The 393,437-nt window shown below is 49.8% G+C and carries 341 protein-coding genes, 3 tRNA genes and 2 pseudogenes (1 of these 346 running past the window's edge); 178 read left to right on the forward strand and 168 right to left on the reverse strand.

Features of this window, described 5'->3' with window-relative positions; translation table 11 throughout:
* Positions 1-171, forward strand: partial view of an RHS repeat domain-containing protein gene (locus tag I0P70_RS00740; RefSeq protein ID WP_196114305.1) — the 3' portion only. It extends 3,465 nt beyond the left edge of the window; the window shows 171 of its 3,636 coding nt (coding positions 3,466-3,636); the start codon falls outside the window, past its left edge; its stop codon occupies positions 169-171.
* Positions 172-337: 166 nt separating this feature from the next.
* On the opposite strand, the gene I0P70_RS00745 is transcribed toward I0P70_RS00740, so the two are convergent.
* Entirely contained in the window at positions 338-532 is a 195-nt protein-coding gene (locus tag I0P70_RS00745) for a hypothetical protein (protein WP_196114306.1), read from the reverse strand.
* Between the two features lie 218 nt (positions 533-750).
* Between I0P70_RS00745 and I0P70_RS00750 the strand changes: the two genes are divergently transcribed.
* Complete coding sequence (locus I0P70_RS00750) at positions 751-6,882, forward strand: DUF6443 domain-containing protein (protein WP_196114307.1); 6,132 nt, start codon at positions 751-753, stop codon at positions 6,880-6,882.
* A 28-nt stretch (positions 6,883-6,910) separates the two neighbouring features.
* On the forward strand, positions 6,911-7,351 hold the full coding sequence (locus I0P70_RS00755; RefSeq protein WP_196114308.1) for a hypothetical protein: 441 nt from the start codon (positions 6,911-6,913) through the stop codon (positions 7,349-7,351).
* A 684-nt stretch (positions 7,352-8,035) separates the two neighbouring features.
* On the opposite strand, the gene I0P70_RS00760 is transcribed toward I0P70_RS00755, so the two are convergent.
* Positions 8,036-8,446 (reverse strand): helix-turn-helix domain-containing protein, encoded by a 411-nt coding sequence (locus I0P70_RS00760; protein WP_196114309.1) that lies wholly within the window; start codon positions 8,444-8,446, stop codon positions 8,036-8,038.
* A gap of 555 nt (positions 8,447-9,001) precedes the next feature.
* Between I0P70_RS00760 and I0P70_RS00765 the strand changes: the two are divergent.
* Positions 9,002-9,823: pseudogene (locus I0P70_RS00765) on the forward strand (RHS repeat-associated core domain-containing protein); the annotation flags it as partial.
* Positions 9,824-10,335: 512 nt separating this feature from the next.
* Here the strand turns inward: I0P70_RS00765 and I0P70_RS00770 are convergent.
* Positions 10,336-10,476 (reverse strand): hypothetical protein, encoded by a 141-nt coding sequence (locus I0P70_RS00770; protein WP_196114310.1) that lies wholly within the window; start codon positions 10,474-10,476, stop codon positions 10,336-10,338.
* A gap of 76 nt (positions 10,477-10,552) precedes the next feature.
* The gene (locus I0P70_RS00775) at positions 10,553-10,765 is read right to left on the reverse strand and encodes a hypothetical protein (protein ID WP_196114311.1); all 213 of its coding nucleotides are present in this window, start codon (positions 10,763-10,765) and stop codon (positions 10,553-10,555) included.
* Between the two features lie 227 nt (positions 10,766-10,992).
* Here I0P70_RS00775 and I0P70_RS00780 point away from each other — a divergent pair, with 227 nt between their 5' ends.
* Positions 10,993-12,162, forward strand: coding sequence for a hypothetical protein (locus I0P70_RS00780; RefSeq protein WP_196114312.1), 1,170 nt, complete (start codon positions 10,993-10,995; stop codon positions 12,160-12,162).
* 259 nt (positions 12,163-12,421) lie between these two features.
* Here I0P70_RS00780 and I0P70_RS00785 read toward each other — a convergent pair.
* Both I0P70_RS00785 and I0P70_RS00790 read right to left on the reverse strand, forming a co-directional pair.
* Positions 12,422-12,495: transfer RNA gene (locus I0P70_RS00785), tRNA-Arg, on the reverse strand.
* Between the two features lie 67 nt (positions 12,496-12,562).
* Positions 12,563-13,282, reverse strand: coding sequence for a TVP38/TMEM64 family protein (locus tag I0P70_RS00790; protein ID WP_196114313.1), 720 nt, complete (start codon positions 13,280-13,282; stop codon positions 12,563-12,565).
* A 165-nt stretch (positions 13,283-13,447) separates the two neighbouring features.
* Between I0P70_RS00790 and I0P70_RS00795 the strand changes: the two genes are divergently transcribed.
* On the forward strand, positions 13,448-14,608 hold the full coding sequence (locus I0P70_RS00795) for a cystathionine gamma-synthase (RefSeq protein WP_299985453.1): 1,161 nt from the start codon (positions 13,448-13,450) through the stop codon (positions 14,606-14,608).
* 70 nt (positions 14,609-14,678) lie between these two features.
* Complete coding sequence (locus I0P70_RS00800; protein ID WP_196114315.1) at positions 14,679-15,203, forward strand: DUF6141 family protein; 525 nt, start codon at positions 14,679-14,681, stop codon at positions 15,201-15,203.
* A gap of 71 nt (positions 15,204-15,274) precedes the next feature.
* On the opposite strand, the gene I0P70_RS00805 is transcribed toward I0P70_RS00800, so the two are convergent.
* The 3 genes from I0P70_RS00805 to I0P70_RS00815 all read right to left on the reverse strand — a co-directional run bounded on the left by I0P70_RS00805 (position 15,275) and on the right by I0P70_RS00815 (position 17,196).
* Positions 15,275-15,991: an OmpA family protein gene (locus I0P70_RS00805; protein ID WP_196114316.1), complete on the reverse strand. Its 717-nt coding sequence runs from the start codon at positions 15,989-15,991 to the stop codon at positions 15,275-15,277.
* Between the two features lie 334 nt (positions 15,992-16,325).
* Positions 16,326-16,691: an STAS/SEC14 domain-containing protein gene (locus I0P70_RS00810; RefSeq protein ID WP_196114317.1), complete on the reverse strand. Its 366-nt coding sequence runs from the start codon at positions 16,689-16,691 to the stop codon at positions 16,326-16,328.
* Between the two features lie 103 nt (positions 16,692-16,794).
* On the reverse strand, positions 16,795-17,196 hold the full coding sequence (locus tag I0P70_RS00815; protein WP_230391915.1) for a DUF5329 family protein: 402 nt from the start codon (positions 17,194-17,196) through the stop codon (positions 16,795-16,797).
* A gap of 145 nt (positions 17,197-17,341) precedes the next feature.
* On the opposite strand from I0P70_RS00815, the gene I0P70_RS00820 reads away from it, so the two are divergent.
* Together I0P70_RS00820 and I0P70_RS00825 are read left to right on the forward strand one after the other, a co-directional pair.
* A complete protein-coding gene (locus tag I0P70_RS00820; protein WP_196114318.1) occupies positions 17,342-19,270 on the forward strand; it encodes a hypothetical protein in 1,929 nt (642 codons plus the stop codon).
* A gap of 41 nt (positions 19,271-19,311) precedes the next feature.
* Positions 19,312-19,809 (forward strand): DUF421 domain-containing protein, encoded by a 498-nt coding sequence (locus I0P70_RS00825; RefSeq protein WP_230391916.1) that lies wholly within the window; start codon positions 19,312-19,314, stop codon positions 19,807-19,809.
* Positions 19,810-19,891: 82 nt separating this feature from the next.
* Here I0P70_RS00825 and trxA read toward each other — a convergent pair whose 3' ends face one another.
* Positions 19,892-20,218 carry a thioredoxin gene (trxA, locus tag I0P70_RS00830; RefSeq protein ID WP_007656205.1) on the reverse strand — a complete coding sequence of 109 codons (327 nt, stop codon included), beginning with the start codon at positions 20,216-20,218 and terminating at the stop codon, positions 19,892-19,894.
* Positions 20,219-20,588: 370 nt separating this feature from the next.
* Between trxA and I0P70_RS00835 the strand changes: the two genes are divergently transcribed.
* The gene (locus tag I0P70_RS00835; protein WP_196114319.1) at positions 20,589-21,179 is read left to right on the forward strand and encodes a DUF3575 domain-containing protein; all 591 of its coding nucleotides are present in this window, start codon (positions 20,589-20,591) and stop codon (positions 21,177-21,179) included.
* Between the two features lie 100 nt (positions 21,180-21,279).
* On the opposite strand, the gene dnaE is transcribed toward I0P70_RS00835, so the two are convergent.
* Entirely contained in the window at positions 21,280-24,903 is a 3,624-nt protein-coding gene (dnaE, locus tag I0P70_RS00840) for a DNA polymerase III subunit alpha (protein ID WP_196114320.1), read from the reverse strand.
* A gap of 487 nt (positions 24,904-25,390) precedes the next feature.
* The gene (locus I0P70_RS00845; protein WP_196114321.1) at positions 25,391-26,476 is read right to left on the reverse strand and encodes a mechanosensitive ion channel family protein; all 1,086 of its coding nucleotides are present in this window, start codon (positions 26,474-26,476) and stop codon (positions 25,391-25,393) included.
* Between the two features lie 226 nt (positions 26,477-26,702).
* Between I0P70_RS00845 and I0P70_RS00850 the strand changes: the two genes are divergently transcribed.
* Entirely contained in the window at positions 26,703-28,031 is a 1,329-nt protein-coding gene (locus I0P70_RS00850) for an MFS transporter (protein ID WP_196114322.1), read from the forward strand.
* 71 nt (positions 28,032-28,102) lie between these two features.
* On the opposite strand, the gene I0P70_RS00855 is transcribed toward I0P70_RS00850, so the two are convergent.
* The 4 genes from I0P70_RS00855 to I0P70_RS00870 form a co-directional block, all read right to left on the reverse strand.
* Positions 28,103-30,688 carry a LysM peptidoglycan-binding domain-containing protein gene (locus I0P70_RS00855; protein WP_196114323.1) on the reverse strand — a complete coding sequence of 862 codons (2,586 nt, stop codon included), beginning with the start codon at positions 30,686-30,688 and terminating at the stop codon, positions 28,103-28,105.
* A 342-nt stretch (positions 30,689-31,030) separates the two neighbouring features.
* Positions 31,031-31,675 (reverse strand): O-methyltransferase, encoded by a 645-nt coding sequence (locus I0P70_RS00860; protein ID WP_196114324.1) that lies wholly within the window; start codon positions 31,673-31,675, stop codon positions 31,031-31,033.
* Positions 31,676-31,826: 151 nt separating this feature from the next.
* Positions 31,827-33,065, reverse strand: coding sequence for a pitrilysin family protein (locus I0P70_RS00865; RefSeq protein ID WP_196114325.1), 1,239 nt, complete (start codon positions 33,063-33,065; stop codon positions 31,827-31,829).
* Positions 33,066-33,130: 65 nt separating this feature from the next.
* A complete protein-coding gene (locus I0P70_RS00870) occupies positions 33,131-33,883 on the reverse strand; it encodes a hypothetical protein (protein WP_196114326.1) in 753 nt (250 codons plus the stop codon).
* Between the two features lie 162 nt (positions 33,884-34,045).
* Here I0P70_RS00870 and I0P70_RS00875 point away from each other — a divergent pair, with 162 nt between their 5' ends.
* The 3 genes from I0P70_RS00875 to I0P70_RS00885 all read left to right on the forward strand — a co-directional run bounded on the left by I0P70_RS00875 (position 34,046) and on the right by I0P70_RS00885 (position 38,367).
* A complete protein-coding gene (locus I0P70_RS00875) occupies positions 34,046-35,044 on the forward strand; it encodes a glycosyltransferase family 9 protein (protein ID WP_196114327.1) in 999 nt (332 codons plus the stop codon).
* Positions 35,045-35,232: 188 nt separating this feature from the next.
* Positions 35,233-36,525: an aminopeptidase P N-terminal domain-containing protein gene (locus I0P70_RS00880; protein WP_196114328.1), complete on the forward strand. Its 1,293-nt coding sequence runs from the start codon at positions 35,233-35,235 to the stop codon at positions 36,523-36,525.
* A 387-nt stretch (positions 36,526-36,912) separates the two neighbouring features.
* Positions 36,913-38,367 (forward strand): OmpA family protein, encoded by a 1,455-nt coding sequence (locus I0P70_RS00885; RefSeq protein WP_196114329.1) that lies wholly within the window; start codon positions 36,913-36,915, stop codon positions 38,365-38,367.
* Positions 38,368-38,966: 599 nt separating this feature from the next.
* On the opposite strand, the gene I0P70_RS00890 is transcribed toward I0P70_RS00885, so the two are convergent.
* The 7 genes from I0P70_RS00890 to I0P70_RS00920 form a co-directional block, all read right to left on the reverse strand.
* The gene (locus tag I0P70_RS00890; RefSeq protein WP_196114330.1) at positions 38,967-39,890 is read right to left on the reverse strand and encodes an aspartate carbamoyltransferase catalytic subunit; all 924 of its coding nucleotides are present in this window, start codon (positions 39,888-39,890) and stop codon (positions 38,967-38,969) included.
* A gap of 7 nt (positions 39,891-39,897) precedes the next feature.
* Entirely contained in the window at positions 39,898-40,446 is a 549-nt protein-coding gene (pyrR, locus tag I0P70_RS00895) for a bifunctional pyr operon transcriptional regulator/uracil phosphoribosyltransferase PyrR (protein ID WP_196114331.1), read from the reverse strand.
* 245 nt (positions 40,447-40,691) lie between these two features.
* Positions 40,692-42,170 carry a hypothetical protein gene (locus I0P70_RS00900; RefSeq protein ID WP_196114332.1) on the reverse strand — a complete coding sequence of 493 codons (1,479 nt, stop codon included), beginning with the start codon at positions 42,168-42,170 and terminating at the stop codon, positions 40,692-40,694.
* Positions 42,171-42,276: 106 nt separating this feature from the next.
* Positions 42,277-42,681 (reverse strand): EVE domain-containing protein, encoded by a 405-nt coding sequence (locus I0P70_RS00905; protein ID WP_196114333.1) that lies wholly within the window; start codon positions 42,679-42,681, stop codon positions 42,277-42,279.
* A 35-nt stretch (positions 42,682-42,716) separates the two neighbouring features.
* On the reverse strand, positions 42,717-42,923 hold the full coding sequence (locus I0P70_RS00910) for a hypothetical protein (protein ID WP_196114334.1): 207 nt from the start codon (positions 42,921-42,923) through the stop codon (positions 42,717-42,719).
* A 9-nt stretch (positions 42,924-42,932) separates the two neighbouring features.
* Positions 42,933-43,157 (reverse strand): hypothetical protein, encoded by a 225-nt coding sequence (locus I0P70_RS00915; protein ID WP_196114335.1) that lies wholly within the window; start codon positions 43,155-43,157, stop codon positions 42,933-42,935.
* 20 nt (positions 43,158-43,177) lie between these two features.
* Positions 43,178-43,576, reverse strand: a complete 399-nt coding sequence (locus tag I0P70_RS00920; protein WP_196114336.1) for a hypothetical protein — start codon at positions 43,574-43,576, stop codon at positions 43,178-43,180.
* Positions 43,577-43,693: 117 nt separating this feature from the next.
* Here I0P70_RS00920 and polX point away from each other — a divergent pair, with 117 nt between their 5' ends.
* Positions 43,694-45,439: a DNA polymerase/3'-5' exonuclease PolX gene (polX, locus tag I0P70_RS00925; protein WP_196114337.1), complete on the forward strand. Its 1,746-nt coding sequence runs from the start codon at positions 43,694-43,696 to the stop codon at positions 45,437-45,439.
* A 3-nt stretch (positions 45,440-45,442) separates the two neighbouring features.
* On the forward strand, positions 45,443-46,435 hold the full coding sequence (locus tag I0P70_RS00930; protein WP_196114338.1) for a glycosyltransferase family 9 protein: 993 nt from the start codon (positions 45,443-45,445) through the stop codon (positions 46,433-46,435).
* Between the two features lie 105 nt (positions 46,436-46,540).
* Here the strand turns inward: I0P70_RS00930 and I0P70_RS00935 are convergent, their stop codons facing one another.
* Genes I0P70_RS00935 through I0P70_RS00945 form a run of 3 tightly spaced genes read right to left on the reverse strand, consistent with a single transcriptional unit; the run spans position 46,541 to position 50,359 of the window.
* Positions 46,541-47,491 (reverse strand): TraB/GumN family protein, encoded by a 951-nt coding sequence (locus tag I0P70_RS00935; protein ID WP_196114339.1) that lies wholly within the window; start codon positions 47,489-47,491, stop codon positions 46,541-46,543.
* Between the two features lie 46 nt (positions 47,492-47,537).
* Positions 47,538-49,250: an IPT/TIG domain-containing protein gene (locus I0P70_RS00940; RefSeq protein WP_196114340.1), complete on the reverse strand. Its 1,713-nt coding sequence runs from the start codon at positions 49,248-49,250 to the stop codon at positions 47,538-47,540.
* A complete protein-coding gene (locus I0P70_RS00945) occupies positions 49,247-50,359 on the reverse strand; it encodes an outer membrane beta-barrel protein (protein WP_196114341.1) in 1,113 nt (370 codons plus the stop codon). The genes I0P70_RS00940 and I0P70_RS00945 overlap by 4 nt, the downstream gene beginning before the upstream one ends.
* A gap of 108 nt (positions 50,360-50,467) precedes the next feature.
* Between I0P70_RS00945 and I0P70_RS00950 the strand changes: the two genes are divergently transcribed.
* On the forward strand, positions 50,468-50,884 hold the full coding sequence (locus I0P70_RS00950) for a hypothetical protein (RefSeq protein ID WP_196114342.1): 417 nt from the start codon (positions 50,468-50,470) through the stop codon (positions 50,882-50,884).
* A gap of 152 nt (positions 50,885-51,036) precedes the next feature.
* On the opposite strand, the gene serS is transcribed toward I0P70_RS00950, so the two are convergent.
* On the reverse strand, positions 51,037-52,311 hold the full coding sequence (gene serS, locus I0P70_RS00955) for a serine--tRNA ligase (protein ID WP_196114343.1): 1,275 nt from the start codon (positions 52,309-52,311) through the stop codon (positions 51,037-51,039).
* Between the two features lie 281 nt (positions 52,312-52,592).
* Between serS and rho the strand changes: the two genes are divergently transcribed.
* Complete coding sequence (rho, locus tag I0P70_RS00960; protein WP_196114344.1) at positions 52,593-54,389, forward strand: transcription termination factor Rho; 1,797 nt, start codon at positions 52,593-52,595, stop codon at positions 54,387-54,389.
* A gap of 138 nt (positions 54,390-54,527) precedes the next feature.
* On the opposite strand, the gene I0P70_RS00965 is transcribed toward rho, so the two are convergent.
* The 5 genes from I0P70_RS00965 to I0P70_RS00985 form a co-directional block, all read right to left on the reverse strand.
* Entirely contained in the window at positions 54,528-55,001 is a 474-nt protein-coding gene (locus I0P70_RS00965; RefSeq protein WP_196114345.1) for a hypothetical protein, read from the reverse strand.
* A 68-nt stretch (positions 55,002-55,069) separates the two neighbouring features.
* On the reverse strand, positions 55,070-55,975 hold the full coding sequence (locus I0P70_RS00970) for a UbiA family prenyltransferase (protein ID WP_196114346.1): 906 nt from the start codon (positions 55,973-55,975) through the stop codon (positions 55,070-55,072).
* Positions 55,976-55,978: 3 nt separating this feature from the next.
* Positions 55,979-56,797 (reverse strand): class I SAM-dependent methyltransferase, encoded by an 819-nt coding sequence (locus tag I0P70_RS00975; protein ID WP_196114347.1) that lies wholly within the window; start codon positions 56,795-56,797, stop codon positions 55,979-55,981.
* A 24-nt stretch (positions 56,798-56,821) separates the two neighbouring features.
* The gene (locus I0P70_RS00980) at positions 56,822-57,283 is read right to left on the reverse strand and encodes a YciI family protein (RefSeq protein WP_196114348.1); all 462 of its coding nucleotides are present in this window, start codon (positions 57,281-57,283) and stop codon (positions 56,822-56,824) included.
* Positions 57,284-57,303: 20 nt separating this feature from the next.
* The gene (locus I0P70_RS00985; RefSeq protein ID WP_196114349.1) at positions 57,304-57,816 is read right to left on the reverse strand and encodes a hypothetical protein; all 513 of its coding nucleotides are present in this window, start codon (positions 57,814-57,816) and stop codon (positions 57,304-57,306) included.
* A 184-nt stretch (positions 57,817-58,000) separates the two neighbouring features.
* On the opposite strand from I0P70_RS00985, the gene I0P70_RS00990 reads away from it, so the two are divergent.
* Positions 58,001-60,337: a penicillin-binding protein 1A gene (locus I0P70_RS00990; protein ID WP_196114350.1), complete on the forward strand. Its 2,337-nt coding sequence runs from the start codon at positions 58,001-58,003 to the stop codon at positions 60,335-60,337.
* A gap of 70 nt (positions 60,338-60,407) precedes the next feature.
* Here I0P70_RS00990 and I0P70_RS00995 read toward each other — a convergent pair whose 3' ends face one another.
* The 3 genes from I0P70_RS00995 to I0P70_RS01005 all read right to left on the reverse strand — a co-directional run bounded on the left by I0P70_RS00995 (position 60,408) and on the right by I0P70_RS01005 (position 62,510).
* Complete coding sequence (locus I0P70_RS00995) at positions 60,408-61,325, reverse strand: TIGR01777 family oxidoreductase (RefSeq protein WP_196114351.1); 918 nt, start codon at positions 61,323-61,325, stop codon at positions 60,408-60,410.
* A 119-nt stretch (positions 61,326-61,444) separates the two neighbouring features.
* The gene (gene folE / locus I0P70_RS01000; RefSeq protein WP_370583167.1) at positions 61,445-62,140 is read right to left on the reverse strand and encodes a GTP cyclohydrolase I FolE; all 696 of its coding nucleotides are present in this window, start codon (positions 62,138-62,140) and stop codon (positions 61,445-61,447) included.
* Positions 62,103-62,510 carry a 6-carboxytetrahydropterin synthase gene (locus tag I0P70_RS01005; protein WP_196114352.1) on the reverse strand — a complete coding sequence of 136 codons (408 nt, stop codon included), beginning with the start codon at positions 62,508-62,510 and terminating at the stop codon, positions 62,103-62,105. Before I0P70_RS01005 ends, folE begins: the two co-directional genes overlap by 38 nt.
* Before the next feature lie 222 nt (positions 62,511-62,732).
* Between I0P70_RS01005 and I0P70_RS01010 the strand changes: the two genes are divergently transcribed.
* Positions 62,733-63,437 carry a DNA repair ATPase gene (locus I0P70_RS01010; protein WP_230391917.1) on the forward strand — a complete coding sequence of 235 codons (705 nt, stop codon included), beginning with the start codon at positions 62,733-62,735 and terminating at the stop codon, positions 63,435-63,437.
* A gap of 111 nt (positions 63,438-63,548) precedes the next feature.
* Here I0P70_RS01010 and I0P70_RS01015 read toward each other — a convergent pair whose 3' ends face one another.
* From I0P70_RS01015 to I0P70_RS01055, 9 genes are all read right to left on the reverse strand, one after another.
* Positions 63,549-64,136 (reverse strand): inorganic diphosphatase, encoded by a 588-nt coding sequence (locus I0P70_RS01015; protein WP_196114353.1) that lies wholly within the window; start codon positions 64,134-64,136, stop codon positions 63,549-63,551.
* Positions 64,137-64,393: 257 nt separating this feature from the next.
* A complete protein-coding gene (gene rplS / locus I0P70_RS01020; RefSeq protein WP_196114354.1) occupies positions 64,394-64,747 on the reverse strand; it encodes a 50S ribosomal protein L19 in 354 nt (117 codons plus the stop codon).
* Between the two features lie 164 nt (positions 64,748-64,911).
* Entirely contained in the window at positions 64,912-65,589 is a 678-nt protein-coding gene (trmD, locus tag I0P70_RS01025) for a tRNA (guanosine(37)-N1)-methyltransferase TrmD (RefSeq protein WP_196114355.1), read from the reverse strand.
* A gap of 11 nt (positions 65,590-65,600) precedes the next feature.
* Entirely contained in the window at positions 65,601-66,164 is a 564-nt protein-coding gene (rimM, locus tag I0P70_RS01030; protein WP_196114356.1) for a ribosome maturation factor RimM, read from the reverse strand.
* Positions 66,165-66,176: 12 nt separating this feature from the next.
* Positions 66,177-66,725, reverse strand: a complete 549-nt coding sequence (locus I0P70_RS01035; RefSeq protein ID WP_196114357.1) for a 30S ribosomal protein S16 — start codon at positions 66,723-66,725, stop codon at positions 66,177-66,179.
* A gap of 291 nt (positions 66,726-67,016) precedes the next feature.
* Complete coding sequence (locus I0P70_RS01040; RefSeq protein ID WP_196114358.1) at positions 67,017-67,787, reverse strand: acyl-CoA desaturase; 771 nt, start codon at positions 67,785-67,787, stop codon at positions 67,017-67,019.
* 329 nt (positions 67,788-68,116) lie between these two features.
* Positions 68,117-68,791: an RluA family pseudouridine synthase gene (locus I0P70_RS01045; protein ID WP_196114359.1), complete on the reverse strand. Its 675-nt coding sequence runs from the start codon at positions 68,789-68,791 to the stop codon at positions 68,117-68,119.
* A gap of 123 nt (positions 68,792-68,914) precedes the next feature.
* Positions 68,915-69,733 carry a 3-methyl-2-oxobutanoate hydroxymethyltransferase gene (gene panB, locus I0P70_RS01050; protein WP_196114360.1) on the reverse strand — a complete coding sequence of 273 codons (819 nt, stop codon included), beginning with the start codon at positions 69,731-69,733 and terminating at the stop codon, positions 68,915-68,917.
* 84 nt (positions 69,734-69,817) lie between these two features.
* Complete coding sequence (locus I0P70_RS01055) at positions 69,818-72,523, reverse strand: putative LPS assembly protein LptD (RefSeq protein ID WP_196114361.1); 2,706 nt, start codon at positions 72,521-72,523, stop codon at positions 69,818-69,820.
* A 74-nt stretch (positions 72,524-72,597) separates the two neighbouring features.
* On the opposite strand from I0P70_RS01055, the gene I0P70_RS01060 reads away from it, so the two are divergent.
* The 5 genes from I0P70_RS01060 (at position 72,598) to I0P70_RS01080 (ending at position 77,699) form a co-directional block, all read left to right on the forward strand.
* The gene (locus tag I0P70_RS01060) at positions 72,598-73,380 is read left to right on the forward strand and encodes an N-acetylmuramoyl-L-alanine amidase (RefSeq protein ID WP_076420581.1); all 783 of its coding nucleotides are present in this window, start codon (positions 72,598-72,600) and stop codon (positions 73,378-73,380) included.
* 22 nt (positions 73,381-73,402) lie between these two features.
* Positions 73,403-74,458 carry an MlaD family protein gene (locus I0P70_RS01065; RefSeq protein WP_196114362.1) on the forward strand — a complete coding sequence of 352 codons (1,056 nt, stop codon included), beginning with the start codon at positions 73,403-73,405 and terminating at the stop codon, positions 74,456-74,458.
* Positions 74,459-74,548: 90 nt separating this feature from the next.
* Positions 74,549-76,177, forward strand: coding sequence for an acyl-CoA carboxylase subunit beta (locus tag I0P70_RS01070; RefSeq protein ID WP_007657462.1), 1,629 nt, complete (start codon positions 74,549-74,551; stop codon positions 76,175-76,177).
* A 225-nt stretch (positions 76,178-76,402) separates the two neighbouring features.
* Positions 76,403-76,762 carry a four helix bundle protein gene (locus tag I0P70_RS01075; protein ID WP_196114363.1) on the forward strand — a complete coding sequence of 120 codons (360 nt, stop codon included), beginning with the start codon at positions 76,403-76,405 and terminating at the stop codon, positions 76,760-76,762.
* 88 nt (positions 76,763-76,850) lie between these two features.
* Entirely contained in the window at positions 76,851-77,699 is an 849-nt protein-coding gene (locus I0P70_RS01080; protein ID WP_196114364.1) for a transglutaminase-like domain-containing protein, read from the forward strand.
* A gap of 180 nt (positions 77,700-77,879) precedes the next feature.
* Here I0P70_RS01080 and I0P70_RS01085 read toward each other — a convergent pair whose 3' ends face one another.
* A complete protein-coding gene (locus I0P70_RS01085; protein ID WP_196114365.1) occupies positions 77,880-78,467 on the reverse strand; it encodes a thioredoxin family protein in 588 nt (195 codons plus the stop codon).
* A gap of 30 nt (positions 78,468-78,497) precedes the next feature.
* Entirely contained in the window at positions 78,498-79,136 is a 639-nt protein-coding gene (locus I0P70_RS01090) for a 4'-phosphopantetheinyl transferase superfamily protein (protein ID WP_196114366.1), read from the reverse strand.
* Positions 79,137-79,219: 83 nt separating this feature from the next.
* On the opposite strand from I0P70_RS01090, the gene I0P70_RS01095 reads away from it, so the two are divergent.
* From I0P70_RS01095 to folB, 3 genes are read left to right on the forward strand one after another with little or no spacing between them, the layout of a single operon-like run.
* Positions 79,220-80,188, forward strand: coding sequence for a WD40 repeat domain-containing protein (locus I0P70_RS01095; RefSeq protein ID WP_196114367.1), 969 nt, complete (start codon positions 79,220-79,222; stop codon positions 80,186-80,188).
* The gene (locus tag I0P70_RS01100) at positions 80,148-81,131 is read left to right on the forward strand and encodes a DivIVA domain-containing protein (protein WP_196114368.1); all 984 of its coding nucleotides are present in this window, start codon (positions 80,148-80,150) and stop codon (positions 81,129-81,131) included. Before I0P70_RS01095 ends, I0P70_RS01100 begins: the two co-directional genes overlap by 41 nt.
* Before the next feature lie 10 nt (positions 81,132-81,141).
* Entirely contained in the window at positions 81,142-81,498 is a 357-nt protein-coding gene (gene folB, locus I0P70_RS01105) for a dihydroneopterin aldolase (RefSeq protein ID WP_196114369.1), read from the forward strand.
* Positions 81,499-81,558: 60 nt separating this feature from the next.
* Here folB and meaB read toward each other — a convergent pair whose 3' ends face one another.
* The 9 genes from meaB to I0P70_RS01150 all read right to left on the reverse strand — a co-directional run bounded on the left by meaB (position 81,559) and on the right by I0P70_RS01150 (position 92,221).
* On the reverse strand, positions 81,559-82,539 hold the full coding sequence (meaB, locus tag I0P70_RS01110) for a methylmalonyl Co-A mutase-associated GTPase MeaB (protein WP_196114370.1): 981 nt from the start codon (positions 82,537-82,539) through the stop codon (positions 81,559-81,561).
* 130 nt (positions 82,540-82,669) lie between these two features.
* Complete coding sequence (locus I0P70_RS01115) at positions 82,670-83,821, reverse strand: PD40 domain-containing protein (protein ID WP_196114371.1); 1,152 nt, start codon at positions 83,819-83,821, stop codon at positions 82,670-82,672.
* 147 nt (positions 83,822-83,968) lie between these two features.
* Positions 83,969-85,549 (reverse strand): alpha,alpha-trehalase TreF, encoded by a 1,581-nt coding sequence (gene treF / locus I0P70_RS01120; protein ID WP_230391918.1) that lies wholly within the window; start codon positions 85,547-85,549, stop codon positions 83,969-83,971.
* Between the two features lie 311 nt (positions 85,550-85,860).
* Positions 85,861-86,112: a hypothetical protein gene (locus I0P70_RS01125; protein WP_196114373.1), complete on the reverse strand. Its 252-nt coding sequence runs from the start codon at positions 86,110-86,112 to the stop codon at positions 85,861-85,863.
* An 85-nt stretch (positions 86,113-86,197) separates the two neighbouring features.
* Complete coding sequence (locus I0P70_RS01130) at positions 86,198-86,713, reverse strand: hypothetical protein (RefSeq protein ID WP_230391919.1); 516 nt, start codon at positions 86,711-86,713, stop codon at positions 86,198-86,200.
* Between the two features lie 250 nt (positions 86,714-86,963).
* A complete protein-coding gene (locus I0P70_RS01135) occupies positions 86,964-87,371 on the reverse strand; it encodes a hypothetical protein (protein ID WP_196114375.1) in 408 nt (135 codons plus the stop codon).
* A gap of 173 nt (positions 87,372-87,544) precedes the next feature.
* Complete coding sequence (gene scpA, locus I0P70_RS01140) at positions 87,545-89,689, reverse strand: methylmalonyl-CoA mutase (protein WP_196114376.1); 2,145 nt, start codon at positions 89,687-89,689, stop codon at positions 87,545-87,547.
* A gap of 233 nt (positions 89,690-89,922) precedes the next feature.
* Positions 89,923-90,294, reverse strand: a complete 372-nt coding sequence (locus tag I0P70_RS01145) for a DUF4440 domain-containing protein (RefSeq protein ID WP_230391920.1) — start codon at positions 90,292-90,294, stop codon at positions 89,923-89,925.
* 91 nt (positions 90,295-90,385) lie between these two features.
* Entirely contained in the window at positions 90,386-92,221 is a 1,836-nt protein-coding gene (locus I0P70_RS01150) for a methylmalonyl-CoA mutase subunit beta (protein WP_196114378.1), read from the reverse strand.
* 241 nt (positions 92,222-92,462) lie between these two features.
* On the opposite strand from I0P70_RS01150, the gene I0P70_RS01155 reads away from it, so the two are divergent.
* On the forward strand, positions 92,463-93,794 hold the full coding sequence (locus tag I0P70_RS01155; protein ID WP_196114379.1) for an amidohydrolase: 1,332 nt from the start codon (positions 92,463-92,465) through the stop codon (positions 93,792-93,794).
* 62 nt (positions 93,795-93,856) lie between these two features.
* Here I0P70_RS01155 and I0P70_RS01160 read toward each other — a convergent pair whose 3' ends face one another.
* Entirely contained in the window at positions 93,857-95,263 is a 1,407-nt protein-coding gene (locus I0P70_RS01160) for a T9SS type A sorting domain-containing protein (RefSeq protein ID WP_196114380.1), read from the reverse strand.
* 312 nt (positions 95,264-95,575) lie between these two features.
* On the opposite strand from I0P70_RS01160, the gene I0P70_RS01165 reads away from it, so the two are divergent.
* The 3 genes from I0P70_RS01165 (at position 95,576) to dnaA (ending at position 98,809) form a co-directional block, all read left to right on the forward strand.
* Complete coding sequence (locus I0P70_RS01165) at positions 95,576-96,331, forward strand: 5'-nucleotidase C-terminal domain-containing protein (RefSeq protein WP_196114381.1); 756 nt, start codon at positions 95,576-95,578, stop codon at positions 96,329-96,331.
* Positions 96,332-96,344: 13 nt separating this feature from the next.
* On the forward strand, positions 96,345-97,280 hold the full coding sequence (locus I0P70_RS01170; protein WP_196114382.1) for a bifunctional UDP-sugar hydrolase/5'-nucleotidase: 936 nt from the start codon (positions 96,345-96,347) through the stop codon (positions 97,278-97,280).
* Positions 97,281-97,384: 104 nt separating this feature from the next.
* Positions 97,385-98,809 carry a chromosomal replication initiator protein DnaA gene (gene dnaA / locus I0P70_RS01175; RefSeq protein WP_007654476.1) on the forward strand — a complete coding sequence of 475 codons (1,425 nt, stop codon included), beginning with the start codon at positions 97,385-97,387 and terminating at the stop codon, positions 98,807-98,809.
* Between the two features lie 155 nt (positions 98,810-98,964).
* On the opposite strand, the gene I0P70_RS01180 is transcribed toward dnaA, so the two are convergent.
* The 3 genes from I0P70_RS01180 to I0P70_RS01190 all read right to left on the reverse strand — a co-directional run bounded on the left by I0P70_RS01180 (position 98,965) and on the right by I0P70_RS01190 (position 100,161).
* A complete protein-coding gene (locus tag I0P70_RS01180) occupies positions 98,965-99,141 on the reverse strand; it encodes a hypothetical protein (protein ID WP_196114383.1) in 177 nt (58 codons plus the stop codon).
* Positions 99,142-99,152: 11 nt separating this feature from the next.
* Positions 99,153-99,653: a hypothetical protein gene (locus tag I0P70_RS01185; RefSeq protein ID WP_230391921.1), complete on the reverse strand. Its 501-nt coding sequence runs from the start codon at positions 99,651-99,653 to the stop codon at positions 99,153-99,155.
* Positions 99,654-99,714: 61 nt separating this feature from the next.
* Positions 99,715-100,161, reverse strand: coding sequence for an OsmC family peroxiredoxin (locus tag I0P70_RS01190; RefSeq protein ID WP_230391922.1), 447 nt, complete (start codon positions 100,159-100,161; stop codon positions 99,715-99,717).
* A 154-nt stretch (positions 100,162-100,315) separates the two neighbouring features.
* On the opposite strand from I0P70_RS01190, the gene I0P70_RS01195 reads away from it, so the two are divergent.
* The 5 genes from I0P70_RS01195 to I0P70_RS01215 all read left to right on the forward strand — a co-directional run bounded on the left by I0P70_RS01195 (position 100,316) and on the right by I0P70_RS01215 (position 106,142).
* On the forward strand, positions 100,316-101,836 hold the full coding sequence (locus tag I0P70_RS01195) for a GH3 auxin-responsive promoter family protein (protein WP_196114385.1): 1,521 nt from the start codon (positions 100,316-100,318) through the stop codon (positions 101,834-101,836).
* Positions 101,833-102,993: a 1-deoxy-D-xylulose-5-phosphate reductoisomerase gene (locus I0P70_RS01200; protein WP_196114386.1), complete on the forward strand. Its 1,161-nt coding sequence runs from the start codon at positions 101,833-101,835 to the stop codon at positions 102,991-102,993. The genes I0P70_RS01195 and I0P70_RS01200 overlap by 4 nt, the downstream gene beginning before the upstream one ends.
* 61 nt (positions 102,994-103,054) lie before the next feature.
* Positions 103,055-104,368 (forward strand): RIP metalloprotease RseP, encoded by a 1,314-nt coding sequence (rseP, locus tag I0P70_RS01205; protein WP_196114387.1) that lies wholly within the window; start codon positions 103,055-103,057, stop codon positions 104,366-104,368.
* 14 nt (positions 104,369-104,382) lie between these two features.
* Complete coding sequence (locus I0P70_RS01210; protein ID WP_196114388.1) at positions 104,383-105,645, forward strand: LysM peptidoglycan-binding domain-containing protein; 1,263 nt, start codon at positions 104,383-104,385, stop codon at positions 105,643-105,645.
* A 2-nt stretch (positions 105,646-105,647) separates the two neighbouring features.
* The gene (locus I0P70_RS01215; RefSeq protein WP_196114389.1) at positions 105,648-106,142 is read left to right on the forward strand and encodes a DUF6702 family protein; all 495 of its coding nucleotides are present in this window, start codon (positions 105,648-105,650) and stop codon (positions 106,140-106,142) included.
* Here I0P70_RS01215 and I0P70_RS01220 read toward each other — a convergent pair.
* Together I0P70_RS01220 and I0P70_RS01225 are read right to left on the reverse strand one after the other, a co-directional pair.
* Positions 106,139-106,885 carry a DUF4184 family protein gene (locus I0P70_RS01220; protein WP_196114390.1) on the reverse strand — a complete coding sequence of 249 codons (747 nt, stop codon included), beginning with the start codon at positions 106,883-106,885 and terminating at the stop codon, positions 106,139-106,141. The two genes, I0P70_RS01215 and I0P70_RS01220, sit on opposite strands and share 4 nt — an antisense overlap.
* Positions 106,886-106,907: 22 nt before the next feature.
* A complete protein-coding gene (locus tag I0P70_RS01225; RefSeq protein ID WP_196114391.1) occupies positions 106,908-108,893 on the reverse strand; it encodes an OmpA family protein in 1,986 nt (661 codons plus the stop codon).
* A gap of 274 nt (positions 108,894-109,167) precedes the next feature.
* Between I0P70_RS01225 and lon the strand changes: the two genes are divergently transcribed.
* From lon to prfB, 25 genes and pseudogenes are all read left to right on the forward strand, one after another.
* Complete coding sequence (lon, locus tag I0P70_RS01230; RefSeq protein WP_370583168.1) at positions 109,168-111,606, forward strand: endopeptidase La; 2,439 nt, start codon at positions 109,168-109,170, stop codon at positions 111,604-111,606.
* A 3-nt stretch (positions 111,607-111,609) separates the two neighbouring features.
* Positions 111,610-112,659: a type IX secretion system protein PorQ gene (gene porQ, locus I0P70_RS01235; protein WP_196114393.1), complete on the forward strand. Its 1,050-nt coding sequence runs from the start codon at positions 111,610-111,612 to the stop codon at positions 112,657-112,659.
* 54 nt (positions 112,660-112,713) lie between these two features.
* The gene (gene hslU, locus I0P70_RS01240) at positions 112,714-114,108 is read left to right on the forward strand and encodes an ATP-dependent protease ATPase subunit HslU (RefSeq protein WP_196114394.1); all 1,395 of its coding nucleotides are present in this window, start codon (positions 112,714-112,716) and stop codon (positions 114,106-114,108) included.
* A 269-nt stretch (positions 114,109-114,377) separates the two neighbouring features.
* Positions 114,378-115,106 carry an SDR family NAD(P)-dependent oxidoreductase gene (locus I0P70_RS01245; protein ID WP_196114395.1) on the forward strand — a complete coding sequence of 243 codons (729 nt, stop codon included), beginning with the start codon at positions 114,378-114,380 and terminating at the stop codon, positions 115,104-115,106.
* Positions 115,107-115,316: 210 nt separating this feature from the next.
* Entirely contained in the window at positions 115,317-115,736 is a 420-nt protein-coding gene (locus I0P70_RS01250) for a helix-turn-helix domain-containing protein (RefSeq protein WP_196114396.1), read from the forward strand.
* A gap of 120 nt (positions 115,737-115,856) precedes the next feature.
* The gene (locus I0P70_RS01255) at positions 115,857-117,197 is read left to right on the forward strand and encodes a hypothetical protein (RefSeq protein WP_196114397.1); all 1,341 of its coding nucleotides are present in this window, start codon (positions 115,857-115,859) and stop codon (positions 117,195-117,197) included.
* A 28-nt stretch (positions 117,198-117,225) separates the two neighbouring features.
* Positions 117,226-117,489, forward strand: a complete 264-nt coding sequence (locus I0P70_RS01260) for a DUF4212 domain-containing protein (protein ID WP_007655160.1) — start codon at positions 117,226-117,228, stop codon at positions 117,487-117,489.
* A 26-nt stretch (positions 117,490-117,515) separates the two neighbouring features.
* Positions 117,516-119,207, forward strand: a complete 1,692-nt coding sequence (locus I0P70_RS01265) for a sodium:solute symporter family protein (protein ID WP_007655158.1) — start codon at positions 117,516-117,518, stop codon at positions 119,205-119,207.
* 359 nt (positions 119,208-119,566) lie between these two features.
* Positions 119,567-119,779 carry a hypothetical protein gene (locus I0P70_RS01270; protein ID WP_196114398.1) on the forward strand — a complete coding sequence of 71 codons (213 nt, stop codon included), beginning with the start codon at positions 119,567-119,569 and terminating at the stop codon, positions 119,777-119,779.
* Positions 119,780-119,781: 2 nt separating this feature from the next.
* A complete protein-coding gene (locus I0P70_RS01275) occupies positions 119,782-122,508 on the forward strand; it encodes a sensor histidine kinase (RefSeq protein WP_196114399.1) in 2,727 nt (908 codons plus the stop codon).
* A gap of 4 nt (positions 122,509-122,512) precedes the next feature.
* The gene (locus I0P70_RS01280) at positions 122,513-122,893 is read left to right on the forward strand and encodes a response regulator transcription factor (protein ID WP_196114400.1); all 381 of its coding nucleotides are present in this window, start codon (positions 122,513-122,515) and stop codon (positions 122,891-122,893) included.
* A 22-nt stretch (positions 122,894-122,915) separates the two neighbouring features.
* Positions 122,916-124,841, forward strand: coding sequence for a propionyl-CoA synthetase (locus I0P70_RS01285; protein ID WP_196114401.1), 1,926 nt, complete (start codon positions 122,916-122,918; stop codon positions 124,839-124,841).
* Positions 124,842-125,175: 334 nt separating this feature from the next.
* Positions 125,176-127,080: pseudogene (acs, locus tag I0P70_RS01290) on the forward strand (acetate--CoA ligase); the annotation flags it as partial.
* Between the two features lie 296 nt (positions 127,081-127,376).
* Positions 127,377-129,314, forward strand: coding sequence for a DUF294 nucleotidyltransferase-like domain-containing protein (locus I0P70_RS01295; protein WP_196114403.1), 1,938 nt, complete (start codon positions 127,377-127,379; stop codon positions 129,312-129,314).
* Positions 129,314-130,012, forward strand: coding sequence for a PolC-type DNA polymerase III (locus I0P70_RS01300; RefSeq protein WP_196114404.1), 699 nt, complete (start codon positions 129,314-129,316; stop codon positions 130,010-130,012). The genes I0P70_RS01295 and I0P70_RS01300 overlap by 1 nt, the downstream gene beginning before the upstream one ends.
* Before the next feature lie 64 nt (positions 130,013-130,076).
* Positions 130,077-130,898 (forward strand): retropepsin-like aspartic protease, encoded by an 822-nt coding sequence (locus I0P70_RS01305; RefSeq protein WP_196114405.1) that lies wholly within the window; start codon positions 130,077-130,079, stop codon positions 130,896-130,898.
* A gap of 98 nt (positions 130,899-130,996) precedes the next feature.
* Entirely contained in the window at positions 130,997-131,176 is a 180-nt protein-coding gene (locus I0P70_RS01310) for a hypothetical protein (RefSeq protein WP_196114406.1), read from the forward strand.
* 181 nt (positions 131,177-131,357) lie between these two features.
* Positions 131,358-131,918: an NUDIX hydrolase gene (locus I0P70_RS01315; protein WP_196114407.1), complete on the forward strand. Its 561-nt coding sequence runs from the start codon at positions 131,358-131,360 to the stop codon at positions 131,916-131,918.
* 68 nt (positions 131,919-131,986) lie between these two features.
* The gene (locus I0P70_RS01320) at positions 131,987-132,760 is read left to right on the forward strand and encodes a 1-acyl-sn-glycerol-3-phosphate acyltransferase (RefSeq protein WP_230391923.1); all 774 of its coding nucleotides are present in this window, start codon (positions 131,987-131,989) and stop codon (positions 132,758-132,760) included.
* Positions 132,735-133,022: an Asp-tRNA(Asn)/Glu-tRNA(Gln) amidotransferase subunit GatC gene (gene gatC, locus I0P70_RS01325; protein WP_007653720.1), complete on the forward strand. Its 288-nt coding sequence runs from the start codon at positions 132,735-132,737 to the stop codon at positions 133,020-133,022. Before I0P70_RS01320 ends, gatC begins: the two co-directional genes overlap by 26 nt.
* 15 nt (positions 133,023-133,037) lie before the next feature.
* On the forward strand, positions 133,038-136,082 hold the full coding sequence (locus tag I0P70_RS01330) for a hypothetical protein (protein WP_196114408.1): 3,045 nt from the start codon (positions 133,038-133,040) through the stop codon (positions 136,080-136,082).
* Positions 136,083-136,092: 10 nt separating this feature from the next.
* The gene (locus I0P70_RS01335; protein ID WP_196114409.1) at positions 136,093-136,815 is read left to right on the forward strand and encodes an ABC transporter ATP-binding protein; all 723 of its coding nucleotides are present in this window, start codon (positions 136,093-136,095) and stop codon (positions 136,813-136,815) included.
* Positions 136,816-136,818: 3 nt separating this feature from the next.
* Complete coding sequence (locus tag I0P70_RS01340; RefSeq protein ID WP_196114410.1) at positions 136,819-137,370, forward strand: cob(I)yrinic acid a,c-diamide adenosyltransferase; 552 nt, start codon at positions 136,819-136,821, stop codon at positions 137,368-137,370.
* 32 nt (positions 137,371-137,402) lie between these two features.
* A complete protein-coding gene (locus I0P70_RS01345; RefSeq protein WP_196114411.1) occupies positions 137,403-138,476 on the forward strand; it encodes a branched-chain amino acid aminotransferase in 1,074 nt (357 codons plus the stop codon).
* Between the two features lie 83 nt (positions 138,477-138,559).
* Positions 138,560-139,637, forward strand: a protein-coding gene (gene prfB, locus I0P70_RS01350) for a peptide chain release factor 2 (protein ID WP_196114412.1) whose coding sequence is annotated in 2 segments (ribosomal slippage) — positions 138,560-138,619 and positions 138,621-139,637 — 1,077 coding nt in all. Because the reading frame shifts where the segments join, the coding sequence is not laid out codon by codon here.
* An 80-nt stretch (positions 139,638-139,717) separates the two neighbouring features.
* Here the strand turns inward: prfB and I0P70_RS01355 are convergent.
* A complete protein-coding gene (locus I0P70_RS01355) occupies positions 139,718-141,181 on the reverse strand; it encodes a SusD/RagB family nutrient-binding outer membrane lipoprotein (protein ID WP_230391924.1) in 1,464 nt (487 codons plus the stop codon).
* Positions 141,181-144,372, reverse strand: coding sequence for a SusC/RagA family TonB-linked outer membrane protein (locus I0P70_RS01360; RefSeq protein ID WP_196114414.1), 3,192 nt, complete (start codon positions 144,370-144,372; stop codon positions 141,181-141,183). Before I0P70_RS01360 ends, I0P70_RS01355 begins: the two co-directional genes overlap by 1 nt.
* Positions 144,373-145,432: 1,060 nt before the next feature.
* Between I0P70_RS01360 and I0P70_RS01365 the strand changes: the two genes are divergently transcribed.
* From I0P70_RS01365 to I0P70_RS01375, 3 genes are all read left to right on the forward strand, one after another.
* A complete protein-coding gene (locus I0P70_RS01365; protein WP_230391925.1) occupies positions 145,433-148,561 on the forward strand; it encodes a TonB-dependent receptor in 3,129 nt (1,042 codons plus the stop codon).
* An 18-nt stretch (positions 148,562-148,579) separates the two neighbouring features.
* Positions 148,580-150,166 carry a RagB/SusD family nutrient uptake outer membrane protein gene (locus tag I0P70_RS01370; protein WP_230391926.1) on the forward strand — a complete coding sequence of 529 codons (1,587 nt, stop codon included), beginning with the start codon at positions 148,580-148,582 and terminating at the stop codon, positions 150,164-150,166.
* 93 nt (positions 150,167-150,259) lie between these two features.
* The gene (locus tag I0P70_RS01375) at positions 150,260-150,874 is read left to right on the forward strand and encodes a ribonuclease HII (RefSeq protein WP_196114415.1); all 615 of its coding nucleotides are present in this window, start codon (positions 150,260-150,262) and stop codon (positions 150,872-150,874) included.
* Between the two features lie 8 nt (positions 150,875-150,882).
* On the opposite strand, the gene I0P70_RS01380 is transcribed toward I0P70_RS01375, so the two are convergent.
* Genes I0P70_RS01380 through I0P70_RS01390 form a run of 3 tightly spaced genes read right to left on the reverse strand, consistent with a single transcriptional unit; the run spans position 150,883 to position 153,019 of the window.
* Positions 150,883-151,317 carry a response regulator gene (locus I0P70_RS01380; RefSeq protein ID WP_196114416.1) on the reverse strand — a complete coding sequence of 145 codons (435 nt, stop codon included), beginning with the start codon at positions 151,315-151,317 and terminating at the stop codon, positions 150,883-150,885.
* A gap of 46 nt (positions 151,318-151,363) precedes the next feature.
* Positions 151,364-152,833 carry an ATP-binding protein gene (locus tag I0P70_RS01385; protein WP_196114417.1) on the reverse strand — a complete coding sequence of 490 codons (1,470 nt, stop codon included), beginning with the start codon at positions 152,831-152,833 and terminating at the stop codon, positions 151,364-151,366.
* A 6-nt stretch (positions 152,834-152,839) separates the two neighbouring features.
* Positions 152,840-153,019, reverse strand: a complete 180-nt coding sequence (locus I0P70_RS01390; protein WP_196114418.1) for a hypothetical protein — start codon at positions 153,017-153,019, stop codon at positions 152,840-152,842.
* Between the two features lie 220 nt (positions 153,020-153,239).
* Between I0P70_RS01390 and gcvT the strand changes: the two genes are divergently transcribed.
* Both gcvT and I0P70_RS01400 read left to right on the forward strand, forming a co-directional pair.
* Positions 153,240-154,328, forward strand: coding sequence for a glycine cleavage system aminomethyltransferase GcvT (gene gcvT / locus I0P70_RS01395; protein WP_196114419.1), 1,089 nt, complete (start codon positions 153,240-153,242; stop codon positions 154,326-154,328).
* A gap of 93 nt (positions 154,329-154,421) precedes the next feature.
* On the forward strand, positions 154,422-155,150 hold the full coding sequence (locus I0P70_RS01400) for a 2-phosphosulfolactate phosphatase (protein WP_196114420.1): 729 nt from the start codon (positions 154,422-154,424) through the stop codon (positions 155,148-155,150).
* Positions 155,151-155,298: 148 nt separating this feature from the next.
* Here the strand turns inward: I0P70_RS01400 and I0P70_RS01405 are convergent, their stop codons facing one another.
* The 3 genes from I0P70_RS01405 to I0P70_RS01415 all read right to left on the reverse strand — a co-directional run bounded on the left by I0P70_RS01405 (position 155,299) and on the right by I0P70_RS01415 (position 156,819).
* The gene (locus I0P70_RS01405) at positions 155,299-155,625 is read right to left on the reverse strand and encodes a nucleotide pyrophosphohydrolase (protein WP_007657023.1); all 327 of its coding nucleotides are present in this window, start codon (positions 155,623-155,625) and stop codon (positions 155,299-155,301) included.
* Between the two features lie 23 nt (positions 155,626-155,648).
* A complete protein-coding gene (dtd, locus tag I0P70_RS01410; protein WP_196114421.1) occupies positions 155,649-156,101 on the reverse strand; it encodes a D-aminoacyl-tRNA deacylase in 453 nt (150 codons plus the stop codon).
* A 67-nt stretch (positions 156,102-156,168) separates the two neighbouring features.
* Positions 156,169-156,819, reverse strand: coding sequence for a hypothetical protein (locus I0P70_RS01415; RefSeq protein WP_196114422.1), 651 nt, complete (start codon positions 156,817-156,819; stop codon positions 156,169-156,171).
* 137 nt (positions 156,820-156,956) lie between these two features.
* On the opposite strand from I0P70_RS01415, the gene I0P70_RS01420 reads away from it, so the two are divergent.
* Positions 156,957-157,859, forward strand: coding sequence for a RimK family alpha-L-glutamate ligase (locus tag I0P70_RS01420; protein WP_230391927.1), 903 nt, complete (start codon positions 156,957-156,959; stop codon positions 157,857-157,859).
* Here I0P70_RS01420 and I0P70_RS01425 read toward each other — a convergent pair.
* A complete protein-coding gene (locus I0P70_RS01425) occupies positions 157,856-158,728 on the reverse strand; it encodes a universal stress protein (protein WP_196114423.1) in 873 nt (290 codons plus the stop codon). The genes I0P70_RS01420 and I0P70_RS01425 overlap by 4 nt on opposite strands.
* Positions 158,729-158,901: 173 nt before the next feature.
* Here I0P70_RS01425 and I0P70_RS01430 point away from each other — a divergent pair, with 173 nt between their 5' ends.
* Positions 158,902-161,616, forward strand: coding sequence for a PQQ-like beta-propeller repeat protein (locus tag I0P70_RS01430; RefSeq protein WP_196114424.1), 2,715 nt, complete (start codon positions 158,902-158,904; stop codon positions 161,614-161,616).
* A gap of 140 nt (positions 161,617-161,756) precedes the next feature.
* On the opposite strand, the gene corA is transcribed toward I0P70_RS01430, so the two are convergent.
* The 3 genes from corA to I0P70_RS01445 all read right to left on the reverse strand — a co-directional run bounded on the left by corA (position 161,757) and on the right by I0P70_RS01445 (position 164,580).
* On the reverse strand, positions 161,757-162,884 hold the full coding sequence (corA, locus tag I0P70_RS01435) for a magnesium/cobalt transporter CorA (RefSeq protein WP_196114425.1): 1,128 nt from the start codon (positions 162,882-162,884) through the stop codon (positions 161,757-161,759).
* 119 nt (positions 162,885-163,003) lie between these two features.
* Positions 163,004-163,600 (reverse strand): YigZ family protein, encoded by a 597-nt coding sequence (locus tag I0P70_RS01440; protein WP_196114426.1) that lies wholly within the window; start codon positions 163,598-163,600, stop codon positions 163,004-163,006.
* Positions 163,601-163,602: 2 nt separating this feature from the next.
* Positions 163,603-164,580: a hypothetical protein gene (locus I0P70_RS01445; protein WP_196114427.1), complete on the reverse strand. Its 978-nt coding sequence runs from the start codon at positions 164,578-164,580 to the stop codon at positions 163,603-163,605.
* Between the two features lie 68 nt (positions 164,581-164,648).
* On the opposite strand from I0P70_RS01445, the gene I0P70_RS01450 reads away from it, so the two are divergent.
* The 4 genes from I0P70_RS01450 (at position 164,649) to I0P70_RS01465 (ending at position 168,386) form a co-directional block, all read left to right on the forward strand.
* Positions 164,649-165,062 carry an FdtA/QdtA family cupin domain-containing protein gene (locus I0P70_RS01450; RefSeq protein WP_196114428.1) on the forward strand — a complete coding sequence of 138 codons (414 nt, stop codon included), beginning with the start codon at positions 164,649-164,651 and terminating at the stop codon, positions 165,060-165,062.
* Positions 165,063-165,074: 12 nt separating this feature from the next.
* Positions 165,075-166,196: a DegT/DnrJ/EryC1/StrS aminotransferase family protein gene (locus I0P70_RS01455; protein ID WP_196114429.1), complete on the forward strand. Its 1,122-nt coding sequence runs from the start codon at positions 165,075-165,077 to the stop codon at positions 166,194-166,196.
* Positions 166,189-167,157, forward strand: coding sequence for a glycosyltransferase (locus I0P70_RS01460; protein WP_196114430.1), 969 nt, complete (start codon positions 166,189-166,191; stop codon positions 167,155-167,157). The genes I0P70_RS01455 and I0P70_RS01460 overlap by 8 nt, the downstream gene beginning before the upstream one ends.
* A gap of 251 nt (positions 167,158-167,408) precedes the next feature.
* Complete coding sequence (locus I0P70_RS01465) at positions 167,409-168,386, forward strand: acyl-ACP desaturase (protein ID WP_196114431.1); 978 nt, start codon at positions 167,409-167,411, stop codon at positions 168,384-168,386.
* Between the two features lie 75 nt (positions 168,387-168,461).
* Here the strand turns inward: I0P70_RS01465 and I0P70_RS01470 are convergent, their stop codons facing one another.
* Positions 168,462-168,743 (reverse strand): DUF427 domain-containing protein, encoded by a 282-nt coding sequence (locus I0P70_RS01470; protein WP_196114432.1) that lies wholly within the window; start codon positions 168,741-168,743, stop codon positions 168,462-168,464.
* Between the two features lie 156 nt (positions 168,744-168,899).
* Between I0P70_RS01470 and I0P70_RS01475 the strand changes: the two genes are divergently transcribed.
* Together I0P70_RS01475 and I0P70_RS01480 are read left to right on the forward strand one after the other, a co-directional pair.
* Positions 168,900-170,000 carry a VWA domain-containing protein gene (locus I0P70_RS01475; RefSeq protein ID WP_196114433.1) on the forward strand — a complete coding sequence of 367 codons (1,101 nt, stop codon included), beginning with the start codon at positions 168,900-168,902 and terminating at the stop codon, positions 169,998-170,000.
* A 144-nt stretch (positions 170,001-170,144) separates the two neighbouring features.
* Positions 170,145-171,665 (forward strand): sigma 54-interacting transcriptional regulator, encoded by a 1,521-nt coding sequence (locus I0P70_RS01480; RefSeq protein WP_196114434.1) that lies wholly within the window; start codon positions 170,145-170,147, stop codon positions 171,663-171,665.
* Between the two features lie 104 nt (positions 171,666-171,769).
* On the opposite strand, the gene I0P70_RS01485 is transcribed toward I0P70_RS01480, so the two are convergent.
* The 8 genes from I0P70_RS01485 to I0P70_RS01520 form a co-directional block, all read right to left on the reverse strand.
* Positions 171,770-172,060, reverse strand: coding sequence for a hypothetical protein (locus tag I0P70_RS01485; RefSeq protein WP_196114435.1), 291 nt, complete (start codon positions 172,058-172,060; stop codon positions 171,770-171,772).
* Positions 172,061-172,064: 4 nt separating this feature from the next.
* Positions 172,065-172,895, reverse strand: coding sequence for a type II CAAX endopeptidase family protein (locus I0P70_RS01490; protein WP_196114436.1), 831 nt, complete (start codon positions 172,893-172,895; stop codon positions 172,065-172,067).
* An 82-nt stretch (positions 172,896-172,977) separates the two neighbouring features.
* Positions 172,978-174,168 (reverse strand): NRAMP family divalent metal transporter, encoded by a 1,191-nt coding sequence (locus I0P70_RS01495; protein ID WP_196114437.1) that lies wholly within the window; start codon positions 174,166-174,168, stop codon positions 172,978-172,980.
* Positions 174,165-174,944, reverse strand: coding sequence for a 5-oxoprolinase subunit PxpA (pxpA, locus tag I0P70_RS01500; protein WP_196114438.1), 780 nt, complete (start codon positions 174,942-174,944; stop codon positions 174,165-174,167). The genes I0P70_RS01495 and pxpA overlap by 4 nt, the downstream gene beginning before the upstream one ends.
* Positions 174,941-175,948, reverse strand: coding sequence for a biotin-dependent carboxyltransferase family protein (locus I0P70_RS01505; RefSeq protein ID WP_196114439.1), 1,008 nt, complete (start codon positions 175,946-175,948; stop codon positions 174,941-174,943). Before I0P70_RS01505 ends, pxpA begins: the two co-directional genes overlap by 4 nt.
* A complete protein-coding gene (gene pxpB, locus I0P70_RS01510) occupies positions 175,938-176,672 on the reverse strand; it encodes a 5-oxoprolinase subunit PxpB (RefSeq protein WP_230391928.1) in 735 nt (244 codons plus the stop codon). The genes I0P70_RS01505 and pxpB overlap by 11 nt, the downstream gene beginning before the upstream one ends.
* Before the next feature lie 123 nt (positions 176,673-176,795).
* Complete coding sequence (locus I0P70_RS01515) at positions 176,796-178,109, reverse strand: dicarboxylate/amino acid:cation symporter (protein ID WP_196114440.1); 1,314 nt, start codon at positions 178,107-178,109, stop codon at positions 176,796-176,798.
* Between the two features lie 272 nt (positions 178,110-178,381).
* Positions 178,382-178,843 (reverse strand): peptidylprolyl isomerase, encoded by a 462-nt coding sequence (locus tag I0P70_RS01520; RefSeq protein WP_196114441.1) that lies wholly within the window; start codon positions 178,841-178,843, stop codon positions 178,382-178,384.
* Positions 178,844-179,037: 194 nt separating this feature from the next.
* On the opposite strand from I0P70_RS01520, the gene I0P70_RS01525 reads away from it, so the two are divergent.
* Positions 179,038-179,667 carry a fasciclin domain-containing protein gene (locus I0P70_RS01525; protein ID WP_196114442.1) on the forward strand — a complete coding sequence of 210 codons (630 nt, stop codon included), beginning with the start codon at positions 179,038-179,040 and terminating at the stop codon, positions 179,665-179,667.
* A 2-nt stretch (positions 179,668-179,669) separates the two neighbouring features.
* Here I0P70_RS01525 and I0P70_RS01530 read toward each other — a convergent pair whose 3' ends face one another.
* From I0P70_RS01530 to I0P70_RS01540, 3 genes are all read right to left on the reverse strand, one after another.
* Positions 179,670-180,371 carry an SDR family oxidoreductase gene (locus I0P70_RS01530; RefSeq protein ID WP_196114443.1) on the reverse strand — a complete coding sequence of 234 codons (702 nt, stop codon included), beginning with the start codon at positions 180,369-180,371 and terminating at the stop codon, positions 179,670-179,672.
* 657 nt (positions 180,372-181,028) lie between these two features.
* Positions 181,029-181,952: a ribosome small subunit-dependent GTPase A gene (rsgA, locus tag I0P70_RS01535; RefSeq protein WP_196114444.1), complete on the reverse strand. Its 924-nt coding sequence runs from the start codon at positions 181,950-181,952 to the stop codon at positions 181,029-181,031.
* Between the two features lie 5 nt (positions 181,953-181,957).
* Entirely contained in the window at positions 181,958-183,199 is a 1,242-nt protein-coding gene (locus tag I0P70_RS01540) for a 3-deoxy-D-manno-octulosonic acid transferase (protein ID WP_196114445.1), read from the reverse strand.
* A 260-nt stretch (positions 183,200-183,459) separates the two neighbouring features.
* Here I0P70_RS01540 and I0P70_RS01545 point away from each other — a divergent pair, with 260 nt between their 5' ends.
* From I0P70_RS01545 to I0P70_RS01575, 7 genes are all read left to right on the forward strand, one after another.
* Entirely contained in the window at positions 183,460-184,095 is a 636-nt protein-coding gene (locus I0P70_RS01545) for a hypothetical protein (protein WP_196114446.1), read from the forward strand.
* The gene (locus I0P70_RS01550; RefSeq protein ID WP_196114447.1) at positions 184,079-185,137 is read left to right on the forward strand and encodes a phosphoadenosine phosphosulfate reductase family protein; all 1,059 of its coding nucleotides are present in this window, start codon (positions 184,079-184,081) and stop codon (positions 185,135-185,137) included. Before I0P70_RS01545 ends, I0P70_RS01550 begins: the two co-directional genes overlap by 17 nt.
* A 42-nt stretch (positions 185,138-185,179) precedes the next feature.
* Positions 185,180-185,818, forward strand: a complete 639-nt coding sequence (locus I0P70_RS01555; RefSeq protein WP_196114448.1) for a trimeric intracellular cation channel family protein — start codon at positions 185,180-185,182, stop codon at positions 185,816-185,818.
* An 8-nt stretch (positions 185,819-185,826) separates the two neighbouring features.
* Positions 185,827-186,309 carry a GNAT family N-acetyltransferase gene (locus tag I0P70_RS01560; protein ID WP_196114449.1) on the forward strand — a complete coding sequence of 161 codons (483 nt, stop codon included), beginning with the start codon at positions 185,827-185,829 and terminating at the stop codon, positions 186,307-186,309.
* Positions 186,306-186,932 carry a class I SAM-dependent methyltransferase gene (locus I0P70_RS01565; protein ID WP_196114450.1) on the forward strand — a complete coding sequence of 209 codons (627 nt, stop codon included), beginning with the start codon at positions 186,306-186,308 and terminating at the stop codon, positions 186,930-186,932. Before I0P70_RS01560 ends, I0P70_RS01565 begins: the two co-directional genes overlap by 4 nt.
* A 40-nt stretch (positions 186,933-186,972) precedes the next feature.
* Complete coding sequence (gene crcB, locus I0P70_RS01570; protein ID WP_196114451.1) at positions 186,973-187,344, forward strand: fluoride efflux transporter CrcB; 372 nt, start codon at positions 186,973-186,975, stop codon at positions 187,342-187,344.
* Between the two features lie 85 nt (positions 187,345-187,429).
* Positions 187,430-188,050 carry an HAD family hydrolase gene (locus I0P70_RS01575; RefSeq protein WP_196114452.1) on the forward strand — a complete coding sequence of 207 codons (621 nt, stop codon included), beginning with the start codon at positions 187,430-187,432 and terminating at the stop codon, positions 188,048-188,050.
* 65 nt (positions 188,051-188,115) lie between these two features.
* Here I0P70_RS01575 and I0P70_RS01580 read toward each other — a convergent pair whose 3' ends face one another.
* The 4 genes from I0P70_RS01580 to I0P70_RS01595 all read right to left on the reverse strand — a co-directional run bounded on the left by I0P70_RS01580 (position 188,116) and on the right by I0P70_RS01595 (position 192,258).
* Positions 188,116-188,745, reverse strand: coding sequence for a peroxiredoxin (locus I0P70_RS01580; protein ID WP_196114453.1), 630 nt, complete (start codon positions 188,743-188,745; stop codon positions 188,116-188,118).
* A gap of 32 nt (positions 188,746-188,777) precedes the next feature.
* The gene (locus I0P70_RS01585; protein WP_196114454.1) at positions 188,778-189,242 is read right to left on the reverse strand and encodes a Fur family transcriptional regulator; all 465 of its coding nucleotides are present in this window, start codon (positions 189,240-189,242) and stop codon (positions 188,778-188,780) included.
* A 515-nt stretch (positions 189,243-189,757) separates the two neighbouring features.
* Positions 189,758-190,531 carry an enoyl-CoA hydratase-related protein gene (locus I0P70_RS01590; RefSeq protein WP_196114455.1) on the reverse strand — a complete coding sequence of 258 codons (774 nt, stop codon included), beginning with the start codon at positions 190,529-190,531 and terminating at the stop codon, positions 189,758-189,760.
* Positions 190,532-190,992: 461 nt separating this feature from the next.
* On the reverse strand, positions 190,993-192,258 hold the full coding sequence (locus tag I0P70_RS01595) for an aspartate kinase (protein WP_196114456.1): 1,266 nt from the start codon (positions 192,256-192,258) through the stop codon (positions 190,993-190,995).
* Between the two features lie 92 nt (positions 192,259-192,350).
* On the opposite strand from I0P70_RS01595, the gene fbp reads away from it, so the two are divergent.
* A complete protein-coding gene (gene fbp, locus I0P70_RS01600; RefSeq protein ID WP_196114457.1) occupies positions 192,351-193,376 on the forward strand; it encodes a class 1 fructose-bisphosphatase in 1,026 nt (341 codons plus the stop codon).
* On the opposite strand, the gene I0P70_RS01605 is transcribed toward fbp, so the two are convergent.
* The 4 genes from I0P70_RS01605 to yihA form a co-directional block, all read right to left on the reverse strand.
* Entirely contained in the window at positions 193,373-193,681 is a 309-nt protein-coding gene (locus I0P70_RS01605) for a hypothetical protein (RefSeq protein ID WP_196114458.1), read from the reverse strand. The two genes, fbp and I0P70_RS01605, sit on opposite strands and share 4 nt — an antisense overlap.
* Before the next feature lie 70 nt (positions 193,682-193,751).
* The gene (locus tag I0P70_RS01610) at positions 193,752-194,234 is read right to left on the reverse strand and encodes a DUF5606 domain-containing protein (protein ID WP_196114459.1); all 483 of its coding nucleotides are present in this window, start codon (positions 194,232-194,234) and stop codon (positions 193,752-193,754) included.
* A gap of 21 nt (positions 194,235-194,255) precedes the next feature.
* The gene (locus tag I0P70_RS01615) at positions 194,256-194,654 is read right to left on the reverse strand and encodes an energy transducer TonB (RefSeq protein ID WP_196114460.1); all 399 of its coding nucleotides are present in this window, start codon (positions 194,652-194,654) and stop codon (positions 194,256-194,258) included.
* A gap of 73 nt (positions 194,655-194,727) precedes the next feature.
* Positions 194,728-195,330: a ribosome biogenesis GTP-binding protein YihA/YsxC gene (gene yihA, locus I0P70_RS01620; RefSeq protein WP_007658261.1), complete on the reverse strand. Its 603-nt coding sequence runs from the start codon at positions 195,328-195,330 to the stop codon at positions 194,728-194,730.
* Between the two features lie 509 nt (positions 195,331-195,839).
* Here yihA and I0P70_RS01625 point away from each other — a divergent pair.
* The 5 genes from I0P70_RS01625 to I0P70_RS01645 all read left to right on the forward strand — a co-directional run bounded on the left by I0P70_RS01625 (position 195,840) and on the right by I0P70_RS01645 (position 200,526).
* The gene (locus I0P70_RS01625; RefSeq protein WP_196114461.1) at positions 195,840-197,849 is read left to right on the forward strand and encodes an OmpA family protein; all 2,010 of its coding nucleotides are present in this window, start codon (positions 195,840-195,842) and stop codon (positions 197,847-197,849) included.
* A 138-nt stretch (positions 197,850-197,987) separates the two neighbouring features.
* Positions 197,988-198,710, forward strand: a complete 723-nt coding sequence (ubiE, locus tag I0P70_RS01630) for a bifunctional demethylmenaquinone methyltransferase/2-methoxy-6-polyprenyl-1,4-benzoquinol methylase UbiE (protein ID WP_007658259.1) — start codon at positions 197,988-197,990, stop codon at positions 198,708-198,710.
* Positions 198,659-199,414 (forward strand): porin family protein, encoded by a 756-nt coding sequence (locus I0P70_RS01635; protein ID WP_230391929.1) that lies wholly within the window; start codon positions 198,659-198,661, stop codon positions 199,412-199,414. The genes ubiE and I0P70_RS01635 overlap by 52 nt, the downstream gene beginning before the upstream one ends.
* A 1-nt stretch (position 199,415) precedes the next feature.
* On the forward strand, positions 199,416-200,168 hold the full coding sequence (locus I0P70_RS01640; RefSeq protein WP_196114462.1) for an SDR family NAD(P)-dependent oxidoreductase: 753 nt from the start codon (positions 199,416-199,418) through the stop codon (positions 200,166-200,168).
* 97 nt (positions 200,169-200,265) lie between these two features.
* Positions 200,266-200,526 carry a hypothetical protein gene (locus tag I0P70_RS01645; protein ID WP_196114463.1) on the forward strand — a complete coding sequence of 87 codons (261 nt, stop codon included), beginning with the start codon at positions 200,266-200,268 and terminating at the stop codon, positions 200,524-200,526.
* A gap of 65 nt (positions 200,527-200,591) precedes the next feature.
* Here the strand turns inward: I0P70_RS01645 and I0P70_RS01650 are convergent, their stop codons facing one another.
* From I0P70_RS01650 to typA, 4 genes are all read right to left on the reverse strand, one after another.
* A complete protein-coding gene (locus tag I0P70_RS01650; RefSeq protein WP_196114464.1) occupies positions 200,592-201,320 on the reverse strand; it encodes a hypothetical protein in 729 nt (242 codons plus the stop codon).
* On the reverse strand, positions 201,272-202,219 hold the full coding sequence (locus I0P70_RS01655) for a hypothetical protein (RefSeq protein ID WP_196114465.1): 948 nt from the start codon (positions 202,217-202,219) through the stop codon (positions 201,272-201,274). The genes I0P70_RS01650 and I0P70_RS01655 overlap by 49 nt, the downstream gene beginning before the upstream one ends.
* Before the next feature lie 39 nt (positions 202,220-202,258).
* Positions 202,259-203,860: a hypothetical protein gene (locus tag I0P70_RS01660; protein WP_196114466.1), complete on the reverse strand. Its 1,602-nt coding sequence runs from the start codon at positions 203,858-203,860 to the stop codon at positions 202,259-202,261.
* A 645-nt stretch (positions 203,861-204,505) separates the two neighbouring features.
* A complete protein-coding gene (gene typA, locus I0P70_RS01665) occupies positions 204,506-206,317 on the reverse strand; it encodes a translational GTPase TypA (RefSeq protein WP_196114467.1) in 1,812 nt (603 codons plus the stop codon).
* Between the two features lie 213 nt (positions 206,318-206,530).
* Between typA and msrB the strand changes: the two genes are divergently transcribed.
* The 3 genes from msrB (at position 206,531) to I0P70_RS01680 (ending at position 208,020) form a co-directional block, all read left to right on the forward strand.
* A complete protein-coding gene (gene msrB, locus I0P70_RS01670; RefSeq protein WP_196114468.1) occupies positions 206,531-207,079 on the forward strand; it encodes a peptide-methionine (R)-S-oxide reductase MsrB in 549 nt (182 codons plus the stop codon).
* A 251-nt stretch (positions 207,080-207,330) separates the two neighbouring features.
* Entirely contained in the window at positions 207,331-207,594 is a 264-nt protein-coding gene (locus I0P70_RS01675) for a hypothetical protein (RefSeq protein WP_230391930.1), read from the forward strand.
* Between the two features lie 90 nt (positions 207,595-207,684).
* A complete protein-coding gene (locus I0P70_RS01680; RefSeq protein ID WP_196114469.1) occupies positions 207,685-208,020 on the forward strand; it encodes a hypothetical protein in 336 nt (111 codons plus the stop codon).
* Positions 208,021-208,063: 43 nt separating this feature from the next.
* Here I0P70_RS01680 and I0P70_RS01685 read toward each other — a convergent pair whose 3' ends face one another.
* The gene (locus tag I0P70_RS01685) at positions 208,064-208,318 is read right to left on the reverse strand and encodes a hypothetical protein (protein ID WP_196114470.1); all 255 of its coding nucleotides are present in this window, start codon (positions 208,316-208,318) and stop codon (positions 208,064-208,066) included.
* A gap of 162 nt (positions 208,319-208,480) precedes the next feature.
* Between I0P70_RS01685 and metG the strand changes: the two genes are divergently transcribed.
* Positions 208,481-210,520 carry a methionine--tRNA ligase gene (metG, locus tag I0P70_RS01690; protein WP_196114471.1) on the forward strand — a complete coding sequence of 680 codons (2,040 nt, stop codon included), beginning with the start codon at positions 208,481-208,483 and terminating at the stop codon, positions 210,518-210,520.
* 79 nt (positions 210,521-210,599) lie between these two features.
* Here the strand turns inward: metG and I0P70_RS01695 are convergent, their stop codons facing one another.
* The 6 genes from I0P70_RS01695 to I0P70_RS01720 form a co-directional block, all read right to left on the reverse strand.
* Positions 210,600-211,871 carry an MFS transporter gene (locus I0P70_RS01695; RefSeq protein ID WP_196114472.1) on the reverse strand — a complete coding sequence of 424 codons (1,272 nt, stop codon included), beginning with the start codon at positions 211,869-211,871 and terminating at the stop codon, positions 210,600-210,602.
* A gap of 35 nt (positions 211,872-211,906) precedes the next feature.
* Positions 211,907-212,212 (reverse strand): hypothetical protein, encoded by a 306-nt coding sequence (locus tag I0P70_RS01700; RefSeq protein ID WP_196114473.1) that lies wholly within the window; start codon positions 212,210-212,212, stop codon positions 211,907-211,909.
* A 9-nt stretch (positions 212,213-212,221) separates the two neighbouring features.
* On the reverse strand, positions 212,222-212,785 hold the full coding sequence (gene pth, locus I0P70_RS01705; RefSeq protein WP_196114474.1) for an aminoacyl-tRNA hydrolase: 564 nt from the start codon (positions 212,783-212,785) through the stop codon (positions 212,222-212,224).
* A gap of 283 nt (positions 212,786-213,068) precedes the next feature.
* Positions 213,069-213,656, reverse strand: a complete 588-nt coding sequence (locus tag I0P70_RS01710; protein ID WP_196114475.1) for a 50S ribosomal protein L25/general stress protein Ctc — start codon at positions 213,654-213,656, stop codon at positions 213,069-213,071.
* A gap of 207 nt (positions 213,657-213,863) precedes the next feature.
* A complete protein-coding gene (locus I0P70_RS01715; RefSeq protein ID WP_007657501.1) occupies positions 213,864-214,793 on the reverse strand; it encodes a ribose-phosphate pyrophosphokinase in 930 nt (309 codons plus the stop codon).
* Positions 214,794-214,954: 161 nt separating this feature from the next.
* Positions 214,955-215,027: transfer RNA gene (locus tag I0P70_RS01720), tRNA-Gln, on the reverse strand.
* A 577-nt stretch (positions 215,028-215,604) separates the two neighbouring features.
* On the opposite strand from I0P70_RS01720, the gene I0P70_RS01725 reads away from it, so the two are divergent.
* Positions 215,605-215,841: a hypothetical protein gene (locus I0P70_RS01725; RefSeq protein WP_196114476.1), complete on the forward strand. Its 237-nt coding sequence runs from the start codon at positions 215,605-215,607 to the stop codon at positions 215,839-215,841.
* A 320-nt stretch (positions 215,842-216,161) separates the two neighbouring features.
* Complete coding sequence (locus tag I0P70_RS01730) at positions 216,162-216,701, forward strand: hypothetical protein (RefSeq protein WP_196114477.1); 540 nt, start codon at positions 216,162-216,164, stop codon at positions 216,699-216,701.
* Positions 216,702-216,802: 101 nt separating this feature from the next.
* On the opposite strand, the gene I0P70_RS01735 is transcribed toward I0P70_RS01730, so the two are convergent.
* A complete protein-coding gene (locus I0P70_RS01735) occupies positions 216,803-219,313 on the reverse strand; it encodes a DPP IV N-terminal domain-containing protein (protein ID WP_196114478.1) in 2,511 nt (836 codons plus the stop codon).
* A 233-nt stretch (positions 219,314-219,546) separates the two neighbouring features.
* On the opposite strand from I0P70_RS01735, the gene I0P70_RS01740 reads away from it, so the two are divergent.
* The 3 genes from I0P70_RS01740 (at position 219,547) to atpC (ending at position 222,112) form a co-directional block, all read left to right on the forward strand.
* Positions 219,547-219,999, forward strand: a complete 453-nt coding sequence (locus I0P70_RS01740) for a hypothetical protein (protein WP_196114479.1) — start codon at positions 219,547-219,549, stop codon at positions 219,997-219,999.
* A gap of 267 nt (positions 220,000-220,266) precedes the next feature.
* Positions 220,267-221,772: a F0F1 ATP synthase subunit beta gene (gene atpD, locus I0P70_RS01745; RefSeq protein WP_076420409.1), complete on the forward strand. Its 1,506-nt coding sequence runs from the start codon at positions 220,267-220,269 to the stop codon at positions 221,770-221,772.
* A 94-nt stretch (positions 221,773-221,866) separates the two neighbouring features.
* Entirely contained in the window at positions 221,867-222,112 is a 246-nt protein-coding gene (atpC, locus tag I0P70_RS01750; RefSeq protein WP_007657491.1) for an ATP synthase F1 subunit epsilon, read from the forward strand.
* Positions 222,113-222,208: 96 nt separating this feature from the next.
* Here atpC and I0P70_RS01755 read toward each other — a convergent pair whose 3' ends face one another.
* The 4 genes from I0P70_RS01755 to I0P70_RS01770 form a co-directional block, all read right to left on the reverse strand.
* Positions 222,209-222,751 carry a hypothetical protein gene (locus I0P70_RS01755; protein ID WP_196114480.1) on the reverse strand — a complete coding sequence of 181 codons (543 nt, stop codon included), beginning with the start codon at positions 222,749-222,751 and terminating at the stop codon, positions 222,209-222,211.
* Between the two features lie 23 nt (positions 222,752-222,774).
* On the reverse strand, positions 222,775-224,382 hold the full coding sequence (locus I0P70_RS01760) for a serine hydrolase (protein WP_370583169.1): 1,608 nt from the start codon (positions 224,380-224,382) through the stop codon (positions 222,775-222,777).
* Between the two features lie 24 nt (positions 224,383-224,406).
* Complete coding sequence (locus I0P70_RS01765; protein WP_196114482.1) at positions 224,407-224,754, reverse strand: hypothetical protein; 348 nt, start codon at positions 224,752-224,754, stop codon at positions 224,407-224,409.
* A gap of 208 nt (positions 224,755-224,962) precedes the next feature.
* On the reverse strand, positions 224,963-226,030 hold the full coding sequence (locus I0P70_RS01770) for a ferredoxin--NADP reductase (protein ID WP_196114483.1): 1,068 nt from the start codon (positions 226,028-226,030) through the stop codon (positions 224,963-224,965).
* 146 nt (positions 226,031-226,176) lie between these two features.
* Between I0P70_RS01770 and I0P70_RS01775 the strand changes: the two genes are divergently transcribed.
* Both I0P70_RS01775 and ispE read left to right on the forward strand, forming a co-directional pair.
* On the forward strand, positions 226,177-227,310 hold the full coding sequence (locus I0P70_RS01775; protein ID WP_196114484.1) for a PLP-dependent aspartate aminotransferase family protein: 1,134 nt from the start codon (positions 226,177-226,179) through the stop codon (positions 227,308-227,310).
* A gap of 119 nt (positions 227,311-227,429) precedes the next feature.
* Complete coding sequence (gene ispE / locus I0P70_RS01780) at positions 227,430-228,236, forward strand: 4-(cytidine 5'-diphospho)-2-C-methyl-D-erythritol kinase (protein WP_196114620.1); 807 nt, start codon at positions 227,430-227,432, stop codon at positions 228,234-228,236.
* On the opposite strand, the gene I0P70_RS01785 is transcribed toward ispE, so the two are convergent.
* The 3 genes from I0P70_RS01785 to tgt are packed head-to-tail and all read right to left on the reverse strand — an operon-like array spanning position 228,192 to position 231,354.
* Positions 228,192-229,133: a DMT family transporter gene (locus tag I0P70_RS01785; protein ID WP_196114485.1), complete on the reverse strand. Its 942-nt coding sequence runs from the start codon at positions 229,131-229,133 to the stop codon at positions 228,192-228,194. The genes ispE and I0P70_RS01785 overlap by 45 nt on opposite strands.
* Entirely contained in the window at positions 229,133-230,209 is a 1,077-nt protein-coding gene (locus tag I0P70_RS01790; RefSeq protein ID WP_196114486.1) for an LptF/LptG family permease, read from the reverse strand. Before I0P70_RS01790 ends, I0P70_RS01785 begins: the two co-directional genes overlap by 1 nt.
* A gap of 14 nt (positions 230,210-230,223) precedes the next feature.
* Positions 230,224-231,354 (reverse strand): tRNA guanosine(34) transglycosylase Tgt, encoded by a 1,131-nt coding sequence (gene tgt, locus I0P70_RS01795; RefSeq protein ID WP_196114487.1) that lies wholly within the window; start codon positions 231,352-231,354, stop codon positions 230,224-230,226.
* 273 nt (positions 231,355-231,627) lie between these two features.
* Here tgt and I0P70_RS01800 point away from each other — a divergent pair, with 273 nt between their 5' ends.
* From I0P70_RS01800 to I0P70_RS01820, 5 genes are all read left to right on the forward strand, one after another.
* On the forward strand, positions 231,628-232,731 hold the full coding sequence (locus tag I0P70_RS01800; protein WP_196114488.1) for a glycosyltransferase: 1,104 nt from the start codon (positions 231,628-231,630) through the stop codon (positions 232,729-232,731).
* Entirely contained in the window at positions 232,722-233,330 is a 609-nt protein-coding gene (locus I0P70_RS01805; RefSeq protein ID WP_007659731.1) for an RNA polymerase sigma factor, read from the forward strand. The genes I0P70_RS01800 and I0P70_RS01805 overlap by 10 nt, the downstream gene beginning before the upstream one ends.
* Positions 233,331-233,572: 242 nt before the next feature.
* Positions 233,573-233,791 carry a hypothetical protein gene (locus I0P70_RS01810; protein WP_196114489.1) on the forward strand — a complete coding sequence of 73 codons (219 nt, stop codon included), beginning with the start codon at positions 233,573-233,575 and terminating at the stop codon, positions 233,789-233,791.
* A gap of 78 nt (positions 233,792-233,869) precedes the next feature.
* Complete coding sequence (gene rsmG, locus I0P70_RS01815; RefSeq protein WP_196114490.1) at positions 233,870-234,502, forward strand: 16S rRNA (guanine(527)-N(7))-methyltransferase RsmG; 633 nt, start codon at positions 233,870-233,872, stop codon at positions 234,500-234,502.
* A gap of 8 nt (positions 234,503-234,510) precedes the next feature.
* Complete coding sequence (locus I0P70_RS01820; RefSeq protein ID WP_255530870.1) at positions 234,511-235,059, forward strand: DUF4269 domain-containing protein; 549 nt, start codon at positions 234,511-234,513, stop codon at positions 235,057-235,059.
* A gap of 12 nt (positions 235,060-235,071) precedes the next feature.
* On the opposite strand, the gene I0P70_RS01825 is transcribed toward I0P70_RS01820, so the two are convergent.
* Positions 235,072-236,025 (reverse strand): YheT family hydrolase, encoded by a 954-nt coding sequence (locus I0P70_RS01825; RefSeq protein ID WP_196114492.1) that lies wholly within the window; start codon positions 236,023-236,025, stop codon positions 235,072-235,074.
* 124 nt (positions 236,026-236,149) lie between these two features.
* On the opposite strand from I0P70_RS01825, the gene I0P70_RS01830 reads away from it, so the two are divergent.
* Together I0P70_RS01830 and I0P70_RS01835 are read left to right on the forward strand one after the other, a co-directional pair.
* On the forward strand, positions 236,150-236,518 hold the full coding sequence (locus I0P70_RS01830) for a hypothetical protein (RefSeq protein ID WP_196114493.1): 369 nt from the start codon (positions 236,150-236,152) through the stop codon (positions 236,516-236,518).
* Positions 236,519-236,658: 140 nt separating this feature from the next.
* On the forward strand, positions 236,659-237,036 hold the full coding sequence (locus I0P70_RS01835; RefSeq protein ID WP_230391931.1) for a hypothetical protein: 378 nt from the start codon (positions 236,659-236,661) through the stop codon (positions 237,034-237,036).
* Positions 237,037-237,260: 224 nt separating this feature from the next.
* Here I0P70_RS01835 and I0P70_RS01840 read toward each other — a convergent pair whose 3' ends face one another.
* Entirely contained in the window at positions 237,261-237,512 is a 252-nt protein-coding gene (locus I0P70_RS01840) for a hypothetical protein (protein ID WP_196114495.1), read from the reverse strand.
* A 195-nt stretch (positions 237,513-237,707) separates the two neighbouring features.
* Between I0P70_RS01840 and rpsT the strand changes: the two genes are divergently transcribed.
* A complete protein-coding gene (rpsT, locus tag I0P70_RS01845; protein WP_196114496.1) occupies positions 237,708-237,968 on the forward strand; it encodes a 30S ribosomal protein S20 in 261 nt (86 codons plus the stop codon).
* Positions 237,969-238,992: 1,024 nt separating this feature from the next.
* Here the strand turns inward: rpsT and pyk are convergent.
* Positions 238,993-240,420: a pyruvate kinase gene (gene pyk, locus I0P70_RS01850; RefSeq protein ID WP_196114497.1), complete on the reverse strand. Its 1,428-nt coding sequence runs from the start codon at positions 240,418-240,420 to the stop codon at positions 238,993-238,995.
* Between the two features lie 3 nt (positions 240,421-240,423).
* A complete protein-coding gene (locus I0P70_RS01855) occupies positions 240,424-240,855 on the reverse strand; it encodes an IPExxxVDY family protein (protein ID WP_196114498.1) in 432 nt (143 codons plus the stop codon).
* A gap of 159 nt (positions 240,856-241,014) precedes the next feature.
* Here I0P70_RS01855 and I0P70_RS01860 point away from each other — a divergent pair, with 159 nt between their 5' ends.
* The 5 genes from I0P70_RS01860 to lgt all read left to right on the forward strand — a co-directional run bounded on the left by I0P70_RS01860 (position 241,015) and on the right by lgt (position 246,488).
* Complete coding sequence (locus tag I0P70_RS01860; protein WP_007659745.1) at positions 241,015-241,251, forward strand: acyl carrier protein; 237 nt, start codon at positions 241,015-241,017, stop codon at positions 241,249-241,251.
* 62 nt (positions 241,252-241,313) lie between these two features.
* Positions 241,314-242,567 carry a beta-ketoacyl-ACP synthase II gene (gene fabF, locus I0P70_RS01865; protein ID WP_196114499.1) on the forward strand — a complete coding sequence of 418 codons (1,254 nt, stop codon included), beginning with the start codon at positions 241,314-241,316 and terminating at the stop codon, positions 242,565-242,567.
* A 66-nt stretch (positions 242,568-242,633) separates the two neighbouring features.
* Entirely contained in the window at positions 242,634-243,311 is a 678-nt protein-coding gene (gene rnc, locus I0P70_RS01870) for a ribonuclease III (protein WP_370583170.1), read from the forward strand.
* 281 nt (positions 243,312-243,592) lie between these two features.
* Positions 243,593-245,473 (forward strand): NAD(+) synthase, encoded by a 1,881-nt coding sequence (gene nadE / locus I0P70_RS01875; RefSeq protein ID WP_196114501.1) that lies wholly within the window; start codon positions 243,593-243,595, stop codon positions 245,471-245,473.
* 172 nt (positions 245,474-245,645) lie between these two features.
* Complete coding sequence (lgt, locus tag I0P70_RS01880; RefSeq protein WP_196114502.1) at positions 245,646-246,488, forward strand: prolipoprotein diacylglyceryl transferase; 843 nt, start codon at positions 245,646-245,648, stop codon at positions 246,486-246,488.
* A gap of 61 nt (positions 246,489-246,549) precedes the next feature.
* Here lgt and I0P70_RS01885 read toward each other — a convergent pair whose 3' ends face one another.
* A complete protein-coding gene (locus tag I0P70_RS01885) occupies positions 246,550-247,395 on the reverse strand; it encodes a hypothetical protein (protein WP_230391932.1) in 846 nt (281 codons plus the stop codon).
* A 125-nt stretch (positions 247,396-247,520) separates the two neighbouring features.
* Between I0P70_RS01885 and I0P70_RS01890 the strand changes: the two genes are divergently transcribed.
* The gene (locus I0P70_RS01890; protein ID WP_196114504.1) at positions 247,521-247,916 is read left to right on the forward strand and encodes a VOC family protein; all 396 of its coding nucleotides are present in this window, start codon (positions 247,521-247,523) and stop codon (positions 247,914-247,916) included.
* Between the two features lie 31 nt (positions 247,917-247,947).
* Here the strand turns inward: I0P70_RS01890 and I0P70_RS01895 are convergent, their stop codons facing one another.
* The 5 genes from I0P70_RS01895 to cdd all read right to left on the reverse strand — a co-directional run bounded on the left by I0P70_RS01895 (position 247,948) and on the right by cdd (position 253,256).
* Positions 247,948-249,132 (reverse strand): acyltransferase, encoded by a 1,185-nt coding sequence (locus I0P70_RS01895; protein WP_196114505.1) that lies wholly within the window; start codon positions 249,130-249,132, stop codon positions 247,948-247,950.
* 90 nt (positions 249,133-249,222) lie between these two features.
* Positions 249,223-250,371, reverse strand: coding sequence for a helix-turn-helix transcriptional regulator (locus I0P70_RS01900; RefSeq protein ID WP_230391933.1), 1,149 nt, complete (start codon positions 250,369-250,371; stop codon positions 249,223-249,225).
* 169 nt (positions 250,372-250,540) lie between these two features.
* Positions 250,541-251,881, reverse strand: coding sequence for a hypothetical protein (locus tag I0P70_RS01905; RefSeq protein ID WP_196114507.1), 1,341 nt, complete (start codon positions 251,879-251,881; stop codon positions 250,541-250,543).
* A gap of 244 nt (positions 251,882-252,125) precedes the next feature.
* On the reverse strand, positions 252,126-252,767 hold the full coding sequence (locus I0P70_RS01910; RefSeq protein WP_196114508.1) for an alpha/beta hydrolase: 642 nt from the start codon (positions 252,765-252,767) through the stop codon (positions 252,126-252,128).
* A gap of 3 nt (positions 252,768-252,770) precedes the next feature.
* The gene (gene cdd / locus I0P70_RS01915; RefSeq protein ID WP_196114509.1) at positions 252,771-253,256 is read right to left on the reverse strand and encodes a cytidine deaminase; all 486 of its coding nucleotides are present in this window, start codon (positions 253,254-253,256) and stop codon (positions 252,771-252,773) included.
* Between the two features lie 127 nt (positions 253,257-253,383).
* Between cdd and I0P70_RS01920 the strand changes: the two genes are divergently transcribed.
* Positions 253,384-254,733 carry a saccharopine dehydrogenase family protein gene (locus tag I0P70_RS01920; RefSeq protein ID WP_196114510.1) on the forward strand — a complete coding sequence of 450 codons (1,350 nt, stop codon included), beginning with the start codon at positions 253,384-253,386 and terminating at the stop codon, positions 254,731-254,733.
* A gap of 23 nt (positions 254,734-254,756) precedes the next feature.
* Here I0P70_RS01920 and I0P70_RS01925 read toward each other — a convergent pair whose 3' ends face one another.
* From I0P70_RS01925 to aroQ, 5 genes are all read right to left on the reverse strand, one after another.
* Positions 254,757-255,473 (reverse strand): methyltransferase, encoded by a 717-nt coding sequence (locus I0P70_RS01925; RefSeq protein WP_196114511.1) that lies wholly within the window; start codon positions 255,471-255,473, stop codon positions 254,757-254,759.
* Between the two features lie 364 nt (positions 255,474-255,837).
* Positions 255,838-256,302 (reverse strand): ribonuclease HI, encoded by a 465-nt coding sequence (gene rnhA / locus I0P70_RS01930; RefSeq protein ID WP_007658099.1) that lies wholly within the window; start codon positions 256,300-256,302, stop codon positions 255,838-255,840.
* Between the two features lie 112 nt (positions 256,303-256,414).
* On the reverse strand, positions 256,415-256,981 hold the full coding sequence (locus tag I0P70_RS01935; RefSeq protein WP_040574344.1) for a MarC family protein: 567 nt from the start codon (positions 256,979-256,981) through the stop codon (positions 256,415-256,417).
* A 110-nt stretch (positions 256,982-257,091) separates the two neighbouring features.
* A complete protein-coding gene (locus tag I0P70_RS01940) occupies positions 257,092-258,153 on the reverse strand; it encodes an aminotransferase class V-fold PLP-dependent enzyme (RefSeq protein ID WP_196114512.1) in 1,062 nt (353 codons plus the stop codon).
* Positions 258,154-258,234: 81 nt separating this feature from the next.
* Positions 258,235-258,687, reverse strand: coding sequence for a type II 3-dehydroquinate dehydratase (gene aroQ / locus I0P70_RS01945; protein WP_007658113.1), 453 nt, complete (start codon positions 258,685-258,687; stop codon positions 258,235-258,237).
* Positions 258,688-258,813: 126 nt separating this feature from the next.
* Here aroQ and xerD point away from each other — a divergent pair, with 126 nt between their 5' ends.
* The 6 genes from xerD to I0P70_RS01975 all read left to right on the forward strand — a co-directional run bounded on the left by xerD (position 258,814) and on the right by I0P70_RS01975 (position 267,966).
* Complete coding sequence (gene xerD / locus I0P70_RS01950; protein WP_196114513.1) at positions 258,814-259,713, forward strand: site-specific tyrosine recombinase XerD; 900 nt, start codon at positions 258,814-258,816, stop codon at positions 259,711-259,713.
* A gap of 322 nt (positions 259,714-260,035) precedes the next feature.
* A complete protein-coding gene (locus I0P70_RS01955; protein WP_196114514.1) occupies positions 260,036-261,685 on the forward strand; it encodes a beta-N-acetylhexosaminidase in 1,650 nt (549 codons plus the stop codon).
* Positions 261,686-261,810: 125 nt separating this feature from the next.
* Entirely contained in the window at positions 261,811-262,626 is an 816-nt protein-coding gene (locus I0P70_RS01960) for a hypothetical protein (protein WP_196114515.1), read from the forward strand.
* Positions 262,627-262,717: 91 nt separating this feature from the next.
* The gene (locus tag I0P70_RS01965) at positions 262,718-263,749 is read left to right on the forward strand and encodes a quinone-dependent dihydroorotate dehydrogenase (protein ID WP_196114516.1); all 1,032 of its coding nucleotides are present in this window, start codon (positions 262,718-262,720) and stop codon (positions 263,747-263,749) included.
* Positions 263,750-264,667: 918 nt separating this feature from the next.
* Positions 264,668-267,289: a DNA translocase FtsK gene (locus tag I0P70_RS01970; protein ID WP_196114517.1), complete on the forward strand. Its 2,622-nt coding sequence runs from the start codon at positions 264,668-264,670 to the stop codon at positions 267,287-267,289.
* A 32-nt stretch (positions 267,290-267,321) separates the two neighbouring features.
* On the forward strand, positions 267,322-267,966 hold the full coding sequence (locus tag I0P70_RS01975; RefSeq protein ID WP_196114518.1) for an outer membrane lipoprotein carrier protein LolA: 645 nt from the start codon (positions 267,322-267,324) through the stop codon (positions 267,964-267,966).
* A gap of 229 nt (positions 267,967-268,195) precedes the next feature.
* On the opposite strand, the gene I0P70_RS21555 is transcribed toward I0P70_RS01975, so the two are convergent.
* A complete protein-coding gene (locus tag I0P70_RS21555) occupies positions 268,196-268,276 on the reverse strand; it encodes a PGF-CTERM sorting domain-containing protein (protein WP_196114621.1) in 81 nt (26 codons plus the stop codon).
* 333 nt (positions 268,277-268,609) lie between these two features.
* Between I0P70_RS21555 and pyrF the strand changes: the two genes are divergently transcribed.
* Both pyrF and I0P70_RS01990 read left to right on the forward strand, forming a co-directional pair.
* Positions 268,610-269,440: an orotidine-5'-phosphate decarboxylase gene (gene pyrF / locus I0P70_RS01985; protein WP_196114519.1), complete on the forward strand. Its 831-nt coding sequence runs from the start codon at positions 268,610-268,612 to the stop codon at positions 269,438-269,440.
* Positions 269,441-269,552: 112 nt separating this feature from the next.
* A complete protein-coding gene (locus I0P70_RS01990) occupies positions 269,553-270,185 on the forward strand; it encodes a pyridoxamine 5'-phosphate oxidase family protein (RefSeq protein WP_196114520.1) in 633 nt (210 codons plus the stop codon).
* A 141-nt stretch (positions 270,186-270,326) separates the two neighbouring features.
* Here the strand turns inward: I0P70_RS01990 and I0P70_RS01995 are convergent, their stop codons facing one another.
* Positions 270,327-270,881 (reverse strand): hypothetical protein, encoded by a 555-nt coding sequence (locus I0P70_RS01995; protein ID WP_196114521.1) that lies wholly within the window; start codon positions 270,879-270,881, stop codon positions 270,327-270,329.
* A gap of 306 nt (positions 270,882-271,187) precedes the next feature.
* Positions 271,188-272,828: an ABC-F family ATP-binding cassette domain-containing protein gene (locus I0P70_RS02000; protein WP_196114522.1), complete on the reverse strand. Its 1,641-nt coding sequence runs from the start codon at positions 272,826-272,828 to the stop codon at positions 271,188-271,190.
* Between the two features lie 96 nt (positions 272,829-272,924).
* Here I0P70_RS02000 and I0P70_RS02005 point away from each other — a divergent pair, with 96 nt between their 5' ends.
* The 5 genes from I0P70_RS02005 (at position 272,925) to I0P70_RS02025 (ending at position 278,525) form a co-directional block, all read left to right on the forward strand.
* Positions 272,925-274,214 carry a DUF2851 family protein gene (locus tag I0P70_RS02005; RefSeq protein WP_196114523.1) on the forward strand — a complete coding sequence of 430 codons (1,290 nt, stop codon included), beginning with the start codon at positions 272,925-272,927 and terminating at the stop codon, positions 274,212-274,214.
* Complete coding sequence (locus I0P70_RS02010; RefSeq protein ID WP_196114524.1) at positions 274,211-275,554, forward strand: hypothetical protein; 1,344 nt, start codon at positions 274,211-274,213, stop codon at positions 275,552-275,554. The genes I0P70_RS02005 and I0P70_RS02010 overlap by 4 nt, the downstream gene beginning before the upstream one ends.
* Positions 275,555-275,594: 40 nt before the next feature.
* Positions 275,595-276,230, forward strand: coding sequence for a NeuD/PglB/VioB family sugar acetyltransferase (locus I0P70_RS02015; RefSeq protein WP_196114525.1), 636 nt, complete (start codon positions 275,595-275,597; stop codon positions 276,228-276,230).
* Between the two features lie 262 nt (positions 276,231-276,492).
* A complete protein-coding gene (locus tag I0P70_RS02020; RefSeq protein ID WP_196114526.1) occupies positions 276,493-277,461 on the forward strand; it encodes a rhodanese-related sulfurtransferase in 969 nt (322 codons plus the stop codon).
* A 209-nt stretch (positions 277,462-277,670) separates the two neighbouring features.
* Positions 277,671-278,525: a nucleoside phosphorylase gene (locus I0P70_RS02025; RefSeq protein ID WP_196114527.1), complete on the forward strand. Its 855-nt coding sequence runs from the start codon at positions 277,671-277,673 to the stop codon at positions 278,523-278,525.
* Between the two features lie 131 nt (positions 278,526-278,656).
* On the opposite strand, the gene I0P70_RS02030 is transcribed toward I0P70_RS02025, so the two are convergent.
* Positions 278,657-278,956 carry a hypothetical protein gene (locus I0P70_RS02030; RefSeq protein ID WP_196114528.1) on the reverse strand — a complete coding sequence of 100 codons (300 nt, stop codon included), beginning with the start codon at positions 278,954-278,956 and terminating at the stop codon, positions 278,657-278,659.
* A 101-nt stretch (positions 278,957-279,057) separates the two neighbouring features.
* Entirely contained in the window at positions 279,058-280,068 is a 1,011-nt protein-coding gene (locus I0P70_RS02035) for an acyl-CoA reductase (protein ID WP_196114529.1), read from the reverse strand.
* Positions 280,069-280,176: 108 nt separating this feature from the next.
* Between I0P70_RS02035 and I0P70_RS02040 the strand changes: the two genes are divergently transcribed.
* Positions 280,177-280,527: a 4Fe-4S dicluster domain-containing protein gene (locus I0P70_RS02040; RefSeq protein WP_007652581.1), complete on the forward strand. Its 351-nt coding sequence runs from the start codon at positions 280,177-280,179 to the stop codon at positions 280,525-280,527.
* A gap of 77 nt (positions 280,528-280,604) precedes the next feature.
* A complete protein-coding gene (locus tag I0P70_RS02045; RefSeq protein ID WP_196114530.1) occupies positions 280,605-281,177 on the forward strand; it encodes a pentapeptide repeat-containing protein in 573 nt (190 codons plus the stop codon).
* A gap of 6 nt (positions 281,178-281,183) precedes the next feature.
* Here the strand turns inward: I0P70_RS02045 and I0P70_RS02050 are convergent, their stop codons facing one another.
* Positions 281,184-281,792 (reverse strand): hypothetical protein, encoded by a 609-nt coding sequence (locus I0P70_RS02050; RefSeq protein ID WP_196114531.1) that lies wholly within the window; start codon positions 281,790-281,792, stop codon positions 281,184-281,186.
* Positions 281,793-282,083: 291 nt separating this feature from the next.
* Between I0P70_RS02050 and I0P70_RS02055 the strand changes: the two genes are divergently transcribed.
* Positions 282,084-284,711 (forward strand): valine--tRNA ligase, encoded by a 2,628-nt coding sequence (locus I0P70_RS02055; protein WP_196114532.1) that lies wholly within the window; start codon positions 282,084-282,086, stop codon positions 284,709-284,711.
* 58 nt (positions 284,712-284,769) lie between these two features.
* On the opposite strand, the gene I0P70_RS02060 is transcribed toward I0P70_RS02055, so the two are convergent.
* The 4 genes from I0P70_RS02060 to I0P70_RS02075 form a co-directional block, all read right to left on the reverse strand.
* Positions 284,770-285,366, reverse strand: a complete 597-nt coding sequence (locus I0P70_RS02060) for a hypothetical protein (protein ID WP_196114533.1) — start codon at positions 285,364-285,366, stop codon at positions 284,770-284,772.
* A gap of 51 nt (positions 285,367-285,417) precedes the next feature.
* Positions 285,418-285,933, reverse strand: a complete 516-nt coding sequence (locus tag I0P70_RS02065) for a hypothetical protein (RefSeq protein ID WP_196114534.1) — start codon at positions 285,931-285,933, stop codon at positions 285,418-285,420.
* A 176-nt stretch (positions 285,934-286,109) separates the two neighbouring features.
* Positions 286,110-287,480 (reverse strand): dihydrolipoamide acetyltransferase family protein, encoded by a 1,371-nt coding sequence (locus I0P70_RS02070; RefSeq protein WP_196114535.1) that lies wholly within the window; start codon positions 287,478-287,480, stop codon positions 286,110-286,112.
* 116 nt (positions 287,481-287,596) lie between these two features.
* The gene (locus I0P70_RS02075; protein ID WP_196114536.1) at positions 287,597-288,856 is read right to left on the reverse strand and encodes a competence/damage-inducible protein A; all 1,260 of its coding nucleotides are present in this window, start codon (positions 288,854-288,856) and stop codon (positions 287,597-287,599) included.
* A 146-nt stretch (positions 288,857-289,002) separates the two neighbouring features.
* Between I0P70_RS02075 and I0P70_RS02080 the strand changes: the two genes are divergently transcribed.
* Complete coding sequence (locus tag I0P70_RS02080; protein ID WP_196114537.1) at positions 289,003-289,734, forward strand: DUF4197 domain-containing protein; 732 nt, start codon at positions 289,003-289,005, stop codon at positions 289,732-289,734.
* 148 nt (positions 289,735-289,882) lie between these two features.
* Positions 289,883-291,163, forward strand: a complete 1,281-nt coding sequence (locus I0P70_RS02085) for an erythromycin esterase family protein (RefSeq protein ID WP_196114538.1) — start codon at positions 289,883-289,885, stop codon at positions 291,161-291,163.
* A gap of 202 nt (positions 291,164-291,365) precedes the next feature.
* Here the strand turns inward: I0P70_RS02085 and I0P70_RS02090 are convergent, their stop codons facing one another.
* From I0P70_RS02090 to I0P70_RS02120, 7 genes are all read right to left on the reverse strand, one after another.
* Positions 291,366-292,328: a calcium/sodium antiporter gene (locus tag I0P70_RS02090; RefSeq protein ID WP_040574074.1), complete on the reverse strand. Its 963-nt coding sequence runs from the start codon at positions 292,326-292,328 to the stop codon at positions 291,366-291,368.
* 84 nt (positions 292,329-292,412) lie between these two features.
* Positions 292,413-293,120, reverse strand: a complete 708-nt coding sequence (locus I0P70_RS02095; protein ID WP_007655898.1) for a YebC/PmpR family DNA-binding transcriptional regulator — start codon at positions 293,118-293,120, stop codon at positions 292,413-292,415.
* Positions 293,121-293,238: 118 nt separating this feature from the next.
* The gene (locus I0P70_RS02100) at positions 293,239-293,889 is read right to left on the reverse strand and encodes an ATP-binding cassette domain-containing protein (protein WP_007655897.1); all 651 of its coding nucleotides are present in this window, start codon (positions 293,887-293,889) and stop codon (positions 293,239-293,241) included.
* A complete protein-coding gene (lpxA, locus tag I0P70_RS02105) occupies positions 293,879-294,670 on the reverse strand; it encodes an acyl-ACP--UDP-N-acetylglucosamine O-acyltransferase (protein ID WP_076420337.1) in 792 nt (263 codons plus the stop codon). The genes I0P70_RS02100 and lpxA overlap by 11 nt, the downstream gene beginning before the upstream one ends.
* Positions 294,667-296,061: a bifunctional UDP-3-O-[3-hydroxymyristoyl] N-acetylglucosamine deacetylase/3-hydroxyacyl-ACP dehydratase gene (locus tag I0P70_RS02110; RefSeq protein ID WP_196114539.1), complete on the reverse strand. Its 1,395-nt coding sequence runs from the start codon at positions 296,059-296,061 to the stop codon at positions 294,667-294,669. Before I0P70_RS02110 ends, lpxA begins: the two co-directional genes overlap by 4 nt.
* Before the next feature lie 160 nt (positions 296,062-296,221).
* On the reverse strand, positions 296,222-297,244 hold the full coding sequence (gene lpxD / locus I0P70_RS02115) for a UDP-3-O-(3-hydroxymyristoyl)glucosamine N-acyltransferase (RefSeq protein WP_196114540.1): 1,023 nt from the start codon (positions 297,242-297,244) through the stop codon (positions 296,222-296,224).
* Positions 297,245-297,382: 138 nt separating this feature from the next.
* Complete coding sequence (locus I0P70_RS02120; RefSeq protein ID WP_196114541.1) at positions 297,383-298,615, reverse strand: HD domain-containing protein; 1,233 nt, start codon at positions 298,613-298,615, stop codon at positions 297,383-297,385.
* Between the two features lie 168 nt (positions 298,616-298,783).
* On the opposite strand from I0P70_RS02120, the gene I0P70_RS02125 reads away from it, so the two are divergent.
* The 3 genes from I0P70_RS02125 to I0P70_RS02135 are packed head-to-tail and all read left to right on the forward strand — an operon-like array spanning position 298,784 to position 302,014.
* The gene (locus tag I0P70_RS02125) at positions 298,784-300,346 is read left to right on the forward strand and encodes a PglZ domain-containing protein (protein ID WP_196114542.1); all 1,563 of its coding nucleotides are present in this window, start codon (positions 298,784-298,786) and stop codon (positions 300,344-300,346) included.
* Positions 300,339-300,785 carry a tRNA (adenosine(37)-N6)-threonylcarbamoyltransferase complex ATPase subunit type 1 TsaE gene (tsaE, locus tag I0P70_RS02130; RefSeq protein ID WP_230391935.1) on the forward strand — a complete coding sequence of 149 codons (447 nt, stop codon included), beginning with the start codon at positions 300,339-300,341 and terminating at the stop codon, positions 300,783-300,785. The genes I0P70_RS02125 and tsaE overlap by 8 nt, the downstream gene beginning before the upstream one ends.
* A gap of 2 nt (positions 300,786-300,787) precedes the next feature.
* Positions 300,788-302,014, forward strand: a complete 1,227-nt coding sequence (locus I0P70_RS02135) for an alanine dehydrogenase (protein ID WP_196114543.1) — start codon at positions 300,788-300,790, stop codon at positions 302,012-302,014.
* 228 nt (positions 302,015-302,242) lie between these two features.
* Here the strand turns inward: I0P70_RS02135 and I0P70_RS02140 are convergent, their stop codons facing one another.
* Entirely contained in the window at positions 302,243-303,559 is a 1,317-nt protein-coding gene (locus I0P70_RS02140; protein ID WP_196114544.1) for a M20/M25/M40 family metallo-hydrolase, read from the reverse strand.
* 111 nt (positions 303,560-303,670) lie between these two features.
* Here I0P70_RS02140 and I0P70_RS02145 point away from each other — a divergent pair, with 111 nt between their 5' ends.
* Positions 303,671-304,774, forward strand: a complete 1,104-nt coding sequence (locus I0P70_RS02145; RefSeq protein ID WP_196114545.1) for an AI-2E family transporter — start codon at positions 303,671-303,673, stop codon at positions 304,772-304,774.
* Here the strand turns inward: I0P70_RS02145 and I0P70_RS02150 are convergent.
* Positions 304,740-305,336 carry a GNAT family N-acetyltransferase gene (locus I0P70_RS02150; RefSeq protein WP_196114546.1) on the reverse strand — a complete coding sequence of 199 codons (597 nt, stop codon included), beginning with the start codon at positions 305,334-305,336 and terminating at the stop codon, positions 304,740-304,742. The two genes, I0P70_RS02145 and I0P70_RS02150, sit on opposite strands and share 35 nt — an antisense overlap.
* 134 nt (positions 305,337-305,470) lie before the next feature.
* Between I0P70_RS02150 and I0P70_RS02155 the strand changes: the two genes are divergently transcribed.
* Complete coding sequence (locus tag I0P70_RS02155) at positions 305,471-306,070, forward strand: porin family protein (protein ID WP_196114547.1); 600 nt, start codon at positions 305,471-305,473, stop codon at positions 306,068-306,070.
* An 81-nt stretch (positions 306,071-306,151) separates the two neighbouring features.
* Here the strand turns inward: I0P70_RS02155 and I0P70_RS02160 are convergent, their stop codons facing one another.
* Positions 306,152-306,982: an NYN domain-containing protein gene (locus tag I0P70_RS02160; RefSeq protein ID WP_196114548.1), complete on the reverse strand. Its 831-nt coding sequence runs from the start codon at positions 306,980-306,982 to the stop codon at positions 306,152-306,154.
* Between the two features lie 323 nt (positions 306,983-307,305).
* On the opposite strand from I0P70_RS02160, the gene I0P70_RS02165 reads away from it, so the two are divergent.
* The 3 genes from I0P70_RS02165 (at position 307,306) to I0P70_RS02175 (ending at position 311,484) form a co-directional block, all read left to right on the forward strand.
* Positions 307,306-308,892, forward strand: a complete 1,587-nt coding sequence (locus I0P70_RS02165; RefSeq protein WP_230391936.1) for a DNA mismatch repair protein MutS — start codon at positions 307,306-307,308, stop codon at positions 308,890-308,892.
* 64 nt (positions 308,893-308,956) lie between these two features.
* On the forward strand, positions 308,957-309,952 hold the full coding sequence (locus I0P70_RS02170; RefSeq protein WP_196114550.1) for a DUF1028 domain-containing protein: 996 nt from the start codon (positions 308,957-308,959) through the stop codon (positions 309,950-309,952).
* Between the two features lie 104 nt (positions 309,953-310,056).
* Entirely contained in the window at positions 310,057-311,484 is a 1,428-nt protein-coding gene (locus tag I0P70_RS02175; protein ID WP_196114551.1) for a M20/M25/M40 family metallo-hydrolase, read from the forward strand.
* A gap of 131 nt (positions 311,485-311,615) precedes the next feature.
* On the opposite strand, the gene I0P70_RS02180 is transcribed toward I0P70_RS02175, so the two are convergent.
* The 3 genes from I0P70_RS02180 to I0P70_RS02190 all read right to left on the reverse strand — a co-directional run bounded on the left by I0P70_RS02180 (position 311,616) and on the right by I0P70_RS02190 (position 314,009).
* Positions 311,616-312,830: an S-adenosylmethionine:tRNA ribosyltransferase-isomerase gene (locus I0P70_RS02180; protein WP_196114552.1), complete on the reverse strand. Its 1,215-nt coding sequence runs from the start codon at positions 312,828-312,830 to the stop codon at positions 311,616-311,618.
* A gap of 216 nt (positions 312,831-313,046) precedes the next feature.
* The gene (locus I0P70_RS02185; protein ID WP_196114553.1) at positions 313,047-313,448 is read right to left on the reverse strand and encodes a DUF2721 domain-containing protein; all 402 of its coding nucleotides are present in this window, start codon (positions 313,446-313,448) and stop codon (positions 313,047-313,049) included.
* 21 nt (positions 313,449-313,469) lie between these two features.
* Positions 313,470-314,009, reverse strand: a complete 540-nt coding sequence (locus tag I0P70_RS02190) for a hypothetical protein (protein ID WP_196114554.1) — start codon at positions 314,007-314,009, stop codon at positions 313,470-313,472.
* A gap of 575 nt (positions 314,010-314,584) precedes the next feature.
* Here I0P70_RS02190 and I0P70_RS02195 point away from each other — a divergent pair.
* Together I0P70_RS02195 and I0P70_RS02200 are read left to right on the forward strand one after the other, a co-directional pair.
* Positions 314,585-328,096 carry a gliding motility-associated C-terminal domain-containing protein gene (locus I0P70_RS02195; RefSeq protein WP_196114555.1) on the forward strand — a complete coding sequence of 4,504 codons (13,512 nt, stop codon included), beginning with the start codon at positions 314,585-314,587 and terminating at the stop codon, positions 328,094-328,096.
* Between the two features lie 27 nt (positions 328,097-328,123).
* A complete protein-coding gene (locus I0P70_RS02200) occupies positions 328,124-329,077 on the forward strand; it encodes a type IX secretion system membrane protein PorP/SprF (RefSeq protein ID WP_196114556.1) in 954 nt (317 codons plus the stop codon).
* Between the two features lie 351 nt (positions 329,078-329,428).
* On the opposite strand, the gene I0P70_RS02205 is transcribed toward I0P70_RS02200, so the two are convergent.
* Together I0P70_RS02205 and I0P70_RS02210 are read right to left on the reverse strand one after the other, a co-directional pair.
* Entirely contained in the window at positions 329,429-332,011 is a 2,583-nt protein-coding gene (locus I0P70_RS02205; protein ID WP_196114557.1) for a M14 family metallopeptidase, read from the reverse strand.
* 137 nt (positions 332,012-332,148) lie between these two features.
* Positions 332,149-332,949 carry a PepSY domain-containing protein gene (locus tag I0P70_RS02210; RefSeq protein ID WP_196114558.1) on the reverse strand — a complete coding sequence of 267 codons (801 nt, stop codon included), beginning with the start codon at positions 332,947-332,949 and terminating at the stop codon, positions 332,149-332,151.
* A 619-nt stretch (positions 332,950-333,568) separates the two neighbouring features.
* Here I0P70_RS02210 and I0P70_RS02215 point away from each other — a divergent pair.
* On the forward strand, positions 333,569-335,206 hold the full coding sequence (locus I0P70_RS02215) for a T9SS type A sorting domain-containing protein (protein ID WP_196114559.1): 1,638 nt from the start codon (positions 333,569-333,571) through the stop codon (positions 335,204-335,206).
* 99 nt (positions 335,207-335,305) lie between these two features.
* On the opposite strand, the gene I0P70_RS02220 is transcribed toward I0P70_RS02215, so the two are convergent.
* A complete protein-coding gene (locus I0P70_RS02220; protein ID WP_196114560.1) occupies positions 335,306-337,195 on the reverse strand; it encodes a CocE/NonD family hydrolase in 1,890 nt (629 codons plus the stop codon).
* 155 nt (positions 337,196-337,350) lie between these two features.
* Between I0P70_RS02220 and I0P70_RS02225 the strand changes: the two genes are divergently transcribed.
* Together I0P70_RS02225 and I0P70_RS02230 are read left to right on the forward strand one after the other, a co-directional pair.
* Positions 337,351-337,968, forward strand: a complete 618-nt coding sequence (locus I0P70_RS02225; RefSeq protein WP_196114561.1) for a hypothetical protein — start codon at positions 337,351-337,353, stop codon at positions 337,966-337,968.
* A gap of 52 nt (positions 337,969-338,020) precedes the next feature.
* Positions 338,021-338,233 carry a hypothetical protein gene (locus I0P70_RS02230; protein WP_196114562.1) on the forward strand — a complete coding sequence of 71 codons (213 nt, stop codon included), beginning with the start codon at positions 338,021-338,023 and terminating at the stop codon, positions 338,231-338,233.
* 3 nt (positions 338,234-338,236) lie between these two features.
* Here I0P70_RS02230 and I0P70_RS02235 read toward each other — a convergent pair whose 3' ends face one another.
* Positions 338,237-338,929, reverse strand: coding sequence for a TIGR02117 family protein (locus tag I0P70_RS02235; RefSeq protein ID WP_196114563.1), 693 nt, complete (start codon positions 338,927-338,929; stop codon positions 338,237-338,239).
* A gap of 211 nt (positions 338,930-339,140) precedes the next feature.
* Between I0P70_RS02235 and I0P70_RS02240 the strand changes: the two genes are divergently transcribed.
* The 4 genes from I0P70_RS02240 (at position 339,141) to I0P70_RS02255 (ending at position 344,151) form a co-directional block, all read left to right on the forward strand.
* A complete protein-coding gene (locus I0P70_RS02240; RefSeq protein ID WP_230391937.1) occupies positions 339,141-341,699 on the forward strand; it encodes a M14 family metallopeptidase in 2,559 nt (852 codons plus the stop codon).
* A gap of 169 nt (positions 341,700-341,868) precedes the next feature.
* Positions 341,869-342,393, forward strand: a complete 525-nt coding sequence (locus I0P70_RS02245) for a DinB family protein (protein ID WP_196114564.1) — start codon at positions 341,869-341,871, stop codon at positions 342,391-342,393.
* A gap of 101 nt (positions 342,394-342,494) precedes the next feature.
* The gene (locus I0P70_RS02250) at positions 342,495-343,934 is read left to right on the forward strand and encodes a DASS family sodium-coupled anion symporter (RefSeq protein WP_196114565.1); all 1,440 of its coding nucleotides are present in this window, start codon (positions 342,495-342,497) and stop codon (positions 343,932-343,934) included.
* 34 nt (positions 343,935-343,968) lie between these two features.
* Positions 343,969-344,151: a hypothetical protein gene (locus I0P70_RS02255; RefSeq protein ID WP_196114566.1), complete on the forward strand. Its 183-nt coding sequence runs from the start codon at positions 343,969-343,971 to the stop codon at positions 344,149-344,151.
* A gap of 292 nt (positions 344,152-344,443) precedes the next feature.
* Here I0P70_RS02255 and priA read toward each other — a convergent pair whose 3' ends face one another.
* The 3 genes from priA to I0P70_RS02270 all read right to left on the reverse strand — a co-directional run bounded on the left by priA (position 344,444) and on the right by I0P70_RS02270 (position 350,228).
* Positions 344,444-346,975 (reverse strand): primosomal protein N', encoded by a 2,532-nt coding sequence (gene priA / locus I0P70_RS02260; RefSeq protein WP_196114567.1) that lies wholly within the window; start codon positions 346,973-346,975, stop codon positions 344,444-344,446.
* Positions 346,976-347,123: 148 nt separating this feature from the next.
* Positions 347,124-349,187, reverse strand: coding sequence for a thioredoxin domain-containing protein (locus I0P70_RS02265; protein ID WP_196114568.1), 2,064 nt, complete (start codon positions 349,185-349,187; stop codon positions 347,124-347,126).
* Positions 349,188-349,313: 126 nt separating this feature from the next.
* Positions 349,314-350,228 (reverse strand): GSCFA domain-containing protein, encoded by a 915-nt coding sequence (locus I0P70_RS02270; RefSeq protein ID WP_196114569.1) that lies wholly within the window; start codon positions 350,226-350,228, stop codon positions 349,314-349,316.
* Here I0P70_RS02270 and I0P70_RS02275 point away from each other — a divergent pair.
* Positions 350,227-350,406: a hypothetical protein gene (locus tag I0P70_RS02275; RefSeq protein WP_196114570.1), complete on the forward strand. Its 180-nt coding sequence runs from the start codon at positions 350,227-350,229 to the stop codon at positions 350,404-350,406. The two genes, I0P70_RS02270 and I0P70_RS02275, sit on opposite strands and share 2 nt — an antisense overlap.
* A 32-nt stretch (positions 350,407-350,438) precedes the next feature.
* Here the strand turns inward: I0P70_RS02275 and rplI are convergent, their stop codons facing one another.
* The 3 genes from rplI to rpsF are packed head-to-tail and all read right to left on the reverse strand — an operon-like array spanning position 350,439 to position 351,514.
* Entirely contained in the window at positions 350,439-350,882 is a 444-nt protein-coding gene (gene rplI / locus I0P70_RS02280) for a 50S ribosomal protein L9 (protein WP_196114571.1), read from the reverse strand.
* Positions 350,883-350,894: 12 nt separating this feature from the next.
* Positions 350,895-351,146, reverse strand: a complete 252-nt coding sequence (gene rpsR / locus I0P70_RS02285; RefSeq protein WP_007652662.1) for a 30S ribosomal protein S18 — start codon at positions 351,144-351,146, stop codon at positions 350,895-350,897.
* Complete coding sequence (gene rpsF, locus I0P70_RS02290) at positions 351,146-351,514, reverse strand: 30S ribosomal protein S6 (protein ID WP_007652664.1); 369 nt, start codon at positions 351,512-351,514, stop codon at positions 351,146-351,148. The genes rpsR and rpsF overlap by 1 nt, the downstream gene beginning before the upstream one ends.
* Before the next feature lie 610 nt (positions 351,515-352,124).
* Between rpsF and I0P70_RS02295 the strand changes: the two genes are divergently transcribed.
* The 18 genes from I0P70_RS02295 to I0P70_RS02380 all read left to right on the forward strand — a co-directional run bounded on the left by I0P70_RS02295 (position 352,125) and on the right by I0P70_RS02380 (position 375,966).
* A complete protein-coding gene (locus tag I0P70_RS02295) occupies positions 352,125-353,357 on the forward strand; it encodes a c-type cytochrome (RefSeq protein ID WP_196114572.1) in 1,233 nt (410 codons plus the stop codon).
* Between the two features lie 38 nt (positions 353,358-353,395).
* Positions 353,396-356,398 carry a TAT-variant-translocated molybdopterin oxidoreductase gene (locus I0P70_RS02300; protein ID WP_196114573.1) on the forward strand — a complete coding sequence of 1,001 codons (3,003 nt, stop codon included), beginning with the start codon at positions 353,396-353,398 and terminating at the stop codon, positions 356,396-356,398.
* Between the two features lie 20 nt (positions 356,399-356,418).
* Entirely contained in the window at positions 356,419-357,837 is a 1,419-nt protein-coding gene (nrfD, locus tag I0P70_RS02305) for an NrfD/PsrC family molybdoenzyme membrane anchor subunit (RefSeq protein WP_196114574.1), read from the forward strand.
* 2 nt (positions 357,838-357,839) lie between these two features.
* Positions 357,840-358,364 (forward strand): DUF3341 domain-containing protein, encoded by a 525-nt coding sequence (locus tag I0P70_RS02310; RefSeq protein WP_076420272.1) that lies wholly within the window; start codon positions 357,840-357,842, stop codon positions 358,362-358,364.
* The gene (locus tag I0P70_RS02315) at positions 358,364-358,996 is read left to right on the forward strand and encodes a cytochrome c (protein WP_196114575.1); all 633 of its coding nucleotides are present in this window, start codon (positions 358,364-358,366) and stop codon (positions 358,994-358,996) included. The genes I0P70_RS02310 and I0P70_RS02315 overlap by 1 nt, the downstream gene beginning before the upstream one ends.
* 26 nt (positions 358,997-359,022) lie before the next feature.
* Complete coding sequence (locus tag I0P70_RS02320; protein ID WP_007652676.1) at positions 359,023-360,294, forward strand: hypothetical protein; 1,272 nt, start codon at positions 359,023-359,025, stop codon at positions 360,292-360,294.
* 24 nt (positions 360,295-360,318) lie between these two features.
* On the forward strand, positions 360,319-361,377 hold the full coding sequence (locus tag I0P70_RS02325) for a cytochrome c oxidase subunit II (protein WP_196114576.1): 1,059 nt from the start codon (positions 360,319-360,321) through the stop codon (positions 361,375-361,377).
* Between the two features lie 18 nt (positions 361,378-361,395).
* On the forward strand, positions 361,396-363,222 hold the full coding sequence (locus I0P70_RS02330) for a cbb3-type cytochrome c oxidase subunit I (RefSeq protein WP_196114577.1): 1,827 nt from the start codon (positions 361,396-361,398) through the stop codon (positions 363,220-363,222).
* A 5-nt stretch (positions 363,223-363,227) separates the two neighbouring features.
* Complete coding sequence (locus I0P70_RS02335; RefSeq protein ID WP_196114578.1) at positions 363,228-364,304, forward strand: heme A synthase; 1,077 nt, start codon at positions 363,228-363,230, stop codon at positions 364,302-364,304.
* A complete protein-coding gene (gene cyoE, locus I0P70_RS02340; protein ID WP_196114579.1) occupies positions 364,304-365,200 on the forward strand; it encodes a heme o synthase in 897 nt (298 codons plus the stop codon). The genes I0P70_RS02335 and cyoE overlap by 1 nt, the downstream gene beginning before the upstream one ends.
* 3 nt (positions 365,201-365,203) lie before the next feature.
* Positions 365,204-365,794 carry a cytochrome c oxidase subunit 3 gene (locus tag I0P70_RS02345; protein WP_196114580.1) on the forward strand — a complete coding sequence of 197 codons (591 nt, stop codon included), beginning with the start codon at positions 365,204-365,206 and terminating at the stop codon, positions 365,792-365,794.
* A 24-nt stretch (positions 365,795-365,818) separates the two neighbouring features.
* Entirely contained in the window at positions 365,819-366,565 is a 747-nt protein-coding gene (locus tag I0P70_RS02350; protein WP_196114581.1) for a cytochrome c oxidase subunit 3, read from the forward strand.
* 74 nt (positions 366,566-366,639) lie between these two features.
* Positions 366,640-366,987 carry a cytochrome C oxidase subunit IV family protein gene (locus I0P70_RS02355; protein WP_007659388.1) on the forward strand — a complete coding sequence of 116 codons (348 nt, stop codon included), beginning with the start codon at positions 366,640-366,642 and terminating at the stop codon, positions 366,985-366,987.
* Between the two features lie 11 nt (positions 366,988-366,998).
* Positions 366,999-367,667 (forward strand): SCO family protein, encoded by a 669-nt coding sequence (locus I0P70_RS02360; protein ID WP_196114582.1) that lies wholly within the window; start codon positions 366,999-367,001, stop codon positions 367,665-367,667.
* Complete coding sequence (locus I0P70_RS02365; protein ID WP_196114583.1) at positions 367,645-368,199, forward strand: DUF420 domain-containing protein; 555 nt, start codon at positions 367,645-367,647, stop codon at positions 368,197-368,199. Before I0P70_RS02360 ends, I0P70_RS02365 begins: the two co-directional genes overlap by 23 nt.
* A gap of 32 nt (positions 368,200-368,231) precedes the next feature.
* Entirely contained in the window at positions 368,232-368,504 is a 273-nt protein-coding gene (locus I0P70_RS02370) for a hypothetical protein (protein ID WP_370583171.1), read from the forward strand.
* A 329-nt stretch (positions 368,505-368,833) separates the two neighbouring features.
* Entirely contained in the window at positions 368,834-372,487 is a 3,654-nt protein-coding gene (locus I0P70_RS02375) for an ATP-binding protein (RefSeq protein ID WP_230391938.1), read from the forward strand.
* Positions 372,484-375,966 carry a hypothetical protein gene (locus I0P70_RS02380; RefSeq protein WP_196114585.1) on the forward strand — a complete coding sequence of 1,161 codons (3,483 nt, stop codon included), beginning with the start codon at positions 372,484-372,486 and terminating at the stop codon, positions 375,964-375,966. The genes I0P70_RS02375 and I0P70_RS02380 overlap by 4 nt, the downstream gene beginning before the upstream one ends.
* Here the strand turns inward: I0P70_RS02380 and I0P70_RS02385 are convergent.
* Together I0P70_RS02385 and I0P70_RS02390 are read right to left on the reverse strand one after the other, a co-directional pair.
* Positions 375,963-376,700 carry a LytTR family DNA-binding domain-containing protein gene (locus tag I0P70_RS02385; RefSeq protein WP_196114586.1) on the reverse strand — a complete coding sequence of 246 codons (738 nt, stop codon included), beginning with the start codon at positions 376,698-376,700 and terminating at the stop codon, positions 375,963-375,965. The genes I0P70_RS02380 and I0P70_RS02385 overlap by 4 nt on opposite strands.
* Complete coding sequence (locus I0P70_RS02390) at positions 376,697-377,500, reverse strand: sensor histidine kinase (protein WP_196114587.1); 804 nt, start codon at positions 377,498-377,500, stop codon at positions 376,697-376,699. Before I0P70_RS02390 ends, I0P70_RS02385 begins: the two co-directional genes overlap by 4 nt.
* Positions 377,501-377,974: 474 nt before the next feature.
* Here I0P70_RS02390 and I0P70_RS02395 point away from each other — a divergent pair, with 474 nt between their 5' ends.
* Positions 377,975-379,096: a hypothetical protein gene (locus I0P70_RS02395; protein ID WP_196114588.1), complete on the forward strand. Its 1,122-nt coding sequence runs from the start codon at positions 377,975-377,977 to the stop codon at positions 379,094-379,096.
* A gap of 95 nt (positions 379,097-379,191) precedes the next feature.
* Here the strand turns inward: I0P70_RS02395 and rfaD are convergent, their stop codons facing one another.
* Positions 379,192-380,157: an ADP-glyceromanno-heptose 6-epimerase gene (rfaD, locus tag I0P70_RS02400; RefSeq protein WP_196114589.1), complete on the reverse strand. Its 966-nt coding sequence runs from the start codon at positions 380,155-380,157 to the stop codon at positions 379,192-379,194.
* A 108-nt stretch (positions 380,158-380,265) separates the two neighbouring features.
* On the opposite strand from rfaD, the gene I0P70_RS02405 reads away from it, so the two are divergent.
* The 4 genes from I0P70_RS02405 to lpxB all read left to right on the forward strand — a co-directional run bounded on the left by I0P70_RS02405 (position 380,266) and on the right by lpxB (position 383,786).
* Positions 380,266-381,162 (forward strand): ABC transporter substrate-binding protein, encoded by an 897-nt coding sequence (locus tag I0P70_RS02405; RefSeq protein ID WP_196114590.1) that lies wholly within the window; start codon positions 380,266-380,268, stop codon positions 381,160-381,162.
* Positions 381,159-382,166 carry an iron ABC transporter permease gene (locus I0P70_RS02410; RefSeq protein WP_196114591.1) on the forward strand — a complete coding sequence of 336 codons (1,008 nt, stop codon included), beginning with the start codon at positions 381,159-381,161 and terminating at the stop codon, positions 382,164-382,166. The genes I0P70_RS02405 and I0P70_RS02410 overlap by 4 nt, the downstream gene beginning before the upstream one ends.
* Positions 382,167-382,583: a 6-carboxytetrahydropterin synthase gene (locus I0P70_RS02415; RefSeq protein WP_196114592.1), complete on the forward strand. Its 417-nt coding sequence runs from the start codon at positions 382,167-382,169 to the stop codon at positions 382,581-382,583. It abuts the gene before it with no gap.
* Positions 382,584-382,667: 84 nt separating this feature from the next.
* Positions 382,668-383,786: a lipid-A-disaccharide synthase gene (gene lpxB / locus I0P70_RS02420; RefSeq protein WP_196114593.1), complete on the forward strand. Its 1,119-nt coding sequence runs from the start codon at positions 382,668-382,670 to the stop codon at positions 383,784-383,786.
* Positions 383,787-383,876: 90 nt separating this feature from the next.
* Here the strand turns inward: lpxB and clpX are convergent, their stop codons facing one another.
* From clpX to I0P70_RS02440, 4 genes are all read right to left on the reverse strand, one after another.
* A complete protein-coding gene (clpX, locus tag I0P70_RS02425; RefSeq protein ID WP_007659408.1) occupies positions 383,877-385,100 on the reverse strand; it encodes an ATP-dependent Clp protease ATP-binding subunit ClpX in 1,224 nt (407 codons plus the stop codon).
* 351 nt (positions 385,101-385,451) lie between these two features.
* The gene (locus I0P70_RS02430; protein ID WP_299991818.1) at positions 385,452-386,150 is read right to left on the reverse strand and encodes a ClpP family protease; all 699 of its coding nucleotides are present in this window, start codon (positions 386,148-386,150) and stop codon (positions 385,452-385,454) included.
* Between the two features lie 91 nt (positions 386,151-386,241).
* Positions 386,242-387,561, reverse strand: a complete 1,320-nt coding sequence (gene tig, locus I0P70_RS02435; RefSeq protein ID WP_196114594.1) for a trigger factor — start codon at positions 387,559-387,561, stop codon at positions 386,242-386,244.
* Between the two features lie 76 nt (positions 387,562-387,637).
* A tRNA-Leu gene (locus I0P70_RS02440) sits at positions 387,638-387,719 on the reverse strand.
* 297 nt (positions 387,720-388,016) lie between these two features.
* Between I0P70_RS02440 and I0P70_RS02445 the strand changes: the two genes are divergently transcribed.
* From I0P70_RS02445 to I0P70_RS02460, 4 genes are read left to right on the forward strand one after another with little or no spacing between them, the layout of a single operon-like run.
* Complete coding sequence (locus tag I0P70_RS02445; protein WP_196114595.1) at positions 388,017-390,212, forward strand: bifunctional (p)ppGpp synthetase/guanosine-3',5'-bis(diphosphate) 3'-pyrophosphohydrolase; 2,196 nt, start codon at positions 388,017-388,019, stop codon at positions 390,210-390,212.
* A 34-nt stretch (positions 390,213-390,246) separates the two neighbouring features.
* On the forward strand, positions 390,247-390,747 hold the full coding sequence (locus I0P70_RS02450; RefSeq protein ID WP_007659421.1) for a Fur family transcriptional regulator: 501 nt from the start codon (positions 390,247-390,249) through the stop codon (positions 390,745-390,747).
* On the forward strand, positions 390,719-391,069 hold the full coding sequence (locus I0P70_RS02455; RefSeq protein WP_007659423.1) for an STAS domain-containing protein: 351 nt from the start codon (positions 390,719-390,721) through the stop codon (positions 391,067-391,069). Before I0P70_RS02450 ends, I0P70_RS02455 begins: the two co-directional genes overlap by 29 nt.
* Positions 391,070-391,076: 7 nt before the next feature.
* Positions 391,077-392,360 carry an adenylosuccinate synthase gene (locus tag I0P70_RS02460; RefSeq protein WP_196114596.1) on the forward strand — a complete coding sequence of 428 codons (1,284 nt, stop codon included), beginning with the start codon at positions 391,077-391,079 and terminating at the stop codon, positions 392,358-392,360.
* An 886-nt stretch (positions 392,361-393,246) separates the two neighbouring features.
* Here the strand turns inward: I0P70_RS02460 and I0P70_RS21285 are convergent.
* A partial coding sequence (locus I0P70_RS21285) for a hypothetical protein (protein ID WP_230391939.1) occupies positions 393,247-393,437 on the reverse strand: 191 nt, incomplete at its 5' end.

A 393,437-nucleotide genomic window follows, 5' to 3' on the forward strand; every position in this document is an offset into this window, starting at 1 on the left:
TCGCAGATGATTTCCTACACTTATGACCTATTATTTGGCATATCCAGTATGACAGATCCCAATGGGCGAACAACCTTCTACGAGTACGACGGGATGGGCCGGCTCCGGGCGGTGAAAGACCATGAAGGGAACGTACTCAGAAGCCACGAGTACCACTATGTTGGACAGTAGGCCCATTCTGCCTTTGGTGAGGAGTTAGAAGACATCCTTTTCAATAAGGAAGATCTGACGATACGCTTTGAAGACAGCCTGGCGCCACCGTGTGTGGTCCGCGGCCGCCATTCCAACACAAAAAGTAGTTCAATCATTTTATTAAATAAAGGCAGCTCTTCAATCCCTACAGTATGGCGACTAGAGTCCAGGCCACACTTCTTAAATGACCAGATGAAAACATCTCTACAGAAAATATTTCATACTGCATCTTCATTTCAGTTTCAGCTGACAACCCCTCTGAGCCAGCACCTGTCAGCTGAGGGCAAACGACCACAATTGCCCGGGCGGCTGATAATTGCCATGCTGATACTTCTGCCATTTTTCAAATTTACAGGGGAGGCCTTGGCCCAGAACGGAGAGAGTCCCGGGACAAGACTGCAGTCGGAGCTAAAACAGCTGCGGAAGCGACACCTGGTGCCGGTAGAATCACGGAATTTCGGTGCGTATGCGCAGACGACCACCCTTGCCTGGGAGCAGGCGCTTAGGGCCTACGGGCAGGGGCGGGACTCGCTCCATCACCAGGCTGTTAACCGGCATGTGGCACGCCTGACGGCCGAGCGCCAGGACCTGGCCCAGCAGGCCGAACCCCTGGCGCTGCAGACGATGAACGTTGCCTCAACGGGCGAGGGGGCGGTGCCGGACGCGGTGGAGCGTCAGGCGCTGGAGGACCTTTTCAATAGCACCAACGGAGCGAACTGGAACGCCAACGCCAACTGGCTGGCTGGCGCGACGAGCGCCGACATGGCCACCTGGCACGGGGTGATGGTGCAGGGCGGGGACGTGGTGGGCCTGATGCTCAACGGCAACGGGCTGAGCGGTGCGCTGCCCGTCTCGCTGGGCAACCTGGCGGGGCTGCAGTACGTGTACCTGCACGACAATTCCCTGTCCGGAACGATTCCGGCGTCTGTTGGCAACCTGGCTACGCTCTACCACCTCTACCTGAGCAACAACAGCCTGACGGGCCCTATACCGTCCGAGCTGGGGGGGCTTCCCAACCTGACGGACCTGGGGCTCAACGGCAACTTGCTGGGCGGGAACATTCCTGCCTCGCTGAGCGGTCTTGCAAACCTGCAGTTCCTCTTCCTTAACAGCAATGCCCTGAGCGGGAGCATTCCCGCATCGCTGGGAGGGCTTTCCTCCCTGCGGCAGCTCTTCATGGGCGGCAATCCCCTGACAGGCGTTATCCCGGCCGAGCTGGGGAACCTAGGCCTGCTCCAGCAGCTGGGGCTTGAAGGCTGTGCCCTGAGTGGGGGCATTCCCGCCTCTCTGGGGGACCTGACCTCTCTGCAATACCTTTACCTAAATGACAACAGCCTTTCCGGGGCTATCCCTTCTGCACTGGGTAACCTCTCCGCACTTCGCCAACTCTACCTGCACAACAATGCTTTGAGCGGTGCTGTACCCCAGGAATTGGGGAACCTGGGATCTCTCTGGGAGCTGGGGCTGGACAACAACCAACTGGCCGGGGAGCTGCCGGCCTCGCTGGCATCGATGCCGAACCTTTATTTCCTGAGCCTGACGGGCAACGCGCTGACCGGGGTCCCCAATTTCAGTAACGGCCCGAACGCCCCCTCGCTCTATGTGGATGCCTACGGCAACCGGCTGGACTTCGGCTCGGTTGAGCCCAACCTGTCGGGGGTGAACACGAGCCCGCTGGCTTTCTTCGGATACAGTGCGCAGGCGCCGCTGGGGCAGCATGAGACCCGCGAACTGACAGCGGGGCAGCCCCTGGAGCTATTGGTGGAAACCGGCGGCACGCGCAACTTCTACCAGTGGCAGCGATTGGAGGGGGAGGCCTGGCAGGATATTGCCGGTGCGACGGCAAGCACCTACTCGGTTCCGGCATCCTCTGCTTCGGACGGCGGCGTGTACCGCTGCCGCGTCACCAATGCCTGGGCCACGGCCCTCACCCTCCACACCGCCGATATGACGGTGACGGTGGCTGCCGCCGGGGAGCCGCTTGCCTCCGCCCCAAGCGAGAACATGAACTACGTGCTCACCAACTCGGCCCAGGTCGGGGGGATGCTGACGCCGGAGGCGCTGGCGCAGGGCACCGTGCGCGAGGTGAGCCAGCAGATCGTCTACTTCGACGGGTTGGGGCGGGAGCTGCAGACAGTGCTCACCAGGGCCAGCCCGACCGGGCAGGACATCATCACACCGGTCCGCTATGACGCGCTGGGGAGGGTGGAGAAGACGTTCCTGCCCTACGCGACGGGCGGTGCGGCGGGCTCCTACCGCCCTGCGGCGGCCGATGAGCAGGCGGCCTTCTACGACCCCTCCAACTCCATGTACCCGGACGTGGCCAAAGACGCTGCGCCATTTGCCGTGCCCGTGTACGAGGCCTCGCCCCTGAACCGGGTGACCGAGCAGGGGGCGCCGGGGGCGGCCTGGCAGCCGGGCACGGGCCATACCATGAAACAGGCGCAGCGCGCCAACCTGGCGGGGGAGGTGCGCCGCTGGGACTACATCCCGGCGACGGGCAGTTTCGCAAGCCCGGGATTCTATCATGCCGGTACTCTCTACGTGACCGAGACCCGGGACGAGGAGGACGCCCTGGCGGTGGAGTACAGGGACCTGCAGGGGCGCGTGGTGCTCAAGCGCATGGAGACGGAGGTGGCGGCTGCCGGTGCGGACCTGGACTCGGTGGTCTGCGGGGAGGGCCCGGGGCGCCACTGGTCCTTTGACCAGGGCTCGCTGGCGGAGACGCAGACGGGACATTTGGCCACGGGCTCCGGCAGCGCGGCGGTGCCGGGCAGGCTGGCCGGGGGGCTGGGCTTTGACGGCACGGGCGGCCTGTCGGCTGACGGCTTTGCCTACGACTGGGCAGCCGACGCGAGCTTTACGGTTGAGCTGTGGGTGCGCCGGCAGGGGGCGCCCACAGACAACGAGGTGGTGCTGGGGCGCGACGATATGGAGTCGGGCGGCACGCTGCACTGGTGGATCGGGCTGGACCCGGCAGGCCGGGCGCGGCTGCAGCTGCGCGACAACCTCGGGGCGGGCGCCTTCCTAGGGGAGGCGGCCCAGAACCCGGTCATCACTGACGGGGCCTGGCACCACGTGGTGGCCGTGCGCGACGCCCTCTGGCTCAGGACAAAGCTCTATGTGGACGGGGTGCTGGTAGAGGAGGAAACCGTCTCCTCGCCCGAGGGCTTCGCCAGCCAGGCGGCGCTTAACATCGGCTGGCTCAATAGAAGCCACGGGTACCGCTTCCAGGGCGGGCTGGACGAGCTCTCCTTCTACGGCCGCGCCCTCAGCGCCCGGGAGGTGGCCGCCCGCCACGCCTCGGGCAGCTCGGAGCCCGCCTGCCTTTCGGTCGAGCCGGAACCGGGGCTGGCCGACACGCACTACGTCTATGACGCGCTGGGCAACCTGCGGCTGGTGATCCAGCCCGAGGGGATGCGCAGCCACCTGCCCCAGCCGGAAGGCGATGGTACCATTGCCCTTAATGAAAACTTTATAAAAGACTGGTGCTTCCGCTACGCCTATGACGGGCGCAGGAGAATGATCGAAAAGCAGGTGCCGGGTGCCGGGCCGGTGGAGCTGGTCTACAACAAGCGCGACGAGGCGGTCTTCTCCCGGGACTCCGTGCAGGCGGCGGCCGGAAAGTGGTCTTTCACCAAGTACGACGCGCTGGGTCGCCCGGTCTTGACGGGCGTGCTGGAAAAGCAGATCAACCGGCAGGCGCTGCAGGATGCGGTAGACAACGTAGGGCAGCAGTTTGAGACGCGGGGCAGCTCTATCGAGGGATACTCGCTCAACGAATCCTCCCCGTCTGGTGTGCTTGTCACGGCAGACGACCTGCTGACGGTCACCTATTACGACGACTATGCCCATGCGGCCTTTACCCAGGACTATTCATTCGATGATGCCGCCCTGTCTGACGTGACGGCGCATAACAAGCGGGTACTGGGGCAGGTGACGGGCACCCGCACCCGCGTGCTGGGCACGCCGCTCTGGCTCACGAGCGTGAACTACTATGATGACAAGTACCGGCTGGTGCAGGCGGTCTCGGACGGCTTTCTGGGCGGGACGAGGCAGCAGGCCTCCGAGCGCGTGACCACCCGCTACGACTTCGCGGGCAGGCCCCTGGTGACGCTGGCCTCCCACCAGTCGGGTACCCACATGGTGCGGGACACCATGGCCTACGACCACGCGGGGCGCCTGGCAGGCCAGTGGCAGTCGATCGACGGCCGGGACCCGGTGCTGCTGGCCGAGCGGGCCTACAACGAGCTGGGCCAGGAGACGGCGAAAAGGCTGCACCAAAACGCCGACGCTTCCTTTTTGCAGGAGGTGGACACGCGCTACAGCATCCGCGGCTGGCTTACTTCTATCAATGACCCGGGGCAGGTGAGCCAGCAGGGGGACCTGTTCGGCTTTGCGCTCAGCTACAACACGGGCATGGAGCTGGGGGCGCAGGGGCAGCACAACGGCAACATCGCCGAGATGCGCTGGGCCACGGCATCGGACGGGAAGCTGCGGGGATACGCCTACGCCTACGACCGCGCCGGGCGGTTAACAGCCGGGGCCTTCCGTGCCCGGGGGACGACAGGCTGGGATGAAGAGCAGGATCACTACTCGGTCGACGAGCTTTCCTATGACGCCAACGGCAACATCCAGCGCTTGGTGCGCCGCGGACTGACGGCGGGGAACCCTTACGAGCGGGAGGACCCTGCAAGGGCCTGGGGGGAGGTGGACCGGCTGCGCTACCACTACGCGGGCAACCGCTTGGTGGGTGTGGACGATGAGGCCACGGCCACGGGCCCTGCCGGGGACTTCCGCGACAACGGCAGCCTCTACGCTACCGCGGCCCCTGAGTACGTCTACGACGTTAATGGCAATATGACGCGCGACGGGAACAAGGGCATCACGGCCGTACGCTACAATCACCTCAACCTGCCCGACAGCGTGGCGCTCGGCACGAAGGGCTACATCCGCTACATCTATTCTGCCGCGGGGCAGAAGCTGCGCAAGGAGGTGCACGCGGCGGGCAAGGCCGTGGTGGCGACCGACTACTCAGGATTGTTCGTCCACCAGGGCGACACGCTCTTCGCCCACACTTCGGAGGGGCGGGCGCTGTACGAGCCGGCCACCGACCAGGTGTGGCGCTACGAGTACCATTTGAAGGACCATCTGGGCAACCTGCGCGTGAGCTTCGCCGAGGAGACCACGACCACCTCGCAGGCCACCATGGAGATGATGGCCGCCCCGCAGGAGGAGGAGCAGTTCGGGCACATCGCCGAGACGCGGCACCTGGACCGGGGCCGCTCGCGCTCGGGCTCGCACGCGGCGCTCCTGGGTGCTGGGCGCAACAGGCCGCTGGGCCCGAGCAGGCGCCTGAGCGTTAGGGCGGGCGACAAGGTGAAGGCCGAGGCCTTCGGTATGTACGAGGAGGAGGTAAAGGGCAACAAGGGCCTGAGCCTGGCCTCCTGGCTGCTGGGGGCGGCCACGGCCGGCGTGGGTACGGTGAGCGAGCTGGGCACAGGCCCAGGCAAGGCGCTGCCCTACATCGGGGCAGGCATCGCGTTGGCACCCCTTGTGCTACAGAAGGAGAAGGGAGCGCCAGTGGCCTATCTTCGCTATATTGCTTATGCCAAAGACTCTTCTTACGTAGACTCGGGCTACCAGCTGCTCACGCGGCAGGCCAACGGGGGCTGGGAGAGGCTGGAGCTGGAATACACAGCCCAGCAGGACGGCTTCGTGGAGGTGTTCCTGGCCAACGAGAGCTACGAGGCCACTTGGTTCGACGATATGTCCGTGAGCCAGACGAGTCCGATGCTCGTGCAGGAGAACCACTACGACCCCTGGGGACTCAACTTGGTGGGGATAGAGAAGCAGGGAAGTCCTGACCATCTCTTCCAGTACAACGGCAAGGAGAGGCAAACGGAGCTGGGGCTGAACTGGATGGACTACGGGGCCCGGATGTATGACGCCCAGATCGGCAGGTGGCATGTGGTAGATCCGCTGGCAGACCAGATGCGCAGGCACTCGCCTTATAACTTCGCTTTCAACAACCCAATTCGCTTTATCGACCCAGATGGGATGGCGCCAATATCAACTATTGTAAAGAAAAATGAAGATGGTAAATATACTGTGGTTGGTGGAGACGCAAATGATAATGATAGAGGAATTTATCTAGATGACGGTAATGGAGGTAAGGGCGAAAGAATAGGACAATCGAAAACTACACATTCTTTCTTCGATGAAAAAGATAGGCCCGTGGTTGGTGCTGTCCTTGATCCTAACTCTACAGCTGGTCAAGAATTCTTGAATAAACTTGAAGAAGATGATCCTTCATTGTTGAGTTATATGTTCAATGCTACTAATGGAGAAAAATATGATTTCAAAGATGAAGGTATAAAAGACAAAGGAGAGCAGACTGATTTACAATATAGATATCGAGGTAGTGTTGATAGTAATGGCGATTTTGGATCGGCTAGGGACTTTGGTAATATGGGAGCAGGACTAGTTGCAGCAAGAAGCGGTCTTTCTTGGAGGAATGCTAGAGGAGGCTTTGATTTATATCAAGGTTATAAATCTAATGGTATCTCAGTTATGAAGTTAAACTTTGGTGTACCAATTATTTATATCAAACCAGAGAGAGAAGCGACAACAACAATCAAGGCAGAACTGCTTGGATACCTATATGGTTGGCAAAAATACAGAAGATAGTTTACTTGTTTAAAAAATGATGATTAATATGATTCTTAGATTATCAATCTTATTCCTATCCCTTATGGTTGTGAGTTGTAAGAGTAAAACTTATAATGTTTACTCGCCAGATAAAGCTCAGTGTATTACTATAATAACTGAAAAACACGTGAGGTATATCATCAATGGATGTCATACAGCAGTACCTGATCAAAATTATGTTAAAATTGACCTTAAGGGCATTGATATGGAGGTTGGAGATGAAATCGTTGGGCGATGGAAAGAAGAAGGCTTTGATTGGTATGTAATGAACGATAATGCAGTTTTAATAGAAAATACGTTAGATACAACTAAATACAAGTTCCGGACCAAGTTTCCAGTAACTAGTGATGGTATTCCAACCCTGAAAGGATATACAGATAACAACAGTTTTGACCTTGGATTTAGAAGTGGTAAAATCGTTCATAGTAGGGGAGCTATAGTAGAATAACTATTTTGTATGTTTTTTTACTTTCCCATTATTCATCAAAAGGGTGAATTAATCTGCCACTTGACAGGCCTATGCTTGGAGAAGCGGGGTTCGTCCGTGTCCTCACTCGCGCTCCCTTCGGCACGCCATGGTCTACTCGCTGCGCTGCGTTCCACCATGGCTTTGCCTCTCGGTCGGCTCGCTGCGGTACTCCTCACGGCTGTTCCCTTTTTGTTGTTAGAGTTGTTTAGATCCCTGCGGGGCTAAGGCCAAAAACAAAACCCACAGCCCACGTTTTGCTCGCCTGCGGGTCAGCCGCCGCACAGCCAGCCGCCCTCGTTCCTCGGGCTCTTACTGGCTGGCTGAGGCTTCCGCTCGCAGCGGCTTCGCGCCTGGAATCTTACCCCCAACCCCCGGCATCAACCGGGGGCTTTTTGCTTATAGCCGATGCTATACCTTATGGGTAAAGTTATACCTATACCTTATAGTTGGTGCTATACCTGAGGGTGACCGACTGACCAGCCGCACAAAGGCCAAGGGGCTTTTCCGGCCCCTTCGACCCTAGGAGCCTTGCCACGTCCAGCCGTGCCGCTGGCCCGACTGAACGCGGCAAGGTTATACCTATACCTTCCCGTTCAGCTAAGGTATAAACACAAAGAAGCCCGACCTTTTGGGCCGGGCTCTATACCTTATACTTTGGTGCTATTACTCTTTGATCATCTTTTTCAGAAGCTCCACTTTTTCACGCTCGCTTTCCAACAGGCGCTCATACAGCTTTTTGTTTTCATCCATCACCTCCATAAATTTCTCTATGGGATTAAATGTGAATACAGGGTTGTAATTCACTAGACCGCTTGTGTTATGCAGCGTGCTTGAGATAATGTTGATAACAGCTTCATCGCTGAAGTTTTTGATAGCTTCAGCAGGAACGCCCAGTATCTTCGCCACTTTCTGAAGTATATCCTCCTCTACAGATTCGCTAGATTCTATTCTAGACACGGTTTGCTGGCTTACGCCCAATTCATGGGCTAAAGCTTCCTGTTTAATGCCGCGCAGTTCGCGAATGCGGCTGATCTTGCGGCCGATGTGATTGCTGGGTCTGGTAGTTGCTTCCATAGTACCAAATATAGCGTTTTCAGCGGAGTAAGAAAAACAGCGGGCAAGTAAAATACCACTACTTTGGGTACGGTACGCGCGGGTAAAACACCATCTTAGGACAAAGCAGCCAAGTATACCTGTAGCAGGCAGGTATAATTAGGTATAGCATTGTGAAAAATCACCTGTATACCTGAGCAAAAACCAGAAACGGCAGGTATAGCTACGACCCGAAAAGGAAAGTACGGAACGCCAGGGAACACCAGTTGGAACGCCAGAACGGGGGTGAAAGTGCGAATGAAGCCAGTTAGGCAGGTTTTTGCCGCTGGTGTTCCGTGTTCCCAATAATCATGATACCCCCCTTCTATACCTTGTCATAGAGCTAAATGTAAACTGGTGTTCGGAATACCAGTCAAGGTATAGGGCATAGGTATACCTTGTTCAGTAGGTATAGGAATGGATACAGAATTCACTATATTTATAGTATGGCTATAAGGGCCTGATGTTCTTTTACAAAAGTGTGCCATAAGGGAAATTGCACCATAGGGAAAAACTGGCGCAGGTGCACAGTTCTTCCAGTACAACGGAAAGGAGCGTCAGACCGAGCTGGGGCTCAACTGGATGGACTACGGGGCCAGGATGTACGATGCCCAGATCGGCAGGTGGCACGTGGTGGACCCGCTGGCGGAGCAGGGAAGAAGGTGGAGCCCATATAACTATACCTTCAATAACCCAATACGCTTTATCGACCCGGATGGAATGTGGCCAGGTCCAGGGGGCGAACTATTAGGGAGGCTTGTAAGCGCAACCAAAAGCTATGTATATAATAAGGCGACAGAAGTTGCGACTTCAATAGCCACAGCAACGGTTGAAAATACGAGAGAGTTCATCAGTGGCTTGGAAGTTTCTCCATATGTAGAAGCAGAAGGAAAGGTTACTTACGGTGCTAGAGTAGCAGGAGAAGTAAAGGGTTACGGAGCTGATATAAATGTAAAAAGTAGAGATCACTCGTCATTGACTCTCGAATTCGATAAAAATGGTGCAAGTGTAGAAAGCTTTCATAAAGAGGAAACCCCTACTTCAAGAACTACCTCTGGTGGCAAATTGGGTGTCCCGATTTCTGGCTTAGGAGTTGAGGGATCATACAAAAACGAACAAATTACAGATAATAAATCTGGACAAGTGAAAAGTAACGCCAACGAGTTTGGAGCTGCAGTAGCTCCAATACCAGGGGTTGCTGTTGAAGCAAAGATTTCAAGAGAGACTACTTCTTCAACACAAAAAAATACTCTAAAGGTAGGTGTTGGTCATGGTGCAACTGCTGCGTTTGGAGCAGGGTTAGAATATAATATAGGGTTTGGTGTAAAAATTACAAGAACAAAAAATATCGATGATTAGAATGTACATCCTAAGTAAAAATAATAGAGGTAAACAAATGTTTTTTTTAGCAATATCTATCCTCTTCATAGTAGTGCTTTTACTCTTATATATTTTAACAATGAATGTATATTACTTATACATGTGTCTTATATCTGGTTTGATTGCTATTGTAATCAATTGGATACTGTCAAGAGTGAATGATGTTCATGTCAGAAATAATAGATTATATATTGGTAACTTATATCATAGTACGAAAATAGTTGAGGCTTCCGATTTTGAGGCAGTAATAAATATAAAGCTTTTTATACCAGTAATCTACCCATTCTTTTCACCACCATACTATCAGATTAGGCTTAAAAATGGAGAAACATATATATTTTATGACTTGTCATACAAAGCTTTATCTTCTGTTTTTGCTAAAAACAATAAGCACAGCGAATTTTTGACAAGCTCAATACTTAAGCATTTAACAGCGTATGAGTGACTAGCAGAGACTTATAAAATTAAATTACGAGTTATTTACATTGATTTTAGATCACAAAGACATTTGCAGGGGAGCGGTGTTCGTCCGTGTCCTCTCTCACGCTTCCTTCGGCACGCCATGGTCTACTCGCTACGCTGCGTTCCACCATGGCTTTGCCTTTCGGTTGGCTCGTTGCGGTACTCCTCACGGCTGTTCCTTTTTTGTTGTTAGAGTTGATTAGATCCCTGCGGGGCTAAGGCCAAAAACAAAACCCACAGCCCACGTTATGCTCGCCTGCGGGTCAGCCGCCGCGCAGCCAGCCGCCCACCCTCACGGGTGTTCTCCTCCTGGATGGCTTTGGCTTCCGCTCGCAGCGGCTTCGCGCTTAGAATCTTACCCCCAACCCCCGGCATCAGCCGGGGGCTTTTTGCTTTATGGCTATACCTATACCTATACCTTATAGCTTGTGCTATACCTGAGGGCCAGCAGATAGCCATCCGCACAAAAGGCCCAGGAGCTTTTCCCGTCCCTTCGACTCTAGAAGCCTTGCCGTGTGAAAGACAACAGCATCTGCAGCCCTCTCTCGCTGTTGCAACTTGTAGTGTAGCATGATTTATTGATAAAATTAGACGTAATATCCTATCTTGTGGGTGCTTTATCTTTACAGTCTTAAGAGATCAGCACTTACTTACAGGCATTTTATTAAAGAAAACAAAGCCATTCTATGCACAACCTCCTTTCGCCCTTTTCCAGAGCCTGTCTTTTCTTACTGCCCTTCCTGTTGCTCACTTTCGCTTCGTTTGCCCAGCAAACCAAGCAGAGCCTACCGACTGGTGTGCCGGATGCTGGGGAGCTGCTGCGCGAGATGATTGCCTGGCAGGACAGCCTGCAGGCAATCGACTACGCACTGCAGGACTCCTCTCGCCTGCATGCTTCGCTTGACAGCCTGCGGCAGCTGGGTGAGGAGGGGGAGGCGCTGGCACGAAGAGTTGACAGCCTTTCGCAGGCCGTGACAGGGCAACCGGTACTGCCTGAAGAGCTGAAGGAGGTGCGTGCGAGACTGGAGCGCCAGCTGCAGGAGGGAAAAGAGGCACTGGCCGCCCAGCTTATGCCGGAGGAGCTCAAACAGGCCCTGCGCCAGCTTGAAGAGGCCGGGCAGAAGAGCGCCGCCGCCCGGTTGCCACAGCTTACCGCAATGGGGCAACTGCCCACCTCAGCAGACGAGCTGAAAGCAAAAGCCAGTCAGGCGGCGCTGAAGGCGGCGGGGGAGCCCTTTACCGAGTCCTTCGATAAGCTGGGGCAGGCTAAAGCAGACTTTGATAGGTACAAGGGACGGGTAAGCAAGGTGGAGAGCATGAAGGACATGCCAAAAGGAGTTCTAGGAACCAACCCGCTTAAAGGAAAGCCTTGGACGGAGCGGCTGGTGCTGGGCAGCCTCTGGCAGGCGGGCAAGCAGGAGCGCTTCTTCCTAGACCTGGGACCGACGGTGGCCTGGCGCTTCTCGGAGAGGCTCTCGGCGGGTGCGGGCGGACAGTACCGCCTGCACCTGAGCGTGCAGGAGAAGCCCTATGTGGGCGGCGCGGATCGGGTGGGGGGCTACAGCCTCTTTTCGGACTTCCAGATCAAAGGCGGCTTTTTTGCCCGGCTGCAGTACGAAAGCTTAAATGCGCCGGTGACGCACACGGATCCCTTCACGCAGGAGGAGACGCTTGGCAGGGAATGGGTGCCTGGGCTGTCGGCGGGGCTGGGCAAGGACTACACACTCTACAGAAAGCTCAGGGGCTACGCCCTCCTGCAGTACAACCTTCTGCACGAGCAGGGCCGCACGCCTTATCTGCACCCGCTGCAGGCACGGGTCGGCTTTTTCCTTTATGGTAGTGATATCTTCAGGTGATGTCACCCAATAGCAAGCACTTATAACTACATGGGCATTTTATCATGTGTAAGGCAACATGCTTGCTTAGTGTTGGTAAATCAAATCACATTTTATGTTAATGAAGTTTGTGAGGAATAATTTCTAATTTTTTTAAGCTAAATAGGAAGAGATATAAAGGGTGGAATAATTAGCTCTCAAACAGGAGATTTGTGTGCAAATTGTGTGCAAATAAAAAAAGCCACTTAACGATTTTATTCGTAAGTGGCTGATTTTCAAGTGGTCGCGAAGGGAGTCGAACCCCTAACCTTCTGATTCGTAGTCAGATGCTCTATCCAGTTGAGCTACGTGACCATTCCGTTATTGTGATGCAAAGTAAAGGCCTTTTTTCTTGCAATGCAAGCCCTAAAGCGAATTTTTCTCAATTTTTTGCCGTCGCTTTGCGCAGCGCCCGCTTCAGGGCGTGGTCGAAAATGAAGTAGAGCCCACCTATCGAAATGATAATCAGGGATATCATGAGCAGCTGGCTGCCTTTGTTGCTGCCGGGGTCCTGCAATAATTTTATGACGTCGCTGGCCTGAGTACCTACCCAAAAGAAAAAAAGTGTGCGCGGCAGCATGCCGATCATACTAGCCAGGAAGAATTTTAGCTTGTCCACCTGCAGCAGCGAGAGCACAAAGTTCATTAGCGCGAAGGGTAATACAGGAGATATACGGGTCAGGAAGATCAGGCTCCAGCTCTGGTCGCGCAATTCCTGCATCAGGTACATTGTCTTCTCAAACCGATTCAGGAAAGACATCATTTTGCCATGGTCGATGAGTCGGGCCAGGGTATAGCCAATGAGTGAAGCAATGCCATACGAAACCACCACACCCGCAAAGCCAGGCCAACCGAGGTAGAAGCCACTCACGAGTGCTACAAAAGTAGTCGGGGTAAGGGCCAGCGACATGGTAATGGAGATCACGACAAAGTAAAGCAGCATCTGAGGCCAGCTCAGATCTTGTAACAGGGCTTCGTTCTGGTACAGGTATACGGCAGCCGACGAACTCACCACGAGCGGAACTACGACCAGCAACAGCATGGAAATAAACGAAGGTGCGTTTTCCCGTATAAAAGTCCGCAGCATGGACAGTTTGAGCATAGCAGGTGTTTTGGTCAAAGATAAAACCTTTCAGGCAAGGATTTGCTGAAGGTATACGTAGATAGCGGTACGGCCAACAAAATTTAAAGATATGTGCTGAGTAGCGTGAAGCTTCCCGATGACATCCAACTCCCGAGAGGTAAAATTACTAACTTGCAACAAGCCATTCATCAAAGAAATAAGCCTATGAAATTCGGAACAAAAGCTATACATGCCGGTGTGGAGCCGGACCCAAGCACGGGTGCTATCATGACACCCATCTACCAGACCTCTACCTACGTGCAGAAGTCGCCGGGTGAAAATAAAGGTTACGAGTACTCCCGCACGCACAACCCGACACGCACGGCTCTGCAAAATGCCCTGGCTGAGCTCGAGAACGGTAAGTATGGCCTTTGCTTCGCTTCAGGTATGGCGGCCATCGATGCCATCATCAAAATGCTGAAGCCAGGCGACGAGGTTATCTCCACCAACGACCTGTATGGCGGTAGCTACCGCATCTTCACGAAGATTTTCCAGAACTACGGCATCAAATTCCACTTCACTGATATGAGCGACCTGAGCAAGGTAGAGGCGTTGGTGAACGGGAATACCCGCATGATCTGGGTAGAGACGCCCACCAACCCGCTGCTCAACATCATCGATATCAAAGGCTGCGCCGCCATCTCCAAAAAGCACAACCTGCTGCTGGTAGCCGACAACACCTTTGCAACCCCATACCTGCAGAATCCACTCGACCTGGGGGCGGATATTGTGATGCACTCGCTTACCAAGTACATGGCGGGCCACTCTGACGTCGTGATGGGTGCCGTGATCGTGAAAGACGACGAACTGCACGAGAAGCTGGCCTTCATCCAGAATGCCTGCGGCGGCACACCCGGCCCTCAGGACTGCTTCCTGGTTTTGCGTGGTATCAAGACGCTGCACATCCGCATGGAGCGCCACTGCGAAAACGGCCGTGCTGTAGCGCAGTATCTCAAAAATCACCCGAAGGTAGAGAAAGTATTATGGCCTGGCTTGCCGGATCATCCGGGGCATCCTATAGCCAAAGAGCAGATGCGCTCCTATGGCGGTATGGTTTCGTTTGCGCTGAAGGGAGACAGGATGGAAGATGCGATCGCTACACTGGAGCGCTTCAGGTACTTCTCGCTAGCGGAGTCACTGGGCGGCGTGGAGTCGCTGTGCGGGCACCCGACCTCTATGACACACGCCAGTATTCCTGCCGCCGAACGTTTGAAAGCTGGCCTGAGCGACTCGCTGATTCGCCTGAGCGTAGGTATAGAAGACATTGAAGATTTGCTGGCGGATCTGGAGCAGGCCATTGGTTAATCAATATTCAGAAACAGACAGGTATAGCCGTTCCGCTCACCCGTGGGGCGGCTATTTGCATCAGGTATAGATGGAAGAGCAACGCATCTTGTTCCGGGAAAAACAGCGATTTAAGCAGTTCTGGCTATGGGCACTCATACTAGGTATAGCAGCTGTCTTTTGGGCGGGTTTTTTTTACCAGGTAGTGCTGGGTGGTGCCTTCGGCAACAGACCCGTCACGGATATACAGCTGAGTTTGATGCTGGCCCTGATCGGCTTTGGGCTGCCTTTCTTTTTCTATTACATGACCCTGACGACAGAAGTGTTGCCAGGTACGCTACAGGTGCGCTTCCGTCCTTTTCATCTGAAGCCAGTCCGTATACCTTTGCACACGGTGCGCGACTTTGAAAGAGTAACCTACAATCCGATTCGGGAATACGGCGGCTGGGGAATACGATGGGGAGCAAAGGGCAAGGCCTACAGCACGTCGGGCAGGGAAGGGGTGCTGCTGCGCTTTTACAATACACAGCCGCTCCTGATCGGCTCTCAGCGAGCCAGGGAGCTATTCCAGGCCATAGAGCAGGGCAAGGCCTCAGGCAAAGGTATAGTCGGGTAGACAGGGAAAGGTATAAAAAAGGCCGCTATTCGAACTGAATAGCGGCCTTTTCTGATTATAAGGTATAGTGATTACTTCATCGACTGGATGCCCAGTATCTTATAGATCTCAGTGAAGTCTGGCGTCAGGATGATTTCTGTACGGCGGTTTTTGGCTTTTGCAGTAGCTGAACGGCCTGTGTCAACCGGCTGGAAGTAGGCACGACCGGCTGGCGTGATGCGGTCAGGTGACAGACCTCGCTGCGCCATCAGGCGGGTGATTTCTGTAGCACGCAGTACGCTCAGGTCCCAGTTGTCGGCGATGTCTTTCGTGCCTGGTCTTACCTCTACGTCATCGGTGTGGCCTTCTACCATAACGCCTACGCTCTGGTTTTTCTTCAGCACGTCTACTAGCTGATCCAGGGCCTGTTTGCCGGTATTGTTCACTTTGGTGCTGCCAGTAGCGAACAGAAGCTTGTCAGACATCGACACGTATACCTTGCCATCTTTGATGTTCACGCTCAGGTCACCCTGGTTGAAACCAGAAAGTGCACCGTTCACTTCGTTGCGCAGGTTATCCAGCACTTTCTTCTGGTCATTCATGGCACGCTCTAATTCGGCCAGTTTCTGCTCACGCTCTCGCAGCGTGTTGCTCATTTCTTTTTCCTTGTCACGGCTGGCTGCCTGCTCGCGCTCCAAAGCCTCTTTGCTGGCCTTCAGCTCGTCGTACTTTTTGGAGGAAACGCAGGAAGACATCAGGGCGCCGCATAGTAGCAGTGATAAAGATGCTTTTGTGAAATTAGATTTCATGTGTGTTTGATTGTTGTTTGTGTTGTTTGTAATTGATTTTTACTGGCAACTATGGGACAAAACGAAAAATGCCGCTTCTTAAGTATAGCTGATCTTAAATTTCCCCCTTCGACAGCTTCAATCTCAAAGCAAATATTATGCTAAATCTATATATTTTGAGCAGCTTGGATATAATTATTTTTACGGAGAGATTTTGGTATGCAGGAGGGAGGGCGATAAAGGGATTTGAATACAAAAAAGAACAAGATACGAGCCTGAGAACGAGACAGGAGCAGGTATAAAAAGAGAGGCAGCCAGAACGCTGGCTGCCTCTCTTTTTATTTGATTTTGCTTATTATGCTTCATCACTCCTCACCCATTCCAATGCTTTGTCGCGGTCGGGTACTTCAAAATGCTTTACCTTTGCCGTCGTAAAGGGGCTTGCCATGACAGTGAGCCAGTCCAGCCACTTGCGGTTGCCTACCAGTGCGACTTTCTTAAAATCAGCAGCGTGACGGAAATCAAACTTCAGGTCCTCCCAAAGTGCCTGCAGCGAAATTTCCTCGGCATCCTGCAATTCAGCATATACCCTTATCTTGCCATACTGCTTGATTTTCTCCTCCAGTATTGGGAGCATCACATCATAGTCATGGCGGTCTATACTTCCTGCCAGGCGAAAAGCAACCAACTCGTCTCGCGACTCTTCAAGTAACTGTAGCATTGGGATCAGGTTTGTCGTCATAAATACGTAACGACGATGACTGCGTTCCAGTATAGCATTATGCTTTTACTATACTTATACCTGTTTTTGTACAGTTCTGGTCTTACTCAACACGCAGGTCGCGCAGCTGGCGAAGCAGTACGTCGCGGGTTGTACTGGTGCTGCCGTCAGCGAACCGTATGCTGTAAGGCGTCCCTGAAGAGGACTGTGAGGCCAGTTCCGTGACAAATCCCTCAGCAGTTTTTACTCTTGAAGCATGCTTCTTCCATTTCGAAGATAAATGCCCGGCAGCCTTATCAGGTGAAAATTCACTGTTGTCGCGTATGAAAGTGGCACCTTCGAGGCTGCGGATGTATGCAAGCAGCTTCTGTACTTTCTGGTCTTCAGTCATAGTCTCGGGGGCCACGCCGCGTTCGTAAACATCCTGCGCAGCTTGCCCGGCGGCGGGCTGAAGTGCACTTTGGGATAATGTGATGGCAACTGCCATAAATAGTATTCTGAGCATGGTTTTTGTACTCCTTTATTTTAAAAAAATCTTACCGGATATGTATTTTTGCAATCCGATAAGGCACTTAATCTCAAGTCTTAACGTTAGGTTCAGAAGCAAAAGCTATACCTGAATTCGCCCCTGTAACGGCTTTACGTATTTTATGAAGAAAATTTTCTCACTCTTTGTGATGGCGCTGGTACTTAGCCACCAGGCCTTCGCCCAGCAGAATATCGAAACCCGACTGGGCTATAGTTACAACGATAAATTTGAATTTTCGGACGAGTGGCAATACCTCTCTACTGACATTTACCTCTATAATGGCGGGCAATTCAACCGTGTACTCAATGAGTTAGAGTCGGGCGTGAAGAAAAAGAGCAAGAAAAACTATGCCTACGAACTGGAGTACCTCTTCATTACGGCACAGCTCAAGAACCTGAAGCTCTTCGGTAACGACCAGATCGTGTATCCGCTCTTCAACTTTCATATCAATACAGACAAAAACGACTACCATACGCAAGTGAGCGATCACTTGGAAGTGGTGCGCATCATCGACAAGATGCCGCTCACCTCTGCCCAGAACAGTATCGACGCAGCCATTAATGCCAAAGCGGTTACTAATCAGGATGGAGACCAGGTATTTAATCTGGTGGCCAGTCAGCTGGTGAGCTTGTCTAACCTGACCAACCCGTCAGTAGCGGTCATGTCGCTGGTAGGGGAGTTTGGTAACCTGCTGGGCTCACGTGCTAAAAAGAAGGAGTATAAGTTTAGTTCTACAATCCGTCTTTATGAAGGGCAGGATTTTGACACGCGTCTGCACTCCGTGAAGGTATACGTACTGGTGCCGGGCAGTGTGAAGACCGTCACGCTGAAGCCTGCCAAGCTTGCCGATTACCTGAGCAAAAACTCTAACAAGCTGGATCGAAAGCAGTTGGAAGATGCCATTGGCTATAAGGAGTATCCGTATATCGTAGTGGCCAATTACAAGTCGCTCTACAAAGTAGATGTGCTGACAGGCGATGAAGTGACCATGGACCTGATCGAGAAGCGTAAGCAGAAGATACAGACAGCATACGACACCAAGCTGATGAACGACGAGACGTACCGTCAGGAGAAGCTGTATGTAGAGTACCTGCGCATTTTTGCCGAGATGAAGCAAAACCTGAATGCCTACCGCCTCAACTACCGAAACAACTCTCCGGAAATCAACGCCAAGAACCTGTTTGGCATCATGCAGGAGTACAAGCGCATGAAGACTGCATTTGAGGCGCGTGAAAAGGAGTTTGATAAGAACAGTACTTATAAGAACATCTTCAGATCGGAGTACGAGTCCATCATGGCCAATGCGGACCTATACCTGGATGCTGATCACAACTTAAAGAACGCGAAGCTGCTGGTGAATACACTTCAGGAGCTGGAAAACAACCCGAAAGCCTGGGATACACCGGCTAAACGGGAAGCTGCGCTGGCGAGGCTGTCTTCAGTAGAGTTGCCGCGTGCCGACTATCTATCAGCTTCGGTAGAGGGAGAGGCCATCGTACGCCTGACCAAAAGGCTGGAGGACATGCAGTACCGTGAAGTGTTTGAGAAAGAGGTGAAGAAGCTGACCGATGCCCAAGCCTCTGACGAAACGCTATCGATGCGCAATGCCCTGCAGGACAAGGCCAATACGAGTAACTGCCTTAGCTGCCGCGATAAGGTGCGTGATGCGGTGAGCGACTACAACAAGCGCTATGAAAGCTTCAGGCTAAAAGAGGAAACCAAAGAAATGGGCAAGCTACAGAGTGCGGCCGAACAGCAGGTACTACGACACCTGCGCTGGCAGCTATGCTTCGACAATAACCTGCAGGCTGTAGCGGTGGCCAGTTCCGACAATGGCATGGACCAATACTATACCAAGCTGGGGGAAAAGAGCAGTGCTTTTGCAGCTACTATCAAAGAACTGGACACCCTTGCCAAGAACGAACCTGAGAACCCACGTCTACAGCAGGTGCAAGCCTACAACAAGCAATTGAATAACCTGATGAAGGAGGTGGAGCAGCATTATGCCATGCTCTGCCAGCTCGACAAAAAGCTCTGTGAATGCCAATAGGTGACTCATAACAATCCCGCTGCTTCTGCCGTTGGGAGAATATGGAGAATTTTTTCGAAATTATTCTCGGAACAGGCGAAGACAGAGTAACCTGGTGGCAAATGTCCATACGGGCGGTGGTCGTTTTCATTGCCGCTCTGGTCATCATGCGTATTGGCAGCAAGCGTATCTTTGGTAAGCATACAGCCTTTGATATCGTGTTGGGCATCATCTATGGCTCTATCCTGAGCCGTGCCATCACGGGAAATTCGCCTTTCTTTCCCACACTTTGTGCGGCGCTGGTGTTAGTGCTGCTACACCGGTTTTTGGCTTTTCTAGCCTTTAGTACTTCCGGGCCTTTAGGTAACTTCATTAAAGGCCGGCCTGTAATGCTCGTTAAGCATGGGGAGGTGCTGGAAGATAAACTGAAGGAAAATAACCTGACGGAAAATGATCTGGAGGAGGCTATGCGACAGGGGGGAGTGACAAGCAGAGACGAAATTGAATACGCCTGCCTGGAACGCAGTGGTGACATTACAATTATCAAGAAAGATTCCTGAAGCTTATACATGTTGCATAAAAAAGGCAGAAGCCTCTCCTGGATGGGAGAGGCTTCTGCCTTTTTTATAATTAGATGGATACTTAGGCCATCTGAGCGTCTAGCTTTTGAGCCAGAACGTTCTTTGGCACAGCGCCCACCTGCTTGTCCACCACTTGTCCGTTTTTGAAAACGAGCAATGTCGGGATGCTGCGGATACCAAACTTAGCAGATGTCTGTGGGTTGGCGTCTACGTCAACTTTACCGATCACGGCTTTGCCTTCGTACTCGCCAGCCAGCTCTTCTACGATTGGGCCTACCATGCGGCACGGACCGCACCACTCTGCCCAAAAGTCTACCAATACTGGTTTATCTGAATTGATGATCTCATCAAAATTAGCGTCAGTGATTTCTAATGCTTTGTTAGCCATAACTTTAACGTTTTGTTGGTTAAATTCTGTGTTTTAAATATAGTAACATTTACTAGCTTCTCAAATTTGAGCCCAAACTGGGTTTGTCTGACAAGCTGTCCTGTTTTCGGGTTGTTCCCGCTGCAAATTTAGAATTTATACATACGGATTTGCAAGCCGAGGGTATATTTATTTGTATAAACAAATGTTGCAGCTAAAAGTTGCAAAAGTACGTCAGCGCTAAAAATGAAGCATGCAAAGGACTTTTCAGCAACTCAACATAGTATCTTTAGTTAAAAGAGGATACACTGGTAATGGCTATTTTTTAGTGATCCTGGTTTTATAAAGCTTTTAACCCGACGATTCGATGATGATTAGGTGCATTTTAGCTTTGTTTCTGTCTTTGTTTATAAGCCGGGGAGTCTGCGCGCAAGATACCGAGGAGGAAGATGGTAGATTTCAAAGAGCCAATGCGTTTAAGCTTAATATGATACCTCTGTTTATTGGGTCTTTTAATGTGTCTTATGAGCGGCATATCACCCCACATTTTGCAGGGGCATTAACAGCTACCGCTTATCCGAGGCGACTCACTTTGATGAAAGACGATTTTTCTTCTACGTATGCGCTCACATCCGATTTTAAATTCTATACGAAGGGAAAATCTCTCAACGAATTTTATGCAGGGCCATACCTGAAGTACCGCTTGCGCATAAATAATGAAAGAGAAGGAGGAAATGGCTTTTGGCTTTTCAGCGAACCCGACCGGGAATACGAGCAATGGGCAGGGTATGGCGCTGGAGCAATAATAGGATACCAGCAAGTGAAGCCTAAAGGTTTTACTATTGATCTGTTCTGGGGAATAGGTTATCATTTTCACCAAAAGCTGATCAGTAAATCAAATTATACGAAGGAAGAGATAGAGTATCACAAACCCTCACCCTATGACCTTCGGCTAGGTATGTCACTCGGCTACGCCTTTTAAAGCAGAAAGGTATGCCACTTCCGCAGCATACCTTTCCTATACCTAAAGAGGCAGGAGAGATTCGCCTCTGAATCTCCCCATCCCTAAATTTTCAAATCAATTACAACAGCTTACACTCACCCAGTCCCAAGTCCTTCACCTGACCCAAGAATACCTTCGGGTCAATGCGATACTTACGGGAGTAAGTCGGCAGCACCAGCTTTTCGTCTGGTACGTGCAGGGTAATCTCGAGTCGCTTCTGGCCCGGGCTGGTCGCGATGGCTTCTTCCAAAGCCTCAGCTACATTCGGGGTAAGCAACTGCAAGTTTACATTCAACTGCACGCCCTGCGCCATCTTGTCCATCACGTCGCCCAGGAGCTGGATGTTGGTTGGCTTGAGCTCCCACTGATCTTCGGTTTTATAGCGGAGCTGCACCTTACCCCTGATGAACAGGTATAGCCCCTGTCGCAAGTATGGTTGGAACTTCATATAATCTTCCCCAAACAGCGCCATTTGCAGTGTAGTGTCGTAGTCTTCGATGGAGAACAGCGCAAAAGGATTACCATTCTTGGCTGTCCTGATTACCACTTCAGACACCATGCCGGCTACGTTGATGTCCTTATTTTTGTGGTTGGCGATGTCAGCCAAAGCGGAAGTGCAATAGGAGTCGATTTCCATTTTGAACTGGTCGAGCGGATGGCCCGAAATGTAGAAACCCACCACTTCCTTCTCGCGACGCAGCATTTCGGCCTGCGTCCATACCTGTACCTCCGGGATCTTCGGTAGCGGAGAAGCCACGGCGGCACTTCCCCCGAACAGCGACTGTTGCGCCGCCTGTTGCTCTGCCTGATAGTTGTTGCCGTAGCGAACCGCCTTCTCCAGCAAGCTGATGTTTTCGCCTTCCGGCACTTCCATCAGCTGGGCGCGGTGGTAGAGTCCCCACGAGTCGAAGGCCCCGGCCAAGGCCATACTTTCAAAGGTCTTTTTGTTCACGGCACGCAGGTTAATGCGCTTCGAGAAGTCGAAGAGATCCTGATACGGGCCGTTCTTTTCTCTTTCTGAAATGATGGCGTCTACGGCCGCTTCGCCAGTGCCTTTGATGGCGGCAAGACCGAAACGGATCTGCCCCTGTTCGTTCACGTTGAACTTGAGCAGGGACTCGTTCACGTCCGGACCCAACACCGCCACCCCTTGCTTGCGGGCTTCCTCAATAAAGAACGTCACCTTCTTGATGTCGTTCATGTTGTTGGTCAGCACCGCCGCCATGTACTCGGCAGGGTAGTGGGCCTTGAGGTAACCGGTCTGGTAAGCCACCACCGAGTAAGCGGCGGAGTGCGAACGGTTGAAGCCGTACTGGGCGAACTTCTCCATCACGTCGAACACCTCCGAAGCCTTCTTAGCCGGGATTTTATGCATTTCTGCCGCTCCCTTAATAAACTTCTCACGCTCCTCGGCCATCTTCTTCATGTCCTTCTTACCCATGGCACGGCGCAGCAAGTCGGCACCACCCAGTGAGTAACCGGCCAGAATCTGGGCCGTCTGCATGATCTGCTCTTGGTATACCATGATCCCGTACGAGTAATTCAGGATCGGCTCAAGCAGCTCGTGCGGGTATTCCACTTCCTCTTTGCCGTGCTTGCGGTTAATGAAGTTCGGGATGAACTGCATCGGGCCCGGACGGTAAAGGGCGTTCATGGCAATCAAATCTTCAATGTTGGTCGGCTGCAGGTCCTTAAGGTACATGCGCATACCTTCCGACTCGAACTGGAACGTACCGATCGTGTCGCCGCGCTGGTACAGCTCGTAGGTCTTTTCGTCGTCTATCGGAATGTTGTCGATGTCGATCTCTACGCCGTGGTTCTTCTTGATCAGCTCCATGGCGTCTTTAATGATGGTCAGGGTTTTCAGACCCAGGAAGTCCATCTTCAGCATGCCTGCGCTCTCGATCACCTTGCCATCGAACTGCGTCACGAGCAGGTCGGAGTCTTTGGAGGTCGAAACAGGAATGTAATTGGTGATGTCGTCAGGGGCGATGATGACGCCCGCTGCGTGTATACCTGTGTTGCGCACCGAGCCTTCCAGCTTTTCAGCCAGCCTCAGTACGGCAGCGCGTGCGTCGTCACCTTCGCGGATGGCAGCCAGCTCCAGGTTCTCCATAAAGGCCTTGGCCAGCGTGGTGCCCGGCGTCTCAGGTACCATTTTGGCCAGTTCGTTAGCCTCGGCCAGTGGCAGAGAGGTCGAACGGGCCACGTCTTTGATCGACGATTTGGCAGCCATCGTACCGAAAGTGATGATTTGAGCTACCTGCGTTTTGCCGTACTTGTCCACCACATAGTCGATCACGCGCTGGCGGTTCACGTCGTCAAAGTCAATATCAATATCAGGCATGGACACACGCTCCGGATTCAGGAATCGCTCGAAGAGGAGGTTATACCTGATCGGGTCGATGTTGGTGATACCGATGCAGTAGGCGACTGCCGAACCAGCGGCAGAACCACGACCCGGCCCCACAAACACGCCCATGTCACGGCCACGGTTGATGAAGTCCTGCACGATAAGGAAGTAACCGGCAAATCCCATCGTCTTGATCACGTGCAGCTCAAAGTCGAGTCGCTCGGTCACCTCAGCGGTAACTTCAGAATAGCGCTTGGCAGCTCCTTCGTAGGTCAGGTGACGCAGGAAATCGTCAGCGTCGGCGTGCTGCGGCGGAATCGGGAAGTTCGGCAACAGGATATCGCGCTTCAGAACGGGCGGCGTAATCTTGTCAACGATCTCGTTAGTATTGTCCACCGCTTCGGGCACGTCCTTGAACAGCTGGTTCATTTCGGCCTGCGTCTTGAAGTAGAACTGGTCGTTGGGAAAACCGAAACGGGTCTTCGGACCAGCTTCGTCGATGCGCTGCAACATCTGGCGCACACTCATTTGGTTGCTATACTTGCTGCGCACATTCTCCACGGTGTCGTAAATCACCTTCTGGTCGTCGCTCAGGAAGCGGTAATATTTCGTGGCAAAGTCACCCACCGGCGTGCTCTGGTCTTCGCCTGTGTTCACGCAAAGCAGGATGTCGTGTGCGTTCCAGTCCTCCTGGTCCACGTAGTGGGTGTCGTTGGTACAGATTACCTTGCAGTTATACTTCTTTGCCCACTTCAGTAGTACTTGGTTGATGTCCTCCTGACTTTTGCCCGTACCATCGATGTTCATCAGGCCATGGCGCTGTATCTCGATGTAGTAATCCTCACCGAACACGTCCAGCCACCACTTGAATATCTCCTCAGCCTCTTCCTCGCTTTTCCACAGAATCGCCTGTGGCACCTCGGCGCCAATGCAGCAGCTGGTCGCAATCAAGCCTTTGCTGTACTTGAGCAGCAGTTCCTTATCGATACGCGGCCACTTGCTGTATACCCCTTCGATGTAAGAAAGAGAGCAGAGCTTCGCCAGATTCTGGTAGCCCTCCTGATCCTTGGCGAGTAGCAACTGGTGGTGACGCACGTCCTTCTGTTCCTTGGTAAAGGTTTTCAGGTGACGGTCTTTCACCAGATAAAACTCACAGCCCACGATCGGCTTCACGTTATACTTGTTGGCTTCGTTAACGAAGTTGAAGGCGGCAAACATGTTGCCGTGGTCGGTCATGGCGACGGCGGGCATGCCATCAGCCTGCGCCTTTTTCATGAGTGCGCTGATGCTGGCCTGACCGTCGAGCAGGGAATACTGGGTATGGGTGTGTAAGTGCGAAAAAACAGGCAAGACTATAGAGAATTAGTAATGACGAATGATGAATTTAGAATGACACGCATGAATAGTTCTTTTTAAACTATCGGTCATTTTCGGGATGTTAAAATTACGGAAAATTGATCGGCTGCCCAAACCAAAAACAGCCCTGCTGCAAAACAAAAACGCGACGGAAATAGTCCCGCCGCACTCTATTATATTACCATTGTCTGGACTTCAAAATGTTAGGTTAGTGCTTCTCCAATTTAGGCCTTAAAGTAAACTCACTGCTTGAGAGCAAGACTGTTTCATTCTCTCTTTTTGTCATCCTGTAAGGATCTTGGTCATAGAGGGCCCCTACCCCGCAAGTAGCATAGGCTTAACCTCCAGGGGGTGGGGGCCCTCTATTTTAAACAAGTTTCTTTGCAGAATGACATTAGTTTTAGAACTTATTCCCTTAGGATAAAAGGACCCTGACTTCAAGGATACGGTTTCGCATTTCCAAATTCAAATTGGTCAAGTACTAAAACATCCGCTCCGCTTCATTCCCAACCATTTGCTTCTCATTCACCACATAAAGTTTCTGGGTAGGGTAGGCGAATTCAATACCGCGCTTCTCAAATTCCCGGAACAGCTGCATGTTGATGGCCTGCTGCGTGTCCATGTACTTATTGAAATCGGAAGACAGCACATGGTATACAATCACAAAATCGAGGGAGGAGTCGCCGTAGGAGGAAAAGTGCGCCCGGTCAAACTCGGCCAGTTCCTGTGACGTGATGATCTCTTTGATGATCTCAGGTATAGCCTCCACCTTATCGGCAGGCGTTTCGTAGGTTACGCCGATACCGAACTGGATACGGCGACGTTCCATGCGCTTGTAGTTGTGAATGCGGGAACTGGTCAAGTCGGAGTTGGCAATGATCAGCTGCTCTCCTGTCAGGCTTTTGATGCGCGTAGTTTTCACACCGATATGCTCAATGGTGCCGCTCTTATCGCCGAGCGCAACAAAATCACCCACTTCAAAGGGCCGGTCCAGAAAGATGACGAAGTAGTTGAAAAGGTCACCTAAGATGTTCTGTGCGGCCAACGCCACGGCGATACCGCCTATACCTAGGCCGGCAATAATGGCCGTAAGGTCATAGCCCATGTTATCGAACAGGAAGCCAATGCCGATAAACCAGATCACCATGTTGATGATCAGGCTGATGGCCCCAATCTCGTTGGCATTGCTGCGGTCATGGTGCTTTCTCTTGAAGTAGGATCGGACCAACATCACCAGCGTGGTCGTGATAAACCGGATGACCATGAACGTAACGGCCACAGTAATGGCAATCTGGAAGATACCGGCAATCCTCGGGGTAAGGTTCAGGGAGGTGATGCCAAGGTATATGACAATAAAGTGCACGATCGGCACGCCAAAGCGGGCAAAACTCTGCACTGCATAGTCGTCGAAGTGATTATTGGTGTTCTCGGTCCACTTTCGGATGCGGATCAGAACGGAGCGCCTGAAAATGGTGATGAGCAGCGAGCCCAGCAGGATGATGGCAAAGGCAATCAGGTAATCTTGGACAGTATTGTGGAAATAGACTCTATCTAAAAGGTCATTCATGTACTCGGGTGATTTGATGAAGCTTAAAGTTACAAAATATAAATAAATCCTAAAGACTGTGCCAAGTATACGGCGGTTCAAACAAGCAATTGCACAAAAGCAGATAAGAGGCTTTTCACATTTTGGTGGTGATTTAGCCGGGGATTAAAAGATTTGTTTAAACTTTGGGCATGGGGCAGCCCGTAAGCATGTTTAATGCACGAACAGGTATAAGCGTAAAACAGGTATGGCAGAAGCAGAAGATTCAGGGAAGCTGGGGGGGATGTTCCGGGCGCTGCGCTCGCGCAACTACCGGCTGTTCTTTACAGGTCAGGGAATTTCTCTGATCGGTACCTGGATGCAGCAAATCGCCATTAGCTGGCTGGTCTACCGCCTCACCGACTCGGTATTCCTGCTGGGTGCTGTCACTTTTGCCAACCAGATCCCTTCTTTTTTGCTGGGGCCTTTCGCTGGTGTGCTGGCCGATAAGTTCAACCGCCACCACGTGCTACTGGTCACGCAGTTTTTATCAATGCTACAGGCGGGTACCTTGGCCACACTGGTACTCACCGACACCGTACAGGTATGGCACGTGCTGGTATTGATGGCGCTGCTCGGCACGATCAATGCCTTTGATATCGCCACCCGGCAGGCTTTTGTGGTGCAGTTGGTTGAAAAGCGCGAAGACATCAGCAATGCCATCGCCCTCAATTCCTCTATGTTCAACATGGCCCGCCTGGTTGGACCGTCGATCGCCGGGTTGCTGATTGCCTGGGTAGGAGAGGGGGTTTGTATCCTGATCAATGCGGTGAGTTATATTGCCGTATTGGCCTCTTTGCTGATGCTGCGATTGGAGCCTTTTGTAAAAGAAGTGCGTCAGGGCAACGTGTGGGAGTCGCTTCGGCATGGCTTTTCCTATGCTTTCGGCTTTCCACCCATCCGGGCGCTTATACTGATCGTGGGCCTGATCAGCCTCTTCGGCATGCCTTTCAGTGTAATGCTGCCGGTGTTTGCCCGGGATATATTGCAGGGTGGTGCCAACACGCTGGGATACCTGATGGGCGCATCCGGTTTAGGAGCTTTGTCAGGTGCGCTGTTCCTGGCGCAACGCAAGTCTGTAATCGGGCTTGGCAAGGTGATCGTGTTCACCATGACCTTGTTCGGTACGGCGCTGATGGCTTTTTCTTTCTCTACAATACTCTGGCTATCGCTGGTGCTGATGCTGTTTACCGGTTTTGGTATGATCGTGACGATGGCCTCCTGCAACACCCTGTTGCAAACACTGGTGGATGATGACAAACGGGGGCGTGTGATGAGCCTTTACGCCACTGCCTTTATGGGAATGGCGCCGCTTGGCAGCATGCTGGCCGGCTCCGTGGCAGAGCAGATCGGAGTGGCCTATACCTTGCTGGGCTGCGGCCTGCTTTGTGCTGTGAGTGTCATCCCCTTCGCCTGGAACCTGAAGCGCCTGCGCTTGATGGTGCAGCCTATCTACGAGCGTCTTGGCATCGTGCCGGAAATTGCCTCAGGACTACGTACAGCTTCCAAACTGACGGCCCCTCCGGGAAAGCGCTAGGTGTAGCTATACCTTATAACCAAAAGAGCCAGCTGCAACAGCTGGCTCTTTTGGTTTGATAATTTAGAATTCTACTTCTTTTTGATGGTCAGCTTGTCGCCGGGCTTCACGTTGAAGTCTGATTTGCCGTTCCACTCCATGATGTCCTTAATGGTGACGCCATACTTGCGGGAAATCTGGTAAAGGCTCTCGCCGGATACCACCGTGTGTTGGGTGCTGGCACCTGAAAAAGTTTCTGCTGGAGACTCTTCCAGGTCTTCATTCGACCCTGCTGCGTCGGCTGGAGCTGTCACGCGCAATTGCTGCCCAATAGAGAGCGCTGAGCTGGAAAGGTTATTCCACGCCTTCAGCTCGTTCACCGTCACATTATACTTGCGCGAAAGCACATAAAGCGACTCACCGGATGCTACCGTATGGATCTCTGTTTTTTCTTCAGCAGTTGGCGCTTCTGACTTCGCCGCAGCATTAGGAGCAGATTCCTCAGGTACTGTGAGGGGCTCTGCGATGATGAGTTCCTGACCGATCTTGATTGGAGCATCACCCAGATTGTTCCAGGTCGTGATATCAGTTACAGTCACAGCGTATAGTCTTGATATGGCCCACAAGGACTCGCCTTGCTTCACTATGTGGCGGGTTGGCTTGTTTGCTGGAGCAGCCTTTTCTTTAGCTGGTGTGCTGGCCTGTGTATTTTTAACTGGCTCAGGCTTGGCAGCTGCTGTTTTAACTGGCTCAGCTTTCGCAGGAGTAGTTTTTTGAGTTTCACGTGCCGTGCTGGCAGCTTCAACCGTTTTTACTACTTCCTCTTCTGTTTCTATCTCCTCGTTTCCAGAGAAGCCAACAAATACATCTTCGCTCAGACCCGCTGCCCATTCCGCATTTTCCTCTTCCGTCTCTTCGGTCTGCGCTTCCTTAATCACTGCTTTCTGCTCTTCGGTTTCCTGGGCTTTCTTGCCAGGGTATAGTGCCGCAGTTTTTGGTTTTTCAGTAGCTGCTGGTGTTGCCGCCTTCTGCTCTGGTTTAGGTTCTGCAGCTTTTACCCCTTGCTCAGGTGCCTTCATGGCAGGTGCAGGCACCGAATCATTCTTCGTGGTAGTCGCTACCTCAGCTGTTGTTTCCTCCTTGGCTGTGGCTGGTGCTGTTTCCTTTACAGGTGTTGGAGGAGTAGCAATTTCTTCTGCCTGCTCTGTTGTGGCAGCCGTTTGTGTTTCCTGTTGCTCAGGCTCCGTTGCCTGGCCTTTCAGTTTGTTCCAGTTTCTTTTGAAGCGGGTCAGGAAATCATCTTTCTGCGCCGCAGGCTCTTTCGATGCAGGTTCTGCTTTCGTTTGTCTGGCAGAAGCAGTGGCAGTTTGAGGCGTATTTTCAGCTGCAGCCATCACTGGCTTGCTGCTGGCAGGCACAGACTTCAACTCACGCACTTCAATGGCTACCTTGGCCGGACGACGTTTCTGTAGCCAGAGCACACGGCCCGGTACCGGCACCTCAGCACGCTTCATGCGGTTTTTGAATTGTAGGTAATCCATGCGGATGCCGTAGAGTTGGGCAATTTCCTGCATGGTCTCCCCGTGCTGCACGACGTGGTACTCTTTGTCAGCATTCAATCGTTTGGCCTCAATGTAATAAGCTTCGCCTTCCTCAAACTTGTCGAAGTCGCGCATGTCGTTGAAGCGAAGAAGCTTGCGGGTTGTAATACCAGCTTTTAGTGCCAGTTTGTCTTTGGTGTCGCCTTTGCCGGCTACGATTGCTTTCAGGTTGTTGCGCTTGATGATGCTGCCTGCTGCCGGTGCGGCAGCCGTCTGGCGGGCAGGTGCTGTACGAACCGGCTCAGTTGACGCCACTATACCTGGCTCAGTTGTATGGCGTATGGGTAGCATTACATAATAGTCTTTATCGGCAGGTATGGTGCCCCCCAAAAGCCACTTGTTATACTTCTCCAGCTCAGAGGGGTCAGTCTGATAGGCCAGTGCGATATCAGCCAGACTCTGTCCGGGAGTGGCGCGCAGTTCACGCAGTGAAACCACTGGTGGAGCGCTCTTTCCGATAAAGCTGTCATAAGCTACCTTATGCGCCAGGAAAGTCAGCAGGTATGGGTCAGATTTTTCGGTTATGTCCATTTTCTTGCTCCCTTTGTCCGACTCCTTGGTATAGGCCTTGGCGCCAGAGTAACCATGGTAGTAGGAGAGTAGCGTGTTGAACCAGTTGTTGTAGAAGTTGTTGCTGCGCTTAAAGTAACGGGCAGCACCACGGCTGGCCTCTACAATATGCCGACGCTCATCCACGATGTGGTCCATGCGCAGGTTAAAGTCCAGGGCAGCTTCTTTCTTGAACTGCCAGTAACCAACCGCATTAGATGTGGACACGGCATCGCCGCGCAAGCCGCTTTCCTGCAGGGCCAGGTACTTGAAATCATCCGGAACGCCTTCTTCCTGGAAAGTGCGCTCGATCAATGGAAAATAGGCATCCGCCAGCTCCACCTTCATCTGGAAGTACTTTGGGCTGCGGTGCAGGGCGTCTACTTTTTTCTGGATCTCCTCCTGTGCTTTGGGTGAAATGCGCAGGTGAATGTCACCGAAATACAGGTTGTGAGGCACGGTGACAGTTTGTGCCATAGCAAGCAGTGGCAGAAGCAGGAGCAGTAATAATGGTAATGGTCTCTTCATAAAGGTAAAGGAGTAAAATAAGCGAAGCTATCCACAAAAAGGCTACAGTATATGTTGAAACAGATGTTGATAACTCATTAAGGTATAGTATGTTCTCTATATAGAGATACGCTTGCAAAATTAACGCAATTTGTCGCTCATTCTAAAGCTTAGAACGAAGTAATTTAGGAGAAATTTTTCGCTGTGGATAAGTCGGTAGCCTGTGCAGCCGGGAGCTGACAGATGAATACCGCATAGGAGCAGGCGGAGGAAGATTATACCTACTATGCTATGCCTAAAGGGGGTGAGCTATACTTGATCTAAATAAAAAAGGTGGCATTGCTGCCACCTTCTCTGTTGCTTTTACTTCTTTCGGGCAACCATCAACCCGTCCCGCACGGGCAGCAGAATGTTCTCTACCCGAGGGTCATCCTGCACTTTTTTATTGAAATCCAGGAGGGCCGCCGTGTCTTCGTCTAGCTTTTTGCGATGCTTGGCCAGCACTTTGCCGCTCCAGAGCACATTGTCGGCTATGATGTAACCACCCGATCGTACCCGGTCAATCACCAGGTCATAGTAAGTGGCATAATTATACTTGTCGGCGTCGATAAATACCAGGTCAAAAGTGGCGTCTATGGTTGGGATGATCTCAAGCGCATTGCCAATGTAGTATTTCACGCTCTCGCTCAAACCTGCCTCTTTGATGTAGCCGCGTACCATGTCTTCGAGTTCTTCATTGATATCGATGGTGTGCAGCGTGCCGTCTTCCTGAAGTCCTTCGGCCAGACACATGGCAGAGTAGCCTGTGTAGGTGCCCACTTCCAGAATCTGTTTCGGGCGGATCATGTGGGAGAACATGGAGAGCAGGCGCCCTTGCAGATGACCAGACAGCATGCGCGGCTTCATCACGCTCAGGTGCGTCTGGCGGTTTATCTTGTGCAGCAGCTCCGACTCCGGTGAGGTGTGCTCCTCTGCATACTGCTGTAGTTCTTCGTCTAGGAATTCCATCTATTAAATTGTTAAATGGTTGATGGTTGAATGGCTAATTGTTTAAAACAGGTGTATCTCCAGACTATAAATCATCCAGATGTGAAATCCTAATTAATGGCTCCACTTATATGTGCATACACAGGGTATAACAATTTAACCATGTAGCAATTTAGCCCTTAACAGGTACGTAATTCAGAAAACTCAGCTTCTCTTCTTGCAGCACGTCGTTGGCAATGTCGATCAGGTCTTTGGCGGTGGTATTTTTGATCTGGTCGAAGATCTCGTTCAGGGTGTCGATGTGGCCCTGATCCAGGATGCTCTTGCCCATCATCATCATTAGCCCCATGTTGCTCTCTTCGGCCATGGCCAACTGACCCATGAGTTGCTCTTTAGCAGTGTGCAGTTGCAGCGAGCCCAGCTGTTTTTCGCGCAGTTTCTTCAGTTCTTTCAGAACCAGTGAAGTGGTGCGCTTCAGCTGCTTCTTCTCCGTTCCGAAGTAGATAGACAGCAGACCTGTGTCGATATAGGTGGCGTAGTTGGCATCGATGGTATACACCAAACCGTGCTTTTCGCGGACGGCCAAGTTCAGGCGCGAGTTCATGCCCGGGCCACCCAGCAGGTTTACCAGCATAAAGAAAGGTATACGACGTTCATCGTTGAGTGCGTAAGCCGGAGATCCAATCACACAGTGTGCCTGAGAGATCGGTTTCTCGAATGTCACCGTCTTAGGTTTATACTGTTCGAAGACAATGCGCTGACGTGGCCTGCTGATGTGCGGAATGTCAGCCAGGTACTTTTCGGCCAGTTTTACCACTTTCTCAAACGGCAGGTTGCTCACCGAACAAAACACTAGCGCCTCAGTGCTCAGGTTGTCTTTGATAAAACGCTGGAAGTCGTCTTTCTTAAAGCCCGATACGCTCTCTTTTGTACCCAGTATGTTGTTGCCAAGCGGATGACCGTCGAACACCACATTGTCAAACTCGTCGACGATGGCCTCTTCCGGTGTGTCCAGGTACATGGCCATCTCCTCGAGTATCACGCCGCGTTCTTTCTCAATTTCCTTCTCAGGGAAAACAGAGTGGAACGTGATATCAGTAAGTAGTTCGAAAGACTTCTCGAAGTGCTTATCGAGGACGGAGCTGTAAAAGCAGAGCTTTTCTTTGGTGGTATAGGCGTTCAGTTCGCCGCCTACCGACTCCAGTCTGTTCAGGATGTGGAATGACTTGCGCTTGGCAGTACCTTTGAAGGCCATGTGCTCCCAGAAGTGGGCCAGACCTAGCTGTTCAGGTTGCTCGTCGCGGCTGCCTATGTCCAGGATAAAGCCGCTGTGCGCAATTTTGGTGTGTAGTACTTGTTTGTGAACGATTCGAATACCGTTCGGCAATGTATGAATATGATAATCAAGCATTCAGTTCGCAATTAGCCTGCAAAGATACGCAAAATTACCAAAATAGGCCGCCTGCTCTCCGAATGTTAGCGGTCGAGGTTGCGCCCGCCGACGTTGATCACAAAGCCCAGCGAAAACACGGAATAGCCTGCCGTAAGCGCCTTGCGGTTGCGCAATCCGAAGTTGCTGCCGCTTGTATACTGTAATTGTACTGAAGGACTGAGCACCATGCGGGTATAGAAGATCGGTTCCAGGAAAATATTGTCTTCGTTTGGCTGTACCACTCCGTTAAGCAGGTGTTTGTTCATATTGACATAACTCACGCGCAGGGCAGTGCCGTAGTTGAGCGGGTATTCATTGCCCAGAATTCGCAGGGATTTTTTCTTTTTGGAGGTAAAGTTAACCTGTGTGAAATATTTACTGAAACCGGCTTCGCGACGGGTATAGGTCATCACGCCTTCTTTTTCTTCCTTTTCGGTGCGGTCGCTGCTGCCACCGCCAAAGCCGCCGTATACCTCCAGTACCCGGTTCTGATTCGGCCCGAAGGTTGTAAAGTAGCCCGCTCCTGCCTCGACCAGATTGTGGCGGAAATCCCGTTTCTTGCGTTCTTGGTTCAGCATAGAGCCGTTCAGCATCACCCCGATGTTGTCGGTAACAGCATAAGCCGTGTTAAAGGTGATATTTCCTTTTGGCGTAATGTGGCCAGCAGCACTCAGTTCACCCTTCTCCGTGAACATGGGTACATTGGGCACATTGGGCATGTAAGTTGACACACAGCCTGTGGTTAGGAAGAGGAGGGTGAATGCGAGAAGTTTAGCAGAATGTAATAGTGCTTTCATACGGGTAAGCGTGGCTAAAAGAACTGCTAAACTAACGCTCCTGCGGCTAAGAAGAAAAATATTTTTGTTCTTTTCCGTGAAAAGAAGTGCCCGTCTATACCTGCAGCATTCTGACTTTCAAGTCTAGCCGCATTGCCGTAGCTTTGCAGCAGCTTATACCTAATGAAAAAAATCCTGATCATACAGACTGCCTTTCTGGGCGATGTGGTGCTGGCAACCGGCCTGGTAGAAAAACTGCATGCCCACTATCCGGATGCGCAGCTTGATTTTTTGCTCCGTAAAGGCAACGAGTCGCTGCTGAAAGGGCACCCGCTGCTGCGGCAGGTACTGGTCTGGAATAAACAGGAAGGTAAGTATAAGAGTCTACTGCAATTGCTCAAGCAGATCCGGCAGGAACGCTACGACCTGGTCGTGAACCTGCAGCGCTTTGGTGCCACAGGTATACTCACCGCGCTCTCTGGTGCTGGCGAGACAGTCGGCTTCGACAAGAATCCTTTCTCACGATTTTTCACGCGTCGCTATACCCACGACGTGAATTCAGGGACGCACGAAGTAGAACGTAACCATTTGCTCATAGCCAGTCTCACCGACGGGCAGCCAGCCAAACCCAGGCTATACCCTTCTCCTGGAGATTTTGCCAAGGTGCAGCCGCTAAAGCAGGAGTCATTTATCTGCATGGCACCTACCTCGGTGTGGTTTACGAAGCAGTACCCGCCGGAGCAGTGGGTAGAACTGCTCGATCAATTAGGTGACAGGTATAAGGTATACCTGCTCGGAGCGCCGGCTGACAAAATGCATTGTGAAGAGATCATCAGCAAGACGAAAAACCAACGGGTAGAAAACCTGTGCGGGCAGCTCAACCTGTTGCAATCGGCAGCACTCATGCGCGATGCCGTGCTTAATTATGTAAATGACTCTGGTCCTATGCACCTGGCCTCAGCGTTAGATGCGCCTACCTGTGCCATCTTCTGCTCCACGGTGCCAAGCTTTGGCTTCGGGCCACTGGCAAGCTTCTCAGCTGTGGTAGAGAGGGAGGAGCCACTTTACTGTCGCCCCTGTGGTTTGCATGGGTATAAATCCTGCCCGGAAGGACATTTTAAATGTGCAAAAGATATCCGCACCGGGCAGCTGCTGGAAGTGCTCGCATCATGCACGGCTTAAGGTTGTTGGAACAGCGATTGCACTGCGATTAGCGAAGCATTGGGCCTGAACCTACAGCACCTGTTATATTAGGTTTTTTCTATAAAGGTGTTTGGACTTGCGATAAAAGTGCTACATTTGCAGTGCAAGTTCAGTCAGACCTATAACCCTGACGAACCACAGTGCCAAGCTACTATACCTACAAAACTATGAAATACCAGCCCATCGACAAGGAGCTGTTCTGCCATAACAGACGCAATTTTGTGCGGCAGCTCAAGCCTTCTTCTCTTGCTGTTTTTCATGCTAATGATGTGATGCCGACCAATGCGGATGGCACCATGGCGTTCCGCCAGAACAGTGACCTCTTCTATCTTTCAGGAGTAGACCAGGAGGAAAGCATTCTTTTGCTTTTTCCGGACGCACGCGATGAGCGCATGAAAGAAGTGCTGTTTGTGCGCGAGTCTAATGAGCACATCATGGTTTGGGAAGGGTATAAGCTTACAAAAGGGCAGGCCCGCGAAACGTCAGGTATAGCCACTGTGCTGTGGCTGAAGGATTTTAAACAGGTGTTTAACAGCCTGATGGCTGAAGCTGAGCACGTATACCTGAACACCAACGAGCACCTGCGTGCCGTGGTAGAGGTGGAGACGCGTGACGCCCGCTTTATTAAGTGGTGCCAGCAGGTATACCCGCTGCATCGCTACGAACGCAGCGCTCCTATCATGCACCAGCTGCGTGCGATCAAATCTGAAACAGAAGTAGACCTTCTCCGCAAAGCATGCGATATCACAGAATTAGGCTTCCGTAGACTGCTGCAGTTTATCAAGCCTGGCGTGATGGAGTATGAAGTGGAGGCAGAGATTTACCACGAGTTACTGCGCAACCGTTCACGCGGTCCGGCTTACAGCCCGATCATCGCATCAGGCGAGAATGCCTGCATCCTGCATTACACCGACAACAGCCGGGAATGCAAAGACGGCGACCTGCTGCTGATGGACTTTGGGGCCGAGTATGCCAACTACGCTGCTGATATGACGCGCACAGTACCGGTTAACGGGAAGTTTACCAAGCGTCAGCGTGAGGTATACGAGGCGGTGTTGCGTGTGATGAAAGCCGCTACACAGATGCTGGTGCCCGGCAACTCGCTTGATCAGTACCATGCCTTTGTGGGTACCGTCATGGAAAATGAACTGATCGGACTTGGTTTGCTCAACGAGAGCGATGTGCGTAACCAGGATCCGTCTAATCCGCTATACAAGAAATATTTCATGCACGGCACTTCCCATTATTTAGGGCTTGACGTGCATGATGTGGGCAGCAAATACCGTCCTTTTGAAGAAGGAATGGTGTTTACCTGCGAACCAGGTATCTACATAAGAGAAGAAGGAATAGGCGTAAGGTTGGAGAATGATATCCTGATCACCCGTAGCGGGCCAGTGGACCTTATGAAAAACATTCCGCTAGAGGCTGATGACATTGAAAGGCTGATGCAAAAACGCTAATAGCGTGCGTAGTAAGGGTTTACATATAACTACTCGCAGCCTTTTTTATTGTATTTACGTTAAAAAACAGATGCTTTGCATTAATTAATGTTGAGCATACAACCTACAGCTCGTAAAGAGGGTTGAAAATATAGAGATGCGCAGTTGTAACTGACAGAAAAAGCAGTGCAAACAGTGCACCAGAGTAGATTTAGAATTTAAGCTGCTAAGGCCATTTTTTTATACTTTAACAAAATGCTTTTGCTTATGGATATAAACTACATCAATGCAACGACTACCCGCCTGACGTATCATAATATACGTTCCGTCTGTTTTTTTATAGAAATATAAAAAAACTTACCTGAAAATATGTACGTATTGTCATATCAAAATATACTTTTTAAAATTATGCGAAAAACTCTAACGAAACTATTCACAACTGCTTTTGCACTTGTATTCCTGCTGTCTGCCAATACAGAGGTACTTGCGCAAAATGCTGACCAACGGACAAACCTCCAGATTTATGGAAGTGCGCTCCAATATAAAGGTGATTTAGGAAACAACTGGTGGAAAGACAAAATGGGCTGGGGAGGCGGCGTATCGCTGAACCAATACCTGAGCCCTTCTTTTGATGCCGGTTTGCACCTAAGCTACGGTAACACTGAATTCAGCAGATTCGGATCCACCATGGATACCAAAATTGGTATGGCTATGCTTGGTCTGAGACTGAAAATGTATGGCAACATCCTGAAAGAGGATGCCTTCATCGGTCCATACCTGTCAGTAGGTGGTGGTGCTCACTTTGTAAGACCAGAAGGTACTTCGCCAACTGGTGCCTATGAAGACAACTTCATTGCAGGTGCTGCTTTTGGTGGTGCCGGTCTTCGTTTCAGATTCTCTGAAAACATCAGCCTGTTCCTGGAGACAAGAGCTCACTTCACTAGCAACGACCGTTACGACAATATCGAGTCGAACATCAACGACCGCTTCCTACAGCACAACATCGGCCTTGGCATCAACCTGGGCAAAGCTAAAGATACTGACGGCGACGGTGTGCCTGATAGAAGAGACAAGTGCCCGGATACCCCAACTGGCGTACAAGTTGACAAAGACGGTTGCCCTATCGATACTGATGGCGACGGTGTTCCGGATTATCAGGATGAGTGCCCTACTGAAGCCGGTGTAGCTAACCTTGGTGGTTGCCCTGACCGTGATGGTGATGGTGTAGCTGACAAAGATGATCGTTGCCCAGATGAGCCAGGTACTGCTGCAACACAAGGTTGCCCAGACAGCGATGGTGACGGCGTTCCGGATATCGATGACAAGTGCCCAGATACACCACGTGGTGTACAGGTAGGTGCCGATGGTTGCCCAGTTGACTCTGACGGTGACGGTGTTCCGGATAACGAAGACCTTTGCCCTAACTCTCCAGGTACTGCCGAAACGAAAGGTTGCCCTGAGCTTGACGAGCGTACTAAGAAACTGATCGAAGAGAAAGTTCGCTTCGAGTTTGACCAGGCGCGCGTACAGGACGGTTACCGTCAGCTGCTTGACAGCATCGTAGTAGCGCTTGAGAAATACCCTGACCACGTACTGTTGATCAAAGGTCACGCTGACCACATTGGTTCAGAAGAGTACAACCAGGCACTGTCTGAGCAAAGAGCACAAGCTGTGAAGGACTACCTGATCCAGCGCGGTGTGCAGAACCCAGACCGTTTGGTAACAAGAGGTTATGGTGAGACTCAGCCAATCGTGAAAGTAAATACCAGACTTTCTAAAGCCAGAACTGCAGCAGCCCGTGCTCAGAACCGACGTGTCGGTTTCGAGATGAACACGCCGGATATGCAACTGAATCTGGAGTAACATAACTAGCCGTTAAGGTTAAACGCTAAAAGGCCCCGCAGAGCAATCTGCGGGGCCTTTTTCGTTTGTCTGGATCAGGATTTTCAGGATTAAAAGATTGACAGGATTGATGCTGCTGCGGTGTACGATTAACACACTCATGCCCCTCTTTTTGCAGAGGGCCCGTGCCCCTAGAGGTTAATAAGCTGCTGCCAATTCACAAGTATAGACTCAGTAGCCCAAACCACATGAGCCACTGGCAGGTATAGCAAGAGTAACTCGCACGCTGGCAATGAAACAAGCCTCAGTGCCAAGTGCGCCCAAATGACTACCCACTGTTTGAGCGTTCAGCGAGTTTGGAGCGTCTTGATTTTTTTGCTTACTTTTTTCATCAAGGAAAAAAGTAAGGCCCGCCCGGCCAGGGCATACGGTGCCCGCCGCACAGGCGAAGCTATGAAACAACTAAGGTTGCTATACCTATAAAAGTACAATTATACCTAGGCCAGAGGCCCCACCATAGTAGACACGAGCGAGGACGCTCGCGCCATGACGAGAAAGTTATAGAATAGCCGAGCACCCCTACACCTGTAGAACCCCTGCTAAAACCACAATGAAAAATTTTACTTCTTAGATGCCAATAAGTATAGCACCGCCATACGGATGGCGACACCATTCTCTACCTGGTTCAGAATGATAGAATGGTGCGAGTCAGCTGCATCGGAACTCAGTTCTACACCGCGGTTGATAGGGCCGGGGTGCATGAGCACGATCTCCTTGTCGAGGCTCTCGAGCATTTTCTTGTCGATGCCATAATAGAGCGTATACTCACGGAGGGATGGGAAATATTTCATCTGCTGGCGTTCCAGCTGAATGCGCAGCACATTGGCTACATCGCACCAGGCGAGGGCTTTGCGCACATCAAATTCGACCTTTACGCCTAACTCTCTGATGTACTTAGGAAGCAGCGTTACGGGGCCGCAGACCATTACTTCGGCACCAAGTTTTTGCAGGGCAAATATGTTGGAGAGGGCCACACGCGAATGAAGGATATCTCCGATGATCACCACTTTTTTTCCTGCTACATCACCGAGCTTTTCGCGGATGGAGAAAGAATCGAGCAGGGCCTGGGTAGGGTGTTCGTGGGTGCCATCGCCGGCATTCACGATGTTAGCATCTATGTGGCGGCTCAGGAAATGCGGTGCTCCCGGGCTGGAGTGGCGCATGACGATCATATCCACCTTCATGGCCAGGATGTTGTTCACCGTATCGAGCAGGGTTTCACCTTTCTTAACGGAGCTACTGCTGGATGAGAAGTTGATCACATCAGCAGAGAGCCTCTTCTCGGCCAGCTCAAACGAAAGACGGGTGCGGGTGGAATTCTCGAAAAAGACGTTGGCAATGGTAATGTCACGCAGCGAGGGCACTTTCTTGATAGGCCGGTTCAAAACATCTTTAAAATTGTCAGCAGTCTCGAAAATGAGTTGAATGTCTTCTGCTGTGATGTCTTTGATGCCGAGTAGATGCCGGACGCTGAGCTCTTGCATGGGTGCTTTATTCTTCGTTTTTGGTCACTAACCAGATATTGTCTTCTTGCGTGTCGGACCCTTGCCACTCCACCAGCACCCGCTGCGATTGCAGGGAGTTGACGCGCCGGCCCACATAAGTTGGCTCAATGGGCAGGTGGCGGCTGTAAAGGCGATCAATGAGCACCAGCAGCTCCACATTAGCAGGGCGCCCGAATGAGATCATGGCATCCATTGCAGCTCTCACGGAGCGACCGGTATAGAGTACATCGTCTACCAGGATTACCTTTTTACCTTCGATCAAAAAGTCGATGTGCGTGGCGTTGGCGGCCAGGGGCGTTTCTCTTCTTCTAAAATCGTCGCGGTGGAAAGTGGTGTCGAGGTAGCCGGTAGGAACCGTAGTGCCCAGGATGGTTTTCAGCGTACTCTGAATACGTTGCGCCACCTGGCGTCCGCGGGGTTGTAATCCGATGATAACGGAATCAGAAAAGTCGCCATGGTTCTCGATGAGCTGGTGGCAAAGGCGCATCACCATGATCTCGAGCAACTGGTGGTTTACGATGAGTCTTTTCTGCATGGCCTGGGGGTCTTGGTTGCAAATATAGGATGTTCGGCTGAATTGTTAAATTGTTAGATAGCTAAATGGCTAAATTGTTGAATTGTTAAATTATTGAAATACCTTTTCTGAAGCAGGTAAGAAGAAACTCCTAAACGAAAGGTATGTGAAGCCCGCACAGAACTTAAGAGCAGGTATAGCCGCAATTCACTAAGTGAGCCCTGTAACGCTCAACAATTTAACAATCCAACGATTTAACTCTTCAATCAAAATGAAATCTTGTTGATGTAGAACACATTGCGGTTGGGACCATTGGGGTTGCGTATGCGCTGGAAACCGAAGGCGGCAAAATGGGAACCATACCAGCGGATCAATCCTGGCATATCTGTGGTGAGGATTTTCTCTTCTTTTTCGTAGGGCAGGAGCTCCACAGAGGTTTCTTTATCTGTAAACTTGTTCTGCTCCATTTGGCGGTACACGACCTTGCCGCGATCAGGGTAGGCCATCACGACGCGTCCATCCGGTAGTCCGGCGACCTCCACGGCATGTGTGAGATCAGGCGTTAGCACATCACGAAGCGGGAAGGTGTTGTCCCACAGCAGGATGCCATCCCGGTCAAAACCCAAAGCAATGGCGTGCGTGCGCTTGTAAGCCTGTGCAACCCGTTCCAGCCCTCTGACCCGACTGTCAAAGTAGCCACTGCTGTTACGATACTGAGGGAAGTAAACCTCCGCAGCCAGTACATATCCGTTGGGTGTCGGTATCAAATCGTGCAGGAGCATGCGGTAGCGCTGCAGCGGTTCCTTGCCGGCGGCAATACGGGCAAACTCACGTTTGCGGGTGCGCTCTTCACGACGGGGCTTCATGTACTTAAAGAAATTCTGAAGATCCAGCAGCGAGTAAAACTCACCTTCCACGATTTTGGAGATGACAGGCGCCGTGAAAAAGCCCTGAACAAATCGAAGATCCCGTACGCCATACGTGCCGATGAGCATACGGGAGAGCGTGTCGCCGGGGGTGATCTCAGCGTTGAGCAAACTTTTGTCCTGAGGCTGAAGGATAAAGTAGTTCTGCTGCAGCTTGCCTTCGGAGTCAAAGCTTTTCACCTGCAGGCGCGATATCCGGCGGTTGGTTTCGGCCAGCACCACATCTACACGGCCGTGCACATGGTCGGTATGCAGGTCTGAGAAAGAAGACTCGTCGCCGTAGAGTGCGGGCAGCATCACGGGCTGTGGTTTCTCAGGGTCCAGGTATAGCAGGCTTGGCTTTGTGTCGTAGCTGTTGCCGGTGATCAGGAAATGATTGCCGCGCAGTACATTGAGTTCATAGATATACTCTGCCTTTTCGAGCACGACCTCGCTCTTGGTCAGAGCGCCACTGCCCAGGTGTAGCCGCACAAAGGTATAGAGTGTCGGTTTGGCCGCCTGAAAGATAAGGTAGGTATAAGGAGCCTCGGTATAGTGGCGTATGAATTCAAACTCAGACTTCAGGTCGATCTTGCTGGTCCATACCCGTTCCAGCTGCGTGTCGTATTTCTCCAGCGTAAAGTCAGGCTCCTTTGCCCAGCTGTCGGATTTGCGGCTGTAGACAAGCAGGCTGCTGTCTGGCAGGGCCATCACCTCTACACGGCTGTTTTCGAGCTCGTAGGGTAGCTCCAGGCGCACAGGCTGGCTAGGCTCCTGAGCCCATAGCAGGGCAGGTGCCAGCACAGCAAAGCAGAACAGCAAAGGGCGCAGGTATAGCATGTTACAATCTCGGGCTGCCGGCTGGCAGAAGGTATAAGGCAGTTAAATGCTTTGTACTCTTTTTTGTAAAGTAACGTTGTGCCTGCGTGCGGCAAGCCACCCCGGATTAGTTACCCAGGGCAAGTAGCACGTCAAACTCCTCCGCTTTGAGCGGCATCACCGACAGGCGTGACTGGCGCAGCAGAGCAATATTCTCGAGGCGCGGATCTTTCTTGATCTGGTCCAAAGTAACGGGGTCCCTGAAGTCACGCTCGGGCACTAGGTCTACCGCCATCCACTTCGGGTCGTCGGCGGATGGGTCAGGGTAAGCGGCTTTGTCCACTTTGGCCATGCCCACGATCGCTTTTTCAGATACACTGTGGTAAAACAGCACCAGGTCGCCGGGCTGCATTTGCTGCAGGTTGTTGCGAGCCTGGTAATTACGAACGCCGTCCCAGCAGGCACGACCTTCTTTTACAAATCTGGCCCAGGAATAGGCCTCAGGTTCTGATTTTACTAACCAGTATTGCATGTGTAAGGTATAGGTAAAAGAAAGTGATATTCAGTTTAAGCGGCATGTTTTTCCGGCTGACCGGTTCGCCTCAGGTAAATAGCCACTTCGCCAATAAGCAGCCCGATCAGGAATCCCCCTGTGAAGCTGGCAAAGATGCTCGGCACATAATCAGTGTAGACAATGACAGCCGTAGCGATCAGCATCAGCAGCATGATCATCAGTCTTGTTTTGCGGGGTAAGCTGGCGAAGGTATATTTCATGTTTTAAAACTAAGCTTCGTTTTTACGATGGCTGCGTCTTCGCAGGTAGAGCGCGACTTCGCCTATTACGATGGCAAGCAGGAGCCCTCCTGCAAAACCTCTGGAGAAATCTGCCAGACCTTTTGAGTACCCTGCAAAATTATCCGAGTAAGTCATTGCAGCCGCTACGAGTAGCAGCACCGCATAGGTGATCAGGCGTGCTTTAAGGGAGAATTTCTCTAAGGGCTTTTCCATGATGCTCTGTCTTCAAAATGCTAGTCCTGCACATCAGGTGTTACTCTTACCTTGAGCACACTGTCCTTCAGCGACACCACTTCCATGGTATAGCGCTGCTCTGGGTGTCCATTGCCCTGAATGTGTACCAGGATGGTATTCTTGTCTTTGTATTCCCAGATGCCGAGATGTTCTTCCAGTCCATCAGCAGGGGCAATTACATACTGTTTGGCCACGCCTTCGGGCTCCAGCGCAAAGCCGGTACGACCTCTTGAGGGTGGAAAGTCATAGGTGTTGGGGCGGTACACAAGCACCTCATCCTCATCCTCTTCATAAGAATGTAGCCAGGTTTGACCCAGGAGTTCGGCCTCTGCCTTTTTACGGCAGGTGTTAGCCAGCAGCATGAGGCACAAAACGCATAACAGCGAAGCGTATTTCATATTTCTTGTTTGTATGCTTCTTTCAGAAAAAGCTAAATATATAGCTAAGATAGGGATTTCCTGCTTTATATAGAAGCCCCATTATATAAAAGGCCGCCGGGCAGTGGTGGCAAAGGTATGGCGGCTTTTTCTATCTTTGTACTTATACACAACACTGCCTTGGAAAATAAGAAAATCATAAAGCTGTTTAAGCTGGCCGCCGAGCTCATGGAGCTGCACGATGAGAATCCGTTTAAGGTACGCTCGTACGTGAACGGTGCCGCTGCGCTGGAACTGGTAGAAGAGCCGCTTGAAACTAAAAGTCAGGCCGAACTGGAAGGTATAACAGGGGTGGGCAAGAGCATTGCCGCCCGCGTAATCGAGATAAAAGAAACCGGCTCTTTCACCGAACTGGACCAGCTGCTGTCTGTAACACCACCGGGTGTGGTAGAGATGCTGCGTATCAAGGGCATCGGTCCAAAAAAGGTGCGTAACCTTTGGAAAGAGCTGGGAGCGGAAACGGTAGAGGAATTACTGGACGCCTGTGAGCAGGATAAAGTGAGCAAGCTGAAAGGCTTCGGTGCCAAGACACAGGAAAATATCAAACAGGCGCTGCTCTTTACACAGCAGAACCGTGGCAAACTGCTGTTTGCAGAAGCTGAGCCAGCTGCCCAGGCTTTGCTGGAGCAGGTACAGCAGGCATTGCCTCGTGCTGAAGTAGCCCTGGCTGGCGATGTGCGCCGCTACATGGAGATCGTGGAGAAACTGGAGCTGGTTATCGGAACAGAAGACCCAGCGGAAGCAGAAGCAACTCTGAACCAACTGGACGAGCTGCAGCAGGACGAGCTGATCTCCGGCCCCATGGTATGGCGCGGCAAGCACAGCCTGAGTGGTTTGAACACAGAGATTCGCTTTGCCAATCCGGCTAACTTTCAGAACGAGCTGTTCATCCGCTCTGCCTCGCAGGAACACTTGACCCAGGTATTTGCCGCCAATAAGAACATGCTTACTGTGGCCCGTGAAGGCAGCCACAGTTCCGAAGAGGATATTTATGCCTCGGCAGGTATGGCCTACATTGTGCCGGAACTACGGGAGGGCACCAACGAGCTGCAGCTGGCCATGGAAAACAAGCTTCCGAAGCTACTGGAGGTTTCCGACCTGAAAGGCATTCTGCACAACCACAGCACCTACTCCGACGGCGCCCACACCCTGGAGCAAATGGCTACCTACTGCCACGACATGGGCTACCAGTATTTAGGTATATCTGACCATAGCAAGACGGCCGCTTATGCCGGTGGTTTGCGCGAAGGCGATGTGCTGCGCCAACAGAAGGAGATTGATGAACTGAACCAGAAACTGGCTCCTTTTAAGATATTCAAAGGTATAGAGTCGGATATTCTGGGTGATGGCTCCCTGGACTATGAAGAGGACATTCTGAAATCGTTCGACTTCATTGTAGCCAGTATCCACAGCAACCTCAACATGGACGAGCAGAAGGCCACTTCACGCCTGATCACAGCCATCGAGAATCCTTACACGACCATGCTCGGTCACCCGACCGGCCGCCTGTTGCTGCGCCGCGAAGGCTACCCGATCAATCACAAAATGGTGATCGACGCCTGCGCTGCCAACAACGTCATCATCGAAATCAACTCAAACCCCTGGCGCCTCGACATTGACTGGCGTTGGGTGGCTTATGCGCTGGAGAAGGGTGTGATGCTGAGCATCAACCCGGATGCCCACCACACCAGCGGCTACGACGACATGCGCTACGGCGTGCTGGTCGGTCGCAAAGGCGGACTAACAAAGGAGATGACCTTCAATGCGAAGTCGGCGGAGGAAGTGGAAGCTTATTTCAAAGCCCGGAAGGAGAAGATAAAGTAACGAATGCCGAAAATACTCATTCTCCGTTTTTCCTCTATCGGCGATATTGTGCTGACAACCCCGGTGGTGCGCTGCATTAAGCAGCAGGTGCCGGGAGCAGAGGTGCATTATTGCACCAAGCAGGGTTTTAGAGGTATACTGGAGCCTAATCCCTACATCGATAAGGTACACACGCTGAGCGGCAGCCTGAATGAACTGGTGCAGCTGCTCAAGGCCGAAAACTTCGACTTTGTAGTGGACCTGCACAACAACCTGCGCACGCGCATTATCAAAACAAGACTGGGTAAGCCCTCCAAGAGCTTCGATAAGCTCAACTACGAGAAGTGGCTGATGGTGAACCTGAAGGTGAATCGTCTGCCTGACGTGCATATTGTAAACCGCTACCTGGCTGCTGCGGCGCCGCTCGGTATACAGGACGACGGCAAGGGGCTGGACTACTTTATACCTGCCGATGCCGAAGTAGATATCAACACCCTTCCGGAGCCTTTCCGGCAGGGGTATGCAGCCTTTGCCATCGGGGCGCAGCACTATACCAAACGACTCCCCACGGAGCGCATCATCGAACTGTGTGCGGATCTCAAACAGCCCATCATCCTGCTAGGTGGCAAAGAAGACGCTGCTACAGGTGATGAAATAGCCGCCTACATACAGGCTGCGGACGATTCGCAGGGAACAGTCATTTTCAACGCCTGCGGCAGGTATAGCCTGGCTGGTTCGGCCTCACTGGTGCGGCAGGCAAAGCAGGTAGTGAGTCACGACACGGGGCTGATGCACATTGCGGCGGCTTTTCAAAAAGACATCATCAGCGTATGGGGCAACACCATACCTGAGTTTGGCATGTACCCTTTCCGGACCAGGTATAAGGTGCTGGAGGTAAACGGGCTGCCCTGCCGGCCCTGCTCCAAAATAGGGTATAGCAAGTGCCCCAAAGGTCATTTCAGGTGTATGCACGATATTGATTTCAGCGCCATCGACCGGCAACCTTTTAAGGTATAGCACAGACTGACTGGAGATCAGGAAGGTATAAAACAGTATCGCCCGCGCAGGTATAAACTTGCGCGGGCGATGTATTTCAGGTATAGCTATACCTGAGGAGTTAATTTACTGGAGGGGTTTTACGGTATAGCCGGCTCTCTGTAGCAGCTGCAGCAGGCCGTTTTCGCCAGGCAGGTGCAGAGCGCCTACTGCGATAAAAGTAGACTGCTCTTTCATGATGGCTGGCAGTTTCGTCATCCAGTCTTTGTTGCGGTCGTCTGTCATGTAGGCCATGTCGCCACCACCCGTTAGTTCGTTGTAATCATTGGAGAGTTTCCACATACCTGCCAGGTCTTTGTCGAAGTACAGCTGCACGAGTTTGTCCGACATCTTCATGGCGGCTTCTTTGTTTTTCACATATGCCACAAGCTGCTCTGCCTGCTTGTCCAGTGGGTGGTGATTGTAAAGCAGGTCAAACTGCTGCTCCATGGTCTCGAGCGTGCTCACCTTCTTTTTGCTTTTCTTGTTGTAGCTGGCAAAGTACATATCGAGCGGCTGGCCTGTGTATTCTTTTAGCACTTCCATACGCTGGTAGTCTTTCAGAGAAAGCATTAGCAGCAGTGTCATCGGCTTCATCTGGTCGGCCATGCTCAGCTCAAACCCAAATTGGGTCTTTATTTCCTCGTTTACCAATGCGTAGTCCTCTTTGCTCAGCAGGTTCGATAGTTTGTTGTCCGGCATGACCATTTTGGCTCCTAACTGCATCATTTTAGCCGAATCGATCTCTGTTTCCACCACTACGCCGCGGCTTTCCATAAAGCGCTCCATCACCTCCGGCACCGTATTCAGGAAGCTGGCGTTGAGCAGGTGGTACGTGCCGTATAGGTATGAGGGCTGCTTTAAGCCATTACCGCTGATCTCCCAAAGCAGTGACTTGGCAGCGGTAACAGGCTGTGCCTGGGTAGTAGTGGCTTTGGCAGGTTTTGATTTTACTTTCTGGGCCTGGCTAAGGGTAGGAGATAGCAGCAGCGCAACTAACAGGATGCAAAGGCTGGTAATTTTGTTTTTGTAATTCATGCTTAATGGTTTAAAATAGAAGTAATGTCAATCACAGAGGTATGATCTACCTATTCTGGTAGTAATATAAAGTGGAGGAGCAGCTGCCAAATGACCCTACATATAACTTGTCGCCATAGGAAAAGCCGGAGTACTGCTCGCTACTCACGCAACCAGGGTAAACGGCTACTCTTTCCCATTTTTTCTGTTCCTCACTGAAACGCAACAAGGCTTTGTCGCCCTTCGCGCTGATTGCATAGCCGGTTCCCTGGTGGGTGAAAACTCTGAAAGGACCGTTTAAGGTACTTTCCTCAGGCATAACCGCTACCTGCGACCAACTGTCTTGCTGTGCATTGTATAGCCAGGTGGCGTTACCCACTACTGTGTATGCTTTCCCGTTGATCACAAAGCCGGAGCCGTTGTAGTTGTTCCGGAAAGGGTTGAGCGCCTTTACCTCTTCTGTTGCCGGATCATAGCGCCAGAGCGTTGTGTTACTGTTGGTGTTACGGCCTCCGAAGAAGTAGATATAGCCATCATGTGTAAAGCTGCTGGCGTCGGAAACGCCGAAGGTCAGGCCTTTCTTCTGCAACCAGCTTTTGCTGCTGATGTCGTACTCCCATACTGACATAAAAATGGTATAATACTGATAGTTTCCCCCGATAAGGTATACCTTGTCACCAACCTTATGCAGCGCAGAGCCATTGCGAGCCTGTCCAGGGAAAGCGCCTTCATTGCGCCAGACAGCAGTTTCCACTTCGTAACTTATCATGCGATCATAGGCAAAAAAATACGCTTTTCCTCCCGAAATGAAGGAAGGTATGTGCGCTGTGGTGGCTGGAACAGAAGTGGGTTTGACTGAAGCAGCCATGAAACCTGACTCCATGGTATAAGAATAAGCTAAAACTGCCGTCTTGTTTCCCCGGTTGACAGATACAGTCAGTGCTTTGTCATACAGATCCGGTGTGATTACCGGTACCTTCACCTTGATCTCTGTGTCTGTTACTGAGACTATGGTTGCTGATTTTCCTCCAATATTCACATAAGGTCCCCAACCGGAGTAGCTTAAGTTTTTGCCATAAATACTCAACTCGCCACCGGGCATTCCCTTGTCAGGCGAGATATGGGTAATCTGTGGGCCAATAATCTCAAACTCCTCTTTAGCTGTCGTTTGCTCACCATGTGCAGTTACGGTTATTGGGAAAGTCCCCGAATACGTCACCCTAGGTGTTATTATCGTAATGCTGTCGGGGTGCGCGGAGACGACATATGCCTGTGTCTCTCCGATGCTCACTTTTACTAAGCTTCTATCGTTGCTAAAGTTTTGACCATAGATAGTGACAGTACTATTGTCCTCCGCTGCTTTTGGGCTGAAGCTATGGATAACCGGTGCAGCTGTATTCAGACTTTTGAATGCTAAGGCCGTTCCATACGTGGTGTTCTGGCCATGTTTGGCATAGGCCTGTATCCTGTAGTTATATCCCTTCACGAGCCCATGCGTCAACCTGGTCTCAAACTCGCCGGTGACAGCAGAAGTACCTACCACCTTCTTTATAATACTCTTGTCATTGTTTATAGCAGTGTACTCAAACCCATACTCGGTCACTGGCTCATTGCCGAGGCTGACGATCTCGCCTTTCACGAATGCCCCGGTACTATCAGGTGTAACCTTCAGTGTTCTCAGGATAGGATAACGCTGTGCCTCCGGAAAGTCCTTTTCTTTGGCGCAGCCATGCAGCAGCGTCAGCAGGAGAATAAAAGACAATAATTTCAGCTGCCTCATAGGTTGAATCGGATTGTAGTAGAAAGGTTGTTAATGGAATAGTCTTCGGCGAATACATGGCCGGTACTGAGCCCAAGACTGACATAGTTTTTGGGTAGATAGAAGTACTGTAATCCCGCGCCGGCCATTACGCCAAAGTTTGCTTTTTGCAACCGGAATATATCCTCATATTCATGCAGACTGGTCGTATTGCTTTTGTGCTTTGCCTCCAGGACTTTGTTAGACTGCTCTACCGCATACAATAATTCAGCTCCACCCTCAGCATAGAAAGAGACTTTGTTGCCGTTGAAGTAATAGCGGGGTATAACAGATAGCCTTAGGAAGTCAAGGGTCAGTTTCATGTGCTGGTCCAGAGAAGTGCTGGTCAGTGCTGCCGCAAAGTCCATTTTGCCATAGCTCAGTTGACTGATAATGCTCAGATTGTTAAAATCCCAAACGGGGGCCTCAACAAATGCTCCTACCTCTACATTTTCTGATGTTATGCTATAATCACCAAACCCATTTTCAGGAAAGGCATCTGTTTTGATCTGTATGGAAGAGCGGTTGAAACTGGCCGTACCACCGAAGCTGAACATGGACATTCTCGCATTTCGACCTTTGTTGATGTTGCGGGTATAGTAACGAAGGGACTGTTCAGACAGCCTGACACGTGGTAGCTGCCGCTGCCAGAAAGTTGAGTTGGCGGCATGCTGCCTCAGGTTAGACTGCAGGTTCTCCTTTGTAAGCTGGGTGAAATCGTTCTTCTCAAAGTAATACTGTTTCCCATTCTCCCCACGTATCGCGTATAAATTAAGCTCACCTCCTGTAATGGTTTTTAGGAATACATGGCGCATCTCTCCAAAGTAGGTCACCTTCCGGGCGACAAACTTCGTGCTGTCACTATACCCAAATTCTGTTAAATCCCCGGCAGTGTATGTCTCGAGTGGGTTTTTTTTCGATTTTTGATACTCAACCTGGAAGGGCTTTCTCGGATCAAACTGTATATACCCATCTGTATAAACAGTGTCACCCTGCACGATGTAGCCTCGTGACTGAGCCCTGGAAGAAGACCAGCCCAGAAGAAGCACAAAAAGCAGGGAGAGGGTAAAGCAACTAATTTTGCTGTTCATTGAATAGGAAGTAGGAAATCGGAGTGATTTTGAGATAAATTTGCGAGACTAAAAATAGGTATAATATTATATAGTTTTTTAGCCGAACAGATTAATTAATTTAAGGAGATGGCGAAATACAATTTGACATGGCAGGCATCTGACGCGCAATTACTGGAGGCTTTGTTGCTGGCAACAGGAGGCGAGGGAGGTGCTACGCTGCAGGATGTTTTGCTGATGGGTGACGCTGTCGATGGCACCGTTTATTCTCTGGAAGAAGTAACAGAGGGATTGGAGAAACTCACTGCTGTTGGTTGTGTCACGGTACAGAAAAATAAGCTATCCTTGTCGCCTGAATTTCTGGAAGAGTATGAACAGGTTACATTGGACGAAGGGCTAGGGGAGGAGTCTGCCCGGCCTTTGGAAAAGCTACTCCATCAGAAGGCGATTTCAACGGAGGCGATAGAGCAGGTACGGGCTAATGTTCTGAAGAAGTACAAGATAAAAAACTACTATCAGCAGTACCTGGAGCAGTATGGAGGCTAGTGTACTAAGCTGAAAAAAATGTCGCTTTACAGATGTGCCAACTTAATTAAATCCTAAGTAGTGTAAAGGCATGTATTGACCTGAAAATAAACAGAAAAGCCGCTGGGAATCCAGCGGCTTTTCTGTTTATATGCTATTCAATAAGTAGCGTATTAGCTAATTTTCTCAAAGCCCAGGTATGGGTGCAGCACCTTCGGCATGTTGATACCATCCGGCGTCTGGTTATTTTCCAAAATAGCAGCTACGATACGCGGCAAGGCCAGGGCACTACCATTGAGCGTGTGCAGCAACTGTGTTTTGCCTGACTCGGTTTTGTAACGCAGTTTCAAGCGGTTAGACTGGTAGGTCTCAAAGTTAGAGGCAGAGCTTACTTCCAGCCAGCGGTTCTGAGCAGTAGAGTATACCTCCATGTCATAAGTCAAGGCAGAGGTGAAGCCCATGTCGCCGCCGCACAGGCGCAGCACACGGTATGGCAGCTCCAGCTTTTGCAGCAAACCCTGGATGTAACTGCTCATATCCTCCAGCGCTTCATAAGATTTCTCTGGAAGCGTAATCTGTACAATCTCTACCTTGTCAAACTGGTGCAGGCGGTTCAGTCCGCGCACGTCGGCACCCCACGATCCTGCCTCTCTTCTGAAGCAGGGCGTATGGCCTGTATTTTTGATCGGCAGCTGCTCCACCGGCACAATCACATCACGGTAAAGGTTCGTGATCGGCACCTCGGCAGTCGGGATCAGGTATAGGTTGTCTTCTGTGGCATGGTACATCTGGCCGTCTTTGTCAGGCAACTGACCGGTGCCGTAACCAGAGGCTTCGTTCACCAAAATAGGTGGCTGCACTTCCATATAACCAGCTTTCATGGCCTCGTCCAGGAAGAAGTTGATGAGCGCGCGCTGCAGGCGGGCTCCTTGCTTCTTATACACCGGAAAACCAGCGCCTGATATTTTGTTGCCTAGCTCGAAATCGATGATGTCGTATTGCTGGATCAGCTCCCAATGTGGCAGGGCGCCTTCATGCAATTGCGGAATTTCACCGTGTTGGAGAACTACTTCATTGTCTTCCGCTGTTCTACCTTCAGGAACACTTGCATGCGGAAGGTTCGGCAACTTGTATAGTGCTTGCTGTATTTGCTCTTCGATGGCAGATAGCTGCTCAGCCAGCGATTTAGTCTGCTGCTTTAACTCGGATGTTTCTGCTTTATAGGCCTCGGCTTTTTCGCGGTCGCCGTTTTTCATCAGTATACCGATCTCTTTAGAGATTGCATTGGCACGGGCCTGCAGGTCATCGTGCTGGCTCTGCACCTGTCGGCGCTGCTGGTCAAGAGCTACAATGGCTTCCACTTCCTGAGCGGCATTTTTGTAGTTTTTCTTGGTAAGTCCAGCTACCACCAGCTCTGTCTGCTCTCTTAAAACGTTTAGCTGTAGCATAATTTGGGTCTTTGTATAGCTGCAAAAATATACTTTTTTAGGTTGTAAGCGGCATTTACAAAATCTTTTAAGGAAAAACTGAAACATTTTCAACAAAAACTCCGCTAATATTTGTTAATTAATAAGCATTGCAATAACATTGCAGTGCAATTTATGGCAGGCCCTTTCCTGAGCCGCACAAAACTCTGTCGCATTCATTCATTTTCCGAATTATAAGTAAAGCTCTCGCTGCGTTCGCCCAAGCGTGCCAAGCAGGTTAATTTAACTACCATACCACATTTATGTACAAAATTGAAGAATTGAAAGATAGGCTTCTTTCAGAACTCAAGGAAATTGCAGAAGACCTGGGTGTCAAGAATTTCAAGAAACTCAGCAAACAGGATCTGGTTTACAAAATCCTTGATCAGCAAGCCATAACCCCTCCCGAACAATTGCCGAAAAAAGTAAAGTCCTCCCCTAGCACAGCCGCCGTAAGCGAAACAGAAGCTACTGAAAACACAATTACTACCAGCGAAGAGCAACCGGCACCTGCCCCCGCAGCGCCAACCGAACGAAGACCTGCCCGCGAAGCAGCCCGCCGCGAACAAACCAGCCCGACTTTAGTACAACAGCCGGCACCAACCAAGGACCATGGTCCGCAGCGTGAGCGCACAACAGCCCGTCGCGACAACCGCAACGAAGGCGGCAATCCGCGTGAGCAGCGTCAGGAGCCGCGTGCCGAGCGCACAGAAGCACGTCCTGAGCGTACTGAGAGACCTGAACGTACAGAGAGAGCAGAACGTGTTGAGAGAACGGAGCAGCGTCCTGAGCGCACCGAGAGAAGCGATAATCGCGCAGAACAGCGTGAGCAGCGCCCTGAGGTAGGTAACCGCAGCGATAGCCGCAACGAACAGAACCGTGGTGGTGACAATTTCCCGCGCCGCCAGCAACATGCGGCCGCAAACAGCAATAACTTCCGTGAGTTTGACGGAATAATCCTAAATGAAGGTGTATTGGAGCTGATGCAGGATGGCTACGGCTTCCTTCGCTCTACGCATTACAATTATTTAGCATCTCCGGATGATATCTATGTGTCTCCATCGCAGATCAAATTGTTTGGTCTAAAGACTGGTGATACTGTGAAAGGGCAGATCCGTCCACCGAAAGAAGGGGAGAAGTACTTTGCCCTGCTTAAAGTGGATTCTGTGAATGGACGTACCACGGAGGAAATCCGCGATCGTATTCCTTTCCAGCACCTGACGCCGCTTTTCCCGGAAGAGCGTCTAAAACTTACCACCAGACCTAGCCAGCTTTCAACTCGAATTCTGGACCTGTTTGCCCCAATCGGTAAAGGCCAGCGTGGTATGATCGTGGCACAGCCAAAAACAGGTAAAACGGTGTTGCTGAAAGAGATCGCCAATGCGATATCTGAAAATCACCCGGAAGTGTACCTGATGATCCTGCTCATAGACGAGCGCCCTGAAGAGGTAACCGACATGGCCCGCAGCGTAAGAGCGGAGGTAATTGCCTCTACTTTCGACGAAACTGCTGAGCGCCACGTGAAGGTGTCGAGCATTGTTCTGGACAAGGCCAAGCGTATGGTAGAGTGCGGCCACGACGTAGTGATCCTGCTCGACTCTATTACACGTCTGGCACGTGCCTACAACACGGTAGTCCCTTCGTCAGGTAAGATCCTGTCAGGTGGTGTGGATGCCAACGCACTGCACAAGCCGAAGCGCTTTTTCGGTGCTGCCCGTAATGTAGAAAACGGCGGCTCCCTGACTATCATCGCCACCGCCCTGATTGACACAGGTTCTAAGATGGACGAGGTAATCTTCGAAGAATTTAAAGGTACCGGTAACATGGAACTGCAGTTGGACCGCAAACTGGCCAATCGCAGAATCTATCCAGCTATCGACGTGCCTGCATCCGGCACACGCCGCGAAGACCTACTCATGGATCGCGACGAACTCAACCGCATCTGGATCCTGCGCAAGTTTATGTCCGATATGAACTCCGTGGAAGCCATGGAATTCCTGAAAGACAGAATGCAGGGTACCAAGAGCAACGAAGAGTTCCTGATTTCGATGAACGGATAGGAAGCTCTGCATAAAATCAAAAAGCCCCTGTTGCCATCAAGCAACAGGGGCTTTTTGATTTTATGTGAAATCGAAATGGAACAGTTATAGTTCAATAATAAATCACTCATTCACTCAATCAGAAATCACTCAATTCCCTTAACTCCAAAAAGGATAATCAGGGGTAGCCAGCAGGTAGACGGTATAGGTGAGCACCACACCATACACGATGTGCGCAAAGATGAGCGTGATCAGGTAAGTGCGGAGAGAAATGAGAGGTGGCCTGGGGTGTACCAGGAAAAACAGATACCAGATAAACATCGCCATCAGGCCATGCGCCAGGCCAAAGAGAAAGCCCCATGAAGCGTTAATGAGGCCTACCTCTGAGTGCCATAGCGCAATGTAGAACAGCGCAAAAATGATCCCGACCAGGTAATGCGCGACTGTGCCATATACCTTGGTGCTGGTTGCCATGGAGAGGGAGCCGTCGGGTTGGGTGCGGTTGGTGAGCATGGTGCCTAGGATCCGGATCACCTTCATAACACGATGCGTCACAAACGAGAGCAGGTATAGAAAGGCAGTCATGGCGGCGGTAGCGGCAACGCCACCTATTACAGCGTAGAGTAGTTTCATAGTGCGACGGTTTTTGCTGTTATACGAAATCAGGCTGTGTAGTTACTGAGGAACAGCCGATATGAGCTTTAGCCACTATACATGGAGCGCAGCAGCAGTATCAGAAAAAAAGCCAGGCTGATGCAGAGCGATGAAATCTTGTTCATGCGCATCGTATTCTCGAAGTTCACTTCTTTTGAGTTCTGCCACGACTTCCGTACCCAATTCAGGAAAAAGTAGGAGATAGGAGCCGTGCAAAGCAGAAAAACCAAAATGCTGAGCAGTTGTCCCAGCGCCAGGTATAGCCCGATCAGTAAGGCCGCTCCCAGGCCCAGCGCTATACCTGCAAATACGAAGGTGCCCCGTATACCTAGCAGCAAACTCAGTGTTTTGTCACCACGCTCACTGTCTTCCTGATGCTGATAAATTTGAGTAAGCGGATAAGAGCCACAGAGAAAGAGCGTACTGACCAGGGCAAATAGAATATTCAGCGATTGCCAGATGAGTTCAAGGTCAAGATCGGCCCCGACCTGTACCATCAGAAAAGTAAAGGCGCCCTGAAATACCGTGACAACCAGCGTGCTGATAACCGGGTATTTCTTGAGCCGGATGTCCCGATCGCTGTAGGCCTTAGAAACCAGCAAGTATAGCGCGACCATCAAGGCAAACAGCGGCGATAGCAAAAAGCTGAGCAGCAAGGCCAGCACGTCAAATAACAGCACCAGGTGAAAAAGCTCCTGCGTGACTTTGGGTGGTCTCCGGAGTCCGCCAATACTGCCTTCGTCGCGGTCGTGGTATGAGTTGTAACCGTTGCTGGCAGGGTATACCAATATGTGTAAAATGAAGAAGACAGCGGCGGCCCGCCACAAGGTATAGCCATCCGTTACACTCATCGCAAACCAGTAGACCGGCATCAGGTATACCGAAAATGGAATTCGCATCAGGGTCAGGGCACTGCTGTATTTTCCGATAACAGGTATAGCCAGTGGTTTCATCTTTTACTTGTTTACAGGGTAGCCTAGCAGGTAAATGACTTGTTTGCCCGGTCCGCTTCCCACTATGCCGCTGCGCCAGGTATAGCCGGGCGGAGTATCGACGCGGGCCAGCAGCTCGTCCAGCATCTGGGGGTTGTACAGTCTGAAAAGCGACACCAGTCCATCCCAAAGTATACCTAACGGGATGATTGGTATTAGGTACGTGAACAGTAGCCGACTAAGTTTAAAAGGGCGGATAAAAGGTGTTACTAGCAGGATAATGATCGGGAAGGTAAGCAGAAAGATGATCAGTTCGGCCCAGGTCTTGCCACCTCCTTCAAAGATGCCAATAGGCGCCCTTTGATCGGCTGCATTCTGCAAAATGGCCACGGCCTGCTGTGGTCTGAAATGGTGAAAAGAGGAAAAGATAGTGCGTACTCCTTTTATTTGAGGAGGTACATTCGTCGCATCAACAGGAGAGGCAATGAAATCGATCATCCCGCCGGACTCGGCTTGCAGAAACTCATAAGCCCCTATGTTGGGGTACCTGTCAGATAAGGTGACACGCACAGGCTCACCCATGCGCTGGCTCAGTGCTTCGCGTATACCTGCTATGCCACCACCGGCACCAGAGCAAAGGTCAGTGAAGTGTGTCTGGTCGCTGCGACGGAGCAGATCTTCCAGCAGAGGTATAGCCGGGCCGTAAGCGCCAAGCTTTGAGATCATGAAGCGCAGGAAGTCGAGCATGCCCTGGCGGAAAATGTGCGGAAACCAGGGCTGGTCTTCTAGCTCAAATAGGTGCAGGCGAAAGTTCAAGGGCAGCAGCGATTGTTTTGTTCGCATACTGCCCGATGCCTATAAAAGTTGCTACGGAAGCGTCGTGCCACGCTGGCTCATCCAGGGGTGCAGTTCCATGATCAGCTTGCCGGCCTTTACAGCGGGATCTGCTTCGGTCAATGCCTTTGCCTCTTCCAGCGTAGCCACATCAAAGATGAAAATGCCGCGAAGCTCGCCATTGTCCAAAAACGGACCAGCCATCACCAGTTTTCCTTCAGCGGCCATCTTGCGGATGTGTGCCATGTGCCCGCGCTGGATGGTATTCACCTCAGCCGTGTCGGTTGGTTGGTAAGGACCTTTCTTGAGCAGTGCCATGTAATAGGTCTTCATCTGGCTCATGTCGGTCAACTCTTGCTGTTTAGGAGCTTCCTGTGCTTTGGCAGAAGGAGCCTTTTTTGTGGCAGGCTTTGTTTTGGATTGAGCCTGAGTAGCCAGCGTGCACCCGAGGCAAAGTGCCAGGGTTATACCTGTGGTTTGTAGCAGTTTTTTCATAAGGTTAAAGGTATAGAAACTCATTTACTTTCTACAACTCCTGCTGCCCCAGCCCCAATGCTGAAATTATCACCAGCATTGCTGAACAGCTGCCAGTATTCTTCCTGTGGCTTACCCAGGTCAGGCGTTAACACAAGTCGGTCACCATTCACAAAAGTCAGGGCTATACCGTAGGCGTCCCTTATTTCCGTGCTTTCCACAGCCAGAGCCTGGCTACTGATTACCAGCCCCTGCAGGCGCTGGTCGCGGAGGTTAGCGCCAGGTACTTTCCAGTCAAACTTGGGCGAGGGCAGGCCGGGCTCACGCTTGCGCATGAATACTTCATTGTGCTTAATGGTGTCGCCGTTGGCCAGCTCGAAAGTCCAGGGGCAGTTTACGGCGAGGGTGTAGAGGCCCACGTCCAAAATCAATCCTTGCGGGGTAGTGTAGCTGGTTTTGCCGAAGTGGAAGTACTGCACCAGTTCGTTGCGGGTAGTCTTGGTCAGCGGCAAACCCTTGATCTTGTCGAAAGCTGCCTGTTGTTGCTCTTGCATGGAGGTATAGGTAATACTATGCGCAAAGATAGGCAGGGCCCGTCAAAGTTATAACAGCTTCTGTATATCACTGACTAAGTTTTATGCGTTTCTGGGAAAGTATTTGTACACAAAAGGTATATTTGCAGTAGATTAGAAAGAAGCGTTCCGTAAAAATACGGGCAATCTGCCCTGATGAAATAACATGCTGCAAGAGCAAGAAAAAGAAAAGCCACCGGTTAAGAAGAAGAGGTCTGTGTACGGCAGTGTGATCGGCTATACCTGGAAGCTGTTCCTGCTGGGGCTGATGGTGGTGATAGGCTATCTGGTGAGTGTAGAGTACAACTTCTTTTACCTCTTCGGCTCTTCCCCGAGTCTGGACAGGCTGGAAAACCCTCGCAGCGACCAGGCTTCGGAGCTTTATACCGCCGACGGGAACCTGATCGGGAAGTACTTCCGCGAAAACCGCAGCCCGGTGAGCTACAAGCAAATGTCGCCTACGCTCATCAATGCCCTGATTGCCACAGAGGATATCCGTTTCTACGAGCATGCAGGTATAGACCCGACGGCCATTTTCGGGGCCGTGTATGACAACCTGCGTGGCGAAAGCCGTGGGGGCAGCACCATTACGCAACAGCTGGCTAAAAACCTGTACAAGACCCGTACCGACGACGCCAAAGGGGTGCTGGGGCATATTCCTGGTCTTAACATTGTCATTTCTAAAACCAAGGAATGGCTGACGGCGATCAAACTCGAGCAGCGCTATACCAAAGAAGAAATCCTGGCCATGTACCTCAACACCGTGGACTTCGGCAGTAACTCCTTTGGTATACAGGTCGCCTCCAAGACCTTTTTCAATACCTCACCTGACAGCCTGAAAACAGAACAGGCAGCCGTGCTAGTGGGTTTGCTGAAAGCGCCAACCTACTACAGTCCCCGCTTCAACCCCGAAAACGCAACACGCCGCCGTAACACGGTGCTGGGGCAAATGGCCAAGTATAATTACCTGACAGCTGCTGAAGCCGATTCGCTGAGCCAGCTGCCGCTGGAACTGGAGTACAAGGTCGAGAACCATTATGACGGACCTGCTACCTACTTCCGTGGCGCTGTGGCCGACTTCATGAAAGAGTGGTGCAAGCAGAACGGTTATGACCTATACCGCGATGGCCTGAAGGTATACACCACCATTGACTCTCGGATACAGGCGCACGCCGAGGCTGCCATGGAAGAGCAGATGCGCACGCTGCAGCGCCGCTTCGACAACCACTGGAAAGGTCAGAATCCGTGGGTGGACGAGAAGAATCGTGAGATTCCGGGGTTCATTGAAGAGACGATCAAGCGCACCGATTATTACCGTCGCCTTAAAAAGAAGCATGGAGATGACGTGGCTGCCATCAACAAAGAGCTCAATACCCCACGTGAGATGATGGTGTTTACCTGGGAAAATCCAGAGCGTGAGAAGAAAATGACCCTATCGCCGCTCGACTCGCTGCGCTACTACAAGCGTTTCCTGCACGGCGGTATGATGACCATGGATCCGTTCTCCGGTGAGATCAAAGCCTGGGTGGGCGGCATCAACTACAAGTACTTTAAGTACGATCACGTGAAGCAGGCGCGACGCCAGCCGGGATCTACCTTTAAGCCTTTCGTATATGTGGCTGCTATCGACAATGGTTACTCGCCCTGCGACAAGATCGTGGACACGCGTATCACCATCAACTATGTGGAGAAAGGGGAGAAGAAGAGTTGGTCGCCTACCAATGCGGACTGGGTTTATACCGGGGCGCCGATGACTTTGCGCCGTGCCATGGGTAAATCAGTGAACTCTGTAACAGCGCAGCTCACCGAGCTGGTTGGCTGGGAGACAGTGGTCGACTATGCGCACAAGCTAGGTATAAGCAGCCCGCTGGATAAAGTGCCGTCTATTGGCTTAGGCCCGAGCGACGTGTCGATTTACGACATGGTGGGTGCTTACAGCACTTTCCCGAATCATGGCTTCCATACTGCACCCCGCTTCATCACCCGCATCGAAGACCGCGAAGGCAACCTGATTGAGCAGTTTGTGCCGGAGCAAAAGAAGGTGTTGAGCGAAGAAACTGCTTTCCTGATGATGCACATGCTCAAGGGAGGTATAGAAGAGCCGGGCGGCACTTCACAGGCGCTTTGGGAATACGACCTCTGGAAAGGCAATGAAATAGGTGGCAAAACTGGTACGACTTCCAACCACTCCGATGGCTGGTTTATGGGTGTGACCAAGGACCTGGTGACCGGTGTGTGGGTAGGCGGGGAGGACCGCAGCATTCACTTCCGTACCTCTAACCTGGGCGAAGGCTCCAAAACGGCCCTGCCGGTATACGGTCTCTTCATGGAGCGCATTTATAAAGACAAAGACCTCGGCTATACTATGGGCCGTTTCCCGGGCCCAACCGTCAAGATCAGCAAGAAATACAACTGTACCACCGTACTGCCAAAAGCTGAGCCAGACTCCACGCAGCTGGACCTTGATCTGGATATACTGGATCTGTCAGAATTCCTGCAATAGCATGTCCTTAAAAAGCAGAAGCGCCCACTTAGATTATAAGTGGGCGCTTCTGCTTATAATATATCCAGCATCAGGACTGGTGCTTTTTGTAAAATGATTCCAGTGCTTCGTCCAGGTAGTTATACTCAAAGGTAAAGCCGGTCTGTAGCACTTTGTTGGCGCTTACACGTTGGCCGCTCAGCACTACATCGCTCATTTCACCAAGCATTAAGTTAAGCGCAAAAGAAGGCACTTTGGGCAATACCAATGGTTTGTGCATGGCCTCGGCCAGCGCTTCGGTAAATTCCTGATTGGTGACCGGGTGAGGGGCCACGGCATTGTATACACCAGTAAACTGCGTGTCTTCAATTGCCCGGATGTATAAGCGGCACAGGTCATCGATATGGATCCAGGACATGTACTGCTTGCCGCTTCCGAGCGGAGCACCTGCCATTAACTTGACAGGACGGGCCATTTGCGGGAGGGCACCTCCTTTATCGCTGAGGGCTATACCTGTGCGCAGGATGACGGTGCGTATACCCAGGTCTTTGATTTGCCACACAGCTGCTTCCCAGGCCTTGCATACCTCCGCCATGAAGTCATCGCCGTAGCTGCTCTCCTCCGACATCAGTTGGTCACCTGAGTTGCCGTAAATGCCGATGGCTGAAGACGAGATAAAGCCTTTGACGTGGTGTTCGTTTTGGCGGAGGCTGTCGAGGAGTAGTTGGGTGCTGTCTACCCGGCTGCGCAGAATCTCGCGCTTGCGCTCTTTTGTCCATTTCTCCTCAGCCAGACCAGCACCCGCCAGGTGGATGATGTAATCGGCATAGGTGATGGCATTCTCATCAATTGAGGATTTCTCTATGTCCCAGCGGAAAGTCTTGTAGTGAGAGAATTTGTCGGGATCTCGGGACAGGTGCGCCACTTCATAGCCCTGATCGATCAACATCTCCGAAAGACGTGAGCCGATCAGTCCTGAACCACCTGTAATGAGTATTTTCCCAGCCATAGGTATAGATCGTTTTATAAATTATATAGAAATATATCTATACGTGTAAGGACTAACTGAAAGTTACTTTCACCGATCAAAACCAGCTGGCAGGGCCATGGTTTGCCCAGGCAGAAGTTTTATTTTTTGCGAATATGGCTCAGGAACTCGTTGCGGTACTGGTCCTGCTCAAACAGGCCGGAGTACTCTGCTGTGATCGTGCTGCTGCTTACGTCATTTACGCCACGGCTCATCACACAAAGGTGGTCCGCCTCAATCAGCACGGCCACATTCTCCGTTTGCAGCGCCTGCTTCAGTTCGTCGGCTATCTGCATGGTCATGCGCTCCTGCACCTGCGGACGGCGGGCATAGTACTGCACAATGCGGTTCAGCTTGGAAAGACCGATCACGTGCTCGTTAGGCATGTATGCCACATGGGCCTTGCCGATGATCGGCACAAAATGGTGTTCGCAGGAAGAGTACACGGTAATATCGCGCTCCACCAGCATCTGGTTGTACTTGTACTTGTTCTCAAATCGGCGGATAACCGGCTTGTTCTCCGGGTGCAGGCCACTGAAGATTTCCTGCACATACATTTTTGCCACACGCAGCGGTGTACCTTTCAGGCTATCGTCTGTGAGGTCGAGTCCCATGGTGTGCATGATCTCGCGGAAGTGCCTTTCGATGATCACGATTTTCTCAGCGTCAGAAAGGTCAAATGCGTCAGGGCGCAGCGGCGTTTCCAGGGAGCTCATCATGTGATCATCCATCTCTTCCGCTTCTTGGCCCAGGTCCTGGTTATCCATTATATTCAACAAAGTTTCGTTCAGTTTCATAAAGCGTTATCCCCAGTTCATATTCCTGGCTTATTTTTTCCCGCAATCGCTCCCAGATTACGATGGCAATATTCTCGGCAGTGGGGTTCAACTGTCTGAACTCCTCTGTGTCGAGGTTGAGGTTTTTGTGATCAAATTTATCGATCACCTCTTCTTTTACCAGCGTACTCAGCTTCTTCATGTCATACACATACCCGGTATCATTATTCACGGAGCCTGTCAGCTTGACGATGAGCTCGTAATTGTGTCCGTGGAAGTTGGGGTTGTTGCACAGCCCGAAAACTTCCGCGTTCTGCTCGTCGCTCCAGGCAGGATTGTGCAGGCGGTGTGCGGCGTTAAAGTGCTCTTTTCTGCAGATCGTTATTTTCATTGCGGTTCCAACAGGTGGGCCTATGTTATTGTTTGCGTACGTGCAAATTTACATTTTGGGCTACCCGGGTTGTAAACTTACAAAGGTAAGCTTCGCAGTCCCCAAACCCAAACAGAACAGTGGCTAAATTAATCCTGCTCCTTATATCTGATATATGCTATAGATTAGCTATTTTCGTAGGTATACGATTGTTCCTGTCTAATCATTATTTCTAAGTATAGTATGCGAGTAAAAGGATTGTTGGTAGCGGCCATGCTGCTGGTATCAGGTATGGCGAGTGCGCAGGTCATGCGTGTAGAGGAAAACGAACAGGTAGTAAGCGGTATAAAGCGCAGCGGTCAGCAGCTAAGCGTGCAGCTGGACCCTAAGTTTGTAGAGAAGATCTGGAAAGATCACCTGTCGCAGGAGGCGGGCAAGGTGAAACATTCCAAAGGTGTTTATACGGTAGAGGAGGCCAAGCTCATCAGCATCAGTAAGCAACCTGTGCGTGTCATTTCCACTGTCGGCACGCATGCAACGGGTAGCTATGTCTGGTGGTCACTCGATATGGGCACGACCCATCTTGACAAAGGGGCCACCCCTGAGGTATACACCGCGGCGGAGCAGTTCATGGAGAATTTTGGCAGAAAGCTATATCAGGAAGATGTGCTGTTGCAGATCAACGAAGCCGAAAATGTACTCCGCAGCACCAAAAAGGAGCAGGACCGTGTCGTGAAGCAGGCCAACGACTTACAGCTGAGTATCGAAAAGAACAAGAAGCGCAAACAAGAGCTGGAGGCTGAGTTGGTACGCAATGCTGATGAACTGCGTCAGCTGGAGCAGAATGTAGAGCTGAACGTGAAGCAGCAGGAAGCCAGCCGGCAGCAGGTGCAGGCCATGGAGCGTGCTGTGGAAGAAGTAAGAGCCAAACTGCGTGATATCAAGTAAGGTATAGCTTCTATACCTGTCCTAAAACAGAAAAGCCTCCCGAGCGGAGGCTTTTCTGTTTTATAAGTTGTCCTTTATTAGATCAAGTATTACGCAGGAGACAACACAAGCTTAGAGTTTCATCCAGCGCTGTATCTCCTGTTCTGCAAACTGTTCGTTGCGCCAGCCCACGAACTTACTCTTGGCTGTGGGGTTGTGGTGTACAAACCATTGCTGCAGGATGGCTTTAGCAGCAGGGTAGTCCGCCGTAAAGCTGTTGTAGTCAGAGGCGTTGATCGTTCGCTCACTTGGCCTTGCAGGTACAGCTACGATCTTGTGATCCAGTTCACCGGCTGTCTCCAGTTGCAGTACTCCCACCGGAATCACCTCCAATACGGTGCCTGTAGCCACGCTTCCTGTCAGCACAATTACTTCCAGCGGCTTCTTCTGTGCATTGGTTTCTGTAGAAGGTATAAAGCCGAAATTGGCAGGATAAGGCAGAAAGGGGATAACACGATCCTGACCGGCCTGCTGCTCTGCTTCAAAGGCTTTTGTTTGTCGATTGTAGTGCAGCTTGGTGGAGTTTCCGGCTGGCACCTCAATCACGGCCTGCAACTGTTTTTTGCCATTGTATGTGGGCAGAGCGGCGTAGTCAGTTTGGCAGGAGGCTAGCAGGGCCAGTGATAGCAACAGGAAGGTATAGCGCTGTATAGTATTCATGGATATAGGAATGCAATAGGTATAGCACGAGATATAGCTGCAAATATAGTAAGCCGGACCGGAAGAGAATCAATAATGCGGTGCGGGTAAGTATGCGTTATTTCCCTGAGGGGGTTACATTGCTATCCCGAAAGCCCGGGACAGCGGATGGCCCCGGGTAAGGCTCATAGAGCAGGTATAAAAAAAGGAGCCGTTCGATTAGAAACGGCTCCCTTCTTACTAAAACTATGGAAAACTTATGAAAACAGGTTCTTCAATTATCTTCTTTCCTTGATACGTGCAGCTTTACCCTGCAGGCCTCTCAGGTAGTATAGTCTAGCTCTTCTAACACGGCCTTTTCTTATAAGCTCGATTTTCTCGATAGATGGAGAAAGCAGTGGGAAAATACGCTCCAGACCAATCTGGTTAGACACTTTTCTTACAGTGAAAGTCTCACCGTTTGTGTTAACGTTCTTGCGCTGAATAACAACGCCCTGGAACTGCTGGATACGCTCCTTGTTACCCTCACGGATTTTCACGTGGATGTTGATGGTATCGCCAGACTGGAAAGTCGGGAAAGAGGCGCGCTTGTCTGTAGATTCCTGCTCGATAAATTTAAGTAATTCGCTCATGGCTATGTTGTTAAAGCTAAATATCTTCTTCAAAATTCGGACTGCAAAGATATGCAATTATTTATTACATAAGAATATTTGCAGAAAAAAAATGTAAGTTTTTGAAACTTGTCCTCTAAATCAGCCCTAAAGGCTTCTTTGGAGGTAATTCTGTATCAGGTAAGCTACTCGTTCAGCAGATCCGGTCTGCGCTGTCTCGTGCGCTCCACTGCCTGCTCAAAGCGCCACTGCTCTATCTTAGGCCCGTCTCCGGAAAGCAGTATATCCGGCACTGTCATGCCTTTGTAGTCTGCCGGTCGGGTATAGACTGGCGGTGCCAGCAGCCCATCCTGAAACGAATCAGTCAGGGCGGAGGACTCGTCGTTGAGCACACCCGGTATAATGCGGATAATGGCATCAGCCAGTACAGCCGCTCCCAGTTCGCCACCTGACAATACATAGTCACCAATACTGATCTCGTGGGTCACGTAATGCTGTCGCACACGTTCGTCCACGCCTTTGTAGTGCCCGCATAGGATAATTACGTTGCGCATCAGCGAAAACTGGTTCACCACCTGCTGGTTCAGCGTCTGCCCATCAGGCGTCATGTAAATCACAGCGTCGTATTCCCGCTCCGCCTTCAGCTCCGTTAGGATCTTATCAATCGGTTCGATCATCATCACCATACCTGCTCCGCCGCCAAAGGCATAGTCATCTATCTGACCATGTTTGTTGATGGCGTATTTGCGAAGATCGTGGATGTGGATGTCGACCAAACCTTTTTGCTGTGCTCTTTTAACAATGGAATGGCTAAAAGGACTGTCCAACAGGTCGGGCTGGCAACTGATGATGTCAAATCGCATGATAATAGGGGCTACTCGTCGCGGTCGTCGGCGTCGTCAGGGGTGCCGGGCTGGGTGTATACCTCTAGCAGGCCTTCCGGCAGGTTGACATGCAGTACCTTAGTTTCATGGTCAGCACGCACAAACACCTCGTCCAGTACAGGTACAAGCATCTCCTGCCCGTTGTACTCCATGGCCATCAGCTGCTGCTGTGGCATGTCATAAAAGTCTTTCACGGTGCCCAGTGGGCCGTGGTTCTGGTCTATCACCTGGTAGCCGATTACCTCGTGGAAGTAAAACTGTCCTTCTTCGAGTTCAGGGAGCTCGTCGAGCGGCAGGTATAGACTGACATTGCGGAGTTTCTCGGCTTGCTCGATCGTTTTGATATCCTCAAAGGTGATAATAAAACGGCCTTTCTGCACGGGCTCCATTTTGTCAATAAAAAAAGGAATCAGCCTTCCTTGTTGTTCAAGAAAGACTGATTCCAATTCATCATAATCTTCGGGGTAGTCCACGTCAAAAAACGCGACAACCTGCCCCTTGATGCCATGGGTCTTGACGATGTGTCCTAACAGAAAGCAGTCATCAATATGCATGGCAACCGTAATTTATGCTTGCTCTTCAGTAGACTCGCCTTCAGCAGCTGGTGCCTCAGGAGCTTCTTCAGATTCAGCAGCAGGAGCATCAGCAGCAAGCTTGGCAGCCTCACGCTGACGGATAGCCTCTGCACGAGCTTCTTTCACTTTCGTTTCAGCGTCAAATGCAGCCTTACGCTTCGCCTCTTTCTCAGAGCCAAGTGTAGTACGCTTGCTTTCGATCTTCGCTTCTTTCTCTTTCTTCCACTCTTCGAAACGAGCATCAGCTGTTTCTTGCGTGATAGCGCCTTTTACAACACCAATCTGCAGGTGCTTCTTGTACAGAATACCTCTGTAAGAAAGCATCGCCTTTACAGTGTCAGTTGGCTGAGCACCGTTCATCAACCACTGGAATGCCTTCTCTTCGCTGAAATCGATAGAAGCAGGGTTTGTGTTCGGGTTGTAAGTACCCAGTTTCTCGATAAATTTACCATCACGTGGTGAACGAGCGTCAGCTACTACGATATCGTAGATAGCAGCTTTTTTGCGGCCTCTGCGGGCCAGTCTGATTTTAACAGCCATTTTTTATATAAATAGTTAAGTCGGCGGAACCCGTCCGCCAGTTTTTAGAACCGCAAAGGTAGTGATTTTGTGCCAATTAATGCAAGGTTTTTGAAAATTGATTTGGGAAAGCCACGCACAGGTACAAAGCTGAAACAGAACCTCCTCCAATAGGTATAAGCTGCACAGGCGCTATACCTGTCTAAGTGCCAGGGTATACAGTTAGTGGTATATAGCAGTTGACGGTTGTGTGCCGGCTATACCTACCTGAAACAAAAAAGCCCTCCGTTTCCGAAGGGCTTTTCTATATGATTAAGCGTTGGCTTTTGCTCTTGGTGCTTTGGCAGCCTTAACCTTCACTGGTTTCAGCTTAATGATGCTAAGCTTGTCCAGTGTCCAGATTACTGGCCAGGTTGGGTCTACTTCCCACCACTTCACGCCGAAGTTCACACGGTTAGGCAGTTTGTGGTGGTTGTTCTGGAACAACTCACCGCCTGTCAGGAAGTCGAAGAAAAGCGAGTTGCGCGACTTGTCATTGTTGTCGAAATTCTGGTAGCCATACTTATGACCGCTCCAGTTTACGATAGCACCGTGTACCGGGCCCATCAGGAAGTGAAGCGGCAACAGCAGGAACATCCACCACTGCGTAGCAAAGGCGATGTAGAACAGCACATAAGCCACGCCCCAGCCGATACGAGAAATTTTCGAATCCCCGATCTTCTCCAGTGCTGGCCACATCGGGTAATCGCCATCAAAACGGCGTTCCGGCTCCACGCGGTGGTTGAGCACATCGTTGTAAATGTTTTTGGTTTTCCACATCATCGCAAATGCGTTGTTGGAATAATGCGGCGAATGCGGATCACGCTCTGTGTCAGAGAAGGCGTGGTGCATGCGGTGCAGAATAGCATAAGCACGTGGCGACAGGAAAGAAGAGCCCTGTGCGATGTACGTCAGCAGGTAAAAAGCCTTTTCCCAGAACGGGTTCATGGTGAACATCTTGTGCGCTGCGTAACGGTGCAGGAAGAAAGTCTGCACAAACAGAGAAAGGTACCAGTGCAGTACAAAGAAAATAAGTATAGCCATTAAGCGGTTATTATGTTAAAGTGATCAATAACTGATTCAGGTATAGCAGAGACAAAAGCAGTCACCAAGCCTCCGCAAAATTACGATGTGATTCTATAGAAATAATAAAATCCGGTATAAAAGTTCAGAAAGATGATAAATATCAGTTTTATAGAATGATTAATGAGTAATGAATAATTAATGCGGAGTGAGGAATGTAGAGTTTTAATAGAGAGGTGAGTAAGGTTTACAAAGGCTTATGGGATGTCGGGGCAAGGTATAACCAAGGTTCCCATTGCTTACTCATTATCATTTGTTGCTATGATTCATTAGTCATTAATCACTACTCATTATAAAAACGGTTTCCAGATAGGAGCCGCCGGCAGTGGGGCAGTAACTTTAACCATGGTTTTGAGGGTAGGGTGCTCAAATTGGAGGCTGCGGGCATGCAGGGCGATACTCTTGTCGGGTAGTGGTTTGCTGGCGCCATACCTCAGGTCACCGACAATGGGGCAGTTCATAGAGGCCAGTTGCACTCGGATCTGGTGCGGGCGACCGGTAACAGGATTTACCTCCAGCAGGTAATTGTTATCATGCTGCCCCACCAGGCGATAACTTAGTTCAGAGCGTAGGCCGCTTTTATTCTCACGCGCATAAGCCTTGGTCACATTGCGACTGCTGTCCTTGATGAGCCAGTGCACGAGCGTCTGCTCAGGTATAGCTGGCCTGTTGAGCACGATGGCCCAATAGGTCTTGATAGTCTTTTTGCTTCGGAAGAGCTCGTTGAGACGGGTGAGAGCTTTGGAAGTTTTTGCAAGCAGCACGACACCGCTCACAGGTCTGTCAAGGCGGTGCACCACACCAATGTACACGTTACCCGGCTTGTTATACTTCTCTTTGATATAGGCCTTGGCCAGGTCGGCGAGGCATTCGTCGCCTGTTTCATCTCCATGCACCAGTAAGCCAGCCGGCTTATTTACTACCAGCACATGGTTATCCTCAAAAAGAACATCGAGCAAAGCCATAGGCTTTTAATAATGAATAATGATGAATGAATAATTAAGGAGATGGTCAGAAAGGTCAATGAACAACTCTTAATGAAGTAATTATTCATCATTAGTCATTACTCATTAACCATTATTCATTCATTAATACGCTTCTTTGTCGTTCGGGAAGTCTTTGCTTTTTACGTCTTTCACGTAGTTCTGCACCGCGTCAGTCATGATAGTGTGCAGGTCGGCGTAGCGACGCAGGAAACGGGGTTTGAACTCCTTGTTGATTCCCAGCATGTCGTGCACTACCAGCACCTGTCCATCCACGTGCGGACCGGCGCCTATACCTATGATTGGAATCTGCAGCTTTTCGGCTACACGTTTTGCCAGCTCCGAAGGGATCTTCTCCAGAACAATTGAGAAACAGCCTAATTCCTGTAGCAGGAGCGCATCGTCGATCAGCTTTTGAGCCTCTGCTTCTTCTTTCGCCCGCACGGTGTAGGTGCCGAACTTGTAGATGGACTGTGGGGTCAGGCCCAGGTGGCCCATCACCGGCACACCAGCGCTCAGAATACGGATGATCGATTCTTTGATCTCAGCACCGCCTTCCAGCTTGATGCCGTGTGCACCCGACTCCTTCATAATGCGGATAGTAGAGCGCAGCGCTTCTGAAGAGTTGCCCTGGTAAGAGCCGAACGGTAGGTCCACCACCACAAAAGCACGGTTCACACCGCGGATTACTGAAGAGGCATGGTAGATCATTTGGTCCAGCGTAATAGGGAGCGTTGTCTCATGCCCGGCCATTACATTGGAGGCAGAGTCGCCAACGAGTAGCACGTCAACGCCGGCAGCGTCCAGAATGGTGGCCATGGAATAGTCGTAAGCCGTGAGCATGGAGATTTTCTCACCGCGCTCTTTCATATTCTGCAGCTGGTGCGTGGTTACTTTTTTTACGTCGCTTTTATGAACAGACATAGGATGCTGGTTTGAGTTTGATTCAAAATTATAAAAATCAAAACAAAAACAGCCACCCAATTTTCTGGAGTGGCTGTTCGGAGTTTATCTGAAGTTCATGCCTGATCTGTTTCTGGTCAGGCGCAGGTCGCGCAGCAGGGCAGATCGTGCGTTGATGGTCACGTTGTAGCCGCGCATCAGACCAAATGGTCGCCAGCCGATGCTCATCTCCCAGCAGTGCAGGTCGCGGTAGATATCGATGCTGGCGTTGGAAATGTTCTGGTTCGTGAAGTCATACCCGGCCATGTAGCCAAACTTCCACTTGTCGGTCAGGTTCAGGGTGCCTTGCATACCGATGTTCTGTGTCAGGCTTGGCTGTGTCTGTGTACCGGTGGCCGGAGCATAGAAAATGGTATAGTCCAGGTTCAGCGTCCATGGAATGTTGAAGTCCACGTAATCCGGCAAAAACTGGTCGTTCGGGTTCAGCATGCCGGGCAGGTTAGTGGGAGGGGGCACGTTGGTAGACCGCGCCGCCGGGTTAAAATTGGCCCGTACACTCAGGTTAGCATTGGTTAGCCTGGCCAGTTTAAAACCAGGCCCTTCCAGCATGTAGCGATCAATAGCACGGTCACCTGCTGGGTTGAGTTGGTAAGGACTGAAGGTAGATGTAAAGTTTACATCAAACACCTGGAACAGGCGCGTGTTCATGCTAACGTTTATATTGGAGAGCCTCATAGAGTCAGCTGCCAGGTTATAGGAACCTCCTATATTCAGGTTGTCGATCAGGCTCACCTTCTCAGACTTAGCCTCTGTGGAGTCACTGCGCGAGCGCACTTTCATCTCCACACGGTTGTTGATCTGCATACTCAGGCTGCTTTGCAAGCCCCCTGAAGGCACGTTTCCATTGAAGCGTGGCAGGGTCTGGAAAATGGGCTGGTTCGTCAGCGAGTCTATACCTACCTGGGTTGTTTGCGTGAAACCGAAGCGGTTCTCGTCGCCGAAGTTAGGGCGGTAGCCATAGCTGATGCTTGGGATCATGGTATGGCGGATGGCCTCTACCCGCTTGCTCTTAGGAAACTGCACGGTACCGTACACGGTCGTGTTGAGTGAGGCACCGGCACCGTACTCGTATACCCTGCCAAAGCTTGCCGTGTCGATGCGCACTGCCTGCTGCTCGTCGTCATAGGTATAGGTCAGTTTGTTGTCGAACCATGACTCACGGTAATTCACGTTCGGCGTCAGGTTGAAAAAGCGGAATATTTTATAGTTACCCAAACCGATCGTGAAGTTATGATCAGCGCTTTTACGGCCGTTCTTCCAGAGGCGATCGAGGTTGTCGAAGTTGAGCGCAAAAGAAGTATCCCTGGCGGTGCCATCAATAACAGGCAAATTGTTTAGCCTACGGGCTACTACCTGGTTCGATACCTCGTTGCGGGCCCGCACATTGTAGCCGAAGGTAAAGTTTTCATACCACTTGCCAGTAGGCACATTGTCCGAGAAGAGCTCATACAAGCTCATCTGTGTCATGGCAAAGTTAAGGTCAGGCAGCGTGAAGCGCATGATGGTAGGAGCCGGCCTGCCGTCTGCCGTAAAGCCACCATTGTTCTGCCCCTGGCTCAGCGTAGCGGTGTAGCTGAAAGGCGTGTTCTGAATGTTCTTCTGGTAAGTGATTGTCGAGTTGAAAGTCGGTGTCAGGTAGTTGTTCGGGTTATTGAAGTTCACCCGGTTGTGCTGACTGCTACCTGCCCGCACATTGGCTGTAAAGCGACCGCGGCCAGGCTTCTGCACCGGGCTGTGTGACCAGGTTACGAAAGCTGTTTTCTGCGTAGGCGGGAGGCCACTCAGACTATTCGTAGAGCGGTTCGGATCCGCAACATCAGCTTCGTCATTTTTAAAGTAGTCGTAGCTGATGTTGAAGTTGCCACGGTAGGAGTAGCGTTTGATGTAAGTGTTGTCAACCGTTACCTTGTATCCGCCCAGTGAGTAGATATCGCCGGTGATGCGGGTGCCGATGTAGTCGTTCAGGGCGAGGTAATAACCGCCATTGCTCAGGTAAAAGCCACGGGCACGTGATTCGCCGAAGGTCGGCATGATCACGCCGGACGAGCGTTTGTTCTTCGGCGTCGGGAAGAGGCCGAACAAAAAGCCGAGCGGCGTCGGTATGTCGGCGATCACAAGGTTAAAAGGACCCGACATGATCTTATCGTTTGGTATAGCCTTGATCTTGCCGGCGCTGATGTAGAAGTGCGGGTGCTCCAGGTTACAGGTAGTATACTTGTTGTGCAGACCGAAAATCTCGTTTGCCTCATTTTTTTTCACCACCTCGGAATGTATATACCCTTCGCCTTGTTGCGTTACTACTTCAGAGATCCGGCCTCGTCTGGTTTTGTAGTTATAGGCGATACGCTTGGCTGCATAACTCTCTGCCCCGTCTCTAAATACCGGAGTACCAGTCTCCTGGCCTGTGGAGTCCACCAGAGTGGTAGCGGTTAGGGTGTTGAGGTCGTAATCGATCTGGATGTAGGCAGCCGCCAGTTCCATGGTGCCATAGTCAATTTTGGCATCGCCGTACAGGTGCACTACCTTACGGTCTACCTCAAAGAGGATGGAATCTCTGGCAGAATAATTGATTGTCGTCTCGATGTCGCCCTGTGGTGCGGGAACCACAAGCGAATCCTGAGGCGGCGAGATGTTGACAGTGTCTTTTGGCGTAGCTGTCGTGGTGGGGCGGCGCACCCGCTGACCCAGTACAGGCTGGGCAGAAAGTACGGCGAGCTGCACCAGCAGCAAAAAAATCAAAATGTAGCGCAACTTCTTCAGACTTCCCTAAAGTTTTATTTATTTTGTACAAAGTTATTGTTTTTAACTTTTAACTAACGAGCGTTGTGAGAAATATTGTTACTATTTCAGTTCTGGCCCTAAGTTTACTTCTACTCTCTTCCAGCAAGCTCGAATACCGTAAGGCATACAAGCTGCGCACGGTAGTAATCGATGCGGGTCATGGCGGCAAAGACATAGGCTGTAACGGCAAAGTTTCACATGAGGCTGATGTAGCCTTGAAGTTAGCGCTGCAGGTTGGAGCGTTAATTGAGAAGAACGTGCCTGACGTGAAAGTTGTTTACACCCGCAAGGATGATACCTTCGTGGAGTTGATCGACCGTGCCGGAATTGCCAACAAGAACAACGCGGACCTGTTCATCTCTATCCACCTCAACGCTGGACCGCCTTCCGCTTTCGGTACCGAGACCTATACCATGGGACTCCACACCACCAGTGGCAACCTGGCGGTAGCCAAGCGGGAGAACGCTGTAATTCTGCAGGAGGATGACTACAAGGAGAAATACGGCGGATTTGACCCGAACTCCCCACAGAGCCACATCATGTTTGCCCTGCACCAGAGTGCCTACATCGACAACAGCCTGCGATTCGCTCAAAAGATCGAAAACGAATTTAAAAATCGGGTTGGTCGCACAAGCCGTGGCGTGAAGCAGGCGGGATTCCTGGTGCTCTGGAAATCCTACATGCCGAGTGTGCTTATTGAGGCAGGTTTCCTCACAAACCCCGCCGAAGAAAAATTCCTTAACGATAAAACAGGTCAGACGTATATGGCATCAGGCATATACCGAGCCTTCAAAGAATACAAGCAAGAGCTGGAGGCCATGAACTAATGCAAAAAGCAAACTCACCTACGTGAAACTATCGAAAGAAATTAAAGTTGCCCTGCTAGGTATAGTGGCAATTCTGATACTGTATTTCGGGTATGACTTCCTGAAAGGATCCTCGATTTTCTCTAAATCTAACACCTACCATGTAGTGTATGACAATGTAGATGGCCTGACACCCTCTAATCCTGTTATTCTGAATGGCATACAAGTAGGGCAGGTTAAGGATATGACGCTGCTCACTGATCGTGGTAACATGGTACGCGTAGATATTGAGGTGCGGAAAGATCTCCAGATCGGAGACTCCACCATCGCCAGCCTCGGCAACTCTGACCTTTTGGGTAGCAAAGCCATCACATTGCACCTGCGCAACAGCACCCAGATGTTTGATGGCGGTGAAGAACTGATCGCTTTTAAAGAAACCAGCATCGCCGACATGATCTCTTCTAAGTCGGTGCCGGTGATCGACAAGGTAGATACCACCCTGGCCCGCGTTAACCGACTGCTTGACAGCGAAGCGAAGGGCAATATTCAACAGATCCTGGCCAACTCCAACAAGACCACGGAGATGATCAACGACATTCTACGCGAGAACCAGCGCAATATCAATCAGATCACTGGCAACCTGAGTCAACTTACCTCAGCTCTGAAGCAGACACAAAAGAACATCGATCGGCTTGCTTTAAACATGACTGAGATCACAGATACGCTCAAGCAGGTGGAAATTAAGAAACTGGTGCGCGATGCCAACTCAGCTGTGAACGAGCTGGAAACAACTATCGCCAAACTCAATTCAAACCAAGGCTCTTTGGGCCGCCTGATGAACGACGAGGAGCTGTATCAGAACATGAACCGCTCCACAGAAGCGCTCAACCTGTTGCTGCGTGATATACAGGCATACCCGAAACGCTATGTGCAGTTCTCGCTCATTGGCCGCAAAGACAGGTATAAGGTGGATGCCACGGGCCGTGTAATCACACTGGAGGAGGTAAAGGAGATGCAGGACGCCAACCCGGATGAGTTTCGTCGCCCTGCTCCAGACTCTGTAGAGGTAGTACCTGCTGACACCACAAAAAGGCAATAGTGCATCTTATAAAAATTGTATATTTGTGAAATCCGCCCCTAAAGCGGATTTTTCATTGTAAGTAGTCCCCTTATTTATAATAACCCCTTCATGGATATCGAATTCAATAAGAACGAAGACTCTCTCAAACAGCTGAGTTTCCAGCTGAAAAGCAAACTGAAGAAAGTACACCTGGGCGGCGGCGAGAAGCGCATCGCAAAAGAGCATGCCAAAGGTAAAATGACAGCCCGCGAACGCATCGACTACCTGCTCGACGAAGGAACGGAGTTCCTGGAAGTAGGAGCTTTTGCAGGCGAAGGTATGTACCAGGAAGTAGGCGGCTGCCCAAGCGGCGGCGTGGTGACAGGTATAGGTTACATCAAAGGCCGCCAGTGCGTGGTAGTAGCCAACGATGCGACCGTGAAAGCCGGTGCCTGGTTCCCGATCACAGCCAAGAAAAACCTGCGAGCACAGGAAATCTCTATTGAGAACAAACTGCCTATCGTATACCTGGTAGATAGCGCCGGTGTGTTCCTGCCGATGCAGGATGAAATCTTCCCGGACAAAGAGCACTTTGGACGCATGTTCCGAAACAATGCTGTGATGAGCTCGATGGGTATCGTGCAGATTGCTGCTATCATGGGAAGCTGCGTGGCCGGCGGTGCGTACCTGCCGATCATGAGCGACGAGGCCCTGATTGTAGAAGGAACTGGTTCCGTGTTCCTGGGCGGTTCTTACCTGGTAAAGTCAGCCATCGGCGAGACCATTGACAACGAAACACTGGGTGGGGCATCTACCCACTGCGAGATATCGGGCGTAACCGATTACAAGTGCAAAGACGATAAAGAGGCGCTGGATCATATCCGCACCATTTTCGACAAAATGGGCGACAACCCAAAAGCTGGTTTCAGCCGTGTAGAACCTGCTGCTCCGAAACTCGACGAGAAAGAGATTTACGGTATGCTGCCAGCCGACCGCACCAAGCCATACGACATGATGGACATCATCAACCGTTTGGTCGACAACTCTGAATTTGAGCCTTACAAAGAGCTGTATGGTCAGTCACTGATTTGCGGACTGGGCCGTATCGATGGTTGGGCAGTAGGCATTGTGGCTAACCAGCGCAAGATCGTGAAGAGCAAGAAAGGCGAAATGCAAATGGGGGGCGTGATTTACTCTGACTCGGCTGACAAGGCTGCCCGGTTTATCATGAACTGCAACCAAAAGAAAATTCCGCTGGTGTTCCTGCATGACGTGTCAGGCTTTATGGTAGGCAGCAAGGCTGAGCACGGTGGCATCATTAAAGACGGGGCCAAAATGGTGAATGCCATGGCTAACTCGGTTGTGCCGAAGTTCACGATCATCTTGGGCAACAGTTACGGTGCTGGCAACTACGCCATGTGCGGCAAAGCCTACGACCCACGCCTGATCTACGCCTGGCCATCGGCGCAGCTGGCGGTGATGAGTGGTGCTGCAGCGGCCAACACCCTGTTGCAGATTCAGGTTTCTGCCCTGAAAGCAAAAGGAGAGGAGATTACGCCGGAGGCCGAGAAAGAGTTACTGGAGCGCATCACGGCCAAGTATAACGAGGAGTTGTCGCCATACTACGCCGCAGCCCGCCTGTGGATAGACGGCATCATCGACCCGCTGGAGACGCGCAAAGTTATCTCCATGGGTATAGAAGCCGCCAACCATGCGCCAATCGAGAAGCCTTATAACGTAGGTGTCATTCAAACGTGATTTTGGTTAGTAATGAGTAATGACGAGTGAATAATGATTAATTAGAAATTAGTAATTGAACGTGGCGAATGGTTAATAAAGGATGAAGAATTCTTAATTATTAGGACATTACATTCATCACCTCCTATTCACTCATCACTATTCATTACTCATTAATCATTATTTCCGCATAGTTTGAACTTCTTTTAGGAATGCTGAATTTAAAGTGAAGTTTAAAACAGCAGAATGGAAAAGAAAACAAACATCATTCAAAACAAAACATTCGATTTTGCAGTGCAGATCGTACTGCTGTGTAAGAAATTAAGTCGAGAAAATAAGGAGTACGTACTTACGAAACAGCTTTTGCGAAGTGGAACTTCTATTGGGGCAAATGTCGAAGAAGCAATAGGAGGTATCTCCACTGCCGACTTCTCAGCCAAGATGAGCATAGCTTACAAAGAAGCACAGGAAACGAGTTATTGGTTACGCTTACTATATGCTACGGAGTATTTGGATAAAGAAAGTTTCGACTCGGTGCATCAGGCTTACGTAGAAATAAGTAAGATTCTATTTTCTATTCTAAGGTCTTCTGGAAGAATCAGATGATTCCCTAAACAAAAAATTCATTACTAATTACTCACTATTCATTATTCATTCATCATTAATAATTACTCATTAATCATTACGCATTATTTTGACAAAGAAGGAGATAAAGGCGCTGATCTCGCTGTTGGATGATATAGATTATGAGGTCGCGTCGCATGTAGAGCAGAAGATTGTGTCGCTGGGCGAAAGCATTATTCCCTTTCTGGAAGAGGAATGGGAGGAAACCCTGAACTCGGACCTGCAGAAAAGGATTGAAGATCTGATCCATAATTTGCAATTTGATGGCCTTTTGCAGCGCATCAAGGACTGGAAAGAGCATGGAGGACTGGATTTGGTTGAAGGCATGTGGTTGGTGAATACCTACCTTTATCCGGATGTGGAACTGGCAACGCTGTCAAAAGCGCTGGACCAGCTGTACTTCGACGCCTGGACGAGTATGAAGGAGAATATGCACCCTTATGACCAGGTGAAGTCGCTGAACAACTCACTGTTCCGTGACAAAAAGTTCTCGGCCAATACTAAGAATTTCCATTCACCGTCGAACTCCATGATGCACCTGGCGCTGGAGACAAGGCGCGGAAACCCGCTCACGCTGTGTGTCATCTACATGACCATTGCGCAGCGCCTCGGGATGCCAGTATACGGTGTCAATCTGCCGAACCTCTTCATTCTGACCTATAAACTGGGCGATGTGCAATTCTACATCAACGTGTATAACAAGGGCCTCATGCTGTCGAAAGCAGATATCGATAACTACATCGTGCAACTTAATCTGAACCCGGTAGACATTTTTTACGAGCCCTGCTCCAACATTGAGATTGTAAAGCGGGCGTTGCGCAACCTGGCGTTCTCGTTTGAGAAGACCAACGATTTGGAAAAGGCAACTGAAGTAACCAAACTCTTGACGGCTATCACAGACGACGATCCAACGATATAACCCTTAGCCGCTGCCTGGTTTCGCTAACTTTGCCAGACAAGTACATGATAAAAACAAAGAAGGCCGATTCCTTATGGAATTGGCCTTTTCGTTTTGTGCTCTCAAGTATAGCGGATCAGATTTTAGCTATACCTGGGAATGTCTTTAGCAATGAGTAAATAATATTCGGTATCAGTCTGCTTAATAGCGTTTGATCATACAACCGGTTGCACGCTTGTCAGAGGTGCTCACGTTTTTGTTAGCTAGCACTTCGTCAATCACGGTTTTGAGGTAATTGTTACGCACGCCGCTCTCTACCTGCGGACTGTCATCTATCGCGCCTTTATACTTCAGCACGAAGTCACTGCCTGTGTTGTGTAGCACGAATACCTCGGGCGTTTTAGTGGCTCCGAACTTCTGGCTGATGCGCTGGCCTTCGTCTGCCAGGTATGGGAAGCTGTAATTCTTGGCCGCAAGATCTTGTCTGGTATCGCTGCCTTCGCCCGCACCAACACCGGGGTTAATGAATATAAACTGTACACCTCGGGCCGCATACGTGCTCGATAGTGTCACAAGTCGGTTCTCGTACAGCTTCGCATACGGGCATTGATTGTCCGTGAACACAACTACTACTGTTTTGCTATTCGCATAATCGCTGAGCGAAACAGCATTGCCCTGCCCGTCCTTGAGGGAGAAGTCAGCCACTTTGCTGCCCAGTTGGTAGCTGCCCTGCGCAAATACACTGGCCGTGACCAGGAATGCTACGACAAAAGAAGCCAGATATTTCATGTTTGTTTGTTTAGGTGAGTATAAGTTGGATCAGCGATCTACACTATAAGTGAGTACGTGATTGTGAAGCACTTCGTGATGGATCTGGTACAATTTAGAAAAATTATCGGTAATTACGTGCCCCTGCAATAAGTTGTTTTCAGGGCCATGAGACGGCTCCACCAAGAGGTTCTCCTTAAAAATAAGCTGTTTTTGGCTGTACATCTTGTACAATGTTTCTTTGGCGCTCCAGTACAAACAAGTCTGCTGTTCATCAGCAGCGGTAAAGACCTTTTCCTGCTCAGTCAGAAACTTGTCGGCTACCCGCAACGCTTTTGCACTCACCTGTTCAATATCTATGCCAACATCGTATTTTTCAGATAGAATGACGGCCGCTAGACGAGGAGAGTGTGTGATGGAAAGCTGAAATTGAGACTCTGCAAACACAGGCTTGCCGGTGGCGTCGCGCAGCAAAGGCAGCGGCTCAGAGGTGAACTGCTGCAGCAACTGGTAAACTAATGCGCGACTTGCCAGCCATTCGCGCTGCCGCCTAGGGTGTGCGAGTTGCAGGTTTTCGTCAGGTATAAGATGGGCCGGCAACAGAGGGCGCAGTGCCTCCGGGGCTTCGTCGAGAAGCCACACGCCCAGCAGGGTATGGGCGTCAAGTTCACGGGTCTGGAGCAGCGGCATAGTGGTAATTTTTGGTCGGCAACGAAAGGGTTCGCCGCATTTGTTGTAAATTTAGCTAAAATTAAGCGTAACAGATAGAAGAGATGGCCAGCAAGATACAAGTACAGAAAGTAGCCACCCTGACAGGCCACCGCGATTGTGTGTATACCCTGGAGGGCGGTGCTGCGCCTGCCACCGTTTATTCGGCAGGCAGCGACGGCATGGTGGCCGCCTGGGATTTGAATCAGCCCGAGAACGGTGAACTGATAGCGAAGGTCACTACTTCGGTATACGCCTTGCGGTTTATGCCGGAGCAGAACCTACTCCTGATCGGGCAGAACCTGGAAGGCTTGCAAGTGATTGATCTCAAAAGCAAAGCCATTCACAAGTCAGTAGCCTTGCCCAAAGTACCGATTTTCGATATCGCCTATGTGCCGGGCACAGGACAGGTATACGTGGGGCTGGGCAACGGAGGTATAGCCGTGATCGGGGCTGATGACTTTGAACTACGCAGCATGGTGCGCAAATCGGATCAGAGCGTGCGCTGCCTGGCCTACAACAAAACAACCAACGAGCTGGCGGCTGGGTATAGCGACAACCTGGTGCGGGTGTTTGATGCCGCCACCATGGAACTAAAGCACGAACTGCCGGCACATACCAACTCCGTGTTTACGCTCGTTTACTCTCCAGATGACTCGCTGCTGCTCACGGCGGGGCGCGATGCCCACCTTCGGGTATGGCAGGTACAGGAAAAATACAAGGAGCGTGGTTATGTGATCGCCCACATGTACACCGTCAATCACATAACCTATAGTCCAGACGGGCGTTATTTCGCCACTTGCAGCATGGATAAGTCCATAAAAGTATGGGACGCGCAGACCTTTAAACTACTCAAGGTTATTGACAAAGTCCGAAACGCGAGCCATGGCACCTCTGTCAACAAATTATTTTGGTCGGCTCATCAGAATCAGTTAGTTTCGTGTAGTGATGACCGCACCATTTCGGTGTGGGATATAAAATTCAGTTTGGATCATGAAGATTACACCCTTAGAAATCAGACAAAAAACATTTGAGAAGGCATTTAGAGGGCTTGACAAGGACGAAGTAAATGCTTTTTTGCTGACCTTATCGCAGCAGTGGGAAAAGTTGCTCGATGAGAACAAAGACCTTCGTAACAAGCTGGAGGCGGCTCACCGCGAGACGCAGAAGCTGCGCGAGGTGGAATCTTCTTTATACAAAACACTGAAAACGGCTGAAGACACAGGCAACTCTATTTTGGAGCAGGCGAACAAGTCGTCGGAGCTTAAGATCCGGGAGGCGCAGCTGCAAGCCGATCAGCTTTTGAACACTGCCCGCAACCAGGCCCGCATGGTGTTGGAGGATAGCAAGAAACAAGCTGAGCAAATGGTGAGCGAGATGCAGCAGGAAGTAAAGGCCCTGGAGCAGGACTACCAGCGCATGGAGTCGTACCTGGAGAGTATGGTGCGTGACCTGCGCAATCTGGCCAATGAGGCGTTGGAAAAAGCTGAAAAAACAAAGTCAAAACCTAAAGCCAGTACAGCCAGTATTCTTTCAAGAGCGGCAGAACTTCGGGTAGAACAGCCCGAACTGCTGCGTAACCTGAAAGATATGGAAACAACGACAAACAGACCTATACAACTGCCTGAGGCTACGGCCACAGCTGTTAACAATACACCTGCCATTACGAGCAGCAATAGTTATGAGCCATTTGGCGATCCGGCTCCGGACGTAACGCAGCCGCATCCGGAAATACCAAATCCGGTTACTCCTGTGCCAGACGTGCCATCTCCGGAGATCGAGCCGCCAAAGCCGGACTACCCGGGTACTATACCTGGCCCTGAAATTGAGCAGCCTATACCTGAAATACAGCCTGTAAAACCTGATCAGCCAGAGATACAGCCGCCTATGACAGAGCCTTCGCGCAATAGCCTGGCTGACTGGGCACAGAGCCGCCAGCCGAAACCAGCAGGTTCTTTCTTTGACGAGATAGGTTAGTCAGAGGCTAATGGGACAGATTGCATTAGAGGGGATGGAATTCTTCGCCTTCCACGGTTTTTACGACGAGGAGCAGAAGATCGGCAACAAGTACGGCATTGACCTGCTTATCGAAACTGATTTGCGCCGTGCCGCCGAAAGCGACGACCTGGGTGAGACAGTAAATTACGAAGTGTTGTACGCACTGGCGCTGGAAGAGATGAAAGTCCCGGCCCGCCTGCTGGAGCACCTGGGGCACCGGATCATTGATAAGATCTATGAGCGTTTCCCGTTTGTGCAGTCCGTCAAAATTAATGTATATAAGTTTAACCCTCCGCTGGGGGGGATATGCAAGTGGGCTAAAGTTACTTTAGAAGAGGCCCGATAAATTTACTTATTGATGAAGAGCAGCCGGTACAGTGATGTATCGGCTGTTTTTTTTTGTGTCTTATACCAGCTTCAGCAGCTCCGACGCCGCTGCAAAAGCCGACTTTCTTCCTTCCTTTACCTGATCGGCTATACCTGGCAGTTGGTCCTTTACCTGCTGATGTGCATAGAAGTTATCCTCCAATCCTTGTCGTATGGCTTCGTACATCCACTGCAGGTTCTGGTCGTGGCGTTTTCTTTCAAAAAAGCCGTTCTGCCGGGTTAGCTCTAGGTATGCGGCTATCGTTTGCCAGATCGTATCGAGGCCGGTTTGCTCCATTGCCGAACACACAGATACTTTCGGTAGCCAGCCGGAGGCAGCCATAGGGTATAAGTGCAGGGCGTTCTGGTACTCGGCACGGGCTGCTTTGGCTTTCATGGCATTTTCACCGTCAGCTTTGGTAATGGCTATGGCGTCGGCCATCTCCATGATGCCGCGCTTGATGCCTTGCAGTTCGTCGCCGGCACCGGCCAGCATGAGCAGTAGGAAAAAATCGACCATGGCGTGCACAGCCGTTTCGGATTGGCCTACCCCAACCGTTTCCACAATGATGGCGTCAAAACCGGCCGCTTCGCAGAGGATAATCGATTCGCGGGTGCTGCGGGTCACACCGCCCAGCGACTTGCCGGCAGGAGAGGGGCGGATAAAAGCCTGCGGATTAACAGAGAGCGACTCCATTCGGGTCTTGTCGCCGAGTATACTGCCGCCAGTGCGTTGTGAGGTGGGGTCGATGGCGAGTACAGCCAGCTTTTTACCCTGCTCCTGAATCAGGTGATTGCCAAAGGCTTCAATGAAAGTGCTCTTACCCACGCCTGGCACACCGGTTATACCTATGCGCACCGACTTACCGGCATGTGGCAGCACCTGGTTGATGACGTCCTGCGCCAGATCCAGGTCGGAGGCCAGCCGGCTTTCCACGAGTGTGATGGCGCGACTCAACATGACCCGGTCACCGGCCAGGATGCCCTCTACATACTTTTCAGCGCTGAAACGTTTTGCCAAGGCGGTATAGCTTTAGGTATAGAATCGATTGTATTACAAATTTAGAATTTATGCGTTACCGAGCCAGCTATTTGTACGAAACAAAAAAGCCGGACAAACTGCCCGGCTCCGTTAATCACTATTTTATACCTCACTTTACATTAGCAGACCTTGCCGCACCAGACCGTATACCTTGCGGGAAGTTTGGCAGACCGAGGTCGCTTTTGCGCCCACCGAGGTGTAGTCCCATGTCTACATAGCCGCTCTCTTTGCCCAAAGCGTTCGGTTTGTTGATTACGCCCAGATGAATGTTGTCCTGACGGGCTACATACATTTTGCCATCCTGCCCGAGTTGTATGGCGCCTATACGCGGACTGCCGGAAGTACCCACAACAACAGCTGACTTGGCAATAGCCGCTTCATCACCAGCCTGCAGGTCAAACTGTATAATCTGTGCTTTGCCGCCGCCTTTACCGTTAGCAGTGCCATACAGCTTCGTGCCATCTGGAGAGAAACACACGCCATAGGCTTCTTCGTAGCCTTTCAACAGAATAGGGTCAGATACCTCACCGGTACTGCGGTCAAAACGGAGCACCTCAAAATTGCTATCACTATCCCACAGGGCCGCTGCCAGTCTGGTTCCATCCGGTGATGGTACTAAATAACCAATCGCTTTCCGGTGAGCGCCGCCGTGCACCGTGCCCACGTTGGTCATCACGGGCTCCATGTTCACGCCATCAGCCGTCACCAGGTAGGCCATGTAGGCATTGCTGTTCCAGCGGTGCGCAATCACCCACCAGTCGCGGTTGTTGCTGTGGCGTATGGCGGTGAGCTTCTCAGTGGCCGGTGCGATCATGAACACGTTACGTGCCGTGATAGCACCGTTGCCTTCGTCCTTGTTCATGTTCACCACGCTGTAGCGCAAGCCATTGGACTGTGCCTGTATGTCGGTCGTGAAGATGTAAAAGACGCTGTCGTTCGCTGGCTTCGGTATAATCAGAGCAGATTGCGTGGAGGACTTCATGCCCATCAGGCCGTTACCGTTTGGCATCACCCGATGATGCTTATTCCAGACCGTAATGCCATTAGTATAGAACAGCAGATTGCCCTCTTTGTCGGAGATGGAGGCGCTGCCTTCTTCGGTATGCAGTCTGCTATTGGCAACTGCCGTTACGCTGTCGCCTCTAAAAACCAATCCGGCTCCTTTGCCGAAGTACCAGTTGGCTGTTTCACCCTGTGCAAAAGCTGTAAAACTGCACAGCAACAGAGTGGTAGCTACAAGGATATGTCTAAGCTGCTTCATAAGCGATTTTATAGATATAACGCTCCTGTTGCAAACTGAGTGCCAGTTTCCGGATCAATCTGCAAATCAGGTATAGCAAGTGCCAGCTATACCTGATTTGTGAAACGCTATACCTATCCTATAATTGCGCTGCAGACCAGGTATAGCTTATCGGCTTTGCAACATGGCAGGCTGTCGTTCGGCGATCGGGCGTAGTTCAGGGTATAATGCTATCAGTTTGAGAAACACACCGTTGGTCCACCCAAAGCCATCCTGGTTAGGGTACTCCCCGCCACCTGCTTCGAGTTCGAGGTTCTCTACATTATACTTCTCTACCATTTTGCCTGTGTTTTCGTGTACTTCGGTGCCGAGGGTAATCCATCGGGTTGCAATAGTGCGGGCCAAATCCTGATGATTGTAGTTGCGCAGTGCCTGTATGCTCATCCACTGAAGCGGTGCCCAGCCGTTCGGCGCATCCCATTGCTGGTCGGTGTGCACCAAAGTAGTGGCGAGTCCACCGGGCTTCAGGAAGCTGCTTTGCAGGCGCTCAGCCACGGCAGCTGCCTGGCGGCGCTTGGCCATGCAAAAGTAAAGCGGGTAAACAGCGGCTAGTGTCGGGATGTTGGTCGTGGTGCCCTGCACAAAGTCATAATCGTAGAAGAAGCCGTCTGCCTCGTGCCACATGTGCTGGAGCACTGCTTTACGGCGGGCCTTAGCTTTCTGGCGGTATAGTCGAGCTCCGGCAGGGTCTCGCTCCAGTTCGGCCATCTCTGCCAGCGTCAGCTCCATGTGGAAGAGCAGCGAGTTGAGGTCTACAGGCAGAATGTCGGTGGTATGGATCGTGCTCAGGCTTTGCTTGTCGGAGAACCAGCGGCTGCTGAAGTCCCAGCCCGACTCGGCGGCGGCTCTGATGTGGCGGTATACCTCCTCCGGCTGCCTCCCCGACTCCTGGGCGATGTGCACGTCTTCTTTGTAAGCCTCAGGGCGCGGAGCTGGTTGGTCGTCCCAGTAGCGGTTGAGAATACTGCCATCCGGCAACAGCACTACCCGGCGGTGAGTCGGGTTGGCAGGGCTAAGCTGCTCGGCGCCATCCATCCAGAACGCGTATTCTTTTCGGAGTGCGGAGGCATATTTCACCAACACATCACGGCCCATCTCCTGGGTGAGCAGGTGCAGCATCAGTGCGTAAAAGGGTGGTTGGGAGCGGCTGAGGTAATAGCTGCGGTTGCCGTTCGGTATATGACCGGTGGTATGGATGAGGTGCGTGAAATTGTCGACCATGTGCTGGATCAAGGCTTTCTCGCCGCTTACCTGCAACCCCAGCATGGTGAAGAAGCTATCCCAGTAGTAGATTTCCTGAAAGCGGCCTCCCGGCACCACATAGGCATGGGGGAGGGACAGTAGCGAACCGCCACTTTCGTCGGGCATGCGGGTGAGCACAGGCCAGAGCTGTCGTATATGCGCTGTTACGGAGAGGCTGGTGTCGGTCGTGAAATTAGAAGAAGGCTGCGTCGGCAACAGGAAATGCTCCAATACGAACCCCTTCAAATCGAAGCCAGGCTGCGCACGTTGCTCCCGGTAAGCCTGTAAAATATGCGCTGGTTCCTGCAGAGGCACACAATCGGCGAAGGTTTTGGAATCCGGGAAGACAGGGAGGAGCTGCACATCGCGAAAAAGCTCTTGTAAGTCGGTCTCCGGCCGGTACTGGGCCTGTACCGGGGAAGGAGCGAAAATATAAGATAAAAGCAAAAGAATCAGGTTAAGTAAGAAGTATGATTTTTTTGATTTGCCTTGCTTCATGGTCAGCACATTTTATATGAATCTGTATTCATACGAATTAAGGAAGCAAGGGGTCAAGTATACTATTATGCAACCTATTACACAAGCTATAAAACAAGAAGATTATTTGTTTCCTGAATACCTGCAGGAAAATCTTGAAATAGTATGGAGCGATCTGTTCGTTTGGAAGTATTACTATTGTAATATAAAAAAAGCAGGAGGCCGTTTGATTAACCTCCCGCTTTTCGTTTGATTTTTTTACCTATTTGACTTACAGTGGCTTACATCGTGGTGCCCCCTGTTGTGCTACCGCTTGTAGTGCCGGTTGTGGTGGTGCCGGAGACATCTGTGCCTGTACCGCCACTGGCGTTCTCAACCCGGTTGTCTTCCAGCGAATCGCTGTTTATGTCCCGGGTTTCAATGGATTGATTATCCGGTACAGATTGCTGATTCTCGCTCCCGCAAGATGTTAACAGCAAAGAAGCTGCACCTAGACATAGGCCGGCAGTAAGTGAGGTCCATTGTTTTTTCATAGTCTGATATCAGTTGTAGAGAATTGTGGGAATTATATTCTGGTTGCGGCAACTTAGAAAGTGCCGCAACCAGAACTTAGTTAAACTAGTTGCCAGTGGTGCTTCCAGAGGTTGTGCCAGTCGTAGTGCCACCAGTTGTTGTGCCAGTGTTGGTACCACCTGTAGTCGTTCCAGTGGTAGTGCCGGTTGTTGTACCAGTCGTGGTTCCTGTAGTCGTTGTACCGGTTGTAGTTCCGGTCGTTGTTCCCGTTGTGGTTCCGGTAGTAGTACCGGTGGTCGTACCAGTCGTGGTACCGGTGGTCGTACCCGTGGTAGTACCGGTTGTGGTTCCAGTGGTCGTACCAGTAGTGATACCTGTTGTTGTACCAGTAGTCGTACCACCAGTTGTGGTTCCGCCTGTCGTACCGCCCGTAGTTGTTGTGCCGGTAGTTGTCATACCTCCGGTGGTAGTGCCTGTAGTAGTTCCAGTGGTAGTGCCCGTTGTCGTTCCGGTAGTTGTAGTTCCGGTAGTTGTACCAGTCGTGGTACCCATTCCTGCAGTATCTTCAGGCATAACATAGCCATTACCCTCTATGCCGGTTTCCTGTGTGTCCCCTTCCATAGTTTCAGGTGGCATTTCCGAGTTTTCCCCGGATTCCCCTCCACATGAGGTTAGACATAAAGCTGAACTTATAAAGAGAGAGGCAGCTGCTGTTTTCCAATTCATTTTCATAGCATACTAGATTTTAAGTTACACATTCTCTCTTTTACGGTTAATTTGAAGATGCGCTACAGAAATATGCCGGTATTAAATGCGGGTTACTACTTAATTATCAATAAGTAGCAATGCCAAAACAGCATTTAAAGATGATTTAACGGCTGAATGGATGCCGTACGAATGATACCTGTCCCATAGCATCTTTCTCGTAGCGGGCCAGGGTATAGGGCGCAAACTGCGGATCGAAATTCTGTTGTCCGGGCTGTACCTGATCTGGTGCTGGCTGGTTGTTCAGGAAGAAGTATACGCGTGTGGTGCCATACTTGGTGTGCGGCATGTAGTTGCCGTATTGCTCCATTTCCTGCCACAAGGTGTCGGCCACGGTTACCGCATAAATCCTGACAATTGGACCAGTATTGTTCTCGTTGCGGTAAAAAGCCGCCTCTTTGAAGTCACCATCCAGGTCGTCGACACTGGGTTGGGAGAAGGAGTCGTAGATGAAGTAAATGACAAGGACAGCGGTAATAGCGAGAAGAAGGTATTTTATTGATTTAGATGACATAACGGAGTTTTGTGATTGCTACAAAGGTACGGTTTAAAAAGACCCTTGGCAAAGTACTGGTGTGCCGTATACCTATCAGAACAGGGAGTGTGTCTGAAAGAACTTCAGCTCAGAAATAAAAAAGCTGCAGCCAACCGAAGTCGACTGCAGCTTTTTACTCTTAACTCCTAACGCTATTCCTTCACTGCTCTGATCAACTGCTCCAGAATATTCTGAGCCGCTACCGAAATGATGGTACCTGGGCCAAACACGCCAGCTGCGCCTGCTTTGAACAGGAAGTCGTAGTCCTGGGCAGGTATAACACCGCCCACGATCACCATGATGTCTGCACGGTCCAGTTTGCGGAGCTCCTCTATCAACTGCGGAACCAGTGTCTTATGACCGGCCGCCAGTGAAGATACACCCACCACGTGTACGTCGTTTTCAGCGGCTTGCATGGCTACTTCAGCCGGAGTTTGGAACAATGGGCCAATGTCCACGTCGAAGCCGAGGTCGGCGAAGGAGGTGGCGATTACCTTGGAGCCGCGGTCGTGACCGTCCTGTCCCATTTTGGCAACCATGATGCGTGGTCGGCGGCCTTCCATTTCCTCGAACTGGTCTGCCAGTACCTTGGCCCGCTCAAAGTTCTCGTCGTCGGAGAGCTCGGCGGAGTATATACCTGATATGGATCGAATCACAGCTTTGTGTCTTCCGTAAATTTTCTCTAATGCGTCAGATATCTCACCCAGTGTAGCACGGTGGCGGGCAGCGTTCACAGCCAACTCCAGCAGGTTGCCTTCATTGGACTCTGCAGCAACTGTCAATGCTTGAAGGGCTTCTTCTACCGCTTGGTTATCGCGGCCTTCTTTTACCTGTGCCAATCTGCGAAGCTGCGATTCACGCACCACGGTGTTGTCGATGTCGAGGATGTCGATTTCCTGAATCTGATCCGGGCGGTATTTGTTCACCCCCACGATCACATCCTTACCGGAGTCGATGCGAGCCTGCTTGCGGGCGGCGGCTTCTTCGATGCGCATTTTCGGCAGACCGGTCTCGATAGCCTTGGCCATACCGCCAAGTTCTTCCACTTCCTGAATCAGTTCCCAAGCCTTGTGTGCGATCTCGTGTGTGAGGGCTTCTACATAATATGAACCACCCCACGGATCTACCACTTTCGTGATGTTAGTTTCCTGCTGTAGGTAGATCTGTGTGTTGCGGGCAATGCGGGCCGAAAAGTCGGTTGGCAGCGCAATGGCCTCGTCGAGTGCGTTGGTGTGCAAGCTTTGCGTACCGCCCAAGGCAGCGGCAAGTGCTTCCACGCAGGTGCGGGTCACGTTGTTGAAAGGATCCTGTTCGGTTAAGCTCCAGCCAGAGGTCTGGCAGTGCGTGCGCAGCGCCAGCGATTTCGGATTCTTCGGGTTGAACTGCTGAATCAGCTTGGCCCACAGCATACGGGCAGCACGCATTTTGGCGATCTCCATGAAATGGTTCATGCCAATGGCCCAAAAGAAGGAGAGGCGCGGTGCAAATACGTCGATGTCCATACCTGCCTTCAGACCCGTGCGCACATACTCAAGGCCGTCGGCCAGGGTATAGGCCAGCTCAATGTCGGCGGTGGCGCCGGCTTCCTGCATGTGGTAGCCCGAAATGGAGATGGAGTTGAAGCGCGGCATGTTCTGTGAGGTATACTCAAAGATATCTGCAATGATCTTCATACTCGGCTCTGGCGGATAGATATAGGTATTGCGCACCATGAACTCCTTCAGGATGTCATTTTGGATGGTGCCGCTCAGCTGCTCCGGCGTCACACCCTGCTCTTCGGCTGCCACAATGTAAAAGGCCATGATCGGCAGCACGGCTCCGTTCATAGTCATGGATACCGACATCTGGTCCAGCGGAATCTGGTCGAAGAGGATCTTCATGTCCTCTACAGAGTCGATGGCCACACCGGCCTTGCCCACATCGCCTACTACGCGTGGGTGATCTGAGTCGTAGCCGCGGTGCGTGGCCAGGTCAAAGGCAACCGAAAGGCCTTTCTGACCACCTGCCAGGTTGCGGCGGTAAAAGGCGTTGGATTCTTCGGCGGTGGAGAAACCGGCGTACTGGCGGATCGTCCACGGCTTCTGCACATACATGGTGCTGTAAGGCCCGCGCAGGTATGGCGGAAGGCCGGCAGCAAAATCCATGTGCTCGAAGCGCTGCACGTCCTCGGCAGTATAGTAGCTTTTGAGCGGAATCTGCTCCGCCGTTTTCCAGTCCTTCGGCTTCAGCGGGTCTTTCGGACCATGCTCCGCCTTAGCGACCTTGTTGATATCTATGTTCGAAAAGTCAGGTTTCATTTTTTTGAATGAGTGATTGAGTGATTTAGCGAATGGGTGATTTTTAGTGCATCCTCCACTAGATCATACTGCTTATTTCATTTAGTAATTTAGTGATAGACAGAATTAGTGAATGAGAGATTAAGTGGTTGTTTTAATTTGTGGATTCGTTACCTCAACCATATTTTCAATACTTGTTAAATCAATAAAAATAAAAACCACCCATTCACGAACTCGCTCAATCACTTAATATATCAGCTCGCGTGCTCGGAGGTGATGACCCAGCGGCCTTCTACCTTCTTCCAAAGCTGCGACGATACACCGCCCATGAGCTTTTTGCCCTGCAGGTCGATCTTCCAGCGATACACGTAGTACACGGCCTCCGGACCAACCTGCTCGATGTGTAAAGGCTCGTAAGTGTACTCGCCCATCTTGCTACGGTCGGTGAAGTCGGTCTGGAACATCTCCAGCACTTCTTGCCAGCCTTTTTCAGTACCGTTACGGCTGATCCAGAGCATGTCCGGCGACTCCCAGTAGAAGTCCATGGCATTTTCCAGTTCGCCTTTGTTCCAGGCGGCTACCTGTCCGTCGAGGGCTTGTTTTACTTCTGATATTGCGTCAGCCATAGCGATGCGTTCGTTTTTTACAGTTTTATCCGTGTGTGTTGTGCAGGAAGCTGCCAGTATACCTGTTAACAGAAGAGTGGCGGCAAAGTGCTTAGTTCGCATTAGTGTCCTCTTCCCGTGCTAGTCTTTTCTGCACCAGCTCCAGAATGGTAGACATATCGCAGTCTTCAAAGATGAACTCGTCATAGCCATTAGCCACCATTTCGTCTTTCATCTCCTGTGGATTGTCTGCCATGATAACTGTTGGTCTGTCTTTGTGCGCACGCAGCCTTGGTCCGAACTCACGGGCGTAGGTTTCTTCTGGCGTAGCCACGACCACTACTTCCGCAGCTGCATGCAACAACCTGTCGGCTGCCTCGTGTGGGTCGTTATATTGCTGCAGCTCTGTATCGAAACCGGCACAGCTAAAGAACTCTTTTGCAAAAGTAGCATTGACATGCTGTCGCTCAGAGCTGCCGATAACAGCCACAACTGCTCTTGGACGACGCTGTCGCTTGCGTAAATGCAGTTCGGTAGCCATGCGCATTACCTCGGTCGGGTAGGCGGCGCGGGTTGTATCGAACTCGGCACGTTGAATCAGTTCCTCCGGGTCGAAGTCTATCTTTTCTTTCTGGTTCGGGTATTTATTGGTGCCCACCAGCACCATGCGGCCTGTGGCAATGTCACGGAACTTCTGGCGGTTTACTTCTGTGACAGTGCCTAAAATGAAGCCATTGTCATACGCGGCTTCAAAACCTCCCTGTGCTTCCACTTCTTTGAACAGCTCCCATGCTTTGGTGGCCAGTTCGTTGGTCAGTGAGTCCAGGTAATAAGAGCCGGCGGCAGGATCCACGGCCTTGTCGAGGTAAGATTCCTCTTTCAGGATAATGGACACGTTGCGGGCAATGCGCTCCGAAAACTCGTCTGAGTCCTTGAAAGTGCTGTCGAAAGGCAATACGGTTAGGGAATCAGTGCCTGAAAGTACTGCCGACATGGCCTCGGTGGTCACGCGGAGCATGTTCACATAAGGGTCAAGGGTGGTCTGGTACCAGCTAGAGGTTGTCGTGTGGATGCGCAATTTTGCGGCCAATGCTGGCTCTGCCTGGTAGGCCTCCACCACGGCAGCCCACAACAGGCGCAGGGCACGCAGCTTTGCAATTTCAAAAAAGTAATTGGTACCGGCTCCCATGCAGAATTGCATGTTGCGCAGCACCGACTCAAGCGGCTCCCCGGCTGTGGTGAGGCGATCGGTATAAGCTACGGCGGCACTCAAGGTATAGGCTACCTCCTGTATAAGCGACGCGCCGATGCTACTGAAGTTGGTGCCACAGACAGTTACGCCATAAAAGTCGCTGCTATCCTTGGTCAGGTCGAGCACGGTGGTGATGGCTTTGCTTTCTGCCTCAGTCAGGACTCCTTTACCTGACATCGGATCGTAGTTCAAGAAGCCCTTCAGGTTGCGGTGCGAGATGTTCTGCGCTGCAAGCAAGGTATAAAGCTTCTTTAAAAACGCAGCCGGATCGTTGCTCAAGGTATAGCTGACAGACTGGGCCGTCAGATCGATGAGCTCGGCCAGGTAGGCAAGGTCAAATGTCGCCGGGTCTTCCACAACGAAATGAACGCCGTCGGCGCCTCTGCTCAGGGCGTCAGCCGCTTTGTCAATGGCGATCTTGCTGTTGGTCTCCGCTTTTATCTTCTGGATATTCTGCCAGCTGTTATCGCTACCGGCATTGCCGCGCAGAAAAGGGAAGTCTCCAGGTTTATGTTGCGCAAAAGGCAGGTCCTTGATGTCTTCGCGGGTATAGTAGGGCTTGATCGTGATGCCTTCGTAGGTTTGCCAGGTGAGGCTTTCGAGGGGTGTTTCGCGCAGGTCTTTTTTTGCGCGTTCCGCCCAGTCGTCTGCCGTGGCCGGCTTGAATTCTGAGAATAGCTTCTGCTCGTCAGTCATCGTGTATGGGTGTTATTTCCGTGTAAATATATACTTTCTCTATCAGCTTATGAAAAATAGGCGGGGTGCAGTTGTATTATGGTCATGCTTATAACTGTACGTGTACAAAGGAGCGTAGGTATAAGGTATGCTGCTTCGCAGGGACTCTGTTGGCTGAAGGGGCATGATGCCTGATTATTTTGTTGGCATGCATCGTGCAAAATGAGTAGCTTTAGTATTCCCTAAAAGTTATACCTCAACCATGAAGATACCTCAACCCCTGCTTCGCCAGGCCTTGCCGTTTTGCCTCGGTCTGTTCGTTACTGTACCTGCTTTTGCGCAGGACTCTAAACTACTGGCCAAGGCCAACACCATGGCTGATAAAATAGAGCCGAAAGTGATCGAGTGGCGCCGCGACTTCCATCAGTACCCGGAGTTGGGCAACCGTGAAACCAAAACGGCCGAGAAGATTGCAGCGCACCTGCGTAAGCTGGGTATGGAAGTGCAGACCGGTGTGGCCCATACCGGTGTAGTAGGCATTCTGAAGGGCGGCAAGCCCGGGCCGGTAGTGGCCCTGCGTGCCGATATCGACGGCCTGCCGGTAACCGAACGGGTAGACCTGCCCTTCGCCTCCAAAGAACGCAGCACCTACAATGGCCAGGAAGTAGGCGTGATGCACGCCTGCGGGCACGACACGCACATTGCCATGCTGATGGGGGCCGCCGAAATTCTGGCAGGTATGAAAAATGACCTTAAGGGAACGGTGAAGTTTATCTTTCAGCCCGCTGAGGAAGGCTCGCCGATTGGCGAGGAGGGAGGAGCTGCGCTAATGGTCAAAGAAGGCGTGCTCGATAAAGGGCCAAAGCCTGAAGTGATCTTCGGGCTACACATTAACTCGCAGACAGAAGTTGGTACCATCAAGTACACCCCGGGAGGTACCATGGCGAGCGCCGACATCTTCCGCATCAAGGTAAAAGGCAAGCAGTCGCATGGTGCTTACCCCTGGTCAGGTATAGATCCGATCGTGGTGTCAGCGCAAATCATCAACGGCCTGCAGACGATCATTAGCCGCCAGACGCACCTACCGGAAGGCGCCGCTGTGATCACGGTGGGTAGCATCCATGGAGGTGTGCGCAATAACATCATACCTGAGGAAGTGCTGATGGAAGGCACTATCCGGGCGCTGGATGTGGAGATGCAGAAGAAGCTGCACGAAAAGATTAACTTGACCGCCACCAAAATTGCCGAGAGCAGTGGTGCGGTGGCAGAGGTAGAGATTATCCCGCAAACTCCTGTTACTTATAACGACCCAACTTTGACAGAGCGCATGCTGCCTACACTGCACACTGTGGCCGGACGCGACAAAGTGGTATTGGCTAAAGCCGTGACCGGTGCTGAGGACTTTGCTTTCTACCAGGAGAAGATCCCGGGCCTGTTCCTCTTCGTTGGCGGTATGTCCAAAGGCAAGAAGCCAGAGGAAGTAGCCCCGCATCATACACCGGATTTCTTTATCGATGAAAGCGGACTGAAGCTGGGTGTGAAGACACTGACGAGCCTGACCTTAAATTACATGGAAGGAAAAGGTAAGAAATAAACAGAACAGGTATAGAAAAGGCTCCCTCACCGACTGGTGGGGGAGCCTTTTTGTTTCTGAGGCTACTGCAGCACCAGCTTCCCTGTTTCGATGGGAGAAAGCTGGCTGGTGAGGGTATAAGTATACAGACCCGAAGCCAGCTTAGCCGGTCGTATGAAGTTATTTCTGCCTGGCCTTAAGGTATAGCTTGCCACCACTTTGCCCGTGATGTCCCGCACCAGCAGGTGCAGGCCTGGCAGGTCAGGTGCCTCAATGGTAAACTCACCCCGTGTAGGGTTCGGGTATAGCTTCGGCCTTTCAGGAAACAGGTTGTCGCCGGAAGAAAGCGGGCGCCGCTGCTCTCCTATGTAGAAGTAGGCAAAGGCCCAATCAAACTCAACATCACGCGAAAAAGAAGAATTAGATTCTCTGTTGAGCTGCCTCGCCCGCATGCCCATGAGGTAAGGCTCCGTGCGCTCCAGATTAGCAGAAGGTGTAAAGGTATAGGTAACTGCGAAGCCCCCTAGTGTGTCACGGTAACTCAGCGAAGAAGCAACTAATTGTAGTGTATCTATTTCTCCAAAGGCATTAGCCGTCAAAGGCAGGTCACTATCAGCGTTCTCGCGGAGGTAGAACTCGAGTTTGACTGGCTGCCCGGGCCATGTTTGGATAGAGCCGTCTGCATTTATTGTTAGGCGGTCCTTGTTTATAATGCTAATCGTGGGCAGGCTGGATCGTTCGAGTACGTTCATAGTAAAATCTACTAGCATAGACCCGACTTCCCGCCCATCACGCATTTCTGTTATTAACACTGCTATTACGTATTGGCCTTTTTGAACAGGGCTAGGCCAGTGCAGTTCGCCAAATTCGTTTATGGTAAGTCCAACAGGCCTGGTGTAATTAGGAATCTCATCTGTTTGACCGGCTTGGTTTTTGTGTCGGGGTGTCACAAGTTTATACATCAGATAATCGCCATCCGCATCGTAAGCCAGTAAATTATGTATCCAGGGCTCACCGACAAAAGCATCGATGATGGGTGAGCCTGCTAGTTTAGCTCCGTTTAGGTTTTGTGGTGTGGCTCCGACTTTCACGCGGGTATAGATGTTTAAAGATACTTGATCTGATATCCCTCCAATATTGATGATGCCGCCATTACGGTTTTCGCTGGTCCATTGCACCAGGTAATTACCAATCGTCTCGTAAGTATAAGTCCAGCTAAAGGTCTGTGTGGTGTAGTGTCTGCTTGTGCGGATGATAGGAATATTCCTTTCTACTCGTACCGTGTTGCCATCGCCCATTGCCATTATAGTATAAGGTTCGTCGGCAGGGGAGTGGGCAAAAGCCGAAATTGTCAGTACAAAATTATACCTCAGCGGATTCTGCGGGTCCACCGTGTAGCTGATGTGACCACTGTAAATGTGGGTTGCCTGAGACACTATCGGCACAAAAAGCAAGCAGGTAAGGCAAAGGAGTAAATGTATTTTATTCATAGCTAAGAGATTAGAGGTGGAGGTTTATTATAATACGAACAACTGTTTTGGTTTAGTATTATTCATTTAAATATTTGACTATTTGTCTCTTGCTTTATACCAACATAATCTTTCGGATGACAAATAAGTAGTGAAAGCTGAGATAATAATTCATGTATAAAAATTAGGCCTCAAAGATATAGCCAAACATTTATATAACTGGGTGACAACGTGTAAGTTTTTAGTAAGTGCCTAAGAAAAAATAATCTAGGCTGGCACTTTGCCGGTACCCCTCAATGTTGATAACTTTGGGGATAATTACAGCAGTACCCCATGAAGCGCCCTTATTTAAAGTACATCTCCGGGTTGGCCCTGGCCCTGAGTTTGGTTGCCTGCCAGCGGCCTTTGCAGCCTTCGGCCAATCTGGGCGAGACAGACCTGGCCGTTGACAAAACCATAGCAGTTGATCCGGCAGTGGAGGCGCTGGTGGCTCCGTACCGCCAGGAAGTAACCGTGAAAATGTCGGAAGTGGTGGGGACGGCGCCTGTGGCCTTGGGCAAAGGTGATTACGAATCGCCACTTGGCAACTTCGTGGTGGATCTGCAGCTGGCTCAGAGTGAACCGATCTACGGCAAGCCGATCGACCTGTCTATTACGACAGAGGGTGGTCTGCGTGTGCCGCTGCCGGAAGGCAACATTACTACAGGCCATATCTTCGAGCTGATGCCTTTCGAGAACGAGATGGTGGTACTCACCCTGAGCGGAAAAACCGTGGAGCAGCTGTTCGACGATGCCGCCGCCCGTAAGATCATCTACATTGGCAATGCCACCTATACCGTAGCCGATGGCAAGGCACGAGACATTAAAATCAAAGGCCAGCCCTTCGATCCGAACAAGACCTATACCTTGCTGACATCCGACTATCTGGCCGGCGGCGGCGACAATCTCGTCATGCTCAAGAACCCCATCAAATATGAAAAGCTGGGCCTCTTGCTACGAGACGCTATACACCAGCAAATACAACAGCTCACAGCTGCTGGCAAACAGGTAACAGCTCCAGCCGAAAAGCGTGTGACCGTTATCCAATAAGCTATACCTGATCATGAAGAGAAGAGACTTTTTGAAGCACACGGCCCTCGGCGCGGCAGGTATAAGCATGCTGGGTATGCCGTTTTCGGCAGAGGCCGCCCGTGATGGTATCAAACTGACCATCCTGCACACCAATGACCAGCACTCGCGCATAGACCCCTTTCCGGATGACGGGCGCAAGTATGGCGGTATGGGCGGTATGGCCCGCCGTGCCACGCTGATCAAAAATATTCGGCAACAGGAGTCGAACGTGCTTCTGCTTGACTCCGGCGACATCTGGCAGGGCACGCCGTACTTCAACTTCTTTGAAGGCGAGCTCGAGTACAAACTGATGACCCAGATGGGTTACGATGCCGCTACCCTCGGCAATCATGACTTCGACATCGGACTGGAAGGACTGCAAAAACAGCTTCCGCTGGCCGGTTTTCCGTTCCTCACGGCTAACTACGACTTCTCCAATACCATCCTGAAAGGACGTTTTCAGCCTTACAAGGTATTCGAAAAGCAGGGTGTACGGGTAGGCGTGTTTGGCCTGGGTATAGAGCTGAATGGCTTGGTGAGTAAGAACATGTACGGCGAGACCGTATACCTGGACCCTGTGGAGAAAGCCCGCGAAATGGTGGAGGTGCTGAAGGAGCAGGAGAAGTGCCATTTGGTGATCTGTCTTTCGCACCTCGGCTACAGTTACGACACCGAAATGATAGACGACCGCAAGCTGGCGACGCGGGTGAGCGGCATCGACCTCATACTGGGTGGGCATACCCATACTTTCATGGATAAGCCAGAGGTGCTACGCCACGAAAATGGCCATGAAACCATGATCAATCAAGTGGGTTGGTCAGGTTTGTTTTTGGGCAGAATAGATGTTACATTCAGCAGAAAATCAAAGAGAAGGACCGACACAAGGACCGCTGTCTTGGCTGTGGATAACCCTGTATTAACTTCGTGAATAAATAATTTTTTGTTTAGAATAAATTAGTCAAATTTGTAACCCCCCGCCGTTAAGGAGAGGTTTGTTGCACCAAACGAATCTTTTGTGTTTTGGAAAATTGGATGATAAAAGACTGTTCAACAGTATGGAGTAACTGTCTACAGGTAATAAAGGAAAATATTGGCGAACAGAGCTTTAAAACTTGGTTCGAACCGATCAAGCCTTTGTCCCTGCGCGACAACGTGCTGACCATACAAGTGCCTAGCCAGTTCTTTTATGAGTGGCTGGAAGAACACTATGTAGGTTTGCTGAAGAAAGTGATCTACCAGGAGTTGGGCAGCGAGGGGCGCCTGGAGTACTCTATCATTGTGGACCGTGGCAACGAGGCGAACAAACCGCAAACGGTTAATATCCCAACTAAGAAAATTCCACAGGCCGTTGTTAACTCTTACCGGCCAGAGCAAAATTTCATCAAGAGCCCGTTCGAGTCTAAGACCATCGACCGCAACTTCCTGAACTCGCAGCTGAACGGAGCTTATACCTTCGAGAACTACATTGAGGGTGACTGTAATCGCCTGGCGCGTTCGGCTGGTTATGCCGTGGCCAATAAGCCGGGGACGACTTCCTTTAACCCGCTGATGGTATACGGTGGTGTGGGACTGGGCAAAACGCACCTGGTGCAGGCCATTGGCAACCACATCAAAAACAGCAACCCGGAGAAGTTCGTGCTCTACGTGTCGTCAGAGAAATTCGTGAACCAGTTCATTGAGTCACTCAAGACGAACAACGTACAGGACTTCGCCAACTTTTACCTGCTGGTGGATATCCTGATCATCGACGACGTGCAGTTCCTGAGCGGAAAGGAGAAGACACAGGAAATGTTCTTCCACATCTTCAACCACCTGCACCAGTCCGGCAAGCAAATCGTGATGACCTCGGACTGTCCGCCACGCGACCTGAAAGGACTAGAGGAGCGCCTGTTGTCCCGCTTTAAGTGGGGCCTCACCGCCGACCTGCAGAGCCCGGACTTCGAAACACGTATGGCCATCATCCAGAAGAAGATGCAGGGCGACGGAATCGATATTCCTGACAACGTGGTGGAGTATCTGGCTTACAGCGTAGACACCAACGTGCGTGAACTAGAAGGCGTGCTGATCTCCCTGATCGCGCAGTCGTCGCTGAACCGCAAAGAAATTGACCTGGAGCTTGCCAAGCAGGCCCTGAAGCATATCATTGAGGATGTAGAAACAGAGGTGAACCTCGACTTCATCCAAAAGACCGTAGCAGAATACTTCCAGGTGAGCCTGGACTCACTCAAGGCCAAGACCCGTAAGAAGGAGATCGTGACGGCACGTCAGGTGGCCATGTACTTCGCCAAGGAGTTCACGAGCCATTCGCTCAAGTCGATCGGCTACCACTTTGGCGGCCGCGACCACAGTACCGTAATCCACTCCGTGCAAACCGTTTCAGATCTGATCGATACAGATAAGAAATTCAAGGTGAGCATTCAGGAACTACAGAAGAAGTTTAAGTCAAAGGCAGGTTAAGCTATACCTGACCGATATAAAATGAAAACGGCCGCTACTATACCTTAGTAGCGGCCGTTCTTGTTTGGGCTATGCCTATCGTTTGTTCCCTGGAATAGAAAGAGGGCTATACCTGCGCAGGTATAGCCCTCTTTCTATTCGGGTCATTTAATTGATTATTTTCTCGCTTTCTGCAGTTTATATACCCCCGCTAGCAAAGCAGGTATACCACCAAGTGCCAAAACAAAATAGGCCTGCGGGCTGGCATTAGGGCTGAACTCCAAGTATAGCACGGCAGTCAGCAAAATAACTACTATGAAGCAGAAGCGGAGTTTTTCGGGAGAGGGTTTCATGGCATTCTTGCTTAAGCCAGATTAGCTTCAGTTACTTCGAAGTTATGCTGGGTGCTCAGTTCGCGGATTCTGCTCTTCACTTTCTCAATGTCACGCTTCTTGCGAATCTGCTTCAGGTCCAGGTATACCTTGTTGCCATCACGCTGCGTAATGCGCAGGGCCATTGGCGATACATGTACCGCTTCGATGTCAGGTATAGCCGTGATCATCTTGGTGCGGAACACGCCGTTTTTTTGCACGATATACTCCGGTGTCACTTCAATATAAGACTGTATGCCAAATACAGAGGTGTTCTGCAGGATCACATAGCCCAGAAAAACGACCGCTAGGCCGAAGAAAATGTAGTACAGGTAATTCTGGTCGTTGGTTGGGTTGTCGCTCAGAAGGAGCATCGTGGCCCAGGCCAGCCAGAAAAGGGTAAGCACCAGTTGCACTGTGAACGAAAGCTTAGCATTGCGCGAAGGGCTTAACTGTACTAAAAGCGACGATCTTGCATTACCGGCTGTTGGCATATAAAGCTATTAAAGTGAAACAAACGAGCACAGTTTATGTGCAAGCTGCAATATAGTAATTTTATTTTTTTAGTGAGGCAGTCAGTTTTATCTCCGGCACGGCTCCCAATGCTTTTGAAACAGGGCAGTTTGCCTTGGCCTCCTGCGCCAGTTTCTGAAATTCATCGTCCTCGATATCTTCCACCCGGGCTTCGGTGTTCAACTCGATCAGCATGATTTGCGGAGCGCCATCCTTCTCGCCAAGGTGTACAGTAGCAGTTGTTTGCACTGACTCTGGTTCGTGGTTGGCTTTCTCGAGCAGGGAGCTCAGAAACATAGAGAAGCAGCCAGCGTGTGCGGCGCCAATCAGTTCCTCGGGATTAGTGGCAGAAGTGTCGTCGCCGAAGCGGGAAGCGAAGGTATAACTCGCTTTAAAGTGTCCTCTGCCTGATGCTACTTCTCCGCTGCCGTTTTTAAGGCCTTTGTTCCATTGAGCCTTTGCTGTGCTTTTTTTCATGAGTTCTATCATTTGTGTTGTTTTTAGATGAATACAATACCTATAAACTACAGGAGGCCGTTTTTTGTTAACCCTAAAAATAACATGTAGGTAAAACATGGTGAACGACTATGGCAAAGCCCGTTTATCTGGCTATATTTACCCCTTCTAAAAAAAGAAAAACCATATGGGTGTGAAAGCATGGCTCAGTAAGCCCCTGGCCGCTTACGTGCACAAAAAACACCAGTCCTGGATACAGAACCCGGTAGAAGCGCAGCGAGCTGTTTTTGAGAAGATCATCAAAAAAGCGCAGCAGACCGCCTTTGGCCGCGAACATCATTTTTCTGAAATAAAGACCCACGCCGACTTTGTAAAGGCCGTGCCCGTGCGCGACTATGAGGGACTAGCCTCGTACTTCAACCGCGTAAAAGAAGGCGAGCCCGACATCCTGTGGCCCGGCAAACCGATCTACCTGGCCAAAACATCCGGCACCACCTCAGGTACCAAGTACATCCCGATCACCAAAGACTCTATACCCAACCACATCAACGGGGCGAAAGACGCGCTGCTATCCTACATCCACGAAACAGGCAATTCCAGTTTTCTGGACGGCAAGATGATCTTCCTGTCAGGCAGTCCGGTGCTCGACGAGGTAGGAGGGATCCATACCGGGCGTTTGTCAGGCATCGTGAACCACCACGTGCCGGGCTACCTGCGCACCAACCAACTGCCGAGCTACGAAACCAACTGCATCGAGGACTGGGAGACCAAGCTCGACCAGATCATCGAAGAGACGATCGACCAGAACATGACGCTTATCTCAGGTATACCGCCCTGGGTGCAGATGTATTTTGATAAGCTGATCAGGCAGACAGGCAAGCCGGTTAAGGATATTTTTCCGAATTTTTCGCTGTTTGTGTATGGTGGCGTGAATTTTGAGCCTTACCGCAAAAAGCTGTTCGAGTCGATCGGTCGCGAGATTGATTCTGTCGAAACATTTCCGGCCTCCGAAGGGTTTTTCGCTTACCAGAACGAGCAGCACGATAAAGGGCTGTTGCTGTTGCTGAATGCGGGCATCTTCTTTGAGTTTATACCGACCGATGAGTACTTCAATGAAAACCCGACCCGCCTTACCATTGGCGAAGTGGAACCGGGCGTGAATTATGCATTGGTTGTTAGCAGCAATGCCGGCCTTTGGGCTTACTCCATAGGCGATACGGTGAAGTTCACTTCTGTAAAACCTTACAAACTGATCGTGAGTGGCCGCATCAAGCACTACATCTCAGCTTTTGGCGAGCACGTGATAGGCGAGGAGGTAGAAAAGGCGATGCAGCGCACCATGCAAAACTACTCCCTGGTGGAACTGGTAGAGTTCACGGTGGCTCCCTACGTGAGTCAGGATAAGGGACAGTCTTTTCACGAGTGGTTTGTAGAGTTTTCTATACCTCCTGCCAATATGGAGGCCTTTGAAAAAGAACTAAATGCGCAATTGCAGAAACTGAATACCTATTATGACGATCTGATCACAGGCCATATCCTGGCCGATCTGAAAATCAGGTCGCTGCCGCAGGGGACGTTCCGCCACTACATGAAGTCGCAAGGCAAACTTGGCGGGCAGAACAAAGTGCCGCGTCTGAGCAACGACCGCAAGCTGGCCGATGGCCTGATCGAGTCCTCGGGCGCCCTTACTACTAAAACAAACGAATGAAACGAATTGCCATACTTGGCTCCACAGGCTCCATCGGCACGCAGGCCCTGGAGGTGATCGGGGCCAATCCTGATAGTTTTGAACTGGAGGTCATTACCGCCAACAATAACGCCGATCTACTGATAGCTCAGGCCCTGGCCTTTAAACCGAATGTGGTCGTGATCGCCAATGAAGCCCACTACGAGCAGGTGCGCGATGCCCTGCAACACGAAGCCATTAAGGTATACGCTGGTGCTAATGCGCTCAACTCTGTTGTAGAGATGGGGACAGTAGACATGGTGCTCACTGCCATGGTGGGCTATGCCGGTCTGCAGCCAACCATCCGCGCCATCAAAGCCGGCAAAGAGATCGCGCTGGCTAACAAAGAAACGCTGGTCGTAGCCGGACAACTGATCACCGATTTGGCCCGTCAGCAGGGCGTTAACATTTACCCGGTTGACTCTGAGCACAGCGCTATTTTCCAGTGCCTGGCCGGTGAGTTTCACAATCCGATCGAGAAAATCATTCTTACTGCTTCAGGTGGGCCATTCCGTGGCCGCACAGCTGAGGAACTGCACCAGGTGACCCGGGCGCAGGCGCTGAAGCACCCGAACTGGGAGATGGGCGCCAAGATCACCATTGACTCAGCTTCGCTGATGAACAAAGGGCTGGAGGTGATCGAGGCGAAGTGGCTCTTTGGGCTGAAGAACGAGCAGATCGAGGTGGTGGTGCATCCGCAGTCCATCATTCATTCGCTGGTGCAGTTCCAGGACGGCTCCATCAAGGCGCAGCTCGGTCTGCCCGACATGAAACTGCCGATCCAGTATGCGCTGGGCTACCCGAACCGACTCAAGAACGACTTCCCCCGCTTCAGCTTTCTGGACTATCCGCAGCTCACTTTCGAGAAGCCGGATCTGGAGACTTTCCGCAATCTGCAACTGGCTTTTGATGCGATGGAACGTGGTGGCAACATGCCCTGCATCCTCAACGCAGCCAACGAAATTGCCGTTGCTGCCTTCCTGCGTGAAGAGGTTGGCTTCCTGGAGATGTCCGATATCATCGAGAGCAGTATGGCAAAAGTTGCGTATATTGCGAATCCTTCTTACGAAGACTATGTTACAACAGACAGAGAGACACGTGCTTACGCGGCAGAGGTGGCAGCTAAGCTGAGCTTTTAAAAGCTTCTGTGGCGTGTTGAGCTCTGATCATAATCATCGATTCTAAATTTATTTCTATTAAATGGATATTTTAATAATGGTGGGCCAGCTCCTTTTGGGCCTGACAATACTAGTTGGATTGCACGAGCTGGGACACATGTTGACTGCCAAATGGTTTGGTATGCGTGTTGAGAAGTATGCGATTGGTTTCCCACCAAAAGTATTTAGTAAGAAAATAGGCGAAACAGAGTACATGGTGGGGGCAATTCCACTGGGCGGTTTCGTGAAGATAACAGGTATGGTGGACGAGTCGCTCGACACAGAGGCACTCAAGAAAGACCCGGAGCCGTATGAATTCAGAGCCAAACCAGCCTGGCAGCGCCTGATCGTGATGATGGGTGGTATCATCGTGAATGTGATCACCGGTATCGTTATTTTCATCGCCCTGAACTATTATTATGGCGAAACATACCTGCCGGCCAGCGAAGTGAAGTATGGCGTGCAGCCAAACCAACTTGGTCAAGAGCTTGGGTTTCAGCCTGGCGATAAGATCGTGGCACTGAATGGCCGCCCGCTTGAGAATTTCAATGACGTGTACTCCATGGACATGCTGCTGGACCGTGGCTCGTACTATACGGTAGAGCGCAACGGCAGCCAGGTGGATATTCCTATACCTGCCGATTTCATGGACCGCATGGCCGACAATAAGGAGCGCATGGTGTTCATTCAACCGCGTGAACCGTTCATGGTAGGTCAGGTGGAGCCCAATAGCAACGCTGACAAAGCTGGCCTGAAAGCAGGAGACTATATCAAATCAGTAAACGGTGAAAGCACGCTGTTCTTCAGCGATTTCCAGGCGGCGATGCAGAAGTATGCCGGTAAGCCTGTGAACATTGAAGTAGAGCGTAATGACGAGATTGTGGCCCTAAAGGCTACTGTAAACGAAGACGGCACGCTGGGTTTCTATCAGAAGCCACTGCTGGAGTACGCCACCCGTGATTTCAGCTTGGGTGAGTCTATTCCCCGCGGTACCAATCAGGCTTTTGGTGTGATTACAGCCAACCTGAAAGGATTCGGAAAAATATTCAGAGGCGAGGTTTCAGCTTCCAAGTCACTGAGCGGACCAATAGGTATAGCGCAGATCTTCGGTGATACTTTTAACTGGTACAAGTTCTGGTCGATCACCGGTATGCTGTCGATGGTGCTGGCCTTTATGAACTTCCTGCCTATACCTGCGCTGGATGGTGGCCACGTTGTATTTTTGACATACGAGATGATCAGCGGCCGCAAGCCGTCAGATAATTTTTTAGAAAACGCTCAAAAAGTGGGCATGGTTTTATTGTTGGGCTTAATGGCTTTTGCTATATTTAACGATGTATTCAAGATAATCTTCTAACCAAAGATTCTTTTATGAAAGCCATCGTGAAGAGCGTCCTAACTATTGCCATTCTTTTTGTTCTATTTGCATTTAATCAAGCCGGTGCTACACCAGTAGCATCGGCTTTTTCTATACCGCAGCCATCTGCCATAGCTGACACCACCTACCTGGTGCAGCAAGGTGACACGTATTACAGCCTGTCGCGCCGGTTCAACATCCCGATTGACTCACTGCAGAAGTGGAATGGTACACAGTTGAACATGGGGCAGACACTATACCTGACGAACCCCCAAGCGAAGGTTAAAACAGTTGCTGCCAAGCCTGCTTCGGCTAACAGCCAGCAGCACAACACTGCGAATACTCCGGCGCCAGCCGTAAAACCAGCAACCACCGCAGCCAATACACCGGCTACGCCAGCTAAGCAGCCTGCCGCCAAGACCCAGGCCGCACCACAGACACAAGCTTCCAGGTCAGCCGCTACTCCGCCTGCACAGTCAGCAAGAGCAACCAGTACGACTAACCCAACAGCCCCTGCCCGTACGCAGGCAAGTACATCGGCATCGGCTTCCAAGCTGCCTACGCTGGAGAGCAAGGAGAAGCAGCGCATCCTGGTAGTGCCGTTTGATCCCTATCTGTACTTTTCAGACGCTGACGACGAGATCGCCCGACATTCTAAGATACCACGCCAAAACGTGCGCCATGTGTTCCGTGGCAGGCTAAATGCAATGCTGGCGCCGGAGGGTTATGAAACGATCAACCTGCTGGGCGGTGTGTATCGCGATAGTGTGAGCGAACTGAGCTCCCTGTACAAATCGCTGAGCTACGGCTATCAGGACAACAAGCAGTCGCGTTACAACCACCAGCCAGCTGTAAAGGAGCGTGAAAATGCACTGGACTGGGTGAAGCGCCAGAAAGAGAAAGTAAACATCAAAGGCGGACAGCCGGCCACCGTACCTGTGGCGCAGGATGAAAACAAACACTTCGGTGTGAAGGTGAAAGACCCAAAATTCTTCTCACACTTCAACGGACAGTATGGCATTGACTATTACGTGTTCATCAACCAGTTTGAGGTGAAGACAAATTATGAAAACTGCCTCGACCGCGCCAGCTGGAACTACGAGCGTGATTTCCTGGTTCACTACTCAATCTATGACAGCAAGGGAGAGCTCGTGTCAGGCAACAAGGTGAAAGTGCCTTATCAGTCGAACATGAACGACGTGCAGCGCATTGTGAGCGACAACATGCCGAACATGGCCCGTCGCGTGCTGGCAGACCTTCCGCAAGCCCAGAAATAAGTATGTTCCGAATAATCCTGTTGGCACTGATGCTCAGTTTTACGAGCCTTGCCGCCCACGCCCACGACTATCACGCCAGCATTACCGACGCCCGGTACAACCCGCGCACGCAAAGCCTGGAAGTAGCTGTGAAGGTGTTTATGGATGACTTGGAGAATGCACTCTCTCTCAGGAACAAATCAACGGTAAGGTATAGCCAGTCTCCGCAAGTGCAGCAAATGGTGCAGGACTACATGGGGACGACACTTTCTTTTGAATTGGAGAAAGGCAAACCGCTGAAACATACCTTTGTCGGAGCTGAGCAGGAGGCTGATGTGGTGTGGGTATACCTGGAAGTGCCTGTGAAGACACAAAGCCTCACACACCTGTATGTGCGCAATGTTGTGCTGCAGGAGCTTTTCAACGATCAGATGAACATTGTAAACCTGGACTACAAAGGAAAGGTGAACAGCACCCTCTTTCAAAGGAACGACGGCACCCGCAAAATGTCCTTTTAAGACCGCTGCCTGCGCCAGCTTAATTGCGCCATTATACTGATGATGACCGTCGCCAGCATAGAGCCTGTCAGAAAAGATACCACCACACCCATCATTGAACGCATAAAAGCGCTGGCGTAAAGGGCATAGCCCATAAAGACAAAACCCGCCATTGCTATACCTGTCCAGAACCATATTTTCTGCTCCCAGCCCATCTTGTCAGGTATAGCCACCGTCGGCTGACGCCAGGTATAGAGCAGGATAAGAAAGCCACCTACCAGCGTACTGCTGTGCTGGATGATACGGCAAAGCATGATCTCCTGACCCATCACATGCACCATGCTAGTCAATAGAGGCCACCGACTTGCGAAGTAACCTGTTTCGTGCGTAAAGCTATCCCAGAAGATGTGCGAAGCTGCACCGATGATAACCGATGTTGCAAATACAAACCAACGCTCCTTTAGATAGGTAATCCAGTTGAGCTGCGCTACAGCCAGAGCGCGGCGTTTCAGCCAATCGGGGAGGTGTGCCACAGCTGGCCGACGTACGATCAGGTGGAAGACAGTGGCAATAACCAGCGCCACTGGCAGGTTAAAGTATAGTAAGCCCTCCAGGGTATGGCCGCCATGCTTGAAAAGTGGGAGCAGGAGGAAATACTGAAAATCCGGAGCAATGCTGCCTGTGATCAGGCCGGTAGCCGAGAACCAGCGCCTGTGTTTGAGCAAAGGAAGAATGGCGGCGGGATGCGCAGCGGTGAATGGCATAAGGTATAAGAATCGGGATAAACTACTTTCCTATACCTCGTCCCTGTAGTACTGGTTTTATTAGCCTGAACTCTACGCGGCGATTAATGCGGCGATCTTCTTCCGTTCTCTCCTCACGCAGCGGTTTGCTGCTTCCGTAGCCATAGGCATCAATCCGGCCATCGTCGATGCGCACTTTGTGCTGAATGTACATCATGATGGCGTCTGCCCGGTCCTTCGATAGAATTTGGTTGAACTCAGGGTCTCCGGCGCTGTCGGTATGGCCTGAGATCTCGAGTCGGTAACTTGGGTTTTCGGCCAGGTAATAAGCCACCTCGTCCAATATCGGGTGCATCTCCGGTGTAATATTCGATTCGTTCGGCTCAAATTCAATATTTCGGAATACCATTGGGATGCTGTGATCAATCACCTTGGTCATGATCTGCAGCGAAGTATCTTGTTGCAGGGCCAATTCCCGCTCAATTGTGAAGAAATCCGGGCTCTGGATGATCATCATATACCTGGAGTTGTCAATTAGGTTAAAGGCAAAGGAGCCGTCCGGTCGGATGTACTTCGACGAAATCTCGATGCCGTTGTCGAGGTCAATGATGGAGATGATGCCCGACAGCGGTTTATTGGAAACCGAGTCACGCAAGACGCCTTCTACTTTAGTCACAGCCAGCGGATGTGCTTCCATCGGCAGCGGGAAAGAGTAAAGTTCCAGGTTCTTGATGTCGCTTTCTTCGGAACGGGCATAGTACAGGTTCTGCGACTGTGAATCGATGGTGAAGTAGTATTCGCTTCCGCGCCCGTTTACCAAAGGTCCGATATTGCGCGGTTCCTGCCACTTGCCACCAACCAGGTAGGTTTTATAGATGTCGAAGTCACCGAAATTGAACAACTGCCCACGTGAGCTGAAGTAGAGCACTTTATACTTTGGATGATAGAAGGGGCTTACCTCACTTTGGCGGGTGTTGATAACAGGCCCCATGTTCTGTGCCGGCGCCCAAGTCCCGTTCTTCAACTTGTGTGTGAAATAGATATCAGACAAGCCAAAACCACCGAGGCGGTCAGAGGCAAAGTAGAGCGTGTCCTCGTTAGGTGATAGGGTTGGCTGCGAGTCCCAGGCCGGGCTGTTCACGTTAGGGCCAAGGTTCTCAATTTCATGCCACTCACCATTGGGTTGCAGCGTGGCTTTGTAGATATCGCAATTGCCATAACCGTCCGGGGACTCGCAACGTGCAAAGTAGAGCGTTTTGCCATCGCGGGTGAGTGTGGCAGAGCCTTCGTTGTAGATGCTGTTGATCGGCTTGCCAAATGACTGCGCTTCTGTCCAGTAACCATTGCTGTTATCAGAATAGTACAGGTCTTCGTTTGGCTTACTCTCTATACCCTGGAAGGTGCGCTTTGAAGTAAAAATAAGCTTATTGTTGTCGGCACTGAGCGTAGGGCCATAGTCTTCGTAAGGGGAGTTAATGCTGTTGCCCATGTTCAGGTATACCCCACGTGGTGGCTGGTAGGTCGAGATGGACTTGCGGTACTCCACCAGTTCATAATAGTAACTCAGCGGGACGTAGTAGTCTTTGGTGTTCTGCTCCAGCGAGTCGTAGTAGGATTGCACCTGACGCACATCGCTGCGGTGGTGCTTGAGCACGAGGCGGTATACCTCCATGGCCTGGTCCATCATACCCTGGCGCTCATAAAGCTGGCCTAGTCTCCACAGCAGATTCGTGTCCTTGTAGAAGTTTTGAATGCCGAAATTGCGTACGTAGCGCTCCAGCAACGGCAGTGCCTGCCCGTATTGCTTGCGTCGCTCTAGGCGCTGTATTTCCGAAAGCTTCTTGGAATCCTTGTAGAAGGTGATCTTGTTGAGGTTCGGGAATTCCAGGTGCATCTCCTGGTTCGGAGTCTTTTTCTTCACCTTTACATCAGGTCCGTCTTGCAATGGCGTATGCTTCAACTGACCTACGCACAGGAGTGGAGCCAGCAAGAGCAGCAGGAAGAAAGCAGGAGTGATAAGTCGTTTCATCGGCACAGAGCATGATACCTGAAACCAAAGATATTATTTTTTAGCCTATGTTCTGAAACGATTTATTAATTATCCCTTATATTTTGTGGATAAGTGCCAACGCTGCTACCTGTGCGACAATTTGGGCGGGCGGACGCACTTGGCACAGCTCTTGACTATTATACACTCCACAGGCATAAAGCGGAATTTCCACTATCTTTATGTCAATTTGGCACTGATACAACCTATGAACTATACACTGAAGAACTTTTTAAACCATCTTTTAATCGGAAACATGTCGATAGACGATAGCGACGATCTGATTCCAGTAATAACCACAGACCCTGATGAAGAAATGCTGCCAGAAGATATGCCGGGCGAGCTGCCTATCCTGGCGGTGCGCAACACAGTATTGTTTCCGGGTGTGGTATTGCCTATTACCGTTAGCCGCAAAAAATCAGTGCGCCTGGTGCGCAAAGCCCATAAAGGCGATAAGATCATCGGGGTAGTGGCGCAGCGCAACACGAACAGCGACGATCCCACGGCCGAAGACCTGTACGACATCGGCACCATGGCCAAGATCCTGAAAATGCTGGTGCTGCCAGATGGTAACACGACCATTATCATTCAGGGGCAGAGCCGCTTCAAGATTGACGAGGTGACGCAGGAAGACCCATACCTATCAGCGAAGGTGAGCTACTGCAAAGACACCTTCCCGAACAAGAAGAGCAAAGAGGTAAAGGCGCTGGTGCACTCGCTCAAAGATGCGGCCGCCAAGATGCTGAAACTCAACCCGGAAATTCCGCAGGAGGCGCAGGTCGCCCTCGATAATATTGATAGCCCAAGTTTTCTGACACACTTCCTGTCGAGCAACCTGAACGTGGATGTGGCGCAGAAGCAGAAGTTGCTGGAAGTGAACGACGGTGTAGAGCGCGGTACGCAACTCCTCGAGATCATGCTGCGCGAAATCCAGTTACTGGAGCTCAAGCAGGAAATCCATACCAAAGTACACACTGACATTGATCAGCAGCAACGCGACTACTTCTTGCGTCAGCAGATCAAGGTGTTGCAGGACGAGTTGGGGCAGGAGGGACCCGATCAGGAGATCGAGCGATTCCGGGAGCGTGCTCTCAAAAAGAAATGGCCAGAGCAGATTGCCAAGCATTTCAACAAAGAGATAGAGCGACTGGCCCGTCTCAATCCGCAGGCCGCCGAGTATCCGGTGGCGGTAAACTACCTGGAGTTTTTGCTGGACCTGCCTTGGAACGAGACCACCAAAGATAATTTCAATCTGAAGCGCACCAAAAAGATACTCGACACCGACCACTACGGTCTGGAGAAAGTAAAGGAGCGCATTATTGAGTACCTGGCCGTGCTCAAACTCAAAAAGGATATGAAGGCGCCGATCCTGTGCCTGTACGGACCTCCGGGCGTTGGTAAAACCTCGCTGGGCCGTTCCATAGCCACCGCCTTGGGGCGTAAATATGTCAGAATGTCACTAGGAGGGGTGCGTGACGAAGCCGAGATTCGCGGTCACCGTCGTACCTACGTGGGCGCTATGCCGGGCAAGATCATCAGCCAGATCAAAAAAGTAGGCTCTTCCAACCCGGTGATCATCCTCGACGAGATCGATAAACTGGCCTCTGACTTCCGTGGCGACCCATCGTCGGCCTTGCTGGAGGTGCTGGACCCGGAGCAGAACCATACCTTCATGGACAACTACCTGGACGTGGAGTACGACCTCTCGAAGGTGCTCTTCATTGCCACGGCCAATTCCTTGGATACCATTCAGCCCGCCCTGCGCGACCGTATGGAGATCATCGAACTCACTGGCTATACCTTAGAAGAGAAGACCGAGATCGCGAAACGCCACCTGGTGCCGAAGCAGGTGAAGGAGCACGGACTGGAGGAAGAAGACGTGAAAATGTCAAAAGCCACCATCCAGAAAGTGATAGACGACTACACCCGCGAGTCGGGTGTGCGCAGCCTGGAGCGCAAGATCGGGCAGGTAATACGCAACACGGCCAAGCAGAAGGCGATGGAAGAGAAATATACTCCTTCTATCAAGCCAGATGATGTAGTGAAGATCCTGGGCCCGGAGACCTTCGACAAGGAAATCTACCAGGACATTGACACAGCCGGTGTAGTAACAGGTCTGGCTTGGACCTCAGTTGGTGGCGATATTCTGTTTATTGAGTCCATCCTGAGCAAAGGCAAAGGCAAACTGACACTTTCAGGCCAATTGGGCGATGTGATGAAGGAGTCAGCCATGACGGCGATCTCTTACCTGAAGGCCCACGCTGAGCTACTGGAGATTGACTACCGCCTGTTTGATCAATACGACCTGCACATCCACTTCCCGGAAGGCGCTGTGCCGAAAGACGGTCCGTCAGCAGGTATAGCGATCTTCACCTCCATTGCCTCTGTGTTCACACAACGCAAAGTGAAGTCACGTCTGGCTATGACGGGTGAGATTACACTGCGTGGCAAGGTGCTGCCGGTGGGCGGCATTAAAGAGAAGATTCTGGCTGCAAAAAGAGCAGGTATATCGGATATTATTCTTTGCCAGAAAAACCGCAAGGACATCACGGAGATTCCAGACCAGTACATCAAAGGGCTGCATATCCACTATGTCGACCGTGTGGATGAAGTCGTGCAGATTGCCCTGCTCAAGCAGAAGGTAAAGCATCCCCTGAAGTTGGTGGTGACGGAGAATGGGAGGAGTGAGGAGTAAGCCATGAAGCTGGCCCCTGCCTTTTTACTTGCTGTGCTCCTGGGCTTTCCTCTCAGTGGTTGGGCGCAGGTAGGTGGGCAGCGCGGGTTTCCTTTTTTGCAACTGCCCGGCAATGCCAGGTTGGCGGCGCTAGGCGGCGTGAACGTGAGTGCGCCGGGGCATCATGTGAACATGGTCACTTCGAATCCCGCTTTGCTGAACGAAGCCATGGATCGTCAGCTGTCCCTGAGCTACGTTGGCTACCTGGCGGACATCAAGCAGAGTAACATGGCTTATGCCTTCAACACAAGCAGGTACGGCCGTTGGGCTGCGAGTCTGAATTACCTGAATTATGGTGATTTTGTTCAGCGCGACCACACAGGTATGGAAGAAGGCAGTTTTTCGGTGAACGACTATACCTTGGGCATTAGTCACTCGCGGCAGGCGGAGGCTTTTACAGTGGGTGCTACTGCCAAAGTAGCTGTCTCGAGTATGGCCGGCGAGAAAGCGGTAGGTATACTTGCCGATGTGGGAGGCGCTTTTCAGCACCCCGAGCACGACCTGAGCATAGGAATGGCCTTCAAAAATATCGGTTACCAGGTGCGCTCCTTTACAGGTGCCGATCGGCAGGCGATGCCTTTTGACGTGCAGCTGGGTGCAAGCTACAAGCCGGAGCACATGCCGGTAAGGCTTTCGCTCACCGCACACCACCTGTACAAGTTTGACGTTGTATACCTGGACCCTAACACATCAGGTCGGCTTGACGCTAACGGCAACGAGGTGGAGGAGGAGAAAAAGGTTGGTGACCAGATTGCACGGCATTTTGTAGTGGGCACAGAGTTCATCTTCAGCAAAAACTTTCAGGTGCGGGCCGGGTATAACCATTTGCGGCGCAAAGAGCTTCGGCTTGACAGCAACGCTGGAGGTGCCGGCTTCTCAGTAGGAGCTATGCTGCGGGTTCGGGCCTTCGAGTTGAATTACGGAAGCGCCTTTTTCCATCCGTCGGGCGGCACGCATTATATCACGCTCAGCACTGATACAGGCACCTTCCTGAAACGTAAGAGTAAAGATTAAGGCAGTTGGTACTATTAGTTCAGCTGCCAGTTTTATAAATTTTAAGTATAGAACATGTTAGATTCATTAGAGCATTTAACACCAGCCCAGATTGTTGAGGAGCTGGATAAATATATCATCGGACAGAAAGACGCTAAACGAAATGTGGCCATCGCGCTACGCAACCGCTGGCGGCGTATGAACGCTGACGAAAATATTCGCCGTGAGATCGTGCCCAACAATATCCTGATGATCGGTGCGACCGGTGTGGGTAAAACCGAGATCGCCCGCCGTCTGGCCAAGATCGCTGATGCCCCTTTCACCAAAGTGGAGGCCTCTAAGTTTACAGAAGTAGGCTACGTGGGTCGCGACGTGGAGAGCATGGTACGCGACCTAGTAGAGCAGTCGGTGAACATGGTGAAGACCAGGAAAAAGGAAGAGGTGAAGCAAAAAGCAGCCGAGGTGGTGGAAGACATCATCCTTGATGCGCTGATTCCGCCAATACAAGGTGGCCGTGCTACGCCAAGCTTCTCGAGTACTTCCGAGTCAAACGGCATGCCGGACAATGATTACGAGTTGAACGAGCGCACCCGTGAGAAGTTCAGAGAGAAAATCCGTAATGGCGAACTCGAAGACCGTAAGATCGAGATCCGCATTCAGCAGAGCGCCATGCCAGGTATAGGTGCAATGGGGCCAGGTATGGACGAGGCTTCCATGATGAACATCCAGGAGATGATCAGCGGTATGATGCCGAAGAAGACAAAGAAGCGCAAGGTGACCATCGCTGAAGCCCGCAAGATTTTGCTGGAGGAAGAAGCCTCTAAACTGATCGACATGGATGAGGTGAAGGAAGAGGCGATCTTCAAAGCGGAAAACTCCGGTGTGATCTTCATTGACGAGATCGACAAAGTGGCCAGCTCAAGCAGCAAAGGCAGCGGCCCGGATGTGAGCCGCGAAGGTGTGCAGCGTGACTTGCTGCCAATCGTAGAAGGCTCTACGGTGAACACCAAGTATGGCGTGATCAACACCGACCATATCCTGTTCATTGCAGCCGGCGCGTTCCACGTTGCCAAGCCATCTGACCTTATACCTGAGTTGCAGGGCCGCTTCCCGATTCGTGTGGAGCTGCAGAGCTTGACCAAGGACGACTTCTATCAGATCCTGAAGTTCCCGAAGAATGCACTGACCAAGCAGTACGAGGCTCTGTTGAAAGCAGAGGACGTAGAGCTGAGCTTTGCTGACGAAGCATTGGATGAAATCGCCAACATTGCCTATGAGGTAAACTCAGAGGTAGAGAACATTGGTGCCCGTCGTCTGCATACCGTCATGAGTCGTCTCCTCAACGACATCCTCTTCGATGTGCCGGATAAGATCGGTGCCAATGCCCACATTGTGGTAAACCGTGAGATGGTGCTGGATCGTTTGGCTGACATGGTGAAGAATCGCGATTTGAGTCAGTATATTCTTTAAGTTTAGGAGCAAGTCGCTACCTGCCCGAATCGTGCGCATACTCTTTAGAGATCTGGCGCGGGAATTGTTCCCGTCACTTTTAAATCCAAACGAGTCTGTGACTCACGAAATTAAAAGCTGTTGTTTCAGCGAAAGCAGAGGCAACAGCTTTTTTGTTGGAAGTAACATCTGCCAGCAGGTATAGGTATAATCAATACACGATCCAAAATCGTATGTTGAGAACAACTCTTAACTCCTAAACTCACAAACTCCTAAACTACTAACCTCCCATGAACTACTACATCATCACCGGAACGAGCAAAGGTATAGGTAAAGCCATCGCCGAGGAATTGCTGCAGGACGAGAGCAATTTTGTGGTTGGCGTTTGCCGCAACAGCACCATTCAGCACAAGAACTACCGCCATCAGCCGCTGGATTTTTCGGATATACCTGCTGTGGAGCACAACCTGCATAAAGTGTTCGTACCTTTTAAAGATGCCGAACGTCTCGTGCTGATCAACAATGCCGGTGTGCTGGGAGATATTGGCTACGTAGGTGAAGGAATGCCGAACGAGCGCTTTGAGTTTGTGTTTGATATCAATGTAATTGTACCGGCCATGCTGATGAATACCTTCCTGCAGGTATACCAGTCATTACAGATTCCAAAAGTGATCGTGAATATCAGCTCTGGAGCAGGAAAGTACCCGATAGACGGTTGGGCGAGTTATTGCGCCTCTAAGGCGGCAATTGACATGCTGTCGCAGACGATACAGCAGGAGCAGAATGTGCGGGCTACTGACGTGCGGGTATACGCCCTGTCGCCGGGTGTTGTAGACACTGCTATGCAGGAGCATATCCGGGAGAGCGATGCTGATAAGTTTAGCAATGTGCAGCGGTTTAGAGATTACAAGGAACAAGGTGAACTGGCCTCCCCGGAAGACGTGGGACGCAAGATTGCCTGGTTTCTGAACAATACCGATAAGTTTGATGAAGTGATTGTGTCTGTGCGGGACATGTAGTTTTAGATCATCGTTTACATACATGATAGTAGCGCCTTGCCCATGTGGCAGGGCTTTTTCGATTACAACACTTAGATATAGCAACCGACTGATGTTTATACACGCATAACCTGCTGATACTGACAAAAATAGTTTTTAAAGCATTATTGCTAATTTGCTATAGTTATGCTAAATTAGTATAGTTGTTTTATAGCTATACCTGAGGCTGTTATGAAAAACCCAATCTGCCCGAAATGTAATGCCCTGGAAGTCGTAAAAAGTGGCATCATCAACGATCGACAGCGCTACCGCTGCAAGAAGTGCGGTTACTATTTCACGGTAAACAAGCTCGGGAAAGGTATAGACACCTACTATGTCACCAAGGCGCTTCAGCTATATATTGAAGGTATAAGCTATCGCGAGATTGAGCGTATCCTGGGCGTAAGCCACGTTTCAATTATGAACTGGGTGCGCAAGTATAAGATCAAGGCCCCGGAGAAAACAGAATATCATCCCACCTACAAGATCCTGAACCACGCTGAACTGGTGGAGCATATGAAAAACAGCGCTAACCTGAAAGGCGCCGGTATGATGATCACCGAGCTTGGTGACAAGTACATGATGATCAAGTGGAAGCGGTTTAAAGACTGATGTATATCAACTTACCAAATATATACACCTCTTTACCCTTTTTCATAAATCTTCCTTAAAATAGATAAAGAATTCGGGGAAACAGCTGACCTCTCTTCACCTTAACATTTAGTATTCCAAATGAAAAAACTGTTACTATATGTAGCAGCAGGGCTGGTGCTTTGCTGCGTCGGGAGGAGTGCGTCTGCACAGGGCTCCACAGAGTATGGCGCTGGTATCAAGCTGCCTATTAATGAAGACGGGTCAAAGTACATCCGTTTTATCACCTGGCATCAGGTATGGGTGAGGTATAACGAGCACAACTCGGGCACTATCCGCAATGGCGAGCCGGTTGACAATACGCTGGACTTCGGGCTGCGTCGTTCCCGTTTCCTTACCTACTCCCAGATCTCACCTCGTTTTCTGGTGTTGTTGCACTTTGGTATTAACAACCAGAATTCCATAAGCGGCGGCGTGAACCCGGGGCTGGATGGTAAAAAGCCGCAGATATTCATTCACGATGCCTGGACGGAATACAAGGTGTTCGACAAGGCCCTTTCTATTGGGGCGGGCCTGCACTACTGGAACGGTATCTCGCGTAGCACCAACGCCAGCACACTCAATTTCATGGCCATCGACGCACCGATCTTCAACTGGGCCACCATCGACGCCGCTGACCAGTTTGCCCGTATGCTCGGCGTGTACGCCAAAGGTAAGCTGGGTAAGCTCGACTACCGCATGGCTATCAACGATCCTTTCCTGACCAACACCGCACAAGCCATAGGGCCAGCTGCCAATTACAATCCGCAAAACAACAACAAGGTATACCAGGGCTATTTCAACTGGCAGTTCTGGGACCAAGAATCGAACCTCCTGCCGTTCATGGTGGGCACCTACCTGGGCACGCGACGCGTGTTCAACATCGGGGCAGGCTTTATGCACAACAAAGACGGCATGTGGCGTGAGCAGAATACTATCAACGGATTTGTGGTTGAGAAAGAAAACATCAACCTGTTTGGCGTGGACGCTTTCCTGGACCTGCCGCTCAACACCGAACAAAACACGGCCCTCACCGCCTATGGCGTGTACTATAACTATGACTTCGGCAAAGATAACGTGCGCAACATTGGCATCATGAACCCAGCACAGGGTGGTGGCGGACTCCGCGGCAATGCGTTCCCAACCATTGGCACGGGCGATATCCTGTACGGTCAGGTAGGCTACTTGCTGCCGAAAGACCTGGTGACCGAGAAAGCCCGTTTGCAGCCCTACGCCGCCTACAGCTACGGCAGTCTGGATGGGGTGCAGAACAGCCGCGGCGAGAAAGTGCCTGTGAAAGTGCTCGACCTGGGTACCAACCTCCTGCTCGAGGGCCATCACTCCAAGCTCACGCTCAACTACCGCAACCGTCCGGATTTTACCAACCCGAATAACCTGAGGTACCGTCCGGAAATCACCCTGCAGGCCATGATCTATTTGTAAGAACCTTAAAAAACTAAACTATATACCCATGGAAAATAACAAGAACAGAATGCAGGAGTACTGGCAGCGCAACGTCCGGATACTGCTGACGCTATTGGGCCTTTGGTTCGCTGTTTCCTACCTGTTCGGCATTTTGCTGGTCGACGAGCTCAACCAGTTCCGTCTCGGGGGCTTTAAACTCGGCTTCTGGTTTGCGCAGCAAGGCTCCATCTATGTGTTTGTGGTCATCATCTTCATCTATGTATGGCTGATGAACAGACTGGACCGCGAATTTGACGTGCACGAAGACTAATCTCCCACCATACAATAGCTAAGACAATGGATATCTTAACCTGGACATACATCATCGTGGGCCTCACGTTCGCCCTGTACATCGGTATCGCCATCTGGTCGCGTGCTGGCTCTACAAAAGAATTTTACGTGGCAGGTGGTGGCGTTTCGCCGCTAGCCAACGGTATGGCAACGGCCGCTGACTGGATGTCGGCTGCTTCGTTCATTTCCATGGCCGGTCTCATCTCGTTCATGGGCTACGACGGCTCAGTATACCTGATGGGCTGGACGGGCGGCTACGTGTTGCTCGCTCTCTTACTGGCGCCATACCTGCGCAAGTTCGGCAAGTTCACCGTGCCTGATTTTGTGGGCGACCGCTACTACTCCAAAACTGCCCGTCTGGTGGCAGTAGTATGTGCTATTTTCGTATCGTTTACATACGTAGCCGGCCAAATGCGTGGTGTGGGCATCGTGTTCTCTCGCTTCCTCGAAGTGCAGATCGAAACAGGTGTGATCATCGGTATGATTATCGTGCTCTTCTACGCTGTGTTGGGTGGCATGAAAGGCATCACCTATACCCAGGTGGCCCAGTACTGCGTGTTGATCTTCGCTTACATGGTGCCGGCTATCTTCATTTCCATGATGCTGACCGGCAACCCGATACCACAGCTTGGTTTGGGCGGTACTTTGGCCGATGGTACTTATTTATTGGATAAACTGGACGGCTTGCTTCCAGAGCTAGGTTTTACAGCCTATACCGACGGCAGCAAAGCAACCATTGACGTGTTTTTCATCACGGCTGCCCTGATGGTAGGTACAGCCGGTCTGCCACACGTTATTGTGCGTTTCTTCACCGTTCCAAAAGTAAAAGATGCCCGTAAGTCGGCAGGTTATGCGTTGGTATTCATCGCCATACTGTATACAGCTGCTCCCGCAGTAGGTGCTTTCGGTATGTACAACATGCTGCAGACTACCAGTAACCAACCGATTGCGAGCATGCCGCAGTGGGTGAACAACTGGGAGAAAACAGGTCTGATCGGCGTGGACGACAAAAACGGTGACGGTCGCATTCAGTATGTGAAAGACCCAGCTGTGAACGAACTCAAGATCGACAAAGACATCATGGTGTTGGCCAATCCGGAAATTGCCCAGCTTCCGAACTGGGTGATTGCCTTGGTAGCAGCGGGTGGTCTGGCAGCGGCTCTTTCTACAGCAGCGGGTCTCTTGCTCGTAATCTCCACATCTATCGCCCACGACTTGCTTAAGAAGTCGGTGATGACAGGTATATCCGAAAAGCAGGAGCTGATTGCGGCCCGTATCGCAGCGACTTTTGCGGTAGTGATCGCAGGCTATTTCGGTATCAACCCGCCAGGCTTTGTGGCCGAAGTAGTAGCCTTCGCCTTCGGTCTGGCAGCGGCATCGTTCTTCCCTGTGATCATCATGGGTATCTTCTCGAAGCGCATGAACAAGCAGGGCGCCATCTGGGGGATGATTTCAGGTCTGTTGTTTACGATCAGCTACATCTCCTACTTCAAGTTCATCAACCCAGCCGCCAACCTGCCAGAAAACTGGTTCATGGAGATCTCTCCAGAAGGTATAGGCACCGTAGGTATGATCGTGAACTTCATCGTGTCATTTATTGTGTCCCGCTTCACGCCAGCCCCACCAGCCCACATTCAGGAGCTGATCGAGGACATCCGCATCCCACGCGGCGCCGGCGAGGCAGTGGCCGGGCATTAGGATTGAATGGTTGATTGTTGGTTGAATTGTTAAATAGTTAAATTGTTGGATGGTTGATTCGGTGGGGATACCATCGGTCAGCCATTCGGCAGTTTGCTGGCTCCCAGCCCTCGCTCGCGGCGAGTGTGAGGAATTGGGTGGCGTCTCGCCACCTGTGGCTGGAGGCACAAACTTGCGGCCAGAGTCCGCTGGATAGCTCACACTCGCGGGACGCGAGCGTGGGTAGAGTCCCCATTAAATAGCTAACACTCGTGGTTCACAAGTAGGGGCGAAAACCCAAACCGATTAGTTCAACGAACAAAAAACAACCATTTAACAATTTAGCCACCCCAAAATCACTCAATCACTAACTAAACCCCATGCGTGACCGCTCTAAAGGCAGACGACTCTTTTTCATCAGTGCCCTATTTATGGTGCTATTGAATTTTCCGTTGCTTTCGATTTTCAATTCGGGGGCGACGGTGAGCGGGGTGCCTGTGCTATACCTATACCTGACGGTGGTGTGGCTGGCCTGCATTGTGGCGATTGCGTTTTTCATTAACCGTCAGGACCCGCGTAAACAGAAGAAATAACCATGAACTACTGGCTTGTCATCGGTGTGTCGTTTTGCTACCTGGCTTTGCTCTTCGGGCTGGCTTCGTGGGCGGAAAGGCGTTCGGCTGCGGGCAGGAGTTTCGTGGGCAACCCCTACATCTATGCGCTCTCCATGGCCGTGTACTGCACTGCCTGGACCTATTACGGTTCGGTGGGAAGGGCCGCCACGACAGGATTGGGCTACTTAGCTATTTACATCGGCCCGACACTGATGGCGCCACTTTGGTGGGTGGTGTTGCGCAAGATCATCCGCATCTGCAAGGTGCAGCGCATTACGACCATCGCCGATTTTATCTCGTCGCGGTATGGTAAGAACATTACGCTGGGCAGCATTGTCACTATCATCTGCGTGCTCGGCATTATCCCGTACATCTCCATCCAACTCAAGGCTATTGCCAGCAGTCTGGACTTGCTCACAGGCATGAACGAAGTGGGCCGTAGTCCACTGTTCGGCGACACGTCTTTTTACATAGCGCTGGGCTTGGGCTTGTTTACTATCGTGTATGGCACGCGGCACGTGGAGGCTACCGAGCGGCACGAGGGTATGGTAACGGCTATTGCGTTTGAGTCGCTTTTTAAGCTGGTCATTTTTATTGTGGCAGGTGTATTCGTGACCTATGGCGTGTTCAACGGCTTTGGCGACATCATGCAACAGGCCACGCAGCTGCCCGACTTCGAGCGGCTGATGACCTTTGACAACGACAGCGGCTTTTCGCAGTGGTTCTGGATGGTGGTACTGTCCATGCTGGCGATTCTGTTTTTGCCGCGCCAGTTCCAGGTGGCGGTGGTGGAGAACGTAAACGAACAACACCTGAACAAAGCCATGTGGCTCTTTCCGCTATACCTGTTTGCCATCAACATTTTCGTGCTACCCATAGCATTTGGAGGCGATTTGTTGTTCAACGGCGCCAGTGTGGATGCAGATATGTTTGTGTTGGCCATACCTTTAAGTGAGGGCCAATCGCTACTAGCCTTGATGGTATACCTGGGCGGATTCTCGGCGGCGACCAGTATGGTCATTGTGGCGACCATTGCGCTAAGCGTGATGGTGAGCAACAACCTGGTGATGCCGCTGCTGGTAGGTATACCGGCCATTAAAAACCAGTATCAGAACCAACTCACGAAGCTCTTGCTTTTCAGTCGCCGACTGGGCATTCTGGTGATTCTGTTGCTGGCCTACCTGTACTACAAGGGCGTGGCCGAATACTACTCCCTCGTGGAAGTCGGGCTAGTGTCTTTTGCGGCGGTGGCTCAGTTTGCTCCGGCCATTATCGGGGGGATTTTCTGGAAAGAAGGTACTAAAAACGGGGCGCTGGCAGGTATAGTGGTCGGTGCCGTGCTCTGGTTCTATACCTTGGTGGTGCCGTCGATGGTTGGGGTGGGCATGCTGCCGGGTTCTATTCTGGAGCAAGGTCCGCTAGGTATAGCGTGGCTCAAACCATTCGAGTTATTTGGCCTGCAAGGGATGGACTACATCTCCCACGCCATGTTCTGGAGCATGTTCCTGAATGTGGGTTTATATATAGGCGTGTCGCTTTTGAGCAGGCAAACATCTCAGGAGCGCAACCAGGCCGAAGTGTTTGTGGACATCTTCAAGTACTCTACGGTGTTCGAAAGCTCCATTGTTTGGAAGGGCACGGCCTACATACCTGATATCAAATCCTTGCTGGTGAACTTCCTCGGGCAGAAAAAAGCCGAAGTCGCTATGAAAGCCTACAAGCGCAAATATCCCGAGCCGGAGGACGAATCAGGCAAGGCCGACCCGAAGCTGGTAACCTATGCCGAGAAATTGCTGTCAGGTGTCATCGGCTCTTCTTCGGCGCGCATCATGGTTTCGTCGGTGGTGAAGGAAGAGGAGATCAGCATCGACGAAGTACTCAACATCCTGAAAGAGTCCCAGCAACTGATTTCGATCAACAACGAGCTCCGCCGCAAATCCATGGAACTGCGGCGCGCCACCGAGCAACTACGCAGTGCCAATGAACGACTCAAGCAGCTCGACGAGCTCAAAGACGAGTTCCTGTCGACGGTGACGCACGAGCTGCGCACACCGCTGACTTCGATAAGGGCCCTGTCAGAAATTCTGTACGACAACCCCGAGATGGAGCGTGAGGACCAGGAGCATTTCCTACAGACCATCGTAAAGGAGTCCGAAAGGCTGACCCGACTGATTACGCAGGTGCTGGACCTGGAGCGCTTCGAGTCAGGCAAGCAAAAGCTCAACCTAGGTCCTGTGCAGATAGAGGAAGTGGTGCGCGAGTCAGTGGACGCGCTTTCGCAACTGGTGCAGGAGAAAAACATCGATTTGGTGGTAGATGTACAGCACAACCTGCCCGCTATCAACGGCGATAAAGACCGTTTGATGCAGGTGCTGGTCAACCTAATCTCCAACGCCATCAAGTTCTGCAACCCCGAGCACGGCCGCATTATTGTGTCAGGCTATTACATCGACGGCGATATCAAAGTGAATGTGGTGGACAACGGCAAGGGCATTGACCCCGAGTTTCACAAACAGATATTCGATAAGTTTTACCAAGCGCAGAACCAGAATATTCGCAAACCAGAGGGTAGCGGACTGGGACTGGCTATCAGCAAGAAGATAATTGAATCGCACCAGGGGCGCATTTGGGTGGAGAGTGAAGTGGGCAAAGGCTCGAAATTTTCGTTCGTGCTTCCCGTGAAAGTAAATGTGCCCGCAAACGTATAAAACTATGAGTAGCAAAGAAAAATTGAAGGTGTTGGTTGTGGATGATGAGCCGAGTATACTGATGCCGCTGGAGTTCCTGATGCGCAAGAGCGGCTATCAGGTCTTTGTGGCCCGCAACGGTACCGAGGCCATGGAGAGTGTGGACAAGGAACAGCCTGATGTGGTGTTGCTTGATATCATGATGCCAGACGTGGACGGCTACGAGGTATGCCGTCACATTCGCGGGCAGGAAAATATGAACGGAGCCAAAGTGATTCTCATGAGCGCCAAGACCAAGGACGCTGACATCAAAAAAGGTTATGACGTGGGGGCAGACTTGTACATTCCAAAGCCCTTTTCGACGCGCTTCCTGATGGAAAAAATCAAGGAGCTGACGCAAAGTTAATCGCAACAAAAGAATTGGAGATATGGAGACAGCAACCCAAACTTACCGCTCGTACGCCGAGGCCTACGAAAAAAGCATTCAGGATCCAGAGGGATTCTGGGGTGAACAGGCACGGCAGATTGCCTGGTTCGAGGAGCCTAAGCAAATCCTGACCACCGACGAAAATGGCTTCTACCGCTGGTTCGCGGGCGGCAAACTCAACACGGCCTATCTGGCGCTGGACTACCACGTCGAGAACGGTCGCGCTGACCAGACCGCCCTGATCTACGACTCGCCCGTGACCAATACCATCCGCAAATATACCTACCGCGAGTTCCGCGACATGGTAGCCAGATTTGCAGGTGCGCTGCGTGGTTTGGGTGTGGGCAAAGGTGATACTGTGGTGATTTACATGCCCGTTATACCTGAGGCCGTGGTTGCCATGCTCGCCTGCGCAAGGTTAGGTGCCATTCACTCAGTGGTATTCGGCGGTTTTGCACCGCACGAACTCACGGTGCGCATCGACGACGCCCGTCCGAAGGTGGTGATTTCCGCTTCCTGCGGCATCGAGTTCGACAAGCATATACCTTACAAGCCTCTACTAGACAAAGCCCTGAACGACAGCAAGCACAAGCCCGTGCATACCATCATTTTGCAGCGCCCTTACGTGGAGGCCGACATGCAGCCGGGCCGCGACCTGGATTACATGGACGTATTACAAAAAGCCCAGCCAGCTGATTGCGTACCTGTAGACGCGCACGACCCGCTATACATTCTCTATACCTCTGGCACCACGGGCAAACCCAAAGGCATCGTGCGTGACAATGGCGGCCATGCCGTGGCGTTGAAATTCAGTATGAAAGCCGTGTATGGCGTAGACCCGGGTGATGTGTTCTGGGCCGCTTCCGACGTAGGTTGGGCCGTGGGACACTCGTATCTGGTATACGCTCCGCTGATCCATGGCTGTACCACCGTGCTCTTTGAAGGCAAACCTGTGCGCACTCCGGATGCGGGTACATTCTGGCGCATCATCATGCAGCACGACGTAAAGGTGCTCTTTACAGCCCCGACAGCCATTCGCGCCATCAAGAAAGAAGACCCGGAAGGTATAGAGAAAATCAAGTATGACCTGCCATCGCTCAAGTACCTGTTCCTGGCTGGCGAACGCTGCGACCCTGCTACTTACTACTGGGCTAAGGATTTGCTGCGCATACCTGTAGTAGACCACTGGTGGCAAACCGAATCAGGCTGGCCGATGGTGGCAAACATGGTGGGCTATGGCCTAAAGCCAGCTAAGCCCGGTTCGGCAGGCTTGCCGGTTTGCGGATATAAAGTAGAGATTCTGGGCGAGGAAGGGCAGGAGCTTATACCTGCGCAGGAAGGCTACGTGGCCGTGAAGCTGCCGTTGCCTCCCGGTTGCCTGCCCACCTTGTGGGAAGACAATGACCGCTTCTACAAATCCTATCTCGACCGTTTCCCTGGCTATTACATGACCGGTGATGGGGGCTATATGGATGAAGATGGCTATATTTATATCATGGGACGCATTGACGATGTGATCAACGTGTCCGGTCACCGCCTCTCAACCGGAGAGATGGAAGAGATGGTTGCCTCGCACCCTGCCGTAGCCGAATGCGCCGTGGTAGGTATAGCCGACGACCTGCGTGGACAGCGCCCCATTGGCCTGGTGGTGCTCAAGGACGGACAGAACATCAGCGAAGGGCAAATCGAGCAGGAACTGATCGCCCTGATTCGGGAGAAAATAGGAGCCGTAGCTTACTTCCGAAATGCGCTTATCGTAAAGCGCCTGCCTAAGACCCGCTCAGGCAAGATACTCCGCAAGATACTGCGCAACATTGCCGACGGCGTGCACTACGCTATACCTTCCACCATCGATGACCCGGCTATACTCACCGAGATTCACGATGACCTGAAACAGCGAAAGATTGGGAATGCTTTTTTGGAGTGATTTTCAAAACGGAGGATAACAATTGTTCCTAAATTCCACTAAGTACAGGGTAGAGGGCTAGTTCTCAGAGAGTGGTCATCCCCCTGCCCCCCTTCAAAGGGGGACCTTCGTGCACGAGGAACTCAATTTGAGAAAAATGATGGATAGAGAATTAGCAGACAATTAAAGTGCTACAATGCTTATTCCTGCTAAGTGGCAAGAACTAAAAGTCCCCCTTTGAAGGGGGTAGGGGGATGACAGTCGTTCCCAAAATATACCTGTAGGGACAGGTCGCGACCTGTCCGAATCGTGCACGAATTAAAACTGAAAAAACCTTAAACACCATAAACAAACCGATATCATGCCTAACATTCAAATCAAATCTTATCAGGAATACGAAGAGGCCTATAAGCGAAGTGTGGAAGACCCGGAAGGGTTCTGGTCCGATATAGCGAGCACTTTTACGTGGCGCAAGAAGTGGAACACGACACTAGAATGGAACTTTGAAGAGCCGAACGTGAAGTGGTTTAAGGGCGGCAGACTGAACATCACCGAAAACTGCCTGGACCGTCACCTGAAAACCCGCGGCAATAAGCTGGCCCTGATCTGGGAGCCAAACGACCCGAAGGAAAGATTTGTGCGCTATACCTACCGCGAACTCCACGAGAAGGTATGCCAGTTCGCCAATGTGCTCAAAAAGAACGGTGCTAAAAAAGGCGACCGCATCTGTATCTACATGCCGATGATTCCGGAGCTTGCTTTCGCCGTGCTGGCTTGCGCCCGTATTGGAGCCATCCATTCGGTGGTGTTCGCTGGATTCTCTGCAGTGGCGATGGCTGATCGCATCAACGATGCGCAGTGCAGCATGGTGCTCACCTCCGATGGTCTGAACCGCGGTGCGAAGCAGATTCCGGTGAAGCGTGTGGTAGACGAGGCGCTTGAGCGTTGCGACTCAGTGAAGAAAGTAATTGTGGTGGAGCGTCTGGGCTGGGCCGTGAACATGGTAGAGGGCCGCGACGTGTGGTACCACGACGAGGTGCAGGGTGTCAGCAAAGATTGTCCGGCTGAGGAAATGGACTCAGAAGACATGCTCTTCATTCTGTATACCTCCGGCTCAACGGGCAAACCCAAGGGTGTGGTCCATACCTGTGGCGGTTACATGGTCTATGCACAGTACAGCTTCAGCAATGTGTTTCAGGTACAGGAAAACGACATTTACTGGTGTACCGCCGACATCGGCTGGATCACCGGCCATACCTATTTGCTCTACGGTCCGCTCTTGTCAGGCTCCACTTCATTGATGTTTGAAGGCGTGCCAACTTTCCCGGACATGGGCCGCTTCTGGCAGGTAGTTGACAAGTTTGGCGTGAACATTTTCTACACCGCCCCAACCGCTATTCGTTCGCTTATGAGTGGAGACATCGACGATGTACTATCCTACAGCCTCGACTCCCTCAAAGTACTGGGCTCGGTGGGCGAACCAATCAACGAAGAGGCATGGCACTGGTACCATACCCACGTTGGCAAGGAGCGCTGTCCGCTAGTGGATACGTGGTGGCAAACCGAAACCGGTGGTATCATGATTTCGACCATCGCTGGCATCACTCCGATGAAGCCAAGCCACGCAGCCCTGCCACTGCCAGGTATACAGCCGATTCTGGTAGATGCCGAAGGCAAGGAAATTACCGACAACGAAGTAGAGGGTTACCTCTGCATGAAGTTCCCGTGGCCAAGCATCATCCGAACGACTTACGGAGACCACGAGCGTGCTCGCCTGAGCTACTTCTCTACTTACAAAGGCCTGTACTTTACAGGCGACGGTGCCAAGCGCGACAAAGACGGCCTGTACCGTATCATTGGCCGTGTGGATGATGTGATCAATGTATCGGGTCACCGCTTCGGAACGGCCGAGATCGAAGAGGCTATCAATCACAACAGCCATGTAGTGGAGTCAGCTGTGGTAGGCTATCCACATGATGTGAAAGGGCAGGGAATCTACGCTTTTGTGATTTGCAAGGATGTGCCGGAACGTGAGGATTACCTGCGTGCCGAGATCATCGAAACAGTGGTGGAGAAGATCGGTAAGATCGCCAAGCCGGACAAGATCCAGATCGTGAGCGGTCTGCCAAAAACCCGATCAGGCAAGATTATGCGTCGTATCCTGCGCAAAGTTGCCGAAGGCGATACCTCGAATCTGGGCGATACCTCCACTTTGCTTGATCCGGATGTAGTAGATGAAATTAAAGCGGGTGCTTTATAGAATTTAGATTGATAAGTTTAGTTGAATGCGTAAAGTCCTGCGACGTTTGTTGCAGGACTTTTGCGTTAAAGTCAAGTGGTGATTGCTGATATAGGAGTGGTTGCAGGTATAGCTGGAGTAGTAATGCATAGCTGCCTTTTCGCCTAGCCGGCGGGGTCTTACTTTTTTCTCCCGAATCAAGTTCAGGAGAGGGGTAGAGGCGGCATCTGCAAAATCCTGCAAATCCTTAAATCCTGATTCAGACAATTGCAATCCTCTCCTCAATCCCGTATCTTCATCAGGTATAACCCTAGGCTATGAAACCCTCCAATGTCATACAGGAACGCGTGCACGAGTTCTTGAATACCTACCCGCCCTTTAACCTGATTGAACCGGAAAAACTGAGGCAATTGGCCAGGCAGGTGAGGGTGCTATACCTGGAGCCGGAGCAGGTTCTGTTCTCCCAGGACGATCCCGCTCACGAACACTTTTATGTCGTACGGCAAGGCTCTGTTCGACTAGAGCAAAAGACGGAGGGTGGCAATCCCAAATTGCTGGATGTGTGCGACGAAGGGGATGTGTTTGGAGTACGGGCACTGATCGCTAAAAAGAATTATTCCTCTACTGCTACCTCTGCCGAAGAATCACTGGTATACGCTATACCTATTGAGGCTTTTGAACCTATCCTCACCGAAAATCCGCAGGTGGCGCTTTACTTTGCTGCGGGCTTTGCGGCGGGGCAGCCGGTACGCAATCCTACCCTGCGCGATGCACAAAGGGCACGGGTCGGCCTGAGCACCATTGCACCTTCGTCTATACCGCTGCACCTCGAAGACGCCCTTAAAATCGATACGGCTAAAAGCATTGTGGCTTGTCCGCCTGACACTTCTATCCGGCTGGCCGCCCAGATGATGAGCGACAAGGATTCCAGTTTTATGATGGTAGTGGATGGTGAGGCGCGACCCTTGGGAATTTTGACCGACACCGACCTGCGCCGCCAGGTGGTAGCCGGGCATGTGGCCATTGATGATCCGGTAGAGGTCATCATGTCGTCGCCTGTGATTACGACCGTTCCCAATCCGCCCATGGCCGATGCGCTGATCAACATGATCCGGAACAAAGTGAAGCACCTCTGTGTGACCACCGATGGCACTGTCAACTCCAAAGTCCTCGGGGTGCTCACCGAACATGACCTCTTACTGGCGCAGGGCAATAATCCGGCCGTACTGATCTCTGAAATTCGGCAGACACGCGACATAAGTTCACTGCCTGCCATCCGCGACAGGGCTGAGGAACTGTTGCTGAAGTACCTGGAGCAGGAGGTGAGTATTTCGTTCATCGCCAATATTATCACCGAAATCAACGACGCGATCATTGTGCGGGCGCTGCAACATGCCGAGAAAGAACTGGGTGAGCCACCGCTACATTATTGCTGGCTGTCACTGGGTAGCGAAGGCCGTGAAGAGCAACTCCTGCGCACCGACCAGGACAATGCCCTGGTATTCGAAGATAAAAATGCTGCGCTCGAAAAAGAGCATCAGGCTTACTTTCTGAAGCTGGGCGCTATTGTACGGGATATTCTGGTGCAATGCGGTTTTGAGAAGTGTCCCGCCGACATGATGGCCAGCAACCCGAAGTGGTGCCAGCCGCTGCATACCTGGAAGCAGTACTTTTATAACTGGATACACGAGCCCACCGAGGAGGCACTAATGCATACCTCCATTTTCTACGACTACCGCCCTGTGTACGGCGACTTTAGTCTGAGTCATCAACTCACAGACTACATTTACGAGAACATCCAGCAGGAACGCATTTTTCTGCCTTTTCTGGCCAAACATGCGTTGCAGAGTCCACCACCTCTAAGTTTCTTCCGCAACTTCATTGTAGAGCGGGGAGGGGAGCACAAAAATGAATTTGACATTAAACTACGGGCCATGACACCACTCGTGGATGCCGCCCGCGTGCTCACGCTCGACAATCGCGTAGCCGGAGAGAACAACACTTTCAAGCGCTTCGAGAAACTGGCCGAGCTGGAGCCGCAAAATGCAGAGCTATACCGTGAGGCCGCGATGGCATACGAGATTATGATGCGTTTCCGGGCACTCAGCGGCCTGCGCAACAAGAACTCCGGCCGTTACCTCAATCCTAACCAGCTCAATAAACTCGAGCGGCAGACGCTGCGCAGCACCTTCAAACCGATCAGCGACATACAGGAGCTCCTGCAGGTACGCTTCCAACTTAACTACCTCGGCTGATGGAGTGGCTGAAGGAGTTTATAAACCAACTGCAACCGGTAGACAAGAATGCGCCGGCTTTTTGGCACAGGTATAGCACCACCCTGAAAGAACAACCATCAAGAGATACTCCCTTGTCAGAAGCCGAATTTGTAGTGTTCGACACCGAAACGACCGGGCTGGACCAACGCAGGGACAAAGTGCTTTCCATCGGGGCGATAAAGGTAAGGGGGATGCAGGTGCTGGTGTCGGACACTTTTGAGTGTTTGGTGCAGCAGGAAGGGGCACCAGCTACCAAAAGCGCTGAAGTGCATGGTCTGCTTTCGAGTCAGCTGCAGGGAGGTATAACCGAACGAGAGGCGGCGGAGGACTTTGTTGATTTTGTCGGCAATGCTGTGCTGGTCGGGCAGCATGTGGCTTTCGACATCGGCATGATCAACCAGATGTTGAAGCGGCAAGGTATAAGCGGCAAGCTCCGCAACCGCTCCGTCGATACAGCACATCTGGCTATCCGGCTGGAGCGCCGCCACGCCGACAGCCATACCTTGAAAACCGCCGAGTACAGCCTCGACGCTCTCTGCGAAAGGTATAATCTGCCCACCGACGATCGTCACACCGCCTCCGGCGACGCCTTTGCTACGGCCCTGCTACTGCTCAAACTGCTGTCACTAGCTAAAAAGCGGGGTATAACGACTGTGGGGGAACTGGTAAAGGGCTAGCGTAATTATTCAGCCAAAATCTATCACTGACGTACATGCTTAGATGATCAGTCTATTTTTCAAAATGAAAACACTTTTCCTGGGTTTGGCCCTGTGCTTAGCCTTTGTTGGTGAAACTCTTGCACAAAACACCATTCAGCTGAAAGAATATTTCAGAGAACTGAAGCAGGTGGACGTTACCATAGCAGGGCAGCCCTACACCTTCTTATTCGATACAGGAGGCGGCCAGACCTTTGTATCTCCGGAAGTGGCACAGAAAATCGGCCGACAACCTTATGGCAGCGCAACTGCCTTCCGCATGAACGGGGATATGTTTCGGTACCAAAAGCTGGATTCAGTTGAGATCAGGGTCGATAACGTTCCGCTTTTCCATGCGACCGTTGGGGTATGGGATCTGATGAGCATACTGCCGGAAGGCCTTCCGAAAGTGGACGGGGTGATCTCGTTGAAATCCTTTCAGGACAGGATTGTGACCTTCGACCTAGCGGCCAGTAGACTCCAGGTAGAGACGCCAGCCACTCTTAGAAAGCAACAGGGCAGGCTAACGCTGTTGCCCAGCCGTTTCGCCAATGGGCTGGATGGTAGCGAGCTGACTATTTTCCTGGGTATACCTCATCAGGACCGCTCATACTGGTTTCTTTTAGACACAGGCAATATAAGCGAGGTGCTCCTTTCGCACCAGACAGCCTCCGGGTGGGGCCTTCAAAGCGATACAACAGTCCAGCGCACAGCCCTGAATCCGATTGCGATTCAACTTGGCAGGCGAAAACTGGTCAGCAAGGCTGCTGCAGAAAACATCATCTATGACGGGGTGCTGAACTACGATGTGATGCGTCAAACCAGAATGACCATTAACTTCCCGGCAAGGCAGGTATGGATGCATTAAAGTGGCGACATGCCTGCATCGCCTGTGTGCCTGGAATGTACACAACCGGATAGCAGCAGGGATATCTGTATAATCAATAATTGAATGAAGCTGATATTATGAAAAAGTATCTTCTAACCTTCGCCCTGGGTGCTTTTCTGATGGCTGGCTGTAACAGCACGCCTGACACCGAGGAGACAACCATAACCCAACCAGAACCTGACACGGCACCCGCCGATACAGCTGGCGTGGAAAAAGATAATACCAGGGTAGAAATAGAAGAGGCTGATCGCCTCTGAAGAAAATCATCTATACCTTGTTATCTTTGCCCGCAATTAGATCTTAAACAAGCTCAACAGCTGCCCAGAAAAGCCTTAAGTGCTGAAGGAGCAGTGGCTATAGGCCGTGCCATCATCGGAGTGTGTTCGCTGCCGTTAGGGGCGCAGGTAGAGATCAAAAAGATCGCCAAAAGAAAATAGCATGATAATCGACGAACAACATAACCCCTGGACCACCCTTTCCAGCAAAGACATCTACCAGAACCCCTGGATAAAAGTGCGCGAAGACCAAGTGCTCAACCCGCGCGGCGGAGAAGGCATTTACGGTGTGGTCAGCTTCAAAAACAAAGCCATTGGCATTATACCTGTCGATGACGAAGGCTATACCTACCTGGTAGGGCAGTACCGTTATGCGCTCAACGAGTACAGTTGGGAAATACCGATGGGCGGCGGCCTGATCGAGAACGACATACTCGAGTCGGCGAAGCGGGAACTGCAGGAAGAGACCGGTTTTACAGCCGAAAAGTGGACCAACATCGCCCGCCTGCATACTTCCAATTCCGTTACAGATGAGGAGGGCTTTGTTTTCCTGGCACAGGAACTAAAGGCCGGTGAAACAGCTTTTGAAGAGACGGAGGAGCTTCACATCCGACGGGTGCACTTTGAGGAGGCTGTGCGCATGGTGATGGACAACGAGATAACGGATGCTATCAGTGTGGCAGGTATACTCAAGGCAGCTATACTTTTGCAGCAAGGCAAGTAAGCATGATGAAGGCTCACAGGTGAAGCGCCCCGATTGATAACTGGTGGATTATTCTTACATTTGAAGGCATGAAAGCGCTTAAATACCTGTCCCATCGCATTTATACAACCTGGTGTGTCACTTGGTTTGTGATGCCCTTTGTGGTCACGTATCCGTTTCAGGCAGTGCTTATACGTAAGCAGCGCTGGTATCCGCGCGTGCACAGCATCAACCGCTTCTGGTCATCATCGGCCCTGCGCATGTTCCTGACGCCTTTGCGGGTGGAGTGGCGTATGCGTTTCAACCCTGGAAAGCAGTATATCTTTACGCCTAACCACAGTTCATACCTCGATATTCCGCTGTTGCTGCATGCCATTCCGGGTTTTATTAACTTTGTCGGGAAAAGCTCGCTTACCAGAGTGCCGCTATGGGGAAAAGTGTACGAAAAGCTATACATTGCCGTAGACCGTAAGAGTGCGATCAGCAGTGCCAAGAGTTACATACAGTCCGTGCGCACGCTGGAGCAGGGCCGCAACTTGGTGATTTTTCCGGAAGGTACCATACCACCCACGGCAGGGGAGGAGCTGCTGGCATTCAAGGATGGCCCTTTTCGCCTGGCAATAGAGAAGCAGTTGCCGGTAGTGCCAGTGACGATGCCCTACAATCACAAATTTTTGCCTGATCTGGATGGGAAGCTGAAAGTGCGCTGGCACCCGCTCAAGATCATCATACACGAGCCGATCGAAACCAAAGGCATGACGCTGCAGGACCTGCCTGCGCTGAAGCAGGAAGTATTTCATATTATTCAGGAAGAACTTAAGAAACACAATACAATAGATGTCAACCGATATACAAACCATTAGAAAGATCGCGCACCTGGCCCGACTGGAGTTCAATGAAGAGAAGGAGCAGGAGATGCTGCAGGACCTGAATAAGATCCTGAACTGGGTAGACCAGCTTCGCGAACTTGACACCGAAAGTGTAGAGCCGCTTATTCATATGTCAGAAGAAGTGAACGTGATGCGCGAAGACCTGGCACAGAATACCGTATCACACGACGAAGCGCTGAAAAACGCACCTAGAAAAGACTCCGATTATTTCAGAGTACCGAAAGTGCTCGAATAGTCCGACGGTTTGTCTATGAACAAAATTAAGTTTTGGAACAGTTGGGATGCCGATACCAGGTATCCCTATCTGTTTTTGCTGATCGTGGCTGTGCTGGCGCTCATGCTGGGGGTATACCATTACTTTACCGGCGAGAGCAATTTCATGGCCTGGGATAAGCTGCCTGAACTACAGGTGGTGCAGGTGCCGGTGCACGAGTTTTCGCGCCTATTGGAGCCCTTCACCCTGTATGCCGATGGCTACCTGCTCACAGAGCAGTACGATGTGGCAATGCCTGCCCTCAACAAGTTTGCCGCAGTAGCTCTGGTGCTCTTGCTGGCTCTCTGCCTGGCTTTCTACACAGCGGCCATCACCACCATGAAGCGCATCCCATACTTTGCAGGGATGCTGCTGCTCATGATGCTGTTGGCCTCCTTCAACCTGGACCTACTGGGGGTGATCGGCAGCAACACTGGACAGACCACGCTGCTGGTATTCATCGTGTTCTTTGCTTTGGCCAGCTATGCTTTTCAGGCCTTTTACCAGCAGGTTTCCTTTAGTGTCAGGGTAATGGTGATGATCGCGCTGGTGAGTTTGCTAGGCTCCTTTGTGTACATGGAGTCAGACTTCCCTCCGCTGCTGACCACCCTGCATCTGGCCAACTACAGTTCGCTTGCGCTTATGGTAGCCTCCCTGCTCTTTATGATCTGGGTTGGGTACGAAAACATCAATGCTCTGCTTTGGGTCAATACACAGGCCGCTAAGCCGGAGCGTCGCTTTAGTATATGGCAGTTTGTGCTCGTAAGCGTGCTATACCTGGTTGCGTTGGTACTGCTATACCTGCGCCATGTGGGCTATGTAAAGGGTGATCTGTTTTACATCAATGCCTTTGTCATCCTACTGATCTCTGCAATTGCCGGCTTTTGGGGCATGCGCCAGCGCGAAGTTCTATATGGCAGACTGTTCCCGTTCAAACCCACAGGTGCCATCATCTACCTGGTGTTTGCAACGATTACCTTTTTGAGCATCGGCTATGCCTATGCCACCGCCAACGACTCCGCTATTTCAGTTTTCCATAACCTAATCGTATATACGCACCTGGCCTTCGGAGCCTTCTTCTTTGTGTATGTGATGGTGAACTTCGGGGACCTGATCAACCAGCGACTGGCCGTTTACAAAGTGGTGTACGAACCCCGCAAACTGCCTGTGTATACCATCTACACCATGGGGGCTATTTTGCTGGCCATTCTGGTGATGCGCACCCAGTTCAGGGTGTACTTCAATGCCTATGCCGGTTACTACAGCTACTTGGGCGACCTGTACCAGAGTTCCGACAATTCGATTCTGGCAGAGCGTTTCTACAGAGAGAGCGATCTGTTTGATAACCACAACATGAAGGCGAGCTTTAGCTTGTCGGCTATGTACCGTGCTCAAAACGAGCGCAACAAAGAAATTCTGAGTCTGCAGGAGGCACTGGAGCGAAGCCCGAACCCCAAGCTCTACATCCGTTTGGCGAACCTGTACGACCGCAAGCAGTACTTTTTCGAAAAGCTGTATGTGCTGCAGCAGGGTGCAGAGGCTTTCCCTAAAAATGGGGAGATCTACAACAACCTGGCTCTGCTTTATGCCCAGACCAGTGTGCATGACAGTGTAGCCTACTATTTTGACCTGGCCCAGCGGCATGCAGAAAATCAGGATCTGGTGCGCAGCAATCGCCTGGCTTACTATACCCGCCAAGCCATGCCGGATGAGGCCAAGGAACTGATCACGGAGATCCGCTCCACGAAATACAAGCCACTGCGCAGCAACATGGCTGCACTTAACCAGCTGCTGGGACAGACCTCTGATATAAAGGAAGATGATTTTGTGGCGGATTCGCTGGAGCGGGTAGAGGACCTGACACTATTCTACAACAAAACCATTTCCAGTGTGAACAATGGCGATACATCGCTGTTGAAGCCTATCAACCGCTATCTTGGTTCTCAGGAGAACAGGCTCTTTATGGAAGACCTGCTATACCTGAAGGGCCTGGTGCACCACTACGATGGCAGGCCGAAAGAGGCACGCAGCGTAGTAGAGAACCTGGCGCTGGCCGCAGGGGAGCGCAGCGGATATTACTACAATGCGTTGGGGCATTGGATGATGGAGGAGGAGAACTACGGTGCCGCCGCCCATTATTTCAAGGAGGCCAAAGACAGAGGGTTTACACAGGCCTTTCTGTCACATGCCTATGCGCTGGCCCTCAATCACCAGACCGACGAGGCTGTAGAAGCACTCCGCGAAGTTGCCTTTACAGAGGTAGAGTCGGCGGTTGCGGTGGCCCAGTCGCTCGAAGAGGTGCTGGAACAGGCGCCGGCTACCATCATCACCCAGGCACCGGACCACGACAAGGTGCAGTATCTGATCGCATACCTGCCTGATTTGCTGCCCGAAGATGTAGACCGCATCGTGAAGAGCGTGCAGGAGAAAGACCTGCGCCGTGAGGCATTGGTAGCCAAGGTAGACTACTTTATGGGAAGACGGGAGTGGAAGCAGGCAAATGAGGCCATAAAAGAGGCAGCTACCGCCCTGCGGCCAGAAGGAGAGCTCCGCTCCAGACTTAACCTGCAGCAAATGCGCCTGTGGCTGAATACCAAGAACCACGAGGTGCTGGTGAAACGGATGGACAACCTATACCTGACACCAAAGGATAAGCGGCAGAAACTCTACTTCAGGGCTAAAATTGCCGAAGTAAAGGGGCGTGATCGTGAAGCTGCCGAGCGTTACAGCCAGTCACTCAAGATGCTGTTATACGATGAGCAGGTGGTAGAGGACGCCGCCGCTTTCTTTGCCCGATACAGCCCCGCTGAGATGCAGGCTTATGACATTTTGCTGGATGGGATCACCTACAATCCGTACTCTGCCAGGCTCTACAAAGCCTATGCGCTTGAGAGTGTGAACAGGGGGCTTGTCAGCTATGCAGACCAGGCACTTGTTTCATTGCGCAGCTTGCTTCCTGCTTCAGAATATAGTACTTTTAAAGAGAAATTTGATAAACAGCGCCGAGCTAAGGAGGCAGCGGCGGACCAGTGGCAACTCTAAAACAGGTTCTATGAGCACCATCATCGAGACACACGATATTTCGAAAGTATACCGCATGGGAAGCGAAACCATCCATGCACTCAAGTCCGTGTCTATCAAGATAGAGCGAGGAGAGTATGTGGCGTTTATGGGTCCTTCTGGTTCCGGTAAGTCAACGCTTATGAATATCATTGGCTGTCTGGACACGCCTTCCGGAGGGCAGTACGTCCTGAACGGGAATGATGTGAGCAACATGACTGACAATGAACTGGCCGAGGTTCGGAACAAGGAGATCGGTTTCGTGTTCCAGACCTTTAACCTGTTGCCACGTCAGAGCTCTCTGGAGAATGTAGCCCTCCCACTGATCTATGCCGGATATAACAAATCTGCGCGTGAGGAGAAAGCACAGCAAGCGCTGGAGAGTGTAGGCCTGGGTAACCGTGGCAAGCACAAGCCAAACGAACTGTCGGGTGGTCAGCGCCAGCGTGTGGCCATTGCCCGTGCGCTTATCAATGACCCGAGTATCATCCTGGCTGACGAACCGACTGGTAACCTCGATACCAAGACCTCTTACGAGATCATGGAGCTGTTCGAGAACCTGCACGCCAAAGGCAACACCATTATCATGGTGACGCACGAAGAGGACATCGCCAAATACGCTCACCGGATTGTGCGCCTTCGTGACGGACTTATCGAATCAGACGAAATCAACCACGAAGTGACAACGCATGCAAACCTAAACGCTGCGCAATAGCTCATGAAAATTTACACCAAGACAGGCGACAAAGGCACCACTTCACTTATAGGAGGTACTCGTGTAGCCAAGTCGCACCTACGCATAGAAGCCTACGGCACCGTAGACGAACTTAACTCATACATCGGACTGGTACGCGACCAGGAAGTAAACAAGAGCCGGGCCGACATCCTGAAAGAGATACAGGACCGCCTCTTCACCATCGGCTCCACACTGGCCACCGACCCTGACAAGAACACCAAAATGGTGACCCCCGACCTGCATGCAGAGGATGTTACCCTGCTGGAGCAGGAAATAGACAAGATGACGGCTGAAGTGCCCCCACTGCGTGCCTTTGTGCTGCCAGGCGGTCATCAGTCCGTTTCATTCGGTCATCTGGCCCGCTGCGTATGCCGCCGTGCCGAGCGCCTGGCCATCCGCCTGCAGGAAGAGTCGCCGGTAGACGATCTGGTGATCATGTACCTCAACCGTCTGTCAGATTATCTGTTCGCTCTTTGCCGCAAAATGACGTATGAGTTACAGGCTGAGGAAGTTGCCTGGAAGCCACGCGTCTGATTACATTGTTCAACTAATAATTCCCTTTATTTATGTCAGTTGATACCCTAACTATACCTACTCAGTGCGTCCCGCAGAGCCGCATTTCTGAGCTGGACTTCAATAATATTGAATTCGGGAAAATTTTTGCCGACCACATGCTGGTAGCCGACTACAAAGACGGCGCCTGGCAGAACCCTGAAATCAAGCCCTACGGCAACATGTCGCTTAGTCCGGCAACCTCAGCCCTACACTATGGTCAGGCGATATTTGAAGGTATGAAGGCTTATAAAAACGCAGACGGTGACATCCTGCTTTTCAGACCGCTCGACAACTTCAAGCGACTGAACATTTCGGGTGACCGCATGTGCATACCTGAGCTGCCTGAGGAGATCTTCATGCAGGGGCTGGAGCAATTGCTGCGCCTAGATGCCGCCTGGGTGCCGCCAACACCGGGTTGCGCACTGTATATTCGTCCGTTCATCTTTGCAACCGATGACTTTATTGGTGTGCGCCCGTCATCGAGCTACCGCTTTGTCGTGTTTAGCTGCCCGGTAGGGGCCTACTATGGACAGCCGCTGCGTGTTGCCATCGAGCCGAATTATGTACGCTCAGCAGAAGGTGGTGCCGGTTATGCCAAGGCCGCCGGTAACTACGGCGCTGCTCTGTACCCTGCACGCAAAATGCAGGAACGCGGTTACCACCAGCTCATCTGGACTGACTCACGCGAGCACAAGTACATTGAAGAGTCCGGCACCATGAACGTGATGTTTGTGATTGACGGTAAGATCGTGACTCCGGCAGTGAGCACGACCATTCTGTCGGGCATCACCCGCGATAGTGTGCTGCAGATTGCCCGCGACAAAGGTATACCTGTAGAGGAACGTAAAGTAGCAGTGAGTGAGATTGTGGAGGCTCACAAAGCCGGCAAGCTTCAGGAAGCATTCGGTACGGGCACCGCTGCTACCATTGCCCAGATCGCCACCATACATTACAACGGCGAGGACATGGACCTGCCGGCAATAGAAGGTCGCGAGATATCCAATGGCATTGCAGCAGAGCTGGATCGCATTAAGACAGGTCAGGCACCTGACCCGCACAACTGGATCTATAAGATCAGCCTATAGTAATCAGATAAAAGTAAATGCTGGACTGGAAGTGTATACGGCTTTTGGTCCAGCATTTTAGCGTTAAATAAAAAATAGGAAACATGACTTCAGAACAATTGAAGGAATTAAAGGCTCGTATTGAAGCCTTGAGGAGGTATCTTTGACTACGATAACAAGAAGCAACAGATAGCCGAGACAGAGAGGCAAACACTGGCACCTGACTTTTGGGACGACCCGAAAGCAGCTGAAAAAGTGCTTAAAGAGGTAAAGTCTCTGAAGGTATGGACTGACCACTATGAAGAAGTGGAGAAAACGGTTTCTGACCTTGAAGTGCTTTTCGATTTCTACAAAGAAGGCGATGTGTCGGAAGAAGACATAAAGCAGGAAGCGAAAAAGGTAGAAGACGCTATTGAAGGGCTGGAGTTCAAGCGCATGCTAAGTGGCGAAGAGGACCAGTTGAGCGCTATTTTGGAGATCAACCCGGGTGCAGGCGGTACCGAAAGCCAGGATTGGGCGGAAATGCTGATGCGCATGTACATCATGTGGGCCGAGTCGCACAAGTTTAGCGTGAAGCAGGTTAACTACAATCCGGGTGAGGGAGCAGGTATAAAGTCAGCTACCCTGGAGATCACCGGCGACTTCGCCTATGGCTATCTAAAATCTGAGATAGGGGTACATCGTCTGGTGCGTATATCCCCGTTTGACTCCGGTGGACGACGCCATACTTCCTTTGCCTCCGTATTTGCCTATCCGGTAGTGGATGATACGATTAACATCGAGGTGAACCCGAGCGACATTGAGTGGGACACCTTCCGCTCAGGAGGCGCCGGAGGTCAGAACGTGAACAAGGTAGAGACAGCGGTGCGTTTAAAACATAAGCCGACAGGCATCGTGATCGAGTGCCAGATCGAGCGCTCACAGCTGATGAACAAAGAGCACGCCCTGCGCATGCTTAGATCAAGGCTTTACCAGATAGAAATAGACAAGCGTAACGAAGAGCGCGACCGTGTGGAGAGTACTAAAAAACGCATCGACTTTGGCTCCCAGATACGCAACTACGTGCTGCATCCTTACAAGCTTGTGAAGGATATCCGGACAGGTGTTGAGCGGTCAGATGTGCAGAACGTGCTGGACGGCGATCTCGACGAGTATATTAAAGCATTCCTGATGCAAGCATAAGGAGAGATTGAGGCTATACCTTCCTCCACAAAAAAGAGGCTCCTATACAGGAGCCTCTTTTTTGTGGAAAATATCGGAATTTACTGTGTATCTGGCTGTCCATCCACCCACCATACCGGGTCAGAGAATATCTGAGTGCCCCTGATGTTTGGAACATTTGCCTCGTTTGTGTCCAATTCATTTTGCGCATATGGAAAACGAACCGGTGGAGGCGAGATCTGATGTTGGGCAACAAAGCCAGGGATGCCCGTTCTTCTCCAATCATTATAAGCCTCAAAGGGCTGGAACAGCCAGAAGGCAATCCACTTTTGGAGGATAATGGCCTCCTGTGAAACAGTGTTGGCATTTGCTGCTATATATGCATCAATTGCTGCAGCTGGTGCATTTATTTGTCTTTGCATGGCAGCCCTGATTCCATTTTGATAAGCAGTAAGCGCTTCGCCTGTATTGCCTAACCTCAGTTGTGCCTCTGCCTGTATGAAGAGCAATTCGTCATAAGTCATCATTGGCATAGGCGCGGTCGCATTAAGCACAGCCGCTGTTGGATCAGAGAAGGCTCTGTTTGCCTGGTCGTTTATCTGTGTTCCATTAGGAGCTCCTGTGATAACTCCCGGATCACGGGCAGGTGCTACCATGGCCTCCAGACGTGGGTCGTTCAGGTTTTGAAGGGTAGCCACGAAAGATTGGCTTACAGCGTGGTGGCTACGGTCATTCGACTCCTGGAACCACGGATGTTCGCCGATTGCTGCGGCAGTGTATCGCCGGAAGACGAGGTTGTCTGCAGCGCTCTGAAAACCCTGTGCAGCCGCTTCCAAGGCAGCCGTTGCAGATCCCTGCGGGTCAATATTGCTCAGGCGGTTATAATAACGTGCCTTCAGAGAATAAGCAGCCCTTGTCCATAACTCAGCACTGCCCCCATAAATCAAATCCTGGTTGCCAGGCGAGGGAGCCGTTGTTGCTAAGTCAACGATCGCCTCGTCTAGCAGGCTTTGTATCTGCGTATAAACTTGCTCCTGCGAATCGTAGGTAGGCGTGCGGTTCTCGACTCCCCGTCCAGCCTCTGCAGAGGGTACAGGTCCCCAGGCATCGGTCGCTACAGATAGGGTATAGGCCTTCAAAACTTTTGCTATACCTACGTGCCTGAAGTTTCCTTCCTCCTCACCGCCTGCAGAACCTCTTTCAATAATGATGTTAAGGTCAGGCAGCACGCCCGCATAAATGTTGTTCCACATGTTATTCACCAACGTGTTATTCTGGAGGCCAGACCGGCGATCTGCTTCCTGTAACTGTGCGTGCACACCGGCGGTGTGCTGTACAAAAACAGATGAATACCAGGCTAAGTCAGCCCCTGTAACAGCTGTAGGTACGTTTACTGTTACTTGTGGGAGCAGTAGGTTGACCGAGACTTGTTCCGGGCTATTGGGGTTGGTGTCAATTTCGTCTAATTTATCCTCGTCGCAGGCAGTGCCTCCTATAATAAGAGCCGCTGCTAAGAGAAAGCTGTAAAATCTATACTTCTTCATGATCGTGTGATTTCTGTCCATTAAAATGTTAACCTTAAACCAGCACCAAAGCTCCTTGCCTGAGGAAGTGTCACATACTCAAGTCCCTGGAAGTTAGTACCGCCACCCACGCTTGTCTCCGGGTCAAAGTTCGGGTAGTCTGTTATGAGAAAGAGGTTGCGGCCTGTCAGCACGATAGAGGCATTCCTGATGAAAGTGCGTTCTATCAAGCTTGTTGGTAAGGAGTAGCTTAGAGCCACTTCTCTGAGCCTTACAAAGGAAGTAGAGTAGACGTTTGATTCGTCGATGGCGTCCATGGCACTGGACCAGAAGTTCTGTCCTCTAACGATTTCAATGTCATTGTCTCCCTCTACGACAAGGTCACCATTGGTATCCAGGAAACCTTTCACGCCAGGATAGACATAAGCACTTTCACGGTCTTCTGTAATTTCAGCCATACCGTACAGTTTCAGAAGTCTTGTATTGCCTGCATACATCTTGCCACCCTTTCTCCAGTCTACCTGTGCAGTCAAATTGATGCCTCCGAAGGTGATGCCGTTTGTAAAGGATATTTCGAAGTCTGGCTGCACATTGCCTATGTTCTTAGCCTCACCAGCCAAAGGCATGCCGTAGAATGGATTTGGATTGCCACCTATGGTTTCACGACTATCCACCACAACGTTGCCATTACCGTCCCTCACGAATGAGGAGCCAAAAATGATGGGATACAAAGCCCCTGCTTCGGCTCTTACGTTAGGTGTAACGAAGCCTCCCAAGAAGATATTCTCAACACCCTCGGCCAGCTCGATTACCTTGTTTCTGTATCGGGTGAAGTTTGTGGTGAACGTCCATTCGAAGTTGTCGTTTCTTACAGGGATAAGACTGAAAATCAACTCATGGCCTTTAGTTTCCAATCTACCGGCATTTCTAAACTCAGATGTAAAACCAGATGATGCGGCAACCGGGACGCTGAATATCTGGTCTTCAGTTGTCTGCACATAATAGGTATAGTCTAAGGTGATCCGGTTGTCCAGGAATCTGAAATCACCACCAAACTCAATTGTTCTGGTGTTTTGTGGTCTTAACTCTTCTGTTCTGAATACGGCGCTACGGGTATAACCAATCGTGTTATTGAATGGGAATTGGATACCGTCATTCAGGAAACCGCCCACGTTCAGGGCACCGCCAGGTACGAAGATGTTTCTGGTTATGTAAGCCTGGTCAGGGGCCTGACCAGCCTCAGCATAAGAAGCTCTTAGTTTACCAAATGTAAGGATGTCGTTCTGCAGCTCGAAGGCATCTGTAAATGCAAAACCAACGCCCACTGAAGGATAGAAGAAAGTGCGGTTGCCACGTGCCAGGTTAGACACATAATCCTGACGGGCAGATGCGTTTAAGAACAGATAGTCTCTGAAACCTACTTCGGCGTTGGCATAAAAGCCAGCTACTCGTCTGCGGGTAATGGTCTCGCTGGCGTTCTGCACAACAGTGTTGCCAATGTTACGGAAACCACCTTGTGCAATACCACGGCCTACCGTTGAGATCAAGCGGTTTCTGATGTCGTATACCTCATTGCCAAGCAGCAGGTTAGCACTAATATCCTCTGAGAAATCACGGTTAAAGCTAACAGAGAGATTAGAGTTAATCTGATTCTGATTGAAGGCATAGTCATTTATTTGGCCACCGCTTGGCTGCGCAGTTCTACCTCCTGTAAAGCCTGAGCCAAGCTCGTATACCTCTTTACCATCTGTGATAAAAAAGTCTCCGCCAAGTCTGTAGTTTAGAGTTATCCAATCTAGCGGTTTGTAGGAAACGTTTGCAGTACTGATAATACGACGGGTATCTTCATAGAACTGGTTATTGGCCAGTGCCCAGCGTGGATTATCGATCGCACCGCGGTAGTTGAACTGTCTGTATGGGTTGAGTGGATCTGCAAAAGGGAGTCCCCACAGGTCAAAGTTTCTCGGTGCTGCATACAATGTGAAAAGCGGATTGGAAAGGTTAGACCCCCCAGGCACCTTATCAATGTGTACATCCGAATAGTTTGCAGAAGCACCAATCGTTACTTTGGGGTGAACATTAAATTCACCGGCAACCTTGCCGTTAAAGCGCTCCATACCTGTTGTCGGAATTATACCTTCCTGATCAGTGTAGCCTAAAGTGACAGCATAGTTACCTATCTGGCCGCTGTTGGCTATTGTAAGACTGTTTGTTGCCGTATGGCCAGTCTGGAAGAAGGGGTCCACATTGTCAAAGACCCTGTTTCCTGGCGCAGTTTCCCCGATGGCGTTGGTAACATCTCCGAGCTCACTTATTCTTGGTCCCCAGGATAGCGAGGAGTTGTTTGAGTATTGTCCTCCAGAGCCCTGGGAGTAGGTGCTTTGTAAGTCTGGAAGCCGTGAGGCGCGGTCAATCTGGTAGTCAGAAGAGAAGGTTACTGTAGCAGCTTTTCTTTCCTCCAGGCCCCTGCCTCTCTTAGTTGTTATAATAACCACCCCGTTGGCAGCACGAACCCCGTACAAGGCTGCTGCGGCACCGCCTTTTAGTACAGATATTGATTCGATGTCATTTGGGTTGATATCTAGTGCACGTGCTGAGGCATCGGTGCCGCTCACACCGCCAACACCTATACCTGCACCACCTGCTTGCTGGATGGCATCACTTTCGATTGGCATACCATCCACTACATACAGAGGCTGGTTGTTGCCTACCAGGGAGCGTGCTCCCCGAATCGTGATCTGCGAAGACGAACCCGGCATACCACTGGACTGGCGCACTACTACGCCTGCCACCTTGCCTTGGAGAGCATTAGTGACGTTCGGGTGGTTAGCACGTGTTACGGCTTCACCTTCTACCTGCTGCACCGAATAACTCAAAGCTCTTTCTTCCCTTTCAATACCAAAAGCTGTCACAACAACTTCGCTCAGTTGCCTGGTGTCTACGCTTAAGGCTACATCGATCGTGCTCTGATTATCGATATTGCGTGTAACAGTGGCATAGCCAATGAAGCGGTAGGTAAGTGTATTAGAGCCAGCCGGCACATTGATGGAGTATTCTCCGTTGGCTCCGGTAGCGGTGCCGACGTTGGTACCTTGTACCAACACTGCGACACCGGGCAGTCCTTGCCCTGTTTCCTGATCTGTCACGGTACCCGTAACCGTTCTAGTCTGGGCCATGCCTTGCTGAAAAAGAGCGAGCACCAGAATAAAACTTACTAGTAGTAGTTTGTTCATGTTCCCAAAAAGTTTTGGATTCAGAAGATGTATAGAATCAATTTGGCAAAAGTGCCAGAAACTAAGGCACTTAGTGGTGAGGAAGGATTAGAAGAGCCTTTTCTGCAAAAATGGACTCTATAATGCTAAATAGAATGTTAAAACATTAAATATAGTAGTGTATTGATTTTTTAATGTTAAAATTCAATTTACTAATCATAACATTATACGTGTTAAATTTTAATTGGCACTTGATTTATAGCATTTTAACTAAAAAACAATGTTATAATATTGAGTTTTTGTTATTCATATATTTATATTTTTAATGTTATAATGTAGCTGTTTGACTGTAATCGGAGAGAGGGTAATCAGGAAGCAGGAGAGTGAAGTGAGCTGAAAAATGCTTTTCAAATTTGTAGCTATGCTCCGCATCATGAGGTATGTGTCAAATGCTTTTGTAGGTTTGGAACGGCCAGGTGTGAGGTTATGCTGATAGGATTCTGGCTTTATGTAGTAAAGGATACTTATGATGGACCCTATTCGGGTTTGAAGTTTAAGAATTCTGGCCAAAGCTGATTTGGAGAGCTGATAATGCGGTGTGTGTTATAACACTGAATAAGAATAACTTATGAGTGTTGCGATTTGCTGTGTATTAATTGTTTTGGTGATATGTTGAGGTGACTTCTTAGGGGTGCAGTTGGTAGGAGTGTGAAATTCAGTGTATTATATATAAATACATCTATTTTGAGATGATGGTAATTTGTAATAACACAAGATAAAGGGTTAAATGGCTGAAAAAGACGTAGATAAGGTTGGAGAATTTTAAATAGCAGTTTTGTATATATTGAAAAAATATTCTTAGTTTGGAGCATCCAAATAGTCAGTAAAGTTTGCTTAAGTACTAAACAAGCTTGATTTATTTCTGTTAAGAAGCTAAATACCGACATACCTTTATGCAGCTTTTTTACCAGTTAGTTAACGATACTCTACGTGTACAGGCCATCATATCGCATATGCTTATTGTAAATCTTAAACCTTAAATCTTAACTACTATTTATCTTTCACCTCAATTAACAGACCAATGAAAAAACTACTACTATTGAGTTTTGCGCTGGTATTCGTCGTGCTTCAACAGGCATTGGCGCAGGGCAGAACTGTTACGGGTACTGTGACAGACCAGTCGACTGGCCAAGGCCTTCCTGGTGTTGCAGTGCTTGTAAAGGGCACTAGCTCCGGTACGGCTACCGGTGCTGACGGTACTTATTCTATTAGTGTGCCGGCAGACGGCAACACACTCGTTTTCCGCTTCCTCGGCTACAGAACAGTAGAGCGTCCTATTGGGACAGCCGCTACTATTAACGTGGCACTTGAAATCGACCAGAGACAACTGGATGAAGTTGTAGTGGTTGGTTATGGTACACAGCAGAAAAAAGACGTTACCAGCTCCATTGCCACTGTAAAAGGTGAGACACTTGCTAACTTGGCAACGCCTTCCTTTGACCAACAGCTGGCAGGTCGTGCGTCTGGTGTACAGATCACACAGCCTTCAGGTATCCTGGGTGCACCTCCGAGAATCAACATCCGTGGTGTAAATACGATCTCTTCCAGCACGCAGCCACTTATCATCATTGATGGGGTGCCAGCAGTGACTGGTAACTTAGGTGCCTTTACACCAAACAACGCTCTTGCTGACATTAACCCGAACGATATCGAGTCATTCGAGATCCTGAAGGATGGTGCTGCGACAGCGGTTTACGGTTCACGTGCTTCTAACGGTGTAATCCTTATTACTACCAAGCGTGGTAAGTCTGGTCAGGCAAAGTTCTCCTACGATGGCTGGGCTGGTTCTGCGAAGGCAATCCAACTGCATGACCTGCTAAATGCAAGCGAATTTGTTGAAATTCAGAACGAAAAGTACAGAAACGCCGGACAGGCTGAGCCAGCCAGACTTGGTGAGCATGACACAGACTGGAACAAGGAAGTATTCCGTACTGCTTTCCAGCATAGCCACGCTTTTTCTGCTAGCGGAGGTACTGACAGAAGCACTTACTTCTTCTCTTTAGGTTATTCAAACCAGGAAGGTATTGGCCGTGCTAACAGCCTGGAGCGCTACACAGTTCGTACGAACCTGACTACTAAAGTAACGAACTGGTTGGATTTCGGCCTCTCTGCAGGTTTGTCAAATCAAACTAACCAGGGACCACTGACAGGTTCTAACAACCTTTCTGGTAACATGTTCGGTGTAATTCGTATGCACCCTAACGTGCCTGTGTTCAACCCTGAGCATCCAACAGGTTACAATATCGACTTTGATGAGCCTCGGGCGCTTGGACGTGGTCCAAACACAATGATCATCGCTAACGGTATTCCAAACATCCGATACGTACTCGACAACAATCTGCGTAAGTCAACTTCTTACCGTGGTTTGGGTAATGCTTTCTTGGACTTTAAATTGGTGGACAATCTCCGTTTCAAAACGTTGATAGGTGCTGACATCAGCTTGACAGATGACTTTCTTTATAATAACCCGGTTCATGGTGACGGTATAGGGTCGGCCGGTCTTGTTTCTCAGGTATTCACACCAATCAACCGTTGGAACTGGCAGAACATCTTGTCTTACAACAAGACTCTGAATGAAGTTCATAACCTTGACGCGACATTAGTACAAGAATACACTAAAACCAGAAACCGTTGGTTCCAGGCACAGGGTACAGGCTTGGCAGATGCTTTCTTCCGTGAAAACCTGGTAAGCGGCTCTTACTCTAACCAGTTCTCTGGTGGTAACATCGGTGAAAACGGTCTGGTATCTTACCTGGCTCGTGTTAACTATAACTTTGCCAGCAAGTACTACTTTGGCGTGTCAATGCGTGTGGACGGTTTGTCTAAGCTACCAGAAGACAATCGTTGGGGTTACTTCCCAGGTGTTTCTGCGGCCTATAGAATCTCTGAAGAAGATTTCTTCAAGAACTCCTCTGCCCTTAGTGTTATCTCTGACTTGAGAATCAGAGGTAGCTATGCTCAGGTTGGTAACGTAGACATCGCTGGTAACTATCCATACCTTGGCACATTCGGTGCTGCCTTATATGGTGGTCAGAATGGTATCTCTTACGGTCAAACTGCTAATCCATTCCTGAAGTGGGAATCTCAGAGAATATCTGATGTTGGTCTTGATGTAGGCTTATTCGACGGAAGACTGAACTTAGAAATGGCTTATTGGAGAAAAGATAACTCTGATATCGTGCTTCAAGCGCCAACAGCCCCTTCTTTGGGTGTTCCTAACAACTACATTAACAGCAACATTGGCCGTATCGTGAACGATGGTCTGGAGTTCGCAATTTCTGGTACAGTGATCGACAAGTCTAACTTCAGTTGGAACTCTAACCTGAACTTCTCTACGCAGAACAACCAAATTAAAGAGCTTGTAAACGGTGCTGACATTGTATTCCCTTACACTATTCACCGTGAAGGAGAGTCTATCAACTCCATTTATGGTTATCAGTATGAAGGTGTTAACATGTCAAATGGTAACCCAATTTTCCGTAAAGCTGATGGTACACTTATCCAAGGTAACGTAACTGCTGCTCCTGGTAAGTCTGCTGGTGCCTTCTATGTGTACGATCCTGCTAATCCAAGCGTACTGGGAGCTTCTTCTTCTCTGAGCGCGGCTGATAAAGTGATTCTTGGCAACACGCTTCCTAAGTGGTTCGGTGGTTTCGACAACAACTTTAAGCTGGGCAACTTCGATGCAAACATATTCGTGCGTTTCTCAGGTGGTAACAAGATCATGAACCGTACACGTCAGGACCTGTTAACGATGCTGTTTGAAAACAACGGTACTGAGATCCTTGGCAGATGGCAGTCTCCAGAGAACCCAGGTGATGGCCAGACTCCAAAAATCAGAACGGGTTACAGTACTTTCATCAACCGTGACAACGAAGCTTCTTCTCGCTTTGTAGAAAATGGCAACTTCTTGAAAGTGAGTAATATGTCACTTGGTTACACATTGCCAAAATCAATAACAGAGCGTGTAAACGTTGATCGTCTGAGAATTTATGCTCAGGTTCAGAATGCTTTTGTATTCACAAAATATGAAGGTTTGGATCCAGAGACATTCACCAATATTGACGGTAATAACAGCATGATGGGTGTAGACTTCAACGGTCAGCCACAACAGCGTGTGATTACTGTTGGCTTGAATCTTGGTTTCTAATTTTTAATTACTTTCAAAATGAAAAATATATTTTATTATAAAAATAAGCTGAAGCTGGCTGTAATGGCTCCTGCGGTATGCTTGTCGCTGATGCTGACTTCGTGTGAGAAGGAGGTAATGGACTTAATGCCTTACAATGCACTGACCGAAGAAACAGCTTTTACTACTCCTGAGCGAATTAACTTGGCTGTAGTGGGTATCTATGATGCCGCTCAAAGTGGTTTCTACGCTGGTGGTGCAGTTCGTGGCTATCCGTTTGGTGCTGCTCACGTGGAGCAAGGTGATAACCGAGGCGAGGACATGCTGAATCTGGAGGCTTTCTATGCGATCACGTATGAAAGCAACTATAATGCAGCTTCTGCTAATAACCAGTATCATTTCGAAACCCTGTATGCTGTAATCAACCAGGCAAACGTGGTAATCGAAGGATTGCAGAATGCACTAGCCAGCAATATTATTACCGCTGAAGTTGCCCAGCAGTATGAAGCGGAGGCCCGCTACCTTCGCGCTCTGTCACATCATGAGCTTTTAGTTCACTTTGCGCGCCCGTATAATCATACGCCTGACGCATCGCACTTGGGTGTGCCTTACAGAACAATAGCTGTTAATACTCCTGCACGTGTGGAAGAAGCTAGAGCACAGGGTAGAAACACTGTAAGAGAAGGATACGACTTATTGCTTCAGGATCTTAACTTTGCAGAAGAATTTCTCCCTGAAACAAGAGGTGCTGCATTGAGAATTTCCAGAGCTACTAAAGGTGCAGCAGTTGCGCTTAAAACGAGAGTATTGCTTCACAAGCAAGACTTTGCAGGAGTAGTTACAGAAGGACGTAAAATGGTGCCTGAGTCGGCTCCATTTGTAAGCCCAATAGGTGGCTACAGACTTACTGAGACTGCTGATGGCCCTTGGGCAGCTAATGGTAACAACACTGAGTCCATCTTCTCTTTCGAGAACTCAGCTATTGACAACGCCAGTGTGAATGGCTCTCTGGGTCAGATGTACAATGCTGGCACAGGTGGTAGAGCACTAGTTGCAATCAGCCCAATCATCTGGAATGCAGCGTTCTGGCCAGCTGATGACGACCGTCGTGATATCACGGTTAGCACTACAAGAGCTATTTACACTAATAAGTATAGAGATGCAGCCACACAATCTGACTGGTCTCCTATTCACCGCTATGCAGAAGTTCTACTTAATACGGCAGAGGGCTTAGCGAGAACGGGTAACGATGCCGCTGCTCTAAGTATTCTGAACGCTGTACGTGGCCGATCTACTGATCAGCTTTATTCTGGTCTGTCTGGTGATGCATTGATTCAGGCAATCGTGAACGAACGCAGAATAGAGTTTTTGGGTGAAGGTATTCGATGGAAGGATATTCACCGTCTGGCTAAGGAGGGTAAATTTGCACCGCAAGGAATTCCTGCTAAAGTAGCCTCTGCTAATTTGCAGCGCACAGATTATAATGCTGCAAGTGGTTCAGTTAGAGAAGGTGCCAGAACCATAGCTGCCATTCCTTATGATGACTACCGTTTTATCTGGCCTATTCCAATTACTGAGATCAATGCTAACCCTGTGTTAGCTGCTCAGCAAAACCCTGGATACTAAGCCTCACGGATAGTATAGATTTGAAAAGCTCTGTCAGCGCAAGCTGGCAGGGCTTTTTGTTTTATTTTTGTTATTCAAATTTCAACTGATGCTATGGCACTTCTTCCCAACTACAGTGGCTATACCTTAGAGGCAGGTATAGACGAGGCCGGTCGGGGCTGTTTGGCAGGCCCTGTTGTGGCCGCTGCTGTGATACTACCACCAGACTATGACCATTCCTTGCTGAACGATTCAAAGCAGCTCAGCCATAAGCAAAGGCTGCAGCTGCGGGTCGATATTATACGTGATGCGGTAGCCTGGGCCATTGGCGAGGCAAGTCCTGAGGAGATCGACCAGATAAACATTCTGCAAGCTACCTACCTGGCCATGCACCGGGCTATTGAGGGGCTGGAAATGGAGCCGGAGTACCTAATTGTGGACGGTAACAGATTTAAGGCATACGGCGCACTGCGCCATACCTGTGTGGTAAAGGGGGATGGAAAGTATCTGTCTATTGCGGCAGCCTCGGTGCTGGCCAAAACGCACCGCGACGAACTGATGTGCGCACTAGCAAAGGAGCACAGCCATTATGGCTGGGAACGCAATGCAGGCTACCCAACGAAGGAGCACCGTAACAGTATTGCACAGTTTGGGGCTACGCAGTACCATCGGCAATCCTTCAGGTTGCTGTCAGAAGAGCAATTGATGCTGTTTCCTAAAGAAGAATAACAGGACCTCTATTTAAGTTTGATAAGGTCGAGAAACAGCGTGAAGTTATCGAGTGATGACGGGCTGGCTTCGAAGTTTTCGAAGCTCATCGGCTTGACGATATAACCTGAGACATTGAGCCGCTGAGCAGCCATACGATCCGTTTCTTCGTTCGAAGTGGTCATGATAAACACCGGAATGTGGCTGAATTCCGGCTCACGGCGCAGCTCGGTTAAAAACTCCAGGCCATTCATGCGCGGCATGTTGATGTCTAGCAGAATCACACTGGGAGCAGGCGATATTTTGGGCACACCGCTTCCGCGCAGCATATCAAGTGCCTCACGGCCATTACGAGCCACATGGATCGGGTGAGTAATGCCTATTTTTTTAAGTTCACGTTCCACATTCATAATATCCAGGTAGTCATCTTCTACTAAAAGGATATTAACGTCTTTATTTATCATAGCGCTTGTCGAAATTCAATGATCAAAATTAATATAAATCTTTCAATTACGCCTGGTTTTTAGGCCAGGTAAAACTGAAAGTAGCCCCTTGGCCGGGGCTGGAGGCCACCCAGATGTTCCCTCCATGTCGCTCTACAATCTTTTTTACTATAGCTAGTCCCACCCCTGTACTTTCGACCGCGTCACGCTCCTGCAGTGTCTGGAAGATCACAAATATGCGCTCATGGTACTCTGGGGCTATACCTGGACCGTCGTCTGAAACCGAGAAGGTATAAAAATTTTCTGCCTCCTGGCAAGTGATGTCGATATGCCCGTCCTCCCGGTCATGGTACTTGATCGCATTAGAGATCAGGTTAAGAAAAACCTGATGCAAATGCACCCGCTCTGTGTATATTTCCGGCATTCCGGGACCAATGTTCATAGTAAACCCATTGGGTGCCGAAGCCATATCCGTAACCTCTGTTAAGAGCTGCTGGACATCCACCACTTCCTGCACATAGCTGTTCCGGTCCACGCGGGCAAGTGCCAGTATGCCGTTGATCAGGTTTTCCATGCGGTGTACCCGCACACGCATCATCAGCAGGTACTCTTTAATATTATCAGGCAGATTCTGCCCCATGTCTTCTTCCACCCACCGCGAGGCAACCTCTATGCCTCTCAATGGCGCCTTCAGGTCATGCGACACCACATAGGCAAACTGGTCCAGCTCTTTGTTCTTGCGATCAAGCTCCGAAAAGGTCTCGTCAATCGTGGCTGACATCCTGTTAAGGGAGTGTGACAGCTGGCTGAGTTCGTCTTTAGACGTATCCACGATCTGGGTCTGGTAATCTCCTTTCGAGATTTTCTCGGCCAGTGTTACCATTTTCATGATACGGTTAGAGATGATCCGGGTAATGTACCATGCCCAACCGAGACCCAGCAACACCGATAATATGGTAAGAACGGTGGATACTTGCCTTGTAGTATTGATACTGGTGTTCAGCCGGTCATTTCTTTCCCCACGCAAAGTATACTCATGCGAGTTGAACACGCGGAAGTCACTTCGGATGGTGTCCATCAATACTTTTTCGCCCAGCACCAGCGTATCGAGTTTCATGTCGAAGGCCCGAGAGGAGACATCCAGTGTATCGCTTCTCTTCATCTCGATAAGCGGCTCCGCATATTGCGTTATCCAGTCATCATGCGTCTTGATAATTTTATCCAGTTTCTGTTTCTGGCTTTCAGAGGCGGTATAATTCCGTACATCTTCCCGAAGCCTGGTCAGTAGTCTTTTCGCTTCGTGATAAGGCTCCAGAAATACTTCGTTCCCGTTGAGCAGGTAGCCACGCAAACCTGATTCCATGTCGATGATGTTGCGCTGTAGCGAAGCAGAGTTTCGGACCACGATCTGAGAGCGTGTTACCCAGCGCATGTTTTCGATCACATCCTCCGACAACCTGAAGTTTACGATGGCAACAGTGGTGAAAAGCAGTGAAATCAGGACAAACCCGATAAACAGCTTGGTTGATAGCTTCATGGACTATTATCTGATTAGCGCCAGACTGAGCTTTTGGTTAGACAGATGATATCCTGCTAAATTAGCAAAAATGGAGCGAAGCAAAATAAAGCGCCAGGCAAAACGGATGGTCAGGCTTGGCGCAGGCAGATAAAAATCAGGCACACTTGTCCTGCGTGCGAAGGTGAAATAAGAAGTAGATGGCATGTTCCTTTTGGCTAAAAAAGTGACGGCTTGGTTTACGTGCCGGATCAGACAAGGTTATGCACATACGGGTGTGGAAAAACGGTTGCAGGCGATCAGAGACAGACGGGTTTCCTGATTAATAGCTTTTGGGCTATATAAATCCTGTTCCTACATAAAATTTCGGAAGCGGTTTTATTTTACTTAATTTTGGGCATCTACTTTATTAGCAATCAAATCTGATATGGAACTGAAGAAAATAGCTTTGAATGATGTGCACGAGTCGCTGGGTGCGAAAATGGTGCCTTTTGCAGGGTATAACATGCCGGTGCGCTACTCGTCTGATCTGGAAGAGCACAACACCGTGCGCAATGCCGTAGGCATATTCGACGTGTCGCACATGGGCGAATTCCTGGTTAAAGGCCCTGAGGCACTTGATCTGATCCAGCGCATCACTTCAAACGACGCTTCTAAACTGACCCCAGGCAAGATCCAGTACTCCTGCTTCCCGAACGAGGATGGCGGCATCGTGGACGACCTGCTGGTATACTGTATGGCTGAGAACGAGTACATGCTGGTGGTGAACGCCTCTAACATCGAGAAGGACTGGGCCTGGGTGAACAAGTACAACACCAAAGGCGCGGAGCTACAAAACATTTCAGATGAAATGTCGCTGTTTGCTGTGCAGGGACCCAAGACAGTAGAGGCACTGCAATCGCTTACTTCTGTAGACCTGGGCAGCATGGTATACTATACCTTCGAGAAAGGTGAATTTGCCGGTGTGCCTGATGTTATACTCTCTGCCACAGGCTATACTGGCTCTGGTGGATTTGAGATCTATGTGAAGAATGAGGACGCCGAGAAGGTGTTCCATGCGATCATGGAAGCTGGTAAAGAGCAGGGCATCAAGCCAATTGGTCTGGGCGCCCGCGACACACTGCGTCTGGAGATGGGCTTCTGCCTTTACGGCAACGACATCAACGACAGCACTTCACCCCTGGAGGCTGGTCTGGGCTGGATCACCAAGTTTGATAAGGAGTTTGTGAATTCAGAAAACCTGAAGGAGCAGAAAGCCGCTGGTGTGAGCAAGAAGCTGGTGGGTTTTGAGATGTTGGAGAAAGCTATACCTAGAGCGCATTACGAAATCGTGAACGCCGAAGGTGAGCAGATCGGTGAAGTTACGTCCGGCACGATGTCCCCATCTTTGGGCAAAGGCATCGGTATGGGCTATGTGCAGACTGAGTACAGCAAGCCAGGCACAGAGGTGTTTGTACGCGTGCGCAACAAAGACATGAAAGGCCAGATCGTAAAGCTGCCATTTGTAAAGAAGTAATCTGATTGTTGATTGCTGGTTGTTAATCGTGGTTCGCTGGGTCGGACCTTTTAACAATCAACAATCAACAATGTAACAATCAACAATTAAACAATGCCGAGTATAGATGTGTGCTACAGCCCGGAGCTGTTGCACTTGTATGAACTGGAGGGGAAGGCAGTGGTGGCTGTGGATATTCTGCGTGCTACCTCTACGATGGTGACGGCCTTTGCACATGGTGCCACTGATATTATACCTGTGATGCAACTCGAGGAGTGCCGTGCTTATGCCGAGCAAGGCTGCCTGACAGCCGCTGAGCGAAATGGCATCAAGGCCGAGGGTTTTGATTTAGGTAACTCACCTTTTGCTTACATGAACGGGCAAGTGAAGGACCGTACGGTGGCCATTACCACCACAAACGGCACCCGTGCCATCCGCATGTCAGAAGCAGCGCAGGAAATCATAGTAGGGGCTTTCCTGAACCTGGAGTCTGTCGCACAGCACCTGCGCGAACTGCAACTGGATGTGCTCGTGGTCTGCGCCGGCTGGAAAGGCAAGTTCAACCTCGAAGACACACTGTACGCCGGCGCACTGGCTGAGCGACTGCAGGGTGAGTTTGAGTTTGAGAATGACGCCACACTGGCTTCGCTATACCTGTACCACGCCGCTAAGGATGATATGGTCACGTTCCTGCGTCAGTCCTCACACGTGCGCCGCCTCGAAAATCTCGAGATCCACAAGGACATCGAATTCTGCCTCCAGCACGACACCTACAACGTGCTGCCGGTATGGAAAAGGGATAGGTTGGTAGACCTGAAAGAGTTTAAGAGTTTGGGAGTTTAAGAAATCTCAAAAGAAAGGGTTTATTCGCTTTTAACAGGTAGACCTATTATTAATAATAACCACTGAATAGAATAGGGCCGGTCTTGATAGACCGGCCCTATTCTATTTTAAACATCACTCTTAATTCTTCCTTCCTAAACTTTCAAACTTACTTCAGCTTCTCGTTCTGTTTGTGTCTTTCGCTGTCGCGGGAGGTTTTCTTCTCCAGGTTTTTGCGGAGGGCTTCGGTGAGGTCTATACCTGTCTGGTTGGCGATGCAGATGAGCACAAAAAGCACGTCAGCCAGTTCGTCGGAGAGCTGCTTGCCTTCATCGCTTTTCTTGAACGACTGCTCACCGTACTGCCGTGACATGATGCGGGCTACTTCACCTACCTCTTCCGTAAGGATAGCCATATTGGTCAGTTCGTTGAAATAGCGAACACCGTTTTCTTTGATCCAGTTGTCAACGATGGTTTGGGCTTCTGCGATGGTCATAATGTGTTCTGTGTAGATCTAAATTATTCCCGGTTTTTGGAGTCGATGGTGATGGTGACAGGGCCATCGTTGAGCAGGGCCACTTTCATGTCAGCACCAAACTCGCCGGTCTGCACTTTTTTGCCCAGTGCCTCTTCAAGCAGTACTACAAATCGCTCGTACAGAGGTATAGCTACGGCAGGAGGAGCGGCCTGGATGTAAGAGGGGCGGTTGCCTTTTTTGGTGAGCGCATAGAGCGTAAACTGGCTGATCACGAGCAGGTCGCCCTGTACATCCTGCACGCTCAGGTTCATTTTGTCATCGGCGTCGCTGAAGATGCGGAGCTGTACCACCTTGCTGGCAATCCATTTCATGTCTTCTTCTGTATCGTCGTTGGTGAAGCCTGCCAGCAGCAGCAGACCGAGTCCGATCTCGCCCTTTACCTGGTTGTCGATGGTAACGGAAGCTTGGGTAACGCGTTGGATGACGATGCGCATGAGGTATACCTTTGGTTCAGCAGCAAAGGTAAGGTTTCTGAATCACTTATGCCCTGGGCGGTTTTTGTTAATCAACATAGCCCTCATACCTGATCCTGTTCACTTTGCCGTTTTTCAGGAAGAAGCGTAGCGAGATCGGAGCACCCTCCACAGAAGTTGCCACAATTTCAGAATTGGTTTGCAGAATGCGCACGTCAAAGTTTTTAAGCTTTGTCATCAGCTCCGGCTGGCTCATACCTACCTTCATGTTATTGCGTAGGGCAATGCCTGCATTGCGGATGTCAGCTACCTGCAGGAGCAGGTCACCAGTCTGGGTAGGTGCGTAGAGCTCAATTACCGATTCGCCAAAACGGATAGTGTAGATCGTGTCCGTAATAGCCGGGCGGTGGATATTTTCCACTGGGTCGGCATCGAGTGTGAAGTCAGTGCTGATGCGGGCAAAGTAAGCGTCCAGTTTCTTGCTCTGGCGGTAGTCTGACAGAAATGGGTTGCCCAGGAAATCAATCGTAGCCGGAGGTCCGCCCGTCGAGCGTTTGGCCAGCATGGTGTCTGGCTCCATGTGCTGCGGGTTACGCTCCTGTGGTTCGTCCGAGTGCTCGTCGTGCGTGCCTTCAGTGCTGCAGGCACCCGCCGTGGTAGTGATCAGCAACAGCAGAACCAGCAGGCGTACAGAGAGGCTGTACCTGTGTCGTAGGCTGAGGCTGATAAGATGTAACATGGTGTAGATTAAAAAGCGGGCAAGCAAATTATACTTTACATACGAGAACTGACGTTCTTAAAGTTTTCACTAATTGGAAATTTATTCTGTAGCTTCTGCGGGCTAGAAAGTATAATTTTGCGCAAATATCATTATTTATGTCATTACAACAAATAGCTTTGGTCACTTGTCAGAGCTTAGGCGATTATACTACCAATGCCGATAGCGAAGATGAGCGTCTGTACCGTTTTTTAGCGGAAAAAGGCCATGAAATTTCTTTTCAGGTATGGGATGATGAGCAGGTGGACTGGACTGCTTTCGACGCCATTATCATCAAATCGCCCTGGGATTACTTCGATAAAATAAATGCCTTCTATACCTGGCTTGACAAGCTGGAGGCAATGGGCTGCCCGGTGCTCAATCCCGTGAAGACACTGCGATGGAACGCTGACAAACAGTACTTTAAAGATATGCAGGCGCAAGGTGTTAAGATTGTGCCTACCGTGTGGTTGGAGCAGGGCAGTCGCTTTGATGCTGAGGCGGTATTCCAGGCGATCGGACGCGACAAGATCATCGTGAAACCAAGGGTAAGCGGTGCCGCCAAGAACACCATGGCCATCAGCAAGGCAGAGGTTGGCGCTTACACGGATCGTATCAATGCCCTGTTGCAGCATGAGCCATTCCTGGCACAGCCCTTTCTCGAGGAGATCAGAACACAGGGTGAGTGGTCCTTCCTTTTCTTTAACGGCAGGTATAGCCATGCTGTGCTCAAAACAGCCAAGTCAGGCGACTTCCGGGTACAGCACTTTTTCGGTGGCAGTGTACATACGCCTACGCCCCCGGCAGGTATGCTACAAACTGCCGCCACCATCGTGGAGCAGTTTGCACAAGACTGTCTGTACGCCCGCGTTGACGGGGTGGAGCTGAACGGCGAACTGGTGCTGATGGAGCTTGAACTGATCGAGCCTTTTCTTTTCCTGAGCACCAGCGAGGGCGCTTTGGATCGCTACTACCAGGCCTTGCAGCAATTGCTTGCCCAACCTGTGGAGGGTAGAGCCTAAACCCTGCTGTGGAACACCAGCACAGGCATGGGCGCATGCAGCACCATCTTTTTAGCCAGACTGGGATTAAACAGTGACTCAAACGTGCTGCGCTCCTGTGTGGTGAGGGCAAGCAGGTCGATGCCTTCGCTGCGGGCAAAGTCCTGCAGGGATTGTGCTACGTCGTCACCTTCGAGCAGGGCATAGCGGATGTCACTTTCAGGGGCTTGTTGCAGGTTCTGCTGCAGTTGCAACAACTTTTCGCGGTCCTCTTCCGGATCGTCTGAAATGTGCACGCAGTAGATCATGGGTTGCAGGTGGCTGAACAACTGCCGGATGCGGTCTATGTCGGTAACATCTGTCTTGCCGAAGTTCGTGGCGTAGAGAATGCGACTGGGTATAGCACCCTCGTAATGGCTGGGTACTGTCAGGATGGGTACATTGGTTTCCTCCATCACCTTGGTGGACACCGTGCCGAATACCGCACGGCCTATGCTGGACTCTCCTTTCGTACTCATCACCACCAGTGCGGGCCGGAAGCGCTCTGCCTGTTCCAGTATTTCCTCTTCCGGAAGGCCGTGTATAAAAGCCCGCTCCATTTGCAGGTTGCTACCCAGGCTGCGCGCTTTCGGGAGTAGCTCCCGGTACAGTTCTTCAAGCTGTTCCTGTGCCTCCAGTTCATTGCGATGCAACACGCGTTCTGCAATTTGATCGGATGGGCTGAGACCAGCGGCGCTGGCAGGTATGGGATCGCCATCGGCTAGGTAATCCTGGAAGCAGTGCAGCAGCAGGAGCTTAGCCCCAGGCACGCCGGCGGCAAGCTGCAGTGCGTAGTGGCAGGCTTTGGTAGAGCCCTCCGAAAAATCAACGGGTATAAGAATGCGATACATAGATGGCTGTGATGGGTTGGCCCATATATACGCACGCGCTGGTGGCCGGGTACACCTTCCATAGCCAAAATTGGATAAATCTGGATGTTTTATGTAAGGAATAGCACTGTAGCAGTTTGACTCGGGTGATTTCTAATTTTTTCGGTTAATTTGTAACCTCATACACCTTCGCTATGCCGCAACGCATTGTCTTTTACTTCATCGCATTTGTAGTGCTGGCCTCTCTGGTCTATTATGGCTTTAGCAGGTGGCAGGACTCCCGACTGAAGGTAGACCTTTGGACGCTGGTACCTGAGACGGCAGCTTTTGTGGTGGAGACAAATAACCACAGCGAGCTGAGAGAGCACCTGGAGGAAACCGCGCTATGGGAAAGTTTCTCGCTGCTTCCGGTGACGCAGCGCTTTCAGGAGAACATGGCCATGCTTGACAGTGTGGCCCCCGGCAACCAGCGCCTCGATCGTTTCCTGGACAAAAAGAACATACTCACCTCGATCCATGTGTTGGGTAAAACCGATGTGGAGTTTGTGTACTACATACCGGTAGTGTCGGTGGGGGAGCACCGCTTTCTGCGCACACTCACCGAAAATCTTGTCAAAAGTCCGACATTTACGGAGCAGAGTCGCGAGTACCAGGGCATGCTCCTGACCGACGTGAACAACACGCAGTTAGGCACCAGCTTCACCTACTTTTCTTATCACAACAACATCATTCTGAGTGCCTCGCCTGTGTTGGTAGAAGAGATCGTGCGCCGCATCAAGCGTGGAAAGCTGACCTCCATCGCCACTGATTACAAGAAGGTTAACTACCTGAGCCAGGCTGATGTGTATGCCAATGTATTTGTGAACTACCGTGCCCTGCCTGACCTGCTGGGACTCTTCGTGCAGGAAGACCTGATGCCGCAGGTGCGCTACCTGAGCAGCTTTTGCCGCAATGCCATGCTGGAGCTCAAGCTCGACCGGAACAAGCTTTTCCTAAACGGTTTCTCAAATCCAGAGACACTTGAAGGCTCTTTTCAGGCGCAACTACACCCTTCCAAACCACGCCCGCTCGAAATCAAGCTGCTGTTGCCGACCCGCACGGCCATGCTGATGCACTTTGGAGTAGGGGAGGTGGCACGTCTGCGCGATGGCAAAGCCCCCAAAGATGCGTATAGCCCCACCATCGATAGTCTGGCCCGGTCCTTTAATCAGGAGATCGCGCTGGCTTACATGGAGTCATACAACATGAACACGAGCCCCGACAAAATGGTCATTGCCCGCATGGAAAGTAGCGGCAAAACCGGGGCCCGCCTTCAGGCATTGGCACAACAGCTAAGCAAAGCACAAAACGAGAAGATCTATACCGAGCAATACGGCAACTATACCTTGCAACTGCTGGACCTGGAGGAGCTGCCCGCCCGTTTGTTTGGCAGCCTGTTCTCCGGCTTTGAACAGAGCTACGTGCTGCAGCTCGACAATTACATGATCTTCTCACCAGATATCGCCAGTCTGCGTGCGCTCATCGACGACATCAATGCAGGTGAGGTATGGGGGCGCTCGGTGGCACAAAAGTCTTTTCTGGAGGAAACGCTGCAGGAAGGTAACTTCAGTCTGTATCTGAACACTGTGAATGCCTGGTATATCCTGAACCGCTATGTGCAGGAGGAGAACCGTGAGGATCTGCTGCAGAACTCCAGCCTGATCAGGCGATTTAACCAGGTGAGTGTGCAGTTTGCCCGCGCCGAAAACCAGTATTATACCAGTGTGCTGTTCAGGAGGCAGGAGCGCAGTACCGACAGCGGGCAGGAGGGCTTTGAGGAGGAACTGACCATTCCGTTTGCAAGCCGCCTCATATCACCGCCTTATCCGATTCAGAACGCCATAGACCGCAGCCGTGAAGTGGTGGTGCAGGACTCTATGCAGGTGCTGCACAACATTACCTCCACTGGCAGTCGCGGCTGGACCGACTCCTTGCAAACTCAGGTGCGAGGCAGCCTGCAGCAGGTCGAGCTTGGCAACGACAAGCGACTGCGCTACGTTTTCGCGACTGCTACACGCATCCAAGCTATCGACAACCTGGGGCGTAATCTGGAGCACTTTCCTTTTAATGTGGGCGACACGCTTCGCCTGCAGCGCCTGGCCGTGTTCGATTTCGAGAAAAACCGTGACTACCGCTTTCTGGTGGATGACGCCCTGGGTAACCTGCACATGTTCGACACACGAGGCAATGCTATACCTGGCTGGCAGCCGCGTCGCATGGACTACCGTCTGGCCGCTACCCCACAGCATGTGCGGGTAGGAGGTCGCGATGTCATCCTGGTGTTGCTCGAAAACGGCTATGTGTACGCCCTGAACACCAAAGGTGAAACCTATCCGGGATTTCCCTTCAGTTTGCGGGTGCCTATCACATCAGAAGGCGTCATACGTGCCGGGGCTGACTTACGCCGCTCTGTAGTAACGGTAGTGACACGTTACGGAGAAGTAGTGGAATTCAACCTGCAGGGACAGGTGGTGAAGCGGGAGCAGCTGCCGCGCCCAAGCAAGAGTGCCATGTTCGACCTCGTGCCCGATGCCAGTGGCCGTTCCTACATCATCGTGCGTCAGGACCAGGGAAAAGTAGCTGCCTTCGACCAGGATCTGGAGGAGCTATTTGAGAAACGCTATGTGACCTCAACCCCGAAGATCGTGCAGTACTTCAACTTCGGGGGCGGCAACCAAGTATACGCCATCACCGAAACCGGCCCACAGAAAACATACCTATACGGTCCGGATGCCCGCCTGATAGGGGGCAGGTCGCTGGAAAGCAACCAAGCCGTGAGCATCCACTACAATGAGGTGGGCAATAACTACTCTGTGTACAAAGTGTTCCGCAACGAACTGCAGAAACTCAATTTTAAGCTGCCGAATTAGAACTGCTTAATCTCCCTTACAGTTCTACTAAGTAGATTCATTCTGCTTTATTTTGTCATCCTGTAAGGATCTTGGTAATCGAGGGTATAAGGCTGTTATTCAAGGGTTAGCTTTCAGGAATCGCAGGTATGAATTCTCACTTAAAAACTTTTAAACCAACCTTTCTTATAAAACAGGTATAGCTGTACCAGCACCAGCGTGGTCATTAGCGTCATCAGTATCGGGTAGCTATAGGGTTGGTATAATTCCGGCATGCTCAGTCGGAACACTTCCCCCGTTTCAGGGTCTTCGCGGGAGAAATTCATACCATATACCCCGGCGATAAAGCTCAGCGGGATAAAGATACTGGAGATGATCGTGAGTACTTTCATGATCTCATTCATGCGGTTGCTCACTGTAGACATATACAGCTCCACCAAACTCGTCGACATCTCCTTATGGCTGTCAATCAGGTCGATCAGCTGGATGGTGTGGTCATAAGCATCGCGGAAGTATACCTTCAGGTTGTCAGGTATAATGTCCTCGTCCATGCGCAGTAGTTCATTCATTTTGTCGCGCTCCGGCCAGGCGATACGGCGCAGCTTGATCAGCTCGTTCTTCAGATCGAGGATCTCCCGCAGGGTCTGCTTCGAAGGCTTATCCAGGATCTTCTGCTCCAGCTCTTCAATGTAAGTGCCGATGGCTCCCATAACCGGGAAGTAATAATCGAGCACCACGTCCAGGATGGCATATACCACATACATCGGTGGCCGCTGCCGGATGACGCCCTTGCCGACCCGGATGCGCTCACGGAGCGGGTCAAGACAATCATCGTAGTCACTCTGCAGGGTAAGCACATAGTTAGGACCTGAGAAAACCGAGAGCTGCACATCGTCCAGGGTATGGTACTCTTCCTTCCAGCGCAGCATGCGGGTGATGATGAAGAGGCGGTCGTCAAGTTCGTCTACCTTGGGGCGTTGGTAGTCATTGATCACGTCCTCCATCTGCAGCGAGTGTATGCCGAAGTCCTGCTTGAGCAGTTCCAGCATAGTCAGGTCGGCATAGCCCCGGATGTCGATCCAATGTGTGGCGTTGGGCTGGGACTGTACCTGCTGCAACAGTTCGGCATAAGAAACAAATTCCTGCTCTTTGAATAGCTGCTCGTTAAACGACATCAGGAAGTAGCGTGGGGCGTGCGATTCAGTAGGTATAAAGAGCGTACCCGGGCTGATGCCGAGCTTACGGTCAAGTATTTTGTGGCGGGAGCGTTGACGTTTTTTCTTAGCCATTGGGTTATTAGGGTGTACTGCAGCTGTACAAGTTAATAAAAATTAGGTTTTGCTTAGGGCAATTTTGCAGTTGGCGATGTAACTGGTTGTTGAGGGTAGAGCCCTCTTCAAATCCTGATTCAGACAGTCACAGTAACTCCTTCAATCCCCTCAAATTTACCCCGCACTTCTTCTTCCAGCTTCTTTCGTACCTCCAGGCTCATGCGGCAGTCGAGTTCAAATTGCTGGTCTTTCACGCCGAGTTCGTATTCTTTCACCAGACTCATCACGTCGTTCATCTGGGGGTAAGCGAAGTGTACCTGCAGCAACGTCGTTTCGTGCTTTTCAATGATCGTGGCGTTGTTGAGGGCTTCTGCAGTGGAGGTCTTGTAGGCGGTGATGAGGCCACTGACGCCGAGTTTGGTGCCCCCAAAGTAGCGTACCACTACTATGAGCACATTGCTCAGGTCAAAGGAGCGGATCTGGCCCAGGATGGGGTCGCCGGCGGAGTGGTTGGGCTCGCCGTCGTCGTTGGCGCGGTAGCGGTTCTTGTCGGCGCCCAGGCTGTAGGCATAGCAGTGATGGCGGGCATCGTAATACTGTTTGCGCAGGTCAGTGAGGACCTCCTTCACTTCCTCTTCCGAGTATACGGGGTAGGCTAAGGCGATAAACTTGCTGCCTTTCTCTTTGTAAAGGCCTTCAGAGGGAGCCTCGATGGTACGGTAGGTATCTTCCATAATTAAAACAGATTGGCGGCTAATTCCTGATACGAAAGCAGCACCAGTGCCAGCACTGCCAGTGACAGACCGAGGAGGTTGATCGCACTCAGCCGCTCCCCGAATATCATGACGGCTCCCAGTGCCCCCGCCATGATGATGCCCATGTTATTGACGGGGTAGAGGAAGGCACCATCGTTACCGAAGGCTGAGAGGGCCATAATCAGGAAAAAGATAGAGAAATAGTTGGGCACACCCAAGGCTATGCCTGCCCAGATGCTCTTAGCCCTGAATGAGGTACTGCCGGTGAAAAGTTGGTAGAGTAGCACCACCAAACCGAGTACAGCGGAGGCAGTGAAAGTCAGCATCGTGAACTGGCTTGCTTCGTGGGCCTGGAGGTGATACTCGTTTACGTAGTTGATAAGCGAATCGGCAAAGCCACTGCTCAGAAAAATGATGAACGGCAGCGCGAAGCTAAGCAAACGTGCGGAGGGTTTGCCTACCCCGGAGCCAGGGCGAACCGAGGAAAGCACAATCGCCACCAGCGCCAGGCCCATGCCCACATAGTTGACCTCCGAGTATTCCTTCACGCTATTTTGCAGCACCAGCAAGCTAAACAGCACCGGAATGACCAGCGAGATTTTAGCTGCCACGGAGGTCGCAGTTACACCCACTTTTTGGGTAGAGAGCGCAATCAGGTAGAAAGCCCCGATAAAAATTGCACCGAGCACCAGCGCATGCAGTGCCCAGGATTTCTGAAACACACCTGCCTGCAGCACATCAGTGCCTCCCGGAAAGGTAAGCCCAACCAGGATACAGACAACGTAATTGACAACGATGGCCTGAAACGTATGTACATTGAAGCGCTGGTAAAGCTTGAAAATAAACACGAGCGAAACGCCCGACAGCACACTCAGGATCAGGTATAGCATAGGTATAGCATCAAAGGCCTGCAACAGGACCTGATTTGCAAAAGTAACAGAAGCGCCAGCAAGCGCCAAGCCATGCCCCTTTTATAGGCACATTAACCGAAAATGTTTTAATTTGTGGCTGCACTAAATTTTTCCATTTGTCTGCCACGCCATACCTGATCCACTTAACCGAAACCGGTAACCAAGAGATAGGCTTTATCGCCTCTACACAGCTGGCTCAAAACATACCCTTTGAGATCAAGCGGGTGTTCTGGACTTACGGTACTCCGGCAGGTGTGCTGCGCGGGCAGCATGCCAACAAAGCCACTGAAGAGGTGCTGGTAGCCGTGACGGGAAGCATTACCGTGGAAACGGACAATGGGCGCAGCAAGGAGACCTTCGTGCTGGATAATCCGGCTACAGGGCTATACCTGCCGGCCATGTGCTGGACTGACCTGCACTTTGCCCCAGGCACCATAGCGGTCTGCCTGACTTCCACTGATTTCGAGGATTCCGACTACATCCGCGACTACGCCACTTTTAAGCGCCTGGCAGCACACCTGGCCCTGTAAAAGCCTATACCTATGTCTACAACCCAGGTCCCATATTTCGCTTTCCGTGACTACCCTGCAGGTATAGCCCAGCAGGTGGAGGAGGCACTGCTAGGCGCCTTGCTCAGTCAGCAGTACATTTTGGGCGAAGCGGTGGAGCAATTCGAAAGTGAGTTTGCGAGGTATGTGCAGGCGGGTATGACCATTGGCGTAGGCAATGGCTACGATGCCTTGGTGGTGGCTCTGAAAGCCGCAGGTATAGGCGCAGGCGACGAAGTGATCGTGCCGGCTAACACCTTTATCGCGACTGTGAATGCCGTGGTGCAGGTAGGCGCTATACCTGTGCTGGCCGAACCCGACCGCCATACCTGTAACCTGACTGCCGCAGAGGCCGCTGCGCATGTCACCTCCCGCACCAGAGCCGTCATACCCGTGCACCTCTACGGGCAGGCCTGCGAGATGGACGGCCTTATGGCATTGGCGCAACAGCATCAGCTGGTCCTGATCGAAGACTTTGCCCAGGCGCAGGGTGCCAGTTACAAAGGCCGTCCGGTTGGTGGCTTCGGCCGTGTCAGTGCCACCAGTTTTTACCCGACCAAAAACCTGGGAGCGCTGGGTGACGGTGGGGCAGTGGTTACTTCCGATCCTGAACTGGCTGCCTACGCCCACATGTACCGCAACTACGGACAACAGCAGAAATACCACAATCAAATCATAGGCATTAACTCCCGCCTCGACGCGCTGCAAGCGGCCGTGCTGTGTATCAAGCTGCAACACCTTGATGCAATGAACAGCGAGCGTCAACGGCTGGCACAGGTATACCTGACAGCACTGCAAGGTATAGGCGACCTGGTGCTGCCTGTCACAGCGACGGGCTGTACGCATGTCTACCACATCTTCAACATCCGCAGCAGGCAGCGTAAAGCCTTGCAGCTATACCTGTCAGCCCAAGGTATACAGACGGCCATACACTACCCGGTTCCCGTGCATTTGCAGGAGGCCTATACCTGGCTGGGGTATGGGACAGGAAACTTTCCGGTAGCAGAAGAACTCGCCGAAACAAGCCTGAGTCTGCCGCTTTTTCCGGGTATGGCGGAGGCTGAACAGGGGGCGGTAATTGCTAACATTCAGACTTTCTTTGAGCGCCATGGCTGATGCTACTGCACTTCCGCTGGTATCGGTCATTTGCCTGTGCTACAACCACGAGCGCTTCATCTCCGAGGCGCTGGATTCGGTGCTGGCCCAAACCTATCCTCATCTGGAGATCATCATCATGGACGATAGCAGCACCGACAACAGTGTGGCCGTCATCCAGGAATATGTCCGAAAATATCCGCAGCTCACCTTCATGAGCACAGGCACCAATCAGGGCAATACCAGGGCGTTCAATATGGCCTGGCGGGCCTCCAAAGGCGACTACATCATCGACTTTGCCACCGACGATGTCCTATTGCCCGAGCGTGTAGCGCAGCAGGTGGCAGCATTCAGAAAGCTGAACGAAACCTATGGGGTTGTTTATTCGGATGCAGAGTATATAGACGACAATGGCAGGCACGTACGCTTCCACTGCCAGCGCAACAAAGCCGGTGAAGTAATTTCCTTTGCGCCTTCCGGCGACATCTTTCAGCACCTGCTGAGCCGCTATTTTATCTGTCCGCCTACTATGATGATGAAGCGGCAGGTATTTGTAGACCTGCAGGGCTATGACGAAGCGCTGGCCTATGAGGACTTTGACTTCTGGGTGCGTTCTTCCCGCAGGTATAAGTACTTCTTTCTGGATGCCATCACGACCAGACGCCGCTTGCACGCCCAGTCGCTCTCGAAGCAATTGTATAAGCCGGGTGACAGGCAGCTGAACTCCACCGTGCTTGTCTGCGAGAAAGCGGCTAAACTGGTGCAAAATCCTGAAGAGCGTCAGGCGCTGAGCCGCCGCCTGCAGTACGAGGCACGCCATGCTTACCTGACCGGTCACTACCGGCAGGCGGAACAGTTTTTGGAGCTCCTGCGGCAGCACGCCGGACTAGGACCGGTTTACCATACCATTCATTTCCTTAGCAAACTTAAAGTAGACCTTCGCTTCATTAGAACGCTGTATCAGAAGCTTTTAAACCGCTGAAATTGCACTCTGTCAGGGACTTACTACATATTGGGGGTGAAAATGAAAACCGTTTTGTCTTTCTACGTAAGTAATAATTATCCCAGGCGTGTTTTGTGGTTTGTGCAACTGAAGAGCTGGCAGGTTGGAGTCTAAACACGCTTCCGAGTCCGATTTTCTTTTTTAGCAGTGCATGAACTTAATATGACGCTGCGGATTACTATTTTAGTATAAATGCCTATATTTGAAATTCAATCGCCTAAAACAACACCATGATTACAGCCATTGCCTCCCGTGTAGAAGTCATGAAATGGATGGAAGACTTTGTCCAAGAAAAGATGACAGAGTTCCTCAAGTCTGTTGAAGACAGTTGGCAGCCTGCTGATTTGCTGCCCGACGCCCGTATGGAAAATTTCTTTGAAGAAATTAAAAACCTGCAGGAGCGTGCCCGTGACCTGAGTTATGACCTGCTGGCCGTGCTGGTAGGAGATACCATTACAGAAGAAGCACTGCCAACTTATGAAAGCTGGCTGATGTCTATCAAGGATGTGCCAAGCAACGAGGATAGCCCTTGGATGAAGTGGAACCGCGCCTGGACTGCCGAAGAAAACCGTCATGGCGACCTGCTGAATAAGTACCTATACCTGACCGGTCGCATCAACATGCGTGAGATGGAGGCGTCCACGCAGTACCTGATCGCCGATGGTTTTGACCTTCAGACAGATAATGACCCTTACCGTGCCTTTGTCTATACCTCTTTTCAGGAAACAGCTACTAACCTGTCGCACCGCCGCGTAGCCCAGATTGCCAAGAAACAGGGCGATGGCATGCTGGCAAAGCTTTGCGGCTATGTAGCTTCTGATGAGGCCCGTCACGCCAAGGCGTACAAGGCTTTTGTAGGCAAAATATTTGAAGCCGATCCGAATGAGATGATGCTGGCCTTTGAAGACATGATGCGCAAGAAAATTGTAATGCCTGCGCACTACATGCGTGAGTTGGGTGTGGACATGGGCAAAACCTTCGGCCACTTCACCGATGCTGCTCAGCGTATCAATGTATACACGGCGCTTGACTATACGGATATTCTGAAAGACCTCGTGAAAGAGTGGAAGCTTGAAACAGTGACTGGTCTGAACGACGCTGGTGAGCGTGCCCGCGATTACGTGATCGCCTTGCCAGATCGCCTGCGTAGAGTAGCTGAGCGTATGAGATCGCCACAACTAGAGTATAAGTTCCGCTGGATCGACTAATCCTGTGTGATAGAATTATAAAAGAGCGGGGCCTGTCAGTTTTCTGACAGGCCCCGCTCTTTTTATGGGCATTAGTTAGTCTTTTAGTTCGACAACGTCTGTAAAGGCAATGTAGCTTCGTACTTCTTCTGCCTTCTTTTCGGGGTTTGTATACGACCAGGCTGCATCAAGTTCAACCTCTCCGTTTACTTTTACATGGTAAAAAGAAGCCTCGCCCATACCTTCCTGTGTAGTATGCGTTCTGCTTTCTTCCAGGTACTGATGATTCACTTCGTTTGGTGGGAAATAATGCTTGCCGCCCACCTTAACGGTTCGCTCGCTTTCTGCGATTACGATATCGTTGAATATTGCTTTCATTGTGATTTAATTTGGTTAGTATCTGTATATAAGGTACTCTCGCATGCGGCTTATTGTTACTACACCTGTGCTTATGTGATATTGTACGTATAAGAAGCGGTGCGCAAGAACATTCACCTGTGCAGCGTTGTTAGGTTATAAATCAGGAGAGAGCATATGAGTATAGGGTATAGATTTGCAGAGTACATACCACCGCAGGATGATAAGCAGGGCTTCGAGTCGCTGCTTAAGATCTTTCTGCAGCTGGTGATGATCACTTCCGGTGATGTGGCCGAGGCGCTGTCGTGGCTAAGTTCGCTGGACAAGCAGTACGGCCTGACGGGCGATGAGTATGGCATTGGCGACTTCATCGAAGACCTCAAGAAAAACGGGTACATCGATGAGAACCCACAGGAGGAGGGTGTGCTGAAACTCACGGCAAAGAGTGAGCAGAACATCCGGAAAAGTGCGCTGGAAGAAATCTTTGGCAAGCTGAAGAAAGGCGGCAAGGGAAGCCACGCCACACCGCAGACAGGTATAGGCGACGAGGCCAGCACAGACCGCCGCGAATACCGCTTCGGCGATGCGATCGAGCAGATCTCCATGACGGACTCGATCCGTAACGCCCAGATCAACCACGGCCTCTCTGACTTCCGGTTGACTGAGCAGGACCTCGAGATAATGGAGACAGAGCACAAAACGCAGTCTGCAACGGTGCTGATGATTGACATCTCACATTCAATGATTTTGTATGGGGAAGACCGCATTACACCCGCCAAAAAGGTGGCCATGGCGCTTGCCGAACTGGTGAAGCAGAAGTATCCGAAAGACACGCTGGATGTGATCGTGTTTGGCAACGACGCCTGGCAGATCGAGATCAAGGACCTGCCATACCTGGAAGTGGGCCCCTACCATACCAACACCGTAGCCGGGCTCGAGTTGGCCATGGATATCCTGCGGAAGCGCAAGACGCCGAACAAGCAGATCTTCATGATCACGGACGGCAAACCGACCTGCCTGAAAGAAGGATTGCATTACTACAAAAACAGTTTCGGCCTGGATCGCAAAGTGGTGAACAAGACACTGAACCTGGCTGCAGCCTGCCGTCGCATTAAGATCCCAATCACCACTTTTATGATTGCGTCGGACCCATACCTACAGCAATTCGTAGACGAGTTTACCAAAGTGAACAACGGCCAGGCCTACTACAGCTCGCTGAAAGGCTTAGGGCACTTGGTGTTCCGGGATTACGGTCGTAACCGAAAGAAAAGCTTTTAAAGTTTGAGAGTTTAGGAGTTTAAGAATTTGAGAATTAAAGATCTTAATACTCAAGCAATTCCCCTCCTCGGAGGGGGTAGGGGTGGGTCTACACATAGAAGGTAAACTAACCATTAAGCAATTTAGCATTCAACAATAAAAAGAATGAACTACAAAGACATCCCAGCAGAAAACTTACTGAAAATAAAAACCCTTGGCCAGCTTCGTGCTGCCGGGTACGAACCGCAAACTGTAAAGCAGGAACTGCGTCGTAACCTGATCACCAAGCTGCAGTGCAAAGAAGAAGTGTTTCCGGGCATTTGGGGCTATGAAGAAACCGTGGTGCCGGACCTGCAGCGGGCTATCCTCTCGATGCATCACATCAACCTGCTCGGCTTGCGCGGACAGGCCAAGACGCGCATTGCCCGCCTGATGGTAGACCTGCTCGACGAGTACATACCTGTTGTCCAAGGCTCTGAGCTAAATGACGACCCACTGCAGCCGCTTTCGCGTTTTGCTAAGGATCAGGTGCACGAGCATGGCGATAATACGCCCATCGGCTGGATGCACCGCTCCGACAGGTATACCGAAAAGCTGGCTACTCCCGATGTGTCGGTAGCGGACCTGATCGGTGATGCTGACCCTATCAAAGCGGCTACACTGAAACTGCCCTACTCTGATGAAAGGGTGATCCATTTCGGCCTGATTCCGCGGTCGCACCGAGGCATCTTTGTCATCAACGAGCTACCCGATTTACAGGCCCGCATTCAGGTGGCTTTGTTCAACATCTTGCAGGAAGGCGACATCCAGATCCGAGGTTTTAAAGTCCGCCTGCCGCTCGATATCCAGTTTGTTTTCACAGCCAACCCCGAGGACTATACCAACCGTGGTTCCATCGTAACGCCGCTGAAAGACCGTATCGACTCGCAGATCATCACACATTATCCGAAGTCCATCGAGATCGGCAAGAAGATCACGAAGCAGGAAGCACATGTGAAAGAAGAGCAGGAAGAACTTGTTACCACCAACGACATCATCAGCGACCTGATAGAGCAAGTGGCTTTTGAGGCCCGTGAGAGTGAGTATGTTGATGCCAAGAGTGGTGTGTCGGCCCGTCTGACCATCTCCGCTTTCGAGAGTTTGCTGAGTGCTGCAGAGCGCCGGGCCTTGCTGAATGGTGAAAGCAGAACCTATGTGCGTCTGTCTGACTTCCTAAACACCATACCTGCTGTGACAGGTAAAGTGGAACTCGTGTACGAAGGCGAGCAGGAAGGCGCAGGACACGTAGCGCAAGTGCTGATGGGCAAGGCTATCCGCACCCAGTTCCTCCAGTACTTCCCCGATCCAGACAAAGCCAAAAAGTCAAAAGAAGGAAATCCTTATAAGAAAATAACAGATTGGTTTGGCGACGGTAACACAGTGGATATCCTGAATGATGCGCCTGCCTCGGAATACAAAAAAGCTTTGCAAGCTATACCTGGCCTGAGCGAACTAATAGAAAAACACCGCTCCGATGCAAAAGGCGAGGAGAAGCTGTTTATGATGGAGTTTGCCCTGCATGGTTTGGCAGAACACAGCCAGCTCAGCAAAAACCGCCTCAGCACCGGCCTGCAGTTCAAGGACCTACTCAGCGGTATGTTTACGATGCCGAGTTTTGGGGAGGAGGAAGACGAGGATGATTTTTAGGAGTTAAGCAAGGATAAGATAAGAAGGGAAAGCCAGAGGTAGTATTCGTACTGCTTCTGGCTTTTTTATGATAGGTATTGGGAGTTGTTTATACCTGAAAGCGCCTATACCTGAAGCAAGTCGGTGACAATAGTTTCCCATTCCTGCTGAAGAGAGATCTCTGGTCTTTTGCGGCCTGCCCGGCTATACCAATAGTCTGCATTCCAGGTATCACCCTCTTTGCGGTGTAGGTAAGCGTGAATCCAGGCGGCGGTTTTGTCTGGTAGATCTTGGATCAATACATGCGCTTTGTCCCAGTCGCCCTTTGCATCATGCCACAGCGCCTGCAGGTATACCGAAGCCTGTAGCGGAGGCGTGGGAGCGGACAGGCTGGCTTTGAAGGCGTCGAGGTTCATTTTTTTAATTTGACACCAAGGTTAATTGGATAGGTTTCCGTCGCTTCCAGGCAACTACAATCCCAAGCACAATAATCAACCTGAGTAAAGTGAAAATCACTTCCCCAGTCAGATCAAGACCAGCAGGATACGCTATGTTTGCCATTAGGTGTAGCAGGATAGCGCCCAGTATACTGCGGTGGGTGTGGTTGTATACCCACGTGAAGACAAAAGAAAGCATAATCAACTGGAAAGACCAGGACCAGAACTGATAGCTAAAGCCTTTGGCATGCTGAGACGTGCCTTCGATGAAGAATAGCGGCAGGTGCCAAAGTATCCAAAAGATACCTAGTAATAAACTGCCTGCAACAGCGCCGTATTTTTCCTGCAGGGGGTCCAGTACGTAACCACGCCAGCCCAGTTCTTCTGAAACTGGACCTGCGAATAGCATGATCAGCGCAAAAGTAAGTATGGCCGAAGGTGAGTCGAGGCCGCTGAACAAACTCGCAACCGGCGGCTGTGTGCCACCAAAGAAAGAGTAGATGTAATAACCTAGAAAGTAAATCGCCGGAAAGATAAGCAGAATGACCAGGTACCATACCCAACCAATTCGGCTGAAACTGAAAACCCGGTTCCAGAAGTTACGCTTCTCTGCTGCCTGACCATAACGCTGCACTAGGTAGATCGCTGCAAAGGATGGCCCAAAAGCGCCCAGGATAATAATAGGCAGCAGCAGATCGTCAGGAAGTGGCAGCGCCAGAATAGCGCCCCAGACTAACCACGAAAAGGCAAAACTCAAGGCAAAGAATCCCCAAATACTGGCGACTGCTGGTTTTGATGTAGGGAGGCGAGTCATTGTAGAAAGTTTAAGGTGAGAAAACTTTATACAATATAGGAAAATTTACATACGAGCCAAACAAAGTATAGCACTCTCAGGCCTAGATAAACAACGCTGGTAGCTGCTTCACCAAGGTATAGCCTCCCATCCAGGCCATCACCAGCACGACCAGTATTCCGAAGACCGTGAGCCACAGTGGGTGCTTATAACTGCCAATGACCTTGGTTTTGTGAGCAGCGATCAAAATAGTGCCGAGCGTAAGCGGTAGGATAAGGCCGTTGAGGGCGCCAGCCAGGATAAGCAGATGCACCGGACGGCCAATCGTGACGAAGATAGCGGTGGAGATGGCAATGAAGCCTATGATGAACCAGTTCTCGTTCCGCTCGATGCTCCGGTGGAAGGACTTGATGAAAGACACTGAAGTATAAGCCGAGCCGATCACAGAGGTAATAGCCGCTGACACCATCACAATGCCAAATAACTTATAGCCAACATTGCCAGCCGCCAACTGAAACACGGAGGCTGGCGGGTTGCTTTCGTCGAGTACGAGGCCTTCGCTCACCACTCCCAGTGCTGCCAAAAACAGGAAAATGCGAATGATGGAGGCTACCGTTATACCTGACACAGCACTGGTGTTTACCTCAGGCAGGGAAGCTTCGCCTTTCACGCCGGCATCGAGCAGACGGTGACCACCTGCAAATGTAATATAACCGCCTACTGTGCCACCTACGAGCGTGATGATCGAGATAAAATCAATCTGGTCAGGTATGAAAGTTTTGGTCACGGCCTCGGCCACTGGAGGTGCAGAGGTGATGGCCACATAGACGATCAGCAGGATCATCAACAGGCCCATAAACTGGGCAAAGCGGTCCATCACTTTTTTGGCTTCCCGCACCAGAAATATTCCGATGGCTATACCTGCCGCAATAATGGCCCCCAACTCCGGAGAAATTCCGAACAGCACGTTAAATCCCAATCCGGCCCCGCCTACGTTGCCGATGTTGAACGCAAAGCCACCGAGCACAATGAGCACCGCCACAGACAGACCCAGTCCAGGCAGCACCAGGTTGGCAATGTCCTGCGCCCGCTTCTCCGACACGGCAATCACGCGCCATACGTTGAGCTGCACCCCGATATCGAGGATAATAGAGGCCAGTATCACAAAGCCAAAACTGGCCGCAAGCGATTGCGTGAAAACGGTGGTCTGGGTGAGGAAGCCGGGTCCGACCGCAGATGTTGCCATCAGGAAAGCGGCACCGAGCAGGACGCTCCAGTTGCGTTTCTGCTTCATGGGCGCTGCACGGTTGGATAGGCAAGCGCTATACCTTCGCGCTGCAAAGTTTCTTGTATATGGCGGGCAAAAGACAGGGCATGCGGGCCGTCGCCGTGTATGCAAACCGTATCAGCCTGTATACCTATATCCACTCCCTGCTGCGACTGCACTTTACCCTCCTGTACCATGCGCAGCACCTGGTTTACGGCTTTGGTTGGGTCGGTGATCATTGCGTCGGGCTGTCGGCGGGAGGTGAGGGTGCCGTCCTGCTGGTAAGTACGATCCGCAAACACCTCGTTGGCAGCTCTCAGATTGAGTCGATTGGCAGCTTTTATCAGCTCACTTCCAGCCAGACCATAAAGCAGTGCCTCGGGCTTTACCTTGTACACGGCCTCTGCAATGGCCTCAGCCAGCTTCACATCGGTTGCAGCCATGTTGTAAAGAGCGCCGTGCGGTTTTACGTGGTGCAGGTTGCCGCCCTCCGCCTGCACGAAAGCCTGCAACGCTCCTATCTGGTAAATCACCATATCGTATACCTCTTCTGCTGAAACGGCCATATTGCGTCGCCCAAAGCCCACTAGGTCGGGCAGGCCGGGGTGGGCGCCGATGGCTACATTGTGCTGCAGACAAAGCTCCACGGTTTTGCGCATCACGCCAGGGTCGCCGGCATGGAAGCCACAGGCTATATTGGCCGAGGTTACATAGGGAAGTATTTGCTCGTCATTCCCTATACGATAGGCGCCAAAACTCTCGCCCAGGTCGCAGTTCAGGTCAACGGAGAGGGGTATGTTCATTTGCTGTGTTTTAGGTGGATGGCGTGTGCCAGCTGTGTCAGGTTCTGCTCCTGTCGGATGTAAAGCTGCTGGGCTTCTTCCAGCGATACTTCCTCAAACGCAATGGTCTGCCCCGGCGCAACCTGGGCTAATATAGGCAAATCGACGCTAACTACCTGCAGGATGCGCGGGTAACCGCCTGTAGTCTGGTGGTCGGCCATCAGCACAATTGGCTTGCCCTCAGGCGGCACCTGCACCGTGCCAAAAGTAACGGCACTCGAGATAAGCTCCGTCGCTTCGTTCAGGTATAGCGACACGCCCTGCAAGCGGTAGCCCATCCGGTTCGACTGGCTAGATACCTGAAAGCGCTCTTTCCAGATCTGCTCCTGGCTGGTGTCAGAAAAGAGCTCAAACTCGGGGCCTTTAATAGCCCGAAGGGTCGGGTTAGGCTTGTAATTGGGGTAAAACTGCGGGTCGGGTGTCCAGGTGGCGGCTAGGTAATCGTGGCCGTCTGTAGTGCCTGTTGCCTGTGAAAACAGCGCTATACCTGTAGCAGTAGGGCTGTTGCAAGGTATAAAGTCACCTGCCTGCAGTGCCCGTCCCTGATACCCGCCTATACCTGCCTGCAGGTAGGTGGCGTAGCTGCCCATTACTTGTGGTATATCAAAACCACCCGACACGGCCATATAAGCCCTGCAGCCGGATTGGGGCGCTCCAAAAGACAAAACGCTGCCGCTCTTCACAAAAAAAGGACGCCACAGACGCAACTTCTCTCCGTTAAGTTCAGCTGACAGATCAGCGCCAGTCAAAGCGATCAGTTGATCCTCTGTAAAGCGGATAGTAGGACCGAGGAGTGTTATCTCCAGCACGGCTTCGTGCTCCGGGTTGCCGGCCAGCATGTTGGCTACCCGGGAGGCGAAGGTATCCATGGCACCGCTTGTGATGATGCCTTCTTTCTGGTGTCTATACCTGCCCTTATCCTGCAGCGTGGTGAGCAAGCCTGGTTTTATGATCTCAAGCCCCATGCGATTTCTCCTTTCGCTGCCAGTACTCTTTTTCAGAAATAGCCACAAATTTTACCTGATCACCGGCCTGCAGCAGACTGGGCTGTTCCCGGTTAGGGTCAAAAAGCCGGAGTGGTGTACGGCCGATCAGTTGCCAGCCACCGGGCGTTTCGATGGGATAAACGCCCGTCTGACCGCCTGCTATACCTACCGATCCGGCAGGGATGCGTGGTCTGGGATTTTGCTTGCGGGGTGTAGCCAGCTTTTTCGCCATACCGCCCAGGTAGGGAAAGCCAGGTGCAAAGCCGATCATGTAAACCTGGTACTTGCCTCGTGTGTGGCTGGCGATGACTTCCTGCGGTGTGAGCTTGGTATGGCGAGCCACATACTCCAGGTCAGGGCCAAAGGAGCCATTATAGCACACCGGAATCTCCACTACACGGGGTTTGGTACCTTTGCCATTTTCTCGGGCCACTTTAAGCATGTGCTGCAGCTGCTCCGTCACGCGGGTGTAGGGGTTGTAGAAACCTCGCTCACTTGCCTGCCAGGGGTCATAGTACACCGTGACAGTGTTAAAAGCAGGCACCTGTTCTCTGAAACCAGTAAAAGGATGCCGGTCCAGATAGGAACTGAAGGCGCGCACCTTGGTGTGGGTGGCTTCATCGATGCTATCGCCGAACTGCACCGTAATGGCGCTGTCGCCAAGCGGGTATAGCCGGAATAGCTGCATGTCTTTCTGCTTCATGCCTACGCTGTTTAATGTGCCTTTGTATACCTGATGGAGTAAGGTATAGTTAACCAAGGTACATAAAAAAACACAAGACCGCGGGGTAGCAGCCTTGTGTTTAAAGCGGATGTTCTGAAATTGTTAGTCGTGCAAGCCGACGTCTTCCAGTGATGGCGGGTGCAACTGACCTTCTGTTTGGGCGATCACCATGGCTACTGTTGCATCGCCGGTTACGTTCACAGTAGTACGGAGCATATCCAGAATACGGTCAGGGGCCAGGATCAGGGCGATACCCTCGATCGGGATACCTGCCTGCTGCAGCACGATCACAAGCATCACCACACCGGCACCCGGCACGGCAGCTGCCCCAATGGAGGCCAGCGTCGCTGTCATCACAATGCCCAGCTGCGTCATCAAGTCGAGGTCCATGCCGTAGGCCTGCGCTATAAACACAGCAGCCACCGACTGGTAAAGACTGGTACCGTCCATGTTGATGGTAGCACCCAATGGCAGCACAAAGCTGGTGATCTCACGGTTGATGCCCAGTCGCTCCTCACAACGCTCCATGGTAACAGGCAGTGTGGCCGCGCTGGAGGAAGTGGAAAGCGCCAGCATCTGCGCCGGAAAAATACCTTTGAAGAAGTCTGTGTATTTGGTTTTGCCGATAGTGACTACCAGGGCAGGGTATACTAGCAGCATCATAATGCCAAGGCCTACAATCACCACCAGGCCATAGTAGCCCAGCACCAACAGGAGTTCAACGGCAGCGCCAGGATCATCGCCGGCAAAATCCACAACCAGTCCGGCCAGTAGGGCAAACACGCCATATGGAGCCGCCATCATGATGATGTCTACCATCTTGAGTATAACCAGATTGACGCCGTCGAAAAAGGCATTGATAGGGGCGGACTTATCTTTTGGAATCATAATAAGTGCGATGCCAAAAAGAAGTGCGAAGAAGATCACCTGCAGCATGCTGCTGTTGTTGGTCATCGCTCCGAAAATATTGTCAGGCACAATGTCGACCAGCGCCTGCAAAGGGCCCTGCTGCTCTACTGCGGCTGCATCGGATGAGCGCTGCTCGGTGGTAGCGGCAAACTGTGATTTGAACTCTTCCCGCTTTTCAGGTGAGAAAGCCTTGCCGGGCTCCACCAGGTTCACGATGACCAAGCCCAGCACTACCGCCACGATAGTGGTCATGATGTACATGCCGATGGTCTTGGTACCAATGCGTGAGAGCTTGCTCACATCACTCAAACTGGCCACCCCCGTTATCAGCGATACGAGTACCAATGGCACCGCAATCAGCTTGAGCAGGTTGATAAAGATAGTACCAAAGGGTTTGATAAAGTCGGCAGTGAATTCGATAAGGCCGAAGGAGCTGGCAGAGATTCCCCATGCTACCCCAAGGGCCATACCAATAAGAATCTGCCAGTGCAGGGCTAACTTCTTCATAAACAGGTTGGTGGCAGGCAATGTAAACGAGCCCACCCATGTTTGGTGTAAGGTTCAGATTAATGCGTGCAGGCAAAATATCAGGTATGGCGCTGCCATAGAGCCCGCTAAGTATGCCCACGTCAGGTAAAATTAAGCAAAATCCTTCAGAAACGGCCGGAATATCTCAATTCCAGAATTTAATGGGCAGCGGAGCCAGGTATAGCAGTTTTGTAAAAGAAAAAAACCGCAACTCGTGCGGTCTTTTGAGGTATGAAGATATGTGGTGGAGCTTATGCTTCCTCGTTCACAACAACCTTCTCAATTCTGTCATTGGCTCTGATCTGGTCGATCACGTCCACGCCTTCTACCACCTTGCCGAAGCAGGTATGGTTGCGGTCCAGGTGCGCCGTGTTTTTACGGCTGTGCACAATAAAGAACTGTGAGCCACCAGTGTTGCGGCCAGCATGCGCCATGCTCAACACGCCACGGTCATGGTACTGGTTCTCACCGGTCAGTTCACAATCGATTTTGTAGCCTGGGCCACCTGTGCCTGGTACGCCTTTAGCACCTTCGCGTGAGTTCGGGCAGCCACCCTGTATCACGAAGTCAGGAATAACGCGGTGAAAAGTAAGGCCATCGTAAAAGCCATCTTTGGCAAGCTTTATAAAGTTCTCTACCGTCTTAGGAGCGTCTTTTTCATAAAACTCTACTTTCATGACGCCTTTACCGGTATGGATTTCTGCAGTTCTCATAATTCTATTTGTTTGAAATAATGTAATACTAACAAGTACAAAAGTACGGAAAATATTTATTGACGGCCAGTCGACCAACCTCCCGATTTGGCTGAAGAGGCGACTGGCTTGGTATTTGCTAAAACTTGAAGCGCCTTAAAACAGTAATTGTACTATAGCGCGACCCCTGAATTAGACTAAAACCTGAGCCTACTATGAAAGCAAATTCCTACATATTAACCCTGTTTGGGCTCGCCATGTTGCTGCTTACTGCCTGTGATCAGCCCAAGGATACCCAAACCGGAAACGAAGCCGACCTACAGGAAAGCTCCAATGCCCTGCAGACGAATGGACCTGTTGAGCCACAAGCCAGCACTGCCCGCCAGATTCCAGGCGGCACCGAGGCTGCCCGTGTATCGGAGCGCAGTTTACTCGATAATGTAGCAGCCAACAGTGACCTGAATACTTTCAGCTCGCTTTTACGCACAGCCGGCGTTGCAAAAAGTCTGAGTGGCACGGGTCCCTATACCGTATTTGCCCCCACCGAGGCAGCCTTTCAGGCCTTGCCTGATAGTTTGCGCGATAATCTGAACAGTCCAGATCACCGGGAGATGCTACAGCAAGTGCTCAACAATCACATTATAGCAGGTAAGTTAACCACGAGCGACCTGCAGGACGGCGCCATCCTGAAAACAGCAGCAGGGCGGCAACTGAAAGTCACAAAGCGCAACAGCAACGTGCGCATTGACAGTGCTGTGATCGAGGATCCTGATGGAATGAGCAGCAATGGTGTGTTGCATACGATAGACAAGGTACTCGTGCCAGTAGAAGAAACTATCCTGTAAGCTTAGAACGGATTTGTAGCCCAGACAGCCATCTCAGGTATAAAGCCCCTGTCATCGAGCTCCAGTGCTCCTTTGATCGCCCGCGCAATCTCACGACCGCGTAGTTTGTTTGGCTGGCTGTCGCGTTCTTCCCGTTCTTCACGCCCAAATGCAGTGGTAACCTCGCTCGGATTTAGCAACATGACGCGCACATTGTAGGGGCGCAGTTCCATCTGCCAGCACTGTGTCATGCCGCGTAAGGCAAACTTAGAAGAGGCGTATACTGTGCCACCGTCATAACCTTTGGTAGCGGCTGTAGAGCCAATGTTGATGATGTTGCCGTAGTTCTGTTTTTTGAAGATCTCAGCCGCCCGCTTGCCCATCATGGCCGCTCCAAACACATTGACGCTATAGATCTGCTGAAAGTCTTCCAGCGACACATCCTCAAGTCTTTTGGAGTAGCCGATGCCTGCATTGTTGATCAAGGCATCCAACCTGCCATACTCGTTCATAAAGGTTTTAAAAGTCTGCTTCACATCATCAGGATTCGCCACATCAGCTGTGATCGGCATGGCACCGAGTTCCCTAGCTGCTTTGTGCGTGCGTTTCTCATCACGTCCTGTAATGGCTACGTTTGCGCCGTGTTCAATGAGTAGTCTGGCTGTGGCATAGCCGATGCCGAGTGTGCCGCCTGTGATCAGGATATTCGCGTTTTCGATTTTCATAGTGGTAGAGGTGAGTTTTGATTTTGTAATAACGTGGGAGGGGTGGTTGTAGTTAAGGTTGTGCTTGCAGCAGGCTTTTTGCCTGTGCGGCGGGGTGGGTATGATGGTGTGGCGCGACCGTTCACGCTCGTGTCTACTATGATGGGGCCTATGGCCCAGGTCAAGGTATAGGTATAGCTGCTGCTTTTGCAGGTATAGCAACCTGATTTATTTCATAGCTTCGCCTGTGCGGCGGGCACTGTTTGCCCTGGCCGGGCGGGCCTTACTTTTTGTCTTGACACAAAAAGTAAGCAAAAAAGTCAAGACGCTCCAAACTCGCTGAACGCTCAAACAGTGGAGCGCCGAAAAGCGCACATGGCACTGTTGCTTGTTTCATTGTGAGCGTGCGAGTAAGTCTTGCTATACCTGCCAGTTGTGTGGTACAGTCACTACATCGTTTACAACTGACAAATGGCAACGGCAGAGAATCCTCTCTCAAGAGGGGCAGGGGATGACAATCGTTCACAGAATCCTGTCAATCCGTGGGGGTAGGGGCCCTCTTTAATCCTGAAAATCCTGATTCTGACAAACTATACCTGTGCACAATCCGAATAGGTTGCGACCTGTCCCTACACAACCATTCTCAAACTCCTCAACTCTCAAACTCCCAAACTGGATCTACTTTCTGTTATCTTCCCCATGCATGATGCTCAGATAGCTTTCATACCTGGTCAGGGCGATTTCATTTTTACGGACGGCTTCCACTACAGCGCAGCCGGGCTCGTTGAAGTGGGTGCAGTTGTTGAAGCGGCACTGGTTCAGGCGCTCGCGCATTTCGGGGAAAAAGTGGCCGAGCTCTTGTTTGGGAATGTCGACGATGCCGAGTTCTTTGATGCCGGGTGTGTCGATGATGAATGTTTCAGGGTCGATCTCGAACATCTCGGCGAAGGTGGTGGTGTGCACGCCTTTGTCGGAGAAGCCAGAGATTTCGGAGGTTTTCAGGTCGAGGTCCGGCACGATCAGGTTGATGAGCGTGGACTTGCCCACACCGGAGTGGCCGGAGAAGAGGGAAGTTTTGCCGTGCAGCAGCTCTTTGAGCTCGTCTATACCTTCGTTGGTATGCGCCGACACGGCCATCACCTTATAGCCAATGCGCTCATACAGGTAGGCGATCTGCCGCTGGTACTCCTGCATATCCTCGTCGTAGAGGTCGGTTTTGTTGTACACGATCACGGTAGGTATACCGTAAGCCTCAGCCGTTACCAGGAAGCGGTCGATAAAGCCGAAAGAGGTGCGCGGCGACACGAGCGTGGCGATGAGTAAAGCTTGGTCAAGGTTGGCGGCGATGATGTGGGCGTGCTCGGCCTTATGCGTGGATTTGCGGATGATGTAGTTTTCGCGGTCTTCGATTTTGTGAATCACAGCGGTGTCTTCGCCGGTGGTTTCCACGTCGAACTCCACACGGTCGCCCACAGCCAGCGGGTTGCTCACTTTCATGCCTTTGAGCTTGAACTTGCCGCGCAGACGGGCCCGGTGCAACTTGCCCTCCTCGTCACGCACCAAATACCACGACCCCGTCGATTTTACTACAACTCCTTTCATTCGTTTTATGTCAACAGCTGGCGCACGTCGGCCATGATTTTGGCCGTGGCACCCGCCTGTTCGTGTACGTAAGTTTTTTCTTTGTTGGTTATACCTTGGCGCAGCCCAGACGTGGTATGCACCCGCTCAAAAGCCTGCATCAGCTCCCCGGCATTGTTAATCGGGAAAGCACAACCCAGCGCCACCAAATCCTTCGCCTCCTGAAACTTATCGAATTTCGGCCCGAAGAACAGCGGCAGTCCAAAAACAGCCGCCTCCAGCGTGTTGTGCAGCCCTTTGCCAAAAGCCCCGCCAATGTAAGCATAAGTGCCGTAGCTGTAAAGCGACGAGAGCATGCCGATATTATCAATTACCAGCACGTTATACCTGTTTGCGTCCGCTTCCGTAGCCTGCGAAAAGCGCACAGCACCCTCGCCGAGCTGTTGCATAAGCTGAGCAATACCGCTTTCGTGAATTTCGTGCGGGGCAATGATGAACTGTATATCTTGTCTGTACCTTTGAATCAGCGGCAAGAGCACCTCAATATCTGCAGGCCAGCTACTGCCGATCATAAACACCGCCTTACCCTGCGCAAAAGCCTCCACCATCCGTATAGTTTTCACGCTGGCGGCCGTCTGCAGCACACGGTCAAAGCGGGTGTCACCGGCAATGCTGGCTTTGGCTATGCCTATACCTTGCAGGAGTTTCAGGGAAGTTTCGTTTTGGGTATAAATGTGCGTAAAGCGCTGCAGCATGCTGCGGTTGAAGTCACCATAGGGCTTGAAGAAAACCTGGTCAGGCCGGAATATGGCCGAAATAGACAGTACAGGTATAGCCCGCTCCTGCATAGCCTGCAGGTAATAGTGCCAGAACTCGTACTTCACAAACACCGCCAGTTTCGGCTTTACAATGTCCAGAAAGCGATTGGCATTGCTGTGGCTGTCAAGAGGCAGGTAGAAGATGTAATCGGCACCCGCGTAGTTTTTGCGCACCTCGTAGCCCGAAGGCGAGAAGAACGTAAGCACTACCTTATACCTTGGAAACGCCTCTCTGAACGCCTCGATCACAGGTCGCCCTTGCTCAAATTCCCCTAGCGACGCGCAATGAAACCACACCGTTGGCGCGGTGTTGCCCTGCAGTTGCTGCTGCATCCGTTCAAACTGCCCTGCACGCCCTTCCTGCATCAGCTTCGCCTTCTGGTGAAAAGGCGCTGCCACCGCAATAGCTGCTTGGTAAGCTTTCAGTCCGATGTCGTAGAGTAGTTTCAAATGTTATTTATGGCAATGACCTCACAGTGTCTCAAAGACCAGTGAGTGTCTTGGTGCTGATTTTACGATGCAAATATAGGGTATTCTAAAGCGATAGTGATGAAGAGGCTTTAGTTTGTGTCAGAGGTGAGAGATGCTTGCCAATTTAATTGGATATGGTATATTTGGTATGCTTAATATTAGTATGCTAGGTTGAGCAGACATACATCAGGTGTACAAGCGTATAATTACGCCTCCATAAAAGCTGTTAGTCATTAAAAATGGAACAAAAGACATTAAAATACTTAAGGATATTCATACCTGGAATGATAATATTACTAGGATCTTATCCGATTTTTCAATTTCATTTAGGAGAGGCTTTTGATATTAAAGGGCTAAATGTAACATATGTCAGCTTTCTATCAATACTACTTGGAGGGGTATACTACCAACTCAATATTCAAAGATTAATAACTAAACCATCCCACTTTTTAATTACTAAGAATATTCTAGATAAGCTGATTCTTGCTTATGGTAAGTCGGTTGATAAAGAGCAAAGGAAGAACTTAAAGTACAAAGATGCTTATATGACAACTTTTTATAGTGTAATAGACAATGATGAATCTCTAAAACGAAAAGGTGAAAATGTTCGGTTCAATGGGATATTCTGGACATCAACTGCAGACTCTGCTGTAATTTCTGTATTCTTCTATTACATCTACAAAAACTTGACTGATATTCCTCAATACGTAGTACTTCAACAAGTATTCTTTTTTGCTGCACTGATTTCCTTAGCTCTTCACATTATTTCAGTTATTAAACATATCAATTTATCTAACAAACAATTGAACCCAATAATCAACGATAAGAAGCTTTCTGGAGTACTTAAAACCAAATTTGATGAAATTTTGTACTAACTGTTTAACTCCAGTTCTTGCAAAGGATCAAAATTCGATCGAAATTATTAAGCAAGAGTATCTGAAAGATTATTGTCCTTGGTATCTGGGATACAGTGGAGGTAAAGATTCTTCAGCTCTATTAAAATTGGTAATTATAGCGTTATCACAAATTAATAGCTACCACAAAGATATAACTGTGATTTACTGTGATACGGGAGTTGAAAACCCTATAATAACCGATTATGTTTATCAGACTTTTGAAAGTTTGAAATTAGAGTGTACTGTATTGGGGTTACCAATAAGATATAGAATTGCGGTTCCTAATTTAGAAGATAGATTCTTTGTGAAAGTGATTGGTCGAGGTTATCCAACACCTACAAATATATTCAGATGGTGTACAGATAAACTAAGAATAAATCCAGTAAAGCAGATTATTGATAAGCACCCTAAAGCAACAGTATTATTAGGTATTCGCAATGGCGAAAGTGAGCAGCGTGACAGGACAATATCTAAGCACTCAAAATCAGAGTATTATTTAACTCAATCTGGATCGTCTAAAAATCAAATATTCAGCCCAATAATACATCATTCAATTAAAGATGTTTGGGCAACCTTAATGTTCAATGATTTCCCTCAGAGTATAGATGGGCAAAAACTTGGAAAGTTATATAAAGATGCAGGTTCAGAGTGTCCAGTTTATAGAGAACTGCCTGGTAAGTCCTGTGGTAGTAGTCGCTTTGGTTGTTGGACTTGTACAGTAGTAAGAAAAGATAAATCGATTTTTAAAATGATTGAGAATGGATATGCAGAGCTAACTCACCTGCATGAATTCAGGAATTGGATATCGGAGTTTAGAGATAATCAAGAATATCGATGTAAGCGGAGAAGAAATGGACAATTAGGTTTAGGCCCATTTACAATTCAAGGAAGGAAAATTATTTTAGATAAGTTACTAGAAGCCGAATCTAAATCAGGTGTAGTGCTAATTCAAGATGAAGAAATAAAAAGAATTAAAGAGTTATGGGAAATTGATTTGAACAACCCAAACTATATTGAATAAGTTACCTGCAAATAAATATTCCCGCACCAGACCCCACCCCCCTTGGAAGGACTCTTCATCACCGCCATCGACCTAACCGGAACCTTCGTTTTCGCGATAAGCGGCATCAGGCTGGCTTCGGGTAAGAACATTGATTGGTTTGGGGCCTATATCATTGGTCTGGTTACGGCTATTGGTGGGGGCACCACCCGAGATTTGCTGCTGGGCGTAACGCCTTTCTGGATGCTCAACGGTACCTACTTCCTTACAACCGGTGTCGCGCTTCTGGCGGCTTTGCTGTTCAAAGAAAGAATTTTCCGGTTGGGGAGTACGCTGTTTCTATTCGACGCCATCGGACTGGGGCTGTTTACGGTGGTGGGCATCAGCAAAAGCCTGGAGGCGCAACTGCCATTCTGGGTGGCGATTGTCATGGGGACTATCACAGGTTCCGTCGGTGGCCTTATCCGGGATGTGCTCTTAAACGAAGTGCCGCTCCTGCTGCGCCGCAATATTTATGCGCTGGCCTGTGTGGCGGGCGGACTCGTTTACTTTTTGTGCACACAGATTAACCTACCGACGAGCGTGACGGAATTGCTTGCTGCCTCTGTCGTGATACTGGTTCGGATAGTGGCCGAGAAGTTTAACATTCATTTGCCTGTGCTGAATCCTGTGAATCAGGATGAGGAGAAAATAACCAAATAACACACTGCATGTCTACTATGATCCGCCCCATACAACCATCCGACAACGAGCCATTGGCCACTTTGATCCGGCAGGTTTTCCGTGAGTTTAAGATAGACAAGCCCGGCACCGTGTATACCGACCCGACCACCGACTCTTTGTACGAGTTATTTCAGCAACCTGGCAGCGCCTACTTTGTGGCCGAAGAGAATAGCACCATCATAGGCGGCTGCGGCGTATACCCTACCGATGGCCTGCCAGAAGGCTGTGCTGAGTTGGTAAAGTTTTACCTTGCCGCAGAGGCCAGGGGTAAGGGGATAGGGCACCAACTGATGCAGCAGAGTATAGCAGCTGCCCGGGAGCTTGGCTATTCCCAGCTATACCTGGAGTCGTTCCCGGAGCTGGCCAAAGCCGTATCAATGTATGAGAAAGCAGGCTTCAGGCCCATTCCACATGCTTTAGGCAACTCTGGACACTACGCCTGCAATATTTGGATGCTGAAAGACCTATGACTGTAGAAGAAGCCTATAATAGTTGGGCCGCACAGTACGACACCAACAAGAACCGCACCCGCGATCTGGAAGCCGTGGCTTTGCGGGCTACATTGGCTGATGTTCCCTTTGAGGCATGCCTGGAAATAGGCTGCGGTACTGGCAAAAACACGGAGTGGCTGGTGCGCAAGGCCATGCATGTTACGGCGGTGGACCTGTCTTTCGAAATGCTGGAGCGGGCCAAAAAGAAAGTGAGCTCCAACAAAGTTGCGTTTCAACAAGCCGACATCACACAGCCCTGGCAATTCGCCACGCAGGTATACGACCTTGTTACCTTCAGCCTGGTGCTGGAACATATCTCACAACTGGATTTTATTTTTGATCAAACGGCAGCGGTCCTAAAGCCTGGAGGCTACGTCTACATAGGCGAACTGCATCCTTTCAAGCAATACACCGGCACCAAGGCCCGCTTCGACACAGAAGAAGGACGGCAGGAGGTGGCATGCTATACCCACCACGTATCGGAGTTTGTGCAGACGGCCAGACAGTACGACCTCAAACTGGTCGACTTGAACGAATATTTTGATGATAACGACCGCACCGGTATACCGCGCATTCTTACTATCCTTTTGCAGAAGGTATAGAAAACCCTACTTTTATGCTCTCAGAACCAGTCATTACTACATGAAGATACTTTTAGCCATAGGAGCAGGGAGCTTTATAGGGGGTGTCACACGTTACCTTCTCACCCTTTTTATCCAAAGCCGTGCTACTATTGCTTTCCCTTTCGGCACCTTGGGCGTTAACCTGATTGGCTGCTTTTTGATGGGCTTACTCTTTGCGCTGCTTTCCAAAAGCTCGGTGGGTCCTGAGTGGCGCCTTTTCTTGGTGACTGGCGTGTTGGGTGGTTTTACTACTTTCTCTGCTTTCTCGCTGGAGTCTGTTCACATGCTGCAGGCAGCGCAGTACGGACATGCGATAGCGTACATTCTGGCAAGTGTGCTGCTGGGCTTGCTGGCTACCTTCGCAGGTATAGGCCTGGTCAAGTTGTTGTAGGCACTGCGTTTGTAGAAGGCATAGCCCTGCCTGGCTGTTTTCCGTAAACCCCATACCTGCTCAACAGGTATAAACTCACCTTGGTATGACAGAAAACAAGCAAAACGAGATAAAAGTCGTGGTATTCGACCTGAACGGCACCTTCTATAGCAAGAGCTCCAAAGAAGAGTTCTTTAAGTTCATCAGCAAAAAGAAGCCACACAAACTGGCCTATTATTTCCAGATGATCTATTATAAGGTGCTTCTCAAGCTGCACCAGATCCGGATGACGGAGTTTAAAGAGAATTTCTTCAACTACCTCGACAACATACCTCCCAAACAGGTAGAACAATACGCCCGTGAGTTCTGGCAACAAGAGTTTCCCGATGAGTTCAATGAAGAAATAAAAGCTAAACTGGACAGGTATAAGCAGGAGGGTATTCAAGTTATCTGCGCCACCGGAGCATTGGAGGTATACGTGAAGCCTTTGTTCGAGCTATACCCGGTTGATCTGTTTTTCGGAACACAAACCAGGTATAACGGAGAAACTTATATAGTGGAGGGCAAAGCCTGCAAGGACGAAGAAAAGATCAAGCGCCTGGATAAGCACTTCAAAGGGAAGCCTTATAGAATTGTAGAAGCCTACTCTGACAATAAAGAAAACATACTGGACGAGGCCGATCGGGCCTGGCTTGTGAAGGATAGTGGAAAACTTATGCGCCTTTGACCTACTCCAAAACAAAAAGCCCCGGCTACTGCCAGGGCTTTTTTATGTTTAAAGCTGATTAAAGCTTAGTGCTTTGCAAGGTAGTTAGATACGCCTTCTTTTGTAGCGCTCATGGCTTCTTTGCCTTCAGACCAGTTGGCTGGGCAAACTTCGCCTTTCTCTTCGAAATACTGCAGGGCATCTACCATACGCAGGGCCTCGTCGATAGAACGGCCAAGCGGAAGGTCGTTAACTACCTGGTGACGAACTACGCCTTCTTTGTCGATCAGGAACAGACCGCGGTAAGCAACCGGCTCACCTACGAAGATAGCTTCGCCTTCCTCGTTGTAGTCGTAGTGACCAGCCAGCACGTCGAAGTTCTGAGCGATCGTCTTAGCAGCGTCAGCTACCAGCGGATACTCAACACCTTCGATACCACCTTGGTTACGTGGTGTGTTCAACCATGCGAAGTGAGAAAAATGCGTGTCGGTAGAGCAACCAACTACGGCTACGTTTTTACGATCGAACTCTTCCATTCTGTCCTGGAATGCGATGATCTCAGTAGGGCAAACGAAAGTGAAGTCCATTGGGTAGAAATAGAATACCACGTGCTTCTTGCCGATGTACTGGTCAAGTGAAAAGTTCTCTACGAATTCGCCGTTAACTACAGCTGTAGCTTTGAAAGAAGGTGCTTTTTTACCTACTAATACTGCCATTTTGTTGTGTTTTTATTGGGTTTTGAAAAAATCTATTTAGATACTCGTGTAATACTAATCTTTTTGTCGGGCTCCACTTTGCATCCTGTCAGCTGCACCGAAAAGCCTTTAATCTCGAAGTTCTCGAGCTTTCGCTCACTAAAGAACTTGAGCAGTAACTGCTCCAACTCCTCGTCCTCAAAATCAACGATCTCCTTGGTCTTGCTGCAATAGATATGGCTATGCGTCATCGTATTGGAGTCGTAACGTTTGCTGCCCTGTTCTGACACCACCCGACGCAGCATACCTGTTTCGGTAAAGGTGTCCAGCGTTTTGTAGACCGTGCCCAGCGAGATTGTTGGGTTAGCTGGTCTTAATCGCTGAAAGATATCCTCTGCCGTCGGATGTGACCCGTGCAACTCTGTTACCGCTTCGAGCACAACAATGCGCTGGTGCGTGGCCTTCAGGCCGCACTCTATCAGGCTTTGTCGTATTTCGTCTCGGGTCAGGTGTTGCATACTGCAGATAAGAATGATTCTTAACTAGGAATAGTTCCGCAAAGGTATAGCTTCTCTTTAAGAATTAAAAGTGAAGCACTAAAAGTTGTTCGTGAATGGGGGAACTTTGAGTGGGAAAGATGTTTAGGTGTTAGAGAGTTAAGGAATTGGAAAGTCTAAACCGTAGTGAGATAACTCGGCAACATTGTGAGCTAAGAAATACTACCGTTTGCCTGTAGGGACAAATGGGACCTGTCAGAAGTATACACTTGCCATAGCTGACTATGCCCTCGCTCGCGTCCCGCGAGTGTGAGTTATCAGGCGGACTCTGGCCGCTTTCATTTGTGTCTCAGGCACAGGTGGGATGCTGCCGAATTACGCACACTCGCGGGATGAGAACGAGCGTGTTAATAATATATGTCATTTCGAATGCAATGAGAAATCTGAAATAGTGTAACACCCTATCCAGATTTCTCATTGCATTCGAAATGACAAGAAGAGTTTAACTCCTAAACTCTCAAACTCCTCAACTCAAATTAGCGTCCCTTAAACTCCGGCTTGCGCTTCTCTACAAAGGCGTTCATGCCTTCGGTTTGGTCTTCAGAGGCGAAGCAGAGGTAGAAGTTCTTGCGCTCGAAGTGCAGGCCTTCATCGAGGTTGGTTTCAAAAGAGCGATTCACGGATTCTTTGGCTAGCTTGGCGGCAACAGGTGACATCTGCGCTACTTCACCAGCCAGTTTAAAAGCTTCTTCCAGGTATAGCTCCACTGGCACCACGCGGTTGATCAGGCCATGCTTCTCAGCTTCGTCGGCACTCATGAACTTGCCGGTCAGTACCATTTCCATGGCTTTGGCTTTGCCGATGGCTTTGGTCAGGCGCTGCGTACCGCCAGCACCTGGCATCACACCAATCTTAATCTCTGGCTGGCCAAACTGTGCCGTTTCTGAAGCTACGATCATGTCACAGGTCATAGCTAGTTCACAACCGCCACCCAGCGCAAAACCGGATACGGCTGCAATGATGGGTTTCTTAGTTTTGCGAATTTGATCCCAGGTAGAGAACTGGTCGATGTTTAGCATGTCGATAGCCGTTTTACCAGTCATTTGCTTAATGTCGGCACCAGCAGCGAAGGCACGCTCGTTGCCCGTGATGATGATCGCACGCACGTCGTCGTTATCGTCCAGCTCTTTCAGAGCGTCGCGCATTTCGCCCATTAGTTGCAGGTTCAAAGCATTAAGTTCTTTGGGGCGGTTCAGCTGGATAAGGGCCACGTGCGGACGGGCCTGTGGGGTAACAAGTATAAATTCCATAGTTTAGTCGATGTTAGTTTCGGACTAAGTTACGGCTTTTGAAGAAATCAGAAAAAGGAGAATTGAAAGACTAAGAAACTAGAATAACTTGAGCATTTGCGGAGATAGTGTTAAGTGTGAGGTTCCCCTCCCGGGTAGGGGCCACTACTGTTAGAAACCTGTGGAAGAATTGTTATCTGGCCATTGAGGCTGAATACAGGAAGCGAAACTGTCCCCTTGAGGGGACCATAGGGGTGTAAAAGGCTGCTGTTTTGCTATTTGGTTTCTGCTCTGAATGGTCTTCGGCCTACAGAACTCCCCCTTTAGTCCCCTCAAGGGGACAGTTTTAATTGGTAGAAACTAGCTTAGATGCCTTGTAGAGCCCGTTTTAAAGGTTTCGAACAGTAGTGGGTAGGGGCCCTCTTAAAGGTTAAGAAGGGGCAGGGGGGTAGGCAAGGATTTATTATGAATGCTTATTGAAATTACCTACAGACTACCTGAAAGGTCGTTCTGGTCCGCTGTTCCAGCAGCACCTCTTTGCCTTTGGTGATTTCCTGTATACTAGCGTTGTCGTAGTTCTTGATCGTGAACAGCTGGAGCCCTGTATTGTAATGGATCGTGAACTGATCTTTTAATGTGTCCAGTAGCTTCTGCAGTCGCTCATCATTGTAATCAGTACAGATCGAAAACGAAATAGCCGAGTTCTGCATCAGGTTGATCTTGAGCCGCAGCTCCGACAAAGCATTGAAAATGGTACCCAGGTTCTTTTCGCTGATGAAGGTGAAGTCCTTGGCACTGAAGGATACCAGGCACTGTTTGTCTTTCACAATAAATGCCGGCGCCAGTTTCTCGAAGCGGCAGTCACAGATCTTGGTGCCTTTGGCCGTCGGGTCCAGGAAGGATTTTACATACAGTGGGATTGACTTATTGGCCAGCGGCTTGATCGTCTTCGGGTGAATCACGGATGCACCGTAGTAAGCCATTTCGACTGTCTCCTGGTAGTCCAACTCGCGGTAGCGCACGGTATTGGCAAAGCGCTTTGGGTCAGCGTTGAGCAGACCGGCTACGTCTTTCCAGATATAAAGTCCTGCTGCATCGAGGCAGTAAGCAAAGATGGCACCGCTGAAATCAGAGCCCTCGCGGCCAAGGGTCGTGGTGAGGCCATTGTTGGTGCCACCCAAGAAGCCCTGCGTCACGATAATTTGTTGCGCCAGTATACCTGGCAAATCGCGTTTGATCACGCGCTCCGTCCAGGCCCAGTCTACGCGGGCTTCCCGCCAAGTATTATCTGTTTGGATATATTTCCGGCTGTCTATCCAGGTGCTGGCTATACCTTGTTCCTGCAAAAAATAATGCACTATAACAGAAGATATTAACTCACCAAAACTCACCACCTGGTCATAGCCTTTGTCGTAATTGGAGGCTGGCTGGCCTTTAGAAGACTGCAGCACCTGCTGCAATTGAGCGAACAGATGTTCGAGTCGTTCGTATACAGGGTGTTCCCGGTTCGGAAAAAGCTCATTAACAATAGATAGATGGTATTGGCGGCTCTGCAGAAGGGCTTCGCTGAAACTTTGCCCCGCAGTGGCCAGTTCGTATACCTGTTCCAGGGCATTGGTCGTTTTGCCCATAGCGGACACAACCAGAAGCAGTTCTTTTTCGCCGCCCTGCGCGGATACAATGTGAGCCAGATTTTGCAGTGCAACGGCATCTTTTACAGAAGCGCCACCAAACTTAAATACTTTCATCAATTGAGACTATTACTGCGTAAATGTAAGTATCCTTCGGTTATGTTTCAAAATATCATATTTTTGTAGCTATATATTTAAATTTCACCATAATGAATGACAAACTAGCGCTTCCTGTCGGTACCACACTTGACAGGTTTATCATGAGAAAGCAGGAGGACTTCCCTTTTGCGACCGGAGAACTTTCGCAGTTGCTGCGCGACATAGCCCTGGCAGCCAAGATTGTAAACCGTGAAATTAACCGTGCCGGCCTGATCGATGTGACAGGTGCCTACGGTCAGCAGAACGTGCAGGGAGAAGAACAGCAGAAACTCGACGTGATCGCCAACATCCGCTTCATACGCGCCCTTCGTAACGGAGGCGAGGTGTGTGCCATCATTTCAGAGGAAGAGGACGAAATCATTCATACAGGCAACCTCAAAGGCAAGTACATCGTGGCCATCGACCCGTTGGACGGCTCTTCTAACATCGACGTGAACGTATCTATCGGTACCATCTTCTCTATTTACCGCCGTGTGTCTGAGGTAGGCACAGAGGGTACAATGGAAGACTGCATGCAGAACGGCACCCACCAGATCGCAGCTGGCTATGTTGTATATGGCTCCTCTACGATGCTGGTGTACACGACAGGCCATGGCGTGAACGGCTTTACTTATGAGCCATCGCTGGGTGAATTTTTCCTGTCTCACCCAAACATGTGCACTCCAAAAACAGGTACGATCTACTCTTGCAACGAGGGTGGTTACAACAGCTTCCCGGAGGGCATTAAAAACTACCTGAGCTATTGCAAAGAGAACGGTTACTCGGGCCGCTACATCGGTTCGCTGGTGTCTGATTTCCACCGTAACCTGATCAAGGGCGGGGTATACATTTATCCGTCTACAGCCAAAGCGCCTAACGGCAAATTGCGTCTGCTGTACGAGTGCAACGCCTTGGCTTTCATTGCAGAGCAGGCAGGTGGCAAGGCGTCTGACGGCAAGAGCCGCATCATGGAAGTAGAGCCAACCGAATTGCACCAGCGCTCTCCGCTGATCATCGGATCTGCCGAAATGGTAGATAAGGTGGAGGCGTTCATGAAAGCGGAAGTGAATAAAAAAGAGGAGGTTACAGCTAATTAATTCTGGCTATACCGGAAGCGGATCTGAGCTTTAAGCAGTTCGCGCTCCACAATCAAACGGGCTATGTTTTCGGCTACTTCTTCTTCGGAGGCCGCGAGCATAGCCTGTTTTACTTTACGCTCCTCCACATCGATGCGGTAAAGTATATGCAGGAGCTGGTTCAGGTTATGCCGGAGCAGGTATAGCACCATGCGGGACACCTCCTGTATTAAGTCGTTTTCCTGGGAAGGCAGCCGGTGCTCTGATTCAAACACCCGTTGCAGCTGTCGTGCGGCACTTGCAAGTAGGGCAGGAGAGTAAGTCATAGCTGTAAGCGTAAGGTATAGCGATAAAAAAAAGCCCTCCGGACAGGAGGGCTTTTCTATGGGTTGGATTTTACTTTTTGGTTTTTTTTGCCTTTGATTCAGCCTTTTCTTCTGTTTCGGCTTCTTCGCCGCTTTCCTCTGAAGCAGCTTCCTCGCCTGCTGTAAAACCAATGTGCTGGTTCGCAATGCTATACCAGGCTGCGAGTTTCTTCATGTCAGAAACATACACGCGGTCTTCGTCATAGTCAGGCAGCACGTCCGACATAAAGCTCTTCAGCTCCTCATCAGATGGCTTGTCGCCGAAAGGCAGCTCCCCGTTATATTTCTGGTGGATGCGGTCCATCACATCAGCCAAGGGCACGGTTGCTTCCTCGTCGTTGGTGTAGATCGAGATCTCGTCCAGCAGCGACATGCGGTGACGCGCCTGGGCTACCATGCGGGTAGGCTTGTCAGAAAGGCTCTCTACGATTACGCCATTGCGTGTTGGCTTTACGATGCGGTAAAGTCCGCTCATGCCGGCAATGGCTGCAACTTGTCTTAAATCAATAGGCATAATCAGGTATAAAACTGTTGGTTATAGTTTAAACATTATGGGCACACTGGCCACCATGCCGAAGCCGGGGCCGGGTGCTTTGAATTTCAGCATCTTGGCAATTCGCAAGGCCTCCTCTCCGGTGCCTGCGCCTGCATTTTTCAGCACTCTGAAGCCTGAGGTGGAGCCGTCTTCATTCAGCGTAAAGCTGACGATGCACTCGCCCTGCACCCGGTTGCGGCGGGCCAGAGCCGGGTACTGTATCTGCTTGTCGATGAACTTATACATGGCCTCCTGGCCACCTTTGTAGTACTCCGCCACAGGTATAGACTTGGACGGCATCCATACTTCCTTTTCCGTTGCCGTGTCGGCTGATTGAGCAGAAGCGGCAAAGGTCATAAAGGCAAATAAAAGAAACAAAATTGAGATTCTACTTTTCATAAGGGTAAAGAATTTAAGTTTGAGTTGGTGCACACCTGGCAAGTCTTCCCCCAAACCGCATACCCTGTGGCAATTAGTATTGCACCTGTGCGTTTACCTCTTCTATAAATTGAAGGATCTCTTCGCGACCTGTTCTTTTTTCTGCAGAGGTTTTGAACATGCGGGGAAGTTCATCCCAGGTTTCCTGCATCTTACGGGCATACGCGGCTATGGTTGAGTCGGTCTTGGTGGCTGACTGCTTGTCGGTTTTGGTGAACACGATCACAAAAGGAACGCCGAGCTCGCCCAGATGTTGCATAAAGTCGAGGTCAACCTTCATGGGCTCGTGCCGTGAGTCGATGAGCACAAACACGCAGGTAAGGTTTTCCCGCTTCTGCATGTAATAGTTGATCATCTTGCGCCACTGTTCCCGCGACTCCTTGCTCACTTTGGCATAGCCGTAGCCTGGCAAATCGACTAGGTACCACTGGTCGTTGATCAGGAAGTGATTGATGAGCTGTGTTTTGCCCGGAGACTGGGAGGTCTTGGCCAGCCCTTTCTGCTCGGTAAGCATGTTGATAAGCGAGGACTTGCCCACATTGGAGCGGCCGATAAAGGCATACTCCGGTTTGTTAGGTTCCGGGCATAAGTCAACCCGGGTATTACTTATTAAAAATTTTGCTTCTTTGATAACCATGCAGTTGCTAGCTTAAGTCACCAAGCCTGTAGTTGACTTGCTGATGTGGCAATTATAATTTACGATGTGCGAAGTGCCCGGGATATGAGCACATAGCTTATTTGTCAAAATTACTATTATTTTGGCAAACTTAATTTCAGCCAGGCTGTAGAGTGGGCTTCACAGGCGGGGGAGGGCATCTAAGTTAGATGAAATCCAAAATCGTTTTAATAAATAATCAAGAAAGCTATATAGTTTATATGTATATTTTAATATATTTGCTCTCTGTTCTTGAATTGGGTTACTGTGTCAGTATATAAAAATAGATATTAGTGTATCTATTGTAGCGATAGTAGCGTAAGGGGGAAGTTGTTGGGATGTGGGAAGGAAAGAAAATAACACAATAGAATAAAGGGAGTGAACCGCCAGCATACCAGATCAATTGGGCGGAGAAACCTTTACTACGTTCTTCAAGAAAAGATTAACACATATTTCCATACAATCAATAAGTATAACAAACCCTTTACAGCATGAATAATTTAGCCAAATTATTTTCACGGCTTTCATTAGCGCTGGCGGTTACCTGTGTGAGTGCTTACACAGTAGACGCACAGAGCAACAGAAAGCTGGTACGGACTGGAAACAAATTTTTTGACCGTGAAAACTACCGCGCTGCCCTGCCATATTATGAGCAAGTGCTGGCCAATGACCCAAACAACGCTGAAGCCCTCTACTTTGCGGGTATCAGCTACATGACTTTCGATAAGGAGAAAGCAGCAGAATACATCAACAAAGCACAGTCTGTAAAGCCTAACGTTGACCGTGATATTGAGTACTGGCTGGGCCGTATCAACCACATCAACTACCGTTTCGACGATGCCATCAAGCATTACCAGGCGTATATCCCGAATATCCGTAAGCGTGATGACTGGCGTCGTGAGGAAGTGGCCATGCTGATTCAGCAGAGCCGCAACGCACAGAAAGAGGTTGCTAACCCGAAAGACATCTTTGTAAAGAACCTGGGTGGTGTGGTAAACTCTGAGTTCTCTGAGCACAGCCCGGTAATCTCTTCTGATGACAACTATCTGTTGTTCACGTCGCGTAGTGCCGGTAACAACCAGAGTGGCTCTAAAGCTTCTGATGGTGAGTACTTTGAAGATATCTACGAGACACGCCGTATCCAGGGTGACGAGTGGGAGCAGCCACGCTCTATCGCTGGTAACCTGAAGAGCTCTGGCCACGATGCTTCTATCCAGCTGTTCGACAACGATACCAAAATGCTGCTGTACCGTTCTGTAAACAACGGTGACATCATGTACTCAGAGCGTCAGGCGGATGGTTCATGGGGCGATGCCAAGAGCATTGGTTCTAACATCAACACAGCTGACTTTGAGTCTGATGCTTTCATTACGCCAGACAACCAGCGCCTGTACTTCTCAACCAGCCACTACTCTGAAGACGGTGACCTGGATATCTACGTATCGCAGCGTCAGCGCAACGGTGAGTGGGGCAAGCCACGCAACGTAGGTGCCGCTATCAACACCAAATTTGATGACGACAGCCCGTACATGGCTGCTGACGGATCGCTTTACTTTGCATCACGCGGTCACAACACCATGGGTGGATATGACATCTTCGTGGCCAAATATGACTCAGTGGCCAAGCGTTTCGCTCGTCCCGAGAACCTGGGTTACCCGGTAAACACACCAGACGATGATACCTACTACCGCCTGAGCCCAGACGGAAGCTACGCATACCTGTCTTCTTACCGCATTGGTGGTTACGGTGAAAAGGATATCTACACCATCAACTACATCCGTGCTGCCCGTGTGACGGGTCGTGTATATGCTTCTAACGACAGCCTGGCTATACCTGGCCTGGAGCTTGTTTTCAACGGTCAGCAGGCTGACAAGCGTCCGATCTCTTACCGTGATGTGACCAAGCAGGAAGACGGTCTGTATGACCTGCGCATCCTTTCTGGCCGTACTTACCAGGTAGAGATTTCCAAAGACGGCGAGGTGCTGAAAACAGAAGCATTCGAAATGCCGATGTCATTGAACGATACTACAACGTTTGAGCAGAACTTCTACATCGACTTCGGTGATGACACTACCCGTGTAACTTCAGCACCTACGTTGGCAGACAGAGGCACAACTACAGACAAGGCCGCTACCATGGAGTTCAAGAACATCTACTACGACACCGACAAGTACGAACTGCGTGCTGAGTCTATTCGTGAGCTGGATGCCGTGGCAGCCTTCATGAAAGCCAACCCTAATGTGAACGTAAGCATCGAAGGTCATACTGACTCACGTGCAAGTGAACAATATAACATGACACTCGGTGAAAACCGTGCCAACGCTGCCTTCGATTACCTGGTGCAGCAGGGCATCTCTCCGCGCAGACTGGTAACTGTAAGCTACGGTGAGCGCCGTCCTACAGCGCCAAACAACTCTTCTGCTAACATGCAGCTGAACAGAAGAACTGAGTTCAGAATCATCCAGCGCCAGGATACACAGCAGGAAGTGCCTGTAAACTAACCTGAGCAATCATGCTGAATAAATAAAAAAACAGGCTGGGCACACGCTCAGCCTGTTTTTTTATAATAATGGAACATATACTGTGCATAATAGTTACAGGTACAGTATTTTTGTTCTTTTATTACATAAGCATAACCCATGGCGGTAGTACCCTACAAAGACCAGAATAACGACAAGAAATCGCAGGTTGCGCAGATGTTTGACAACATTGCGGGCAAATACGATTTTCTGAACCACTTCCTGAGTGCTGGCATCGACATCGTTTGGCGCAAAAAGGCCGTGAGCCTGCTCAAAGCCGAGAAGCCAAAGCAAATGCTGGATATTGCAACTGGCACAGCCGATTTTGCGATTGAAGCACTGAGCCTCAACCCTGATAAAATTACGGGTGTTGACATTTCGGAAGGGATGCTGGCCGTGGGGCGTGAAAAGCTGAAGCGCAAAGGACTGACAAATAAGATCGAGCTACGGTACGGTGATTCCGAGAACCTGCCGTTTGAGGACAATAGTTTCGATGCGATCACGGTAGCGTTTGGGGTGCGTAACTTCGAAAACCTGAAGCAGGGCCTGTCGGAGATGCGACGTGTGCTCAAGCCGGGCGGTACAGCCGTGGTGCTGGAGTTTTCCAAGCCGCAGAGCTTCCCGATGAAACAGCTGTATCAATTTTATTTTAAGAATATACTACCGATGGTAGGTAAATTCGTTTCTAAGGACCGTGCCGCCTATACCTACCTGCCCGAGTCAGTGCAGGCTTTCCCGGACGGCAGGGAATTCCTGAGTATCTTTGAAGAAGTTGGCTTTAAACAAACAAAATGGCATTCACTCACATTTGGCATCAGCTCTATCTACACCGGCAAAAAATAAGTTTTGCGGTACTTCTTTTTGTTTTGATGGCAGGTACCACGCAGGTACAGGCTCAGAACCAGAAAGTAATGGGCGAAAACAAACCAGGCTATGACGAAAAGCGCATACACTACGGATTTTACCTGGGTATGTCTTATTCGAAGTACTACATTGAGCATTCACAGGCTTATGTGGATCAAATTACTAACGGCACGAAAGTAAACACGATGAACAGCCTGGGATTTTATCCTGGTCTGGTGTTGAACGTGCGCCTGTTTGAATACCTGGATGCCCGTTTCGTACCTGGTGTGGGCTTCTATGGCCGCAGCATTGACTTTGAAAGAAACGTGGAAGGTGAAGAAGGCGGCAACTTCGATAACACTACATTTGCCTCACCAGTGATCGAGCTGCCCCTGTTGCTCAAATACAGAGCGAAACGTCGCGGCAACTTCAGGATGTACATGGTGGGTGGTGTAAAAGCCAGCCGTATGCTGGGGAATACAACCCATACGCAGAATGGCAACCTGCTGCAGGTTAACCGCAACGACTTATCTGTAGAGTATGGCGTGGGGCTGGATATCTTTTATCCATTCTTTAAGTTTGCACCTGAGCTGCGTTACTCTCACGGACTAATGGACCAGAAAAGTACTGCTGGTGGAGAGTACAGTCCGCTGATCGACAGAATGACTACCCGAAACGTTTCCTTAATCTTCCACTTCGAATAACATGGCACGCATTGCACTTGTAACAGGAGCTACATCAGGTATAGGCCGTGCTACGGCGTTTGCTCTGGCCAAAGCAGGCTATCACATCATTGCAACTGGTCGTAGGGCAGAGCGCCTGCAAGAGCTAAAAGAGCAGATCACGGAGGTGCCGGTGCATACGCTAGCTTTTGATGTGCGCGACCGTGAGGCCGTGCAAGAGGCTATCAGTAGCCTGCCTGCCGACTGGAAAGGTATAGACGTGCTGGTAAACAATGCCGGTAATGCCCACGGTCTGGCGCCGGTACAGAGCGGCAACATAGCCGACTGGGACGCCATGCTCGATATCAATGTGAAGGGGCTGCTCTATGTAACTCACGCTGTACTCCCCCTGATGCTCAACCGCAAAAAGGGCCATATTATCAACATTGGGTCTATTGCTGGCAAAGAGGTGTATGCCAATGGCAACGTGTACTGTGCTTCTAAATTTGCGGTAGACGCCATCTCCAAAGGAATGCGCATTGACCTGATACAGGAAGGTATTAAAGTATCGGAAGTGAACCCAGGCCTGGTAGAGACGGAGTTCTCTGAGGTGCGCTTTAAAGGCGACAGAGAACGTGCTGCCGGTGTTTACCAGGGCTATGAGCCACTTCGTGCAGATGATATTGCTGACCTGATCACCTTTATGGTGACGCGTCCTGCCCATGTGAACATCGCTGAAGTGCTTATCTTACCGGCTGCACAGGCATCTGCCACGGTGCTGAACAAGCAGCTGTAGCCCTCTTCTTCGACAACCCACCCTTGCGGGCAATCGTACCTACAAGGGAAACGTCCGTAAGAGTTGCGGACCTGAGTTGAAGAAAAACAGAAGAGATATGGCTAATAACAAAGATAACCAGAACAGACAGAAACCTGACAGTAACGCGAACTCGCAGCCAATGCCAGACGAGTTTTCAAATGAGGCAAACCACAAAGGAGCAGTAGACCTGGGCACGGATGGCACAAAGGCCACGGCCAGCCAGCAACAGGGCCAGGGAGCCTGGGGAGCCAAAGACAAAGATAACCGTACAGGTAGCCGAAGCGGCAGCGGTGGCGGAAGCCAGGGATCCCAAAACAAAACAGGTAAGGAAGATTAATCTATAAAACACAAAAAAGGAGCCGGCTATACCTAGCCGGCTCCTTTTTTGTGCCCAGTTGTCCGCTAGTCAAGGTAATAGCGCAACAGCCATCCCTCTGCGTCAAACTGGTTAGCGGCAGGACTCTGCTCTGTTTTTTGGCGGGTACCTTTGCTCAGGTCATAAGTGTTGCGGTATTCCGTGTCCTCTATCCTAATGCGACGGGCCATGGGCTTGCTTCCTTTTACGGTATAGCTATCTTCCCCGGCGCCGCCCCATATCCTGATTTTTATCTTAGGCCGCACTTCCCCCTTCACTACAAACTCGTCATTGCCGTTGAGGCCGTACAGGTGTATCTCTTTTGTGTCCTTGGCCTGAAATATACGGTCAAAGAGCTGTCTTCGCTCTTCGCCATCTTTCTTGGTCTTGTATACCTGAACCCGCACTTCGTTTGCAGACAGCACCTCTATTTCAAAGCGCTCGTGCTTGTCAGACCCAACCACAACGGCTTCCCTCATTAAACTCTTGTAATATTTTTGAACTGATTTGCCCAGCTTGTCCCGGCGAGACTTTAGTTGGTTCATAATGGGAGACGCTGTGAGTTGATAAATGGTGTCGGGCATTTGCCGGAAAGACTGCTCGATCACTTCATCTGTTAGCGCACTACTGACGCTGTCTGCTACTTCTGTCCAGTCCTGGTATGTGAGGCCGGCGAGTATGGTTTCATCCAGGTTGCGCCCGCTTCTGTTCAGGTCATCCAGGTTTGTCAGGTTATCGCTGTAAGTCTGAAAGTGCTTCTTAAGACCAGTGCGCATAAAGAGCCAGGGGATGATCGCATCATTGAGCTTAAAAACACATTGTCACGGTCACGGGGCACGGCCTGGTATACCTTTACACCGTTCTGCTTATACTGCGCCCAGCGCCAGTTGTCTTCATGTCGGCTCCAGTCACCGATCAGCATGTCGAAGAGGCGGGCCCGCAGGTAGTATCGGGCGTCTATATCACTATTGTTCTCAAAAAAGCGGTCCTTGAGCATGGCCCTGGTGCTTTTAATATTCTCAGAGCTTCCCATACCTGGCTCATCAGACAGGTCATCATCAGGTCTGATCTCAAACAGGGCAACCATGCCGCCGAAGTTTTCCAGGTACTCACCTAGTCTGGGATCGTGCGGTATGTAGACCAGTTCTGGCTTCGTGTGGTGTATGCCGATGGCCTCGGCCATGGGTGGCAGCACGATAGCGGCATAAGGGTGCGTAGCCGAAGTGGCATCCCGTATGATGTTAGCCGCATAGCTTTGCTGCCACCTTTCGGGCAGGGCAGTGGCGGGATCTTTGTCAACAGAGCGGAGCACGTACTCTTTACCCTCCGGGTTCTCGAGGCGAAGGTTCATTGTCTGTCGGCTACCACCTTGCTGTGTTGGTGTCAGGCCCCCTTTTTCAGTGCCCAGGTCAAGCACACGGAAAGAGACAGGAACAGTCCAGGCGGGGCGGTAGTGCTTGCCATAGAAGAACGTGTGCAGGCGGCTGCGACCATAGTGTTCGCCCACAGCTACTGTCACGGTGCTATCACTGTAGTCAGGTATACCTGCTGTTGATTGAGACGGGGGTGGAACCTGCTGCAGGCTATGCGTATACTTGTTGCCGATGCAGCCGCTAACAAGCATCGCAGATAATAGACTGATCAGGAATGGTAACCGGTGGTAGGAGGGGCGCATGGGTGTTGGTAAGTTCGTGGGCTGGTGGTGCTGGTTTACTTATTTGTTCCCTTCCCTGTCAAAAGCATGTACTCTCACATCGCGGGTGGTTTTGTCTACCGTCTCAGGTCCAAATTCTATCTCGTTGCCACGTTTGGTGTCATACACAATTGTTTTCCGGCGCCAGCTGTTCACCCGCGATTTGTCCTTTATTTCATCTTCACCGCGGCCACCCACAATCACTACACGGATGCCCTTATTCACTTCGCCACTCACCTCAAACTCATCATCCTCAGCCAGACCGTACAGCGAGATCTGCTTTGTTTCGCTGCGCTTGAATACTCGGTGGTATACCTGCTTGTCGTCTGACAAGCGTGTCACTTTTACAGATGTTTCTTCGTCGTTCAGGCGCTCTACTTCAAAGCGTTCCTCCTTGTCAGTGCCTACCACAAGCGGATCTTTGGCCAGGTGCATGTAAAACTCCCGCGCTGCCTGGGGTAACAGGTCGCGACGACTCTTCAGGGTGCGAATGGTTTGCTCCCCGATCTGTGCGTATACCTTGGGCGGGAACTGCCTGACAGCCCTTTCGATTACCTCATCCGTTAATGCGGCCTGCAGCTCAGCAGCCAGGTCCTGGTAGTCCTGTAGGGTAAGTTCATTTAGACCGCGGCTGTCGATGAAAGTAGCATTCATCATCAAAGCATACACATCCTTATACTTTGGATCGAAGGACTCGAACTTACGTATGGCCCACTTACGGCTAAACAGCCAGGTAATGACACCGTCATCAAACTTAAAGAAGGCATTGTCACGGTCTTTCGGAATAGCCCGGTAGTGCTTGTTATTGCCGTCGTCATATACTGCCCATTCCCACTGGCCTGCGTGGCGGTCCCAGTCATTGATGAACAAGTCGAAAAGACGGGCACGGGCAAATTCGCGCTGATCGATAAAGTGATCATCGTCTCCGAACCGCTTTCTCAGCATCTTTTTGGAGCCGGCAATATCAGTCGCATCGCCAAGCATAGGCGTAATGGTGCGTTCGCTGTCATATTTTTCCTCGATCATAAACACGCCATCCTGAAACCGGTCACTGTACTGGCCGAAAGTAGTGTCGTTGGGGAGCACATAAACCAATTCGGGCTTGGAGTGTGCTATACCCGCAGCCTCTGCCATGGTAGGCAGCACAATAGCGGCATAGGGGTTTATGGCTGAGGTCTGGTCGCGGAGCACATCAGCAACAAAGGTATTGCGCCAGAACTTGGGCAGTATACCGGCCGGGTCTTTGTCCAGGGAACGCAGGGCGTAGGTAAAGCCATTGTCATCTATCAAGGTAAGGCTGGTGGTCTGCATGCCTCCCCCGAGCTTTTCGATGGAGAGCCCGCCCTTGGCTGTTTTCATATCAAACACCTTGACAGTAACGGGAGTGGCCCATACGTCGCGGTAATGCTTGCCCCAGAAGAAATTGTGAAATCCAGTGCGCTTGTAGTGCTGGCCAGCCATCACGGTTACACTGTCTACATCAGTAGGGGAAGCAGCCTTCAGCTGCTGATAGCGGTCCTGGTCAACAACGGGTGTTTTAGCGAAGAAATTCTTGCGGGCACAACCCGAAGAAAATAGAACAATGCACGTGAGTGATAAAACGTGCAGGTAGTAGCTTTTCATGCAGAGTATGTTATCAAATTTGTCTGCCTATCTAACGTAAATCAGCGTTAATGTTTACAGGCAGACGAATGATATATGGTACAAACCAGATTTTAGTACAAAAGCATGCTATCAGGATGGCATGCTTTTGTGGACTATCGGTCTTTTGTCTCTTTCTCTGAAAGCTCTGTTCCCCGATTTAATCTTGTGTTTTTTACTGCGTTGAAATCATCGGGCGTTTGGTTAATCTCTACATTAGGTACTAGCGTACTGAGACTAGCTTCTGTCAGGGAAGCAAATGTGTGTAGCTGAAGTGATGTTGAAGACATTGGTCCGCTTGTCATAGTTTACAGATGCATGCAGCCCCTGCCCAAAGCCTTCAATAAAAATGGATTTTTTATGACCTTCAGACAATGTCGTATGAGCATTTACTAAGAAAGTGCAGCTAGCCAGGGATAGTAAAAGGAGTAATTTCCTCATCAAGTTTGATTTAGATGGTATAAGGTACGGCATGCCAAAGCAGGTATGGCTATTCTGTGTCTGGAAGAGCTCGGTTGCTTTCGGATAGTCAATGTGCCTTAAACTTAATGCTTTACGAACCTCTAAAACAAAAAGCCCCGACCAGATATACCGGTCGGGGCTTTAATTAATGAGGATAGGCTATACCTACGCTACTTCTTCTTTCTTGCTCATGCGGTTACGCTCGTTCTCGTCGAGGTAGATCTTACGCATACGCAGGCTCTTTGGCGTCACTTCCAGGTACTCATCCTTCTGGATGTATTCCATGGCTTCTTCCAGCGAGAAGTTCTTAGCAGGAGCGATCTTGGTGTTGTCGTCAGAACCAGAAGCACGCATGTTCGTCAGCTTCTTGCCCTTCTGGATGTTCACCGTGATATCGTTCTGGCGGTTGTGCTCACCGATTACCTGACCCATGTATACATCTACACCCGGATCAACGAAGAATACACCTCTGTCCTGCAGTTTGTCGATAGAGTAAGCAGTACCAGGACCTGTTTCCATTGAGATGATAGAACCGTTGTTACGGCCAGGTATAGCACCTTTGTACGGCTCGTAGGCCAGGAAGCGGTGGTTCATGATCGCCTCACCAGCAGTGGCCGTCAGCACGTTGTTACGCAGGCCGATCAGACCGCGGGCTGGGATGTTGAACTCCAGGTGCTGTAGGTCGCCTTTTGGCTCCATGATCGTCAGTTCACCTTTACGCATCGATACCAGCTCGATTACCTTACCAGCAGTTTCTTCCGGCACGTCTACTACCAGGTGCTCGATTGGCTCGTGGCGCTGACCATCGATTTCTTTATAAATTACCTGTGGCTGACCAACCTGCAGTTCGTAACCTTCACGACGCATCGTTTCGATCAGTACTGACAAGTGAAGGATACCACGACCAAATACCAGGAAGGTGTCTTCACGGTCGGTTTCCTGTACGCGCAGGGCCAGGTTTTTCTCAGTTTCTTTGAACAGGCGGTCACGCAGGTGGCGCGATGTCACGAACTTGCCCTCTTTACCGAAGAAAGGAGAGTTATTGATCGTGAAGAGCATGTTCATGGTAGGCTCGTCAATAGAGATACGCTCCATTGCCTCAGGGTTCTCTGCATCAGCGATAGTATCACCAATGTCGAAGCCCTCTATACCTGTCACAGCGCAAATCTCGCCGGCAGATACTTCCTGTACCGTTTTCTTGCCAAGGCCTTCAAAAACCTGAAGTTCTTTGATACGACCTTTCTTAATGCTACCATCTGCCTTCATCAAGCTAATCGGCATACCTTCTTTCAGCGTACCACGGTGCACACGACCGATAGCGATACGTCCTACGAAAGAAGAGTAGTCAAGTGAAGTGATCTGCATTTGCGGCGTTCCTTCACGGAATGGAGCGGCAGGGATCACATCAATGATAGCATCCAGCAGTGGCGTGATGTTATCAGTTGGCTGCGTCCAGTCAGTGCTCATCCAACCCTGCTTCGAAGAACCGTAAAGCGTCGTGAAGTCCAGCTGGTCTTCTGTAGCCTCCAGGTTGAACATCAGGTCGAACACCTGCTCGTGCACTTCATCAGGACGGCAGTTTTCTTTGTCTACTTTGTTTACTACTACGATCGGCTTCAGGCCCAGCTGAATCGCTTTGCCCAATACGAAACGTGTCTGTGGCATGGCACCTTCGAAGGCATCCACCAAAAGGAGTACACCATCAGCCATCTTGAGTACACGCTCTACCTCACCGCCGAAGTCGGCGTGACCAGGTGTGTCGATGATGTTGATCTTAACATCCTTGTAACGAACCGATACGTTCTTGGAAACGATCGTGATACCGCGCTCGCGCTCCAGGTCATTGTTGTCCAGAATGAGGTCGTCAAAGTGCTGGTGGTCAGCAAATAGCTTTGAAGCGTGGATGATCTTGTCCACGAGCGTTGTCTTGCCGTGGTCTACGTGTGCGATAATCGCGATATTTCGAATATTTTGCATTGAATTGATTTTTCGAGGTGCAAAGGTATGAAAAAGCCTTCGCATTTATAGTAGTCCGCTCGAAATAAACAGGTTAGGTAATTATTAAATCTTCTCTCTCAGCACGATGACTAAGGTTATGGAGCAAACATTATGTGTGCTGGCTTTGTTCAATTAGGTATAAAATAATCAAAAGAGGCCTGTTTTTTGCTCTTGTACTACGTAAACAACTGTATGAAAATGTTTTATATCTATACCTTGCTGTTGCTGCTGAGCCTACCCGCCTGCGGACAACAGGACCAGCCTATCACCGATTCTGAAGCCATTGTGGCAGGATCGGAGGATGTAAGTGCCTCCCAAAACGGCAACTCAAAGAAATCAAAGCAAAGCTACGAGATCAACAAAACCGAAGCGGAATGGAAAAAGCAGCTTACACCTGAGCAATACTATGTACTGCGCAAGAAAGGAACAGAGCGGGCTTTCAGTGGAAAGTACAATGATCATAAAGAAAAAGGCGTCTATACCTGTGCTGCCTGCGGTAATGAAGTATTCGCCTCTGACACCAAGTTCGACTCCGGCACCGGCTGGCCAAGTTTCTTTAAACCGATCTCCAGCAAAAATGTGCGTGAAGTAGCTGACCGTAGCATGGGCATGGTGCGCACCGAAGTTGTCTGCGGTCGCTGCGGCGGACACTTAGGACATGTATTCGACGACGGACCTAAGCCAACCGGACTGCGTTACTGCCTCAACTCGGTAGCGTTAGGGTTTAAGAAAGCGGAGTAGGTTTAATTGTTAAATTATTGATGGTTAGGATGTTGTCTGAGATTGGTCAACCTGCCTCTGCTCTCAGCTGGGATTCTAATGCACGATTCGGAATGGTCGTGATCTGTACTTGCAAATCCCTTTAATCATCCAACAATTTAACCATTTAACAATTTAGCCCTTCAATCATCCCAAACTCATAACTCTCAAACTATTTAACTCTTAACTCTCTTACCCCGTATTTTCTATCCAACACTAACGAGACAACAGACATGAACAAACTACACTCCGAAGCGGATAATATAGAAAATGTGGCGCAGTGCATCATGGGTGCCTTCAGGGAACATAACATAGAGGCTGGCAGCGTGCTGTCGTACCAGGAGCTATACCCATACCTGCAGGAACGCTACCCTAAATACAAAGATGTGCAGAAAGAGGCTGAGCATCATCTAGCCAAGCTCGCCTGGGTGACGCCGGCACCTGAGGGCCTGATGCTCACACAGGTCGGGCAGCAGAACCTGAAGGATAATAATTAAGAGTACGTTCTTTTATACTTTTTCATCCGTATACATAGTATAAGGTGTTTTAACCGACATCTTTATTTTACTATTTTAAGACGAAACAAGATGAAAAGGTATAGAAGCTGGATAGGGGGCATCGTGCTGCTGGGGGCTATGAGCTGTACCTCGCTATCGGAAGGAGGGGGAGGTACTTTAGCGCCTGATCCTGGTCATACGCAGCGGGTCAGAGTAAGCGAAGGTGATCCGGTACGTAGGCAAATGTATGAGCAGGCAAGCGACATAAATCGCAAGCGCAACATTGAAGAGTACGATCGGAATGCGCCGGTTAACCTGCCTCCCGAAGTAAGGCCGCAGCAACTGCCCCATGCCCCAGTGGATTCCACACGGCACCGTGTCCTGCGTATACTTCCTACCAGGCCGCCAGTCGGTAATAATAACTAAGGTATAAACGAGAAGCGCTGCCCTTCCAGGCAGCGCTTCTCGTTTATTTATTCTTCTTGTCTTTATCCTTGTCTTTGTTGCGCAGGTCGCTCACGTCCTCCACTTCATCTTCCTCATCGGCCAGGTGCAGTTCGTCTGGCTCCAGGTCTACATAAACTTCATTACCGGGTGGTGTGGTCTCCGACTCACGGTCAGTGCCTTTGGGAGCAGGGTTCTTGCTTACTTTATTTCTGTCCTTGTCCTCGCCCAGATGGCCGCTGTCATTTTTCTTTTCGTGAAAATTATCTTTGTTCTTCATATACTTCAGGTGATTGGGTTCTTGATGATACAGATATAGCCGGTTTACCGTTTACGTAAAAGTGAAGGGCTAGTCAGTTTATACCTGCCATTTTTTTGGAATAGGGACAGTGTAGCCTATCAATCCGGCCGGTATTTGTATATTTGCGTTTTTACGAGAACTATGGCTGAAAACTATAAACGATATACTGTAACGGCAGCGTTGCCTTACGCGAACGGTCCGGTGCACATCGGTCACCTGGCGGGCGTATACCTGCCGGCTGACATCTATGTGCGCTACCTGCGTTCGCAGGACAGAGATGTGAAATTCATCTGCGGCTCCGACGAGCACGGGGTGCCAATCACGATCCGCGCCAAGAAAGAGGGCATCACGCCGCAGCAGGCCGTGGACAAGTACCACGAACTGATCAAGAAGTCGTTCGAGGATTTTAACGTATCCTTCGATATCTACTCCCGCACCTCTTCACAAACGCACCACGAAACGGCTTCTGACTTCTTCAAGAAACTGTATAACGACGGTAAGTTCATAGAGCAGACCACACAGCAGTACTACGACGAGAAGGCACAGCAATTCCTGGCTGACCGCTATATCGTGGGTACTTGCCCGAAGTGCGGCAACGAGAACGCCTACGGCGATCAGTGCGAGAGCTGCGGAACTTCCCTCAACGCCACCGACCTGATCAACCCGAAAAGCACGCTGAGTGGAGCAGTGCCCGTGATGCGCGAAACCAAACACTGGTACCTGCCACTGAACGAGTACGAGCCCTGGCTGCGCGAATGGATCGTGGAAGGCCACAAAGGCGACTGGAAGCCGAACGTGTACGGCCAGTGCAAAAGCTGGATCGACCAGGGACTGCAGCCACGTGCCGTTACCCGCGACCTCGACTGGGGCGTGCCCGTGCCAGTAGAAGGTGCCGAAGGCAAAGTGCTTTACGTGTGGTTTGATGCACCGATCGGTTACATCTCTGCCACCAAAGACCTGACGCCAGACTGGGAGAAATACTGGAAAGACCCGGAGTCGAAGCTGGTACATTTCATCGGCAAAGACAACATCGTGTTCCATTGCATCATCTTCCCGAGCATGCTCAAAGCACACGGCGACTACGTGCTGCCTGACAACGTGCCAGCCAATGAGTTCCTGAACCTGGAAGGCGACAAGATCTCCACGTCCCGCAACTGGGCCGTGTGGCTACACGAATACCTGGAGGAGTTTCCGGGCAAAGGTGATGTGCTGCGCTATACCTTGTGCGCCAACGCACCGGAAAGCAAAGACAACGATTTCACGTGGAAAGACTACCAGGCCCGTAACAACAACGAACTGTTAGCCATTCTGGGCAACTTTATCAACCGCGCTGTGGTGCTGACCCAAAAGTACTACAACGGCGAAGTGCCAGCCCGTGGCGAGCTGCAGGACTACGACAAAGAGGTGCTGGGTGTACTGGAAGGTATGCCGATGGTAATTGCCACCTACATCGAGCGCTACCGCTTCCGCGACGCCTTGAGCGAACTGATGAACCTGGCCCGCCTGGGTAACAAATACCTGGCCGACACCGAGCCCTGGAAACTGATCAAGACAGACGAGGAGCGCGTGAAAACCATCATGAACATTGCGCTGCAGATCTCAGGCAGTCTGAGCATTTTGATGGAGCCTTTCCTCCCAGAGTCGGCTGCTAAACTGCGCTCTATGCTGAGCATGAATCCTGGCAAGTGGGCTGCTGCCGGTGCTGCTGATCTGCTGCCGGCTGGCCACGTGATCGGTACGCCGGAGCTGATGTTCGAGAAAATCGAAGACGCGGCTGTGGATGCCCAGGTACAGAAACTCCTTGACACCAAGAAAGCCAACGAAGCAGCCAATGCCTTTGTGGAGCCAGCTAAGGAGAATATCACTTTTGAAGACTTCACCAAGATCGATATCCGTATCGGTACGATCATAGAGGCCGAGAAAGTGGCGAAGACCAAAAAACTGCTGAAGCTGAAGATTGATACAGGTATAGATCAGCGCACCGTGGTGAGCGGCATCGCCGAGTTCTTCAACCCGGATGAGATCATCGGGCAGCAGGTGAGCATTCTGGTGAACCTGGCGCCGCGCGAGATCAAAGGCATTACCAGCCAGGGCATGATCCTGATGGCCGAAAATGCAGATGGTTCGCTTGCCTTTGTGCAGCCAAGCAAAGAAGTAAAAAATGGCGGTACGGTGAGCTAAGCTATACCTGTCCAACATATAAAAAGCCCTTGCCTGTTTCGATAGGCAAGGGCTTTTGCTTTATACCTGTACTCGGGTTTTATCCTACCATCACACCCGCTTCCCCGGAGGCCACAATCGGTTGCTTGCGAAGGCGCTCCCGCTCCATGTACTGCACCACGAAGTAAAATCCTACCGCCGTGATCACAGCCAATCCGCCCACACTCCACCACAGGGTGTCAAAGCCATACTTGGAGGCGATGGTGGTACCCAGGTATGGCGCTACCACATGCGCTGCAGCGTAAGAAATGGTATAAAGGCCCATATAGGAGCCCCGGTTATTCTCCGTAGAGCGCTCCACCGTAATCGTGGCCATAAACGGCATCGCCAGTATCTCGGACAGGCTCAGTAAGAACATGGCCACATACAGGGTGCTTACCTCCATGTTCAGATTCAAAAGTATAAACGAGAACCCCAGCATCAGCATACCTGTCACGATCAGCACGGACTTGCGCACTTTGTCACCGATCAGGTATACGGCGATCATCTCCAGCATGAATACGATAAAGCCGTTGAACGCCAACAAGCTGCCTATACCTGTTTCAGACAATTGGTATACCTGCCGGTAATAAAGCGGCAGGGTGGTGATAAACTGAAAGAAGATGGCGGCGAAGCTGCAGCACAAAACAGTGAACAGCAGAAAAGGCACGTCCCTGTATGGCGAGCGTTCGGCAGGTATAGCCTGTTCAGTTTGTTCAGCTTTCTTCCTCGGCTGCGGGCGATGCCCCTGCTGGTTCCGGAAGTAAAAGAAGAAGAAGATACCTGCTGAAATACAGGTGATGCCATCTGCTATAAACAGCCACCGATAGGAGATAGCCGCCAGAAACCCACCCAGTGCCGGCCCAATGGAAAAGCCCAGGTTGAGCGCCATACGGTTGAGCGAGAAAGCTCTTGTTACATTCTCAGGTCGGGCATAATACGAGATAGAAACCGAGTTAGCCGGACGCAGCGTGTCATTCACCAGGCTGAGGATGAATACTCCCGCCGCCATGTACTCAAACTCCCGCAGATTGAGCAACAGGAAGTACAAACTGCCTCCAACCGTCAGGCTCAGAAACTGTACCTTGAAGTGGCCCACCCGGTCTGTAAGCCAACCACCCAAAAAGGAACCGCATACCGAGCCGAGCCCATAGATACTCAGGATCATACCTGCCTCCTTGAGCGAATAGTCCAGTACCTCAGTCAGGTATACAGCCAGAAATGGCGTTACCATGGCCCCGCTCCGGTTGATGAACATCACCAGCGACATCATCCAGGCAGGACGGGAGAGGCCTCCGAAAGCATTGCGGTATAAAAGGAACAGGCGTTTCATGATATGCCTCGATTTTACTTAATTTATTTACTGTGCTAACCCATAAGGGAAACAATCACCCAAAGCAGGTTATAGCCCAGATTGAACAGCACGATTGCCGTGACGATACCGCCAAAGCAGCCTGCTTGCAGTTGGCTATCCGTTCTGCTTTGGCTCCGGAAGTAGAAGATGGCTAGAGTCCCAGCTACTAATAGCAGAATAGCCAACGTCACTAGAAATAAACCCTGCGGATAGTCGACCTCGGTATAGGCTACTCCGAAATTGCCAATCGTGAGCATACCTACCGCTATACCTGTCCAGAAGTAAAAATCTGTTTTGCGGCTCAGCAGGAAGTCGACCATGTAGCAGGCTTACTTGGTGTTATACTGGTTCATGGTGCGCTCTAGCCCAATGCTGCCAAATGCGATCACAGACTCAGCTGCTTTTTCAATAATGCCTGGCAGGTCGATCTTTTCATCGTCACTGAACGTGCTCAATACATAATCCACCTGCTTGCCCTTGTGGAAAGTGTCGCCAACACCGAAGCGCAGACGTGGGTAGTTGTTGTGGCCCAGGGTCTGCTCAATGTGCTTCAAGCCATTGTGCCCGCCTGCACTGCCTTTGGCGCGGATGCGCAGCTTCCCAAAGGGCAGGGCAATGTCGTCGGTGATCACCATCATCTGATCTGGTGTCAGTTTCAGGTTGCTGAGCCAGTGACTCACGGCCTTGCCGCTCAGGTTCATGTAAGTGGTGGGTTTCACCAGCACATAGGTGCGGCCCTTGCTCTTGATCTCGGTCACGAAGGAGTGGCGGCCTGTGTCAAACTTTGCATCAAATTTCTGCGCCAGGTAGTCCAGCACCATAAAACCGATGTTGTGACGCGTCTCCGCGTATTCCGGGCCAATATTGCCAAGGCCCACGATCAGGTATTTCATACTTGTATCTTCAATGCTCGCTGCCGCCTCTTGTCCAAGACCCAGCCATTGTTTTAGCTTTGTAATAGGTGAATTGCTCAATGGTTAAATTTTTAAATGCTACAGTTTTAAATTCTGGAAACCCAATTTACGCCTGTGCACCAAGGTGAGAGGATATGGACCGCATATCTGGTGTAGCAGGCAACAATTTAGTAATTAAACCATTTAGCCATTTAGGAGAAACAAAAAATCCTGCCCTGCTCGGAGCAGGACAGGATCTTGAATGCTTTTGAAGCAACAGTAATTATTTCTTACCGCCGCGAGCTTCTTCAGCCTGTGCGCTCTTAAGAGCACGTGGAATCGTAACAGTTGCTACCGGAGCAAGTGGGTTGGTCAGGATCTCGTAGTCACCTTTCGCAATCTTGCTTACTTTGATAGACTTGCCAAGCTCCAGGTCAGAGATGTTCACCTCGATATAATCCGGAAGGTTAGCTGGAAGGGCCTTGATTTTCAGCTTACGCAGCTTAGTTACCAATTTACCACCTACCATTACACCAGGAGAGTTACCAACGAACTTAACAGGAACGTCGATTTTCACTTCTTTGTCTTCTTGCAGCTGCAGGAAGTCAACGTGAAGCAGCATTTCGTTTACTGGGTGGAACTGTACGTCCTGAAGGATCGCTCTGTAGTGCGTGCCTTCGATATTCAGATCAACTTCGTATACTTCTGGAGAATAAACTAAGTCTCTGAACAGGATAGCTGGGGCGTAGAAGTGAACTTGCTCAGCGCCGCCATACAATACACCTGGTACATAAGACTCATTGCGCAGCTCTTTCGTCTGTGCTTTACCGAGATTTGCTCTTTTAAACCCTATAATCTCTAAAGTTTTCATAAAAATGAATTTGTTAAATTTTTGAAGGCACAAAGGTATGGATTTAATCGTTGATTGTTAAATTGTTGATTGTTTTTTTCTTATACTGTACAATCAATTCAAAACCAACCGCCATATCCTTTGTAAGGCCTACTCCACTATTAAATACAATTGCTGGTTATTAACCATTGCGGACAACAATCAACAACCAGCAATTAACAATCAATATTATATAAACAGCGAGCTGATAGACTCGTGTGTCACTACGTTGTTGATGGCGCGTGCGAACAGCTCAGAGAAGGAAAGCACTTTGATCTTGGAGCAGTCCTGGCGCAATGGAATAGTGTCAGAAACCACGAGTTCTTCCAGTACCGAGTTCTCGATACGCTCGTAAGCTGGTCCTGACAGTACCGGGTGCGTGGCGATAGCGCGAACTGTCTTGGCACCTTTGTCTTTCAGGAGTTTGGCTGCCTGTGTGATCGTGCCGGCAGTGTCTACCATGTCGTCCACAAGCACCACGTCCATACCTTCCACGTCACCGATCACCTGCATCGAGGCGATCTCGTTAGCGCGTTTGCGGTGTTTGTCGCAGACAACCATTTCAGCACCGAAGTTTTTGGCAAAGGCTCTTGTTCTTACCACACCCCCCACGTCAGGAGAAGCGAAGATGAGGTCGTTGCCTAAGTTGAGGCTGCGCAGGTAAGGCACGAAGATGGCAGAACCATCCAGATGATCAACCGGAATATCGAAGAAGCCCTGGATCTGGCCGGCGTGCAGGTCGCATGTCATCAGGCGATCAGCACCTACTGACTGGATGGCGTTGGCAAGTACTTTAGAGCCGATAGAAACACGGGGCTTGTCTTTGCGATCCTGGCGGGCATATCCGTAGTAAGGCATCACCACGATCACTTTGTGGGCTGAGGCACGCTTGGCGGCATCTACCATCAGCATAAGCTCCATCAGGTTGTCGGCTGGCGGAAACGTAGACTGCACCAGAAATACTTCTGCACCGCGAACGGATTCATTGAAGTGTGGTGCCATCTCCCCGTCGCTAAAACGTAAAAGCTCAAGGTCGCCGAGTTGCGTACCGTAAGCGGCTGCGATTTTTTCAGCTAAGTACTTGGAGGCGGAGCCAGCAAAAATTTTTACCTGTGGCATAATAATGCTAAATGTTTGAAGGGTTTGGTTTAGGTTATTATGCCTGCAAAGCTACGAAATTCCGCAGATATGCTACCTGATATTTCTGATTTTTAATTAGTTAGGCAGGAGGGTATAAAGCAAAAAAGGCAACCCGCATCGCTGTGGGTTGCCTTTTTAAGTTGTCCGACCAGGTTTCGAACCTGGACTCTTCTGAACCAAAATCAGACGTGTTGCCAGTTACACCATCGGACAAGCTACCTACTAGATTTCAGGGTGGAAGCCCCTTCGTCGTTCAGTGATGCAAAGATAGGCAGGCTATTTTAAACTGCAAACATTTGCCTCAAATTTTTTTGAAAAATATAGTCCAAAATCTGCTTTAGCGCCTTGTTCTAGTGCTTTTTGGTTACGCTTTTGCCATCCGATAGTTCGCTTTGGCAGGGGCGAACAGGAGCTGATTTGGTGCTTAATTGAGTGAAATTCACAGTCTTATTCTGAGGCTCTTTACTAGATTTGACCAGCTTCTTCGCCTAGTCCTGAGTTACAGGGCAGAGCCGGCGCAAGCTTAAAAAAATTTCAGGAGCTGATATTTTTTTCTGTTCCATTGCCGGATTCAGGCCTTCAGGTATAGCAAATGCAGGGTGATGTAAATAAAGTAGCGCCCAGAAGATGTAGTAGGTCACGCATTAAGTTGAAGCACTCCTTGTCATGTTAAATAAGGTATAGCTTAAAGGGCTGGGTGCCAATGTGGATAAATATAACTGATTTTATGGTCCTTGCGTGTCACCAACTGGCAAGTCCTGCGTAAAGAACCTTGCTAAATCTTCCAATTATGTATTCATCTACCATGACGGTCACTACTGACATCATTACCACTACCTGCGGACGTGAGCTTGACCTTAGCCGTACTGAGCTGATCATTGAGCGTTCCAACAGCCTTTTCAGTTATAATATCCATAAACTGAATTCGGGCGAATATGTGATAGCAGAGAAGTTCTTTGCCAACCCTTTTAACAACCGCTACATCCTGCTCAATGACGAGCAGATTGAGATGCTGAAACATTTGTAGTGCTTTTGACGAATAAGGAGTTTGTCTTTAGAACAATCAAACAAGATTACGCTTACAATTATGTTTAAATTTTTAGCCTTCCGCTTATTCCGGGCCATCTGGGCTCAGATTCTTTAAAATTTAAGAACCACTCTAAAAATACCAGGCCATCTCCGCCATGCACTGTTTGTTAGCAAGCTGCGCATGGCGGAGATGGCTTTTTAGAGGCGTTTGCAACTGGTATACCTCCGTCTGCTAAATAATGACCTTACTTATTGGTAATGATGCGTTTAAGTATTATGTTCACAGTTATTAACAGTGGTTCATTTTAAGTCATTGCTATGAAACAGGTTTATCTTTTACCCATGTTACTGTGTGCCGCTATAGGTGTTGAAGCCGTACGTGGTGCCGGACCTGCTCCGTTGAAGGGAGAGGGTGCTTCTTTTAATGCTTCTGAATTGATGGTCTCCTCTCAGGATACTATTGTGAAGGGGCAAGACTCTACGAAGGTGGCCTATGTGCGGGAAGACGACCCCAAAATGAAAAAGAAAGCCCCGACTGTTAAAAAGACCAGGATCTCCTATAAACGGGATGTGCAGCGGGCCTCGTTGTCCAAGCAAAGTGCGGAGGGTAATATGATTGATGTCATTGTAATGCAGTCAGGCCGTGTGTTGCGCAACCTGGAAGACGTGCAATTAGCTGGCAGCAGCGGAAACCAATTGTCTTCACAGAATTTTATAGGTTTCGAAAACATGGTGATTCCCTTCGAAGGCACCGTCCGGTTCAGGGCATCTAACCAAATGGGTACTGCCACCTACGACCGCGAAGTGCGCTTCACTGTAATGGAGCAGGGGCGCTGGGTGTTGAGGATCGATCTTTAGTGAGTTGTAACTTCATACCTGTCGCAGGTATAGCCTTATAAAGAAACAGCCGCAGTGAGAATCATCTCGCTGCGGCTGTTCTATGTTTTAGGATTTGTATTCTACTCTTCGTCAGGGGCTGCTAGAAATCCATTTCGTCGCTTGTTGCCCACGTTTTCAATCTCACGGTTAATCTCTTTGATATCCACTGGCTGCGAAAAGTCGCCTAACAGGTGCTTGGTGAAGTAGTCACCCATCATCCAGAAGAAATACTCGGTCATGTCGCCGAAGCCGTGGCGCTGGCCTGGCAGCAGTACAAAGTCAAAACGCTTGTTGGCTTTGATCAGCGCGTTGGCCATGCGAATGGTACCAGCAGGGTGCACGTTGTTGTCTACGTCACCAGTTGCCAACATCAGGTGTCCCTTCAGGTTTTGAGCCAGGTCCGGATTTTTCTCGATAGCGTACACGAAGGTCGTGTCACCTTTTGGCGAAACTACCTCTTTCACACCGTGGTGCTTTTCGCTCCACCAGCGGTTGTAGATGTTGTTCTCGTGGTTACCTGCTCCCGATACCGCTACCTTAAAGAAGTCAGGGTATACCAGCATAGCTGCCGTAGACATGAAGCCACCACCGGAGTGACCAGTTATACCTACACGGTCGATGTCGATGAAACGGTGGCGATCTGCCAACTGCTCGATCGCGGCTTTCTTGTCGGACAGGCCATAGTCACGCAGGTTGCCGTAACCGAAGGTATGGTACCACTTAGAGCGGGCCGGGTGACCACCGCGGTTACCTACTGTAACTACCACAAAGCCCAGCTGCGCCAGACGGTCAATGCGGTCCATGCTGCGGCCGAATGACTTGTTTACAGCCTCTGTCTGCGGGCCTGGGTATACGTAAGCGATAATCGGGTAGGTCTTGGTGGAGTCAAAGTCGAACGGTTTGTACATCACACCATAAATGTCGGTAATGCCATCGTCTGCCTTCACCATGAACGGCTCCGGGAATTTATAGCCAGTTGTCATCAGGCGGCTCAGGTCCGCTTTCTCCAGTTCCATCACCTTGCGGCCTTTCGTGTCGTACAGTGCTGATACTGGTACGGTGTTCACGCGGGAAGCCGTGTTCACAAAGTAGGTATTGTTATCGTTCAGGCTGATGTTGTTGTCAAAGTTGCCTTTATTAAGGAGCGTCATGCCGCTGCCGTCGAAGTTGATGCGGTAGAGGTGCATCAGGTAAGGGTCTTCGCCGTTTTCACGACCATTGGCTGTGAAGTAAAGCACACGGTTCTTCTCATCTATACCTACCAGGTCCTCTGCATGGAAAGAGCCACTCGTGATGCGGTTTTTCAGGTTGCCTTTGCCATCATAGAGATAGAAGTGTCCCCAGCCATCACGCTCAGACCAATGGATGATCTCGTTGCCACCCTTTACCAAGCCAATGCGATTCATGTCGATGTAGGTGTTGAAGCGCTCCTCAATCACAGGTGTCACTTTGCCGGAAGCGATATCCAGTTCGCAAACGTCGATCTTTTTCAGGTCGCGACTGGTACGAGTGAAGTACAGCTTGTCTTTGGTGCCGTGCCACAGGTTGGGGCGGTGCTCATCGTCACGCTGTTTCTGCAGGGCAGGAGCGGACCACAAGGAAAGCTCCTGGTCTTTGAAGGCTGCTGTGTTAATGCGTTTCTGCGTCTTGTTAGCAAAGTCAAAGATCATCAGCTCTCTTTTAGGAGCCTCTTTCTCGCCTGGCATCTGGTACTTGTAAGTTTCAAGTGCAGGGCGGCCATTAGCGGTATGATGCAGTACCCACAGGTCCTTTACTTTGCGTTCGTCCGTGCGGACCATGGCAAACTGCTTAGAGTCAGGTGACCACAGAATAAAGGCCGGCTTGCGGTTCTTCTTGTTCTTCTCGCGCTCCACGTTTGTTTCGCCACGAGAGTCGCCATAGGTATAATACTCTACACCATCTTTGGTAAGCTGGTGCTCTACAATGGTGGAGTCCTTCTCGTTCTTCAGAGCCTTTTCGTAGTTAGCACGGTCCATCCAGTAGAGGTTGTGCTCTTTTGCAAATATCACAACCTGCTGGTCAGGGGAGATAGAAGCCCAGCGTGGCTTGGACTTTGGCTTTTCAAAATCTTTCAGCTCCACCACCTGACCGGTAGCCAGGTTATAGCGGAAGTAAAATGTCTTTTTCTCGAGTGAGTCAGCGGCTTTTTTGTCGAGGCGGTCTTTCTTTACCTGGTCGATCGAGCTTTTGATCTCGAACTGAACGCTCTTCTCATCTTCAGAAAACTTCAGGTTCTTAATAGGCAGGTGCTGCGCATCAAAGGGGTCCTGCACGATCATGGTCACGGCAGAGGCTACCTTGGCGTTGTCGAGCAATAGCTTTTTAGATTTAGTGGCCGGGTCCACGATGTACCAGTTCTTGCCATTGCTGGTTTCATACTCGTACCAGAAGCGGTCGGAGTTCTTAAGCCAGTGCGGGTCTAGGTTGGTGGTGAAGATTAGTTTCTCCAGCTTTTTGGGTGAGAATCGGGAAGCCAGCTGGTAATTCCCCTTGGTCGGTGTACCAGACTGCTGTGCCTGTACACTGATGCCCGCTATCAGCAGCATAGCGAGAAGGTAAATTTTCTTCATGAAAAGGTTAGTTTGGTTGAATAGATCAGGTGAACAGGTATAAGCCGCTCGGAAGGTATAGACTGAAGCAACGAACAATGGTTTAACAAGAGGTAAACACAAATATTAGAAACTATAAACTAAATTGAAGAGAGAAGCGAAGTGAGCTGATTCGGGTATGCAGAAGTACTGCTCCTGGTATGCAACCCTTTTCCCTGTGTTTTGGTCAACTTATTATATTTCAGCTCTATATTATGAGAAAAACTCTGTTTGTTGTTGTATTGGTCAGCCTTTTCTTCTCTTGTTCAAAAGAAGACCTGGAAACTGTTAATGTCGTTTTAGGGCAGGAAATTAGGTTAAAAGAGGGGCAAGCAGCACTTTATAACAACAGCGGATTGGATGCTGCACCCACTGTTAAGCTCAAAGTAGAAGACGTGCGTGACGGGCGGTGTCCGAGCGATGTGGTTTGTGTTACCTATGGCAGCGTGGAAGTAATCCTGGTAATAGTTATAGGACATGACAGAGGCGAAACCCTCACCTTGTGCCTGGGGGACTGTGCCGGTAGAAGCCAGCCTGAAGACGAGGCAGTAGTCAGGGTAGGGACTGCACTATATAAAGTAAGGCTGCTGGGAGTGAGCCCACTGCCAAACACAAAGGAGAAATCAGGTCAGGTAAAGGAGGTACAGCTGGTGTTAGAGCCCAATTGAAAAATTTTCTCAGGAGCTTTATTGGAGTAAGAATGAGGTAACTGATGCGGTAGATGCTGGAAGGCATAGTGCTGCGATTGGCGCAGGGCTGTGTCTTTTTGTATACCAGGGCCGTCCCTTTCTGTTGAAGTTCGGGAGAAGAAGGCTATACTTTGATTTTGAGTAAGTTAAAACTTTTTGGGGTGTTGTGTGGAATTGTCCCTTTTATACATTAGTTTTGCGCCTTGAAATAACTCCGTTATACAGTTAATCAATATAAAAAGTCAAATGGCGAATATTGGCAGAATTACCCAGGTTATCGGTCCGGTTGTGGACGTTAGCTTTGCGGGTGAAAACGCAAAATTACCAAACATCCTCGATGCGCTTGAGGTAATTAAAGAAAACGGCCAACGCATCGTGCTAGAGGTGCAGCAGCACCTTGGCGAAGATCGTGTACGTACCATTGCGATGGACTCCAGCGAAGGCCTTACCCGTGGTGCACAGGTAACTGACCTGGGTGGCCCAATCACGATGCCTACTGGCGATGCTATCAATGGTCGTCTATTCAACGTAATTGGCGAGGCTATCGATGGTATTCCTCAGCCTGCTACTACTACCCGTCTGCCAATTCACCGCGCTGCGCCGCGTTTCGAAGAACTGGCAACGTCTTCTGAAATCCTTTATACTGGTATCAAAGTAATCGACCTGCTGGCCCCTTATGTAAAAGGTGGTAAGATTGGTCTGTTTGGTGGTGCCGGTGTAGGTAAAACGGTATTGATCATGGAGCTGGTAAACAACATTGCCAAGGCCTATTCAGGTCTGTCAGTGTTTGCCGGTGTAGGTGAGCGTACCCGCGAAGGAAATGACTTGCTTCGCGAATTCCTCGAGTCAGACATTATCCGTTACGGTGCCGAGTTCAAGCACTCTATGGAAGCTGGCGGATGGGACCTGTCTAAAGTGGACATGGCGGAACTGGAGAAATCGCAGGCGACGCTGGTGTTCGGTCAGATGAACGAGCCTCCTGGGGCGCGTGCACGTGTGGCCCTGTCTGGTCTTACAATCGCTGAAAACTTCCGTGACGGTGACGGTACTGGCGCTGGTCGTGATATCCTTTTCTTCATCGACAACATCTTCCGCTTTACGCAGGCAGGTTCTGAGGTGTCGGCCCTTCTTGGTCGTATGCCATCAGCGGTAGGTTACCAGCCAACGCTGGCAACGGAGATGGGTGCCATGCAGGAGCGTATCACGTCTACTAAGCGTGGTTCCATTACATCTGTACAGGCCGTTTACGTACCTGCGGATGACTTGACTGACCCGGCTCCAGCGACAACTTTTGCTCACTTGGACGCTACTACAGTACTTTCCCGTAAGATTGCCGAGCTTGGTATCTACCCAGCGGTGGATCCATTGGACTCTACGTCACGCATTCTTTCTGCCGACGTACTTGGTGATGACCACTACGGTACAGCACAACGCGTGAAAGAGATTCTGCAGCGTTACAAAGAACTTCAGGACATCATCGCCATCCTTGGTATGGACGAACTTTCTGAAGAAGATAAGCAGGTGGTACACAGAGCGCGCCGTGTGCAGCGTTTCCTGTCTCAGCCTTTCCACGTAGCCGAGCAGTTCACTGGCCTTGCCGGTGTACTTGTAGACATCAAAGACACCATCCGTGGCTTCAACGAGATCATGGACGGTAAGTACGATCACCTGCCTGAGGCAGCCTTCAACCTGGTAGGTACCATTGAAGACGCCGTAGCGAAAGGTGAGAAGATGATGGCCGAAGCTAAGTAATTTATAATTAGTTAAAAGTTAAGAGTTGAAAGTTGAGAGTTGGTTTTCCAGCAGTGACTTTTAACTCTTAACTCTAAACTCTTAACTAATAAAGATGTATTTAGAGATAATCACACCAGATAAGAAGGTTTTTGCCGGTGAGGTAGAGGCTGCTCAGTTTCCAGGCACAAACGGTTCGTTTGAAGTACTGGACTCGCACGCTCCCCTTATCAGCACCCTCGAAAATGGCAGAATCCGTATCACTACCGCGCAAGGACAAACGTTCTATAACGTGGATGGTGGTGTGGTAGAAGTGCTGAACAACAAGATCATCGTACTGGCTGAGTCAGTAAGCGAGTAATACAGCACCCACTAAAAAATTAAGAATCCCCTTCTGTTCGATAAGAGCAGAAGGGGATTTTGTTTTCTTGAGACTGCAGTAAAGCCTTACTTCTGATTAAAAAGCTGCACCTATTCCCAGGTATAAGGTTTCAGGATAGCCAGCGCCACATCGGAACAAGAAACGACTGGTAGGCTTTTGGAATCTGTAACCCGCTGTGCCAACAGCCCTGATGTGTATGTAGTTTGATTTTGGTGGCTGCGGCTCGCCAAGGTATTCGTTTATGTCTCTTGCATTGTCATAGGCGCTTTCGTCGACCATGCGGGCTAGCCCAAAATTGAGTTCAAAATGACTGTTCTTCTTTCCTGCCATGGTACCGAGCATCAGCGACTGGTAAGGTCCCCCTGACGACCAGACGCCCCAGCCACCAACTCCAACTTTTGCCCACAAGCCCTGTAGCGAACTCTTCCTGCTGGACAGGAGCATCCGTTCGTAGTGCAGGTTGTAAGCACCCATCAGCCCGACAGTACCAACAGTCGCAAGTATAGCATTCTTCCGGAAGTTTTCCGGGCTTTCCGGGATAGCCTGCTCTTGCGCATAAGTATGAGAGTAAAGCAGGAACACAGCTCCGATGGTCAGGTAAACGCTTTTTCGGGTCATGATGGTAGCAGGTATAATTGCGCCTATTTTCTAATCGGTGCTGCTGAGCTTTGCGGCGTGACCTGTACTTTTCTGAAGTCCAGGTCGTGGAAGTCATAACTGAAGTCGGTGAGCGGCGAGACAGCTTTCATGTTGATGCCAGAAAGCTTGCCTTCCTGATCAGGCACATACACCACAAAGGCGTCGGCCTCGAAGCTACGGTCAGTCCATTTCACGACAAAAGTGTTGTCTTTGTAGTAGAGCATTTCGCCCTGCAGCCTCGGCGATCGGAGTGATTTGAAGTATAGCTTGTTCTTCTGCTTGTATATTTCCACATGGCCGAACCACTTGTCTTCGAAAGTGCCCACATAGTTGTCAAAAGCAACTTTTGATTTCTTCTCTTTCAGCACCTTGTTTACATCTCCCCAGATCTTGTCGGTATAGGCAGTCGCCTCTGCTATATACTCGTCTTCCTCCTGCTTCAGTTCCGCTACCCAGTCATGTGCTTCCATACCAAGGTAAGCCTGCTTGATGGTGTTGGTGATAGAGCGGAAAGCCTGGCCGTTTTGCTGGTTAGTGAGTACGATGATGCCTACGCCGAGCTCTGGAAGCATCGTTACCTGACTCACCATACCTGGCAGGCCACCAGTGTGGCTCACTTCTTTGTGTCCTTTTACATCACTCAGGAACCAGCCAAGGCCGTAAGAGCGAAAGTGGGTGTTAAAAGGGCTTTTGCCATGGTAAGGTATAATGGTTTGTGGCGTCCACTGCTCCCGAATCACCTGCTTTGTGAGCAGTCGCTGCTTGAGGTCATCGCCATACCTGCCCTCGTGCATCAACATGATCAGCCACTTGCTCAGGTCGTGCACGCTGGTGTACATGCCTCCGGCAGCGGCACCGAAAGGCAGGTTATAGCGGTCAATTATTTTTAACTTACCTTCCACCACAGCATGGGCTTCGATGGTATTGCTCAGGTCGCGGAGCCTGTCATAGCTGGCAGCGCTTCGCGCCATACCTAATGGCTGCAAAATACGCTTCTCCGTAAAGTCTGACCAGCTCGTGCTTGTCACGCGAGCCACTACCTCTCCGGCTATGATGTACAGCAGGTTGTCATAGTCGTACTTTGATCTGAAATCGGATACCGGCCGCAGGTATTGTATGTTGCGGATCAGGTCGTCCACGGTGAAGTCGTTGCCGTCGGGGAACATCATCAGATCGCCAGCCCCAAGGCCCAGTCCGCTGCGGTGGGTGAGGAGGTCGCGGATGGTAAATTCCTCCGTTACGTAGTCGTTGTAAAGGCGGAACTCAGGTATATACTTCACTACTTTGTCATCCCACTTGATCTTGCCTTCCTCGACCAGCAAACCCAGCGATGCCGCCGTGAAGGCTTTGGTGTTGGATGCTACACCGAACAAGGTATGCTCGTTTGTCTTTTCGTCGCTGGTGATCGAGTTTACGCCGTAGCCTTTCATGTGCACTACTTTGCCATCCTTCACCACAGCCACAGCTATACCTGGCACCTGAAAGGCGGTCATGGCCTGCTCCACCACCTGATCGATGTCCTGCGAAGAAATAGACTGTGCGTGGAGGGGAAGAACTGAGCTCAGCCAGAGGAGCGCAAAGACAAAGAGTATCGGGGTAGGTTTTTTCATGGTCATCAAAGTCAGCTAAAGTCGTTATGGTTTTCTGACAGGCATCGGGAAGGCTACTGTGGAGTCGGGTTTCAGGGCCAGTATATGAAACTGGATAGTGGAGTCAGGCACCAGGATAGGCATGGTGAACTTTGGCTCACTTTCTTTTGCTGTGTCAGCGCTTTTGGAAGTAGACTTTGGAAACAGGCTATACCTGCTGCCTGGCTTCTCAAGCGAATTAAGCTTGCTAGTGGAGGAGTCTTTACCCAGGTAATCTAACTCAAGTTGGTTATTGAGCGGTTTCAAGCGGAGCTGTGGACGGTCTAAATCCTGTGCCTGCGCTGACAAGGATAAGAGCACCAGGCCGGCAATAGCGGTGATTGTTTTCATCATTTGTGCAGTTGATTGATCCTGTTTTAAGAATAAACCAGTCTGTGATCCCTATATGCTAGGTTTCTATACCTGAAGATGTTTCAAGCGCTGAATCAGAAGCAGTGTAAGGCAAACATACTAAGCCTGTCTAAATATAGTTAAATCTTGATTCGATTTATGAAATAAACTACACTTTTTAGAAGATATTGTATAATTCAGGAAAGTTTAGCTACATGATTTCCAACTCCACATCCCCACCTACCGGAAAACCAACGCAGGTGAGTGTCATGCCTTTTTCGATGTCCCGCTCGGTAAGCACCTCGTTGTACGACATCCATACCTTGCCCTTTAGCACCCTGGCCAGGCAACTGCCGCACTTTCCGGTTTCACAGCTGTAGGGCATAGGAATGCCTGCCTGACGGGCACTTTGGAGGATGTTGTTAGGATAGCGCGAAATGATCTGGTGTGTGCTGCCGCCGATATGCAGTGTGACGTTATGGGCAGCCGTGTCAGGTGGCATCAGTTTAGCAGGTTTGCGGATGTCGGTGTTGAAGATCTCTTTGCGGATGTTGCTCTCCGGTATGCCGAACTGCCGCAGCGCAAACGACATCAGGCGCATGTAGTTGTCCGGGCCACAGATGTAGAAAAGCAGTTCATCATGCGGCACCCTAGAAAGGGAGTTTATAAAACGCTGGAGCAGGTCCTTGTGCAGTCGTGCCCGGCTGAGGTCTGGGGAATTGCTGAACAGGAACTCAACATGAAACCTGTCCGGGAAGTCAGTAGTCAACTGCTGGAGAGGCTTCAGGAACATGGCTTTCTCCGGGAAACTATTGCTGTAAAACAGCACAGCCGATAAATCCGGGCGGGCGTGCAGCAGCGTCTTGAGCAGTGAATAAACAGGCGTGATGCCGCTACCGGCCGCTAGAAAGAAAAGCTGCTGATAGCCCGCGCCTTCATCCGGCAATGTAAAGAGACCTGCTGCGCCGGTCGTAACCAACTTGTCGCCGACACGGGCATTGTCGATGAGCATACGCGAGAACAGGCCGTTCTCAATGCGCTTCACACCGATGGTAAGCGGCTCCTGCAGCGCAGGGGAGGAGGTGATGGAGTAGGAGCGACGGACTTCACCGTGCGTGCTGTGGTGCACCAGGGTGAGGTATTGGCCGGCTTTGTACGGAAGGAGCTTGCCATCCTCGGGCTCCAGCACAAATGTCTTCACGCTTGGTACCTCCTCCTGTATGTGGCGGATGATCAGGCTGCGGTAGTGTCTGTTATCGTCAGGTATAGGATGTGTCATTTTTTGTTTTCGAAACTTATTGGCTATACGGGTCCAACAGCCTTGGGTGAAAGTAAAAACGTTGTCTCACCTCAAAAATAAACAGGTTTGCCGGTCTATTTCCAAAACCTGCCTATCTTTAACGGAGAAATACGCTATACCTGACCATGGCACAGATCCACCCGAAAACCACGCCCATCTACCAGACTTCGGTCTTCACGTTTGAAGACCTGAACGACCTGGAGCTATACTTTGAGCAGCCAGACCAAAAGTACATGTATACCCGCTACGGCAACCCCAACTCTGATGAGTTGGCCGAGGAGGTAAACAAACTGGAGGAAGGAGCAGGGGCTGTGGCTACATCCTCAGGTATGTCGGCTATTCTGACTGCAGTGCTTACCTATTGCCAGTCAGGCGACCACCTGCTGTGCGCAGAGGAGATCTATGGCGGTTCGGCTGCCTTGCTGTCGCAGGAACTGACCCGCATGGGGATAGCAGTAAGTTATGTGCCAAGCGAGGAGCTCTATACCCTGGATGGGCATGTAAAGGAAAATACAAAGCTGCTATTGGCTGAGACCATGAGTAATCCGCTGCTACAGGTGGTAGACCTGCAGCGCCTCTCAACCGAAACCAAACGCACCGGTATCAAGCTGCTTATCGACAATACTTTCGCCACGCCGGTTATCACCAAGCCCCTGCACCTCGGTGCTGACATGGTCATCCATAGCGTGACCAAATACCTGTCGGGACACAGCGACGTGACGGCGGGCACTGTAGTAGCAGCCAAAGCAGAAGACATAGAGCGCAGCAAGCAGATCATGCGGGTGTACGGCCTTAACCTGAGCCCATTTGAGAGCTGGCTGGCTGCACGTGGTCTGAAAACGTTGCAGGTGCGCATGAAGCAGCACTGCTTCAATGCGCTAGCAGTAGCCGAGTTTTTGAGCCGCCACCCCAAGGTGAAGCAGGTATGGTACCCGGGGCTGCCGCAGCACCCGCAACACAAACTGTCCAAGGCGCAAGGGTGCGGCATGTTCGGAGGGATGCTTTCTTTCCGACTAGAAGATGATCTGGAAACGGTTAATACTTTTATGAAGGCGCTGCAGCATATTCCGTTTGCCCCATCACTGGCAGGTGTGAGCAGCTCCATATCCCACCCGCTCCGTACCTCACACCGCAGCCTCAACCCAGAGCAGCAGCAAAAGCTGGGTATAACGCTGGGGGTTATTCGTCTGTCGGTAGGTATAGAGGAAACCGTAGAATTGCTGGCTGACCTGGCGCAAGCGCTGGAGAAAACGAAATGAGTTTGGGAGTTTAAGAATTCAGGAGTTTAAGAGTCAGAAAGTCTGGAAGGAAGTATACCTGAGTCTAAAAGAACAAGTATATCCTGGGACGAGCTCCTTACATGATCAAGACCATACCTATGCTGGATTTTCCGAATGCTAAAATAAACCTGGGCTTGCTGGTGACGGAGAAGCGCCCCGATGGATTTCATAACCTGGAGTCGTGCTTCTACCCCGTGCGATGGTGCGATGCGCTGGAGATCGTGCAGGCAGACGAACTGGCGTTTACTATGAGCGGACTGCCCGTGCCTGGCAACCCTGACAGCAACCTATGCCTGAAGGCCTATAAACTGCTGCAGCAGGACTTTCAGCTACCACCGGTGCACATGCACCTGCACAAGGTCATTCCGATGGGAGCGGGCCTTGGAGGCGGTTCTTCAGACGCTGCCTTCACTCTAAAGCAACTCAACACACTTTTCGAACTTAACCTGGCTCCTGAAAAGCTTGAGGATTACGCTCGCCAGCTTGGGAGCGACTGCGCCTTCTTTATCCGGAACGAGCCCATTGTGGCAGTAGAAAAAGGGGATGTGTTTAAGCCGACATCCGTAAACCTGGATGGCTATACCTGTGTGCTGGTATACCCTGGGATACACATTACCACTGCCGAGGCGTACGGCAACATCGTCCCGAAAAAGCCGAGCTGCGGCATAGAGATGTACCTAAAGCAGGATGTAGAGGTATGGAAAGAAGTGCTCAAAAATGATTTTGAAGAAGCGCTTTTCCCGCACTATCCTGAACTGGCAGGTATAAAGGCACAACTCTACAACGCAGGCGCCGACTATGCTTCTATGACCGGATCAGGATCGACGATTTATGGCCTTTTCAAGAATGAGCCTGCCAACCTAGTCTTTCCCGGCCACTACCTTCTCTGGAAAGGTTTGCTTTAATTTCTTACGGCGCTCACTGTAGGTGTCCAGCACCGGGTGGATGAAAACGCTGAGCAGGATGATGGTGGCTCCAATGTAAAAGTTGGAGGTCATCTGTTCATTCTCGTTGAAAATGATCCACGCCAGCAGGATACCATAAATCGGCTCCATGTTCACAGTCAGGTTCACGGTATAGGCCGATATCTTTTGCATCAGCCTCACTGAGGCGGTATAAGCATACACTGTACACACCACGGCCAATAGCAACAGGTATACCCAGTCCATACCGTTCATGGTGAAGTTTAGCGTACCCGTCTCTGTAAACAGGTCAGCGTAAATCGGGAAGAATAGCGCGGTGCCGATACAGGCCCCTGCCATTTCATAAGCGGTGATGGTCGTGGAAGGATGCTTCTTGGCCAAACGAGCGTTGATGATGGTAAAAATAGCGCCCAACAGTGCTGAACCCACCGCCATACCGATGCCCAGCATGTTGTCAAATTCTGTTTCGGCCTGAAAAATAATGTAGAGGCCCATTAGGATGATAAGACCTAGTAGAATCTCGTGTACCTTGAGTTTTTTGCTCGTGAAGGCGGGTTCCAGCAAGGCGGTCCACAAGCTACAAGTGGCCATACCTACCAGGCAGAGCGAAACGGAAGAGATACGGGCTGAGGCAAAGAAAAGAATCCAGTGAGCCGAGATCATCAGCCCGACTCCCATGATGATAAACAGGTTATTGCGCCCCAGCCAGAACTGCGTCTTACGGCGATAAATGATAGCGCCTAGTGCCAAAGCGGCGATCAAGGTGCGGAGGAATACCAGCTCTACTGCCGGAATGGTAATCAATTTGCCAAGTATGGCAGTGAAGCCCCATAACAATACAATGAAATGGAGTTCGATAAAATCCTTCAGACGCGGCATTAGCGTGGAATATAACGATAGAGTAGAAAGCCTATACCTGTAAAAATAATACTCGGCACCCAGGCCGCATACATAGGTTCCAGGTCACCGACCTGCGCCAGACTGCGACTGGTGATCACAAAAATAATGAACACAAAGGCCAGGAAGAAGCCCAGTGCAATCTGCATACCGACGCCACCGCGTGCCTTGCGGGCACTTACAATCACGCCGATCACAGTCAGGATAATGATGGCGAAAGGATAGCTGTAGCGTTCGTATTTCTCGATCAGGTAGGTCTCGATATCATCGGCGCCGCGGTTGATCTTTTCCTGTATAAAGCTGTTGAGCTCCGGCAGGGTCATAGTTTGCTCCAGCTTGTAGGTGCTCTCAAAGTCTTTGGGCCGCATATTGAGCGTTGTGTCCAGCGCCCCGCCGTGGTAGATGCTCTCGTTCTCTCCGTCGAAGGTGCGCAGGGTATAGCGGTCCACGCTCCACTTTTGCCGTTCCGGGTTCCACTGCACGCTGCTGGCCGTTAGCTTCTTGCTTAAGTTGGTGCCTTGTATTTCCTCAATGGCAAAGTTATACCCTACGTGTGCCGTGACGTTGTAACTTTCCATATACACATAAGTATCAGGCGCTATCTTCACATGTATGTTGCGTTTGTCGTAGGTAAACGGGCTTTTTACATACTTTACCTGAAAGGCCACACTCTCTTTGTTTGAGTTCGGGATTACCCAACCGATCAGTCCAAAGATCAAAGCACCGATAATGGTAGCCCCGATCAGGTAAGGCACCAGGAAACGCTTGAAGCTCACACCACCGCTCAAAATGGCTACAATCTCGGTATGCGACGCCATTTTGGAGGTCACAAATACCGTCGCAATGAACACCGTAATCGGGCTCAGCATGTTAGCATAGAACGGGATCAGGTGGATGTAGTAGTCGAAGATGATCTCTGAAATGGGCACATTGTGCTTGATAAAGTCGTCGTTCTTCTCCGTGAAGTCAATCACCAGAATCACCGAGACCATGATCAGCACCGTGAACACATACGTGGTCAGGAACTTCTTCAGTATGTATTTGTCAATTAGCTTCAAGCTTATCTAGTTTTTTACAATCTCGTCATTAGTTTTTTTACCATCACGTCTTTCCAGTCGCGGAAAGTGCCGGCGATGATGTGTTGGCGTGCCTGCTTTACCAGCCAGAGGTAGAACGTCAGGTTATGCACACTGGCGATCTGCCCGGCCAGGTACTCGCCACTGTGAACGAGGTGGCGCAGGTAAGCCTTGCTGTAGAACGTGCTGACATAGCCGCCTAGTTCCGCATCGATCGGGCTATGGTCGGTGGCCCACTTCTGGTTGCGTATGTTGATGATGCCCTGTGTGGTGAATAGCATGCCGTTTCGGGCGTTGCGGGTCGGCAGTACGCAGTCAAACATATCCACACCCAAGGCAATATTTTCGAGAATATTAGCCGGTGTGCCTACTCCCATCAGGTAGCGCGGCTTGTCGGCTGGCAGGATGTCACATACGATCTCAGTCATCTCGTACATCATCTCGGCAGGCTCGCCTACTGACAGACCGCCAATGGCATTGCCTTCGCGGCCAAAACTGGCGATGGTCTCAGCGGACTGCACACGCAGATCTTTGTAAGTGCTGCCCTGCACAATCGGGAAAAGCGTCTGGTCATAGCCATACTTCGGTTCTGTGCTGTCGAAGCGATCGACACAGCGCTGCAGCCAGCGGTGCGTGCGCTCCATCGAATTCTTGGCGTAGGTATAGTCGCAAGGGTAGGGGGTGCACTCATCAAAGGCCATGATGATATCGGCCCCAATGGTGCGTTGCGTGTCCATCACGTTCTCCGGTGTGAAATCCAGCGCCGAGCCATCGATATGCGACTTAAACTTCACGCCCTCCTCTTTGATCTTGCGTGTACCAGCCAGCGAAAACACCTGATAGCCGCCACTGTCGGTCAGGATAGGACGGTCCCAGCCATTGAACTTGTGCAAGCCACCGGCCTGCTCGAGTACGTTGAGTCCTGGTCGCAGGTATAGATGGTAAGTATTGCCCAGGATGATCTCGGCCTTAATGTCCTCCTTCAGTTCGCGCTGGTGAACCGCTTTCACGGTGCCTGCCGTACCTACGGGCATGAAAATCGGGGTTTCGATGGCACCATGGGCTGTTTGCACTACGCCGGCACGGGCCTTTGACTGTATATCTTTCGCTACTAATGAAAACTCCATGGTCTGTGATTGTCAGCGCGGTATGCTACAAGAAGCACGCCAACTAGTTCAGCGGCACGGATGCCGCTCGTTATTGCTAAATGGTTATCGGAATAATCTGCAAAGATACAAAGCGTGAGAGCACAAACATAAACAATTATTAAATCGCGCAAATGTTCCTAAATGGCTTAAATATACCTATTTTTGGTTGTTAAACCGGTTGTAGCGGCATGTGCGGTCTGGTGTGTTGTGCTATCAGCAGTTTAACCATCAACAATTCAACAATAGAATAATTTGATTTCACTTATACTCCTGGCAGTGCTGGCTTTTTGCGTGCTGGTGCAGCTATACTATGCTTTGTTCTACTTCCTGCCCCTGAGCAGGTATACCGATCCGGAGCCGGACAACCAGCGGCCTGTGTCGGTGATCGTGGCGGCCCATAACGAGCAGGACAACCTGTTTGAGCTCCTGCCCATGCTGCTCGACCAGCAATACCCTGAGTTTGAGGTTATCTTGGTGAACGACCGCTCTGACGATGACACCGAGTTTTATGTGTATGAGTTGGAGCGCCAATTCCCTAACTTCAGGGTAGTCACCATCAAAAAGACCCCTGAATACCTGAATCCGAAGAAATATGCGCTGGCGCTGGGTATACGCGCTGCCAAGTACGAACACATGTTGTTCACAGACGCCGACTGCCGCCCGTGCAGCGAACACTGGATAGAGAAAATGCAAAGCGGCTATCAGGCTGGTGCTGATTTGGTTATAGGTTATTCGCCCTACAAAAAGTTAAGTGGTTTTCTCAATCATCTTATCCGATATGAAACCTTACTGACCGCAATTCAGTATCTGTCTCATGCAAACAAAGGACACGCTTACATGGGCGTCGGCCGAAACTTATCGTATACTAAGTCATGTTTCTTTAGGAACAAGGGGTTTGCATCTCATATCAAGACTACTGGCGGCGACGATGATCTTTTTGTCAGAGATGCCGTCAACAATAGTAAAGCAAGCATTGTTATCAGCAAGGAAGGGCAAACAATCAGCATTCCCAAAAAGACGTTTCGGGAGTGGCTGATACAAAAGAGAAGGCACATGGCCGCCGGCAGGCAGTACAATGCGGCAGACAAAGGAAGGATAGGAACTTTTATTTCATCCAATATTCTTTTTTACACGCTAGTAATTATTCTTCTTGTTCTAAATAGCCATTTGACTATATTGGCTGCGCTCATTGGGATTCGCTATCTGATAGTGTTCCCGATCTATGTAAGCGTAGCTCGCAGACTTGACGAAGCGGTATCTTTGCCGTTGTTGCCGCTGCTCGATATTGCCTATTTTTTTAGTTACCTGCTCCTTGGGGTATCCGTAGTATTGAACAAACGAATCAGATGGAAGTAAACAAACAATTCTCCGCAAAAGCGAAACACGATTTCAAACTGATACAGGCGGCTGTTGAAGAAAACGATGAAAAAGCTTATGCTGAGTTGATGAGCATCTATAAGAAGCCGGTGTATCACGTGGTACTCAAAATGGTTCGCAACGCCGACGATGCGGAGGACCTAACCATAGAGGCTTTTGCCAAAGCTTTTCGCAACCTGCATAAGTTTAACCCGGAGTATGCTTTCAGTACCTGGCTGTTCCGTATCGCCACCAACAACTGCATCGACTTTATCCGTAAGAACCGCATCAAGACGATGAGCATCGACTCAGCGATCAAGATCGACAACGGCGACGAGATCACGATCGACTTCAAAGACAAAAACCTTAACCCGCAGGAAGAGGCGATCAAAAACCAGAAAATCGAGATCATGCAGTACGTGGTAGCCAAACTACCAGAGAAGTACCAGCGCCTCGTGACACTGCGCTACTTCAACGAACTGTCATACGAAGAGATCGCCACCGAACTGAACGCCCCACTTGGCACCGTAAAAGCCCAATTGCACCGCGCCCGCGAGTTGCTCTATGACATGGTGAAGAATAAGAAGCACTTGATTTAATTGTTAAATTGTTGATGGTTAAATTTTTGTTCACAAATACGAATCGTTCTGCGAACCAACCATTTAACAATTCAACCATTTAGCCTTTAATAAAATATTGATTACGTTTTTAGAGCCCCTGTTGCCTTGTGCGGCAGGGGCTTTATTTTTGGGTTGATTCCGTACATATTTCCTATTTTTGCGGTGCCTGAGGCGAATGCACGGCAAAAAAGAATAGAAGCTATACCTTGCCATAACAGACGATGCGAAACCTGAGCGAAGCCATACTGGAACGAATGGGCCGTCTTCATCTATACCTGCGATACAGGGGAAGGGTAGAGGCGGAGCAGGAGCTGCAACGCAAGTATGAAGGCCAATACCGCAATGCCGGTCTGGTGCTTCTCTTCGACCTCTTTATGGCCCTCGCCGTAGTGGTAGTAGTAGCCGTATTGGCAGGTGTGCTATACCTTGTGACAAGTTAGAAAGAGAACGAGCTATATGATTAACTCTCCGCTTTCAAACTCTTAAAATCTCAAATTCTTAAAATCTTAAACTCAATCATGTCTGTTTCCATCCGCATACTTTTGTCAGGTTACTTTCCGGAGCTTACCGAGGACCAACTCGAGAAATATGAGCGCATGGCCGAGCTGTATCGGGAGTGGAATGAGAAGATCAATGTGATCTCCCGCAAAGACATGGAGCACATCGGAGAGCACCACATCCTGCACTCGTTAGGTATAGCCAAGGTGATTCAGTTCCCGGCGCAGGCCCATGTGCTGGATGTAGGCACCGGTGGCGGACTACCTGGTCTTCCGCTTGCGGTGATGTTTCCGGAGGTGAAGTTTCACCTGGTAGACTCAATCGGGAAAAAGATACACGTGGTGCAGGAGATTGCCCGTGAGCTGCATCTTCATAACGTAACGGCCTCCCATACCCGCGCCGAGCAGGTGGGTGAGAAGTTCGACTTTGTAGTAAGCCGTGCCGTAACCCGTCTGGCTAATTTCTATCCTTGGGTGATGAACAGCTTCAAGAAAGAAGCTATACCTAACAAAGGCATCTATTACCTCAAAGGCGGCGACCTGCAGGAAGAAATAGCCGAGTCAGGCCTGATCACCAAGGTATACGACTTGAAAGATTACTTCACAGAGGAGTTCTTTGAGACGAAGAAGGTGGTAGTGGTACCGATGCCGTAGGCTGAAAATTGAGAGAGGTAAAAGACTTTACAAACCTAGATTACCTGCAGCATGGCAATAGGCGGCAGCAAGCGGCTTACTGGCTATTAACCAGATATGAAGTGATGGAGAAGCTAGCGCCTTTTCATCCGCTATTGGCAGGTACTCTCCCTCTCGAAATAGACATAGCGCAAAGTGACCTTGATATTGTATGTTGTTGGGCTGACAAGTCTGTTTTTATAGAAACAGTTAATCGACAGTTTGACACTTTTCCTTCCTTTGTTATCAGAGAAAAAATAGTAGGCAAACACCTCTCTGTCGTGGCTAATTTCAGATTAGGGAGTTTTGAAATAGAGCTCTTCGGGCAGGAGCTCCCTTCTCAGAGGCAGGCGGCTTATCGGCACATGCTCATAGAATACAGGCTCCTGCTGCAGTATGGAGAGGCTTTTCGTCAGAAGGTGGTACAGCTAAAGAGACAAGGGTATAAAACAGAGCCCGCCTTTGCAAAACTGCTTGGCTTAAAAGGAGACCCGTATGAGGCACTACTATTACTGGAGCAGGAAATCTTCGGGCTTTAATGACCCTGGCAATTATTCTCCATCCAGTAAGAACTTCACAGCTCTAGCCTCTGAGTAGTAAATATCATTCCTGAAATCTTCCGCAAAACCTACATGGCCGCCTCCTTCTGGTGTCTCCAGGTATAAGTATGGGTTTTCGTCTGCCTCTTCGAAGGGGAAGCAGGATTTCGTTAAGAACGGATCATTTTGGGCATTTACCAGTAGCGTCGGTACCTGTATATTTTTCAGAAACTGCTTGCTGCTGGAGCGCTTGTAATAATCCTCCGCATTTTCGAAACCGTGGAGTGGCGCCGTGTACTTGTCATCAAACTCCGGGAAAGACCAGAACAGACTGTAATTGCTAAGATCCAGAGCATCTGGGTACATCTCCTTCTTCTGTTCGAGTTTCTGGCCCAGAGACTTTAAAAAACGCTGGGTATAGATCTTGGAGATGCGCTTTGCAGAGCTCTTGAGATCGATAGGTACCGAAAAGACGGATGCCCGCTTTACCTCAGAAGGCACCTGTGCCGGATCTTCGCCCAGGTATTTAAGACTGATATTGCCGCCAGCACTAAAACCGATCAGGTATACGGTTTCATAATTGCCCACATTTAAGGCGTGGCGCACCACAAAGTCGAGGTCATCGGAAGCACCTAAGTGATAGGAGCGGAGGAGCTTATTCGGCTCACCACTGCAGCTGCGGTAGTTCCAGGCCAGCGCATCCACCCCGCATTCATTCAGCGCTTTTACCATGCCCATAATGTAAGGCCGGTGCGAGTCGCCTTCCAGCCCATGCGAGAGCACAGCCAGCGACCGGGACTTAACCCGCGACCAGTCCGCATCTATAAAGTCATCATCGGGGGTGATAAGCCGTTCGCGGTGGTAAGTCACTCCTTCCACTTGCCTGAACAAACTAGGCACAATGGTTTGGATGTGCCCATTGAAGAGGTAGAAGGGAGGTTTGTGCTGTGACGGTAAGATTGGCATTAGGTATAAGGGTATTTTGTAATCTGTACGAAAACGCTAAAATTACAGCCTTTCTATATGTAGCGCCATATAAGCGGCACACTTTTACGTATTCTTTACTATAAAACCAACAGAACATAAGACGATGAAGTTTAATAAAAATATAAAAACATGGTTGCTGGTCTGCCTGCTGGCAGGTTTTGTGATGGCTTGTTCTTCTGAAACGCGGCACAGTGCCAATCGGGATGTAGAAGAGTTTTCAGCCTGGGTAGATGAAAACAGTACACGCGCTGAAACAGCCACCGAAGAAGAGTGGAATGAAATGGAAGCAGAGTATAATCGCAGAGCTACCGAAATAGAGAAGCGTAGCGCAGACTGGGACGATCAGACTAAAGCGGAATGGGAAAAGGTGCAATCCCAATGGCAGGAAACGGTCGGACGATCCGAGACACGCTTTAGAGCATCAGAGGTGGAGTCAGAGTTTGACACGGAGCAGGAAGAAGGCGTGCAATAGCTCACTATATATAGAAACGCTATACAGTTATATGCATTGCTTTGAATATTTATATTCTGTGAGTTGTATAGTGCGTATAAAGCATTATAAACAACGATAATTATAAAATGAATATAAAATCAAATCTCAAAACACTAGGTATGGCATTAACAGTTAGTGCCTTTACCTTTGCCTGTAACTCTGAAACGCGTACTGAGACGAACAGTGAAATTGATGAAGCACAGGTGGAAATGAATGAAACCGGTGTGGAAACTGAGCGTGAATACAACGACATGGCTGTGTGGGTAGATGAAAACTCAACACGTGCAGAAAATGCCTCTGAGGAGGAATGGCGGGAGATGAGAACTGAGTATAACAGACGCGAAGCTGAGCTTGACGCCAGAAGCGAAACTTGGGATGATGAAGCCAAGAGAGAGTGGCAAGAAGTAAAAGACAGCTGGAAGCGTACCGAAGACAAAGTACAGAAGCGTCTTGGCGACGTGGACGTTGATGTAGACGTGGAAAGAAGAAATAACTAAACGGATTTTTGGTTAAAGAGCAAGCCTGGGGCTGCAGCGTAAGCTGTGGACTCAGGCTTTTTCCATTTATTGGGAGCTCCACGGGTTGCCTAGCGCTTTGCTGTTGATCAGTGTAGAGACAGGGAGCGTGTGTAAACAGGCAATGATTTGTTGCTCTTCAGAGCTGAGGGCTATACCTGGCGTACCGTTCTGCATCAGTTGAGAGGCTAGGGTAGAGGATAGCTTTATACCTGAACTGTAGGGCTGTCTTCCTGGAGTGAACTAAAGCGACAGTCGTGCATATAGGGTGCTGTGAGTGCCATGCCCTCAACGATCATTGGGTTATGTAGGTATAACAAAGTTTTCTGGTAGCGTAGCAGGTATAGCCAGTTCTTCAGGATTGGGTTTGCCTGGTGTTGGCGCGATCTGTTCGTCTTATTTGTTCCGGAAGCAAGAGAAAAAATAGCGGCCAGCAGAAAGAAACGCAGGGATGCCATGGTTTTCAGGCGAATAAAGTGTAATTTTGAAGCATCTTAATTTAGGTATTTGAGCTGAATTATTCTTGGTATAGGGGATAAATACCCTACCAGACTTTTTTTATAGCGAGGAGGTTTTGGAATTTAATTTCTAAGATTATATCTTTGCAAACTCATTTAGGATACGCAACGAAATTTTAATTAGTATAAAATAACATGGCTAATCACAAGTCGGCATTAAAGAGAATCAGATCTAACGACACGAAACGTCTTCGTAACAGATATCAGGCGAAAACTACTCGTACTTTCATCAAAAGGCTGAAAGGCACTACTGACCAGACCGAGGCGCAAGAACTGTACAAGACAGTTTCTTCTATGCTTGACCGTCTGGCAAAGAAAAACATCATCCACAAAAACAAAGCGGCTAACAACAAGTCAAAACTGGCTAAGTTCGTTAACGGCCTGGCTGCAGCCTAAGTTTTTGCTGGAATACCAGTCTCTAAGCCTTACACCTTCGTGTAAGGCTTTTTGTGTTTTCTGTCGTTATAAGTTCGAGAAAAGCTGCCGCTATCATCCACAGGGTTTTACAAGTACCATAAGTCTGCCTACTTTCTTTTTATAGGGATTTACCTCAGAGAGAAATTCTCAGCCACTGCGAATCTTAGGCTATAGCGCTGTAGTTTCTGTTTTGCTATAGCGGTCCAACCGTCCCTGGCGCCTCTTTGCTTAAGGAGGGGAACCTTCTACTGCCAGCTCACAGGTATAAGGGCTGTTGCTTCTGTATGCTTGTGTACGAGTGACACACGCCTTCCCCTATCGAGATGTAGGTCCGTTTCATTGTACATTTATTGTCATCCTGTAAGGATCTTGGTTGTCAGTAGCCACTGCTAAACCTCCCTTTGACCAAGTTTCTTTACAGAATGACAGTAAGATTGGAGCCTTTTTCTTTAGAATAAACCAGCCCTGTTCTAGAAAGGGAGATCTTGTCGGATGCAGATATCTGGGTATAAGCTGTGGAGCATACGAACCACTGGCAGGTATAGCAAGACTAACTCGCACTGAAACTATGAAACAGTCCACAGTGCTAGGTGCACCAAATGACACTCCACTGTTGGGGGTGAAGGGGGCCCCCTGTCGAGAGCGTTCAGCGAGTTTGGAGCGTCTTGATTTTTTTGCTTACTGGGGGTAGGGCCCCTCGTTTTTTTCATCAAGGAAAAAAGTGAGGCCCCGCCCGGCCAGGGCAAAAACTGCCCGCCGCACAGGCGAAGCAATGAAACAATACACGTTGCTATACCTGCAACTTCTATGGTCATACCTGGGCCAGTGCCCACACCATACCCGTCACGAGCGAGGACGCTCGCGTCATGCAAACTAGCCCCGCCGACTAGGCGAAAACTGTTCCAGGTAAATCTACCCCGCCAAACCCCACTCCCTAAAAACAAAAAATCCTGAAGTCGATGCACATCAACCTCAGGATCCTGAAAATGAAATCTTACTTATCTTAAGCGATACTCAACTTGATCATGTTGGTACGCTTCTGCTCGTATATCGGCATACTCGCCGTGTTGATGAACACATCTCCCTTGTTCAGGTAACCAGCCTTCAGGAGCATCTGCTTGATATCCTCAATGGTGGCATCAGTCGACTCAAACTTGTCGTAGTAGAAACCACGAACCCCCCACACCAGGTTTAGCGTGTTCAGCAGGCGCTCATTCTCTGTGAAGATGAAAATATCAGCTCTGGTGCGGTACTTAGCCAGTTGGAAAGCTGTGTAACCAGACTTGGTCATGCCGATCACGGCACGTGCGTTCGTGTCGCGGGCAAGGTTACAGGCATTGGCTACCAGGCTGTCGTTGTAAAAAGTCTCGGAGTGCGGGTTCAGGATGTAAGTCTTGTTGAAGATCTCCGCCTGGCGCTCCACCTCACTGATCGTTAAGTTCATGGAGCGGATCGTCTCAACCGGGTAAGCTCCTACCGCCGTTTCGGCACTCAGCATCAGGGTGTCAGCACCGTCAATCACGGCATTGGCAACGTCGTTGGTCTCAGCACGTGTTGGCTTCGGATTCACGATCATGCTCTCCATCATCTGGGTGGCGATGATCACGGGCTTGGCAGACTTGTTACACTTCTCCACGATCATCTTCTGCAGCATTGGCACACGCTCCATACCTGTTTCCACCCCAAGGTCACCACGGGCCACCATGAGGGCGTCAGATTCAGCAATGATCGCATCAATGTTTTTAATCGCTTCAGGCTTCTCAATTTTTGCGATCACGCGGGTATCCTTGCCACGCTCCCTGATGATGCGCTTAATTTCCAGTACATCTTCTACGCGGCGCACAAACGAGAGCGCAACCCACTCTACGTCGTGGTCGAGGCCGAAGTGCAGATCACGAAGGTCTTTTTCGGTTAGCGAAGGGGCTGAAACAGAGGAGTCCGGCAGGTTGATGCCTTTGCGAGGTTTTACCACACCACCATATTTCACATCCGCTTCCACCAGGCAGTCTTTGTCAGTGGTGATTACTTTCAACTCGAGTTTGCCATCGTCGAGCAGGATGGTATCGCCAGGGTTTACGTCTTTGGCCAGCGCGGTGTAGCTGGTGCCAAGATGCTCATGGTTGCTGATGGAGCCATCGCAGCGTAGCACGATACGTTGGCCTTCCTTTATTTCTACGCCGCCGTTCTCCACTTCACCAATCCGGATCTTAGGGCCCTGTAAGTCCTGTACAATGCAGATATTAGTGTTGAAGCGGCGGTTGATTTCGCGAATGTGCTGTATTACCTGTAAATGTTCTTCATGCTCACCGTGCGAGAAATTAAGGCGGAAAGCATCTACGCCCTCCTGCACGAGTGCCAACAGGCGCTCAAAGGTATTGCTGGCAGGGCCAACAGTGGCCAGTACTTTTGTCTTGTTGAAGAGTATCTTCATAAATCAGAATAATAAGTGTTCCTTGTACTTAAGTGTAAGTGGATCAAATTGTTTCGTGTACTGAATAATGGGGAGGTTGTGAAGCCTCCGTAGCAGCTCCTGGGGGTGAAGGTAGTGCTGCAGCGCACCTGATATTTGCAGAATATAGTCATACTCTTTTACATCAGGCAGCATAAAAGGCTTTTTAATGGTAAGGGTACCCAGCGCTTTGTTACGGAAAAGGCGCACAGTGCTATGGGTGTCATTGTGCTCAAAATGAGAGATGTACATTTTGTGTCTATCCGGCATTTCGTAGCATAAGTCCGGCTGGCGGGTGAGATTAAGACCCAAAAGGCGATTAAGCGACCAGGCCATCTTGTAGTCGCGGCATGAGGCAACCACGCCGAAAAGGGCGAAGCTAAAATCATACTCGATGTCCAGGTGCAATGTTTTCATGGGCTAACAATCAGCGTAATTGCAAATTTATAAACATGAAAGTCTAAAACGACCTTTAAGGCAAAAACTTTTATCACTTACCGAATACCACAATTTTTTTTGACATTGTCTGCCTAATTACATTTCTTTGCACAGTGTTTTAATAAACTATAAGAAAAAATGTCAGAAATCGCAGAAAAAGTAAAGGCTATCATCATCGATAAGCTTGGTGTTGAAGAGTCAGAAGTTACTCCAGAGGCTAGCTTCACAAACGACCTTGGCGCTGATTCATTGGATACAGTAGAGCTTATCATGGAATTCGAAAAAGAATTCAACGTTTCTATTCCAGATGACCAGGCTGAAAACATCGCCACTGTAGGTCAGGCTATCAGCTACCTGGAAGAGCACGCAAAGTAATATAACCCCGATTACCTTATTGTATTAAGTAATTTTTACTATCTATCCTCTACTAACAGCTTATGGAGCTTAAGAGAGTTGTAGTTACAGGGCTTGGCGCACTCACCCCACTTGGAAACAACGTTGCAGAGTACTGGAACGGGCTGGCCAATGGTGTGAGTGGAGCTGCGCCTATTACACGCTTTGATGCGAGTAAGTTTAAGACCCAGTTTGCCTGTGAAGTAAAAGGATATGTTCCTGAAAATTACTTCGACCGTAAGGAAGCGCGTAAGATGGACCTGTTCTCTCAGTTCGCCATGGTGGTGGCTGACGAGGCGGTTCAGGACGCGAACCTGGTGGAAGGGAACTATAACCCCGACCGCGTAGGTGTGATCTGGGGATCTGGTATTGGCGGTCTGCGTACCTTCCAGGAGGAGTGCGTGAACTTTGCCAACGGTGACGGCACACCGCGATTCAACCCATTCTTCATCCCGAAGATGATCGCTGACATCAGTGCCGGCCACATTTCAATTAAGTACGGCTTCCGTGGACCTAACTTCGTAACGGTTTCTGCCTGTGCATCTGCTACCAATGCCATCATCGATTCTTTCAACTATATCCGTTTGGGTATGGCCGATGTGGTGGTGACCGGTGGCTCAGAGGCAGCTGTAACTGAAGCAGGTATAGGAGGTTTTAACGCCCTGAAGGCCCTTTCAGAGCGCAACGACTCTCCAGAGGCTGCCTCCCGTCCATTCGACAAAGACCGCGATGGTTTTGTGTTGGGTGAAGGTGCAGGCGCCCTTATTCTGGAAGAGTACGAACATGCCAAAGCCCGTGGCGCAAAGATCTACGCCGAGGTGATCGGTGGCGGTATGTCTGCAGACGCATATCACATTACAGCTCCGCATCCGGATGGATTGGGCGCGCTGAACGTGATGAAGAACGTGCTGCGCGATGCCAACATCAAGCCAGAGGAGGTAGACTACATCAACGTACATGGTACATCCACACCGCTTGGAGACATCAGCGAAGTGAAAGCCATCGAAACTGTGTTTGGAGACCACGCCTACAACCTCAATATCAGCTCTACCAAGTCCATGACAGGTCACCTGTTGGGCGCGGCCGGTGCTATTGAGGCGATTGCGGCTATCATGTCGATCAAAAACAGCCTGGTGCCACCTACCATCAACCACTTTACGGATGATGACAGCTTTGACAACCGTCTGAACTTTACCTTCAACAAAGCGCAGGAGCGTGAAGTGAGGGTAGCGCTCAGCAACACGTTCGGCTTTGGTGGACACAATACTTCCGTTTTATTCCGTCAATTTATCGACTAAGTGTTTGGTCCTATAAAACCGGTACGGCGCTTCTATCACAGCCTATTTACCAAGGATAGAGAGTTAGTGCGCGCCATCTCCGGGATTATTGGCAGCACTCCGGATAACATACGCCTGTACAAACTGGCGCTCACACACACGTCCTTTGCGCGTCAGAACCTGGCCAGCAAGCATGACACGAATGAGCGTCTGGAGTTCCTGGGCGATGCGGTACTCGGAACAGTAGTGGCAGAACTGCTATTCAAGAAATTCCCCTACGAAGATGAAGGCTTTATGACAGAGATGCGCTCACGGATCGTTAACCGTGAGTCACTCAATCATATTGCCATTAAAATCGGGTTGAACCTACTCGTGAAAGTAGACACTTCAGGAGGACAGACTTCACGTCACAAATCAGTGCACGGCAATGCGCTGGAGGCGCTGGTGGGCGCCATATACCTGGACAAAGGGTATAGTACAACCCGCCAGTTTATATTAGGGAAACTCATCAAGCCACACGTGGACCTGCACAAGCTGGTCAACACCACTTCCAACTTCAAGAGTAAGCTCATCGAGTGGGCGCAAAGCCAGAATGCCGATATCCGGTTTGAGATCGTCAACCGCAAGAACCAAGGTAATACGACCGAGTTTACATGCGAGATCTTCCTTAATGACAAACCGGTAGCCGTGGGCGTGGGGCTCTCCAAAAAGAAAGCTGACCAGGCTGCAGCTGAAAAGGCGCTGGAAGTCCTCAATATCGGCTGAGGCTGGTTTATATCAGCGAAAATATCGGGGCATCCAATTAATGCGACCATTTTAGCCCTTCTCTAACCCGGCTTTTACTTTAACTCTGTTGCTCAAACGGAAATTGCTCACCCTCGCATCATTTCCAGTTGTGAGCTTCTGATTTTGTTCCAGCACTGTGCCATACCTATACTTAAATGGGCTCTACAGGCTTCAACCTATACCTGTTCAGGGTATAACGGTTCTTTATTTGCCTACCAAAGCTTAACTTGCTTCCGTATTGTTGCGTTAGAGAACACACTATGGAAGAAACTAGACTGATACTGGCTGGGGCTGCCCTGAATCAGACCCCACTCGACTGGGAAGCCAACCTCCTTAATATACGATCAGCTATTATCGAAGCAAGCACCCGAAACGTGGATATCCTGCTGCTGCCTGAGCTTTGCATCACTGGTTACGGCTGTGAGGATATGTTCCTGCACCCTTGGTTTGCTGAAGAAACCTTTGAAAAGCTGCTCCAGATAAAAGAGTGGTGCGATAACATGACCGTATGCCTGGGTGTGCACGTGATTATCGGACAGGATGTTTTCAATACGGCCTGCGTTATCAAAAACAAAGAGATCGTGGGCTTTACGGCCAAGCAGTTTCTGGCCCGTGATGGCATCCACTACGAGCCGCGCTGGTTTACGCCATGGCCGGCCAATGTGGTAGAGGAGTTTGAGATAAAGGGAAAACGCTACCCGATTGGTGACATCGTCTACGAAGAGAAAGGCGTGAAGTATGCCTTTGAAATATGCGAGGATGCCTGGCGAACTAACCGTCCTGCCGAGCGCCATATGCCGAAGGGTGTGCAACTGATCCTGAACCCAAGTGCCAGCCACTTTGCCCTGAGCAAGACGGACCTGCGCCACCGCCTTGTAGTAGAAGCCTCTCAAAAATATCAATGCGCTTACCTATATGCCAACCTGCTTGGCAACGAGTCAGGCCGTGTGATCTTTGATGGGGAAGTGCTCATAGCCCAAAACGGTAAGTTGATCCGACGCAACGAGCTGCTATGCTTCAAGGACGTGGACCTGGAGTGCGCAGAGGTATGCTTCGGGCCTAACCCGGAAATAACTGAAACAATTGAATACCTGCCACCCATTGATGAGAATGCTGAACTGATTGCCGCCTTGAGCCTGGCGCTGTTTGACTATATGCGAAAGAGCCGCAGCCGGGGCTTTGTGCTGTCGCTGAGCGGTGGCGCTGACTCGTCATGCTGTGCGGTGGCCGTGGCTGAAATGGTGCGTCGGGGCGTTGACAGTCTGGGAGTGACCGGGTTTGTGACCAAAGCCCGCATGTTCTCGCTGGAGGATGCCGAGTATTTTGAATCACTGCCGCAGGAGCATGTAGTAAAAGAGCTAGTAGGACGTATGCTTACCTGTGCGTATCAGGGCACTGTCAATTCCTCTGATGCCACCTATACCTCTGCGAAGGAACTGGCGGAGTCGATCGGGGCAGTGTTTTACGACTGGACCATTGATGATGAAGTACGCGGCTATACCTCAAAAATAGAAGGTGCCCTAAAGCGGGAACTGACCTGGGAGCAGGACGATGTGACCTTGCAAAACATACAGGCACGGGTACGCGCGCCAGCTATCTGGATGCTGACGAACGTAAAGAACGCCTTGCTGCTGGCTACCTCAAACAGAAGCGAGGCCGCCGTGGGCTACGCTACAATGGATGGCGATACTGCTGGTGGCCTATCCCCGATCGCAGGTATAGACAAGGCATTTATACGTCAATTCCTGATCTGGATGCAGGAAGAACTGGGCTACCTCGGACTGGACTATGTGAATAACCTGCAGCCAACAGCCGAACTTCGCCCATCTTCTGAGAACCAGACGGACGAGAAGGACCTGATGCCATACGAGATCCTGAACATGATCGAGCGCCTGGCCTGGTACGACCGTCTGTCACCACAGCAGGTAATCGATCAGCTGGAGAAAGAAAAGGTAGCGCCAGTAAAATCAATCAAGGAGTATGTGCACAAGTTCTATACCTTGTGGTCTCGCAATCAATGGAAACGAGAGCGTTATGCCCCAGGCTTCCACCTCGACGACTACAACCTGGACCCGCGCAGCTGGCTACGCTATCCGATCCTGAGCGGCGGCTTCAGGGAGGAGCTCGGCAAATTGAAATAGGGGCGGACATTGATATAAATACAAGGCATCATCTTATACCTGAAAGACCGGGGTGGGATGATGCCTTTTCCTTTTGTGGCTATACCTGTGGATAAATATCCCTGTACCTGTCTGGTGCTGGTTTTTTAGCATTGCGAATTATTGTAACTTTGGCAGAACCATACCTTTGTATATGAGCATTCTGAACTATATCACATGGGATGTAAGTCCTTCCATCTTCTCCATCGGCTCCTTTGAAGTGCGCTGGTACGGGCTCCTGTTCGCACTGGCTTTTGTGTTCGGGCAACGCATCCTGACCAAAATCTATGTAGCCGAAGGCCGCACAGAAGGCGATGTGGACGTGATCACCCTTTACATGATCATTGGCACTGTTGTAGGTGCACGTCTGGGCCATACCCTGTTTTACCAGCCTGAGTATTACCTGAGCAACCCGATCGAGATCCTAAAGATATGGGAAGGCGGACTAGCCAGTCATGGCGCAACCATCGGTATTTTGCTGGCCCTGTGGCTATTCAGTCGCAAGCACAATTTTGATTACATGTGGGTTTTGGACCGGATCGTGATCGTAGTGGCGCTAGGTGGCGCACTTATCCGACTGGGCAACCTGATGAACTCTGAAATATTTGGTCGTCCGACGGATCTGCCATGGGGCTTTATTTTTGTGCGCCAGAGCGAATACTCGCATGTACCACGCCACCCTACACAGCTTTACGAGTCATTCAGCGTATTCCTGCTGTTTGTACTCCTCTACTGGCTCTGGAAGAAATACAAAGAGGCCCTGCCGAAAGGTTTACTGTTCGGTATCTTCGTAACGGCCCTTTTCACTTTCCGCTTCCTGGTAGAGTTTCTGAAAGAAGTGCAGGTAGAAAAAGAGGCGACAATGGCGCTGAACATCGGGCAGCAATTGAGTATCCCACTCATCATTATCGGTTTGTTTATCCTTTTCAGAGTATGGCGTAACCCAAAACCTGCCCTGCCTGGCGGAAAGCCAGCAAGAGAAGCAGTCCGCAAATGAGTTTTATTCGAGATACCAAAACGGCCAGCATCACTGCTGGCCGTTTTGTTTTTGTGGGTAATTAGTTAAGGCTATACCTGAACAAGCCCCCATCTTCGCTGGTGATGACCAGGGTGCTTTCATTTTCGAAAGCTACCGCCTCGGTTTGTCCAGCCTCCTTGATGGGCACGCGCTGGTAGTCGCCTTTATAGAACTCCGCTGGATTACTAACGTTGCGGAAGATGTGCAGTCCTCCTTCGCTCACGAGTGCCACGGTGCTGCCATCAGCGCTGCTGGCTGCGCCGGTCACAGGCACACCAAGCTTGTGACTGCCCAGCAGTCTGGCTTTGTACTGCCCGCCGCTGTCAGGAAGCTCGTATACCTTAGCTGTTTGTTTTCTACCTCTATCCTTTGACACCAGGTATAGCTTGCCGCCTTGCCAGAAAATAGCTTCCACATCATAGTTCATATCTTTTTTAACTGGTGGGAAATCCTTCTGGTCCTCGTAGGTGAAGCGGATGGCTTCAATTTGATCAGGCTTGTCGAGCTTCAGTTTATAGATGGCCAGTTCTTTGCGTTTGTTGTTGTTATTGCCTGTGTCGGCTATGTAGATATTTCCTTCACTGTCACGTGCCAGGTCTTCCCAGTCCACATTGGGGAGCTTCAATTTGATGGTCTCTACTAATTTGCCTTGCTGATCTACCACATAGAGGTGCGGTTTGTTGCCTGCATCGTTGTGTGTGATGTAAGCTTTCCGTTCAGGTATAAACTCGACGCCGGAGCTTTCATTAATAGGGGAAGGGAGTTTGGCCAGCCTGACCAGTTTGCTGGAAGTAGCTGAGGAATTAGTGTCTGTGTCGGAAGGCTGACCCAAAAAGTAAAAAAGGGCGACCATGACAGGTATAAAAAAGGCGAGTATTTTCAACATAAGCTTCATAGGGTTCTTTTAGAGAGTAGGCGCGTTATGGTATAACGGAAAGCAAAAGCACTGTGGTTGCGTACAAACTGTAAATACCCGTTTTTTAACCTGATTATTGTTTTTAAAGCCAACCGATGAAAATTAAGAAGATAAAAGAAACCTGTCTGTATGTAACCGATCTGGAGCGCAGTCGCGAGTTCTATAACGGAAAGTTAGGATTGGCAGTGATCGGTGAGGTGAAAGACCGTCATATATTTTTCAGAGCAGGGGAGTCGGTATTACTCTGCTTTCTGCCAGAGGCCTCAAAGCTTGGGGGTACATTGCCTCCACACTTCGGATCAGGTCAGTTGCACCTGGCTTTCGAGGTAAGCAGGGAAGATTATGAAAGCTGGAAAAGCAAAATCAAGGACGCAGGTATAGCAATAGAGCAAGAGTATGACTGGGGGCGTGGTTACCTTTCGTTCTACTTCCGCGATCCCGACCAGCACCTGCTCGAAGTGGTGATGGAAGGGATGTGGGAAAAGGACTAGCAGTAGGATGCTCATTAGTGATAACACACATTTAATTGCGCACGAGTTGCTCTTTCTCTTTGATTTTCTCCGCATGCAAGCCCGCAGGATATTTTGTTTCTCTCTGGATTGGCTTCATACCAAATGGCAGTCGGAGCCAATTTACTGGCATGATCAGGTACTTGATCAGCAGAAAGCAAACGATAAAAGTGCTTAGGCTGATAACTGAAAACTTGAGACCAATGCTCCAGTCTGCTTGCATCAGGTAATATCCCAATGCCACAATGACGGTCTGGTGCAGTATATAGAACGGGTATACCATCTCATTAGCTTGTGCCAGAAACTTATGTTTCACGTTGAGGTGCTGCATCGCAAAACCCAGTATGACCATCAGCCAGAACCAACGGTTACTTTGCTTTAGGGCATAGTATAGCGACAATTCTATACCATTCAGATCAATATCTTTAAACCAGTAGAAAGTATACAGGATTGTAAGGGTTGAAGCTGCGAGGCCCAGGCTGAACCAACGCAGTTTTCTTACTTTTTCCTGCAGTTGGGGAAACTTCATCAATACAAAACCAATTAAGAAAACCGTAATATAGAGGAAGTGGTTGGCCCAATCATCCACAAGGGCATTGGTAGCCGGGAATCGTTCATTGAGCAGAATGCCACCTGTACTCAACCAGAACGCGGGCACGGTCAGTAGCACCCAGTTCTGTATACTGGCTACCTGTGTGTTGACACGGCGCAGGTATACGAGTAGCGGCAAAAGCAGCAGGCTGTAGCAGAAGATGTAAGTCAGATACCACAGATGGTGCCAGCTGAAGTTGCCTTCGGGGTAGGGCTCAAATTCAAAGACAGAGGGATAGAAGCTGAAGTAATCTGTAGCCGTGCCCTGCACTGCCCGCTCAAAATATACCTGTGGCGGTACTACTAGTAGCATACCGATGACCAATGGAAGCAGAATGCGTTTCAGCCTGTCTTTGGCAAAAGTACCGGCACTGCGGAATCCCAGGGCAAAGTATACGCCCACTCCCGACACCAGAAAAATAAGCGACATCCGCCACTGGCTCATAAAGATCATCGGTACTTCCAGCGTTTCACTGAGTACCGGGTTTTTAACGTGCCAGTCCCAACTGACAAAGTACATGCCGGTGTGGTAAAAGATGAGTAGTGAGAAGGCCAGTACCCGCAGCCAGTCGAACTCGTAACGTCTGATTTTAATCTGGTTTTCCATAGCGTTTCGTTTTGATGCAAACATCGCTAAAGAAGATTAAATCAGAAGAATCTGCCGATAAGTGCGAGGTGCTAACTTATAGGGAAGTACTTAAACTGAACCGGAAACGGCATTTTTACGATATTGCCCGGGTGTCTGGCCGGTATGCTTTTTAAAGACACTGCTAAAAGCTGACTTTGACATGTAACCTACCTGCTCGGCCACTTCTTCCACCTTTAGATGCTGCTGAGTTGGGTCCGCCAGTATAGCTCTGGCCTCTTGTATGCGCAGCTCAGCCAGGTACTCAAAAAAGCTCTTACCCAGGCGCTCGTTCAGGCTTTGTGAAAGGTAGTGGGGCGAAGTATGCAGTTGTTTGGCCAGCGTCGGGAGGGAGGCCGATGGTTGAATGTAAAATTTTTCCTCTTCAGCCGCTTTCAGTTTCCGGATCAGGTCCTGCTTGGCTTCCTCACTCAGGGCGGACTTTTCATACTTTAGCTGCACCACCGGCTGAAAGAAAGCAGAATCAGTGATGATTTTGTAGCTGGCAAAGAAGAGCTGCAGTACCAGAAACACGGCCAGGAAATGATCACCCAGGTCGCGCTCATAGCTTAGCTTAACGATCACGATCAGCACCAGCGTGGCAACAAAAAAGAACAGCAGGAACCTTGCCCAGGTATAGAAATAGGGGTTTGGGGACTCGACTGTGTTTCGTTTCCTCAAAATCATGAAGCAGAGTATGATGTAGATGAGGATGTGTGCCATGGTCAGCTCATTTACATACCTCGTCCAATGCAGCGGGTCCCAGAAAAACTCAATAGTAACTGGTATCTGCTCCATCTCCGGAAAATAGGCTCCTATATAGGCGTTGTATTTAACTTCCTCGGGCTGTATGTAAAAAAGGGTATGGTAGAGAAAATACACTACAAAAGGAATGAAGTGCAGCCACTGCTTCCGCGTCCAGTTATTTCCGTTCAGGCTCCGGAAAAGCAGGTAGGTGAGGGGACCGGCGGCGAAATTTGCAGGTTCAGAGAAATCGACCAGATGAAGCACCTGGAACATAAGGCCGCTATAGCACAGAAATACCTCCAGGACCATGCTGGCAAAAGTAAATACCAGCGCCGCCAGTAGCAGGTGATGATAGGGTTGCCGATGCGGGCGCTTCGCCAGAAACAGCAGACTCATGAAAAAGCCCTGCACCACACCCACCAGCAGGATGGCTGCAAACCAATCAAATCGGAAAAAGGACTCTGGCTGTGGCATCGGCAAGTATGATCGTTTACTAACGGTTCATAAACTAAAGCTAAAACTAAATTTTAACTTACGTTTAAGTACACCCGAAAATTCTACGCTTGGACTCCAAGAGGGGTGTTTAAAAAGAAAAGCCTCCGCTGTGGGCGGAGGCTCTTGCAATGATTCTTATACAGTAGGATTACTGAAGACGTGCCTGGATCTCTTCGATCAAGCCATCATAGCGCTTCAGCAGACGGCCCCAGTCTTTGAAGTCTTCATCGTCTTTCACACTGATGTTGCGCGAAGTGTTGATCTCACGCTCGTGACGCTGGCTAACGATCTTCACCACGTAGGTAAGGTCGTTAGAGTTACCGCCGCTGCTCACGATCACACGTGTGCGGATCATGTTGGCACCGTTGAAGTTTTGCACCTGCCAGGCGCTGGTCAGGTAGCCTGTGTTGTAGTCTACCGTTTCGAGCACATCAAAACGCTTGGTGATGATTGAGCTCAGGATTCTCCAAGCGTCAGCAGGGTCTACGGTTTTGCTTACAGGTATGGTGATGCGCACATTGGCCATGTCTGAGGAAATAGACGAGGTATAAGCCTCGTCCACGGCGAGCTCTACAAACTCAGTTGGCTCCGGAGCCTGCATGTTTTCCTGGTTGCAGTAGTTCTTGATATAGCGCAGGAAACCGTCTTTGGTCACACGCACTTCTACGCAGCCGTTCTTTGGAACTTTCAGGTCGTATTTGCCTACACCTACTACTTTGCCAGCCACTTCAATGTTGGCATCAGCAGGGGAGGATGTGATTTTCACTAAGCGATCCTCGAGCATGGCACGGCTGCGAAGCGGAGGAAGTGGGTCAGTAGATGGCTTGTTGCAGAACACCTGTACTACTTCAGCAAATCCGTCCTTTGTTACAGTCACTGTTACGCAAGTGCCAAATGGTACGCTTACATCTGTATTGCCACGGCCGCTTACCACACCATTCAGTGATACAGAGGCGTCAGCCGGAATCACTTCCAGGCGTACCTGGCGGTCTTTCAGCTCAAAAAAGTCTTTAACAGGAGGAGCTTCACGGTCTTTCTGGTTGTAGTATACCTTGGTTTGTGGTGCAAAGCCTGGTTTCTTTACCTCTACGTTCAGGAACTTGTCTTTCTCCACAATCAGGTTGATACGCTTTGTGCCAGCCAGGCGACCGTCAATATAGATCTCCGCATCATAAGGCTCCACACTGATGTCAATCAGGCGATTTGCCAGTTCTACCTTTTGTTCCTTGTCCCACTTCATGGTGCGCGGAAACTCACGAATTACAGGTTCATAACCTTCTTTTACAATGGCAATGCGATTGCGGGAGTCTTTGTTCAGCTTCAACTCAATGCTTCCGACACCCAGTTCAGTCACTCGGGTATTGTCCGCGTCGTTCAGCAAAAAGAATTTGGCATCCGGGAAGTTTGAAGCAACGTTGATCTTGCTTTGCGCAAAAGTAGAAAGCGTCAGCAAGCATAGGATGAAGGATAGGTAGAGATTTCTCCTCATAGGACTAAAATAAAGTAAGTAAAAAATATAAAATAGGTTGGTTGATTATGACAATACCACCACAAATTTAAATCAAATTTCTGTAAATTTATATATAACAATTTGTGCATCAATAAAAATACCCAAAAGTGGGTACCAGATAATTGCTAGAAAATGAAATGTAGCAGATGTTATGAGCTGATTCAGCCGCGCAAAAACAGATAAATTTTTGTACAGATTAGCAGCAACTTTTGTAGTTGCTGTCCTAAGGATTTAACCTGGCTAGTAGTTCTGGTGCAATCGTATGGCCGCCTTCGAAGGTATGCACTTGCGGCGAAATGCCGAGTCGCTGCATGATCTCTCGCTGATGCTGCAGTTTTTCGGGTGTGATAAACTCGTCTTGTGTGCCATACACCAGATCTACCGGTATACCTTCAAAAGCCGCTTTGCCCGATTCAAAATCGATATCCTCCGGAAAAGAGGCGGCCCAAAGTATGAGGTGCTGGCAAGGCACTCGTTCAGTTGCCAGCCAGCGGCAAACTGTAGCACCGCCCTGTGAGAAGCCCAGCACATGCACCCGCACATCAGAAGGTACTTGCTGCAAAAGTTGTTTCAACAGCAGGTTGAGGTAAGCGGACTGGTCCTCTATTTCGGAAAGACGATCTTCTTTGGTCATCCAGGTAGCACCTACGCGGCCAGAAAAACCATCCAGGTAAAAGCGGGAGAGTCCCTCCGGGGCTACTACTACAGTATTCCCATCGTCCAGCACAGCGAAGTGCCGCAGAAAATAACGGGCCAGCTGACCATAGCCATGGCACACCACCCAGAGGTCGCGCGTCTGTTCTGAAGGCGTTCCCAAGGTATAGTAGCGTGCCGTTCGCGGCACTGTCAGCTGGTGCGTGTGCATAACTTACAAATGTTCTTTGTTGAACTGGAAAGGCAGCAGGTCGCTTACGCTGCGGAGGCGGTAGAATTTGCCTTCTGGTCCCTGCAGGAGCACAGGTATAGGCTCGCCTTGGTTGTGTTCGTACTCAGCCATCACCTGGCGACAGGCGCCACAGGGCATAGCCGGAAGAAAATGTTGTTCGCTTCGCCGGCGTGCAGTCACAGCAATCATCTTGATTTTGGTGTTCGGGTGATGGGCGCTCATGGCAAACAGGGCGGTACGCTCCGCGCACAAGCCGGAAGGGTAGGCGGCGTTTTCCTGATTGCTGCCTTTGAACATGGTGCCGTCTTCAAGTACCAGGGCGGCGCCTACCAAAAAGTTGGAATAAGGAGCGTAGGCATCGTTAGCAGCTTGTTGGGCCAGCTCCATTGCTTCGCGTTCCTGTGGTGTTAATTCTTCTGCCGAGTCCAGTACGTCGATGCAGATATGTATATTCAGCTCACTTGCCATTTAAGACCTTGTAGGTATAAAAATTAGAAAAGGGCTATAAATTTAACGGAATATTCTGATAAAACAATGCGAAAGGTTGGCCTTGCAGGTGGTTATTGCTAAATTCAAGCGCAACGACACAATCGCTATGAAAAAAATACTCCTCCTCGGGGCTGGCCGCTCCGCCTCCTCGCTTATTCAATACCTGTTACAGCACGCGTCTTCCGAAAACTGGTACATCACCATCGGCGACATCAACGTAGACCATCTGCAGAACAAAATCGCGCAGCTGGACTTTGCTGAAGCCATCGTATTCAATGTGCACGATGACGAACAGCGAGCTGTAGAGGTAAGCAAAGCCGATCTGGTGATCTCGCTTTTACCGGCGATCTTTCACATAGAGGTGGCGCGGGAGTGTATGAAGCAGGAGAAGCACCTGATTACCGCATCCTACGTTTCGCCCGAGTTCAGGGAGTTGCACGAAGAGGCCAAGCAGAAGAACCTGACTATAATAATGGAATCGGGCCTTGACCCGGGCATAGACCACATGTCAGCCATGGCAGTGATCCAGCGTGTGCAGGGTATGGGCGGTCGCATCACGTCATTTAAGTCCTACACGGGCGGACTGGTGGCACCGGAATCGGACAATAACCCCTGGAATTACAAATTCAGCTGGAACCCGCGCAACGTGGTGCTGGCAGGGCAGGGGACGGCCAAGTATATCAAGAACGAAGAGTATAAGTACATACCCTACCACCAATTATTTAAGCGCACCGACGAACTGTTTGTAGAGGGCTACGGCCACTTCGATGGCTACGCAAACCGCGATTCGCTCAGCTATAGGGAGCATTACGGTCTGAAGGATATCCCTACCATGCTACGTGGCACACTGCGCCGCATTGGTTACTGTGCCGCCTGGGATGTGTTTGTGCAACTGGGCCTCACCGACGACAGCTATGATCTGGAAGGTGTGGACAGCATGACGCATCGCAGTTACCTGGAAGCCTTTCTGCCACCAGCCGCCTCCACCGACGAATCGCTGCAGCAACGCCTGTGTCGCTACTTGGGTATAGCCCCTGAAGGTGAGATCATGGAAAAGCTGGAGTGGCTTGGGCTGTTTGAAGATGTACCACTCGACATGCAAGCGGCCACACCGGCGCAGGTACTCGAAAAAATACTGGTTGGCAAGTGGAAACTGGAACCTGGCGACAAAGACATGATCGTAATGCAGCACCTGTTTGAGTACGAACTGAACGGCGAGCAGCACGAGCTTACCTCCTCACTGGTAGTGTTGGGCGATGATGCCGTGCAGACAGCTATGGCTAAGACTGTGGGATTACCGGTTGGTATACTGGCAAAGCTTCTGCTGCAAGGCAGGATCGACCGCCATGGAGTAGTTATACCTATCTACCCGGACCTGTATGAACCTGTGCTGGAAGAACTCAAAGGGTATGGAATTGACTTTGTTGAAGACGAAAAAGTGAAGGTTGTTCACTAGCAGGTATAGCCTTCGGGCAATCTTTAGAAAATCAGGTAATAATCCCTCAGCAATTCTGAGAAGTCAGGAGTATAGGTCGTGCCGTCTTCTTTGCGGATGTATAAGGCTTTAGTAACAGTATTCGCTTTCGGATTGCAGGTATACGTTTGCACATGGCGAATGCACTTGCCACCGATGCGGGTGAAAACCTCCATCGTTTCGGTCAGGTAGAACGCATGTGTTTTGGCAAGTTCTGCAAAGTGGTTTGCCTCAGATGGCGGCAGGAGCAAGTATAGTTTACCACCCTGAGTAAGGTGCTTCTGCGCAAAAGTCAGGATATCTTCAAAGAGCAGATCGCCTGTATGCTTGGCTGTGTTTTTGGCAGCATTGTCAGACCTGAGCGAAGCCAGAAAAAATGGCGGATTCGAGAGAATGACATCGTACTGCTGCGCACAGGTTTTCGCGAATTCCTGCAAGGGCATCGGGTGTAGTTTCAGTCGCTCCGCCCAAGGGCTCTCAGCAAAGTTCCGCAAAGCCTGCACCTGAGCCTCCGGGTTGATCTCCACCGCTTCCACTTCCGCCTCCGACCGTTGCGCTACCATCAGGGCCAGCAAACCTGTTCCAGTTCCAATATCCAGCACCCGCTTCGCCTGACGCACCTCTACATAGGCTCCGAATACACAGGAGTCCGTGCAAACCTTCATAGCACATTGGTCCTGGTTGATGCGGAATTGCTTGAATTGGAAGTAGGTGTTGGGCACGGGTTTTTAATGAATAATGGGTAATGATGAATGAATAATTATTTACGCATCCTTTTGGAATCGCTTGGTGCCTAATAGGAAGAGACTGTTAAAGAGAATAATAGTAATTGTCGAAATAAAAATATAGTCGGGATTATTCAGGTTGTGAGTTAAAACAGATCCTATTAGAAATATTATAGGCGTAGTAGAAAAATAGATAGTGCTTACAAGATTCTGCCTTTTCAAAAGGACAAGTACTCCAATTATAATGTAAATGATAAGAGCAATCACCAATAAAGTAATTGTCGCATAAACTGTGGCTACCAATCCGTCTAAAGCAATCATACCTTTTGGTTAATTTTCATTACTCGTTAACCATTCTTCATCATTTCGAGTTAAACTGCCCCGATTCAAAGCCCTCGTCGATCAAAAGATTCGGTGACAGCGCACTGGCTACTGCCAGCTCATCGCAGCGCTCATTTTCGGGGTGACCGGCATGGCCTCTGATCCAGACGAATTTTACGTTATGCTTGGCGTATACCCTTAGGAAACGGGCCCAAAGGTCACCGTTGGCTTTACCAGCGAAGCCTTTCTTCTGCCAACCAAATACCCAGCGCTTCTCCACAGCATCCACCACATACTTGGAATCCGAGTAAACCGTGACAGGTATACCCGGCTTGGTGATCGCCTCGAGCCCCACGATCACGGCGAGCAACTCCATGCGGTTGTTGGTGGTTTTGCGGTAACCGGCAGTCAGTTCTTTCTCGTGGTTTTTCCAGCGCAAGATAGTGCCATAACCTCCCGGACCCGGATTTCCTCGTGATGCACCGTCTGTAAAAAGCTCGATCATATTGTAATTGAGTGATTTAGCAATTGAGTGAGTTTTTTGATTGAGCGAATGCGTTAGTGATTATGTAAATAATAATAAACCACTCCGTCACTCAATCACTAACTCACTCAGTTTAAATAGGTAAATTCGTTTTGAACAACTTGATGGCGATAGCTAGCAGGATAACACCAAACACTTTACGGAGCACGTTGGCGCCAGCTTTACCGAGTTTACGCTCCAGCCAGGCCGAAGCCTTGAGAACGATGTAAACGAACATCAGGTTCAGGACTATACCTACCAGCACGTTTGGCAGAGAGTAAGCGGCACGCAAAGAGAGCAGTGTCGTCATGGTACCGGCTCCCACGATAAGCGGGAAGGCCAGCGGCACTATGGAGCCACTTTTCACTTCAGGGTCGGAGTGGAAAAGGTCTTTGCCCAGGATCATCTCCAAACCAATCAGGAAGATGATGATGGCACCTGCCATGGCAAAAGACTCGAAATCGATGCCGAACAGTTTCAGGATACCGTCCCCCACGAACAGAAACACGATCATCAGAATACCCGAAATGATCGTAGCCTTCTCCGACTCGATTTTGCCCTCGCGCTTGCGCAGGTCAATGATAATGGGAATAGAACCGAGGATGTCGATTACCGCGAACAGAATAAGCGTTACCGATGCGATTTCCTTGAAACTAAACAGCTCCTGAATCATGAGTTTGTGGTTGTTAGAATGTCAAAGCCAGCAAATAGGGTATAGCTATACCTGCAAGCGCTGGCGCAATTTGATAACAAGCCGCAAAGGTAGGATTCTTAGGCGTAATAATGCAGGAAAAAGCGCTTTAGCTCTTCGTACTCTTCGTTGGCAATAGCCGGAAAATTGGCCACCCGGAACGTGTTGCGCTGCCATGGTCCGTAGCCGTTGCCCAGCCGGATATTGTGGTGCAGCGCCCGCTTCTTGATGTCCTCCACCAACCGCTCGTTCGCCTCCAGTACCAGCACCGTTTTAGAGCGTACCTCTTCGTTCTCGATCAGCAGTTTAAAGTCGGTGAACTGCCCGAAGAACTCGTATAGCTCGTTGGCCCGATCCGTCAGATCGATGTCGAGCTGTTTGATAAAAGGCCGGTCCTCGAGCATACGCTTGAGCAGGTAGATGTTGAGCGTGTTCGGCGTGTGCACGGTCTGGTAGTTGAGCATCTTCTCGTAGAGCGATACCAGGCTATTGTAATGATTGCGCTCGTTCATTTGCTTGGCCCGGAAGATGGCACGCGGCGAGCAAACAAGTATACCCAGACCCGGCGGCAGACCGAAGCACTTCTGCACGGAGGCGAACCAGATATCAGCTTTGATGTATTTCAGGTTGAGGCCGGCCATCGAGGAAGTTGCATCCACGGCTGTAAGCGTGTCCCGGAAGCGGTTGTGCAGGTTCAGGATAGTACTGGCTGTGACCTGTGTTCCGTTGGAGGTTTCGTTTTGCGTGAAGCAGATCAGCTCAGTATCGACACTGATGTCGAGTTCCTCCACCGGCATGGCCTCGTTGATGTCGAAGCGAACACCTTCGGCATTGGGACGTAGCTTTTTTGCATACTCGTACCATTTCTCCCCAAAAGAACCATTGTAAATGTGGAAGCTCTTCTTTTTGGTGAGGCTTTGGGTCAGAATCTCCCAGCACTCGGTGGCGGAGGAGGTAAAAAAAATAGAATAGTCCTGCGGAATGTTGAGGCGCCGCTTGAGCGAGCCCACCACCGTGCGTGATAGCTGTACAAACTGTTCTCCGCGGTGCGGAGCCCCCAATATACCTTCGTCATACGCATCCATAAGGTAGTTGCGCACTTCCGGATATATTTTAGACGGTCCTGGATAGAAATTCAACATGGAGGGTAATATAAAGAATTATAGTATTGCTACTATAGTAAAAAGCAAATATTTAGTGAACGGAATCCCAGTGTTACCACGCTATTTTTTGGATCCAAAACCGATCTGCTTCGGCTTCATGCGCTCGAAGTACTGCAGTGCCAGCCGGTAGCTCTCCATCCCGAAACCTGTGATTACCCCTTTGCAGAAAGGAGCCAGCATGCTTTTGTGCCGGAAGGCGTCGCGGGCGTATACATTGGAGATGTGCACCTCGATCACAGGCGTTTCGATGGCCTTGATGGCGTCAGAGAGGGCAACCGAGGTATGGGTATAGGCGCCACCGTTAAACACGATGCCTTTGTAACTGAAACCCACCTCATGCAGCTTGTCGATCAGTACCCCCTCGGTGTTCGACTGAAAATAGGATAACTCCATGGCTGGAAAAGCCTCCTTCAGCTCTTCAAAGTATGATTCGAATGACTCGGAGCCGTAGACAGACTTCTCGCGGATACCGAGCAGGTTAAGATTAGGGCCGTTCAGGATGAGGATTTTCATAGTTTAGGGGTGTTTTGTGATTTCAGCTCAATTAAGCGGATGCAATTTAAGTATTAACTATCTTTGCTTTGATTTTTTTGACAAAAGAAAGTTTTGTCAGCTCCTCTTTTGCCCAAATTCTACCTTATGAAGTGGTCCATCTGCATTACCCAGTTCGAGCAATACCTGCGTCTCGAAAAGTCCCTTTCCGGTAACTCCGTGGAAGCCTACTTGCGCGATATCCGCAAACTGACTGATTTTCTGGAGATCAAAGGTATAAACGTGCAGCCGGAGCAGATGACCCCGCCTATACTACGGGAATTTCTGGAGTGGGTAGCTGAGCTGGGCATGACGCCGCATTCGCAGGCACGCACACTGTCAGGTATACGGGCTTTCTACAAGTTCCTGATCATGGAAGACATGCTCACCGCCGACCCGACTGAGACCATCGAAGCCCCGAAGCTGAGTCGCAAATTGCCGGATACGCTACACTTCCATGAAATAGAGCAGTTGCTGGCCGCCATCGACCTTTCTACGCCAGAAGGGACCCGCAACCGTGCCATGCTGGAGACACTCTACAGCTCCGGACTGCGTGTGTCAGAGTTACTGGAGCTGAAATTAAGTAATCTGTACGAAGACATGGGCTTCCTGAAAGTGGCCGGTAAAGGCGACAAAGAGCGACTAGTTCCGATTGGACGCGATGCGCTCAAGCACATACAACTCTACCGGGAAGGCGTGCGTTGCCACCTCAATATCAAAAAAGGCCATGAAGACTTTGTATTTCTGAACCGCCGTGGTGCTAAATTGACCCGGGTAATGGTGTTTACGATCATCAAAGACCTGGCTGCCAAAGCAGGTATACAGAAGACGGTGAGTCCCCATACCTTCCGCCACTCTTTCGCCACACACCTGATCGAAGGCGGCGCCGACCTGCGTGCCGTGCAGGAAATGCTGGGTCACGAGTCTATCACCACCACCGAGATCTACACCCACCTCGACCGCGACTACCTGAAGCAGGTGATCAAGGATTACCATCCGAGGAGCTAGAAGAAGTTTGAGGGTTTAGGAGTTAGAGAGTTTGAGAAGTTTTGGCGTGTAGGGATAAATATAGCGCGAGCGTCCTCGCTCGTGATTTACTATGGAGGGGCCTCTGGCCCCTATGCTAAGCTGGGATAACGCATGACTGGACTAGCCTGTTCCGGGCGCAGACCCGAGGAGGCTCCACTATAACCGGCACGAGCGAGGGCGCTCACGCTATACCTACTCTCAACTATAACCCTAACCATTGAATCGACTAATTCAGTACCAAACCCATTAAACCAAGCGTTTTTCCAAAAGTCAAAAAGCAACACAATTTCAAAACACCCGCATGCGAGCTACTTTCATCCGAATATTCACCATTGCCCTGCTTTCTTTAACTATACCTTTTCTCACCGCCGCTCAGTCCGTGGATGATATTACGCCTATACCTGTGGAGGTAATAAAAGAGGCGAGAGGGCATGTGACCATCGACGGAAAAGCCCACATCGTATTCGACAAGCAATACGGAGCGCAGGCCGAGTTTCTGCAGGAAATGCTGGCGGCGCAGACTGGCCTGAACCTACAGGTATACCCGAGCACTGCCACGAAGCCCAAAGCCAGTCATCACATCCGACTCGTTTTTGACAACAAGACGGTTGACAAAGCCGAGATGTATACCTTGACAGTATCCGGTAAGGACGTGACTATACGCGCCAAAGACACAGGCGGTATGGTATATGGCATTCAGACCTTGCTGCAGCTTTTCCCTATCAAGCAGGTGCGGGAAGCGAAAATTCAAGATGTATACATCAAGGATTATCCGCGCTTTGCCTATCGCGGCATGCACCTGGACGTGGTGCGGCACATGTTCCCCGTGGAGTTCATTAAAAAGTATATCGACTACCTGGCTTTCCATAAGTTCAACACCTTTCACTGGCACCTGACCGATGATCAGGGCTGGCGCATTGAAATGGAATCGTACCCGAAACTGAACACGGTAGCCTCGTGGCGCAAGGAAACCTTGATCGGGCACTTTAAGGACGAACCGGCCAGGTATGACGGTACCCGCTACGGTGGCTACTATACCAAAGACGAAATACTCGAAGTAATCAACTATGCTTCTGTGCGAGGCATCAACATCATCCCTGAAATCGATATACCGGGTCACAGCCGCGCGACCATTGCCGCCTACCCCGAGCTGAGCACCCGCCCTGACACGACCTGGAATGTAGCCACCACCTGGGGTATGTACAACCGCCAGAACAATGTGCTGCAGCCAAACCCAGCCACATTTCAGTTCCTGGAAACGGTGTTTCAGGAAGTGGCCGACCTGTTCCCGTATGAATACTTCCACCTGGGCGGCGACGAGACCAGTAAAAAATGGTGGAAAGAAGACCCCGTGTCGCAGCAATTCATCAAAGACCACAATCTGAAAGACGAGAAAGGTCTGCAGACTTATTTTGTGGAGCAAGTGGCGAGTTACCTGGCAGCTAAAGGCAAAAAAGTGATTGGCTGGCACGAGATTCTGGAGGGCGACCTGAGTACCTCTACCCTGATCATGAACTGGGGAGGGGAAAAAGAGGGGATAGCCGCCGCAACCCGTGGGCACCAGGTGATCATGGCGCCAGGCAAGCCGCTGTACTTCGACCACTACCAGTCCAAAGACCCGAATGATAGCCTGGCCATACACGGCTACAACCCGCTAGATGCCGTGTATAATTTTGAACCTATACCTGCGGCATTGCGCGAACGCAAACTGGACCACTATATCGTCGGGGCGCAGGCCAATTTATGGACGGAATACATCGGCAGCGAAGCCAAAGTAGAGTACATGGTTTTCCCGCGCATGACCGCCCTGAGCGAAGTGCTGTGGTCGCCTGCCGAAAAGAAGGATTTCACAGACTTCAAACGTCGTCTCAACTCGGCTATTATTCCGCGCTATACCTTCTGGAAGGCTAAATACTTCCCCAACTTCGAGCAGTGGACGTCTGAGAAGTAGAAGCCCATTTCATTTAAACCACGCCCCGATCTCTATCAGCAAAATGGTAAAGATCGGGGTTTGTTTTAGTCATAACACAGGCTAACTTGCAGAGTCTAAGTAAAGTAAACCCACCCTGCATTAGTATGAAACAACTTATTCTCTGCTGCCTATGCGCCATGATACTCTTCAGTTGCAGCGAAGGCAAGGATACGCCAGCCCCTGCAGTGCTGATCGATTCGTATGCGGCCAAATATATGGTGCATCCGAAGCGTGGAGCTTTCTACACGCATTTGGGTACCTACACCCTTGAATATAAAAATGGGAAGGTAAACAAGAGGACCGGTGTTCCCGAGTGTATGGTGAATGGCTCATGTCAGGAACAACCAGCTGTTATTGACGAGGTGAGCTACAGAGACAATATCATAAGAATCGCCAATAAAAGCAGCATGGAGGACTGGGGCATTTTACGGGAAGAGTGGTTGTATGGCCTGAAAAATCACGATCAGCCAGCTTACCTTATCTACAAAGCTGAAAACCGCAGGATGTATGATTCTTTATCTTATATCTACCATACAAATGGAAAGTTGAATAAGATAGAAGGCTTCTCCATTTATAGAGACGAGGTCGAATTAGTGGTGAATAGAGACATTGCCAAAGACTTCTTTTTTGATGCTTCGGGCAATCTGGAGAGAGTGGAGACGCGCCGTATTCTGGATGATGACGGTTTTGTACTGCACGTAGTTGTCGAAAAATTTGAGAATTATGACAACGCCGTTAATCCATTTAAGGGAATGTTTATGTTCGAAGACACCTACTACAGGTCCTTGTCTCAAAACAACTTTAGAAGGTATAGAAAAGAGGAGATAGAAGTGCGGAGCGGAGCAGTGATCAGCAGTCATGGCAAAGACTGGATGCTGGAATATGATGCGGCAGGCCGTCCAGTGTTTGATAAACCTTAGGCCTGGGGGTAGATTTGCTCCCCGAAAAGTCTCAAAATAAACACACAACACATATCTTTGCGGGCAGCAAACCAAACTCAAACCCGCTGCCGTGTATAAGAGCCTCCTTCGTCCGCTACTTTTCAAATTAGACCCAGAGAAAGTTCACTATCTCACTACCGACGCATTAAGAACTGCTTTTAGCTTGCCGTTCACCAAGAGTGTCAGCCGCAGCATGTTCCGGGTCGAGGACAAGCGACTGGAGCGGGAACTCTTCGGCTTAAAATTCCCTAATCCGGTTGGTTTGGCAGCAGGCTTCGATAAGGATGCCAAATTGGTAGACGAGCTGGCTGAGTTGGGTTTCGGCTTCATCGAGATCGGTACACTCACCCCGAAACCACAGGAGGGCAATCCGAAGCCGCGCCTTTTCCGTCTGCCGGAAGATCAGGCCATCATCAACCGAATGGGCTTTAACAACGAAGGCGTGGAAGCAGCCGTGGAGCGTTTGCGGAAGCGTAAAAGCAACATCATCGTAGGCGGCAACATCGGTAAAAACAAAGTGACTCCTAACGAGGAGGCGCTCAACGACTATCTCTACTGTTTTAAGGCACTCTATGATGTGGTGGATTACTTTGTCGTGAATGTAAGCTCACCCAACACCCCCGACCTGCGTGCCCTGCAGGAAAAAGAGCCGCTGCAGCAATTGCTCATGGCCTTGCAGGAGCTGAACAATTCCATGCCGAAAGCCAAGCCTTTGCTTTTGAAGATCGCCCCGGATTTGAACGAAGCTCAGTTAAATGATATAATCGAGATTGCAATAGCAGCCAAGCTAAGTGGTATTATTGCTACGAACACAACTATCAGCCGCGATGGGCTACACACTTCTTCTGCCCAGGTTTCAGAAATCGGAGCCGGTGGATTGAGTGGCAAACCACTAACCAAACATGCTACCGAGATTATCCGTTACCTACGCCAGCACCTGCCGGAGCACATCAAGATTATTGGCGTGGGCGGTATTATGACGGCGGAGGATGCGCAGGAAAAACTGGATGCCGGTGCTGATTTGGTGCAGTTATATACTGGGTTTATCTATGAAGGTCCAGCGCTGGTTGCGGGGATTAATAAGAGGTTGTTGGATAATTAAGGGTTGGTTATAGCGCATTCGGTTGATTTGTAACTGGCGTAGTGACGGCTGTTCTTTTAGCAACTTGCCTTATTTCATAGCTTCGCCTGTGCGGCGGGCACCGTATGCCCTGGCCGGGCGGGCCCTACTTTTTGTCTTGACACAAAAAGTAGGCAAAAAAGTCAAGACTATCCAAACTCGCTGAACGCTCAAACAGTGGATAGTCATTTGGGCGCACTTGGCACCTGAGTCTGTTTCATAGCTTGCGTGCAAGTTAGTCTTGCTATACCTGCCAGTGGTGTGCAGTTACAGAATCTACAAGGCCTATACTTGCCAAATGTTAAAGGCCGTAATTCCCCTCTTGAGAGCAAGGCCATTTCATTCTGCTTTTTTTGTCATCCCGTAAGGATCTTGGTAAAGAGGTTCTCTACCCCCGCAAGCAGCATCGGCTTATCACCCACACGACCAAGTTTCTTAACAGAATGACAGTGATTTTTGAACAAGTTTTGTAGAATGAAATGTACCTAATCTTTAAATAGGCAAGGGTATGTTAACCATTTTCGGAATTCATTGCCTTAAACAAAGAATGAGCTAAGAGTGGTTTGACCCTGTCCCCTGTGAGGGGCGCTGGGGATGACAACTTTTGACAATCTTAATCTGGGGGTAGCGGCCTTCTATGAAGAGAGCGGCAGGAGGATAATCGTGTACAGGAATCCTGCAAATCCGTGGGGATGGGGCCCTATGTATAGATTCAGACAAACACCCATGCACAATTCGGACAGGATTACTTGGCCTTATACAATCTTCCAAATTTTCTTACTTTTTAACTCCTAATCTCCCCAACTTAACTTTTTAGCACATTTCCTGAAAAGCCTTCGGATTTGCTGAGCGGCGTGTGCCGAAAAAATGTAAATTTGAAATCTTAATTAGTCGAAGGGTATGGCAAAGAACACTTACAGAAACGATGCGGTGAGCACGGGAAGGGCGAGGAATGAGGTGCGTGGACGTAATGAACCACGCGGCAGTGCCTCTACCAGTGAAAAGCCTAAGCAGAAGAAAGCTAAAAAACCATTTTTTAAGATGCCGTCTTTCAGGTTAAACCTGAAAGCGCCTGCTTTTTTGTCGGACCGCCGCTTTAAGCTGTTCATTGGCTTCTCTTTACTGCTGATCTCCTTTTTCATGACCATCGCCTTTGTGTCTTACATGTTCACAGGGGCCGCTGACCAGAGTGTGGTGGAGTCTGTACAAGGTACGGGGCTGAAAGAGTCAGGGCAGGAAGCGGAGAACTGGCTGGGCCTGTTTGGCGCCTGGGTGTCGCACTACTTTATTTATGAACTACTGGGCCTTGGCGCCTTTTTCCTGATACCGATCTCTTTCTTCGCTGGTAGCCGCATTGTGTTCCGCTGGAAAACTGTTTCTATGTCGTATGTGCTCGGGCTGTGTACATTCAGTATGCTATGGCTGAGCCTGACCTTGGGGTATATCGTGCTCACAACGGGTACGGTAAGTGAATACGGCTTCATGGGCGGAGGTATAGGTATAGAAACGGCCATTTGGCTGAGCAGCCTGATCGGCTGGGGTAGTGGTTTGCTGCTCGGCTTCCTGCTACTAATCTTCCTGGTCTTCTTCTTTAACATCACGAGCATCAACTGGAGCAAACCAGCTACTGAGGACGAAGAGGGTGAAGTGGCGATTGACAGAGGAAGTGCTTCGTCGCTGCGTGATGTGGTGCATGGCTCTGCCCGCAACATCAACCATAATGCCGACCCTACTGCTTCACTGGATGCCGAGGAAGAAGAGGAGATAGAATTCGATGAAGAGGAGGAAGAGGCGATCAATCGCGCCTTGGAGATGGAACTAAGTTCGCTCAAGCCAGAGCCGCCAAAACCTGCTGCACCTGCACCAACGCCTACGCTAGAACTTGATATTGAAACCGAGTTGGAAGAAGAACTCGCTTACGACGAGTTTGACACAGCTGAGGGTGAAGAGGAAGAGCTTCTGGATTTGCAGATAGAGAAGACGCCGGAAGAGGAAGCCGCTGATGTGCTGGCCACCGAAAACTACGACCCGACGCTGGACCTCGCCCGCTACCAGTACCCGACTATCGACCTGCTCAATGATTACGGCACCACGAAAGTGTCGGTAACCAAAGAAGAACTCGAGGCCAACAAAGACAAGATCGTGGCCACACTCGGTCACTATAACATAGGTATAGCGAGCATCAAAGCGACCATCGGTCCGACTGTGACGCTCTATGAAATTGTGCCGGATGCCGGGGTGCGTATCTCTAAGATCAAGAACCTGGAAGACGACATCGCCCTGAGCTTAGCGGCTCTGGGTATACGAATCATCGCCCCTATACCTGGCAAAGGAACGATCGGTATAGAAGTACCGAATACCAAAAAGGAGATGGTGTCGATCAAGTCGATTCTGTCGACCGAGAAATTTATGAAGAGTGAGATGGACTTGCCGATCGCATTCGGTAAGACTATCACCAACGAAGTATTCATTACCGACCTCGCCAAAATGCCACACTTGCTGATGGCGGGTGCTACGGGTCAGGGTAAGTCGGTTGGTCTGAATGCCATCCTGACCTCGCTGCTTTACAAGCGTCATCCTTCGCAACTCAAGTTCGTGCTCGTTGACCCGAAAAAGGTGGAACTCTCCCTGTTCAACAAGATAGAGCGTCACTTCCTGGCCAAGTTGCCTGACACAGAGGAGGCGATCATCACCGATACCAAAAAGGTGGTGAACACGCTCAATTCCCTCTGTATGGAGATGGATATGCGCTACGACCTGCTCAAAGACGCCGGATGCCGTAACCTGAAAGAGTACAACAAGAAGTTTGTGGAGCGTAAGCTGAACCCGAAAAAAGGCCACAAGTTTATGCCCTACATCGTGCTGGTAATTGACGAGTTGGCTGACTTGATGATGACGGCCGGCAAAGAGGTGGAAACGCCGATTGCCCGTCTGGCGCAGCTAGCCCGTGCCATTGGTATACACTTGGTAGTAGCCACACAGCGACCATCCGTAAACGTAATTACTGGTATCATCAAGGCTAACTTCCCGGCACGAATTTCCTTTAAAGTAACCTCCAAGATTGACTCCCGCACCATCCTGGATGCCGGTGGCGCTGACCAGCTGATCGGTCAGGGTGACATGCTCTTCTCCATTGGTTCGGATATGATCCGTATTCAGTGCGCCTTTGTAGACACGCCGGAAGTGGATCGTATTTGCGACTTCATTGGCGAGCAGCAAGGGTATAACGATGCCTACCTGTTGCCGGAGTTTGTGGGTGACGAGAGTGGCTCCGAAAAAGCAGACTTCGACTCAAGCTCCAAGGACCCGATGTTCGAAGAAGCCGCCCGCATTATCGTGCAGCATCAGCAGGGTAGTACATCCTTATTGCAGCGTCGCCTCAAGCTGGGCTACAATCGTGCCGGCCGCCTAATCGATCAGTTAGAGGCCGCAGGTATAGTGGGTCCGTTTGAAGGAAGTAAGGCCCGCGAAGTTTTAATTCCAGACGAGTACAGTTTGGAACAGTTATTGAATACGCTGTAGGAAAGAATAAAACACGACACTCAAATAACATCATGAAAAGAGTATTATCCCTTTTGCTGGCAGTATTTATGTTTGTGAACCTGGCGAATGCGCAGCAGGATCCGAAGGCAGGCAAGATACTGGACCAGATGAGCCAGAAGTACAGAAGTATGAAAGCTTTCAAAGCTACTTTTGCACAGACACTGGAGAACCCTTCTGCCAAAGTAAAAGAAACGATGGAAGGAGATATTTTGGTAAGCGGCCCGAAATACAGACTAGCCGTGAGCGGACAAGAGATTATCAGCGATGGTAAACTGATGTGGACTTACCTGAAAGAGGTAAACGAAGTGACCATCACAGAAACTGACGCGGAAGCAGAGGCCATGGCACCAAGCAAGATCTTCGACATGTATAAGAAAGGCTACAAGTATGCCTATGCCGGTAGCGAAAAGCAGGGCGCTGACACGTTTGACGTGATCGAACTGGCACCGGAAGATCGCAGCAACCCAATCTTTAAAGTACGCTTATACATCAACCAGAAAGATAAGTCATTGAAGAGCTGGCAGATGTTCCGTAATAACGGCAACCGCTATACCTATACCATCAAGAACTTCCAGGCGAACCCTGAGTTAGCTTCTGATGCCTTTAGCTTTAACAAAGCTAAATACAAAGGCGTGCAGGTGGTAGACTTACGATAACCCTACCAATTTATGATAAAAGAAAAGAGCTGCTCTGTTAGGGCAGCTCTTTTTTTGTAATTGATTTAAGAGTCCCCGACGTCTATCGTTGCAACAATATATCCCACTTGAGGGGTGGAACGGAACTTCAAGGTATAGATGCCTGCCTCGGTCGGGCGGAAGGTATATGGAGCCGTACGGATAGGCAGATCGTCGGTGCAGACGTTCCCTTTATACTTCGCTACTACTCTTATGACCGTTTCCTTGCCAGAAGAGCTGACATTAAAAGAGCCGAACTGGCCACAACCGCCGTTAACCTGAAAGTGAACATCCACAGTTACGGTTTCTCCAACTTTTGCAGTTGCAGGAGCATCTACCCGGACAATGGGAGCAGGGCGCTCCTGTGCCGGAGGCTCGGAGTCTTCTTTGGAGCATCCGGTGGTAATCAGGAGAATTAAGGCGAGGGTGCACAGGTGTCGTATCATAGTTTTTTGCTTTAAGGTGCTGCTTACTATCTCGATCCCTTTTATGCTGATAGGGTTGCAAGACCTGACATATCTGGCGTAACAGTATCAATTAGTGGCCTGTGCAGGTATAAAAAATTTGTAGCTGCCCTTAAATAAACTAGCTTTGCTATACCTGAACTTTAGCTCCTATACCTATCATGACCAGAGAAAAGCTGTTTGAGCAGATCCTCCAGAAAAAATCATACCTGTGCATTGGCCTCGACACCGACCCGAAGCGCCTGCCTGAGCATCTGCTCGACCACGAAGACCCAGTGTTTGAGTTCAACCGCCAGATCGTGGAAGCCACCGCTGACCTGTGTGTAGCCTATAAGCCGAATATTGCCTTTTATGAAGCGCAGGGGCCGAAGGGTTGGGTAAGTCTGGAGAAAACGCTGGAAGTGATACCGGAGGAGATCTTCACGATCGCTGATGCCAAACGGGGTGATATTGGCAATACCTCGGAGCTATATGCCCGCGCCTTTTTTGAGACCATGAACTTCAATGCCGTGACGGTTGCGCCTTACATGGGCTCTGACTCGGTGAAGCCGTTCCTGGTGCAGCCGGGCCGTTGGGTGATTTTATTGGCGCTAACGTCTAACCCGGGCAGTAAGGATTTTCAGATGCTCAAACTGTCAGATGGTAATGAAGAGTATCTCTTTGAGCAGGTATTGCGCGAGAGTGCCAACTGGGCCAGCGTAGGGCAGATGATGTATGTCGTGGGCGCTACACAGGGTGAGCATATTGAGCGAGTTCGAGCTATCGTACCGAACCACTTCCTGCTGGTGCCGGGTGTGGGCGCGCAAGGCGGTAGCCTCGAAGAAATTTCCCGTCTCGGCATGAACCAGCAGTGCGGCTTGTTAGTCAACTCTTCCCGCGCTATTATCTACGCCTCCTCCGGCCGCGACTTTGCTAACCGTGCTAGAGAAGCTGCCCTGGAAGTGCAGAAGGAGATGGAGCAATACCTAGAGCAGTATGTAACGCATTTGTAGAAATATAGAATTAAGTTCTTTTGAAATAACATGAACGCCATACCTAAGCTAAGCATCCAGGTATGGCGTTTATGTTTTATATTGTGGTAGGTATAGACAAAAAGGCAATAGCATGAACAAGCAGTTTTCAGAGATCATCAGTACCGTAGAAGATTTACAGGCTTTGCTGGGTACACCGAGCGAGTTGGTTAATAACAAATCGATCGACTACCTGGATACGCACTGCCGTGATTTTATCTCGAAGGCCTCTATGCTGTTTATAAGCACAAGTGACGCCGCCGGTAATTGCGATGTTTCTCCTCGGGGCGACGCGGCCGGCTTTGTGTTGGCACTGGACGACAAGCGGCTTGTTATACCTGAGCGACCCGGCAATAAAAGATGCGACACGCTTCGGAATATTCTGGATAACCCAAAGGTCGGGCTGATCTTTATTATCCCAGGCTTGGAAGAAACGCTTCGTGTGAATGGCAAGGCCTGCGTGATCAGAGACAAAGCCATTATGGCGGAGCTTGCAGCACAAGGCAAAATGCCAGTTGTAGGTATAGGGGTGGAAGTAGAGGAATGCTACATCCACTGTGCAAAAGCGTTTAAGCGATCAGGTCTTTGGAAGCCCGAACAATGGCCCTCACAGGAGACCCTGCCCCGTCCTGCCGCTATCCTGGCAGATCATATCAGGAAGCCTGATTACAGCGAAGAGCACATCAAAACAGTACTGAAAGAGAGCTATGAGAAGCGCCTGTACTAATCAAATAATAGTTGATAGGTGTAGGTTCTCAAAGCTCCAAACCATTACTTTTATAGGGTATCTCAAGGTATGGAGAAATACAAAAGAAGCCCTAGCTACCGGCCAGGACTTCTTTTGTAATAGGATATGACAAGGGGCAATCTATTTATTAGTCGTCTTTACTTTAAAGTGAAAAGTGCCCGTTACTGGTTTTTCATTAGCGCTGTTGTTGATCTCGTAGGCTGTCATAGCATACTTGCCCTTAATGGTGAACACTGCTGAACTACCTTCTCGGCCAATGTATTTGATAGCCGTGATCTCATTGTAAGACACTTCTGAAAGTCCTCCTTTGCTTACCATCCGTGTTGTGCTTCCTTCTTTGACAGGGAGTTTAAGCGAAAACTGGAACGGTCCGTCATTGTCTGTATATTCGGCTATCGCATACCGCTTTAGGTTGCTCGGGTTGACCATCGCTGAACTGTCTTTCGGGAATGAAAGGAAAAAGGTATTGCTGGTAGACTGAGAGGTAGCAGATACATAATAGTTCTGTTTATCTAAGCTGTTGGACGGCAGGTCCAGGTGGGTGCAGTCGATGTGGCGGGACCAATCCGGGGTTTTGAAGCTGAAGTGCAGGCTCTCGCTGATACTGTCTGGAGCCGGATCGTCTTCCTTATCCTTATCAAGTACATCGCAGGAAAAAGCAAGGGCAGCAATCATGAATGACGCTAGATAAAGGGGTAGTTTTTTGAACATCTCTGGGTGAATGGTTAAGACATACTGCTTCCCCATGTATGGTGGGTAGGGCAAAGCATATGATCTGTTATAAAAATAGAAAGCGATAATAAGAAAATACCTGCAAAAGTAGGACGGACAGCTATGACAAGAAATACCCAGAGTTGGGTATTCTTATTACAATTGCAGCAATATGGTGCTACTTAAACCAGAAGAGCCAATGCTATATGCATTGGCTCTTCTGGTTATTATATTAATGGTATGTCTTACAGATTAAGATCCATTGTAAAACTAGACTGCTTTTCTCTCAATCTCCCGCAAATTCTCCATTTTCTTATTACGGAGGAAGCTGTTGATGTCCTCGAAGTGCTCACGAACCCGCTTGTTGCCAAACTCAAACACTTTGTCGGCTAGTCCATCGAGGAAGTCGCGGTCGTGCGATACCAGAATAATGGTGCCGTCAAATGCCTTGAGGGCGTCTTTCAATATATCCTTCGTTTTGATGTCAAGGTGGTTGGTCGGTTCGTCCAGAATAAGCAGGTTAACCGGCTGCAGCAACAGCTTGATCATCGCCAGTCGCGTCTTTTCACCACCTGAGAGCACTTTCAACTTCTTCTCGATGGTGTCGCCGCTGAACATGAAGGCACCCAGCAAGTCCTTCACACGCGTGCGGGCATCGCCCACGGCAATCTCGTCGATGGTCTGGAAAACGGTCAATTCGCCGTCGAGGAGGGCGGCCTGGTTCTGGGCAAAGTAACCGATCATACAGTTGTGACCCAGCTGCAGCTTGCCCTCAAAATCGATCTCGCCCATGATGGCTTTCACCAGCGTAGACTTACCTTCGCCGTTCTTGCCCACAAAAGCCACTTTCTCGCCACGGTTGATGGTCACGGAAGCATCTTTGAAGACGGTATAGTCACCGTACTTTTTGGTCAGTTCCTCTACAATCACAGGGTAGTTGCCAGAGCGCGGAGCAGGTGGGAACTTGACATTCAAAGCAGAGGTATCCACTTCGTCTACTTCCACGATCTCCATCTTCTCGAGCATCTTCACGCGCGACTGCACCTGCAGGGTCTTCGAATAAGTACCCTTGAAGCGGTCGATAAAAGTCTGGATATCGGCAATCTCTTTCTGCTGGTCCTCAAACTGCTTCTGCTGTTGCTCGCGGCGCTCTTTGCGCAGTTGCAAGTATTGGCTGTAAGTAACCTTATAATCGTAAATGCGGCCCATCGTCACCTCAATGGTGCGGTTAGTGATGTTATCCACAAAGGTCTTGTCGTGCGAAATCACGATCACGGCCTTGGCATTGTTCACCAGAAAATCCTCGAGCCACTGAATGGATTCAATGTCGAGGTGGTTAGTCGGTTCGTCGAGCAGGATCAGGTCCGGCTTCTGGAGCAGGATCTTGGCCAGCTCGATACGCATGCGCCAGCCACCGCTAAATTCGTTAGTAGAACGCGTGAAATCTTCGCGGGAGAAGCCAAGGCCCTTGAGCGTTTGCTCCACCTCCGCATCAAAGTTGATTTCTTCAATAGAATAGTATTTCTCACCCAGTTCCGATACCTGCTCAATAATCTTGTAATACTCATCAGAGTCGTAGTCGGTGCGGGTTTCCAGTTCGGCATTCAGGGCATCCATCTGCTTTTTCATGTCGAGCACCTTGGCAAATGCCTTGGAGGCTTCCTCGAACACGGTGCAGTTGTCATCAGTGAGCAGGTGCTGCGGCAAGTAGGCGATCACGGCATCCTTCGGCGCCGACACCTTGCCACGGGTAGGCTTGCTGGCGCCTGCTATAATTTTGAGCAGGGTAGATTTGCCTGCACCGTTTTTTCCCATCAGGGCAATACGGTCGTTTTCGTTGATGTTGAAAGAAACATTGCTGAAAAGGGCCGCACCATTGAACTCCACGCTCACCGCGTCAACTGAAATCATAATCGTTTAATTTTAAGGCTGCAAAGATATGAAAGTTTAGGAGTAAACTCCCAAATCCTTCCTCCGTAGTACATAACCAACTCACAACCACCCACCATGAAAGAAGAGTTCCTGCACTACATCTGGCAGCATCAGTATTTCGACAAAACCGATCTGTTGACGGTAGAGGGGGAGCCGGTGCAGGTGCTGCGTGTGGGAATGTACAACACCGATGCAGGACCTGATTTCAAAGAGGTGATTATCCGGGTAGGGGAGGTGGAGTGGTCGGGGAGTGTGGAGATTCACCTGCGGGGCTCCGACTGGCGACGGCATCAGCACCAACTCGACTTTAAGTACAATCAAGTGGTGCTGCATGTGGTGTGGGAGGCCGACGAAGCTGTGCGTCGCACCGATGGCAGCCTCATACCTACGCTCGAGCTGAAAGACCGTGTGAACACATCCATGCTGCAAACCTACGAGCAACTGCGTCGTGCGCCTTATGCTATACCTTGTGCCGGCTTTTGGTCACAGGTGCCGGACATCACCAAAACCATGATGCTGGGTCGTGCCCTCACTGAGCGACTGGAGCTAAAAGGGGAGGAGGTGCTGCAGGTATACCAGCAGCTCGGCAATGACTGGGAAGCCACCGCTTTTCAGGTGCTGTGCAAGGCCTTTGGCTTTAAAATCAATCAGGATCCTTTTGAAAGATTGGCACGGTCACTACCTATTCAGGTAGTGCGCAAACATCAGCAGAATTTGTTTCAATTGGAGGCGTTGCTGTTCGGGCAGGCTGGTTTTTTGGAGGATCCTACAGATGAATACAGCAGCACTTTAGCTAAAGAATACACCTACCTCAGCCGAAAATTTAGCCTGCAAGAACTGGCTATACCTCGCCATCACTGGAACTTCCTGCGCATGCGTCCCGCTAATTTTCCGACCGTGCGACTGGCGCAACTGGCTGCCTTACTTCACAAACACAAAAGTCTGTTTTCCACGATCATCCGAACCGAGGGTGTCAGGAACTACGATGCACTGTGGCAGGCGCCGGTATCTGCTTATTGGCAAAAACATTATACCTTTGGAGCGGAGTCGCGGGCGGTACAGGTGCAACTTGGCAAATCGAGTGCACAGAACCTGACCATCAATGTGGCAGCACCCCTGTTAGCAGCTTATGCCGTGCATACCGATCAGCTGGAGCACCTCGACAAGGCAGTAGACTTGCTTGAAAAGGTGAAAGAAGCCAGCAATCGTATCACGCGGCAGTATGAGGAGTTGGGTTGGAAAGCCGCTTCCGCCGCCGATAACCAGGCCGCCCTAGGACTCTACAAACGCTACTGCCAGCCAGTCAACTGCCTGCGCTGCGCCATTGGCAACAAGATTATGAAGCAAAATCTACCAACTACGTGAGTATATTAATTTACGGCCTGAACCTGCTGGTGCTGGCTGGGCTAATTTGGTGGCTCTGGAAACAGAACTGGAAAACCGGATTGCGTCCTTACTTTTTCCCGACACTGCTGCTCAAGCTTGCCTGCGGGCTGCTGATCGGAGTGCTGAGCTTTTACGTGTTCGACAAAGGCGATACGCAGCTCTATTACAAGCGTGCCCTCATGATTACTGACCTGGCGCATGAGCAAGGTATAGGAAGTTATTTGCATTACCTCTTTTCTAACGACCCAGGTGGCACACCGCTGGAGGGTTTGCAAAAGCCATTTTATGAAAGTGCCTGGAACATGCCCCGGCTGTTGAGCGTGCCCATGCTGCTGACGAATGACAACTACTACCTCAGTTCGTTGTATCTGTCGCTGTTCAGCTTTGCCGGACTTTGGTTCTTTGTGAATGCACTGGCCCGGTATTTTCCAACAACCGCTATACCTGCCGTCGTAGCTTTTCTGGTATTTCCATCTGTGGTTTACTGGTCTTCGGGTGTTCTGAAAGAGAGTGTGTTGATGGGCGGGATGGGACTGTTGCTGGGCAGTAGCTTATACCTACTGTTTGGAAAATTGAAACGCAAACCGATACTATACCTGTTGCTGACGGTTCTGGGGCTATACCTAGTCTGGCTCGTGAAATACTTTGTAGCAGTGGCCCTTGCGCTGACGGTGGCTTTAGCATTGCTTCTGAAACTGATCTTCTATAACCCGAAACTGGCACATATCCACTGGCTTATGAAGGGACTTGCCTTGCTGGTGCTGTTCTCAGGTATAGCCTGGCTAGGTACGCAGCTGAATCCGAATCTGAACTTGGAGACCATTCCGTATGTGGTTTACGGAAATTATCAGGTCAGCCTGCTGGCCTCGCAGGGTAAACCCCGTATCGATTTTCCGTTTTTGGAGCCGACCTATCTGAGCTTCGCGCTGCATTCACAGCTTGCTTTTATTGGCATGCTGTTTCGGCCATTTATCTGGGAGGTATACAACGTCCGTACCTTCGCAGCGGCTCTGGAAAATACACTATTGCTGGTGCTTGCCTTCGGTTTTGTCCGCGATTTGTTTGAGGCGGGACGTGTGAAGTGGCGCTATGGCTACTTGCTCACGGCAATGCTCGTTTATGTATTTGTGATGGGCGTTTTGTTAGCGTACAGTATGCCGAACCTGGGCACGCTCAACAGGTATAGAGTGGTTGTGCTGCCCTTTGTGGTATACCTGCTGCTGCTCTGTAAAACCAATAGTGAGCTGCTGCGCTACCTTTTGCCTGTTCGTCAGCGAGAGCAGGAAGAAGACGAGCCTGCACAAATCGCAGCAGATTAGCACTATTCTTTGTACCTTTGCACCTTATTTGAAATAGGCTATGCAAAATCCTGTAATTATACTTGGTGCCCAAAAATTGGGTACAGCAGCTCTCGATATATTCAACAGCAACAATGTAGTTGTGTATTGCTTCCTCGACGACAGCAAGGACCTGCAGCAGCAGGAACTGAACAACGTGTCGGTAATGAGCAGCACGGAGGACAGTGAATTCCTGAAACTGATCGGCAAAAAATGCGACGTGTTTGTAGCCGTAGAGGATTCTGCCGCCCGCAAAGGTCTCATCAAGATGCTGAAAGACGAGTACAAAGTAGTGCCTGTCAATGCGATTCATAAGTTCAGCGCGGTATCAGAATTTGCCTGGTTGGGCCACGGCAACATGATCGGGGCGGGTGCCATCGTGAATAACAATGCGAAGATTGGTAACTATAACGTGATCGAATCCCGTGCGCTGGTTGATACCAAAGCCGAGATTGGTGATAACGTGCAGATCGGCGCAGGTGCAGTGATCAATTCCGAAGTGATAGTAGAAGATGGTGCCTTTATCGGTACAGGCGCTGTGATCGTCTCAGGCGTGAAGATCGGCAAGAACGCCCGCGTAGGTGCAGGCTCTGTCGTGGTAGCCAACGTACCTGCCAAAGCTACTGTGTTCGGCAACCCAGCCGCTCCGGTGAAATAAACTTTTCTGCCTGTATCTGCTGTTTCAAAACTGACATAGGTCATTTTTAGGTATAGCAGCAGGTTGTACCTTTGGCTTTTTGAATGTGTGATTGAGTGGGGGAGTGATTGGTTTCTGAATTTCCAGAAATTAATCTTGTCAGCTTGCATTTAGTGGCCCTCCAAATTAATCCTCAGAACTCTGGACTAACAATTTAACAATAGCCCCGCAGGGGCAAATAATTAATAATCAAATTTTAACACTTAGCTGAAACTAAGCAGTTATGAACAAGCCATACAGCATACTACTGTACTACTGCTACACACCGATAGCAGATCCTGAGGCGTTCCGGGAGGAGCACCATTTACTTTGCCTGGAGCTGAATCTGCTCGGCCGTATCATCATCTCTAAGGAAGGCCTGAACGGCACCGTGTCGGGTCTGAAAGAAGACTGCGACAAGTACATGGAGATCGTGAAAGCCGATCCTCGTTTCGTTAAAGTTGACTTCAAGGTTGACGAATCAGACAAGCATGCCTTTGCAAAACTGCATGTACGCACCAAAGCGGAGATCGTGCACTCTGGCCTGCTACACATCGACCCGAACGTGCGCACTGGTATACACCTGGAGCCGAAGGAGTTCAAGGAAATGAAAGACCGCGACGATGTGGTGGTGATGGACATGCGCTCAGATTATGAGTACAGCGTAGGCCGCTTCAAAAATGCCGTGACCTTGGATATTGAAAACTTTCGTGAGTTTCCGGAGAAGATCGACGCCCTGAAAGAAGAGCTGAAAGGCAAAAAAATCCTGACCTACTGCACTGGCGGCATTAAGTGTGAAAAAGCCAGTGCCTTTTTACTCGAACAGGGCTTTGAAGACGTATACCAGTTGCATGGCGGTATTATCAAGTACGGCAAAGAGGCTGGTGGCGAAGATTTCGAGGGCAAGTGCTATGTATTCGACAACCGTGTAGCGGTGGATGTGAACTCTGTAAACCCTACGGTGATCTCCAAATGCCATGTATGTGGCACTGTGGAAGACCGCATGGTGAACTGCGCCAACCCGGTGTGCAACCTGCATGTGCCGATCTGTGAGAAGTGTGGCTGGGAACTGGAAGGAGCCTGCTCAACGGAGTGCAAGGAGCACCCTGAGAAACGTCCATACGACGGCACAGGCTATTACCAGAAGAACCTGAATGGCTACAATCCACTAAAAGGATTCAACCGTCGTAAGACTTCTATCGTATCTAAGTAAGTATTCTCTAAAGCTCAGAAAAGCGTGCGCCCTACAGCCACGCTTTTCTTTGTTTATAATTCCCCTATTTAATTACTTGACAAAGCATAGCTTGATCAAAAGACAAAGGACTTTAGTGAAATCGCTGATTAGTGGTTTTCCCATCTTTTGTCCATTGGCAAATAGTCTTTCGTCCAGAAGCAGTATTTACTACGCTAAAATCAAAACCTATGGCAATTCCAGAATCAGAACTGATCATCAATAAGAACGGTACGATCTACCACCTAAACCTGCAGCCGGAGCATATCTCAGATACCATTATTACGGTTGGAGATCCAGATCGTGTGGCGATGGTAAGTAAGTATTTCGATGAGATTGAGGTGCAGATCACCAAGCGTGAGTTCGTGACGCATACCGGCTACTACAAAGGGAAGCGCATTACGGTCATCTCAACAGGTATGGGTACCGACAACATCGATATTCTGATGAACGAGCTGGACGCGCTGGTGAACATCGATTTTCAGTCACGTGAGCCGAATGAGGAGAAAATATCGTTGAAGATCGTTCGCATCGGCACTTCCGGTTCTTTGCAGTCTGATATTCCGCTGGGCAGCCATCTTGCCTCGCACCATGGCATTGGACTGGACTCACTGATGGAGTTCTACCCACTGGAGCAGGACGAAAATGAGCAAAGCATTACCAAAGCGCTGCAGGAGCAATTAGGTGTGGGTTTCCGCCCATACTGTGTGAATGGCTCCAAGAGTCTGATCGAGAAGATTGCGTTCGATATGATTCCGGGAAATACGCTAACCTGTCCAGGTTTCTATGCGCCACAGGGACGTGTGTTACGTGGTGGACTGCGCAACCCTGACCTGCTGAAGGTCTACCAGGATTTCAAGGTATGCGACTTCCGTATCACCAACTTTGAAATGGAGACAGCCGGCTACTACGCCATGGGCCGTCTGTTGGGTCACGAAATGCTCTCACTCAATGCTATCGTGGCTAACCGCATTTCACAGGAGTTCGCTACCAATGCCGAAGAGGTGATCGATAGCCTGATTGTCAAGGTGCTGGATAGGATATAGCCCAGCTAGGTATAGCGATATAAACAAAACAGCCCGCAGCGGAGTCTTATCTTCGTGTGCGGGCTGTTACGCTTTTAATGGATTTCGTTTACAGGTATAGCAATAAGTCAGGTGAGTAAGTGGATACGCCATTAGCTGTTCTCAATCTTAAGGATGGATTTTAGCGGCAGAAACGTTCCCGATTTCAGCAGCACAAACTTATCGTCATAGCACCAAACGGTGGTTTCCACTTTCTTCACATCGCCATCCTTCGTGCAGAAGGTGATAATTGCTTTGTTGCGGTAGGCGTTACCCAGAATGGTGGCGCGGTTAGCCTCGTAGTTGCGTATACTGCGGGCAGTGGGGTCCTTCAGCACATCCTCCTGGCCGAAGTGGAGCATTGGAATGCGCTCCTTTTCAATCAGACTGGCTCTCTTCTCGATCCTCTTCATAGTTATCAAAATTTAGTGTTGGCAGGTGTATAACCAGAAAACATGCCACACTATTATTTTGGTTCTAGGAAGAAGCCGATTTTAAGAGCCTAATGCTATACCTATAACTTCTGCAAAAACGCCATCGTATCCACGCCATCAGCATAGTCCCAAGGCATTGGGCACTGGGCATCGCCGAAAGGTATAGAACCCTCGAGCCAGCCATGCGCGGAAACGACGCACTGTGTCTTCTCTTTTACCGCGGCTAGTTTGTGGCGCAGGTCAGGCAGGGAGGTGAAGGTTTCGTAGAAGAGCACCGAAATAGGAGATACCAGTTGCTCGCTTGGCTGCACCAATAAGAAGCCATTGTCGAAATGATGGACCCGGTTTACGAGTAGGATCGACTTGTTGTAGTCGTAGTTGTTCTGGTATTTGTGGTGGTCCAGAATGGTTTTGTGGTGCTCGTTAGCCTCATACAGCTTGTCGAAGGTATAGCCCTCGGGTACATATACCTTGGAGACGTTGCGGCAGCCCAAACCATAGTACTGAAAAATGTCGTTGCCCAGGGCACGGAGGTCTTCTTCCTCTTCGTGGCCAGTCAGCACACCGATGCTGGTGCGGTTCTTACGGATGATGTGCGGACGCTTGGCAAAGTAGTACTCGAAGTAGCGAGCCGTATTGTCAGAGCCGGTTGCGATAATGGCATCGGCCTCTTTGAGCATATCTACGAATTCAAACTGGTTAGCAAAAGCAGGTTCTATACCTACCAGCATGCTTGAGAGACGGCGCATCAGTACATCGTCATCAGAGCTCAGCTTGGCCAGCAGGAAGTGTCCGCTTAGGAGTACCGACATAAAATCGTGGAAACCGACCATCGGAATATTGCCGGCCATCACGACGCCAACCTTTTTGGGTGTAACCTGTTTGAGGTGGTAAGGGTAAAGCCATTCACGGAGGTATTGCTCATTGAGCAGGGTAATAACACCCTGAAGAGCGGCAGAAACGCTGGCCTCGTCGAACCAAGGGTTTTTAGCTTGTGCAACAAAAGACAGGGCTTTGCGCTCATCAGGCGTCATGTCCTGCAGTTGTTTCCCTAACTTCACGAAAGCTTCGATTCTGTTTTCTAATGTCATGGCAAACCGCTGTGTTAAAATTTATTTGATACGGATACTTAATGTTCCTAATTTTGTTCGATAAATAAAGCGATACAAAAGTACTAAAAATATACAGGAGATACGATTATGGCGATAATGATCACTGATGAATGTATAAACTGTGGCGCCTGCGAACCAGAATGTCCGAATACTGCCATATACGAAGGCGGTGCGGAGTGGACCTGGGGCGGTGGCACGGAGCTCAAAGAAGTAGAGATCGACGGTGGTGAGATCATCCCCGGCGATGCGGCACAGCCTCCTATTTCGGACGAGTTCTATTACATTGTGTCAGATAAGTGTACCGAGTGCATGGGCTTCCACGAAGAGCCTCAGTGCGCCGCTGTCTGCCCGGTTGACTGCTGCGTCGACGACCCAGACTACCGCGAGACAGAAGAAGAGCTATTGGCAAAGAAAGACTGGTTGCACCAAGCCAGCTAGGTATAGACAACACCAACAGCACAAAAAACCTGTCTTTCACGGCAGGTTTTTTTTATTTTACTTAACAAGCTATACCTATGGAAGAGCAACTGCATCAGGATAAAACATTCGAAAAGATCACTTACCCAGGCAAAACCATCAAAGGGCGTGAGTTTGAGGACTGCGTGTTCAAAAACTGCGATTTTTCGAACAGTGATTTCTCCAACAATCGTTTTACTTACTGCCAGTTTATAGGCTGTAACCTGGCCATGCTGAAACTGAACAACTCAACGCTGAACAACGTGACGTTCAAAGAGTGCAAGCTCACAGGTATAAACTTCAGCGAATGCGAAGAGTTTCTGTTTACGGTGGGGTTTGAAAACTGCCTGATGGACTATACCTCTTTTCTGAGGCGCAAAATACCGAAGACGCACTTTATCAACTCTTCACTTAAAAATGCTGTGTTTGAGCAGGCGAACCTCACGAAGGCCAAGTTTGACAATACCGATCTGGCGGGAGCTATTTTTGAAAGAACGCAGCTCAACGAAGCTGATTTTAGCACTGCCTATAACTACACCATCGACCCTGAACTGAACTCCATCAAGAAAGCCAAGTTTTCGCAGGATGGGCTAGTAGGTTTGCTAACAAGGTATGATATCCGAGTCGCGTAAGGAAGATCACCACGTAATTGGATAGGTAGTCATGGATTCTTCTCGCCCGCTTTTGTAGCGAATGCGCACGGTAAATGTCCGTTCATCGGGGCTAGCGGGCTTTTCCGGAAGCATAAGAGTACCTAATCCCATTTGCATATCATCGTAATAGTTAAGCGTATTGATGTTGCTAATGGCCTGCTCAAGTGTCAAGATCTGGTTTCCTAAGTAATGATAAACCAGCACCTTTTCCGTCAGAGGTTTACCTGCTGCTATAGTATTAAAAATTTTGTCGCTGTATACTTCCACTTCTGCCACTTTATCTTTTAGAGATGTGAAGTTTGGCTCATTATCGCAACTCCAGGCATAAGAAGCAGAATAAGGCGTAAAAGCACTCCTTCGTTTCGCCTGCAATGCAGTAAATGTAAGTTCGAGAAGCAGGGTGTCGCCCACATAGACTTCGTTGGAGATCAGGTAGGAAGGGTTGGGCTGCATACCTTTGTGCATGTAGCCACTTTTGTGAGGAGTTATATGGTATAGCTTTAGCTGATAAGGTCCGGATGGATTCTCAGGGCAGCAGGCGAAAGGTATAATGCCGGTGAGGATAAGCAGTAGGAATACTGTTTTTCGGATCATGAGCATGCAGATTACTTGAGACCAGCGAATTTTACTCAATCTAACGAATATATAGGTATAAAGTGGTGATATTTAGTTTGTTTGAATGTGAAACTTAGAGGTGCGTAAGATAAACAGCCGATGCAGGAAATGAAGAGCATAACAAGCCTTTGGCAAAACGCTATACCTGATTTGTGTCTGAACAACAATCTTAAAGCTTACTGCATAACAATCTATAATTAGCAACCAACAATTAAATCAAAATCCCTAATTTTGCCAATTAGCGCAAAAAGCAGAAAAAACTAGTCTAAGATGTCGATTTCAACGAAATATAACCCCAGAGAAGTAGAAGAGAAGTGGTACAGCAGTTGGATGCAGCGTGGCTTCTTCCGTTCTACGCCTAACCCGAAAAAGGAACCTTATACCATCGTCATTCCGCCACCAAACGTGACTGGCGTGCTGCACATGGGCCATATGCTCAACAACACGATTCAGGATGTGCTGATTCGTCGTGCGCGCATGAAGGGCAAAGAGGCTTGCTGGGTGCCGGGCACCGACCACGCTTCCATCGCCACGGAGGCGAAGGTGGTGGCTATGCTGAAAGAAAAAGGCATCAACAAAGCAGACCTGACCCGCGAGGAGTTCCTGGAGCATGCCTGGGAGTGGAAAGAGAAATACGGCGGTATCATTCTGGAGCAGCTGAAGAAACTGGGTGCTTCCTGCGATTGGGACCGTACCCGCTTCACGATGGAAGACGACATGAGCGCTGCCGTGATCGAGGTATTTGTGGATCTGTACCGCAAAGGCCAGATTTACCGCGGCGTACGTATGGTAAACTGGGATCCGCAGGGCAAGACGGCTCTTTCAGACGAAGAGGTGGTGCCAAAAGACACCATGGCCAAAATGTATCACCTGAACTACGAAGTAGTAGGTGCGGCAGAGCCGACTTATATCACTGTAGCGACCTCACGTCCGGAGACGATCATGGCCGACGTAGCCGTGGCGGTAAATCCGACTGACGAGCGTTATACCCACCTGCACGGGAAATCAGTGCGTATTCCGTTACTGGGCAAAGAAATTCCGGTGATTCTGGATGAGTATGTGTCGATTGATTTTGGTACTGGTGCTCTGAAAGTAACACCGGCGCACGACCTGAACGACTACGAACTGGGCCAGAAACACCAATTGCCGACCATCGACATTCTGAACGATGATGGCACCTTGAATGAAAAGGCGCAGCTATACGTGGGACAGGACCGCTTTGCGGCTCGTCGTAACATCGTGAAAGACCTGCAAGAAGCTGGTTTGCTGGTGAAGATAGAGGAATATGCGAGCGTACTGCAGACTTCAGAGCGAACCGGTGCTGTAATCGAGCCGCGCTTGTCGATGCAGTGGTGGTGCAAAATGGATAAAATGGCGAAGCCGGCACTCGAAGCCGTGATGAACGATGAGATCCGTCTGCACCCACCGAAGTTCAAGAACATGTACCGCTCCTGGATGGAAAACGTGCACGACTGGTGTATATCGCGCCAGCTGTGGTGGGGGCAGCAGATACCTGCTTACTACTTGCCGGACGGTTCGTTTGTGGTGGCTACCAGCGCTGAAGAGGCATTGAACTTGGCCCGCAAGCAGAGCGGCAATGATAACATGCAGTTGAGCGACCTGCGACAGGACGAAGACGTGCTGGATACGTGGTTCTCTTCCTGGTTGTGGCCTATTTCGGTATTCGATGGTTTCAAAGATCCAGATAATAAGGATATTCTGTACTATTATCCGACTAATGACCTTGTGACGGCTCCTGAGATTCTGTTCTTCTGGGTGGCGCGTATGATCATGGCCGGTTTTGAGTTCCGCAATGAGTCACCGTTCCGTAACGTATACCTGACTGGTATCGTGCGCGATACGCAAGGACGTAAAATGTCGAAGCAGCTGGGTAACTCACCGGATCCGCTCGACCTGATCGATCAGTATGGCGCCGACGGTGTGCGTGCCGGTATGTTGTTCAGCTCACCGGCTGGTAACGACTTGCTATTCGACGAGAAACTGGTAGAGCAGGGCCGTAACTTCAGCAACAAGATATGGAATGCTTTCCGCCTGATCAAAGGTTGGGAAGTGGACGAAAACCTGCCATGCCCGAATGAAACGGCTATGCAGTGGTTCGACTCCCGCTTCAACGAGGCTTTCGTGCAGATCGAAGATCACTTCACGAAGTTCCGTATTTCGGATGCTTTGCTGGCAGTCTACAAACTGGTTTGGGACGACTTCTGCTCAAGCTATCTTGAGATGATCAAGTCTGCTTACCAGCAGCCGATCGACAAACAGACACTGGATACAACGATCGTATACCTGGAGAAGGTGCTGAAAGTGCTCCATCCATTCATGCCGTTCATTACAGAAGAGATCTGGCAGGACCTAAAAGAGCGTAAGGACAAGGACTTCCTGATCGTGGCGGCTTGGCCAAAGCAAGACAAGTTTGATAAGCAGCTAAATGAGAAAATGGAGAGCGTGCTTAAAGTTGTAGCCGCGATCCGTAATATCCGTAACTCGAAAAATATATCACCGAATAAGTCGCTTGATCTGGCTATCAAGGTGATGAACCAGGACGGCTACGAGGACTTCATCAGCATTATCCGCAAGCTGGCGAACATCAACGAGATCTCGCTAGTACAGGAGAATGTGGAAGGCGCTATCAGCTTCGTAGAGGCCGGTGACGAGTTCTTCATCCCGATGGAAGGCAATATTGACGTGGAAGCAGAGCGGGATCGTCTGCAGAAGGAGCTAGAGTATACCAAAGGCTTCCTAAACTCAGTGGTGAAAAAGCTGAGTAACGAGCGTTTCGTAAGCGGTGCTCCAGAAGCAGTGATTGCCAACGAGCGCAAGAAACAGGCGGATGCCGAAGCGAAGATTCATGCGATTGAGCAGAGCTTGGCATCTCTTTAAGGTATAAGCTTTACTAATGGCAGCGGCCGTTCTCGTGAGGGAACGGCCGCTGTTGTTTTTATTCCTTACTTAGATCCACCACAAAACGATCCAACTCGTCTTTTATTTTCGGCATCAGATCACTCAAGCCCTGCTTTTTCCTTGAATACATGAGTTCCACGTGGCGGTCGTCGATCTTATACTCTAGCAACCCTTGTTCGTACTCGGTGAGGTAATATAGTTTGATCAGCGCATCTGTAGTGGAAACGGCGTAAGTGCGGAACTTGAAATTGTTCTGAATACGCTGCTGGGTGGGGGCCCTGTCTTCCAGATAGCGTTGTGTTACGACTGTGTCAAGTGCCATAGTGGTTTCGATCTGGTGTATGGCCTTGATATTACCTTCGTTGAAACGCCACGTCTGTATATGGTGCTTACCTTGTTGTCTCGCGCTGTACTTGCTTTGCGATAGGTTGATGCTGGCCATGACATAGAACAGCTCCAGATCGCTTTCGATAGTCCGCATGGAGGGGCTAAGTGTAGCGTTATCGCTGATGAAAACAGAAGTGTTGGCAAGTATCCTGGCGTCTTTGCTAAGGTCCTGACCCAATTGCAAATTGTTGTCCTGGCTGAAGAGGAAGGCGAAGAGTACAGGAAACAGGAAAGAAAGTGGCGTCATAGTGCTTTGGGTTTATACCTGTTTTCCTATACTCAAATATCGTGCAGAAGGCTACAAACTGGAGCTATCCACCACTTTCCAGGTGATGTTGCCATTGTTCACTTCATAACGCAATATCATATAACCGCCGATGTGGCCGTCTTCATAATAGGCCATGGCGTAGCGGTCGTTCAGGATACGGCTGTCGCGAATTGTCATCGTACCGCCCACTACGCCCTCTTTAGGTATAAGCTGGCCCTGCTTGCGGCTCAGGTCATTCATCAGCTCCACTTCGGGGTTGCGGAGGCCTTTTTTACGGAGTTTCTGTATGTCGCTTTCGCTCAGGCTACCCATTTCGTCTACAAATTCCACACCGCTAGGAGGTACTACACTCATGGTGTCAGGCGGTAGCATCATGTCTTCCAGCGAATCGGTTTCAGCTTCTTCCTGCTCCAGTTGTTGGCCGGTTTCAGCCAGTTTGTTGTCAGCAATACGCAGACGGCTTTCAGCGTCATTTTTCTGCCAGTAAAAGTACATGGCTGCGAACAAGAAAATAGCGGCTAAAATCCAGGCAATGGCAACTCTCATAGTTTTGGTGTTGGGTTATACTTCCACATAAACGGAAGCGAAATAAAACAGATGTATCAATATTAGTAAAAAGGTATATGGAATGCTATACCTACAAAAAAGCCTGCCCCAATTTATTAAGGCAGGCTTTCTGTTTATACCTGAAGTCTTTCGTTGAAAAACTCCTTTGTCAAAAATTAGATCGTCTGGTTTACGTCGAAGTTCTCGAGGTAATCAGCTACACGGCGCACGAACATGCCACCTAGTGAGCCGTCCACTACACGGTGGTCGTAAGAGTGCGACAGGAACATAAAGTGACGAATACCGATCAGGTCGCCTTCTGTTGTCTCGATTACCGCAGGCTTCTTCTTGATAGCGCCCACGGCCATGATCGCCACTTGCGGCTGCATGATGATAGGTGTGCCCATCACGTTGCCAAATGAACCCACGTTCGACACGGTATAAGTACCGCCAGACAGATCGTCCGGAGTCAGTTTGTTCATACGGCCGCGGTTAGCCAGGTCGTTCACCTTCTTAGTCAAACCGTTCAGGTTAAGTTGGTCGGCGTTCTTGATGTTCGGCACGATCAGGTTGCCGCTTGGCAGGGCCACCGCCATACCTATATTGATATCTTTGTGACGGATGATATTGCCACCGTCCACAGACACATTGATCATCGGGAAGTCTTTGATCGCTTTGGCAATCGCGTCGATGAAGATCGGGGTAAAGGTAAGGTTTTCACCTTCACGCTTTTTGTACTCGTTCTTCCACTTGTTACGCCAGTTCACGATGTTGGTCACGTCGGCTTCTACAAACGAAGTCACGTGCGGCGATACGCGCTTGCTGTCTACCATGCGGTCAGCGATCATCTTGCGCATGCGGTCCATCTCGATGATCTCGACATTACCACTGTAAGAAGCAGCTGGCTTAGAAGCGGCTGGTGCAGCTTGGGCCTGTGGCTGAGCAGCTGGAGCGGCCTGTTGTTGCGGTACTGCGGCAGGAGCTTGCGCCTGTGGCTGGGCTTGTGGAGCGGCAGCTTGCTGCGGTGCATTTTTGCGGCTCTCTACATAAGTTAGAATGTCTTTCTTCGACACACGACCTTCTTTGCCGGTACCTGGAACGTACTCCAGTTCCTGCATTGAGATGCCTTCTTCGCGGGCAATGTTGAGCACAAGCGGAGAGTAGAAACGGCCAGAAGCTGGCTGGTCGAGTTTGGCTACAGCAGCGTCTGAAGAAGCGGCTGCAGGCTGCGCATTTGCCTGAGCGGCTGGTGCAGCAGCTGGTACTTCAGTAGCGGCCGGAGCAGCGGGAGCGGCAGTGTCTTCGCCATTGGTAGAGATGATGGCAATCGGGGCGCCTACGGCTACCACGTCACCTTCCTGTACCAGTATCTCCTTCAGTACGCCGCCCTGGATGGCAGGTACTTCCGTGTCCACTTTGTCTGTAGCTACTTCCAGCACCGATTCGTCTTGCTCGATGGAGTCACCCACGTTTTTGAGCCATTTCAGAACGGTACCTTCCATGATACTCTCGCCCATTTTGGGCATAACCATTTCTACAAGTGCCATATTTTATTTATTCGTTGTTCTATTAAGGGACAGTTTTTTGGGCCGAAAGACACAGAACAGCAAAGCCACGCTATACCTGGCGACCCGAATTTGCAAACAAAGTTAATGATTTTAGCCTATTCCTCAACCGCTATATTCAAACTTTGGCGTACGAGGTTGAGCACAGCCAAGGCAGTATACTCAATATTGAGCTGACGGTTTTTGTTGTATTGTAAAAGTTTTGCGCGGCTGCCGTGCTGGTCGGCATAGGCAATCCAGATCGTGCCGACGGGCTTTTCGGCTGTGCCGCCGTCGGGCCCGGCGATACCACTGGTGGCCACTCCAATGTCGGTATTTAGCTTCTCGCGCACGTTTTGGGCCATCTCCAGCACCGTGGCTTCGCTCACAGCGCCATGCTGTTGCAGGGTTTCGGACTTCACGCCCAATAGCTGCATTTTCACGCTGTTGTCGTAGGCCACTACACCACCCATAAAATAAGCCGAGCTGCCCGGCACACTCGTGATGCGGTGCGCCAGATAACCACCTGTGCAGCTTTCGGCTGCGGCGATGGTCAGGCCCCGTTCTTTTAGCAAAGCGCCTAAAGCTTCTTCCAAAGGCACTTCGCCATAGGCAAAAATGTGTTTCGGTACGAGAGTCGATAGTTTGCCAACTTCGGTTTTCAGTTCTGTTTCCAGCTGTTCGGCATGGTCGCTGGTACCAGTCAGGCGCAGGCGCACGCCGCCGAGGTGGGGCAGGTAGGCCAGCCGGATGTGCGCAGGCAGGCTCGTTTCCCAGTCTTCCAGCTTCTCCGCGAGCATCGACTCCGGTATACCTACCGTCTGGATGACCTTATGGATGATATGTGGGGTTTTGAAGTAGGCCTTGAGTTGTGGCAGCACCGTGTCCTCCATCATGCGCTTCATCTCAAACGGTACGCCGGGCATCGACACAAACACTTTGCCCGCATCCTCAAACCACATGCCCGGCGCGGTGCCCAGCACGTTGCGTACCGGGGTGCAGGAGGCCGGCAGAAAAGCCTGTTGCCGGTTCAGCTCCGTCAGTTCATAGCCGCGGCTCTTGAATAATTCGGTTACGTCAGCCAGCGATTGCTCGTCTAGCTGGAGCTCGGTATGAAAGTAGTCAGCCAACACGTTTTTGGTAAGATCGTCTTTGGTAGGACCAAGGCCGCCGGTAATCAGGATGATGTCAGCGCGACTGCGGGCATAATCCAGTGCCTGCACAATGTGGCTTGCTTCGTCCGAAATTGAGGTGATCTGCTTCACCCGTACACCTATTTTGGTGAGCTCCGTCCCCATCCACGCAGAGTTGGTGTCCACTATCTGCCCGTACAGGATCTCGTCGCCTACCGTAATGATTTCTGCATATACCGCTTTCATAAAATTAATTTTGGTCTGATTTGTGCGTTGCCAAGTAAAACTCATTCAAGTTAAAGATGTTCGGGCGATTTGGCGCAGGACAAGCATTATTTTCCGTAATTTTAGCCGATGCGCAGGTATAGCCTGACAAACAAAAAGCACAATCCATGAAAAAATTACTCTACACCTCACTCGTAGCCCTCACCCTGGGTGCCTCAGCCTGTACGGTGGCCGACATTCAGCGTACCGTAGATGGCGTAATGGCCGGAACCGGTGGTGGTGCTGTTACCCAGAACGAAGTAGCTTCCGGCCTGAAACAGGCGCTGGAAGTGGGCATTACCAAAGGCTCGAACCAAGCCTCGCAGACGGACGGTTTTTATAAGAACTCCCTGATCCGTATACCTTTCCCTCCGGATGTGCAAAAGGTTGAGAACACGCTTCGTCAGGTAGGTCTAGGCAAAGAAGTGGATCGCTTCGTGATGACGCTGAACCGTGGAGCTGAAGACGCAGCAAAAAGTGCTGTGCCTATCTTTGTGAACGCAATCAAGCAAATGTCTATTGCCGATGCCTGGGGCATTTTGAAAGGCGACAAAGATGCCGCCACGCAGTACCTGAAGCGTACTACCTCTACGCAGCTGCAAAATGCCTTTATGCCGGTCATCCAGCAATCACTGGAGAAGACCAATGCAACACGTTACTATACTGACCTGGTGACCCAGTACAATCAAATTCCGCTGGTGCAGAAAGTAAACCCGAACCTGGATGAGTATGCCACCCAGAAAGCCATGGATGGTTTGTTCCTGCTAATTGCACAGGAAGAGGCGAATATTCGCGAGAATCCGATCGCCCGCACAACGGAGTTGCTGCGTAGGGTGTTTGCCAAAGAAAATCAGTCCTAAGCTATACCTGTTATACCGCTTCAGAAAGCCCGTTGTATCATTTGGTACGGCGGGCTTTCTTTTTTGCAAAACATTAAAACCGGATTGAAAGTACAATACACAAAATTTTAAGAGTGAGTTAGATACGCGCATAATCCCCCTGACAGGTATGGAAAACAAACACTTCAAATACAGCCCAATCACGAAAGAGAAGGACCTTGACGAGCTTATAGAAGAAATTGGTGACGCCAGGGTAGTGATGCTGGGAGAGGCATCGCACGGCACTTCTGAATACTATACCTGGCGTACGGCTATTTCAAAGCGGCTCATCGAAGACAAGGGCTTTACTTTCATAGCCGTGGAAGGTGATTGGCCGGAGTGCTATACCGTGAACCGCTTTGTGAAGGGCTATCAGAACTCGGGCCGCAAGATAGCCGATGTGCTGGGCGTATACCGACGCTGGCCTACCTGGATGTGGGCGAACTGGGAAGTGGCCGCATTGGTCGAGTGGGTCCGTGACTTCAACCACATCCGCAATGCACAACATAAAATAGGTTTCTATGGGCTGGATGTGTACAGTTTATGGGAGTCCCTGGATCAGGTGCTTAAATATATGGAGCGGCACGATGGTAAAGCCGCAGAGGCTGCACGAGTCGCCGTACAATGCTTCGAACCCTTCCACCGCGATCCGCAAACTTATGCCCAAGCTACAGCCTTTGTGCCGACCGACTGCGAGAATGAAGTGATTCAAATGCTGGAGCAAGTAGCAAAGCGTGTCGTATACCCGGACGATCCGGAGCACGAGTTCAATACTACTCAAAATGCGCTGGTGGCGGTGAATGCCGAAAAGTACTACCGTGCCATGATCCGGGGAGGAGTTGGCTCCTGGAACGTGCGTGACTCACACATGATGGAGACGCTGGACCGTTTGCTGGAATTTCATGGGCCAAATGCCAAAGCCATCGTTTGGGAGCATAACACGCACATCGGCGATGCCCAATACACCGATATGGCGGATGACGGCATGTTTAACATCGGGCAGCTGGCCCGCGAAAGGTATGGCCGTGATCAGGTGAAATTAGTGGGCTTCGGAACATACCAAGGTAACGTGATTGCCAGCCGATCTTGGGGAGCGCCTTTGCAAAAAATGGATGTGCCGGCTGCCAAGGAGGGAAGCTGGGAACACATGCTGCACGAGATGAGCACCGATGATAAGATCATTTTTTCGAAGGATCTAAAAGAAGTGCCGGAACTGCAATGCCGCATCCCGCACCGTGCCATTGGCGTGGTCTATGACCCTAAAGTAGAACATCTCGGTAACTATGTACCTACTCTTATACCTGATCGCTACGATGCTTTCCTTTACTTCGACGAGACGGAGGGTGTGCACCCGCTCCATATGAAAACCCGTGGCGCCAGAGAGCCAGAGCTATACCCTTGGAATTACTAAGAGTTTGAGAAGTAAGAGTTAGAAAGTTTGGGAGTTACAGAGAAAGTGTGAAGAGCTTCCCAATTCGTGTCGTATAAACAGCAAAGGCCCGTCATTAAAGCGGGCCTTTGCTGTTAGCTAAGATAGGTCTGATTTTTCGCCAGGAGTGAGTATAAAGGAGGATAAACTTTATAACTCTTACTTCTCAAACTCTTTAACTCCCTTATCCCCTCTGTATCAAAAACACAATGTAGGCAACGTAGATAGCCAAAAAGAAAATACCGTTCCACCGGTCGATCGTGTTCTTTTTGCCAATAGGGATAACCACCACCAGCAGCGTACTGGCGAAGATCATCACCATGATATCGGAGTTACTTACTACATTAAAGGGGAGGGGATTGATCACGGCGCTTATACCTAATATCCAGAGCAGGTTGAAGATGTTGGAACCGATCACGTTGCCAATCGCGATGTCGATGTTTCTGCGGAATGCGGCCATGGCAGAAGTAACAAGTTCCGGGAGAGAGGTACCTATCGCCACAATAGTTAAGCCAATAAAGGATTCGCTCAGGCCAAATGACTGTGCAATGGATACGGCGCCGTCCACTACCCACTTACCTCCTAAGAATAAACCCACGCCACCAAGCACCATGTACAGCACCGACTTTGGTATACTCATCATCGGCTCATCGTCTTCCTCAATCACCTCATCCTTGTTGGTTTTGGCAATGTTGTAGATGTAAGCCATAAAGAGCACAAAGAAGAAAAGCAGGATGCCGCCATCGACTCTGCTGATGAAGAGGGAAGTCTTGTCTCCGAACAGCACCGCATTGGCCAGAAATCCTACCAGTAAAGTGGCAATGAGGGAAAAAGGGATTTCGGTGAGGATGGTATTGCGCTGAATGGGCAGCGGACAAATGATGGCCGTAACCCCGATGATCAATAGCAGATTGGCCACATTACTACCAAACACGTTGCCTATCGCCAGCTCTGACTGCCCCTGCATACTCGACATGATGTTGATGATCAGCTCCGGAAGAGAGGTGCCGAACGAAACAATCGTCAAGCCGACAACCATGTCCGAAATATTAAAGCGCTTGGCTACAGATGACGCACCTGACACCAGCATGTCAGCCCCTTTAATCAAAAACACGAAACCAAGTGCGAATAGTATGTATAATAGCATAGGCAGGTAGCAGTATCACAAAAAGAAAGGCTGTCTATACAACGACAGACAGCCTTCCACTATACTTTAAAGCGCAGTGAGGGGTTATGCCATGTTGTGGTAAACCGCCTGCACGTCGTCATCCTCTTCAATCTTCTCCACCAGGTTTTCGATCTCCTCGGCTTGCTCGTCTGTCAGTTCCATGCGGGTGTTCGGTACGCGCTGCAGTTCGGCACTGATCACGTTCAAACCTTTCTCTTCCAGTGCTTTTTGCATCGCTCCGAAGTCTGTGAAAGCAGTTTCCACAATGATCTCACCTTCGTGCTCGTAGATGTCTTCTGCACCGGCATCGATCAACTCCAGCTCCAGTTCCTCAATATCAAGGCCCTCAGCGGCAATCTTAAAAATACCTTTGCGCGTGAAGATAAAGTCCAGGGAACCTGTTTTGCCCACAGCACCACCTGCACGCGAGAAGTATACACGCATGTTGGCGATGGTACGGTTGAGGTTATCAGTTGCGGTCTCTACCAGGATGGCGATACCATGCGGACCGTAGCCCTCGTATACTACTTCTTCGTAATCTTTTTCTTCTTTGGATGAGGCACGCTTGATGGCCGCTTCTACGCGGTCTTTCGGCATGTTCACACCTTTGGCGTTATTGATGGCCGTGCGCAGGCGGGAGTTGGTTTCCGGGTTAGGACCAGCTTCCTTCACTGCCATTACGATCTCTTTGCCGAGGCGTGTAAAGGCCTTCGACATCTTGTCCCAACGCTTGAACTTACGGGCTTTTCTAAATTCAAATGCTCTTCCCATGGTATCTGGCTAAGTATTATGTCTTACAAATTTAGGGAGCTTAACTGTAAATTGGTAGAGCTACCCGAAAAACCTTGCACTATTTACCAGCTCGGCGATACCTATACCTTCAGCGCTACTACTGCCTCGCTGGTTTCGGTTGCCTGGCTGGGGCATGATAGTCTGTTATATAAAGGTGCTGGTCGCAGAAACTGTACTCGTGTACAATGTTGGAGCCCACGATGATCAGCCTTCCTTCCTTGTTCGCTGCCACATGCTCCTGGTACCAACTCACTCCTTCCTGGTCGAGGTTAGTGGTAGGCTCATCGAGCACGAGCAGTTTAGTGTCAGAGTAGATGGCCAGCCCCAGTTTCAGGCGCTGCTTCATACCTGATGAGAAGTCCTTCACATACTTGTTGCGTGATTTCTGCAGACCCATACGCTCTACCAGTTCTTCGTGCGAAAGGTTATTGCGCAGCGGCTTAAAGCGGGTATGGAAGGCAATCATTTCGAGGAGCGTCAACTCCTCCACCAGCTCCAGGTAGGGTGCTGTAAGTGAGAGCTCACGATAAGCTTTGTCTGGGGCTACTGCCTTGCCATCCAGCAGGTAGGTGATCTCGCCTTCGGAGTGCAGGTTGTGACCGGCTATAACAGTAAGAAGAGTGGATTTCCCGGACCCGTTATGCCCTAGTATGGCATAAGAGGTGCCTGACTCCAAGGTATAGGTCAGGTTCCGGAAAATCCACTCGTAATTGTAGCGTTTACCTAAGTTGCTTAGGTTAATTTGCATCTTTAGAGAAATAACTCTTAATAATACCGCGACCGGAATTACGAACAAAATTAATGATTTCGTCGCGTTCACGGCTAGGGGCCATCTCCAGTTCAATCTTGTCCAGGGCCTCTGTGGTATTGTTGCCGCTCATGAACAGGATGCGGTAGATTTGCTGTACCTCGTTGATCTGTTCGCTGTTAAAGCCTCTGCGGCGCAGGCCGATAGAGTTGATACCGGCATAGGTTAGCGGCTCACGCGCTGCCTTTACAAAAGGAGGCACGTCTTTGCGAACCAGTGAACCGCCCGAAACCATGGCATGCGCTCCGATCTTTACGAACTGGTGCACAGCGCTCGAACCACCGATGATAGCGTAATCGCCCATCTCCACGTGACCAGCCATCTGTACGGCGTTCACCACAATGCAATTGTTACCCACGATGCAGTCGTGCGCAATGTGCGCGTAGGACATGATCAGGCAGTTGCTGCCAATCACGGTCTTCATCTTATCGATGGTGCCACGGCTCACCGTCACGCACTCTCTGATAACCGTGTTGTCACCGATGATGGCAATGGTGTCTTCGCCGGCGAACTTCAGGTCCTGGGGCACCGAAGAAATAACGGCGCCAGGGTATATTTTGCAATTCTTGCCAATGCGGGCGCCTTCCATGATGGTCACATTGGGACCGATCCAAGTGCCTTCTCCAATCTCTACATTTTTGTAAATAGTGGAAAAAGGCTCTACGACCACATTCTGGGCAATTTTAGCCTCTGGGTGGATGTATGCTAACGGCTGATTCATGCGTCTTTCTTTACTATACTTGCCGACATCTCTGCCTCCATTACCAGTTGGCCGCCCACGAAGGCCTGACCAGACATCTTGGCAATACCCCGCTTTACAGGGGCAAGCAATTCACATTTAAATATTATGGTATCGCCCGGAATTACCTTGCGCTTAAAGCGGCAACGATCTATACCCAGGAAATAAGTCCAGTAGTCTTCCGGATTCTCCACGGTGTTCAGCACCAGGATGCCGCCTGTCTGGGCCATTGCCTCGATCTGGATCACACCTGGCAGCACGGGGTTGCCGGGGAAGTGGCCCTGGAAGAATGGCTCGTTCATGGTCACGTTCTTAACGCCCGTCACCGTGGTTTCGTCTAAGTGGATGATCTTATCAATAAGCAGGAAAGGGTAACGGTGCGGCAAAGTGGCCGAGATTTGGTTGATATCCATCACCGGTGGCTTCTTTGGGTCGTAAGTTGGTACGGTCTTGATAGAAGCTTCCTGTATCAGTTTCTTTACACGGCGCGCAAAAGCAATGTTGGCGGCATGTCCCGGTCTAGCAGCCAGAATCTGTCCTTTTATTGGACGACCGATCAGGGCAAGGTCACCCATCAGGTCCAACAGCTTGTGGCGGGCCATCTCGTTTTTGTAGCGGAGTTCTGTATTGTTCAGAATACCCTCCTCTTCTACAGTTACTTTTTTCTTGCCCAGCAAGTCAGCCAGGTACGACAGTTCACCGTCTTCTACCACGCGATCCACGATCACGATGGCATTGTCCAGATCCCCCCCTTTGATGAGGTTTTGCTTATAAAGCGCCTCCAGTTCATGTAGGAAACAGAAGGTGCGGCAAGGCGCAATCTCTTCTTCAAACTGGCTCATGTCCGTAATAGAGGCGTGCTGGCTGCCCAGTACAGGCGAATTATAGTCCACCATCACGGTCAGGCGGTAATCGTCAAGCGGCAGGGCGGCGATCTCTACACCACGGCTGTCGTCTTTGTAGCTAACCCCTTCAGTTATCTCGAAGTAGTTGCGCAGGGCATTCTGCTCCTGAACACCCACTGAAAGAAGCGCCTTTACGAATTCAATAGAAGAACCGTCCATGATCGGAGGTTCCGGGCCATCAAGTTCTATCAGCACATTGTCAATCTGCAGGCCTACCAGCGCTGCCAGCGTATGCTCCACTGTGTTCACACGGGCGCCATTTTGCTCGATGGTAGTGCCACGTGAAAGGTCCACCACATTGTCCACGTCTACGTTCACAGTCGGCTGACCCTCGAGGTCAATGCGCTGAAATTTGTAGCCATGGTTTGCAGGGGCGGGCTTAAAGGTCATATTCGATACAACGCCCGTATGCAATCCAATGCCCGATACAGTTACCGGAGCCTTGATAGTGTGCTGTTTATAATTCATTTAATGTTTCGTTGTTAACTTATTGCGATACTTTCGCTGCTGTAGCGCACAGAGTATGAGCGGGCTTACAGCGGAGGGAGCATTGCGACTGCAAACTTAAGATTTTATATACTGCCTGCCAATTTTAATTGATAGCACAGGGCAGCAGAGGCATAAAACCTTAATTCTTCTCTTTCAATTCGTCTAATACGCGCTGTAATTCCGGCAATTTGCGGAAAACGGTGATGGCTTTGAGGTTTTGCTTGTAGTCGAAGGCAGGGGAGCCCTGTATGATGGTGCCTGACTCTTTCACAGACTTAGACACGCCTGACTGTGCACCGATGGTGGTTTTGTCAGCTATGCTGATATGGCCTACGATGCCCACCTGACCGGCAATCACACAGTTGTTACCGACTTTGGTAGAGCCAGATATACCTGTCTGTGAGGCAATTACTGTGTTTTTCCCTATTTCTACGTTATGTGCCACCTGCACGAGGTTGTCTATTTTAGTGCCTTTACGGACGATGGTAGAACCCATGGTAGCGCAGTCGATGGTAGTATTGGCGCCGATGTTCACGTCATCCTCTAACACTACATTGCCGATCTGCGGCACATTTTTGTAAGTGCCGTCAGGCTGAGGGGCAAAGCCGAAGCCGTCACTGCCCAGCACCACACCGGCATGCAGGGTGCAATTAGCACCTACCACTGTGTTGGCGTATAGTTTCACTCCTGCGAAAAGGGTGGTATTGTCACCAATGGTTACATTGTCGCCGATGTATACCTGTGGATAAATGCGCACATTCTGGCCAATCTTACAGTTGTTGCCGATATAAGAGAAAGCGCCACGGTAATGGCCTTCGCCTATCTCGCTGCCGCTGCCGATAAAGCAAGGCTCCTCTACACCCACCTTAGAGGCGAGCACGGCCTGCTGGTAATAGGCTAATAGGGTTGAAAAACTGGAGTAAGGGTCGGATACACGAATAAGAGAAGCGGAAACGGGCTTTTTAAGCTCCAGTTTGTCCGACACGATCACCGCGCTTGCTCCGGTTGTATAAAGATATGGTTCATATTTTAGATTAGACAAAAAAGCAAGCGCTCCAGTCTGGGCTTCTTCAATTTTGGCTAATGTGCTGACCTTTACTGTACTGTCTCCTTCAACTTCTCCCTTCAAAAGGTCCGCAATCTGTTGAATAGTGAATTCCATCTTGTAAAATTAGAGCAAAAAATAAAATGTGCTACCCATTGGGGGCGCAAACTTAATAAAAACTTTACGCTGCACCGCCACATTCTGCAGCAGATTATGGACAGGTCAAGCAAATCCCGTGCAAATCCTATAGTCGGTTTATAAGGCGGCTACCTCTTTAGGGTAACACACGAAGTATTTTTCCACTTTATTACTCAATGCCTGTATATTAGGCAAATCCGAAGCATCGGCTACGTTCACCACATAGCCGGTTTTGGTAAGTACATCAATCGATTGGCCTTCAGCCATATAAGCACTGTTGCTGATGCGGCCCGAGATCATCAGGTACTTCACGTCCTCGAGGTGTACCTGAAAGCGCTCCTGCACCAGTTCGCTTATACCCAGCATCATCTCTTCATCAATTGGCTTGGTGGAGATGTATACCTTGAACAGCTTGCGATTCAAAATGCTTTTGGAAAGATAGGAGATAACAGGGTCAGGGTGCATTGCCCATTCTTTAATGCCGCTCCATACGTCATGGTCGTCCAGCGAAACAAAGCGCTCTAAAATAGAATTATCTCTCTGGAAATCCTCCATAGTGAGATTGGAGGAGAGGAAGAACTTGAGGCAAGGGCTGGCCGGTACGTCTATACCTTGCTGAATCAGCTCGCGGGCACGCTGCACGGTACGCAATACCATGTGCTCGGCACTGATCACGGTTTTGTGCAGGTATACCTGCCAGTACATCAGGCGGCGGCTCACCAGAAAGTTCTCGATGCTGTAAATGGCTTTCTCTTCCACCACCAATTTGTCGTTAGCTACGTCCAACATCTTAATCAGACGGTCGGCACCGATCTTTCCTTCGTATACACCTGTATAGAAGCTATCGCGGTTCAGGTAATCGAGGCGGTCTACGTCCAACTGGCTCGAAACCAGTTGGTGGAAGAAGCGACGTTCGTAAGTGTCTGTGAAGATTTTGATGGCAAGGCTTAATCTGCCTCCGAACTCTTCGTTGAGCAGGTGCATGATGTGCAGCGAGAGGTGCTCGTGGTGCACTTCCTGGAAAATAGCCGTTTCCAGCGCATGCGAGAAAGGCCCGTGGCCCACGTCGTGCAGCAGGATGGCGATGAGCGAGGCCTCAAACTCGGCGTCTGATATTTCATTGTTCTTGCCGCGCAGCGTGTTCAGGGCCAGGTTCATGAGGTGCATGGCCCCCAGGGCGTGGTGAAAGCGGGTATGCAGAGCACCCGGATATACCATCTCGGTTAGTCCCAGTTGCTTGATTCGGCGCAGACGCTGAAAGTAGGGGTGATCGATGATGTCGAACAACAATTCAGACGGCACCGTGATAAAGCCGTATACAGGGTCGTTTAATATTTTTTTCTTATTCACAAAAACCGAGGTTTTTAATTGTTAAATTGCTAATCGTTAACTGTTTGCTCTGCTACGAACCAAATTAGCCCGTACAAGTAACCGCAATCTGCAAGGTAATGTTTGCGTTGAGGTAGAGTAATCAATTAACAATGAAGCCATTTAAAACAGCGCGCAACAAATAAAACTATGCAAAGATATACGATTTTATGGGCCGATGACGAAATCGACCTACTCAAGCCACACATTCTTTTCCTCGAAGAGAGAGGCTACGACATTACCCCGGTAAACAGTGGGGCCGACGCCATCGAGAAGGTGCAGGAGCAGGCCTTTGACGTGGTATTTCTCGACGAAAACATGCCTGGCATCAGCGGATTGGAGGCTCTGAATGAGATAAAAACCATCCGTCCGGCTATGCCCGTGATCATGATCACCAAGAGTGAAGAGGAGCACATCATGGAGGAGGCTATTGGTTCCAAGATATCCGATTACCTGATCAAACCGCTCAATCCAAGTCAGATTCTGCTTTCTGTGAAAAAGACGCTGGAGAACAAGCGTCTGGTATCCGAAAAAACCAACATGAGCTACCAGCGCGACTTCCGTCAGTTAGGTATGGCCTTTGGTGAGCGGCTGAGCCCGGGAGAGTGGGCTGACATCTACAAAAAGCTGGTATACTGGGAGCTCGAGATCGATGAGACCGAGAACAAAAGCATGGCTGACGTGATCAACATGCAGAAGGACGAGGCCAACTCCAATTTCGCCAAGTTCATCATGGACAATTACGAGGACTGGATCAACAAGGAATCGGATGATGCGCCGCTGATGTCGCACCAGTTGTTCAGGGAACGGGTAATTCCGATGATGAAGGAGTCGGACAAGCCAGTGTACTTTGTACTGATCGACAACCTGCGCTATGATCAGTGGAAGGTGCTGGAGCCGCTTATTTCTGAATACTTCACTGTGGACACGGAGGAGATGTTCTATTCCATCTTGCCTACCACCACAGCCTACGCCCGTAATGCGATCTTCTCTGGTATGATGCCGACCGAGATCATCAAAAAATACCCGAATCTGTGGGTAAGTGATGACGAAGAAGAAGGCAAAAACCTGCACGAGCAGGACTTCCTGGAAATTCAGCTGCAGCAAAACCGCATCACGGACAAGCACAGTTACCATAAGATCACCAACCCAGCTGCCGGCAAGGACCTGAACGGTAAGTTTAACAACCTGGACAACAACAAACTGAACGTAATCGTGTACAACTTCGTGGATATGCTCTCGCATGCCCGTACGGACAGTAACATGGTACGCGAACTGGCACCGGACGAGTCGGCTTACCGCTCTATCACGCGTTCGTGGTTCATCCACTCGCCACTGTTTGAGATGCTGAAGCTGATCGCCGATCGTAAAGCCCGTCTGGTTATCACAACCGACCACGGCACGATCCGGGTGAAGCGCCCGTTCAAGATCATCGGTGACCGCCAAACGAACACCAACCTGCGGTACAAGCATGGTAAGAACCTCGGTTACACCGACAAAGATGTATTCACGGTGCGCAAGCCGGAGCGATTTTTCTTGCCAAAGGCCAACGTTTCCACTACGTTTGTATTCGCGATCGAAGACTACTTCTTCGCCTACCCAAACAACTATAATTACTACGTGAACTACTACAAAGACACCTTCCAGCATGGGGGCGTGTCGCTGGAGGAGTGCATTATACCGTTTGTGACACTGACGCCTAAGAATGTATAACACAGGAGTTGAGAAGAAAAGACTGAAGATGTCGTCGTTGGCTGACCTGCCGGCGGCGGCTTCTGTGCTTTTGGAGGAGGCCCGTGATGAGCCGATTATTTTGTTTGAAGGCCCGATGGGAGCCGGGAAAACTACATTGATAAAAGAGCTCTGCCGCCAGATGGGCGTGAAAGAGAACGTGAGTAGCCCCACTTTTGCCCTTGTAAACGAGTATGAAACGTCCAAAGGGAACCTAATCTACCATTTTGACTTTTATAGGATTAATGAGGAGCGTGAGGCGCTTGGCATCGGAGCACTGGAGTATTTCGACTCTGGTCGTACCTGCCTGATCGAGTGGCCCTCCATGATCCCAAACCTGTTGCCGGAGCATTACCTGTTGGTAAAGCTGCAGCCCGCCGCTGAAGGCGAGGAGCGCACCATGACTATAAACCGTGTATGAGCATGACGGAGAGATTCGCCGTTGAATTAGGAAAGCTGGCGGCCAGCCAGGCCCTTTACCCAAAGGAGTCCATGTTGGCTGTGGAGGAGCGATACAAAAGCCTGTTTATCGGGCTTCCGAAAGAGTCGTCGTTTCAGGAAAACCGCATTGGCCTCACCCCGGATGCCGTGAAGCAACTCACCGATCAAGGCCATGAAATATGGGTCGAGGCCGGAGCAGGTGGTCCCTCCAAGTACTCTGACAACGACTACTCTGAGGCTGGCGCCCGTATTGTATATTCTACCAAAGAGGTATACGAAGCCGGGATCATCCTTAAAATCGCACCTCCTACCTACGACGAAATTGAGTACCTGCGCCCCGGCCAGACATTGATCTCCGCCCTGCACTTCGGCAACCTGACTTCCGACTATGTCAATGCCCTTCAACGCAAAAAAATAAATGCCATTTCATTTGAGCTGATCCGGGACAAGTCGGAATCGAAGCCGGTGGTACGTGCTATGAGCGAGATTGCCGGCAGTTCGGTGATGCTGATCGCTGCCGAGTACCTGAGCAGCAGCAACGATGGCAAAGGCGTCATATTAGGAGGTATAACTGGTGTGGCACCATCTAAAGTAGTGATCATGGGGGCGGGTACTGTAGCAGAGTTTGCTGCCCGCGCCGCCTTAGGACTTGGGGCTGAGGTGAAGGTATTTGATAACCACATTTACAAATTGCGCCGCCTGAAGCATAACATCGGGCAACAGATTTTTACTTCTACGCTGGACAAAACCATTCTGTACAACGAACTCAAAAATGCCGATGTGGTAATTGGTGCTTTGGTGGCTGAGGAAGGGCGTATGGCTTGTATGGTAGAGGAGGGCGTTGTCGGGCAGATGAACCCGGGCTCCATCATCATCGACGTGTGCATTGACCAGGGAGGCTGTTTCGAAACGTCAGAACTCACTTCGCACAGTCGTCCAATCTACCGCAAATACGACATCATCCACTACTGCGTACCGAATATTGCCTCACGTGTCCCGCGCACGGCTTCTACAGCGCTTAGCAATATCTTTACACCGATCTTCACAGAGATCTCCAAGTTTGGAGGCATTAACGAGGTCCTCTTTATGAACGAGCACTACCGCAGCGGCGTGTACATCTACAAAGGCAGCCTGACGAATTCGCAGATAGCGAAGAAGTTTGGTATGCGTTATAAAGAGCTGGGGCTGATGATTGCTGTGAGGAACTGAAAGGTTATAGCAGAGTAGCTATTGATAAAAGAACGGACCCCGGCTAGGTATAGCGGGGTCCGTTCTCTTTACTGTAATATCTTGATTTGCTAGCGAAGCTACAGCTTAAGTACAAACTGCCCCTCCTTGGCCAAGGAGGGGCAGTTTGACGCATATCTGAGAAAATCCTGTTAATCCGTGGGGGTAGGGGCCCTCTTTAATCCTGAAAATCCTGATTCAGACAATCCACTACTTCACCAACGCCTTATCAACCCGCATTGGCGTATCCTCACCCGTTACAACTCCCTGTGCGGCGAGTGCAATCGCGCGGATCATGCTGGTAAAGTGCGGCATGTCGAGCAGCTCGAACTCGTCTTTTACGGTGTGGTAGGTCTTGTCCTGATCAATCTGAACCGACGAGATGGTATGTGCAGGTACTCCCAAACGAGCCAGAGTAGCGTTATCGGAGCGGTAGAAGAGGTTTTGCTCTGGGTAAGGGTCAGGGTGGATGCTGTAGGTAGTGCCTTCCAGGCGCTTCTGCATCATTTTACCTAAGTCAGACTTCTCGTAACCCGTGAGGTAGGCGCTGTTCGGACCGAACTTAGAGGGCTTGCCCACCATCTCAATGTTAAACATGGCCACGATCTGATCGGGGTTGAGCTGCTCGGAGAAGTAGCGGGAGCCGTGGCCACCTATCTCTTCGGCTGTGAAAGCGGCAAAGATCAGGGTGCGCTCAGGTTGCGGCTGTTGCTTGTAGTAGCGAGCCAACATCATCATGGCGGTAATGCCGGAGGCATCATCGTCAGCGCCGTTGGCGATGCTGTCGCCGTCAATGGTTTTGTGGAAGCCGATGTGGTCGTAGTGGCCGGAGAACACAACAAATTCATCTTTGCGCTTGCCCTCGATCATGCCAACTACATTGGAGAGCGATAACTTTTCAACCTGATTGGCGAACTTCACTTCATACTTCTTTGGCGCAGCCTGATCGGTGAGCACATATACCTTGCTTGGGCCGGTGCCTACCTCTTTCTTTACGCCACCTCTTGAGAAATAGCCTCTGTAAGAGTTGAAGGCTTCGGCATGGCTCGGATGAATCAGCACGATCGCGTCCTGCTCAAGCGAGTTAGCCTTTGCAAAAGCATTCCGGAAATTCTCGCCTTCAGGGATAGTGATAATATTGATCTTGTTTTTGTGTTTCCACTCAAGTTTCTCCTGCGCTGTGTTGACGAACAGGTGCTCCGGAGCTATTTTCTTTTTGCCAAGCGTTACCTCCACTTGGTTAGGAGTGAGGCGGTGCACATAAAAAGTTTGGCGATAAGAGGGGGCTTGGGTTGAGCTGTTGCCGTTGAGTGGCACAAGGCCTGCAGCATGAAATTCTGCTTCGATGAAATCAGCGGCTTTCTCTATACCTGCCGAGAAGGCGGCGCGCCCCTGCATGTCGTCGTGGCTCAGCGTCTGAAGGAGGCGGGTGGCTTCCTGCTGGTTGATCACTGAAAGGTCCTGTGCTGAGAGCGAAGCGCCGAAAAGGAGAGCAAAGGCAGTAGCAAATAGCTTATGGCGTGTCATAGGTATAGCGGTGTATACGATTAGGAAATTGATGTAATATTTGGGAATATTGTTGAGGTAATTGCTGTCCTGAAGTGCATCAGCACAAACGGGAACCCAATATAGTGAAATATGGAAAAGAGCTCCAAAGTTAACTGGCTAAAGTTGCTGCAATACATCTTGCTGGTGGCGGCTTTGCTATACTTTGGGCGTACGCTTTTTGTTCCGCTCAGCTTCTCGCTTCTGATCAGTTTTGTGCTGTACCCTGTTGTAAAGTGGATGGAAGATCGTGGTTGGAGCCGCTGGAGCGCTATTTTGCTTTGCCTCTTAACGCTTGTTCTGCTGGTAGGGGCACTGAGCTGGCTGCTGGTGCGACAAATGATCAGTTTTGGGCAGGAATGGCCCGTGCTGCAGGAAAAGCTGCTGCAGGCATGGTACCAGTTCGGGCTATACCTGGAGCAGCAGTTTGGTGTGGACGATGTGCAACGCAGCAGTTGGATGGAAGGGCTTGTAAAGGACGCTGCTTCCACTGTGCTGAACGTGGTACAAGGTGTGCTCTATGCCTCCGTGACGACGGTTGTACTCGTTTTGTTGATTCCCCTTTATGCTGCCCTTATTCTTTACAACCGGGAGCAGCTGGCGGCGGCGCTTTTCTCCATGTTTCCGAAAGCAGAACACAGCAAGATCCGCAGCATTCTGCACGGAACCATTACGACTTACTACAACTTCATCAAGGGAATGATCATTGTGTATGCGGTAGTGGGCTTGCTCAACAGTGTCGGGCTTTTGCTACTAGGTATACCGCATGCTATTTTCTTTGGTATTGTGGCTTCTATCCTCACATTTATACCTTATGTGGGCATCACGATTGGGGCGATTTTGCCGATGGCCGTGGCTTGGATCACGTACGACTCTGTGTGGTACCCGGTTGGTGTGATCATTGTGTTTTCGGTGGTGCAATACCTGGAAGCCAACCTGATCTTCCCACTGGCCGTGAGCTTCCGTTTGCAGGTCAATATGCTCTTTACACTGCTGGCCATTGTGGCGGGAGGTATACTTTGGGGAGCATCCGGCATGATACTGTTCGTGCCTTTTGTGGCTATTCTGAAACTGATCGCCGATAAGCACGAGGAGCTGCGGCCGGTATCACTCCTGCTGGGTACAGGTATGACATCAACCAAGTCTACACCTAAGCATGGTATCAGGATTCCTCGTTTTCGCCGGAAGCAAAGCTAGCATGGCTCTCCTGCCATTCCCGCTTCAGTAAACTGTATACCTCCAGGTCGATAAACTGGCCGCGCAGCCACTCACCGTCCCGTTCTATACCTTCCAGCTTACAGCCCAGCTGTTTCGGAATGTTACTACTCTTACTGTTTCCTACGCCCACTTTTATCTGGATGCGGTTCATGCGCATCTGCTCAAAGGCGTTTGCAATCAAAGCAGCGCAGCTACGGACCATGATGCCTTTCCCCTGGAATTCCTCTCCCAGCCAATAGCCGATCTCCAGCTTGCTGTTTACCCTGTCAATGGCTTTGTAACCAATAATACCCGCTTCTTTTTCCTGAAACCGGATCGTGTATACCTGCTCCTGCAGATTGCCAGGCGCCGTGACAGTTTGCAGGAACAACCTTGTATCGCTTGCAGAGAAGCTGCTGTCTATAAAAGGGAGCCACTCACGCAGGTATAGCCGACCCTGGTCAATTAGCTGATAGAGGGCTGGAGCGTCACTTACCTGAGCTTCGTGCAATTTAATGTCAGGCGTTACGATCAGGGGTTGTAATGTGGATGCAGATCTCATTGAATCGGGTTGGGAGACGTTATTGCTGAGTTCTAAAAAGCTGAATACTAAACATACGGGTCCAAAACACAGTTAAATAGATAAGAGTATGGTAATGTTACTCTAGTATGAACGCATATATTGTACACAAGACTATGAAAATTAAACTACTACTCCTGATTTTTTTAAGCGTTATTTTTACAGCCACTGCACAAGACTCTAACATTGATCTGGGTGCCAAGTTCGGTTTCAATGTGTCCAACATCAGCAGTGATCCTACTTTAGTAGAAGAGTCGGCCGGGGTGGGAACTGAGTTCGGTGCCTTTGCCCGTATCGGTAACCGCTTTTATGTACAGCCTGGGGTTGATTTTGTGAATAACAAAGTGACCATACAGCGTACAGTCCAGCCTCGATCCGGGGAGCGTGATGAAGTGCGCTTCCGCTACTTCCGGGCGCCGGTGCTGCTGGGTTTTGAAAGTTCCTATGTCAAACGCAGAGGCGGCTCCATCCCATTTCGAATAATGGCAGGACCTTCCTTTGCCTACAACATCGGCGTAAGCGACAACAACCTGGACGTGCGCCGTCGAAATGTGCGCAATGCTCAGTTTGCGCTGCACGGCGGTGTGGGAGTTAAACTGCTCCGCTTTGTCGAACTGGACCTCATGTATAACCACGGACTAACCAGCGTGTTTAACGACAATAGCGCAGACGGGAAGTTCAGGAATTTTTCGTTGACAGTGGGCTTTAGTATATAACGTACAGACCTGCACAAAAAAAGTACAGCCTTCTACTGCGCGTGCAGTAGAAGGCTGTACTTTTTTGCGCCCTGAAGGAGTTTAGTTGCTGTTTTGTTCTTCTTTGGCAGCAGGTTTTACTGTTTTCTCTTTTTCTTTCGCAGGTTTACGCCGTTTCGGGCTGCTACGACGCTTCACGTATACCGCGGAAGAGCCTTTGTCGTCTTCTTTGCGAATGGTGAATAAGTCCTTGTGCGCCTTGATCAGCTGGATCAGCTGGCTGTATCCAAAAGTTCGCGGGTCGAAAGCGGGGTCGAGCAAACGCAGGCTTGTGCCGATGGCCCCGAGATGCGCCCAACCATCTTCACCTACAGCCATCTGAAAAGCCTCTTTCAGCATCGGCACTGGGTTCGGTCGCGGATTCTCCTGCCCGTTAGGGGTAGATTTGTCTGCTACTGCTATTTGTTTCTCGTCAATGTCGTCGGTCAGGTTTTCAGTGTAGATAAAGATGTTGCAGGCGTTCACAAAAGGCTTGGGCGTTTTGCGCTGCCCGATGCCCATCACAAAGATGCCCGCCTCCCGGATGCGGGTCGCCAGTCGGGTATAGTCACTGTCTGAAGACACAATGCAGAAGCCATCTACCAGGTGACTGTGCAGCAGGTCCATCGCGTCGATGATCATGGCGCTGTCGGTTGCGTTTTTACCGACGGTATAGCGGAACTGCTGAATGGGCTGTATGGCGTGGTTGTTCAGGCAGTCTTTCCAGCCGTTCATCTGTGGGGTGGTCCAGTCGCCGTAAATGCGGCGGATCGTGGTCTGCCCGTATTTGCCAGCCTCGGCCAGTATTTTGACGATAAGGGTTGGTTGCGCATTGTCGCCATCTATTAGCATGGCCATGCGCTGTTGTTTTTTCTCGTTGAAGGGTTTGCTCATAAATTGGTTTGCGCCGAGCGGTTGGTGCCCGCGCTGAATTTGGTATGTTATACTTCTGAAATGAAGATGGGTTGTAAATAGGTAGGGAATTTACTATATAAGGGGAGAATGGTTATATTGGGGTGGGGTTGAGGTAGAAAATAGATAAGAGGGGTAAACGTTTCAGGTTTCCCAAGAAAATCTAAAAAGCGTCCTCACTAGGGGTATATCATTTAATTAGGTAGTGGCTGTAAATTATACGGATGAAATTCATTTACATCGTATCTCTTTTATTTATTCCGCTTTTCGGCGTTTTCTATATCCGTCATCGACATCTAAAAAAGATGAAACAGGCGGAAGAAGACTTGCATGCTAAATGGTCGAAAGCAAAGGAAGAGCAGTATTTCAATTTTCCTTTAATCAAAAAGTACTTCAAAAATAAGCTCAGGAGAGGTTTAGATTCTTTTCAGGTCATTCCAGACAAAGTGAGCGAAGACTTGTATCTCGATGAAGTATTCGAGTTTGTTGATAGGACTGTGTCTAAGGTGGGACAGCAATTTCTATACTACAAACTCAGAGTGGTCTCAGGTGATATCGAAGAGCTGCGACACTTCGACCGTTTGGTTGATAGTTTCTCACAGAATGAAGAGCAAAGGAAACATTGTCAGTTAACACTAAGGACACTTGAAAAAGGGGATTCGTTTTATTTAGAAGAGCTGATTCACGGTGAGCCGATAAAACCGCCCAAGTGGTATCCATTGGTGTATGTTCTGACTTTTTCTGTACTGGTACTCATCATACTTGCTTTTGTCTTTCCTGTTTTGCTATTCTTCTTACTGCCTTTATTTGTTGCTAACATCTTGATTCACTACTGGAATAAGGAAAATATCAATTACTACCTTATCGCTCTAGGAGAATTTAGTAAAGCTTATGATGCAGGGGTAAAGCTTTCGAATGTTGGGCTTATCAAATCGCATTTTGTAGATACAGGTTTTTTGCAAAGGCTTATACCTCTGAAAAAGAAAATGAGATGGGTGAGCCTGAATAACAAATTGGAGGATGAAACGACGACAATATTCTACTCCCTCTTTGAGCTTCTGAAAATGGCCTTTAATCTGGAGATTTTATTTTTCTTTTCTTTAATAGAAGATGTAGAGAAAAAACGAACTGCACTTGATGAGTTGTTTCAGTTCATAGGAGAGATAGACGCTGCGATCTCCACGGCATCTTATCGTGCAGGCTTGGAGGTGTACTGCAAGCCATCTTTCTGCGAGCCAAAGCAACTAAAGATAGATAGTTTGACGCACCCACTTCTTGCAAATTGTATACCTAATGATTTACAGTTATCACAAAAAGGTTTGCTGTTGACTGGTTCAAATATGTCAGGCAAGACGACATTTATCAGGTCTGTCGGAATCAATATGCTTTTGGCTCAAACAATATATACTTGCACCGCCAGCAACTTTATCGCACCATTTTCCAGAATATTTACTTCGGTCAAAATTTCCGATGACTTGCTAACCGAAAAGAGTTATTATTTTGAGGAAGTAAGCACTATCAAAGCTTTCATTGATAGTTCACATAACAGCGAACCTGCCATATTTATACTGGATGAAATCTTTAAGGGTACGAACACAGTGGAGCGTATTTCAGGTGGTAAAGCCATATTATCGTACTTAGCAAAACGTAATCATCTTGTTTTTGTGTCTACGCATGATATTGAGTTGACCGAGCTATTACAAAGGGAATTTGACCTGTACCATTTTTCTGAATCCATTCATAACACACAGCTCGTATTTGACCATAAACTAAAGTTCGGACCACTTAGGACAAGAAACGCAATAAAAATTCTGCAAATCAGTGGCTACCCATCAGAAATACTAGAGGAGGCGAACAGTATTGTAAGTAAAATTGAAAATGTATCTGGCTGATTAAAACTCTATTGTATCAATTCTGAACTGTCACAACCCATCCCACTCAACCCCAGTACTCACCATGAAAAAACTATTCTCCATACTAACCCTCCTTTTAACCGTGACACATTTCTCCGCACAGGCGCAGGTGTTTAAAAGCGAAGAGCCCCTTGCCCATACCTATTCGATTGTAGCCCGTGATGCGAAGACGGGCGAAATGGCCGTCGGCGTGCAAAGCCACTGGTTTTCGGTGGGAACCGCCGTGCCCTGGGTAGAGGCAGGCGTTGGCGTGGTGGCTACGCAGTCTTTCACCAACAAATCATTTGGTCTGCGTGGGCTTGCTTTGTTGAAAGAGGGCAAGTCGCCGCAGGAAGCGCTGGATATTTTGCTGGCCGATGACGAGGGCCGTGAAGTGCGACAGGTGTCAATCCTCGACGCGCAGGGACGTGTGGCAACGCACACGGGCAAGCAATGCATTCGCTATGCGGGGCACACCATCGGTACCAACTTCTCGGTGCAGGCCAACATGATGCTCAGCGACAAGGTATGGCCAGCCATGGCGAAGGCATTTGAAACGAGTGCAGGTAAGCCCCTGGCCGAGCGGGTGCTGCTTGCCATGCAGGCAGCCGAGCGGGAGGGTGGCGACATCCGCGGCAAACAGTCCGCGGCGCTGGTGGTGGTGCGCGGTGAGGCTACAGGCCAGCCCTGGGACGACCGCACCATCGACCTGCGGGTAGACGACCACGAAAAGCCGCTTGACGAACTGGAGCGTTTGCTCAAGGTATACCGTGCTTACGAGCACATGAACAACGGCGACCTGGCCGTAGAGAAGGGGCAGATGGCCAAAGCCATGGAAGAGTATGGCAAAGCCGAATCTATGTTCCCGGATAACCTCGAAATGAAGTACTGGCACGCTATCACACTGGCTAACAACGGTGACATAAACGGGGCCACCAAACTTCTCAAAGAGGTATACAAGAAAGACAAAAACTGGAAAGAACTGACGGAGCGCCTGCCCGAAGTTGGCTTGCTTACTCTGAGTCCGCAGGACCTGCAGAAGTTGCTGCAAGTGAAGTAGGCGTAGCGTGTTTTGTGGCAATAGTTGTCTATACCTCAAATAGATTGCTTATATTAAAGCCACAAACAATCTAAAACTAAATTTCAAGCATTATTCACCTGAAGATGTTAATAAAGCACAAATTACGCGCTTTCGTGGCCGGAGCTGCCATGCTGGCTGCTATACCTGCCATGGCGCAGCAAAACACTTACAAGTCTGACTCCACCGTCATCCGTAAGTTTTACGACGACGCCCTCACCAGCTACGAGAGCTACGAAAACCTGCGCTACCTCACCAAAAACATAGGCGCCCGTCTGAGCGGTTCTCCGCAGGCCGCAGCCGCTGTGGAATGGAGCCGACAGGTAATGGAAAACATGGGACTTGACCGCGTATACCTGCAGGAGGTGATGGTGCCTTACTGGGTGCGTGGCGATAAAGAAATCGGCCGTATTCTGAGTGGCCGCAACGGCAGTCAGGAGGTAAATATTCTGGCGCTGGGCAGCACAGTAGGCACCGGTACGCAAGGCCTGAGTGCGCAAGTGGTGGAAGTGCAGAACTTCGAAGAACTCGAGAAACTGGGTAAGAAGAAAGTAAAAGGCAAGATCGTCTTCTTCAACCGTCCGTTTGACAACAAGCATATACAGACAGGCAGCGCCTATGGTGGTGCCGTGGATCAGCGAGGAGGCGGTGCAGTGGCAGCCGCTAAATTGGGTGCAGTAGGCGTATTGGTTCGCTCCATGACCAACGATGTACAGGATGTGGCCCACACCGGCAACATGCGCTATGAAGAAGATGTGGACAAAATACCGGCAGCCGCCATTAGCACCAAAGGAGCCGATGAATTAAGCTCCATGCTGAAAAATGATCCGGAGCTGAAGTTTTATATGCGGATGACGAGCGAAACCCGCCCAGATGTGCTTTCCTACAATGTGATCGGCGAGATCAAAGGCTCTGAGAAACCAGACGAGATCATTGTGGTAGGCGGCCACCTGGACTCCTGGGATGTAGGTGAAGGCGCACATGACGACGGTACCGGCTGTGTGCAGTCTATTGAGGTACTGCGTCTGTTCAAAGAGCAAGGTATACGCCCGAAGCGCACCATCCGTGTGGTGATGTTCATGAACGAAGAGAATGGTCTGCGTGGCGGTCGTAAATACGCTGAAGAGGCTAAAGCAAAAGGGGAGAAGCACGTAGCGGCCCTCGAGTCTGACTCAGGTGGCTTTACACCACGTGGCTTTGGTATTGACGGCAACGACCAGCAATACGCTAAGATACTTTCTTGGAAGCAACTGCTGGCCCCTTATGGTCTGCACGAACTGAACCGCGGCGGCGGCGGCGCTGACATCGGTCCGCTCAAAGGTCAAAACAACGTAGTATTGATCGGCCTGCGCCCTGACTCGCAGCGCTACTTCGACTATCACCATACTCACATCGATACCTTTGAGACGGTGAACCGCCGCGAAATGCAGTTGGGTGCCGCAGGTATGGCGGCGCTGGTATACCTGATTTCGGAGCATGGTCTGAATGGCGGTGATGCCAAGGCTGGAAAGTAGTCAACTTTAAATCATCAAAAAAAGCCAGTTCTATACCTGAGATAGAACTGGCTTTTTTGTTGGGGTTGCCAGAAAAGGTGCTCAAAAGACGCTCACAGGTATGGGAGACACTGTGAGGTCATCGTGCGACTTTATGGTAGCAGCAGCGAACTATCGCCGTAGCTTAAGAAGCGGTAGTCGTTGTCCAGGGCATGTTGGTATACCTGTTTCCAGTCGCTGCCGATAAGGGCAGACACGAGTAGCAGGAGTGTGCTTTCCGGTTGGTGAAAATTAGTAACCAGTCCGCTACAGATCCGGAAGGTATAGCCCGGCGCGATGATGATCTGTGTGCTGGCATGCAAATGTTCGACCTGGTACCGCTCCATGTATTCGAGCAAAGTCTGCAGTGCTTCGGGTGTGGCAGGTGGCGTGCTGGTATCGTAAGGTAGCCATTGGGTTACATGCAGCTCTTCTGGTTTTAAGCCGGGCTGCTGCTGAAGCAACGTGCCCAGCCAGTATAGACTTTCGAGGCTGCGCATCGAAGTTGTCCCGACAGGTATAATGGGCTGGCCCAAGTGTTGCAACAGTTGCTTCAACACCTGCTTCGAGACCATCAGTTGCTCAGCGTGCATTTCGTGGTCTTCCATGGTGTCGGCCTTCACAGGCTTGAAAGTACCGGCGCCCACGTGCAGGGTCAGGTAGGTGCTTTCTATACCTTTGGCTTGCAAAGATGCCATTACCTGGTCTGTAAAATGAAGTCCGGCAGTGGGGGCAGCTACAGCGCCTTCGTTGCGGGCATAGATGGTCTGGTAGCGGGTGCGATCTTCAGGTGTAAGTTCGCGGTTCAGGTAGGGCGGCAGCGGCAGGCGTCCGCAGCGCTCCAGTACTTCGGCAAAAGTAAGCTCGGCGGGTGTCCACGTGAAACGGATCAGGAAATGACCTTCTTGCTGTGCTTCCCGCTCGGCTGTTACAACACCACCTTCAAATAATATTTTCAGCACACCTTCTTTCCAGCGCTTGTTGTTGCCCACCAGGCATTTCCACGTGCAACTGCGTGTCTGCTGCATAGCCAGCTGCACCTCACGGTGAGGCTTAACCGGCTCCAGACAGAAAATCTCCACTGCACCACCTGTTGGTTTATGAAAGATCAGGCGAGCCTGCACCACCTTCGTATTGTTGAACACCAGCAAACTGCCGGCAGGCAGTAGGTCCGGCAAATCAGTAAAGGTATGATCGGCTATGTTGTGGCTCTTATAATAAAGTAGCTTCGACTGATCGCGCTCTGGCAGCGGGTACTTGGCTATACGCTCATCTGGCAGCTCGTACACAAAATCCTTAATGGCCAGATTTTTCGGGTTAGCGTTCATTTGTTTGAAATAAGAGTCTATAGTTATTCGTCAGAAATTGTTCGTGAGGGCTGTCTCACTTTAAGTTCTAACTCTAAGCTAAATAGCCACAAAGGTAAGCAATGATGGGTAAAGTTATACCTGCCTGTTGTGTTGGAGATATGAGAGTTGCAGTCAAAACGACTACAAGGGGCAATTATAGGATAGAGATACTTTTGTCAGCATGTAAACTTCGGACTATTGTGCCGAAGTCTCCTCCAGGTCATTCAACTCTAGTTCCAGCGCCTTCACCGAGATTTGAATTTCGCGGATGGCGAGTGCCAGCGAGATCATAAGCAACATCAAACTCAGGCCGAAGGTGTACTTACCGACAGTGTTATACCCTGCAAAAAGAATGAACATGCAAAACACGCAACCAAACATACTGGCAATGCCAAAGGCCTGCATGTTCCGGATCAGGACCAGGCGGATACGAAGGTTCTCGATTTGCCCGTATACCAGATGGCTGTGCGTGGATGCATAGCGGCTTTTCAGGCTCCTGATCAGGTTAGCAAGCGCCATGAACCGATTGGTGTAGGCGAGCAGCAATAATGAAATGGCCGGAAACAGCAGGGCAGGGGTGGTCAGCGTGATCTCCATAGACCCAATGAATGGGTAATATTACTGTATACTTTTCAGGAAGTCTTCATCAAGTGGCTCTTCGTCGTCGTCTTCATGATGGGCTGCTTCAAAATCGATATCCTGCAGTACTTCCAGTCCTTCGAGTATCAGTTCATCAATTTCCTCTTTTGAAGTCGCATCCAGCGTCTGTTCGAACATAGCCAGCAAATGCTCACGTTGTTCATTCACAAATATTTCGTGGTAGAGGTTGTCGAACAGGCTGATTTTCTTCTGGATGATCTTATCGATTTCGCGGGTGTTTTTGGCATTAACAGCTTCTAGTAGCAATTTCAGTACATCTTTTGCGCCTTCGTTGTCAGCCAGTCGGGCATATGCCTTTATAAAAGCAATCGCTACACCTAGCCGCACTCGCTCAAACCGGAAGCCAATCTCGTCTCCCGCTTGCCCTCCTTTTAAACGTGCATTCTTGAGCGCTTGCTCCAGTTGTTGGTATACAACAGCAGCCTGCTCCTCGAATACTTGCGGGGCTTCAGGGGCAAAGGCGGTTTCAAGTAGTAGCTCGAAGCTCTTAGCACTCATATCTGAATCTTTCTTAAGTAAGAGATACTGCAAAGGTAATGGTTTATACCGGCATTTTCGAAGTACGAATATTATAATTTAAGTAAAATATTGAATGATTTAAATGAGAAAATTGCAAATACTGATTTGGAGTTTTTAAGTATATGGGAAACGTAATTTTGTATTGTTTTGCATACTATTTTTTTGCTTTATTTACAGGCTGAAATTTCTGTTTGCTGAATAAGCTGTTGAAAATTAGTTATAAAGGACTTTTTGATGCCTTTCTTAATCTTTATGATTTGTAAGGATATGGATAAAAAGTAAAGCATTGAAAATATTTATTTTATTAAGTAAATAGTACTATTTATAAAGGTGTATAAAAATATTACAGCATACGCTTAAGCAAATAGCACACATGATAACAACATCGTTCACTACAACCCCTATCGCATGACAACAAACTTTACGCACTTTTTCTCATTTATCTACAACTGATAGAGTAGGCTACGCACTGTGGTCTACTTGTATGTGTTTCACCACGCCGCCTGATTCTACAAGCCGGTCAGAAAATCTATTTGTAATTTATTGATTATTATATGAACAAACTTCTACAGTTTATTCTTGCGGTTGCTCTGTTGATTAGCAACAGCACGATAGCGTCTGGGCAGGACATAAATTGGGTGAAAACGGTCGGAGGGGCTTCCCACGATCACGGTCGGTCTATCCAGGTAGACGGTGCCGGCAACCTATACGTGCTCGGGCATTTTTCTGCTCCTTCTGCCGCGTTCGGATCAACAACGCTTTATGCCTCAGGTATAGGGACTTATCTTACAAAGTATAGCAACACAGGCAATTTTGTGTGGGCTCGTAAGGTATCTGACACCAACCTGACAGACGAAGGCGCACTGAAAACGGACGCAGCCGGAAACAGCTATGTTGTGACCTCGTTTACAGGCTCCACCCAACTAGGCAGCACAGCGCTGACCAGTAGTGGTTCCAGCGACATTGTTATTGCTAAGTATAACACAAGCGGTAATGTGGTTTGGGCTACCAAAGCAGGAGGTGGCGCTGCAGACAGAGGAACAGGTATAACAATAGACGCATCCGGGAATAGCTACATCACAGGCAGCTTCACGGGTACGGCTAGTTTCGGAAACACCTCTTTTGCAAGTGCCGGCAACACAGACGGCTTTGTAGCGATGCTGAATGCAAACGGCGTTTTTGTCTGGGCGCAAAAGATCGGCGGCACTGCAGCCGACGAAGGCAGAGGCATTGCGATTGACGGCAGCAACAATATATATGTGGCCGGTAACTTTAATGAGGATTTCACGCTTGGCATTACGCCACTTTCACATTCGGGCAACCAAGACATATTTCTTGCATCTTATACCAACAGTGGTGCTATAAGATGGGCACAGAAAGCTGGTGGAAATGGCGCAGAAAAAGTAACCGCATTAGGTATAGATGGTGCTGCTAACTTGTATCTGGGCGGTAATTTCTCAGCAAGGACTACTTTTGGCTCAATCTCTTTTAACAACAGCGGATCTAGTCAGGATATCTTTCTGGCAAAGTACTCTAATACAGGCACAGTTATATGGGCGAAAGGAGCAGGCGGAAACGCTGCTGACGAACTTGGAGGCTTGTCTGTAGATAGAGATGGTAATTTGTACCTGACTGGTAGCTTTGGTGGTAGTGCCAACATTGGCGGAAGTCCTCTGTCAACAACGGGTGCGCTTGATATTTATGCGGCACACTATGATGGGAATGGCAACGGCGTATGGTCTATTGGAGCCGGTAGTGCACGCGATGACCGTGGTTGGGGTATTGCGTCAGATGCGGCTCAGAATGTATATGTTACCGGTTACTTTCAGGAAAATACGCCAAACTTTGGTGGTATTGTGATTGTAAACAGAGGCGGTGAAGAAACATTTATCTCCCAACTGGTGCCTCTGTTGAGCACAACTAGTGTCACTGCGGGCCCTTACTGCCCTGGGCAGGCTGTGACTGTACGTTATAACACTTCCAGAAATCTTGGGAATGGTTACAGAGCAGAGCTTTCTGATGCTAATGGCAGCTTTGCAGACCCCATTATCATTGGCTCTATTAGCAATAATGCCGGTTCAATTAGTGCAATCATCCCTGATAATATACCAGCAGGAGATAAATATAGAATTCGGGTATACTCAAATGGATTAAGGAGAGCTGGCACTGACAACGGCACTGATCTCATTATTAATGCTAAGCCTCCAGTGCCTGAACTGACAGCCAGTAGTCCAAGTGTTACTGGAACACTCTATTTGTCTGCGACGGAAATACCCGGAGCTACCTACTCATGGACGGGACCGAATGGTTTCACTTCAACTCTGCGGGAACCAACCCGACCTAATATGAGAACCAGTGATGCAGGCACTTATACCCTCACTGTCAATGTGAACGGATGTACCACTACAGCTACTATAGCAGTAGTGCTCGCAACTGTTCCGACCTTTGATGTGGATCTGCGTGGAGAGCCTAATGGAGAATACACATCCCCACCAGTAAGTAGGAATGGTAGCGCTTGTAGAGATAATAATTGTATTCAGTTTAATGTAATACTGGATGAAAGGGCTGGCCAAATAGTTGTTACAGTTGATGGCGGCAAGGGTGCCATGGATTACACCATAAACTGTGGCCCAGAAACTAGAGTGGGCCAAGAAGTTTGCGCTCCTAATACAGGTATCTTTACGATCACTTTCTGTAAGCCTGGTGGTAATGCAACTACATATTCCATCAGGTCTATTGCTGCCTTTGAGCCGCAGGCCGATGTGTCTCTCACAGCAGGTTGCTCCGACATCTTGAAAGCGCCTGATACTTTTAATGAAGAAAGCATTGTATGGGAGGACCTGACAGGTAACGGAGCTTATCTTAAATACCTGAGTTTCCCGAATGGTAAAAAAGAGGCGATTGTAACAGGCGACGATGATGCCCCAGCTAGAGTGATATACCGTGTTCGGGGTAAAGCTTTCCAGAGTTCATGCTCCGACAACCTTTATTATGATGACATCGAAGTTACGTTTCATCGCAGGCCTGTTGTCACGATAGCGCCAACACCTGCTATTATATGCCCTGGTGGCGGTGGCGTAGTGCTTAGAGGCAATGTAACAGGCGGCGACCAGACCACTGGTTTTGATTATGTCTGGAAAAATGCTGCTGGTAATCAGGTAGGAAGCAACCTGAATTATACGGCTACAGCTGTAGGCACTTATAAGTTAATTGCTATACCTAAAGATTCAAGAGACTGCGAAGAGTTCTCTGCCACAGTGGAGGTGGTTTCCAATCTCACTGCCAACGCTGGCCCGGACCAATTGGTGTGCGCAGGCAGTACCGTTCAACTGGCAGGCACAGTTACAGCCGCCACAGGTGGCCGCTGGATAGGTGGTAACGGTACCTTCTCAAGCAGGACAGACCTGAGCGCTACCTATACTCCAACAGAGACAGAGTTAAATGCAGGTTCTGTTACACTGACATTAGAATCAACCGGAAACGGCGATTGTGGTCCGGTGCAGGACGAGGTGGTAATCTCATTCTACAGAATGGAAGTGACCCTGACAGGAACGCCAGTAATCTGTAATGGTACATTAGGAACGATCAGTGCTAATGTTACAGGTAGTCAGGGGGCTTTGAGCTATCGCTGGAGTTCCGGCGAAACTACTGCTTCTATTACTAATAAAGTTGCCGGTAACTACACCGTTACTGTAACCGAAGTTAACGGCTGCGCAGTCACTGTACCGTTTACCATCACACAAGTGCCAGGCCCTGCTGATTTTACAGTTGAGCTAAAGGCCACTACCTGCGGCGACCGTAACGGCGAGATCAAGGTGACGAGCGTAACCTCATCAGGTAACCGAAGTTTTGAATACGCTATTAATGGGGGAGATTTCCAGACTGGCAATACCTTCACAGGACTGGCTGCCGGAGTATCTTACACCATCACGGTGAAAGACGCCAATGGCTGTACCTTCAGTAAATCCTATACACTAACAAATGTAGAGGGGCCTACGGCTGTAACTGCCAGCTCAGCACCGGCCAGCTGCCATAACAACGATGGTTCGATCACGGCTGGTGAGGTATCAGGTGGCACCGGTACGATGGAGTACTCCATCAACGGTAACGACTTCCAGACCAGTACCATCTTTACAGGCCTCGCTACCGGCGACTATACCTTGACGGCCCGTGACATCAACGGCTGTAAAGTGACTACCTCGGTGACCGTGGTGCAGCAGTCGCTGACCAGCTTCACCGCCACACCGGCTGCCTCTACCTGCGGCAACCCGAACGGCACGGTGACGATCTCTGCTGTCGTAGGTGGTGTTGGTGAACTGGAGTACAGCAAGGACGGCCAAACTTATCAAGCTTCACATATCCTTACTGGTTTTGCCGCCGGTCCGCACACAGTATGGGTGAGAGACGAAAGAGGCTGCGCCATCAGTAGACAAGTGACCATAACCAACACACCAGGCCCGACTGACTTTGCAGTTGAACTTAAGGCTACCACCTGCGGTGACAGTAACGGCGAAATCAAGGTGACGGGTGTGACCTCTACAGGCAACCGCAGTTTCATGTACGCTATCAATGGTGGCACCTTCCAGACAGGCAATACCTTTAATGGTCTGGCTGCCGGAACTGTTTATACGATCGCTGTGCAGGATGCCAATGGTTGTACCTTCACCAAATCTTTCACTCTAAGCAATGTAGCTGGTCCAACAGCCGTTACTGCCTCTTCATTACCGGCCAGCTGCCACAACAACGACGGCTCGATCACGGCTGGCGAAGTATCAGGCGGCACCGGTACGATCGAATACTCCATCAACGGTAACGACTTCCAGACCAGTACCATCTTTACAGGTCTCGCCTCTGGTGACTATATCTTGACGGCCCGCGACATCAACGGCTGTAAAGTGACTACCTCGGTGACCGTGGTGCAGCAGTCGCTGACCAATTTCACCGCCACACCGGCTGCTTCCACCTGTGGCAACCCGAACGGTACTGTCTCTATCTCTGCCGTTGTCGGTGGCGTAGGTACGCTGGAGTACAGCAAAGACGGCAGCAACTACCAGACTTCCCCTGCACTCACCGGCTTTGCTGCCGGGACGCATACAGTGTGGGTGAGAGACGAAAAGGGTTGTACCTTCAGCAAACAGGTGACTATCACCAACACGCCGGGCCCTACTGACTTTGAAGTGGAGCTAAAAGCCACTACCTGCGGTAACAGTAACGGCGAGATCCGTGTAACGGGTGTGACCACAGAGGGAAATCGCAGTTTTACTTACTCATTGAACGGAAGTGCCTTCGGGACAGGAAATACTTTTACTGGTTTGACTGCCGGAACAGCTTATACTGTCCGGGTGCGGGATGCAAATGGCTGTATCATTACTAAATCCTTTACACTGACAAACACCCCCGGCCCGACGGCTGTAACGGCTACATCGGCCCCTGCCAGTTGCCACAACAACGACGGTACTATTACAGTGGGTGCGGTAACGGGTGGAACAGGTACCAAGCAGTACTCCCTCAATGGCCGTGACTTCCAAAACGAACTTACCTTCACAGGCCTCGCCTCTGGTGACTATATCTTGACGGCCCGCGATATCAACGGCTGTACGGTGACTACTTCAGTTAACGTAGGGCAGCAGTCGCTGACCAATTTCACCGCCACACCGGCTCCTTCCACCTGCGGCAACCCGAACGGCACTGTTACCATTTCTGGCGTTGTAGGCGGTATAGGTGTGCTGGAGTACAGCAAGGACGGTCAGAACTACCAGACTTCCCCTACACTCACCGGCTTTGCTGCCGGGACGCATACAGTGTGGGTGAGAGATGAAAGAGGCTGTACCTTCAACAAACAGGTGACCATCACACAAGTGCCAGGCCCTACTGACTTTGCAGTAGAGCTAAAAGCCACTACCTGCGGCGGCAGCAACGGTGAAATCAAGGTGACGGGTGTGACGTCTTCAGGTAACCGAAGTTTTGAATACGCTATCAATGGGGACGATTTCCAGACAGGTGAAACCTTCACAGGGCTGGCTGCCGGAGTATCTTACACCATTACGGTGAAAGACGCCAATGGCTGTACCTTCAGCAAGCCATTCACGCTAACCAATACACCTGGCCCAACAGCCGTAACGGCCAGCTCGGCCCCAGCCAGCTGCCACAACAACGACGGCTCGATCACGGCTGGCGAAGTATCAGGCGGTACCGGTGCGATCGAATACTCCATCAACGGTAACGACTTCCAAACCGGCACTACTTTTACAGGACTAGCTGCCGGCACCTATACCTTGACGGCACGTGACGCTAACCTCTGTACTGTCAGCACATCGGTAACAGTGGTGCAGAGTGTGCCGACTAACTTCACAGCTACGCCAACTGCAGCTACTTGCGGCAACGCTAACGGAACTGTAGTGGTGAGTGGCATCGTAGGAGGAATCGGCACTTATACCTATAGCAAAGACGGTCAGAACTTCCAGACTTCGGCTACACTGACTGGTCTGGCAGAAGGTCCGCACACCATTACTATAAAAGATAGCCGTGGCTGTACCTTCAGCAAAGAAGTGAGAATCGAAAATATACCTGGTCCTTCTGACTTTGCCTTCACGGCCAATGCCTCAAGCTGCGGTCGCAGCAACGGCAGCATCGAAGTAGGCCTTGTGACAGGTGGTAGCGGTACTTACTCCTATAGCCTCAACGGTGGCGATTTCCAGACATCCAATACTTTCTCAAACCTGATGGCTGACACCTATCGCATCACGGTGAAAGATGGTAAGAACTGCGAGTTCACCAAAGATGTGACGGTGACAGATGTGGCAGGTCCTACTAACTTCACCGCTACCGTGAGCAACACAACCTGCGGTGCCGTAAATGGCGAGATCAAAGTAACGGGCGTAACAGGTACTGCCGGTGGTTACAGGTACAGCCGCGATGGCGTGAACTTCCAGGACTCGCCTGACTTCACAGATTTGGCTGTGGGAGAGCATGTGATTACGGTACGTGACGCTAATGGCTGTACTTTCTCCAGAACCTTCAACCTCATCAACGTACCTGGCCCGACGACAATGACAGTTGCCCAGATAGCAGCCAGCTGTAACAACAACGATGGCCGCATTACGGTGAGCAATGTGTCGGGCGGTACTGGTACCTATACCTACTCCATCAACGGAAGCGATTTCTACGAGTCGAATGTATTCAATGGCCTTGCCGCTGGTCCTTATACCGTGACGGTAATGGACGAGAACGAATGTACCATCACCCGTTCGATAACAGTAGGTACCAACGTGCCGACTACCTTCGCCTTCACCACCAACCCGTCTACCTGCGGTAACAGCAATGGTACGATTACAGTGACTGGTGTAACAGGCGGTACAGGTCCATATAAGTATAGCAAGGACGGCCAGAACTTTGTTGACGGTAATGCACTTACTGGTTTCTCCGCAACTACCCATACCATTTGGGTACGCGACAGCAAAGGCTGCGTGGTTTCCCGCCAGATTGCGGTAAGCGACATCCCTGGCCCGACTGACATCGTGGCGACTGCAACAGCCTCTAGCTGCGGTGACCCGAACGGTCGCCTGACGGTGACAGGGGTGACAGGCAATACGGAAACGTATACTTACTCTATCGACGGAGATAACTTCCAGGAGTCAGCTACTTTCGAAGGCCTGTTGGCTGATGACTACACCATAACGGTGAGAGATGAAAACGGCTGTACGTTTGCAAAAGCATTCACGGTAACAGATGTGGCAGGCCCGAGCTTTGTGGCAGCGCCTGAGTCCAGCACTTGTGGTGACAGCAACGGACAGATCGTGGTGAGCAATGTGACAGGCGGAACGGGTACTTACCAGTACAGCCTGAACAATGGCACCTTCCAGAACAGCAATAGCTTTGTGAATCTGGCCGCCGGAGAGTACATTGTTTCAGTGCGTGATGGAAAAGGCTGCGTGGCTACGCAGACAATTGAAGTAACCAATATTCCTGGCCCGACTGATATCACACTGGTTGCAGCATCATCTACTTGCGGCAACAGCAACGGTTCGATCACGGTGAGTGCAGTAACTGGTGGAACTTCGGACTATACCTACAGCCTGAATGACGGCGCCTTCCAGGAGTCGGCTACCTTCACAGGCTTAGCGGCACGGACCTACGCTATCACGGTAAAAGACGCCAGAGGTTGTACCTTCACTAAAGAAGTAGAAGTGCAGAACATTGCTGGTCCGGATGGATTGACTGCTGAAATAACAGCCTCTACCTGCGGTGCCGCCAATGGTGAGCTGCGTATAACCCGTGTTTCTGGTGGAACTGAGGGCTATACCTACAGCCGTAACGGCGTGAACTTCCAGGAAAGTGATCTCTTTACAGGATTAGCTGCTGGTGAGTATACCATCACGGTAAAAGATGCTAGAGGCTGTACCTTCGCCCAGAAGTTCAATGTAACCAACATCGGTGGACCAACAGCTGTAACGGCCACTACCCAAGCAGCCAGTTGCCAGAACAACGACGGCTCGATTACGGTAGGTACGGCAACAGGAGGAACAGGAACCTATACCTACTCCATCGACGGTATCAACTTCCAGGAGTCGAAAAACTTTACAGGATTAGCCGCCGGAGACTATACCGTAACAGTCAAAGACGGAAATGACTGTACCGTCACCACCACAGTAAAAGTAAATACCAACGTACCAACTAACTTTGCCAGCACATCGGTATCCTCTACCTGCGGCGACAGCAACGGCAGTATTACGGTAGGTACTGTAATAGGTGGTACTGGTACGTACGAATACAGCAAAGACGGACAGAACTTTAGCACTAGCGCTACGCTGACTGGTTTTGCGGCAGGCTCGCATACCATCTGGGTGCGCGATAGCAAAGGCTGCGTGTTCTCCAAGTCAGTAGCTGTAAGCAATATTGCCGGACCTGAATTCACAGCGACACCTGTTGCGACAACTTGCGGCGCTGCAAATGGAAGCATCACGATTAGTGGTGTAACGGGCGGTGTTGGTCCTTATACCTACAGCATCGATGGCGATAACTTCCAGAATGGCCTTGTATTCGAAAATGTGCTGGCTGGTACTTACGAAGTGCTGGTGAAAGACCACAATGGCTGCGTGGGTTCAGTAACTGTAGAAGTTGAGGACATCGCAGGTCCAAGCGACTTTGAACTGACCGCTGCGTCCTCTACCTGCGGCGACAGCAATGCCAGCATCACAGTAGGTGAGGTGACAGGCGGTACGGCTCCGTTTGCATACAGCATCGATGGACGTAATTTCCAGACCGGAAAAACGTTTGCAGGGCTGGCTGCCGGTGAGTATACCATCACGGTGCAGGATGACAATGATTGTGAGTTTACCAGGACCATTGAGATAGAGAATATCCCTGGGCCAACCGATATCACGCTTACAGCCGAATCCTCTACCTGCGGCAGCGCCAACGGCACGATCAGTGTAACAGGCGTGACAGGCGGAACCTCTACCTATACCTACGCACTGAATGATGGCGACTTCCAGACCGGCACTACTTTCGAGGCTGTGCTGGCCGGTACTTACACAGTAACCGTGAAAGATGTCAACGGCTGTACCTTCAGCAAGGAAATCGTGGTGGATAACATTGCCGGACCTACTAACCTGACAGCCGAAACGACCTCTTCTACTTGCGGCAGCGCCAACGGCGAGATCAGCGTAACGGGCGTGACAGGCGGCACTTCAGATTATACCTACAGCCGAGACGGTGTGAACTTCCAGGAGTCGAATCTGTTTACGGGTCTGGCTGCGGGTACCTACAACATCCGCGTGAAAGATGCCAAAGGCTGTATCGTAAGCAAGCAGGTAACTGTAACGAACACCGGAGGCCCGACAGCAGTGGCGGCTACTTTTGCCCCTGCCAGCTGCAACAACAACGACGGTAGCATCACGGCTGGAACGGTGACAGGTGGTACAGCTCCTTATCAGTACAGCATCAACGGCAGCGACTACCAGTCAGAGACTACTTTTGGAGCACTTGCTTCAGGAGAGTATACCCTGACCGTGATGGACCGCAACGGCTGTACCGTAACGACAAAGGTGACGGTAACGAATGACGTTCCGACTACTTTTGTCAGCACGACCACTTCAACTACCTGCGGCAGCAATAACGGCACGATCACAGTAGGAGAGGTAACGGGAGGTTTCGCTCCTTATACCTACAGCAAAGACGGCGTGAACTTCCAGGAATCAGCGACACTGACTGGCTTTGTGGCAGGTCCGCACGCCATTACTGTGAAAGATGCCAAAGGCTGTATCGTTACACGCCAAGTGCAGGTGAGCGATATTGCGGGTCCTTCCGAATTAGCGATTGCTGTAACAGCTTCTACCTGCGGCGATAGCAACGGACAGTTTACGATAGGTGAGGTGACGGGTGGAGCTGCTCCTTATACTTATAGTATAGACGGCAGCAACTACCAGAGCGAAACTACTTTCTCAGCACTGGCGGCCCGCACCTACGAGGTAACCGTGAAAGATAAAAACGGCTGTACCTATACCCAGTCTGTTACAATTGAGAACATCCCTGGCCCTTCTGACTTTGTAGTAACGTTGAAGAGCTCCAGCTGCGGTCGTGCGAACGGTAGCGTAACTGTGGGTGAGGTAACAGAAGGCACAGCGCCTTATACCTACAGCAAAGACGGCGTGAACTTCCAGGAATCAGCTACCCTGACCGGACTATTGGCAGGTGAGCAAACGATCACCGTGAAAGATGACAATGGCTGTATAGTTGCTAAAGTCGTGACGATAGAAGATGTAGCCGGTCCAAGTGACATGATCCTAGGCAGCACTTCCTCAACCTGCGGCAGTGCCAACGGCACGATCAGCGTGACAGGCGTGACGGGCGTAGCAGGTGGTTATACCTACAGCATCGATGGCATCAACTTCCAGGAGGGCACTACTTTCGAAGGTGTGCTGGCTGGCAGGTATACTGTAACTGTGAAAGACGCCAACGGCTGTACCTTTAGCAAGGAGATCATAGTGGATAACATTGCCGGGCCTACTGACCTGACAGCATCCATGACTGCTTCTACCTGCGGTGCAGCGAACGGTGAACTGACGGTAACGAATGTTTCAGGTGGAACAGAGTCTTATTCTTACGCCATCGACGGTAAGAATTTCCAGGCTTCTCCAACCTTCACAGGTCTGTTAGCCGGAGAATACACCATTACCGTGAAAGACGACAAAGGCTGTACCTTCGCGAAAGCCTTTACCGTGTCAGACATTGCCGGTCCTTCGGCAGTAGCGGCAGGCTCGCAAGCGGCAACCTGTGCCGACAACGACGGCCGCATCTCGGCTGGTACGGTGACAGGTGGTACGGCTCCTTATACTTACTCGATCAACGGCACCGACTTCCAGACCAGCACTGCCTTCATGGCACTGGCCTCCGGAGAGTACACCCTGACAGTGCGTGACGCCAAAGGTTGCGAGACGACTACCACAGTTAAAGTAGACAAAGACGGTCCGGGCAGTTTTGTTGCCTCAACCAGCAACTCAACTTGTGGTAGTGACAATGGCAGTATCCGAATCACTTCAGTGGACGGTGGTGTTGCGCCTTATACCTACAGTCTGAACGGTGGTGACTTCCAAAGCGGAGCCAGTTTCTCTGGTCTTGTGGCAGGAGAGTATACCATCACGGTAAAGGACGACAACGACTGCACGCACACTGAGACCATCACAATCAATGATGTGACGGGTCCAACTGACCTCACTGCTACAGCTCAGAACACAACCTGCGGCAACAGCAATGGACAGATCAGCGTGACCAACGTAGCAGGCGGAAAAGCTTCTTATACCTACAGCATCAATGGCACCAACTTCCAGACTTCGGCAAACTTCACAGGTTTGGCTGCTGGTGAGTACCTGATGACGGTGAAGGATGCCAACGGTTGTACCTTCGCGAAAGCGGTGACGGTAACGAACACCGACGGTCCGGAAGGATTTGCCACTACTACCAAAGCATCTACCTGCGGTGCCAGCAACGGCAGCGTAACAATAGGTGCGGTTACCGGTGGTCGTGCTCCTTATACCTACAGCAAGGACGGTACAAACTTCCAGTCTTTAGCTGAACTAACAGGTATGGCGGCAGGCAACCACACGGTGTACATCAAGGACGCTAACGGATGTACCTTCAGCAAAGCGGTAGTGATCGAGAACATTGCCGGTCCAACTGGCTTTGAGCTTGCATCTACAACGGCTACCTGCGGCGAAGCAAATGGTACCATCACAGCAAGTGGTGTAACAGGTGGCAAAGCACCTTATACCTATAGCTTAGATGGCGGCGACTTCCAGAGCGAAACTGTCTTTGCCTCTGTAGCGGCTGGCGAGCACACCATCACGATCAAAGATGCTAACGGCTGTACCATCGAGAAGAAAGTAGAAGTGGGCAACGTAGCCGGTCCTTCGGCTCTGACTGCAAACGCCACAGCTGCTTCTTGTGATACGAATGACGGTGCTATCACAGTAAGCCAGGTAACCGGCGGTGTGGCACCTTATACCTACTCCATCAACGGCACAACTTTCCAGGCCTCAACTGCCTTCGCAGCACTAGCCCCGGGTGAGTACGAGGTGACGGTGAAAGATGCCAATGGCTGCAGCACGGTAACGACTGTGACAGTTGGCCAGAAGGGTCCGAAAGAAGCGACAGTTACAGCAAACAAAGCTGCCTGTGGCGAGGCGAACGGATCGATCACAGTGACGGCAGTAGACGGTGGCACGGCTCCTTATACCTACAGCCTGAACGGTGGCAGCTTCCAGAGTGCAGCTACTTTCGCTAACCTGGCAGCAGGTGCTTATACCATCACGATCAAAGACGCGGAAGGCTGTGCCATCACGGTAGAGCAGGTCGTGTCTAACAATGGCGGTGTAGAAAGCTTCACGGCAGCAGGTACCGATGCCAGCTGCGGTGAGCGCAACGGCCGCATCGCGATCAGTGAGATCGTAGGCGGTACGGCTCCTTATACCTACAGCATCGACGGAACCAACTTCGTGACCGAGCCAAACTTCACCGGACTTGCCGAAGGCGAGTACCAGGTGACGGTGAAAGACGCCAGCGGCTGTATCCTGATCGAGGCGGTAACGCTGCAGAACAGCCCAATGCTGACCAATGCGAAGTTCACAGTATCGGCTGCCACTTGTGGCGATAAAGCCGGTGAGGTTGTGGTGACGGAGGTAACAGGCGGTACGGCTCCTTATACCTACTCACTCGATGGTACTAACTTCTCTGCTTCAGCCACACTGGCGAATGTAGCAGCCGGAACCTATACCCTGACCGTGAAAGACACCAAAGGCTGTACCTTCTCTGTTCCGGTAACAGTGGCGGGTTTATCGAGCAAAGTGGCGAATGTGAGTCACATCAGCTGCTTCGGCGACAAGAATGGTACTATCCTGATCGAGGCAATCGGCGGTGATGCCAACACTGAGTACAGCATCGACAATGGCAAGACCTTCCAGAAAAACCCAGAGTTCACGGGACTGGCGAAGGGTACTTACCAGGTGATCACCCGCTTCTCTTCTACTTGTACCATCACATTGGGTGCAGTAGAGATCAAGGAGCCGGCCGCACTGCAAGTGGAAATGGCTGTGTCAGATGGAATGCCAGGTAAACCTAACTCAGGCAGTGCTAAAGTGAGCGCAATCAGCGGAGGTATGGCACCATATGTCTACTCACTCAACGGTGGAGAATTTGTAAACGAGTCAGAGTTCCTGAACCTGCGCGGTGGCAAACACTACCTGAAAGTGCGTGATGCCAGCGGCTGTATTACAGAGGTTGAGTTTGACGTGACTAGCCTTGGTGAACTCGACATCCCGAACGGTTTCACACCAAACGGCGACGGCATCAACGACACCTGGGTGATTCGCAATCTGCCGGAGACTTTCCCTAACTGCAGAGTGACGATCTACAACCGTTGGGGTAGCCCGGTATTCGAGTCGAAAGGATATGGCAGAGAGTGGGATGGTACGAATAACGGCAAGCGACTGCCAGATGGTACCTACTACGCCATCATCGAGTTCGGTGACGATACGCCGGCTGTTAAGACATCAGTGACCATCATGCGTTAAGTTTCGCCATTTTAGAAAGAGACCGTTATGAAAAATAAGATATTAATATTCTGCTTTTTGTTGATTGCCTTCACCGCGTCGGCCCAGCAGAAAGCCCTTTACTCACAGTACATGACCAATTACTTCATTCTCAACCCGGCAGTAGCTGGGTTTGAGAAGGACGTAAACATTAAAATGGGTTACCGCAACCAGTGGGTTGGCTTTGAGGGCGCACCTAAAACCTTTTACCTGAGTGGAGAGGGCGCCCTGTTTAACCGACACCTGAAGCGCAGCCGCAAGACACAGGGCTTCCATGGAGCAGGCGGCATGGTCTACACTGACCAGACAGGCCCAACTACCCGTACTGGCGCTTTGGCTTCCTATGCGTACCATGTACCACTGAATCGAAGCATCTACCTGTCGTCTGGCTTTTCTGCCGGCTTTCAGCAGTTTCGATTCGACCCAGCCAAAGTGCGCCTGGCAGACGGCTCCAATGAGCGTGACCCGGTGACTAACCATGGTCGCGTGGACGCCTTTATGCCTGACCTGACGCTCGGTACGTTTATGCACTCAGAAGATTTTTACTTCGGTATTTCCCTGTTTCAGGTGCTTGGCAACAAGATACACGAAGTGGATGGGGGAGAAGAGGTTAGCCGCCTTTCGCGTCACTTGTTTGTGTCGGGTGGGTATAACTTCGATGTGCACGACAAAATCCGGCTGATGCCTTCTGCTTTGCTGAAGTATGTGCAGGGTGCCCCGGTTCAGGCTGACTTCAATATGAAAGCAGCCTACCACATGAGCAAACGTCGCCAGAAGACCGTGTACGATGACCAGGTATGGGCAGGCGTCTCTTACCGTACCCAGGACGCCGTTGTAGGCTTGGTAGGCGTGCAGTTTCAGGAGCAGTTTCAACTGAGCTATACCTACGACATCACCGTGTCCCGCATGCGCCACCAGAGCGCCGGTTCACACGAGATCGTGCTAGGCTACCGCTTCAAATAAGATACAAGTCCATCGCTCACAAAAGAGAAAGGCCAGCGCAAGTGCGCTGGCCTTTCTCTTTTATGGTGGGTTGCTTATTCGATGTATAGACCCACATTCAAGAATGCTTGGTTTGGGTTCTGTCAGAAATTGTCCTTTGAAAGTAAAGACGTTTTATTCTACTTTTTGTCATCCTGTAAGGATCTTGGTAAAGATAGCCACAACCCCGCCAGCAGTATAAGTTTAACCTTCGGAGGTAGGGGCCTGTATTTTAACCAAGTTTCTTTACAGAATGACAGTAAGTCTCGAACTGGTTATCTTAGAATGAAACGACCTATCTCTTGGAGATTAAAGGTCTAAAGCCATATCACTTTAATGCGCTGCTTCCTCGGCACGGGCGGAGCTTCCGCTGATGATCTGGCCGAAGAAAATGCTGTTGAGAAACAACTTGTTGGTGCCGAACCAGAAAGCGCGGAAGTTAGGGTTGTCCGTCATGCCGATCACTTTACCTCCTCCCAAAGCCGATACTGTAATAGCGGCACTGTTGCCAAGCTGCTTCAGGTTCGGTTTTGAGATGTAGCCGCTGAGCAATGGATTGGCTGTGTATACCGCCGGATTGGCATAAGGGCTCTTGGAAGGCTCCATGAACAAGCGGTTGTCACGGAACACAGGCAGCTTACTGTTATAGTAGCCATAGCCCAGCGGATGTGTCAGGTCGAGGTTAGTTTCAAAAATAGCACCACCGATCACCTGCGCACCAGTTGTGTTGCTCATAGTAGCGTATGGCAGTCGCTCTGTGCTGTTGTTTTCGCCCTGCTTGAAGGTGAAGTTGCCGATCTTGTTGTCTGCAAGCCAACGCGTGGCATTGCCCATACCTATCAGCGTGCCGCCCTGCTGCACCCAGGTGCGGAGTCTCGTTTTACCTATCTCCGAAATGCTACCATAAGAGCCATCGGCCATGACCATCACATTGTAACGGCTCAGGTCAGCGCGGTTCACAGACTCGGCATTGATCAGACTGGTGACGATATCGAAACGGTGGTCGAGCAGGTGCCAGGCTTCGCCGGCATCGTTACTGTTCACGCCGTCGCCGATCAGCATGGCTACTTTAGGTTGCTGCAAGGTATAGATGCCCGGGCTCCCCAGGTTGATGCCCTCTGTGAATCCGGTGCTGATAGCATGTACCATGATGCCATTGTCCTTAGCGATCTGAGTCATTAGCTCGTGTATGCGCTCTGCACTGACTGGCTGACCTGTCACTGGTATCAGGATGGTGCCGTAGTCAAATTGCTTTCCATTGGCCGTGAATTTGCTCGTAGTCACTCTGGCCTGCAAGCCGTGGTTGAAGAGGGTGTTGAGGGCTCTTGGAGCATAGTAGCCGTGCCACTCAAAAGCATAGGCATAGGCGCTGTTTCCGCCTACTACCTGACCTGCAGGGAAGTCAATAGACGCGAGCTTCTGGCCCAGCATGCTGCGCTTGAACTGGCGGGATGTTAGGTTAGCGTGCTCCAGGTTGAAAGCTAGCGGCAGTGTCCAGGCAGATACGTCGTAAAACAGGCTGTCCTGGAACGAAGTACGGCGCTCGAACATTCCTTCGATCAGCTTATACTGTGGCTGGTTGGTGGGTACGATGTAGCTATTCTCCGGGGTATAGGTCACATTGTTGATCGTGAATTTCTCCTGCGGCCGGTAAATGTCGATCTGATGCTGGTGGATGATCTCCGCCAGGTGATAAGCACGAGCCGGATCTTTCTCGGCGCGGAACACATAAGCACCAACCGGAGCCTTGGCAGACTCTTTCAAGGCGTCGCGGTAGAAGTCACGCTGATGGGTGAGCAACTCTTCGCGCATGTTCTGCACGGCCTCCAAAGTAGAAAGGGTAGTGGTAAACTGGTTGCGGATGGTGAAAGGGAAAGTCAGTACGCCATTCACGCTCTCCTGGGCATGGCCTCTGGAGCTCGCCTGCTCAAACAAGATACCGATAGCACCATTCACATCCGGATAAGTAGAGCCTTTGCCGTAATAAAAGTCATCGAAACTCTCTTCGGTATAGTAAAACGAACCGATCTTGTCGAGGGCCTTGGCATGAAAGCCGGCGATTTTTTTAGTGAGGTCGTAATTTCGGGCAGGCGTAAGAGGGTGGTTACGACTCGGTATACCTGGCTGAAAGAAGAAAGTAGAATTGGTGCCCATCTCGTGGTGGTCAGTCAGCACGTTTGGCTTCCACTCGTGGAACTTGGCCAGTCTGCCTCTCGACTCCGGGTGCTGGAGCGGCAACCAGTCGCGGTTCAGGTCAAACCAATAGTGGTTGGTACGGCCACGTGGCCAGGCCTCAGAAAACTCTTCGCTGTTCGGGTCTGTCACCAGGTTTTTGCTGCGGTGCGTGTTCACCCAGCTGGCAAAGCGGTTCAGTCCGTCTGGGTTAATGGAAGGGTCGATCAGGATTACTGTTTCGCTTAGCAGCTTGTCAATCTCAGGTCCTTGCGCAGCAGCCAGGTGGTATACGGCTAGCAAAGAGGCATTGCTTCCGCTCGGTTCATTACCGTGCACGCTGTAACCCATCCACACCACACCCGGCATGTTCTTGATGTCAAGCTTGCCGGATGTATTCGGGTCGGTTAGCTGACGGTGCTGCTCCTTGATGCGCTGGATGTTCTTGTGGTTTTCGGGAGAAGTGATGGTGAGCAGGTATAGCGGACGGTTTTCGTGCGTGCGAGCATACTCCTCAATGGTGATACGGTCGGACAGCTGCGCCATTTGCCGCATGTACATGGCCAGCTGGTCATGACTCACATGCCATTCGCCCACGTTGTAGCCCAGTATGTCTTTGGGTGTCGGAAACTCTTTGTTGTAGGTTACATCCTGCGGGAGGTAGTAGGAGAGGTCTGCCTGCGCCATCGTCCACTGGCTTAGAAAGACCAGTGCCGCCGTGGCGAGTGCATAAATTTTTCTCATGGGTACGGTTGTTTTAAGGGTGATCGTGAAATAAGGTTAGTTATGCAATTTCCCCTTTTGCTTCGCCTTTTCCAAAAATAAAAGCCCAGCCAGTAGTGGCAGGGCTTGAATAGCAGTGTGTCGTAAGCTCGTGTAAGTTAGCTGATAACAGGCCGTCTCCGATCTTGTGGTCTGGCGGTGTTTTTCCGACGTGAGCCACTGCTCACAAAGTAAAGGGCAAAGCCTGAAAGTATATTCACAATACCTGCAATCGAAAACACGCGCAGCAGGAGATTGCCAAAGTTGTCGCGTCCCTGGTAGTCCATGGTGTGCAGCATCCAGAGAAAGTCAAATACACGCCATTTGTTGTTTCGGAATCTAGTCACGACGCCCTGCTCAGCGGCCACATACACTGTAGTTTGAGTAGGGTGCTCCATGGTAACGGCCCAGGCGGGTAGGGCACCGCTGCGGTACTCATGATGACCGTTTATGTTTTCGTTTGTCAGATACTCCACCTTTGTTACATGTGCCTCATCTATGAAACTGTTGCGTGCTATCTGCACTGATTCCTGCTCGGTGAGTGGTGGACGTAGTTCTCCAGTTGCAGCTACTGCCAGTTGTGTCAGCGTAGTAGTATGTGCATGGCTAGACTCATGTAGTGTCGAATCAGGATGGTAGCTAATCTGATAATGCGGTTCGCCCAATATGTCGATTAGCTTAACGGATGTAATTGCCGAACCTGCAGAAAAATACTTAAGCACCTCTGCTGGCGATACGAGTTCCATTCCAGGGCTAAAGGTGGTTGAATGTTGTTTGCGCTGATAATCACCATGGATTTCGTCTATGTCGCTGAAGCTGAAATAGATGCCTCCGATGGTCCACATCACAAACTGTATACCTGTGACAAGTCCTAAATAGCGATGTGTTTTGCGGATGCGGAGGTGGGTCTTTCTTTTCATAAGGCTAATAAGGTGGGTAAATATAAGCTAGAGTGAGTAGAGCTACAATTTTATACCTGTCAAGCACTTCTTTGCAGACGTTGCCAGTTACTATATCTATTTCCTAAGTTGATCATCTTTCCCTCTGCTTTGTGATGAATTTTTGATTACTGGTTTTACATCAATTTATCTGTAATGGCGTGGCAGAGTTGAGAGGAATATAAGTACACTATAAGTCTATGTATATATAATATTAGCTATGCATTGTTAGATATTATATTGTTAGGTGTGTGAATGTCGTGAAACATTTATATGAAATAGGGGTAAATTAACTAATAATGACTTGGCTTTGCTAAATACTGAAAATATAAAATATTTAATTATTTAAATATGGTCTTAGGCCGTATTTATTAAAGAGCTAAGTAAAAGTCGGTTAATAATTATTTACCGTTCAATTCACAGAGTTGACTTTTGAAGTCAGATATACAGGTTAAAGTAACGGTAGTATAGTAGCTAGCTTTTAACGAATGACTACCAAGTTTTGAAGCATACCAGGTAGTGACATACTGCTTTTTATTTGATGCATTAGATACATAAATACATACTCTTTTAGCGTGCACTCACCTCTAACAAATAAATTATGGAAAAGAATTATACTCAGATAATTAAAGGAACAGCAAATCAGAGGCTTCATGTAAATGTTACGGCAATTTTTTTTACATTCATTTTGATATTTTTTAGCAGTGAGGTATTAGCTCAAACACCAACTATAACTCCTCCACTCGATCCTATATGTGCTACGGTTGGGCGGTCAGTTGATCTGACAATTGAGGGTAGCGGATTCAGATTAGGAACAGCTCCTTCAAATGCTGGTAATGTTAGGGTGGAGTTTTTGCTTTCAGGAACAAACACATCTATCACAGGAACCCCCATTGTAACTACTGCTCTTAATGAAGGTCAGATAGTTTTAACTATTGCTTCTAATTCTGCTATAGTGAGCTCAGCCCGAACTATCGATATTAGGGTATCCAATAGAATAGGTAATGGGAATCAATGGACAAACCCATCAAATAGGATTAGTTTTACAATATTTCCTGCTTTAGAGACATTAGGAGCGATAGCAGCTACCATGATTGAAGATGAAGAGGTAATTGATGTTACAGGGGCAACAGTTTGTGGCGGAGGGGACATAACTTTTACTATACCGGAAGTTCCCAATGCAACAGGATATGTATGGGATGTGCCTGAAACTGCTACTTTGATTGAAGGAAACGATAATATAGTTACATATAGATTTCCTAATGATAACATTGATCCAATAGAAGGGGTTGTAACTGTTTTCGTAATTAATGGTTGTCAAGATGTAAGAATTGCCAATACTGTAGTCACAATATTAAGAGAAGTTACAGTATCAGGTGATATAGAAATTGATACAGATGATCCAAATAATAGTGTAGTAAGTGGTGAAAATGCAACATTCATAGCTCAATCAGAAATAATAGATGCTGGCGATGTGCTAAGTTATCAGTGGTTCGAATCTGTAGATGGTGCAGAATGGTCTCCTGTAATAAATGAAACGTCAAGAGCCTATTATGTAGAAAGTGTGCCGAGTGAATCATTTGCCGTAAGGGTAGATATTACAGCTAGGCAAGAAAATGCGTGTTATTCTAATTTACCGAGTGGAGTAGAGCGACTCGAAACTGGGATAATCGTTCCCCTCCCAGTCGAGCTCCTTTACTTCACAGCCGTCAAACGCGGCACTGATGTAGCGATGGAGTGGGCGACTGCTTCTGAATTAGATAATAAAGGTTTTGAAGTGCAGGTGTCTCTGGATGGTCAGAACTTCCGCAGCTTGGGTTTTGTGGACTCTAAGGTAAATACAACCAGCTTAAAGCAGCTTTATACCTTTGTTGACAGAGAAAAAGGCAAGCTAGGCACACGTTACTACCGCCTGAAGCAAGTGGACCTGGATGGTAAGTTCGAGTATTTTAGCACAAAGGCCGTAGAATTCGGCGCCATTACAGCTAATAGTATCAAAGCTTATCCTAATCCATTTCATTCGGAACTGCAACTAAACATAGATTCGGAAGCGACTGGAGATGTACAATTAACGGTAACTAATACCATGGGACAACAGTTAATGCAACGCACTATACGGGTAGAGAGAGGAGCTAATACTGAGAAACTTGAGTTGGACCCATCCCTGCCGCGAGGCATCTATATCGTTTCTACCACTATGGGAGGTTTCAAGAGTCAATTCAAGTTGATGAAGGAATGATAAATAAGTAAATTTTTAATACACAAAGACAAGGGCCAGGTATAGCATACCTGGCCCTTGTCTTTGTGTATAACATTTCTGTTTTAGCTGCCAGCCCTGCTAGAGTACCTTCACCTTCAAACTAGTTGGTTGCTGGGGTGAGTGGTATACCTTGTGGGTAGCTTTGATAAAGTCCTCCTCGTTTGCTTCAAAAATATTGTCGACATACTGCTGTGGGTTGCGGTCAACCAGCGGAAACCAGGTACTTTGGATCTGCACCATAATGCGGTGGCCCTTCTTGAAGGTATAGAGCACATCCTGCAACTCCACGTTTACCTGTGCTACCTGGTTTGGCACAAAAGGCTCCGGCTTCTCAAAGCTGTTGCGGAAACGGCCACGGAACACCTCACTGCGCACCATCTGCTGATAGCCACCCATTGGCTTGGCAGGCTGATGTGCGTACGCGGCTGCTGTGTCCGGGTACACATCGATCAGCTTTACTACCCAGTCAGCGTCGGTACCGGTGGTAGCTACTTTCAGTTGCGCCAGTATCTCGCCTGCCAGTGTCAAGTCCTCAGTAAGCACGTCGGTCTGGAAGGTAAGTACATCGGGGCGGCGACTTGCGAAACGCTGATCATCGGTCATGTATTCGCGGGTCATGCCGGTGGCAACGGCCTCGGTGAACGGTACCGGCTTGGCAGGGTCGCTGATGTATTCGCTGGCTTCGGCTGCGCCTGCTTTTGGTGCTTCGAAGCTTAGTTTGCCGTTGGCGTGCAGGTATAGCGTTTTCTCCTGAGCGGCTTTTGGTGGCCAGGTCTCGAACTCACGCCACTGGTTGGTACCGCCTTCAAACATAATGGCCTCTGGCAGTTTCACCGGGTTTTTGGCGTCCTCCTTCAGGTAGTGGGTGAAGAACTTGGCCTCTACGTCCTGCTGGTACCAGGGCGAATGCGCCTTGCCGAAATGCACATTGCCGATACTGCTACCGTCGCCGCGAGCCCAGCCACCATGCACCCATGGTCCCATTACCAGCATGTTGGTCAGCTTTGGGTTATTCTTTTCGATGTGCTGGTAGATCTTGAGCGGTCCATATAGGTCTTCGGCATCATACCAGCCACCTACGGTCATCACAGCAGTGCCTTTCAGATTTTTGAGGTGTGGCAGTATGTTCCGATCTTGCCAGAACTTGTCGTAGTTGGGGTGTGCGGCCATCTCGTTCCAGAAAGCCACCTTGTCTTTGTAGTATACCTCGTTTGCATTCTTCAGCGGACCCATGCGCATGAAAAATTCATAGCCATCCGGAGTGCCGTGGTCAAAGCGAGGGTTGCGGTTTGGCGTTGGCTCCGGGCGGGGCAGACCGAAGCTGGCCAGGAAGTTGAAGGCATGCGGCAGAAAGAAAGCACCGTTGTGGTGGAAGTCGTCCCAGAACCAGTCGGCAATCGGGGCTTGCGGCGATACTGCCTTGAGCGCCGGGTGATTGCTCATCAGACCAGCAGCGGCATAAAAGCCAGGGTAGGAGATACCCCACTGGCCTACGCGTTTGTTGCTGTTTTTCAGGTTCTTCACCAGCCAATCCACAGTATCGTAAGTGTCGGTACTCTCATCTATGTCTTTCTTGCCTTTCTTGTTAGGCACATGCGGGGTCATGTTCACGAAAGTACCTTCTGACATATAGGCACCACGTACATCCTGGTACACAAAGATGTAACCGTCGCGCATCATCGTCGTGCTGGGGCCGAGGGAGGTTTTATAGCCTTCTTCATATGGACCAGCAGAATAGGGTGTGCGGTTAAGCATGATGGGGTACTTTTTGCTCTGGTCTTTTGGGGAGTAGACCACTGTATAGAGCTTTTTGCCATCGCGCATCGGTACCTGGTACTCCTGCTTGGCGTAATGCTCCCGGATATATAGCGAGTCTTGGTTAACCCGCTGGGCAAGTGTCTCACCTGCATACAGCCAAAGGGCCAGCAGCAGGAAAAACGCACGTAAATAAAGGTTGTTTTGTCGCATTGGAAGAGGTTTATATTTAAGGAAGATTGTTTTTCTGCCTGAATATAGCCATTCCAGCGTATAAGTTATAAGGTGCGCTTTGAGGTTTTGGTCAGATCTAAAGCCAAAGCGGAAACCCACTAGTTTAAATCCCATCATTTTACATGACAAAACATATGGAAAACCGTTTACATCCAACCGATTATGAAGAAGGGCGACCTCCAAAGCGGCCTTATCAGGAGAATAGACTGATTACGCTGCTCAAAAGACCCGCTGTGTTCATCCCTTTGCTACTGGCACTTGCCTTTCTGGTTATTCTCCTATTCATCAACTCCTCTAAAAATACACAACTCCGCGAGGCCCGGGAACAGGCGGCACAGGAACGAGAAGTAATTGTCACACAGGCCAATCAGCGTGTAACCGAGAACACCACTTATTTCTTAAGAACGCTGATGATGCCTTTCTCGTGGTCCGTGAGGACAGCCATGATGTCGAGGAACATGGAGCAGGTAGACCAATATCTGTATGCATTTGTGCAGGAGCCTGATTTTGAACTGGTACTATTGGCTGACAACAGTGGGAAGATCATCAGCACTACAAACCAGAAGTATAAAGGAGAGCTGTTCGCGGATCATTTTGAATCTTCGCTGCTTCAGGTAGAGTCCATTACATTGGATACAAGCGACTCCACCAGCATCAAAGTAGCTGCGCCCATCATGGGGCTCAATTCAAAACTAGGAACACTCTATACTGTTTACAATCCAAAGAATCCGATCAGAGTGGATGGAAATTAGGCAAAAATATAGTTAATGTTAGGGCCTTAAATATTAGATAAAACCAATATATATGGAGACAAACCTCAATCTTCCAAATATGAAAACGCCCAACATTACAAAAAGAGACATCAAATGCTTTTTGCTAGGTATAGCAACTATCTATGCTGTTGATATTGCTGTAAATTGGGAGAGCCACAAAACAGCCTTTATACAGGGAGTAGAAGATGGCTCTGCTGATGCCGCCAAATCGACTGAAGGTCTAAGATTAGAAGAGCGTAAGTAGAAACTACTCTCGCACCTGCCGCATCACCACAAATGAAAAAGGAGCCCATAGAGCGGCTCGATGGCCCATAGCTTTAAGTCCGCTGTTTACCCAGCCGTTGCAGGTCTTGAAGAGGTGGAACTTGCCGTTTGCTTCGTAAAAGTTGTCGCGGGAATGATAGCCCCCGCCTTCGATCAGCAAAAACTCGCCATTAGCCTGTTGCTGAAAACTATCCAGGATATACTGCACCAACGCCTGGTACTGCTCCTGACTTATAATCACAGGTTGCTGGTATTTGTTTTGACGGAGTGGTTGGGCGATGTACTCTACGTGCATGGCCGTACGGGTAGGCCAGAAGAGTGAGGTAATGGCCGTCGTGAGCGTAAGGTCAGACCATTCAGGTGTTTCCATATAAAACTGCCGGTCGCCCCAGCCAAATCCTACGTGTGTAAAAGAACTATCGGCACCAGCGAAGTCCTGCACGTACAGCCTGTCTCGCCAATCTATGATATCGGTTTTAACAGGCAGCACCAGATCCGTGTGCACGCCATTGTCGGTCACAAAAATCTCTATACCTTCCGTGGTTTGTGCATAGCTGCTGTTGACAGGTATACTGCCAAGCGTTAGTCCGGCCAGTACGTAGAGTACGGTCATCAGGGCCAGTCCCGCCATAAATGCCAGGAAGCCTTTGCCGGTTTTTCGCCAAAACAGATACATAGCTATAGGTACGCACATAAGGAGTAAGGTGTCAGGTATAGAAAATAAACCGAAGCCCGCCAGGTAAAATTCCACCCTGGCCAGTCTGCTCTTCTCCCAATCATTGTATAGACAGTCTTTGCAGGTATAAAATTGTCAAATTCAGCTTTTTTGCGCAGATTGTACCTTTATTCCCAATACCATTAACATACCTTTTTTTAAGCAATTGATCATGCAAAACACAATGAAGCGATTGTTCGCTTTTGCCCTCGTGTTGCTGAGTTTGCAAACGGCCCTGGCACAGCAGCAGGCCCTACAGACACCAGCGCAATTCCTGGGCTATACCTTGGGCGAAGAATTTACAACGCATGCCCGCATCACAGACTATGTAAATTACCTGGCACAGCAGGCCCCGAACCGCATTCGGGTGCAGGAGTACGGCAAAACCTACGAGGGCAGGCCTTTGCTGCTGGCTTATGTAGCCAGCGACGAGAACCTGCCGCGCCTCGAGCAAATTCGGGAGAACAACCTACGTCAGGCGGGTATAGCCAACGGCCAGGTGCAGGGCAAACAGCCCGCTATACTTTGGATGAGCTACAACATCCATGGCAATGAATCTGTGAGCAGCGAAGCAGTACTGCAGGTACTCTACGACCTGGTAGACCCAAACAATCAGCAAACCAAAAAGTGGTTGGAGAACACCGTGGTGATCCTGGACCCTTGCGTAAACCCAGACGGGCGTGAGCGCTACGTGCAGTGGTACAAGCAAGTGCAGAACCGGGGAGGCAATGCGTCGCCATATGCATGGGAGCATTACGAGCCTTGGCCGGGCGGCAGACCCAACCACTACTACTTTGACCTGAACCGCGACTGGGCCTGGCAGACACAGGTTGAGTCGAAGCAGCGTATGGCGCAGTATAACCAGTGGCTGCCGCAGGTACACGCCGACTTCCACGAGATGGGGCCGGAGCAACCTTACTATTTCTCACCAGCCGCCAAGCCGCTGCATGAGAGCATCACCCCCTGGCAACGCGATTTCCAGTACACCATAGGCGACTACAACCGCCAGTACTTCGATCAGAACAACTGGCTATACTTTACCCGCGAAAATTTCGACCTCTTCTACCCAAGCTACGGCGATACCTGGCCTACCTTTAACGGGGCAATCGGGATGACCTACGAGCAGGGCGGCTCCGGTCGTGCTGGCCTGGCTTACAAGAAACAGGACGGCGACACACTCACCTTGACTGACCGTATCGCGCACCACCACATCGCCAGTTTGGCTACCTTGCAGGCCACAGCCGAAAAGGCCGACCAACTCACGCAGGAGTTCCGCAAGTACTACGACAACAACCTGAAGAAGCCGGGTGGTGATTACAAGACGTTTGTGTTCCGGGCGGACGACCGCAGTACAGGCAACCTCAAAGCCCTGACTGACTACCTTGACCAGCAGCAAATCCGGTATGGCTACGCCGACAAGAGCAGTTCAGCCAAAGCTTTTAACTACGCCACTGGCAAAGAAGAAAGCGTACGGGTAAATCAGAATGACCTGGTGGTGAGCATGTACCAGCCGAAGTCTACGCTGGTGAAGGTATTATTCGAGCCGAACTCAAATCTGGAAGACTCCCTCACCTATGATATCACTTCCTGGGCCATGCCTTATGCCTTTGGTTTGCAGGCTTATGCTTTAAAGAGCCGTCTTGAGCCAAGTAACCAGAAACCTGCGAAAGCAGCTACTGCTATGAAAGTGGAGCGCCCATTTGCTTACCTGACCCGCTGGAACAGTCTGCAGGACGTGAAATTTTTGACCGAACTGATGGCGCAGAAAGTAAAAGTGCGCATGTCAGAGAAGCCGTTCGAGATGGATAACCGCCAGTACGATGCAGGTACACTGATTATCACCCGCACCGGAAATGAAGGTATGGGGGACAAACTGGATGCGGTGGTGCGGGCAACTGCTGAGAAACATGGTATAGCCCTACAAGCCTCCACGACGGGCTTTGTGAGCAGCGGTGCCGACTTCGGTTCAGGCAGTGTGCGCTTCCTCAAAACGCCGAAAGTGGCTATCATGTCAGGTGAGGGTGTATCGCCTTATGCTTTTGGCGAGATCTGGCATTACTTCGAGCAGCAGATCGGCTATCCGGTGACGGTGCTTGGCACCAGTTATTTCGGTAACGTGCCGCTGCACGAATTCGATGTACTGATTCTGCCTGCAGGCTCTTACGGCCGTGTGCTGAATGAGCAAGCGTTGGAGCAGGTGAAGAACTGGGTGCGTGGCGGTGGCAAACTGATTGCCCTGGAGAGTGCCGCTGGCTTCCTGGCCGGGAAGAAGGATTTTAACCTCCAGAAGAAGAGCGGTGGCGAAGCGGCTGATAAAGAGAAAGCCAAGGAAACGAAAGAAGATCCTTACCGTCTCCTGCGTGCCTACGGCGACCGTGAGCGTGACGCCATTTCAGAAGATGTGCAGGGCAGTGTGTTCCGTGTGAATCTCGACAAAACCCATCCGTTGGCTTTCGGCTACGGCGACACATACTATGCCTTGGTGCGTACCTCTGACACCTTCAGCTTCATGAAAGACGGCTGGAACGTCGGTGTGCTCAAGAAGGATAATTATGCTACCGGTTTTGTAGGTGCCAAAGCAAAAGAGCGCCTGAAAGACGCCCTAATCCTAGGTACGCAGCCGATGGGCAGAGGGCAGGTGGTATACTTGGCTGACAACCCGCTGTTCCGCGGTTTCTGGCATAACGGTAAGTTGCTCTTCGGCAATGCCGTGTTCCTGGTGGGGCAGTAATCAATTCACTGACTCACCCATTAGTAATAAAGGAGTCATATTTTTACAAAAGCAGCGGCCTGGCTTACTGAAGTTGGGCCGCTGCTTTTTATTTGTAACGCATATAAGGATACGCGTATAATTTGTACCTTCACGTATACCTATAATCCTACTACCAAAACCCAAAACTATGGATAAGATGATCAGTGCGCCTAATCCAGCTGAATACGACGAGTTTTTCAACAGCTACATTGGCAATGCCAATACCGATGACCTGCTGTCTGCTCTGGCTGCCAGCGAAGAGTATATTGTCAACTTCATGCTTTCGCTTAAAGAGCAGCAATTAAACCACCGCTACCAGCCCGGCAAGTGGTCGATCAAGGAGATGCTGGTGCACATGGCAGATACCGAACGCATCTTTGCATACCGTGCCCTCTGCTTCGCCCGCAATGATAAGACGGAGCTGCCCGGATTTGACGAAAATGCCTATGCAGAAAATAGTAAGGCAGATACAAGACAGATTACGTCCATTTTGGCTGAGTATGCCGCCGTTCGACAGGCCACAATAGAAATGTACAAAGGCTTTGATGACGAAATGCTGAACCACACAGGTATAGCCAGTGGTCGGAGTGTTTCTGTGAGAGCACTGGGCTTTGCTATTCTGGGGCACGAGATCCATCACCTCAACATTATCAAGCAGCGTTACCTGGTCTAGCCCACACTCTTGAAGAGCAAGCAGGTATAGCTTCATTCTTTTTGCCCAATCCTATCGCGTAGATCTGCTGCTTCTGCAGGTTTATCGCTATATTTATAACCATGACTTTAAGCAGAAGAAACGTAGGTTTGCTGCTGGCGCCTCTGCTGGCTGTTATCATGTGGTGGCTGACCGGCGGACTGGAGCCCCAGGCCCGGAAGGTGGCGACCATCATGGTTTTCTGCCTGGCTTTCTGGATGACTGAGGTGATTCCGCTCTCGATGACTGCCTTCCTGGGCGTGATCATGGCGATATTGACAGGTATAGCCGACATCAGCACTGCCTTCCAGAATCTCGGTCACCCCATTATTCTGCTTTTTATCGGAAGCTTCCTGCTGGCCCGCTCCATGACCCGTCACGGCCTCGATAAACGGATTGCACTGTTTATTCTGTCCCGGAAGGTTTTTCAGAAAAGCTTGTTCAGCATGTTTCTGGGCTTCTCGCTGGTGTCGTATATACTGTCGATGTGGGTGAGCAACTCTGTGACGGTGGCTATGCTACTGCCGCTTATGATTGGGGTGCTACAACTCATTCAAGAGCCTGAGTCACGTAAAAGCCCTGCGCCTTTCTTTCTGTTAGGTATAGCTTATAGCGCCTCTATCGGAGGAGTCAGTACAATCATCGGTTCGCCTCCCAACCTGATTGGGGTAAACTACCTGGCCAAAGAAGGCATCAGCATAGACTTTCTGCAATGGATGATCATGGCGCTGCCTATTTCGCTGAGCATGTATGCCTTTATGCTGGTGTACGTACGCTGGTTTCTTAAGAAGTTCAGGTTCAGTGCCGATGGGATAAGAGCTTATGTAGAAGAACACACGCATACCCAACCTCCCATTTCAAAAGGCGAGCAGATCACGATGGGTGTGTTCACACTGGCGGTGGTATTGTGGTTGAGTCCGGGCGTGTTTAACCTGCTGGGTATGGAAGCGGCCTATACCTTCATGAGCACCTATTTTGCGGAGAGCACAGTGGCAGTACTGGCTGCGCTGCTGCTGTTTCTGATCCCACCCGGGCAGGAGAATGGGGGAGAGGGTACGCTGACAGCAGGTGACCTGGTGAAGATAGACTGGGACACGATCCTGCTGTTTGGGGGAGGTATGGCGTTGGGGCAGTTAGTAGTTACTTCAGGACTTGCCGATGTGATCGGAGCAGGTATAACCTCTTTCATCAATCCGGAGCAGCTGATCATACTGGTGTTTGTGCTGGTGGGAGGTGTGCTGATGCTGACCGAAGTGAGCTCCAACACGGCGATCGCCATCACTTTTGTACCGATCATTATTGGTATACTCAACCAACTGCAACTGCCCGAGCTATACCCGGTACTGGGTGTGGTCGTAGCCTGCAGCATGGCCTTTATGCTGCCTGTGGCGACTCCGCCCAATGCCATCGTGTATGGAAGTAAACAAGTACCTATCAGCACGATGGTGAAAACAGGCCTACTTCTCAATCTGGTAGGGACGGTAGTCATTACAGCCTGGGTTGTTTTCTATTTATCTCTCTGATTTTATACCTTGCTATTCACCCAATAAGAAGCTTATGCCTAATCAACGAATATTCAGAATTTTGCTTGCCATCGCCTGCTTTGTGTTTGCAGGTGTGAAAGGCTGGCAGATCATACAGGGAGAGTACGAATGGATGGACATCTTTTTCCTGATCGCTTTTCTGGGCTTTGGAATCATGTATGTCGTGCTGCTGAACAAGAACAAGCCGCAGGAATAGGAGGGGGATAAAAAGAGAAAAACCTGAAAGTTAAAAAATATCTTGGTAGACATTCCCAACTTTCAGGCTTTCAACTTTTAGCCAAAGGTACTCATTATACGCCCCTGATTTTGGCAGGGTTACAGACTCTTTCAAAAAAGTAAAATATTTTTTTGAACCGTTCGTTTAATCAGGATTTAGTGATTCTGGAAAGTTCTAATCCATACTTTCTGTTAATATACCTGCACCAGAGTAGATTTAGTAACAGCTACTCCGCAGGTATAGCAGTCACCAATATTAGATTAAGAGAGCACTAAGCCGGATCTACATCCGCAACCACCCTTACCCCCTTAAAATCAGGCAGGAGATACAGTTGCTGGATTACCTTGGCAATCGCCTGTTTGGCAGCTCTGAGGTTTACATTCTCCCGCGGCAGCTTTACGTGTATCTCGTTCAGGAAAAGATTCCGGATCTTGAATATGTATGGTACTTCAGGTCCCAGCACCAGCTGCGTTCCCATCTGATCCGTCAAATCCTTCGCCAGCACAATGGCAGCATTTTCGGAGACTTTCTCGTCGGCGTGCTTCACTGTGATGCGGATCATGCGGGTGAAAGGAGGGTAGCCAAAGCGCATGCGCTCCTCTATTTCGTGTTCGTACAGGGAGGTATAGTCGTTGCTGTGCACCTTGCGGAAGATCGGCTGGAGCGGGTCGCGGGTTTGGATCAGTACTGTGCCCGGCTTGCCCTTACGACCGGCACGGCCACTCACCTGCACAAACAGCTGATAAGCCCGCTCATGTGCCCTGAAATCAGGAAAGTGGATGATGCTGTCAGCATTGAGTATACCTACCAGACTCACATTCTCAAAGTCCAGGCCCTTCGTAACCATCTGGGTACCGATCAGCACATTCGTTTTGCCGCTCTCAAAGTCGGCGATGATCTGCTGATAGCTGTTCTTTTTCTTTGTCGTGTCCAGGTCCATGCGCTGTACCTCTGCGTTGGGCAGCATCAGCTTCAGGTCATCTTCCACCTTCTCGGTACCGAAGCCCATGCTTTTGAGCGTGGTAGCGCCACAGGCCGGACAGTCGTGTGGCATGCGCTCGTGATAGCCGCAGTAGTGGCAGCGAAGCTCGTTGTTATACTTGTGGTAGGAGAGGCTCACAGCACAGTTTCGGCACTTTGGAATCCAGGAGCACTCGTCGCAGCTGATAAATGGAGCATAGCCACGACGGTTCTGGAACAGAATCACCTGCTCGTGTCGCGCCAGCCGTTCCTCAATGGCGGTGACCAATTTGCCCGAAAAGTGGTTGTGCATATTCTTGCGATGCTGCTCTTCCCGCACATTGATCAACTCAATATCCGGTAACTGAGCCTCACCGAAGCGTTTGTGCATGTTTACCAGTCCCCAACGGCCTGTTTTGCAGTTGTAGTAAGTCTCAATGGATGGTGTGGCAGAGCCGAGCAGGGTTTTAGCCCCCTGCAGGTGCGCCATCATCAAAGCGGTTTCGCGGGCGTTATAGCGGGGAGCCGGATCGTACTGCTTGTAGCTAGGCTCGTGCTCCTCATCGACAATGATCAGCGACAGGTTGTGGAAAGGCAGGAACACTGCTGAGCGGACGCCTACCACCATCTGGAAACGGCCAGACAGCACACCTTGCCATACCTCAGCCCGCTCGTTGTCAGAGAATTTGGAGTGGTAAATGCCCAGCTTATCGCCAAACACCTTCATCAGGCGCGTCACAATCTGAGCGGTTAGCGCAATTTCGGGGAGCAGGTATAGCACCTGTCCGCCTGCCTCCAGCGCATGCTTGATCAGGTCGATGTATACCTCTGTTTTACCACTGCCCGTTACGCCGTGCAGCAGCACCGTGTCTTTCTCTTTAAAAAGACCCAGTATCTCGTCCTTAGCCTGCTCCTGGTGCTCTGACAGCTTCATGGGCTGTAGCGGCACCGTATTATCCACGGGAAAGCGGGAAATGATCTGGTCAAACTGCTCGAGCACGCCTTTTTTGATCAGCGAATCGATAGAGGACTTGGAAAGGTGCGGGTTGTTTGCCAGCGCGCTTTTCTCTATACCTGCCGTATTCAGGTGGATATTCTGGTGCACCGGCACTTTCTGCAGGTAGTTGAGCAGGATGTCAAGCTGCTTGGGCTTGGTGGCTAGTTGGTTGAACAACTCCTCCAGCATCCCCTCTTCCTGCACAAAATGCTCGGTCAGACGGATCTTCTTCACCACTTTAGGAGAAAAACGGTCGCTCACCTGCTCAAATATAATGATCGCTTCTTTCTGGATCAGCGATTTGATGTACTTATGGTAGCTCTTCACCTGTAGCAGGTTGCCTATTTCGGTAAAGGTAAGCGCCGGATTTTGCTGCAAGGCATAGATGATTTTGACCTCCTGCGATGCTAAAGGTATATCGTCTTCTTCAGGATTGAAGTGTGGGTGCAGCTGTATGCGCGATTCACTGCTAAGCTTGAGCGCCGAGGGAAGCGCCGCATTGATCACCTCCCCGATGGTGCACATGTAGTAGTCCGCTATCCAACGGAACAACTTGAGCTGTGGAGCTGTAACGATCGGCTTGTCATCCAGCACATCCAGAATATACTTGGCCTGATAGTCGGCAGGGGCATTTTCGTGGATATCGGCCACAATGCAGCTGAGTATCCGTTTAGCCCCGAACTGCACAATAACCCGTACGCCCACCAGCACCTCGTCGTTCATTTCGAAGGGGATGCGGTAGGTATAAAGCTTCGGCAACGGCAAGGGCAGAATCACGTCGGCAAAGAGGGTGACGCGGTCTACGGCCGGCTCTGGCGGGTAATTGAAATTGAGTAACTCAGACAAGGGCGCAGGTATAGGTTGTACATGCAAATGTCGCAAAAAAGCATGTAAATCCCGAAGGCTTTCAGGAAGGTATAGCTATACCTGTCTCATGACCATAGTACAAGCCATAAGGGCACATTCCTGATTTTACAGCAAGGTTTCGCTATACCTATAGCGACGGAAACTTAGGGGACTCGCTATTGCCTTTCTGCAACTGCTCCAGCGCCTCTGCCGCCGTATGCACTGGCAACTGGCAAGTCTTGTTATAGCAGACATACACTGTCGTTTTTCCATTGATGGCGCTACGAACCTTCAGCAAGGGGAGCTCGCTATGGCTTTCAGTACCTGCCAGCAACATGTTTGGGATGTAAAACGAGCTTAGCTCTGATCGCATCTCCGGTGCCAAATGTCCCACAATGGCTACCTCTGCGGTAGGCTGCAGTTTGTGGAAGTATAAGCTGGCCCAATTGCCCATGTGGCCCGGTTCTTTTACAACCAACTCTTTTACCTGCGACAGCATCGTGTCGGAGAGTTGCTGGTAGCGCTCCTCATCAGAGTAAAGCCCCAGCAGGTATAGGTTTGTGGCCATAACGGAGTTGGAGGAAGGAATCACATTGTCCAGCAACTCTTTTTTGCGGGCCACCAGCTTTTCGGCGTTTTGGTCTGTGAAGAAGAACAGCTGCTCCTGCTCGTCAAAGAAGTTGGTTAAGGTATAGTCCGTTAGCTGCTTTGCCCCCTGCAGGTATTTCTCGTCAAAGGTAATCTCATATACCCGGATCAGTGCCCAGATCAGTAGCGCATAATCTTCCAGGAAAGCGTCAATAGAAGCTGTGCCTTTCTTATAGTTCCGGTATAGCTTCCCGCCCTGTTTCAGGTGCTGCAGTATAAAATCAGCATGACGGACAGCCAGGTGCAGAAAGTGCTTGTTGCCGAAGGTATAGTAAGCATCAGCCAGGCCTTTGAGCATAATAGCGTTCCATGAGCAGAGGATCTTGTCATCCAGGCCTGGACGGATGCGCTGGGAGCGGACTTCCATCAACTTCTCTTTCCAGGTCTTTACCATCTCCTCCAGCACCTCCAGCTCCAGTTCGTTTTCTTTAGCAAAGTGCTCATCACTGATGCGACGGTGCAGGATGTTCTGCCCATGCTCAAAATTGCCGGTCGTAGTCACATGGTAGTATTTCGCCAGAATAGGCTCCTCTTCTTTGAACAGGTCCTGCAGCTCTTTGCGCGTAAACACATAGAACTTGCCTTCCACTCCTTCACTGTCAGCATCAAGCGATGAATAGAACCCGCCTTCTTCGCTCATCAGTTCACGTTCTGCAAAGGCAATCGTTTCATACACAACATCTTTGTAAATCGGTTCCTTGGTAAGTTGATAAGCTTCTGAATAAAGCGTGATCAGCTGTCCGTTGTCATAAAGCATCTTCTCGAAATGTGGCACCAGCCATTTCTCATCAACCGAGTAGCGGGCAAATCCACCACCGATCTGGTCGTAAATGCCGCCATAGGCCATTTCATGCAATGTGAGATTCAGGTGCTTCAGTGCTGCCTCGTTTTGGGTGTGATAGTAGTAGCGGAGCAGAAACAGGTAATTAGCTGGCATTGGAAACTTTGGAGCATTGCCTAGCCCCCCGTGCTTTTTGTCGAACTGCTTTGCCAGATTGCGGTACAGCTCTTCAAACTCCTCCTCACTTGCTTTCGATTTACTTTGCTGCAGGCCGAACCGGGCTAATTCACTGGTATTGAGGTGCTGTACAAATTGCTCTGCCGAATGGTCAAGCTCCTGCCGGTTTTTCTTGTAGGCATCGGCGATGTTGAGTAATAAGTTTACCCATTGCTGTGGCGTAAAATATGTGCCGCCATAGAAAGGCTTTCCGTCCGGGTTCAGGAATACATTGAGAGGCCATCCACCACGTAAGCCCATCGCCTGCAGGGCATCCATGTGCACCGCGTCCACATCAGGCCGCTCTTCCCGGTCCACTTTAATACACACGAAGTGCTTGTTCATCACCTCCGCAATTTTCGGGTCCTCAAAAGACTGATGCTCCATCACATGACACCAGTGACAGGCGGCATAGCCGATGCTTACGAGTAAGGGTTTGTCTTCCTGCTTTGCTTTCAGGAGTGCTTCTTCACCCCATGGATACCAATCCACCGGGTTATAGGCATGCTGTAGTAGGTAAGGGCTACTCTCATTGATCAGTCTGTTTGGATTTCTGTCTTTGGCCATCGTCATTTCTTTTGCAGGCTGTTAGCACTCTATACCTACGGGCAAGACTTACAAAAGTATGCTTGGGGCATCCGGATCTCGAATGAAGAAAGAAAGGAGTAGGGGAGCTTGACAACTCCAGTATTATTATACTATCAGTTGCTGTGTAATGCTTTGCTCTTCTGCGGCGGTATCAATGCTATACCTGCGGCTAAGGGCCTGTAACTGATCAATCGTGTTTTTTAGGAACTTCTGGTGTGCTTCAGAGGCGGTATGAAAAGGACGATGGGATAAGGCTCGCCTGATCTTCTCCCATTCCTGCAGAAAATCTCTGAATTCCTGACTCAGGTATGCTTGCACGAACTTGTCCCAGATGTAGTCTTCCGCTACTTCTGTCGGGTGCACCATGTCGCGCCCATAGAAACGGTAATCGCGCAGGTCGTCAACCATGATCTCGTAGGCAGGAAAATACCGTACCTGTTGATTCGTCGTCATCTGGTGGCATAGTACCCGCAATATGGACTTACTCACGCTGTTGATCTCGATAGTTTCCTTGATATGTCGCACCGGACTCACTGTCAGTAGTACCTGCAGCTTAGGGTTGAACAGCTGCAGCTGCTCAAGCGTGCTTTCCATGTCCTGCTGCAGGGTATGGAGCGGAAGAAGCTCACGGTTAAAGTTGCGGGCCGGTATTTTATGACAATTTGCAACCACCTCACCTGAACTTAGCAGACGATAACCTACAGCTGTACCTAATGTGATAATCAAAAGCTTGGCCTGCTGCAGTGCCGTGCGGGTAGTGTCCAGAAGATTTGTAATGGTAGCTAGCAGTTCGTCCCGGTTAGGGGAGGAGAGGGAGGAGTGCAGATCATAAGCATACCAGATTCCATTGTGCTGCACCAGGTTCTGATCAAAGTCTCTTTGCTGGCTTATAGCGCCACGGAGCAGCTTGCTAACTGAAAGCGGATTAAAGATGGTCCCAAACGGATTAACCACCACCTGCGCCTTGCTATCATGCAGCCGCCTGCCTATTACCTCAGCAAAGCAGGAACCGATAGTCATGATACCATCCTGTAAGGAAAGGTCAAGGCCGCTGGCGGGTACATGTACTTCAGTCCGGAACATAGGTATAGGTATAGGTATAGGTATAGGTATAGGTATAGGTATAGGTATAGGTATAGGTATAGGTATAGCGCAAATTAACCGGAAAGGCGTAATAAAAAAAGCGCCCTGCTTTTAGGGCAGGGCGCTTTTTTTATGTGATTGCTAAGACTACTCAGCTACTACATTGAAGCGGATCTGGTGCTTCACTTCTTTGTGCAGGTTCAGCGATGCGGTATACTCACCAGCAGTTTTCACTTCCTGATCGAAAGAAATGCGCTTACGGTCTACATCGTGACCTTTAGCTTTCAGAGCTTCAGCAATCTGGTTAGTCGTAACCGAACCGAAGATCTTACCAGTTTCACCTACTTTAGTAGGGATTTCCAGTGTGATATCTCCAATGCTGTTAGCAAGTTCTTGTGCGTCGTTTTTGATCTTCTCAACTTTGTGAGCAGCCTGACGCATGTTTTCTTCCAGAACTTTTTTGTTCGTTTTGTCAGCCAAAACTGCAAGACCCTGAGGGATCAGGTAGTTACGGCCATAACCTGGCTTTACAGTAACGATATCGTTTTTGTAACCAAGGTGCTTAACGTCATCTTTAAGTATAACTTCCATGTTTGTCCCTCCTTATTTTAAAGAATCAGTTACATAAGGTAAAATAGCCAAGTGGCGTGCACGGGCTACAGCCTGAGACACTTTACGCTGGAATTTCAGGCTAGTGCCTGTCAGTCTTCTTGGAAGAATCTTGCCCTGCTCGTTCACGAACTTAAGCAGGAAGTTACCGTCTTTGTAGTCAATATACTTGATACCGCTCTTCTTGAAGCGGCAGTATTTCTGACGGTTTTCTTGTTTGTGTACTCTTTCGTTAACTAGGCTCATTATGCTTTAACCTCCTCTTTTTTAGCCTGTGATTTAAACTCGCCTTTTCTTCTGCGCTCGTTGTAAGCAATTGCGTGCTTATCAAGTGCAGTAGTTAAGAAGCGAACAACTTTTTCGTCGCGGCGATAAGCCAGCTCAAGCACATCAATTACAGTAGATGGAGCCTTAAACTCGATGAGGTGGTAGAAACCAGTAGATTTCTTCTGGATTGGGTAAGCAAGCTTACGTAGACCCCAGTTCTCTTCGTGGATAATTTCGGCGCTATTTTCCTTAAGCACCTGTCTGAACTTCTCGACCGTTTCCTGCATCTGCGTCTCGTTCAACAGAGGCGTCAAGATGAAGACCGTTTCGTAATTTTTTAATTCCATTTGGTTATGAGAATTTTTTTGTTTTAGGGTGCAAATATACAGCAATGATTCTGTAATACAAAAACTTGCACCAAAATAAATGTATGATCAAAAGCACTTTCGTCACCAGGTATTGCAATCAGCTCGGTCAACGGGATTGTAATAACATGAGACGCCAATAGGACTTAACAATAATGATTAACCTATATATAATAAGGTGTACCTGAAACTTATAAAACGGGCGAGTTGGGTGAGGGAAAATGAGATGAAAATTAAATAAATGGTAACGACAACAAAATCAGCGGTTTATGAGTTCAAAGGTGGATGCTGAATAGAATGCGGATTAAGCAAGAGAGAATAGGATAATTTGGCACAAAAAGGCGTAGGGAAAACTTGTCTTATTTAGAATAATTTTAAATAAAAAAGGTGATTCTGATAAAATAATGCAGAAAATGCTCTACGGATGATTGTACTGAATGGGTTATTGTGTATAGGGGTAAAAATAAGCATATAATATTTGATTAATGGGTTTCAGGTAGTAGATTTGTGCCCGTAAAGTAAATTCACCATTATACTAAACACAAGCGTCCTGGCTATGATTAGCTGTATACAAAGAGCAAAAACCAAATTCTTGATTGCCTTCTTGTTTGCCTTGGCGGCCTCTTTTGGAGTGTCGACTACAGGTTATGCACAAGGCGCAAGTCTGCCTGTAGATGATGCAGGTATTGTAAGTGCAGGCGAGTCCCTGTATAAGAACAACTGCGTTGTTTGTCACTCTGTGGGAAGCGATGTAGTAGTTGGTCCTGGTTTGAAAGGCGTCAATGAGCGCAGAACGCAGCCTTGGTTGATCAGTTGGATCAAGAACTCGCAGGCTTTGATCGCCTCTGGTGATAAAGACGCAATCGCGGTTTACAACCAGTTCAATAAGCAGGCGATGCCTTCCTTTAATTTCTCTGATGAGGAAATTGTATCGATGCTGGCCTATATCAAGGCGTCTGAAACTGCCGCAGCTGAGACCACTGGTCCTGCAGGAGGTACAGAGGCTGCTCCAGGCGAAAACGTTGGTACTGACGCAGTTGGTGCAATCGGTGGTTACCTGGACATTGTATTGGTAGTACTGATCATTGTGTTGATCGTGCTGGTTGTGACCCTTCTTTTGATCACATCAGTACTAAAGAACTACCTGAACAAGAACAAGCAACTTGATGAGTACGATGCTGAAATTGTAAATCAGCGTTTCGACTTCTCTAAGATATACAAGTCTAAAGCCGTACGTACGCTGGTAGTACTGATCTTTGTGATCGTGCTGCTGGACCTGGCGCTTGAAAAAGCAATGGGTGTCGGTATACAGCAGGGCTACGCCCCGACACAGCCGATCGCCTTCTCGCACAAGCTGCACGCAGGCGAGCATCAGATCGACTGTAACTACTGCCACTCTACTGTTTATGAAAGCAAGAGTGCCAGTATCCCTTCTGCTAATATCTGTATGAACTGCCATAGCCAGATCAAGACAGAATCACCTGAAATTCAGAAGATATACAGAGCTATTGAGCGTAATAAGCCTATCGAATGGGTGCGTATTCACAACTTGCCTGACCTGGCTTACTTCAACCACGCCCAGCACACTCAAGTGGGTGGCGTTGAGTGCCAGACCTGCCACGGTCCTATTCAGGAGATGGAAGTAGTGTATCAGTACTCGCCGCTGACAATGGGCTGGTGTATTGACTGTCACCGTGAAACTCCTCTTAACACAGAAGGAAATGCATATTATGACAACCTGGTGAAATTGCACGAGTCAACAACGAAGAGTGCTTTCACTGTGTCATCAAACGGTGGTGCAGAGTGTTCTAAGTGCCACTACTAATTATTAAAAATTAAGGATTCGAGTTTTCTAGATATAATATGCAAGACAGAATAAAATACTGGAAAGGAATAGAGGAGCTTGAAAATACTCCTGAATTCGCGAAAAACGCTCATAACGAGTTTCCAGAATTCCTGCCGATAAACGAAGCCAAAGGCGAGAGTGAGTCAACTGGTATGACTGCTCCACGAAGGGACTTCCTAAAACTGCTAGGTTTTGGTCTGGCTGCCGCTACACTGGCTTCATGTGAAGCTCCTGTAAGAAAGGCAATTCCATACCTGAACAAGCCGGTTGATGTTGAGCCAGGAGTGGCAAACTGGTATGCTACTACTTATTATAACAGCGGTGACTATAATAGCGTGTTGGTTAAGACACGTGAAGGCCGTCCAATTAAAGTAGAGCCAAACCCAAGCTCAACACTAACCCCAATGGGTACTAGCCCTAAAGCTCAGGGATCTGTACTTAGCCTGTACGACAACAACAGACTGCGTACACCGCTTATCAAAGGCAAAGAGGCTAAATGGGAGCAGGTAGACAGCGAAATACGTGCCGCTCTTTCAAATGTAAATGGCAAAGTAGCTTTTGTTTCCTCTACAGTGATCAGCCCTTCAACCAAGCAGCTTATCAATGAGTTTGGTTCAAGACTGGGTAATTTTGAGCATGTAGTATACGATGCCAACTCCGCTTCCGCCCTGATTGGCGCAAACGGTGGCACAGTTCCGGGATACGACTTCAGCCGAGCTAACATTATTGTAAGCATCAGCGCTGACTTCCTAGGAACCTGGATTGCTCCAACTCCTTTCGCTAAGCAATACATTCAAAACAGAAAAGTATCTGCTGACAAGCCAAATATGTCACGTCACTACCAGTTCGAGACAATTATGTCGTTGACTGGTGCCAATGCTGACGTACGTGTTCCGATCAAGCCTTCTGAAGAACTGGCGATCGTAACTGCGATCTATAATGGATTGTCCGGCCAAGGTGTAAATGCTCCGGCTAACGTTGATAAGAAAGCACTTGAGAATGCGATCAGAGACCTGCGTGCAAATAATGGACGTGCTCTGGTAGTATCAGGATCTAATGATCCGGCTGTCCAGACGCTGGTTACAGCAATCAACAGAACAATTGGTGCAGAGGGTACTACCATCGATACAGCTTCTCCATACTTCCTGAAGCAGGGTAACGATGCGCAGATGCTGCGTCTGATTGAAGAAATGAACAATGGCAGTGTAGGAGCAGTATTCTTCTACAATGCAAACCCAGTATACGATCACCCACTTGCTGAGCAAGTAAAAACTGGTCTGGCTAAAGTTGGACTGAAAGTTTCATTCGCAGAAAGAGTGGAAGAGACTGCTGCGCTTGCAGACTACGTTGCACCAGACAGCCATTACCTGGAGTCCTGGAACGACTACGAGCCGAAAAGAGGCTTCCTGAGCCTTTCACAGCCAGTAATCAGCCCAATCTTTATGACACGCCAGGTACAGGACAGCTTACTGGCCTGGAGCGGAAACAACACATCTTATTACGATTACATCCGCAACAACTGGAGAAAAGGTGCTGCTAGCTCAGACGAGCAGTGGGAGAAAGCTGTGCATGATGGCGTAATGGAGAACGGTACAAGCATGCTGGCTCTTAACACAGGTAATGCAAGCACGATGACAGCCGCTGATGCAGCTGGCAGAGCTCCAAGAGCAGTTGCAGGTGGCAGAATTGAGGCTGTTGTTTACGAAAAAGTTGCAATCGGTACTGGTGCTGAGGCTAACAACCCTTGGCTACAGGAAATGGCTGACCCGATCACCAAAGCTACCTGGGATAACTACATAACAATGCCTCGCCGCATGGCAGAGGAAATGGGTGTAGTACAAGGTAACGTGCTGAAGGTAACATATGCGAATGGTAAAACACTTGAGCTTCCAGCGCTGATCCAGCCAGGACAGGCACAAGGTACAGTAGGTATAGCGATGGGCTACGGCCGTGAGCTAGACTCTATGCCAACAGCTAAAGGGCGTGGTGCTAATGCTTTCCCTATCGCTACGGTAGCTGATAACGCTATCCTATTTGCAGGTGCTGTACAGCTGGAGAAGACAGGCTCTACTGTAGAGATCGCCCAGATGCAGACGCACCATACAATCATGGATCGTCTGGTAGTACAGGAAAATACACTGGCGAACTATCAGAAAAACCCGAAAGAGGTAACGGAATATATTCGCATTGCTACGCACGAAGGTCCGGCAAAGCCAGCTGCTATCTCTCTTTGGGAGGATTACGAGTACAAGAACCACCACTGGGGTATGGTGATCGACCTGAACTCTTGTATTGGCTGTGGAGCCTGTACAGTGAGCTGCCAGGCAGAAAACAATATTCCGGTAGTAGGTAAGCAGGAGGTACTAAACCGTCGCGAAATGCACTGGATGCGTATCGACCGTTATTACAGCGCAGTAGAGCACGAAGAGAAAGATTATAAGACGATGGAGGATCCGGCGGAGAATCCAAGTGTGATCTTCCAGCCAATGCTTTGCCAGCACTGTAATCACGCTCCTTGTGAGACTGTGTGTCCGGTAGCTGCTACGATGCACAGCTCTGAAGGTATTAACCAGATGGCTTACAACCGCTGCGTAGGTACTCGTTACTGCGCAAACAACTGCCCTTACAAAGTTCGTCGTTTCAACTGGTTTGCTTACGCTAACAACGATAAGTTCGACTTCAACATGAACAACGACCTTGGTAAGATGGTGTTGAATCCAGACGTAACAGTTCGTTCGCGTGGTGTTATGGAGAAATGCTCATTCTGCGTACAGCGTGTTCAGCTAGGCAAACTGGAAGCCAAGCGTGAGAACAGAAGACCAGTGGACGGTGAGATCGTGACGGCTTGTGCCCAGTCTTGCCCTACAGATGCCATTGTCTTCGGTGACATGCTGGATCCTAAGAGCCGCGTATCTGAGTTGCTAGCCCGTGAGAAAGGCGAGCGTGCCTTCCACGTACTGGAAGAACTGAACGTACAGCCTAACGTGACTTACCTGACAAAAATTAGAAACTTAGCTTAATTTATAAATTAGATAGCGCTATGCAGCACGTATCTCCGATAAGAGAGCCTCTGGTAACGGGGGGTAAAACATACCACGATATCACCGAAGATGTCTGCAGACAGGTGGAGGCCAAGCCCAACGCACGTTGGGCCGCTGCCCTTGCTGTAGCTCTTGTAGGTCTGGCTATTTTCATCTACTCCACTTACCGTACACTTTGGTACGGTATCGGGGAGTGGGGACTTAACAAAACTGTAGGTTGGGCATGGGATATCACCAACTTCGTATGGTGGGTAGGTATCGGTCACGCCGGTACGCTGATCTCAGCTATCCTTCTCCTGTTCCGTCAGAAATGGAGAACTTCGATTAACCGCGCAGCGGAAGCGATGACAATCTTCGCTGTAATCTGTGCCGCGATGTTCCCGGTTCTGCACATGGGCCGTCCTTGGCTGGCTTACTGGGTACTTCCATTGCCAAACACATTTGGTTCACTTTGGGTTAACTTTAACTCACCGCTCCTTTGGGACGTATTTGCGATCTCCACTTACTTCTCTGTATCGCTTGTATTCTGGTATATTGGTCTGATTCCTGACTTTGCTACCATCCGTGACAGAGCAACCGGACCAATCTCCCGCAGAGCTTATGCATTCCTTTCATTTGGCTGGACTGGTTCCGCCAAAGCCTGGTCTCGTTATGAGACTGTATCCCTGATTCTTGCAGGCCTTGCTACTCCACTGGTACTTTCTGTACACACGATCGTATCGATGGACTTTGCAACATCAGTAATCCCAGGCTGGCACACGACTATCTTCCCTCCATACTTCGTGGCAGGTGCGATCTTCTCTGGTTTCGCAATGGTACTTACGCTGATGATCATCACACGTAAAGTATTCAAACTGGAAGATTACATCACGTTGGAGCACGTGGAGTCAATGAACAAGGTAATCATCCTGACGGGCTCAATTGTAGGTGTTGCCTATATCACTGAGTTCTTCATTGCCTGGTACTCAGGTGTGGAATACGAGCAATACGCATTCATCAACCGTGCAACCGGTCCTTACTGGTGGGCTTACTGGGCTATGATGACTTGTAACGTAATTACACCGCAGCTATTCTGGTTCAGAAGCATCAGAAGAAGCCTAACCGCTACTTTCATCATCACGATTTTCGTGAACATCGGTATGTGGTTCGAGCGTTTCGTAATTATCGTGACATCGCTGCACAGAGACTTCCTGCCTTCTTCATGGGCAATGTTCTCTCCAACCATCATCGACATTGGTATCTATGTAGGAACAATCGGTTTGTTCTTTACTCTCTTCCTATTGTTTGCCAAGTTTTTCCCTGTTGTGAACATGGCGGAGGTAAAAGCCATCCTGAAGTCATCTTCAGAGGTGAAACACCATCCACATGGCACAATGCACGGTACTGATAAGGATTCGCACACTAATACACATCCATAGCAATGACTAAAAAATTCGTTCTAGGTATCTACGATGATGAGGATGTCCTGCTGCAGGCCATCGAGAACGTCCGGGCTGCCGGTACTAAAATTTACGAAGTTTTTTCGCCGTACCCTATCCATGGTATCGATGATGTATTAGGTATCAAGCGTTCAAGACTTCCAATCGTAGCATTCTTCTGCGGTTTGTTCGGAACTTCCTTTGCCCTCTGGATGCAGATCTGGATGCTGGGTTTCGACTGGCCAATGATCATTGGTGGTAAACCGCACATCGCGTTACCAGCATTTATTCCAGTAACTTTTGAACTTACCGTTCTTTGTGCTGCATTCGGTATGGTGATCACCTTCTTCATTGTCACAAAACTGAAGCCTTCCTTTAAGGTGAATGTTTTTGACAAACGCTCTACAGACGACAAGTTTGTAATGGCGATTGAGGTTACAGAAGGTGTGACTGATATGAATGCACTGAACGATCTACTTCGTTCTAACGGCGCAATTGAAGTTAACGAGAAGGAGGTAATCAAATAATGAAAGGTCTATTAAATTTAGGTATTAAAGCCTCTGCCGTACTATTCTCAGGCGCAATGCTGGTAGCCTGTAGCAATGAAAAAGATCCAGGTCTTGAGTTTGCTCCAGACATGTATCACTCTATACCGCTGGATCCATACTCTCAGGTAAAAGAAAACCTTTACAACCCGGGCGGTATGAACATGCGTGAGCCAGCTCAAGGTACAGTAGCCCGTGGCAAAATGGGTTATAACATGTACCTGTCGAAAGACGAAGCTGAAGTAGCAGGTGTAGAGCTGAAAAATCCACTCGAATACAATGACCAGCACTTAGCAGAAGGCCAGGTATTGTACACTCGCTTTTGTGCTTCATGCCATGGAGACCAGGGTGATGGCCAAGGTTTGGTTGGACAGAAATTCAAAGGTGTACCATCCTACTCAGCAGGACGTGTTGCTGAACTTCCGGCAGGTCATATTTACCATGTTATTACAAACGGACGTGGTCGTATGATGCCGCACGGTTCACAGGTTAACCCGACTGAACGTTGGAAAATTGTAATGTATGTGCAGCAGTTACAGGGTGGTGAAGCACCGGCACCTGCAGCTGATGAAGCGGAAACTACAGAAGAATCAGGTACTACACCTAATAACTAAGTCTAAGGCATAATATCACAAGGATAATGACAGAAGAAAGACTCATCATTTCCAGAAAAACGAATAACAAGTTTTTCTTAATGATAGCTATAGGTGTTGTACTACTTATAGCTGGAATCATCATTGCTGCCATGGGCGGAGGCGATGCGCATCATGCTGAAGGGCATGGGGAGGCAGCAGCAGCTGGTCATGAAGCAGCCTCTTGGCTCAAAAGGCTTTATGTAAACCTCTGGTTAAATAACGTATACTTCACAGGTATAGCACTTGTAGGTGTATTTTTCATTGCGGTACAGTATGTGGCTTATGCCGGATGGTCTGTACTGATTAAGCGTATACCTGAAGCATTGGGCTACTATCTACCTATAGGTGGTGCTGTAATGCTGATCGTTTTCCTGCTAGGTGGTCACGATATTTTCCACTGGACGCATGACTATCTTTACGATCTGAACGACGAGCGATATGACCCAATCATCGCTGGTAAAGCCCCTTATTTGAATTTCTGGTTCTTCCTGATCAGAATGATTGCTTACTTCGTTCTTTGGATTCTCTTCTTCAACTGGTTGAGAAGAAACTCTCTGAATGAAGACCTGAATGGTGGTACTTCCTACTATCACAAAAGCATTCGTATTTCTGCGATGTTCCTGGTAGTATTCGGCGTTACTTCTTCTACATCAGCATGGGACTGGGTACTTTCAATTGACACACACTGGTTCTCTACAATGTTTGGCTGGTATGTGTTTGCAAGCTGGTGGGTATCTGGTTTGGCAGCAATCACATTGACAGTGATAATCCTGAAGCAGAATGGTTACCTGAAAATGGTTAATGCAAACCACCTGCACGATTTAGGCAAGTTTGTATTTGCGTTCTCTATCTTCTGGACGTACATCTGGTTCTCACAGTTCATGCTAATCTGGTATGCAAACATTCCTGAGGAATCAATCTACTTTATTGAGCGACTAGGTGGTAATGGCGGACACTTCAAGTGGATTTTCTTTACTAATCTTATTGTAAACTTTGCATTCCCGTTCCTTGTTTTGATGACAAGAGATGCGAAGCGTCAGATGATCATGCTGAAAATCGTTACGATTGCAATTCTGATTGGTCACTGGTTAGACTTCTATCTGATGATGATGCCAGGTACAATGCGTACTGATGCAACTATTGGATTTATTGAGATCGGAACTACTCTTATTTTCTTGGGTGTATTCTTACTAACCTTTACAAAAGGTTTGGCCAAAGCTTCGCTGGTGCCGGTAAATCACCCATTCCTGGAAGAGAGTGTTCACCATCATGTTTAGAGATCACACTAAAAGCGTTATATAATGATTACGTTCGCCATAGGTTTATCCATAGTCCTGTTATTAGTTATCCTGTTCCTTTTATTCAGGATCGGGACGCTAGCCTCCATCTTTAGAGGATCGACACAGCGTGCTGTCGGAACCACCAAAACAAGTAACAAAGTAAACAGCCTGTTGCTGCTCCTCTTCCTTATTGGAGGAGGTGCTGCATTCGCCTGGTCCTTTGCCGATTCATGGGAAAACATGAACCAGCCGCTTGCCTCTGTGCATGGCGCCTGGACTGATAGTCTGTTCTGGACTACCATGATCGTGATCGGTATAGTATTCGTAATCACGCAGATTCTACTTTTCTGGTATTCATATAAATATCAGCATAAGGATGATAAGCGTGCTTATTACTACCCACACAACAACAAGATAGAGATTATTTGGACTATGATTCCTGCTGTTGTGATGGCTCTGTTAGTATTTGCCGGATGGAAAACATGGGCAAATATCACAAGTGCAGCACCAGCCGACGCCGTTGTAGTGGAAGTGATGGGTAAGCAGTTTAGCTGGTTGGTTCGCTACCCAGGTGCAGATGGTAAATTGGGTGAAGCTAGTGTTAACTTCATCGATGCTACAAATGAAATGGGTGTGAATTTCAGTGATCCAAATGCAATGGATGACTTTATGCCACGTGAGATCCACGTGCCAAAAGGTAAACCAGTGCTTTTGAAAATCCGCTCTCGTGATGTAATCCACAGTGTGTTCTTACCACATTTCCGCGTGAAGATGGATGCTGTGCCAGGTATGCCAACCAAATTCTGGTTTGTACCTACTAAAACAACGGCTGAGATGCGATCTGAAACCGGAAACTCTGAATTCAACTATGAAGTGGCTTGTACTGAGATCTGCGGACGTGGTCACTTTGCAATGCGCTTTATCCTGGTGGTTGATGAACCTGAGGAGTACGAGGAGTGGTTAGCTTCACAAACACCATTTATCGAGCAAAATCCACAGCTTCTAACAAAGTTCACGCATGATTCAAAAGATCAGGTGGTGCTTGAGAAGAGTGCAGAAGAAGTAAAAACAGAGTTGTAGCATTAAACAATATCAACAATGTCGAGTACAGATATCTCTCTAAATAAGGATGTTCATCACGCTCACGACGAGCATGATCATCATCATGACCAAAACTTCTTTGAGAAGTACATCTTCAGCCAGGACCACAAAGTTATTGCAAAGCAGTTTCTTTTTGCGGGTATCTTCTGGGGCTTTGTAGGTGGCTTCCTATCTATTATTTTCCGTCTACAACTTGGCTGGCCTGAAGCTACTTTTACTTTTCTAGAGCCAATCTTGGGCAACTGGATCGTAAATGGTAAGCTAGACCCGGAATTTTACCTGGCATTGGTAACCATGCACGGTACCATCATGGTGTTTTTCGTGCTAACGGCTGGCCTGAGTGGTACTTTCAGTAACTTCCTGATTCCGCTGCAGATTGGTGCCCGTGACATGGCATCTGGTTTCATGAACATGCTTTCTTTCTGGATTTTCTTCCTGGCAAGTGTGATCATGTTTATTTCCCTGTTCATTGAGACAGGCCCTGCAGGTGGTGGCTGGACAGTATACCCTCCACTAAGTGCGCTTCCTCAGGCAATTTCAGGCTCAGCTATGGGTATGACACTGTGGCTTGTGAGTATGGCACTGTTTATCGTGTCTCAGTTGCTTGGTGGTGTAAACTACATTACAACTGTCATTAACCTTAGAACAAAAGGTATGTCGATGACGAAGTTGCCCCTTACTATCTGGGCCTTCTTCCTGACTGCTATCTTAGGTCTACTTTCATTCCCGGTTCTGTTCTCTGCTGCATTGCTATTGATCTTTGACCGTAGCTTCGGCACAAGCTTCTATCTTTCTGATATCTATATCGCTGGTGAGGCTCTTGCACATACTGGTGGTAGCGCGATCTTGTTCCAGCACTTGTTCTGGTTCCTTGGTCACCCAGAGGTATATATCGTAATCCTTCCAACATTCGGTATTGTTTCCGAAGTAATCGCTACTAACTCTCGTAAACCAATCTTCGGTTACAGAGCCATGATTGGTTCGATGTTAGGTATCTCATTGCTATCATTTGTAGTATGGGCGCACCACATGTTTGTGACAGGTATGAACCCGTTCCTGGGATCAGTCTTCATGTTCCTGACACTAATCATTGCAGTACCATCAGCGGTAAAAGTATTTAACTGGTTGGCTACGCTTTGGAGAGGTAACATCCGTTTCACAACTGCTATGATGTTTGCGATTGCCTTCGTATCGCTCTTCATCTCGGGTGGTTTGACAGGTATTATCCTGGGTAACTCTGCATTAGATATACAGTTGCACGATACATACTTTGTAATTGCTCACTTCCACCTTGTAATGGGTGCGGCTGCTTTCTTCGGTATGTTCTGCGGTATTTACCACTGGTTCCCTAAAATGTTCGGTCGTATGATGGACGAAAAGCTAGGCTTTGTTCACTTCTGGTTAACATTCCTGTCTGCTTACCTGGTATTCATGCCAATGCACTACATCGGTATAGCAGGTTTCCCAAGAAGATATTACTCTTGGACAGGCTTTGATGCATTCAATACATTTACTGACCTGAACAGCTTTATCAGTATCGCTGCTATAATGGGCTTTGCTGCGCAGTTGATCTTCCTGTTCAATTTTATCTACAGCATCTTCAAAGGTCGTCGTGCTACTGCTAACCCATGGCACTCAAACACACTGGAGTGGACAACACCTGTTAATCCAGGACACGGTAACTGGCCTGGTGAGATCCCAACAGTATACAGATGGCCTTACGATTATAGCAAACCAGGTGCTGCTGAGGACTACATCCCACAGAACGTACCTTTCTCTCAGACGCAGTCTTCGAACCTGCCGTACGAGAGGGATTTAGAATAGCTTAAATGACAGATAAATCTTTTCCATACAAAAGGTTTAGAAATATTGGAGTACTTACAGTGTTAGCTGTGTACTTTCTAATATTAGTTGGAGGAATCGTGCGAAGCACGGGCTCAGGAATGGGATGTCCGGACTGGCCCAAGTGTTTTGGCAGTTGGGTTCCTCCAACTGATGTTAGCCAATTGCCAGACGATTATCTGGAAGTCTACAAAGAACAGCGTGTAGAAAAAAACAAGAGACTGGCAGGGTTTCTGGATAACATAGGTTTTGACAAAGCAGCAGGCGAACTGAGAGATCACCCGCTTCAACACATTGAAACAGATTTCAATGTGACGAAAACGTGGATAGAATATATCAATCGTTTGGTAGGGGCTGTGATTGGAATATTGATATTCCTGACAGTGCTTTATGCTATACCTTACCTGAAAACAGACAAGCCTGTTTTCTACCTCTCATTCTTAAGCTTTGTACTAGTTGGAATACAGGGGTGGTTGGGCTCGATAGTCGTGTCTACAAACCTGCTACCAGTAACTATTACAATCCATATGGCGCTGGCGCTGGTGCTTGTAGCCTTACTGCAGTATGCGGTGATTCGTTCGCAGTCTGCTTTTATCGTACCACGATTTGATGCTTCGAAGCAAATGTTCTTTGTTATTGGGCTGGTAGCTGCTGCTACTTTTGTTCAGATACTAATTGGAACACAAGTGCGTGAAGAAGTGGATATTGTTGCCTTCGAAATGAATGGTAGCAACAGGGATCTTTGGGTAGACCAACTTGGTTCGAGTTTTTATATCCACCGATCTTTTTCAATCCTGTTACTGGTGCTTCATCTTTATATGGCTTATTTAATCTATAAGCTACGAGATCGCCAGTTGAGTATGATGACGAACTGGATGCTAGTGTTACTGGTTGCTGAAATAGCTTTTGGGGTGATTATGGCTTATTTTGCCATACCAGCTTTCCTGCAACCGTTGCACTTGACGATAGCTACCTTACTATTCGGCGTTCAGTTCTTGATATTAATTTTTTATTACTACGCCTCCAAAAAGGCGGTTGAAAAACCGGTAGTGGTTCTTAGCTAATGATTACAGATAGATCAGAATCGGTACTGTCTCTAGCCAATATGGCACAAAAGGCATCAGCATATTTTAAGCTTCTGAAGTTTAGATTAAGTTTTACAGTAGCTTTCTCAAGTGCTATAGGCTATATACTAGGACATCCGGGTGGAAGTTGGATACAGATAGCATTAGTCATGCTGGGTGGGTTAATGGTCACTGGCGCAGCCAACATTGTGAACCAGATACTGGAAAAAGACCTGGACAAGTTAATGAAGCGCACTGCTAACAGGCCGCTTCCAACCAATACACTGAGTGTAACTGAAGCAACTATTTTTGGCGCGCTGATAGGAGTTGGCGGTTTATTTATTTTAGCGAGCTTCTTTAACACATTGACAGCAGCTATTGCCTTGTTGTCACTCGTTCTTTATGGTTTTATATATACGCCGCTTAAGCGTATCAGCCCTATCAACGTTTTTGTTGGTGCTATACCTGGAGCATTACCGCCATTGATCGGTTGGGTAGCCGCAACAGGCGTAGTGAGTGTAGAGGCCTGGATTTTATTCGGCATACAGTTTATTTGGCAGTTTCCACATTTCTGGGCAATTGCCTGGGTACTGGATGAAGATTATAAGAAAGCAGGATTCAAAATGCTTCCAATGGAAGGTGGTAAGAACCTGAAAACTGCTTTTCAGATTATGATCTATACCCTTGTGCTTATTCCGCTAAGCTTACTGCCGCTGCAGTTTGGGATGACTGGTGCAACATCAGCGCTGATCGCTGTTATATGTGGGGTGTTGTTTCTGGCTCAAACGTTCCATCTTATGCGCACTTGTACCAACAAGGCGGCGATGAACATTATGTTTGGGTCCTTTTTGTATTTGCCTATTGTGCAGATAGCTTTCGTTTTAGATAAAATTTAGGATATGGATATGGTTGCCAAATCATTGGGAGAGGAGAACAACACAGGAGGAGTACATCCATTAAAGTTTACGCTGTGGTTGCTTATTATTAGTATAATTATGATGTTTGCAGCCTTTACGAGCGCTTATTTGGTGCGTCGTGCAGAAGGCAACTGGCTCGAGTATGATCTGCCAAACATCATGTTGATCAATACAGTAATTATTGCTTTAAGCAGTGTTACGATGCAGCTTGCCCATAATGCTGCAGCTCAGGATAATATAGCAAAACTACGCCTGATGCTGTATTTGACTTTCGGATTAGGAATTGCTTTTCTGTTCGGACAGTGGAATGGATGGGCTGAGTTAGTTAATAACAATGTGTTCTTTGGAGGAGAGTCTAGTAACCCTTCCGGTTCATTTATGTATGTACTAACAGGTGTACATGGTTTTCACCTGATCACTGGTCTCATTTATGTGGCGGTGGTAATTGTATCAAGTCTACGTTACAAAGTTCACTCGAAGAGCATGCTGCGTATTCAGCTATGCACCATTTATTGGCACTTCCTGGGTGGCCTTTGGCTGTACTTGTATCTATTTTTGAGATTAAATCACTAAACACGTTTTTTTCAATACTAAACTATGTCTACATCAACTACGCTGGAAGCACCTAAAACAGGTACATGGGATGGTGGTAATGAACCACTAAAAGCGAGCTATGGAAAACTCATGATGTGGTTTTTCCTACTTTCTGACGCCTTTACTTTTGGTGCACTCCTGATTGTTTATGGCCTGTCTCGTCACAGTCATCTTCCTTACACTGGAAGTCCGGATGACTTTACATTCTCAACTGAATGGTGGCCAATACCGGAGAAAGTTTTTAACGCCTTCCCTGGATTCCATGGAGTAGATCTTCCATTGGCGTTTGTGGCCCTGATGACCATGATCCTCATTTTGAGTTCTGTTACCATGGTATTGGCAGTAGAAGCTGGTCATCGTATGGATAAGAATGATGTACAGAAATGGTTGATGTGGACGATTCTTTTCGGTGGCATTTTCCTTGGTTGCCAGGCTTGGGAGTGGGCTCACTTCATCTCTGGTACTGACGAGGGTATGCTGTTGGCAGATGGTACACGCATCTTTGGTGCTAACCTGACCATGAATCAATATGGTCCGCCTTTGTTTGCCGACTTGTTCTTCTTCATCACTGGTTTCCACGGTACGCACGTATTCTCTGGTGTTGTATTGTTGGTCATGGTGTTTATTAACACAGTGAATGGTGTATACCACAAGCGTGGCCACTACGAAATGGTAGAGAAAGTTGGTCTTTACTGGCACTTTGTAGACTTGGTTTGGGTATTCGTATTTACCTTCTTCTACCTGATCTAATTTATAAATCATAAACTATCACAGCTGCAGTTCCGCCTGGTGCGGGACTGCCTCTCTAAAACATAAAGTATACTATGGCAGCTCATTCGGATCACTCCAACGATCTTCACCAGACAGGTGAGATACCAAAAGCGCAGACAAAAGTTATCTGGAAAACATTCTTTATCCTGGTAGCCTTAACTGCAGTAGAGTTCCTTTTCGCCTTTACAATGGACGCAGGTACACTTCGTAATGCGATCTTTATAATTTTGACCATCTTTAAGGCGTTCTACATTGTAGCGGAGTTCATGCACTTGAAGCACGAGTCCAAAGCCTTGATCTGGTCTATCCTTATACCTATGGCCCTGGTTATCTGGCTAATGGTGGCTTTGATTTCAGAAGGCAGCTATTACTTCGATTCGATCAGAAATTACTTCAACTAAGTACACATATTATGAGTAACTCAAAGGCACTAATATTAGGTATCCTACTATTAGTGCCTCTTCTTATTTTTATATTTATCGGAAGCTTTGGCGAGCACCACTACACGCTCCGTAAATATTTTCCTCAGGTTACCGCTACAGGTGAGGTACAGCGTGATGCCAAAGGGGATACACTCTTCAACCAAGTGCCTGCTTTCCAACTCACTTCACAGCAAGGTCAGGCAATTTCTCAAAAAGACCTGGACGGTCATATCTATGTAGCTGACTTCTTTTTCGCGACTTGTCCCGACATTTGCAAAGCAATGTCTTCGCAAATGGTGCGTGTGCAGGAAGCTTTTCAGGATGAGGAACAGGTAAAACTCGTGTCCTTTACTGTTAATCCTGAATATGACACCCCTGAAGTACTAAGCGAATACGGTGACCGGTATGGAGCTGACCCGGCTAAGTGGTATTTCTTGACAGGTGACCGTGATAAAATCTATACCTTAGCTCAGAAAGGCTTCTATTTGCCTGTTATGAAAGTAGAAGGCCAGCAGGACTTTATTCATAGTGAAAAATTTATGCTGGTAGATAAAGACAGGTATGTCCGCGGGATATATGATGGTACTGATAAGGAGGATGTGGATCGCCTGATTCTGGAAATTAAAGTTCTTTTAGATGAATACAGCAAATCAAAATAGCCCGGCGGCTGGCAGTGACAAGAAGTTCTTAATACTGATTGCCATTTTATCGATTGCTATACCTGTGGTTGTGGCTATGCTTTTCTTTATGCCAAAGGAAGGCTCAAGCAGTGTGGATGTATCTTTCCTGCCTACGCTCCATGCAATACTGAATTCTTTAACAGCATTTGCTTTGGTTATTGGCTATTACAACATTCGTAAGGGAAATATCAGAGTGCACCGTAATGCCATGGCAACTGCCTTTGGCCTGTCGGCTGTATTTCTGGTGTCGTACGTGACTTACCATTTTTTGGGGGAGCGCACAATATATGGAGGTGATGGCTTTCTAAAGCTATTTTACTACTTTATTCTTCTGACACATATCGTTCTTGCTGTGGTGATTGTACCGTTGGTACTGCTTTCCATGTATTTTGCTTTGTCAGAGCAGTTCGTACGCCATCGTCGTATATCAAAATGGACGTTCCCAATCTGGCTTTATGTAGCCATAACGGGTGTACTCGTGTATATTTTGATTTCTCCGTACTATAGTTAGAACCAGGAACATTTAACACTTGTTTTATGATCATGAAGCGCCAATTATCTAAAATATTTATCCTCGGCCTGATGATGCTTACGCTAAGTCTGGTATCTACAGAGGCCTACAGCCAATGTGCCATGTGCCGCGCCACGGTTGAGTCAAATGTTGGTACTGGTAGTACTGATTCAGACTCTCAGGTAGGAGCAGGGTTGAATACTGGAATCCTATACCTGATGCTGATACCCTATGTACTGGTAGGTACAGTAGGATTTCTGTGGTATAAAAGCAGTCAAAAAAAGAAAGCCGCTAAAACCGCATAAGCACTGAATATCAAAGTAGCATACTTTGCTAATCTTTATTCGAAGCAGCGACTATTTTCAATTCATATCATGAACCACATGCAGGCAGCAAGTCTTGCATGTGGTTTTATTTTGTCATCAAATTTTTTGGTGTGAAATTTGATCCGGTTTTGGTCCGGATTACACACTTCTTCCGGAATTAAACATGCCTTGAGGCTGTTAGTTACATTTTAGCTGCCTAAAGGTCATGCTCTTATAACACGAAATGCTTAAATTCGTGGGTAATCCATGCTGCTTTGAACCGTAATTTTGCGCCAATACTCTTATTTGCTCTTGCTGTGCTGTGCTTTATGGCGACAGCTTTTTTGCATTATAAGGTACCGGCTTCCTGGCTCCAAGCCGATAGAGAGCAGACGCAGCAGCGTATAACACAGCGGGTTCAAGCCCTTTTACTGGATGCTCACCAGGAGTCTGTGCAACTCGGTGAACAGCTACAAACAGGCCGAATAAGCTTCTCAAAACTTCTATCCAAAACACACTACCCCACTTTTGTCTATAAGAATGGTCGTTTGCTGTTCTGGTCTGACCATACTGTTATACCAGACCTGGACATGCCCCCGACAGCTCGACATACATCTACTATTCGTAATAGTTACGGCACCTTTGTGGTCATGCCCCATCGGGTGCATGATTATGACATCTTCACTTACATTCCGCTTCAGATAGATTATGGTATAACAAATGACTACTTGTCGTCGGGCTTGCAGAAAAGTATTTTTGGGAAAGCAGACGTTCGGCTTGTGCTTGATAACCCAGGGCAGTTGCCACAGGTTAAGACCAGTGAAGGTGAATTCCTGTTTGCACTCGATCACGGGTCTGATAGAATTGATTCTGGGTTTGATGACATCCAACTTATTCTGCTCACCTTAGGGGCTGTTCTTTTTGTTTGGTTCAGCATTTCATTAAGCAAAATCTTCTTGGAACGTCAGCGCTATACCCAGGGTATAGCGCTTTTACTGATCCTGCTGGTTGGATTCAGGCTTGCGCTCCTGTTGCTCAATCTACCTTTTCTGATAGTAGAAACAGAGCTTTTTGATCCGCGCCTTTATGCTGCGTCATTTTGGTCCCCTTCAGTAGGTGATCTGGCACTGAATGTACTGCTGCTTGTTACGGTCGCCTGGGCTGCTTATTACTTGTTTCACAAAAATGAGGTATTAAACACCGTTAAAGCGTATTCGGCTGACAAGAGTAAAGTAATACTTGGGGCTTCCATGTTGGGGTTTTTTGTGTTGCTAGCCATTTTATTCCGCTTTTACTATGGCATATACCACAACTCTCCGCTAGCACTCGATATTAACCAATCTATTGCGCTGGAGCGGTATAAATTGGTAATGTACAGCCTGATGTTCCTGCACACGGTGGCGCTGAGCCTGTTTGGCTATATGTTGGCTTCTATAGCCAATGTGTTGTTGCGCAAGTCAAGTGGCTGGTGGTCCTATAAGGTTCTGCTGGGAGTTACCGTCATACTTACCTTGCTGGCTCTGGTATTGGATATGCGTTGGCTGCCCGTGCTTCTGATAGGCTTCGTTTTCTGGATTGTGATTCTGTTGGCGGCACAGCACCGGCAGGCAATCAGTTTACCATACCGCACTTACCTGTTTTTCTTTCTCATCATCGCAGTAAGTAGTTTGACAGGGGCAGCCTCGCTTTACACACACTTCCAGAGCGAGCTGCTAGCCTACAAGCAGAAGTTCGCTTTTGACCTGATGCAGGGCAATGATGTGCTGGCTGAGTATCTGCTGGAAGAAGACGTAGCAGTTCGGGTGTCTGAAGACGCCCTTATACAATCCAAGATGAAGGGGCCTTATGTTGATGCCTACTTCATTAAGCGCAAGATATCCCGTCAGTTTCTCCCGGACTACTTTGACAAGTATGAAGCGAATATTCTTTTGTTTGACAGTCAGGGGCGTACACTCGAAAGTGCTGATACCACAGCTGCTACATTGGATGAGCTAAGGCAAAAATATGCTGTACCACAGAACAGAACCGAGTATGATAATCTATACCTGGTCAATGATCCTGCCCGTCCGCATACCCGCTTTTACCTTAAGTTGATTGAAGTACCCCTGGGTACACAGTTGTACGGAACGATTGTGCTGCAATTGAGCCTCAAAGAGCTGCTTCCGAATAGCCTGGTGCCTGAGCTGTTAGCAGGGCAACAGCACCAGCAGCCTTTTAGAGCCGATATCCTGAGTTACGGAATTTATGAAAAGGGCAGGCTCACATATAGCGAAGGTGAATTTGATTATGCCACCAACTTCGATAGGAGCGAATTGGAACGAAGTGAACTGTACCGGCAGGGAGCAACCGAAGAGGGCTTTCACCACTTAGGTGTTAAAACCGATTACGGCCCGACCGTGATTATCACGACTAGTAAGTATGGAGCCCGTGAAGTACTCTCTAATTTTTCTTTTCTGTTCCTGTACTTTACCGGCTGCCTCATTGTGTTGGCGGTGCTTTACATACTCCTGAACCGGGAGCGACTGCGTGATTTTCAGCCCAACTTCAGTACCAAAATCCAGCTTTTCCTGAACTTCGGTATCCTGCTGCCCCTCATGCTGGTGAGTATCGTAACGGCTAGCCTGGTGACCGGCTCTTACAAGAAAGACCTGCTTTCGTCTTACGAGAAAAAAGGCGAGGCCATTCAGGACCATCTGAGCAGACCTACCACGCTGGAAGTGCTGCCCGACCGCAATCGCCTGCTGCGCCGTGTTGCCTCCATTGCAGCTTTATCGGAGGCTGATGTGAGCCTTTATGATCGTAACGGACGCCTGTTGGTAACAAGTCAGCCGTTAATTTTTGAATCAGGGCTGCTCTCCAAACTAGTAAATCCACACGCTTTTGCGGCTATATCAGAGCGACAGGCTTTGCGTGTTCTCCTCGATGAGCATGCAGGTAACCTAAGTTTCAATGCGCTATACCTGCCACTTCGTCCTGACAATGATCCGGAGAAGTTGATTGGCTTTATAGGTATACCTTTCTTTGACTCAGAGCGACAGCTGGACCTGAAGCTGATCGAGCTGATTACGACAACGATGAATATTTTCACTGTCATGTTCATCGTGTTTATCATCCTGACCTTCTTTGCTTCCAGAGCCCTGACGGTGCCGCTTCGTATGCTGGCCGAGAAGTTGAAACATACCTCCCTGACCGGCAAAAACGAAATGCTGGCCTATGAAGGGGCTGATGAGATCGGGATGCTGGTGAATGAATATAACCGCATGCTGCTGACACTGGAGCAGAACAAGGTAGAACTGGCAATGCGTGAAAAGGAAGCAGCTTGGCGGGAAATGGCGCGGCAGGTGGCGCACGAGATCAAAAATCCGCTTACCCCGATGAAGCTTTCGCTGCAGTACCTCCAGAAGGCTATTGCAGAGAAGAACCCGAACACGGAGCAGATGATCAACAAGATCTCGCATACGCTGATCACACAAATCAATATTCTCAGCGATATCGCCACCTCGTTTTCCAACTTCACTTCCATGCCAGAGCCGAAAGCCGAGTTGATGGACCTGGGGGCTGCCCTGCACAAAGCCGCCGACCTGCACACAAATCCGGCATCTGTGAGAACGAAGCTGCGTATGCCTGAAGAGCCGGTGATGGTTATGGCCGACGAGGCACTGATGGTACGTACGTTCAACAATTTGCTGCTGAACGCCATACAAGCGGTGCCTGCCGACCGGAAGCCTGTGATCAAAATAGACCTGAAGGTGGATGGGAATAACATGGCGCTGGTGTCTATAGCTGATAATGGTAGCGGTATACCTGCCGAGATTCAGCACAAAGTATTTATACCTAACTTTAGCACCAAGTACACAGGCTCAGGTATAGGCCTGGCTGTTGCCAAAAAAGGAATTGAGAACGCAGGTGGTCACATTTGGTTTGTGACAGAAGAGGGAGAGGGGACGACGTTTTACATTTCTTTACCGCTGGCCACCGCATGATTCGAGGGTTGATCACCGGCATCTTGCTGTTGCTGCTGAGCCTGCCTGCGCTGGCCCAGGCTCCTGTGAACAACCGGCACTGCAAGTGGCTATACCTCACCGACTATCCCCAACAACTCGATACACTGACGATCGATGTCAATACTATCACATTTGTAGGTCCCCGCAAAGACCAGTTCAAATTTGACTATAACTACTATACCCACGAGTTTAAACTGACCGAATTTCCGGCGCCTGCTTATCAGATCATGGATACGCTCGGAACGGTGGTGCCTATACCTGACTCGGTGCTGGTATGCTATAGAACCTTGCCACTGAGTCTAGCCAAGCCTGCTTATCGCCGCGACATCATGAAGCTGGACCGGAGTCCGTCGTCACAGGAATTCTACAAAGAGGACTTTGCCCAACGGGAAGAAATTTTTAAAACTCCTGGACTCAACAAAACAGGTAGCATATCACGCGGCATTTCCTTCGGTAACACGCAAAATGTATTTGTAAACTCGGCGCTGAACCTGCAGCTGGATGGTAAACTGACAGATGATATCAGTATTACAGCGGCCATCACCGATCAGAACATACCTTTTCAGCCTGAAGGGAATACGCAGCAGCTGAACGAGTTTGACCGGGTATACATTACACTCAAGCATAAGCAGTGGCAGCTGTCGGCAGGGGATGTGGTGCTCCGTAGTAAGCCATCTTACTTCATGCAGTTTTATAAAAACGTGCAGGGCGGCGCATTCGAGACTACTTTTGGCAAATCACCGGATAAACTGGGTACTACCACTGTAGCCGCCTCGGTGTCGAAAGGCAAGTTTGCCTCACAGGCTGTAGAGGCATTGGAAGGCGTGCAGGGGCCCTACAGGCTGCGCGGCCCCAATAACGAGCGATTCATCATTGTGCTGGCTAATTCGGAGCGCGTATTTCTGGACGGCCGCCTGCTGACCCGTGGCTTCGATTTTGACTATGTGATTGACTACAACCAGGCCGAGATCACCTTTACCACCCGCCACGTCATTACCAAAAACTCCCGTATTCGGATAGACTTTGAGTACTCCGACCTCAATTATAGCCGCAGCATCTACCACGCCAGCCACTACCAGCAACTTGGCAAAGTGCAGGTATACGCAAACTATTACAACGAATCCGATAACCCAAACAACCTGCTGCACCTCGACCTGCGTGATGACGAGAAACGCCTGCTCGCAGGTATAGGCGATAGCCTGAACATGGCCGTTACTTCAGGAGCGACGCAGGTGCCTTTTGATCCGGCACAGGTGCTCTACGCCCAGCGGGATACATTGGTAAACGGTATACCTGAGCAGGTATATGTGTTCTCCAGCAATCCGGATTCGGCAATATACAATGTGCGGTTTTCAGAAGTAGGGGCGAATCGGGGCAATTACGTGGCTGCTAGCAATGCAGTGAATGGCAGGGTATACCGATGGGTAGCACCGGTCAATGGCGTGCCGCAGGGCAACTATGCACCTGTGCGTATTCTGCCCACGCCTCGTAAGAAGCAGCTGATCACGCTGGGCGGTAACTATGAACTGGAGAAAGGGGTTAATTTCTTCCTGGAAGGCGCCGCTTCGCAAAATGATCTCAATCGCTTCTCCCGTCTCGATGCCATGGATGATAACGGGGCTGCCATGCGGGTAGGTTATGCGATACAGGATCGACAGCTTTCTTTCCTGGGCAAATACCGCCTCAACAGTACGCTCAACTATGAGTATACCGACGTGAACTTTGAACCCATCGACCGTTATCGTCCTATTGAATTCGATCGTGACTGGAGTCTTGACAATCCGAATCAGAAAGCCGAAGACCATATCTTTAACTTCTCAGTAGGAGCAGTGCAGGACCCGCAGAACCTAGTGAACTACCGCATCAGCCGTCGCTACCGTCACCAGCAGGTTGATGGTACGCAGCACCAACTGGACTTGAACCGTGAGTTTGGCAAGCTGGAACTGCGTAACAGTTTCTTCATGCTGCACAGCGACCAGTCCACCCGGGAATCAGAGTGGTATAGGGGTGACGTTGGGGCAAGGTATAGGCTGGGTAAAGTTGAGCCTGGCTATATGTACCGCTTCGATAAGAACAAACTTACCGCTATCGGCAGTGACTCTGTGACGGGTTCGGCTATGTACTTTGACGAGCATGTGCTTTTTGTGGAGAGTCCTGATACCGCCAAGACACGCTTTCGGGTGGACTACAGCTACCGCACCGACCTCCGCCCAACGGCAATAGGAGAGATGGGAGCGCCGGAAATAGGGCAGACCTACAATGCCATGCTCCAGCGCAGGTATGGCCGCGACAGCGACATCGCACTGCAGGCTACTTACAGAAATCTGAAGCTTGAACAGGGGCAGGATGAGGAAACTGTACAATCGCGCATAGACTGGAACACCTCTTTTCTGGACGGCAGCTTCCGCTCTGAGATGAGCTATTCAGTAGGTACAGGCCGTGAACTGAAGCGTATCTTCGTGTTTCGAGAAACCATGCCGGGTCAGGGCACGCACTATCTCCGGGAAGGCGGCAACCCCAATGACCTGAACGATTACCTGGAGGCACAGACAGTGGACCAGCGCCGTTTCATCAAAGTATTCCTGCCGACGGATGAGTATATAAACGCCTACACCAACCGCTTCACTTATCGTCTGAATAGCAACGTACCCCGCAGTTGGCGCAGTGCTGAAGGCTTCAAAGGCTTTATGGCCAAGTTTTCAGCCCTCAGCTTTGTGAGCATCGACAAGAAGACGACAGATGATGAGGTGATGAACCGTTTTAATCCGTTCAGCGAAGATTTTGAAGATGAGTTCCTGATCTCATTGGTGAAGTCGCTTCGCAATACGCTCTACTTTAATCGGAGCAATCCAAAGTATGGCTTGGAATACACGGTGCAGCAGAATCAGCAGAAATCGCTATTGGCAAACGGTACCGAAACCCGCAGTGTGGGTAATCACCAATTGATTGCCCGTCTGAACCTGAACGAAGTACTGAGCTCCAAGATCAGCCTGGCTCAGAACGTGCGTGACAACCGCTCTAACTTTCTGAACTCGAAAAACTTCAGTATCGTGTCACAGGAGCTTACGCCGGAGCTGGCTTACCAACCTAACGCGAAACTGCGTTTTACAGGCACCTATCAACTGGCCTTGCGCGAAGACAAACTTTCACCAGCCGATGCAGAGCAGCAGGCCACTTTTCATGAACTGGGCCTGGAAACAAAGTTGAGTCAGGTCAGCAAGCGTACCGTTTCAGGACTTGTTCGTTGGGTGAATATTGAGTTTGATGGCGATATGAACTCCTATGTCGGATACGAAATACTCAACGCACTGCGTCCCGGCAATAACCTGACCTGGTCTTTCAATGTGCAGCAGCGTCTGAGCAACGGGCTCAACATCTCACTCAACTATGACGGCCGCAAAGCCAATAGTGTGGGTGCAGTGCATACGGGCCGTACACAGGTATCGGTACTATTTTAATTCACGCGCTTGCTTTTCAGCAGTTTTGCATTGATTATATCCAGCAAAGCAGTTCGGTAGCTCGATCCCATCGGCACCACATCGCCAGTATTCAGCACGATCTGGTTGCCTTCTACGGTTTTGACTTTGGGCAGATGCACGATGAAGGATTTGTGTACCCGGGCAAAATCGGTAGTGGGCAGGTGCTCTTCAACTTCTTTCATGCTCAGGTAGGTAGTCAGCTTTTCGTTAGCAGTCTGGATACGCACGTAGTTTTGCATCGCTTCTACATAGCTTATCTCCTCGAAGTTCACCCGCACAAACTTGCCTTTCACATCCGTTTTGATGAAAAAGTAGCTGTCACTCTGCTCTGCAGCAGGTATAGCTGGTTTTGGCTGCAGACTCTCCTTTACTTTGGTTACACCCTTCAGAAAGCGCTCGTAGGAGATGGGCTTGAGTAGAAAATCAACAGCATTCTTCTCGAAAGCCTGGTAGGCATAGTCCGGGTATGCAGTTGTGAAGACCACGGTAGTGCGGCTGTTGATGAGCCCGGCCAGGTCAACGCCCGAAAGCTGTGGCATGTCAACGTCCAGAAATGTGATATCCGCTGTTAGCTGCCCTGAAGCAATTGCATCGAGGGCTTGCAGTGGGTTTTCCTCTGCCCCGATCAGTTGCAGGCCAGGTGTGTTTTGTATATACCTGGACAGTACCTCGAGCGCATGGCGCTCATCATCTACTACATAGCATGTGATCATGTCAGCTTTATTTTAAGGTGCACGGCGTGTCGTTGTTCGTCCTCGTCTATTGTCAGGGTATAGTCCTGTTCATCATAAAACTCACGCAGGCGGGTTTTGGCATTTTGTATCCCAATGCCATACCCGCGACCACCATGGTGCTTGCGCTTTTTGTTGGAGGTACTGAAGTGAAGCGTATCCTGTTGATTCGCGACTGAAATACAGGCAGTTTGTGTCGGGTCGGTAAGGTCACCATGCTTGAAGGTGTTCTCCACAAAAGTGAGTAGGAGCAGCGGCGGAATTTTGCCCTGTAGCCTGCCGCTGCACTTCATTTGTAAATGGAGTGGATAGCTAAAGCGAAGCTGGTTGAGGGCAATGTACTTTTCGATGTGCTCCACTTCATGCTGCAGGTCCGTTTTTCCGTCATCGTGTACCCGCTGCAAGGCATAGTGCATTACCTCTGAGAGTAACAACACACCTTCTGAAGCTTTTGGCGATACATCCTGCACCGAGTTGTAAATGAAGTTAAGCGTATTGAAGAGCAGGTGCGGACTAATCTGGGCTTGTAGCAAAGCGTTCTGAGAGCGTACCAATCCTTTTTCAAGTTCAGCTTTTTCACGCTCAGCCTGTAGCCCTTCCAACTCCATCTGATTGATGCGCTTTTGGTTCTTGATGGTCTGACGTAAAAACCAGTAAGCCGTGCTGAAACTCAGGAAATAAAAGCAACGCCACGTAGCCCGAAGATACCATATTTTGTCAGGATTAAATTCCCGGGGAACATCACGGAATGGATTGACCAGCTTTTCTATGCCAAACTGCATAAGGAGGTAGGCACCTATAATGGCAGGGACTAAAGCCAATAATAGCAGTAGTTTATTATACCGAAGTGTATTGTGTAGTACAACATGTGCGAAGAAATAAAAAAGGCTAATATTTAAGGTATACCAAATCATCCACTCCCATAGGGCGGTAATGTTAGGATTGATGAGTGTGACAAGCGATACTTCATAAAAGATGAAGACAGCCCAGCCCAGAACATGGTATAAAAAGTGACGGTATTTTACGCTTTTAAGCATCCCTAAAACAACGCATTACTTTGCTAACACGCAACACCATTCATCTACAGCAAAAGACTGTTTGTGTAATATTCTTTCCTCTTTATATAGTTATTTCTATCTTTAGTATAGGTTGGTTGAAAAAGAATAGTGTAGGCTTATGAGGTATAACCGGTGAGCCTACCTATACTTCCTCTGATCTTCAGCAATTACTGTTATCAAGCATACCTTCTACTGCCAATGAAACAGCTTATCCCGAAGAAGTACCTCCTGCCTTTACTCTGCTTATCTTTTCTGTTTTCTTCCTGTAAAAAAGAGCTTGAAGAAGTTGAGGTGGATCCCGTTGTTGCTTGGGAAGCGCATCAAAAGTTCTTGTATAACCAGCGGTTTATTGCCAATCTGCATGCTGCTGAGGCTGAAGACAGGTTGCAGGTTTTAGGCATGTACATATTCTCTAGAATATCCCATGCAAGGAAGGGGGCTCAGGTGAGTAATTATGTGCACCCTTTCAGAGACCTGTCACACTACAAGTATCCTATGAACTCCAATATATTCACAGGAGCAGAAGATGGCATTTTATATTTCAGATCAGTGAGCGATCCGGTGACTAGTGGAGCAAACCTCAGAATGTATGCTAAGGAAATTGATCCTGATTTTCTTGAGTTTGAACTGGTAATGTCTAACGCGCTGGAAAGCATGGCTATCTCAGAGAACAATGTTGCTCTAGTGCCATACAGGTATGCGAATGAGAAAACCGGAAGATCTAGTCTGCGGTATTTTCTGGTGAAGCTAGGGGTTGACAAATCCAATCAGAGTTTTAGTAAGATAGTGTTGGAGGAGATTAAGATACTTACACCTGCTCAAGAAGGTGGCTTTGTCCGGTATATGCGTTCACACCAGAATAACTTTTATGTTGCCACCGACTGGGGATTCTATAAGATAACGGAAGAAGGTGAAATTGATTTTCAGATGCCGGATCAGGTAGCTTATGCAACTTTTGAGCATAAAGGCGACCTCTATGCCATTGCCAGACATGGAAGACAACAAACACATGCTTTGTTCCGATCTGTATCCGGACAATCCTGGTCTTTGGACGCGCATACCGGGAATGCAGCGGAGTGGTTCAACTATATTGCCATCAGCGACGACGTAATACTGGCCTTTCGTAATAGCCAGATATTTGAGGTGGAAGTAGGTATAGATAAGCTGCAGTTAAGAGAACTTGCCAATACCGGCCTGGTAGGCCACATGATTACTGCTATAGCTAAAGTGAAGAACAAAATATACATTGGCACCCAGTCTGGTTTGTTCAGCAAAGCAGCAGAACATTTGCTGACTTATAAAGAAGAAGAGAAGAAATAGCGACTGGAGTAAGGCTAAAAACAAGGCCCCGCCTATGAAACCATAAACGGGGCCTTGCTATACCTACCGAACCTTAAATCATTCAGCACGCATCACTAATAATACTTTCCCTCCATTAGGTAATTCTGCACATAATCCTTCACACCATCTTCTAAGGTATAGAATTCCCGGTTGTAACCGATAGAGCGGAGTTTACTCATGTTCGCTTCTGTGAAATACTGGTAGTTGTCGCGCAAGTTCTCCGGCGTATCCATAAAGTCGATATTAGGCTCTATGCCCATGGCATCGAATGTGTTGAGGGCCAAGGCCATGAAAGTACGGGCCTTGCCAGACCCCAGGTTGTAAATACCGGAATTTTTGCGGTGTTGCATCAGGAACATGCATACCTCTACCACATCCTTCACATACACAAAGTCACGCATCTGCTCACCGTCGGCAAAGTCGGGGTGGTGTGAGCGGAAAAGCTTCATGCTGCCTTTTTCCTTGATCTGGTTGTAGGCATGGAAAATAACGGAAGCCATTTTGCCTTTGTGGTACTCGTTAGGGCCATATACGTTGAAGAACTTCAGACCTGCCCAGAAGAAAGGCTTCGCGGTTTGCTCCAGTGCCCATATATCGAAATCGTTCTTAGAATCACCGTATGGATTAAGCGGCTTCAGCAAAGGGATAGTAGCTTCTTCATCGTCGTAGCCGAGGGTGCCAGAGCCATAGGTAGCCGCTGACGAAGCGTATACCAGCGGGATCTGGTATTCGCAGCAGGCGTTCCATACCTGTTTGGAGTAATTGAGGTTGAGGAGGTCAAACACATCTTTGTTAAACTCCGTGGTATCGGTGCGTGCTCCCAGGTGGAAAATAAACTCTACCTCTTCGTAGTTTTCGTCCAGCCACTCAAAGAAACCGTCACGGTCTACATACTCTTTTATCCTTTTACCCTTCAGGTTTCCTTCTTTTTTGGCGACAGAGAAATTGTCCACCACCACGATATCATTAAAATTAGCTGCGTTGAGCCTGCTCACAAGGCAACTTGCAATAAAGCCGGCAGCACCAGTTACAACGATCATAATTCAGTTTTATAGGCTGTAAAGTAATATTGCGTTAAATTTACGAAAATAAACGGAGCCGAGGCGTACACCACCTGCTGCTCATTCAATCAGAAACCGATCTATACCTTGTATCCATACCTGAACAAGTTTTTGGCAGTATGCCTGCTGCTCTTTTGCTGCGCTTGCAACCCCGAAAAAAAAGAACAGGCAGGGGAGGAACTGGTACTGCAGGACGACCTGGGACGTGATATTAAATTAAAGAGACAGCCAGAACGCGTGATGGCTTTTGCTTCCTCCATGACCGAGATGCTCTTTGCTATTTGCGATACGGCCTCTATTGTCGGAAGAACTCCCCAGTGCGACTACCCGGCGGAGGTATACAGCAAGCCTGTCGTAAACAATTATCCGGTCGACTTAGAACAGGTGCTGGCTCTGAAGCCTGACCTGATCTTTACAGTGGAAGGTATAACCCCGCTGGATATGGCAGCCCGATTGGAAGAACTAGGTATACCGGTGTACTATCAGAAATACCGCAGCGTGGAGGACATTCTGAAAGGTATAGAGGATATCGGTCGCATCATGGACCGTGAGCAACAGGCAAACCACCTGGCCGACTCATTGCGCCAGCAAGTGCAGGAGATAGAGCGCAGGTATAGCGGACAGCCACAACAGCAGCGGGTGCTGACCATTACCTGGAGTGACCCGATCTATGTATACGGCCAGAACACGATCCTGACAGACCAGTTGCGCATACTCGGCGCCCAGAATGCCGTAAAGCAGGTATTTGATCAGCCTTATCCGGCCCTGACCCGGGAGTACATTCTCAAACTAAACCCTGATGTTTTATTGGGAGGGAGTATCGAGCGGCTAGAGCGAGAGTTTTTCAGCCTGTACCCGGAGCTGCGCAAAATTGCCGCTTACCAAAACAAGCGTATCTATGCGCCTACCGGCAACCTGATCGAGCGGCCGAGCCCACGGGTAGTCGAGTCGATCCGTGAACTTGAAAGCTTCCTGTACCCATGAGCAATTCCTTATACTTTGTAGGGGCAATTCTGCTGATCCTGGTAACACTGGTGTTTGGGCTTCAGGTGGGTACCTTCGAGGTGGACTTGGCTACTGTTTGGCAGGCCGTTTTCCACTACGATCCCGATAATACGACCCATTTCGCTATTACGCATCTTCGGCTGCCCAGGCTCTTGCTGGCACTGGTGGTAGGGGCTTCGCTGGCTTTTTGCGGTTACCTCATGCAAGCCATGGTGAACAATGGGCTGGCCGACCCATACCTGCTGGGTACTGCTTCAGGGGCCTCTTTGGGAGCTGTCATCGTGTTCTTCGGCTTTGTCGAAGTGTCGATCGGAGGTTTTTACATGCCGCCGGTGTTCGCACTAATAGGCGCATTTGTGGTGACGCTGGTAGTAGTGGTGCTCGGTTACCGAAAGCGCCAGCTTATACCTGCGCAACTGCTATTGGCAGGTATAGCCATTAGTTCGCTGGTAACGGCTATGGTGGGGCTGCTCACTTTTCTGTCTGATTCAGAAGGAAAGCTCAAGTCTGTTATATTCTGGTCAATGGGTAGTTTTGAAAGAGCCAGCTGGACGCTGCTGCCATACCCAGCTACGGCACTGCTAGTGGCACTTTTGCTCTTTGCTTTCCTACAGAAGCAGCTTAACATTTTATTGCTCGGAGCCGACCGGGCACAGGCTCTGGGAGTGAACGTGGCGCAAACCCGTTGGGCCATTTTGGGTACTGTTTCTATCGTAACAGGCTTTGCAGTGGCTACCTCCGGACCTATTGGTTTCGTGGGCCTCATCATTCCGCACGTTACCCGGGGGCTTATGGGAGCGACTGGTAGAAGCAACCTGCTTTTCTGTGCTTTTGTGGGTGGTTTGTTCATGCTGCTCTGCGATCTTCTGTCCCGTATTTTATATCCGCCGGCCGGCCTGCCAATTGGAATCATTACATCGTTCTTTGGTGTTCCTTTCTTCGTATATTTGCTGTCCCAAAAGAATTATAAGTTTAGCAGTTAAATGATTTACGTAAGCAGATTAGAGCATTTCAATGCAGCCCACAAGCTGCACAACCCGAACTGGTCGTTGGCAAAGAATAAGGAGGTTTTCGGGCCATGTGCGAATACCAACTGGCATGGGCACAATTATGAGCTGATCGTGACCGTAAAAGGAAAGCCGGATCCTGACACCGGCTTTGTGATTGACCTCAAAAAGCTGAGCACGCTCATCCGTAAGCACATCATCGAGAAGGTAGACCATAAAAACCTCAACCTTGATGTGGCTTTCATGGAAGACAAGCTGGCCAGCACAGAGAACCTGGTGGTAGAGTTCTGGAAGATTCTGGAGCCCAAAATCGCCGAAATTTCCCAAGCCAAGTTACATAGCCTCAAATTATATGAAACCCCGCGTAACTACGTGGAGTATTTTGGCGAATAAGCAATCATAGCCTTTTGGCTATACCTGTTCCGTTGCTTTCTTCGTTTCTGCTCTATCAGGCAGGCCCAAACGCATACACATTAGATGAAATATTACATTATAGCCGGCGAACGCTCAGGCGATCTGCATGCTTCTAACCTTATTAAGCAGCTACGGATGCAAGACCCGGAGGCTGACATAAGAGGGTGGGGAGGCGATATGATGCAGGAAGCTGGCATGCACCTGGTGAAGCATTACCAGGAAATGGCCTTTATGGGCTTTGCGGAGGCTGCCGCCAATTTTTTTAAAATACTGGGCTTCCTGCGCGAGTGCAAAGAGGATATCACAGCCTTCAAACCAGATGTGATCATCCTCGTTGATTATGCCGGCTTCAACATGCGCATTGCTAAGTTCGCGAAAGAGCACGGCCTCAAAGTTTTCTATTACATCTCTCCCAAAATCTGGGCCTGGAACCAGGGCCGGGTGCACAAGATCAAGCGCCTCGTAGACCGTATGTTCGTGATCATGCCCTTTGAGGAGGAATTCTACGGTCGCTTTGACTACAAAGTAGACTACATTGGCAATCCGGTGGCAGACTCAGTGAACGATCACGTAGTGGCGCCTGATTTCAGAGTGCGAAACCACATCCAGAACAACAAGCCTATCATTGCTTTGCTGCCAGGCTCTCGTAAGCAGGAGATTGAAAATATGCTGGATGTTATGTTGAGTGTACTGCCTTCGTTCCGCGATTATCAGTTTATCGTGGCTGGTGTATCGAACTTCTCGAAAGAGTATTACGAGCAGTACAACAAAGACCCGAATATCAAGATCGTATACGACCAGACCTATGACCTGCTAGCGCATGCAAAGGCTGCCCTGGTAACCTCAGGTACAGCTACGCTCGAAACGGCTTTGTTTGACGTACCGCAGGTCGTGTGCTACAAAACCAGCGCCATCTCTTATGCCATTGGCAAACGTGTAATCAAGGTTCCTTACATTTCGCTTGTTAACCTGATTGCCGATAAGCCAATTGTAACGGAGCTGATTCAGGAAGACTTTACGGCCAAGAAGATCGTGGCCGAGCTCAAGAGTATACTGTTTGATAAGTATGCCATGCAGAAACAGAAAGACGGGTACGCGCTTGTAAAGCAGAAGATAGGGGAGTACCGTACAGCTGAGCGTGCCGCAGAGCTGATGGTGGGATACCTGAAGGAGAAAGTATAAACTGCAATTGCACACAGAGTTGTGCTATACCTAAAAAGAGAAGGCCTCAGCTGGATACAGCTGAGGCCTTCTCTTTTATCTTGCTATGCCTTAGGCAACACGTAGCTGCTTCAGGGGTGATTTATCAAACTTGTCGCGGGCATATTCGCCGGTGATCACCAGTTCTTTGGCACCTTCTTCAGACGGCAGCTCAAACATGGCGTCTGTCATAATACCTTCGCAAATAGAACGCAAGCCTCGGGCACCAAGCTTATACTCGGCAGCTTTCTCTACAATGTAATCCAATGCATCGTCATCAAAGCTGAGGCTAATGTTTTCCATCTCGAACAGACGCTTGTACTGCTTCACGATAGAGTTCTTTGGCTCTAGCAAGATCAGGCGAAGCGTATCCTTATCAAGTGGGTTCAAATGGGTCAATACTGGGAGACGACCGATCAGCTCAGGTATAAGTCCGAAGTTTTTCAGGTCTTGGGCAGTCAGGTAACGCAGGAAGTTCTCTTTCTCTTCTGATTCATCCTGCTTCGACTTAGAGAAGCCAATCGGACGGGTGTTCAGACGGTTCTTGATCAGGCGGTCTATACCTACAAAAGCACCACCGCAAATGAACAGAATGTTTTCTGTGTTTACGGTGATCATTTTCTGCTCAGGGTGCTTACGACCTCCTTGCGGCGGTACGTTTACTACAGTACCCTCGAGCAGTTTCAGCAATGCCTGCTGCACGCCCTCGCCACTCACATCGCGGGTAATGGATGGGTTATCGCTCTTACGAGCAATCTTGTCGATCTCGTCAATGTATACAATACCACGTTCAGCTGCTTCTACATTATAGTCGGCAGCCTGCAGCAGGCGCGTCAGGATACTCTCTACGTCTTCGCCTACATAGCCAGCTTCTGTTAGTACAGTGGCATCCGCAATACAGAATGGCACCTGCAGAATACCAGCCATCATGCGGGCCAGGTATGTTTTGCCTGTACCGGTTTCACCTACCATGATGATGTTTGATTTCTCGATCACGACATCATCGTCGTTGGTGCGCTGCATCAAACGCTTATAATGGTTGTATACTGCTACTGACATTACCTTCTTTGCCTCATCCTGGCCAACTACAAACTGATCAAGGTACTCCTTCATCTGTTTCGGCTTCATCAGGTTGAACTTCGGCGTGCGGCTGTTGGCGCGTATCTTATTCTCCTCGTTCAGGATTTGCTGTGCCTGCCCGATACAACGGTCGCAAATGTGCGCGTTGATACCGGATATCATCACAGATACGTCTTTTTTGTTCTTGCCACAAAATGAGCAGGTAATTTCAGCCATAAAAAAGTTTGTTCAGAAGATTTTTTGGCCCTCGCGGGTGTAATACAAAAGCAAAGGTACAAAATTGAAACCTTATTCAGGTAGTATATTAATCGGGAAAATGTTGATATGGTTATAAAAAGTAACCATAAATTAAAAAATTGCTATTACTGTATCTTGGTGTAAAGTGTTGTTGTACAGGGTTTTAAGGGCTTAAGCTGTCCACATAGCTCTGTTGATAAATTTTTGAGCAGAGCTTAACCTGCAGGAACATGTATAATTACGGTACAATTCTTTCTTGCTAAATAAAACAGCAAAGCCCATGCCTGAGTACAGGATGGGCTTTGCTGTCAAATGTTGTTCTGAGGATACTTACTCTTTCTTACGGTGCAATACCTCGTCAATCAGACCGTATTCTTTCGCTTCCTCTGCTTTCATCCAGTAATCACGATCAGAGTTGTCGTATACCTCCTGGTATGACTTGCCGGAGTGCTCGGCCAGAATTTCGTACAGCTCCTTTTTCAGCTTCAGGATTTCACGCGCTGTGATCTCGATATCTGAAGCCTGACCCTGCGCACCACCCATTGGTTGGTGAATCATAATGCGGGAGTGTGGTAGGGCAGAGCGCTTGTTCTTGGCTCCACCAGCCAGCAATACAGCACCCATCGAGGCAGCTAGACCTGTACAGATCGTCGCCACGTCAGGGTTTACATACTGCATGGTGTCATAGATGCCAAGGCCGGCATATACCGAGCCACCCGGGCTGTTGATATAAAGCAGGATATCCTTCTTCGCATCAGCCGACTCGAGGAACAGCAACTGGGCTGTAATGATGTTGGCAATGAAGTCATCCACCTGTGTACCCAGGAAAATGATACGGTCCATGATCAGGCGTGAGAATACGTCGATCTCACGGAAGTTCGTGGGACGTTCCTCAATTACAGAACGGGTCATGCTTTCGATGGTATGCATGGCTCTGCCTTCTACATGGCTAATATATTGATCTACGCCCAGGCCACTCATGCCCTGGCCCTTTACGGCAAATTTCCGGAACTCGTCTTTGTTAAACATCATCTTGTTTAGATTTACGGTTTGGTCAAAAATAAAAAAGTCCTTTAAATAATAAAGGACTTTTTAGGTTAAATATTATAAATCGTTCTTATTACGACAGGTTCTTGAAGTCCTCTGTAGAGATTGTCTTCTCTACAACAGTCATCGTCTCTTTTAGTTTAGCGAGCACCTTCTCGGCCAGCAGTTGCTCGTACTCATTAATGTAGTTACGGCCATTGTCCTGCTGCAGATACTGGTTAGCATAGTTATTCATGCTCTCTACCAGTTCCTCTGGAACTTCTGGCATATTGAACTGGGCCAACATCTTCTCTTTCGTGCTGCTTACCACCTCTTCGTTGGTAACTTTCAGCTCGTTCTCCTCTACTACCTTGTTCTTGATCATGGACCACTTCAGCTCCTTCAGGTACTTATCGAAGTTCTCCTCGATCTGCTCTGTAGTCAGACGACCTTCATTAGTCACTTGTAGCCAACGCTTGAAGAACTCATTTGGAAGTTCTACCTCTACGTTGTCAACCAAAGTATCAATAATATTGCGGTACAGCAGGTTGTCAGCTTCACGGTCGTAGTTCTCCTTGATCGTTTCACGGATCTTAGCGTCGAACTCCTCTTCCGTCTTCACTTCGTCCTTACCGAACAGTTTGTCAAACAGCTCCTGGTTTAATTCAGCAGCCTCTGTGCGGTTGATTTTCTCTACTGTGAATTCGAACTCACCGTTCAGGTCAGCTACTACATCTTTGCTCATGCCAGTTACATGGGCCAGTGCGCTATTGTCGTCACCAAATGCCTTGCGGATATCGAAGCGGATCACGTCACCGGCTTTAACACCCATGAACTGATCTTTGCCTTCTACTACACGGTTTGTAGGGATAAGCGTCTTAGACTCAAATTCGCCTTCTACTTGCTTCAGGTCACCGTAGATAAAGTCACCCTCTTCAGAAATTTCCGGGTTGGTGGTCTTGCCGAACTGGCGCTTTAAGTTTTCGTAAGCCTCGTCTACCGTTGTCTGGTCCAGCTCTACAGTGTAACCCTCTACGCTTTTATCAAGCGGAAGGTTGAAGTCTGGCAGCAGACCAACAGCGTACGTGAATTCGAACTCTTTCTGGTTATCCCAGTCAATGTTTTCCTGGCTTGGCTCCGGAAGTGGCTCGCCCAGCAGTTTCACATCATTATCCTTGATATACTTAGAGATCTCCTCCTGAAGAAGTTTGTTGATAGACTCAACCAGTATGCTCTTGCCATACATCTTCTTGATAAGGCCGGCAGGCACTTTACCAGGTCTGAAGCCTTTGATCTGGGCTTTCTTGCTGAATTCTTTTACTTGCTGCTCAACCTGTGGAGCATAGTCTGCCTCTTCCAGGACTACCTTCAGTTGCGCGTTAGTGCCGTCGGTTTGATTTAATGTAATATTCAAGGCTTACAAAAATTTATTGATGATACATCTAGTAAAAACAAACCCCCAACATGGGCTGTTGAGGGTTTCGTTTGTGTGCGGATGGAGGGACTCGAACCCCCATGCCTCGCAGCGCTAGATCCTAAGTCTAGTGCGTCTACCAATTTCGCCACATCCGCATGTGTGCTTGTTTGTAATGATGGTGCAAATTTACGAACGCTAATTTTAAATGCAAGAGGCCGGCTTAAAAAAAGCGAATATTTTTTCTTCTTTTTCTCAGTCAGCACAGCGTGTAAGCGCTTAGTGGTTCAGCATCAGTAAATTGCACGATTCACTGGGCGCAGTGTGTATGAAAGCGGATATTCATGTATATTTGAAACTTAAAACGCCACTGCCTCACTTATACTTATAAACAGTAGCATAAGTATGGCGGCAAGCCCAACTGGCTTGCATACCCATTACTTTCTAGCTTTAGCATGAACATGATCGATCCAGAAGCAGAACGCAAAGAGATCCTTAGACACTACCGCAGATTACTTCGGCACGCCAAGCCTTTCCTGAAGGACAATGATGCCAAGATCATCAAGAAGGCATTCAATACCTCTGTTGAGGCGCACAAAGATATGCGCCGTAAATCCGGTGAACCTTACATTCTGCATCCGTTGGCTGTGGCACAGATTGCTGTCGAGGAGATCGGACTTGGCACTACTTCTATTGTGGCGGCTCTGCTGCACGATGTAGTAGAGGATACCGATATGGAGGTAGAGGAAGTTGAGCGTGAGTTTGGGACCAGCGTGGCTCGGATCATCGAAGGTCTGACCAAAATATCCGGTGTATTCGACTATGGCACCTCGCAGCAAGCCGAGAACTTCCGGAAGATGCTGCTTACATTGTCGGATGACGTTCGGGTGATCCTGATCAAGCTGGCCGACCGTTTGCACAACATGCGCACGCTCGACAGCATGCCGCGTCATAAGCAGCTCAAGATCGCTTCTGAAACGATGTACTTGTATGCGCCCCTCGCGCACCGCCTGGGACTTTATGCCATCAAGTCTGAACTGGAAGACCTATACCTGAAGTATACCGATACCGAAACCTACAAGGACATTTCAACCAAGATACGACAGACCCGCAGTGCCCGGGGTAAGTTTATCAAGGATTTCATTGCGCCTATAGAAGAAGAGCTGCGCCGCCATGGGTTTAAATTTAATATCAAAGGCAGGCCGAAGTCGATCTACTCTATATTAAAGAAGATCAAAAAGCAGAACATCACCTTTGAGGAGATTTACGACCTGTTTGCCATCCGCATCACGTTGGATGTACCGTTGGAACATGAGAAGGCAGCCTGTTGGCAGGTATACTCTATTATAACGGACTTCTATCAGCCTAACCCCGATCGCCTGCGTGACTGGGTGAACACCCCAAAGGCCAATGGCTACGAGTCACTGCACACTACAGTCATGAGTAAGTCCGGGCAGTGGGTGGAGGTACAGATACGTACTAAGCGTATGGACGAGATTGCCGAGCGTGGTTATGCAGCCCATTGGAAATATAAGAGCGATGGAAGTGGTGGCGAATCAGGCCTGGAACTGTGGATAAACAAAGTGCGGGACATGCTGGAGAACAATACGGCCAACGCACTGGAGTTTATGGACGAGTTCCGCAAAAACCTTTTCGTGGAAGAGGTGTTTGTCTTTACGCCCAAAGGGGAGCTGCTTATACTGCCAGACCGGGCTACCGCGCTCGACTTCGCATTTGAAATACATTCCCAGATCGGATTGCACTGCCTTGGTGCGAAAGTAAACCAGAAACTGGTGCCGCTCAGCTTTAGGCTGCGCAACGGTGACCAGGTAGAAATCCTGACCTCACAGAAGCAAAAGCCGAATGAAGAGTGGCTGGACTATGTGGTAACGTCCAAAGCCCGATCGCGCATCAAGGAATACCTGCGTGAAGAGCGTAAAAACAAGTCAGAGCAGGGTAAGATGATGCTGGAGCGTCGTCTGGCCTACCTGAAGGTGCCCGAAACACAAGGCAATCTGAACAAGTTGCTGGCTTTCTTCAATATACCATCTGTACAGGATCTGCATTACCGCATTGCAACAGGGCATATAGATATCAAGAATATCAAAGAGGTTATCTTTTCAGCACAGGCAGAACGGGGCGCCTCCATGCTCGAACCCAAGTCTTTTGACCGGGAAGTGCAGAAGATACGCGGCGTTACATCCGATATGCTTGTGATAGGGGAGAACACCTCGAACATGAATTATAAGGTGGCAGCTTGCTGCAACCCGATACCTGGAGACGAAGTTTTTGGCTTTGAGTCAGAAGAAGACGGCATTGAAATCCACCGCACTAACTGCAAGAAAGGCATCGAACTGATGTCCAACTATGGCAATCGTATTATTAAAGCCAAATGGACCGATCAGAAAGAACTGGCTTTCCTGGCAGGTATACGAATCAAGGGTACAGACCGTGTAGGCTTGGTCAATGACCTGACCCGTATTATCTCAAACAGCCTTCGGGTAAACATGCGCTCGATCACAATCGATTCGCATGATGGAATCTTTGAGGGGAATATTATGGTTTTTGTAAATGACACCGGCCACCTGGACAAACTGATTCAGCGCATGGGTAAGGTAACAGGCGTGCTAACGGTCGAGCGATTCGACTAAGCCACTACACCTATTATATATAAGAGAGAAAATCATGGCAGTAGACCAGCAGAATAGAATAGAAGAAGTAAAGAAAATTTTTACGGCATACCTGGAGAGCAAGGGGCTTCGCAAAACACCGGAGCGCTACGCCATCCTGGAAGAGATTTACTCACGTTCAGGGCACTTTGATGTGGAGTCTCTCTACATCAGCATGAAAAATAAGAACTACCGCGTAAGCCGGGCCACCGTGTATAACACCCTCGACTTATTAGTAGAGAATGACCTGGTAAGCAAGCACCAGTTTGGTCGCAACCTGGCGCAGTACGAAAAATCGTACGGCTACCGACAGCACGACCACGTGATATGCACCGAGTGTCATAAAGTGGTGGAGTTTTGCGATCCTCGTATCCATAATATACAGACCATGGTGGGGGACCTTCTAAATTTTCATATCTTGCACCATTCCCTTAATCTTTATGGGGTATGCGGCGATTGCCGCGCCAAAAAAGCAACCGAACAACAGCATGAAGTATCAGACAGAACTAAAGGATGATGTCCTGTTCATCAGACTGGAAGGCGACCTCGTGGCAGGGCCTGACACCCAGAGACTGATGGCCGTTGCTGAGGAGCAAGTGGAAAATAAAGTATTGTTGTGCGCTGTAGACCTCTCCAATGTTCGTTTCATGGACAGTAGCGGGATGGGGGTGCTGGTTTCACTTCTTACAAAGTTTCGCAACAGAGGGGGAGAGCTTGTTTTGATCAAGCCGTCTGACCACATTCGCAAACTTTTGATCGTTACGAAGCTCAATGCCATTTTTACCATCGCAGAAAATGATAACTTCGCAGCGCAATTCTTAAAGGAATCAATTTACTAACTCATAAATGGCAGTTGACATACTTATAGGTCTGCAGTGGGGCGACGAAGGCAAAGGCAAAATCGTCGACGTACTGGCTCCTACCTATGACATTGTGGCCCGTTTCCAGGGAGGCCCTAATGCTGGACACACACTCGAATTCGAAGGCACTAAGCACGTGCTTCACCAGATACCTTCTGGAATTTTCCACTCACATATTCAGAATATCATTGGCAATGGTGTTGTGCTCGATCCGATCGTATTTCGCACAGAGATGCAGAAATTGCAGGATAGAGGCGTAGATGCAAGCCAGAATCTATTCATTTCAAAAAAAGCCTCGCTCATTCTGCCATCACATAAAGTGCTTGACAGAGTTTCGGAAGAAGCACTTGGTTCAGGTAAGATCGGTTCTACACTAAAAGGTATAGGACCTACTTACCAGGATAAGATTGGCAGAGTAGGTTTACGCATAGGCGATATACTGGCTGAGGATTTTCAGGATCGCTATAACAAGCTGGTGGAACGTCACCGTAAGACAGTTGAGTTCTATGGACAGACCTTAGAACTTGGAGAGCAGGAGCAGGCATTCTTTGATGCAGTTGACTATCTCCGTACACTTAAGCTGGTTGATAGTGAGTACATGATCAACGATGCTTTGAAAAACGGCAAGCGTGTACTGGCAGAAGGAGCTCAGGGTTCATTGCTGGATGTTGACTTTGGCACATATCCATTTGTTACATCATCTACTACCTTGGTGGCTGGTGCCTGTACAGGGCTGGGTGTAGCCCCACGATATATAGGAGAGGTATACGGCATCTTTAAAGCATACTGCACCCGGGTAGGCAGCGGGCCTTTCCCTACAGAGTTGCTGGATGAGGTGGGTGATCAAATCAGAAAAGCAGGGAATGAATTTGGTTCTACAACCGGACGTCCGCGTCGCTGCGGTTGGGTAGATCTGCCAAGTTTGAAATATTCAATCATGTTGAATGGGGTTACTCAACTGAACATGATGAAAGCTGATGTGCTGACAGAGTTCGATACCATAAAAGTGTGTACGCATTATAAATTGGCATCGGGAGAAATAACCGACCAATTACCACACTCTCTGGATACCGAGAGTATCGAACCGATCTATGAAGAACTACCAGGCTGGAAAGTAGACCTGAATCAAATTGATACAGTGGAAGCACTTCCAGAAGCATTTAACAATTATATGACTTTCCTGGAGCAGCATTTGGAAGTACCTATTACAATCGCATCAGTGGGGCCAGATAGAAAGAGCACTCTGAGAAGAGAAAAGACCAGCGTATAATATAGCAGGCAACTATAAATAAGAAGGCTTCATTCTACTTTGAATGAAGCCTTCTTTCGTTTTATGGAAATAGATAAACTTAGAGCTACAAGAAGCTGCCAATGTATAAAACCAAAATAACTGTTAAAGAAAGCCGCAAAAGACAGATTAATAAAAAATGAGTAGCCAAGGAACTTCAGGAACCTTAAAAGATGTTAATCGAAAGCCGCTGGTTGAAAAGCCAGGAAAAAGTGGGGGATACCAAGGGCAAATGCACATGCAGCCCCTTGACTTGATAGGTACAAAAGAGCATTCACGAGTTGAGTGCAAAAACCCGGAAGAAAGTTTGAAACTATTCTCTGTGCGGATCAGGCACTTAAGGGGAACCGCCCGGGGAGAGGGGGCAAAGACGGGGGCGGGCCCTTGCGGAGAAGAAAACTTTTGCGACCTTTGCACTCCCAACACGGTCAGACGGGTCGGGAAAAAGGGACTCCGGCAGGGAGCCCACCGGTGCTGGAATCGATAGAAGAACAGCCGGAAAAGAAACTGAAAAAAACTTTGGCCCGGGGCTTGCGGAATTGAAAACTCTGCTTACCTTTGCAGCCCGCTTCAGCTGGAAGCTTTTCGAAAGGATCCTGGTAACACAGGCCGGCGAGAAAAAGGAAAAAAAGTTTTGCAGAGTGCTTGGAGATTCAAAAACTCTTCTTACCTTTGCAACCCGCTCCGGAACGCAGGTCTTGAAAGCGGAAACGAAAGTGCCTCTCGGCCGAACGGGCTGAGAAAAAAGAGAAAAAAAAGATTGAAATTTTGCTTGCGGATTCAGAAAAGTTTCCGACCTTTGCACACCGAACACGACGAACGGTCGCTTCGGAAAACAAGTAAAACACACGCCTTATTATAGAGGCGGCTAGCGGAAGAAAAAGTCTTCCGGAAAGTTCTTTGAGAGATTGTTGAGACAGAAAAAGAAAAAATAAGATAGGTACATCCGCGCGGGTGTGGCGAGAGTCACCCACCGCGTCAATTCAAGAGAATTAAAAGGAAAGGGCCGCGGGTCGAACGGACACATTGCCTCTTCGGAGGCTGAAAAGTAAACACTAC

The sequence above is a fragment of the Pontibacter sp. FD36 genome (genome assembly GCF_015686655.1).
GTDB lineage: Bacteria > Bacteroidota > Bacteroidia > Cytophagales > Hymenobacteraceae > Pontibacter.

Bases quoted from the DNA above. Each gene is read 5' to 3' on its own strand.
- I0P70_RS00745 (WP_196114306.1), bottom strand. From the start codon at position 532: ATGGCAGAAGTATCAGCATGGCAATTATCAGCCGCCCGGGCAATTGTG.
- I0P70_RS00755 (WP_196114308.1), top strand. From the start codon at position 6,911: ATGATTCTTAGATTATCAATCTTATTCCTATCCCTTATGGTTGTGAGT.
- I0P70_RS00760 (WP_196114309.1), bottom strand. From the start codon at position 8,446: ATGGAAGCAACTACCAGACCCAGCAATCACATCGGCCGCAAGATCAGC.
- I0P70_RS00775 (WP_196114311.1), bottom strand. From the start codon at position 10,765: ATGGCTATCTGCTGGCCCTCAGGTATAGCACAAGCTATAAGGTATAGG.
- I0P70_RS00780 (WP_196114312.1), top strand. From the start codon at position 10,993: ATGCACAACCTCCTTTCGCCCTTTTCCAGAGCCTGTCTTTTCTTACTG.
- I0P70_RS00790 (WP_196114313.1), bottom strand. From the start codon at position 13,282: ATGCTCAAACTGTCCATGCTGCGGACTTTTATACGGGAAAACGCACCT.
- I0P70_RS00800 (WP_196114315.1), top strand. From the start codon at position 14,679: ATGGAAGAGCAACGCATCTTGTTCCGGGAAAAACAGCGATTTAAGCAG.
- I0P70_RS00805 (WP_196114316.1), bottom strand. From the start codon at position 15,991: ATGAAATCTAATTTCACAAAAGCATCTTTATCACTGCTACTATGCGGC.
- I0P70_RS00810 (WP_196114317.1), bottom strand. From the start codon at position 16,691: ATGCTACAGTTACTTGAAGAGTCGCGAGACGAGTTGGTTGCTTTTCGC.
- I0P70_RS00815 (WP_230391915.1), bottom strand. From the start codon at position 17,196: ATGCTCAGAATACTATTTATGGCAGTTGCCATCACATTATCCCAAAGT.
- I0P70_RS00820 (WP_196114318.1), top strand. From the start codon at position 17,342: ATGAAGAAAATTTTCTCACTCTTTGTGATGGCGCTGGTACTTAGCCAC.
- I0P70_RS00825 (WP_230391916.1), top strand. From the start codon at position 19,312: ATGGAGAATTTTTTCGAAATTATTCTCGGAACAGGCGAAGACAGAGTA.
- trxA (WP_007656205.1), bottom strand. From the start codon at position 20,218: ATGGCTAACAAAGCATTAGAAATCACTGACGCTAATTTTGATGAGATC.
- I0P70_RS00845 (WP_196114321.1), bottom strand. From the start codon at position 26,476: ATGAATGACCTTTTAGATAGAGTCTATTTCCACAATACTGTCCAAGAT.
- I0P70_RS00850 (WP_196114322.1), top strand. From the start codon at position 26,703: ATGGCAGAAGCAGAAGATTCAGGGAAGCTGGGGGGGATGTTCCGGGCG.
- I0P70_RS00855 (WP_196114323.1), bottom strand. From the start codon at position 30,688: ATGAAGAGACCATTACCATTATTACTGCTCCTGCTTCTGCCACTGCTT.
- I0P70_RS00860 (WP_196114324.1), bottom strand. From the start codon at position 31,675: ATGGAATTCCTAGACGAAGAACTACAGCAGTATGCAGAGGAGCACACC.
- I0P70_RS00865 (WP_196114325.1), bottom strand. From the start codon at position 33,065: ATGCTTGATTATCATATTCATACATTGCCGAACGGTATTCGAATCGTT.
- I0P70_RS00870 (WP_196114326.1), bottom strand. From the start codon at position 33,883: ATGAAAGCACTATTACATTCTGCTAAACTTCTCGCATTCACCCTCCTC.
- I0P70_RS00875 (WP_196114327.1), top strand. From the start codon at position 34,046: ATGAAAAAAATCCTGATCATACAGACTGCCTTTCTGGGCGATGTGGTG.
- I0P70_RS00880 (WP_196114328.1), top strand. From the start codon at position 35,233: ATGAAATACCAGCCCATCGACAAGGAGCTGTTCTGCCATAACAGACGC.
- I0P70_RS00885 (WP_196114329.1), top strand. From the start codon at position 36,913: ATGCGAAAAACTCTAACGAAACTATTCACAACTGCTTTTGCACTTGTA.
- I0P70_RS00890 (WP_196114330.1), bottom strand. From the start codon at position 39,890: ATGCAAGAGCTCAGCGTCCGGCATCTACTCGGCATCAAAGACATCACA.
- pyrR (WP_196114331.1), bottom strand. From the start codon at position 40,446: ATGCAGAAAAGACTCATCGTAAACCACCAGTTGCTCGAGATCATGGTG.
- I0P70_RS00900 (WP_196114332.1), bottom strand. From the start codon at position 42,170: ATGCTATACCTGCGCCCTTTGCTGTTCTGCTTTGCTGTGCTGGCACCT.
- I0P70_RS00905 (WP_196114333.1), bottom strand. From the start codon at position 42,681: ATGCAATACTGGTTAGTAAAATCAGAACCTGAGGCCTATTCCTGGGCC.
- I0P70_RS00910 (WP_196114334.1), bottom strand. From the start codon at position 42,923: ATGAAATATACCTTCGCCAGCTTACCCCGCAAAACAAGACTGATGATC.
- I0P70_RS00915 (WP_196114335.1), bottom strand. From the start codon at position 43,157: ATGGAAAAGCCCTTAGAGAAATTCTCCCTTAAAGCACGCCTGATCACC.
- I0P70_RS00920 (WP_196114336.1), bottom strand. From the start codon at position 43,576: ATGAAATACGCTTCGCTGTTATGCGTTTTGTGCCTCATGCTGCTGGCT.
- polX (WP_196114337.1), top strand. From the start codon at position 43,694: ATGGCGGCTTTTTCTATCTTTGTACTTATACACAACACTGCCTTGGAA.
- I0P70_RS00930 (WP_196114338.1), top strand. From the start codon at position 45,443: ATGCCGAAAATACTCATTCTCCGTTTTTCCTCTATCGGCGATATTGTG.
- I0P70_RS00935 (WP_196114339.1), bottom strand. From the start codon at position 47,491: ATGAATTACAAAAACAAAATTACCAGCCTTTGCATCCTGTTAGTTGCG.
- I0P70_RS00940 (WP_196114340.1), bottom strand. From the start codon at position 49,250: ATGAGGCAGCTGAAATTATTGTCTTTTATTCTCCTGCTGACGCTGCTG.
- I0P70_RS00945 (WP_196114341.1), bottom strand. From the start codon at position 50,359: ATGAACAGCAAAATTAGTTGCTTTACCCTCTCCCTGCTTTTTGTGCTT.
- I0P70_RS00950 (WP_196114342.1), top strand. From the start codon at position 50,468: ATGGCGAAATACAATTTGACATGGCAGGCATCTGACGCGCAATTACTG.
- serS (WP_196114343.1), bottom strand. From the start codon at position 52,311: ATGCTACAGCTAAACGTTTTAAGAGAGCAGACAGAGCTGGTGGTAGCT.
- rho (WP_196114344.1), top strand. From the start codon at position 52,593: ATGTACAAAATTGAAGAATTGAAAGATAGGCTTCTTTCAGAACTCAAG.
- I0P70_RS00965 (WP_196114345.1), bottom strand. From the start codon at position 55,001: ATGAAACTACTCTACGCTGTAATAGGTGGCGTTGCCGCTACCGCCGCC.
- I0P70_RS00970 (WP_196114346.1), bottom strand. From the start codon at position 55,975: ATGAAACCACTGGCTATACCTGTTATCGGAAAATACAGCAGTGCCCTG.
- I0P70_RS00975 (WP_196114347.1), bottom strand. From the start codon at position 56,797: ATGCGAACAAAACAATCGCTGCTGCCCTTGAACTTTCGCCTGCACCTA.
- I0P70_RS00980 (WP_196114348.1), bottom strand. From the start codon at position 57,283: ATGAAAAAACTGCTACAAACCACAGGTATAACCCTGGCACTTTGCCTC.
- I0P70_RS00985 (WP_196114349.1), bottom strand. From the start codon at position 57,816: ATGCAAGAGCAACAACAGGCAGCTTTCGACAAGATCAAGGGTTTGCCG.
- I0P70_RS00990 (WP_196114350.1), top strand. From the start codon at position 58,001: ATGCTGCAAGAGCAAGAAAAAGAAAAGCCACCGGTTAAGAAGAAGAGG.
- I0P70_RS00995 (WP_196114351.1), bottom strand. From the start codon at position 61,325: ATGGCTGGGAAAATACTCATTACAGGTGGTTCAGGACTGATCGGCTCA.
- folE (WP_370583167.1), bottom strand. From the start codon at position 62,140: ATGAAACTGAACGAAACTTTGTTGAATATAATGGATAACCAGGACCTG.
- I0P70_RS01005 (WP_196114352.1), bottom strand. From the start codon at position 62,510: ATGAAAATAACGATCTGCAGAAAAGAGCACTTTAACGCCGCACACCGC.
- I0P70_RS01010 (WP_230391917.1), top strand. From the start codon at position 62,733: ATGCGAGTAAAAGGATTGTTGGTAGCGGCCATGCTGCTGGTATCAGGT.
- I0P70_RS01015 (WP_196114353.1), bottom strand. From the start codon at position 64,136: ATGAATACTATACAGCGCTATACCTTCCTGTTGCTATCACTGGCCCTG.
- rplS (WP_196114354.1), bottom strand. From the start codon at position 64,747: ATGAGCGAATTACTTAAATTTATCGAGCAGGAATCTACAGACAAGCGC.
- trmD (WP_196114355.1), bottom strand. From the start codon at position 65,589: ATGCGATTTGACATCATCAGTTGCCAGCCCGACCTGTTGGACAGTCCT.
- rimM (WP_196114356.1), bottom strand. From the start codon at position 66,164: ATGCATATTGATGACTGCTTTCTGTTAGGACACATCGTCAAGACCCAT.
- I0P70_RS01035 (WP_196114357.1), bottom strand. From the start codon at position 66,725: ATGGCTGTTAAAATCAGACTGGCCCGCAGAGGCCGCAAAAAAGCTGCT.
- I0P70_RS01040 (WP_196114358.1), bottom strand. From the start codon at position 67,787: ATGGCTATACTTATTTTCTTTGTACTGCACTGGTACCTTTCTCTGTTT.
- I0P70_RS01045 (WP_196114359.1), bottom strand. From the start codon at position 68,791: ATGGCTTTGCTCGATGTTCTTTTTGAGGATAACCATGTGCTGGTAGTA.
- panB (WP_196114360.1), bottom strand. From the start codon at position 69,733: ATGTCTGTTCATAAAAGCGACGTAAAAAAAGTAACCACGCACCAGCTG.
- I0P70_RS01070 (WP_007657462.1), top strand. From the start codon at position 74,549: ATGGATATCGAATTCAATAAGAACGAAGACTCTCTCAAACAGCTGAGT.
- I0P70_RS01075 (WP_196114363.1), top strand. From the start codon at position 76,403: ATGGAAAAGAAAACAAACATCATTCAAAACAAAACATTCGATTTTGCA.
- I0P70_RS01085 (WP_196114365.1), bottom strand. From the start codon at position 78,467: ATGAAATATCTGGCTTCTTTTGTCGTAGCATTCCTGGTCACGGCCAGT.
- I0P70_RS01090 (WP_196114366.1), bottom strand. From the start codon at position 79,136: ATGCCGCTGCTCCAGACCCGTGAACTTGACGCCCATACCCTGCTGGGC.
- I0P70_RS01095 (WP_196114367.1), top strand. From the start codon at position 79,220: ATGGCCAGCAAGATACAAGTACAGAAAGTAGCCACCCTGACAGGCCAC.
- I0P70_RS01100 (WP_196114368.1), top strand. From the start codon at position 80,148: ATGAAGATTACACCCTTAGAAATCAGACAAAAAACATTTGAGAAGGCA.
- folB (WP_196114369.1), top strand. From the start codon at position 81,142: ATGGGACAGATTGCATTAGAGGGGATGGAATTCTTCGCCTTCCACGGT.
- I0P70_RS01115 (WP_196114371.1), bottom strand. From the start codon at position 83,821: ATGAAGCAGCTTAGACATATCCTTGTAGCTACCACTCTGTTGCTGTGC.
- I0P70_RS01125 (WP_196114373.1), bottom strand. From the start codon at position 86,112: ATGAAAAAACAATGGACCTCACTTACTGCCGGCCTATGTCTAGGTGCA.
- I0P70_RS01130 (WP_230391919.1), bottom strand. From the start codon at position 86,713: ATGGAAGGGGACACACAGGAAACCGGCATAGAGGGTAATGGCTATGTT.
- I0P70_RS01135 (WP_196114375.1), bottom strand. From the start codon at position 87,371: ATGTCATCTAAATCAATAAAATACCTTCTTCTCGCTATTACCGCTGTC.
- scpA (WP_196114376.1), bottom strand. From the start codon at position 89,689: ATGAAACCTGACTTTTCGAACATAGATATCAACAAGGTCGCTAAGGCG.
- I0P70_RS01145 (WP_230391920.1), bottom strand. From the start codon at position 90,294: ATGGCTGACGCAATATCAGAAGTAAAACAAGCCCTCGACGGACAGGTA.
- I0P70_RS01150 (WP_196114378.1), bottom strand. From the start codon at position 92,221: ATGACTGACGAGCAGAAGCTATTCTCAGAATTCAAGCCGGCCACGGCA.
- I0P70_RS01155 (WP_196114379.1), top strand. From the start codon at position 92,463: ATGAAGATACCTCAACCCCTGCTTCGCCAGGCCTTGCCGTTTTGCCTC.
- I0P70_RS01160 (WP_196114380.1), bottom strand. From the start codon at position 95,263: ATGAATAAAATACATTTACTCCTTTGCCTTACCTGCTTGCTTTTTGTG.
- I0P70_RS01165 (WP_196114381.1), top strand. From the start codon at position 95,576: ATGAAGCGCCCTTATTTAAAGTACATCTCCGGGTTGGCCCTGGCCCTG.
- I0P70_RS01170 (WP_196114382.1), top strand. From the start codon at position 96,345: ATGAAGAGAAGAGACTTTTTGAAGCACACGGCCCTCGGCGCGGCAGGT.
- dnaA (WP_007654476.1), top strand. From the start codon at position 97,385: ATGATAAAAGACTGTTCAACAGTATGGAGTAACTGTCTACAGGTAATA.
- I0P70_RS01180 (WP_196114383.1), bottom strand. From the start codon at position 99,141: ATGAAACCCTCTCCCGAAAAACTCCGCTTCTGCTTCATAGTAGTTATT.
- I0P70_RS01185 (WP_230391921.1), bottom strand. From the start codon at position 99,653: ATGCCAACAGCCGGTAATGCAAGATCGTCGCTTTTAGTACAGTTAAGC.
- I0P70_RS01190 (WP_230391922.1), bottom strand. From the start codon at position 100,161: ATGATAGAACTCATGAAAAAAAGCACAGCAAAGGCTCAATGGAACAAA.
- I0P70_RS01195 (WP_196114385.1), top strand. From the start codon at position 100,316: ATGGGTGTGAAAGCATGGCTCAGTAAGCCCCTGGCCGCTTACGTGCAC.
- I0P70_RS01200 (WP_196114386.1), top strand. From the start codon at position 101,833: ATGAAACGAATTGCCATACTTGGCTCCACAGGCTCCATCGGCACGCAG.
- rseP (WP_196114387.1), top strand. From the start codon at position 103,055: ATGGATATTTTAATAATGGTGGGCCAGCTCCTTTTGGGCCTGACAATA.
- I0P70_RS01210 (WP_196114388.1), top strand. From the start codon at position 104,383: ATGAAAGCCATCGTGAAGAGCGTCCTAACTATTGCCATTCTTTTTGTT.
- I0P70_RS01215 (WP_196114389.1), top strand. From the start codon at position 105,648: ATGTTCCGAATAATCCTGTTGGCACTGATGCTCAGTTTTACGAGCCTT.
- I0P70_RS01220 (WP_196114390.1), bottom strand. From the start codon at position 106,885: ATGCCATTCACCGCTGCGCATCCCGCCGCCATTCTTCCTTTGCTCAAA.
- I0P70_RS01225 (WP_196114391.1), bottom strand. From the start codon at position 108,893: ATGAAACGACTTATCACTCCTGCTTTCTTCCTGCTGCTCTTGCTGGCT.
- lon (WP_370583168.1), top strand. From the start codon at position 109,168: ATGTCGATAGACGATAGCGACGATCTGATTCCAGTAATAACCACAGAC.
- porQ (WP_196114393.1), top strand. From the start codon at position 111,610: ATGAAGCTGGCCCCTGCCTTTTTACTTGCTGTGCTCCTGGGCTTTCCT.
- hslU (WP_196114394.1), top strand. From the start codon at position 112,714: ATGTTAGATTCATTAGAGCATTTAACACCAGCCCAGATTGTTGAGGAG.
- I0P70_RS01245 (WP_196114395.1), top strand. From the start codon at position 114,378: ATGAACTACTACATCATCACCGGAACGAGCAAAGGTATAGGTAAAGCC.
- I0P70_RS01250 (WP_196114396.1), top strand. From the start codon at position 115,317: ATGAAAAACCCAATCTGCCCGAAATGTAATGCCCTGGAAGTCGTAAAA.
- I0P70_RS01255 (WP_196114397.1), top strand. From the start codon at position 115,857: ATGAAAAAACTGTTACTATATGTAGCAGCAGGGCTGGTGCTTTGCTGC.
- I0P70_RS01260 (WP_007655160.1), top strand. From the start codon at position 117,226: ATGGAAAATAACAAGAACAGAATGCAGGAGTACTGGCAGCGCAACGTC.
- I0P70_RS01265 (WP_007655158.1), top strand. From the start codon at position 117,516: ATGGATATCTTAACCTGGACATACATCATCGTGGGCCTCACGTTCGCC.
- I0P70_RS01270 (WP_196114398.1), top strand. From the start codon at position 119,567: ATGCGTGACCGCTCTAAAGGCAGACGACTCTTTTTCATCAGTGCCCTA.
- I0P70_RS01275 (WP_196114399.1), top strand. From the start codon at position 119,782: ATGAACTACTGGCTTGTCATCGGTGTGTCGTTTTGCTACCTGGCTTTG.
- I0P70_RS01280 (WP_196114400.1), top strand. From the start codon at position 122,513: ATGAGTAGCAAAGAAAAATTGAAGGTGTTGGTTGTGGATGATGAGCCG.
- I0P70_RS01285 (WP_196114401.1), top strand. From the start codon at position 122,916: ATGGAGACAGCAACCCAAACTTACCGCTCGTACGCCGAGGCCTACGAA.
- I0P70_RS01295 (WP_196114403.1), top strand. From the start codon at position 127,377: ATGAAACCCTCCAATGTCATACAGGAACGCGTGCACGAGTTCTTGAAT.
- I0P70_RS01300 (WP_196114404.1), top strand. From the start codon at position 129,314: ATGGAGTGGCTGAAGGAGTTTATAAACCAACTGCAACCGGTAGACAAG.
- I0P70_RS01305 (WP_196114405.1), top strand. From the start codon at position 130,077: ATGAAAACACTTTTCCTGGGTTTGGCCCTGTGCTTAGCCTTTGTTGGT.
- I0P70_RS01310 (WP_196114406.1), top strand. From the start codon at position 130,997: ATGAAAAAGTATCTTCTAACCTTCGCCCTGGGTGCTTTTCTGATGGCT.
- I0P70_RS01315 (WP_196114407.1), top strand. From the start codon at position 131,358: ATGATAATCGACGAACAACATAACCCCTGGACCACCCTTTCCAGCAAA.
- I0P70_RS01320 (WP_230391923.1), top strand. From the start codon at position 131,987: ATGAAAGCGCTTAAATACCTGTCCCATCGCATTTATACAACCTGGTGT.
- gatC (WP_007653720.1), top strand. From the start codon at position 132,735: ATGTCAACCGATATACAAACCATTAGAAAGATCGCGCACCTGGCCCGA.
- I0P70_RS01330 (WP_196114408.1), top strand. From the start codon at position 133,038: ATGAACAAAATTAAGTTTTGGAACAGTTGGGATGCCGATACCAGGTAT.
- I0P70_RS01335 (WP_196114409.1), top strand. From the start codon at position 136,093: ATGAGCACCATCATCGAGACACACGATATTTCGAAAGTATACCGCATG.
- I0P70_RS01340 (WP_196114410.1), top strand. From the start codon at position 136,819: ATGAAAATTTACACCAAGACAGGCGACAAAGGCACCACTTCACTTATA.
- I0P70_RS01345 (WP_196114411.1), top strand. From the start codon at position 137,403: ATGTCAGTTGATACCCTAACTATACCTACTCAGTGCGTCCCGCAGAGC.
- I0P70_RS01355 (WP_230391924.1), bottom strand. From the start codon at position 141,181: ATGGACAGAAATCACACGATCATGAAGAAGTATAGATTTTACAGCTTT.
- I0P70_RS01360 (WP_196114414.1), bottom strand. From the start codon at position 144,372: ATGAACAAACTACTACTAGTAAGTTTTATTCTGGTGCTCGCTCTTTTT.
- I0P70_RS01365 (WP_230391925.1), top strand. From the start codon at position 145,433: ATGAAAAAACTACTACTATTGAGTTTTGCGCTGGTATTCGTCGTGCTT.
- I0P70_RS01370 (WP_230391926.1), top strand. From the start codon at position 148,580: ATGAAAAATATATTTTATTATAAAAATAAGCTGAAGCTGGCTGTAATG.
- I0P70_RS01375 (WP_196114415.1), top strand. From the start codon at position 150,260: ATGGCACTTCTTCCCAACTACAGTGGCTATACCTTAGAGGCAGGTATA.
- I0P70_RS01380 (WP_196114416.1), bottom strand. From the start codon at position 151,317: ATGATAAATAAAGACGTTAATATCCTTTTAGTAGAAGATGACTACCTG.
- I0P70_RS01385 (WP_196114417.1), bottom strand. From the start codon at position 152,833: ATGAAGCTATCAACCAAGCTGTTTATCGGGTTTGTCCTGATTTCACTG.
- I0P70_RS01390 (WP_196114418.1), bottom strand. From the start codon at position 153,019: ATGCCATCTACTTCTTATTTCACCTTCGCACGCAGGACAAGTGTGCCT.
- gcvT (WP_196114419.1), top strand. From the start codon at position 153,240: ATGGAACTGAAGAAAATAGCTTTGAATGATGTGCACGAGTCGCTGGGT.
- I0P70_RS01400 (WP_196114420.1), top strand. From the start codon at position 154,422: ATGCCGAGTATAGATGTGTGCTACAGCCCGGAGCTGTTGCACTTGTAT.
- I0P70_RS01405 (WP_007657023.1), bottom strand. From the start codon at position 155,625: ATGACCATCGCAGAAGCCCAAACCATCGTTGACAACTGGATCAAAGAA.
- dtd (WP_196114421.1), bottom strand. From the start codon at position 156,101: ATGCGCATCGTCATCCAACGCGTTACCCAAGCTTCCGTTACCATCGAC.
- I0P70_RS01415 (WP_196114422.1), bottom strand. From the start codon at position 156,819: ATGTTACATCTTATCAGCCTCAGCCTACGACACAGGTACAGCCTCTCT.
- I0P70_RS01420 (WP_230391927.1), top strand. From the start codon at position 156,957: ATGTCATTACAACAAATAGCTTTGGTCACTTGTCAGAGCTTAGGCGAT.
- I0P70_RS01425 (WP_196114423.1), bottom strand. From the start codon at position 158,728: ATGTATCGCATTCTTATACCCGTTGATTTTTCGGAGGGCTCTACCAAA.
- I0P70_RS01430 (WP_196114424.1), top strand. From the start codon at position 158,902: ATGCCGCAACGCATTGTCTTTTACTTCATCGCATTTGTAGTGCTGGCC.
- corA (WP_196114425.1), bottom strand. From the start codon at position 162,884: ATGGCTAAGAAAAAACGTCAACGCTCCCGCCACAAAATACTTGACCGT.
- I0P70_RS01440 (WP_196114426.1), bottom strand. From the start codon at position 163,600: ATGGAAGATACCTACCGTACCATCGAGGCTCCCTCTGAAGGCCTTTAC.
- I0P70_RS01455 (WP_196114429.1), top strand. From the start codon at position 165,075: ATGTCTACAACCCAGGTCCCATATTTCGCTTTCCGTGACTACCCTGCA.
- I0P70_RS01460 (WP_196114430.1), top strand. From the start codon at position 166,189: ATGGCTGATGCTACTGCACTTCCGCTGGTATCGGTCATTTGCCTGTGC.
- I0P70_RS01465 (WP_196114431.1), top strand. From the start codon at position 167,409: ATGATTACAGCCATTGCCTCCCGTGTAGAAGTCATGAAATGGATGGAA.
- I0P70_RS01470 (WP_196114432.1), bottom strand. From the start codon at position 168,743: ATGAAAGCAATATTCAACGATATCGTAATCGCAGAAAGCGAGCGAACC.
- I0P70_RS01475 (WP_196114433.1), top strand. From the start codon at position 168,900: ATGAGTATAGGGTATAGATTTGCAGAGTACATACCACCGCAGGATGAT.
- I0P70_RS01480 (WP_196114434.1), top strand. From the start codon at position 170,145: ATGAACTACAAAGACATCCCAGCAGAAAACTTACTGAAAATAAAAACC.
- I0P70_RS01485 (WP_196114435.1), bottom strand. From the start codon at position 172,060: ATGAACCTCGACGCCTTCAAAGCCAGCCTGTCCGCTCCCACGCCTCCG.
- I0P70_RS01490 (WP_196114436.1), bottom strand. From the start codon at position 172,895: ATGACTCGCCTCCCTACATCAAAACCAGCAGTCGCCAGTATTTGGGGA.
- I0P70_RS01495 (WP_196114437.1), bottom strand. From the start codon at position 174,168: ATGAAGCAGAAACGCAACTGGAGCGTCCTGCTCGGTGCCGCTTTCCTG.
- pxpA (WP_196114438.1), bottom strand. From the start codon at position 174,944: ATGAACATACCCCTCTCCGTTGACCTGAACTGCGACCTGGGCGAGAGT.
- I0P70_RS01505 (WP_196114439.1), bottom strand. From the start codon at position 175,948: ATGGGGCTTGAGATCATAAAACCAGGCTTGCTCACCACGCTGCAGGAT.
- pxpB (WP_230391928.1), bottom strand. From the start codon at position 176,672: ATGAAGCAGAAAGACATGCAGCTATTCCGGCTATACCCGCTTGGCGAC.
- I0P70_RS01515 (WP_196114440.1), bottom strand. From the start codon at position 178,109: ATGAAGAAGTTAGCCCTGCACTGGCAGATTCTTATTGGTATGGCCCTT.
- I0P70_RS01520 (WP_196114441.1), bottom strand. From the start codon at position 178,843: ATGAGAACTGCAGAAATCCATACCGGTAAAGGCGTCATGAAAGTAGAG.
- I0P70_RS01525 (WP_196114442.1), top strand. From the start codon at position 179,038: ATGAAAGCAAATTCCTACATATTAACCCTGTTTGGGCTCGCCATGTTG.
- I0P70_RS01530 (WP_196114443.1), bottom strand. From the start codon at position 180,371: ATGAAAATCGAAAACGCGAATATCCTGATCACAGGCGGCACACTCGGC.
- rsgA (WP_196114444.1), bottom strand. From the start codon at position 181,952: ATGAAAGGAGTTGTAGTAAAATCGACGGGGTCGTGGTATTTGGTGCGT.
- I0P70_RS01545 (WP_196114446.1), top strand. From the start codon at position 183,460: ATGGAACAAAAGACATTAAAATACTTAAGGATATTCATACCTGGAATG.
- I0P70_RS01550 (WP_196114447.1), top strand. From the start codon at position 184,079: ATGAAATTTTGTACTAACTGTTTAACTCCAGTTCTTGCAAAGGATCAA.
- I0P70_RS01560 (WP_196114449.1), top strand. From the start codon at position 185,827: ATGTCTACTATGATCCGCCCCATACAACCATCCGACAACGAGCCATTG.
- I0P70_RS01565 (WP_196114450.1), top strand. From the start codon at position 186,306: ATGACTGTAGAAGAAGCCTATAATAGTTGGGCCGCACAGTACGACACC.
- crcB (WP_196114451.1), top strand. From the start codon at position 186,973: ATGAAGATACTTTTAGCCATAGGAGCAGGGAGCTTTATAGGGGGTGTC.
- I0P70_RS01575 (WP_196114452.1), top strand. From the start codon at position 187,430: ATGACAGAAAACAAGCAAAACGAGATAAAAGTCGTGGTATTCGACCTG.
- I0P70_RS01580 (WP_196114453.1), bottom strand. From the start codon at position 188,745: ATGGCAGTATTAGTAGGTAAAAAAGCACCTTCTTTCAAAGCTACAGCT.
- I0P70_RS01585 (WP_196114454.1), bottom strand. From the start codon at position 189,242: ATGCAACACCTGACCCGAGACGAAATACGACAAAGCCTGATAGAGTGC.
- I0P70_RS01590 (WP_196114455.1), bottom strand. From the start codon at position 190,531: ATGGAATTTATACTTGTTACCCCACAGGCCCGTCCGCACGTGGCCCTT.
- I0P70_RS01595 (WP_196114456.1), bottom strand. From the start codon at position 192,258: ATGAAAGTATTTAAGTTTGGTGGCGCTTCTGTAAAAGATGCCGTTGCA.
- fbp (WP_196114457.1), top strand. From the start codon at position 192,351: ATGAATGACAAACTAGCGCTTCCTGTCGGTACCACACTTGACAGGTTT.
- I0P70_RS01605 (WP_196114458.1), bottom strand. From the start codon at position 193,681: ATGACTTACTCTCCTGCCCTACTTGCAAGTGCCGCACGACAGCTGCAA.
- I0P70_RS01610 (WP_196114459.1), bottom strand. From the start codon at position 194,234: ATGCCTATTGATTTAAGACAAGTTGCAGCCATTGCCGGCATGAGCGGA.
- I0P70_RS01615 (WP_196114460.1), bottom strand. From the start codon at position 194,654: ATGAAAAGTAGAATCTCAATTTTGTTTCTTTTATTTGCCTTTATGACC.
- yihA (WP_007658261.1), bottom strand. From the start codon at position 195,330: ATGGTTATCAAAGAAGCAAAATTTTTAATAAGTAATACCCGGGTTGAC.
- I0P70_RS01625 (WP_196114461.1), top strand. From the start codon at position 195,840: ATGAATAATTTAGCCAAATTATTTTCACGGCTTTCATTAGCGCTGGCG.
- ubiE (WP_007658259.1), top strand. From the start codon at position 197,988: ATGGCGGTAGTACCCTACAAAGACCAGAATAACGACAAGAAATCGCAG.
- I0P70_RS01635 (WP_230391929.1), top strand. From the start codon at position 198,659: ATGGCATTCACTCACATTTGGCATCAGCTCTATCTACACCGGCAAAAA.
- I0P70_RS01640 (WP_196114462.1), top strand. From the start codon at position 199,416: ATGGCACGCATTGCACTTGTAACAGGAGCTACATCAGGTATAGGCCGT.
- I0P70_RS01645 (WP_196114463.1), top strand. From the start codon at position 200,266: ATGGCTAATAACAAAGATAACCAGAACAGACAGAAACCTGACAGTAAC.
- I0P70_RS01650 (WP_196114464.1), bottom strand. From the start codon at position 201,320: ATGCGCACTGGTCTTAAGAAGCACTTTCAGACTTACAGCGATAACCTG.
- I0P70_RS01655 (WP_196114465.1), bottom strand. From the start codon at position 202,219: ATGCGCCCCTCCTACCACCGGTTACCATTCCTGATCAGTCTATTATCT.
- I0P70_RS01660 (WP_196114466.1), bottom strand. From the start codon at position 203,860: ATGAAAAGCTACTACCTGCACGTTTTATCACTCACGTGCATTGTTCTA.
- typA (WP_196114467.1), bottom strand. From the start codon at position 206,317: ATGCAAAATATTCGAAATATCGCGATTATCGCACACGTAGACCACGGC.
- msrB (WP_196114468.1), top strand. From the start codon at position 206,531: ATGAAAATGTTTTATATCTATACCTTGCTGTTGCTGCTGAGCCTACCC.
- I0P70_RS01675 (WP_230391930.1), top strand. From the start codon at position 207,331: ATGAACAAACTACACTCCGAAGCGGATAATATAGAAAATGTGGCGCAG.
- I0P70_RS01680 (WP_196114469.1), top strand. From the start codon at position 207,685: ATGAAAAGGTATAGAAGCTGGATAGGGGGCATCGTGCTGCTGGGGGCT.
- I0P70_RS01685 (WP_196114470.1), bottom strand. From the start codon at position 208,318: ATGAAGAACAAAGATAATTTTCACGAAAAGAAAAATGACAGCGGCCAT.
- metG (WP_196114471.1), top strand. From the start codon at position 208,481: ATGGCTGAAAACTATAAACGATATACTGTAACGGCAGCGTTGCCTTAC.
- I0P70_RS01695 (WP_196114472.1), bottom strand. From the start codon at position 211,871: ATGAAACGCCTGTTCCTTTTATACCGCAATGCTTTCGGAGGCCTCTCC.
- I0P70_RS01700 (WP_196114473.1), bottom strand. From the start codon at position 212,212: ATGGTCGACTTCCTGCTGAGCCGCAAAACAGATTTTTACTTCTGGACA.
- pth (WP_196114474.1), bottom strand. From the start codon at position 212,785: ATGAAATACCTGATCGTGGGCCTTGGCAATATTGGCCCGGAATACGCG.
- I0P70_RS01710 (WP_196114475.1), bottom strand. From the start codon at position 213,656: ATGAAAACTTTAGAGATTATAGGGTTTAAAAGAGCAAATCTCGGTAAA.
- I0P70_RS01715 (WP_007657501.1), bottom strand. From the start codon at position 214,793: ATGCCACAGGTAAAAATTTTTGCTGGCTCCGCCTCCAAGTACTTAGCT.
- I0P70_RS01725 (WP_196114476.1), top strand. From the start codon at position 215,605: ATGTATTCATCTACCATGACGGTCACTACTGACATCATTACCACTACC.
- I0P70_RS01730 (WP_196114477.1), top strand. From the start codon at position 216,162: ATGAAACAGGTTTATCTTTTACCCATGTTACTGTGTGCCGCTATAGGT.
- I0P70_RS01735 (WP_196114478.1), bottom strand. From the start codon at position 219,313: ATGAAGAAAATTTACCTTCTCGCTATGCTGCTGATAGCGGGCATCAGT.
- I0P70_RS01740 (WP_196114479.1), top strand. From the start codon at position 219,547: ATGAGAAAAACTCTGTTTGTTGTTGTATTGGTCAGCCTTTTCTTCTCT.
- atpD (WP_076420409.1), top strand. From the start codon at position 220,267: ATGGCGAATATTGGCAGAATTACCCAGGTTATCGGTCCGGTTGTGGAC.
- atpC (WP_007657491.1), top strand. From the start codon at position 221,867: ATGTATTTAGAGATAATCACACCAGATAAGAAGGTTTTTGCCGGTGAG.
- I0P70_RS01755 (WP_196114480.1), bottom strand. From the start codon at position 222,751: ATGACCCGAAAAAGCGTTTACCTGACCATCGGAGCTGTGTTCCTGCTT.
- I0P70_RS01760 (WP_370583169.1), bottom strand. From the start codon at position 224,382: ATGAAAAAACCTACCCCGATACTCTTTGTCTTTGCGCTCCTCTGGCTG.
- I0P70_RS01765 (WP_196114482.1), bottom strand. From the start codon at position 224,754: ATGATGAAAACAATCACCGCTATTGCCGGCCTGGTGCTCTTATCCTTG.
- I0P70_RS01770 (WP_196114483.1), bottom strand. From the start codon at position 226,030: ATGACACATCCTATACCTGACGATAACAGACACTACCGCAGCCTGATC.
- I0P70_RS01775 (WP_196114484.1), top strand. From the start codon at position 226,177: ATGGCACAGATCCACCCGAAAACCACGCCCATCTACCAGACTTCGGTC.
- ispE (WP_196114620.1), top strand. From the start codon at position 227,430: ATGCTGGATTTTCCGAATGCTAAAATAAACCTGGGCTTGCTGGTGACG.
- I0P70_RS01785 (WP_196114485.1), bottom strand. From the start codon at position 229,133: ATGCCGCGTCTGAAGGATTTTATCGAACTCCATTTCATTGTATTGTTA.
- tgt (WP_196114487.1), bottom strand. From the start codon at position 231,354: ATGGAGTTTTCATTAGTAGCGAAAGATATACAGTCAAAGGCCCGTGCC.
- I0P70_RS01805 (WP_007659731.1), top strand. From the start codon at position 232,722: ATGGAAGTAAACAAACAATTCTCCGCAAAAGCGAAACACGATTTCAAA.
- I0P70_RS01810 (WP_196114489.1), top strand. From the start codon at position 233,573: ATGCGAAACCTGAGCGAAGCCATACTGGAACGAATGGGCCGTCTTCAT.
- rsmG (WP_196114490.1), top strand. From the start codon at position 233,870: ATGTCTGTTTCCATCCGCATACTTTTGTCAGGTTACTTTCCGGAGCTT.
- I0P70_RS01825 (WP_196114492.1), bottom strand. From the start codon at position 236,025: ATGCCAATCTTACCGTCACAGCACAAACCTCCCTTCTACCTCTTCAAT.
- I0P70_RS01830 (WP_196114493.1), top strand. From the start codon at position 236,150: ATGAAGTTTAATAAAAATATAAAAACATGGTTGCTGGTCTGCCTGCTG.
- I0P70_RS01835 (WP_230391931.1), top strand. From the start codon at position 236,659: ATGGCATTAACAGTTAGTGCCTTTACCTTTGCCTGTAACTCTGAAACG.
- I0P70_RS01840 (WP_196114495.1), bottom strand. From the start codon at position 237,512: ATGGCATCCCTGCGTTTCTTTCTGCTGGCCGCTATTTTTTCTCTTGCT.
- rpsT (WP_196114496.1), top strand. From the start codon at position 237,708: ATGGCTAATCACAAGTCGGCATTAAAGAGAATCAGATCTAACGACACG.
- pyk (WP_196114497.1), bottom strand. From the start codon at position 240,420: ATGAAGATACTCTTCAACAAGACAAAAGTACTGGCCACTGTTGGCCCT.
- I0P70_RS01855 (WP_196114498.1), bottom strand. From the start codon at position 240,855: ATGAAAACATTGCACCTGGACATCGAGTATGATTTTAGCTTCGCCCTT.
- I0P70_RS01860 (WP_007659745.1), top strand. From the start codon at position 241,015: ATGTCAGAAATCGCAGAAAAAGTAAAGGCTATCATCATCGATAAGCTT.
- fabF (WP_196114499.1), top strand. From the start codon at position 241,314: ATGGAGCTTAAGAGAGTTGTAGTTACAGGGCTTGGCGCACTCACCCCA.
- nadE (WP_196114501.1), top strand. From the start codon at position 243,593: ATGGAAGAAACTAGACTGATACTGGCTGGGGCTGCCCTGAATCAGACC.
- lgt (WP_196114502.1), top strand. From the start codon at position 245,646: ATGAGCATTCTGAACTATATCACATGGGATGTAAGTCCTTCCATCTTC.
- I0P70_RS01885 (WP_230391932.1), bottom strand. From the start codon at position 247,395: ATGTTGAAAATACTCGCCTTTTTTATACCTGTCATGGTCGCCCTTTTT.
- I0P70_RS01890 (WP_196114504.1), top strand. From the start codon at position 247,521: ATGAAAATTAAGAAGATAAAAGAAACCTGTCTGTATGTAACCGATCTG.
- I0P70_RS01895 (WP_196114505.1), bottom strand. From the start codon at position 249,132: ATGGAAAACCAGATTAAAATCAGACGTTACGAGTTCGACTGGCTGCGG.
- I0P70_RS01900 (WP_230391933.1), bottom strand. From the start codon at position 250,371: ATGCCACAGCCAGAGTCCTTTTTCCGATTTGATTGGTTTGCAGCCATC.
- I0P70_RS01905 (WP_196114507.1), bottom strand. From the start codon at position 251,881: ATGAGGAGAAATCTCTACCTATCCTTCATCCTATGCTTGCTGACGCTT.
- I0P70_RS01910 (WP_196114508.1), bottom strand. From the start codon at position 252,767: ATGCACACGCACCAGCTGACAGTGCCGCGAACGGCACGCTACTATACC.
- cdd (WP_196114509.1), bottom strand. From the start codon at position 253,256: ATGGCAAGTGAGCTGAATATACATATCTGCATCGACGTACTGGACTCG.
- I0P70_RS01920 (WP_196114510.1), top strand. From the start codon at position 253,384: ATGAAAAAAATACTCCTCCTCGGGGCTGGCCGCTCCGCCTCCTCGCTT.
- rnhA (WP_007658099.1), bottom strand. From the start codon at position 256,302: ATGATCGAGCTTTTTACAGACGGTGCATCACGAGGAAATCCGGGTCCG.
- I0P70_RS01940 (WP_196114512.1), bottom strand. From the start codon at position 258,153: ATGTTGAATTTCTATCCAGGACCGTCTAAAATATATCCGGAAGTGCGC.
- aroQ (WP_007658113.1), bottom strand. From the start codon at position 258,687: ATGAAAATCCTCATCCTGAACGGCCCTAATCTTAACCTGCTCGGTATC.
- xerD (WP_196114513.1), top strand. From the start codon at position 258,814: ATGAAGTGGTCCATCTGCATTACCCAGTTCGAGCAATACCTGCGTCTC.
- I0P70_RS01955 (WP_196114514.1), top strand. From the start codon at position 260,036: ATGCGAGCTACTTTCATCCGAATATTCACCATTGCCCTGCTTTCTTTA.
- I0P70_RS01960 (WP_196114515.1), top strand. From the start codon at position 261,811: ATGAAACAACTTATTCTCTGCTGCCTATGCGCCATGATACTCTTCAGT.
- I0P70_RS01970 (WP_196114517.1), top strand. From the start codon at position 264,668: ATGGCAAAGAACACTTACAGAAACGATGCGGTGAGCACGGGAAGGGCG.
- I0P70_RS01975 (WP_196114518.1), top strand. From the start codon at position 267,322: ATGAAAAGAGTATTATCCCTTTTGCTGGCAGTATTTATGTTTGTGAAC.
- I0P70_RS21555 (WP_196114621.1), bottom strand. From the start codon at position 268,276: ATGTTCACTTTCAGGTTAACGGCGGTTGTGGCCAGTTCGGCTCTTTTA.
- pyrF (WP_196114519.1), top strand. From the start codon at position 268,610: ATGACCAGAGAAAAGCTGTTTGAGCAGATCCTCCAGAAAAAATCATAC.
- I0P70_RS01990 (WP_196114520.1), top strand. From the start codon at position 269,553: ATGAACAAGCAGTTTTCAGAGATCATCAGTACCGTAGAAGATTTACAG.
- I0P70_RS01995 (WP_196114521.1), bottom strand. From the start codon at position 270,881: ATGATTGCTGCCCTTGCTTTTTCCTGCGATGTACTTGATAAGGATAAG.
- I0P70_RS02000 (WP_196114522.1), bottom strand. From the start codon at position 272,828: ATGATTTCAGTTGACGCGGTGAGCGTGGAGTTCAATGGTGCGGCCCTT.
- I0P70_RS02005 (WP_196114523.1), top strand. From the start codon at position 272,925: ATGAAAGAAGAGTTCCTGCACTACATCTGGCAGCATCAGTATTTCGAC.
- I0P70_RS02015 (WP_196114525.1), top strand. From the start codon at position 275,595: ATGCAAAATCCTGTAATTATACTTGGTGCCCAAAAATTGGGTACAGCA.
- I0P70_RS02020 (WP_196114526.1), top strand. From the start codon at position 276,493: ATGAACAAGCCATACAGCATACTACTGTACTACTGCTACACACCGATA.
- I0P70_RS02025 (WP_196114527.1), top strand. From the start codon at position 277,671: ATGGCAATTCCAGAATCAGAACTGATCATCAATAAGAACGGTACGATC.
- I0P70_RS02030 (WP_196114528.1), bottom strand. From the start codon at position 278,956: ATGAAGAGGATCGAGAAGAGAGCCAGTCTGATTGAAAAGGAGCGCATT.
- I0P70_RS02035 (WP_196114529.1), bottom strand. From the start codon at position 280,068: ATGACATTAGAAAACAGAATCGAAGCTTTCGTGAAGTTAGGGAAACAA.
- I0P70_RS02040 (WP_007652581.1), top strand. From the start codon at position 280,177: ATGGCGATAATGATCACTGATGAATGTATAAACTGTGGCGCCTGCGAA.
- I0P70_RS02045 (WP_196114530.1), top strand. From the start codon at position 280,605: ATGGAAGAGCAACTGCATCAGGATAAAACATTCGAAAAGATCACTTAC.
- I0P70_RS02050 (WP_196114531.1), bottom strand. From the start codon at position 281,792: ATGATCCGAAAAACAGTATTCCTACTGCTTATCCTCACCGGCATTATA.
- I0P70_RS02055 (WP_196114532.1), top strand. From the start codon at position 282,084: ATGTCGATTTCAACGAAATATAACCCCAGAGAAGTAGAAGAGAAGTGG.
- I0P70_RS02060 (WP_196114533.1), bottom strand. From the start codon at position 285,366: ATGACGCCACTTTCTTTCCTGTTTCCTGTACTCTTCGCCTTCCTCTTC.
- I0P70_RS02065 (WP_196114534.1), bottom strand. From the start codon at position 285,933: ATGAGAGTTGCCATTGCCTGGATTTTAGCCGCTATTTTCTTGTTCGCA.
- I0P70_RS02070 (WP_196114535.1), bottom strand. From the start codon at position 287,480: ATGGCACTTGTAGAAATGGTTATGCCCAAAATGGGCGAGAGTATCATG.
- I0P70_RS02075 (WP_196114536.1), bottom strand. From the start codon at position 288,856: ATGAAAGCGGTATATGCAGAAATCATTACGGTAGGCGACGAGATCCTG.
- I0P70_RS02080 (WP_196114537.1), top strand. From the start codon at position 289,003: ATGAAAAAATTACTCTACACCTCACTCGTAGCCCTCACCCTGGGTGCC.
- I0P70_RS02085 (WP_196114538.1), top strand. From the start codon at position 289,883: ATGGAAAACAAACACTTCAAATACAGCCCAATCACGAAAGAGAAGGAC.
- I0P70_RS02090 (WP_040574074.1), bottom strand. From the start codon at position 292,328: ATGCTATTATACATACTATTCGCACTTGGTTTCGTGTTTTTGATTAAA.
- I0P70_RS02095 (WP_007655898.1), bottom strand. From the start codon at position 293,120: ATGGGAAGAGCATTTGAATTTAGAAAAGCCCGTAAGTTCAAGCGTTGG.
- I0P70_RS02100 (WP_007655897.1), bottom strand. From the start codon at position 293,889: ATGCAAATTAACCTAAGCAACTTAGGTAAACGCTACAATTACGAGTGG.
- lpxA (WP_076420337.1), bottom strand. From the start codon at position 294,670: ATGAATCAGCCGTTAGCATACATCCACCCAGAGGCTAAAATTGCCCAG.
- I0P70_RS02110 (WP_196114539.1), bottom strand. From the start codon at position 296,061: ATGAATTATAAACAGCACACTATCAAGGCTCCGGTAACTGTATCGGGC.
- lpxD (WP_196114540.1), bottom strand. From the start codon at position 297,244: ATGGAATTCACTATTCAACAGATTGCGGACCTTTTGAAGGGAGAAGTT.
- I0P70_RS02125 (WP_196114542.1), top strand. From the start codon at position 298,784: ATGCAAAGATATACGATTTTATGGGCCGATGACGAAATCGACCTACTC.
- tsaE (WP_230391935.1), top strand. From the start codon at position 300,339: ATGTATAACACAGGAGTTGAGAAGAAAAGACTGAAGATGTCGTCGTTG.
- I0P70_RS02135 (WP_196114543.1), top strand. From the start codon at position 300,788: ATGACGGAGAGATTCGCCGTTGAATTAGGAAAGCTGGCGGCCAGCCAG.
- I0P70_RS02140 (WP_196114544.1), bottom strand. From the start codon at position 303,559: ATGACACGCCATAAGCTATTTGCTACTGCCTTTGCTCTCCTTTTCGGC.
- I0P70_RS02145 (WP_196114545.1), top strand. From the start codon at position 303,671: ATGGAAAAGAGCTCCAAAGTTAACTGGCTAAAGTTGCTGCAATACATC.
- I0P70_RS02150 (WP_196114546.1), bottom strand. From the start codon at position 305,336: ATGAGATCTGCATCCACATTACAACCCCTGATCGTAACGCCTGACATT.
- I0P70_RS02155 (WP_196114547.1), top strand. From the start codon at position 305,471: ATGAAAATTAAACTACTACTCCTGATTTTTTTAAGCGTTATTTTTACA.
- I0P70_RS02160 (WP_196114548.1), bottom strand. From the start codon at position 306,982: ATGAGCAAACCCTTCAACGAGAAAAAACAACAGCGCATGGCCATGCTA.
- I0P70_RS02165 (WP_230391936.1), top strand. From the start codon at position 307,306: ATGAAACAGGCGGAAGAAGACTTGCATGCTAAATGGTCGAAAGCAAAG.
- I0P70_RS02170 (WP_196114550.1), top strand. From the start codon at position 308,957: ATGAAAAAACTATTCTCCATACTAACCCTCCTTTTAACCGTGACACAT.
- I0P70_RS02175 (WP_196114551.1), top strand. From the start codon at position 310,057: ATGTTAATAAAGCACAAATTACGCGCTTTCGTGGCCGGAGCTGCCATG.
- I0P70_RS02180 (WP_196114552.1), bottom strand. From the start codon at position 312,830: ATGAACGCTAACCCGAAAAATCTGGCCATTAAGGATTTTGTGTACGAG.
- I0P70_RS02185 (WP_196114553.1), bottom strand. From the start codon at position 313,448: ATGGAGATCACGCTGACCACCCCTGCCCTGCTGTTTCCGGCCATTTCA.
- I0P70_RS02190 (WP_196114554.1), bottom strand. From the start codon at position 314,009: ATGAGTGCTAAGAGCTTCGAGCTACTACTTGAAACCGCCTTTGCCCCT.
- I0P70_RS02195 (WP_196114555.1), top strand. From the start codon at position 314,585: ATGAACAAACTTCTACAGTTTATTCTTGCGGTTGCTCTGTTGATTAGC.
- I0P70_RS02200 (WP_196114556.1), top strand. From the start codon at position 328,124: ATGAAAAATAAGATATTAATATTCTGCTTTTTGTTGATTGCCTTCACC.
- I0P70_RS02205 (WP_196114557.1), bottom strand. From the start codon at position 332,011: ATGAGAAAAATTTATGCACTCGCCACGGCGGCACTGGTCTTTCTAAGC.
- I0P70_RS02210 (WP_196114558.1), bottom strand. From the start codon at position 332,949: ATGAAAAGAAAGACCCACCTCCGCATCCGCAAAACACATCGCTATTTA.
- I0P70_RS02215 (WP_196114559.1), top strand. From the start codon at position 333,569: ATGGAAAAGAATTATACTCAGATAATTAAAGGAACAGCAAATCAGAGG.
- I0P70_RS02220 (WP_196114560.1), bottom strand. From the start codon at position 337,195: ATGCGACAAAACAACCTTTATTTACGTGCGTTTTTCCTGCTGCTGGCC.
- I0P70_RS02225 (WP_196114561.1), top strand. From the start codon at position 337,351: ATGGAAAACCGTTTACATCCAACCGATTATGAAGAAGGGCGACCTCCA.
- I0P70_RS02230 (WP_196114562.1), top strand. From the start codon at position 338,021: ATGGAGACAAACCTCAATCTTCCAAATATGAAAACGCCCAACATTACA.
- I0P70_RS02235 (WP_196114563.1), bottom strand. From the start codon at position 338,929: ATGTATCTGTTTTGGCGAAAAACCGGCAAAGGCTTCCTGGCATTTATG.
- I0P70_RS02240 (WP_230391937.1), top strand. From the start codon at position 339,141: ATGCAAAACACAATGAAGCGATTGTTCGCTTTTGCCCTCGTGTTGCTG.
- I0P70_RS02245 (WP_196114564.1), top strand. From the start codon at position 341,869: ATGGATAAGATGATCAGTGCGCCTAATCCAGCTGAATACGACGAGTTT.
- I0P70_RS02250 (WP_196114565.1), top strand. From the start codon at position 342,495: ATGACTTTAAGCAGAAGAAACGTAGGTTTGCTGCTGGCGCCTCTGCTG.
- I0P70_RS02255 (WP_196114566.1), top strand. From the start codon at position 343,969: ATGCCTAATCAACGAATATTCAGAATTTTGCTTGCCATCGCCTGCTTT.
- I0P70_RS02265 (WP_196114568.1), bottom strand. From the start codon at position 349,187: ATGGCCAAAGACAGAAATCCAAACAGACTGATCAATGAGAGTAGCCCT.
- I0P70_RS02275 (WP_196114570.1), top strand. From the start codon at position 350,227: ATGATACCATCCTGTAAGGAAAGGTCAAGGCCGCTGGCGGGTACATGT.
- I0P70_RS02270 (WP_196114569.1), bottom strand. From the start codon at position 350,228: ATGACTATCGGTTCCTGCTTTGCTGAGGTAATAGGCAGGCGGCTGCAT.
- rplI (WP_196114571.1), bottom strand. From the start codon at position 350,882: ATGGAAGTTATACTTAAAGATGACGTTAAGCACCTTGGTTACAAAAAC.
- rpsR (WP_007652662.1), bottom strand. From the start codon at position 351,146: ATGAGCCTAGTTAACGAAAGAGTACACAAACAAGAAAACCGTCAGAAA.
- rpsF (WP_007652664.1), bottom strand. From the start codon at position 351,514: ATGGAATTAAAAAATTACGAAACGGTCTTCATCTTGACGCCTCTGTTG.
- I0P70_RS02300 (WP_196114573.1), top strand. From the start codon at position 353,396: ATGCAAGACAGAATAAAATACTGGAAAGGAATAGAGGAGCTTGAAAAT.
- nrfD (WP_196114574.1), top strand. From the start codon at position 356,419: ATGCAGCACGTATCTCCGATAAGAGAGCCTCTGGTAACGGGGGGTAAA.
- I0P70_RS02310 (WP_076420272.1), top strand. From the start codon at position 357,840: ATGACTAAAAAATTCGTTCTAGGTATCTACGATGATGAGGATGTCCTG.
- I0P70_RS02315 (WP_196114575.1), top strand. From the start codon at position 358,364: ATGAAAGGTCTATTAAATTTAGGTATTAAAGCCTCTGCCGTACTATTC.
- I0P70_RS02320 (WP_007652676.1), top strand. From the start codon at position 359,023: ATGACAGAAGAAAGACTCATCATTTCCAGAAAAACGAATAACAAGTTT.
- I0P70_RS02325 (WP_196114576.1), top strand. From the start codon at position 360,319: ATGATTACGTTCGCCATAGGTTTATCCATAGTCCTGTTATTAGTTATC.
- I0P70_RS02330 (WP_196114577.1), top strand. From the start codon at position 361,396: ATGTCGAGTACAGATATCTCTCTAAATAAGGATGTTCATCACGCTCAC.
- I0P70_RS02335 (WP_196114578.1), top strand. From the start codon at position 363,228: ATGACAGATAAATCTTTTCCATACAAAAGGTTTAGAAATATTGGAGTA.
- cyoE (WP_196114579.1), top strand. From the start codon at position 364,304: ATGATTACAGATAGATCAGAATCGGTACTGTCTCTAGCCAATATGGCA.
- I0P70_RS02345 (WP_196114580.1), top strand. From the start codon at position 365,204: ATGGATATGGTTGCCAAATCATTGGGAGAGGAGAACAACACAGGAGGA.
- I0P70_RS02350 (WP_196114581.1), top strand. From the start codon at position 365,819: ATGTCTACATCAACTACGCTGGAAGCACCTAAAACAGGTACATGGGAT.
- I0P70_RS02355 (WP_007659388.1), top strand. From the start codon at position 366,640: ATGGCAGCTCATTCGGATCACTCCAACGATCTTCACCAGACAGGTGAG.
- I0P70_RS02360 (WP_196114582.1), top strand. From the start codon at position 366,999: ATGAGTAACTCAAAGGCACTAATATTAGGTATCCTACTATTAGTGCCT.
- I0P70_RS02365 (WP_196114583.1), top strand. From the start codon at position 367,645: ATGAATACAGCAAATCAAAATAGCCCGGCGGCTGGCAGTGACAAGAAG.
- I0P70_RS02370 (WP_370583171.1), top strand. From the start codon at position 368,232: ATGAAGCGCCAATTATCTAAAATATTTATCCTCGGCCTGATGATGCTT.
- I0P70_RS02375 (WP_230391938.1), top strand. From the start codon at position 368,834: ATGGCGACAGCTTTTTTGCATTATAAGGTACCGGCTTCCTGGCTCCAA.
- I0P70_RS02380 (WP_196114585.1), top strand. From the start codon at position 372,484: ATGATTCGAGGGTTGATCACCGGCATCTTGCTGTTGCTGCTGAGCCTG.
- I0P70_RS02385 (WP_196114586.1), bottom strand. From the start codon at position 376,700: ATGATCACATGCTATGTAGTAGATGATGAGCGCCATGCGCTCGAGGTA.
- I0P70_RS02390 (WP_196114587.1), bottom strand. From the start codon at position 377,500: ATGCAGTTTGGCATAGAAAAGCTGGTCAATCCATTCCGTGATGTTCCC.
- I0P70_RS02395 (WP_196114588.1), top strand. From the start codon at position 377,975: ATGAAACAGCTTATCCCGAAGAAGTACCTCCTGCCTTTACTCTGCTTA.
- rfaD (WP_196114589.1), bottom strand. From the start codon at position 380,157: ATGATCGTTGTAACTGGTGCTGCCGGCTTTATTGCAAGTTGCCTTGTG.
- I0P70_RS02410 (WP_196114591.1), top strand. From the start codon at position 381,159: ATGAGCAATTCCTTATACTTTGTAGGGGCAATTCTGCTGATCCTGGTA.
- I0P70_RS02415 (WP_196114592.1), top strand. From the start codon at position 382,167: ATGATTTACGTAAGCAGATTAGAGCATTTCAATGCAGCCCACAAGCTG.
- lpxB (WP_196114593.1), top strand. From the start codon at position 382,668: ATGAAATATTACATTATAGCCGGCGAACGCTCAGGCGATCTGCATGCT.
- clpX (WP_007659408.1), bottom strand. From the start codon at position 385,100: ATGGCTGAAATTACCTGCTCATTTTGTGGCAAGAACAAAAAAGACGTA.
- I0P70_RS02430 (WP_299991818.1), bottom strand. From the start codon at position 386,150: ATGTTTAACAAAGACGAGTTCCGGAAATTTGCCGTAAAGGGCCAGGGC.
- I0P70_RS02445 (WP_196114595.1), top strand. From the start codon at position 388,017: ATGAACATGATCGATCCAGAAGCAGAACGCAAAGAGATCCTTAGACAC.
- I0P70_RS02450 (WP_007659421.1), top strand. From the start codon at position 390,247: ATGGCAGTAGACCAGCAGAATAGAATAGAAGAAGTAAAGAAAATTTTT.
- I0P70_RS02455 (WP_007659423.1), top strand. From the start codon at position 390,719: ATGAAGTATCAGACAGAACTAAAGGATGATGTCCTGTTCATCAGACTG.
- I0P70_RS02460 (WP_196114596.1), top strand. From the start codon at position 391,077: ATGGCAGTTGACATACTTATAGGTCTGCAGTGGGGCGACGAAGGCAAA.